This window comes from Myxococcus qinghaiensis (genome assembly GCF_024198215.1).
Taxonomy (GTDB): domain Bacteria; phylum Myxococcota; class Myxococcia; order Myxococcales; family Myxococcaceae; genus Myxococcus; species Myxococcus qinghaiensis.
Window position 1 is genome coordinate 1 of the sequence record NZ_JAKCFA010000004.1, and the last position, 461373, is coordinate 461373.

The 461373-nt window shown below is 69.9% G+C and carries 365 protein-coding genes and 3 pseudogenes (1 of these 368 only partly in view); 195 read left to right on the forward strand and 173 right to left on the reverse strand.

The genetic code is table 11. From position 1 onward, the window contains the following. Positions 1-128: 128 nt before the first annotated feature. Both LZ199_RS07640 and LZ199_RS07645 read right to left on the reverse strand, forming a co-directional pair. Positions 129-764, reverse strand: coding sequence for a hypothetical protein (locus LZ199_RS07640; RefSeq protein WP_253992991.1), 636 nt, complete (start codon positions 762-764; stop codon positions 129-131). A gap of 70 nt (positions 765-834) precedes the next feature. Then, complete coding sequence (locus LZ199_RS07645; protein ID WP_253992992.1) at positions 835-1641, reverse strand: hypothetical protein; 807 nt, start codon at positions 1639-1641, stop codon at positions 835-837. A 399-nt stretch (positions 1642-2040) separates the two neighbouring features. Here LZ199_RS07645 and LZ199_RS07650 point away from each other — a divergent pair, with 399 nt between their 5' ends. Then, on the forward strand, positions 2041-4314 hold the full coding sequence (locus tag LZ199_RS07650; protein ID WP_253992993.1) for a zinc-dependent metalloprotease: 2274 nt from the start codon (positions 2041-2043) through the stop codon (positions 4312-4314). A 59-nt stretch (positions 4315-4373) separates the two neighbouring features. On the opposite strand, the gene LZ199_RS46650 is transcribed toward LZ199_RS07650, so the two are convergent. Together LZ199_RS46650 and accC are read right to left on the reverse strand one after the other, a co-directional pair. Continuing rightward, the gene (locus LZ199_RS46650; protein ID WP_323389344.1) at positions 4374-4883 is read right to left on the reverse strand and encodes a biotin/lipoyl-containing protein; all 510 of its coding nucleotides are present in this window, start codon (positions 4881-4883) and stop codon (positions 4374-4376) included. A gap of 27 nt (positions 4884-4910) precedes the next feature. Next, positions 4911-6434 (reverse strand): acetyl-CoA carboxylase biotin carboxylase subunit, encoded by a 1524-nt coding sequence (gene accC / locus LZ199_RS07660; protein WP_253992994.1) that lies wholly within the window; start codon positions 6432-6434, stop codon positions 4911-4913. A gap of 156 nt (positions 6435-6590) precedes the next feature. Between accC and LZ199_RS07665 the strand changes: the two genes are divergently transcribed. Next, positions 6591-10877, forward strand: coding sequence for a hypothetical protein (locus LZ199_RS07665; protein WP_253992995.1), 4287 nt, complete (start codon positions 6591-6593; stop codon positions 10875-10877). Between the two features lie 75 nt (positions 10878-10952). Here LZ199_RS07665 and LZ199_RS07670 read toward each other — a convergent pair whose 3' ends face one another. The 3 genes from LZ199_RS07670 to LZ199_RS07680 all read right to left on the reverse strand — a co-directional run bounded on the left by LZ199_RS07670 (position 10953) and on the right by LZ199_RS07680 (position 14005). Further along, positions 10953-11564 carry a hypothetical protein gene (locus tag LZ199_RS07670; RefSeq protein WP_253992996.1) on the reverse strand — a complete coding sequence of 204 codons (612 nt, stop codon included), beginning with the start codon at positions 11562-11564 and terminating at the stop codon, positions 10953-10955. A 120-nt stretch (positions 11565-11684) separates the two neighbouring features. Then, on the reverse strand, positions 11685-13247 hold the full coding sequence (locus tag LZ199_RS07675) for an acyl-CoA carboxylase subunit beta (RefSeq protein ID WP_253992997.1): 1563 nt from the start codon (positions 13245-13247) through the stop codon (positions 11685-11687). 50 nt (positions 13248-13297) lie between these two features. After that, positions 13298-14005 (reverse strand): Coq4 family protein, encoded by a 708-nt coding sequence (locus LZ199_RS07680; protein WP_253992998.1) that lies wholly within the window; start codon positions 14003-14005, stop codon positions 13298-13300. A 232-nt stretch (positions 14006-14237) separates the two neighbouring features. On the opposite strand from LZ199_RS07680, the gene LZ199_RS07685 reads away from it, so the two are divergent. Next, positions 14238-15395, forward strand: coding sequence for a site-2 protease family protein (locus LZ199_RS07685; RefSeq protein WP_253992999.1), 1158 nt, complete (start codon positions 14238-14240; stop codon positions 15393-15395). Between the two features lie 66 nt (positions 15396-15461). Here LZ199_RS07685 and LZ199_RS07690 read toward each other — a convergent pair whose 3' ends face one another. From LZ199_RS07690 to LZ199_RS07700, 3 genes are all read right to left on the reverse strand, one after another. Next, on the reverse strand, positions 15462-16196 hold the full coding sequence (locus LZ199_RS07690; protein WP_253993000.1) for a laminin G domain-containing protein: 735 nt from the start codon (positions 16194-16196) through the stop codon (positions 15462-15464). A 188-nt stretch (positions 16197-16384) separates the two neighbouring features. Continuing rightward, entirely contained in the window at positions 16385-17806 is a 1422-nt protein-coding gene (locus LZ199_RS07695) for a hypothetical protein (RefSeq protein ID WP_323389427.1), read from the reverse strand. Between the two features lie 268 nt (positions 17807-18074). Next, on the reverse strand, positions 18075-18428 hold the full coding sequence (locus LZ199_RS07700) for a hypothetical protein (protein WP_253993001.1): 354 nt from the start codon (positions 18426-18428) through the stop codon (positions 18075-18077). Between the two features lie 270 nt (positions 18429-18698). Here LZ199_RS07700 and LZ199_RS07705 point away from each other — a divergent pair, with 270 nt between their 5' ends. The 4 genes from LZ199_RS07705 (at position 18699) to LZ199_RS07720 (ending at position 25370) form a co-directional block, all read left to right on the forward strand. Next, complete coding sequence (locus LZ199_RS07705; RefSeq protein ID WP_253993002.1) at positions 18699-21782, forward strand: aminotransferase class I/II-fold pyridoxal phosphate-dependent enzyme; 3084 nt, start codon at positions 18699-18701, stop codon at positions 21780-21782. Positions 21783-21959: 177 nt separating this feature from the next. Next, the gene (locus LZ199_RS07710) at positions 21960-22958 is read left to right on the forward strand and encodes a methyltransferase domain-containing protein (protein ID WP_253993003.1); all 999 of its coding nucleotides are present in this window, start codon (positions 21960-21962) and stop codon (positions 22956-22958) included. A 68-nt stretch (positions 22959-23026) separates the two neighbouring features. Then, complete coding sequence (locus tag LZ199_RS07715) at positions 23027-23848, forward strand: hypothetical protein (RefSeq protein WP_323389349.1); 822 nt, start codon at positions 23027-23029, stop codon at positions 23846-23848. Positions 23849-23984: 136 nt separating this feature from the next. After that, positions 23985-25370, forward strand: coding sequence for a WS/DGAT/MGAT family O-acyltransferase (locus LZ199_RS07720; RefSeq protein ID WP_253993004.1), 1386 nt, complete (start codon positions 23985-23987; stop codon positions 25368-25370). A 7-nt stretch (positions 25371-25377) separates the two neighbouring features. Here the strand turns inward: LZ199_RS07720 and LZ199_RS07725 are convergent, their stop codons facing one another. Further along, positions 25378-26787, reverse strand: coding sequence for a sigma-54-dependent transcriptional regulator (locus LZ199_RS07725; RefSeq protein WP_253993005.1), 1410 nt, complete (start codon positions 26785-26787; stop codon positions 25378-25380). After that, entirely contained in the window at positions 26784-28325 is a 1542-nt protein-coding gene (locus LZ199_RS07730) for a two-component system sensor histidine kinase NtrB (protein WP_253993006.1), read from the reverse strand. The genes LZ199_RS07725 and LZ199_RS07730 overlap by 4 nt, the downstream gene beginning before the upstream one ends. A 248-nt stretch (positions 28326-28573) precedes the next feature. On the opposite strand from LZ199_RS07730, the gene LZ199_RS07735 reads away from it, so the two are divergent. Further along, the gene (locus LZ199_RS07735) at positions 28574-28984 is read left to right on the forward strand and encodes a tetratricopeptide repeat protein (protein WP_253993007.1); all 411 of its coding nucleotides are present in this window, start codon (positions 28574-28576) and stop codon (positions 28982-28984) included. A gap of 115 nt (positions 28985-29099) precedes the next feature. Here LZ199_RS07735 and LZ199_RS07740 read toward each other — a convergent pair whose 3' ends face one another. The 4 genes from LZ199_RS07740 to LZ199_RS07755 all read right to left on the reverse strand — a co-directional run bounded on the left by LZ199_RS07740 (position 29100) and on the right by LZ199_RS07755 (position 34853). After that, positions 29100-32228: a GspE/PulE/PilB domain-containing protein gene (locus LZ199_RS07740; protein ID WP_253993008.1), complete on the reverse strand. Its 3129-nt coding sequence runs from the start codon at positions 32226-32228 to the stop codon at positions 29100-29102. 51 nt (positions 32229-32279) lie between these two features. Continuing rightward, the gene (locus LZ199_RS07745; RefSeq protein WP_253993009.1) at positions 32280-33545 is read right to left on the reverse strand and encodes an RDD family protein; all 1266 of its coding nucleotides are present in this window, start codon (positions 33543-33545) and stop codon (positions 32280-32282) included. Positions 33546-33741: 196 nt separating this feature from the next. Then, positions 33742-34008, reverse strand: coding sequence for a GlsB/YeaQ/YmgE family stress response membrane protein (locus LZ199_RS07750; RefSeq protein WP_253993010.1), 267 nt, complete (start codon positions 34006-34008; stop codon positions 33742-33744). 110 nt (positions 34009-34118) lie between these two features. Next, positions 34119-34853, reverse strand: coding sequence for a 16S rRNA (uracil(1498)-N(3))-methyltransferase (locus tag LZ199_RS07755; protein WP_253993011.1), 735 nt, complete (start codon positions 34851-34853; stop codon positions 34119-34121). A 249-nt stretch (positions 34854-35102) separates the two neighbouring features. On the opposite strand from LZ199_RS07755, the gene LZ199_RS07760 reads away from it, so the two are divergent. After that, positions 35103-36437 (forward strand): adenylate/guanylate cyclase domain-containing protein, encoded by a 1335-nt coding sequence (locus LZ199_RS07760; protein WP_253993012.1) that lies wholly within the window; start codon positions 35103-35105, stop codon positions 36435-36437. A gap of 45 nt (positions 36438-36482) precedes the next feature. On the opposite strand, the gene LZ199_RS07765 is transcribed toward LZ199_RS07760, so the two are convergent. The 4 genes from LZ199_RS07765 to LZ199_RS07780 all read right to left on the reverse strand — a co-directional run bounded on the left by LZ199_RS07765 (position 36483) and on the right by LZ199_RS07780 (position 39264). Further along, on the reverse strand, positions 36483-36998 hold the full coding sequence (locus LZ199_RS07765) for an Mpo1-like protein (protein ID WP_253993013.1): 516 nt from the start codon (positions 36996-36998) through the stop codon (positions 36483-36485). Between the two features lie 22 nt (positions 36999-37020). After that, positions 37021-37509 carry an Mpo1 family 2-hydroxy fatty acid dioxygenase gene (locus LZ199_RS07770; protein ID WP_253993014.1) on the reverse strand — a complete coding sequence of 163 codons (489 nt, stop codon included), beginning with the start codon at positions 37507-37509 and terminating at the stop codon, positions 37021-37023. A gap of 134 nt (positions 37510-37643) precedes the next feature. Next, entirely contained in the window at positions 37644-38702 is a 1059-nt protein-coding gene (locus LZ199_RS07775) for an AraC family transcriptional regulator (RefSeq protein ID WP_253993015.1), read from the reverse strand. A 46-nt stretch (positions 38703-38748) separates the two neighbouring features. Further along, entirely contained in the window at positions 38749-39264 is a 516-nt protein-coding gene (locus LZ199_RS07780; RefSeq protein ID WP_253993016.1) for a DUF1993 domain-containing protein, read from the reverse strand. A 138-nt stretch (positions 39265-39402) separates the two neighbouring features. Here LZ199_RS07780 and LZ199_RS07785 point away from each other — a divergent pair, with 138 nt between their 5' ends. After that, entirely contained in the window at positions 39403-40527 is a 1125-nt protein-coding gene (locus LZ199_RS07785) for a metal-dependent hydrolase (RefSeq protein ID WP_253993017.1), read from the forward strand. A 133-nt stretch (positions 40528-40660) separates the two neighbouring features. Here the strand turns inward: LZ199_RS07785 and prmA are convergent, their stop codons facing one another. Then, entirely contained in the window at positions 40661-41527 is an 867-nt protein-coding gene (prmA, locus tag LZ199_RS07790) for a 50S ribosomal protein L11 methyltransferase (RefSeq protein WP_253993018.1), read from the reverse strand. Between the two features lie 40 nt (positions 41528-41567). Between prmA and LZ199_RS07795 the strand changes: the two genes are divergently transcribed. Both LZ199_RS07795 and LZ199_RS07800 read left to right on the forward strand, forming a co-directional pair. After that, positions 41568-41930 carry a hypothetical protein gene (locus LZ199_RS07795; RefSeq protein ID WP_253993019.1) on the forward strand — a complete coding sequence of 121 codons (363 nt, stop codon included), beginning with the start codon at positions 41568-41570 and terminating at the stop codon, positions 41928-41930. Then, positions 41927-42895, forward strand: coding sequence for a hypothetical protein (locus tag LZ199_RS07800; RefSeq protein WP_253993020.1), 969 nt, complete (start codon positions 41927-41929; stop codon positions 42893-42895). Before LZ199_RS07795 ends, LZ199_RS07800 begins: the two co-directional genes overlap by 4 nt. 53 nt (positions 42896-42948) lie before the next feature. On the opposite strand, the gene LZ199_RS07805 is transcribed toward LZ199_RS07800, so the two are convergent. After that, complete coding sequence (locus LZ199_RS07805) at positions 42949-43533, reverse strand: Imm43 family immunity protein (protein WP_253993021.1); 585 nt, start codon at positions 43531-43533, stop codon at positions 42949-42951. 107 nt (positions 43534-43640) lie between these two features. Then, entirely contained in the window at positions 43641-46241 is a 2601-nt protein-coding gene (locus LZ199_RS07810) for a M16 family metallopeptidase (RefSeq protein ID WP_253993022.1), read from the reverse strand. A 195-nt stretch (positions 46242-46436) separates the two neighbouring features. Here LZ199_RS07810 and LZ199_RS07815 point away from each other — a divergent pair, with 195 nt between their 5' ends. The 13 genes from LZ199_RS07815 (at position 46437) to LZ199_RS07875 (ending at position 61571) form a co-directional block, all read left to right on the forward strand. Continuing rightward, entirely contained in the window at positions 46437-49091 is a 2655-nt protein-coding gene (locus LZ199_RS07815; protein WP_253993023.1) for a plectin 1 isoform 8, read from the forward strand. 13 nt (positions 49092-49104) lie between these two features. Further along, the gene (hemW, locus tag LZ199_RS07820; protein WP_253993024.1) at positions 49105-50310 is read left to right on the forward strand and encodes a radical SAM family heme chaperone HemW; all 1206 of its coding nucleotides are present in this window, start codon (positions 49105-49107) and stop codon (positions 50308-50310) included. A gap of 33 nt (positions 50311-50343) precedes the next feature. Next, a complete protein-coding gene (locus LZ199_RS07825; RefSeq protein WP_253993025.1) occupies positions 50344-51171 on the forward strand; it encodes a hypothetical protein in 828 nt (275 codons plus the stop codon). A 40-nt stretch (positions 51172-51211) separates the two neighbouring features. Continuing rightward, positions 51212-52747: a DUF4388 domain-containing protein gene (locus LZ199_RS07830; protein ID WP_253993026.1), complete on the forward strand. Its 1536-nt coding sequence runs from the start codon at positions 51212-51214 to the stop codon at positions 52745-52747. Positions 52748-53048: 301 nt separating this feature from the next. Beyond that, entirely contained in the window at positions 53049-53837 is a 789-nt protein-coding gene (locus tag LZ199_RS07835) for a TadE/TadG family type IV pilus assembly protein (RefSeq protein WP_253993027.1), read from the forward strand. After that, complete coding sequence (locus LZ199_RS07840) at positions 53813-55375, forward strand: hypothetical protein (RefSeq protein ID WP_253993028.1); 1563 nt, start codon at positions 53813-53815, stop codon at positions 55373-55375. Before LZ199_RS07835 ends, LZ199_RS07840 begins: the two co-directional genes overlap by 25 nt. Then, a complete protein-coding gene (locus tag LZ199_RS07845; protein ID WP_253993029.1) occupies positions 55372-56499 on the forward strand; it encodes a hypothetical protein in 1128 nt (375 codons plus the stop codon). The genes LZ199_RS07840 and LZ199_RS07845 overlap by 4 nt, the downstream gene beginning before the upstream one ends. Further along, entirely contained in the window at positions 56499-57353 is an 855-nt protein-coding gene (locus LZ199_RS07850; protein WP_253993030.1) for a hypothetical protein, read from the forward strand. Before LZ199_RS07845 ends, LZ199_RS07850 begins: the two co-directional genes overlap by 1 nt. A gap of 20 nt (positions 57354-57373) precedes the next feature. Then, positions 57374-57562: a hypothetical protein gene (locus LZ199_RS07855; RefSeq protein ID WP_253993392.1), complete on the forward strand. Its 189-nt coding sequence runs from the start codon at positions 57374-57376 to the stop codon at positions 57560-57562. Positions 57563-57992: 430 nt separating this feature from the next. Next, positions 57993-58796: a TadE/TadG family type IV pilus assembly protein gene (locus LZ199_RS07860; RefSeq protein WP_253993031.1), complete on the forward strand. Its 804-nt coding sequence runs from the start codon at positions 57993-57995 to the stop codon at positions 58794-58796. Then, positions 58772-60334, forward strand: a complete 1563-nt coding sequence (locus LZ199_RS07865) for a hypothetical protein (protein WP_253993032.1) — start codon at positions 58772-58774, stop codon at positions 60332-60334. Before LZ199_RS07860 ends, LZ199_RS07865 begins: the two co-directional genes overlap by 25 nt. A 5-nt stretch (positions 60335-60339) precedes the next feature. Then, positions 60340-61395 carry a hypothetical protein gene (locus LZ199_RS07870; protein WP_253993033.1) on the forward strand — a complete coding sequence of 352 codons (1056 nt, stop codon included), beginning with the start codon at positions 60340-60342 and terminating at the stop codon, positions 61393-61395. Beyond that, positions 61395-61571 carry a hypothetical protein gene (locus tag LZ199_RS07875; RefSeq protein WP_407667177.1) on the forward strand — a complete coding sequence of 59 codons (177 nt, stop codon included), beginning with the start codon at positions 61395-61397 and terminating at the stop codon, positions 61569-61571. The genes LZ199_RS07870 and LZ199_RS07875 overlap by 1 nt, the downstream gene beginning before the upstream one ends. Before the next feature lie 24 nt (positions 61572-61595). Here LZ199_RS07875 and LZ199_RS07880 read toward each other — a convergent pair whose 3' ends face one another. Then, positions 61596-62825, reverse strand: coding sequence for an ABC transporter substrate-binding protein (locus LZ199_RS07880; protein ID WP_253993034.1), 1230 nt, complete (start codon positions 62823-62825; stop codon positions 61596-61598). Positions 62826-63008: 183 nt separating this feature from the next. On the opposite strand from LZ199_RS07880, the gene LZ199_RS07885 reads away from it, so the two are divergent. Genes LZ199_RS07885 through sufT form a run of 7 tightly spaced genes read left to right on the forward strand, consistent with a single transcriptional unit; the run spans position 63009 to position 69312 of the window. Next, positions 63009-63521: an SUF system Fe-S cluster assembly regulator gene (locus LZ199_RS07885; protein ID WP_253993035.1), complete on the forward strand. Its 513-nt coding sequence runs from the start codon at positions 63009-63011 to the stop codon at positions 63519-63521. After that, positions 63518-64954, forward strand: a complete 1437-nt coding sequence (gene sufB / locus LZ199_RS07890) for a Fe-S cluster assembly protein SufB (protein WP_253993036.1) — start codon at positions 63518-63520, stop codon at positions 64952-64954. Before LZ199_RS07885 ends, sufB begins: the two co-directional genes overlap by 4 nt. A 2-nt stretch (positions 64955-64956) precedes the next feature. Then, positions 64957-65748, forward strand: coding sequence for a Fe-S cluster assembly ATPase SufC (sufC, locus tag LZ199_RS07895; RefSeq protein ID WP_253993037.1), 792 nt, complete (start codon positions 64957-64959; stop codon positions 65746-65748). Then, entirely contained in the window at positions 65745-67073 is a 1329-nt protein-coding gene (gene sufD, locus LZ199_RS07900; RefSeq protein WP_253993038.1) for a Fe-S cluster assembly protein SufD, read from the forward strand. The genes sufC and sufD overlap by 4 nt, the downstream gene beginning before the upstream one ends. Next, the gene (locus LZ199_RS07905; protein WP_253993039.1) at positions 67070-68293 is read left to right on the forward strand and encodes a cysteine desulfurase; all 1224 of its coding nucleotides are present in this window, start codon (positions 67070-67072) and stop codon (positions 68291-68293) included. The genes sufD and LZ199_RS07905 overlap by 4 nt, the downstream gene beginning before the upstream one ends. Then, a complete protein-coding gene (gene sufU / locus LZ199_RS07910; protein ID WP_253993040.1) occupies positions 68290-68751 on the forward strand; it encodes a Fe-S cluster assembly sulfur transfer protein SufU in 462 nt (153 codons plus the stop codon). The genes LZ199_RS07905 and sufU overlap by 4 nt, the downstream gene beginning before the upstream one ends. Before the next feature lie 18 nt (positions 68752-68769). Continuing rightward, positions 68770-69312 carry a putative Fe-S cluster assembly protein SufT gene (gene sufT, locus LZ199_RS07915; protein ID WP_253993041.1) on the forward strand — a complete coding sequence of 181 codons (543 nt, stop codon included), beginning with the start codon at positions 68770-68772 and terminating at the stop codon, positions 69310-69312. A gap of 168 nt (positions 69313-69480) precedes the next feature. Here the strand turns inward: sufT and LZ199_RS07920 are convergent, their stop codons facing one another. After that, a complete protein-coding gene (locus tag LZ199_RS07920; RefSeq protein ID WP_253993042.1) occupies positions 69481-70179 on the reverse strand; it encodes a type 1 glutamine amidotransferase domain-containing protein in 699 nt (232 codons plus the stop codon). A gap of 239 nt (positions 70180-70418) precedes the next feature. Here LZ199_RS07920 and LZ199_RS07925 point away from each other — a divergent pair, with 239 nt between their 5' ends. From LZ199_RS07925 to LZ199_RS07935, 3 genes are all read left to right on the forward strand, one after another. Continuing rightward, the gene (locus LZ199_RS07925) at positions 70419-71543 is read left to right on the forward strand and encodes an isoaspartyl peptidase/L-asparaginase family protein (protein WP_253993043.1); all 1125 of its coding nucleotides are present in this window, start codon (positions 70419-70421) and stop codon (positions 71541-71543) included. A gap of 130 nt (positions 71544-71673) precedes the next feature. Beyond that, positions 71674-72051, forward strand: coding sequence for a hypothetical protein (locus tag LZ199_RS07930; RefSeq protein ID WP_253993044.1), 378 nt, complete (start codon positions 71674-71676; stop codon positions 72049-72051). A gap of 84 nt (positions 72052-72135) precedes the next feature. Continuing rightward, a complete protein-coding gene (locus LZ199_RS07935) occupies positions 72136-73509 on the forward strand; it encodes an alpha/beta hydrolase family protein (protein WP_253993045.1) in 1374 nt (457 codons plus the stop codon). Between the two features lie 461 nt (positions 73510-73970). Here the strand turns inward: LZ199_RS07935 and LZ199_RS07940 are convergent, their stop codons facing one another. The 7 genes from LZ199_RS07940 to LZ199_RS07970 form a co-directional block, all read right to left on the reverse strand. Further along, entirely contained in the window at positions 73971-74525 is a 555-nt protein-coding gene (locus LZ199_RS07940; RefSeq protein ID WP_253993046.1) for a DUF2867 domain-containing protein, read from the reverse strand. A gap of 144 nt (positions 74526-74669) precedes the next feature. Then, positions 74670-76862, reverse strand: a complete 2193-nt coding sequence (locus LZ199_RS07945; RefSeq protein WP_253993047.1) for a PQQ-dependent sugar dehydrogenase — start codon at positions 76860-76862, stop codon at positions 74670-74672. A 332-nt stretch (positions 76863-77194) separates the two neighbouring features. Next, positions 77195-78265 carry a hypothetical protein gene (locus tag LZ199_RS07950; RefSeq protein ID WP_253993048.1) on the reverse strand — a complete coding sequence of 357 codons (1071 nt, stop codon included), beginning with the start codon at positions 78263-78265 and terminating at the stop codon, positions 77195-77197. Positions 78266-78444: 179 nt separating this feature from the next. After that, positions 78445-82224, reverse strand: coding sequence for a tetratricopeptide repeat protein (locus tag LZ199_RS07955; protein WP_253993049.1), 3780 nt, complete (start codon positions 82222-82224; stop codon positions 78445-78447). 85 nt (positions 82225-82309) lie between these two features. Beyond that, a complete protein-coding gene (locus tag LZ199_RS07960; protein WP_253993050.1) occupies positions 82310-84268 on the reverse strand; it encodes a serine/threonine-protein kinase in 1959 nt (652 codons plus the stop codon). A gap of 118 nt (positions 84269-84386) precedes the next feature. After that, complete coding sequence (locus LZ199_RS07965) at positions 84387-84977, reverse strand: GAF domain-containing protein (protein WP_253993051.1); 591 nt, start codon at positions 84975-84977, stop codon at positions 84387-84389. Positions 84978-85278: 301 nt separating this feature from the next. Continuing rightward, on the reverse strand, positions 85279-85539 hold the full coding sequence (locus LZ199_RS07970) for a hypothetical protein (protein ID WP_253993052.1): 261 nt from the start codon (positions 85537-85539) through the stop codon (positions 85279-85281). A 302-nt stretch (positions 85540-85841) separates the two neighbouring features. On the opposite strand from LZ199_RS07970, the gene LZ199_RS07975 reads away from it, so the two are divergent. The 3 genes from LZ199_RS07975 to LZ199_RS07985 are packed head-to-tail and all read left to right on the forward strand — an operon-like array spanning position 85842 to position 89108. After that, on the forward strand, positions 85842-86294 hold the full coding sequence (locus LZ199_RS07975) for a hypothetical protein (RefSeq protein ID WP_253993053.1): 453 nt from the start codon (positions 85842-85844) through the stop codon (positions 86292-86294). 49 nt (positions 86295-86343) lie between these two features. Continuing rightward, positions 86344-87777, forward strand: a complete 1434-nt coding sequence (locus LZ199_RS07980; protein ID WP_253993394.1) for a sensor histidine kinase — start codon at positions 86344-86346, stop codon at positions 87775-87777. Next, positions 87774-89108 carry a sigma-54-dependent transcriptional regulator gene (locus LZ199_RS07985; protein WP_253993054.1) on the forward strand — a complete coding sequence of 445 codons (1335 nt, stop codon included), beginning with the start codon at positions 87774-87776 and terminating at the stop codon, positions 89106-89108. The genes LZ199_RS07980 and LZ199_RS07985 overlap by 4 nt, the downstream gene beginning before the upstream one ends. 27 nt (positions 89109-89135) lie before the next feature. Here the strand turns inward: LZ199_RS07985 and LZ199_RS07990 are convergent, their stop codons facing one another. Then, positions 89136-89354, reverse strand: coding sequence for a hypothetical protein (locus LZ199_RS07990; RefSeq protein ID WP_253993055.1), 219 nt, complete (start codon positions 89352-89354; stop codon positions 89136-89138). A 323-nt stretch (positions 89355-89677) separates the two neighbouring features. Between LZ199_RS07990 and LZ199_RS07995 the strand changes: the two genes are divergently transcribed. Continuing rightward, a complete protein-coding gene (locus tag LZ199_RS07995) occupies positions 89678-90934 on the forward strand; it encodes a C39 family peptidase (protein WP_253993056.1) in 1257 nt (418 codons plus the stop codon). Positions 90935-90996: 62 nt separating this feature from the next. Here LZ199_RS07995 and LZ199_RS08000 read toward each other — a convergent pair whose 3' ends face one another. After that, a complete protein-coding gene (locus LZ199_RS08000) occupies positions 90997-91914 on the reverse strand; it encodes an SDR family oxidoreductase (protein WP_253993057.1) in 918 nt (305 codons plus the stop codon). Positions 91915-91990: 76 nt separating this feature from the next. Between LZ199_RS08000 and LZ199_RS08005 the strand changes: the two genes are divergently transcribed. After that, a complete protein-coding gene (locus tag LZ199_RS08005; protein WP_253993058.1) occupies positions 91991-92620 on the forward strand; it encodes a TetR family transcriptional regulator in 630 nt (209 codons plus the stop codon). An 885-nt stretch (positions 92621-93505) separates the two neighbouring features. Further along, entirely contained in the window at positions 93506-95050 is a 1545-nt protein-coding gene (locus tag LZ199_RS08010; RefSeq protein ID WP_253993059.1) for a L,D-transpeptidase family protein, read from the forward strand. Between the two features lie 3 nt (positions 95051-95053). On the opposite strand, the gene LZ199_RS08015 is transcribed toward LZ199_RS08010, so the two are convergent. From LZ199_RS08015 to LZ199_RS08025, 3 genes are read right to left on the reverse strand one after another with little or no spacing between them, the layout of a single operon-like run. Continuing rightward, positions 95054-95467, reverse strand: coding sequence for a secondary thiamine-phosphate synthase enzyme YjbQ (locus LZ199_RS08015; RefSeq protein WP_253993060.1), 414 nt, complete (start codon positions 95465-95467; stop codon positions 95054-95056). Between the two features lie 3 nt (positions 95468-95470). Next, positions 95471-96217: an alpha/beta hydrolase gene (locus LZ199_RS08020; protein WP_253993061.1), complete on the reverse strand. Its 747-nt coding sequence runs from the start codon at positions 96215-96217 to the stop codon at positions 95471-95473. Continuing rightward, positions 96217-96906 (reverse strand): peptidylprolyl isomerase, encoded by a 690-nt coding sequence (locus LZ199_RS08025; protein WP_253993062.1) that lies wholly within the window; start codon positions 96904-96906, stop codon positions 96217-96219. The genes LZ199_RS08020 and LZ199_RS08025 overlap by 1 nt, the downstream gene beginning before the upstream one ends. A gap of 340 nt (positions 96907-97246) precedes the next feature. On the opposite strand from LZ199_RS08025, the gene LZ199_RS08030 reads away from it, so the two are divergent. Continuing rightward, entirely contained in the window at positions 97247-98053 is an 807-nt protein-coding gene (locus LZ199_RS08030; protein ID WP_253993395.1) for a hypothetical protein, read from the forward strand. Positions 98054-98109: 56 nt separating this feature from the next. Next, positions 98110-99198: a trigger factor gene (locus LZ199_RS08035; protein WP_253993063.1), complete on the forward strand. Its 1089-nt coding sequence runs from the start codon at positions 98110-98112 to the stop codon at positions 99196-99198. Between the two features lie 12 nt (positions 99199-99210). Here the strand turns inward: LZ199_RS08035 and LZ199_RS08040 are convergent, their stop codons facing one another. Beyond that, positions 99211-100209, reverse strand: coding sequence for a lipase (locus LZ199_RS08040; protein WP_253993064.1), 999 nt, complete (start codon positions 100207-100209; stop codon positions 99211-99213). Between the two features lie 194 nt (positions 100210-100403). Between LZ199_RS08040 and speD the strand changes: the two genes are divergently transcribed. From speD to LZ199_RS08075, 7 genes are all read left to right on the forward strand, one after another. Next, positions 100404-100682, forward strand: coding sequence for an S-adenosylmethionine decarboxylase (gene speD, locus LZ199_RS08045; protein WP_253993065.1), 279 nt, complete (start codon positions 100404-100406; stop codon positions 100680-100682). Continuing rightward, a complete protein-coding gene (locus LZ199_RS08050) occupies positions 100679-102577 on the forward strand; it encodes a DUF4178 domain-containing protein (RefSeq protein ID WP_253993066.1) in 1899 nt (632 codons plus the stop codon). The genes speD and LZ199_RS08050 overlap by 4 nt, the downstream gene beginning before the upstream one ends. A gap of 29 nt (positions 102578-102606) precedes the next feature. Next, positions 102607-102768, forward strand: coding sequence for a hypothetical protein (locus LZ199_RS08055; protein WP_253993067.1), 162 nt, complete (start codon positions 102607-102609; stop codon positions 102766-102768). Continuing rightward, complete coding sequence (locus LZ199_RS08060; protein WP_141647619.1) at positions 102768-102995, forward strand: DUF350 domain-containing protein; 228 nt, start codon at positions 102768-102770, stop codon at positions 102993-102995. The genes LZ199_RS08055 and LZ199_RS08060 overlap by 1 nt, the downstream gene beginning before the upstream one ends. Positions 102996-103035: 40 nt before the next feature. Beyond that, positions 103036-104532 (forward strand): polyamine aminopropyltransferase, encoded by a 1497-nt coding sequence (locus LZ199_RS08065; RefSeq protein ID WP_253993068.1) that lies wholly within the window; start codon positions 103036-103038, stop codon positions 104530-104532. Then, entirely contained in the window at positions 104523-106154 is a 1632-nt protein-coding gene (locus tag LZ199_RS08070; protein ID WP_253993069.1) for an FAD-dependent oxidoreductase, read from the forward strand. The genes LZ199_RS08065 and LZ199_RS08070 overlap by 10 nt, the downstream gene beginning before the upstream one ends. Before the next feature lie 184 nt (positions 106155-106338). Next, positions 106339-108696, forward strand: a complete 2358-nt coding sequence (locus LZ199_RS08075) for an arylsulfatase (RefSeq protein ID WP_253993070.1) — start codon at positions 106339-106341, stop codon at positions 108694-108696. Positions 108697-108773: 77 nt separating this feature from the next. Here the strand turns inward: LZ199_RS08075 and LZ199_RS08080 are convergent, their stop codons facing one another. Beyond that, positions 108774-109940, reverse strand: coding sequence for an acyl-CoA dehydrogenase family protein (locus LZ199_RS08080; RefSeq protein ID WP_253993071.1), 1167 nt, complete (start codon positions 109938-109940; stop codon positions 108774-108776). 86 nt (positions 109941-110026) lie between these two features. On the opposite strand from LZ199_RS08080, the gene LZ199_RS08085 reads away from it, so the two are divergent. Next, positions 110027-111040, forward strand: coding sequence for an NADP-dependent oxidoreductase (locus LZ199_RS08085; protein ID WP_253993072.1), 1014 nt, complete (start codon positions 110027-110029; stop codon positions 111038-111040). 7 nt (positions 111041-111047) lie between these two features. Here the strand turns inward: LZ199_RS08085 and LZ199_RS08090 are convergent, their stop codons facing one another. From LZ199_RS08090 to LZ199_RS08110, 5 genes are all read right to left on the reverse strand, one after another. Further along, positions 111048-111377: a hypothetical protein gene (locus LZ199_RS08090; protein ID WP_253993073.1), complete on the reverse strand. Its 330-nt coding sequence runs from the start codon at positions 111375-111377 to the stop codon at positions 111048-111050. Positions 111378-111558: 181 nt separating this feature from the next. After that, a complete protein-coding gene (locus LZ199_RS08095; protein WP_253993074.1) occupies positions 111559-112155 on the reverse strand; it encodes a hypothetical protein in 597 nt (198 codons plus the stop codon). Between the two features lie 14 nt (positions 112156-112169). Next, entirely contained in the window at positions 112170-114767 is a 2598-nt protein-coding gene (locus tag LZ199_RS08100) for a BamA/TamA family outer membrane protein (RefSeq protein WP_253993075.1), read from the reverse strand. Between the two features lie 267 nt (positions 114768-115034). Beyond that, the gene (locus LZ199_RS08105; protein WP_253993076.1) at positions 115035-115346 is read right to left on the reverse strand and encodes a hypothetical protein; all 312 of its coding nucleotides are present in this window, start codon (positions 115344-115346) and stop codon (positions 115035-115037) included. Then, complete coding sequence (locus LZ199_RS08110) at positions 115343-116800, reverse strand: DUF6209 family protein (RefSeq protein WP_253993077.1); 1458 nt, start codon at positions 116798-116800, stop codon at positions 115343-115345. The genes LZ199_RS08105 and LZ199_RS08110 overlap by 4 nt, the downstream gene beginning before the upstream one ends. A 185-nt stretch (positions 116801-116985) precedes the next feature. Between LZ199_RS08110 and LZ199_RS08115 the strand changes: the two genes are divergently transcribed. Beyond that, positions 116986-117477 carry an SgcJ/EcaC family oxidoreductase gene (locus LZ199_RS08115; RefSeq protein ID WP_253993078.1) on the forward strand — a complete coding sequence of 164 codons (492 nt, stop codon included), beginning with the start codon at positions 116986-116988 and terminating at the stop codon, positions 117475-117477. Between the two features lie 25 nt (positions 117478-117502). Here the strand turns inward: LZ199_RS08115 and LZ199_RS08120 are convergent, their stop codons facing one another. Both LZ199_RS08120 and LZ199_RS08125 read right to left on the reverse strand, forming a co-directional pair. Then, complete coding sequence (locus tag LZ199_RS08120) at positions 117503-118855, reverse strand: sigma-54-dependent transcriptional regulator (protein ID WP_253993079.1); 1353 nt, start codon at positions 118853-118855, stop codon at positions 117503-117505. Then, the gene (locus tag LZ199_RS08125; protein WP_253993080.1) at positions 118852-120063 is read right to left on the reverse strand and encodes a sensor histidine kinase; all 1212 of its coding nucleotides are present in this window, start codon (positions 120061-120063) and stop codon (positions 118852-118854) included. The genes LZ199_RS08120 and LZ199_RS08125 overlap by 4 nt, the downstream gene beginning before the upstream one ends. Before the next feature lie 370 nt (positions 120064-120433). On the opposite strand from LZ199_RS08125, the gene LZ199_RS08130 reads away from it, so the two are divergent. The 3 genes from LZ199_RS08130 to LZ199_RS08140 all read left to right on the forward strand — a co-directional run bounded on the left by LZ199_RS08130 (position 120434) and on the right by LZ199_RS08140 (position 125121). Then, positions 120434-121582, forward strand: coding sequence for a hypothetical protein (locus tag LZ199_RS08130; protein WP_253993081.1), 1149 nt, complete (start codon positions 120434-120436; stop codon positions 121580-121582). Between the two features lie 13 nt (positions 121583-121595). Next, entirely contained in the window at positions 121596-123764 is a 2169-nt protein-coding gene (locus tag LZ199_RS08135) for a bifunctional alpha,alpha-trehalose-phosphate synthase (UDP-forming)/trehalose-phosphatase (RefSeq protein WP_253993082.1), read from the forward strand. A 148-nt stretch (positions 123765-123912) separates the two neighbouring features. Further along, complete coding sequence (locus LZ199_RS08140; RefSeq protein WP_253993083.1) at positions 123913-125121, forward strand: serine hydrolase domain-containing protein; 1209 nt, start codon at positions 123913-123915, stop codon at positions 125119-125121. Positions 125122-125179: 58 nt separating this feature from the next. On the opposite strand, the gene LZ199_RS08145 is transcribed toward LZ199_RS08140, so the two are convergent. Continuing rightward, positions 125180-128839, reverse strand: a complete 3660-nt coding sequence (locus tag LZ199_RS08145; protein WP_253993084.1) for a DUF3857 domain-containing protein — start codon at positions 128837-128839, stop codon at positions 125180-125182. Between the two features lie 301 nt (positions 128840-129140). On the opposite strand from LZ199_RS08145, the gene LZ199_RS08150 reads away from it, so the two are divergent. Further along, on the forward strand, positions 129141-130124 hold the full coding sequence (locus LZ199_RS08150) for a DUF6624 domain-containing protein (RefSeq protein ID WP_253993085.1): 984 nt from the start codon (positions 129141-129143) through the stop codon (positions 130122-130124). Between the two features lie 14 nt (positions 130125-130138). Here LZ199_RS08150 and LZ199_RS08155 read toward each other — a convergent pair whose 3' ends face one another. The 4 genes from LZ199_RS08155 to LZ199_RS08170 form a co-directional block, all read right to left on the reverse strand. After that, positions 130139-130882: an arylamine N-acetyltransferase family protein gene (locus tag LZ199_RS08155; protein ID WP_253993086.1), complete on the reverse strand. Its 744-nt coding sequence runs from the start codon at positions 130880-130882 to the stop codon at positions 130139-130141. 118 nt (positions 130883-131000) lie between these two features. Continuing rightward, on the reverse strand, positions 131001-133718 hold the full coding sequence (locus LZ199_RS08160; RefSeq protein WP_253993087.1) for a M1 family metallopeptidase: 2718 nt from the start codon (positions 133716-133718) through the stop codon (positions 131001-131003). Positions 133719-133816: 98 nt separating this feature from the next. Further along, the gene (locus LZ199_RS08165; protein WP_253993088.1) at positions 133817-135088 is read right to left on the reverse strand and encodes an SBBP repeat-containing protein; all 1272 of its coding nucleotides are present in this window, start codon (positions 135086-135088) and stop codon (positions 133817-133819) included. 253 nt (positions 135089-135341) lie between these two features. Then, positions 135342-136043, reverse strand: coding sequence for a phosphoribosyltransferase family protein (locus LZ199_RS08170; protein ID WP_253993089.1), 702 nt, complete (start codon positions 136041-136043; stop codon positions 135342-135344). Between the two features lie 128 nt (positions 136044-136171). Between LZ199_RS08170 and LZ199_RS08175 the strand changes: the two genes are divergently transcribed. From LZ199_RS08175 to LZ199_RS08185, 3 genes are all read left to right on the forward strand, one after another. Beyond that, a complete protein-coding gene (locus LZ199_RS08175; protein ID WP_253993090.1) occupies positions 136172-136642 on the forward strand; it encodes an NUDIX hydrolase in 471 nt (156 codons plus the stop codon). A 353-nt stretch (positions 136643-136995) separates the two neighbouring features. After that, on the forward strand, positions 136996-138144 hold the full coding sequence (locus tag LZ199_RS08180) for a Tox-REase-5 domain-containing protein (protein ID WP_253993091.1): 1149 nt from the start codon (positions 136996-136998) through the stop codon (positions 138142-138144). Positions 138145-138156: 12 nt separating this feature from the next. Then, positions 138157-138921, forward strand: a complete 765-nt coding sequence (locus LZ199_RS08185; RefSeq protein ID WP_253993092.1) for an immunity 52 family protein — start codon at positions 138157-138159, stop codon at positions 138919-138921. A gap of 21 nt (positions 138922-138942) precedes the next feature. On the opposite strand, the gene gpmI is transcribed toward LZ199_RS08185, so the two are convergent. The 4 genes from gpmI to rsfS all read right to left on the reverse strand — a co-directional run bounded on the left by gpmI (position 138943) and on the right by rsfS (position 142868). Then, on the reverse strand, positions 138943-140484 hold the full coding sequence (gpmI, locus tag LZ199_RS08190) for a 2,3-bisphosphoglycerate-independent phosphoglycerate mutase (RefSeq protein ID WP_253993093.1): 1542 nt from the start codon (positions 140482-140484) through the stop codon (positions 138943-138945). A gap of 94 nt (positions 140485-140578) precedes the next feature. Next, on the reverse strand, positions 140579-141730 hold the full coding sequence (locus tag LZ199_RS08195) for an RNA ligase RtcB family protein (RefSeq protein ID WP_253993094.1): 1152 nt from the start codon (positions 141728-141730) through the stop codon (positions 140579-140581). A gap of 95 nt (positions 141731-141825) precedes the next feature. Then, entirely contained in the window at positions 141826-142290 is a 465-nt protein-coding gene (locus tag LZ199_RS08200; RefSeq protein WP_323389432.1) for a 23S rRNA (pseudouridine(1915)-N(3))-methyltransferase RlmH, read from the reverse strand. After that, positions 142287-142868, reverse strand: coding sequence for a ribosome silencing factor (gene rsfS / locus LZ199_RS08205; RefSeq protein WP_253993095.1), 582 nt, complete (start codon positions 142866-142868; stop codon positions 142287-142289). The genes LZ199_RS08200 and rsfS overlap by 4 nt, the downstream gene beginning before the upstream one ends. A gap of 61 nt (positions 142869-142929) precedes the next feature. Between rsfS and LZ199_RS08210 the strand changes: the two genes are divergently transcribed. Further along, positions 142930-143241: a tetratricopeptide repeat protein gene (locus LZ199_RS08210; RefSeq protein ID WP_253993096.1), complete on the forward strand. Its 312-nt coding sequence runs from the start codon at positions 142930-142932 to the stop codon at positions 143239-143241. A 26-nt stretch (positions 143242-143267) separates the two neighbouring features. Here LZ199_RS08210 and LZ199_RS08215 read toward each other — a convergent pair whose 3' ends face one another. Continuing rightward, complete coding sequence (locus LZ199_RS08215) at positions 143268-144335, reverse strand: hypothetical protein (RefSeq protein ID WP_253993097.1); 1068 nt, start codon at positions 144333-144335, stop codon at positions 143268-143270. Positions 144336-144434: 99 nt separating this feature from the next. On the opposite strand from LZ199_RS08215, the gene LZ199_RS08220 reads away from it, so the two are divergent. Further along, on the forward strand, positions 144435-144974 hold the full coding sequence (locus tag LZ199_RS08220) for a hypothetical protein (RefSeq protein ID WP_253993098.1): 540 nt from the start codon (positions 144435-144437) through the stop codon (positions 144972-144974). On the opposite strand, the gene LZ199_RS08225 is transcribed toward LZ199_RS08220, so the two are convergent. Together LZ199_RS08225 and LZ199_RS08230 are read right to left on the reverse strand one after the other, a co-directional pair. After that, entirely contained in the window at positions 144971-146035 is a 1065-nt protein-coding gene (locus LZ199_RS08225) for a TetR family transcriptional regulator (RefSeq protein WP_253993099.1), read from the reverse strand. The two genes, LZ199_RS08220 and LZ199_RS08225, sit on opposite strands and share 4 nt — an antisense overlap. Positions 146036-146208: 173 nt before the next feature. Next, the gene (locus tag LZ199_RS08230; RefSeq protein WP_253993100.1) at positions 146209-147615 is read right to left on the reverse strand and encodes a sigma-54-dependent transcriptional regulator; all 1407 of its coding nucleotides are present in this window, start codon (positions 147613-147615) and stop codon (positions 146209-146211) included. A gap of 150 nt (positions 147616-147765) precedes the next feature. On the opposite strand from LZ199_RS08230, the gene LZ199_RS08235 reads away from it, so the two are divergent. From LZ199_RS08235 to LZ199_RS08245, 3 genes are all read left to right on the forward strand, one after another. Beyond that, positions 147766-148341 (forward strand): NUDIX hydrolase, encoded by a 576-nt coding sequence (locus LZ199_RS08235; RefSeq protein WP_253993101.1) that lies wholly within the window; start codon positions 147766-147768, stop codon positions 148339-148341. A 245-nt stretch (positions 148342-148586) separates the two neighbouring features. After that, on the forward strand, positions 148587-149363 hold the full coding sequence (locus tag LZ199_RS08240; RefSeq protein ID WP_253993102.1) for a TenA family transcriptional regulator: 777 nt from the start codon (positions 148587-148589) through the stop codon (positions 149361-149363). Between the two features lie 211 nt (positions 149364-149574). Next, complete coding sequence (locus LZ199_RS08245) at positions 149575-151365, forward strand: methyl-accepting chemotaxis protein (protein ID WP_253993103.1); 1791 nt, start codon at positions 149575-149577, stop codon at positions 151363-151365. Here the strand turns inward: LZ199_RS08245 and LZ199_RS08250 are convergent. Beyond that, on the reverse strand, positions 151349-152827 hold the full coding sequence (locus LZ199_RS08250; RefSeq protein ID WP_253993104.1) for a sensor histidine kinase: 1479 nt from the start codon (positions 152825-152827) through the stop codon (positions 151349-151351). The genes LZ199_RS08245 and LZ199_RS08250 overlap by 17 nt on opposite strands. A 90-nt stretch (positions 152828-152917) precedes the next feature. Between LZ199_RS08250 and LZ199_RS08255 the strand changes: the two genes are divergently transcribed. Next, a complete protein-coding gene (locus LZ199_RS08255) occupies positions 152918-155335 on the forward strand; it encodes a YfhO family protein (RefSeq protein ID WP_253993105.1) in 2418 nt (805 codons plus the stop codon). Between the two features lie 29 nt (positions 155336-155364). Here the strand turns inward: LZ199_RS08255 and LZ199_RS08260 are convergent, their stop codons facing one another. Further along, on the reverse strand, positions 155365-156675 hold the full coding sequence (locus LZ199_RS08260; RefSeq protein WP_256568930.1) for a chitosanase: 1311 nt from the start codon (positions 156673-156675) through the stop codon (positions 155365-155367). 196 nt (positions 156676-156871) lie between these two features. On the opposite strand from LZ199_RS08260, the gene LZ199_RS08265 reads away from it, so the two are divergent. Continuing rightward, entirely contained in the window at positions 156872-157141 is a 270-nt protein-coding gene (locus LZ199_RS08265; RefSeq protein ID WP_141648469.1) for a GlsB/YeaQ/YmgE family stress response membrane protein, read from the forward strand. Positions 157142-157151: 10 nt separating this feature from the next. Here LZ199_RS08265 and LZ199_RS08270 read toward each other — a convergent pair whose 3' ends face one another. Then, positions 157152-157787: a LysE family translocator gene (locus LZ199_RS08270; protein ID WP_253993106.1), complete on the reverse strand. Its 636-nt coding sequence runs from the start codon at positions 157785-157787 to the stop codon at positions 157152-157154. A gap of 215 nt (positions 157788-158002) precedes the next feature. Between LZ199_RS08270 and LZ199_RS08275 the strand changes: the two genes are divergently transcribed. Beyond that, positions 158003-158968 carry a helix-turn-helix transcriptional regulator gene (locus LZ199_RS08275; RefSeq protein WP_253993107.1) on the forward strand — a complete coding sequence of 322 codons (966 nt, stop codon included), beginning with the start codon at positions 158003-158005 and terminating at the stop codon, positions 158966-158968. A gap of 7 nt (positions 158969-158975) precedes the next feature. Here LZ199_RS08275 and LZ199_RS08280 read toward each other — a convergent pair whose 3' ends face one another. Then, positions 158976-159587 carry a CGNR zinc finger domain-containing protein gene (locus LZ199_RS08280; RefSeq protein WP_253993108.1) on the reverse strand — a complete coding sequence of 204 codons (612 nt, stop codon included), beginning with the start codon at positions 159585-159587 and terminating at the stop codon, positions 158976-158978. Between the two features lie 134 nt (positions 159588-159721). Then, positions 159722-160396, reverse strand: coding sequence for a PAQR family membrane homeostasis protein TrhA (trhA, locus tag LZ199_RS08285; protein ID WP_253993109.1), 675 nt, complete (start codon positions 160394-160396; stop codon positions 159722-159724). 520 nt (positions 160397-160916) lie between these two features. On the opposite strand from trhA, the gene LZ199_RS08290 reads away from it, so the two are divergent. Together LZ199_RS08290 and LZ199_RS08295 are read left to right on the forward strand one after the other, a co-directional pair. Then, positions 160917-161609 (forward strand): STAS domain-containing protein, encoded by a 693-nt coding sequence (locus LZ199_RS08290; RefSeq protein ID WP_253993110.1) that lies wholly within the window; start codon positions 160917-160919, stop codon positions 161607-161609. Between the two features lie 280 nt (positions 161610-161889). Continuing rightward, positions 161890-162237, forward strand: coding sequence for a hypothetical protein (locus tag LZ199_RS08295; RefSeq protein ID WP_253993111.1), 348 nt, complete (start codon positions 161890-161892; stop codon positions 162235-162237). Positions 162238-162300: 63 nt separating this feature from the next. On the opposite strand, the gene LZ199_RS08300 is transcribed toward LZ199_RS08295, so the two are convergent. Beyond that, positions 162301-162717 carry a DoxX family protein gene (locus LZ199_RS08300; protein WP_253993112.1) on the reverse strand — a complete coding sequence of 139 codons (417 nt, stop codon included), beginning with the start codon at positions 162715-162717 and terminating at the stop codon, positions 162301-162303. Positions 162718-162823: 106 nt separating this feature from the next. On the opposite strand from LZ199_RS08300, the gene LZ199_RS08305 reads away from it, so the two are divergent. Then, entirely contained in the window at positions 162824-163252 is a 429-nt protein-coding gene (locus tag LZ199_RS08305) for a winged helix-turn-helix transcriptional regulator (protein ID WP_253993113.1), read from the forward strand. 5 nt (positions 163253-163257) lie between these two features. Here LZ199_RS08305 and radA read toward each other — a convergent pair whose 3' ends face one another. After that, on the reverse strand, positions 163258-164619 hold the full coding sequence (gene radA, locus LZ199_RS08310; RefSeq protein WP_253993114.1) for a DNA repair protein RadA: 1362 nt from the start codon (positions 164617-164619) through the stop codon (positions 163258-163260). Positions 164620-164841: 222 nt separating this feature from the next. Here radA and LZ199_RS08315 point away from each other — a divergent pair, with 222 nt between their 5' ends. From LZ199_RS08315 to LZ199_RS08340, 6 genes are all read left to right on the forward strand, one after another. Beyond that, on the forward strand, positions 164842-165108 hold the full coding sequence (locus LZ199_RS08315) for a GlsB/YeaQ/YmgE family stress response membrane protein (RefSeq protein ID WP_253993115.1): 267 nt from the start codon (positions 164842-164844) through the stop codon (positions 165106-165108). 170 nt (positions 165109-165278) lie between these two features. Continuing rightward, positions 165279-166313, forward strand: coding sequence for a biotin synthase BioB (bioB, locus tag LZ199_RS08320; protein WP_253993116.1), 1035 nt, complete (start codon positions 165279-165281; stop codon positions 166311-166313). A gap of 38 nt (positions 166314-166351) precedes the next feature. Continuing rightward, positions 166352-167533 carry an 8-amino-7-oxononanoate synthase gene (gene bioF / locus LZ199_RS08325; protein ID WP_253993398.1) on the forward strand — a complete coding sequence of 394 codons (1182 nt, stop codon included), beginning with the start codon at positions 166352-166354 and terminating at the stop codon, positions 167531-167533. A gap of 143 nt (positions 167534-167676) precedes the next feature. Next, the gene (gene bioD / locus LZ199_RS08330; RefSeq protein ID WP_253993117.1) at positions 167677-168351 is read left to right on the forward strand and encodes a dethiobiotin synthase; all 675 of its coding nucleotides are present in this window, start codon (positions 167677-167679) and stop codon (positions 168349-168351) included. Positions 168352-168482: 131 nt separating this feature from the next. Then, a complete protein-coding gene (locus LZ199_RS08335) occupies positions 168483-168761 on the forward strand; it encodes a hypothetical protein (RefSeq protein WP_141647132.1) in 279 nt (92 codons plus the stop codon). Beyond that, positions 168758-169924, forward strand: coding sequence for a pyridoxal phosphate-dependent aminotransferase (locus tag LZ199_RS08340; protein ID WP_253993118.1), 1167 nt, complete (start codon positions 168758-168760; stop codon positions 169922-169924). Before LZ199_RS08335 ends, LZ199_RS08340 begins: the two co-directional genes overlap by 4 nt. A gap of 14 nt (positions 169925-169938) precedes the next feature. On the opposite strand, the gene LZ199_RS08345 is transcribed toward LZ199_RS08340, so the two are convergent. The 3 genes from LZ199_RS08345 to LZ199_RS08355 all read right to left on the reverse strand — a co-directional run bounded on the left by LZ199_RS08345 (position 169939) and on the right by LZ199_RS08355 (position 174131). Continuing rightward, positions 169939-171372 (reverse strand): ABC transporter substrate-binding protein, encoded by a 1434-nt coding sequence (locus LZ199_RS08345; RefSeq protein WP_253993119.1) that lies wholly within the window; start codon positions 171370-171372, stop codon positions 169939-169941. Beyond that, positions 171372-172193 (reverse strand): tetratricopeptide repeat protein, encoded by an 822-nt coding sequence (locus LZ199_RS08350; RefSeq protein ID WP_253993120.1) that lies wholly within the window; start codon positions 172191-172193, stop codon positions 171372-171374. Before LZ199_RS08350 ends, LZ199_RS08345 begins: the two co-directional genes overlap by 1 nt. Before the next feature lie 144 nt (positions 172194-172337). Continuing rightward, positions 172338-174131, reverse strand: coding sequence for a phosphoenolpyruvate carboxykinase (GTP) (locus tag LZ199_RS08355; protein WP_256568931.1), 1794 nt, complete (start codon positions 174129-174131; stop codon positions 172338-172340). Between the two features lie 261 nt (positions 174132-174392). Here LZ199_RS08355 and LZ199_RS08360 point away from each other — a divergent pair. Then, positions 174393-176213: pseudogene (locus tag LZ199_RS08360) on the forward strand (SLC13 family permease); the annotation flags it as partial. Here the strand turns inward: LZ199_RS08360 and miaE are convergent. From miaE to LZ199_RS08400, 8 genes are all read right to left on the reverse strand, one after another. Then, on the reverse strand, positions 176211-176834 hold the full coding sequence (gene miaE / locus LZ199_RS08365) for a tRNA-(ms[2]io[6]A)-hydroxylase (RefSeq protein ID WP_253993121.1): 624 nt from the start codon (positions 176832-176834) through the stop codon (positions 176211-176213). The pseudogene LZ199_RS08360 and the gene miaE sit on opposite strands and share 3 nt — an antisense overlap. 42 nt (positions 176835-176876) lie before the next feature. After that, positions 176877-177713 carry a GNAT family protein gene (locus tag LZ199_RS08370; RefSeq protein ID WP_253993122.1) on the reverse strand — a complete coding sequence of 279 codons (837 nt, stop codon included), beginning with the start codon at positions 177711-177713 and terminating at the stop codon, positions 176877-176879. A 42-nt stretch (positions 177714-177755) separates the two neighbouring features. Then, on the reverse strand, positions 177756-178382 hold the full coding sequence (locus tag LZ199_RS08375) for an AgmX/PglI C-terminal domain-containing protein (RefSeq protein WP_253993123.1): 627 nt from the start codon (positions 178380-178382) through the stop codon (positions 177756-177758). 47 nt (positions 178383-178429) lie between these two features. Next, complete coding sequence (locus LZ199_RS08380; RefSeq protein ID WP_253993124.1) at positions 178430-180268, reverse strand: patatin-like phospholipase family protein; 1839 nt, start codon at positions 180266-180268, stop codon at positions 178430-178432. Positions 180269-180448: 180 nt separating this feature from the next. Then, the gene (locus tag LZ199_RS08385; RefSeq protein WP_253993125.1) at positions 180449-181396 is read right to left on the reverse strand and encodes a hypothetical protein; all 948 of its coding nucleotides are present in this window, start codon (positions 181394-181396) and stop codon (positions 180449-180451) included. Positions 181397-181529: 133 nt separating this feature from the next. After that, entirely contained in the window at positions 181530-182477 is a 948-nt protein-coding gene (gluQRS, locus tag LZ199_RS08390; protein ID WP_253993126.1) for a tRNA glutamyl-Q(34) synthetase GluQRS, read from the reverse strand. Beyond that, positions 182474-183691 (reverse strand): PEGA domain-containing protein, encoded by a 1218-nt coding sequence (locus tag LZ199_RS46060; protein ID WP_256568932.1) that lies wholly within the window; start codon positions 183689-183691, stop codon positions 182474-182476. The genes gluQRS and LZ199_RS46060 overlap by 4 nt, the downstream gene beginning before the upstream one ends. Before the next feature lie 105 nt (positions 183692-183796). Beyond that, positions 183797-184069: a DUF378 domain-containing protein gene (locus LZ199_RS08400; protein WP_253993127.1), complete on the reverse strand. Its 273-nt coding sequence runs from the start codon at positions 184067-184069 to the stop codon at positions 183797-183799. A 278-nt stretch (positions 184070-184347) separates the two neighbouring features. Here LZ199_RS08400 and LZ199_RS08405 point away from each other — a divergent pair, with 278 nt between their 5' ends. Then, a complete protein-coding gene (locus tag LZ199_RS08405) occupies positions 184348-186405 on the forward strand; it encodes an AsmA family protein (protein WP_456094061.1) in 2058 nt (685 codons plus the stop codon). 8 nt (positions 186406-186413) lie between these two features. Here the strand turns inward: LZ199_RS08405 and LZ199_RS08410 are convergent, their stop codons facing one another. Together LZ199_RS08410 and LZ199_RS08415 are read right to left on the reverse strand one after the other, a co-directional pair. Then, complete coding sequence (locus LZ199_RS08410) at positions 186414-187481, reverse strand: hypothetical protein (RefSeq protein ID WP_253993129.1); 1068 nt, start codon at positions 187479-187481, stop codon at positions 186414-186416. A gap of 151 nt (positions 187482-187632) precedes the next feature. Next, on the reverse strand, positions 187633-188589 hold the full coding sequence (locus LZ199_RS08415) for a hypothetical protein (protein WP_253993130.1): 957 nt from the start codon (positions 188587-188589) through the stop codon (positions 187633-187635). Positions 188590-188876: 287 nt separating this feature from the next. Between LZ199_RS08415 and LZ199_RS08420 the strand changes: the two genes are divergently transcribed. Together LZ199_RS08420 and LZ199_RS08425 are read left to right on the forward strand one after the other, a co-directional pair. Then, entirely contained in the window at positions 188877-189731 is an 855-nt protein-coding gene (locus tag LZ199_RS08420; protein ID WP_253993131.1) for a metallophosphoesterase family protein, read from the forward strand. A gap of 31 nt (positions 189732-189762) precedes the next feature. Then, on the forward strand, positions 189763-191385 hold the full coding sequence (locus tag LZ199_RS08425) for an adenylate/guanylate cyclase domain-containing protein (protein ID WP_253993132.1): 1623 nt from the start codon (positions 189763-189765) through the stop codon (positions 191383-191385). Here the strand turns inward: LZ199_RS08425 and LZ199_RS08430 are convergent. Both LZ199_RS08430 and rlmN read right to left on the reverse strand, forming a co-directional pair. Continuing rightward, positions 191375-191758 carry a hypothetical protein gene (locus tag LZ199_RS08430; RefSeq protein WP_163866455.1) on the reverse strand — a complete coding sequence of 128 codons (384 nt, stop codon included), beginning with the start codon at positions 191756-191758 and terminating at the stop codon, positions 191375-191377. The genes LZ199_RS08425 and LZ199_RS08430 overlap by 11 nt on opposite strands. Before the next feature lie 197 nt (positions 191759-191955). Next, positions 191956-193035, reverse strand: coding sequence for a 23S rRNA (adenine(2503)-C(2))-methyltransferase RlmN (gene rlmN / locus LZ199_RS08435; RefSeq protein ID WP_253993133.1), 1080 nt, complete (start codon positions 193033-193035; stop codon positions 191956-191958). A 149-nt stretch (positions 193036-193184) separates the two neighbouring features. Between rlmN and LZ199_RS08440 the strand changes: the two genes are divergently transcribed. From LZ199_RS08440 to LZ199_RS08450, 3 genes are all read left to right on the forward strand, one after another. After that, the gene (locus LZ199_RS08440; RefSeq protein WP_253993134.1) at positions 193185-194675 is read left to right on the forward strand and encodes a glutamate--cysteine ligase family protein; all 1491 of its coding nucleotides are present in this window, start codon (positions 193185-193187) and stop codon (positions 194673-194675) included. Positions 194676-194928: 253 nt separating this feature from the next. Beyond that, positions 194929-196410: a hypothetical protein gene (locus tag LZ199_RS08445; protein ID WP_253993135.1), complete on the forward strand. Its 1482-nt coding sequence runs from the start codon at positions 194929-194931 to the stop codon at positions 196408-196410. Positions 196411-196627: 217 nt separating this feature from the next. Continuing rightward, a complete protein-coding gene (locus tag LZ199_RS08450) occupies positions 196628-197386 on the forward strand; it encodes a TolB family protein (RefSeq protein WP_253993136.1) in 759 nt (252 codons plus the stop codon). A gap of 159 nt (positions 197387-197545) precedes the next feature. Here LZ199_RS08450 and LZ199_RS08455 read toward each other — a convergent pair whose 3' ends face one another. The 4 genes from LZ199_RS08455 to hemG all read right to left on the reverse strand — a co-directional run bounded on the left by LZ199_RS08455 (position 197546) and on the right by hemG (position 201010). Further along, positions 197546-198322, reverse strand: coding sequence for a LytR/AlgR family response regulator transcription factor (locus LZ199_RS08455; protein WP_253993137.1), 777 nt, complete (start codon positions 198320-198322; stop codon positions 197546-197548). Beyond that, positions 198319-199374: a sensor histidine kinase gene (locus LZ199_RS08460; RefSeq protein WP_253993138.1), complete on the reverse strand. Its 1056-nt coding sequence runs from the start codon at positions 199372-199374 to the stop codon at positions 198319-198321. Before LZ199_RS08460 ends, LZ199_RS08455 begins: the two co-directional genes overlap by 4 nt. 31 nt (positions 199375-199405) lie before the next feature. Then, the gene (locus LZ199_RS46065; RefSeq protein ID WP_256568933.1) at positions 199406-199528 is read right to left on the reverse strand and encodes a hypothetical protein; all 123 of its coding nucleotides are present in this window, start codon (positions 199526-199528) and stop codon (positions 199406-199408) included. A 108-nt stretch (positions 199529-199636) separates the two neighbouring features. Next, positions 199637-201010: a protoporphyrinogen oxidase gene (gene hemG / locus LZ199_RS08465; RefSeq protein ID WP_253993139.1), complete on the reverse strand. Its 1374-nt coding sequence runs from the start codon at positions 201008-201010 to the stop codon at positions 199637-199639. Positions 201011-201107: 97 nt separating this feature from the next. On the opposite strand from hemG, the gene LZ199_RS08470 reads away from it, so the two are divergent. Next, positions 201108-201806, forward strand: coding sequence for an SDR family oxidoreductase (locus tag LZ199_RS08470; RefSeq protein WP_253993140.1), 699 nt, complete (start codon positions 201108-201110; stop codon positions 201804-201806). 17 nt (positions 201807-201823) lie between these two features. On the opposite strand, the gene pdxH is transcribed toward LZ199_RS08470, so the two are convergent. After that, complete coding sequence (pdxH, locus tag LZ199_RS08475; protein ID WP_253993141.1) at positions 201824-202408, reverse strand: pyridoxamine 5'-phosphate oxidase; 585 nt, start codon at positions 202406-202408, stop codon at positions 201824-201826. Between the two features lie 77 nt (positions 202409-202485). On the opposite strand from pdxH, the gene glgA reads away from it, so the two are divergent. The 3 genes from glgA to LZ199_RS08490 are packed head-to-tail and all read left to right on the forward strand — an operon-like array spanning position 202486 to position 205360. Next, the gene (gene glgA / locus LZ199_RS08480; protein ID WP_253993142.1) at positions 202486-203919 is read left to right on the forward strand and encodes a glycogen synthase GlgA; all 1434 of its coding nucleotides are present in this window, start codon (positions 202486-202488) and stop codon (positions 203917-203919) included. A gap of 35 nt (positions 203920-203954) precedes the next feature. Further along, positions 203955-204872: a serine/threonine protein kinase gene (locus tag LZ199_RS08485; protein WP_253993143.1), complete on the forward strand. Its 918-nt coding sequence runs from the start codon at positions 203955-203957 to the stop codon at positions 204870-204872. Continuing rightward, a complete protein-coding gene (locus LZ199_RS08490) occupies positions 204872-205360 on the forward strand; it encodes an LEA type 2 family protein (RefSeq protein ID WP_253993144.1) in 489 nt (162 codons plus the stop codon). Before LZ199_RS08485 ends, LZ199_RS08490 begins: the two co-directional genes overlap by 1 nt. A gap of 59 nt (positions 205361-205419) precedes the next feature. Here LZ199_RS08490 and LZ199_RS08495 read toward each other — a convergent pair whose 3' ends face one another. Then, on the reverse strand, positions 205420-206763 hold the full coding sequence (locus LZ199_RS08495) for a hemolysin family protein (protein WP_253993145.1): 1344 nt from the start codon (positions 206761-206763) through the stop codon (positions 205420-205422). A 54-nt stretch (positions 206764-206817) separates the two neighbouring features. Here LZ199_RS08495 and LZ199_RS08500 point away from each other — a divergent pair, with 54 nt between their 5' ends. Beyond that, positions 206818-207603 (forward strand): pilus assembly protein N-terminal domain-containing protein, encoded by a 786-nt coding sequence (locus tag LZ199_RS08500; protein ID WP_253993146.1) that lies wholly within the window; start codon positions 206818-206820, stop codon positions 207601-207603. Here the strand turns inward: LZ199_RS08500 and LZ199_RS08505 are convergent. Further along, complete coding sequence (locus tag LZ199_RS08505; RefSeq protein WP_253993147.1) at positions 207600-209153, reverse strand: LVIVD repeat-containing protein; 1554 nt, start codon at positions 209151-209153, stop codon at positions 207600-207602. The genes LZ199_RS08500 and LZ199_RS08505 overlap by 4 nt on opposite strands. 260 nt (positions 209154-209413) lie before the next feature. Between LZ199_RS08505 and LZ199_RS08510 the strand changes: the two genes are divergently transcribed. Both LZ199_RS08510 and LZ199_RS08515 read left to right on the forward strand, forming a co-directional pair. Beyond that, the gene (locus LZ199_RS08510; protein WP_253993148.1) at positions 209414-210409 is read left to right on the forward strand and encodes a hypothetical protein; all 996 of its coding nucleotides are present in this window, start codon (positions 209414-209416) and stop codon (positions 210407-210409) included. A 58-nt stretch (positions 210410-210467) separates the two neighbouring features. Next, entirely contained in the window at positions 210468-211460 is a 993-nt protein-coding gene (locus LZ199_RS08515) for a WD40 repeat domain-containing protein (RefSeq protein WP_253993149.1), read from the forward strand. A 12-nt stretch (positions 211461-211472) separates the two neighbouring features. Here the strand turns inward: LZ199_RS08515 and aat are convergent, their stop codons facing one another. Continuing rightward, complete coding sequence (gene aat / locus LZ199_RS08520) at positions 211473-212171, reverse strand: leucyl/phenylalanyl-tRNA--protein transferase (RefSeq protein ID WP_253993150.1); 699 nt, start codon at positions 212169-212171, stop codon at positions 211473-211475. Positions 212172-212183: 12 nt separating this feature from the next. Next, the gene (locus tag LZ199_RS08525; RefSeq protein ID WP_253993151.1) at positions 212184-213026 is read right to left on the reverse strand and encodes an LEA type 2 family protein; all 843 of its coding nucleotides are present in this window, start codon (positions 213024-213026) and stop codon (positions 212184-212186) included. 56 nt (positions 213027-213082) lie between these two features. On the opposite strand from LZ199_RS08525, the gene LZ199_RS08530 reads away from it, so the two are divergent. From LZ199_RS08530 to LZ199_RS08580, 11 genes are all read left to right on the forward strand, one after another. Further along, positions 213083-213721, forward strand: a complete 639-nt coding sequence (locus tag LZ199_RS08530) for a hypothetical protein (RefSeq protein ID WP_253993152.1) — start codon at positions 213083-213085, stop codon at positions 213719-213721. 67 nt (positions 213722-213788) lie between these two features. Continuing rightward, complete coding sequence (locus tag LZ199_RS08535) at positions 213789-214013, forward strand: hypothetical protein (RefSeq protein WP_253993153.1); 225 nt, start codon at positions 213789-213791, stop codon at positions 214011-214013. A 135-nt stretch (positions 214014-214148) separates the two neighbouring features. Further along, complete coding sequence (locus tag LZ199_RS08540) at positions 214149-216296, forward strand: TonB-dependent receptor plug domain-containing protein (protein WP_253993154.1); 2148 nt, start codon at positions 214149-214151, stop codon at positions 216294-216296. Positions 216297-216324: 28 nt separating this feature from the next. Further along, entirely contained in the window at positions 216325-217047 is a 723-nt protein-coding gene (locus LZ199_RS08545) for an HmuY family protein (protein WP_253993155.1), read from the forward strand. Between the two features lie 33 nt (positions 217048-217080). Further along, positions 217081-218172 carry a hemin-degrading factor gene (locus tag LZ199_RS08550; protein WP_253993156.1) on the forward strand — a complete coding sequence of 364 codons (1092 nt, stop codon included), beginning with the start codon at positions 217081-217083 and terminating at the stop codon, positions 218170-218172. Further along, positions 218169-219095: a heme/hemin ABC transporter substrate-binding protein gene (locus tag LZ199_RS08555; RefSeq protein WP_253993157.1), complete on the forward strand. Its 927-nt coding sequence runs from the start codon at positions 218169-218171 to the stop codon at positions 219093-219095. The genes LZ199_RS08550 and LZ199_RS08555 overlap by 4 nt, the downstream gene beginning before the upstream one ends. After that, positions 219092-220186 (forward strand): FecCD family ABC transporter permease, encoded by a 1095-nt coding sequence (locus LZ199_RS08560; RefSeq protein WP_253993158.1) that lies wholly within the window; start codon positions 219092-219094, stop codon positions 220184-220186. Before LZ199_RS08555 ends, LZ199_RS08560 begins: the two co-directional genes overlap by 4 nt. Beyond that, a complete protein-coding gene (locus LZ199_RS08565) occupies positions 220183-220986 on the forward strand; it encodes a heme ABC transporter ATP-binding protein (RefSeq protein WP_253993159.1) in 804 nt (267 codons plus the stop codon). The genes LZ199_RS08560 and LZ199_RS08565 overlap by 4 nt, the downstream gene beginning before the upstream one ends. A 314-nt stretch (positions 220987-221300) precedes the next feature. Continuing rightward, positions 221301-222971, forward strand: a complete 1671-nt coding sequence (locus tag LZ199_RS08570; protein ID WP_253993160.1) for a hypothetical protein — start codon at positions 221301-221303, stop codon at positions 222969-222971. Positions 222972-223136: 165 nt separating this feature from the next. Further along, the gene (locus tag LZ199_RS08575) at positions 223137-223997 is read left to right on the forward strand and encodes a hypothetical protein (protein ID WP_253993161.1); all 861 of its coding nucleotides are present in this window, start codon (positions 223137-223139) and stop codon (positions 223995-223997) included. A 141-nt stretch (positions 223998-224138) separates the two neighbouring features. Beyond that, the gene (locus LZ199_RS08580) at positions 224139-224987 is read left to right on the forward strand and encodes an EamA family transporter (protein WP_253993162.1); all 849 of its coding nucleotides are present in this window, start codon (positions 224139-224141) and stop codon (positions 224985-224987) included. A 206-nt stretch (positions 224988-225193) separates the two neighbouring features. Here the strand turns inward: LZ199_RS08580 and LZ199_RS08585 are convergent, their stop codons facing one another. The 8 genes from LZ199_RS08585 to LZ199_RS08625 are packed head-to-tail and all read right to left on the reverse strand — an operon-like array spanning position 225194 to position 236554. After that, on the reverse strand, positions 225194-227113 hold the full coding sequence (locus LZ199_RS08585) for a tetratricopeptide repeat protein (RefSeq protein ID WP_267145142.1): 1920 nt from the start codon (positions 227111-227113) through the stop codon (positions 225194-225196). Then, a complete protein-coding gene (locus LZ199_RS08595) occupies positions 227113-227751 on the reverse strand; it encodes a hypothetical protein (RefSeq protein WP_253993163.1) in 639 nt (212 codons plus the stop codon). Before LZ199_RS08595 ends, LZ199_RS08585 begins: the two co-directional genes overlap by 1 nt. Further along, positions 227748-228266, reverse strand: a complete 519-nt coding sequence (locus LZ199_RS08600) for a hypothetical protein (protein ID WP_253993164.1) — start codon at positions 228264-228266, stop codon at positions 227748-227750. Before LZ199_RS08600 ends, LZ199_RS08595 begins: the two co-directional genes overlap by 4 nt. Then, positions 228263-231535, reverse strand: a complete 3273-nt coding sequence (gene bamD / locus LZ199_RS08605; RefSeq protein ID WP_253993165.1) for an outer membrane protein assembly factor BamD — start codon at positions 231533-231535, stop codon at positions 228263-228265. The genes LZ199_RS08600 and bamD overlap by 4 nt, the downstream gene beginning before the upstream one ends. Beyond that, on the reverse strand, positions 231532-233217 hold the full coding sequence (locus tag LZ199_RS08610) for a hypothetical protein (protein ID WP_253993166.1): 1686 nt from the start codon (positions 233215-233217) through the stop codon (positions 231532-231534). Before LZ199_RS08610 ends, bamD begins: the two co-directional genes overlap by 4 nt. After that, positions 233214-233849 (reverse strand): outer membrane beta-barrel domain-containing protein, encoded by a 636-nt coding sequence (locus LZ199_RS08615; RefSeq protein ID WP_141641918.1) that lies wholly within the window; start codon positions 233847-233849, stop codon positions 233214-233216. The genes LZ199_RS08610 and LZ199_RS08615 overlap by 4 nt, the downstream gene beginning before the upstream one ends. Positions 233850-233905: 56 nt before the next feature. After that, a complete protein-coding gene (locus tag LZ199_RS08620; RefSeq protein ID WP_253993167.1) occupies positions 233906-236113 on the reverse strand; it encodes an AgmX/PglI C-terminal domain-containing protein in 2208 nt (735 codons plus the stop codon). A gap of 39 nt (positions 236114-236152) precedes the next feature. Beyond that, entirely contained in the window at positions 236153-236554 is a 402-nt protein-coding gene (locus LZ199_RS08625; protein WP_240356447.1) for a hypothetical protein, read from the reverse strand. A gap of 235 nt (positions 236555-236789) precedes the next feature. Between LZ199_RS08625 and LZ199_RS08630 the strand changes: the two genes are divergently transcribed. From LZ199_RS08630 to LZ199_RS08655, 6 genes are all read left to right on the forward strand, one after another. Continuing rightward, the gene (locus LZ199_RS08630; RefSeq protein ID WP_253993168.1) at positions 236790-239153 is read left to right on the forward strand and encodes an MtsA protein; all 2364 of its coding nucleotides are present in this window, start codon (positions 236790-236792) and stop codon (positions 239151-239153) included. A 143-nt stretch (positions 239154-239296) separates the two neighbouring features. Beyond that, a complete protein-coding gene (locus LZ199_RS08635; RefSeq protein WP_253993169.1) occupies positions 239297-240889 on the forward strand; it encodes a thrombospondin type 3 repeat-containing protein in 1593 nt (530 codons plus the stop codon). Positions 240890-241059: 170 nt separating this feature from the next. After that, positions 241060-242385 (forward strand): cell-cell cohesion MYXO-CTERM protein MtsC, encoded by a 1326-nt coding sequence (gene mtsC / locus LZ199_RS08640; protein WP_253993170.1) that lies wholly within the window; start codon positions 241060-241062, stop codon positions 242383-242385. Between the two features lie 35 nt (positions 242386-242420). After that, positions 242421-244409, forward strand: coding sequence for a cell-cell cohesion protein MtsD (mtsD, locus tag LZ199_RS08645; protein WP_253993171.1), 1989 nt, complete (start codon positions 242421-242423; stop codon positions 244407-244409). Then, on the forward strand, positions 244406-246154 hold the full coding sequence (locus LZ199_RS08650; RefSeq protein ID WP_253993172.1) for a vWA domain-containing protein: 1749 nt from the start codon (positions 244406-244408) through the stop codon (positions 246152-246154). The genes mtsD and LZ199_RS08650 overlap by 4 nt, the downstream gene beginning before the upstream one ends. A 14-nt stretch (positions 246155-246168) precedes the next feature. After that, positions 246169-248574 carry a hypothetical protein gene (locus tag LZ199_RS08655; RefSeq protein WP_253993173.1) on the forward strand — a complete coding sequence of 802 codons (2406 nt, stop codon included), beginning with the start codon at positions 246169-246171 and terminating at the stop codon, positions 248572-248574. Between the two features lie 204 nt (positions 248575-248778). Here the strand turns inward: LZ199_RS08655 and LZ199_RS08660 are convergent, their stop codons facing one another. Then, entirely contained in the window at positions 248779-249231 is a 453-nt protein-coding gene (locus LZ199_RS08660) for a hypothetical protein (protein ID WP_253993174.1), read from the reverse strand. Between the two features lie 90 nt (positions 249232-249321). Between LZ199_RS08660 and LZ199_RS08665 the strand changes: the two genes are divergently transcribed. Next, complete coding sequence (locus LZ199_RS08665) at positions 249322-249768, forward strand: hypothetical protein (RefSeq protein WP_253993175.1); 447 nt, start codon at positions 249322-249324, stop codon at positions 249766-249768. On the opposite strand, the gene LZ199_RS08670 is transcribed toward LZ199_RS08665, so the two are convergent. Together LZ199_RS08670 and LZ199_RS08675 are read right to left on the reverse strand one after the other, a co-directional pair. Continuing rightward, positions 249765-251435 (reverse strand): GMC family oxidoreductase, encoded by a 1671-nt coding sequence (locus LZ199_RS08670; RefSeq protein ID WP_253993176.1) that lies wholly within the window; start codon positions 251433-251435, stop codon positions 249765-249767. The two genes, LZ199_RS08665 and LZ199_RS08670, sit on opposite strands and share 4 nt — an antisense overlap. Beyond that, positions 251432-252088: a gluconate 2-dehydrogenase subunit 3 family protein gene (locus tag LZ199_RS08675; RefSeq protein ID WP_253993177.1), complete on the reverse strand. Its 657-nt coding sequence runs from the start codon at positions 252086-252088 to the stop codon at positions 251432-251434. Before LZ199_RS08675 ends, LZ199_RS08670 begins: the two co-directional genes overlap by 4 nt. Positions 252089-252221: 133 nt before the next feature. On the opposite strand from LZ199_RS08675, the gene LZ199_RS08680 reads away from it, so the two are divergent. Then, complete coding sequence (locus tag LZ199_RS08680) at positions 252222-253586, forward strand: hypothetical protein (protein ID WP_253993178.1); 1365 nt, start codon at positions 252222-252224, stop codon at positions 253584-253586. Next, positions 253583-254137, forward strand: a complete 555-nt coding sequence (locus LZ199_RS08685; RefSeq protein WP_163866497.1) for a hypothetical protein — start codon at positions 253583-253585, stop codon at positions 254135-254137. The genes LZ199_RS08680 and LZ199_RS08685 overlap by 4 nt, the downstream gene beginning before the upstream one ends. 83 nt (positions 254138-254220) lie before the next feature. On the opposite strand, the gene LZ199_RS08690 is transcribed toward LZ199_RS08685, so the two are convergent. Continuing rightward, the gene (locus tag LZ199_RS08690) at positions 254221-254865 is read right to left on the reverse strand and encodes a DUF3332 domain-containing protein (protein WP_253993401.1); all 645 of its coding nucleotides are present in this window, start codon (positions 254863-254865) and stop codon (positions 254221-254223) included. Between the two features lie 138 nt (positions 254866-255003). Here LZ199_RS08690 and LZ199_RS08695 point away from each other — a divergent pair, with 138 nt between their 5' ends. Further along, positions 255004-255807 (forward strand): M15 family metallopeptidase, encoded by an 804-nt coding sequence (locus LZ199_RS08695; protein ID WP_253993179.1) that lies wholly within the window; start codon positions 255004-255006, stop codon positions 255805-255807. Positions 255808-255810: 3 nt separating this feature from the next. Here LZ199_RS08695 and LZ199_RS08700 read toward each other — a convergent pair whose 3' ends face one another. Continuing rightward, positions 255811-257175 (reverse strand): sigma 54-interacting transcriptional regulator, encoded by a 1365-nt coding sequence (locus LZ199_RS08700; protein ID WP_163866498.1) that lies wholly within the window; start codon positions 257173-257175, stop codon positions 255811-255813. 128 nt (positions 257176-257303) lie between these two features. Here LZ199_RS08700 and LZ199_RS08705 point away from each other — a divergent pair, with 128 nt between their 5' ends. Continuing rightward, the gene (locus LZ199_RS08705) at positions 257304-259985 is read left to right on the forward strand and encodes an amidohydrolase family protein (RefSeq protein ID WP_253993180.1); all 2682 of its coding nucleotides are present in this window, start codon (positions 257304-257306) and stop codon (positions 259983-259985) included. 82 nt (positions 259986-260067) lie between these two features. Here LZ199_RS08705 and LZ199_RS08710 read toward each other — a convergent pair whose 3' ends face one another. Then, on the reverse strand, positions 260068-261666 hold the full coding sequence (locus tag LZ199_RS08710) for a ligand-binding sensor domain-containing protein (RefSeq protein WP_253993181.1): 1599 nt from the start codon (positions 261664-261666) through the stop codon (positions 260068-260070). A 279-nt stretch (positions 261667-261945) separates the two neighbouring features. Between LZ199_RS08710 and LZ199_RS08715 the strand changes: the two genes are divergently transcribed. Next, positions 261946-262602 carry a class I SAM-dependent methyltransferase gene (locus LZ199_RS08715; RefSeq protein WP_253993402.1) on the forward strand — a complete coding sequence of 219 codons (657 nt, stop codon included), beginning with the start codon at positions 261946-261948 and terminating at the stop codon, positions 262600-262602. Between the two features lie 21 nt (positions 262603-262623). On the opposite strand, the gene LZ199_RS08720 is transcribed toward LZ199_RS08715, so the two are convergent. Further along, entirely contained in the window at positions 262624-263316 is a 693-nt protein-coding gene (locus tag LZ199_RS08720; RefSeq protein WP_174487794.1) for a response regulator transcription factor, read from the reverse strand. Then, entirely contained in the window at positions 263313-264845 is a 1533-nt protein-coding gene (locus tag LZ199_RS08725) for a sensor histidine kinase (RefSeq protein ID WP_253993182.1), read from the reverse strand. The genes LZ199_RS08720 and LZ199_RS08725 overlap by 4 nt, the downstream gene beginning before the upstream one ends. A 258-nt stretch (positions 264846-265103) precedes the next feature. Here LZ199_RS08725 and LZ199_RS08730 point away from each other — a divergent pair, with 258 nt between their 5' ends. Further along, entirely contained in the window at positions 265104-267101 is a 1998-nt protein-coding gene (locus tag LZ199_RS08730; protein ID WP_253993183.1) for a c-type cytochrome, read from the forward strand. A gap of 7 nt (positions 267102-267108) precedes the next feature. Here LZ199_RS08730 and LZ199_RS08735 read toward each other — a convergent pair whose 3' ends face one another. Continuing rightward, positions 267109-267684: a hypothetical protein gene (locus LZ199_RS08735; protein ID WP_253993184.1), complete on the reverse strand. Its 576-nt coding sequence runs from the start codon at positions 267682-267684 to the stop codon at positions 267109-267111. Positions 267685-267870: 186 nt separating this feature from the next. Here LZ199_RS08735 and LZ199_RS08740 point away from each other — a divergent pair, with 186 nt between their 5' ends. The 3 genes from LZ199_RS08740 (at position 267871) to LZ199_RS08750 (ending at position 271196) form a co-directional block, all read left to right on the forward strand. After that, complete coding sequence (locus LZ199_RS08740; protein WP_253993185.1) at positions 267871-268824, forward strand: hypothetical protein; 954 nt, start codon at positions 267871-267873, stop codon at positions 268822-268824. Positions 268825-268878: 54 nt separating this feature from the next. After that, entirely contained in the window at positions 268879-269880 is a 1002-nt protein-coding gene (locus LZ199_RS08745; RefSeq protein ID WP_253993186.1) for an NAD(P)H-dependent glycerol-3-phosphate dehydrogenase, read from the forward strand. A 77-nt stretch (positions 269881-269957) separates the two neighbouring features. Beyond that, positions 269958-271196 (forward strand): MFS transporter, encoded by a 1239-nt coding sequence (locus LZ199_RS08750; RefSeq protein WP_253993187.1) that lies wholly within the window; start codon positions 269958-269960, stop codon positions 271194-271196. Positions 271197-271198: 2 nt separating this feature from the next. On the opposite strand, the gene LZ199_RS08755 is transcribed toward LZ199_RS08750, so the two are convergent. Genes LZ199_RS08755 through LZ199_RS08795 form a run of 9 tightly spaced genes read right to left on the reverse strand, consistent with a single transcriptional unit; the run spans position 271199 to position 279215 of the window. After that, positions 271199-271774, reverse strand: coding sequence for an imm11 family protein (locus tag LZ199_RS08755; RefSeq protein WP_253993188.1), 576 nt, complete (start codon positions 271772-271774; stop codon positions 271199-271201). Between the two features lie 5 nt (positions 271775-271779). Further along, entirely contained in the window at positions 271780-272862 is a 1083-nt protein-coding gene (locus LZ199_RS08760; protein WP_253993189.1) for a M20/M25/M40 family metallo-hydrolase, read from the reverse strand. Next, a complete protein-coding gene (locus LZ199_RS08765; RefSeq protein WP_253993190.1) occupies positions 272849-273715 on the reverse strand; it encodes a [LysW]-aminoadipate kinase in 867 nt (288 codons plus the stop codon). The genes LZ199_RS08760 and LZ199_RS08765 overlap by 14 nt, the downstream gene beginning before the upstream one ends. After that, positions 273712-274491, reverse strand: coding sequence for an SDR family oxidoreductase (locus tag LZ199_RS08770; protein ID WP_253993191.1), 780 nt, complete (start codon positions 274489-274491; stop codon positions 273712-273714). The genes LZ199_RS08765 and LZ199_RS08770 overlap by 4 nt, the downstream gene beginning before the upstream one ends. Beyond that, entirely contained in the window at positions 274469-275467 is a 999-nt protein-coding gene (locus LZ199_RS08775) for a sulfotransferase (RefSeq protein WP_253993192.1), read from the reverse strand. Before LZ199_RS08775 ends, LZ199_RS08770 begins: the two co-directional genes overlap by 23 nt. Before the next feature lie 16 nt (positions 275468-275483). Next, positions 275484-276524: an N-acetyl-gamma-glutamyl-phosphate reductase gene (argC, locus tag LZ199_RS08780; protein WP_253993193.1), complete on the reverse strand. Its 1041-nt coding sequence runs from the start codon at positions 276522-276524 to the stop codon at positions 275484-275486. Next, entirely contained in the window at positions 276521-277372 is an 852-nt protein-coding gene (locus LZ199_RS08785; RefSeq protein WP_253993194.1) for a RimK family alpha-L-glutamate ligase, read from the reverse strand. The genes argC and LZ199_RS08785 overlap by 4 nt, the downstream gene beginning before the upstream one ends. Continuing rightward, complete coding sequence (locus LZ199_RS08790; protein WP_253993195.1) at positions 277369-278409, reverse strand: transketolase family protein; 1041 nt, start codon at positions 278407-278409, stop codon at positions 277369-277371. The genes LZ199_RS08785 and LZ199_RS08790 overlap by 4 nt, the downstream gene beginning before the upstream one ends. Further along, the gene (locus tag LZ199_RS08795; protein ID WP_253993196.1) at positions 278406-279215 is read right to left on the reverse strand and encodes a 1-deoxy-D-xylulose-5-phosphate synthase N-terminal domain-containing protein; all 810 of its coding nucleotides are present in this window, start codon (positions 279213-279215) and stop codon (positions 278406-278408) included. Before LZ199_RS08795 ends, LZ199_RS08790 begins: the two co-directional genes overlap by 4 nt. Positions 279216-279389: 174 nt before the next feature. Here LZ199_RS08795 and LZ199_RS08800 point away from each other — a divergent pair, with 174 nt between their 5' ends. The 3 genes from LZ199_RS08800 to LZ199_RS08810 all read left to right on the forward strand — a co-directional run bounded on the left by LZ199_RS08800 (position 279390) and on the right by LZ199_RS08810 (position 296222). Next, entirely contained in the window at positions 279390-281075 is a 1686-nt protein-coding gene (locus LZ199_RS08800; RefSeq protein WP_253993197.1) for an AMP-binding protein, read from the forward strand. A 28-nt stretch (positions 281076-281103) separates the two neighbouring features. Then, on the forward strand, positions 281104-281370 hold the full coding sequence (locus tag LZ199_RS08805; RefSeq protein WP_253993198.1) for a phosphopantetheine-binding protein: 267 nt from the start codon (positions 281104-281106) through the stop codon (positions 281368-281370). A 158-nt stretch (positions 281371-281528) separates the two neighbouring features. Beyond that, positions 281529-296222 (forward strand): non-ribosomal peptide synthase/polyketide synthase, encoded by a 14694-nt coding sequence (locus LZ199_RS08810; protein ID WP_253993199.1) that lies wholly within the window; start codon positions 281529-281531, stop codon positions 296220-296222. Here the strand turns inward: LZ199_RS08810 and LZ199_RS08815 are convergent. Next, complete coding sequence (locus LZ199_RS08815; protein ID WP_253993200.1) at positions 296219-299962, reverse strand: type I polyketide synthase; 3744 nt, start codon at positions 299960-299962, stop codon at positions 296219-296221. The two genes, LZ199_RS08810 and LZ199_RS08815, sit on opposite strands and share 4 nt — an antisense overlap. Positions 299963-300078: 116 nt before the next feature. On the opposite strand from LZ199_RS08815, the gene LZ199_RS08820 reads away from it, so the two are divergent. Continuing rightward, the gene (locus LZ199_RS08820) at positions 300079-304107 is read left to right on the forward strand and encodes an amino acid adenylation domain-containing protein (protein ID WP_253993201.1); all 4029 of its coding nucleotides are present in this window, start codon (positions 300079-300081) and stop codon (positions 304105-304107) included. Positions 304108-304335: 228 nt separating this feature from the next. Here LZ199_RS08820 and LZ199_RS08825 read toward each other — a convergent pair whose 3' ends face one another. Both LZ199_RS08825 and hflX read right to left on the reverse strand, forming a co-directional pair. Then, the gene (locus tag LZ199_RS08825; protein ID WP_253993403.1) at positions 304336-304761 is read right to left on the reverse strand and encodes a hypothetical protein; all 426 of its coding nucleotides are present in this window, start codon (positions 304759-304761) and stop codon (positions 304336-304338) included. Between the two features lie 70 nt (positions 304762-304831). Then, positions 304832-306484 carry a GTPase HflX gene (hflX, locus tag LZ199_RS08830; protein WP_253993202.1) on the reverse strand — a complete coding sequence of 551 codons (1653 nt, stop codon included), beginning with the start codon at positions 306482-306484 and terminating at the stop codon, positions 304832-304834. A 164-nt stretch (positions 306485-306648) separates the two neighbouring features. On the opposite strand from hflX, the gene proB reads away from it, so the two are divergent. After that, complete coding sequence (proB, locus tag LZ199_RS08835; protein ID WP_407667180.1) at positions 306649-307776, forward strand: glutamate 5-kinase; 1128 nt, start codon at positions 306649-306651, stop codon at positions 307774-307776. Positions 307777-307798: 22 nt separating this feature from the next. Here proB and LZ199_RS08840 read toward each other — a convergent pair whose 3' ends face one another. Continuing rightward, positions 307799-308263 (reverse strand): hypothetical protein, encoded by a 465-nt coding sequence (locus LZ199_RS08840; protein WP_253993203.1) that lies wholly within the window; start codon positions 308261-308263, stop codon positions 307799-307801. Positions 308264-308510: 247 nt separating this feature from the next. Here LZ199_RS08840 and LZ199_RS08845 point away from each other — a divergent pair, with 247 nt between their 5' ends. From LZ199_RS08845 to acnA, 5 genes are all read left to right on the forward strand, one after another. Beyond that, a complete protein-coding gene (locus tag LZ199_RS08845) occupies positions 308511-309539 on the forward strand; it encodes a helix-turn-helix transcriptional regulator (protein ID WP_253993204.1) in 1029 nt (342 codons plus the stop codon). Beyond that, complete coding sequence (locus LZ199_RS08850) at positions 309536-310465, forward strand: WYL domain-containing transcriptional regulator (RefSeq protein ID WP_253993205.1); 930 nt, start codon at positions 309536-309538, stop codon at positions 310463-310465. Before LZ199_RS08845 ends, LZ199_RS08850 begins: the two co-directional genes overlap by 4 nt. 7 nt (positions 310466-310472) lie before the next feature. Then, positions 310473-312065, forward strand: a complete 1593-nt coding sequence (locus tag LZ199_RS08855; RefSeq protein WP_253993206.1) for an FHA domain-containing protein — start codon at positions 310473-310475, stop codon at positions 312063-312065. A gap of 120 nt (positions 312066-312185) precedes the next feature. Continuing rightward, on the forward strand, positions 312186-313460 hold the full coding sequence (locus tag LZ199_RS08860) for a phospholipase D-like domain-containing protein (protein ID WP_253993207.1): 1275 nt from the start codon (positions 312186-312188) through the stop codon (positions 313458-313460). 210 nt (positions 313461-313670) lie between these two features. Continuing rightward, a complete protein-coding gene (acnA, locus tag LZ199_RS08865) occupies positions 313671-316403 on the forward strand; it encodes an aconitate hydratase AcnA (RefSeq protein WP_253993208.1) in 2733 nt (910 codons plus the stop codon). Positions 316404-316503: 100 nt separating this feature from the next. Here acnA and LZ199_RS08870 read toward each other — a convergent pair whose 3' ends face one another. The 6 genes from LZ199_RS08870 to LZ199_RS08895 all read right to left on the reverse strand — a co-directional run bounded on the left by LZ199_RS08870 (position 316504) and on the right by LZ199_RS08895 (position 324193). Beyond that, positions 316504-316926: an HD domain-containing protein gene (locus LZ199_RS08870; protein WP_253993209.1), complete on the reverse strand. Its 423-nt coding sequence runs from the start codon at positions 316924-316926 to the stop codon at positions 316504-316506. Positions 316927-317082: 156 nt separating this feature from the next. Continuing rightward, a complete protein-coding gene (locus LZ199_RS08875; protein WP_253993210.1) occupies positions 317083-317700 on the reverse strand; it encodes a hypothetical protein in 618 nt (205 codons plus the stop codon). 5 nt (positions 317701-317705) lie between these two features. Beyond that, entirely contained in the window at positions 317706-318782 is a 1077-nt protein-coding gene (locus LZ199_RS08880; protein WP_253993211.1) for a PilW family protein, read from the reverse strand. Beyond that, entirely contained in the window at positions 318779-319363 is a 585-nt protein-coding gene (locus LZ199_RS08885) for a type IV pilus modification PilV family protein (protein WP_253993212.1), read from the reverse strand. The genes LZ199_RS08880 and LZ199_RS08885 overlap by 4 nt, the downstream gene beginning before the upstream one ends. Then, positions 319360-323607 (reverse strand): pilus assembly protein, encoded by a 4248-nt coding sequence (locus tag LZ199_RS08890; RefSeq protein ID WP_253993213.1) that lies wholly within the window; start codon positions 323605-323607, stop codon positions 319360-319362. Before LZ199_RS08890 ends, LZ199_RS08885 begins: the two co-directional genes overlap by 4 nt. Positions 323608-323818: 211 nt before the next feature. Beyond that, the gene (locus LZ199_RS08895; protein WP_163866532.1) at positions 323819-324193 is read right to left on the reverse strand and encodes a peptide chain release factor family protein; all 375 of its coding nucleotides are present in this window, start codon (positions 324191-324193) and stop codon (positions 323819-323821) included. Between the two features lie 256 nt (positions 324194-324449). On the opposite strand from LZ199_RS08895, the gene LZ199_RS08900 reads away from it, so the two are divergent. Next, positions 324450-324998, forward strand: a complete 549-nt coding sequence (locus LZ199_RS08900; protein ID WP_253993214.1) for a YceI family protein — start codon at positions 324450-324452, stop codon at positions 324996-324998. Between the two features lie 161 nt (positions 324999-325159). Continuing rightward, positions 325160-325855 carry a pirin family protein gene (locus tag LZ199_RS08905; RefSeq protein WP_253993215.1) on the forward strand — a complete coding sequence of 232 codons (696 nt, stop codon included), beginning with the start codon at positions 325160-325162 and terminating at the stop codon, positions 325853-325855. A gap of 103 nt (positions 325856-325958) precedes the next feature. Here LZ199_RS08905 and LZ199_RS08910 read toward each other — a convergent pair whose 3' ends face one another. Then, positions 325959-326663, reverse strand: a complete 705-nt coding sequence (locus LZ199_RS08910; protein ID WP_253993216.1) for a hypothetical protein — start codon at positions 326661-326663, stop codon at positions 325959-325961. A 263-nt stretch (positions 326664-326926) separates the two neighbouring features. On the opposite strand from LZ199_RS08910, the gene LZ199_RS08915 reads away from it, so the two are divergent. Next, positions 326927-328192, forward strand: coding sequence for a vWA domain-containing protein (locus LZ199_RS08915; RefSeq protein ID WP_253993217.1), 1266 nt, complete (start codon positions 326927-326929; stop codon positions 328190-328192). A gap of 77 nt (positions 328193-328269) precedes the next feature. On the opposite strand, the gene LZ199_RS08920 is transcribed toward LZ199_RS08915, so the two are convergent. From LZ199_RS08920 to LZ199_RS08935, 4 genes are all read right to left on the reverse strand, one after another. Continuing rightward, positions 328270-329925: a hypothetical protein gene (locus LZ199_RS08920; protein ID WP_253993218.1), complete on the reverse strand. Its 1656-nt coding sequence runs from the start codon at positions 329923-329925 to the stop codon at positions 328270-328272. Continuing rightward, complete coding sequence (locus LZ199_RS08925) at positions 329922-330740, reverse strand: ABC transporter ATP-binding protein (RefSeq protein ID WP_253993219.1); 819 nt, start codon at positions 330738-330740, stop codon at positions 329922-329924. Before LZ199_RS08925 ends, LZ199_RS08920 begins: the two co-directional genes overlap by 4 nt. A gap of 71 nt (positions 330741-330811) precedes the next feature. Next, complete coding sequence (locus LZ199_RS08930) at positions 330812-331189, reverse strand: response regulator (protein WP_253993220.1); 378 nt, start codon at positions 331187-331189, stop codon at positions 330812-330814. Between the two features lie 165 nt (positions 331190-331354). Next, complete coding sequence (locus tag LZ199_RS08935) at positions 331355-331597, reverse strand: hypothetical protein (protein WP_253993221.1); 243 nt, start codon at positions 331595-331597, stop codon at positions 331355-331357. 297 nt (positions 331598-331894) lie between these two features. On the opposite strand from LZ199_RS08935, the gene LZ199_RS08940 reads away from it, so the two are divergent. Continuing rightward, positions 331895-332173, forward strand: coding sequence for a hypothetical protein (locus LZ199_RS08940; protein WP_253993222.1), 279 nt, complete (start codon positions 331895-331897; stop codon positions 332171-332173). Between the two features lie 111 nt (positions 332174-332284). Here the strand turns inward: LZ199_RS08940 and LZ199_RS08945 are convergent, their stop codons facing one another. The 3 genes from LZ199_RS08945 to ggt all read right to left on the reverse strand — a co-directional run bounded on the left by LZ199_RS08945 (position 332285) and on the right by ggt (position 337066). Then, positions 332285-334180, reverse strand: coding sequence for a M3 family metallopeptidase (locus LZ199_RS08945; RefSeq protein ID WP_407667185.1), 1896 nt, complete (start codon positions 334178-334180; stop codon positions 332285-332287). Between the two features lie 328 nt (positions 334181-334508). Then, positions 334509-335291 (reverse strand): TatD family hydrolase, encoded by a 783-nt coding sequence (locus LZ199_RS08950; RefSeq protein WP_253993223.1) that lies wholly within the window; start codon positions 335289-335291, stop codon positions 334509-334511. Between the two features lie 8 nt (positions 335292-335299). Next, a complete protein-coding gene (gene ggt, locus LZ199_RS08955) occupies positions 335300-337066 on the reverse strand; it encodes a gamma-glutamyltransferase (RefSeq protein ID WP_253993406.1) in 1767 nt (588 codons plus the stop codon). Between the two features lie 493 nt (positions 337067-337559). Between ggt and glmU the strand changes: the two genes are divergently transcribed. Continuing rightward, positions 337560-338969: a bifunctional UDP-N-acetylglucosamine diphosphorylase/glucosamine-1-phosphate N-acetyltransferase GlmU gene (gene glmU / locus LZ199_RS08960; RefSeq protein WP_253993407.1), complete on the forward strand. Its 1410-nt coding sequence runs from the start codon at positions 337560-337562 to the stop codon at positions 338967-338969. 109 nt (positions 338970-339078) lie between these two features. Continuing rightward, the gene (glmS, locus tag LZ199_RS08965) at positions 339079-340914 is read left to right on the forward strand and encodes a glutamine--fructose-6-phosphate transaminase (isomerizing) (protein ID WP_253993224.1); all 1836 of its coding nucleotides are present in this window, start codon (positions 339079-339081) and stop codon (positions 340912-340914) included. Positions 340915-341013: 99 nt separating this feature from the next. Here the strand turns inward: glmS and LZ199_RS08970 are convergent, their stop codons facing one another. Genes LZ199_RS08970 through LZ199_RS08985 form a run of 4 tightly spaced genes read right to left on the reverse strand, consistent with a single transcriptional unit; the run spans position 341014 to position 343017 of the window. Beyond that, entirely contained in the window at positions 341014-341424 is a 411-nt protein-coding gene (locus LZ199_RS08970; RefSeq protein ID WP_253993225.1) for a hypothetical protein, read from the reverse strand. Between the two features lie 26 nt (positions 341425-341450). Continuing rightward, on the reverse strand, positions 341451-341945 hold the full coding sequence (locus LZ199_RS08975) for a DUF3106 domain-containing protein (RefSeq protein WP_253993408.1): 495 nt from the start codon (positions 341943-341945) through the stop codon (positions 341451-341453). Beyond that, complete coding sequence (locus tag LZ199_RS46460; protein ID WP_267145143.1) at positions 341942-342418, reverse strand: anti-sigma factor family protein; 477 nt, start codon at positions 342416-342418, stop codon at positions 341942-341944. Before LZ199_RS46460 ends, LZ199_RS08975 begins: the two co-directional genes overlap by 4 nt. Then, entirely contained in the window at positions 342415-343017 is a 603-nt protein-coding gene (locus tag LZ199_RS08985; protein ID WP_253993226.1) for an RNA polymerase sigma factor, read from the reverse strand. Before LZ199_RS08985 ends, LZ199_RS46460 begins: the two co-directional genes overlap by 4 nt. Positions 343018-343101: 84 nt before the next feature. On the opposite strand from LZ199_RS08985, the gene LZ199_RS08990 reads away from it, so the two are divergent. From LZ199_RS08990 to LZ199_RS09020, 7 genes are all read left to right on the forward strand, one after another. Next, positions 343102-343881, forward strand: a complete 780-nt coding sequence (locus LZ199_RS08990) for a hypothetical protein (protein WP_253993227.1) — start codon at positions 343102-343104, stop codon at positions 343879-343881. 116 nt (positions 343882-343997) lie between these two features. After that, the gene (recA, locus tag LZ199_RS08995; protein WP_253993228.1) at positions 343998-345089 is read left to right on the forward strand and encodes a recombinase RecA; all 1092 of its coding nucleotides are present in this window, start codon (positions 343998-344000) and stop codon (positions 345087-345089) included. Positions 345090-345331: 242 nt separating this feature from the next. Beyond that, positions 345332-347491, forward strand: a complete 2160-nt coding sequence (locus LZ199_RS09000; protein ID WP_253993229.1) for an alkaline phosphatase D family protein — start codon at positions 345332-345334, stop codon at positions 347489-347491. A gap of 207 nt (positions 347492-347698) precedes the next feature. Beyond that, positions 347699-347863 carry a class I lanthipeptide gene (locus tag LZ199_RS09005; protein ID WP_253993230.1) on the forward strand — a complete coding sequence of 55 codons (165 nt, stop codon included), beginning with the start codon at positions 347699-347701 and terminating at the stop codon, positions 347861-347863. Between the two features lie 130 nt (positions 347864-347993). Next, the gene (locus LZ199_RS09010; protein ID WP_253993231.1) at positions 347994-348539 is read left to right on the forward strand and encodes a GNAT family N-acetyltransferase; all 546 of its coding nucleotides are present in this window, start codon (positions 347994-347996) and stop codon (positions 348537-348539) included. Positions 348540-348584: 45 nt separating this feature from the next. Next, complete coding sequence (locus LZ199_RS09015; RefSeq protein WP_253993232.1) at positions 348585-350987, forward strand: Tex family protein; 2403 nt, start codon at positions 348585-348587, stop codon at positions 350985-350987. A gap of 81 nt (positions 350988-351068) precedes the next feature. Continuing rightward, positions 351069-351554, forward strand: a complete 486-nt coding sequence (locus tag LZ199_RS09020; protein WP_253993233.1) for a hypothetical protein — start codon at positions 351069-351071, stop codon at positions 351552-351554. 37 nt (positions 351555-351591) lie between these two features. On the opposite strand, the gene LZ199_RS09025 is transcribed toward LZ199_RS09020, so the two are convergent. Then, the gene (locus LZ199_RS09025; RefSeq protein ID WP_253993234.1) at positions 351592-352710 is read right to left on the reverse strand and encodes a hypothetical protein; all 1119 of its coding nucleotides are present in this window, start codon (positions 352708-352710) and stop codon (positions 351592-351594) included. After that, complete coding sequence (locus LZ199_RS09030; RefSeq protein ID WP_253993235.1) at positions 352710-354566, reverse strand: HSP90 family protein; 1857 nt, start codon at positions 354564-354566, stop codon at positions 352710-352712. The genes LZ199_RS09025 and LZ199_RS09030 overlap by 1 nt, the downstream gene beginning before the upstream one ends. A 239-nt stretch (positions 354567-354805) precedes the next feature. On the opposite strand from LZ199_RS09030, the gene LZ199_RS09035 reads away from it, so the two are divergent. Continuing rightward, a complete protein-coding gene (locus LZ199_RS09035) occupies positions 354806-355642 on the forward strand; it encodes a metal-dependent hydrolase (protein WP_253993236.1) in 837 nt (278 codons plus the stop codon). A gap of 225 nt (positions 355643-355867) precedes the next feature. After that, on the forward strand, positions 355868-357193 hold the full coding sequence (locus LZ199_RS09040) for a TerB family tellurite resistance protein (RefSeq protein ID WP_253993237.1): 1326 nt from the start codon (positions 355868-355870) through the stop codon (positions 357191-357193). Positions 357194-357226: 33 nt separating this feature from the next. Here LZ199_RS09040 and LZ199_RS09045 read toward each other — a convergent pair whose 3' ends face one another. Both LZ199_RS09045 and LZ199_RS09050 read right to left on the reverse strand, forming a co-directional pair. Continuing rightward, a complete protein-coding gene (locus LZ199_RS09045; RefSeq protein WP_253993238.1) occupies positions 357227-357712 on the reverse strand; it encodes a hypothetical protein in 486 nt (161 codons plus the stop codon). Between the two features lie 101 nt (positions 357713-357813). Beyond that, positions 357814-358749: an AraC family transcriptional regulator gene (locus LZ199_RS09050; protein WP_253993239.1), complete on the reverse strand. Its 936-nt coding sequence runs from the start codon at positions 358747-358749 to the stop codon at positions 357814-357816. A gap of 147 nt (positions 358750-358896) precedes the next feature. Between LZ199_RS09050 and LZ199_RS09055 the strand changes: the two genes are divergently transcribed. After that, a complete protein-coding gene (locus tag LZ199_RS09055) occupies positions 358897-359313 on the forward strand; it encodes a DUF4267 domain-containing protein (RefSeq protein ID WP_253993240.1) in 417 nt (138 codons plus the stop codon). A 60-nt stretch (positions 359314-359373) separates the two neighbouring features. On the opposite strand, the gene LZ199_RS09060 is transcribed toward LZ199_RS09055, so the two are convergent. Next, positions 359374-359577 (reverse strand): hypothetical protein, encoded by a 204-nt coding sequence (locus LZ199_RS09060; RefSeq protein WP_253993241.1) that lies wholly within the window; start codon positions 359575-359577, stop codon positions 359374-359376. 289 nt (positions 359578-359866) lie between these two features. Here LZ199_RS09060 and LZ199_RS09065 point away from each other — a divergent pair, with 289 nt between their 5' ends. Then, positions 359867-360598 (forward strand): dienelactone hydrolase family protein, encoded by a 732-nt coding sequence (locus LZ199_RS09065; RefSeq protein ID WP_253993242.1) that lies wholly within the window; start codon positions 359867-359869, stop codon positions 360596-360598. Between the two features lie 21 nt (positions 360599-360619). After that, positions 360620-362743: an FUSC family protein gene (locus LZ199_RS09070; protein WP_253993243.1), complete on the forward strand. Its 2124-nt coding sequence runs from the start codon at positions 360620-360622 to the stop codon at positions 362741-362743. A gap of 24 nt (positions 362744-362767) precedes the next feature. Here LZ199_RS09070 and LZ199_RS09075 read toward each other — a convergent pair whose 3' ends face one another. Then, positions 362768-364363: a HEAT repeat domain-containing protein gene (locus LZ199_RS09075; RefSeq protein ID WP_253993244.1), complete on the reverse strand. Its 1596-nt coding sequence runs from the start codon at positions 364361-364363 to the stop codon at positions 362768-362770. A 104-nt stretch (positions 364364-364467) separates the two neighbouring features. Between LZ199_RS09075 and LZ199_RS09080 the strand changes: the two genes are divergently transcribed. From LZ199_RS09080 to rsmB, 4 genes are read left to right on the forward strand one after another with little or no spacing between them, the layout of a single operon-like run. Continuing rightward, complete coding sequence (locus LZ199_RS09080; RefSeq protein WP_253993245.1) at positions 364468-365049, forward strand: signal protein; 582 nt, start codon at positions 364468-364470, stop codon at positions 365047-365049. A gap of 28 nt (positions 365050-365077) precedes the next feature. Further along, the gene (fmt, locus tag LZ199_RS09085) at positions 365078-366013 is read left to right on the forward strand and encodes a methionyl-tRNA formyltransferase (RefSeq protein WP_253993246.1); all 936 of its coding nucleotides are present in this window, start codon (positions 365078-365080) and stop codon (positions 366011-366013) included. 43 nt (positions 366014-366056) lie between these two features. Then, positions 366057-367016, forward strand: a complete 960-nt coding sequence (locus LZ199_RS09090; protein ID WP_253993247.1) for a type II 3-dehydroquinate dehydratase — start codon at positions 366057-366059, stop codon at positions 367014-367016. Further along, complete coding sequence (gene rsmB / locus LZ199_RS09095; RefSeq protein ID WP_253993248.1) at positions 367013-368329, forward strand: 16S rRNA (cytosine(967)-C(5))-methyltransferase RsmB; 1317 nt, start codon at positions 367013-367015, stop codon at positions 368327-368329. Before LZ199_RS09090 ends, rsmB begins: the two co-directional genes overlap by 4 nt. Positions 368330-368342: 13 nt before the next feature. On the opposite strand, the gene LZ199_RS09100 is transcribed toward rsmB, so the two are convergent. Both LZ199_RS09100 and LZ199_RS09105 read right to left on the reverse strand, forming a co-directional pair. Further along, positions 368343-369248 carry a LysR family transcriptional regulator gene (locus tag LZ199_RS09100; protein WP_253993249.1) on the reverse strand — a complete coding sequence of 302 codons (906 nt, stop codon included), beginning with the start codon at positions 369246-369248 and terminating at the stop codon, positions 368343-368345. 148 nt (positions 369249-369396) lie between these two features. Next, on the reverse strand, positions 369397-369651 hold the full coding sequence (locus LZ199_RS09105; RefSeq protein ID WP_253993250.1) for a hypothetical protein: 255 nt from the start codon (positions 369649-369651) through the stop codon (positions 369397-369399). 114 nt (positions 369652-369765) lie between these two features. Here LZ199_RS09105 and LZ199_RS09110 point away from each other — a divergent pair, with 114 nt between their 5' ends. After that, complete coding sequence (locus LZ199_RS09110) at positions 369766-370863, forward strand: MJ1255/VC2487 family glycosyltransferase (protein ID WP_253993251.1); 1098 nt, start codon at positions 369766-369768, stop codon at positions 370861-370863. Positions 370864-370875: 12 nt separating this feature from the next. On the opposite strand, the gene LZ199_RS09115 is transcribed toward LZ199_RS09110, so the two are convergent. Continuing rightward, positions 370876-371925: an SDR family NAD(P)-dependent oxidoreductase gene (locus LZ199_RS09115; protein ID WP_253993252.1), complete on the reverse strand. Its 1050-nt coding sequence runs from the start codon at positions 371923-371925 to the stop codon at positions 370876-370878. A gap of 26 nt (positions 371926-371951) precedes the next feature. Continuing rightward, positions 371952-372428 (reverse strand): peroxiredoxin family protein, encoded by a 477-nt coding sequence (locus LZ199_RS09120; RefSeq protein WP_253993253.1) that lies wholly within the window; start codon positions 372426-372428, stop codon positions 371952-371954. A gap of 166 nt (positions 372429-372594) precedes the next feature. Here LZ199_RS09120 and LZ199_RS09125 point away from each other — a divergent pair, with 166 nt between their 5' ends. From LZ199_RS09125 to LZ199_RS09135, 3 genes are all read left to right on the forward strand, one after another. Continuing rightward, positions 372595-373713, forward strand: a complete 1119-nt coding sequence (locus LZ199_RS09125; RefSeq protein ID WP_253993254.1) for an aminotransferase class I/II-fold pyridoxal phosphate-dependent enzyme — start codon at positions 372595-372597, stop codon at positions 373711-373713. A gap of 196 nt (positions 373714-373909) precedes the next feature. Further along, positions 373910-374794, forward strand: a complete 885-nt coding sequence (locus LZ199_RS09130; protein WP_253993255.1) for a hypothetical protein — start codon at positions 373910-373912, stop codon at positions 374792-374794. An 11-nt stretch (positions 374795-374805) separates the two neighbouring features. Then, the gene (locus LZ199_RS09135) at positions 374806-376101 is read left to right on the forward strand and encodes a choice-of-anchor X domain-containing protein (protein ID WP_253993256.1); all 1296 of its coding nucleotides are present in this window, start codon (positions 374806-374808) and stop codon (positions 376099-376101) included. A 49-nt stretch (positions 376102-376150) separates the two neighbouring features. Here the strand turns inward: LZ199_RS09135 and LZ199_RS09140 are convergent, their stop codons facing one another. Further along, on the reverse strand, positions 376151-377197 hold the full coding sequence (locus LZ199_RS09140; protein WP_253993257.1) for a hypothetical protein: 1047 nt from the start codon (positions 377195-377197) through the stop codon (positions 376151-376153). Positions 377198-377530: 333 nt separating this feature from the next. Here LZ199_RS09140 and LZ199_RS09145 point away from each other — a divergent pair, with 333 nt between their 5' ends. Both LZ199_RS09145 and LZ199_RS09150 read left to right on the forward strand, forming a co-directional pair. Continuing rightward, a complete protein-coding gene (locus LZ199_RS09145) occupies positions 377531-378277 on the forward strand; it encodes a PP2C family protein-serine/threonine phosphatase (protein ID WP_253993258.1) in 747 nt (248 codons plus the stop codon). A gap of 147 nt (positions 378278-378424) precedes the next feature. Continuing rightward, the gene (locus tag LZ199_RS09150; RefSeq protein WP_253993259.1) at positions 378425-380251 is read left to right on the forward strand and encodes a methyl-accepting chemotaxis protein; all 1827 of its coding nucleotides are present in this window, start codon (positions 378425-378427) and stop codon (positions 380249-380251) included. 424 nt (positions 380252-380675) lie between these two features. On the opposite strand, the gene LZ199_RS09155 is transcribed toward LZ199_RS09150, so the two are convergent. Beyond that, positions 380676-381434, reverse strand: coding sequence for an SDR family NAD(P)-dependent oxidoreductase (locus LZ199_RS09155; protein WP_253993260.1), 759 nt, complete (start codon positions 381432-381434; stop codon positions 380676-380678). A gap of 51 nt (positions 381435-381485) precedes the next feature. Beyond that, a complete protein-coding gene (locus tag LZ199_RS09160) occupies positions 381486-382292 on the reverse strand; it encodes a sterol desaturase family protein (protein ID WP_253993261.1) in 807 nt (268 codons plus the stop codon). Positions 382293-382401: 109 nt separating this feature from the next. Between LZ199_RS09160 and LZ199_RS09165 the strand changes: the two genes are divergently transcribed. Further along, complete coding sequence (locus LZ199_RS09165; RefSeq protein WP_253993262.1) at positions 382402-383583, forward strand: acyl-CoA dehydrogenase family protein; 1182 nt, start codon at positions 382402-382404, stop codon at positions 383581-383583. A 75-nt stretch (positions 383584-383658) separates the two neighbouring features. On the opposite strand, the gene LZ199_RS09170 is transcribed toward LZ199_RS09165, so the two are convergent. Continuing rightward, on the reverse strand, positions 383659-384576 hold the full coding sequence (locus LZ199_RS09170) for a DUF2058 family protein (RefSeq protein ID WP_253993263.1): 918 nt from the start codon (positions 384574-384576) through the stop codon (positions 383659-383661). A 106-nt stretch (positions 384577-384682) separates the two neighbouring features. Here LZ199_RS09170 and LZ199_RS09175 point away from each other — a divergent pair, with 106 nt between their 5' ends. The 3 genes from LZ199_RS09175 (at position 384683) to LZ199_RS09185 (ending at position 387096) form a co-directional block, all read left to right on the forward strand. Beyond that, entirely contained in the window at positions 384683-385720 is a 1038-nt protein-coding gene (locus tag LZ199_RS09175; RefSeq protein ID WP_253993264.1) for a hypothetical protein, read from the forward strand. 354 nt (positions 385721-386074) lie between these two features. Continuing rightward, a complete protein-coding gene (locus tag LZ199_RS09180) occupies positions 386075-386602 on the forward strand; it encodes a hypothetical protein (RefSeq protein ID WP_253993265.1) in 528 nt (175 codons plus the stop codon). 146 nt (positions 386603-386748) lie between these two features. Then, on the forward strand, positions 386749-387096 hold the full coding sequence (locus LZ199_RS09185; RefSeq protein ID WP_253993409.1) for a hypothetical protein: 348 nt from the start codon (positions 386749-386751) through the stop codon (positions 387094-387096). An 18-nt stretch (positions 387097-387114) separates the two neighbouring features. Here the strand turns inward: LZ199_RS09185 and LZ199_RS09190 are convergent, their stop codons facing one another. After that, positions 387115-388635 (reverse strand): peptidase M3, encoded by a 1521-nt coding sequence (locus tag LZ199_RS09190; protein WP_253993266.1) that lies wholly within the window; start codon positions 388633-388635, stop codon positions 387115-387117. Positions 388636-388808: 173 nt separating this feature from the next. Here LZ199_RS09190 and LZ199_RS09195 point away from each other — a divergent pair, with 173 nt between their 5' ends. Both LZ199_RS09195 and LZ199_RS09200 read left to right on the forward strand, forming a co-directional pair. Further along, a complete protein-coding gene (locus LZ199_RS09195; protein ID WP_253993267.1) occupies positions 388809-389729 on the forward strand; it encodes an RluA family pseudouridine synthase in 921 nt (306 codons plus the stop codon). A gap of 309 nt (positions 389730-390038) precedes the next feature. After that, the gene (locus LZ199_RS09200; RefSeq protein WP_253993268.1) at positions 390039-396437 is read left to right on the forward strand and encodes a hypothetical protein; all 6399 of its coding nucleotides are present in this window, start codon (positions 390039-390041) and stop codon (positions 396435-396437) included. 10 nt (positions 396438-396447) lie between these two features. On the opposite strand, the gene LZ199_RS09205 is transcribed toward LZ199_RS09200, so the two are convergent. After that, the gene (locus LZ199_RS09205) at positions 396448-397299 is read right to left on the reverse strand and encodes a PorV/PorQ family protein (RefSeq protein WP_253993269.1); all 852 of its coding nucleotides are present in this window, start codon (positions 397297-397299) and stop codon (positions 396448-396450) included. A 60-nt stretch (positions 397300-397359) separates the two neighbouring features. Here LZ199_RS09205 and galU point away from each other — a divergent pair, with 60 nt between their 5' ends. Both galU and LZ199_RS09215 read left to right on the forward strand, forming a co-directional pair. After that, positions 397360-398262 carry a UTP--glucose-1-phosphate uridylyltransferase GalU gene (gene galU / locus LZ199_RS09210; RefSeq protein ID WP_176437709.1) on the forward strand — a complete coding sequence of 301 codons (903 nt, stop codon included), beginning with the start codon at positions 397360-397362 and terminating at the stop codon, positions 398260-398262. Then, positions 398259-399014 (forward strand): hypothetical protein, encoded by a 756-nt coding sequence (locus LZ199_RS09215; RefSeq protein WP_253993270.1) that lies wholly within the window; start codon positions 398259-398261, stop codon positions 399012-399014. The genes galU and LZ199_RS09215 overlap by 4 nt, the downstream gene beginning before the upstream one ends. Here the strand turns inward: LZ199_RS09215 and LZ199_RS09220 are convergent, their stop codons facing one another. Beyond that, positions 399015-399674, reverse strand: a complete 660-nt coding sequence (locus tag LZ199_RS09220; protein WP_253993271.1) for a GNAT family N-acetyltransferase — start codon at positions 399672-399674, stop codon at positions 399015-399017. It abuts the gene before it with no gap. Positions 399675-399922: 248 nt separating this feature from the next. On the opposite strand from LZ199_RS09220, the gene LZ199_RS09225 reads away from it, so the two are divergent. From LZ199_RS09225 to def, 5 genes are all read left to right on the forward strand, one after another. Continuing rightward, the gene (locus LZ199_RS09225) at positions 399923-401278 is read left to right on the forward strand and encodes a PI-PLC domain-containing protein (protein WP_253993272.1); all 1356 of its coding nucleotides are present in this window, start codon (positions 399923-399925) and stop codon (positions 401276-401278) included. A gap of 45 nt (positions 401279-401323) precedes the next feature. Then, positions 401324-401875: a GNAT family N-acetyltransferase gene (locus LZ199_RS09230; RefSeq protein ID WP_253993273.1), complete on the forward strand. Its 552-nt coding sequence runs from the start codon at positions 401324-401326 to the stop codon at positions 401873-401875. Positions 401876-402057: 182 nt separating this feature from the next. Continuing rightward, positions 402058-404451, forward strand: a complete 2394-nt coding sequence (priA, locus tag LZ199_RS09235) for a replication restart helicase PriA (RefSeq protein WP_253993274.1) — start codon at positions 402058-402060, stop codon at positions 404449-404451. 15 nt (positions 404452-404466) lie between these two features. Continuing rightward, entirely contained in the window at positions 404467-411264 is a 6798-nt protein-coding gene (locus LZ199_RS09240) for a hypothetical protein (RefSeq protein WP_253993275.1), read from the forward strand. A gap of 88 nt (positions 411265-411352) precedes the next feature. Continuing rightward, on the forward strand, positions 411353-411886 hold the full coding sequence (def, locus tag LZ199_RS09245; protein WP_253993276.1) for a peptide deformylase: 534 nt from the start codon (positions 411353-411355) through the stop codon (positions 411884-411886). Here the strand turns inward: def and nth are convergent. Beyond that, the gene (gene nth / locus LZ199_RS09250; RefSeq protein ID WP_253993277.1) at positions 411840-412562 is read right to left on the reverse strand and encodes an endonuclease III; all 723 of its coding nucleotides are present in this window, start codon (positions 412560-412562) and stop codon (positions 411840-411842) included. The genes def and nth overlap by 47 nt on opposite strands. Positions 412563-412610: 48 nt before the next feature. Between nth and ltaE the strand changes: the two genes are divergently transcribed. Both ltaE and LZ199_RS09260 read left to right on the forward strand, forming a co-directional pair. Next, the gene (gene ltaE, locus LZ199_RS09255; protein WP_253993278.1) at positions 412611-413636 is read left to right on the forward strand and encodes a low-specificity L-threonine aldolase; all 1026 of its coding nucleotides are present in this window, start codon (positions 412611-412613) and stop codon (positions 413634-413636) included. Positions 413637-413891: 255 nt separating this feature from the next. Continuing rightward, entirely contained in the window at positions 413892-414800 is a 909-nt protein-coding gene (locus tag LZ199_RS09260) for a M23 family metallopeptidase (protein ID WP_253993279.1), read from the forward strand. A 116-nt stretch (positions 414801-414916) separates the two neighbouring features. Here the strand turns inward: LZ199_RS09260 and LZ199_RS09265 are convergent, their stop codons facing one another. Continuing rightward, positions 414917-415186, reverse strand: coding sequence for an HU family DNA-binding protein (locus LZ199_RS09265; RefSeq protein ID WP_002635502.1), 270 nt, complete (start codon positions 415184-415186; stop codon positions 414917-414919). 1323 nt (positions 415187-416509) lie between these two features. Here LZ199_RS09265 and LZ199_RS09270 point away from each other — a divergent pair. Further along, positions 416510-417625, forward strand: a complete 1116-nt coding sequence (locus LZ199_RS09270) for a hypothetical protein (RefSeq protein WP_253993280.1) — start codon at positions 416510-416512, stop codon at positions 417623-417625. On the opposite strand, the gene LZ199_RS09275 is transcribed toward LZ199_RS09270, so the two are convergent. After that, a complete protein-coding gene (locus LZ199_RS09275; protein WP_253993281.1) occupies positions 417626-418747 on the reverse strand; it encodes an alpha/beta fold hydrolase in 1122 nt (373 codons plus the stop codon). A 119-nt stretch (positions 418748-418866) separates the two neighbouring features. Between LZ199_RS09275 and pssA the strand changes: the two genes are divergently transcribed. The 4 genes from pssA (at position 418867) to LZ199_RS09295 (ending at position 423210) form a co-directional block, all read left to right on the forward strand. Beyond that, positions 418867-419727 (forward strand): CDP-diacylglycerol--serine O-phosphatidyltransferase, encoded by an 861-nt coding sequence (gene pssA / locus LZ199_RS09280; protein WP_253993282.1) that lies wholly within the window; start codon positions 418867-418869, stop codon positions 419725-419727. A 192-nt stretch (positions 419728-419919) separates the two neighbouring features. Further along, the gene (locus LZ199_RS09285; RefSeq protein ID WP_253993283.1) at positions 419920-421185 is read left to right on the forward strand and encodes a CinA family nicotinamide mononucleotide deamidase-related protein; all 1266 of its coding nucleotides are present in this window, start codon (positions 419920-419922) and stop codon (positions 421183-421185) included. Then, a complete protein-coding gene (locus tag LZ199_RS09290; RefSeq protein WP_253993284.1) occupies positions 421182-422648 on the forward strand; it encodes a hypothetical protein in 1467 nt (488 codons plus the stop codon). Before LZ199_RS09285 ends, LZ199_RS09290 begins: the two co-directional genes overlap by 4 nt. Positions 422649-422706: 58 nt before the next feature. Next, positions 422707-423210: a DUF1285 domain-containing protein gene (locus LZ199_RS09295; RefSeq protein WP_253993285.1), complete on the forward strand. Its 504-nt coding sequence runs from the start codon at positions 422707-422709 to the stop codon at positions 423208-423210. On the opposite strand, the gene recA (LZ199_RS09300) is transcribed toward LZ199_RS09295, so the two are convergent. Then, a complete protein-coding gene (gene recA, locus LZ199_RS09300) occupies positions 423207-424235 on the reverse strand; it encodes a recombinase RecA (protein ID WP_253993286.1) in 1029 nt (342 codons plus the stop codon). The genes LZ199_RS09295 and recA (LZ199_RS09300) overlap by 4 nt on opposite strands. Positions 424236-424578: 343 nt before the next feature. Between recA (LZ199_RS09300) and LZ199_RS09305 the strand changes: the two genes are divergently transcribed. Further along, positions 424579-425964, forward strand: coding sequence for an NAD(P)/FAD-dependent oxidoreductase (locus tag LZ199_RS09305; protein ID WP_253993287.1), 1386 nt, complete (start codon positions 424579-424581; stop codon positions 425962-425964). 11 nt (positions 425965-425975) lie between these two features. Here the strand turns inward: LZ199_RS09305 and LZ199_RS09310 are convergent, their stop codons facing one another. Then, the gene (locus tag LZ199_RS09310; RefSeq protein WP_253993288.1) at positions 425976-427610 is read right to left on the reverse strand and encodes a YifB family Mg chelatase-like AAA ATPase; all 1635 of its coding nucleotides are present in this window, start codon (positions 427608-427610) and stop codon (positions 425976-425978) included. 226 nt (positions 427611-427836) lie between these two features. Here LZ199_RS09310 and LZ199_RS09315 point away from each other — a divergent pair, with 226 nt between their 5' ends. Beyond that, complete coding sequence (locus LZ199_RS09315) at positions 427837-428481, forward strand: hypothetical protein (RefSeq protein WP_253993289.1); 645 nt, start codon at positions 427837-427839, stop codon at positions 428479-428481. Here the strand turns inward: LZ199_RS09315 and LZ199_RS09320 are convergent. The 5 genes from LZ199_RS09320 to LZ199_RS09340 form a co-directional block, all read right to left on the reverse strand. Further along, complete coding sequence (locus tag LZ199_RS09320) at positions 428382-429005, reverse strand: DUF2378 family protein (RefSeq protein ID WP_253993290.1); 624 nt, start codon at positions 429003-429005, stop codon at positions 428382-428384. The two genes, LZ199_RS09315 and LZ199_RS09320, sit on opposite strands and share 100 nt — an antisense overlap. 80 nt (positions 429006-429085) lie before the next feature. Next, the gene (locus LZ199_RS09325) at positions 429086-429589 is read right to left on the reverse strand and encodes an ExbD/TolR family protein (RefSeq protein WP_253993291.1); all 504 of its coding nucleotides are present in this window, start codon (positions 429587-429589) and stop codon (positions 429086-429088) included. Continuing rightward, on the reverse strand, positions 429589-430002 hold the full coding sequence (locus LZ199_RS09330; RefSeq protein WP_163868210.1) for an ExbD/TolR family protein: 414 nt from the start codon (positions 430000-430002) through the stop codon (positions 429589-429591). The genes LZ199_RS09325 and LZ199_RS09330 overlap by 1 nt, the downstream gene beginning before the upstream one ends. Positions 430003-430130: 128 nt before the next feature. Next, on the reverse strand, positions 430131-430814 hold the full coding sequence (locus LZ199_RS09335; protein WP_141647756.1) for a MotA/TolQ/ExbB proton channel family protein: 684 nt from the start codon (positions 430812-430814) through the stop codon (positions 430131-430133). 72 nt (positions 430815-430886) lie between these two features. Then, the gene (locus LZ199_RS09340) at positions 430887-431639 is read right to left on the reverse strand and encodes an energy transducer TonB (RefSeq protein ID WP_253993292.1); all 753 of its coding nucleotides are present in this window, start codon (positions 431637-431639) and stop codon (positions 430887-430889) included. A gap of 231 nt (positions 431640-431870) precedes the next feature. On the opposite strand from LZ199_RS09340, the gene LZ199_RS09345 reads away from it, so the two are divergent. From LZ199_RS09345 to LZ199_RS09360, 4 genes are all read left to right on the forward strand, one after another. Next, positions 431871-435083, forward strand: a complete 3213-nt coding sequence (locus LZ199_RS09345; RefSeq protein ID WP_253993293.1) for a TonB-dependent receptor — start codon at positions 431871-431873, stop codon at positions 435081-435083. A 36-nt stretch (positions 435084-435119) separates the two neighbouring features. Next, a complete protein-coding gene (locus LZ199_RS09350; protein WP_253993294.1) occupies positions 435120-435845 on the forward strand; it encodes a hypothetical protein in 726 nt (241 codons plus the stop codon). A 137-nt stretch (positions 435846-435982) separates the two neighbouring features. After that, positions 435983-437527: a radical SAM protein gene (locus LZ199_RS09355; RefSeq protein ID WP_253993295.1), complete on the forward strand. Its 1545-nt coding sequence runs from the start codon at positions 435983-435985 to the stop codon at positions 437525-437527. A 93-nt stretch (positions 437528-437620) separates the two neighbouring features. After that, positions 437621-438538 carry a hypothetical protein gene (locus LZ199_RS09360; RefSeq protein ID WP_253993296.1) on the forward strand — a complete coding sequence of 306 codons (918 nt, stop codon included), beginning with the start codon at positions 437621-437623 and terminating at the stop codon, positions 438536-438538. A gap of 516 nt (positions 438539-439054) precedes the next feature. Here the strand turns inward: LZ199_RS09360 and LZ199_RS09365 are convergent. Then, positions 439055-439633, reverse strand: a pseudogene (locus LZ199_RS09365) (hypothetical protein); the annotation flags it as partial. Between the two features lie 3 nt (positions 439634-439636). After that, complete coding sequence (locus LZ199_RS09370; RefSeq protein ID WP_253993298.1) at positions 439637-440224, reverse strand: DUF4920 domain-containing protein; 588 nt, start codon at positions 440222-440224, stop codon at positions 439637-439639. Positions 440225-440313: 89 nt separating this feature from the next. On the opposite strand from LZ199_RS09370, the gene LZ199_RS09375 reads away from it, so the two are divergent. Beyond that, positions 440314-440745: a DUF2752 domain-containing protein gene (locus tag LZ199_RS09375; protein ID WP_253993299.1), complete on the forward strand. Its 432-nt coding sequence runs from the start codon at positions 440314-440316 to the stop codon at positions 440743-440745. 9 nt (positions 440746-440754) lie between these two features. After that, positions 440755-441333 carry a glycerol-3-phosphate 1-O-acyltransferase PlsY gene (plsY, locus tag LZ199_RS09380; RefSeq protein ID WP_253993300.1) on the forward strand — a complete coding sequence of 193 codons (579 nt, stop codon included), beginning with the start codon at positions 440755-440757 and terminating at the stop codon, positions 441331-441333. Here plsY and LZ199_RS09385 read toward each other — a convergent pair. From LZ199_RS09385 to LZ199_RS09395, 3 genes are all read right to left on the reverse strand, one after another. Next, the gene (locus tag LZ199_RS09385; protein WP_253993301.1) at positions 441250-442497 is read right to left on the reverse strand and encodes a THUMP domain-containing class I SAM-dependent RNA methyltransferase; all 1248 of its coding nucleotides are present in this window, start codon (positions 442495-442497) and stop codon (positions 441250-441252) included. The genes plsY and LZ199_RS09385 overlap by 84 nt on opposite strands. Before the next feature lie 51 nt (positions 442498-442548). Then, positions 442549-442833, reverse strand: a complete 285-nt coding sequence (locus tag LZ199_RS09390) for an antibiotic biosynthesis monooxygenase family protein (RefSeq protein WP_253993302.1) — start codon at positions 442831-442833, stop codon at positions 442549-442551. A gap of 100 nt (positions 442834-442933) precedes the next feature. Beyond that, positions 442934-446008, reverse strand: a complete 3075-nt coding sequence (locus tag LZ199_RS09395) for an FtsK/SpoIIIE family DNA translocase (protein WP_253993303.1) — start codon at positions 446006-446008, stop codon at positions 442934-442936. A gap of 203 nt (positions 446009-446211) precedes the next feature. Here LZ199_RS09395 and LZ199_RS09400 point away from each other — a divergent pair, with 203 nt between their 5' ends. From LZ199_RS09400 to gatB, 4 genes are read left to right on the forward strand one after another with little or no spacing between them, the layout of a single operon-like run. Next, positions 446212-446541, forward strand: coding sequence for a TFIIB-type zinc ribbon-containing protein (locus LZ199_RS09400; protein WP_253993304.1), 330 nt, complete (start codon positions 446212-446214; stop codon positions 446539-446541). A gap of 25 nt (positions 446542-446566) precedes the next feature. Continuing rightward, positions 446567-446854, forward strand: coding sequence for an Asp-tRNA(Asn)/Glu-tRNA(Gln) amidotransferase subunit GatC (gatC, locus tag LZ199_RS09405; protein WP_141646512.1), 288 nt, complete (start codon positions 446567-446569; stop codon positions 446852-446854). Between the two features lie 21 nt (positions 446855-446875). Then, positions 446876-448336, forward strand: coding sequence for an Asp-tRNA(Asn)/Glu-tRNA(Gln) amidotransferase subunit GatA (gene gatA / locus LZ199_RS09410; RefSeq protein ID WP_253993305.1), 1461 nt, complete (start codon positions 446876-446878; stop codon positions 448334-448336). Between the two features lie 29 nt (positions 448337-448365). After that, positions 448366-449805: an Asp-tRNA(Asn)/Glu-tRNA(Gln) amidotransferase subunit GatB gene (gatB, locus tag LZ199_RS09415; protein WP_253993306.1), complete on the forward strand. Its 1440-nt coding sequence runs from the start codon at positions 448366-448368 to the stop codon at positions 449803-449805. Position 449806: 1 nt separating this feature from the next. On the opposite strand, the gene LZ199_RS09420 is transcribed toward gatB, so the two are convergent. Both LZ199_RS09420 and LZ199_RS09425 read right to left on the reverse strand, forming a co-directional pair. Next, positions 449807-450871, reverse strand: coding sequence for a carbon-nitrogen hydrolase family protein (locus LZ199_RS09420; RefSeq protein WP_253993307.1), 1065 nt, complete (start codon positions 450869-450871; stop codon positions 449807-449809). 62 nt (positions 450872-450933) lie between these two features. Beyond that, positions 450934-451896: an isopenicillin N synthase family dioxygenase gene (locus tag LZ199_RS09425; RefSeq protein ID WP_253993308.1), complete on the reverse strand. Its 963-nt coding sequence runs from the start codon at positions 451894-451896 to the stop codon at positions 450934-450936. 178 nt (positions 451897-452074) lie between these two features. Here LZ199_RS09425 and LZ199_RS46935 point away from each other — a divergent pair. Beyond that, positions 452075-453076: pseudogene (locus tag LZ199_RS46935) on the forward strand (serine/threonine-protein kinase); the annotation flags it as partial. A 561-nt stretch (positions 453077-453637) separates the two neighbouring features. Further along, the gene (locus LZ199_RS46940) at positions 453638-455077 is read left to right on the forward strand and encodes a PilZ domain-containing protein (RefSeq protein WP_253993410.1); all 1440 of its coding nucleotides are present in this window, start codon (positions 453638-453640) and stop codon (positions 455075-455077) included. 38 nt (positions 455078-455115) lie between these two features. Here LZ199_RS46940 and LZ199_RS09440 read toward each other — a convergent pair whose 3' ends face one another. Beyond that, positions 455116-455475: a hypothetical protein gene (locus LZ199_RS09440; protein ID WP_253993309.1), complete on the reverse strand. Its 360-nt coding sequence runs from the start codon at positions 455473-455475 to the stop codon at positions 455116-455118. A gap of 264 nt (positions 455476-455739) precedes the next feature. On the opposite strand from LZ199_RS09440, the gene rplU reads away from it, so the two are divergent. From rplU to LZ199_RS09470, 6 genes are all read left to right on the forward strand, one after another. Beyond that, on the forward strand, positions 455740-456048 hold the full coding sequence (gene rplU, locus LZ199_RS09445) for a 50S ribosomal protein L21 (RefSeq protein ID WP_163868192.1): 309 nt from the start codon (positions 455740-455742) through the stop codon (positions 456046-456048). A 38-nt stretch (positions 456049-456086) separates the two neighbouring features. Next, complete coding sequence (rpmA, locus tag LZ199_RS09450; RefSeq protein ID WP_163868191.1) at positions 456087-456359, forward strand: 50S ribosomal protein L27; 273 nt, start codon at positions 456087-456089, stop codon at positions 456357-456359. A gap of 129 nt (positions 456360-456488) precedes the next feature. Further along, the gene (obgE, locus tag LZ199_RS09455; RefSeq protein ID WP_253993310.1) at positions 456489-458018 is read left to right on the forward strand and encodes a GTPase ObgE; all 1530 of its coding nucleotides are present in this window, start codon (positions 456489-456491) and stop codon (positions 458016-458018) included. Positions 458019-458022: 4 nt separating this feature from the next. Then, complete coding sequence (locus tag LZ199_RS09460; protein WP_253993311.1) at positions 458023-458703, forward strand: TrmH family RNA methyltransferase; 681 nt, start codon at positions 458023-458025, stop codon at positions 458701-458703. Between the two features lie 77 nt (positions 458704-458780). Continuing rightward, a complete protein-coding gene (locus tag LZ199_RS09465; RefSeq protein ID WP_253993312.1) occupies positions 458781-459671 on the forward strand; it encodes a LolA family protein in 891 nt (296 codons plus the stop codon). A 10-nt stretch (positions 459672-459681) separates the two neighbouring features. Next, a complete protein-coding gene (locus LZ199_RS09470; protein ID WP_407667182.1) occupies positions 459682-461298 on the forward strand; it encodes a hypothetical protein in 1617 nt (538 codons plus the stop codon). An 18-nt stretch (positions 461299-461316) separates the two neighbouring features. Here LZ199_RS09470 and LZ199_RS09475 read toward each other — a convergent pair whose 3' ends face one another. Continuing rightward, positions 461317-461373 carry the 3' end of a DUF5063 domain-containing protein gene (locus tag LZ199_RS09475; RefSeq protein WP_253993314.1) on the reverse strand. Its footprint extends 414 nt past the window's final position, so only the last 57 of its 471 coding nucleotides appear in the window; its start codon lies beyond the right edge, outside the window; its stop codon occupies positions 461317-461319.

Sequence of the window (461373 nt, forward strand, 5' to 3'; positions counted from 1 at the left end):
AGCCACCAACGCGGCGCCCTGGACGGCCTGAGCCAGCCCCATGTAGCGATCTCCAAGAGCGAGATCGCCACACCCTCAACCAGCTTGGTAGCCCCATGCAAGGGCTACCTAACTGATCAGCATTGCGCCTAGCGACAGACGCGCGTCTTCATGCCGCAGGGGATGTCGAAGCTGCCCGCGACGCGGATGTTGCGGACGGTGACGCCGGGCTTGTTCGCCGATTCGTGCGTCCGGGCGTTGAAGGTGAAGGTGCCCGCGACGCCGGTGCTGTCGAAGCGGGTGAGCACCAGCACGCCCGGCTCGGTGAGCATGTAGTTGATGCCCTTGAGGCGCAGCGCCACGGGAAGCTGGCCGCGCTTCTCCTCGAAGGTGACGAGCGAGTACGTGCCCGGCTTGAAGGGGATGCTCTCCTTCGTGTTCGTCCCGGGGAGGATGCTGAGGCTGCCCAGCGCGCCGTCCGAGGCGCTGATGCAGTGCAGGGACAGGGGACCCACCAGGCCCGCGCCGCGCGCCGCCTGCTTCGCCAGGGCGGCCTGAGTCTTGTTGGGGTCCTTCTTGGACTTGCTGGCGACCTTCGCGAGGAGCTGACTCAGCTCCTCCGGCGACACCCAGTGGTCCGAGGTGGCGGACTGGGTCCCTCCCTGGCCCGTGAAGGCCATCTGCACGCCTCCCATCACCCGGACCTCGCAAGTGCCCTGGCGCTTCGCGGCGAGCGCGGGCAGACAGAAGAGGAGCGCGAAGGCGACGGTGGCGGCGTGTCGCATGACGGCGAGCCCTGGGGAGGGGGGCGACCTGGGTTGCGGGGCGCCCGGTGGAGTCCAGGACTCTAGAACGTCACGGCGCCGGTGAGGCGCTCTTCGGGGCGGTTCCATCCGGCGGCCGGTCGATTTCCTCGGCGGGGAAGTGGGCGGCGGCTTCCAGGTAGCGGGGCGGTTGGACCTTCCGTCGGTCCTTGCGGTTGAGGTCCTCCGGCTCCACGAAGGTTGGCTCCGCGCCGGCGCGCTGCTCCACGCGGGCCCCGTCGCAGAAGTGCCACGTGGTGTCGCCCGCCAGGCCCTGGCGCGCGTAGAACACCGTCGCCTCGCCCACCTTGGGGTTGGCCGTGCACCACGTGCCGCGCGCGGTGCTCTCGCGCTGGGGCGTCTCTTCCTTCCACTTCTCCTGGGCCGCCCGCACGGCCGCGGCCGCGAGCACCGCGTCGGACTCGGACAGCCGCGTCCGCGCCTCCTTCAGCAGCTCCTGACCCCGGCGCGAAATCTCCGGGAAGGCGCCCTTGTCCTTGAAGCCACAGCGCGCCAGGCCCCGGAGGTTTCCCTCGTGGACGTCCAGCACCTTGGGCAGCGAGGCCTGGGCCTCCTTCAAGAGCTCCACCTGCTGCGCGTGCTCCAGCGCCCGTGGATTGGAGAGCTGCTCCGTCCCGTTGATGAAGCGCGCCAACAGGCCGTTGACCGCCGTCAGCTCGTCATTCAGCCAGCGCTGCTCGGCGTCACACGGGTCGGACTTGGCGCCGCCATAGTCGCGGTAGTCCGCGCGGGACATTCCCAACGTGTAGTGCTGAACCGGGGGCGCGGGCCGTGACGCGCACGCCGACAGCGCCGTGCCCAGGGCCGCGAGCAGGACTCTCCGACGAAGTGACTTCATGACGCTCCACTCTGCCATGTGGTTTGCGTGCAAACAAACCAGGACGGGGACTGGAGCGCCGTTCGTACTGCGAGTGTACGGGAGTGATTAAAGCGGGCAGGCGATGGGCCTGCTCCTCGAGTCCCGCCTCCAGGCCACCCCAGTTCGTCAGCCGCGCTCCGGCGACATCAGTCCCTCCAGATGGGTCGAGTCAGGGGTTTCCAAGATACAAAAGTGACTGGGATTCATTTGTCGCAAGGTCGCGTTCCGGTTCTTGTCGATGGGGTGGGGGAGATGGTTGTCCGGTGAGGGGTATCCAGGGGCGGGGTGGGCTGGCCGGGAAGTTGGAGAGGGGGCGTCGTTCTCCGGACAGGGCGTGTGTGTTCCACGCGCCCTGGAACCTGGAACCGGAGATGCACGATGCGCGAACGGAAGGTCTTGCCGAGGGGCTCGCTGCTGGGGGCCCTGTTGCTGACGCTGTTGTGGGGGCCGGGCTGTGGTGACACCGGAGGGGCACCCGCCGTCGAGGTGGACCCTCCCGAGGAGGGGGCGGCGGAGGAGCTGGACGGGGCCTTCGTCGCGGTGCCCCGGACGGTGAGCGCGGAGGTGAAGCGCCAGGCGGAGCAGAAGCTGGAGGGCGTGGTGGAGGACTCGGGGACGAGCTTCTACCTGGCCATCCGCAAGAGCGAGCTGGGGCAGCGGTGGTTCCTGTCCGCGTACCTCACGCAGAACCACCCGGGGGGCGTCTACTACAACGCGGCCAGCTCGCTGGGCACGCGGGTGGTGAGCTTCAAGGAGCAGAACGGGAAGCTGTTCGTCCTGGACGTGGATGACCGCAAGGTCATCAGCGACGTGTTCGAGCCACAGGTCCTGGTGGAGGCGTACCCCATCGTCACGGACCATGCGCCGTTCAACCGGCGGCGGAGCTCGGACAAGTACGTGCTCATCGACCCGACAGCGGGGTTCAACCGCTTCGGGGTGATGGGGGATTTGAACGCGAGCCTGTTGCAGGCCCACTTCCAGGTGGAGCTGAGCTTCGCGCAGCGGCTGCGGCCCATCGCCGACGGCGTCACCTTCGAGCAGGTCTTCACCGGCTACTCGAACCTGCCCGATGACCTGGCCCCCCTCTTCCTGGAGGAGAACCCGTTCCGCACGTCGGGCACGCTGAGCGTGGCGCTGCGGCGCTACAAGGAGAGCCCGGGCTATGTGCCCACGCCGCCGCCGGACGTGGAGCACTACTTCCTGAGCGAGGAGAAGCTGATTCCGAACACGGGCAGCTACACGGAGCAGGTGGCCTCCAAGTGGGCCATCTACCCGGGCATGACGCCCATCCGCTGGAACATCACCTCCAGCATCCACACCGTGCAGAATGACCCGCGCTTCCAGGAGTACGACGTGGTGGGCGCGGTGAAGCGGGGCATTGAAAACTGGAACACGGCCTTCGGCTTCAAGGCGCTGGAGGCGGTGGTGGCGGACGGCTCGCGCGACTTCGGCGACGACGACGAGAACTACCTCATCTTCGACCCGGACCCGTGGACGCCGTTCGCCTTCGCCAACTGGCGCTCCAATCCGAACACCGGCGAGGTGCGGGGCGCCAGCGTCTACATGAGCAACATCTGGCTGGAGACGGCGCACCTGGACTTCGAGGGGGACGTGGACGCGCTCGCCGCCGAGCGGCCCGTGCACCCGCTGCGCCTCACGTGGTCCGGCATGGGCGGACAGGCGCTGTGCGATATGCGCAAGGAGGCCCGGGTGGCCAGCACCGAGACCGCCGGACTGGCGCCGCCGGGCACGCCGCTCACCAAGAAGCAGAAGGTGGAGGCGCACCTCACCCAACTGGTGCTGCACGAGATTGGCCACACGCTGGGCCTGCGCCACAACTTCGCGGGCTCCAACATCTATGACGGCAGCGCCACGGGACGGCGCTCCAGCTCGGTGATGGACTACACCTCGGACCTGGACAACGTGTACGGCGACATGCCGGGGCCGTATGACGTGCAGGCGGTGCGCTACCTCTATGGCCTGTCACCGGACCTGCCCACGTATCCCTTCTGCACGGACCCGGACACGCGCGTCGACCCGACGTGCAACCGGTATGACCGCTTCGACGAGCCGCTGACGAAGTTCTACGTGCCCGCCCTGCACCAGGCGCTGGCGCAGTTGATGGCCGCCTCTCCGGCGACGTACCCGCGGCTGGCGTACCTCTTCAACACGAACGCCAACTCGGTGTTCCAGTTCGTCCGGGCGGGGAGCGCGTCGACGCAGTTGCTCGCGTACCAGCTCGCGCTGCAGACGGTGCGGCCTCCGCTGGTGGTGCCGCCGGGGGCGCCCGCGCTCCATGCGCAGCGCGCGGATGACCTCGCGCGTCGGCTCCTGTCCCGGCTGTATCTGGACCCGGCGGCGGAGCGGGGCGTGTTCTCCGCGAACCCGTCCAACGCCACGGCGCTGCTGTCCGCGGTGCTCACGGACGTGCAGGCGATTCTGCTGAACACGGATGGGGTGCGTGGCTACGCGGCGCGCAGGACGATGGTGGACATCCTGAAGGCGCAGCAGACGCTGGCTTCGTACTCCACGCTGGCGTCGGCTCGGGACACGCTCACCGCGCAGCTTCCGTCCCTGGGCGCGGATGACCGCCTGCAGACCGCGGACTTGATTGCCCGCATCACCGCGGCGCTGTCGCCCTACTACCGCTGAGGCCTGGGTGCCTGGGGGCGGCGCGCGAGCAACAGGCGCGCCGCTCCCGACGAAGGCCGCTACTCGACGATGACCAGCCTGGCGTTGTTCTCCACGGTGGTGCCTTCCTTGGCGAACAGCTCGGTCACCTTGCCCGCCTTGGGGCTCTTGAGCTCGTTCTCCATCTTCATGGCCTCCACCACCACCAGGCCCTGGCCTTCCTTCACCTCGTCGCCCACCTTCACCAGCACCTTCACCACCTTGCCGGGCATGGGCGCGGTGACGAGCTGCTTGCCCTCCACGGAGAAGGCGGCGGTGCCCGCGCGCAGCCGCAGCCGGCGCTCGTCCGCCACGTCGAAGCGGCTGACCTGGCCGCGCAGGAGCACGCCGACCTCGTCGCCGCTCTCCTCGAACTCGGCGCTGTAGGACTGGCCGTCCACCAGCATGCTCATGGTGCCGTGCTCGAGCGCCAGCGCGTCCACCTGGTAGGTGACGCCGTTGACGGTCAGCTTGTACCTGTCGCCCCCCAGGGCCTCCAGGTCCACCGGCACCGCTTCCTTCTGCCCCTGCTGCTTCGTGAAATAGCGCATGGAAGTCTCGTGAACTCGGAGGTGGGGTTACCGGCGGCGGGAGCGCAGCGCCAGGCGCCACGGGCTGATGCGTCCACTGCTCGCGTCGGCCGCGTCCGCCTTGCCACCGGGCATCTTCTTGGCGCGCTTCGTGTCGCGCTGGTGCGCGTACACCGCGCTGGCCAGCAGGGCCATCTCGCTCAGCTTCGGGTCCTCCACGCCTTGCAGCGTGGTGTGCTCGCGGCCGAGGAAGCCCGTGTCGTAGTCGCCCTCGATGAACTCGGGGTGCGCCAGAATCGCGCGCAGGTAGCGGATGTTGGTGGTGATGCCCTTCACCACGTACTCGGACAGCGCGCGCTGGGCCCGGGCAATCGCCTCGCGCCGCGTGGGAGCCCACACGGACAGCTTGGAAATCATCGGGTCATAGAAGTTGGGCACCGTGTAGCCGGGGAACACGCCCGAGTCGTCGCGGACGTTGGGGCCGCCCGGCACGCGCAGGTACGTGATTTTTCCCGGGCTGGGCATGAAGTTGCGCGACGGGTCCTCCGCGTACACGCGCACCTCAATCGAGTGGCCGCGCGGCGTGGGCGCCTCCAGCAGCGGCAGCTTCTCGCCCTCGGCGACCTTGATTTGCAGCGCGACGAGGTCCAGCCCCGTCACCCACTCCGTCACCGGGTGCTCCACCTGGAGGCGGGTGTTCATCTCCAGGAAGTAGAAGTTGCGGTGCACGTCGACCAGGAACTCCACCGTGCCGGCGCCCACGTAGTTGACGGCCTTGGCCGCCTTCACCGCGACCTCACCCATCTGCGCGCGAAGCTCCGGCGTCAGGATGGGGCTGGGCGTCTCCTCCACGACTTTCTGGTGCCGGCGCTGCGCCGAGCACTCGCGCTCGTTCAGGTGGATGACGTTGCCGTGCGTGTCGGCGAACACCTGGATTTCGACGTGGTGTGGCTTCTCGAGATACTTCTCGATGTAGACGGCGTCGTTGCCGAAGGAGTTGAGCGCCTCGCTCTTGGCGGAGCGCCACGCGGACTCGAAGTCGCCCATGCCTTCCACGCGGCGCATGCCCTTGCCACCACCGCCGCCGGCGGCCTTGAGCATGATGGGGAAGCCAATCTTCTGCGCGTACTCGCGGGCCTCGGCCTCGGTGGCGATGGGCTCGGTGGTGCCGGGGACGACGGGCACGCCGACCTTCATCATGTTCGCGCGGGCGCGGGTCTTCTCGCCCATGGCGTCCATGGCGGCGGCGGGCGGGCCGATGAAGGTGATGCCGGCGGCCTCGCAGGCGCGCACGAAGGAGGCGTTCTCGGAGAGGAAGCCATAGCCGGGGTGGATGGCGTCCGCGCCGGAGGCCTTGGCGGCGTCGAGGATGCGCTGCTGGACCAGGTAGCTCTCGCGGGAGGGCGGCGGCCCGACGAAGAAGGCCTGGTCCGCGGTGCGGACATGCAGGGCGGAGCGGTCTGCTTCCGAGTACACCGCCACGGTGGCGATGCCGAGTTCCTTGCAGGTGCGCATCACCCGGATGGCGATCTCGCCGCGATTGGCGACGAGCACTTTGCGGATCTTGGGCATGGCCGCCCGTCTACCACGGGCCGACCCGTTTTGCGTGGGTTGGATGGGGTCATCCCGGGGCCCCTGGGACGGGGGCAACCCACCCCCGGCGTGGCTCGTGGGGCGTCCCGGGGATGCGGTAGGCTCAACGGCGGGGCCGTACAGGAAACACTCTTCATGCACTCTTCGTCCGTCGTTCCCTCCCGGCTCTTCACGCTGGGAGGTGGGGCCCTGCTCGCCGTGTGGCTGAGCATGTCCGCTTGCAGGCAGTCCGACCCGCCCCTGGCTTCGGAGTCGCCGCCGCCTTCGACCGCGGCCGTCTCGCCTCCCCTGGACGTCCAGGCGGTGGTTCGCCGGGCGGAGCGCGCGTTCCGTGCCGGGAAGACGGGGGCCTTCTCGGGGGACCAGGACACCTATTCCCTGAGCGTGGAGCCTGATGGCTCCCTGGTGCTCGTGCCTCGTCATCTGGTGGAAGGTGTCGCGTCGCCCGCTGACGCCTCGCGTGCGCCGGGCAAGGTGACGGCACGGCCTGTCACCAGCGCGCCGTTGAGGGTGCGCACGGTGGAGGTGTCGCGCGGTGGACGGTCGCTGCTGGAGGGCTTGGAGGCCTCGGTCCGGAAGGATGGCGCGCTGGCGTTGGCGCGCGGGCCGGTGGTGGAGGTGCTGGAGAACGGCGACGTCGGCGTGGAGCAGCGCTGGGAGTGGGCGACCCAGCCCGAGGGCACGGGCGACCTGGAGATCCGCGTGGCCGTGGAGGGCCTGGAGTACGCGGGCGTGACGGAGCACGGGCACCACTTCGTGGACCCGGTGACGCGGCTGGGCGCGCGCTATGGCCGTGCGACGTGGGTGGACGCGGCGGGTCGCAGGACGGACGTCGAGACGGTGCGCGAGGCCAGGGCGTTGGTGATGCGGGTGCCGGCGCGGGTGCTGGAGGGCTCGGCGTGGCCGGCGGTGCTGGACCCCGTGGTGTCTCCGGAAATCGACCTGGATGTTCCGCTGCCGGTGCCCAACGCGCTGTCGAACACGGAGTCCGCGGTGGCCTTTGGCGGGGGCGTCTACCTGGTGGCCTGGCAGAACCGCATCTTCACCCAGGACGAGCTGCTGTTCGCCCGGGTGCGCGCATCGGATGGACAGGTGCTGGACGTGGGGAGCCTCGCGCTGGCGCTGGGGACGGGAGACCAGCGCTTCGTCGCTGTCGCCTCCAACGGGAATGACTTCCTGCTGGCGTGGGAGGACTCCCAGGTCAGCTCGACGACCGGGCCCTATTCGGACCTGAAGGGGGCGCGTGTGCGGGGAGCGGATGGACGGCTGCTCGACCCGATGCACCTGATTCTCTCCGCGTCCGTGGGAGACGAGCGCCGGCCCGCCATCGCCTCGAACGGTACGGACTACCTGGTGGTCTGGGAGGACGACCGGCGCATGTACAACACCCCGGATGTCCGTGGCACGCGGGTGAGGGCCTCGGATGGCGCGATTCTCGATGTGGGAGGTCGGTTCATCGCGGGGGGATACAACGCCACCAACCACTGGCTGCCCCAGGTGGCGTACGCCCAGGGCCATTACCTGGTCACCTTCACCAACGGCGACCTCCGTGGCACGCGGGTCCGTGCGTCGGACATGGCGGTGCTGGATGGCAACAGCGGCTTCATCATCTCCACGTCCGCGAACATCCAGGCCCAAGGGAACCTCGCCTTCGACGGGGAGCTGTTCCTGGTGGTCTGGACGGACTTCCGCAACGGCTCCAGCAACCCGGACATCTTCGCCGCGCGCGTGCGCCCGGACGGGACGGTCCTGGACCCGACGGGACTGGCCATCTCGACGGCGGCGAACCGGCAGGAAGGAGGGACGGTCGCCTCGGCCGAGTATGGCTTCCTCGTGGCGTGGCAGCACACGGTGTCCAGCAACGTCACGGACATCCATGTCGCGAGGGTGGGCCGCGACGGAGTGGTGGGAGGCTCGCGGACCGTGGGACAGCCCTCGTCGGTGAGTGACCAGGAGAAGATGCCTGCCCTGGCCAGCGGCAGGGGAGGGACCTTTTTCGTCGCGTGGAATGAGACCCGTCCCACGTCTCACAGCGTGGTCTCCGGCGCGCTGTTGGACGTGTTCGGGGGGATGCTGAGTGCCGAGCAGATGCTCTCCGCGGACGTGAGCGCGGAGCAGGCGCCCGCGACGGCCTATGCGAATGGCACGTACCTGGTGGTGTGGCAGGACAATCGCGCGCGGAGCAATGTCTCCGATATCCTGGGCGCTCGGGTGAGGGCGTCGGATGGGGTGGTGCTCGATGACCCGCCATTGCTCATCGCGACCTCCGCGCGCCTGGAGGAGCTGCCGAGCGTGGCGACGGATGGGAGCCAGTTCCTGGTGGTCTTCCAGCATCGGTCTGAGACCGTCTCCGACAGCAGCAACATCTTCGGCGTCCGAGTGCGGGCGTCGGACGGGGTGGTGCTCGACGGCACGATGATTCCCATCTCCACGGCGGTGCGCGACCAGCGGGCCCCCTTGGTGAGCTTCGCCGGGGGTTACTACCTGGTGGTGTGGACCGACTTCCGCACGGGAGGGCTCTATTCGGACATTTATGCCGCGCGGGTGCGCGCCTCGGACGGTGTCGCCATGGATCCGCAGGGCATCGCGGTGTCCACGGCGGCGGCGGACCAGTTGAGCCCGGTGGTGGTCTCTGGGGGTGAGCAGTTCTTCGTGGTCTGGCAGGACCGGCGCGTCTCGAACTTGTCGGATGTCTATGGCGCGCGGGTGCGTGCGTCGGATGGCGTGGTGCTGGATGCGTCTGGCATCGCGGTGGCGACGGACACCTGGGGCGAGGTGTCTCCCACCGTGGCGTTCGACGGGAGCCATTACCTGGTGGCCTGGGAGGACCAGCGCTTCGCGGACGGAACGATTCAGGGGCGTCGGGTGAGAGCGTCGGATGGCGTGGCGCTCACACCGGCGAGGATTCCCCTGGCCTCCGCGCCGGTCCACCCGCTCCAGTCGACCCTGGCTTTCGATGGGATGCGATATCTGCTCGTGTGGAATCGGGACTACGTGAGCTACTCGGAGGTCATGCTTCACGGGCGCCGGTTCACGCCGGAGGTCGTGCCGGTGGATGCAACTTCGTTCCTCATCACCGACAACGCGCCCTTGGGCGCGGGGCGCATCGCGGCGGCTTCCTCCGAGCCGGGGCGGTTCCTGGTCGCCTACAGCGACTATCGATTGTTCCCACGCATCCGGGCCCGGCTGGTGTCGGACCTCTTGCCGACTGGCAACCCCTGTTCGCTGTGGAATGAGTGCGAGAGTGGGTTCTGCGTCGATGGTGTGTGTTGCGACAAGTACTGTGGTGGGGGCGCTGGGACGGACTGTCAGGCCTGCAGTGTGGCGGCGGGCGCGGGAGCGGATGGTGTGTGTGGTGCGGTCCGCGCCGAGGTGGCGAAGGTGTGTCGTCCCGTGGCGGGGGGCTGCGACGTCGCGGAGGCCTGTGACGGCGTGGGGGTAGCGTGTCCCGTGGATGGTTTCGTTGGTGCGGGTGTGGAGTGCCGCCCCGCCGCGCATGCATGTGACGTCGCGGAGACGTGTGGTGGGCAGGCCGTGGCGTGCCCCGACGATGCGCTCGCGGAAGATGGAACCGCGTGTGTCGACGCGAGCGCGTGCACGTTGAGTGACACGTGTCAGTCCGGTGTCTGCAAGGGCGCGGAGCCCGTGGTGTGCACGGCGCCGAATCCGTGCATGCGGGCGGGAGTCTGTGATTCCGAGACGGGCGTGTGCTCTCCGCCCGAGCCCGTCGCGGATGGGACCGCTTGTGATGATGGCAATGCGTGCACGCAGAGCGACACCTGTCAGGCAGGTGCGTGCACGGGTGCGGATCCGGTGATGTGCGGCGCGAGCGATGTCTGCCACTCGGAGGGAAGCTGCAATCCCTCCACGGGCGTGTGCTCGAATCCGGAGCGTGAGGACGGAAGTGTATGTGCGGGCGGCGCCTGCGAGTCCGGCGTGTGCGTGCCCACACCTGATGCGGGCAGTGCGCCAGACGCGGGGACGGAAGACGCGGGTACCGAGCAGGATGCTGGCGCCCAGGATGCGGGAGGCCTCGACGCGGGAGCTCCCACGGATGCGGGTGAGCCCGACGCCGGCGTTCAGGACGCAGGGGCCTTCGACGCGGGAACTCCACCTGACGCGGATTCGGGCTCATCGCCTCAGGACTCCGGTACCGGGCCTGATGCCGGTCCTTCACTCGACGCGGGGGCGAATGACCCGGACGCCGGTGCCGACGCGGGAGCAGGGGACGCTGGCACCGGTCCTTCTCCCGACGCGGGCCCGGGGAACTCCGACGCGGGCTCACTGCCCGGGGGCGTTCCACCTGCGGAGGAGACGATGGGCTGCGGCTGCGGCGTCCCCGCCGGCTCCTCGAACCTGGGCTTGTTGACGCTCCTCGCGGGCGCGGTGTTCCTGCGCGCCGCGCGTCGTCGTCACGGGTGACACGCGGCCTCGCTCTTCGCCCTTCCGTGTCCTCACGGTCCGGAAGGGCGCGGTGATTCGCCGGCTGTCGCGGACCTACTTCCGGGCGGTGCGGTACTGCTCCATGTAGGCGCGCGCCTGGGTCAGCTTGGCCTCGACGAACCGGTCATCATCGTCCGGCTCCGGGGGCTTCGTGGGAGGGGCGTTCGTCTCTCCGCCGAAGTCCACCGCCGCCGCCAGGAGGTTGCGCGCGGTGTTTCCACCCCCGAACATCCGTGCCAGCAAGCCCGTCTCCACGTCCAGCCAGCGAGCAGCCTGGCGCATGACGTCCAGCACCTCGCCCTCCACCGCCTTGGCGGGGCGGCCCGGGCCACTCACGCACGTGCGGGCATAGCTGTGCTCCCGGTCCACGAAGATGCCCAGCACGCGCTCCCGGAAGTCCTGGGACAGCGCCTGCGACATGGCGTCCAGCTGCTCCTCCAGGAAGGGCTGCTCGGACTTGCGGGCCTTGCGACCGGGGGCGGGGGGCAGGGCCACCTCGGCGGCGTGCCAGCCCGTCTCGGCCAGCCCCTCCGGAGGGGCTTCCACCCACTTCACCTCCGGCACTGGCAGGTCCACCGCCTCGCAGACGCGTTTGAGCGTCTGACGCACGGCGGTGAGGTTTCCTTCGACGTCGGCGAGAAAGAGAAGCAGTCGGCGGTGGGACAAATGGGGGTTCCTTTCCTGGCCACCTGAAAGCCCGCGCGACGCACGAGAATTTCCCGCATCGCCTGAGCCTGCCTGCTCTCCAGCCGACGGAGAGCAGGCATCCAGGGGCCTGGAAGGAGTCTACAGCGGGATGTTCCCGTGCTTTCGCGGCGGGTTCTCCTGCCGCTTGTCTTTCAACATCTCCAGCGCCCGGATGACCTTGGTGCGGGTCTCCTCGGGCCGGATGACCTCGTCGATGTAGCCCAGCTCCGCCGCCTTGAAGGGGTTGGCGAACTTCTCGCGGTAGTCATTCACCAGCTTCGTGCGCTCGGCGGCGGCGTCCTGCGCCTTGAGCAGCTCGTTGCGGAAGATGATGTTGACCGCGCCCTCGGGCCCCATGACGGCGATTTCCGCGGTGGGGTAGGCGTAGTTGATGTCCGCGCGGATGTGCTTGGACGCCATGACGTCGTACGCGCCGCCGTACGCCTTGCGGGTGATGATGGTGATTTTGGGGACGGTGGCCTCGGCGAAGGCGTACAGCAGCTTGGCGCCGTGGGTGATGATGCCGCCCCACTCCTGGTCGGTGCCGGGCAGGAAGCCGGGCACGTCCACGAAGGTAATCAGCGGGATGTTGAAGCAGTCGCAGAAGCGCACGAAGCGCGCGGCCTTCACGCTGGCGTCGATGTCCAGCACGCCGGCGAGGAACGCGGGCTGGTTGGCGACGATGCCCACGCTCTTGCCGTTCATCCGCGCGAAGCCGACGACGATGTTGCGCGCGAAGTGTTCCTGCACCTCGAAGAAGTGCTTGTTGTCGACGACGGCCTTGATGATGTCCTTGATGTCGTAGGGCTTGTTGGGGTTGCTCGGGACAATCGTCTTGAGCGACTCCTCGGCCCGGAACGGGTCGTCATCACACGGCTGGGCCGGCGGGTCCTCCTGGTTGTTGGAGGGCAGGAACGAGAGCAGCTCGCGCGTCATGACGATGGCGGCCTGCTCCGTCTCCGCGGCGAAGTGCGCCACGCCGGACTTCTGGTTGTGCGTCAGCGCGCCGCCCAGCGACTCCTTCGACACCTCCTCGTGCGTCACCGTCTTGATGACGTCCGGGCCGGTGATGAACATGTACGAGGTGTCCTTCACCATCATGATGAAGTCGGTAATCGCCGGCGAGTACACCGCGCCGCCCGCGCACGGCCCCATGATGAGCGAAATCTGGGGCACCACGCCGGAGGCCAGGGTGTTGCGCAGGAAGATGTCCGCGTAGCCCGCGAGGCTCTCCACGCCTTCCTGGATGCGCGCGCCGCCGGAGTCATTCAGACCGATGACGGGCGAGCCCACGCGGGTGGCCATGTCCATGATCTTGCAGATCTTCTGGGCATAGGCGCCGGACAGCGAGCCGCCGAAGACGGTGAAGTCCTGGGCGAACACGAAGACCTGGCGGCCCTCGACGGTGCCGTAGCCGGTGACGACGCCGTCACCCGGAATCTTCTTGTCGCCCATGCCGAAGTCGGTGGAGCGATGGGTGACGAACTTGTCCAGCTCGGTGAAGGAGCCGGGGTCGAGGAGCAGGTCGATGCGCTCGCGGGCCGTGAGCTTGCCGGCCTCGTGCTGTTTGGCGATGCGGTCGGCACCGCCACCCAGCTCGGCCTGCTTCTCCATCTGCTGGAGGCGTGCGCGGAGGGGGTCCTTCTCGGAGGTCTCGTCCATGGGCCGCCCTCTAGCACGATTGGGCGGCTCGCGCGCTGTCCGGCTTCGCGTCAAGCCGCTCTGCGAGAGGGGTCCTTCTTCACCGGGGGCGCCGGGGCGGGGAGCAGGGCGTCCACCGCGGCCAGGTCCAGGCCGAAGTGTTGGCGAACGTCAACAAGGGGGACCTCCCACAGCTCGCGCCAGGGGGTGCCGAACACGGGCCGCGCCTGGCGCCCCAGCACCCAGCCCCGGGTGAGGGCCTGCATGCGTGCGTCGCGCTCGGAGAAGGCGTAGAGCAGGGTGTTGGCCATGCCCCCGGTGAGGATGCCCAACGCGAAGGGGCTGCCCAGCTGCGCCAAGCTGAAGGCCTGGACGCCCAGCTCTCCGGCCACGTCGGTGCGAAAGCCCGTGAGCACGTGCCAGATGTCGTGGGACTCCAGCAGGTGGGCACGGACGTAGTCCTCGTCGGTGTGGGCCTCGCGGTAGGGCAGGGCGCTGGGGTCCAGGTTGTTCTCGGTGAGGTGGTCGGCGAAGGCGCGACCCAGGGTGCCTTCGGGCAGCGTGCGCATCCGGACGAGCGGCAGCAGTCCGACGCGGGGGCGCTCGATGAAGGCGCGTGCGGTGACGGGTGATTGCATCAGGCGCTCCACCATGCGGCGCATGGCCGTGGGCGGCGCGAGCACTCGGGCCAGGTCGATGATGTCCTGGAGGCGGTGGGGGTCCTGGAGCACTCGCACCATTCTCCAGGCTTCGCGCGCGAGCGTGAGGGGGTTGTGCACGGGGTCCTCCGGGGAAAGGGGGGACTCGGCCAGGGACCGAGCGGGAGCACGGTAGCCAGCGTTTCGCGGAGCGGGAGCGCGCTGCGTGGTGGGGTGCTCGTGGGTGGACATCGTGGGGGTCGGGAGGCCCGGACAGCGGACACTCAGGAGGCAGACGGGCGAACGAGTCATTCCCGGCACCGTGCGCGCATCGGGTGCGGGATGGAGCTTGAAGGGGAGCAAGGAGGCGACGATGCGCGAGTCACGAGGTGCGTTGAAGTTGGGCTCGCTGCGGGGCATCCCCATCCGCGTCCACTACTCGCTGCTGCTGGTCCTGCCGCTGCTGGCGTATCTGTTCGGCGGCGCGTTCCGGCGGGCGGCGGAGGTGGCCAATGTGCCTCCGGAGCAGCTGATGGGCTTTCCCATCGTGTGGGGGCTGGGCGTGGCGGTGGGGTTGTTCGCGTCCGTCTTCGTCCACGAACTGGCGCACACGTTCTACGCGCTGGCGCGGGGCGGGCAGGTGCGCTCGATTACGCTGATGATGGTGGGCGGGGTGTCGGAGCTGTCGGAGGCGCCGCCCCGGCCTCGGGACGAGGCGCTGATGGCGCTGGTGGGGCCGCTGACGAGCCTGGCGCTGGCGGGGCTGTTCGGCCTGGCGACGTGGGGCGTGGAGGGGACGACGTCGTTCAACCTCCGGTTCGCGTGCTTCTACCTGGCGAGCCTCAACCTGTTCCTGGGGCTGTTCAACCTGCTGCCGGCGTTCCCGATGGATGGCGGGCGCATCCTGCGGGCGGTGCTGACGGGGCGGATGGGAGCGGTGAAGGCGACGCGGGTGGCGTCACTGGTGGGGCGTGGGTTCGCGGTGCTGTTCGCGTTGTGGGGGGTGGTGTCTTTCAACCCGTTCCTGTTCGTCATCGCCTTCTTCATCTACATGGGGGCGGAGGGCGAGTCGCGGCAGGTGCGGATGAAGGCGCTGCTGGAGCGGGTGTCGGTGTCGGAGTTGATGACGCCGCGCGGGGCGGGGGTGGAGGTGGGGGCGCTGTTGGAGCAGGCGCTCTGGGATTTGCGGCGTGAGCGGCAGACGGTGTTGCCGGTGACGGAGGACGGGCGGCCGGTGGGGCTGGTGGACGTGGAGGCGGTGCGCGCGGTGTCGGAGACGGACCGCATCCATCGCCTGACGCGTGAGGTGATGAGCCCCGTGTTGGTGGTGCGGCTGGATGAGGATGGATGGCGGGCCGTGCGACAGCTGGCGGAGAACTCGGCGCAGCTGCTGGCGGTGGTGGATGCGGAGGGGCGGCTGGTGGGGACGCTCGACGTCGATGACGTGCAGCGGGGGATGACGCTGGTGCAGACGCGCGAGGAGCGTGCCGAGCGGGATGCGCGGCGCTGGCGGCAGGAGCGGCCGGCGTGACGGAAGGTCGAGCCTCCGAGGTGGATGTGATTCGGAGGCTCGACGGAGATTGGGCGTCAGCGTGGCTCAGTCGATGTTGAAGTAAACGTCGTCGATTTCGCCGTGGTACTGGTCGTTGTTGTTGCCGACGCTCTTGGCGCCGACGTTGACGGGCTGGCCCACGGGGTTGATGTCGTAGGTGGACGGGAGCAGCGCGCTGCCTCGCGCGATGTTGTCCACGAGGATGGTGAGCGTGGTGCTGGTGCGCTGACAGGCGACCTTGTGCCAGCTGCCATCGGCGACGCCCACGGACGACTTGACGATGATGACGTCCGCTCCGCCGGTGGTGCGGACCACGCAGCTGGGCTTGCCGAGCACGGCGTCATCGAGCTGGAGCTTCCACTGGGCGGTGCTCGCGAGGCCCTTCTGCACGAGGTTGGAGCCGTGGACGGAGGAGAGGTCCGCGAGGGTGAGGCGCACGCGGGCGCCGAAGGTGAAGAGCGCGGTGCCGGGATTGAGGCTGGTGTGGTCGGGGGTGGTGACGTTCGCGAGGGGGCAGCCGGTTCCGTCACACACGGCGGGGAACTTGACCCCCAGGCCGTCGAAGCCCGTCACGGGGACGACGGTGGCACCGTTCGCGGTCTGCACGGTGCCGGTGCGGCCCTTGCCGCTGTCGTCCACCACGGTGGTGACGGGGTTGGCCACCGCGTCGAACTTGTAGCGCAGCTTCTGGCTCACCGCGCCGGCCGCCACGGGGGCCAGCACCATCAGCGCGAGCGCGGTCCGCTTCGCCATCCGTCGAGGCTGTGTCGTCAGGGTCATGAAGTCTTCTCGTTGTCGTGTTGGGGTGTGGGTACGGCGAGGCGAGGATAGCCTCTCGTCCCAACGCGCTCGACAGGGTGGCCCTATCATCGCCACGGAGCAACTCGTCGATGCGGCGACACGGCTGTCGCTGGACGGAGCCGTGTTTCGGGCCGTGGCGGCGCGTTAGCCTCCGTTTGTGCCGCGCGCTACCGCACCTCGTCCGGCAGCAGCGTCCAGTCGAAGACGAAGCGGTGGGCGCCTCCGGGCGCGCTGTCCAGCCAGCCCGTGATTCGCTCACTGCGCGTCAGCAACGGGCCCAGCTCGGAGCTGACCGCGAAGAGCGCGGCGAGGTTCTCGTCCGCCATCACGTCCGCCAGTGACACCTGCGAGAGCCCGCGCGCGAGCAGCCTCGGGTCCAAGACGAAGTCCGCCGCGCGCTCCAGCTTCGCCGTCGTCTCCGGCAGCGCCGCCATCGTCGCCTGCATCACCGTGTCGTCGTTGCCCACCACCAGGTGCTTGCCCTTCTGCCGCACGAACACGTTTCCACCCTTCACCGACAGCACCCAGCCGTCCTCCAGCACCTTCACTCCATTCAGCACGCCCAGCGGCGCCAGCGCCTGCTTCACCGCCGCCGCATCCTTCACCTCCGCCGCCAGCGCCTGCTTCACCGCGAAGAAGCGCGCCTCCTGCGTCCGCAGCGAGCCACGCACCTGCACGTTGCTCATGTTCACCAGCATGTTCCCCGTGAGCTGCTTTGCCACGGCGTCCGCCGAGGCCTGCAGTTGCTCCTTGGGACACGTCGCGCAGGCGGCCTGGATGGTCGCGCGCAGCGAGCCCACGGCCTGCTCCAGGCCCGCCGGCGCCACCGCCACGCGCGAGAACAGCAACCCCTCCGGCTTCATCGCGCCATAGGGGCTGTTGCTCTTCGCCTGGAAGGGCGGCAGCGGCAGCTTCATCGCCGTGCCATCCACCTTCAGCGCGCTCGCCGCGCCATCCAGCCCCAGCACTGTCTCGCCCGTGGCGAGGAACGCGACCCCCGTCACCTTGCTCAGTCGCGCGTCAGGCGCGGGCGCCTTGCCCACCAGTCGCACGGACTCCTTCAGCAGCGCGGCGGCACCCGCATCCGTCGCTCCGTAGGCGCAGACCTCCTGCCCCTTGAGCGCGTAGCCCATCGCCCCGCCCGCGTCGCGCGTCGTGCTCACCGTCGTCACGCCCTTCGACGTGACCGACTTCGCCTCCGCGCCTCCCGCCTCCGTCATGGCCTCCGCCGCCTTCTGCTGGAACACCTTCGCGTCCGACACGCGCATGCAGGACACGCGGCCGTCCACGCGCAGCGACACCGTGGCCGGCCCCGTCACATCCAGCCCCACCGCCGTGAGCGTCTCCGGCCGCGTCGGGTCGATGGTGAGGAACGGGTGCAGCTCCGCGCGCCACGCTGAAGGACGCAGCAGCGCGGAATACGTGCCCGCGCGCTCCAGGAAGGCGGAGAGCCCCGTCAGCGCATCCAGCTTGGGAATGTGGACGACCGTCTGGGCCGACGCGGCGGTGCGAGGAGCAGGAGCAGCCGCCAGCGCGGCGGCGAGGACGAGCGAGGAGAACATGCCCCCGTGAGAGCAGCGCTCCTCCACCTCTGTCAAGACACTCGCACTCCCATGGCGGGACGAACCCGGCCGACCCTGGGGCGAACGGCCAATGGTGGACGATGGCGCTCCAGGTGAGGCCCCGCGCGAGTCGCCTGCTCGCCTGTCTTGAGGCTTTCGAGCACTTCGCTAACGGCCGTCCCGAGTGCTACCCCGGTGAAGCACAGGCGCGAAAGCCAGTCCGCACCGCTGCTCCACCGGTCCCCCCTCCCGTCCTCTTCATCGAGCGAGGACGGGAATGTCTCAGCGTGTCTCGCTACAGCCGGCCGATGTTGGCCCACTCAATCATCCGCTCCGCCAGGTCCTCGGCGTTGCGGCGCAGATGCGCGAGCTGGAGCATCTGGTCATCCGACTCCGCCAGCGTCATGCGCCGCACCAGCAGGTCCGCGAAGCGCACCACCTGCGCGATGCTGATGCAGTCGGCGTCCTCGCCCACTCCCGCGAAGCGCGCGACTTCCGCGTCCACGTCCAGGTGCTCGTCCTGCAGCGCCTTCACCAGCGCCGAGCGCGACACCGGCGTCTCGTACTCCTCCGGATTGCGTAGCTGTCGACGCCAGGGCTGCGATTCCCACCGGACACGCACGGGGTCCCGGAAGACCCTGTTTCGCATCGGTTGGGTGCTCATCATTCCCTGCATGCCGGACCTGGCCGGCGACCAGAAGCTGAGTTCCATCAGTGCCCCCTCTCCACCACGGGGTCTGTCCACGAGCGTGACCGACTTCATCGTCTCCAGCCGTCCCTTCCCGTCCTGCCCACCCACCACATTCCCTATTACGAACGAGTGGCCGAACCTTGATTGGAGCCACGGCGCCAAAGGGTTGCGTCCACACGCCACGCGCGCGTTGACACAGGGCGGTGGGCCCGGGACAGTCCGCGCGCCATGCCGACCTATCCCTCCTCCCCCCGAGAGGCCTTCCACCTGCTGCGCGCACTGTCGGAGGACCTGGCCCACCCGGAGCGGCGCGCCCGGGCCCGGGTGGAGCTGCGCGAGCTGGCGGAGCTGTCCCGGGAGCAACCCGAGTCCGCCCCCCTGCGGCTGGTGACGGTGACGGTGGCGGCGGGAGCGTCCCAGGAGCGCCTGGAGCTGTTCCTGCTGCCCTCCATCTTCGCGCCCGAGTCCTGGGCCTATACCTTCCTGGAGGGACTGCTCAGCGTTCCCCTGGACGAGTACGCCGGCAAGCGACTGGTGGAGGTGGGCGCGGGCTCGGGGTGGATTTGCCTGGCGCTGGCGAAGTTCACGAAGCTGGCCCACATCCACGGCGCGGACCTCAACCCGCACTCGCCCGTCGTCGCGCGCTGCAACGCGTGGCTCAACGGCGACGAGTCGCTCGTGTCCCGCCTCTCCTTCGCGGAGAGCGACTTGCTTCGCGGCGTGCCCGCGGACCCCGCCTGGGACTTCGTGGTGGGCTGCATCCCCCAGGTGCTGCGCACGGAGGAGCTCCCGGGCGAGCTGTCGCAGGCGGACGAGCAGGCGCTGTATGACCTCTCCAACTACTGCACGTTGCAGAACGTGTACGAGGACCACTTCGGCCTGGGGCTCATCGCGCGGCTGCTCGACGAGGCCCCGGAGCGGCTGGCGCCCACGGGCAAGCTGCTGCTCAACCTGGCGGGCCGTCCGGGCCGCCCCATCATCGAGCGCATGTTCACCCGGCGCGGCTTCACCACGCGGGTGCGCGTGGCCCGGCGCGTGAGGCAGGCGGCGGACACGGACATCCGTCCGCTGGTGGCGCTGGAGCAGCGCACCGGGCGCGAGTTCGAGTTCTTCATGGAGGCTCGCAGCCCGGAGCCGCTGCGCGCGGCGACCGCGCTGGGCTGGCTCCAGTCCGGGCACGCGGTGTGGCACGAAGTCGCTGTCTGGGAGGCGCACCTGTCGCGCCCGCGCGAGACGCTGGCGCTGCGTCAGTCCCTGCGCGAGCTGGGCATCCCCACGCTCCAGGAGGAGCTGGACCTGGGCGCCGCGTCGCCCGAGCAGCTCGGCTTCGTCTCCGCGCTGTCGCACCGGCTGGCGAAGGGGCCGCTGCTGCCGTACGCGCACGAGGCCGGGGATGCGTCCTTCCGGGGCCAGGTGGTGCGCTACCTGGAGCGCTACTTCGGCCTGAGGCTCGCGGAGGAGGAGCTGTTCGTCGCGCCCGAGCGGGAGCAGGCGGTGTACTCGCTGCTGCTCGCCACGTGCGACGTGGGCGACGAGGTGCTGGTGTCGCGCAACCTGCATCCGCTCTACGCGCGGGCGCTGGAGAAGGCGGGCGTGCGCGCCACGGTGACGCACACGACGCTGGAGGAGATTCGCCGGCTGCTGTCCGCGTTCGACGTGAAGATGGTGCTGCTCACGGTGGAGAAGGGCGAGCGCACCAACCTGTCCGTGCTGCGCGACATCATCGCGGAGGCGGCCAAGCGCGGCATCTGGGTGGTGCTGGACGAGAGCGCCTTCTTCAACATCACCGGCGAGGTGGAGCCGCTCACGCTGTTCGAGTTCCTGGCGCGCGAGCCGTACTCCCCCAACCTCGTCGTGCTCTACGGCCTGGTGAAGAACGCGGTGTGGCCGGATTTGGAGCTGACGCTGCTGCTCCCCGTGCCGGAGCCCTTGCGCGCGGACCTGGAGGTGGCGGCGGAGGTGACGTACTCGCGCATCAGCACGCTGGCGCAGTGGTTCTACGAGCGCACGTTCGCGGACCTGCTGTCGTTCCGCATCTCCTTCGCGGAGCCGGAGCCGCCCGGGCCGCGCCGCGTGCCGGTGGTGCCGCTGCCGCGCTCCTCCCGCATCCAGACGCTGTCGGGCTTCCCCGCCTTCGCGCCCAAGGTGTTCCGCGAGGACGACGCGGAGCTGGTGCGGCTGGACTACGGAGAGAACGAAGGCCCGCTGCCGCAGCCGCTGGTGGAGGGCCTCATCGCCGCCGCCGCCGCGCCGCTCGACACGGGGGCGCAGACGGGCTTGTCCGAGGCCGTGGCGGCCTTCCTCCTGGAGACGCGCGCCGCGCGGTACTCACCCGAGGAGCTGGTCATGGCGCCGGGCGTCTGGCCGCTCATCCACCTCTTCGGCGTGGCCCTGCGCAAGCGCCTGGGCAGAGCGCCTCGAGTCTTCGTGGTGACGCCCTGCTACGGCGTGCTGCCGCCCACGTTCGTCTCGGCCGGGTGCCAGGTGGAGCAGGGGACGCTGGCGGAGCTGCTCTCTCGCAGGGGCCAGGGGGCGAGTGGCCCCGACGCCGTCGTCATCTCCCAGCCCGCCAACCCCACCGGCGTCTACGTGGCCCGCGAGGAACTGGTGGCGCTGGCCAACTACGTGGTGGAGCAGCGCTGCCTGCTCGTGTCGGATGAAATCTTCGGGCTGGTCAACCTCACCAGCCCCACGGCGGAGACGGTGCACAGCCCGGTGACGCTGGAGGGCGCGGTGCCGGGCGTGGGCGCGCGCACCGTGGTGCTGGGCGGGCTGTCCAAGGAGTTCGCCGCCGGTGGGCTGCGCGTGGGGTGGCTGGCGACGCGGGACAGGGCGCTGGCCTCGGCGGTGCGCGACGGCGGCCCGGGCGTGCTGCACCTCATCACCGCGCGCGCGGCGGCGTACCTGTACGCGGCCTATGCGCGCAGCCCGGATGGACAGCTCCTCTATGGCGCGCGGCACCGCTCGCTGCGCGGCTTCCTGACGAAGATGCGGCGCGAGCTGGCGGAGAAGCGCGAGCTGCTGGCGCAGGCGCTGCCCGGGGATGCGCGCGCGGAGGGAGGCGACGCGGGAGGCCTCTTCCTGGCCCCGCGCATGACGGCCTGGCTGGGACGCGAAGTCGACGGCGAGACGCTCACGCCGGAGAACCTGCCGCGCATCGTCTACGCGCACACGCACGTGGTGCTCAACGGCGGGCCCTGGTGCTCGGACCCCGAGCGCGTGCGCGCCGTGTTCTCCATTCCCAGGGAGAAGCTGGTGAAGGCGTGTGAGCGCTTGAAGGCGTTCGGCGCGAAGCTCGTCGCTGGCTCCTGAGTCGCCCGACGCGGGCCCTCTTGTTGGTTGGTGAACCGGAGGGCCGTTCAAGCGGGGACAGAGACCCAGCCCCCACGCTGGATGGGCTGGGGCCTGCCTTTCAAGCATGGTTGGGAATCCCGGCTTCGGGGCGCTGCTCGGAAACAGGGGCTTCGACTTCACGTCTTGGGGGGTGTCATGCCCAATCTGCTCGACCTGCCGCGGCAGGCGTTGATGGACCTTCGTTCTCGTTTGAGCCACCTGCCGCTCATGTCCCAATTGCCGTTGCGCAACATGGTGCCGGACAGCCTGTCGTTGTCGAGCCCCGCGCCGCAGGACTCGGTGCTGGCGGACCCGGCGCGGGTGCTGGCGTGGCAGAAGGCGTGCGAGCGCTACGTGAAGCCCGGGCAGGCGGTGATGGACGTGTGCACCGGGACGGGGCTGCGCACCTTCCTGGCGGCGAGCCGACATCCCCGGCGGCTGTACGCGGTGGACGGCTCGCGGCTCCTGGACACCGCGCAGTGGGTGGCGCGGCGCAACGGGTTGGAGAACATCGACTTCGTGCGCTCGCACCCGTGGAACTTCCAGGCCCCGGAGAAGGTGGACGTGCTGCTGCACGACCTGCTGGGCGAGGCCCTCTTCGACGCGGGGCTGGTGCCCAGGATGTTGGACTTGCGCTCCCGGGTGCTGCGGCCCGGCGGGCGCATCCTCCCCAACCGCTTCGAGGTCTTCGTGGAGCCGGTGCAGCTTCGCGACGAGGCGTGCATCCCCTTCATCTGGAGTCAGCGCTTCCCCAGCGTGGACTACAGCTGCCTCCAGACGCTGCGCGAGGCGATGAACCCGTCGTACTTCACGCGCGTGGTGCGCTCGTACGAGGTGGACCACCTGCTGTGCGACCCGGAGCCCGCCTTCGCCTTCGACCTGGAGACGATGGCGGCGGATGGGCTGCCGCACCGCGTGCGCTTCGAGCGGCCGGTGATGGAGGAGGGGCGCGTGGACGGCTTCTGCCTCTTCTACAAGGTGGCCTTCGACGCGGAGCTGTCCTTCACGGTGTCGCCGCTGCGCGGACAGAACCACGCGGGCATGACGCTCCTGCGCGTGGACTCGCGCGAGTTCGCTCGCTACGAGACACTCGCCTTCGAGCTGGAGATGGCGGACCCCGCGGATGTGGGCACCTGGCGCTGGCACTTCTGCTGAGGGCCCAGGCAGGCAGTGCTCGGGGGTGGACATCCCACCCGACGCCAGGGCTTCGCCCCGGAGGGGCCGTGCCTAGTTTGCCCCACGGCATGCGCTCCTCTCGTGGGTCCTTCTTCCTGGCGGTTGTGGTGGGCTTCTCCTTCTCCGCGCTGGCACAGGAGGCCTCCGGGCCTCCTCGCACCGTGGCGGGTGTCTGCGGCAGCGCCAACTGGGTGTGCGTGGCCGAGTGCATCGAGCCGGAGTGCGTGGACCGGTGTCTGCGCGAGGGCTGCGAGCAGTCCTTGGACAGACTCAAGGCCTGCACCTTGAAGGCGGGCTGCGCGCCGGACGACACCCAGTGCTCCGCGCGCACGTGCGGCGCCACGTGCCAGAAGGCCTTCGAGCCCGCGCCGCCGAGTCCGGAGAAGGAGATGAAGGACCCGTGTCAGGGCCAGTCCTCTTCGACGAAGACCGTGCCCGACAAGCTGGTGGGCGAGTGGCGACTGACGGCCGCCAGCCTGCCCGAAGTCACCGACGGAGGCTTCACGCGCATCGAGCCCCAGCCTCGCGCGGACTATGCGCGCACGCTGCGAATCACCTCCTCGGGGTGTTTCGTCCTGCGAACCGCGCTGAAGGACGCGACGCTGGGACAGGGCAACGGGCTGGTCGTCCGTGCCTGGGGCCAGGTGGAGCCGCTGGGGGAGCACCACGTGAAGCTGCTCGCCAAGGACGGTCAGGCCGTGGGCCCCGTTTGCGGTGCGAAACGCGTCATCCCCCTGTCGCGCTCGAAGGTGAAGTTCAAGGGCGGCTCCTACCGGTGGGACTTCGAGGAGGGCGCGCTCACGCTGACGCTGGACGACGCGACGAAGCAGACCTTCCAGTTCGAGCGTGAAGAGGGGCCTCCTCCGTAGCGCGGCTCCCAGGCGGGCGAGGGGACGCCGGCTCCCGAAGTCAGGCCCTGAAAGTCCGCGCGCCACTCGGAGGCATCCTGCGCCATCATGACGCGTCCCGGACGGGGCACGGTCTGAGCGCGAGGGGCGGCACGCGATGGCGACACACGAGCGGATGGCGAGCGTCGATGCGCTGTGGTTCCACATGGAGGAGCCCGCGAATCTGATGATGATTACGGCCGTGCTCTTCTTCGAGGGGCGGCTGGACTTCGAGCGGCTGCGCGACCACACCCGCACGCGTCTGGTGGACCGCTACCCGCGCTTCCGGCAGCGCGTGGTGCTGGGACGGCTGGGCGCTCCGCAGTGGGAGGAGTCGCCCGACTTCGACATGGATGCGCACCTGCTGCGCCTCCCCGTCCCCGCGCCTGGCGACCGCGCCGCGCAAGAGGCGCTGGTGAGCGAGTGGATGAGCACGCCGTTGGACCGCTCGCGTCCCTTGTGGCAGTTCCACGTGCTCGAGGGCGCGCAGGGCGGAGACATCCTGCTGGCGCGGCTGCACCACTGCATCTCCGACGGCATCGCCCTGGCGCGCCTGCTGCTGTCGCTCACGGATGGCGAGGCGATGGATGCCGAGGCTCCACATGAGCGCACGCGGACGCCATCGAGCGGGCTTGCGCGGTGGATGCGTGGAGCGCGCGCGGTGGCGGGCACGGCGCGGACGGTGCTGCGCAAGGGCGCGGAGCTGGCGGCGGAGCCCATCCTGGCAGGAGACCTGGTGCGGCAGGGGGCGCTCAGCGCGGCGGCGCTCGGCAAGCTGATGGTGATTTCACCGGACCCGCGCACGCCGCTGCGAGGGCCGCTGGGGACGCAGAAGCGCGCGGCGTGGTCCTCGCCCATTCCCCTGGAGCGCGTGAAGGTCCTGGGCCGCGCGCTGGGGGGCACGGTGAACGACGTGCTGCTGGCGGTGCTGACGGGCGCGCTGCGGCGCTACCTGGCGTCCCGGAACGTCCCTCCCGAGGACCTGCATGCGCTCGTTCCGGTGAACCTGCGGCCCCTGGATGAGCCCATCCCTCGCGACCTGGGCAACCGCTTCGGCCTGGTGTTCCTGCGCCTGCCCGTGCACATCGAAGAGCCCCGACGCCGGCTGGCGGAGCTGTCGCGGCGCATGGGCCTGGTGAAGAAGTCCCCGGAGGCGGTGGTGACGTTCGGCGCGCTGGGGTTGCTGGGGTACACGCCAGCCCCGGTGGAGCGCGCGGTGGTGGATGCCTTCGGCATGAAGGCCTCGCTGGTGGCGACGAACGTGCCCGGCCCCCGGCAGCCGGTGTCCCTGGCGGGCGTGACGCTGCGAGAGCTGACGTTCTGGGTGCCGCAGGCGGGGCACCTCGGGTTGGGCGTGAGCCTCTTCAGCTACGCGGGGCAGGTGACGGTGGGCGTGGCCTCGGATGTCCTCCGCGTGCCCGACCCGCATGTGCTCATCCAGGCCTTCCACGAGGAGCTGGATGCCCTGCACGAGTCCGCCATTCCAGGAGCGGGCGCGGCGTGAGCCACGGCTACACCAGGCCGTGCTCCTCCAGCTTGTTGTAGAGCGTCCGGCGGCTGATGCCGAGCAGCCGCGCCGCCAGCGTGCGGTTGTCTCCCGCGCGCTGCAAGGCATCGACGAGGGCCTGTCGCTCGGTGTCCTTGCGCTGGGACTCCAGCGTGCGGCTGGAGTCGGTTCCCGCGGGCTGCGCGCTCGCCGCCGAGGGCCCGGCCGTGGTGCCCTGGGGTGGTGTGAGGACGGGGGCGGTGAGGCCGGGCTGGCGGGCCAGCTCGCGTGAGACGTCCTCGCCCGTCAGCGTCTGGCCGTCCGAGAGCACCACCAGTCGCTCCAGGAAGTTCTGGAGCTGGCGCACGTTGCCCGGCCAGGGCTGGGCCTGAATCACCGCGAGCCCGTCGGCGGTGAGCGTGAAGGGCGGCTTCCCATTCGTCCTCGCGTGGACGTCCAGGAAGTGGCGCGCCAGGGGCTCGATATCCTCGGGCCGCTCGCGCAGGGCGGGCAGCCACAGGGGCACCACGTTGAGGCGGTAGAAGAGGTCCTCGCGGAAGCGCCCCGCCTTCACCAGGTCTTCGAGCGGCTGGTGCGTGGCGGCCACGAAGCGGACGTCCACCTTCACCGTCTGCGTGCCGCCCAGCCGCTCCAGCTCGCGCTCCTGGATGACTCGCAGCAGCTTCACCTGCACGGCGGGGGAGATGTCTCCCACTTCGTCCAGGAACAGCGTGCCGCCATGGGCCAGCTCCACCCGGCCGGGCTTGCGCGTGGCAGCGCCGGTGAACGCGCCCTTCTCGTAGCCGAACAGCTCGCTCTCCAGCAGCGTGTCCGGGAGCGCGGCGCAGTGCAGCTTCACGAAGGGACCCGCGTGGCGCGGACTGCCGTCGTGCACCGCCTTCGCCGCCAGCTCCTTGCCCGTGCCGGACTCGCCGCGCAGCAGCACGGTGGCCATGCCCGTGGCCGCCTTCGCCAGCAGCGCCTGGGCCTCCGCCATCTTCCGGCTGCCACCGACGAAGGCGCTCGGCGTGCGCAGCGGCTCGTTCGCCGCCTCTCCCTGCGCGCGCAGGAGCGCCTTGCGGATGGTGAAGAGAATCTCCTCCCGGTCGAAGGGCTTGAGCACGAAGTCGGCCGCGCCCGCCTTCATCGCCTCCACTGCCAGCGGCACGGTGCCATGCGCGGTGAGCAGGATGACGGGGACGTCGGGCCAGCCCCGAGCCACCTCGGTCAGGAGCTGCATCCCGTCCATGCCTGGCATGCGCACGTCGCTGACGACGACGTCCACGGGCTTGCGCTCCAGCATCGCGAGCGCTTCCTTCCCATCACGCGCCGCGTGCGTCGTCAGCCCCGCCTGGGACAGCAACGCGCCCAGCACCTTGGCCACCGCCGGGTCGTCGTCCACCAGCAGCACGGTCCCCTTCAACGACTCGCTCACGCGGCTTCTCCTTCAGACCCACTCCCGACCCGTCGGACGTCCTCCGGCAGGCTCAGGCGCACCACCGTACCGTGCCCCTCTCGGCTTGTCAGACTCACCGTGCCTCCGTGTGCCTCCACCACCCGCCTCACGAAGGCCAGCCCCAGCCCGCTGCCCGCGGCCTTGGTGGTGAAGAAGTCGTCGAAGGCGCGCTCTCGCGTCCGCGCGTCCATGCCCTCACCGGTGTCCTCCACCTCCACCGCCACGGCCAGCCCGTCCCGCAGGGTGCGCACCGTGAGGGTGCCGCCCCCGGGCATGGCCTCCACGCCGTTGCGCACCAGGTTCTCCACCGCGTTGGCCAGCAGGTCGGCGTCCCCCGAACAGGGAGGCAGGCCGGGCTCCAGCGCGCGGACGATGGAGACCTGGCCCGGGCTCGCGAAGGACTGGAGGGACAGGACACCTTCCACCAGTCGTCCCAGGTCCACGGGGCGGGGGAGGGGCTCCACGCGTGCGAGCCGCTGGTAGGTGTCCACCACCCGGCCAAGGCGCTCCACCTGCTCCAACATCAGGTCCAGGAACTCGCCGTGGGTGTCCGAGGCTCGGCCCCGGATGTGCTCTTCCTTGAGGTACTGCGCGGCGCCCTTGAGCGCGGCGATGGGGTTCTTCAAGTCATGCGCCATCTGCGCGGAGAAGCGGCCCAGCGTGGCCAGGCGCTCCATGCGCTCGCTGCGGGTGACGTACGCGGTGACGCCTCGGCGCGTGGCCGCGAGCAGCGCGAAGGTGATGGCCGTGGTGAAGACGACGAGGGCGCCCACCTGCGCGGCGAAGAGGCGGAAGACGGTGAGGTAGGCCAGCACGCCCACGCCGGCCAGGGTCGCCGCGTGCAGCGCCATGCGCGGAGCCCCTTCGCCCAGGTCCCTGCCGAAGAGTCCGAAGCGCAGTGACGCCGTGGCCATGACGGGCAGGCCCAGCAGCGTGCCCAGGGTGCCCAGTCGAGGCACCTGCCGCAGGCCCAGCTCCACCGCGAGCTCCGTCAACAGCAGGGCGACGAGCAGTGTCAGCCCGAGCACCATGAGCCCCGCCCGGGCGCGCTCATCGGGGTGTCGTGCGCCGCGCAGGTGAAGGGCGAGCAGCGCGAAGGCTGCGCTGAGGGGTGGGGCGACCAGCACGGTGACGAAGAGGCCGAAGCGCAGTGTCAGGAGCCGCGCGGCCAGCGAAGGGGCGCCAAGCGCCGCGAGCATCGTCATCGCCAGCGCGCCGAAGACGGCGTAGGTGCCGAACATGGCCCAGGCCGAGCGCCGCCGTCTGCCCACGAAGGCGAGGGCGAAGTGCAGGGTGCAGGGCACCGTCATCAGCGCGGCGGCGAAGCCCACCAGCCTCCAGCCGGGCTCCCCCGAGCGCTCCAGGGCGAAGCCGGTGAAGTTCCAGGTGGAGAGGGCGATGGACAGCAGGGACAGGGGGAGCGCCAGTGGACTCCGCCCCACGCGCGCCAGCGCCAGGCCCGCGAGCGCGAGCTGGCCGGCACAGGCGATGATGTTGATCCACATCCCGCTCGTCATGGCGTTCCCTGTCGTGCCGGTGTCACGCGCGCCAGCATAGTCCGGGACGACGCTCTCGGCTCTGCGCGGCCAGTCGCCCTTGCTCCGAGTCGATTCCGGTTTCGTCGAGGGCGTGAAGCCACCCGAGCACGCTCAGGCAAGCGGCGGTGGCGAGGGTTGCTATCAGGAGAGCCCGGTACGAATTCGCGGGCCATTCCACCCAGGGGGCAGGGCCCCAGTGGATGGAATGGTTTTCAGACGCGTCTAGAATGACTGTCATCGTGAACGACGAGAATCCGCTTCGTACCGCCTCCGAGCTCGCCCAGGCAGGAAGGGCAGCCGAGGCCATCGCCTGCCTGGAAGCCGCGCTGGCTCGCACCCGGTCGAACAAGGAGCGGCCAGCCAACGCATCCCTCCTGGCGAGAACAGCGGGACTCCACTGCGAGGCAGCCGGGAGTCTTTCGCAGGCTGCGCTCTACTACGAGGAGGCCATTGCTACCGCGGATGGCGACCCACTCCCGCTGCTCGCGTTGGCGAGCGTCCGCTGGCGATCCGGTGAAGCAGACAGCGCACGCTCGTGTCTGGCACGCGCCGAATCCCTGGCCCGGTCCTCCTCGGATGCGGATGCCTTGAAGATGGTCGCCAATCTCCGCGCGGAGTGGGCGAGCGAGGCCAGTTGAGCAGCTCTCGCATCGAGCAAGCCCTCAGGCAGTTGATGGCTGCCTTCGGAGAAGCCCCGTCGCATTGGGAGCGATAGGGCTCTTCTCACTGTCCGGGTCTTGCGACGCGAGTCTGTTAGAGCATGCCCAGCCGGCGCGCGTTGGCCGGGTCCACCGCCGCGGCTTCCCAGCGACGGGCGGCCACCTCGCGCTCCGCCTCGGGGGCGTCCGCGTAGTAGCCGAGCGTGTCGTTCAGCGCGCGGCTCAGCTCCTCGATGGCGGCGAGCCGCACGTCGAGCTCACGGTGGCGCAAGGCGGTGATGAGCCAGTCCGCGCGGCGCCGGCTGCGGTTCTCCATCCACCACGTGGCCCACTGCTTCGGGCTGAGGCCCAGCGGCATGCGCGTCACCTCGCGCAGTGCTTCCGCCGCGGCCTGGGCGCACATCTCGTCGTCGCTGCTCGTGAGCTGGATGAGGCCCTCGACGGCCTCGCGGTCATGCAGCGTGCCCAGCGCTCTCGCGGCCAGCGCGCGACGCATCATGTCCTTGCTGCTCAGCTCCTGACGCAGCTCCCGCAGCGCCGAGTCCAACCGCGGCAACTGCTTGAGCGCGGCGGCGGCCACGCGCGCGGCGCTGGAGATGTCCGGCTCCAGGTCGAACAGTCCACGCAGCACCCCATCCACCAGCTCCACGTAGGGCAGGTTGCCCGCCGTGAGCAGCGCGAAGTAGCGCGTGTCCGCGTCCTGCGAATCCAACAGCCCCGACAGGGCCTGCGCCGCCGGACGTCCCAGGCGCGACAGCGCGGCGGGAATCGGTCCCAGCTCGTCCGCCTCGGGCAGCTCGACGACGGGCAGCCGGCTCCACGCCGTGGGGCCGGGGAAGTGCTGCGCCAGCACGCGGGCGCTGGCCTCGGGCGAGCGCGCCAGCTCCACCATCGCGTTGGAGCGCTGCGCGGCGTCCGGGCCGGTGAGTCGGCGCAGCAGCGGCGCGAAGTCCGGAGGCGGGCGCTCTTCCTGCGACTGCGCGCGCGGCGGCAGCGCTGCGGCGCGGCCGATGGTGCCGGAGGTGCCTCGGCCGAAGAAGGGGCCCCAGCCCAATCCGGCCACCACGGCGGGCGCGGGGACGGGCGCGGACGCGACAGGCAGGTCCACGTCGATGGAGATGTCCTCTTCCGGCGCGCGCGGCTCGGTGACGCGCTGCTTGCGGAACAGGATGAGCTCCTGGAAGGCCGAGGACAGGTCCTGGCAGAACAGGATGTAGTCCGACAGCCGGCGCTGGCTCATCGGCTTCTGTCCGCAGTCACCGTAGAGGATGGCCACCAGCCGGCCCTTCACCTCCACCGGGTACAGGAAGACGGTGCGAGGCGTCTGACGGCCGAACAGCTCCAGGTAGTGCCGCGTGAGCGCGTCCGGAGGCAGCGGGCCCGCGTAGCTGCCTCGCGTCACCGCCACGGTGCGGAAGACGCTGCTCGCGTCGAGCGGCACGGACACCTGGGCCAGTCCCTCGCCCGTCATGCCCTCGCCACGACCGTCCCAGCCGACCGCCGCGCCACGCAGCACCGCGAATGCCGCCACGTAGTCGAACGTGCGCCGGCCGAAGCGCAGCGCCACATCCATCAGCCGGTCGCGGTCCTTGGTGGACTCCTTCAACGCCGCGCGCGCCTGCGCCAGCGTCCAGTCCGGAACCTCCTGCGAGGCGGGCGACACGGCGGCGGGCCGGGCTTCCGGCTCGGCGGGACGCGCGCGTGTCGGCGCAGGAGTGGGCGGCGACTTGTTCGGATTGGGGAAGACGATGAACGCGGGCTCATTCGAGCGCGGCGGCTGCATCGGGACAGCAGGGGGCACGTCCGGACGCGTTCCCGACAGCGGAGAGCCGAAGCGGAGCGTGGGCGGAGGCAGCGCATCCGCGGCGGACGGCTGCGCGGGAGGACCCGGAGGCCAGACCTGGGGCGCCGTTCCGGGCTGCACGGGCGACGCCGGAGGCCACACCTGCGGCGCCCCTGCCTGTGCTCCAGCGGGACGAGCGGTGGGCGCCGTCGCGGGCCGGGCTCCAGGCTGCGCGCCGTTGGGCGGCGTTGTCGCCGGAGCGGCGGGGCGCGATGGAAGCTGCGTGACGTCGGCCGGACGTGTCGTGGGCTGTGCGGTGGGCGGCCCTCCTCCGGAGGGCGCTCCCTGTGTCGTCTCGGGAGCGACCCGAGTGGAGGCGGTCTCAGCGGCTCGGGCCGGTGGCGCGACGGGAGGCTGCGCGACGGGCGCACTCGCCACGGGGACTCGCGGCGCGACAGGAGGCTGCGCGACGGGCGCGCTCGCCACGGGGACTCGCGGCGCGGGCTGGGACGTGGGCGGCGTGGCGGTGAGGACGGGCGGCTGGGCCGGGCGGGTGTCCGGCCTCGACGGCGTCGGCGTCACGACGGGCGGCTGGGCCGGGCGGGTGTCCGGCCTCGACGGCGTCGACGTCACGACGGGCGGCGGGGGCGGACGCTGCGGCTGGGTGGTGGCGGGCGCGGCGGGGCGCTCGGAGGCCGGCATGTTCAGGCGCAGCGGCGCGCGAACGAAGGCGGGCGGTGGCGCGGACGCCGTATCGGGCGGAGGCGGCGGAGGTGGCCGCTGGGGCGCGGACGTCGTCTCGGGCGGAGGCGGCGGAGGCGGCCTCTGGGCCGGCTCCTTCGGCGTGGGCCGGGCCTCGGTGACCAGGGGCTCCCTCGCCACGGAGCGGGCCAGTCGCTCCACCATCTCCACCGTGAGGGACGACTCATCGGGCGGAGGCGGTGGCGGAGGGGAAATCGGGAGCTGCTTCTCCGGGTCCAGCGCGGCGACGAGCTGGATGAAGCGCGGCGACAGGGGCTGGCGGTAGATGGTGGAGATCCACTCGCGGATCCTCACCTCGGCGGCCACCCACAGCTCCAGCGGCCGGCCCAGCAGGAAGCCGACCTCGTCCAGCTCCTTCTTCGGCACCGGATACGCACAGGCGACGTGCAGCGTCTGCCCATCCAGCGAGAGCGGCACCACGCTGAGCCGCTCGGCGATTTTCGGAGGGATGAAGGAGGCGACCTCGGCGTTCGGCTCGAAGTCGACCAGGTTCACCGGCCGGAAGCCGGCGACATCACCGAGCAGCGCGAGCACGTCCGTCTCGCTCACCAGGCCCTGCTCCAGCAACACCGTGTCCAGGTGCCCGCCCTGCGCCTGCTGGAGTCGCAACAACTCTCCCGCCTTCTCCTGGGAAAGGAGCATGCGGGAGACGAGGAGTTGAGCGAGGCGGGCGGGCATGTAGGCGCGGCATCTTACGGCCGCGGCCGCAAGGCACAATGAAGCGGTGGGTCAGCTCGGTTGAACGACGAAGGTGGACGTCAGCTTGTCATGGAGCGTCTGTCCACGGCGATCAAACAGCGCCATCCAGAATCCACCCAGGAACAGCACGAAGGAGACGCTGGCGAGCAGCGCCCGCACGATGGCCCGACCCGGAGCGGGAGCCAGTCCGTGCGTGTCCACCAGGCGAAGTCCCAGGAGCAGCCGGCCCAGTGTGCGCCCGTTCCAGAGGAAGGCCGCCACGGCGCAGTACACGAGCGCCAGGATCAGCACCAGGAAAAAGCCCGGCAGCAGCACGGTGTGCAACGCCCGCAGCCACGCGACGAAGCCGTCCAGGCCCGACAGGCCGGCCGTGGGCGCCTTCATCCCCGTCACCGACGAGGCGAGGGTGATGTACAGCGCCGCCACGCCAGCGATGGCCGCCGTGTCGATGGAGAACGACAGCAGCCTGCGCCACAGCGACGCGGGGCGCGCGGTCACCTCGGTGACGCCCGGCTGGCCCGGAGCACGGACCGCCTGCGGGCGGGGCTTCTCCGCGCGAGGCGGCGCGCTCTCCGCCATCACCGGAAGCCCGGGCAGGGTGTCCACGGACTCCATCGGAGGAAGGCTGACGGGGGCCGCGGCGGGGGACTCCATCCGGGGAAGTCCGGGAGCCGGCGCCGCCGTCTCCATCCGGGGCAGGCCGGGCGCGAGAGTCGCAGGAGCCTCCATCCGGGGCAGGCCGGGCGCGGGGGACTCCATCCGGGGCAGGCCGGGAGCGGGAGCCGCCACACCGGGCATGGGCGCCGCCGTCTGGGCGCGCATCGGAGGAGGCGTGCCGTACGCGGGCGTCATGGGGGAGATGGACGGCTGGGCCGACGCAGGCGGAGGCGGCAGGTCCGCGGCGAAGGCGCCACCCCCCTGGGCCCACGAGGGCTGGGCGGCGGGCGGGGCCGGCGGGGCGGCGCGAGGCGTGGCGACCCCTGGAGGGGCGGCGGGCGCGGGCCGGTGGGCGGGTGTCATGCCCGGAGGCGTGGGCCGCTTGACGCCCGGCTGCTGCTGGGGTGGCGCGGCGCGGGGCGCCACGGGCGGCGGGAGCGGGCCGGCGAGCGGTGCCACGGACGGCGGCGCCATGGGCGCGACGAAGTCGTGGTCCTTGAGCGTGGGGGCCTCGTCGCGCTCGGCGGCTCGGCGGTCGATGCGGAGGTCACGGTCCAGCAGGCTCGGCACCGCGGGGACCGCGGGCGGGCGCGCCTTGGCGGTGGCGCAGGCGGGGCACTCTCCGACGGGCGGCAGCATGGCACCGCACTTCATGCACTTGGACAACGGACTCCTCCGGGCTGACAACAGCGGGTGCCATGAAAAGGCGTCCGCACGCGCGGAGCAAGAAAAGTGGCGAGCCCCCGAGGTCCCTTGGTCGAGGAACCGTCAGGGGCTCGTCAACACAGGCGCCCACTGTGTCCCCTGGGGGACGGCAAGTGTGGAGCGCCTCACGCTAGGCGTGGACGCGGCGCCGTCCCACGGCTCCGACAATGAAGAGCACGATGATGGCGCCTAGCACCGACATGATGATGCCAGAGGGACGCAAGTCGAAGAGACGGCCATCCCGCTGGAAGAGGGACCCGACCAGACCGCCCAAGAGCGAACCCACCATGCCCAACAGAGTCGTCGCCAGCAGGCCCATGCTCTGCTTGCCGGGGAGGATGGCGCGAGCGATGAGACCCGCGATGAGGCCGATGATGATGAATGCGATGATCCCCATGAAACCTTCTCCTGTTTGAGGGGACCCCTGAGGTCCCAGACGGGAGAAACGTAGGAATTCAGATCGGCCGGTGAGAACCCACGGGGAATGAGCGCTCGGCTGCTCCCTTGCTAACCAAGCTCACCGTCGAGATGCATCATCACCGCCAGGGCGGCGAGCGCGGCCGTCTCCGTGCGGAGGATGCGCGAGCCCAACGTGACGGGGCGGGCGCCCAGTGCCATCAGGGCATCCACCTCCTCGCGCGCCAGGCCCCCCTCGGGCCCCACCACCAACGCCACCGGCGTGCCCGCGCCCGCCGCGCGGAAGGCCTCGCCCAGGGGCACGGCGGACTCCTCTTCGTCCAGCACCAGCACCACGGTGCCCGGGGTCAGCGCCCTGGCGGCCTCGGTGAGCGTGCGAGGGAGGTCCACGGAGGGCACGTCGTCGCGGCGGCACTGGCGGGCGGCCTCCTCCACGATTTTCGTCCACCGCGCGGTGCGCTCCTGGGCGCGGCGCGGCTCCAGCTTCACCACGCTGCGCACGGTGTCCACGGGGAGGAACGCGGCGGCGCCCAGCTCCGTGCCCTTCTGGAGCACCCACTCCATCTTGTCCCCCTTGGGCAGGCCCTGGAGCACGCTCACCGAGCGGCGCGCGGGGGCCAGGCGCATGTCGCCCAGCCGCACGCGCACGGCCTCCGCGTCCACGCCCGTCACCTGGCCGGAGAAGGCGCGCCCCTTGCCGTCGAAGACCTCCAGCGCGTCGCCCTCGCCCAACCGCAGGACATGGACGACGTAGTGGCGGCGGTCCCCCGTCAGCGCCACTTCGGCGGGAGCGGGGTCCGGAATGGGCGCGAAGAGGCGGACCACGAGGTGTTCTCCAGCGGGGCGAGGTGGGTGCTTCGCGGCCCCGTGTCAAGGCGGGGACTTCAACAGCAAGCAGGCGTCCGACGCCAGGGCTCGCTGGGCTTTCCGACTTGAGGCACCATGCGGGAGCCGCGCTGGCGCGGCGAGTCCTCGGGCCCGTCGGGTGTGGGGGAGGACGCACCGGAGCGACGACGGGTGGGCCTGGGAGCGCGAGCCCCGGGCCTTGCATCGGAAGGAAAGGGACTCGCCAACATGGGCCGAAGCGACGAGGTCCTCGTGCCGGACCGGGACACCGCGGTGGCCCGCTTCGCGCTGAGCCGCGCCAATGAAGAGCTGGTGCTCGCGGAGAGCTCGCTCCGGGGCGAGCGCCGGGTGGCCTGGGTGCGGCTGGCGTTGATGGCGCTCATGTCGCTGAGCCAGGGCGGCATCGCCCACGTCACCGGGGAGCCCTTGCCGCCGCATGACCTCCCGCGCGTGCTGGCCATCGTGCTGTACGCGCTGTTCTCCATCGTCGCGCTGCTCGTGTTGCTCCGCCAGCTTCCCCACCTGCGCCGGGCGCGGTGGCTGCCCGTGCCCACCACCGTGGCGGACACCAGCTTCTTCGCCTTCATGGGGTGGCACGCGTGGGCGCGCACCGGTCAGTTCGACGCGGGGATGCTGGGCGCGAGCATGGGCATGGTGCTGGTCTTCTCCGTGGCGCGCTTCTCGCCGCTGCACGTGCTGCTGTCCACGACGCTGTCCTCGGGGGGCTACGCGCTCGTCGCGGCACTGACGGGGCATGGCACCTGGTCCAGCACCAGCTTCGTCGTCTTCTGCTACGTGACGCTCGGGCTGCTCATCGCGAGGACGAACGCGGAGGTGGGGAGCATGTTCCTCCGGCTGCGGCGCCGCGAAGGGCTGTCGCGCTTCCTGCCCAAGCAGGTGGTGGAGCGGGTGATGCAGGCGGGGGACACGTCGCTCCAGCCGGTGCAGCGCGAGGTCACCATCCTCTTCAGCGACATCCGCGACTTCACCATGCTGAGCGAGACGCTGCAGCCGCGCGAGGTGCTGGAGCTGCTCGACGAGTACTTCGGACAGATGACCCACATCGTGATGGCGCGAGGGGGCATCGTGAACAAGTTCCTGGGGGACGGGATGCTCGCGTGCTGGGGCGTGCCGGACTCCAGCGAGGACCACGCGGAGCGGGCCATGCGCGCGGCGCTGGACATGCGCGAGAAGCTGGGCGAGCTCAACGCGAGGCGCGTGTCACAGGGGCTGCCACCGCTGCGCATCGGGATTGGACTGCACACCGGCGTGGTGGCGGCGGGCATGCTCGGGGGCGCCGAGCAGCACGAGTACACCGTCATCGGCGACGCGGTGAACCTGGCCTCACGGGTGGAGGAGCTCACCAAGGTGCACGGCGTGGACATCCTCGTCAGCGAGAGCACCTGGCTGCGAGGCGGTGGAGAGTTCACCGGCCGGCGGCTGGGCGAGACTCACGTGAGGGGGCGCCGCGAGGCGGTGGTGGTGCACGCGCTCCAGGGCCATGTGCTGAGCGAGGCGGTCGAGCCGCCGCCGCCCCCCGCGCGCATCGCCAGCGGTACGTAGCGAGGTGAGGCAGCGGAGGCCCTCGCCCCGCCGCCCCGTGAGCCCTCACGCCGTGAGCGTCGCCGGCCGAGGCCCGCCCGCGGTGACGCGCGCGTGCAGCTCGCGCTTCAGTCCCATCCCGAAGAGGACGAGGGTGAGCAGGTAGACGGGCTCGATGAAGAAGAGCAGCGGGCCGCCGAGGGACAGGCCGTGGGTCTTCTTCTCCAGCACGACGTGCGCGCCGACGACGAGCGCGAAGCGCACCACCATGACGGAGATGGCGACGATGGCGACGGTGGGGCCGGGCAGGTGGCCCACGCCCAGCGCGGCGTTCAGCGTGGGGATGAGCGGCAGGCTCATGAGGATGCCCGCCGTCCACTCCAGCGAGACGGCGTAGAGGGCCACGGCGGCCGCGAGCACGTGCGCGGCGGACAGCTCCAGGCCTCCCACGGAGAAGCGCACGAGCCCGAGCGGGACGAGCAGGGCGAAGATGAACATGTACGCGCCCAGGAAGTGGACCGCGCGGCTGGCGCGGTTCTCGTGCAGGGGCATCCAGACGCGCAGCTTGTCGGCGAAGCTCATGAGGGGCGTGGGGCGGACGTGCTCAGGCGCGCGCCGGAGCGCCGGCCTGGGGTTGGGGCTTGATGACGTAGTCGCCGAAGAGGACCGCGACGAAGAACAGCGGACCCACCAGCGCGTGGACCAGGTTGGTGAGGAACGACGGAGACTTCTTCTCCCAGACGGCGTGGCCCGCCAACTGGATGAGCCAGCCGAACACGGCGATGGCCACCACGCTCCACACGGGCATCATCCGGCCGAGCGGGAAGCAGGCCGCCATGAACGCCACCACGACGAGGCCCAGCTTCACGTCCGCGCGCAGATACCAGATGGCCGTCAGCGCCAGGGCCACCATGCCCAGCGTCAACACTCCGCCTGGGAGCACGGGAACCGCGACCAGCTTCACCCAGTCCAGCATCGCGATGATGTGCAGCACGATGACGGGGATGGCGACCTTGTGTGTCAGCCGGTTGATGGGGTGCTGGTGCGAGGAATAGTAATCATCGAAGAGGGAGGCGATCTGGGGCTTGAGCATGACGTCCTCCGGACGGAAGCAGGGGAGGTGGAAAGCTAGGTGAAGTCGCGGCGGGTGTCCTGGCGGCGCACGCCAATCTCCTGGCCGAAGACGCCACGGGTCGGCTGCCCCGCACCCGTCCCACCGTGCTGGATTCAAGTCCGCTCGGCGCTCTCACGCCAGACGCGCGGCGTCATCCCCGTCCACCGCTTGAAGGCGCGGTCGAAGGTGCTCAGCTCGGAGTAGCCCAGCAGGAAGGCGACCTGGCTGACGCCCAGGTTCGCGTCGCGCAGGTACCGGAAGGCCAGCTCTCGCCGCACCGCGTCGACCTCGTCCTGGAAGGACGTGCCCAGCTCCGTGAGGCGGCGCTGGAAGGTGCGGGGGCTGACGTGGAGGCCCTTGGCCACGTCACTGACTTGAGGTGCCCCGTCGCGGAGCGAGGCCCGGATGGTGTCGCGCACGGCCTGGACGAAGCCGGGGGCATCCGGGGGAGACACGGGCACGGGGGCGCTGACGCCGCTGGCGGCGCGTTCCAGCACGGAGAGGAGGGCGGGGTCCGCGCCCACCACGCGCAGGTCGAGCGTGGCCGCGTCCAGCGTGAGGGCGTTGCGTGCACCGCTGAACGTCGGGGTGACGCCGAAGTGCTCCACCAGCGGAGCGACTTCCGGCGGCGCGGGGTGGGCGAAGGTGACGGCGCGAGGCTTCCAGGGGCGCTCGGTGAGCTGGCGGCCGACGTGGATGAAGAGGGCGAGGCCGTACTCACTCGCGTGTCGTCCGTAGGCGAGGGGCGCTCCGGCGATGCCGTAGGCGAAGGTGCCGCCGCCGTCCGCGTCGTCGGTGAAGGACGCGAGCCAGGCGGGCTCCAGCAGCGCCAGGTACCGCGCGAGCGAGCGGAAGGTGTCGCGCACCGTGGGCGAGGCCCGGGCGATGTACTCGACGAGCCCGTAGTTGCCGCGAGGCACGCGCTGGGCGACGTGAAGGCCGAGGAAGGCGTCCTGGGAGAAGTCCTCCGCGGCGTCCAGGAAGGCGTGCAGGGTGGTGAGCGGGAGGCTGACCTCGGGCAGGGTGCCGGCGTCGTGGGGCAGGCCGAAGCGCTCCACCAGGGGAGTCGGGTCCCTGCCCGTGGCGCGCAGGTAGGCGAGCAGCGGGCCCACGAGCTGGGAGCGGACCTCGTCCGGGGGCTTCGGCGGCGGATGGGAGGGTGGGGGCTCCACGCGGCGGAGACGCTAGCGCGTTCGGCGCGCGGAGCCCAAGAGACGTTCAGCGCGGCGCGAAGGGACCGATGAAGTCCTGTTTGCCGATGCGCACGCCGCTGTGGCGGAGGATGTCGTAGGCCGTGGTGACGTGGAAATAGAAGTTCGGCAGGGCGAAGGTGAGCAGGTAGTCGTCACCCTTGAACTCTTGCTTGTACTCGCCCGCCGTGAGCGTGACGGTGCGCTTCTCGCTGCCCTGGAGCGCCGCGGCGTCGATGGTCTTCAGATACGTCACCGTCTTGGCGATGCGCGCGTGCAGCTCCTCGAAGGTCTTCTCGGTGTCCGGCATGCGCGGGGCGGGCACGCCGCTCAGTCGCTCGGCGGTGGCCTTGGAGGTGTCGCTGGCGCGCTGCACCTGGGCCACGAGGTTGTACATGTCCGGCGCCAGCTTCGCGTCGAGCAGGGTCTGCGGGTCGATGCCGTTCTCCTTCGCGTGCTGTTCCCCCTTCTCGAGCAGGGTGGAGAGGATGTTGAGGGCACGGATGTAGACGGGAATCGACGCCTGGTACATCGAGAGGGCCAAGGGAGGCTCCGGGGTGTGCGGGTGGACGGCGGTGCTTCGACGCGCGACTGTCTAACGCGTCCCTCGATTTCGTGCCGCCCAGAGAAGGTGACGCGAGGTGTCGAGGTCCGCGAGGGAGTGAAGTAGCCTCGGAGGAAGATGGACAATCTCGCTCACTCGCTCGTTGGGGCCTGGATGGCGGAGGCGGGGCTGAAGCGCTACACGCCCCTGGCCACCGCGACACTCGTCATCGGCGCCAACCTCCCGGACGTGGATGCCGTCGTCACCTTCGCGGGCTCGGACGCCTCGCTGTACTGGCGTCGAGGCTGGACGCACGGGGTGCTCGCGCTGTCGCTCTGGCCCTTCGTCCTGACGGGGTTGATGTTGCTGTGGGACCGCTTCGTGCGAAGACGCAGGCATCCGGAGCTGGCGCCCGCGCGCGCCGGGCCGCTGTTGCTCTTGTCCACGGTGTCGGTGCTGAGTCATCCCGCGCTGGACTGGCTCAACACCTACGGTGTGCGGCTGCTGATGCCGTTCGACGGGACGTGGTTCTACGGGGACGCGTTGTTCATCGTCGACCCGTGGGTGTGGTTGCTCGCGGGAGCGGCCGTCATCATGGCGGATGCACGCACGCGCAAGTCGGCCGCGGGGTGGATGGTGCTGGGCGTGGCCACCACCGCGCTCGTCATGTTTCCCGCGTTCGTGCCCTGGCCCGCGAAGGTGCTCTGGGCGGTGGGCGTGGCGGCCATCCTCTGGTTGCGATTGAAGGGAACACACGTGCTGTCCACCCAGCGCGTGGCCACCGTGTGCGGCGTGGGGCTGGTGCTCTATCTGGGCGCCATCTTCCTGGGCTCCCAGGTCGCCGCGCCGCGTGCGCAGGAGTGGCTCAAGGCACAGGGCCACCCGGTGGAGCGAGTCATCGCGGGGCCGGTGCCCGCGAATCCCTTCGTGAGAGACCTCATCGCGCTGGGGCCGGACCGCTACCACTTCGTGCGCGCGGACTTCCTGCGCGGCAGTGACGCGCACCTGGAACTCAGCGGACCGACGCTCCCGCGCGAGCCGAACCCCGGCCCTGTCATCCAGGCCGCGCTCGCGGCGCCGCACCTGCGCGGACTCGCCAACTGGCTGCGCCTGCCCACGTATCAGGTGGCCGAGACGGAGGCGGGGTGGCGCGTCATGATTGATGACGTGCGGTACTCACGCTCGCAGAGTGGTGGACTTGGCTCGGCCGTGGTGGAGCTCGACAAGGAGCTGCGGCTCGTGAATCGCCCGACCGTCGAGTAACGACGCGTACCAGGGACTGGGCGCATGCCGTCGACACGCGGAGCGCCGGGCTAAATCGGTGACGCCCGTGCGGGCGCGAAGCAATGAGCCAGGGCTCGCGTGGTCGCCGCACGCGAGCCCTGGGGCCAGCACCTCAGCGCTTCAGGTCGATGCGAACCCACTCGCCCTGCGTCGCGCCGGGCAGCACGGTGAAGCCCAGGTTGCGGTAGGCCGCCTCCACGTCCGCGCGCTGGTGCGACAGCACGCCCGCGAGCACCAGGTGGCTCTTCGCCTTGGGCGCGATGAGCGGCGCCAGCTCGATGAGCGTGTTGGCGAGGATGTTGGCCAGCACCAGGTCGAAGGTGCCCTCCACCGCCGTCAGCTCCTTGCCGGACACGTCGATGTCGGGCGTGCCGTTGTCCGTCAGGTTCTCCTGGGCCAGCTCCACCGACGTCGGGTCGTTGTCCGTGGCGACGACGCGCCCGGCGCCCAGCTTCTTCGCGGCGATGGCGAGCACGCCCGTGCCGGTGCCCACGTCCAGGACGCTGGCGCCCGGATGGTCGGCCATGAACGCGTCCACCGCCGCCAGACACAGCGACGTCGTGGGGTGGTCACCCGTGCCGAAGGCCATCTTCGGCTCAATCACCAGCCGCACCGCTCCGGCGGGGGCGTTGCCCACGTCCCACGGCGGCCCCACCCACAGCCGGCCCACGTGCACGGACTTGATGAGCGACTTCCACTCGTTGCTCCAGTCCTGCTGGGGCTGCTCGTCCAGGTGGAGCCGGGCGGCGGGGTGGGATTCGGACACTTCGTCGCGGGCGGACTCGGCCGTCTCGCGGTCCTCGAAGTAGGCGATGATGATGGACTCGCCCGCCTGCGGTGCCTTCACGCCGGGCATGGTGGGAGTCTCCCGGTCTCGTACCTCGAGGCCGAGCGCACCGGACTCGTGGAGGAGGTCCTGTACGGCCTCGGACGCTTCCTCGGGCAACTCCACGGTGAGTGACAGATAGGTCTGGGACATGCGGGCCCTTTTACCGCGCCGTGCGTAGCGTGGGAGCGCCGTGAGATACCTCTTCATCTTGTGGCCCGTGGCCTGGCTGACCGCCTGCTCCGGCCCTGAAGCGCCCGACGCAGCGGTCTGTCGGGATGTCGCCACCCGCCTCTGCCAGACGTCGGCCTGTCCCGGCGTGGCCGAGCAACTCCCCCTGGGACTCGACTGCGAGGCCACCCTGCTGGAGCGGACCGGCTGCGGCGCGGAGGAGTTCACCTTCTCCTCGCCTTCGAGGGAGCGCGTCCTGGACTGCCGGGTGCCTCTCATCCAGGTGGGGACCACGACGGAGCGCCCGCCCTCGTGTGAGGACGCGTTCCAGTTCGTCGTGGACTGTCCGGACGTGACGGCCTTTTTCCGAGGGGAGGCGCCATGAAGCGGTGGGTGGCGTCGGCGTTGGTGCTGGCGGTGGGATGCACGCCCCTGGACATGGAGCGGCGCACCGAGCGCGGCCCCGTCCTGCGGACCTATCTCCAGGAATCGCAGCTGGGGGAGCGCATGCCGTTCGCGCGCACGGAGGTGAGCTGGCCCCAGCTCACCCTGCGCTTCTCCACGGCGGACATCTGCCGCACGGAGCAACATGCCGAGTACGCCGAGGACATCATCACCACCCGCTCCGTCCCGGGCGCGGCGGGGGCGGTGAGCTCGGGCGGTGTCCTCACCGCCGTGGGCGGATTCCTGGTGCTGGGGCGCACGCTCTTCTCCAACTCGCCGGACCGCGATGGCATCGACCGCGAGGGCCACTACGGCGCCTCCAGTCGGAAGGTGGCCACGACGTGGGGCGTGGTGCTGCTGTCGGTGGGCGTGCCCGCGCTGGTGGCGGGCATCGTGCAGCTCACCCGGAGTGGCGAGACGAAGGAGACGCGCAAGGCGGATGAGATGCTGGCGCTGCGCGAGGTGCCTTGCCAGCCACAGCCCGCGGACGGCGTGGTGGACCTGGCGGGTGGCAATGGCCCTCCGCCCGAGCCGCGCGCCACTGTGAATGGGACGCTGGTGCTGAGCGCCGACGAGGCGAGGAGCTTGAGCTTCAAGGGGCTGCTGTTGGATGGCTCGCCCGTGCTGCTCCAGGATGAGGACCTCTCACGGCTGGAGACCTTCCGCACCTGTGCCTCGCTGCTGGCGGCACCGGTGGACCCGGAGGCCCTGGCGCGACAGGCGAAGACGCACCCGGACCGGCTGCGCACCAAGAGAGAGCTGGTACGCGCCTGCACGACGCTGCCTGGCGCGCCCGCGGGTCCATTGCTGGAGGCCATCGACTCCGCGTTGGCGCTGGGGACGGGCATCCCGCAGGAGGCGAAGCCGTCACCGCCAGCGACGACACCCTCCGGCACGGAACTCTGAGGACCGCACCGCGTGGCGTAGACCGAGGGACCGCCACGCTCGCTTCAGTGGGGTCAGAGCTCCTGGCCTCTCCATTCTTCGAGGCTGTAGAGCTTGAGTCCCGTCAGTCCCGCCTCGACGAAGGCGGCATGGACGTCCTCGCGGATGAGGATGAAATGCCTCTGCATGGTGCAGCGAAACATCTTTGCGTGAGGACTGATGGAGTCTGGCTTGAGGACCAGCTTCCGGATGTGGCTGAGTTGATCTTTCTCAAGGCTGCTCATCTTGTAGACCGAACGCTCGAGGTCGATGGCATCTTCGGCGCCCAGCAGGTTGAGAAAGGCATAGTCAGGGCCAATGACTTTGCCCTTGTGGTCCTTGATTGCCACGGGAAGCCATTCAGCGTTGGTGACCTCCAGCGATTCGATGAGCTTGCGTGCTCGACCCGAAACCAACAGGGCCCTCATCAGATTGGGTTGGAAGTCGTACAGGCTTCGTCTTTCGGGATGGGAGTCCGAGAACGAAACCGTCGCTCCCATGGGGAAGTCCTTGGCCAGGCTGCGGCCTTCCGCGAACTTCCAGAGAATCGGGCCGGTGCATGGATACTCGTCGATACGTCCACCATCGTCGCTGCGAACCTTGAGGGCGAAGTAGTCCATGGCTCGAAGTCATTCCTCGGGAGAGAGAGCCCCGGGCGGTGAGCAAACCACAAGCCTCGGAAGGGAGGCGAGCGCCTTCACATCGGCGCCCGCCAATCCCTCTCACCTCACGGCCCGACGACGGTGAGCACGCTCTTGTCGAAGTCGATGACCTGGCGCGCCACCTCGACGACCTGCTCCGACGTCACCGCGTCGATGTGCTTCGCGTAGTGCAGGAAGTTGTCCAGGTTCAGCCCGTAGAGGGTGTCCATGGCCATCATCCCCGCGCGCGCTCCGTTTCGCTGGAGCGCGATTTCGTGCGTGCCGATGAGGTTCTGCTTCGCCCGGGCCAGTTCCTCGGCGGGGATGGGCTCGTCGCGGATGCGCTTCAGCTCCGCGCGAATCCCCTCCAGCGCCGCGTCCACCTTCTCGGGGCTCGTGCCCATGTACACGGCGAAGTAGCCCGGCTCGATGCCCTCCACGCCGAAGCTGCTCACGCTGTAGGCCATGGAGCGCTTGTCGCGCAGCTCCACGAAGAGCCGCCCGCCCTGACCGGACAGCACGCCGGACAGCGTCTCCAGCGCGTGGCGCTCCGGGTCGTTGATGCGCAATCCCCGGAAGCCCATCACCAGGTGCGACTGCGCCTTGGCCAGCACGCGCTTCTCCTGACGCGCGGCCTCCAGCGGAGCCTCGGGGAGCACCTTCGGCGCGGCGGCGGCCTTGCCTCGCGACGCGCCGAAGTACTCCCGCGCCAGGGCGAGCACCTCGTCCACCTTCACGTCACCCACCACGGTGAGCGTGAGCTGCGACGGGTCCATGTAGCGCGCGTGATAGGCGAGCAGCGCCTCGGGCCCCAGGGCCTCCACCGACTCCTTCTCCCCGAGCGTCGGCAGCCGGTACGGATGCGTCTTGAACAACGTCCGGTTGAACAGGTCGAACGCGAGGCCGGACGGCTTGTCCTCCCGGGTGAGGATGTCCTGGAGCATCAGCGCGCGCTCGCGGGCCACCTCCACCTCGGGGAACGAGGGGTTGGACAGCGTGTCCGCGAACAGGCGGAACGCCGACTCGAAGTGCCGCGAGAGGAACTCTCCCCGCAGATTCACCGAGTTGCGTCCGCTCATGCCCCCCATGCTGCCGGCGTAGATGTCGACGAGCTGCGAAATCTCCTCGGCGTCCCGCGTCGGCGTGCCTCGCGTGAGGCTGCGCGCCAGCAGCGTGGTGAGGCCGTTGTCGGCGGACGTCTCGTAGCGCAGGCCGCCCATGAAGGCCGCGCGCATCGCGAACAGCGGCACCGCGGGCTCCACGCGCACCATGATGGTCGCGCCCGAGGGCAGCTTCTCCGTGATGATTTCGCTGGGGCCCTTCGTCTTGGCGCCCAGCCGCAGCGAGGGCTCGCCCACGGGGACCTTGCTCGCCTTGCGCTCCGGAGGCGCGGCGACGGGCCCGCGCGCCACCCTGTCCAACACCGCGTGCACCTGCTCCTCCGTGAAGCTCGTGCCGTGCGGCAACAGCCCCGTGACGGTGGCGTGCTCGAAGCGCAGGTACTTCTCCGCCGCCGCGCGCAGCTGCTCCGACGTGAGCGAGCGGATGCCCTCGTAGTAGCGCGCCTCCGCCTCCAGGCTGCCCATGCCGGACTGGTAGAAGCCCATCTTCCGGGCGATGCCCTGCACCGTCTCGCGCTGGTAGACGGCCTCCGCCTCCAGCAGCGCCTTCGCCGTGGACAGCTCGTCCGCGGACACCGGCGTCACGCGCAGCGTGGCCAGCGCCTTCGAGGCCTCCTCCAGCGCCTTCTCCAGGTTCCCCGGCTGCAGCGTCATCGACATCGAGAACAGGCCCGGGTCCTGCGGCGTGTACGAGAACGCGTGGATGTCGTTGACCAGGTTGTGCTTGCGCTTCACCTCGCGCGTCAGGCGGGAGGCGTCACCCTGGCCGACAATCATCGCCAGCACGTCCAGCGCGGGCGTGTCCGGGTGCGAGGCCTGGGGGATGGGGAAGGCCATGTGCAGCCAGGCCTCCTTCACCTCGTCCGGGCGCAGGAGCACGCGGCGGCCGGTGGGCGTGGGCTCCACGGGACGCTTCGCGGGCCCCTCGTACGGACGGCCCCAGTCCCCGCCGAAAATCTCGTCCACCCACCCGCGCAGCTCCGCCTCGCTCAGGTCTCCGGAGACGGCCAGCACCAGGTTCTGGGGCGTGTAGTAGCGGTGGTAGAACTCCAGCACCTTCTCCCGCGTGAAGCTCCTGACGCTCTCCGCCGTGCCCAGGACGGGCAGCCGGTACGGGTGCGTCTGGAACACGGTGGAGAACAAGTCGCGCGACGCGCGCCGGGAGGGCGTGTCCTGGCTGCGCTTGATTTCCTCGCACACCACCTCGATTTCGCGCGCCAGCTCCTCGGCGTCGAAGGCGGAGCGGCGCACCGCGTCCCCGAGGATGTCCAGGCCCGTCCTGGCGAACTGGCTGGCGATGACGATGTGGTAGACCGTCTGGTCGTAGGACGTCCAGGCGTTGATTTCGCCGCCGTGGGCCTCCACGTCCCGGGCGATTTCGCCGGGGCCGCGCCGCTCGGTGCCCTTGAACAGCATGTGCTCGTGAAGGTGGGCCAGGCCCGCCTGGTCGGGGCGCTCGTCGGCGCTGCCGACCTTGACCCAGACCTGGAATGCCGCGACCTTGGCGGCGTGGTTTTCGTCGAAGACGACGGTGAGCCCGTTGGGAAGCGCGTAGCGGATGGCCATATAGGAGCGTCCGAAGCTGGCACTCGCCCCCCTGGAGGGCAAGGCGAGGTGTGATGTTTCCCTCACTGGCTAACGCCCAGGGGCCCCCACGTCGAGGGGTCCTTGCCGCCTCCCTGTGTCCAGAAGGCCGAACCGACCTCTCTCGTCACGCGTCCCTGGCAGGCAGGGCCGCCGGGCGGTAACCTGCGGATGCCCATGCCGTCACCTCCGGAAGAGGTGGATCCGCTCGCGGACCTGCGCGACAGCCTGGACCTGGAGGACACTGGCGTCCAAGCGGCCCCCCCCGCCCCCACCGCCGCTGCCCCCTCCAGGCCCCTGCCGAAGCCCCCGCCCTCGGCGCCACCGCCCGCTGCTCCGCCCCCTCTGCCCCCTCGCCGTCCGGCAGCACCTCCGGTCTCCGCGTCGGCGGCGGGCACGGGTGTGCCCAAGCCCGCGGCCACCCCAGCCCCCATCGGCGCGGCCCCCGCGGCCTCGGTGTCGAGGGCGGTGCGGGTGCCCGGCAATGACCCCTTCAACGAGGTGGCCGAGCCCCGGATGCCCATGGGGGGCTCGCCGGAGGAGAAGCTGGAGTACTTCCGGACCGTCGTCCGTCAGAAGACGGAGACCCTGGCCCGCGCCCGCACGCTGTACGCGGAGCGCGACGGCGAGGTGAACGGGCTGAAGCAGTCGCTCACCCAGCTGCGAAAGGAGGCGGCCGAGGCGAAGGCGCAGCTCCTGGCGGTGAAGGACTCGCCCGCGAAGCTGGTGCAGACGTCGGAGGCGCTGTCGGGCGCGGAGAAGCGCGCCGCCGAGGCCGAGGCGAAGCTCGCCGGGCTGGAGGCGGAGCTGGCCGCGGTGGAGGCGGACCGCAAGGACCTGTCGCGCGCGCTGGCGGAGGTGGAGTCGGAGGTCCCCCGGCTGACGGCGGAGCTCCAGGAGGAGCGCGAGTCGAGGGGCGCGGTGGCCGAGGAGCTGGTGGGCGCCAAGGAGGCGCTGTCCTTGGCGCAGGACCGCGTGGCGGAGCTGGCGGCGGAGAAGTCCGAGTCGCAGGGCGCGCTGGAGGCCGTCCAGGAGCAGTACCAGCAAGTCGTCGCGGACGTGGAGCGGCTGGGCGGCGAGCTGGAGGTGATGACGGGCGAGCGGGACTCGCTGAGCGTGCGCGCGGGGCAGCTCGAGGCGGCGCTCGCGGAGGCGCAGGGCGCGCTGAGCGCGGTGGAGAGCGAGAGCGACTGGTCCAAGAGCTCGCTGGAGGAGGCGCAGGGGCGCGCGCAGACGCTGGAGCAGGAGCGGGACGAGGCGCGTCGGCAGCTCGCGGTGACGGAGGAGGGGCTGCGCACGCTCCAGGGCCAGACGGCCGAGCTGGAGAAGGCGCTGGCGTTGAAGGACGCCGAGATTGTCGGGCTGCGCGCGGCGCTCACCGCGCGGACCACCGAGGCGGCGGAGCTGCCGGTGCTGCGGCAGGCGCTGGAGGGCCGCACGGCGGAGCTGGCTCGGCTGACGTCGCGACTGGAAGCGGAAGGCGCGCGCGCGGCGGAGCGGACGCAGGCGCTGGAGGAAGGGCTTTCGCAGGCGGGTGAGCGGGCGGCGGCGGCGGAAGGGGAGGCGGCGGCGCTGAAGGAGGCGCTGGAGGCGCTCGAAGTCGAGCAGGTGGCGCTGCGCGACAGGATGGAGGCGGACGCGGCGGCGCTGGGCGAGGCGGCGCAGCAGGCCGAGGCGAAGGTGGGCGAGCTGACGGCGGCGCTGGAGGCCGCGCAGCTCGAGCACGAGGCGCTGAAGAAGCAGCTCGGCGTGGCGGAGATGAAGGCCGCGACGACGGACGCCGAGCGCGTGGGACTGGCCGCGCGGGTGTCCATGCTGGAGACCGCCTCCGGGCAGCGCGAGGCGGAGCTGGCGCGGGTGCAGGGCGTGCTGGCGCAGGCGAAGGAAGAGGTGTCGCTGGAGCGCGTGCGTCGCGAGGCGGCGGAGGCGGAGCGCGCGGACGCGCAGGTGCGGGCGGCGGAGGAAGAGGCGCGCGCGGACGCGCTGGCGGAAGGGAAGGGTGGCACCGAGGCGGAGCTGGCGGAGTTGCGCGATGAGCTGGAGGCCACGCGCGCCGAAGCGGACAAGGCGGAGCGGCTCCAGCAGCGCTTGAAGATGCTGGAGGGCGCGCTGGAGGCGGCCAAGGCGGAGGCCACCAAGGCGGCGCAGGCGGCCCAGGTCGCGCAGGCCAGCAAGCAGAAGGAAGCCGAGGCGAAGCTCGCGCAGGTCGAGGCCGCGCAGGCGAGCGCGCTGAAGGAGGCCGCCGAGAAGCTGGCGCAGGCCGAGGCGACGCACGCGAGCGCGCTGAAGGACGCCGCGGCGAAGCTGTCGCAGGCCGAGGCGGCGCAATCGGGGAAGCTCAAGGACCTCGAAGCGAAGCTGTCGCAGGCCGAGGCCGCTCAGGCCAGCAAGCTCAAGGACGCGGATGCCGCGCGGTCCGCGACGGAAGCGAAGCTGTCCCAGTCCGAGTCCGCGCAGGCGAGCAAGGTGAAGGACCTGGAAGCCAGGCTCGCGAAGGCGGAGGCCGCGCTGGAGGAGTCGCGCGGCGCGAAGGCGAAGGACGCGGACACGGCGCGAGCGGCGGTGGAGGCGAAGCTGACGCGCGCGGAGTCCTCGCTCAAGGCCGAGCAGGAGGCGCGCGCGGCGTTGGAAGCGAAGCTGGCCGAACTGAAGCAGGCAGGCGGGAAGCCGGCTGCCGCGTCCACCGACTGGGAGGCCGAGCGCGAGGGACTCAAGGCGGACGCCGCGAACCTGAAGCGCAAGCTGATGGCGGCCGAGACGGCGCTCGAAGCGGCGGCTGGCTACAAGGCGAAAATCGCGAAGCTCGAAGCGCAATTGAAGGGCCGGAAGTAAAGGTTTGCCCCTCATGCCGTTCGACGCCCCAGTAGACCCGCTCACGGGGATGGCCGCGGCCCGCTTCGGGCTGTACCTGCACTTCCCCTATTGCCTCGCGAAGTGCCCGTACTGCGACTTCGCGGTGGCGGTGGCGAAGCAGGTGCCCGAGGAGCGCTATGCGAGCGCCGTGCTGGCGGAGCTCGACGCGCGGCTCGCGGCGTCACCCGCGCTGCGCTCGAAGCCGCTGGAGTCCATCTTCCTGGGCGGCGGCACGCCCTCGCTGTGGCACCCCCGCTACGTGGCCCGCGTGCTGGAGGGCATCGCCGCGAGGATGACCGTGTCGTCCGCCGTGGAGGTCTCCCTGGAGGGCAATCCCGAGCGTGCGGACGCGGAGCGCTTCGCGGGCTATCGCGCGGCGGGGGTGAACCGGCTGTCATTGGGCGTGCAGTCCTTCCAGCCGGAGACGCTCAAGGCGCTGGGGCGCGCGCACGACGCGGCGCAGGTGGAGCTCGCGGTGGAGCTGGCCCGACGGGCGGGCTTCCCGGTGGTGTCCATGGACTTCATCTACGGCGTGCACGGGCAGAGCGTCGCCCAGGTGGAAGAGGACGCGCGGCGGGCGGTGGCGCTCGCGCCGGAGCACCTGTCCACGTATGCGCTGACGGTGGAGCGCGAGGTGCTCGCGGAGGACACCCCCTTGTCCAAGCGCCTCAAGCGCGGCGAGCTGGAGCTGCCCTCCGACGACGACGTGGTGGAGATGGCGCGCGTGGTGCGAGAGGTCTATGGCGCCGCGGGCCTGCGCCGCTATGAAGTGTCCAACCACGCGCGCGAGGGCTTCAGCTCGCGGCACAACGCGCTCTATTGGACGGGCGGCGAGTACCTGGCGCTGGGCGTGGGCGCCACGGGCATGTTGCTGACGCCCGAGCCCTCGCGCTACGTCAACCTGCGCAGCCCGGAGAAGTACCTGGGCGAGGTGGAGGCGGGCCGCTTGCCGGAGGAGGGGCGGGAGGCGCTGGGGACCCAGGAGCTGTTCGCGGAGCGGCTGGCGATGGGGCTGCGGCTGGTGTCGGGCGTGGACTGGGAAGCGGTGTGTGAGCGGTACGGGCAGTCGGTGGAGGCGCGGCGGGCGGAGGTGGCGAGGCTGGTGGAGCATGGCTTCGCGACGCTCACGGGGGGACGACTGGCTTTGACGGAAAAGGGCGCGGACGTACACAGCGCCGTCTGCGCGCGGCTGCTCTAGGCAGCGGCCCGCGCGAGGGACTTCGAGGAGCTTATGAGCAAGTGGATGCTGTGGATGTTCCTGACCCTGCTGACGGGCAGCCCGCTCTTGTCGCTGGGCCTGGTCATCGTCTTCATCTTCGTGGCGGACCGCTTCACGTGGCGGCTGTTGCCCAGCCCGGTGCGCATGTTCAAGCGCTTCCAGCGCGCGGGCGAGCTGGCGGGGACCATCCTCACCAACCCCCACGAGCGGCGCGCGCGCCACGAGCTGGCGGACATCCGCGTGGAGCAGAAGCGGTACGACGAGGCCGTCGACATCCTCAAGCCCAACCTGGAGGCGGGCGACGAGGACGTGGACACCCTGTACCTGCTCGGCGTGGCGTACCTGGGCGCGGGGGATGCGCGGCGCGGGGAGCTGCTCCTGGACGAAGCGGCGAAGCTGGACCCCGACTTCCGCCAGGGCGCCATCGACCTGGAGCGAGGCCGCTTCCGGCTGAAGCGCGGCGAGGTGAAGGGCGCGATTGAATCGCTGGAGCGCTTCTGCGCGACGCGGCTGGGCTCGGTGGAGGGCCGCTATCTCCTGGCGGGCGCGCTGGCGAAGGACGGCCGCTCCGCGGACGCGAAGCGGATGCGGGAGCTTGCGTGGAACGAGTACGTGGCGGCGCCGGGCTTCCAGCGTCGTCGCGAGCGCCGGTGGGCGTGGCTGTCACGACCCAGTCGACCGCTCACCTACGCGGTGCTGCTCGCGGTGGTGCTGGGGACGGGCGCGGCGGTGGCGAACCAGATGGGCCTGTTCGCCTCGCGCTCGCACGGCGGCAGTGTCCGCGGCTACGACAACCGGTATCCGCCCGCGGACACCGAGGCGTACGAGTACTTGGAGTAGTCCGCTATTCTCGCGTCCACCGCCAGCCGAGGCCCGCTCCATGTTCCCCACCCCGTCGCAGGTGCTTCGCCAGCGCGAGGGATTGCTCGCCGACACGCCCTTCCCCCTGCTGCTCCAGGCGCTGATGGTGGAGGAGCGCACCTGCACGCTGGAGCTGAAGGTGCGGCAGCGCGAGAAGCGCATCGTCTTCGAGGAAGGCTCGCCCGTGGCGTGCCAGTCCAACCTGCTGCACGAGACGCTGGGCAAGTACCTGGTGGAGAAGGGCCGGCTCGCGGAGGCGGACTACCAGAAGTCGCTGGCGGAGAGCGTGTCCACGGGCATGCAGATGGGCGGGCTCCTGGTGCAGAAGGGGCTCATCAGTCCCTTTGACCTGTACAAGCAGCTCCAGGCGAACCTGGCCCACAAGCTGCTCGACTGCTTCCGGTGGGTGGACGCGAAGTACCGCCTCATCGCCGACGCGGAGACGCCGGACGCGAGCGTCCGCACCAACCCCGCACAGCTCATCCTGACGGGCGTGGAAGGGGTGATGCCCTTCGACGCGGTGGCCACCCACTTCACCTTCACGGACGAGCGCAGATTCGGGCAGATGCCCGGCGTCGAGTCCGGGCCCAAGCTGTCGTCCAAGGACGCGCGGCTGTTGCAACAGCTCCGGCAGCGCCCCACCTTCAACGAGCTCCAGGAGCGCACGGGCTTCGACACGGAGACGGTGCTGCGGCGGCTCTACGCGCTGTGCCTGCTGGGCGTCGCGGGCTTCGTGGAGGACGTGGACGCGAAGGCGGCGGAGCTGGCCTCGCGCGCGGTGCCCGTGGCCCTGCCTCCGGAGCCCGTGGCCCCGGAGCCCGTGGCCGAGCGGGGCACGCCGTTCTCCGACGAGGACGTGGCCGCGAGAGACGCCCTGGTGACGGCCTTCCTCGCGCACCGGAGCAAGGACCCGTTCGCCCTGCTGGAGGTCCCCGAGGACGTACAGCCCCTGCCGCTGCGCCGGGCCTTCCTCGCGTGGGCGGAGCGCTACTCGCCCCTGCGCTTCCAGACGCCGGAGCTGAAGGAGAAGGCGGAGGCGCTGCTGGCGGCGTACGCCAAGGCCTACGGCGCGCTGTCGGACGCGGAGCAGAATCTCCTGTGGCGCAAGCGCCGCGCGGCGCACCGCGAGAAGGAGCGGGCCAACACGGGCCGTCCCTCCACTGCCGAGCAGTTCCGCATCCGCACGGATTTGCTGGATGCGACCACCCAGTTCGACGAGGCCCGGCGCAGGCTCGCCGCGAAGAACTACGCGGGCGCCTTCGAATACTTCGAATACGCCTGCGACATCGAGCCCAAGCCGCTGCATCACGCCTGGCGCGCGTGGGCCCGCTACCTCATGAAGCCGGAGGCCCACGGTCGCCTGGCACTCCAGGAGCTGCAGGAGGTCGTCCGCCAGGAGCCGGGCCTGGAGGAAGGCTGGGGGTTCCTGGGCGAGGTGGCCCAGGGCGAGAGCCAGTGGGCCCTGGCGGACGAGGCCTTCCGAAAGGCGTTCAAGCTCAACCCCAAGAACCGCCGCTACGTGGAGCTCATCCAGGAGCTTGCCCGGCGCCGCTGAACCCGGGCCCCAGGCTCGCTCCTCCGCCTGCCCCTCCGCTGATCCATGGCTCCGCGCGTCACTTGCTTTTGCAACAGCTGAGAGTTTCGGGCGCGCCCCATCGGTCATCTGGCCGGTGGAGTCTTTCGAGCGCGGATTTTTTCCCGGGGAGAGGGATGCTGAGTCCCCACACCGGGGAATCGCGAGATTTTCGTCCCAGCGGGGGAAACATTAGGACCGTGATTCGCGAGATCAGAGTGTCAGTGTAACTTTGTTGGGTGCTCGGGGCGTGGGATGCCCTGTCGCCATTTCACGAGGCAGGATGCGCTCCCTCACCACAGCGACCCAATCAGGCCAGGCCGCGGTGGAGTCCGCCATCGTCCTGCCGCTCTTCGTGTTCCTCATCCTGGGCACGCTCCAGCTCGGGCTGATGCACCAGGCGCGGCTGTTGACGAAGTACGCCGCGTACAAGGCGGTCCGGGCCGGCTCGCTCCACAACGCCAAGGTGGAGACGATGGAGGCCGCCGCGCTCGCGGTGCTGCTGCCCATCCTCAGCAGCCGCGCGGGTGGCGCCGGCGGCATCGAGTACACCCGCCCGGTGGGCAGCGCGCAGGACTTCGAGACCAAGTTCAACGAGCTGAAGGGCAACGAGATGCCCGGGGTGAACCTCAAGTACGCCGAGGTCACCGTCTGCGGGCCGACGCAGGAGGAGGTCTCCGGCAGCGGGGAGTTCGACTTCGACGACCCGAAGAACATCCACCCGGACAACTGGAAGGCCAACCACCGCACCAAGCTGCGCATCCAGCTCACGCTCAACTACCGGCTGCTGATTCCCTTCGCGGACTGGGTCATCTACCAGGCCGCGCGTGGCCGGGAGATACCCATGCTGATGCGCATGGGGAAGATGAAGGCGGAGGAGCAGTCCAAGGTGTCCACCCGCAAGTTCGGCGGCGCCGCCACGGGCGAGGGACCCTACGAGAGCGCCGCTGGCCAGGGCATCTACATCATGCCCATCCGCGCCACGTACACCATGCGGATGCAGTCCAATCTCTATCTCGGCGCCAACGCCCTCCCCGCGAGCAACGCATGCATGTTCCCGTTCTCCTACTGAGCCGGACGCGCCGCCGCATCCAGCGAGGCCAGGCCATCGTCCTGGGCTCGCTGTCGTTCCTGGTGCTGGCGCTGATGGTGACGCTGAGCTTCAACCTCAGCCACGCGCTGCGCCAGAAGATGAGCCTGCAGCAGCACAGCGACACCCTGTCGTTCTCCATGGCCGTGCTGGAGGCGCGCGCGCTCAACTACTACGCGGTCAGCAACCGGGCCATCGCCACCTCCTACGTGGCGATGAACAGCCTTCACGCGTACATGTCCGCCGCCAGCCTCACCGGGCAGATCATGCGGGCCTCCTCGAAGAACTTCACCATCATCGCCGTGCAGGAGATGCTGCTGTGCATCGCCTGCGAGTTCATGTGCGACCACTGCGAGCACGCGGCGGAGGCGTTCCAGATCTCCAGCGACTTCAGCGACGCGGGGGACGACTACGACGACAAGGTCTCCAACTTCGAGTCGAACTTCAACACCGCCATGGAGGGGCTGGACCTGATGGTGGACAACATCCACAAGGCCCAGAGCTCGGTGCATGAGCAGACGGTGAAGGCGGTGAAGGACGGCACGAGCCACGGCCTGGGCCAGCTCAAGGACTACACCGCGCCCAACGCGAGCGAGCTGAACTCGTCGGTGGGCTCCATCAACGCCAATGAGTTCAACTGCGCCGTGGATGGCATGGAGTGCCAGGGCAGCGAGGCCAACACCGCCCCGGAGGCCCGCGCGCGGGTGATGACTGAGATTGCCAACGCGACGCGCTCCGGCTGGCCGGCGACCCGCAAGAGCCCGGGCGGGATGTCCATGAACATGCCCAAGTACCTCAACTCCCAGTTCTTCCAGGAGCTGGAGGACATCCCCGGGGAGGGCACGAAGCTCATCTCCGGCACCAAGGGCACCGCGAAGACGGTGAAGGACAAGGGCCAGCTCACCCAGGGAGGCCAGAGCGGCGGCAATGACGGCACCATGATTGCCGCGCAGGACGAGGGCCGCATCTTCCACCAGTGGAAGGACGGCCTCATGACGAACAGCTTCAAGTCGGAGGTCTGGAGCGACGACGGCGGCGGCGGCCATGAGAATGACGGCGCGCACTCCGGCCAGCACCGGTTCGAGGGCGTCAACGTCCGCGCGCTCACCGGCTGCGCGGGCTCCGGCAACTGCTTCATGAAGTTCCGCGCCAACCCGGACCCGGACCGCGACTGGGGCCAGCCGCGCGTCTACAGCTACGTGTCCATGCCCTTCCGCGTGGGTGACACCAAGCGGGCGCCCTGGGAGCTGAACTCGTCGGCGCAGGTGAAGCTCACCCACGGCCAGCAGGGAGACGGCACCCTCACCGTCGCGGCGACGGAGGGCATGGCCATGTCCAAGTCGCTCGTCTACTACCACCGCTTCGGCGAGGACGGCTGGAAGGAAGCCCCCAACCTCTTCGCGCCGTACTGGCGCGCCAAGCTGCACCCGTTCACCCAGGGAGATGCGCAAGAGGTGTTGGATGCCGCGGGCAACTCGGAGGCGGCCCAGATGTCGCAGGTGGAGGGGGTGGCGCTGTGAAGACTTCCAGACATCGAGCCGCCAGGGGTGCCGCCGCCGTGGAGACGGCGCTGTGCATGTTGGTCATCATCCCGGTGTTCATGTACGCGCTCTTCCTGGATGACCTGCTGAGACACACGCTGGACTCGCAGGAGACGGCGCTGTCCACTGTCTGGGATTACGCCGTGCAGGACTATCCGACCAAGCCGGCGAACCCTCCCCCCGAGGGCGCGGAGGAGCCCTTCTACGGCTTCAATGGCGCGCAGTACTACGCGCGGCTCCAGTACTGCGACCACGAGTCGGGCCTGGACAGCTTCGGTCCTGGCAAGGGCCCTGAGTGTGAGAATGACGAGGGCCACCACGCGGAGGTGTCCGCGCATGCGTGCTGGCTCAACCCGGGGGCGCAGCAGGTGCAGTGCACGCTGAACCAGGCCGACCCGAATGGCGGCGGTGGTGGCGGCCCCGCGGGCGCGTACAACGTGGACCTGCACCAGTCGTACATGGACCAGTTCGGCAAGGGCGGTGTCATCCGCTGCTCGGCGCGCCTGGGCGTGCAGAACTACCTCCTGCCCAAGTCCTTCCTCCAGGACTTCAGCCAGGTGGGCCTGGCGCGGCAGACGAAGAAGCGCGGTGACGGCATCCACGGCAACGCGCAGGGGGGCGACTTGCAGGACGACCCGCGCGGGCTCGAGGGTGACGTCTACCTGCTGCCCTGGGAGCGCATCGCCATCGTCACGGACACGTGGGCGCTGACCAAGGAGGCGAACACGGAGCCGGGGACGGAGAACGGCGACGAGGAGGACCTCTACGTGCGCGTGGCGCAGGTCTACAAGAACGAGGACAACTCGGGCTACACCCAGATGTCCTCGGCCGCCGAGGCGTTTGTCAGCGCGGCCACGCAGGAGGTGCTCAGCAGCGACATCCGCCTGGACGACATGCCGCCCGGCGATGACCCGCGAGAGCCCAGCCTCGCCATCAAGCCCTTCCCGTCGAGCGGCGGGCCGGTGCAGGACCTGGAGCAGAACGGCGGGAGCGCCAGCTACTTCAACAGCGAGTGGAAGGACTGGGACAAGGACAACAACGAGGCCACGCACAACGCCCGGGGGAACAACTACCTGGGCTGTGCCCAGTCGGAGCAGTGCTGATGCCGCGTGCCTCGAGCCTGGTCGTCCGCGTGCCCGCGCTGCTGTTCTCCGTGGCCGTGGTGGGCTCGTTGATTGGCTTTGCCTGGGAGGGCGCCGTCTACGGGCGGCGCGATGTCACGGAGGAGTGGTCTCCTCCGCCTTCGCTCGATGATGCGCCTCCCTCGAAGCCCTCGGGGACTCGCTCGCCCGCGGAGGAGGCGGCGCTGAAGCGCGCGCTGGTGCACTTCCCCGCGTACCCCAAGGCGAGCCGTGCGGAGCTGCTCGCCGTGGACTACCTGGGCCCCGATGTGCCCATCGCCGTGGCGTGGTTCTCCACGAAGGACACGCCGGAGCAGGTGCTGTCCCACTATCGGCAGGTGCTGTTGGACAACGGGCTGCCGGTGCTCGGTGAGCGCCATGGGGAGAACGGGGGCTGGGTGGGGTACTGGAGCCCGGCCACGGAGGAGATGCGGCTGGTCTCCGTGCTGGCGCAGGGCGGCGAGACGCTGGGCTTCGTGTCGGCGGGGCAGGTGGCGCCGCTCTTGAAGCGGGCCTCGCGCGTGCCGCCCTGGATTCCGCTGCCGCCCGAGCTGAGCGAGCCCATCACGCTCTCGTTCGCCATGGAGGGAGCCTCGCACCACGTCGTCTCCGGCCAGCTTCCGGAGGCAGCTCCCTCCGCCGTGGGTGAGAAGTACCGGGCCCTGCTGGTGGAGAAGGGCTGGGACGTGGGGGCGGTGGAGCCGGTGGATGCGAATGGCATCGCGTTCGAGTTGATGAAGGGCACCACCCTGGGACGGGCCACCTTGCGCACGCGTGCGCAGGAGCCGGGCGTCGAGCTTCAGCTCTCGCTGCTCCAGCGAGGAGCCGCGCCGTGAATGACAGGAAGGATGCAGCGATGGAGAAGTCACCCCGGAGGCTGGGGCTTGCTCGGGTGCGCGGTCAGTCAATGGTGGAGTACGCCGTCGTCACGGCCGCGTTGATGGGCTTCACGGTGATGGGCTGGCCGTTCCTGGTGCAGCTGCTGAACGCGCTGCAGCGGTACTTCGGCTCCATCTACTACGTCATCCAGTCCCCCATTCCGTAGGGGCGTGGAGTTGCTCCTGGCGAGGCCGGGACCGCGGGCACCGTGAGTCACGTCCGTGCGGGCTTCCGCACGTGAGCGCCGGGTCCGTGCTTCCAGGTGTTTTCCTGCAGACACCCTTCCGCTTGTTCCGGGGCACCCGTTGCACGCCTGGCTGCTCCACGTGCGAGCAGGCCGAGCGCGTGGCCTCACGCCGCTCAACAGCGTCCGATGTCTGTCATTTCTACAGGTGGTGGGTTTCCACGAGCGGGGCTGGCTGTATTTGTTTGATGTCCGTGAGGGCAGGCAGCCGGGGGCGGCTTTGTGGTGAAGGCAACGGCCCTCGGGGAATGTTTGTCATTGTTGTGCAGGGGGCGACATTTCCGGGTTTGGAGTGGAAGTTTCGAGTCCCGGGGATTTTGAGGGGGTGCTGTGGGCTGGTAGTGATTGGTGTATGCGATGTCGCCTCTGCTTCCATCGTGCAAGGGCACAGTCTGGACAGGCCGCGGTGGAGTCCGCGATTGTCCTGCCGCTCTTCGTCTTCCTCATCCTGGGCATCCTGCAGTTGGGGTTGATGCACCAGGCCCGGCTCATGACGAAGTACGCCGCCTACAAGGCGGTGCGGGCTGGCTCCATCCACAACGCGAGCGTGAAGGAGATGGAGAAGGCGGCGGTCGCCGTGCTCCTGCCGATGCTGGCCAAGCGCGCCTCCGGGCCGAACGGCATCGAATACGTCAAGCCGGTGAACAGCGGGCAGGAGTTCACGGAGAAGTGGAGCGACTTGAAGGCCAACAAGATGGCGGACACCGAGCTGAAGTACGCCGAGGTCACCATCTGCGGGCCGACGAAGCAGGACGCGGGGGGCGGCGGCGGTGAGGTGGACTTCGATGACCCGGACAACGCCACGTCCGCCGACTGGAAGCAGAGCCACCGCACCAAGCTGCGCGTGCAGGTGACGTTCAACTACCGGCTCATCATCCCGTTCGCGGATTGGGTCATCTACAGCGCCGCGCGCGCTCGGGACATGCCCATGCTGATGCGCATGGGCGAGGTGAAGGGCGAGGAGAAGGCCAAGGTGGCGAAGCGCAAATTTGGAAGCGCCTCCACGGGCGAAGGCCCGTACGAGAGCGCCGCCTCCCAGGGCATCTACATCGCCCCCATCCGCGCCACGTACACCATGCGGATGCAGTCGAATCTCTACCTCAACACCGACGACCTGCCCTCGAGCAACGCATGCATGTTCCCGTTCTCCTACTGAGCCGGACGCGCCGCCGCGTCCAACGAGGCCAGGCCATCGTCCTGGGCTCGCTGTCGTTCCTGGTGCTCGCGTTGATGGTGACGTTGAGCTTCAACTTGAGCCACGCGCTGCGCCAGAAGATGAACCTGCAGCAGCACGGTGACGCGATGTCGTTCTCCATGGGCGTGCTGGAGGCACGCGCGCTCAACTACTACGCGGTCACCAACCGGGCCATCGCCGGCTCCTACGTGGCGATGAACAGCCTGCACGGGTACATGGCGGCGGCGAGCATCACCGGCGAGATGCTGCGGGCGGGACAGCTGAACTTCGGTCAAATCGCCGCCTCCGAAGCGGCGAAGTGCGCTGCCTGCCAGGGCCAATGTCCTTGCTGCCAGCACGCGGTGGAGGCGGGGCAGGTCGCGGCCAGTTTCGGCAAGAAGGCCCTGCTGTACGACCGGGACGTGAAGGGGCTGGAGGGGAACTTCAGGAACGCCATGGAGGGGTTGGACCTCATGGTGGACAACATCCACACCTCGCAGCGAGGCGTCCACGAGAAGACCGTGCAGGCGGTGAAGGATGGCTCGAGCCATGGTCTGTCCCAGCTCAAGTCCGATATCGCTCCCGACGTGAGCGCCCTGTCGTCCGCGGTGGGGGCGCTCAACGCCAACGAGTTCAACTGCGCCGTGGACGGGATGCAGTGCGAGGGCAGCGTGGCGAACTCCGCGCCCGAGGCCCGTGCTCGCGTCATGACGGAGATTGGCAATGCGAGTCGCTCCGGGTGGCCCGCGAACCGCAATGGCAGCGGTGTTCCTCCGAAACAGCTCCATCCCCAGTTCCTCAAGGAGTTCATGGACATCCCCAACAACAAGGGGACGTATGCGGTGCTCGGCCACGTGGGCTCCTCCAAGACGGTGCAGAGCAAGAACAAGATCTACGAAGGAGGCCAGAAGGGCGGCAACCAGGGCTCCACCGTCGCCGCCACCGAGTCGGGGTCGCTCGAGCAGACCACCTGGCAGGACGCCATTCCCGCGGTGTCGCCCTATCTCACCTTCATCTGGAGTGACTCGGGAGGCGGTGGCCACACGGTGATGGGCCAGCAGCACACGGGCCAGCATCGCTTCGAGGGTACCAACGCGAAGGCGCTCACCTCGTGCGCGGGCACGGGCAACTGCTTCATGAAGTACCGCGCCAACCCGGATGCCGGGCGGGACTGGGGCCAGCCGCGCGTCTACAGCTATTACACGATGAAGCTGAACGTGGGGAACCCGGAGAAGGCCCCGTGGGAGCTCAACAACTCCCGGAGCGTGACGTTCGAGCACGGCGAGCAGGGCTCGGGGAAGCTGACGTTGTCCGCCGCCGACGGCATGAGCCTGTCCAAGTCCCTGGTCTACTACCACCGCTTCAAGCAGGGCGGCTGGTCGGAGCCTCCCAACCTCTTCGCGCCCTACTGGCGCGTGAAGCTGCATCCCTTCAGGCCCGATGAGGCGAAGAAGGTGCTGGAGGAGGCGGGCAACTCCGATGCGGCCGCCATCGCCGAGGCCCCGGAGGTGTCGCTGTGAAGGCCATGAAGAGAGCTGAGGCGCGGGTCGCTCGGGGCGCCGCGGCGGTGGAGACGGCGCTGTGCATGCTCGTCATCATCCCCGTGTTCATGTACGCCATCTTCCTGGACGACCTGTTGCGCCACATGCTGGACGCGCAGGAGACCGTGCTCTCCACCGTCTGGGACTACGCCGTTTCGGACTACGCGGCGAAGCCGGAGGGCGGGGAGGCCTTCGCGGGCTTCGGCCAGACACAGGGGCTGGCGCGGCAGATGTATTGCGACCACGAGTCGGGGGTGGACAGCTACAAGGCCAATCCTCCCGAGTGCGACCTGCGAAGCATGCATCACCATCAGGAGCTGGTGGCCCATGCCTGCTGGATGCATCCCGAAGCGCAGCAGGTGCAGTGCACCGTTTCCCAGAACGCGGTGGGAAGCTATGGCGTCACGCTGCACGCCGCGTACATGAGCCAGTTCAACCGGGGGGGACTCATCCGTTGCTCGGCGCGAAGTGGCGTCCAGAACTACCTGCTTCCGACCACCTTCCTCCAGGAGTTCTCCCAGGTCGACCTCGCGAAGGAGCACATGGAGGGTGACGTCCATGACAACGCGGAGAAGAAGGGGGACAGGAGCAAGGACACCTACTACCTCCCGAAGGAGCACATCGCCCTGGTGACGGACACGTGGGCCCTTACGAAGCGCCAGAGCTTCGAGCCCGGTGAGAGCCAGAAGGAGGAGGGCGACCTCTACGCGCGCGTGGCGCAGGTGTACACGAACGGCGAAAACAGCGGATACACGCAGATGCAGACCGCCGCCCAGACGCTCGTCACGCAGGCCATCAGCAACAAGCTGCTGTCTCCCACGCTGGCGCTCGCCGGAGCCAAGCCCGGTGACGACCCGACCCGCGTCAGCATGTCCATCAAGCCCCAGAACGGCGCGCCGACCCAGCTGATAAACCAGGGCCTGGGCGCCGGCACCTACTTCAACAACGAGTGGCGTGACTGGGAAGCGAACAACAACGAGAAGACGCAGCAGAAGCGCGGCGACTTCTACATGGGCTGCCAGAAAGCAGGACAGTGCTGATGGCTTCGTTGCAACGTCGCAAGCCGCGCGGCCAGTCCATGGTCGAGTACGCCGTCGTCACGGCCGCGCTGATGGGGTTCACGGTGATGGGCTGGCCGTTCCTGGTGCAACTGCTCAACGCGCTCCAGCGGTACTTCAGCTCCATCTACTACGTCATCCAGTCCCCCATCCCTTGAGGACGGGGGACCGGGCACGCACCGCTACGGCTTCACGGTGGTGACGAACTCCGCCTTGCCACCGGCGACCTTCAGGACGACGGCTTCCTTCACCGCGTCGCGGTTCGCATCCAGCGTGATTCGCCCCGCCACGCCCGGGAAGTCCTTCGTCGCGGCAATCGCGTCACGCAGCGCCGGGCCGCTCGTGTCCGGGGCGCGCTTGAGCGCCTCCACCAGCACCCGCGCCGCGTCGTACGACAGCGCCGCCACGCTGTCCGGCACGCTGCCGTACTTCTCCTTGTAGCGCGCCAGGAACGACTGGAGCACCGGGTCCGGGTTGCCCGGCGAGTAGTGGTTGGAGAAGTAGCTGCCCTCCAGCGCGGACCCGCCCAGCTCGAACAGCTTGTCGGAGTCCCAGCCGTCACCGCCGAGCAACGGCACCTTCAGGCCCACCTCACGCGCCTGCCGCGCGATGATGCCCACGTCCGTGTAGTACCCCGGCACGAACACGGCCTCCGGCTTCACCTGCTTGAGCGCCGTGAGCTGCGCGCGGAAGTCCGTGTCGCCCTTCGAGTAGCTCTCCGTGCCCACAATCTTCCCGCCGAACTCCTGGAACTTCGCGGTGAAGACGTCCGCCAGGCCCATGGAGAACGCGCTCTTGTTGTCCGTCAGCACCGCGACCTTCGACAGCTTCAGGTTCTCCTTGGCGAACTTCGCCATCACCAGGCCCTGGAACTCGTCGATGAAGCAGACGCGGAAGATGTAGTCGCCCTTCTTCGTCACCTCGGCGCTGGTGGAGGTGGGCGTAATCATGGGCACCTTGCCCGCCTGCGCCTTCTCCGCCATCGCCATGGACACGGACGAGGCCGCCTCGCCGAGAATCGCCACCACCCGGTCTTGGGTGATGAGCCGCGTCGCCGCCTGCGCCCCTTCCTCCGGGCGCCCCTGGCTGTCGTATACGCGCACCGCCAGCTGGCGGCCCCGCACTCCGCCCGCGGCGTTCGCCTCGTTGAGCGCCAGCTCGATTCCGTTGCGCGCGGAGACGCCGAACGTCGCCTCGCTGCCTGTCAGGCTGCCCACCTCGCCAATCAGGATGGTGCCCTTCTCGTCGGGCGCCACCGCCGGGCTGTCCGCGCCCGCGGGCACCTGAGCGGCCGTGCCGGCCTTGGACGGGTCGGCGGCCTGCCCGGTGGGAGGAGCCTCGGTGGGGGCGGACTTCTTCTCGCAGCCCGCCAGGGCCAGGGCGAGCGTGGCGAGCAGCAGCAGTGGACGCATCAGCGGATTCCCTCCGGATAGCAAGAATCCCACCCTAGCCCTCTCCCTCTTGCCCTCCAACCAGGGGCCTTGAACGGTCGCCCTCGAAATGCAATGTGGACTAAATCGGTCCAGATTACATATGACGCGCCCGGAGGCCCTGAGGCCCCGTGGGCATGGACCCAGAGAGGAGAAGCGTCCCGCATGCTCCGGATGAGCAAGATGACCGACTACGGCATCGTGCTGATGACCGAGCTGGCTCGCGCGGAGGGTGGCACCCGCACCACTCGCGAGCTGGCGGCACGCACCCGTGTGCCACTGCCCTCGGCCAGCAAGGTGCTCAAGGGCCTGCTGCAGGCGGGGCTCGTGGTGTCCCACCGGGGCGCCAACGGTGGCTATGGCCTGTCGCGCCCCGCCGCGTCGCTCTCCCTGTCCGAGCTGGTGGCCTCGCTGGAGGGGCCCGTCGCGCTCACGGAGTGTGGCGTGCACACCTCCGGAGGCGCGCCCTGTGAGCTGGAGTCCGTGTGCCAGATACGCGGGCACTGGCGGCTCATCAATCACGCCATCCAGGAAGCGTTGGGGCGCCTGACGCTGGCGGACCTCATCGCCCCGGCGCCGCGCATGCCCGAGCGACTGGTGGGCCTGGGTACCCCCAGGGCCGCCCCGGCCGCCGCCAACATCTCGACACCTTCCGCCACGACAGGAGTCCGCTCATGACCACCGACACCCTCCAGGAACTGACGCGCCGCCCGTACGCGGCCGGCTTCGTCTCCGCGGTGGAGGCGGACACCTTCCCGCCGGGGCTGAACGAGGACGTCATCCGCGCGCTGTCGGAGAAGAAGGGCGAGCCTCCCTTCCTGCTCGAGTGGCGCCTGAAGTCCTACCGCCACTGGCTCACGCTGCGCGAGCCCACGTGGCAGGCCGTCACGTACAAGCCCATCGACTACCAGGCCATCAGCTACTACTCGGCGCCCCGCTTCAAGCCGAAGAAGGACAGCCTGGACGAGGTGGACCCGGAGATTCTCCGCACCTACGAGAAGCTGGGCATCCCCCTGGTGGAGCAGCAGCGGCTGCAGAACGTCGCAGTGGACGCCGTGTTCGACTCGGTGTCCGTGGCCACGACGTTCAAGGACAAGCTGGCCAAGGCGGGCGTCATCTTCTGCTCGTTCTCGGAGGCCGTGCGCGAGCACCCGGAGCTCTTGCGAAAGTACCTGGGCTCGGTGGTGCCGCACTCGGACAACTTCTTCGCGGCGCTCAACTCGGCCGTGTTCAGTGACGGCTCGTTCGTCTACATCCCCAAGGGCGTGAGATGCCCCATGGAGCTGTCCACGTACTTCCGCATCAACGCCGCGGAGACGGGCCAGTTCGAGCGCACGCTCATCGTCGCCGACGAGGGCTCGTACGTGAGCTACCTGGAGGGCTGCACCGCGCCCCAGCGCGACACCAACCAGCTGCACGCGGCCGTGGTGGAGTTGGTGGCGCTCAAGGGGGCCACCATCAAGTACTCCACGGTGCAGAACTGGTATCCGGGTGACGCGGAGGGCAAGGGCGGCATCTACAACTTCGTCACCAAGCGCGGCATCGCCCACGAGCGCGCGAAGATTTCGTGGACGCAGGTGGAGACGGGCTCGGCGATTACGTGGAAGTACCCGAGCGTCATCCTCAAGGGGGATGACTCGGTGGGCGAGTTCTACTCGGTGGCGCTCACCAACAACCTCCAGCAGGCGGACACGGGCACGAAGATGGTGCACCTGGGGAAGAACACCCGCAGCACCATCGTGTCCAAGGGCATCTCCGCGGGGCGGGGGCAGAACACGTACCGCGGGCTGGTGAAGGTGCTGAAGAGCGCGGAGAACGCGCGCAACTACACGCAATGCGACTCGTTGCTCCTCGGGGACAAGTGCGGCGCCCACACGGTGCCGTACATCGAGGTGAAGAACGCGTCGGCGCAGGTGGAGCATGAGGCGTCCACGTCGAAGATAGGCGAGGACCAGCTCTTCTACTGTCGGCAGCGCGGCATCTCCCAAGAGGACGCGGTGTCGATGATTGTGAATGGCTTCTGCCGGCAGGTGTTCAAGGAACTCCCCATGGAGTTCGCGGTGGAAGCCCAGAAGCTGCTCGGAGTGAGTCTGGAAGGGAGCGTGGGGTAGGTATGGCTTTGCTGTCCGTTCGGAATCTGCACGCCCGTGTGGGCGACAAGGACATCCTCAAGGGCATCGACCTGGAGGTGGGCGCCGGAGAGGTGCACGCCATCATGGGGCCCAATGGCTCTGGAAAGAGCACCCTGGCGAGCGTGCTCGCGGGGCGGGATGCGTACGAAGTGACGCAGGGCGAGGTCCTCCTCGACGGCAAGCCGCTGTTGGAGCTGGCCCCCGAGGCGCGCGCCGCCGAAGGTGTGTTCCTCGCCTTCCAGTACCCGGTGGAGATTCCGGGCGTGGGCAACCTGCACTTCCTGCGCACCGCGCTCAACGCGCAGCGCCGGGTGAAGGGGCTGGAGGAGCTGGATGCGATGGACTTCCTCCAGATGGCCAAGGAGAAGTCGAAGCTGGTGCAGCTCGACGCGGCCTTCATGAACCGCTCGGTGAACGAGGGCTTCTCCGGCGGCGAGAAGAAGCGCAACGAAATCTTCCAGATGGCGGTGCTGGAGCCGCGCCTGGCCATCCTCGACGAGACGGACTCGGGCCTGGACATCGACGCCTTGCGCACGGTGGCGGGCGGAGTGAACGGGCTGCGCTCACCCCAGCGCTCCATGGTGGTGATTACGCACTACCAGCGGCTGTTGGACTACATCGTCCCGGACAAGGTCCACGTCATGGCGGGCGGGCGCATCATCCGCTCCGGTGGACGCGAGCTGGCGCTGGAGCTGGAGGAGAAGGGCTACGGCTGGCTGGGGCTCCAGGACGGCAAGGCGGCCGCCACGAAGGGCGGGGAGGCACGGCGATGACGCCGGGCGTGACTCGCTATGTGGACGTGGCCTCGCGCTTCCAGGCGCGGGACGCGACGACGCCCGCGTGGCTCCAGCGCGTGCGCCAGGAGGGGCTCGAGCACTTCGCGCGGCTGGGCCTGCCCACGACGCGGGACGAGGCGTGGAAGTACACCAACCTCTCGCCCATCGCGGACGGGGCCTTCGTGCCTTCCGCGACGGCGGGGAGCACGGCGGAGCTGTCGGCGGTGGTGGCGCGGCTCGCGCTGCCCGGTCCCCGGCTGGTGTTCGTGGACGGGCGGCTGTCGCCGGAGCTGTCATCGGTGGCGGGCCTGCCGCGGGGCCTGACGCTGAAGCCGCTGCGCGACGCGCTGGTGGAGGACGGGGCGCTGCTGGAGGCGGAGCTGGGGCAGCGGGCGCTCGCGGCGGAGCAGGCCTTCACGGCGCTCAACGCGGCGCTGCTGGAGGACGGGGCCGTGCTGCGCCTGGCGCCGGGGGCGCTGAGCGAGGTGCCCGTGCAGCTCCTCTTCCTGACCCGGGGCGACGCGCCGGTGCTGGCCAGTCCGCGCATCCTCGTGGTGGCGGGAGAGGGCAGCGAGGCGACGCTGGTGGAGACGTACGCCAGCGCGACGGGCGTCAGTGGCCAGGGCTTCACCAACGCGGTGACGGAGGTGACGCTGGGCGACAACGCCAGCTTGAAGCACTACCGGCTCCAGTCGGAGGGTGACGCCGCGGTGCACGTGGGCGGGCTGCACGTGCTGCAGGGCCGGGACAGCCGCTTCGTGTCCCACAACTTCGCCTTCGGCGGCGTGCTGGCTCGCAACGAGGTGAGTGTCACCTTCGCGGGCGAGGGCGGCGATGCCACCCTCAATGGCCTGTACGTGGGGCGGGGGACGCAGCACCTGGACCAGCGGACGGCGCTGGACCACGCGGTGCCCCGCTGCACCAGCCGCGAGCTGTACAAGGGCGTGCTGGATGACCGGGCGCGCGGCACCTTCCACGGACTGGTGAAGGTGCGGCAGGACGCGCAGCGCACGGACTCGCGGCAGCAGAACCGCAACCTCCTCCTGTCGGAGCACGCGCAGGCGGATACCCGGCCGCAGCTCGAAATCCTGGCGGACGACGTGAAGTGCGCGCACGGCGCGGTGGTGGGGCGGCTGGATGCGCAGGCGCTGTTCTACCTGCGCTCGCGAGGCATTCCCCGCGCCGAGGCCGAGCGGTTGCTCACGTATGCCTTTGCCCGGGAGCTGGTGGATGCGGTGCCGGAAGGGCCGGTGCGCGCGAGCGTGGAGGGGCTGCTCGCCCCGAAGCTTCCGGGTGCTCCCCGGACGGAGGTGACGGCATGAGCGCGTTCGACGTGCAGCGTGTCCGCGAGGACTTCCCCCTGCTCCGGCAGGAGGTGCGGGGCCGGCCCCTGGTGTACCTGGACAGCGCGGCGACGGCGCAGAAGCCGCAGGCCGTCATCGACGCCATCGTCCGCTTCTACCAGCACGACAACGCCAACGTGCACCGAGGCGTCCACATCCTCTCCGAGCGCGCCACCGAGGCGTACGAGGGCGCGCGCGAGACGGTGCGCGGCTTCCTCAACGCGCGGGACGCTCGGGAAATCATCTTCGTGCGCGGCACCACCGAGGCCATCAACCTGGTGGCGCAGACGTACGGCCGCAAGCACGTGGGGCCCGGGGATGAAATCCTCATCACCCAGATGGAGCACCACGCGAACATCGTCCCCTGGCGGATGCTCTGCGAGCAGACGGGGGCGACGCTGCGGGTGATTCCGGTGGATGACCGGGGCGAGCTGGTGCTGGACGCGGTGGACGCGCTGCTCACGGAGAAGACGCGCATCCTCGCGGTGACGCACGTGTCCAACGCGCTGGGCACGGTGAACCCGGTGAAGGAGCTGACGCGCCGGGCGCACGCCAAGGGCATCCCCGTGCTGGTGGATGGGGCGCAGTCGGTGACGCACTTCCCGGTGGATGTGCAGGATTTGGGCTGCGACTTCTATGCGCTGAGCGGGCACAAGCTGTTCGGCCCCACGGGCATCGGCGTGCTGTACGGCCGCCTGGAGCGCCTGGAGCCGATGCCGCCGTATCAGGGCGGCGGCGACATGATTCTCTCCGTGACGATGGAGAAGATTACGTACAACCGCGTGCCGCACCGGTTCGAGGCGGGGACGCCGAACCTGGAGGGCGCGGTGGGCCTGGCCGCGGCCATCCGCTATCTCCAGGCGTTGGGGTTGGACGCCATCGCCGAGCATGACCGGGCGCTGATGGCCTATGCCACGCAGGCGCTGGAGTCGGTGCCGGGGCTGCGGCTGGTGGGCACCGCGCGCGAGAAGGCGGGCGTGCTGTCCTTCACGCTGGAGGACATCCACCCGCACGACGTGGGGACGATTCTGGACCGCGAGGGCATCTGCATCCGCACGGGCCACCACTGCGCGCAGCCGGTGATGCAGCACTTCAAGCTGCCGGCGACGGCGCGGGCCTCCCTGGCGCTCTACAACACGCGCGAGGACGTGGACGCGCTCGTGCGGGGCCTGCACAAGGTGAGGGAGGTGTTCCGATGAGCTCGGACTCGGACGACTTGAAGGACCTCTACCAGGAGGTGGTGCTGGAGCACTCCAAGCGGCCGCGCAACTACCGCGTGGTGGAGGGCGCCAACCACGAGGCGGCGGGGCACAACCCGCTGTGCGGAGACCAGCTCTCCGTGACGATGAAGGTGGACGGAGACGTCATCCGCGACATCGGCTTCCAGGGGCAGGGCTGCGCGATTTCTCGCGCGTCGGCTTCGCTCATGACGGGCGTGGTGAAGGACAAGACGCGCGCGGAGGCGGAGGCCCTCTTCGAGAAGGTGCACAAGCTGGTGACGGAGGGGCCCGAGTCGATGGACGTGGACTCACTGGGCAAGCTCGCGGTGCTGTCCGGCGTCAGCGAGTTCCCCGCCCGGGTGAAGTGCGCCAGCCTCGCGTGGCACACGATGCGCGCGGCGCTGGAAGGGCGAGATGAAGCGGTTTCCACGGAGTAGGGAAGGAGGGAGCGGACGATGCGAGGCGTGACGGCGATGCTGGAGCGGGAGGTTCCCGCGACCATCATTCCCAGTGGTGACAGGGTGGTGCTGCCAGAGGGCGCGGAGCTGCGGGTGATGCAGACCCTGGGCGGCAACATCACGGTGCAGGACCCCTACGGGCAGCTCTTCCGCATCGACGAGAAGGACGGCGCGGCGCTGGGCGCGGAGTATGCGCCGCAAGAGAAGGCCGCCGGGGACGCGAGCACCTTCCACGAGGAACAGGTCTGGGAGCAGCTGCGCACGGTGTATGACCCGGAGATTCCGGTGAACATCGTGGAGCTGGGCCTGGTGTACGCGTGCAAGACGGAGCCGCTGCCGGAAGGTGGCCAGCGCGTGGACATCCAGATGACGCTGACGGCGCCTGGCTGCGGCATGGGCCCGGTGTTGGTGGACGACGTGCGCACCAAGGTCGGCTCGGTGCCCGGCGTGAAGGAAGCCAACGTCGAGCTGGTGTGGGACCCGCCCTGGGACCAGGGCCGGATGACGGACGTCGCTCGGCTTCAGCTCGGCTGGATGTGACGCACGCGGGGCCCTGGGCCTCGGACGCTTCGCGGTGGTTCCGCGAGGCGTCCGTCCGTGGGGTTCCCATGCGAGTGAGCACAGACGCCGCGCCCGCTTGAGGTCGCCGAGCCGCATGCCCGGGCACGCGGCCGTCACGAGCTCCTCGCCCGCTGTGCCCGAGGCCGCTCAGCGCGCCGCGAGCCTGCGGACGCCGAAGCTCAGGGCCGCGGTGGCCAGGCTCCCCGCGAGCAGCCGGGGCCAGCGACGCACGGCTTCCGTCGGCGGATGGTAGCGCGCGGGCGCGGGATGCTCCTCGGCATGGCGGATGCGCTCGCGCACCTCCGGCATCTTCTCCTCGAACAGCTCCACCATGGCGCGCTCGAAGACGGGCAGGTCCTGCGGCCCCCGGCTGGAGACCCAGTTGTCGTCGCGCACCATCGACTCGTCGCGCCACTGCGCGCCAGAGTTCTTCACGTCGTCGCGGATGCCCGGCCACGAGGTGAGGGTGCGCCCCTCCGTGAGCCCCGCGGAGATGAGCAGCCACGGCGCGTGACAGATGATGGCGATGGGCAGGTTGAGCGAGTCCGCGTCGTGGATGAAGTCCTTGGCGAGCGCGCTCTGTCGCAGCGTGTCCGGGTTGATGAGGCCGCCGGGCAGGAGCACCGCGTCGAAGTCCGCCGCCTTCACGTCCTTCAGTACCGCGTCCACGCGGACCTTCTTGCCGGGGAGCATGTGGTTCATGCCGCGGATGTGGCCGGGCAACAGCGACACAATCGTCACCTCCGCGCCCTGGCGCTCCAGCTTCTTGACGGGCCGCGTCAGCTCCACCTGCTCGAAGCCGCTCGTCGCCAACACCGCCACCCGCAACCCCTTCAGCTTCTTCATCGCGCGCTCCTGTCCCTGAACGCTCCCGACTCTGTGCACGGTGGTGCGTCCGTGCACGGGGGATGAGGCGATCAGCCAGGCCCTCTGCTCATGTCCCGCCAGTGGCCTGGAGAGCAGGCGAGCTGCCGTCGTTGTGCCTCCCTGGTCGCCGTGCTACCGACCCGACACCCTGGCCGGGACTCGGGGTGTTGATGCCACACACGCTTCGTCTCCCAGTCGCCGCCGCTGGAGGTCGCCGAATGTTCGCTTCGCTCCCTTCTCTTCCCCGGAGCCTCGTCGCGGGGACCGCGCTGCTCCTCATCCCCATGGGCTGCACCAGCACGGAGTCATCGCGCGTCGATGACGCCCGGCTCACGCAGGAGGGCTCCGCCGCGCGCAAGCCCCGCTGGGGAATGGTCATCCACGGAGGCGCGGGAGTCATCTCGCGGGAGAACCTCTCCCCGGAGCGCGAGGCCCAGGTCCGCGCAGTGCTCCAGCAGGCACTCCAGGCCGGCCACGCGGTGCTGGCCCAGGGCGGCAGCAGCCTGGACGCGGTGACGGCGGCCATCCGCATCCTGGAGGACTCGCCCCACTTCAACGCGGGCAAGGGCGCGGTCTTCACCCATGACGGCGTCAACGAGCTGGATGCGGCCATCATGGACGGGACGACGCGCGCGGCGGGCGCGGTGGCGGGCCTGCGTCACGTGAAGAACCCCATCGAGCTGGCGCGCAAGGTGATGGAGAAGTCGCCGCATGTGATGATGATTGGCGAAGGCGCGGAGTCCTTCGCGAAGGCCCAGGGCGTGGAGCTGGTCGACGCGAAGTACTTCTTCACGGAGGAGCGGTGGCAGAGCCTCCAGCGCGCGCTGGAGAAGGAGCGCGCCGCGCCCGTGCCGGGACAGCCCTCGTCGTCGCTGAGCCCGGGGGGGGACCCGGTGACGGGCGACCACAAGTTCGGCACCGTGGGCGCGGTGGCGCTGGACCAGGCCGGCAACCTCGCGGCGGGGACGTCCACCGGAGGCATGACGAACAAGCGCTACGGCCGCGTGGGCGACGCGCCCATCATCGGCGCCGGCACCTACGCGGACCCGCGCTGCGCGGTCTCCGCCACCGGCCACGGTGAGTTCTTCATCCGCTACACGGTGGCGCGCGACATCTGCGCGCGCGTCGAGTACCAGGAGCTCCCGCTGCCCGAGGCCGCCAACGTCGTCGTCAATGACGTGCTGGTGAAGGCCGGAGGCGAGGGCGGGGTCATCGCCATGGACCGTGAAGGCAACGTGGCCATGCCTTTCAACTCAGCGGGCATGTACCGGGGTTACGTGGGTCAGGACGGCCTGCCGCACGTGGCCATCTTCAAGGACCCGGAGTCCCCCGCGGCGAAGTAGGCCCCATTGTCGGTCAGAGTGGGTGCGTGACGGAGGGGAATGTCTGGATTGCAATAGAATTGCTCCTGTAGGCTGTGTCTGGGATGGCGCACTGCCGCGCGTTCCCCTTCCAGTCGAAAGGAGCATCCGCATGCTGTCACCTCGCAAGTGCCTGCCGTGGACTGTCGTCGCCCTTCTGGCCCTCTTCGTCGGAGTCTTCTCCGCGCAGCCCGCCCGCGCTGAATCCACCGAGGAAGCCGTCTGCCTCGGCGATGAGCAGACGGCGGACCCCGGCGCTGCCCTCATCTGCAATCAGTCCTTCTGTGCCGATGAGGACCATTGCTGGGCCGCGTGTCCGTCCGCGCAGTCGGTGGCTTGCATTGGCGGTATCTGCCGTTACACGCAGCAGCCAGGGGGTGGCGGAGGCGGTCCCTCCTGCCCCATGAGCTTCTGCTCCGACGACTTCCATTGCTCGTGCAAGGAAGCCCAGGGCTACTGCGGCACCGACAACATCTGTCACTACGACTGAAGCGTTGAGCGTCGGTTGTCCGGTCCGCGACGGAAAAGTCGCGGACCCCTTTCAGAAAATCCCCCGCACGGTGTCTTGGGGCACATGCGCACTTCTCGATGGCTGTTCCTCGCCTGTGCCCTGCTGGGCTGCTCCGCCGCCGCTTCTGACGCCAAGGGCGTGGCCCCCGATGCGCCGTCCGAGCTGGCGAATCCCACGCTGTCGGTGACGGTGCTGGGCTCCGGGCAGGCGGAGGCCGGAGGTCAGGTCTGGCAGTACCACCTGCTGCGGCTCCAGGAGGCCGGCAAGGCCGCCACCTATGCCCAGTGGTTCCCGCCCCGGAACCCGGGCCTCTGGCCCACGATGATGCTCACCCGTCCCTATGACGGAATCACGTGGACGGGCGAAGTAGTGGACCAGAAGTGGGCCCTGCGAGGGCCCGGCGTCCATCCCGACGACAGCGAGCCCCACCACCACGCGGGCTCGTCCTCCATCGCCTTCTCCATCAGCTCGCCCGAGTTCATCACCGCCGAGTCGTTCTTCTACCTGTTCCACGAGTTCGGCGTGCTCAACGTCTTCGGTCGCTTCTACGCGGGGGGCGACATCCAGAATGACCGGGACGACATGCACGCGGGCATGCGCTTCCTCGCGCAGGCCCCCGGTGTGGACCGCTCGCGGGTGGGTGTCCATGGCGGCTCATGGGGTGGCTTCGAGGCGCTCTACGCCGCGGCCGATGCTCCGGCGGAGGTCCGGCCCAAGGTGGGCGTCGCGCTCTTCCCGCTGTCCGACTTCGCGCGCCAGTACGACTACCTCACGTCCGTCATCCCCTCGCGCGTGACGAACCCGGTGGTGCGCAACCAGTACGCCGCCTTCTTCGAGCCCTACCTGCGCCGCATCAACGCCACCACGGGGGGGGCTCCAGGCACGCCGGGGGCGGACTACAGCCGGTGGACGCGTGAGCACCTGGCGCCGAAGCTGACGACGCCGTTCCTCGTCATCCACGAGGACTGGGACACGCTCGTTCCCGTGGAGCAGACGCAGACACTGGCCTCCCTGGTCGGCCCCAGCCTGACGGCGGTGTACCTGCGGCACCTGAACGCGCCGGACTGGAACACGCGCGGGCTGGACCATGGACTGCTGGTGGGCCAGTACGGCCACTCGGTCAACACGTTGACGCTGGGGCACCTGCTGACGAACCTGGGCGGCCCTTCCCAGATTCTCTTCGTCCCCTTCGTGCAGGACAACCTGGTGACCTGGCTGTGGGAGGTGCGCATCCTCCAGTACTTCGGCCAGGACATGTCCGCCGTGGCCCCCCTGCTGCGCGAGCTGGCGGATCCGCGTGTGGTGTTCTTCGAGCTCACCACGGGCAACGTCATCCTCGGCGCGGAGTGGGTGGCCATCTCGGTGAACGGCCTCTGGGGAACGCAGTACACGGCCGCCAACATCCGCGAGGCGCTGTCCGCCGGACTGCCTCCCTGAGGGGCGCGTGCGCAATCGAACTGCTTCTATATGCTGCGTGGCACCCGTGCGCGCTCGCGTCCGGGCCTGCCCGCCGTGAAAAGGAGCATTCCCATGACGTTTCTTCGGTTGCCCGAATCGTGGAGCACCGTGGCCTGCCTTGTCCTCGCGACGCTGGTCCTCTCCGTGAGCCCCTCCCATGCGGAGTCGAGCAGTGAAGCCGTCTGCGAAGAGGACATTCGACAGGCGGAGGCGGGCGGAGGCTGGTGTTACCAGGCGGATTGCACCTGGGAGGGTGACTGTTGGAACTCGTGTCCCGCCGCGCGGAGCGTGGTCTGCAACAGCAGCAACGTCTGCGAATACGTCCTGCCAGGCGGTGGTGGGGGCGGCGGTGGTCCCACGTGCCCGGCGATGGACTGCATCCCGAACGAGCCGTGCGGCTGCGATGGCCATTGGGGCTTCTGCGGCGAAGACAACAAATGTTACTTCTGAGCCGCTGGGGCGCTTGAGGGGGGCGTGGAGCCGCGCGGTCCAGCCGCGGCTCGCGCCATGGCGCCGACGACCAGGTGATGGAAGGGCCGGATGACGTTGAAGTACACCGGCCCCGCCCAGTTCCGATAGCGCACCACCGTCACGACGTGGAAGCGACGCGGAAGGGCGGGGCCGGGCTCCACCGTGACAGCGAGGACCGCATCCAGGTGTGAGTCCTCCGCGCCCACCACCCACGCCCGTTCCTCCTCCGCGTGGCGCACCGTGAAGAAGGCGGCCGTTTCTCCCGGGCTCATGGGCACCTCCTCCGCGCGCAGGCGCCGGGCCCGGGGCACGCCGACCTGCCGCAGGCCGAGCAGTCGGACGAAGACTCCGCGCACCCTGAACAGGGCGGTCACCCAGGCGGGCTGGTACGACATCAGCCGGGCGACGAACTCGCGCAGGGACGCCTCCGACTCCACCGTCTTCACGTCCACATGGTGGGCGCCCTCCAGGAACCCGGGCGGCACACCGGGCACCTTCACGGACTTCTCCGTCTTCACTCGCATGCGCGGACTCCCCACTGCCATTCGGGACCGCATGTCCATCCGGCACCGGATGGAGCATGCGTAACGCCGGGTGCGCCCCAGAAGCCAGTTTTGGGTCCGCCAGACTTCGAGTTCCCCCGGGCCGAAGGGGGTCTGGAGATGGCGTCAGGGGGCCCGCGGCCCGATGATTTCGCCGGGGGCGTCCGGAGGGCCTGGCGACTCGGGGGGCGTGGAGGTGTCGTCGAGTTCCTCCGGCGGAGCCGTGTCGACCTGTCCGGCGGCGGTGCCCTCGAAGGTGGCGACGAGGCTGGAATTGGTGGCCGGGGTCAGATAGCCGTGGACCCTCGCGCCGCCGTCGGACCAGGAGGACCACACCTGCCAGACGCCCTGGCTGTCGAACTGCGGAGGAGCGGCGACGTTGAGCGTGTAGCGCTCCCAGGACTTGATGGTGACGGGGGTGAGGAAGCTGGTGCCGTTGACCTCCAGCCTCAGGCCCGAGGGAATCGAGGTCATTACCACGTCGACGATGCGAGGCAGCACATTGCGCGACACCGTGGTGGTCCTGCCCCGGTAGTCCGTCGCGATGAGCAGCACCTCCACGTAGTTCGTGGTCACCGCCGGCAGGTCTTCGGGTGAGGGTGCGGTGAGGATGATGTTGTTGCCGGTGGTGGCCGTCATCAGCGGATGGGTGTGCTCGTTGTGGTGCAGCAGGGCATGCCAGGTGAGCTGGCTGTCCGGCAGCGGGCCGTCCTCGGCGTCGGTGGCGCTGCCCGTCAGCACCAGGGACTGTCCCACGCGGAAGCGCAGGCTCGTCGAGGGAGAGGAGATGGTGACCGAGGGGGCGGTGTTGCCCGAGTCGATGCGGATGGTGGCCGACCGGCTGGACATGGCCCCTCGCGAGTCCCGAACCCTGAGCGTGGCGAAGAAGGTGCCGTTGCGGGTGTAGGCGTGGCGCGTGGTGGCGGAAGGGGTCTGCGTTTCGGTGGTGCCATCCCCGAAGTTCCAGAAGTACGTCAGCGAGTCACCGTCCGGATCACTGCTGGCGCTGCCGTTGAAGTCGACGGTCAGCGGGAACGCGCCCTGGGTGGGAAACGCGGAGACGGCGGCCAGGGGCAGGCGATTGCTCGTGTCGGTGTATGTGATTCGACGGACCTCACCGCCCCTCGCGTACGTCGTGTAGTAGAGCGCCTGCCGGGTGCCGGCGGGACCGAAGCGCAGCGTCACCGCGGAGCTGTTGCCCAGGCCGGTGGCGAACTGGCTCACCGTCACGACGCCTCCCGAGGTGCGCGTCAGCTTGAACATCTTTCCGCAGACGTAGTCGCTGAAGAAGTACGCGTTGTCATCCGCGGGGGCCCACGCCCCGGGAGGCGCGAAGGTGCCACCGGTGATGGAGTTGCACCCCTGGAAGGGTGAGCTCGAGGGATTGGTGCCGTGCTTGTAGTCGAAGATGGGGTTGGTCATCCCCGCCGGAGGAGGCTGGCAACTGGTGGTGGAGTTGTTGGCGCAGTGTCCCTCGCGCGTGTTCCAGCCGTAGTCCGCGCCCAGGATTCCCTCGTTGATTTCCTCCCAGACACCCTGGCCCACGTCGTTGATGAAGAAGTTGCTGGTGCCGGGCCTCATGGCGAAGCGGAACGGGTTGCGCAGGCCGGTGGCGAAAATCTCCTGGCAGGGCCCGGTGCCCGGAGGCACTCCCGCCGGCTGGGTGCAGCGGCGGCTGCCAGGAGTCGCCGCGAAGGGGTTGTCCGGCGGGATGAGGCCATTCTTGCGGACGCGGAGAATCTTCCCCAGCGGCACGTCCAGGCGGCGCGCGGTGGTGTTCTGGCCCGCGCAGCGGCTCGGGTTCCCCAACTGGCAGCCTCCGTCACCCACGCTGACGTAGAGATACCCGTTCGAGCCGAAGTGGAGGTCGCCGCCGTTGTGATTGCCCCCCGTGGAGGGGATGTTGTCCAGCAGGACAAGCTCGCTGGCCGGGTCCACCCTGTTCGCGTCCGACAGCGTGAAGCGCGAGACGCGGTTGACGGGCACGTTGGAGACGTTCGACGTGCAGGAGTTGAACTTGTTGAACGTGTAGTAGAGGAAGATGTGGCGGGTGGTGGCGAACACCGGGTCCACCGCGATGCCCAGGAGGCCGCGCTCGGAGTTGGAGCACACCTTGGAGGCGAGGTTCAGCGCCGGCGTCGGCAGCAGGGCGCCTCCGGCGAAGACGCGGAGCTGGCCCGGTTGGGTGGTGATGAGTATCCGCCCATCCGGCGTGAAGCCGACCGAGGTGGGCTGGGGGACAGGCGTTACCAGCACGTCGGAGTAGCCAGCCGGAAGGGTGATGGCGGCGCTCCCGGAGCCAAGGTCCTCCGGCGCCATGGCCTCTTCTTCCGGAGCGGCACAAGCAGCGCTCAGCAAGAGCAGGGGGAGGAATTGCGTGAACAGACGGGGTCAGGACATCATGGGAACTCCAGAAAAATTGAAAGCGCCCTGGCTTTGTCTGGTTGCCTTTCTCTTGGCGAGGATTGTCTTTGGCGTTGTGCGCGGTCGGACAGCGCAAGCTCGGCGCGCCCGGCTGTCTGTCCAATGGTGCCCAGGGACGACAGCCTTTCGCCGCGAGGACTGTCCTGTGCGCGCGATTGCCAGATGCAACAACGGCGGAGGCCTTGGGGGCCCCCGCCGTCGATGTCCAGCTCCCGCTTCGACTTCAATCAGTGGTGGCGGTCGCCCCGGCCCCGGCCCCGGCCATGGTTGCCGCCGCCCACGGGCGTCGCGTCATGGGTGCGCGAGCGGTTGCTGGGGGCGGCGCGCCAGCGGTCATTGCGGCCCCCTCCGGACGGCGAGCCCTTCCAGCGGTCATCGCGGTGGGAGCGGTCGCGGTAGCGGTCATTGCGGTCGTGGTGGCTGGGGGGCGACGCGACGCGGTTGCGCCAGTAGCTGTTGTAGGTCGGCGAGCGCCAGACGCGGTCATGCCGGTAGTAGTGCCCGGAGGTCCGCCACGGGCGGTGGTAGTAGTAGCGGACGGCGGGCGCGCGGTACCACGTGTGGGCGAAGTAGTTGGGGTGGCCCCAGCCCACGGTGACGCGCGCGTGGCGGAAGACGGGGATGGTGACGTGCACGGAGCCGCGCGGGGCCCAGCCGCCGCCGACGAAGTGCCACGACAGTCCGCGCTGCACCCAGCGGGGCGAGACGAAGACCAGGTCCGCGCGCGGCGGCGCGGCCCACGTGCCATCCACCCAGTCCCAGGCGTTGCCGGACCAGTACCAGTAGCCGGGCTCCCAGGTGAGGTTGGAGGCGGGCGCGGCCGGGCGGACCTCCTGGCGCGGCGGGGGAGGGGCCTGCTGGGTGGAGAGGGCCTCCGAGGACACGGCGATGGGAATCTCCACCTCCGTCGAGCCCTGGCGCGCCCAGCCACCGGAGACCCAGTACCAGTTGCCCCGGTCCTCTTCCCAATAGCCGTTGACGAACTGGTAGCCCGTCATGGGGGCCACCCAGGTGCCGGGGTTGAAGCGCCACTCACCGCCGTCCCAGTACCAGTGTCCGGAGGCCCACACCGCGCCGGCATAGGGCCGCCGTGACGGGCGCTCGGTGGGCAGCGACGGAGGCGGCTGGGGGGCCATGGGCGCCAGCTCCTCGTCGGAGTCCTCGTCGTAGTCGCCGTTGGCGTACTCGCGGCCGTCGTCGGAATACCCCGGGTCCTCCGAGGGCACCGGGGCCGTCTGCGCCTGAACCACCGGGGCCGACAGCAGGGCCACCATCCAGAGCCAGCTTCGAGGACTCATGACGTCTTCTCCTGTTGAAAATGCCATCCCCCTCACGAGGGACTTCGATGGGCCTTCAGACGCGAGAGGGCCTCCCGTATTCAACCCGGGAGGCCCTCTGAAGTCGCCAGTCATCGGTGGGACGACGGGAGGCCAGGCAGGCGACGGAGCGCCCCTCCCGCCGGTCCACCCCGTCGCGCCTACGGCTTCACGAGGAACATCTCGCGCGTCTGGATGAGGTCCACGTCGCCGGTGAAGCCGGAGAACTGCTCGTACTGACGCGGGGAGACGCGCGCGCGGGGCAGGCGCAGGGACTCGGTGATGGTGAGCGTGGAGCCCTCCTGCTTCTCCGTGCGGGTGAAGTGGCCGAACGGGTTCTTCACGTCGAGCGCCGGCTGCGGGTCCGGCAGCTTCCAGCCGGAGGGCAGGGCCACCGTCACCTGCGTGTTGCTGGCCTCCGTGTTGTCGATGTAGAGCGGCGTGCGACGCGAGCTGAGCTGCACGTAGCGTCGGCCGAGCTGCGCGGGGAAGGTGAGGGGCCCCAGCGCCATGCGCTTGTCGGCCTCCAGCCGCCCGAAGCGCGGCACGGTGAACTCGTAGCGCAGCACGAAGGGCGCCCCCACCGCGTCCTCGTGGTCCAGCTTCACGCTCGACAGCGCCGCGCCGGCGAAATACCGCGCCACCGCGCCCTGGAGCGCCTGGTTGCGGTTCTCCGCGGAGAGCTGGTTGAAGGCCTCGGAGAGCTGCGCCGCCTCGAACCCCAGGTACGTCTCCTCGCCCTTTCCGGTGAGCTTGCCCTCCGCGTCGAGCGACAGCGTCAACCGCACCTGCTTGCCCACGGACTCCTTCACCTGGGGCGTCTTCACCACCTCCAGCGGGCGGCCCGGCTCCGGCAGCAGGTACGCGTCACGCCCGCCCATGGCGAACTCGGGCAGCTCGCCGAAGGGGCCGAAGCGCACCGACGTGTCCACCCACACCGGCTCTGAGCCCGGCACCTCCACGCGCAGCGCCGCGTACGGCAGCAGGCTGTCATTGGGGAAGAGGTAGTCGTTGGGGTCCACGTTGAAGGTGCGCACCGCCGCCACGCGCGAGGGGATGCCCAGCTCCTCCAGGCCCGCCTTCATCATCGTCAGCCGGCTGCCGCGGTCCTGCGCCACCGTGGACGCCGCGGACTGGCCCAGCCCGTTGTCCCGTCCGGAGAAGCGCTGCATCACCGCCGCGTGCAGCGCCTTCACCGCGTCCAGGCCCTGCTTGCCCTGGGTGGCCTTGCGCGTGAAGTCGACGACTTCCGCCGTGCGCAGCCAGCGGTCCTGGAAGGCGTCGCCATAGACGCGAATCAGGCCCTCGTTGCCCGTGGCGCCCGCGCCCACCATGACGAAGGGCAGGTACTCGTTGCCGGAGGGAGGGGAGTCCGGCTCGGGGATGAACGGCGGCACGCGGCGCGCCTCGTAGTGGAAGACCTCCTCGTCGCCCTTCACCGTCGGCGCGGGCGCCTTCATCCCGTGCGCGTCCACCTTCATGCCGGAGCCCTTGGGCGCCACCACCGTGTACGTGGTCCACGCGTTGGGCTGGTTGGCGATTTGAAAATAGAAGGCGGACGCCGTGAAGCCCGGCTGCGCGGGGCCGCGCGGGCTCTCCGCCAACAGGTATTCGACCTCCACGCTGTCACCCACCTGCACGCCGGGCAGGCTCACCGTGTCCTTGCCTTCGATGTTCTCCGGCTCCAGCACGCGCCCGTCCGCCTTCAGCGTGCGCAGCGCCAGCACCTGAGCGCCGCGCGGCACGTTCACCTCCGCGATTTCCTGCACGCCCGACTGCTCCAGCGCCCGCTGGATGGTGTGGATGCGGTTGATGATGCTGCCGTCCGGGTACACGCGCACCGCCGCGGCATCCAGGACGAACACGGCCGCGCCGCCGGTGACGGGCTCCGCGTCATAGGCGCGCATCGCCTCGCGGCCGTCGATGGCGTGCTCCTGGAGCAGCTCCTTGCCCGTCTTCGCGCGCTCCACCGCGCGGCGCAGCGACAGGTCATCGCCCTCCAGCGCCAGCGCCTTCTCGCGCAGCGCGAGCGCCTCCGCCTTCTGTCCCGCGTACTCGCGCACGTCCGCCATGCGCTTGAGCAGCTCCGCGTTGCGCGGCCACGTCACCGTCAGCGCCTGGAGCACCGCCACCGCCTCGTCGTGGCGGCGCAGCCCCACGTACAGGGTGGCCAGCGACGTGCCCGCGCTCACGCTGGTGGGGTCGCGGGCGAGCATCTCCGCGTAGGCGCGCGCGGCCGTCTCCAAGTCCCCGCGCGTGCGCGCATGGTCGGCCCGCCGCGCCTGGACGCCGGGGCAGTTCTGCTGCGCCTCCACCAGCGAGTCGGAGCGCTCCACCGCGTCGCGGCGCCGCGCCAGGTTGTACTGCAGGCCCAGCGCCTCGCAGAGGTTCGGCTGGATTTGCAGCGCCGCCGCCAGCGACTCCTCCGCCAGCGCGTCCACGTCCAGCGTCAGCGCCGCGCGAGCGCGCATCAGGAACAGCGGGAAGCCCGGGGGCTGCACGGCCTCGCTCGCCGTCTTCAGCGTCTCCAGCGCGGAGGCCGCCTGGCCGTCGTCCATGAAGAGGTCCGCGCGCAGCAGCAGCGCGGCCACGTTGCCCGGGTCCTTGGGCAGGAGCGCCTCCAAGTCCCGGGTGGCCCGGCCGCGCGCCACCTTGGCGGGCACCGTGCGGTCCGCCGCCGCGATTTCCGCGCGCAGCGACAGGAGCGCGGGCGTGGTGGCCTCCACTTCCGCCATCAGCCGGCGCGCCCCGTCCGCGTCGCGCGACAGCCCGTCACGCGCCGCCAGCACGGTGGACAGCAGGTCTCCGGCCTCGCCGGCCAGCGCGTCCTTCAGGCTCTGCGTCGTGGGGTACACGCCCGTGGCCTCGGACGTCTTCGGCGCGCTGCCCCACGTCCCGGGGGCCGCGCCCGCGGCGGCGGTGAAGCGCACGTTGGCGGGCTTGCCGTCGGCGCGCATCAGCGAGAAGGACAGCACGCCGGAGGTCGCCCCCTTGAGCATGCGGGCGATGAAGCGGTGCTTGCCCGCGGGCAGCTCCACGGCGCGGGTGGTGATGGTGCTGGTGGCGCGCTCCCAACCCCGTCGCTCCAGGAGCGGCGCGCCGTCCACGAGGACCTGGTGCGTCGCGGCGCTCACCGAGCGCGCCACGTAGCGGGCCGCCTCGGGGACTTCCGCGTCGAAGGCCATGAGGTAGACGTCTCCCTCGCCGGGCTCGCCGGCCAGGTCCAGCCGTCCGTCCGGCGCCAGCAGCTTGCGCGGCGTCATCGTTCCGAAGGCGCCGGTGAAGGGGCCCGCGAGCGAGCCGCTCTGCTTCGCCGGGAAGGCCTCGTCCCAGGACAGGACGTGGAAGGCGGAGAGGGGACCCACGAGCGTCGCCTCGGACACGCCGCCCAGCTCGCGCAGCACCGCGTCGCGCGCCTGGGTGTCTCCGCGCGCCACGGCGACGGACAGCCGCGCGCCGCGCAGGAGGTAGGCCGTCTCTCCGGTGGCGCCCGCGGCGAGCGCCTGCCGCGCGGCCTTCAGGATGGCGTCATCCAGCGGCGGCGCGGTGCCCACGGTGTCCAGCGCGTAGCGCGCGGCGATGAGGGCCAGCGGGTGGGTGGGCGCGCGCGTCACCAGCTCCAGCGCGGCGGTGAGGGCCCGGTCCGGACGTCCCGCGCGGCGCGCGAGCAGGTGCTGGCCGATGAGCGCGTACGGGTCCCCGGGGTCCTTGGCGATGGCCGCGTCGAAGCGCTGCTGCGCCTGGACGGAGTCCCCTTCGAGCAGGTGCGCATGGAAGCCGGCGAACGCGAGCGTGCGCGCCTCGTCCGTACCGGACCGGGCTTTCTCCGCGGCGGACTCCAGCACGCGGGGCGCGGCGCTGGTGGAGGGTGAGGAGTGCGAGCAGCCCGAGAGGCCGGCGACGAGGGCGAGCGCGGTCAGGCCGCGGCGGAAGGTGCGCATAGGAGGGTCGAGGGATAATGCAATCCCCCGTCACTGGCCATATTCCCCTGCGAGTCTCTGTCCGCTTCGAGCGCTCGGACGGGGGCTAGCGGCGCTTTCCGTTCTTCGGCGCGGGCCTGGCGGGCTGCTTCTTGGGGGGAGGGGGCGGCGCCTTCTTGGGCACCACCGCCTTGGCGGGCACCGCGACGGCCACCGTCTTCACGGGCGGGGGCAGCGGGGTGGGCACCGGGGCCGTGGTCCCCCCGGGCGGAGACTGCTTCACCACGTAGGTGATGCCGGAGATGCGGCAGATGGCATCCAGACAGCCGAAGCCGGGGAAGGGCGCGTCACCGAACTGCTCCACCCAGCCGGTGCCGAGCACCAACGGCTCGAAGAGGACCCGGCGGGCCTTGCCGGTGCCCATGAAGGCCTCCAGCCGGCCCTCGGCGTCCACTGTCAGCTCCAGTGCCACCGGCTCCACCTTGGGCGACTCCGCGTCGGGCGCCGTCGGGTCCGCCTTGGGCGACTCCGCGCCGGGCGCCACCGGGTCCGCCTTGGGCTTGGGGGCCTCCATGCCGAGCATCGTGCCCCGGCGCTCGCCCAGGTCCCACTCCAGGCGCAAGGGCTCTCCCACGCCGTTGTGCACCAGCGCCACGTAACGGCCGGAAGTCCCCGTCAGCAACATCGCCACGGAGGGCGAGGGCAAGGGCTGGTACAGCTTCATCATGTCGCCCAGGCGGCGATCCCACGTGGGTGGCGGTGCCTCCGCGAGCAGCCTGGCCTTCAGGCTGAGGATGTCTCCGTCCCGGTTCGTGACGTCCACGCGCACGCGGCCCACGGGCTCGTCGTCCTGCCAGGGGAACACGAGCGACTTGTCCTCGAAGCTCACGGCCCTGCCGGTGGAGAGGATGCTCTGGGCGTCCGGCCCCTCACCCAAGGTCAGGCTTCGGTGCGCGGGACTGGTCTGCACATCTGAGGGAGCGGACTGCTTGGTCTTCTCCTTCAGGGTGAGTTCCATGATGGCGGCGCCCGGTGAGCGGGGCGTCTTGCGCTCGTCGTTCCGTTCGCGCCGTTCGCGCTCGCCGCTCAGATAGAACGCGGTGCCCAGCACGAAGCTCGCCGCCAACACCATCAACACCGCGGCGGCCTGCGCGGTGAAGCGCACCACCTTGCTCACGCCCGCCTTGATGCGCTGCACGCGCGTGAGCTTCACCGGCAGCATCGACGGCAGGCTGCCGGGGACGAGCAGCTCCAGGTCCGCGATGAGCGCCGTCACCGACGGGTAGCGGTCATCCGGGTCCGGCTTGAGACACCGGGTGACGATGGCGTCCAGGCGCCGGTCCAATCCCGGCTTGCGCTGGGACGGAGGGTCGAACGTGCCCATCGGCACTTCGCCGGTGAGCCACTCGTAGAGGATGACGCCCAGCGAGAAGATGTCCGCGCGCGCGTCCGCGTTCTTCGCGTCCACCCGCTGCTCCGGCGCCATGTACGACAGCGTGCCCATGGACACGTGCGTGGACGTCAGCGCGTAGCGCGAGGAGGGGCTGGCGTCCTCCAGGAACGAGGCGAGCCCGAAGTCGGACACCTTGGCGATGCCGCCGGCCTGCTGGTCCAGCAGGATGTTCTCCGGCTTCAAGTCCCGGTGGATGACGCCGCGGCCGTGCGCGTACTCAATCGCCCGGCAGATTTCGAGCATCCGCCGCAGCGCGCCGAAGACGTCGAACTGGGGCGCGCGGATCAACTCGCGCAGCGACGGCCCGTCCACGAACTCCATCACCAGGTAGTAGGTGACGTCCGTCTTCCCCTTGTCGACGATGGAGACGACGTTGGGGTGGCTCAGGGCGGCGAGGGCCGCGGCTTCCTTCTGGAAGCGCGCGATGAAGGACGGGTCCTTGGCCAGCTCGGCGTTGAGCAGCTTCACCGCGACCGTGCGGCCCAGCGACAGCTGGGTGGCCTTGTGGACCTCACCCATGCCTCCTGTGCCCACGAGCTTTTCGAGGCGGTAACCGCTGATGAGATCCGGGGAACGGGTCCGGCTGATCGCCGTCGGGTCAATGGAGGACATGGCGGTAGGGCAGGGGGCCGCCAGGGTAACAGAAACGCTCGGCGGAGGTGTCCACGCGCGAGGGTGGGGGTCGCCGGTGCCCGGGCTGCCCGGCGACCAGGGGAGCGACTTCGGACCTTCAGTGCCCCGAAGCGGGCGTGCGACCCACGGCCGCGCGGAGGCTGTTGCGGACCTGATCCAACGACGAGCGCATCTGCCCGTGGCGCACCGACGCCGCCACCGCCCGTGCCAGCGACTTCAGGAGCGACACCTCTTCGGGCTTCCACGCCCGGGCGATGCGGCAGTCCTCGAAGACCGCCACGCCCCACCACTGCTGCCGCGAGGGGTTGATGGGGCACAGCAGGATGGACTGCGTCCCCTGGCGCTCCAGCAGGTCCCTCATCATCGGAGGCGCGTCGCGGGTGGGGCATGCCACCACCATTCCCGCCTCCAGCATGTCCACCCAGCCCGGCGCGAAGTCCCGGAACGAGAACGCGCGCAGCACCGGATTGGCCAGCGCCGACGCGGTGGGCGGCTCCGCCCAGGCGTAGCGCAGGTCCGTGACGAACCGGCCATACGTCTGCGCCGTGCGGTTCTCGAAGATGTACGCCCGGTCCACGCCCAGCGCATGGCCCACCATCCCCAGGGACTCGACGCCGGTGCTGGGACCGAGCCCCTTCTCCAGCAAGAGCTTCGAGGCTTCCGACACCTTCGAGAAGGCTTCCACCATGGGGTGACTCCAGGAAAAGACGAATTGCAACGGGTTCCGCAAGTATCCGGAACGGACTGTCATCCTCTGAAGTCACATTAAGCGCGATTACTGTGTTTCTGTCAAATCCCAGGTTTACTGAAAGTCAAGAGTTCGTGCCGCTGACAATGACCCAGGCGGGGTGTAAGTGACACAGGTGCTTTTCCGAGCAGGCGGCGCCAGCCGCGAAGTGTCCGGGGCAGGACAGACCCCTAAAATGCCACGAGGGCGCCCCCTTGGAAGGGCGCCCTCGTGTGGATTCCTCGAAACGAGGAAGTCGAGACTACTTGGTCTCGGCGGCCGTCTCGGCCTTGGGGGCCTTCTTGGCCTTCTTGCCGGCCTTCGCGGGCTTGGCCTCGGCGGCGGGCTTGGCCTCGGCGGCAGGAGCCTCGGCGGCGACGGGCGCCTCGGCGGCGGGAGCCGGCTGCGCGGCGGGGGCGGCGGCGGCCGGCTTGGCCTCGGCGGCAGGGGCGGCGGCGGGAGCCGGGGTGTTGGCAAACGCGGTGGCGGCGGCGAGCAGGGCGGCGGCGAACACGGTCTTCATGGAAAGCTCCGTTGAGGGGGCACGACGCGAGATTGCGCCGTATCAGCGAGCGGACGCTTGAGCAGCACGCGTGCCAGCGGCCTCCTCAGAGTGAGGCGCTGCGCGAGCGCGGCGAAGGTTGGGGAGAAACTCCTCAGTTGAAGCTCCAACATTGGGGGCTTGCTCCCCAGACAAGCGCTTGTCGCTTTGACGACACCGGGGCACTTGAGCAAGCTGCGTGCGCGCTCCCGGCTGGGAAGCGCGAGCCCGTGGCGGCTCGTCGTCGCGAATCTCTCGCGACCGCGGCGCGGGAGAGACGGTGTATGCGGTTCCTGTGGTGCGCGACTGCGGCGGTGGCGTGGCTGGCGACGGGGTGCGCGCGAATCACGCCTGAGCGCCTGGAGGCGCAGGTCCAGGAAACGATGCGCTGGCAGCGCGAGTACCAGCTGGAGCGGGAGCGCTCCGAAGCGGTGGCGGTGAGGCTGGCGGCGCTGGAGGCGACCATCGAGCGACTGGTGGGTGAGCGCGCGGAGGTGGAGCAGGGCCGCGTGGCGCTCCTGGAGGAGCTGGTGCGCACGGAGGCGGACCGGCACGCGCTGGAGGAGCACAACACGCAGCTGCTCGCGCGTGAGCGGGAGCTGAACGAGCTGCGGGAGATGCACGAGCAGCTCTCCGACGTCTTCTATGAGTCCGCGCTGGAGCGGGCGCGGCGGCGGTTGCCGTCGGCGCGGCAGCCGGACGCCTCCGTGGCGGGCGACGGGACGGCGGTGCCTTGACGGAAGCGTGGGTCCTCGGGGCCCGTGCCTCCGTGGTAGAGGTCGGACCCTGGTGAGCTCCCGTACGTCCATTCGCGGTTATCGCGCAGGCTTCTTCTTCGTGGTGGCCCTGCTGTCGGCCGTCACGGCCTTCACGTTGTGGACGGAGGTCCGCACGAGCGCGCAGGTGGATGTGCTGGTGCAGGAGGCGCTCGAGCGCGCCAGCCTCATCGGCCGCATCCGCGTGGACGCGCTGTCGCTGGAGTCGGCCATCGAGGCGCACATCCGCGCCACGGACGACGCCGAGCGCAAGGCGGCGGACGTGGTGATGGAGGAGATTCTCACCGACATCCGCTTCGCCTCGGAGGCGTACACGCGCAACCTGCCGCCGGGAGACAAGGCGGCGTGGGAGCGCTTCAACGCGGCCTGCCAGGGGCTGGCGGACCAGGTGCGCGCGGCGGCGGTCTTCTCCCAGCGGCGGGAAGCGGACCGCGCGCGCCGGCATCTGGCCGAGCGCATCCGCCCGGTGGCCGCGCAGCTCGACGCGTTGGGTGGCTCGCTGTCGGAGGAGAACGCGAACGAGGCGCGGAGCCTGGTGGGGAAGCTGGCGGACCTGCGAGTGCGCAATACGGCCCTGGGCGCGGGCACCACGCTGCTGGCGATGCTGCTGTCGATGCTGGTGGGGTGGCACATCACCTCGCTGCTCAAACGCCAGGAGACGACGATTCAGGGCCAGCTCGAGGAGCTGGGCCGGCACAACCAGGAGCTGGATGCCTTCACGCGGCGCGTGGCGCATGACCTCATCAGTCCGCTGGCGCCGCTCAAGGGCTACCTGACGCTCATCCGTCGCACGGGCGGGGTGAAGGACGCGGGCGCGCTGGAGATGCTGGCGCAGTGCGAGTCCAGCGCGGTGCGCATGGGTGAGCTGATTGAAGCCCTGCTGCGCTTCTGTCGCGCGGGCACGCGCGGGGAGCGCACCGTGGGCGAGCTGGACACGGCGGTGACGACGGTGTTGCTGGAGGTGGCGCAGACGGCGGCGGCGCAGGGCGTGGCGCTGGAGCGGACGCTTCAAGCGGGCGTCGCGGTGGACTGCCCGGGGCAGCTGCTGCAAGTCACGGCGCGCAACCTCCTGACGAACGCGGTGAAGTACACGGCGGGGCGGCCGGAGCCTCGGGTGACGGTGAGCGTCTCCACGGAAGGGACGGACGCGGTGCTGGAGGTGGTGGACAACGGCATCGGCATGGGGCCTGGAACGATGGCCTCGCTGTTCCAGCCGTTCTTCCGCGCGCCGGAGGTCCGCTCCTTGCCGGGGCATGGGTTGGGCATGGCCACCACGAAGCGCGTGGTGGAGGCGCATGGCGGGACGTTGACGGTGCGCTCGGAAGAAGGGAAGGGCACGCGCGTGGTGGTGCGCTTCGCGCGGGTGACGCGGCCGACGGTGGGGAGCACCGTCGAGTCCGCGGAGTCGTCTACTGCTTCCGGAATCCGCAAGGTGGCCTCGTGAGTCCTTCCCGCATCCTCGTCGTGGACGATGACCCTCAGGCGAGGGATTTGCTCCAGCGGCTCTTGGGGCCGCTGGGCACGGTGTCGCAGGCGGCGCACCCGAAGGCGGCGCAGGAGAAGCTGGCGGAGGGCTCGTTCGACCTGGTGCTGACGGACATGGCCATGCCCGAGCCCGGGGATGGCCTCAAGGTGTTGCAGGAGGTGAAGGCGCACCTTCCGGACACGCCGGTGATTGTGGTGACGGCGTTCGGCAACATCGAGGGCGCGCTGGACAGCATCCAACTGGGCGCCTTCGACTACCTGGCCAAGCCCTTCGACGTGGACGCGATTCTGCGCGTGGCGCGGCGGGCGCTGGAGCAGAAGCGGCTGGTGGAGGAGAACCGCTCGCTGCGTCAGCAGGTGGACCGCAGCGCGCTGGTGGGGCGCAGCCCGGCGTTGCTGGAGGTGTACAAGCAGGTGGCCCGCGCGGCGGCGAGCAACGTGCCGGTGTTGATTACGGGGGAGACGGGCACGGGCAAGGAGATGGTGGCGCGGGCGCTGCACAGGCGCTCGCCGCGCTCCTCCGGTCCGTTCATCCCCGTGGACTGCGGCGCCATCACCGAGTCGCTGATGGAGAGCGAGCTGTTCGGCCACGCGAAGGGCAGCTTCACGGGCGCGTCTGGCGCGCGGCGGGGTGTGTTCGAGGAGGCGAACGGCGGCACGCTGTTCCTCGACGAGATTGGCGACGTGGGGATGAAGGTGCAGTCGCAGCTCCTGCGGGTGTTGCAGGAGGGCGAGATTCGGCGCGTGGGAGAGAGCGTGCCGGTGAAGGTGGACGCGCGCGTCGTCGCGGCGACGAACCGGGACTTGAAGGAGCGGGTGGCGGAGGGCGTGTTCCGCGAGGACCTGCTGTACCGGCTGGACGTGGTGCACCTGCACCTGCCGCCCCTGCGCGAGCGGCGCGAGGATATCCCCGCGCTGGTGGTGCACTTCGCGTCTCGGCATGCGCGGGGCGGGGTGAGCCCGGTGGTGACGTCGGAGGCGATGTCGCGGCTGACGGCCTATGACTGGCCGGGCAACGTGCGGCAGCTGGAGAACGTGGTGGCGCGGGCGCTGGCGCTCAACGTGACGGGCGTCCTGGGGCCCCAGGACTTCCCGGAGCCGATTGGGGATGCGCCCAAGCGGCTGACGGGGCTCGCGGGTGACATGCCCAGCCTCGCGGAGCTGTCGCGCCGGTATGCGGCGCACGTGCTCCAGGCGGTGGGCGGCAACAAGAGCGAGGCGGCGCGGCTGCTCGATGTGGACCGCAAGACGCTCTACAAACTGCTGGAGGCGACCGAGTCGGAGGCTTGAGCCGCCTCCAGGCGTTGGCTGGCTTTGTCAGTGTTCACGCTTCGCGTACTTGACCGTCTGAAACGTCTTGCAGTGTTTCTTGACGATTTCGCCGAGCTCCTCCTCGGTGGGGTACTGCTTCGACCCGCTGAACTGGCGCAGGTCCGAGATGATGGCGTCGAACTGCTCCTGGGTAGGCTCTTCAGCCGAGAGCCCGTAGTGCTGTCTGAGGTCTCGTTTCATTGAGGCAAACAGGTCGAGAGTCATTTCAGGTCTCCTTTGATTTGAGCGGTGGTGCCAGGCTCTGGGATGGAGTGCGTTTGAGCCGAGCGCCTTGTGTCACTCCCTGGACGAGCGCTGACGGCCGTTGGTGACAACCGGGCTGGTGACGGGGCGAGCTGGCGGCACGAAGCCTGCTTGTCTTCGGGGGGAGCCTGGCCCGTCACGGTTCAGGAGCGAACCCGTCAGTGGGCGCCATTCCGCTGCGCCTGCGAAGGAACGTCGTGGGTGCATGACGTCACTTCGGGGACGTGCGTCATCGATGCGATGCGCCTTGTGCTGAGTGGGGCCTGTTTCGCAGACTCCGGTCCGTGAACGCTCGCTCCCTGTCGACGCTTGCCCTCCTCCTGGCTTCCACGCAGACGGCCTGTGTCTCGCCGCAGAAAGGTCGAGAGGAAGCTCCCACGGGTGAGCCGGGGACCCCGGCGAAGCTGTGGCGTCGCAGCGCGGTGGAACGCGACTTCGAGCGCTTCACGCGCGAGGGCACTTCACTCACCACCGATGGCGCGCTGGTCCTCGACGCGTCGGCGCGGACGGACAGCGTGCCCGTTCCCACGGGACGCAACGAGGACGGCGGTACGCGCTACCACGAGGCGACCTACCGGCTGGGAAGCGCTGTCTCCGAGGTCCAGCTCGTGCCGGGTGGCTTCACCAGCGTGGTGCCGTCGTTCGATGCGCTGACGCCTCCGGGCACGTGGGTGAAGGTGACGCTCGCGGCGCGCATCGAGGGCGCCTGGACGAAGGACTACGAGCTGGGTGTGTGGGCCTTCGACAAGGAGCCCGTGGCCCGGCACAGCGTGGACGGACAGGGCGACGCGGACGGTCAGGTGTACACGGATACGCTCAACCTCAAGCGTCGCGCGGATGCGCTGCGGATGACCGTGTGGCTGTTCTCTTCGCAGCCGGAGGCCACGCCTCGGGTTCGCGCGCTGTCGGCGGCGGTGAGTGACAAGCAGGGTGTCGTCGCGGATGCCACGTCCGACCGGGCGGCCTGGGGCACGGTGCTGGAGGTTCCCGGCCGCTCGCAGATGCTCTATCCCGACGGTGGCCCCGTGTGGTGTTCGCCCACGTCCACGACGATGTTGCTCGGGTACTGGGGACAGAAGCTGGGGCGGCCGGAGCTGACGACGACGGTGCCTTCGTCGGCGGACCGGACCTATGACTGGGTCTACAAGGGCACGGGCAACTGGGCCTTCAACACGGCGTATGCCTCCGCCATCGGCGACGGCGCGCTGCACGGCGCGGTGCTGCGCCTGGATGGCTTCGCGCAGGTGGAGCGCCTCATCGCCGCGGGAATCCCGGTCAGCATCAGCATCGCCTACGACGAAGGGGAGCTCACCGGCTCGCCCGTGCGCAGCTCGGATGGACACCTCATCGTGCTCAAGGGCTTCACGCCCGAAGGCGACGTCGTGTGCAATGACCCCGCGTTCAAGACCGACGAGACGGTGGGGGTGACGTACAAGCGCGACGAGCTCTGGCGCGCGTGGCAGCACTCACGCGGCGCGGCCTATGTGCTCTGGCCCTCGGGGATGGCGTTCCCCGCCGAGGTCATCGGGCTGCTGCGCTGAACCGGCGTCCCGGCTCCGGTCAACGCAGCCGCTCGAGGGATTGGGAGTGCAGCGCTCCCCTGTCACGCTGGGGTCGCGGACTCGAAGTAGTGGCGCTCGGCGAGGTCGGCGAGCAGCCCCGGCTTCGTTGGCTTCCAGCCCAGGAGGTCCCGCGTGTGCGCGCTGGACGTGGGGTTGTCGAGCTGGGTGAAGGCGGAGAGGAAGCCGAGGTACTTGTTCGCGTCCTCGACGGAGACGCTCCTGGCCGGCAGTCCGAGGCCACGGCCGATGGCTTCGGCGATGTCGCGAAAGGGGATGCCCTCCTCGGCGACGCCGTGGATGCGAGAGCCCGCCGGCGCGCCCTCCAGCGCCAGTCGGTAGAGTCTCGCCGCGTCGAGCGTGTGCACCGCCGGCCAGCGGTTGGCGCCGTCCCCGACGTAGGCCGCGAAGCCGTTCTTTCTCGCCATCGTGATGAGCGACGGGACGAAGCCCTGGTGGTCGAGTGAGCTGTGCACCGTCGGCGCGAGGCGGATGACGGAGGACCGGACGCCGCGCTTCCCGAGCGATATCACCGCGTTCTCCGCGTCGATGCGGGGGCCGCCCTCAAGCGCGTCGTGTTCGGTGCCAGGGCGACCGAGCATGGCATGCGCCAGCGCGAGTGTTCCCGCCGTGCCCACGAACGGCTTGCCGGAGCCATGGAGCCCGGCGCTCATCGCTTCGATGGCGTGGAGGTCGGCCGCCACCGCCCCCGCGTAGTCGCCGGTGAAGGCCACGTCATGCTTGAACGCGAGGTGGATGACGCCCTCCGCGGTGGCAGCGGCCTCTCGCAGACCTTCGAGGTCATCGAGGTTGCCTCGCCGCACCTCCGCGCCAATGGACTTCAGCGCGGCGACCGAGGCGTCGGAGCGGGCGAGCCCGACGACCTGGTGCCCGGCCGCGAGCAGCTCGCGAACGACAACGGAACCGATGTGCCCCGATGCACCCGTGACAAAGACGCGCATGTGATTCTCCGATGTCAGAAGCTGACATGAGTCCTAGCACGTGATGTCAGTCGCTGCAATCAGGTACAGTGGTGCCATGGGTCGTTGGGAACCGAACGCGCTCGAACGCCTGCAAGATGCCGCGATGGAGCTGTTCCAGGAGCGCGGGTACGACCGCACGACGGTGGAGGAGATCGCCGCGCGTGCGGGGCTCACCGAGCGGACCTTCTTCCGCTACTTCTCCGACAAGAGAGAGGTGCTGTTCTCGGGCTCAAAGGGCCTGGAGGCGCTCATGGTCAGCACCATCGCCGATGCTCCGAAGGCGATGGCTCCCATCGATGTCGTCGCCGCCGCGCTGGAGGCCACCTCGCCGGGGTTCGAGGAGCGCCGTGCGCACGCATGCAAGCGGCAGCCCCTCATCGTGGCGCACGCGGAGCTTCGGGAGCGTGAGCTCATCAAGCTGGCGTCACTCGCCTCGGCGATGGCGGAGAGCCTCCGAGGGCGCGGCGTCGAGAAGTCCGTGGCCAACCTCGTCGCCGAAGCGGGCATCGCCGTCTTCAAGAGCGCGTTCGAGCGTTGGATCGAGGACACGAAGAAGCACGAGCTCGCGCATCATGTGCGCGTGGCGCTCGCGGAGCTCCGGCTCATCACCGCCGGAGCGAGCGCGGCTTCGTCCACGCCGCCACCGACCAAGGCCCCCCGACGCAGCCGCCCCACCTCCCGGTAGGTCCGAGGAGCGCGGTGCCGAGTGGCGCGGGACGTGTCTCGCGTGAGACATGTCTCGGGGTATCCGGGGCCATACGGGATTCCTCCCGTGCGGGAGTGGGGCCGGGTGCCTCCATTCCGTTGCATGTGACATCCACCGTCAGGACCGCACGGAATACGCACCCACGCGGAGGCGGGCGCAGGCGGCCCCACCTCGGACGACGTTGAGCAAGGGGGCGAGCCCTCGTACCGTGTCATCCACATGCGACGTTGGCTTCAGCTCGCCCTCCTCCTGCCTGGAATCGCCTGCACGCCTTCGTCGAAGACGGAGGACTCCCCCTCTCCCGTAGGTGTAGCGCCGAGCCCGTCCCAGCCCACGACAACCATTCCCTCCGCGCCCTCGAGTGAGGTTCGCGAGGGGGCCGAGCAACAAGGGTCACCGGGACAGGGCGCTCCCGGGATGGCGGAGGCCGCGATGGGAAGTCCCGCGTCTCCCTCGGCGGAGGCACCGACTCCGGGCCTGAATCTGCAAGGGAGTGCGGCGGTCCCCTCGGTCGAGCCTCGGCCCGGTGAGGTGTCACCGTCCACGGGCGCAACGGTGGTGAACGGCGCTTCGCCTGCCGGCGATAGCGCGGCGGTGGCTGCGGGAGCTGGCGCGACGCCCCCTGTCGCATCTGGTGCCCTGTCGGGTCACGGCTCCGGAGAGCATGGGCTCACCGCGGCGGGGGCAGTCCTCTCGGAGGACGGCGGCACCCGGTCGGCGGTTTCAGCCGGAAGCCATGCACCCTCGGCCTCGACTCCGGGAGATCTGCTCGCCGCGTGGAATCGGACCGCGCCTGTGCCCGACACGGACGGCGGGCCCTCGCGTACGCCTTCCGCCGCGCGTCCCTCCACGGACTCCAGTGACATGGAAGATGGCGCCTCCGCTCACGACGAGCCCTCACTCGCCATCGACCCCGCGCTCAGCGCCATGCCCAAGCCCGAGCGCCGCGAGGAACTCCCCGCCGAGGACCCCGAGCAATCACCTCCGCCTCCCGCCGAGCAGCTCGTCGTCATCCCCGACAAGCGCAACCCCGGCGTGGAGCTCGTGCTCGGTCCGGACGGCGAGCCGCTGGAAGACACGAGCCTCGTGCTCGACGACCCGTCCCTGGAGCCCGACGAGGACACTCCCGACTCCGCGACGGCCAGCGGCGCGGACGCGGGCACCGAGCCCATCGCCATTCCCTACCAGCCCGACGCGGGCTCGCTGCGCGTGCGTCGCTCCATCGCGGTCCGCTCCGCGCCTCGCCAGGACGCCCCGCCCCTGGGTACGGTGGCCCAGGACATGCGCGTGCTCTGGAAGGGAGAGACCGCCATGCGCAACCCCGAGTGCGAGGCCTGGGTCGAAATCCAGCCGCGCGGCTGGGTCTGCGAGCGCTACCTGGAGCGCAACTTCCGGGAGCCCCGCGTCCGGGACCTGCCCCGCCTGCGCGAAGGGGAGCTGACCCCCGGCACCTACGCCCGCGTCGTGGGCAAGCGCGTGCGCGCCTACCCGAGCCTCGCCCTGGCCCGCTCGCGCAGGAAGGGCGTGCTGCTGAAGGGCTCGGTGACGGTGCAGCTGCGCGGACAGGTGCGCGTGGGCCGGCGCACCTTCTGGCGCACCACGGATGGCCAATACCTGGAGGCCCGCGTCCTGCGCGAGTACCGCCCCTCCGCCTTCGTCGGCGTGGACGCGGAGCAGCTGTCGGAGCTGTCCTCGCCCTTCGCCTGGGCCCAGTCGCGCGTGAAGCCCACCGCCTCCGTGGAGGTGAAGGTCGCGCCGGACGCGAAGGCCGCTCGGGAGACGGTGCTGCCCGCGCGGACCCTGGTCGCCGTGCGCGAGCTGTCTCCCGATGGCAACTGGGTGCTCATCGCGGAGGACCACTGGGTGGCGCGCGAGGACCTGCACGTCGCCTGGTTCACCCACGCTCCCCCCGGTGTGGAGCCGGGCGCGCGCTGGCTCGACGTGGACCTGGAGGCCCAGGTGCTCGTCGCCTATGAGGGCGAGCGCCCCGTCTACGCCACGCTCATCTCCTCCGGGAAGCCCGGCACGGACACGCCCGAGGGCCTCTACCGCGTCTGGATAAAGTTCGCGGAGGCCGACATGACCGGCAACGGCACCGCGGGCAATGACACCTACCGCGTGGCCACCGTGCCCTGGACCATGTTCTTCGAGCAGGACTACGCGCTGCACACCGCCTACTGGCACGACCGCTTCGGCGAACCGATGAGCCATGGCTGCGTCAACCTGGCGCCCCGGGATGCGCGGGCCCTCTACGGCTGGTCCGCGCCGGAGGTCCCCACCGGCTGGTCCATGGTGCACGCCACGCCCGAGTCGCCCGGCTCCTGGGTTCGCATTCGCGGGCAGGCGCGCATCCCCACCAAGACGAAGGAGCGCAAGGTGCGCGTCGTCGCCAGCACGCGCGGACTGTGACGCTCAGCCCACCACCGACACGGTGACACGTCGGCGGTGGGGCGCGGCGCGGTGCTCCCAGACGTAGACGCCCTGCCACGTCCCCAGGTTCGCCGCGCCGTCCTTCACGGGAATGCTCAGCGAGTTCTGCGTGAGCACCGTGCGCACGTGCGCGGGCATGTCGTCGGGCCCCTCCGCGTCGTGCACGAAGAGGGGGTCCCCGTCCTTCACCAGCCGCGCGAAGAAGGACTCCAAGTCCCGGCGCACGTCCGGGTCCGCGTTCTCACACAGAATCAGGGACGCGCTCGTGTGGTGCAGGAACACGGTGCACAGGCCCTGCCGCGCACCGCTGTCCGCCACCGCCCGCTGCACCTCCCCGGTGATGTCCGTGAAGCCGCGCCCCCGGGTGGGCACCGTGAGCTCCTTCGCGTGGTACATGCGTCAGCCTTCCAGTCGCGCCTTCAGGAACACGGCCAGCCGCTCCAGCTCCTCGGCGTCAATCGTGTGCGGCCCGTTGAAGGGGACGAAGTCCACGGACAGGCCCGACTGCACCAGCGCGTCGCGCAGGCGCTCGCCCGTCACGAAGGGCAGCACGTCGTCATGGCGGCCGTGGCCCTGGAACACCGGCAGCCCCTGTCGGGCCTGGGCCTTCTGCTTCCACTCCGCCTCCGCGATGAGCGTGCCCGACAGGATGAACAGCCCGGCCGGCCGTTCCTCCAGACGCAGGGCCACGTCCGTCGTCACCATGCCTCCCTGGCTGAAGCCGCCCAGGACGATGCGACCATAGGGAAGCTTCGACGAGGTCGACAGCGCGTCCACCGTGGACATCAGGGCTCGACGCGCGGCGGGAAGTCCCTCGGGCACCTGCTTCGAGTAGGCCTCCCAGTCCCGCATCTGCCCGCGCATGAAGGCCTCGGGCAGATGGAACCAGGCACGTCCCTGGGGCATGCCCCACTGCTCCATCGTCAGCGGACCGCCGGGCACGACGAAGCGCACGCGCTCCGCCAACGCCGGCTCCACCGCCATCAGCTCCGGCACCAGCGGCACCAGATCGGTCGCCGAGGCGCCAAGGCCGTGGCAGAGCACCACCGCCAGCTCCGGCACGGCGCCTTCGGCGAGCCCGTCCACCACCTGGCAGTCCAGCTCGCCCAGGCGCGTGGCCACGCGTCGGAGGTTGCGTCGCTCCATCACTGCGCGTCCGCGAGGGTGATTTTCTGGATGACGACGGGGTCCACCGGACGGTCGCCCGGGCCCGTCGCCACCTTGGAGATCTTCTCCACGACGTCGTAGCCCTTCACCACCTCACCGAAGATGGTGTGCTTGTTGTTGAGGTAGGCCGGCGTGGACGTGGTGATGAAGAACTGGCTGCCGTTGGTGCCCGGGCCCGCGTTGGCCATGGCCAGCAGGCCCACCTTGTCGAACGTGCGGCCGCTCTTGAACTCGTCAGCGAAGCGGTAGCCCGGGCTCCCCATGCCGGAGCCCGTGGGGTCCCCTCCCTGAATCATGAAGCCCGGAATCACGCGGTGGAAGGTGACGCCGTCGTACAGGGGCTTGCCCGTCACCCGCTCGCCGCTGCGAGGGTCCGTCCACGACTTCTCGCCCGTGGCCAGGCCCACGAAGTTGGACACCGTGTTGGGCGCGTCCTTGGAGAACAGCCGCACGACGATGGGGCCCTGGTTCGTCTCCAGCGTGGCCTGGATGTCCTGGCCGGCGTACGCCTTCTTCATCCACTCGCCCGGGCCTTCCGCGGAGGGACTGGGGGTGACCGGAGCCGGGGTGGAGCTGCCCGTGGCTTCCTTCTTCTCGGAGGAGTCCTTGCAGGCGGTGGCGGTGAAGGTGAGGCAGAGGAGGAGGGCGCTCAGGATTCTGTTGTTCATGGGGCGCGCAGATTAACCGACCTCCGACGAATTACAGGGGGTTACGTCGTCCCGTGAGGGCAGGGCGTTCTCCGGGAGGCAAAATCGCCCGCCAGCGGCCGGTCTCGACGCAACATTCGGAACCAGGGCACGATGATCCACGTAGAACACCCTGAATTGCGTCTGGAGTCCTGAGTTGGCGCCCATCGAGCCTCGCCCCACCGCCCCGAGTTCCGCCCCGACTGCTCGGCCCGCACAGCCGTCGGCCGCGCCACCTCCGGAGCCCCGGGCCGCTGTCCCGACGCCGCCCCCGCCCGCCGCGAGGTCGGACCGCTGGGAGCAGGTCGCCAACGGGGTGGCCATGGGCACCAATGGGGTGAGGCAGTTCACCGACACGGTGGCCGCCACCCAGGTGCGTCGCGCGGGGGGCCCCATCCGCTTCGGGCCTCTCGAGACGGCCCTCCCCGGTGGCACCGTGGAGGGCGTGAACACCCGAAGCGCCCGCTGGGCTGGCGGCGTGTCCACGGCGGCCAGCGTGGCGCAGCTCCCCGGCGCGGCCTACCTGTCGGCCCGCGACGTGCGCGAGGCCTTCCGCAACCCCTCGGGTGAGTCCGCCAACAGGGCGCTCGGCTCCACGGCGGGCCTTGCGTCCACCGGCCTCAACGCGGCCAAGGGCGGCCTGGAGCTGACGGGCAACGTGAGCAACCTCCGCGCGGCGGCCAACGCGGCACGCGCCGCCTTCACGGAGAGCGCGCCACGGGCTCCGGGCGCGGTGGCGAACCGCGTGGCGACCGCCGTCGCGTCCGAAGGCGTGGAGGGCGCGTCCCGTCAGCGGATGCGCAGCCTCGCCGCTCGCGTCGCGGGCAATGGACTGGAGGGCGCGGGCCGCGACGGCGCCAGCGCCGCCTTCTCAGCGCTGCGGGGGGGGGGCACGGCCGCGGCCAGGACCGCGGGCCGCTTCGTGCCGGGCCTCAACGTCGCCATCGCGGCCGTGGACACCGCCGCCGCCGCGAGCACCATCGCCGACCCGAACGCCTCGGTGGGCAAGAAGGTCACCGCCAGCGTCACCGCGCTGGGTTCCGTCGCCGCGGCCACCAACATCCCGCTGGTCAGCCAGGGAGGCGCCGTCGTCTCCACGGCGTCCAGCTTCCTCGGCGCGTTCTTCTAGGCGCCGCGCCGCCTCCTCCGCTCTGTGCTATCCGGACGCTCCGGAGCGGAGGAAGCATGACGTCCCAGAACGACTCGAAGGGTGGCGGTGCGCGCTCGCTGGCCGAGCTGCACGCGCTGGGCATCATGAAGCGCATGCCCGCGTCGCTGTCGCTGGGCAGCACCGAGCCTGTCTCCCTCCCCACCGTGCAGGCGCCGTCCCTCGAAGGGCTGACGGTGGCGCTGGTCGCTCCAGGTCCCATCGACGAGCAGTCCCTGGTGGAGCGCTTCGATGCGCTGCGCCGCCAGCACGCGGACCGTCGTGCGCGCCTCGCGGGCGAGGCCGTGGGGCCCGACGACGAGGTGCTGCTGGACGTGCTCGGCTTCGCCAACGGCCGGCTCATCCCCTTCTCCGCGCGGGAGAACTGGCGGGCGGCGGTCGCGCCGGATGCGCTGCTGCCCGGCTTCTTCGAGGCGCTGGTGGGCGCGAAGGTGGGCCACTCCTTCGGCATCGAGCTGCAGCTACCGGACACCTATGTGGTGGAGTCGCTGCGCGGCGTGACGGCGCGCTTCCTGCTCGACGTGAAGGCGGCCGCCGAGCTGAAGCTGCTGGACGACGACTCACCGGAGCTGCTCAAGCGGCTGGGGCTGGGCACCCTCACCGACGTGATGGCCCACCTGGGTGACACGCTCGCCCGCGAGCGCACCGAGGAGATGGACCGGCTCACCCAGGAGCGCGTGCTGGACGAGGTGGTGGCGCGCACGAAGGTGACGCTGTCGCCGGCGCTGGTGGACGAGGAGATCCGCCGCCGCTGGGCGGAGGTCGAGCGGCCCATGTTGATTCGCAAGGACTTCCAGCCGAACGAGCTCCAGGAGGCACTGGAAGGCTGGCTGCGGGAGCCGCTTACCCGCGCGGACACGGAGCGGCGGCTGACGCTGGCGCTGGCGCTGCGGGCCATCGCCGCGCGCGACGGCGTGAAGCTCGCCAAGGGCGCCGTGGACGCGCTGGTGGATGACCTGGCCGGGCTGTCAGGCGTCTCCCGCCAGGACCTCATCCGCGCGATGAAGGAAGACACCTTGCTGGCCAAGCGGGTGGAGGACCTGGCGCTGCACTTCGCCACCGTCGACAGTGTCATGCGGCGCGTGTCGCTGACGCCGCCGACCTGACGTCCCGGCGCCTCACGGCGTCTCGAGCGCCAGGGCCACCATCACCTCGGTGAGGTCACCCGGGTGGTAGCGGCCCAGTCCCGGGAAGGCGCGGAGCGCCGCCTCCGCGTGGTCCAGGTCGTTCAGCCTCACCACGCGCGCGCCAGGCACCTCCGCGTCCACCGCCGTCACCATTCCGTCGGACGCGTAGCGGTAGCGCTCATCCAGGTAGCGCTGGAGCGGATAGAGCGAGGACAGGCGCGACAGGCGCGAGGTGGCCAGCGACACGGTGGGGATGTCCGCCGGGTAGGGGTGCCGGGCGATGAACGCCATTCGCTGGGAGTAGGACAGCTCCTCCACCGAGCGCGACACGCCGTGGAACAGCAGCGGGAAGGCGAAGTCGATGAGCCGCCGCATGTCCGGCGTGGTGGCCAGGTCATGCGCGATGGACGAGCCGCCATAGGGCGCCTGGAGCGTCACCACCGCGCGCACCACCCGGCGCAGCTCCGGGTACAGGGCGAGCACGGCGGTGCACTCGACGCCGCCCTTGCTGTGGCCCACCAGCACCACCGAGCGACCGAAGTGCTCCGCGTCCAGCAGCGTCTCGCGCAGCACCGCGACGTTGTCGAGCAGCAGCCCCTCCGTGTCCACCGGCGCCTCGAGCACGTCCAGGCCCCGGCGCTCCAGCCGCTGCACGTTGTCCAGCAGGTAGCCGGGCAGCTCGTCCCCCAGCATGCCGCGCACCAGCACGTACTGGTGGCGCCGCGCCTCGGCGGGCAGCACGGCCTCTCCCTCGCGCACGCTCCGCAGCAGCTGATGAAAGCGAGGGGTCAGGTCCACCGTGGCCGGTGTCGTGCCCGCCGGCAGGCGCTGGAGCCAGCCAGCCATGCCGCCACAGCCGGGGCCCCACCAGCGCGGCGCGGCGGGCAGTCCGCGCAGGCCCCGCGTCAGCCGGGCGATGGCCCCGGGCTCGCGGGTGGGGGAGGGCGTGGGAACGGGCGCGGAGGCTTCAGCGGCGGACTGCTGCGTCATTTCACGCGGAAGCGTACCGGCAAGGGGTGGCGCGGCGCCAACGCGAGGCCCCGGGCGCGAGCGGCTTTCGTGCGTCGGGTCTCGTGCTAAGTAGTCCCAGCAGAGGCGGGAGGACTTCGAAGCTGACCACCGGACAGGAATGGCTGGTTGACGCGAGCGGCTGCTCGCCTGGACTGCTCAAGGACGCGGCGGCGTTGGCGGCGCTCTTCGAGGAGCTGCTCGTCCTGCTCGACCTGAAGGTCGTGGGCCAGCCGCAGTGGCACGTGTTCCCAGAGCCTGGTGGCATCACCGGGCTGACGCTGCTGGCGGAGAGTCACCTGGCCATCCACACCTTCCCGGAGCATGGCTTCGCCGCGCTCAATGTCTACTGCTGCCGCCCTCGCGCGCGCCCCGACTTCGAGTCGCTGCTGGCGCGCCACCTGGGGGCGGCGTCCTGCGAGGTGCGGGAGCTGAAGCGGGGGGTGATGGCGTGAGTCTCGGGAGGTGTCCGTCGTGCGGCGCGGATGTGGAGTTCACCGCCGGCTCGGCGCAGGTGATTGTGTGCGGCCACTGCCAGACGGTGGTGGCTCGCAAGGGCGACAACTTCGAGTCGCACGGGAAGATTGGCCGCGTCGTCGTCACCGACTCGCCGCTCCAGCTGGGCGCGGAGGGCCGCTACGCGCGCACCGCGTTCCAGGTGGTGGGCCACCTCCAGAAGGACCATGGCGCGGGCCCCTGGGACGAGTGGTACGTGGAGTTCTCCGACGGGCGCACCGCGTGGGTGAGCGAGTCCGAGGGCGCCTTCCACATGGTCCTCGACGCGGGCGTGGAAGAGGGCATCTCGCTGGCGGACCTGCACCCCGGTGAGCGCCTGCGCTTGCGCAACCGCGCCTGGGTGGTGGAGGAGCGCGGCCACGGCAAGGTGGTGGCCGCCGAAGGGCAGCTCCCCAGCGACGTGGACCCGACGCAGGACTCCCATTACGTCGACGCCACCGGCTCCAAGGGCGCCTTCGTCACGCTCGACTTCGGCACGCGCGACAGGGACCCGGAGGTCTTCATCGGCGAGCGGCTCAAGCTGGAGCAGCTCGGGATTCCCGCCGACCAGCTCCGCCCGCGCGCCCAGCGCAAGGTGGACCTCCAGCAGGCGCGCTGCACCGAGTGCAACGGCCCCCTGGAGCTGCGCGCCCCGGACAAGTCCCTGCGCGTGGGCTGTCCCTTCTGCGGCGCGCTCCTGGACGTCAGCAAGGGCAAGCTGTCCTTCCTGCGGCTCTTGGAGAAGCCGGACCACGCGCCCATCATCCCGCTGGGAGCCAAGGGCACGCTGAAGGGCACCGAGTGGATGTGCATCGGCTTCCTGGTGCGCTCCTGCACGGTGGAGGGCGTGCGCTACCCGTGGGAGGAGTACCTGCTCTTCAACAGGGCGAAGGGCTTCGTCTGGTTGATGCTCTCCAACGGCCACTGGGTGTTCCTGGAGCCGCTGGCCGCCGGTGACGTGCAGCTGGTGCCCCTGAGGTCCGCCTTCTACGACGGCCGCCGCTACAAGGCCTTCCAGAACGTGCACGCCGTCACGGAGAACGTGCAGGGCGAGTTCTACTGGGAGGTGACGGCGGGCGAGTACGCCGAGGCCAGCGAGTACGTGTCCCCGCCGTACTCCATCAACGTGGACGCCACCCAGGACGAGGTGACGTACACGCATGGCGAGTACCTGGCGCCCGAGGTGGTGAAGGACGCGTTCAAGCTGAAGGAGGTGGGGCCGACGTACGGCATCGTCCCCAGCCAGCCCAACCCGCACTCGGCGAGCATGCGCTCCACGATGCTGTGGTCCTTCGTCTGGTTTCTGGGGCTGCTGCTCCTGGCGGGCGTCTTCTCCGTCAACGCGCGGGAGCAGGTGGTGCTGGAGGAGCGCGTCACGGTGCCCCCGGACGCGGCCCCCGGCACGCCCGCCGCCATGAAGTTCAGCGAGCCCTTCGAGCTGACCAAGCGCGGCAACATGAAGGTGGAGGTCGCCGCGGGCCTCAACAACGACTGGCTGGGCGTGCAGGGCGACCTGGTGAACCAGGACACGGGCGACGTGGTGAGCTTCTACCAGGAGGTCAGCCTCTACCAGGGCAGTGACAGCGATGGCTCCTGGAGCGAGGGCAGCCCGAGCGACAGCCTGTATCTGTCCGCGCTTCCGGCGGGCAAGTACGTGCTGCGCACCACGGCGGCCTACGACGCGTCACCCCGGCCCGCCGCGCGCAACTACAGCGTGAAGCTGGTGCACGACACGCCCAATGAAAGTTGGCTCTGCGTGGCGCTGGTGCTGATGCTGCTGGCGCCGGCGTTCGCCTTCTTCCGCTCGCACGGCTTCGAGACGAACCGGTGGGCGGACAGCAACCTGACGGAATAGACGCGCATGGCACGACACGGAGGCGCGGCATGAAGTGGTTTGGTGGACTGGTGCTGCTGGGTTACACGGCCATGATGGTGTCCGGGTGGTCGCCCTTCACCAGTGAAGAGAGGGACCGCGTGCCGGGCAACGTGCGCCGAGGCCCGGGTGGCATCCTGCTGTGGACCGGTGGTTTTCAGGGAGGGAAGTGATGCTGTTACTCGGCGTCGTCGTGAGCTGGCAGGGTGTGCTGGCGAGCGTCATCTATTCGCTCATTGGCCTGGCGGTGTTCGTGGCGGGCTTCTTCGTCATCCGCCTCATCATGCCGTTCGACGTGCACAAGGAGCTGGAGGTCGACCAGAACACGGCGGTCGGCATCGTCATCGGCTCCTTCATCCTCGGCCTGTCCATCATCGTGGCCGCGGCCATCGGTGGTTGAGGACCCGGACTCCCGTTCGAAGAAGACGTGAAGTGACGACGTGAACAAGACGCTGCTGTACATCACCGTCATCGTCATCGCGACGTGCGGGCTCGTCTACGAGCTCGTCGTCGGGGCGCTCGCCAGCTACCTGCTGGGTGACTCGATTACCCAGTTCTCCACCGTCATCGGTGGCTACCTCTTCGCGATGGGCATCGGCAGCTACCTGTCGCGCTACATCGACAAGGGGGTGGCGCAGCGGTTCGTGGAGGTGGAGCTGGCGGTGGCGCTCCTGGGCGGGTTGTGCGCCCCGGTGTTGTTCCTCACCTTCACGCTGACGGACCTGTTCCAGGTGGCGCTGTACGGCAGCGTCATCATCATCGGCACGCTGGTGGGGCTGGAGATTCCCCTCCTGCTGCGCATCCTCAAGGACCAGCTCAAGTTCAAGGACCTGGTCAGCCAGGTCCTGTCGCTCGACTACCTGGGCGCGCTCGCCGCCAGCGTGGCCTTCCCGCTGCTCCTGGTGCCCAAGCTGGGGCTGGTGCGCACCTCGCTGCTGTTCGGCGTGTTGAACGCGGCGGTGGGCCTGTGGAGCACGTGGCTGCTCGCGCCGCTGCTGGGCAACCCGCTGCGCCTGCGCGTCAAGGCGGTGATGCTCACGGTGCTGCTGATGGTGGGCTTCGTGCTCGGCGACAGGCTCACGACGTTCTACGAGGACCAGCTCTACGCGGACGACGTGGTGCACGCGTCCAGCTCCCCCTACCAGCGCATCGTCCTGACGCGCGGCAAGCGGGGCTTCTCGCTGTTCCTCAACGGCAACCTCCAGTTCGCCAGCGTGGACGAGTACCGCTACCACGAGTCCCTGGTCCACCCGGCCATGGTGCGCGCGGGCCGCGCGGAGCACGTGCTCATCCTCGGCGGTGGAGACGGGCTCGCCGCGCGCGAGGTGCTGCGCTACCCGGAGGTCCGCTCCGTCACGCTGGTGGACCTGGACCCGGCGATTACCGGGCTGGCCATGGGCTACGGGGAGCTTTCGAAGCTCAACGAGAACGCGCTGAAGGATGCGCGCATGCGCGTCATCAACGCGGACGCCATGCAGTTCCTGATGGAGGGCGACCAGCGCTACGACGTGGTGGTGGTCGACTTCCCGGACCCGAACAACTTCGCGCTGGGCAAGCTGTACACCACGGGCTTCTACAAGCTCTTGAAGAAGCGGGTGGCGCCGGACGGCGTGGCGGTGGTGCAGAGCACCAGCCCCCTGTTCGCCCGGCGCTCGTTCTGGTGCGTGGAGACGACGCTGAAGGCCGCGGGCTTCTGGACGCAGCCGTACCACGCGCTGGTGCCTTCCTTCGGTGAGTGGGGCTACGTGCTGGTGGCCCACGAGCCGCCGGGCCACCACCGGCCGCTGCCGGAGGGCCTGCGCTTCCTGGACATGCCCACGCTGGAGTCGCTGACGCTGTTCCCTCCGGACATGAGCCCCCTGCCCGCCGAGGTGAACCGCCTCAACAACCAGGTGCTGGTGCACTACTACGAGGAGGAGTGGCGGCGGTGGAACTGACGCGGCGGGAGCTGGTCGCCGCGTTCCTCGGCTCGGCGGTGGCAAGCGGCTGCAAGCGCGAGCAGCCCCGGGCCCCCATTCCGGGCGCCATCGTCGACCGCGCGGTGGAGGTGGGGCACCGGCTGCGCGGGGGGCCGCTGCCTCGGGCCGAGACGCTGGAGACGGTGGACGTGCTGGTGGTGGGCGCGGGCGTCGCGGGCCTGTCCGCCGCGTGGCGCCTGGCGAGCGCGGGCGTGAAGGACGTGCGCGTGGTGGAGCTGGAGGCGGAGGCGGGAGGCACGTCTCGCTCCGGGAAGAACGCCGTGTCCGCCTTCCCGTGGGGCGCGCACTACCTGCCGGCGCCGACGGAGGACCGGGGGCCGGTGGTGCGGCTGCTGCGGGAGATGGGCGCGGTGTCCGGCGTGGACGCGCAGGGGCTGCCGACGTTCGAGGAGGAGCTGCTCATCCAGGAGCCGGAGGAGCGCCACTTCTACCGGGGCCACTGGTACGACGGGCTCTACCTGCGCGTGGGCGCGACGGCGGAGGACCTGGCGGAGCTGGAGCGCTTCGATGCGCGGATGAATGCCTTCGGCGCGGCCCGGGACGCGAAGGGACGCAAGGCCTTCGCGGTGCCCACGGCGCGCTCCAGCGACGACGCCGAGTGGACGGCGCTGGACGCGCTGAGCATGGCGGCCTGGCTCGTGCGCGAGGGCTTCCGCTCCACGCGCCTGAAGTGGCTGGTGGACTACGCGTGCCGCGATGACTACGGCGCCACGTCCGAGCACGTGTCCGCGTGGGCCGGCATCTGGTACTTCGCCGCGCGCCAGGACGGACACGGCGAGCGCAGCGAGGGCTTCCTGAGCTGGCCCGAGGGCAATGGCCGCCTGGTGCACCAGCTCCTCTCCGCGCTGCCTCCTCGCGCGGTGGAGCGCGACGTGCTGGTGCACACGGTGGAGCCGGGCGAGCAGGGCTGCCGGGTGGACGCGCTGGATGCACGCACGGGCAAGCCCCGCTCCTTCCAGGCACGGCAGGTGGTGCTGGCGTGCCCGCGCTTCCTCGCGGCGCACCTGGTGGCGCCATGGCGCACGGCGCGGCCGGCGTTCCTGGACGCGTTCACCTATGCGCCGTGGGTGGTGGCCAACCTGACGCTGTCGTCGCTGCCCCAGTCGCGAGGCTTCCCGCTGGCGTGGGACAACGTGTTCCAGGAGAGCAACAGCCTGGGCTACGTGGTGGCCACGCACCAGCGGCTGCGTCAGGACGAGCGCGGCCCCACGGTGCTCACGTGGTACCTGCCCATGTCCGGCGCGGACGTGAAGGCCGAGCGCACCAAGGCGCTCTCCGCCAGCTACGCGGACTGGGAGGCGCTGGTGATGGCGGACATGCGTCCCGCGCACCCGGGCATCCTCCAGCAGGCGCAGCGCCTGGAGGTGCAGCGCTGGGGGCACGCCATGGTGCGGCCGACGCCGGGCTTCATCTGGGGCCCGGAGCGCCGCGCCGCGCAGGAGAGCGTGGGGCGTCACCTGCACTTCGCGCACACGGACCTGGGGGGACTGGCCCTCTTCGAGGAGGCCAACTGGTTCGGGGTGAAGGCCGCGGAGCGCGTGCTGTCCGAGCTGGGCCAGACCTCCGCGAGCTGGCTCTAGCCTCCCTGCTTCCGTGAGGTGCCAGGGCCGGGCGGGCCGGGCCTTGCCCGCCTGGGTCCGTCCTGGGGGCAGCGGTGGGTGTCGCGTGGTGTGCCCATCTCTGACCCTCGGGGCTGGGACGTGTCGTCCGGAACCTCCGGCGCGCACGGCGGCCTCCTGGGTCGAGACTTCGCGGAGGCACACCATGTCGCTCAAGGAATACAAGCCCGGCAGCACCTTCCCCGGCACCATCGGCCGGACGTGGGAGCAGTCGTCCCCAGCGTGGCCCCAGCCGCTGCGCGCGAAGGAAGGCGCGCCCAACGTCCTCTTCATCGTCCTGGACGACACGGGCTTCGGACACCTGGGCTGCTATGGCTCGCCCATCCGCACGCCGAACCTGGACCGGCTGGCGAAGGGAGGCCTGCTCTACAACAACATGCACACCACCGCGCTGTGCTCGCCCACGCGCTCGTGCATCCTCACCGGCCGCAACCACCACTCCAACGGCATGGCCACCATCACCGAGGTCTCCCTCGGCTACCCGGGCTACAACGGCACCATCCCCTTCGAGAACGGTTTCCTCTCGGAGATGCTGTTGAATCAGGGTTACAACACGTATGCGGTGGGCAAGTGGCACCTGACGCCCACGGAGCAGACGAGCGCGGCGGGGCCCTACGAGCGCTGGCCGCTGGGTCGGGGCTTCGAGCGGTTCTACGGCTTCCTCGGCGGCGACACGCACCAGTACTACCCGGACCTGGTCCACGACAACCATCCGGTGCTTCCGCACAAGCCGCCGGAGGAGGGCTACCACCTCACCGAGGACCTGGTGGACCGCGCGGTGGACTTCATCGCGGACTCCAAGCAGGTGGCGCCGGACAAGCCCTTCTTCATGTACTTCTGCACGGGCGCGATGCACGCCCCGCATCACGTCCCCAAGGAGTGGGTGGACAAGTACAAGGGCCAGTTCGACGACGGCTGGGACGCGTACCGCAAGAAGGTGTACCAGCGTCAGCTCAAGCTCGGCGTCATCCCTCCGGGCACGCAGTTGTCCCGGCATGACCCGGACGTGGCGGAGTGGGACAGCCTGCCTCCGGAGGAGAAGCGCCTCTATGCGCGGATGATGGAGGTCTTCGCGGGCTACCTGGAGCACACGGACCACCACATCGGCCGGCTCTTGAAGTCCTTGGAGGAGAGCGGTGAGCTGGACAACACGCTCATCATGGTCATCTCCGACAACGGCGCGAGCGCCGAGGGCGGGCCCCATGGCTCCGTCAACGAGCTGAAGTTCTTCAACAACACGCCGGAGTCGCTGGAGCAGAACATCGCGGCCATGGACGAGCTGGGCGGGCCCAAGTACTTCAATCACTACTCCTGGGGCTGGGCGTGGGCCGGGGACACGCCGTTCCGCCGGTGGAAGCGCGAGGTGTACCGCGGCGGCACGACGGACCCGTTCATCGTCCACTGGCCCAAGGGCATCCGCGCGCGGGGCGAGGTCCGCACGCAGTACTGCCACGCCATCGACATGGTGCCCACGGTGCTGGACTGCCTGGGCGTGGAGCCTCCCCAGGAAATCCGCGGCGTCACGCAGTCGCCGATTGAAGGCGTCAGCTTCCGTCACTCGTTCGACGACGCGCGCGCGGAGAGCCACCACCTCACGCAGTACTTCGAGATGTTCACCAACCGCGCCATCTACCATGACGGCTGGCGGGCGGTGTGCCCCTTCCCCGGGCCGTCCTTCACGGAGGCGGGCGAGGCGTTCGGCGAGTCGGCCATCACCGAGGAGCGGCTGCGCAAGCTCGACGCGGAGGGGTGGGAGCTGTACCACGTGGCGGAGGACGCCTCGGAGACGAAGAACCTGGCGCAGCAAGAGCGGGGCAAGCTCATCGAGATGATTGCCCTCTGGTACGTGGAGGCGGGCCGCTACAAGGTCCTCCCGCTCGCGGCGTTGGACCGCGCGGTGTTCGCCGCGGAGCGTCCGCAAATCACCAAGGACCGCAAGCGCTACGTCTACCGGCCGCACACCTCACCCGCGCCGGAGAACGTGGCGGTGCACGTGCTCAACCGGCCGCACTCCATCACCGCGAAGGTGGACGTGGACGGAGACGCGGAGGGCGTGCTGCTCAGCCACGGTGGGATTACGGGGGGCTACACCTTCTTCATCCAGGACCGGAAGCTGCACTACGTCTACAACTTCGTGGGCGAGAAGGAGTTCCACATCGAGTCGGCGATGGAGGTGCCGACCGGCCGCACGGAGCTGCGCTTCGAGTTCGAGCCCAGCGGTGAGCCGGACCTCGACGCGGGCAAGGGCGCGCCGGGACGGGGCAAGCTCTTCATCGACGGGGACCTGGTCGCCCAGAGCGACATCTCCTCGACGATGCCGCTGCTCATCAGCCTGGGCGAGGGGCTGACGTGCGGACGGGATGACAACTCGTCGGTGAGCACCATGTATCGCCCACCCTTCTCGTTCCGAGGGGGCACCTTGCGCGAGGTGGTGGTGGACGTGTCCGGCGAGCACCTGCATGACGAGCAGAAGGAACGCAAGACAGTGATGGCTCGGCAGTAGGGGGAGGCGACACGTCGTCGCCTGTGTGGGCCCGGCCTCTTCCCCGCGCTTCAGGGAGGCCGGGCCCTCTTTTCTCTCTAAAGCACCGGCGTGGCCGGGTCGAAGCCCAGCAGGATGCCACCGGTGAGCTCCAGCGTGGGCCGCGCCACCATGGCGTGCTGGGTGATGGTGTGCACGTCGCGGAAGCAGCGCTGGAGCGCGCTGGTGTGGAACACGGCGGGGCCACCCGCGGCCTCGTACATGCGGTCCACCGCGCGCGCGGCGCTTCGCGTGGCGTGAGTCATCGCCAGGCGCAGGTCGGCCCTGCCGCGGATGGAGACGGGGCCTCGGGTGGCTTCGTCGTGGAGGGCGTGGATGGTCTCCAGCGCGAAGGCGCGGGACGAGCGCACCTCGGCTTCGGCCTCGGAGATGGCCTCCTGCACGGCGGGGCGCGCGGCCAGCAGCCTTCGCTCCACCACCACCGTCTTCTGCCGGGCCAGGGTGGTCAGCTCGTCGATGGCGCGCCGGGCGATGCCCAGGGCCACGGCGGGGATGCCCAGGCCCAGCAGGCCGAACGGGAAGCCGTACAGCGGGCGAGCGACGCGAGGGGGCGCGAAGAAGGAGAAGCCGTGGTCGTCCGGGACGAAGAGGTCCTTCACCTCCATGTCGCCGCTGCCGGTGCCGCACAGGCCGGAGGCGAACCAGGTGTCGTGGAGCGTGACGTCCCTGGCGGGGAGGAAGAACAGGCGCGTCTCCGGCACGCCCTCTCGCAACATGCGCGGCTTGCCGCCCTCCGTGACGAGGGCGCCGCCCACGAGCCAGTGGCAGTGCCGGCTGCCGCTCGCCCAGGGCCAGCGGCCGGTGACGCGGTGGCCTCCCTCGACGCGCTCGGCGCGGCCCAGGGGCGCGGCCACGCCTCCGGTGATGACGTCCGGCGCGGAGAAGATGGCGCGGCCCACGGGCTCCGGCAGCCACGCGGCCGTCAGCGCGGTGGCGGCGCCAATCATCGCGCTCCAGCCGGCGGCGCCGTCCGCGCGGGAGAGGGCCTCGATGACCTGGAAGGAGAGCGCGGGGTGCAGCTCCAGCCCACCGTAGGTCTCCGGAATCATCATCCGGAAGAAGCCCGCGCGGGTCAGCTCATCGACGAGGTCCTGGGGGAGCTGGCGCGCGGCCTCGATTTCGGCGGAGCGCGCGGACAGGCGCGGCGCGAGCTCCACGGCGGTGGCGAGGAGGGGATGCGCGGGAAGGGGGATGGAACTCGTCATGGGCCGCAGCCTAGGGAGCCCTGCGTCCTGGTTGCCAGCGGGAGGTGGACGGAAGATGGTGGGGAGCCTCGAACCTGGAGCCGCCGATGAGCACCCTCCCGAGCCGTCAAGTCGTCCTCGCTCGCCACATCCCTCGCTTGCCCGAGCCGGAGCACTTCCGCGTGGAGCGCGTGGAGGTGGGAGAGCCCCAGGACGGGGAGCTCCGCGTGAAGACGCTCTTCGCCTCCGTGGACCCGGGCACGCTGGCCCGGTTGGGCGGCGTGGACTCGTATGCGCCGGCCCTCAAGCTGGGTGAGGTCATCGGGAGCGCGGCCGCGGGCGAGGTGCTGGAGTCGCGTGACTCGCGCTACGCCGTGGGCGACGTCGTGGTGGGGAGCTGGGGCTGGCGGGAGCACGCGGTGGTGAGCGCTCGCGGGCTGCGCAAGGCGGAGCCTGGAGCGGAGTCCGTCTCGGCGGAGCTGGGGGTGCTCGGCATCCCCGGGCTGACGGCGTACTTCGGGATTCTCGAGCTGGGCCGTCCCCAGGCCGGTGAGACGGTGCTGGTGTCCTCCGCCGCGGGCGCGGTGGGCTCCATCTCGGGACAAATCGCGAAGCGGCAGGGGGCTCGCGCGGTGGGCATCGCCGGTGGCCCGGAGAAGTGTCGCTGGGTGGTGGAGGCGCTCGGCTTCGATGCCTGCATCGACTACCGCGCGGAAAAGGACCTGGCCGCTGCCATCCGCCGCGAGTGTCCCCAGGGCGTGGGCGTGTACCTGGACAACGTGGGTGGCTCGACGCTGGACGCGGCGCTCACGTGCATGGCGATGAAAGGCAGGGTGGTGGTGTCGGGGCTCGTCGCGGATTACGGCGTGCCACCGGAGGCGCGCGCGGGGTTGAAGAACACGCCGTTCCTCATCATCCAGCGGCTGCGCATGGAGGGCTTCGTGGTGTTCGACTACGCCGCGCGCTTCGGTGAGGCGCGGGCGGAGCTGCGGCGGTGGCTCCAGGACGGAACGCTCCGCCACCGCGAGCACATCGTCGATGGCCTGGAGTCCGCGCCCGCTGTGTTCGCCGGCCTGTTCCGGGGCGAGAACTTCGGGCGCGCGGTGGTCCGCGTCTCTTGAGCCGGAGCTAGCTTCCGCCGGGATGGGTGATGTAGCGCGTGCGCCCGTCGCCGAGGATTTCCACCCGAGGCCCCGCCACCGAGTCCACGGCGATGATGACGATGTCCTTACGCTGGCCCAGCACCACGAGCTCGCTGGGCTCCACGGGGTTCGCATCGCCGCTGGCTCCCTTGGGGAAGAACAGGGCGCGCCCCTTCTCCAGGTAGAGAATGGGGACGTGCGCGCCCGTGTCCTCCACGTCGTCGGGCACGAAGACATGCACCGTGCGCGCGAGCGGCGTCAGGTCCACTCCGCACGAGGTCAGCAGGGCGAGCAGTGGAAGCATCCAGAAACGCATGACGGTCCTCCTGGCCTCGGCGCGGGGCCGGGCCCTCCGTGAATCGTGAAACCCGCGAGTCGCGAGCGGGGCTGTGCCGCCGCGTGAGATGCGAGGGCCTTCGATGGAGACGCGGCCCTCGTCGCCTCAAGGGCCGCGTCGGTGCTTCAGTCGGACCGTGCCGCGTCCAGGTTGTCTTCGCTCAAGTCGGCGGCGTGACGTCGCAGCGTCCCGAGGCCCTCTGGGAGAGGTCCTCCGCCACCGTGCGCAGCAGCGTGCCCGTCACGACGGAGCGGTCTGTCTCTCCCGCCCCGTCCGTCCGCGACAGCCAGGAGGCCATGCGCCCCAGGCTGGCCGCCGTCACGACGTTCAGCTTCACCTCCACCTGGACGATGAGGCGCTCGCCTTCCTCGGGCCGGGCCTCCAGGGTCCACGCGACGCGCTCCAGCTCCAGCGTGGCGGGCCCCTCCGGGAGCGGCCTGCCATCCAGCACATAGCCCTCCCGCGTGAAGACAATCACCTGGGTGAGTCGCGCGCCGTCCACCCGCGTGTTGAACCAGAGCGAGCGGCGCTTCCACAAGGTCAGCTCCACCTCCAGCTTTCCCGCCATCCCCAACCGCACCAGCCGGTCCAGCTCCGCCGAGAGAAAGGCGAAGGCCACCGAGCGCGCCAGCACGCGCCGACCGGAGACGGTGGCGGTGCAGCTGACGCGCGGCTCCTCCGCCCGGGCCCCGGGCGCGAACAGCCCCGCCGCGACCACCAGGGCCGCGCCGAGCGTGCGTCTTGTCCGTTTCCCCATGCGTGTCATGGGCTTCAGAAGGTCCGCACGAAGAACAACCGGGCCTCGGGCGTGGCCGTGGCCTTCTCGTCCGTGCGCCACGCGACATCCACGCGCACGTCGTCGGTGAAGTGGAACGTCCCTCCGAGGCCCAGCCGCGCGTCCTGCCACTCACCCGCGCCGCGCACCGTGCCCAGGTCCGCGAAGACGCCGAAGGCATGCCACCGGTACTCCGCGGTGCCGAGCACCGACACGTCGCCCTTGAACTCCTTGAAGCCGAAGCCTCGCAGCGCGCTCCAGCCACCCAGCGCCTCGCGCTTCTGCTCGGGCAGGTTGTCGCCCCCCGCGCCGCGCAGCCGCAGCCGCAGGCCCGTCTCCCAGCCCGTGGGCACCACCATCGTCACGTCGCCGAGCAGCTTCCAGAAGCGCTCGTCCGGACCCGTCGCGGCGGGCCCCTCGCCCACCTCCAGCGTGACGAAGCCGTGCAGGAACGGGCTGTGTCCCCAGTCTCCATCCCCGTGGAACAGCGGCGTCTCCGGCGTGCGGAACAGCGAGCCCACCTTCGTGTCGCGAGGAGTGCCGCTGGCGTACTCCAGCCGCGCGATGACGGACTGGAAGCGGCCCTCGTCCACCGGCGCGTTGGGGAAGGGAGGCGAGTCGCGGCGGAACAGCGAGAGCGGCGGAGTGAAGCTGCGCAGCGTCTCGTAACGGTCGGAGCGGTACTCGACGCCCGCGAGCCAGTCCTCGGACCAGCGGAACGTCGCGAACGCCGCCACGCCCTTGCGGCGGAAGTAGTCGCGGTCCGGGCGATTCAAGAGCGCCGAGTAGATGGACGAGTCGATGTCACTCATCCGCCACCGGTCCAGCGTGTCCGTGAAGTCGTGCGCCTGTGCGCCCAGCTCCGCGAGGCCCACCGCCGGAATCTCCACGCGCGCGCCGCCCAGCAGGTTCAGCTCGCGCTGACGCTTCGTGCCCTCGGGGTCATCCGGCAGGCGCTGGCCACCCCAGCGCAGGGGGATGAAGGCGGCGGCGTCCAGCGTGGTGTGCAGGCGGTCCTTCGAGTCCCAGATGCGCAGCGAGCCCTCCAGGCCCGGAGCGAACCCCGTCACCTGCGTGTGCACGGGCAGCAGCTCCAGGTCCAGGTCCGGACGGCGCGGACGCACGTGCACGACGAGGCGTCGTCCCTCCAGGGTGATGCCCTCGCCTTTGTCGCCGTGCCGCCAGGACTCGAACAGCTCGCGCCAGCTCAGGTCGAACTCGACCTGCTCACGGCGACGGCGCTCCTTGCGCTGGGCCTCCTGCGTCCGATAGTGGCGCACGCCGTCGGCCGCGCGCTCCTCGACGATGCGCGCGTCACGTCGGCGCGCGGCGTCGTCGGAGTCCTGGTCCACGCTCGCCGCCTGCAGGAAGGGTAAGCGCGACTCCAGCCGCTCCATGGCGCGTCGTGCGTCGCTGCGCAGGAAGACGTCGCCGGCCTTCAGGTCCAGCGCCGCGCGCACCCGGTCCGCGATGGAGCCTTCCACGCCCACCACGTCCACGCTCTCCAGGCGGCCCTCGTCCACGATGATGGTGAGGTGGCCCTTTGGCGTGAGCGTGCCGGACAGGCTCGCGAGCATGTAGCCGTCGCCACGCAGGTCTCGCAGCGCGCGCTGCAGTGCGGCCGTCACTCCGCCGAGGACGAGGCCCGGGCGGTATTCGTCGCGCTCCATCCGCGCGAGCCACTCACGGGGCGGGCGCTGCGGCGGGCAAGGCTTCGTGACGGTCAGCGTCCCGCGCACGCCATTCACGCGCAGGGTGGCGGTGAACTCCTCGTCGTCCTCGTCCTCGTCGGGGAAGCGGGGCGGGAGGCGGAACACCTCGTCGAGGATTTCGGAGCGCTGGATATCCTGAAGCCCCTCCACGTCCACCGACGTGACGACGGGGTTCTCCTCCAGGAGGACTTCCAGGACGATGGGGCCTTGCTCGGGGACGCGCAGGCGCGGCTCCACTCGGGCGAACAGGCCGGTGTGAGCCAGGCGGCGCAGCATCCGCTGGAGATGGCGGGTGTGCAGGGGCGCGCGGGACTCTGCGGGAGGCGAGCCGATGAAGGCGCGCACCTGGTCGTCCGTGAGGCGCTTGAGCCCATGCAGCTCGATGACCTCCGGCGTGAGCGCGCGGCCATCTACGTTCAGCTCGAGCGGATGGAGGATGGCGAGGTCTTCCATCTCCTCGTCCAGGTAGTCCTCGTCGCAGGCCGCGCGCTTCTCCTTCTCGCGCCGACGCTCACGCTCACGCCGGTCCGATGAGCGCTCGTTGCGCGACTCCGTACGCGCCGCGTCGCGTGCGTCCTCTTCGGCTCGCGAGTCGTCGTCCTCCGAGTCACGCTCGCGCTTCGAGCGCTCGTCGCGGGACTCCCGTGCGTCCTCATCGCGCTCGACCTTCGAGGGCGCGGCCTGCGTGCGCCGGGAGAGCGGCAGTGGAAGGCCGGGCTCCTCCTGGGCTGGAGCCATGGCGGGCGCCGCGGAGGTGGGAGGCGGGCCGACAGTGCTGGTGGCGTCGGGCACACCCGCGTCTGGCGCTGGCTGCGCGCTGGCGAGCAGGGAGACGAAGCAGAAGAAGAGCGCGAGGCGGTTCATGCGCAGGGGGCAGAGCACGCCGCGTTCCAGCCGCCGCGTCGGGGCAAGTGCTTGAAAGGACGAGAGCTGGCCAGCCTTGCCGATGTCATGGACACATCCTGATGTCGAATCGAGATGTGATACTGACATCGGGCCCGGCGATTGCCGCGAGCCGCCCGGTGCCCTCGGAGCGCGACTCCGGGTCCGGGTGGCTCAATGACGGCCTCCCGAGGCTCCAGGGCGACCGCGCCGAGCAGGTGGCCCGGCGCGACGCTCGCAGAGGTGCCTGGGGGAGGCAACGGAGGCTCAGCGGGAGTACGCGGCCTCGTTCTCGCTCCACCACTTCAGCCACCCCTGGCGGTTCGCCTCCAGGTTGCCCACCACGCCGTCGCCAAACGTGGTGACGCCGGTGATGCGGCGTAGGGCGGCGCCCCAGAAGACGCTGCCTTCGCGATAGCGCTCGATGATGAGCGGCACCGCGGGCCTTCCCAGCGCCACGAGCGCGTCGAACGACGGGTGCTCCAGGAACACGTAGGGATTGGACGACTCGCGATGCTCCGCGCAGTGCCGCTCCCACTCCTCGGCCAGGGCGTCGAAGCGGGCGCCGGGCGCGCTCATGAGCTGCTCACAGGGGACTGACGGGGACGCACGTAGACTCGCACGGGCTCACCATACGAAGGGCCGGTGAGGTCGTCAGCGCTGTTGTGACGGATGAGCGGCTGGGTGCCAATCTTGCTCGTGAAGCGGCCCTGCTCATCCATCAGCGCGCCGTGTGTCACCTCGAGCGGACCCTTGCCCGTCATCGGCTTGCGGCCGTAGATGACCACCTTCTCCAAGCTGGGGTCGTGGCTCAAGTCCAGCGAGTCCATCGGCTTGTAGCCCTGCTCCGCGTACAGCTTGTCGAAGTCCTCCACGCGCGTGCCCGGCCAGACCCACTCGTCGCGCTTGCCCACCGTCCACGCGATGCAGTTGTAGCGCTCCGACGAAGGGCCGATGCCCACGAACTTGTCGGCGCTCAGGTTGGGGAAGCTCTTGCTCTTGAGCAGCTCGTTCTTCCAGCCCGGCTCGGCGTCGTCGCGCGTGACGCCGACGGAGAACTTGAAGTTCTGTCCGTTGGCCGAGTCCCACGTGGTGTTGTCGTCCGCCTTGCCCCGGAACCAGACCTGCATGTCCGTGGCCTCGAAGGGCACGCGGAACGCCGGCAGGAAGTCGCCGCCCGCGTTGCCGGACTGCCCAGCCTGGAGGTCGAGCGGGAACTCCAGGGGCGGCCCGCCGTTGAAGGACACGCAGGCGACGACGTCGGAGGGCGTCTTGCCGCCCGCGAGCGCCTTGAGGCGGTCCTGGTCATACGCGAGCTGGACCTTGTCTCCGGCGCGCAGCGTGCCATCGACCTGCGTCTTGAAGTCCTCGGTGAAGGACACCGTCGCGCCCTCTTTCGAGGCGACCTGTGCGTCGTTGCTCGGGTCCCACTGGTTGCTGACGCGCCCGTCGGCGCCGGTGGTGCGGAATGAAAGACGCACCAGGCCCGTGGCGTCGGGAGGGAGGGTGAACGTCCCAGGTTGGATGTTCAGCCGGCCATTCGCGTCGCGGCTGCCGTCGGTGAGGGGAATCGCCGTCTCCGTGCCCCCGGGGACCAGCCGCCACACCAGCTCCACCTTCTCGTACTGCGACGAGAAGCGCGCCGGGTCCGCCGTCACCGTCAGCGGCTTGCCCGCCTCGGCGTGGAAGGAGGGGCCTCGACCGGGGCCCGTGGGCAGGCTCACCTGTCCCTGGCCTTCCACGAAGGCGTTGGCCTTGCGGCCGCCCTGCTCGAAGCGGGCCTCGTAGCCGGTGGCCGCGTGGAGCGAGGGCTGGAGGTCGAGCGCCTTCGCGCTCACGGCCGTCGTCGCGGCGGTTCCTCCCAGCAGCGACGCGCTGACCTGGGGACGCGTGGCGCGGGACTCGAACTGGTCGACCACCGCGCGGGCCTGGGGCGCCTTCTCACCGGCGGGGCGAGCCGCGCGCTCACGCTCCAGGCCGGACCCGGGCTGCGTGGCGGGAGTGAATGCGGGGCGGCCAATGCGGTTCGACATGGGGCGGCTCTTCCTGGTGGGGCGACCTGGGGGTGGGTCCGGAGGGATTATCGCACCCGGGGCTTCCCGGGTTTCCTGCCCATTGGGAAACGCGCGGGGAGTGTGGGTGCGGGTGACGCCGGGGCTCGGCTTCGCTCGGGCTTGTGGCAGGCTGCTTGGCCCTCTTCCAAGCAAGGAGCTTCACCGTGATTCGCAGTGTTCCCACCCGGTTGGCCCTGGTGTGCGCGTTGCTGCTGTCCCAGGCCTGTGCGCACGTCGACCACGCGCGGGACGAGCAGGACATTCGTCAGCTGGTGGACGTGCAGACCCAGGCCTGGAACCGCCAGGACGCGGTGGTGTGGTCTCAGGACTTCGCGCCGGACGCGGACTTCATCAACATCGTCGGCACGGTGTTCGAAGGACAGCCGCAGATTCAGGAGCGCCACGCGGCCATCTTCCAGACCATCTTCAAGGGCAGTCAGGACAAGGTCACCATCCGGCGGGTGAGCTTCCCCGTGCGCGACGTGGCCGTGGTGGACACGACGCACGAGGTGACCGGGCATTCGGGTCTGCCTCCGGGTGTCCAGAACACGGAGCCGGGCCTGCTGCGGACCCAGATGCGCTACGTGATGAACCGCGTGAACGGCACGTGGCGCATCGTCGCGGGGCAGAACACCGACGTGAAGCCCCGGCCGTAGTAACGCGGTGACGGTGTCGATGCGCTCAGGCCACCGGGAGCCCGAGCGCCTTGATGCGCCGGTAGAGGTTGCCTCGGTCCACCTGCAACAGCCGCGCGGCACCGGCGATGCTCTCGCCCTCGTGGAGCGCGGCGCGGATGAGTTCCCGCTCGAAGTCCTCCACGTGCTCGCGGTAGCTCTTCTCTCCGAGGCTGGGGCGCGTGGTGGGTACGGCCGCCTGTGGCGCGACGACGGCTTCAGGGCCGAGCGTCAGCGGGCCTCCGCCTCGCAGCAGGTTGAGCCGCTCGATGACGTTGCGCAGCTCGCGCACGTTGCCGGGCCACGGGTAGGCGCGCAGCGCTGTCTCCGCGCCGGGGGCCAGCACGAGTGGTGCTTCCGGTCCGGCGAACTCGGCCGCGAAGGCGCGCGCCAGCGGGAGCAGGTCCTCGAGGCGCTCGCGCAGTGGCGGGATGTGCAGGGGCATGACGTTGAGGCGGAAGAAGAGGTCCTGACGGAAGCGTCCCTCTTTCACCGCGCGGGCCAGTTCCTGATGTGTCGCCGCGAGGATGCGCGCGTCCACGGGCACGGGCACCGAGCCGCCCAGTCGCTCCACTTCGCGCGTCTCCAGCACCCGCAGGAGCTTGGCCTGCAGCTCCAGCGGCATGTCTCCAATCTCGTCGAGGAGCAGCGTGCCGCCGTGGGCCTGCTCGATGCGTCCCGCGCGCCGATTCACCGCGCCGGAGAACGCGCCCTTCTCATGGCCGAACAGCTCGCTCTCCAGCAGCGTGGCGGGAATCGCGGCGCAGTTGACGGCGACGAGCCGGCCCTTGCGTCCCGAGGCGAGGTGCAGCGCTCGCGCGACACGCTCCTTGCCCGTGCCCGTCTCACCGGTGATCAGCACCGCCGTGTCGCTGGGCCCCACGCGCGCGATGAGCTGACGCAGGGCGCTCATGCTGGGGCTGTCTCCCACGAGATGTCCGGGGCGAGCGAGCGCGTCCAGCAATCGCTCGCGTTCCTCCTGGAGCGCGCCGAGCGCCAGGGCGTTGCGCAACGCCGTGACGAGCCGCTCGGGCGAGGGCGGCTTCTCCACGAAGTCCGTGGCGCCGAGCTTCAGGGCCTGCGCGGCCTCCGACGGTGACGCCTCGCCCGACAGGACGACGACGGGCACGGGCAGGGGGCGCGGCAGCCGCGCGAGGAACTCCAGCCCCGTCTCGCCTGGCATGCGCAGGTCGAGCAGCATCATCGCGGGCAGGCCCTCGGGGGATTCGAGGACGCGGGTGGCCTCGGCGGTGGAGCGGGCCTCCACGGGGATGAAGCCCTCGTCGCTCAAGAGGCCACGCAGGGCCTTGAGGACGCCAGGGTCGTCGTCGACGACGAGGATTCGGGGGCCGGGCTTCATGTCGTGGACACGGGGAGCGAAGGGGGAAGGAAGGGCAGCTCCACGCGCGCGAGCGTACCGCCGCCGGGCGCGGGCTCCAGTCGAAGCGTGCCGCCGTGTTCGTGGGTGATTTTCTGGGAGATGGGCAGGCCCAGCCCGCTGCCTTCGGGCTTGGTGCTGAAGAGCCCGCGCGTGAGGGCCGCGCCTTCGAGGACGGCGGAGACACCGCTGCCGCCATCTGTCACGGTGATGCGCACGGTGTGCTCCGTCGCGGCCTCCAGGGCGATTCGCACGGGAGGGGCGCCCTCGGTGGAGGCCTCGGCGGCGTTCTTCACGAGGTTGCCGAACAGGCGACGCAGGCCATCCGGGTCCGCGCGCAGCGAGACGTCCGGACCGGGAAGCAGCTCCACGGGCACGGGCGAGGTCTCCGCGTACAGCGCGCGGATTTCGGAGAGCAGCGGGCGCAGGGGCACGTCCTGGAAGCGCGGGGCGGGCAGACGCGCGAAGGTGGAGAAGCTCTGGGTCATCCGCATCAGCAGTTCCACTTCCTCCTGGAGCAGGGCCACGGACTCGGTGACGCGCGTGGCGTCGGCGGCGGAGCCTGTGTCCGCGCGAGACAGGCGCGCGAGTGAGAGCTTCATCGCGGTGAGGGGATTCTTCAGCTCGTGGGCGAGCGAGCGGGCCACGTCCTGCCATGCGGCGATCTGCTCGGCGGACTTGAGTCGCTCGCGCTGGGCGACCAGCTCCTGGCCCATGCGGTTGAACTGTCCCAGGAGGAACTGAAGCTCGTCCCGGGGCGGGTCCGTGGCGGGCAGCCGCACGGAGAGGTCGCCTCGCGCATAGGCCCACATGCCCTCGGTCAGCGTCGTCACCGGGCGGGTCAGCGCACGGCCGAGCAGCACGGCCGCCACCGCCAGCACGCAGCCCGAGACCAGGACAAGGACGGTGATGAACGCGGGCACGCGCCGCACCAGGGCCCGCCGTGTCAGCTCCGCCTGGGCCAGATGGAGTCGAGCTTCGTCCAGGGAACCGCGAGGCAGGCCCCGGCGCTCCAGGTCCAGGGACACGTCATCCAGCACCGCCTCCACGGGAGCCACGGAGACGGACAGCACCCGCTCCAGCGCGCCTTGGGCCACGATTCCCAGCAGCACCAGGGGGACGAGGCCCGCCAGCAGCATCACCGCCAGCAGCCGGCGGCGGAAGCGAGGGGGCGGGGGAGTCGAGGACATGGCGGACGCGGGCGGGCTCACGGCGGGAGGGCGACAGGCGCACTACGCGGGAGGCGCGCCGCGCTTGCCTCTAGGTTGTATCGCCCTAGCGGCCCATCGCCCAATCCGAGCTTGAGTGCGGAGAGCCTCAGGATAGGGAGGCGACAGGCAAGCTACGAGAGAGGTGTGCCGCGCTTGCCTCGGGCTCTATCGCCCGGCGGGCCTGTCCCTGCGCCCGGCCCTGGCGCTGCTCGCCTCACGGCGGGTCGAAGACAGGTGTGCGACGCGAGAGGCGTGCCGCACATTCCTCGGGCGCGATCGCCCGGCGGCCCGTCGCCCAATCCGAGCCTGGATGCCGGTCGACTTGGGGGCTGATAGCCTCACGGTCCGGATGCCCCGCCTCCTCGCGCCCTCTCAGAGCTGGTTGTTCGGTCCGCGCGTGGACCTCGCCGTCTTCGCCGGAAGCGCGCTCGTCTCCGTGGCCCTCGTCCTCGCGTCGCCGTGGCTCGGGACGGTGGGGGACACGCCTGTGTGGGCGTGGCTCCTGCTCGTCGTCTGCGTGGACGTGGCCCACGTCTGGTCCACGCTGTTCCGCACCTACCTGGACCCGGACGAGCTGCGCCGACGCCCCGGCTTGTATATGGCGGCGCCCCTTGTCGCCTGGGTGGCGGGCGTGCTGGCGCACCAGGTGTCACCGGGCGCGTTCTGGACGCTCTTTGCCTATGTGGCCCTGTTCCACTTCGTCCGTCAGCAGTACGGCTGGGCGGCGCTGTACACGCGCAAGGCCCGCGCCTCTGACTTCGAGCGTCGCCTGGACGCCGCCGCCGTCTACGCCGCCACCGTGGGCCCCGTCGTGTGGTGGCATGCGAACCTGCCGCGCGCGTTCTGGTGGTTCGTGGAGGGAGACTTCCTTCCGGGCCTCCCCACGTGGATGGGCACGCTGGCGCTGGCGCTGCACGCGGTGGTGCTGGTGGCGTGGCTCGGCTTCCAAGTCCTGCGCGTGGCGCGCGGCGAGGGCCTCCAGGTCGGCAAGGTGCTGCTCATCGGCGCCACGTGGGTGACGTGGTTCGGCGGCATCGTCCTGGCGCGCGACGACTTCACCTTCACGGTGATGAACGTGGTGCTGCACGGCGTGCCGTACTTCGCGCTGCTGTTCCGCTACTCGCGCGGACGCGGCGAGGAGGGCCGCTATGGCGCGGCGGGCACCGTGCTCCGCGCGGGGCTCCCCGGCTTCCTCCTGTTCCTCGTCGCGCTGGCGTTCACCGAGGAACTGTTGTGGGACCGCTTCATCTGGCATGACCGGGCCGGCCTCTTTGGAGGCGCGGGCGTGGAGCTCTCTCCGGACCTGCTGGCGCTGGTGGTGCCGCTGCTCGCGCTGCCGCAGGCCACGCACTACGTGCTGGATGCGTTCATCTGGAAACCGGGCCGCGAGCCCGCGCTGTTGGCCCGCCTCGGCTGGGCGCCGCGCGGGGCGCGCGAGGGTCCACCAATCGCCACCTCGCGCGATTCGAAGATGGCCATTCCCGGAGGGAGTGAATAAGGGTCAAGGGCCTATGCCTCGACTCCTGCTCGTCTCCAATCGTCTTCCCGTCACCGTCAAGGTGGAGAAGGACAGCGTCGCCGTGGTGAGCAGTGCCGGCGGACTGGCCACGGGGTTGCGCAGACCGCATGAACGCTCCGGAGGCCAGTGGATTGGCTGGCCCGGCGACATGTCCCGGTTGTCGGAAACCCAACGCGTCAAGGTGGAGGCCCAGTTCGCGGAGCAGCGCTACGTCCCCATCCACCTCACCGCGAGCGAGGTGGGCCGGTACTACGAGGGCTACTCCAACCGGGTCCTCTGGCCGCTGTGCCACTACATGCTGGACCGCATCCCCCGGCAGGACCGCGACTGGGAGGTGTACCGCAAGGTCAACGAGCGCTTCGCTGACCTCACCGCGAAGCAGTACCAGCCGGGCGACACCATCTGGGTGCATGACTACCAGCTCATGCTGGTGCCGGGGCTGTTGCGACAGCGGCTCCCCGAAGCCCGCATCGGCTACTTCCACCACATCCCGTTCCCCTCGTCGGAAATCTTCCGCACGCTGCCCCGGCGCGAGGCGCTGCTGAAGGGCCTGCTCGGCGCGGACCTCATCGGCTTCCACACCGTGAGCTACGTGCGGCACTTCTCCGGCTCGCTGTTGCGCCAGCTCGGCCTGGACACGGATGTGGACCGCATCATGTGGGAAGGGCGGCAGGTGCGCGTGGGCGCCTTCCCCATGGGCATCGACTCGGAGTCCTTCGACACGCTCGCGAGGGAGGAGAACGTGCTGGAGGAGGTGGCCTCCCTGCGGCGCAGCGCGGAGGGCCAGCGCATCCTCCTGGGAATCGACCGGCTCGACTACACCAAGGGCATCCCCCGCAGGCTGCTGGCGGTGCAGCGCGTGCTGGAGCGCGAGCCCTCCTGGCGCGGGCGCCTGCGCTTCATCCAGGTGGCTGTGCCCAGCCGGACGCAGGTGGAGGCGTACGCCACGTACCGCGAGCAGGTGAACGAGCTGGTGGGGCGCATCAATGGCCAGTACGGCACCGTGCAGAACGTGCCGGTGCACTACCTCTACCGCTCCTTCAACGAGAAGCAGCTCGCCGGGCTGTACCGCGCCGCGGACGTCATGCTCGTGACGCCCGTCAGGGACGGCATGAACCTGGTGGCCAAGGAGTTCTGCGCCTCGCGGCCGGACGAGGACGGCGTGCTGGTGCTCAGCGAGTTCGCCGGCGCCGCCGACGAGCTGAACAGGGCGCTCCACGTCAACCCGTACGACGTGGAGACGACGGCGGACGCGATTGAGCAGGCGCTGGAGATGGGCGAGCACGAGCGTCGCGAGCGCATGCGTGCCTTGCGCGCGCAGGTGAGGGCCCACGACGTGCACTGGTGGGTGTCCGCCTTCCTGGGCCGGCTCCAGGGGCTGCCCTCGGTCTCCCTTCGCGACGTGAAGGGGGGCGCGGAGGCGCTGGAGGTCATGAAGTCCGCGAAGCACCTGTCGCTGATGCTCGACTATGACGGGACGCTGGTGGGCTTCGCGTCCCGGCCGGAGCTGGCCGCGCCGGATGACGCCCTGCGCGCGCTGCTGGCGAAGCTGGTGGCGCGGCCGAACACCACGGTGAGCGTGGTCAGCGGCCGGCCCAAGGAGACGCTGGAGGCGTGGTTCGGGAAGTTGCCCATGGGCCTGCACGCGGAGCACGGCCTGTGGTCCCGCCCCAAGCCGTCGGACGGGTGGCGGATGCTGGACGGCGTGACGGCGGAGTGGAAGGACGCCGCGCGCCCCATGCTCGACGAGTTCGCCGCGCGCGTGCCGGGCTCGTTCGTGGAGGAGAAGTCCGCGTCGCTGGCGTGGCACTACCGCCAGGTGGACCCGGAGTTCGGCGCGCTCCAGTCCCGCGAGCTGCGGCTGAAGCTGGCGGAGACCTTCGCCCGTCGGCCCGTGGACATCCTCCCCGGGGACAAGGTGGTGGAGGTGCGGCCCCACGGCGTGAACAAGGGTCGCGTGGTGGACTCGGTGACGCGTCAGCTGGCGCCGGGCACGCTGGTGGTGGCCGTGGGCGATGACCGCACGGACGAGGACATGTTCGCGGCCATGCCCGCGGGCGGGCTCACGATTCACGCGGGCAACAAGCCCTCGCGCGCCACGTATCGCGTCAGCGGTCCGGAGGACGTGCGCAAGCTCCTGGCCGCGCTCGTGGAGTCCTGAGGCCACACCGGAGGGCGACGGCGCGGCGGCGGCCCGACGGTTGCGTTGACGAGTCGTAGGACATTCCACGAAAGGCCGACGAGTCGGGTGACAGGCCCCGTCTCCGCTGGTGTTCTGCTTCCGGGCCGATTTTCACGGGAGATGGAACATGGATGTCCCGCGCCGGGGTCTGCGGGTGGGTGCAGCGGTGCTGGTGGTGAGCTTCTCGGGAGCGGGATGTGGCCCGGCTGACGATGCCGTCACCAATGAAGTGGAGACCAGTGAACAGGGACTGGACTGGGAGCAGTCGCTCCTGGCGCCCCTGGACCGGGATGCGCTGCGCCAGGCCATCTCCGGCCTGCCGGACACGAAGACAACGGCCGCGCAGGTCCGCATCAATGGCACCGCGGGCCGCTGGCTCGGCGCGTCCGGCGTCGCGGATGTCCACGCGGGCACGCCCGTGCCCACGGATGCGCGCTTCCGCATCGGCAGCATCACCAAGACATTCACGGCCACCGTGGTGTTGCAGCTCGCCGCGGAGCGCCGCGTGGACCTGGACCGGCCGGTGCAGCACTACCTGCCCGGCCTCCTGCCTCCCAACTTCGGCCTCATCACCGTGCGGCAGCTGCTCAACCACACGCACGGCCTGCCCAACGTGCCGCTGCCGTCGAAGGACCCGGAGTGGTTCTTCGACAACCGGTTCCGCCGCTGGTCGCCCCGGGAGCTCGTCGCGCTGGCGCTGCCCCAGGGGCCCCGCTTCGCGCCGGGCACCCAGCAGGAGTACGGCAACATCGGCTACCTGGTGGCGGGGCTGCTCATCGAGAAGGTCACCGGTCGGCCCTACAGCCACGCGGTGCGCGAGCGAATCCTCGGGCCGCTCCAATTGCGCGACACGTCCGTGCCCGGCAATGACCCGACGATTCCCGGGCCCCACGCGCGCGGCTACGAGGCCGTCACCGGCCCGGACGGCACGGTGCGCCTGGTGGACATCACCGAGGCGAACCAGTCCATCCCCTGGGCCGCCGGGGAGATGATCTCCACCACGGCCGACCTGGACACGTTCCTCTCCGCGCTCTTCCGGGGTTGGCTGCTGCCGCCCGCGCAGCTGCGGGAGCTGTTCACCGTGCCGGACGTGTCCACGCCGGAGGGCGCTCCCGCGAGCCACGGCGCGGGCCTGACGCGCTTCGAGGTCAACGGCCTGACGCTGTGGGGAAAGACGGGGGACCGGCACGGCTACAACAACGGCATGGGGGCCACGCGAGATTTGCGCCGGCGCCTGGTCTACTCCGTCAACACGCTGCACATGGGGCAGGAGCGGCCCGCCATCGCCGACCGCATCGTCGCCACCACCTTCGCCGCCCGCGCACCCCACCTCTGAAGCGAGGGGTGCACGGCCTTCCGCCCACGCGTGACGGGGGGCGGAAGGCCGCGGAGCGCTACTGCATCAGGGACGCGGTGCGACCGCCGGGGCCCTGGATGATGACCCGGCGACCGAAGGCGCGGTCCACGCGGCCGAGGAAGTCCCTGAACGCGGGGTACTCGTCCGCCTTCACGCGCGCGACGGAGAGCTTCACCTCGCCCTCGGCGACGAGCTTGCCCTCCTCCACGCGGTAGGTGAGCTTGAGGCGGCCGAACGCGTTCGTCTCCTCCACCGCCTGCGGCAGCTCCGTCACGGACCAGCCCGCGGGCAGCGTGTAGCGCAGGTTGAAGTTGTTGACCCACGGGCTCTGCATCACCAGGTCGAACCGGCGCTCCGCCAGCGGGGCGAAGGCCTGCTGGTAGGTGCGGCCCGTGCCGAAGGGCAGGAAGCGCACGGCGTTGGCCAGCACCTCCGCGTAGCGGGGGATGCTCATGACGAAGTCCATCGTCACGTCGTCGTCCAGCCGGGTGGTGTCACTCAGCGACACCTCGTTCACCGTCAGGCCGGGGAAGCTCTGCGCCCATGCCCGCTCGAAGGTGGACTTGCGCGTGGCCTCCGGACGGTAGGCCCGGCGGTACTCCGGCGCGCTCTGGCCGCTCACAGAGCTGACGCCCTTCACCTCCGCGCTGCCGTCCGCGCGCAGCGTCACGTCCATCTTCAGGCCCGTGGCGTTGTCCTCGGCCTTGGCCTCCGGCGTGGTGAGGAAGGTGCTCTTGCCGTCCGGCTCCACCACCAGCACGTTGGCCACGCGGTCCGCGCTGGGCAGCTCCTTCGCCCCGTGGAACTCCGCCGTGCCATCCAGGTACAAGTCGAACTTGGGGACATACGCAATCGCGTGGTTGAAGGCCGCCAGGCTCGCGGGCTCCGCGTCCAGCGCGCCCAGGTTGCGCATGCGGAGCAGGACGAGCCGGCTGTCCACGCCCGCCACCCGCAGCATGGAGTGGATGAGGCTCGCCTTGTCCTTGCAGTCGCCGAAGCGCCGCGACAGCACCCGGTCGACTCGATAAGGCTTGAAGCCGTGGATGCCGAACTCCAGCGCGACGTAGCGCGTGTTTGTCACCACGAAGTTGTAGATGGCGCGCACCATCGCCAGCTCGTTCTTCCGGTCCACGCCCTGGAGCACCTGGTCCACCGTCTGCTTCAGCTCCGCGTTCGGCTGGAGCTGGTCCCGCACGAGGCCCCACCAGTAGCGGCCCACCTGGTCCCACGTCTGGTACGTGGACACGTGGAGGTTCTGGGCGACCTCCGCCCAGCCCGGCATGCCCGGCTCCGGCACCACCTTGGCCACGTGCTTCGAGTTCCACCGGTACAGCACGCGCCCGCCGTCCACCGGCTCCTGCGCGCTCTCCACGCCCTGCAGCCGGCTCTTGTTCCAGTAGAGCGGGCGCTCCTTGGGCATCTCCACCAGGTACTGGAAGCGCAGCTTGGGATAGACGCCCTGCACGCTCTCCACGTCACCCCAGTAGTCCGACAGGAGGTTCTCCTGCGCGGTGTCGTCCAGGCGGTACGTCACCTCCAGCGTGTCTCCGGCGGCCAGGGACGGGAAGGAGAGCACCTTGGCGCGGGCGTCGTAGTACATGCCCGTCCACGGCTCGTTGATGTTGCGGTCGTTCTCCCCGTAGCTCTCCACCACGGAGCCGTCCGTCTTCGTCACGCGGGCGCGGAGGATGCGCACCTCCTGCCGGTCCGGGGAGTAGGTGATGGGCAGGGTGCGGAAGGCGTCCACGCCGCGCGCGTTCTGCACCTTCACCACCATCTGCGTCAGCTTGCTGGACAGGCCGCTCTTCTGGACGTGCACGAAGGTGTTGTCGACCAGGTAGATGGCGTCCTCGTGGACGTACGCCTCGGCCTCCTTGGCCAGGGGCTTCGCATCCACCACGTGCTGCATGCCGGCGCCGGTGCCCTCGCCCTTGAGGGCGCGCAGGGCCTCCTTCAGGCCGGGGTTCTGCGGACGCAGCACCAGCGACTTCTCGAAGGCGGCCAGCGCGGGCTCGCGGCGACCCGCGGCGAGCAGGGCACGGCCCTCGCGCTCGTAGACCTCCGGCTCGTCCGGGGACAGGGCGCGGGCCTCCGCGAAGAGCGCCATCGCCGGCTCCACCGCGCCGTTGTTGGCCTTCAGCTCCGCCAGCCGCACGCGCGCGCCGTTGTCGAACGGGTTGAGGGCCACCAGCTGCGCGTACTCGCGCTCGGCGGCCTCCACCTCTCCGGAGTCCGCCAGCAGCGCGGCCAGCGCGCGGCGCGTGCCGGTGTCGTCGAAGCGCAGCGCCAGCACCACGCGCATCCGGTCCATCGCCTCGCGGTTGCGGCCGAGCTGCCGGGAAATCTGCGCCGCGTTGCGCACCGCGCGCGGCTGCCGGGGCTGGTAGCGGAAGGCCTCCTCCACCAGCGCGTGCGAGCGCGGACGCTCACCCAGGGCCTCGTGGGCGCGGGCCAGCACCAGGCGGGCGGAGGCGTCCTCGGGCGTCTTCTCCAGCACGGGCGCCACCAGCGCGATGACGCGCTCGGGGTGGCCGCGCTCCAGCTCATGGTCCGCCAGGGCCACGCGGGCCTCGGGCAGCGTGGGGTCCGCGGCCACGGCGGCCTCCAGGAAGCGGCGGCGCTCGTTCAGGTCATCGCGCTGGAGGCTCGCCGCGAGCATCTGCAGGCGCGCGTCCTTGGGCGCCAGCTCCGCCGCGCGCGCGGCTTCCGCGGTGGCGGTGTGCTCGCGGTCATCGAAGCCCCGGAAGAAGCCGAGCACCCGCGCGTAGTCCCCGCGCAGCGCCGCGTCGTCGGGGTTCTTCTCCACCATGGCCCGCAGCGTGGAGGTCAGCGTGGGCAGCGTCTGGGGAGCGGGGGCCGCGCCGCGCTCCACGGCGGGGGCCTTGGCGGGCAGCGACGCGCGCACGGACGGCGACTCCTGGCGCAGGTAGAAGCCCAGCGGGCCCGTCTCCTGGCACACCTTGAGGAGCACGCGGTTGAGGCCCTTGCGCAGCTTCACGGACACGCGGGACTGGTCCGGGCGCGGCGCGTTGTAGCGGTCCTCCTTCGCGGCGAGCTGCCCGTTCACCCACAGGCGGAAGGCGCCGGAGGTACCCAGGCCCAGCGCCACGCGCGTCTCCTGCGAGGACTCCAGCCAGGTGACGGCGTACGCCACGGCCTCGCGGTTGGGGCGCACGGCGGTGGACAGGTCCACGTAGCCGTCCGCGGTGTTCGCGGTCAGCTTGCGCCACGACACCTGACGTCCCTTGGCGCCCGCGTACGTCGCGCCCAAATCCAGGCTGGCCGCCTCCGGGCCGAAGTCCGTGTCACAGCCGGACTTGCCCTCGTTGTCGAAGCCGCCGACGACGTAGTAGTCGCCGAGGAAGCCCATCCACTGCTTCACCTCGCCCGCGCGCGTCAGCCGTCCCCGGGCGCGCTCGGTGTCCAGGAGGAGCAGCTGCGCGGTGGCGCGGGTGTTCGCGTCGAATTGCCGCCGCGAGGCCACGTAGGAGTAGGTGCTCACCAGCGGCGTGAGGTCCTCCACCTCGTCCACCAGCGAGTGCAGCCGGAGGAGACCCGCGGCGCCCCGGGGCGAGGACGCCTGCTTCAGCGCCTCGGCCGCGTACAAGCGGGCCGTCTCGTCCGCCGCGGGCCGGGCCTGCACCCAGAGGGGGCAGGTGAGCACGAAGACTGCGGCCAGCCATGTGAAGCGGGACATCCGTTCTCCTCGGTGCGACATGCGTGTAGGGCGAAGGCCCCGCGTATTCCGGGGCCGCCGACGCCGATGAACAGGCGGGCCCTCCGGGGCCTTCCCCTGCATGCGGCCCTGGATGGCGGACAGGCAACCGAAAACGTCACCCGGCGTGCAGAGGGGAACGGGGTAGGTGCGGGTAGGTCCCCGACGGCTCCAGGCGAGTCATCGCTTGGGGTCTTGAAAACCCCGCCTAGACTGCGCTCCCCCGGCGCCCCAAGGACGCCCTCGGACGGCCGGGCCCGTCACCCCACACCCCCGGAGCCCCATGCGTCGTCTCGTCATCCTGCTCACCGCGCTGAACCTGATGGGCTGTGCCCACGGTGGAGGTGCCTCGGAGTCCGCCGCGCCACAGGCCGCCGCGTCCGTGACGCCCCCCGCGCCCAAGCCCGTCGCCACGCCCGAGGCGAAGCAGGCCTCGGCCGAGGCCTATGGGCTGTCCCGGAAGGGCGACGACGCGGGCGCGCTGGTGCTGTACCGCCGCGCCTGGGAGGGCGGGGTGCGTGGGAAGGTCATGGCCTACAGCGCGGCCTGCTCGGCGTCGCTCGCGAAGCAGCCCGAGGAGGCGCTGGTCTGGCTTGCGCGCGCCGTGGACGAGGGCTTCGACGATGCGAAGCACCTGGACCAGGACACGGACCTGGACAGCATCCGGAGCCTGCCCGGCTTCGCGCCGCTGCGGGAGCGAGTCGTCGTGGCGGAGGCGAAGCAGTACGAGGCCGCGGACCCGGCGCTGCGCGACGAGCTGTTGAAGCGCGCCGAGGAGGACCAGCGGGTGCGCCGGCTGCTCGTCGCCTCGCAATTCAAGGACGAGGCCGTCAAGGCGGAGATGCTCAAGGTCGATGCCAGCAACACGGCCTTCCTCAAGGACGTCATCGCGAAGCGGGGCTGGCCGGGCAAGGCCCTGGTGGGCGCGCGCGCCACCTTCAGCGCGTGGTTGATGGTGCAGCACGCGGACAAGGACGTGGCGTTCCAGGAGCAGGTCCTGCCGATGTTGGAGCAGGCCGTGGCGCGAGGCGAGGGCTCGGCCAAGGAGCTCGCGTACCTCACGGACCGGGTGCTGGTGAACACCGGCAAGCCGCAGCGCTACGCCACCCAGCTGGAGCCGAATGAAGCCGGGAAGATGGTGCCCAAGCAGTTGGAGGACCCGGCGAACGTGAATGCGCGTCGCGCCGCCGTGGGGCTCGACTCGGTGGAGGAGTACATCCAGAGCATGGAGCGGATGAAGGCCGCCGCGAGCAAGCCGCAGCCCTGAGCTCGCGCGGGGCGCTAGAGCGCGACGCCGAAGTGCTCCGCGAGCACCTGTCGACGGGAGTCCTCGTCCAGCACGGGCAGCTCGCGGCGCTCAGGTCCCTCGGTGAGCACGAGGGTGCCTTCCTTGAGGGTGACGCGGCCCGTGGGCGTCGCCTTCGTGCACAGCCGTCGCTGCGTGAAGATGGACGCGGGCGACGTCTGGTGGTGGTGGCACATGCCGGTGAAGTCCTCCAGCACGCGAGGGACGAGGGAGAGCGCGTACTGCGCCTCCCAGCCCTTCTCCGAGCCGCATGACAGCAAGAGCCCCTCGCCGTCCTCGGACAGCCGGTAGTCGCGCCCGCCGCGCGTCTGCACGCCGCGCTCGTCCAGGCGCAGGGGCTCGATGAAGCCGTCCCCGAAGCCGACGTCGACGAGCCACTTCTCGCCCGCGTCCTCCACCTGGAGCGTCAGGTGGTCGAACTCCGGACCGAAGGTCCCATCCTTGTCGTCCGAGGCGACGCGCGCGGACAGCGGCGTGACGTTGAAGCCCCGGGCCGTGAGCAGCCGGGAGAAGAGGCCGTTGAGCTCGTAGCAGAAGCCGCCGCGCCGGCGGGTGACGACCTTGTCGAAGAGAGCGTCCGTGTCGAGCCGGATGGGGCGGCCCAGGTGGATGTCCAGGTTCTCGAACGGCACCGACTCAAGATGCGCGCGGTGCAGCGTGGCCAGCGACGCCCGCGAGGAGGCGTTGATGCGTTCCAGGTAGCGCGCGGCGTCGAACATGGCTTCTGTGTAGCGCGGTCCGCCCAGGGGATGGAACGGCTTCCCGGGCGGGAATCTGTTGTCCGCCCGACGTGGCGGGAGGCTCCCCTGGCGGACGAGGGAGCCTCCTGCTCGCGCGCTACTTCGCGGGAGTGCTGGCGACGGGAGGCGGGCGGCGCAGGAAGGACTTCAGGCTCTCCAGATGGAGGCGGTCCGCCTCCACGCACAGGCGGATGGACTCCAGTGCCCGGGCGTAGGAGCGCGCCGCGCCCTCCAGCTTGTCGACGCGGGGACCGAGGAAGGCCTCCACGTCCGCCAGGTGCTTGTCGTCACAGAGCGAGCCCGTCATCGCGATGAGCCAGCCCAGCTCGTCCGAGCGGACGCGGGCGGCGAGCGTGTCGAAGTGCTCGCGGTAGAAGCTCCACGCCACCTCGCGGGTCTCCGGCTCGGAGAAGGCTCCGGCGAACAGGGGGCGTGAGTCGCGCACGTCGAACTCGGTCATCGCCAGCGTCAGGTTCTCCTTCACCAGGGCCGGGTCGCGGAAGCCGGCGAGCGCCGTAATCATCTGGCTGCGCTCGTTGCGGTCCTCGGCCTTGCGCGCGCGGGCGAGCAGCGTGTCATGGAGGGCGCGGTCGGAGTTGCGCGCGGCCACCGACAGGACGAGTGGCACGGCCTCCGGGTCCACGCTGTCGCGCTTCGCGAGCCACTGGCCCGCGAGGGCCTGGGCCTCGCGCACCAGGGTGGGGTGATGTCCCGTCATCGTCGCCAGGGCGAGGTGCAGCGAGCGCGTCTGCCTCAATTCGTCGCTGTCGTCCTTCTTGGGTTGCCAGCCCAGGGCCTTGGCGCGAGCGCCGTAGAGCTGTCCCACCCAGGCGCGGAAGCGCGAGCGCTCGGCCGGGGTGAGGTGGTCCTCTTGCACCAGATAGAGCAGGCGGGTGCCGCCCATGACGATGGAGCGGTTCGTATCAGCCGCGGTCTCCGGCACCAGCTTCAGCGCCTCGCCGAGCGGCAGGTCTCCGCGCCGCACCGAGGCCTCCACGTCCGCGAGGAGCGCCAGCCGCTCCGGCACCGTCAGCGCCTTCTTGGTGGCGGTGAGCACCTGGGTGAGCTGCTGCGACGAGTAGCCCGCGCGGTAGTAGCCCATGCCGCCCGCGTTGAGCAGCACCCACTGGGGACACTTCTGGAGAGGCAGCTCCACTTCGCCGGTGCGCTCGGAGAGCAACTGGCAGACGCGCACGTCCTCGGCGCCGCCACCGGCGCGCAGGCACACGGGGACGGACCAGGTCTGGTCCTTGGCCGCGCTGGAGCCCGCGGGCGCGTAGCGCTCCTGGGACAGCTTCAGCTTCGGCGGCTTGCCGGCGTCACACTGGACCTGGGCGGAGATGCGGGGGGCGCCCGGCTGGTCGATGAAGCTGCGGAAGGAGCGGGCGACGTCGGGGCCCGCGGTCTCCGAGAGCGTGGTGGCGAAGTCGTCGGACGTCGCGGTGGCCCACTCGTGCTTGCGCACGTGGGTGCGCAGCATGTCGCGCATCTTGTCCGGTCCCAGCCAGGACTCGAACATGCCGATGATGGCGGAGCCCTTGGCGTAGGTGGTGGAGTTGTCGAAGGAGCCGATGACCTCGTCATGCGTCGTCACGCGCTTGCGCACCGGCAGCGCGGTGGTGAGCGCGTCCGCGTCCATGGCGCCCGCAAGCGCGTGGGTGCTGGCGTCCTGGCCGAAGCCCCAGCTCTTGTCGAACCCGTCCATCTGCTTGCGGTCCAGCCACGACGTCAGCGACTCGTTCAGCCAGATGTCGTCCCACCAGCGGCAGGTGACGATGTTGCCGAACCAGTAGTGGCCCAGCTCGTGGCCGGCGATGTTGACGTACCACCTGCGCCGCTGGAGCGTCTCCTCGCCGGGGCGGATGAGCGTCAGGGGCTGGCCCAGGGCGACGATGCCTGGGTGCTCCATGGTGCCCCAGTAGCGGGGCACCACCGCGACGTCGAGCTTCTCGTACGGGTAGGCCTGGTCGAAGAAGTCCTCGAGCACGGTGACGATGCGCGGGGTGACGCTGGCCGCGTACGCCGTCTCCGGGCCGCGCCCCTTGGGGACGATGAAGCGCAGCGGCACCTTGTTGCGGCCGGTGGTGCCCGCGTCCACCACGTCGAAGGGGCCCACGACGAAGGCCACGAGGTAGCTGGGCATGGGCTTGCTGTCGCGGAAGGTGATGCGCTCGAGCCCGTCGGGCAGCGTCTCCTTCGCCTCGACGGCGTGATTGGCGAGCGCGACGTCACCGGCCTTCACGGTGAAGCGCAGCCGCCAGGGCACCTTGAAGGTCGGCTCGTCGAAGCAGGGGAAGGCGCGCCTGGCGTCCACCGGCTCGAAGAAGGTGTAGAGGTAGTTGTGGCCGCCTTCCGCCTGCGAGTAGATGCCCCGGCTGCGCTCGGCATCCACCTTGCCGCTGAAGGAGATGACGATGCGCGCGCGTCCGGGCGACAGCGTCTCTGGCAGCAGCAGGCCGAGTCGTCCCTCGCTCGCGGTGACGGCCTTGGCCTCCAGCGTGCGAGAGTCCTTCTCCACGCGGGCGGAGCTGACCTCCAGGTCCTGGCCGTGGAGCCAGACCTGACGCACCGGCTCGCGCACGTCCACGTCGATGGCGACGGTGCCGGAGAAGGTCGGCTCCGTGGAGAGCAGCTTCAAGTCCAGTGTGTAGTGAAGCGGCTGGACGGTGTCCGGAAGTCGCAGCTCGGGAGGCTGGGCTTCGGGCCACTCGGGAGTCGCCGCCGCCGTGGCCTTGGCGGGGACGGTGGTCTCGGTGGCGTGGGTACAGTGCAGCGAGACCAACGCGGGGACGAGGAAGAGGAAGAGCCTGCGCATGCCGCGAGGCTACCGCGCCCCTCGCGTTTGGCTACCGAGAAGGGCACGGCGTCAGGTGTCCCGGAATTCCGCGCCGAGCGCGGCAGTGCGGGATTCTCTCAGAAGCGGCAGAGGAACGCGTCGTAGCCGCCGGCGCTGGTGTTGCCCGCCAGGCCGCCGAAGGTGAGGCCGGTGACGTACGTGTTTCCCGCGGCATCCACGGCCACGCCGCGGCCGATGTCCGAGCGGTTCGTGCCGAGCGTGCGCGTGCCAATCTTGCTGCCGAGGGCGTCGAAGCGGGAGAGGAACACGTCCTGCGAGCCCGCGTAGGCGTTGCCGTCCAGCGAGGCCGTCGTGTAGCCGGTCACCTGCACGGTGCCGTTGGGGGCGACGGCGACGCCGAACGCGTAGTCGGTCTGCGTCCCGCCGAGCAGGCGGCTCCACTCGCGGTTGCCCGCGCTGTCGTAGCGCGCGAGCAGCACGTCGATGAGGCCGTTGTTGGTGTTGCCGTCGAGCGTGCCGAACGTCTCGCCCGCGATGTACACGCCGCCGTCCGCGCTCACGGCGACGCTCTTGGCGTCGTCGAGGTCGGAGCTGTCAATCTGGCGGGCCCACTGCTGGGCGCCGAGGATGTCGAGCTTCATCAGGAAGATGTCGGTGCCCACGGGCGTGGTGACGCCGTCGAGGCTGCCGAACGTGCTGCCCACCACGTAGACTTCGTAGGTGGACGTCACGGCGATGCCGCGCGCCATGTCGCTGCTGGGCGAGCCGAGCTGCTGGAGCCAGTACGGGTTGCCGCCATCATCATAGAGCGCAACGATGATGTCGTAGTTGTTGGGGTTGCCGCCGTTGGCGAAGCTGCCGCCGGTGTAGCCGGAGATGAAGACCTTGTCGTTGTCGGCGACGGCGATGCCGGTGGCGAAGTCATCCATCTGCGTGCCGTTCTGCCGCAGCCACTGCTGGTTGCCCTGCGCGTCGTACTGGGCGACGAAGTAATCGAGCCCGCCCGCGTTCGCGTAGAAGCCGAAGCCGCCGAAGGTGTGGCCGGCGATGTAGACGTTGCCGGCCGCGTCGGTGGCCACGGCGGTGGCGCGGTCATCCTGCGAGGTGCCGAGCTGGTGCACCCACTGCAACGTGCCGGCGGTGTCGTACTTCGCGAGGAAGACGTCCAGGCCACCGGCCTTGGGCTCCACGCCGAGCTGGCTGGAGGTGTGGCCCACGACATAGACGCTGTTGCCGGAGACGGCGACAGCCTGGGCCTGCTCATCGATGTTGGCGCCGAGCTGGCGGACCCAGGTGGGGGGAGGAACCTGGGCTTCGGCGGAGGAGGGGGTGCTCAGTGCACAGAAGGCACCGGCCACGGCGAGCGTGCTCAACAGGGGGTGTTTCATCTGGGACTCCATTCTCAGTGGGGGAACTGAGCCGTGGAACACGACGAAAATCTGTCACCACGGCAAGTGTTCAAGACCACGGGATGCACGCGCGCGGAAGATGGGTAGTGAAAGACAGCATTGAGCTGTCCTCGACCCGGGCCTGAGTTTTTGTTGACCCTGTTGCATGTGACGCGACGTGACAACTTCAACGCGGGGTGACCTGGGTGGCGGAGGGGCGTGGCAACGCGGCACGTGGGCTCACGCGGCCCGGTCAGGTGAGGGTGAAGGCGCGGGCGAGCGTCAGCACCTCGACGCGAGTGGCGCCGGCCTCATGCAGGGCGGTGGCGGCGGCGCGGGCCGTGGCGCCGGTGGTGAAGACGTCGTCGAGCAGGAGCACCGCGCGCCCCGTGACGTCGGGCGAGGCGGTGAAGGCGTCCGCGACGTTGTCGGAGCGCTCGGCTTCGGTGAGTCCCACCTGTCGCTGGGTCTCTCGGGTGCGCGTGAGCCAACCCACCGGGGCCTGACGGCCCAGGGACTTCGCCAGCGAGCCGGCGAGCAGCTGGGCCTGGTCGTACTTGCGGGAGCGATATCGGCGCGTGTGGAGGGGCAGGGCGACGACGCGCGTCGGCGCCCGGGAGAGGAAGCTCCGCGCCTCGTCCGCGAGCAACCGGGCCAGGGGCGCGGCGAGCTCCGGATGGTCCTCGTACTTGAAGCGATGGATGGCCCGGGCCACGGGTCCCTCGTGCGCGAACGGAGCCCAGGCGCGAGAGAAGGGCGGCGGGTGGGCACGGCAGCGCGGGCATGAAGCGCCAGGGAAGGCACCGGGTTCCGCGCAGGTGCGGCAGCACCCAGGGGGCAGGCGCTCCACGGCCGTGTCGCAGGTCTCGCAGAAGAAGGCGCCGGGGCCCGGGAGCACGCGTGCGCAGGCGATGCACGAGGGCGGATAGAGGACGTCCAGCAGGGCGCTCAGCATGAGAGACGCGCCATGCAGCGAGGGTGCCACGAGGGCGACTGTTGACGTGTCGCCGGGTTCCTCGACATCGTTGTGGAGCGCGTGTTGTTCCACGGCGTCTCGATGAACTTCATCCCAGGGAGACGGAGATGACCGGCGGACGGGTCTGGCAGGGGAACTGGAGGGTTCGCCTGTATGCGCGGGTCCGCGAGCGGGGCTACGACTCGCTGACTGCTTTCGCCGACGCACGGCCCGCCGTCTCGCTGATGGGACTGGCCAACGAGCTGGAGAAGGGCGAGGTCGCCGGTCTTCAAGTGCTGAACGTGCTGCGCTCGGAGGCGGAGGTTCGCGAGCAGGTCACCCGCTTCGTGAGAGATGCGCTCGTGCGCAACATGGCCGAGTACCTTCCGAACGGGTGGCCCGCGGTCATGGACGACGAGTCCCGCTTCGTGGTCGCCAAGATGCTGACCTTCTGGTCCACCGACATTCCGGAGACCCACCGCAGACGCGTCGAGAACGCCCGAGTCACGCTCCGGACGTCTCCACCGCCCGCGGGTTGGCGCCCGCTCGGGCCCGACGACGCGCTGCTGTGCACGCTGCTGCCTGATGACGCGGCATGAGCGGGCCCTCAACTCCCCGCTTGCGTGCCGGCCTTTGGGTTCTTTGCGCCGTTCTCTTCGTGACGGGATGCGCCGGCGTTGAGTCCTCGGCGCGCAGGAACTCGTTCCAGCAGCGTTCCGCCCGATTCGGAGGGCTTGGGACGGATGACACCGCCCGTGAGGCTCGGCTTTCCCGAGGGCAGCGAAGCGATGCCTTTGACTTGCTGCTTGATGATGCGGGGCTGGGGGACCAAGACGCGCGTCCCGTAGCAGGCAGCTCGCTCACGCCGACACATGCCGCGCGACTGATGGTGGCGCTGACGGGCAAGGACGTGACGCTGGGGCAGTTCCCGGCCCGTGTCGCAGTGGGCTTCATGCTGCGCGAGGTGCTGGACGCGGGCGAAGTGTCGCGCGCCGAGTTGGTGCGGCGGGTGGGGCGATTCACGCAGCTGGCGGTCCTCCGTCCTGACGGTTGTCTCGCGTGGGTGCGCAGCGGGCAGACCCAGCAGCGCGTGGGTGTCGTGGAATGGAAAGAGGGTGCCTTCCGAGCAGGCCAGTTCGAGTTGGGCGTCTTCTACTCGGGCAAGGGCGGTGTCTTTCGGCAGCTGAACGCGCGGCTGGAGGAGACAGGAGGAGGTGCCTTCGCGGACGTCCACGATGATGCGGACTATCTGAGCCGCACGCTGGACGGGGCGGAAGAAGCTTTCGTCGGGCTGGCGCTGGCCGTGGGGCAGTTTGTCTCGACATCACCCACTGACAACCTCGCTGCGCTGAAGCAGATGCCTGTCGCCGTGGCGGCGCTGATGGCTTCTTCGCCCGAGTATCTGGAGCGCTTCCAGTACATGACGCGTGGCGAACAGGTGCAGGCCGTCTCCAAGCTGGTGACGAACCTCATCGCCACCTGGGGCACGGCGTCTGCCGCAGCCCGCATGCTGCAAGGTGCGACGCTTGCTACGGCCGAGGTGCCGGTGCTGTCGCTCTCTGCCCAAGGCGCGCTCGTCATGGGGCGCGTCGCGGTGCCGGTGGGGCGAGCGGCGGCCGTGCTGAGCGGTGGGCCTGGAGCGGCCATCATCCTTCAGCGGGCGAGCACGGCGTCGAAGGGGGCTTCACCATCGAAGGGACCTGGACAGTGGGGGCCTGTAAAGGAGTCCATGTCCCCCCGTGCGCGGAGCTACCAGGAACAAATCACGGGGCACTCTACCGACGAGGCATACTGGGTCGGAGGAGTAGGTAAAGGCAGTGGAGGCGTGAAGTTCGATGGCTTCGAGAAGGGCGTCCTGCTGGAGGCGAAGGGGCCGGGCTATGCCAAGTTCTTCGAGGGGCTGGAGCCCAAAAAGTGGTTCCAACATTCGGGTGCCCAGGCCCTCATTGATCAAGCTCAGAGGCAGCTTGGAAAAGCTCGCGGTACTGGGGCCTCTATCCGGTGGCATGTCGCGGAGGAGCGCGCAGCAGACGCCATGCGACAGCTACTCGACAACGCGGGAGTCAGGGGAATTGAAGTCGTGCACACCCCGGCTCTTTGAGGAGCGCGACTCATGAACGCTTCACTCAAGACCGAGGGCTACCCCGAGACCTACTATGCTGGCGCCTACTGGGGTGCGCGTAAGGCGTTGCCCGAGGATTGTGCTCGCCATACCGCCGCATTCCTCAACCTCTTGGCCGAGTGTGATCCGTTCCTCGCCCACTGGTACAAGCCGGCCAGGTCCCGGAAGGATGCGCGAAAACACCCCCTCATGCCGCCTGATGTTCCCACCCTTACCGAGATGTTCCGGCGAGGTGTGAACCGTGAACCAGGAGGACCCGCCATTGAAGAACTAGGGTTTCGCATTTCGTTCGACAACGGTGGGGACACCGGAGACTGCGCGACGATGCGCATCAATGGCGGCATGGTCTCAGAGGAGGTTCCCAATCATTGCGTGCTCTCCCTGCCGTGGCGCGGCTCAAACGCGGACAGGATGCTCACCGCCCCCGTGTTGGAGCGCGTTGTTCGCAGCATGCTGCGTTCATGGGAACCAGATTGGGCGTTTGCCACGTCAAACGCATACGAACGCCAACACCGCGAGCCTGACTCCGCGCCCTTTTCCTTGGGGTGGATTACGTACCTCTCGAATCGCCTGGGTAGATTGCCGCCACTGCCCTCCCCGGTGCGCATCGAGCAGATAGAGGACAGGGGCGCTCTCATCGTCCTCACTCCTGAGCGCTTCACGGCCAGCAATCCTGGACACGTAGCGCTGGCTGAGTCAGTGCGGGAACTGCTGGACCGAGCGGGCCTGTTGAAGCCGCGTCCGGTCCAATCGTAGGAACGAGAGGGTCCGTTCAGCTCAGGGCAGCACGCCCTGTCGGTTCATCTCCTTCGACTGGGGCAGGCCCATCACCTTGCACAGCGTGGGGGCGATGTCCGCGAGGATTCCGGGGCGCAGCTTCTGCCCTCGGAACGCCGGGTGGATGAGGTGGAACGGCACCGGGTTCAACGTGTGCGCGGTGTGCGGCTCGCCCGTGACAGGGTCCACCATCTGCTCGCAGTTGCCGTGGTCCGCGGAGATGGCCATCACCCAGCCGTTGCGCTCGCACGCCTTGCCGAGCACGCCCAGGCACTCGTCCACCACGCGCACCGCCTGCATCGCCGCGTCCAGCCGGCCGCTGTGCCCCACCATGTCCGGGTTGGCGAAGTTCGCCAGCGCGAAATCGTACGTTCCCGAGTCCAACCTGCGCACCAGCTCCGCCGTCACCTCGCGCGCCGACATCTCCGGCTTCAAGTCGTACGTCTTCACGTCGCGCGGACTGGGCACCAGGTGCCGGTCCTCGCCCGGGTAGACGACCTCGCGCCCGCCGTTGAAGAAGAACGTCACGTGCGCGTACTTCTCCGTCTCCGCCGTGCGGAACTGTCGCAACCCCTGACGCGACAGCAGCTCCGGGAAGATGTCCTGCGGCTGGTCCGGCGCGAAGGCCACCGGCAGGTCGAACGTCTCGTCGTACTGGGTCATGCAGACGTAACGCCCCAGCCGCAGCCCGCCCCGGTCGAAGTCCTTGAAGCTCGGGTACGCCAGCGCCTGCGTCAGCTCGCGCGCGCGGTCCGCGCGGAAGTTGAAGAACAGCACCGTGTCCCCATCCTGCATGCGCCCCACCGGAGTCCCGTCCCCGCTGGCCAGCACCGTGGGCTTCACGAACTCGTCCGTCACCTTCTCCGCGTACGACGCGCGAATCGCGCTCAGCGCGTCCGGAGCCTTGGGCCCCCTGCCGTACACCAGCGCCTCGTAAGCGAGCTGCACGCGGTCCCAGCGCTTGTCGCGGTCCATCGCGTAATAGCGCCCGCTCACCGTGGCGATGCGCCCCGTGTGCGTCTCATGAAGGAAGCGCTCCAGCTCTTCCACATAACCCAGTGCGCTCTGCGGCGGCGTGTCGCGCCCGTCCAGGAACGCGTGCACGTAGACGTGCGCGACGCCCCGCTCCCGCGCGGCCTTGAGCAGCGCATACAGGTGCTCCATCGACGAGTGCACGCCACCCGGAGACACCAGCCCCAACAGGTGCAGCGCCTTGCCGTCCGCCTTCACGCCGTCCATCGCGGCGCGCAGCACGGGGTTCTGCGCCAGCTCCCCCGTCTCCGCCGCGCGGTTGATGCGCACCAGGTCCTGGTAGACGATTCGGCCCGCGCCGATGTTGGTGTGGCCGACCTCCGAGTTGCCCATCTGCCCCTCGGGCAGGCCCACGGCCAGTCCCGAGGTCTGTAGCTCGGTGAACGGGTAGGGGCTCGTCAGCTTGTCGAGGTGCGGAGTTCCGGCCAGGAGGATGGCATTCGCCTCTCGCTCGTGACGGATGCCCCAGCCATCCAGAATGCAGAGGAGGACTTTGTGCGCGGCGGTCATGCCCGAACCCTAACCACGCGGGCGCCGGACGGAGAGTGCAAAAAGCACGGGGCCACCCCGTTTCCAGGCCCGGGCTTCCAGGCTCGGGGCCGCGCTACTCCTCGCGGGAGCGCGTCTTGTACGTCAGCACCGGCGCCAGGGTGGCCACCACCCGCACCAGCCCCGCCTCCACCAGGTCCGTCACCACGCGGTCAATCGGCTTGTATGCGGGCGGCGCCTCCTCGAAGAGCAGGTCCTTGTTCTCGCAGACGACGTGACTTTTGAAGGGGGTGCGCGTGAGCGACTCCGCGGTGAAGCGCTCCTTCATGCGCTCCCGGGCCGCCGTGCGCGTCCACTTGCGGCCCGCGCCATGCGCCAGGCTGTACGCGCTGCCTGTCCCATCTCCCAGCGGCACCACCAGATAACTCAGCGCGCCACGGCTGCCCGGAATCACCACGGGGCCCTCGTCCGAGGGCGCCGCGCCCTTGCGGTGCAGCCACCGCGTGCGCCCTGTATCCCGTCGAGGCGTCACGCTGTTGTGGCAGACATCCAACACCCGACGGGCCGGGGCCCCAATGCCATCCAGCACCCGTCGCGCCACCAGCGCCCGGTTCGCCCGGGCCCACGCCACCGCGTGGTCATGCCGCGCCAGGTACGCTCGCGCCTCGTCCGAGTCCTCCAGCAGCCCGCCCGCCGCGTGGCGGTCCACATGGGCCCTGAGAATCGCCTCGCCCAGTCCGCGTGAGCCGGAGTGCACCAGCAGGAGCAACCGGTCCGCCGCCAGTCCCAGCGCCGCGAAGCCCTCCGCGTCGTGCACCGCGTCCACCCGCTGCACCTCCGCGAAGTGGTTGCCGCCGCCCACCGTCCCCAGCGCCGCCTCGAACCCGGAGGCCTTCACGCCTTCTTCCGCCAGGAAGCCTTCCGCGTCTCCGCTCCAGGTCCCCTCGACGTCCAGCTTCGCCGCCCAACGCTCCGCCTTGGCCTTGCGCGACAACATCCCCACGTCCCACAGCCCCATGCCACAGCCGATGTCGCTGCCCACCAGGTACGGATAGAGGATGCCCTCCGAGGTGAACGCGGCGCCCACCGGCGCGCCCTTGCCGGGGTGCAAATCCGGGAGGCCCACCGCGTGGCGCATGCCGGGCAGGCGCGCCACCGCCTCGAGCTGCCTCACCGCCTCTCCCTCCACCCAGGATTGGGGCGAGGCGATGATGCGGACGGTCGCGGGAGGAGACGGAAGCGGGGCTTCGGTGCCGGCGGTGCTCATGAGGCCCGTTGACGCCCCCTGTCTGGTGGGCCTGACGCAGCCCGCGCGGGCAGGGCCCCGGAGTCCGCCCCCGGGGCGCCTGCTCGCCCGGTGGGCTACTTGTGGTACGGCTCGCCCTTGAGAATCGTGAAGGCGCGGTAGAGCTGCTCCACGAGCACCACGCGCGCCAGCCGATGGGGCAGCGTCATCTTCGACAGGGACAGCGTGAGGTTCGCCGCGTCCCGCACGCTCGAGTCCAGCCCCTCGTCACCACCGATGACGAAGAGCAGGTCCTTGGCGCCCGTCTGCGCCTTGCCCACGTAGCGACTCAATTCCACCGAGTCGAGCAGCGCGCCGCGCTCGTCCAGCGCGACGACCCAGTCCTGCGGCTTGCGCTTGGAGAGAATCGCCTCCGCCTCGGCGGCCTTCGCGTCGCCCGGCTTGAGCTTCTTGCCGCTCGCCTCGGTCAGCTCCACCAACTCGAAGCGGGTGTAGTGGCCCAGGCGGCGGGCATACTCCTGGACCGCCGGCTCGTAGAGGCCCGAGCGGTCCTTGCCGATGGACAGGAGGCGGACCTTCAGGACACCTTCTCCCGGTTCGCGTCCGCCCAGAGACCTTCCAGGTCATAGTGCGAGCGCAGGTCCGCGAGGAACAGGTGCGCCACCACCTCGCCGTAGTCGAGCAACACCCACTGGCCCGTCTCCACGCCCTCGGTGCCGAGCGCGCGCACCGGCTCGTCGCCCTGCTTGAGCTGCACGTGGACGTTCTCCGCCATGGCGCTGACCTGACGGTCGCTCTCGCCGGAGGCGATGACGATGTAGTCCGCGTAGGACGTCATGCCCCGCACGTCGAGGATGACGACGTCCAGCGCCTTCTTGTCGAGCAGCAGCTGGGCCATGCGCCGCGCCAGGGCCAGCGCCTGCGGGTTCTCCGCCGGGCCGGCCTTCTGCTGGGTGGCGCCTGGCAGCTTCGTCTTCTTCTTGGCCCTCAGGGGGACCTTGCCCGCGGTCTTCTTGCGAGCCGGCGCCTTCTTGGGAGCGGGAGCCTTGCCCTTGGGGGCCGTCCTGCCCGTCGCCGTCTTCTTCTGCTTGCGCGCCGCCGGGGCCTTGGCCTTGGTCGCGCTCTTCTTTCGTGGGGTCGTCTTCTTCTTCGTTGCCATGTGCGGCGCACCCTACCGCACCCTTGGCAACACGGCATGGGTCCTCTATGGGGTGTTGTCCATGAGCGACGCCCGCCTGGAACAGTTCAAGAAGATGGCCGCTGACTTCCCGGACTCCCCCATGAGCCACTTCTCCCTGGGGAAGTTGTACCTGGAGCGAAAGCAGTACGCCGAGGCGGCGTCGGCCCTGGAGGCGGCGGTGAAGCTGGACCCGACCTATGCCGCCGCCCTGGTCTCCCTGGGGGATGCGCTCTCCGGGGCCGGGCAGGTGGAGCGGGCCCGCGAGGTCCTCACCACCGCCCGTGAGCACGCCCTGGCCCAGGGCCACCCCGGACTCGCCGAGGAGATTGACGAGCGCATCTCCGACCTGTGAAGCCGAGGCCCGCCCACGCTCGGGGCTCAGTCCCGCCAGGTGAAGCCGACGCCGAACACCTGCCGTGAGTAGGAGAGGTTGTTGCGGGGGAGCCGGGTGCTCCACAGGCCCCAGGACACCTCCAGGTCCACCCGCTCCGACACCGGGCGCGCCAGCTTCAGGGACAGGGAGTTCTGTCCCTCGTCCTCCTCGACGAGGATGATTTCGGGCGACAGGTAGATGCCGTCTGGATAGCGGGTGATGCCCAGCGAGCCCTGCGCCAGCAGCGTCACCTTCCAGGGCAGGCGCACCCCCGCGTTGGCCGTCACGCGGTGGCGCAGCACCGTCTCCCCGAAGCTGTTGGACGTGACTTCCTGGTACGCGTACGTCAGCCCCAGCGTCACCGGGCCCCGGTAGCTGTAGCTGGCGCCCGCCGTGAGCGCGCCGTCCTCGCGGCGGCCCAAAGAGGACACCGTGACACCGGGCCTGGGCCGGGCCAGGGGGCCATAGCGGCGCGCGCCCCAGTCCCCGAAGAGCGACAGGCTGTGGCGCCGGTCGAAGCGGTAGCGCCCCACCACGCCCAGCTCCGCCCCGCCGAAGTTGGCCGTCTTGTCCGGCCGGTACACGAAGCGCCGCGCGCCTGCCCGCACCCGCAGCGCCAGTCGCACGTCCGGCGCGTACTCGGCGAACACGCTGGTGCCCAGGTCCGAGTACGCCCGTGTGCCGCCCCGCCGGTCCTTCGCGTGGCCCTCCACCCCCAGGCCGAACTCGGTGCCCAGCGCCAGCGAGCCCTCCAGCGCTCCGGCCTGGATGAGCATGTCCTCCGTCGTGAAGCCCACGTACTTGCGCGCGCCCAGCTCGTAGCGCCCCACCAACTGGGTGCGCTCGAACGTCGCGCGCCCCTCGGCCGAGCCCAGCACGCTCAGCGCCGGGTCCGCTCCGGGTGAGGGCGTGCTGCCGTCGGTGAAGTCGCGCGGCGCGTTGGTGTCCACCAGCAGCCGGGCAGTGCCCTTCAGCGCGCCCTCCCACTCGGCCGCGGACGCGGTCGGAGCGGCGAGCAACACGAGGAGGACCAGGAAGGTGGGGCGGGAGCGGGACACGACGCGGGGCAACATACCCGGCCTCGTGCCTGCACGCCCCACTCGCGGGAGGGCGGGCCCGACCGCCAGGTTGGTGGCAGTGACGTCACGCCAGTCGCCCGGTACATTGGTGGAATGCGCCCTGTCTCACTCCTCGCGGCGGCGGTCGGGCTTGGGCTCGCCGCCTGCGCCCAGTCCTCGTTCATCACCGAGGTCAGGGGCGAGACCACCATCCCCGCGACCCTGCCGGGCGGAAGCACCGAGCTGAATGCCTTCCCTCCCATCAGCAGCCTGGCGGGGATGGACTTCGACCAGAACCAGGACTTCAAGAACCAGGGGCTCTCCAAGGACGAGGTGACGTCCGTCCACGTCGACTCCCTGTCCCTCCAGATTCTCAGCCCCAACGACGTGGACTTCACCTTCCTGGACACGGTGGAGTTCTTCGTCCGGGCCGGGGACAGGGAGGCGCGCATCGCCTGGAAGAATGACCTGGCGCGCTCCAGCCTCCGGGCGCCCAACCCCACGCTGAAGCTCGACCTGGGGGACGTGGACCTCCAGCCCTACGTCGCCGCGCCCACCATGAGCCTCATCATCCGAGGCAAGGGCCGCACCCCGGAGCGCGAGGTCCGCCTGCGCGCGGTGGTGCGGTTGGAAGTCGAAGCCGGACTGCTCTAGGGCGACGTCAGTTCCTTGGCGCGGTGCTCCAGCGCGCCGGCCCGGCCGTCCAGCTCGCGGGCGAGGGACTCCAGCCGCTTCGCCTCCGCCTCCATCTCCGCCAGGTTCACCGGGCCACCGGCCGCCAGCGTCTGGGCTCGCACGCTGTCCACCTGCGGGCGCCGGTCCGTGGCGCGCGTGGGGGACATGGGCGTCGGCGTGGGCACGGAAGGGTCTCTGCCGGGCTCGGGCGTGGTGGGGATGCCCGGGCCATCGGTGCCCACGTTCGGCGGCTCCCCGGCGGTATCGGACTCTCCGGCGAACATGCCGCCGCCCCTGTCGCTGGGGTCCACGCTGAGGCTCCGGTCCGAGCGCATGCGCAGCCGCAGCCGCCGGTCCTGCTCGTCGAACATGGACTCCTCGCCGAGGAAGTCGCTCATGCGCCGGTCCAGGTCCTTCTCCTCGCGCACCTCGGTGATGCGCGAGCGCAGGGCCTTGAGGCGCTCGCGCACCTTGTCCTCGGCGTCGCGCAGCGCGTCCGCCTGCTCCAGCAGGTCCTCCGGGTCATCCCCGCCGGGTGAGGCCTTGTCCAGCAGGGGCACCCGCGACGCCGGCAGCGCCGCGCGCACCGCGTCCCGCTCCGCGCGGGTGGTGCGCAGCGACTCCAGCAGCGTGGCGCGCTGGCTCCGGTCCGCGGTGACGTCCCACGCGCCGCGCAGCCGCGCCAGTTCGTCCGACAGCGCCTGGTGCAGCGCCAGGTGCGCGCGCTCCGACTCGCCATCCGCCGTGGACACCGCCTGCGCCAGCCCCGTGAGCGAGCCGCTCAGCTCCTGCGAGCGCCGCAGCGCCGCCTCCAGCTCCGTGCCCGTCGTCAGCTTGCCCTTGCGCTCCGCCTTCAGCGCCTCGATTCGCGCGGCCACGCCCTGCAGTTCGTCCCGCAGCGTCTGCTGCTGGGTGCGCAGCGAGCGCGCCTCCGTCCTCGCCGCCTGTGCCCGCGCCCGCGCCGACTCCAGCCCGGACGCGGCCTGGCCGGGCATGGCCCAGAGCAGGCACAACACGAGCGCGAGGAGGCGGGGACTCATCAGCGGCCTCCCATGAGCAAGGCCGATGCCAGCCTGCCCTGTCCAGCCCTCCGCCCACGCCTGGGAAAAGCGCTGGGATTCCAGGCGCCTGGACACACCAGGTGGGAGCAGGTGGGGGCGGGGTGGCGGTGGAAAGTCACGGGGAGGGGACCCTGAGTCACGGTTTTTCGAGGCTACCCCTCCTCGGGTGGGGTGCCCTTGGGGAGGAAGCCGTACTTCTCCAGCTTGTAGTACAGCGCGGACGTCTTGATGCCCAGCAACCGGGCGGTCTCCGTCTTCACGCCGCCCGCCTTCTCGTAGGCGCGGGCGATGAGCTGGCGCTCCAGGTCCTCCAGGATGTCCGGCAGCGGGCGGTCTCCATGGGGCACGGGCAGCCCCGCGTCCATGCGCGGCGCGGCGCCGGTGAGGTGCGAGGGCAGGTCCGCGACGGTGAGCACGTCGCCCTCGGCGAAGACGAGCGCCTGCTCCACCACGTTCTCCAGCTCGCGCACGTTGCCGGGCCACACATGCCGGGCCAGGGCGCGAAGCGCGTCGTCATCCATCCCCGTCACCCGGCGATTGACCCGGGGTGCGTGCTTGGCCACGAAGTGGTGGGCCAGCGAGGCGATGTCTTCGGGGCGCTCGCGCAGGGGCGGCAGCATCAGCGGGACGATGTGCAGCCGGTAGTAGAGGTCCTCGCGGAAGCGGCCCGCCTTCACCTCGGCCAGCAAGTCGCGGTGCGTGGCGCTCACCACGCGCACGTCCACCTTGAGCGTCTCCTCGCCGCCCACGCGCTGGATTTCCTTCTCCTGCAGCACGCGCAAGAGCTTGGTCTGCACCGAGTGGGGAATCTCCCCGATTTCGTCGAGGAAGAGGGTGCCGCCGTCGGCCAGCTCGAAGCGGCCCAGCTTGCGCTTCACCGCGCCGGTGAAGGCGCCGCGCTCGTGGCCGAACAGCTCGCTCTCCAGCAGCGTCTCCGCCAGCGCCGCGCAGTGCACGACGACGAAGGGCCCGTCCTTGCGCGGCGACTCCTGGTGCAGCATGCGCGCGATGAGCTCCTTGCCGGTGCCGCTCTCTCCGCGCACCAGCACCGTCGCGTTGCTGTGCGCCGCCTTGCGCGCCTGGGAGAGCAGCTTCTGCATGGGCTCGCTGTCGCCCACCATGCTGCCGTGGGAGAGCGCCGCGTCCGCGTCATGCGCGGCCGTGCGCGCCTCCAGCTTCTCGACCTTGCGCCGCGTGCTGGCCAGCTCCAGGCCCTTGTCCACCTTGGCGCGCAGCACGTCGGGCGTGAAGGGCTTGGTGATGAAGTCGTAGGCGCCCTCCTGCATCGCCCGCACCGCGGTCTCGATGGTGCCGAAGGCCGTCACCACCATGACGACGGCGGAGGCGTCCAGCGCCTTGAGGGCCTGGGTGACGGCGATGCCGTCCATCCCGTCCATCTTCAAATCGGTGACGACCAGGTCGAAGGGGGCCTTGCGGTACGCGGCCAGCCCGTCCGCGCCTCCCTTGACGGCGGACACGGCGTGGCCGGAGCGCGTGAGGGAGACCGTCATGCCCTCTCGCAGCGTGTCGTGGTCGTCGATGACGAGAATGCGCGCCATGGTGTTGGGAGTCCTCATGCTCCGAGGGCGCCGGCCGCCCGGGTGCGTCCGCATGAGAGCACACCCGGGGCGTCACCCTACACCAGTGGCGGTCGGCCGCTTCCAGAAGGCGCTGGCGCGCGAGGGCTCCCCGGGGGTACGTGGGCGCGCATGGACTCCCAAGACGCCGCCGCCCTGCGTGAGTTGCTCGCGCGCCATCTCCCCCAGGACGACAAGGAGCGCGAGGACCTGGAGGCCATGCGCCACCACGCGGCCACGCTGCCTTCGCCCTTCTCCCGGGCCCAGCTCCAGGCGCACTTCACCGGCAGCGCGGTGGTGGTGGACCCGGAGGGCGCCCACGTGGTGATGGTGATGCACGGCAAGCTGAAGCGCTGGCTGCAGCCGGGCGGGCATGCGGACGCCGTGGACGCAGGCTCCATGGAGGCCACCGCGCTGCGCGAGGCGCGCGAGGAGACGGGCTGCCGCGTCACGCTCCACCCCACCGCGCCCCGGCCCCTGGACGTGGACGTCCACACGATTCCGGCCCGGAGAGATGAGCAGGAGCACCACCACCTGGACGTGCGCTACCTCGTCGTGGCGGAGGACCCGGCGGCGCTCGCGCACGACCCGGCCGAGTCCACCGGCGCGCAGTGGCTCACCTGGGACGAAGCCCTGGCCCGCGCGGACGAGGCGCCGCTGCGCCGCATGCTGGAGAAGGCGCGCCGCGCGGTGGCCCGCACGCCGTGAGCCGTGCCTGCCTGCCGTGACATGCGGGCGGACGCGCTTGTGGTGGGGGCAACACGAGGGCCAGGGGGCGAGCGACCCCTCGGGGTGCCCCGGAGCGAATTCTGAAACATGGCGGTGAGAAAAGCGTCGCGCGCGAACAGTCGCATGGCCGCGTGCAGGTGCCGTCACCACCATGGGCCGCTCCGGCGGGTGAAGGGGGGCCATGTCGGTCTGGCACCCGCCGCGAAAAGGAGCGTCCTACAGCCATGTCGCCGACCGGCCTGGAAGTGAGTCTCCCCACGTTCGAGTCACCCGTGCGTCGCTACGGGCCTCCACCCCTGAAGCCCTCGCCGCACCCGCGCTGGCTGGAGGCGATGCTGGAGTCCGCGCGACATGACTGGAACGCGGCCTGCTGGCCTCCGCTGTTCCGGGACACGGCGGACGGACGGCGCCCGCCCCTGGCGTACTGGCGGCGCGTGCTGTCGCAGTTCTTCCTCATCGTCGAGTCCTTCCCCAAGTACATGGGCTTGTCGCTGGCGAAGACGACGTATGGCCGCACCGAGGGGGACGCGAGCATCCGGCGCTGGCTGTTGCAGAACCTGGGCGTCGAGGCGAAGCACGCGGAGTGGTTCATCGACTGGGTGCGCGCCATCGGCGTGGAGCCTGACACGCTCTTCTCCGTGCGGCCCCTGCCGGAAATCCAGGCGCTGCACGCGCACCTGCGCGACACCTGCGCGCGAGGCACGCTGGCGGAGGGCATCGCCGCGTCCAACTGGGCCATCGAGGGCATCACCGGCGTGTGGACGAAGGAGGTGGTGGACCCCTTCCGCGCCTATGCCGCGGACGGAGCGCGCATCGACGCGAGCGCCATGATGTGGCTCAAGGCCCACGCCCGCTATGACGACCTGCACCCGGTGGAGGCGCTCGAAATCCTCAAGCTCTCCGTGGACGCCGAGGGCACCGAGCCCGCCCGTGTCGTCGCCGCCGCGCGCAAGTCCTTGCGCCTGTACTCCGCGGCCATCCGCGCGTGCTGCTCGGACTGAGAGTGTTCACCGTCCTGCCGTGGTTTGCATAGGGCAATGGTTTTCCTGGATGTGTATGTCTTTCAACACGCTCTGGGATGACGGTGATGCAGTGTCTGGAACCGGGCGGGGCCCACTCGCTTTCCCATCGCTGACGTGCGGAGAATGCTGTCTGGAGCCATCCCGTCAGCGTGGATTCTTCGTGGCCGCATGACGCGGGAAAGCGACCCGTATGAGCATCGAAGACACAGTGATTCGCGAGTATCGGTGGCGTGCGCTCAAGGTGTTCATGGCGTGGGTGGTACCCGCCGCACCCATCGCCGCGTACCTCAACGGCATGTCCATGGGTGTCACTGGCGCGGAGGGTGTGAAGGCGGTGGCGTGGGTGCTGCCGCCCATCCTCGTGGGCCTGGGCATGATTTATCCCGCGCTGTTCATGCGGTGGCTGGTGGGCAGCGCGCTGCGGACGTCCGCGGAGGACAGGCCGGGTGCGCGGCTGGAGCGCATCCTCCGACTGCCCTTGCGAGTGGCGGTGGGCACGTCGTGGGTCGGGTGGACGCTCGGCGGCTTCTGGTTCAGCCTCCACGTGTGCCTGACGTGGCACAAGGATTTGTCCCTCGTCGTGCTGGGCACCATCATCGGCGTGTGCTGCGGCGTGCTGCTGGGCTTTCCCATCTGCGTGTCGCTGGAGCGGATGCTGCTGCCGCTGGCGCTGGAGGAGCAGCGCAAGGATTCGACGGTGGCGCTCCAGGGGGGCGGCTTCTCGTGGCCCCGGCAGGCGTGGTTCCTGCCCTTCACGTTTGGCGGCTCCATCGTCGCCGCGCTGGTGCTCAGCGGCTGCGTGGTGATGGTGAAGCTGGAGGGCATCCGCGACACGCTGCACCTGGAGCTCTTGTCCGAGGGCGCTCGGCGCTCGGCGCGGATGTTGATGGAGCTGGGCGGGGTGCTGGCGGGCGAGCTGGCCTTCAGCCTGGCGTGGGTGGGCGGCCTGTTGCTCCTGCCGGGTATCACCATGTGGATGCTGGCGCGTCGCCAGGCGCGGGCGGCGCACGCGGTGGGCCAGGCGATTGAGTCCGTGGCGGCGGGACGCGTCGTCGCGCCGGAGTGGGTGTCCACCGACGAGGTGGGGGATTTGGCGGCGGGGATGAACGCGGTGCTGGCCCGGCTGCGGCAGCTTCCCCTGTCGCTCCAGGCGTCCGCGGCGCGGCTGGGTGAGGCGGGCAGCCACCTGCGCACGGCGAACGACGAGCAGCAGCAGAGCTTCACCCGGCAGGCCGCCGCGCTGCACGAGGCGCAGGTGACGTCGGAGGAGATTCGCCGCACGTCGAGGATGGCGGCGGACCGGGCGGAGGCGGTGCTCCAGGTGGCCAGGCGCGCGGAGGAGCTGGGCCTCAAGGGCGAGGCGGCGGTGGAGCGCAGCGTGGCGGGGCTCGCGGACATCCGAGGCGCGGTGGACGGCATCCAGGAGCGGCTGGAGAAGCTGGCGGAGAGCACCACGCAGATTGGCGACATCACCGAGACGGTGAAGGACCTGGCGGCCCAGTCGCACCTGCTCGCCGTCAACGCGGCGATTGAAGCGGCGCGCTCGGGGGAGCAGGGCAAGGGCTTCGCGGTGGTGGCGCGCGAGGTCCGCGCGCTGGCGGACCAGTCCATCCAATCCACGCAGCGCATCCGCTCCATCCTCCAGGAAATCACCGCGGGCATCCGCGACGCGGCGAACATGGGCGAGCAGGGCGTGCGCACCATCGGCACGGGGTTGGACCAGATGCGCTCGTCGGGGGACTCGCTGCGCGAGCTGTCGCTCATGTCCCAGGAGAACTCGGCCGCCGCGCGGCAGATCGCCGCCGCCGTGACGCAGCAGAACGCCGGCATCTCCCAGATCTCCACCGCCATCGCCGACCTGTCGCAAATCATGGACGCGACGATGAAGCGGTTGGAGTCGACACAGGAGGCCACCCGCACGCTCGCGAATGTCTCCGGCGAGGTGGGGCAGATGGCGCGTCAGTTCAACGTGGCGAACTGACGCCGGAGGGCTTGAGCGGCAGTGTCAGCGTGAAGGTCGTGTCGCCCGGTGTGGACGTCATGTGCAGCTCGCCCCCATGCGCGCGGGCAATCTTGCGCGCCAGGGGCAGGCCCAGGCCAGTGCCCTTCTCGCGGGTGGTGAAGAAGGGCTCGAAGATGCGCTCGCGCTCGGCCTCCGGCACGCCCGCGCCGCCGTCGTGGACGCGGATGGCGTAGCGCCCATGGTCCTCGGCGCCGGAGATGCGCACGCGGCCTCCGGAGGGCGAGGCCTGCACCGCGTTCTTCACCAGGTTCAGCAGCGCGGCGGTGAGCAGGCTGCCGTCGGCCTCCAGCAGGGCGGGCGCGGCGTCCACGTCCAGGGCGACCTGGCGGGCGCCGGCCTCCGCGGACGACAGCTCCTGGACGATGGAGAGCAGCGCGGGAGCCTCCACGGGCGCGCGGGCCAGGGGCTGCTCGCGCGCGAAGGCGAGGAAGTCCTCGACGATGCGCTGGAGGAAGGCGACCTCGCGTTGGATGCGCTCGACGTGCTCCTGGGCCTCCGCGTGGGCGCCCGCGCGCAAATCCTCCTGGAGGATGCCGGAGAACAGGGCGATGCCGCCCAGGGGATTGCGCACCTCGTGGGCCACGCCCGCGAGCATCATCTTGAGCTGCCGGTCCCGGCTCTCCAGCGCGCCGCGCATCACTTCCAGCTCGCGGGCGAGCACGCCGATTTCGCGCGTGGGCTCCGGCGGCACGGGCGTGGTGAGGTCACCCCGGCCGATGCGCAGCGCGGAGTCCATCAGCCGTCCGAGTGGACGCGCCAGTCCCCGCGCGGTGAGCAGGGCGATGATGGCGAGCGCGGTGAGGGCGAGCGCCCCCATGATGGCGAAGGTGCGCGACAGGCGCTGGAGCGGCCCGAAGAACGCGGCGCTGCCCTCCACGCCCACCGCGCCCACCACCTGTCCCGCGTGGACGATGGGGGCATAGCCCGTCTTGTACAGCCGCCCGTCCGAGCCGGTGAAGAGCACCTGACTGGCCGCGTGTTCGCCGGCGAAGACGCGCGCCAGCTCCAACCTGTCGCGCGCCAGCTCCGGGACTTCCGAGCCCACCGGCAGCCCGCCGCCCACGTCCGCGCGCACGCGGCCCTGCGCGTCCACGGCGAAGACGCGGCGCACGCCGCTGGCCTCGCGCACGCCTTCCAGCAGGCGCACCAGGTTGCGCCACGTCCGGGTGCCGCCCGTGTCGTCGCCGGCTTCAATCGTGAGCATGCGCTCGCCGTTGAGCTGGCTGGCGGTGGCGGCGGCGATGTTGGAGAGGCTTGCGCCCAGCTCCTCCTCCAGGATGGAGCGCGCGAGCTGGTAGACGGCCGTGCCCGCCACCGCGACGAAGAGCAGGGTGGGGACGAGGAACGCCACCAGCAGCCGGGTCGACAGCAGGCTGGGGACCTCCCTCCAACGGAAGGTGTTTCGTCGCTCCTCGCTCATGCGTGGCGCGGACTGTAGCCGAGACTCCGCGCGTGCGGTCCCCCGTCGAGCGGACGCCCCTCATCTGATAGAAGCCCGAGCCACCACCGCATGTCCTCCCTTCCTTCGTCCCGTCCGCGTGAGGCCCTGGTCTTCCTGGGAGCGTCGGTCGTCGCGACGCTGCTGTTCTTCCATCGGCTCCTCGCCACGGGAGGCGCGCTCTGCGAGCGGGACATGCTGCGGGTGTACGCCCCGGCCAAGGCGTTCTGGGCGCATGCGGTGAGCCAGGGCGCCTGGCCCGGTTGGTATCCCTTCAACGCGCTGGGACAGCCCTTCGCGGGCGCCACCGTCACGGGGGCCTTCCATCCGGCCAACGTGCTGGCGCTGCTGTTCGACGGGCCCGGCGCGCTGACGGCGATGGCGCTCGTGTGCTACCCGCTGGCCGCCACGGGGACGTACCTCTTCCTGCGCGCACGGGACGCTCGCCCTTCCGCCGCCGCGCTGGGCGCGTTGGCCTTCTCCCTGGGCGGCTACCTGGTCAGCCTCACCAACAACCTGCCGTACCTGCAGGCCGCCACCGCGTTGCCCTGGCTCCTGCTCATCGCGGACTCGGTGCTGGCGCGCGGCTCCTGGGCGATGGCGGGCGCGTTGGGTTGTGTCCTTCCGACGGTCCTCTTCGCGGGAGACCCGCAGGGCTTCACGGTGTGCGGCGCCACGGTGCTCCTCGTCGTGGTGGTGTGTCCGCTCGGCGAGGGGGTGACGCGTCGTCGGGTGCTGCTCGTCACGGGGGCGGGGTTGCTGCTCGCGGCGCTGGTAGCCACCGCGCAGCTCTGGGCCTCCGCGTCCGTGCTGCGGGAGACCTTCGCGGAGCGCCGCACCCCCGAGTCCGCGCAGCTCTGGTCGGTGCATCCGCTGCGGTTGCTGGACTTGTCGGTGGGCAACGTCTTCGCGCTCGAGCCGCCCCTGCGAGGCACCGTCGCCCAGGGACTGCTGGGCATGCAGACCGCGGACTTCTGGGCGCGCTCGCTCTATGTCGGGCTGCCGGTGTTGTTCCTGGCGGGCGTGTGCGCGGTGGCGCGGCGCCGGGAGCGCTGGGTGCAGGTGGCGGTGGGCTTCTCGGTGCTGGGGTTGTTGCTGATGTTCGGCCGACACACGCCCCTGTATGGCCTGGTCTACGAGCTCGTTCCTCCGTGGCGGCCATTCCGCTACCCGGAGAAGCTCACGGTGCATGTCGCCTTCTGGCTGGCCGTGCTCGCGGCGTGGGGCGCGGAGGAGCTGCTGGAGCGTGCGCCGGGGGGACGTCGCCGTGCGGCCTGGGGGCTGGTGGGCCTGGGCATAGGCGTGCTCCTGCTGGCGGTGACGGGCGCGGGGCTGTGGCTGGCGCAGGCGGTGCGAAGCTTCTATTCGGGGCCGGACGCGTCCTGGGCGGAACTGTCGCGTCAGGTGGGTGAGCGGCTCACGGTGGACGCCGCCTGTGTGGCGGTGACTTGTGTGGGAATGGGCCTGTTCGCTCTCTTCGCGGCACACCCGCGGCGGGTGGGCCTGGGCTGGGTGCTGCTGCTCGCCGTGGACCTGTATCGCGTCAGCGAGCCCGTCTATGTCTCCTGCGACCGACAGTTGCTCACCACGGCGCCGCCGTTCGTGGAGGAGCTCCAGCGGCGCGAGGGCCAGGCCTTGCTGGGCCGCGCGCGCGTCTACACCGCTTCGGGCATCGCCCTGCCGGAGACGATGGAGGGGCTGACTCCGGATGAAGTGCAGGTGGCGGGCACGCGGATGGTGCTCGCTGCGGACAGCGCGTCGACGTGGGGCGTGGAGAGCGCGAACTGGTACCTGCCCGCGTTGTCCTCGCGCGTGGCGGATCTGCTGAAAGACCAGCGTCAGTGGTGGAACCGGTACGGGCCGCTCGCGGGAGTGGGCTACTTCGTCGCGGATGAGACGCAGGTGGCGGCGCGCCGGCTCCAGAACAACGTACTGTCCACGAGCGCGCCCTTCCGGGTCTCCCTGCTCGCGCACCCCAAGCCGCTGCCGCGCGTGTATCTCGCCGCGCCCCGGTGTGTGTCGAACGCGGAGGAGAGCCTGGCCCTCATCGCCTCGCCCGACTTCGTCCCCGGTCAGCAGGCCGTCGTCGAGTGTCGCGAGCCCCTGCCCACGACGTCTCCTGGAGGGGACTCCGGGAAGGCCACGCTCACCCGGTACGGAGTGGACGAAGTGGAGGTGGCGGTCGAGGCCACGCGTCCCTCCGTCCTGGTGCTTTCGGATGCGTACTTCACGGGCTGGAGCGCCACCGTGGACGATGTCCCCACGGAGGTCCTTCCCGCGAACCATGCGCTGCGCGCCGTGGCTGTCCCCTCGGGAACACACCGCGTGGTGTGGCGGTATGCCCCTCCTGGTGAAACGGCCGCCATGGCGGTGAGCGGACTGGGCCTGCTGCTCTGTCTGCTCACCTGGGTGGCCGCGCCGCTGCGCGGACGGCTGCGCCGCGGACGCCCGGCGGCCTCCGAGGCACTGAGCACGTCGACGACGCCCTGACGTACCCGCCAGGGCGCCAGTGGGCCGCTTCAGTTACACGAGAACGTGTACGAGCCCGGCGTGCTCCAGGTGCCATCCGCGTTGATGTTGCGCACCGTGTAGCCGCTGAACGGGTACGTCGTCGTCCAACAGTCGCGCGCGCGCACGTCGTTGCGGACGGCGGCGGACAAGTCCCAGTTGCCCCGGCGGCGCAGCTTCTCGTACGCGGCGATGCGGTCGATGGCGTCCACCCACGTGGAGTCGGCGGCCAGCACGTCACGGCGCTTCTCGATGAACTTCTGGAGCCACGCCGACTCGGTGATGCCGTTGTAGCCCACCGCGGGCGCCACCTGGCCGGTGTTGCCCAGCGCGATGTTCGTCGCGCGCGTCAGGCTCTTCACGCCGGACTCGCCGTGGTTGATGTACGCGTCATACAGCGCCATCTTCGACAGGGCGGAGGTGGCGCCCCACTTGTTCGCCTCGTTCATCGCCGGCGTGTAATAGAACTGGTCGCTGACCTGGTCCTGGCACGCCTTGAAGTCCGCGCGCGTCGTCGTGTTGTTGTAGCTCGCGGCCCAGTCCGCCCTCCAGTTGCCAATCACATCCAGCTCCGACGTGGACGGCTGGGATTGGCCCGTGGACAGGAAGCGGTTGTTGATGGTGGTGAGCCCCGGCATGTACTTCGCCATGACGTTGCCATTGGCCGCGCTGCGCCGGGCGTTGTAGCACTGGATGACCTGGATGGCGTCGCCGGTGCCCGTGCAGAAGCCCGCGCGGCCATTCGTGTAGCCGCGCCCGTCCTGGATGTTCTCCGAGTACGCGTAGTCGATGGTGGGCGTGTCGTTCTCCCAGATGCTGGTGAGCGCCTCCGCCACCTTCTTCTGGTTCGCCGTCAGTCCCGTCACCGGTGGCTCCGTGCTCCCGCAGCTCGGGTCGCTGACGCTGATGTTCGTCGCGGTGAACGACGTGTTGGAGTTCGTCGAATAGTAGAAGGTGTAGGACGCATTCACGCCCACCGTCAGGCCCGACGTGCGCGAGTACGTGCAGGTGGAGCCGCTCTGCGTGTGCGTCCAGCCCGGCTCGTCGTGGTCACACGTCACGCCACTGGGAACCCCGAACGCAATCGTCGGGCTCGTCATCGCGCTGGTGCCCGTGTTCTGGAACACAATCGTGCCCCACCAGTCCGCGCCCACGTAGGTGTTCGTCGTAATCGCGAACGAGCACACCGCCAGCTCCTGCTCCGCGCGCCCCACCCCCGCCGCGTCCTCCCCCACCTCCGGTGCGCACCCGGTGAGCGCCACTCCCGCCCACATCAGCATTCCCCACTTCATCCACAGTGAATCATTCCGACGCTGTCCCATGCGCGCTCTCCTTGGCCTCGGCCAGCTCCGACACGTGGAGCGACTGATGCCTTGGCTACCTCCGAAAGAGCGGAAAGTCAGTTAAATCCGGTTGACTGCCTCCCTGCTTGTCTTGCGAACGACCTGGCTTCCAGGCGAGCGCGAACCGGCGTGCCTATCCTGCCCTTCAGGACACATCAGCGGGAGGAGGGACGGTATGTCTTTGGAAACGATTCTAGTGTGGGCGGTCATCGGCCTCATCGCCGGGTGGCTTGCGTCGGCCGTCGTCGGTGGGGGTTACGGAATCATCGGCGACATCGTGGTGGGTGTGGTGGGCGCGTTCCTGGGCGGGTTCATCTTCCGCGCCCTGGGTGCGGGACAGCCCTTCGGCGGAATCGCGGGGACCATCTTCGTGGCCTTCATCGGAGCCGTCGTCCTGCTACTCATCCTGAGAGCCATTCGTTCGAGCACCGTCCGCAGAACATGAGTGGGGGGTGTCAGGTGCCGCGCCAGCCTTCGATGGCGGTAATGACGGCGGCGAGCATCATGAGGCCACCCACGGTCTGAGCGACTCGCGCGCTGGCGGAGGGACGTGACTCCAGCCAGCCGCGAGCGCGGTCCGCGACCAGGGCGATGGCGCCATACACCGCGGCTTGCGTGAGCGCGATGATGGCGCCGAGGACGACGGCCTGGAGCCAGAGCGGCCCGTACTCCGGCCGCAAGAACTGCGGAAAGACGGCGAGCATGAAGACGTACGCCTTCGGGTTGAGCAGGTTGGTGAGGGCTCCCTGACGGAACGTCGCCAGCGCCGAGCGCTGTCCCGACTGTGAGGACGCGGAGAACGCGCCCGGGCTGCGCACGAGCGACAGGCCCATCCAGGCCACGTACAGCGCGCCCACCCACAACAGGACATTGAACGCGGCGGGCATGACGGTGAGCAGCACGGCCACCCCCGTCGCGCCGACGAGGACGTGGCACGCGGCTCCCGCGATGATGCCGCCCACGGCGCAGAGCCCCGCGCGGCGGCCGCCCATCAGCGAGCTGGCCAGGACGAACGCCATGTCCAGCCCCGGGAGGATGACGATGCCAAACACCAACACGAAGAACAGCCACAGGTGCGAGGTCTGCGTCATGGGATTCCGCGAGCCTTTCCGTCAGTCAGTGCCAATGCGCCCGAGCCGGGGCGAGGCCATGAACGGCACCGTACGGGCCATGTAGGGCGGAATCGGTCCTGATTCGGACCCGGGGGCCACCCGCCGCGCCGCGAGCCGGGGTCGGCTTCCCCGAGGGATGGATTCGAGCGGAGCGCACCGGACTTCGGGCGGCGCGGGCGTTAGGTTCGCGGGCCATGTCCCGTCCCACCACGCGCGTGCTCACCGTGCTCGAGTTGTTGCAGACGCATGGGCGGATGAGCGGCTCGGAGCTGGCGCGGCGGCTGGAGGTGGACCGGCGCACGGTGCGCCGCTACATCCTGAAGCTGGAGGAGCTGGGCATCCCCATCACCGCCGAGCGCGGGCGGGACGGGGCCTACATGCTGGTGGCGGGCTTCAAGCTGCCGCCCATGATGTTCACCGACGACGAGGTGCTGGCGCTGTCCGTGGGGCTGCTGGCCGCGCGAGGGATGGGCCTTTCGGAGGCGGCGCCCGCGGTGGCCAGCGCCCAGGCGAAGCTGGAGCGGGTGATGCCCCCGACGCTCAAGCGGCGGGTGCGGGCGGTGGACGAGTCGGTGACGCTCGACATCTCCGGGGCCCGGACGACGCTGGACAACACCGCGCTCGTCGCGCTCAGCGGCGCGGCGCAGCTCCGCAAGCGGGTGCGCCTGGCCTACCGCGCGGCGCGAGACGTGGACACCGAGCGCGAGTTCGACACCTACGGCCTCGTCTGGCGCGGCGGGCACTGGTACGCCGTGGGCGTGTGTCACCTGCGCCAGGGACTGCGCACGTTCCGGTTGGACCGCGTGCGCGCCGTGCAGTCGCTCGACACGTACTTCGAGCGGCCGGAGGGCTTCGACGCGCTGGCGCACGTGACGCTCGCGGTGGCCAGCCTGCCGCGCGCGCATGCCGTGGAGGTGTTGCTGGACACGGACCTGGCGACCGCGCGGCGCGCCATCTTCGCCACGCTGGGCGTGCTGGAGCCGGTGGAGGGCGGAGGCGTGCGGCTCCTGGGACAGACGGATGACCTGGACTGGTTCGCTCGCGAGCTGGCGCGGCTGCCCTTCGCCTTTCACGTCCAGCGGCCCGAGGAGATGCGCGCCGCGCTGGAGGCTCGCGCGCGCACGCTCCTGGCGCTGGCCCGGGGACGGACGGGGGACTGACGTTGGACTAGCGGTCGTCCGCGCGCTGACGTCGACGGAACTCGGCCACCTTCGCCTTGTTTCCGCAGCCCGACATGGAGCACCAGCGGCGCTGACCGGAGCGCGAGGTGTCGACGAAGAGCAGGGCACAGCCGTCCTGCGAGCAGTTGCGGATGCGCTCCGCGAAGGGCCCACCCAGCAGCTCCGCGGCGTCGCGCGCCACCGCCGCGAGCTGTCCCCTCACGCCCGCGCCCGTCCACAGGATTCCGCGAGGTCCCAGTTGCGGCGCCGGGGGCGGCTCGGCGGCCCAGCGGTTGAGGATGGCGCGGTCCCTGGCGGAGAAGCTCTCGCCCCGCGTTCGCGCCAGGGCGAGCCGGTAGATGGCCTCGCGCAGCTCGCGCGCCTGCGCCAGCTCCTCCGGCGTGGACTCCTGCGTCTGCGTGGACAGCCCCGAGGCCCACAGCCACCGCCCCAGGTCCGCGGGCGACTGGAGCAAATCCTGCGGCGAGTCCTTGAGCCGCCCGGCCACGGTGGCCGACAAGTCCAGCGACAGCCGCCCCCCGCGGAACTTGAATCCGTCCCTCAGCTCACCCTTCGGAACAGGAGGATGAGCGGGAGCGGGGCGATGCCTGGCAGCCATGGGGACCTCGGTGAAGTTCGAAACCACATTGAGAAGTTACCTGGAACGAGCGCGGAAGCACGCTCGAAGTAGGTGACGTGACAACGAGGTTCCAGCGACTCACCGAGCAGGTTCACGATGCGTCTGACAAGCTTTCAGCGGTTCCACAGGAAGTCGATGAGCACGGCGTAGTGCGTGCTGGCTCCGGCGATGACGAGCAGGTGGAACACCTCGTGGTAGCCGAAGACGGAGGGGTGGGGGTCCGGCCACTTGCGTGCGTAGACGACCGCGCCCACGGCGTAGAGGGCGCCGCCGAAGAGGAGCCACGAGGCGCGCTCGGCGCCAATCACGCCGGGCAGGCGCAGCATCACCGGGGCCGCCAGGGTGCCGAGGACGGTGTAGAGCACGGAGCGAAGCCCGCGCGGCCCGGAGATGCCGAACAGCGAGAGGCCCGCGCCGGTGAGCGCGCAGGCCCACATCACCCAGAGCAGATACTCCGTCCAGGCCCCAGGCGCATCGAGTGTGGCCAGCGGCGTGAAGGTCCCCGCGATGAGCAGGTAGATGGCCGCATGGTCCAGCCGGCGCAGGCGCTGGTACGCGACGGGCCCCCAGGTCGGCACGTGATAGGTCGCGCTGGTGCCGAACATCAGCACCAGGGAGAGGCCGAAGACCCAGTCGGCGAGCTGCTGGGTGCCCTGGGCCGGGGCGATGGCGAGCACGAAGCAGCCGCACAGCGCGGCCAGGAACGCCAGGGCGTGGGACACGCCTCGCAGCCGGGGCTTGACGTCCGCCAGGAGGGCGCGAGTTCCGGGTGGGTCGATGGACTCCATGCCTCCGTCCTAGTCACGGCACGTCATCGCCGCGTCAGCGCGCGAGGCGTCACGTCAGCCCGTGGACGGGGCCCCCGCCCCAAGCGTCGACTGTTCCGCAATCGTGTGACAGCAGGTGCCCGTGAGCGGACAGGTCGGCTCCGGCGCGGACGTGCGCCGTCGTGTCCCGGCGGTGGCGTCACGTCACCCGCCGGTGGTGCGGCCCCCGGGCTCGAGCGCGCGCGGGCTCTGCCTGTGTCGGGGTTTCACGGGGGCTTGATATGGAATTGAAAGGCGAGCGCTCGGTCGTCCGCAAGGGAATGTGTGTCTTTTGTGAGGAATTGCCAAGGTGCGCCCGGGCTCACCGTGTTTGCGGGCATGTCTGGCTCCGAGCGGTGTAGGCGGTGAATCCAGTGTTTCATCCGGGTCTGGGTCCACCCATTTGAAGCCATGTGAGGAGTTGGGCATATCCTCTGAGAAGTCCCGGTATCGGGCCGTTCACGCCGCGCTCCCTGACACACGGCCCGGGCCTGCTTGCCCCATGAATCAGTCGCAACCTCAGTCCCAGGTCATCGAAGTCAACCTCGAGCGGCTCGAGCGCATCCGAGACGTGCTGGCGATGATTTCGCTCGGGGAGTTCAACCCGGACCAGCACCTCATCCCGCTGGAGAACGATGATGGGTTCTCCTCGTTCGAGGAGACCATCAACCTCTTCGCGCGCCAGCTCCACGCGTCCGTGAAGGAGAACGAGCAGTCCATCCAGAAGCTCGACATCGCGCGGCGCGAGCTGGAGGAGAAGCTCTCCACCATCGAGAGGCAGCGGCTGGCCATCCGGGACTTGTCCACGCCCATCATCGAGCTGTGGGAGGACGTGCTGACGCTCCCCATCGTCGGCGTGGTGGACACGCAGCGCTCACTGGAGATGACGGAGCGGCTCTTGCACCGCATCTCCCAGGGCAAGGCCCGCTGCGCCATCATCGACATCACCGGCGTGGAGGTGGTGGACACCTCCACCGCGAACCACTTCGTGAAGATGGTCAACGCCGCCCGCCTGCTCGGCACCTACTGCGTCGTCACGGGCATCAGCCCCGTCATCGCGCAGACGCTGACGCAGATTGGCGTGGACCTGCGGGACGTGAAGACGCTCGGCAGCCTGCGCGACGGGCTGAAGGAGTGCTTCCTGTATCTGCGCAACCACACCGCCCACCGTGCCTTCGAAAGCAGCGGTCGGTAGGGCTTGAACCCCTTCAGGAACCTTCATCCCCCATGTCCCAAGTTTCCTACGAGCCCGGCATCACCGTCTCGGGCCTGAGCGTCGTCTCCATCGTGGAGGCCATCCAGTCCTTCTCCGTCCTGGTGAATGCCCTCCTGGATGTGATGAAGGTCCCGGTGCGCGGCGCCGAGGTGAGCGCGCCATCGAGCCGCACGCCTGGTACCCGCTGGAGGACTATCTCCAGGCGTACAAGAAGATCGACACCCTGCTCGGCGGTCGCGGCCTGGAGAAGGTCGGGTCGATGATTCCGAAGAACGCCGTCTTCCCGCCGGACATCACCGACATCCACAAGGCCCTGGCCTCCATCGACGTGGCCTTCCACATGAACCACCGGAAGAACGGCAGGGACATGTTCAATCCGGCCACCGGCGAGATGCTGGAGGGCATTGGCCACTACGCGTACACGCCCATTTCCGGCAAGAACGAGGGCTATGTGGTGTGTGGCAATCCCTATCCCTGTCGGTTCGACCAGGGGCTCGTCAAGGGCATGGCCCAGCGCTTCATGCCCCACGCGACGGTGACGCACGACCCGACCCACGGCTGTCGACAGAAGGGCGCGGCGTCCTGCACCTTCGTCGTCACCTGGTAGCCAGGGCGGCTTGTGTCGTACGGCTCGCGCCCCTTCGAGGCGGAAGGGGCGCGAAAGAGGGCCTCAGGACAGGCGGCGCAGGGGAAGCAGCGCCCGCAGGCGCGCGTCCCGCAGGAACAGGGCGCCCCAGGCGACGATGCCCATGATGACGGGCGCGATGAACGGGTCCGAGACGCGCACGTGTGTCGCCGTGGCGCCACCCAGGTAGCCGGTGACGAGGATGGCGCCGAGCACGGCCGTCTGGGGCACCGCGTAGAGCAGCGCGCAGAGGATTTCGACGACGCCGATGGTGAAGATGACCGACGCGGGGTAGCCGAAGCGCTCGAAGCCCTGGACGACTTCGGGCGACTGGCCCAGCTTGGACACGGCGCTGAAGGCAAGCGCCGCGACGATGAGTCCGGAGAGGACACGGCCCAGCCAGACGGACCAGTGCGTGGAGGTGGTGGGAGTGGACGTGGCGGTGGGGGAGGTGGTCGTCATGGGGATGTCCCTGAAAGGGGAGTGGGTTCCGAAAGGGGCGTCGGTTACAACTCGTAACCGGCCTACCACTAACGGGCCCCGGATTTCCCCACAAGGAGGCACATCCATGTCACCAGGGTCCCCCAAGCCCGTGGAGCCCGCCCCGAGGCCCGACCCGAGGTCGGAGCCCTGCCTGGCCGTCCGGGATGTCCTCACCCGGGTGGGCGACAAGTGGAGCGTCCAGGTGGTGGGCAGCCTGGGGGACGGGCCGCTGCGCTTCAGCGACTTGAAGCGGGCCATCGAGGGCATCTCCCAGCGCATGCTGACGCTCACCGTGCGCGGCCTGGAGCGCGACGGGCTCATCACCCGCACCGTCCACCCCACGGTGCCGCCTCGGGTGGAGTACGCCCTGACGCCGCTCGGCCGGACGCTGCTGGGGCCCGTCCAGGTGTTGGGCCAGTGGGCCGTCCAGCACCGCGAACAAATCCAGGCGTCGCGCGGCAGCTACGACGCGCGCCCGGAGCCCACGCCCTTCTCCGTGGCGCGCAAGAAGTAGCGTGCTCAGTCGAACATGGCCCGGAGCGCGTCACCCAGCGTCTCCACGCCCACCACCTTCAGCTTGGTGCCCTCCAGGCGGCGGGCGCTGCCCGCGGGCATCACCACGCGCTGGAAGCCCATCTTCGCGGCCTCCACCAGCCGGGGCTCCATCTGCCCCACCGCGCGCACCTCGCCCGCCAGGCCCACTTCTCCCAGCACCAGCGTGTGCGGGTCCAACGGCCGGTTCTGGAGGCTGCTCACCAGCGCGGCGCAGACGGCCAAATCGCACGCGGGCTCGTTGAGCTGCATGCCGCCCGCCACGTTGACGAAGAGGTCGCAGCCCACCAGCGGAATCTCCTCCTTCTTCTCCAGCACCGCGGCCAGCAGCGCCACCCGGTTGCCGTCCACGCCGATGGCGGTGCGCCGCGCGGTGCCGTAGCCCGTGGGCGCCACCAGCGCCTGCACCTCCACCAGCAGGGGGCGGGTGCCGTTGAGCGTGCTGGTGACGACGCTGCCGGACTTGCCCACGGGGCGCTCGGACAGGAAGAGGGCGGACGGGTCCGACACTTCCACCAGCCCCGCGCCCTTCATCTCGAAGACGCCAATCTCGTTGGTGGAGCCGAAGCGGTTCTTGTGCGCGCGCAGGATTCGGAAGGGGTGGCCGCGCTCGCCCTCGAAGTAGAGGACGGTGTCCACCATGTGCTCCAGCACGCGGGGGCCGGCGATGGAGCCTTCCTTCGTCACGTGGCCCACGATGAACGTCGGCACGCCCGTGCGCTTGGCGTAGGCCATCAGCCGACCGGCGACTTCGCGCACCTGGGTGATGCTGCCCGGCGCGTTGCCCAGCTCCGGCAGGTACATGGTCTGGATGGAGTCCACCACGAGCGCCTGGGGCCTGAGCGCCTCGGTGGCCGCCAGCACCCGGTCCGCGTCCGTCTCCGCGAACAGGTGGATGGCGTCTGCCTCCACGCGCAGCCGCTCCGCGCGCATCTTCGTCTGGCGCAGGCTCTCTTCACCTGACACGTAGAGCACGGGGCCATGGCGGGCCAGCCTGTCCAGCGCGGCCAGCAGCAGCGTGGACTTGCCGATGCCCGGGTCTCCGCCCAGGAGCACCAGGGAGCCGCTCACCACGCCCCCGCCCAGCACGCGGTCGAACTCGGCGATGCCGGTGCGGCGACGCACCTCCGTCTCGCCGGTGACCTCCTTGAGCAGCACGGGCTTCGCCGCGCCACCAGAGGCTCCCCACGCGGGGCGCTTCTCGTCCTGCTTCGCCCCGGCCTCCTCGAGCAGCGAGCTCCACGCGCCGCAGTCCGGGCACTTCCCCAGCCACTTCGCCGTCTGATACCCGCAAGCCTGGCAGGTGTAGTGCGTCTTCGCCTTCGCCATGGGTGGGGTGTGTAGCGCACTACCCTGACGTTCCGGCGGGCTGTCGAGCAGGCACGACAGGTGAGCAGGCAGGCACGGTGTCAAGGTTCATGCCAGCGAGTTGTACGAAAGGGAGGGGCGACCCAGCTTCATTCCCACGGGCGGCGCGGAGACGCGCTGGCTCACAACAGCCAGGTGGGCGCCACTCCGTGCGCCCCCTTCAACACTCACAGTGAGGTCGTCATGGGGATCATCGCTTTCCTGGTCATTGGCCTTCTCGCCGGTTTGATTGCTCGCGCCCTGATGCCGGGGAACCAGTCCATGGGGCTCGTCGCCACCACGCTGCTGGGCATCGTCGGCTCCTTCGTGGGCGGCTTCATCGGCTCGCTCTTCCGCAGTGACGGCCGCGTCTTCGACCTGCACCCGACGGGTCTGCTGTTCTCCGTGCTGGGTGCCCTCGCCGTGTTGTTCCTGGTGGGGCTGGCCGGTCGACGCCGCGTCCACGTCTGAAGCACCCCTTCCCGATAGGGGAGGGTTCCTGGCCGGCGCCCCGGGTCTCCCGTGGGCGCCGGTCGTTTTTTCAGAGGGAGGAAGGGAAGTCGTCAACCTGTCCGCGCTGAAGCGTTGACAAGTTTCGGCGGTCCGCGCAGCTTCGCGCTCCTCACGATTTCGAGGAGCCCATGTCCGACACCGCCGCCGCCAGCGAGTCCTTTCACGGCCATGCCCACATCGCCGCGCCCGCGCCCGAAGGCGTCGCCGTGCGGCATGACTGGGAGCTGGCCGAGGTTCGCGCCATCTACTCCATGCCGCTGTTGGACCTGGTGCACCGCGCGCAGACGGTCCACCGCGCCGTGTTCACGGACAACAAGGTGCAGCTCTGCTCCCTGCTGTCCATCAAGACGGGCGGCTGCTCGGAGGACTGCGCGTACTGCCCGCAGGCGGCCCGCTACAAGACGGGCGTGAAGGCGGAGAAGTTGATGGCGGTGCCGGAGGTCCTGGCCGCCGCGAAGAAGGCGCGCTCCGCCGGAGCCACGCGCTTCTGCATGGGCGCCGCGTGGCGCGAGGTGAAGGACGGCGCGCAGTTCGACAGCGTGCTGGAAATGGTGAAGGGCGTGCGCGCCATGGGCATGGAGGCGTGCGCCACGCTGGGCATGCTCACCGACAGCCAGGCGAAGCGGCTGAAGGAGGCGGGCCTGTCCGCGTACAACCACAACCTGGACACCTCGCCCGAGCACTACGGCGACATCATCTCCACCCGGCTCTACGATGATCGCCTGCGGACGCTGGGGCGCGTGCGCGAGGCGGGCATCTCCGTGTGCTGCGGCGGCATCATCGGCCTGGGCGAGTCCGTGGATGATCGCTGCAACCTGCTGCGCACGCTGGCCAACCAGGACCACCACCCGGAGTCGGTGCCCGTCAACGCGCTGGTGGCCGTGGAGGGGACGCCCCTGGCGGAGCAGCCCCGCGTGGACACGGTGGACATGGTGCGCACCATCGCCACCGCCCGCATCCTGATGCCGCAGTCCATGGTGCGCCTGTCCGCGGGCCGCCAGCAGATGAACGAAGAGGCGCAGCTGATGTGCATGATGGCGGGCGCCAACTCGCTGTTCTTCGGCGAGAAGCTGCTCACCACCGGCAACCCCGAGTACACCCAGGACATGGCCCTCTTGGAGAAGGCGGGCATCCGCCCCCTGGAGCCGAGGCAAGAGGGGTAGGGCGGCGCTCCGTGAGTGAGGTGAAGCAGGCGGCTCCGGTGTTGGACGAGGTGGCCTCCACCTGGGCCCGGGAGGACCTGGCGGCGCTCCAGGCGCGTGGCTTGCGTCGGTACCTGGAGCCGTTGGACTCGCCGCAGGGGCCGGTGGTGCGGGTGGGTGGCGAACTGCTCGTCAACTTCTCGTCGAACGACTACCTGGGGCTGGCGGCCTCCGCTTCCGTGAGGGCCGCCGCCGTCGCCGCGGTGGAGCGCTACGGGCTGGGCACCGGGGCCAGCCGGCTGGTGGTGGGTGACACCACCGTGCATCACCGGCTGGAGGCGCGGCTGGCGGCCTTCGAGCGGGCCGAGGCCGTGCTGCTCTTCAACAGCGGCTATGCGGCGAACACCGGCATCCTTCCCGCGCTGGTGGGGCCGGGAGACGCGGTGTTCTCCGATGCGCTCAACCACGCCTCGCTGGTGGATGGCTGCCGGCTGTCGCGAGCGCGTGTCGTCGTCTACCCGCACGCGGATGTGGAGGCGCTGACGAAGGCGCTGGCGGAGACGCCCGCGCGGCGCAAGCTCGTCGTCACGGACACGGTGTTCTCCATGGATGGGGACGTGGCGCCGCTGCGCGAGATTGTCGAGGCATGTCGGGCGCACGGGGCCGCGCTGATGGTGGACGAGGCGCATGCCACCGGGGTGCTGGGCGCGCGGGGCGCGGGGCTGTGCGAGGAGCTGGGGCTGGAGGACCAGGTCGACCTGCGCATGGGCACGCTCAGCAAGGCGCTGGGAGGGCAGGGCGCTTACGTGGCGACGTCGCGCGTGGTGGCGGACCTGCTCATCAGCCGGGCGCGGCCGTTCATCTATTCCACGGCGCTGCCGGCGGCGATGTGCGCGGCGGCGGAGGCCGCGGTGGAGGCCGTGGAGAAGGACCCGGCGCTCCGCGAGCGGCTGTGGCGCAACATCCGGCGCTTCTCGGACGGGCTGCGTGCCATGGGGCTGCGCGCGGAGCCTCGCAGCGCGGTGTTCCCGGTGGTGCTTGGCGGGCCCGAGAGAGCGATGGAGGCCGCGAGGAAGCTGCGCGAGGCGGGGGTGCTGGTGAAGGCCATCCGCCCGCCCACGGTGCCCGAGGGGACGAGCCGGCTGCGCTTCTGTCTGTCGGCCGAGCACATCCTGGGCCATGTGGACCTGGCGCTGGAGTCGCTGCGCCACGTGGGAGTGCACGAGCGTGGCGAGGAGTAGGTCCGCGGAGGCTCGTGCTGGTGGAGTCGCCGCGCCACCTGGAGAGTGCACCAGGGGGCGAGGAGCAGGTCCTCCCGTCACGCGCACCGGTGACCGTTGCACCACACCGCTCGTCGGTCGCTGATCCAAGAACGGAGCACGTCATGTCCAAGCCGTTCCAGATTTTCGTCACCGGTACCGACACGGGCGTCGGCAAGACGCAGACGTCGCGGGCCCTGCTGTCCCTCCTCGTCGACGCGGGCCTCGGCCCCGAGGGCTTCAAGCCCTACGAGAGCGGCTGTGCCTCCCTGAAGGCCCCCTCCGATGCGCTCACGCTGCGCGAGGCCGCGCGGAGCACGCTCCCCCTGGACGTCCTCTGTCCCCACCGCTTCCGCGCCCCCGTTGCGCCAGGCGTGGCCGCCGCGCGCCTGGGCCGGGAGCCGGACTGGAACGTCACCCTGGCCGCCTGGGCGCGCCTGAAGCACGGGCCCGCTGTGGTGGAGGGGGCGGGCGGCCTCTTCGTCCCGCTCGACTCCCGTCACGACGTCATCGACCTCATCCAGGCCCTGCGCCTGCCGGTGCTGCTGGTGGCACGCGCCGGGTTGGGCACGCTCAACCACACCGCGCTGTCGCTCCAGGCGCTTGAAGCCCGCCGCATTCCCGTGCGCGCGGTGCTGCTGTCTCGCGGTTCCCAAGAACGGGACGCTTCCGAGCGCGACAACCGCGCGCTGCTGGAGGCGCGGCACTCGGTTCCGGTGCTCGGCCCGGTGCCGTTCGAGGCCGACGCACGACGCCGGCACGCCGCGTTCCGCCGCGCCCTGCGCCCTCTGGTGCCGTGAGCGCGGAGGCCGAGAATTCGGCCTCCCGCGCGTTCCGCCTTCCCCGCGAGTGCTACAGGTCGCGCAAGTTTTCGGGTGACGCGGCAGTGAATTGGACGCGCCGTTTTTTCCGCGCGAGAACGCCTTCACGAATGGCGGACATCATCGACCTCACGTTCCTCGCGGACGTCCGACGCTTCTTCCACAAGCTCCTCGACCAGAGAGGGTTGTCCTACTTCCTCCAGAAGGACGGGGCCCGGCTGTTCCACATCGAGCCTACGAAGGTAGAGCTCGTCCTCCGCACCGCCCTGCGAGCCAGGGACCCGGAGCTTCCCAGGCCTCATGACAAGGCCATTGAACATTGCAGGAAGGAAGTGCGCCGCGAGCTCATCCGCCGCGTCGCCAACGCCATGCTCCAGACGGGGCTGTGAGTCGCTTCTCCTTCCGCACCGACTTCTCCCGCACCCCCAATCCCCTGGCGGAGGCGCTCGCTCGACACCGCGGCCTCTCTCCGCTGGACCTCACCGTTTCAAACCCCACCCGCGTGGGGCTCCCGGCGCCCGACGCCGGACTGCTCCACCCTCCCGGCGCGCTGGACTACGCGCCGGAAGCGCTCGGCCTCCCCTCGGCTCGCGAGGCGGTGGCCGCACACCTCTCCTCCCGGGGGCCTGTCATCTCCCCCGGGCACCTGGTGCTGTCCGCCAGCACCAGTGAGTCGTACGGCTGGCTCTTCAAGCTCTTGTGCGAGCCCGGTGACGATGTCCTCGTCCCGGCCCCCTGCTACCCCCTCTTCGAGCACCTGGCCCGCCTGGAGGGCGTCGGCACGCGTCCGTACCGCCTGCCGCTGGCGCACGGCTTCGGCCTGGACGCGGGCGCCGTGGAGGCCGCGCTCGGTCCGCGCACCCGCGCCGTGCTCGTCGTCAATCCCGGCAACCCCACCGGCCACTTCCTGCACGAAGGAGAGCTGGCCGCGCTCGCGGACGTCTGCGCGCGCCACGGCCTGGCCCTCCTCTGCGACGAGGTGTTCTCCGACTACGGCTGGGACTCAGCGCCTCACCGCGTGGCCAGCGTGGCGGGGCGGAAGCTGCCCATGCTCACCTTCAGCCTCTCCGGCCTCTCCAAGGTCGCGGGCCTGCCTGGCCTGAAGCTGGGCTGGACTCACGTGGGAGGCCCCGCCGCCGCGCGTGACGAGGCCCTGGCGCGCCTGGAGTGGGTGGCGGACACGTACCTGTCCGTGGGCACGCCCGTACAGCTCGCCCTGCCCGCGCTGCTCGCGCACGCCCCCCGCTTCCAGGAGGCCCTGCTGGAGCGCGTGAGGGACAACCGCCGCCGCCTCGTCGCCGCGCGTCCTCCGGGCGCACCGTGGGACGTCGTCCCGGCGCAGGGTGGGTGGAGCGCGGTGCTGCGGATTCCGAGGGCGCCGGGTGAGGAGGCGACGTGCCTTGCGCTCCTGGACGCGGGCGTGCTCGCGCAGCCCGGCTACTTCTACGACTTCGACTCGGGGGCGTTCCTGGTGCTGTCCCTCCTGCCGCCGCCCGAGGTGTTCTCCGCCGCCCTGGCCCCGCTCACGCGGGTGCTGGGGGCGGCGGAGTAGCGCTCAACCGAGGCTCAGGTCTCCGTCGGAGTGATGAGCTCCACCGTCTTGAAGGTGCCGCCCTCGACGCGGAACAGCTCGTACTCGGACGGGGCCTCGCCGGTGGCGTCGAAGTCCAGCGCGCCGCTGGCGCCCTGCACGTTGATGACCTTGCCGGTGCTGACCTCGTTGCGCGCGTCGGTGAAGCGGCTGAAGCCCAGGGGGTAGGTGGTGGCCGGGGTGCCCGCAGGCGGCGTCAGCTTCGACAGGCCCACGGCGATGCGGTCTCCGGTGATGGGCTGCGGGTTGTTGACGTCCGCCCCCGCGGCGTAGGCCGCACCCAGCGCGACGAGGTACATGGCGTCGTACGCGTGCGCGGTGAAGGAGAACTGGCCCGGGTCGGTGTTGTTGTTGGCCGAGCGGAAGCGCTCCTTGAAGGTGTTGTACACGGTGTCGCCCGTACGGGCCTGCGCGGGAGAGGTGCCGTAGGCGCCCTCAATCTGGGTGCGCGCCGTTCCCAGCGCCGTGAAGAGGCCCGAGTCCTTGCTGGCATCCGTGAAGAAGTAGATCTGCCCCGTGCGACCCCGGCTCACGGCCTGGCTGATGATCTTGGCGTTGTCCTCGGAGAAGCCCGCCATCACCGCCACGTCGGGCTTCGTGTCGACGACGCGGGTCACCGCGGCGCTCACGTCCCCGTTGCGCTGGTACGGCGCGGACGACGTCACCCGGTCGGTGCCCAGCCGGTTGAGAATCGTGTCGAACAGGCCCTGGCCGTAGGCGTCGTCCACGTAGACCAGGCTCACACTGCTCACGGCGGCGAAGGGCCGGGTGTCGTCGGCCAGCGGCATGGCGTTGCGCACCAGGTCGGCGATGATGCGGCCCTGGAGCCGGTCCGAGGGCGCCGTTCGCCACACCAGGCCCACGTCGCCGGACGCCGCCGTCTTGTCGCTCAGGTTGGCGATGTCCGCGCTGGTGGAGGTGTGCGTCATCAGCAGCACGTTGTTGGCGATGGTGACGCTGCTGACGGCGATGGTCTGCGCGCTGCCGGAGGTGAAGACGACCGGCACCTTCTTCTCCGTCACCAGCCACTCCGCCTGCGTCTTGGCCCGCGCCGGGTCGGAGCGGGTGTCGCAGATGAGGAGGTTGAAGCTCCGGCCGCCAATGCCCTCGCGCTGGTTGATCTCAGTGATGGCCAGCTTGATGGCGTTGAGCGCCTGGACCTCCGACTCGTCCGGGCCCCCGGAGTTCGTCAGGGGCAGCGCCGCGCCCAGGAGGATGGGGTTGCCCGTGGTGGGCCCCACCACCTCGCCGCAGCCCTCCGGCTGGGGCAGGCAGAAGCCCGACGCCGAGCAGACCTGATTGGTGTCGCAGTCCGCGCTCGACTCACACTCGGTGAGGCCGCTCGCGGTGGTGAAGCTGCAGCCGGCCAGGAGCGCCGCGCAGCACGTCATGAGTCCCAGGGTCTTCATCAGAAGCTGACCTCCAGGCCCGCGCCGGTTCCGCGAGGCGCCAGCGTCAGCCGGACCTCGCCCTCCACGGGGGGGCCGTCTTTCGGATACAGGATGATGGCGGTGATGGCGCCGGCCAGGCCCACGCCGAAGCCGATGTCCGCGAGCAGCGCCTTGCTCTTGGTGCTGTCCGCGAAGCTCTGCTTCGTGTCCTCCGTGCGCGCCGCGTCGAACTTCTCGCGCTCGCTGGACGCCTGCATGCCGAAGAGCACGCCCGCGCCCACGCCCAGCACCGCCACGCCGCCCACGGCGAACGCGGCGATCTTCTGCCGCTGGTAGGACTTCATGGCCCGAGCGAGCTCGGCCTGCCGCTGCCGCTCGTTCTCCTCCTCCGCGCGCTTCGTCGCCAGCTGCTCCTCGTCCGCGCGGCGCCGGGCCGCCTCGGCCTCCTCCTGGAGCTTCTGGCGCTCGGCGTCCGCGGACGCCTGGGCCTGGTTCTCCTTGTCGAGCAGGAGCCGCAGCTTGTCGATGCTGCGCGCGCTGCGCTTGAGCAGCGCCGGGTCCGTGCCCTCGGTGTTGCCGACGTACTGCTGGTACCAGGAGAGGGCCTCCTTCAAGTCGCCGGCGTTCTCCAGCGCCACGGCGATGTTGAAGATGAGGCGCGGGTTGGGCTGGGCCTCGTGGGCCTTCTTCAGCACCTCCGCCGCTTCGGCGTACTTGCCTGCCTGGTAGAGCCGCTCGCCATCCTTGATGAGGGCCGCTGGATTCTTGGCGCCGCGCTGGGCGAGCGCCACCGGGGGCGACAGCACGAGTGCCGCCGACAAAACGAAGACCAGTCTCATGATGGACACAAGCCTATCGCGGAGCCGGCCGTCGGTCGAAGAGGGGGACCTCACTCTTCGTGAAACGAGCCGGGGCCGCTCCTACCCGGTGAATGGGTCAGCGAGCGGCCCCGACAGGTGCTTCAGGACGCTACAGGCGGGAGACTAGTGCTCCAGCCGCGAAATCAGCAGCTTGCGCTGGAGCGTCAGGGCCTCCGGGGCCTTGGTGCCCAGCTGCTCGAAGAAGACCTCCTGGCTCTTCAGCTCGGTCTTCCACTCGTCCTCCTTGATGGAGGTGGCCTCCGCGATGACGTCCGCGGGGACATCCAGGCCCTTGAGGTTGAGGCCCTCGTCGGCGCGCGGCACCCAGCCCAGCAGCGTCTCCTTCGTGGGGACGCGGCCGTGCACGCGGTTCACCACCCACTCCAGCACGCGCATGTTGTCGCCGAAGCCCGGCCACAGGAACTTGCCGTTCTTGTCCTGCCGGAACCAGTTCACCTGGAAGATCTTGGGGAGCTGGGGAATGGTCTTCTGCATGTCCAGCCAGTGCTGGAGGTAGTCGCCCATGTGGTAGCCGCAGAAGGGCAGCATGGCCATGGGGTCGCGGCGCACCACGCCCACCTTGCCGGTGGCCGCGGCCGTCGTCTCGCTGCCCATCGTCGCGCCCAGGAACACGCCGTGGGTCCAGTTGAAGGCCTGGATGACGAGCGGAACCGTGGTGGAGCGACGGCCGCCGAAGATGAGGGCGGAGATGGGCACGCCCGTCGGGTCATTGGCCTTGGGGCTCAGCGCCGGGTTGTTGGACATGGGCGCGGTGAAGCGGCTGTTGGGGTGCGCCGCCTTCTCGGGGCTGCCCTTCTTCCAGGGGCGGCCCTGCCAGTCCGTGAGCTCCTCCGGGACTTCGCCGTCCTTGCCCTCCCACCACACGTCGCCGTCGGCCGTCATGGCCACGTTCGTGAAGAGGGTGTCCTTGGAGATGGTCTCCATGGCGTTGGGGTTCGTCTTGTAGTTGGTGCCGGGGACGACGCCGAAGTAGCCGGCCTCCGGGTTGATGGCGTACAGGCGGCCATCCGGGCCCGGGCGCATCCAGGCGATGTCGTCTCCGACGGTCTCGATCTTCCAGCCCTTGTACTCGGCGGGCGGAATCATCATCGCGAAGTTCGTCTTGCCGCAGGCGGACGGGAAGGCGGCGGCGACGTAGGTCGTCTCGCCCTTGGGGCTCGTCACGCCGAGGATGAGCATGTGCTCGGCCAGCCAACCCTCTTCGCGGCCCAGGTAGCTGCCGATGCGCAGCGCGAGGCATTTCTTGCCCAGCAGCACGTTGCCGCCATAGCCCGAGCCGAAGCTCCAGATGGTGTTGTCCTGGGGGAAGTGGCAGATGTAGCGGCGGTCCGGATTCACGTCGCCGGTGCTGTGCAGGCCGCGGTTGAAGTCGTCGCTGTCGCCCAGCATGTCCAGCGCCTGCTTACCCATGCGCGCCATGATGCGCATGTTGAGCACCACGTAGACGCTGTCGGTCAGCTCCACGCCAATCTTGGTGAAGGGGCTGCCGATGGGGCCCATGGCGTAGGGCACCACGTACATGGTGCGGCCCTTCATGCTGCCGGTGAAGTGCTGCTCCAGCTTCGTGTACGCCTCTTCCGGCTCCATCCAGTTGTTGGTGGGGCCCGCGTCCGTCTTGTTGGGCGTACAGATGAACGTGAGGTGCTCCACGCGCGCCACGTCGTTCGGGTTGGAGCGGTGCAGATAGCAGCCCGGCCGCTTCTCCTGGTTCAGCGGGATGAGGATGCCCTCATCCACGGCCTGCTTCGTGAACCGCTGCTTCTCCTCCTCGGAGCCGTCGCACCAGACGATGTTGTCCGGCTGGGTCATCTTGGCCATCTCGGCCACCCAGGCCAGCAGCGTGGGGTTCTTCGTGGGGGCCTCTGAGGCCGCCGCCGCCACTTGCGTTGAAGCCATGGAAGTTTCCTTGTGTTGTCTCAAGAGAGGGGACTCCCGGTCCTGGTGAAAAAGGTCGAGCACCCTACCAGCGGGAGAGACGACAAAACTTCTGGAAGGGGCGCCCAAATGCAACTGGCGTCCGGCAGTCAACCGCCCCTCCAGGCAGGGCTCTACTAATTCCACTTATCAGCGCCCGGGCATCTAGTAGTTGACGACGCGGTGCGGCAGGGACTCACTTCTCGCACCCGGAGGGTACAGGTTGGGGGCCCTCCGGGTTTTATGACCATCGCCATCGTCCTGGGCATCGTCGTCGTCGCGCTGGTGTTGTTCACCCTGGACACCATCCCCATCGAGGTCAGCTCGCTGGTGGTGGTGTGCCTGCTGGCGCTGACGGGCGTGCTGACGCCGGCGCAGGCGTTCGAGGGCTTCAGCAACGACACGGTCATCTTCATCTTCACCCTGCTGGCGATGACGCAGGGGCTGGCCTCCACGGGCGTGGTGCAGCTCGTCGGGCAGCGGCTGGCCTTCTTCGCGCGCTTCGGCCACCAGACCTTCGTCATGGCGATGATGGTGGTGGTGGCGACGTTCTCGTCCGTCATCTCCAACACGGTGACGACGGCGGCGTTCCTGCCGGTGGCGATTGGCGCGGCGAACCGGGCCAAGGTGCCCAAGAGCAAGGTACTGCTGCCGCTCGCGTACGCGTCGATGCTGGGCGGCATGGTGTTCCTGTACGGCACGTCCACCAACCTCGTGATGTCCGCGGCGCTGGAGCGGCTGGGGATGCGGGGCATCGGCGTGGCGGAGCTGGCGCCGGTGGGGCTGCCGGTGGCCATCCTGGGCATCATCGTCGTGGTGCTGCTGGGGCCGCTCCTCTTGCCCTCGCGCGAGGGGAAGGGCGGCGAGGAGGAGTGGACGCTTCGCGACTACCTCACGGAGGCGGTGCTGCCGGCGGGCTCCACGTACATCGACAAGCCGCTGGCGGAAATCACCGAGGGGCTGGGCCTGCGCGTCATCGGCATCCTCCGGGACGGGCGCGCGGTGTCGGCCACGCCCACGGAGGTGTTGCGCGGGGACGAGCGGCTCCTGGTGGAGGGCACGCGCGAGGACATCCTCCGGGTGAAAGACTTGCGGGGCATCGAGATTCGCCCGGATCTGCGGCTGGCGGACGAGGAGCAGCTCGACAAGGACACCGCGCTGGTGGAGGCCTCGGTGCCGTCGGGCAGCCCGCTGGTGGGCCGGAGCCTGAAGGAGGCGCTCTTCGTGGAGCGCTTCGGGTTGGTGTCGCTGGCGCTGCACCGCCACCCCAGCATCCAGCGCGTCACCAAGCTCCAGTTGCTGGGCCGCATCTTCGGCGAGCGGCGCATGTCGCTGTTGCCGCTGGCGGTGGGGGACGTGCTGCTGTTGCGAGGCCCGCGGGCGAAGGTCGCGGAGCTGGCGGACGGCGGCGCCCTGGTGGTGCTGAGCGGCCATGACTACCAGCCGCCGCGCTACGGCAAGGCGCTCCTGGCGGTGACGCTGTTCCTGGGGGCGCTGGCGGCGGGCTCGCTGGATATCGTGCCGCTGTCGGTGGCGGGGCTCACCGGCATGCTGGCGATGATTGCGACGGGCTGCGTGGACGCGCGCAAGGCCTTCCGGGTGGACTGGCGCGTGGTGCTGCTCATCGGGTCGATGATGGCGCTGGGGCTGGCCATGGAGGTGAGCGGCGCGGGGAAGTTCCTGGGCCAGCGGGTGGCGGAGCTGGGTGACTACGGCGGGCCGCGCACGGTGCTGGTGGCGCTGATGCTGCTCACCATCATCCTGTCCGCGCCCATGTCCAACCAGGCCGCCGCGCTGGTGGTGCTGCCGGTGGCCCTCAACGCGGCCACGCAGCTGGGCGTGGACATGCGGCCGTTCGCCATGGGCGTGACGCTGGCGGCGAGCTGCTCGTTCATCACCCCGCTGGAGCCCAGCTGCGTGCTCGTCTACGGGCCGGGGCACTACCGCTTCACCGACTTCTTCCGGCTGGGCACGCCGCTCACCGCGCTCCTGCTCTGCGTGCTGACGGTGGCGGTGCCGTGGGTGTGGCCGTTCGACCTGGCGAAGGCCCAGGCGTCCGTGTCAGTGGATGGCGGCGCGAAGGCCGACCTCGTCCAGCACGCGCGCCTCGTGGCCGAGCATCCACTCCAGCCGCTCACGCACGGGGGCCTCGTCGCCTCCGTTGGCGGTGACGGCCAGGCGGAAGAAGAGCGACTGGTGCCCGTCCTCGGACTGGGCCAGCTCTCCGTAGAAGCGGGCGAGCGCCGGGTCCGTGAGGCCTTCGGCGAGCAGTGACAGCCGCTCGCAGGAGCGCGCCTCGATGACGGCGGCGACGAGCAGCCGGTCCAACCTGCGCTCCAGCGCGGGCGTGCGCACCAGCTTCTGGAGGCCCTGGGCGTACGGGTCCCCCGCGTCCTTCGTGAGCGTCAGCCCGCGCGCCTCCATCAAGTCCAGCACGCGGGCCAGGTGCGCGCTCTCCTCCCGCGCCAGCCGAGCCATCTGCGCGGGCAGGCCCGGCAGGTCCGGGTACGCCTGGAGCATGGAGAGGGCGTTGGCCGCGGCCTTCTTCTCACAGTGGGCGTGGTCCACCAGCACCGCGTCGAAGTGCTCCAGCGCCAGCGGGAGCCAGCGCGGGTCCGTGGCGCGGTGGAGGATGACGGGGCCCTCTCCAGAGAGGGGACGGCGGGAAGGCGTGGGACGGCTCATGGAGGGCGGGGACCGTACCGCATCCGCACCTGGGGCCGCGAGCTACTCCACCAGCACCAGGCGCCACGTGCGGCCGGCCAGGTAGCCGACCTTGCGGGCGATGCGCGCGGTGCTCTCGTCGCGCTCGTCCACGCGCATCGTCAAGCGGGGCAGCGAGGACAGCAGGTGCCGGGAAATCTGTCCCAGGCACAGCGTGGCGTGGCCCTTCTTGCGCTCGGCGGGCACGGTGTACAGGCCCTCCAGCTCCGCGCCGTATTGGGAGCGGCTGCCGATGTCGACCTTGAGCACCAGCTCGTTGTTCTCCTCCAGCACGTAGGTGCGGCGCTGGCGCACGCGCTGGACGACGCGCGCCTCGTAGCCGCTCGGGTCCTCCGACAGCGGGTCTCTCTCCAGCGCCTCGCGCACGTAGCCCTGGGCCAGGGGGAGCAGCCGGGGCAGGTCCTCCTCGCGGGCCAGCCGGAGGAGGGGATTGGTGAAGGGCCCCAGGTCGTCCGCGGAGACGGAGAACAGCCGCTGCGTGCGCGACAGGCGGGGCTTGCCGGGGGACAGGCTGCGCAGGAGCGCGTCCACGGAGGACTTGTCGCCCACGGTGGCGCGCAGGCGCAGCGAGGAGGCGAGCGCGTCCGCGATGACGCTGGTGGCGCTGGCGTCGCTGGCGCTGGGGATGACGAGGCCTCCTTCACCGCCCACGAAGACGGCGGCGGTGAGGGCCTGGTTGTCGAAGCGGCCGTAGAAGGCGAAGGGGATGCGGCCTCGCGCGGCGATGCCGAACTCCTCCAGCAACCCCAGCAGGTAGAGGTTGTGGACCGGGTCCTTCGAAAGCAGCGCCCGCAGGGCATCCGCGTCCTGGGGGCCAAGCTGTTCGACGGAGACGGGCATTGAGGGGCGTGGGGGCCTCGGGACCTTACGCAGAACCGGGGCTCACGGGCCAGCCTCCTGGGGTACGCGGAATTCAAAGGGATACACCACCGTGGCGTTTCCGCCCCGGGAGGACGTGGGGAACCCGGTGTCCAGGAGCGAATCCAGGACGCACGCCTGCACCATCGGGTCCGGAATGGTGCTCACCAGCAGCTCTCCTCGTCTCATCTCGCCGGTGCCCCCTCCCCGGGCCTCGATGAGGAAGCGAATCTTCACGCCCTGTGGGCCCCGGTTTCGCTGTGCGGCATCCTGGAAACATTGCTGCACGAGCGGAGTGACGGCCTTGATGGCGGCTTTGAAGTCCTCGGGGCCCAGGTCCCCCTCGACGGACTCGATGATGGGCTCGGTGGTGATGACGCGGCGCAGGTCGGGCTGGTCGGGGCTGGGGAGGACGGGCACGGCGGTCTGCGGGGAGGGGAAGGCGGGGGGCGGGACGACGGGAGGGGGCCGGCGCGGGGGAGGCGTGGGCTCCGGGCGGACGGGGGCCTCGACGACGGGGGGAGGCTCGTCCGGAGGTGGGACGTAGGCGGGCTGGGTGAGCCAGTAGGCCAGGGCGGCGAGGAGGAGCAGGAGGCCCAGGCAGACCAGCGGGACGGCGACCCAACGGGTGGTGGAGCTCTGTCGAGACATAGGCACTCGTGAAGGATGGATGGAGAGAGGGGGCTTTCGCCCCGGAGTCAGTCGCAGGAGCGCTGGTCGGGCTTGCCGTCCGTGCACTGGCCCATGGGCGCGAAGTGGGACTCGGCCTCCGCGACGACTTCGTCCACGGGCCGGGCGCACTCGGCCTGCGCGAGCGTGCCGCGAATCTCGAACAGGCGCAGCACCTCCGTGCACCGCTGCTGGAAGGTCTTCACGCCGTCCTTGAAGAGCGGACGCATCACCTGAGGCGAGAAGGCGTATCCGCTCGCCGTCGCCAGCTCGGACTCCGGACGGAACATCCACGAGGAGCGCCAGCTCGACGCCACCTGCTCGAAGCGCGCCGGCCCCATCCACATGCTCGTGGCGGCCTGGAGTGAGCGCGCCTCCGTCGGCACGAAGCCCGTGCCCGTGCGACGGCAGTAGGTCGGCACCGCGGTGGGGTCGGCCACGTTCGCCAGCCGCAGCACGCAGACGTTGTACTCCGCGAAGCGCCGGCCCACGGCCGCCAGCTCCGCCTGCTGCACCTCGCCCACGCGCGGCTGCGCGACGAACAGGTCGATGGTCCGCATCAACATGCCGACCGCGTGCTCCGGCGGCGGCGTGGGCGTGGGCTCCAGCCCTCCCGTGGAGATGACGAGCACCCGCTCCGCGCCGCGCTGCACGGCCTGCAGCAGCGGCAGCCCCGAGCGCACCCCACCATCCAGGAACGTGCCCTGGTAGCGCCCCGAGCGCGAGGGAATCCAGGGCACCGGCTCCGCGAGCACCGGCTCGACGATGGAGGCCACCACCGCGTTGATGAGGCCGTCCACGCGCTGCGCGTCCGTCGCCGTGGGCGGGAAGTCCGCCGGGTCCTGGTCACTGACGCCGAAGACGTCCCCCGTGTTGAAGTCCACCGAAACGGACACCAGCTCCGTGCCGTTGGTGAGCTGCGCGGGGACGACGGCGGCGCGCAGCTTGCTCTCCACCCCATCGAAGCGGACCAGCCCCTTCAGGTCCGAGGCAATCTTCCAGATCCAGGTCGAGTTGACGCAGTAGAGGTCCGACTCCACCGAGCACGTGTAGTTGCCCAGGAGCATGTCCCGCGCCTTCTGCTCCTGACCGGGCGTGTGGAACAGGTCCACCATCGTGCTGATGAGCGCGCCGGTGCTGGTGCCCGCCGCCAGGTCGATGCGCGCGTCCCCGCACCCCTCCGGCTCGGGCTTGCCCCGGCATTGCTCCATCAGCCCGAGCAGCCGCCACATGATGCCGGCGCTGAAGGCCCCATTGGCTCCGCCGCCGCTGAGCACCACCGCGTTGGACGGGCGCCCCAGCTTGCGACTCCAGCGACGGGCGCTCACGTACTGCGCGGCGGACTCGGCGCCTTCCCGCAGGCCCTGCTTGACGAGGAAGGGATTCATCGGCTCCTGGAGCGAGTCGCCCAGCGCGGCCAGCGACGCGGCGATGCCCATCGCGTTGCCGATGAAGCGCTGCGCGTCGACCTCGGCGGCCGTGGGCGCCGTCGGGTCCACGGTGCCCGGCGTCGCGGGAAGGCCCCACAGTCCCCCCGCCACGGTCTTCTTCAAATAGGTGTCGTAACAGGCGGAGTTGCTGCCTCCCGCGCTCGCGTGCAGACACTCCACCTGCTCCGCGATGACCTCGGACGAGTCCCCGAGGGCGGACATCCACTTCGCGACCTCCGTCGGGTTGGCGTAGGCGTCCACCAGGTGCGAGCGCGTCAGGCGCCCCACGCGCTCGCGCAGGGACGTGGGCAGCGGCGGAGTCTCGGGCTTCGAGGGCGCGTTGAGCTCCTCGAGGATGTAGCCGGTTCGCAGGAAACAGCCGCTCGACAGGGTGGCCATCGCCGTCAGGCACAGCAGGTACGTGCTACGTCGGTTCACGAGGTCCCCCGTCAAGGAGCGCATGGCGGGGTCCCAGGAAGCGGACGGCGAGGCACCCCTTCGTCACATCGCGAAGCCGACGTTAGCGCATGCGGCCCACGCGCGAGGGATGACAAACGAAAGGCCCACCCCTGGGGAGAGGTGGGCCTGGACTTCGAGCCGTGAGGCCCGAGGGCCCTACTACGGATACACCTCGCGGCGCGTCGTCGTGGTTCCGCCGCGCGGCGGGGTGATGGCCCCTTCCGCGTGGACGCGCTGGCGCTTGCTCACGCCCAGCCCCGCGCCGAGCACCGAGGCGACGAGCCCCAGCAGCAGCGCGCCGAAGACGCCCCAGAAGGCGCGCCCCGTCTTGTCCGCGGCCTGGAGCGCGCCCTGCTGCACCTGCTCGCCCACCTGGCCCACCTTGGCCTTGGCGCCGTCAATCTGCGTCTGGACGCGGTTGGCGACGTCCTCCGAGTCCGCACGCGACAGCCGCGTGTTCTCCGCGATGGAGGTGACGAGCACCTCGCGGTCCAGGTTCCCGGTGCGCACGGCGGTGGTGACGATGTCCTTGGTGGCCGCCTCGAGCTGGTTGGCGGTGATGGTCGGCTTGCCCTCGGCCTTGAGCCGCTCGTTCACCGGACCGAGCGCGTCATTGGCATCCAGTCCGAACGCCTGGGCCGCGTTCCCACCCTGGGAGGCCGCGCCCGCCACGGCCGCGCCGGTGGCACCCACCACGCCCGTGGTCGCCTTGACCGCGGTGCCGACGATGGTCGACACCAGCATGCCCATGAGGACGACGCCGGCAATCGTCGTCAGGCCCCACATCACCGCGCCGTGCATGGCGCCGCCGCCCTTGTCCACCACGCCCGCGGTGCGCGCGGCCAGGAAGCCGCCGATGAAGAGGGCGATGAGCGGGGCGATGAGGCCCCAGATGCCGGTGCCGATGCCCGCCGAGCGCGCGCTGCTGGGGTTGCTCGGGTCCACCGAGGACAGGCCGAGCGCGAGGCCCAGCGAGTACAAGAGGATGAGCACGCCGAGCGCGACGACGGTACCGCCGAGAATGGCGCCCCAGCTCAGTTTGAAAGGCGTTCCCGCGCTGGCGCCGATGACGCCAGGTTTCTCGTTCTCCACAATCGTGGTTGCCATGGGCCGGGCCTCCTGCCGCGGTGAGCACCCAGGATGGGCGTGCTCGGGTCCGCGGCAAACATGGGCATCGTCGAGCAACGGACGATTCCACTCCCCAAGGACGCTCCCTCGGTGAGAGGGAGGCGGCAGAGGCTCACCGCAGGCCGAGTGCCTTGATGAGCACGTCCTCGCGCGCGACGACGGGCGAGCGGGGAAGGGCTTCCAACGCGAACGCTCGCACCAACGCGTCGAGTGTCCTGGGGCTCCCATCGCCCAGTCCGCTCCACGCGGCGAGCAGGCCGAGCACCCGCTCGGGAGCAAGTCCGCGCGCCCTCAACTCCGCGAGCGCGAAGGCACCCTCGCGCTTGGCGAGGCGCTTGCCGTCTTCTCCATGCACGAGTGGTACGTGGAGGAAGTCGGGCGCTCGCTCACCCAGTGCCGTGTAGAGCTGGAGCTGGCGGGGTGTGGACGACAGCAGGTCATCGCCCCGCAGCACGTGGGTGATGCCGGTGGCCGCATCGTCCACGACGACGGCCAGCTGGTAGCTGGCGACCCCGTCATTGCGGCGCACCACGAAGTCGCCCACCACCGCGTCCACGTCCTGCGCGTAAGGCCCCATCAGCGCGTCGATGAAGCGCACCTCTCCGGGACGGGCGCGGAAGCGGTACGCGGGGGCTCGCGTCTTCGAGCGCTCGGCGCGTTGTTCCACGGTGAGGTGGGCGCAGGTGCCGGGGTAGCGAGGGCCTTCCTCGGAGAGCCCGTGGGGCGCGCTGGCGGCGCGCGCAATCTCGCCCCGGGTGCAGAAGCACGGGTAGACGAGGCCCTCCTTCTCCAGCGTGGCGAGCGCCTCGCGGTAGAGGTCGTCGCGCTGACTCTGGACCAGGGGCGTCTCGTCCCAGTCGAGGCCGAGCCAGCGCAGGTCCTCCATCAAGTCATCCACGTACTGGGGCTTGCAGCGCGCGCGGTCCAGGTCCTCGATGCGAAGGAGGAAGCGGCCACCGGCGGCGCGGGCCTGGAGCCAGCCGAGCAACGCACTGCGGATGTTGCCCAGGTGCATGCGCCCGGTGGGGCTGGGAGCGAAGCGTCCGCGAAAGCCGCTCATGGTCGGACCAGCGGCTTGCGGATGGGGTCCACGGGCCTCCGGGTGGGCACGGGCGCGGCGGGCTTCACCGGCTCGGACGTGGGGACGGCGTACACCGTCTGAGTGGGGCGCGTGACTCGCGAGGCCCCCGGCGTGGGAGACAGGGGCACGGCTTCCGGGAGTCCCGCTTCCACGCCGCGAGAGGCGAGCTGCGCCGCGAGCGCACGCAGGGGCTCCCCGGCATCGAGCAGCTCCAGGTCCATCGCGACGCGCGGCAGCCTGCGAGGCGTCGAGTCCCCCGGGGCGAACACGAAGGCATCGAGCGCGAGCCCCGTGCCCGAGCGAGACAGGGTGCCGAACACGACGAGGTCCGCGCTCGCCTCGCGTCCCAGCGTCGTGGCGGCCTGGAGCGCGGAGGCGTCGAGCTGGTTGCCGGAGAGGGCGAGGGCCAGCGAGGCCGAGGCGCCGGTGCCGGGGGGCTGAATCGCGGTGGTGACTTCGCGCTCGGGGAGGGCCTCCACGATGCCGCCCACGGGCTCGCCGGAGGGGAGGGTGGCGCGCCACAGGTGCGCGCCGGGCGGCACCTGCGCGACGCGGACGGGCGTGGTGCCGGCGGAGGCGCCATCGAGGAGGACCTCGAGGCCCTGGGGAAAGGACTCGAAGCGCAGGACGCCGCGAGGTTGGGTGGCGTGGGCCGCGCGGACGCGCTCGACGGTGTGGGCGAAGAGGGGCGAGGTGGCGGCCAGGGGCAGCGAGCGTCCCGGGGCCACGGCCAGCGCGTGGGTGAGCGCGCTCGCGGCTTCTTCATCGCGACCGACGGCGTAGCGCACGGCGGCGCGCAGGGCGTACGTGTCCGCGAGCGCGGCGCCGTCCTGGAGGTGGGGGGCGTTCGCGGCGTAGGCGTCCAGGGCGCGGCCCAGGGCGGACTCCGCGCGGGTGAAGTCACGGGCCGCTCGCGCGGTGACGGCTTCCTGCACGGCGGCCTGGGCGGCGGTGAGGGCGTCCGCTTGTGCGTCGGGGACGGGAGCGACGGCGGGCTCCGCGAGCGCCAGTCCCGCCATGCCATGGATTTCCGAGGCGAGCCGCGCGGCGAGTCGGGGCCCGGCGCGTGCGGGCACGTCTCCGGAGACGGCCTGGAAGGGCAGCACGGCCACCTTCTTCCGCGGCGCGCGCTGGGGCGCGGCGAGGGAAGAGGCACCCAGGAGGAGGCAGAGCAGGAGCGCGAGTCGCGTCATGGTCGGAGCGGGGAGGAGCCGACCGAATTCCTATCACGGAGCCGAGAGCGGCGCTCCGCCCCGCCGTTGCAGGGCAGCGCGTGTGCTCCCGGCTCGTCGTGGACGTCAGGTCCTTCCGCTGATGGTCCTCCCGCCTGTCATCGGGCTCCCCGTGGTGGTTGTCGTCTCCTTGCGACTCCATGGGAACGTGAGTGCGAGCGCGAGGCCCGCCAGTCCCACGATGCAGTAGATGAGGCGCGCGAGGGCGCTCGCCTGCCCCTGCGTGGAGCCACCGAAGATGGCGTTCACGAGGTTCCAGTTGAAGAAGCCAATCAGGCCCCAGTTGATGGCGCCAATGATGGCGAGTACGGCCGTCACCTTCATGAGTGTGGACCTCATCCGGTCCCCGTCCTGTCGTTCCATGGCCTGCCTCCTCGTGTCGTGGTGGGCCGGCGCCGGAGGACTCCCTTTCGAAGCCCGCCCGGTCGTACCCAGCGGTTTCCTCAATGTACGGAGCCCCTGGAGCGCACGACCCGTCGGCTCGAACGCCCTCATGGTTCGCGACGCTGCGGCCGAGGTGTCCCGCCCACGCTCAGCGGAGGCTGGAGCGGTTCATCGGAGGCACGACTCGCCGGGGAGCGCCGTCGAGCTGGGGACTGCGCATCGTCATGGATGCGATGAAACAGGATGCAAGGAACAGGAAGGACCCCTCTCGCCACCGCGCCTTGAAGGTCGCGCTTGGCGTCGTGGTCATGGCGTTGGTGCTGGTCATCGGCGTGGTGGTGGCGAATCCGTCCTGGCTCGCGCAGCGGCTGCGCGGACAGGTGGAGACGGCCGCCACCCGTGCCCTCGGTCACAAGGTGACTCTCGAGAAGCTCGACGCCCAGTGGTTTCCAAAACCAGGCGCCACGATGACGAACTTCCGGGCCGAGGGCGAAGGGAACGAGCCGCCCTTCCTGGAGGCTTCACGCGCGACGGCCACCGTACAGCTCTGGCCGCTCATCCGGAGCCTCGGCAAGGACGTGCGTGTGGGGGCGGTGAAGCTGGAGGAGCCTCGGGTGAACCTGGTCCGCCGCGCTGATGGGACGTGGAACTACGAGTCTGTCGGAGGTGCTCCAGCCACCCCGAGCAGCGGCGGTGGCAAGGAGTCCGGGACAGAGGCCTCCGTGGAGCGCCTTCGGATTGAGAATGGCGTCGTCCAGGTGACGGACCAGCAGGCGGCGGGAGGCACGGCCGCGGTCGCGCTCCAGGACCTCGATGCGGACTTGAAACACGTGGGGCCTGGCCTGCCACTCGAGGGCACGCTGAAAGCGGCGGTGGCCGCCTCGAAGCAGAACGTGGAGGCGGACTTCAAGGTGGACCCGCTGCCCACCGGCATGCCCGGGCCCGGTGAGCCGTGGCCCAAGGTGACGATGAAGCTGCGCGCCAGGGACCTCTCGGTGAGCGAGGTTCGTGACTTCCTTCCGCCGTCGGCGACTGCCTACTTCACGGGCGGACTGGTGGATGTCGACGCGGAGGTGAAGACGAAGCCGCAGGGTCAGTACGCCCTCACGGGCCATGGCGCGGCGAAGGGGCTGAAGCTCCGAGGTGACCCGGCGAGCGGCGCGTTCGACTTCAACTCGCTCATCGACCCCGAGCACCTGAAGGCCACGAGGGTGGACTTCACGCGCCTCTCACTCGCGGGCCCGGGGGTGGACCTGGGTGGAACGGCGTCAGTGCAGATGGCGCCTGCTCGCGTGCGGTTCGCGTTGGAGGGGAAGGAGCTTGATTTGCAACACCTGCTCGGTGCGTTGCCACCCAGCGAGCCGAAGAAGGAGTCCAGCTCCAAGACCACCGCGCTGCCCGCGTCCGTGCGAGCGCGGCTCGGAAAGGTGGACGTGGATGGGACGCTCAAGCTCGGGACGCTTCGTCACGGGAATCTCCAGGCGACGAACGTGGACGCGCAGGCGAAGTTGGACGAAGGGGTGATGCTCATCGAGAAGGGCGGGGCGACTGTGTACGGCGGGCGCGCGGACCTGACGGGGACGAAGGTGGACCTCACGAAGTCGCAGCCCGCGTGGACGCTGAAGGCGAACCTGCAGGGCATGGACACCGCACAGGCCTTCCAGGCGTTGTCAGGACAGTCGTCGCTGCAGGGCCTCGCGAGTGGTGAGCTGCTGCTCACTGGAAGTGGCCTGGACTGGGCGCGGGTACGCAACGGTGTCACGGGGAGCGGGAACGTGCGGCTGAGCAACGGAGTGCTCACGACGGCGGACCTTGGAGGCGCGGTGGCGCCGGTCTTGTCACAAGGGCTCACGGCGCTGGGGAAGAAGGGGGCGGCGGGGACGGTGCAGAAGGCGGGGAAGGGCACGCAGTTGAAGGACTTGAACGCGAAGTTCAGCGTCAAGAACGGCTGGGTGTCGTTCACGCAGCCCATGGGGTTCCAGTCGGATTTGGGCAACGGGACGTTGGATGGTCGGGTGGGGTTGGATCAACGCCTGGAGCTCAAGGGCACGATTGATGCGTCCAAGGAGTTCGTCTCGAACCTCACGGGAGGCGCGGTTCCCATCAAGTCGCCGGTGTCCGTGCCGCTCACCATCACCGGGACATTGAAGGCGCCCAAGGTGAGCGCGGGGAGTCCGGGGGATATCGCGAAGGGCCTGCTCCCCGGAATGGTGCCGAAGAGCATCGAGGACCCGGTGAATCAGGCGCGCAAGAGCCTGGGCGGGCTCTTGAAGCGGCCGGGCAAGAAGTAGGAGCCGGGCTACTTCGCTGGAGGTTGGATGGGCTGGGGCTTCAGGCCGTGACGTTGCTTGAAGTCCGGCCATTCGCGCACGAAGACCTGGGCGACTCCTGCCTCAATCGCGTCGCTGCTTTTTCCATGGGGATGGAGCCGACTGGGGCGGGAGCCATGGTTCTCACCGAGGCGCTCGCGCAGAAGGTCGAAGGCGATGATGGCCCAGTCGGGTGGCGGCTTTTCGGTGGCGACCGTTTCGAGGACATTCGCGACCACGCGGTCGACGTCCTTGTTCGGAAGGCCACGAAGAAGCTTGAGCATCAGCGCGAACGTGAGGTCGAAGGAGGGATACGCGACGATGTCGCGAGCGAGTTCCTCGCGATAGCCTTGGACCCGTGCGGTGTCGTCAGGTGAAGCTCGCGGGTTGTAGAAGGAACGGGCCACGTCGAACTCTTCGGAGCCCAGACCGGACACGCCATCCCAACGTGTCACTGGATGGACAGCAGCGAGCACTCTCCAGTCCCAGTGCGCCTTCTCGAAGTCGGGTGCCTCCCCTGCGAGCCGCGCCTGAATCCATCGGTCCAGTGCCTGCCGGGCCGCTGTAATCACCCGACGGTAGGCTTCCACATCCGAGTCGCTGCCTGGGAAGCGCGTCCCACAGAATGGCCACGTGGGCAACCATTGGCCATTCTCCTTGTTGAGGAGCGCGACGACTGTAAGCCCTACCTGGACATTCGTGGCGCACGGGCCCCCGGACAAGATGAATGTCTCGATGCGCGCTCCGGTGCGTACCGAGCCCTTCCAGGTTTCACGAACCTCCAAGGTCACGCTGGCGTCGTATCCCAACCCCTCCAGAAGTCTTGGCCGCTCGCTCACGCTCTCGACTTCTGCCCAGACGATGAGCTGGGCTTCGTGCGCCAGCTCCCAGAGCGTATGCGGCGGAGGAGGAAATGAGGCGCTGGCTTGGGGCGCATGGCTGAACACTGTGACCAGTGCCAGGACTAGAAGATGGTTTGTCGCTCGGGCGGCTCTCCACTGCGAAGTAGCGAGTGTGGATGACGCGGTTCGAAGTGCGAGGGGCGATTGCTCACGCATGGGGCATCTCCTGGGGAGCAGGAGCATCCCGATTCACGCCCGGAGGTCACTCATGCGGGCTCCATCGCTGCATCATGCTTTCATCACGAGCCTGCCCAGGTTGCAGCCTCCCCACTCGCGCGACGGTCTTCACGGACCCGAGAGGCTGGCTCTAGGGAGAAGGAGCGTCACCAGGCCCGGGGACCCGGCGGGGTGAGAGACGCGAAAGAGGTCGGGGCTTCAGGCCGTGGCGCTTCTTGAAGGCCAGCCATTCCCGCGCCACTTCAGCGGTGTTTGCGGCCTTGGATTCATCAAGTTCGTTTGAGGGGATTTCGTACCAGGGCCTTCGCCATCCCGGCTTCTCTCCATATCTCTCGCGCAGCCGGTCGAGCGCGAACCCTGCCCAAGCGGGTGCTTCCTTCTCGGTGATGAGCGCATCGAGGATGCTCGCGACCTTCCTGTCGACGGCTTTGCTGGGGAACCCGCGCAGGGCGGCGAGAAACTCCAACAACTCCGCGTCGAAGGGCGGATGCTCCACCAACGCGCGAGCCAGTTGCTGTCGATGGGTTTGGGTCAGTCCGGGGCCCAGCGTCGCCCCATACAGTCCATCCCAGCGCGTCGCTGGATGAAGCGCGGCGAGCACATGCCAGTCCCGTCGTGCCGCTTCGAACTCGGGTGTCTCCTTGCCGTTCCCGCCCGGCGTCCTCAGGGCATGTGCCTCTCTCGCCGCCATCACCACTCGGCGAAAGGCCTTCGCCTCCGAGGGACCCTCTGGATAACGAGTCCCATAGGAGTAGGCCACGGTGTGCCATTGGCCACGCTGCTTCATCAGGAACGCGACGACCGCGAGGCCGGGTTCGTAGCGAGCAGGCGCTGGACAATCGAGGTTCGACGAGAAGTGGACGTCGATGCGCTCTCCCGGGGGCGCCGAACTCTTCCACGTCTCCCGAACCTTGAGTGTCGCGACGTCACTGTCGTCCGGGAACTGCGGCGAGGAATAGGCCACCCGTGGCAATGGACTCACTCGCTCCACGTCCGCCCAGACGACGAGCTCCGCCTCTTGAGTCAGGGTCCAGAGGGTCAGCGGTGCAATGGACTCGGCCTCGGCGCGCGGGGCGTGGACGAACAATGCGAGCAACGTCAGGACAAGCAGTCGGTGGAACCTCCCTGCCCCTGTCCTCCGTGGGAAGTGGCTGGAGGGCGTACCGCGAAGCGCACGGAGGAAGGGCTGAACCATGGAGGTATCATCCCGGCTTCGACCAGGCCGATGGTCGCGTGGGCTCCATTGCTCCGTCATTCTTCTGTCATGGCGCATGTCCGGTGGCCGCCTGCTCGCACACAGAAGCCGCTTCCCCTCCATCCGCATCCAGGGAGAATGCCCGCACCCGGCCGGCCGTTGCCCGGGCGGGAGATTCGATGCGCTTCATCCACTGCTCCGACGTCCACATCACCGACGACTACTTCGCGCTCCCCCTGCGCCGGCTCGGCTGGCGTCGCTGGGTCGCCCTGGTGGAGCTCACCGTGGGTGGCCGCGCGAAGCGCTACGCCCGCGCACCCCACGCCCTCTCCGCCATCGCCCGCGAAGTGCAACGCCACGCCGCCGACCACTTCATCCTCTCCGGCGACCTCACGGCCTACGCGCTCGACAGCGAGTTCCGGGGGGCCCGTGAAGCCCTGGGCGCCCTCGCGGACGACCCGCGCCGCTGCACCATCATCCCCGGCAACCACGACGTCTACACACCGGGCAGCCACCGGAAGGGCCGCTTCGCCAGCCACTTCGGCCACCTGCTGGAGAGCGACCTGCCGGAGTATCGCCGCGAAGGCGCCTTTCCCTTCGTGCGCCTGGTGGGCACCGAGGCCGCCGTGGTGGGCCTGCTGTCCGCCCGCGTCCCTCTCTCCCCGGGCCTGTCCTACGGCACCATCGGCGACGCGCAGCTCGCGGGCCTCGAGGCCCTGCTGAAGGACCCTCGGCTGGACGGGCGCGCCGTGCTCGTCGTCGTCCACCACGCCCCGCTGACCCGCAAGGGAGAGGCGGACCACTGGCACCACGGCCTGCGAGACGCCCAGGCCCTGCTGCGCCTGCTCCCAGGCCCTCGTTACGCGGTGCTCCACGGCCACATCCACCATCGCTACCACCACCCCGCCACCACCGAGCGCCCCCACATCTTCGGCGCCGGGTCCTCCACCGAGGCCGGCCGCGAGGGCTACTGGCTCATCGAGGTGGCCGGGGGCCAGGTGGTGGGCGGGCAGCCCCAGACTCCAGCCCTGTGACAGCCAGCGTCCATGGCGGTAGAAAGCGCCCATGACGCATCCTCTGCAAGCACCGCCGTCCACGGATTTGAGCCTGGAAGAGTACAAGGCGCTGCGCGCCCTTCAGCGCGCCGTGGATGACCTGCTGGAAGAGAGCCTCCGAGAACGGGAGAACCTCACCCAGTCCTTCCGCCGCTGCTTCCCGCCCATCCTCGCCCTCACCGGCGCCCGCGCCGTGGCGCTGACCACGCGCGACGAGGACCTGCGCGTGCAGACCTGGACCGAGGGCGACTGGGGCGAGGACTTCCCCGGCCCCCTGCTGGAAGGCGCCTCCGGCCCCCGCCGCCTGGGAGAGGACACCCTCGTCACCCAGCCGCTCGACGTCGCCGGAGACCGCGTGGGCTCCTTCGGGCTGCTCTTCAAGGGCGACCACACGTCACCGGACGCCGCCGCGCGGGCCCTGCGCGTGCTGGACACCATCGCCGAGCAGCTCGACACCGTGCTGTGCATGGTCCACACCGCGTCGGAGAAGCACCAGCTCATCATCCAGTGCAACGCCCACCTGGCCAACCCCGTGTTCGAGGTGGGCATGGACCAGGCCGTGCTGACGCTGGCCCAGCGCGTGCGCCTGCCGACCTTCCTCCTGCTCTATCGCGACGCGGTGCAGGCCCAGGTGCTGCACTACCGCATGTACCGCCATGGCCACCTGGAGTTCGAGAGCGGCGAGCAGCCCAGCCCGGATCTGGAGAAGGCCCTGCGCCAGTACGGCCACCGGCTCCTGGCCGCCGAAGTCTCAGCGCTGCACCAGCTGCTCCCCGGCCGCACCACGGAGGCGGTGCTCATCTCCGGCGCCGCCACCAGCGAGCCTTTGGGAAAAATCGCCGTCTCCTGCGACGAGGGTTTCTCCGCCTACGCCATGGACCTCATCCGCGTCCTGGCCTCCACGCTCAGCCAGCGCCTGCTCGACTACAACCGCGAGCGCATCCACCTGTCGCAGTTCTTCCCCAACGCCATCATCGACGCGCTGTTGCAGGACCCCAACTACGCCCAGCACCTGCGCGCGCAGGACCAGGAAGTCGGCATCCTCTTCGCGGACATCAACGGCTTCACCCGCATCTGCGAGCACGGCTTCGACAGCCCGCGCAGCATCGCCCGCTTCGTGGACGAGTGGAGCGCGCGCGCCGTGGACAGCATCTGGGAGCACGGCGGCGTGTTCGACAAGATGGTGGGCGACTGCGTCATCGGCCTCTTCGGCCCGCCCTTCTTCAAGTCCAGCCGCGTGGAGCGCGCGCAGGCCGCCGTGCGCGCCGCGTGTGACATCCAGGCGCTCACCGCCGCGCTGGGCGCTCGCGAGGAAGTGGTGGCGCTGTGCGAGCGCGTGAAGCTGCCGGGCCTGGGCGTCGCCGTCGGCGTCAACCTGGCGAACGCCAACTGCGGCCTCTTCGGCCCCAACCGGCAGTACACCGCCTTCTCCAGTGGGATGAACCAAGCCGCGCGACTCCAGTCGCTCGCGGGCTTCCGGGAGACGCTGGTGATGGCGAGCGCGCGGGAGGCGCTGGTGGACTCGCGAGAGCCGTTCATCCAGCGCCTGCGCTTCGGCGCGCTCACGGAGACGCCGGTGAAGAACGTGGCGCAGCCCTTGCGCCACTACCGCATGGACCCGCTCACGCCGTGAGGTGCGAGGCCGCGTAGCGCCGGGAGAAGTGGATCCACCGGCGCTCGTCCACCTCCACCTGCCACTCGGAGTTGGGCGTCAGCGGCAGCCGCTGCTTGAGGAAGCTCTCCAGGTGGTCCGCGGCCTTCACCGGCGTGAGGCCCGGCGCGCGGAACGCGATGTGGAGTGAGACCTCCAGCCCGTCGGAGACGTCGACGGATGCGCAGATGCGCAACGCGCCCACGCGCCGCTGATAGAGCGTGTTCTGCCCGGGCCAGACGGCGGGTTCAGAGTCCCGACGTACGGCCGCGAGCCAGTTGGACGGCTGGAGGATGAAGTCGAGCAGGTCGCTGCTCGCTTCTTCCGTCGTTGCGTGCTCCTGGATGGAAAGCATCGCCCACCTCCCCTGGGAAGCCGATGGAAAGAATGTGCCCACGGCCATGGAGCGTGCAAGAGGCCCCCCGCGGAAACCTCTCGGGTGTCCTCCAGCGACACAAGAATGCGAAATCAGGTGTGGGGCCGGGACCTCGGTCGCCGGCGGCGCACGTTAACGAGGGCGGCTGACATGCGCGCGCCCAACCCGCCACCCGCTCACGGGCTGGTGGGAAGTGAACGGCGGGAGCGTCGCTCCACGGTGGACTTGAGCTGACCACACCCCGCGTCGATGTCGATGCCCCGGCGTTGACGCACGGTGCTGGGGACACCGTGCGACATCAGCACGTCCTGGAAGGCGCGCACCGATGCGGGCTGGCTCGGGTCTCCGTTGTAGCCCACCGTCGGGTTGAGGGGGATGACGTTGACGTGCGCGTCCATGCCGCCCAAGAGCGCGCCCAGCGTGTGCGCGTGCTCCGACGTGTCGTTGCGTCCGGCGATGAGCGTCCACTCGAAGAAGATGCGGCGCTTGCGACGGGCGATGTAGTAGCGGCACGCGTCCATCAGCTCGTCCAGCGGCCAGCGACGTCCGGCGGGCACCAGCGCGGCGCGCTCCGCGTCGGTGGCGCCGTGGAGGCTGACGGCGAGCTGCACGGGCCGGTCCTCGTCCGCGAGCCGGCGGATGCCGGGCACCACTCCCACCGTGCTCAGCGTGATGAAGCGCGGCCCCATCGCCAGGCCCAGCGGGTCCACCAGGACATCCACCGCGGCCAGGGTGTTGTCGTAGTTGTGCAGGGGCTCGCCCATGCCCATGAGGACGACGTTGCGCAGCGACTCGCCGGTTTCACGGAGGATGCGCCGCACGTGGAGGATTTGCCCCACGATTTCGCCGGGCGTGAGGTGGCGCGAAAGACCCATCTGTCCCGTGGCACAGAAGACACAGCCCATGGCGCACCCCGCCTGGGTGCTGATGCACACCGTCGCCCGTCCCTTGAAACGCATGAGGACGGTTTCAATCGTCTGGCCGTCCTCCAGGCGCAGCAGGAGCTTGTGGGTGTGGCCGTCGGAGCTGAAGGCCTCGTGGTGCGTGGACAGGTGGCTCAAGCGGGTGCGCTCACGCAGCGTGTCGCGCAAGTCCGGGCGCAGGCCCTCCACCTCGTCGAGCGCGCGCGCCTGCTGGCGGTACAGCCCGGTCCACAAGACGTCGCGGTGGTGGGGTCGGAAGCCCCAGTCGGACAACAGCGCGCCCAGCGCGGGCCGCGTCAAGTCGTAGAGGTTGGTGGGCGTGTCGGACGGCATGGCCAGGGTTTCCAGATAACACACCCGGGCCGGTGTCACCCGGGGGCGAGGGCCGGGGCTGGACTCCCACCCGGTATGCACGGCGGACGGCCCGGCAAGCCCCTGGTGGGAGCTGACGGTGCGGGCGACCGTGCACACCTTCTCCGGCCATGGGGCTCGCGATTGAGCAGGAGGAATTTCTACCGGAGGACTACGCGCGGTTCTCGCAGCGGCTCGCGGAGAACCTGGAGGCGCTGCGTGCGCTCCTGGCGCGGCCGGGCTTCGGAGAGGGACCGACGACGATTGGCGCGGAGCTGGAGCTGTTCCTCGTCGACTCGATGGGCTTTCCGCTGCCGGTGAACCAGCGGGTGCTGGCGAACACGAAGGACCCGCGCGTGACGCTGGAGGTGGACCGCTTCAACCTGGAGGTGAACCTGAGCCCGGGTCCGCTGGCGGGCCGGCCCTTCACCGCGCTCCAGGCGGAGTTCGAGGACTCGCTGCGAGAGGTGCGGCGCGCGGCGGCGACGCAGGGCGCGCGGGTGGCGGCCATCGGCATTCTCCCCACGCTGCGGGTGGCGGACCTGGGCGCCCACGCGCTCACCGCGCAGACGCGCTACCACGCCTTGAACGCGGCCATCCGCCAGCGGCGCACGGCCCCCTTCCAGGTGGCCATCAGCGGGGAGGAGGAGGCGCTGAAGCTCGCGTGGGAGGACGTGACGCTGGAGGGGGCCAACACGTCGCTCCAGTTCCACCTGCGCGTGGCGCCGAGGGACTTCGCGCGCCTGTACAACGCCGCGCAGCTCGCCACCGCGCCGGCGCTGGCCGTCTCCGGGAACTCGCCGCTGTTCCTGGGGCGCAAGCTCTGGGAGGAGACGCGGGTGGCGCTGTTCCGTCAGGCGATGGATGACCGGGGCGAGCCGGGCGAGGGAGGCTTCCAGCCTCATGCGCGCGTGACGTTCGGCCACGGGTGGGCTCGCGAGGGCGCGTACGAGCTGTTCGCGGAGGCGGTGGCGCTGCATCCGCCGCTGTTGCCGGTGGTGGGCAAGGAGTCCGCGCTGGAGCGCGTGGCGGAGGGCGGCGTGCCCGGCCTGGAGGAGCTGCGCCTGCACCAGGGCACGGTGTGGTCCTGGAATCGCGCCGTCTATGACCCGAAGGACGCGGGGCACCTGCGCATCGAGCTGCGCGCGCTGCCCGCGGGCCCCACGGTGGTGGACATGGCGGCCAACGGCGCCTTCCTGTTGGGGCTGACGCTGGGGCTGGCCGAGCGCATGGACGCGCTCCTGCCGGCGCTGCCCTTCGCGCATGCGGCGGGCAACTTCATCCGCGCGTCGCGGCGGGGGCTGGACGCGGAGCTGCTGTGGCCGGGCGAGTCCGCGCCGAGCCCGCGCGTCATGCCCGTGGTGGATCTGCTGCGTCAGCTCATCCCGGTGGCGCGGCGAGGGCTCCTGTCGGCGGGAGTGGAGGCCGACGAGGTGGACCGGATGCTGGACATCATCGCCCGGCGCGTGGAGCTGCGGCGCACGGGCGCGCGCTGGCAAAGGCAGATGCTGACCCGCCTGGAGGCGCAGATGCCGCGCCAGGACGCGCTGGCGGCGATGCTGGAGCGATACATGGAGCACGCCGCCTCCGGGCTGCCCGTGCACGAGTGGCCCGCGGAGTGAGCGGCGAGGGAGCGGCTTCCTCTTGCTGGAGCGTCTCCCGGGCGCGCCGCGCATGAGGCCCCTGGTGGCTGGCTCGTCGAGGGGGCACACGCCCCGCGTGGCCTCGGCGCGATGCCCTGAAGCGTGAGGCTCGAAGCGGCTGGCTCGTCGCGGAGCCCCACGCCCCGCGTGCCCTCGGCTCCAGGGCGTGGAGCGTGAGACCCGCCGGGCGGGCGTCTGGAGGGTTGTGCGTTGCGAGGAGGCCTGTTCGCGGTTGAATATCAGCCCGCCCGGCACGTCAGCGGCCGAGCACCCCGCCTCCGCGCTCATGCTCCGACTCCTCCCGTCTCTGTTGCTGCTCGTCGTCCTCGGTAGTGCCTGCTCCACCCTGCGCGGTCGCGCGGACGAGCTGGCTCGCAACGGCCAGTTCGTCGAGGCCGCCGCCATCTACGACGACCTGGTCACCAAGAACCCCTTCGAGAAGGACCTCGTCAACGAGCGCGACGGCCTGCGCGGCAAGGCGCTGGGACAGCTCCTGGGCAACGCCCGACGCTATCGGCTGGAGGGCATCGACGAGAAGGCGGAGGACGACCTCCTGCGCTTCCTGGACCGCCGCGCGCAGTGGAACTCCAAGCTGAACGGCGGCCTGGAGAGCTCGCTGCTGGAGGAGATGGAGGGCACGCACAAGCACCTGCGCCTCACCATCGGCGCGCCCGCGAAGCAGGGGAACGCGCTGACCGCCGAGGAGACGCTCGTGCGCAAGCGGCCGCTGCTCGCGCACAAGGAGATGGTCGTCATCCACCGCGAGATGGAGTCCGTGGTGCTCCAGAGCGGCAAGGAGGGCTGCCAGCGGTTGCGCGACGTGCCCTCGGAGGACGCGCCCCACTGGCGGGAGCTGGTGTCGCGCTACTGCCGTCACTGGCGCGAGTTCGCCCCCGAGCCGCCCCCGGCCCCCGAGCTCACCGCGTCACCGACGTGGACGGGCCACGTGCAAGGCCTGGACGCCGCGCGCATGGACCTCTTGCGCTCCCGACTCACACACGTCTTCGAGTCCTCGCCCTGGTTCTCTCCCGCCGCGCGCACCCGCCCGGAGCTGTCGCTGGCCGGCCGCTTCGCCACGCTCCGCGACAGCCGCTCCGTCGAGCTGACCGCCCCCTATTACGAGAAGGTCCCCTACACCGACCACGAGGAGCGCAAGGAGACGATTGAGGAGCCCTACGACACGGAGGAGGAGTACACGGACAAGGACGGCAAGAAGCAGACGCGCAAGGTGACCAAGGTGCGCACGTACACGCGCAACTTCACCGTCGAAGTGACGCGCTACAGGGATGTAGCTCGCACCTTCGAGTTCCACGCGCTGCGTCTGTCGGTGGAGCACCAGCTCACCTTGTCGTCCACGGGCGTACTGGATGTCCGGCGTGGGCCCATGTCGGCGGTGCTCCAGGACCACCTCTCCGAGTCCGCCTACGAGCACGACGTCACCTTTGGCCCGGGCGACGTGTCCCCCCGCCGCGCGAACTTCACCTCGCCGGAGTCCTGGCTGGAGCAGCGGGTGGAACAGATGAGCGCGCGCTTCGCCCAGACACTCCAGGACCAATGGCGCGAGTCCTACTGCACCACGCCCGCACGCACATTGGATGAGGCCGCCCGCTGTGCGCGTGCCGGCCTCGCGCTCCCAACTCCTGCATACCAGGTTCTCTCAGAAGTCCTCGGTGACGACGCAGCGCGTGTACCGTCCCTGTTCGTGACGCGGTGACGCGCTGCAAGAGAGGCTCGTCATGTACTCAGCGGGTCAATCCCGACTGAGTTGAGACCCGGTGGATTGTTCCCGCCTTCTGACGTGAAATACCCGTGAGTGCGGGTCAGACTGGTTTGTCACTATTCGTACTCAGCAGCGGAAATTTCACACAGAGGACCGTATGCATCCGAATGAAGGCCGAAGCCTCGCTCGTCGTAGGACGCTCGTGATGTGGATGGCTTCTTCCCTGGCGCTGGCCGCGTGCGGAGCCCCGGAGTTGGAGGAGGCCGCTTCCCCGCAGGACACCGTCGTGGTGCAGCAGGCCGGCGCCCTGGAGACGGAAGAGCTCGTCGCGGACCGCCGCATCATCGTCTACCTCACCGGCAGCCAGTCGCTGTACGCGGTGCAGGATGGCAAGGCGACGCTGGTGGCGAAGCGCAGTGGCGCGCCGTCGGTGTCTCCGGATGGCCGCGAGGTCGTCTACGCGAAGCTGCCGGACTCGTGGAACGTGGGTGACGCGGTGACGCGCACCGAGCTGCACGTCTACAACGTGAAGAACGGCAAGGACGACAAGCTGACGTCGGGCCATGACGACCTGGACCCGTCGTGGACGCCGGACGGCAAGCGCATCCTGTTCCAGTCGAACAAGCGCTCGGGGCTGGCTTCGTTCTGGAGCGTGAAGCACAACGGCAAGGACCTGGACCAGGTCACCAACGCGAACTGCACCAAGGCCAATGACCCGGCCTTCGTCCCCACGCCCGCGAGCAGCACCGGCGTACAGTGGGCGCCGAATGACCGCCGCATCATCGTCTACTTCACGTCCCAGACGAGCGACAGCGAAGTCCGCGTGATGAGCTTCAACCAGGACCTGGGCGTCGCGTCCGCCTACAGCCTGGGCAAGGGCACCTCTCCGCGGTGGACCGAGCGTGGCACCGTGACCTTCACGCGCAAGGTGAACGGCCGCGACGTGCAGGTCGAAGTGAGCGTGCAGTAGCGGTTCAAGGCGCGGCGCGAGCTGGGCGCGCCGTGAGCAGGGCTGACTCCAAGGTGGGAGTCAGGCAGTGAGCCGGGAGCAGAGGTTGAATGGCCGCGCGCGGGGCGGAGGGGCAACGGAGGCCCTCGCTCGCCGCGGCAAACCTCACGCGGGGCTTCTTCAGCCCTCGTCCTCGGCGCCTCGGCGCAACCCCAGCATCTTGCGCAGCTCCCGAGCGGACTGGCGGCTGACCTCCACCGCGTGTCCCCGAGCCGTGCGTGCCAGGTAGCCCCCCGTCTCCAGTGGCTCCAGCCGCGCGACGTGACGCAGGTTGAGCAGCGCCCTGCGGTGCACGCGGTGGAACAGCTCCTCGGGCAGCTTCTCCGCCAGCTCGTTGAGGGTGAAGTCGGTGAGGAACTCGCCCTGCGTGGTGAACACCGTCACCAGCTCGTCGTCGAGCGACGCGTGGGAAATCGTCTCCGGGTCCACCAGGACGATGCCCTGGCGCGTGGGGATGGGCAGCCGGGGCAGCGCGCGCGGCGCCGTGGCCTTCTCCGCGGACGGCGTCATTTCACGCGGGCGGGCGTCGGCCTCCAGTCGCGCGCGGGTGCGCTCCAAGGCCTTCTGCAGGCGCGCGGGCTCCACGGGCTTGAGCACGTAGTCCACGGCGCCGTGCTCGAAGGCCTCCACGGCGTGCTCGGCGTGCGCGGTGCACAGCACCACGCGCGGGCGTCCTTCGGGCAGGAGGGCCAGCGCGTCCAGTCCACTGAGGCCCGGCATGTGGATGTCCAGCAGCACCACGTCCACGCCGCCCGCGCGCACCGCGGCGAGCACGGCCTCTCCATCCGCGGCCTCGCCGCACACCTCCACGTCGGGCAGGGCGCCCAACAGGCGCGACAGCCGCTTGCGGGCGAGCAGCTCGTCATCCGCGATGAGGACTCGCAGGGGTGGGCTCACGTGACGACTCCATGCAAGGGGCCCGAGCGGGGCAGGGTGACGGTGACGCGGGTGCGGCCCTGGTCGCTGCTCAACGCCAGGTGCGCCCGGTCGCCGTAGGCGAGGGCCAGGCGGCGCTCCACGGTGGGCAGGCCCGCGCTGCCTTCGCGAGGGCCCTTGGAGGCGCCGGGGTTCTCAATCGCCACCTCCACGTCCTGCTCGCGCACGCGGACGCCCAGCGAGAGCAGGCCCCGGTGGCCCGCGGCCGGGCCGTGCTTCACCGCGTTCTCCGCCAGGGGCAGCAGCACGAGCGGCGGCACCTGCACGTTCTCCGCGCCGGTGGACACGTCCAGCGTGAGCTGGAACAGGTCCGGGTCCCTCAAGAGGTGCAGGTCGAAGAGGGTGCGCATCAGCGCCAGCTCCTCCGACAGGGGCCAGGTCGCCTTGCGCACGCCGGCGAGCACCGAGCGCAGCATGGTGGACAGCCGCAGCACCGCGGCCTCGGCCACGGCGCCGTCCTCGCGGCACCACTCGGCGATGGCGTTGAGTGTGTTGAAGAGGAAGTGCGGGTCCAGGTGGCTGCGCAGCGCGAGCAGCTGCGCCTGCTCCGCCTCCAGCGCGAAGCGGGCCGCGCGGGCGCGCTCCTTGGCCAGCGACTCCTCGAAGCCGATGTCCCGCCCCAGCCCCCAGCCGCCCACCAGGAACAGGGCGTTGCAAACGATGAGGTTGGTGGGCTGCGTCAGGAAGGTGGTCCCCATGCCCAGGAGCTTCGGCAGCACGAAGCCGGAGGTGAGCACCACGCCGCTGCCCACGGTGCCGTACATCAGCACGCGCACGCCGCCGTGGCTCAAGTCCAGGCCGCCCGGGAAGAGGACGCGGTAGGAGACGGGGGCCACGCCCACGAAGAGCAGGCACATCAGCACGCCCAGGTGGGGCGCGAGCGGCTCGTGGCTGAAGCGCGTCTGCGCGGCGACCAGGGGCGCGGACACCAGGAGGATGGGCACGAGCCTGCGGGGCTCCGCGAGGGCCCGCAGCGTGGCGCGGACGATGGACCCTTCAGGCTTCTCCGACATGCTCCAGCGGGAGCCTACACCCTTGGACTTCTCACTGCGCGGGCTGCTCGTCCACCTCCAGCTCGAAGGCATCGACGAGGATGCTGCCGGCGAGGACGACGGGGAAGAGGAGGATGGCCGCGAGGACGAGGAGGGGCGTGGGCAGGGTGAGCATTGCGGGCTCCGGAGTCTTGGCAGCATGCCTGCCCAGTCTGACGTAGCCCTTGCTCCGCGCTGTCCGCTCCTCCCTGGACGGTCGTTTCCCGGCCTCGAGCAGTCGCCCTCAGGGCCCCGCTGCCACGAGCGTGTCCGCGAGCTGGAGCCCGTTGCGGATGCAGTCGTTGAGCCCCACGCCCTTGTAGGCGTTGCCCGTCAGGTGGAGCCCGGGCCAGCGGCCGAGCCCCTGGTCCACGGCCGCCATCCGCTCCAGGTGTCCCACCGTGTACTGGGGGATGCCCCGGGGCCAGCGGTACACCTGCGTGAGTGACGGCGTCGCGGTGACACCCGCGAGCGCCTTCAGCTCCTCGCGCGCCAGCGCCACCAGCGCGGGCTCGTCCAGGCCCACCAGGTCCGGCCGCTTCGCGCCGCCCACCATGCACGTGTACAGCACGCGGCCGGCCTCTACGCGGAAGGGGAACACGGTGGAGGCGTGGATGGCGCCAAGCAGGCGTCGCCCCTCGGCCGGAGGCACGAGGAAGCCGAAGCCGTCCGGCGCGGGCGTCGTCCCCGCGTCGAAGCCCAGGTGCACCACCGCAATCGGCGCGTACTCGATGCCGCCCACGCGCGCCGCCAGCTCCGCGTCCAGCGGCTGCAGCAGCCCCTTCGTCACGTACGCGGGCGCCGCGAGCACCACCTGACTCGCGTCCAGCTCCGCCCGCCGTCCCTGCTCTCTCACCGCCAGCCGCCAGCCGCCGTCCACGCGTGTCAGGCCCTCCACCGTGGCGCCCAGGTGAATGGCGTCCCCCAGCGAGGCGCCCAGCGTGTCGATGAGTGTCCCCAGGCCGCCTTCGAAGGTGCTCAGCGCGCCGCTCAGCTTCGGCGTCGAGCCCGAGGGCAGGGCCTTGCGCTGGGCGCGCTGCGCTTGAATGGCGCCGAGGATGAGGCTGCGGTGCTCCCGCTCCAGCTTCACGAGCTGCGGAAACGTGGCGCCCACGCTCAGCCGCTCCACGTCTCCGGCGAAGATGCCCGTCTGCACCGCGTCCAGCAGCACCCGCGTCGCGGTGCGGCCCAGGTGCCTGCGGCCGAAGTCCGCCAGGGACTCGTCCACGCCCGTCGCCGCGCGGCCGCTGAACAGCTCTCCCACGACGCGCAGCTTCGCGCCCAGCGGAAGGATGTCCGAGCCGAGGAACGCGGGCGGGGAGGCGGGCACCGAGCGCAGCCGGCCCCGCGTGTAGACATACCGTCGCTTCGCCGCCGGGTCCGCCGCTCGAATCCTGCCTTCCAGGTTCAGCGCGGATGCCAGCTCTCGCGTGGCGGGCTCCCGGTCCAGGAAGCTGTTGGGGCCCGTCTCCAGGAGGAAGCCTTGCTGCTCGCGGGTGCCTACTGCCCCGCCGAGCCGGGAGGATGTCTCCAGGACAACGGCATCCCTACCGCGTGAGCGCAATCGCCAGGCGACGACCAGACCTGAAATCCCACCTCCTACGACGGCGACAGTCATCGGTTGTCCCTCCTGAATCAAATTTTCCGGTGACCAGCGTGCACTCAGTAACCGTCGACGTTGTGTGTTTTGCCAAGGACAAGCATTCGGCGCGTTAATGAAGGGTATGCGCTACGTCATCACCGGAGCGAGCAGGGGCATTGGTTTCGAGTTCGTCCACCAGCTCCTCGAGCGCGGCGACATCGTCGACGCCGGGGTGCGCACCGAGGAGGGACTGCAGCGGCTGGAGCCTTTGAAGCGTGGCAGTGCGGGGCGCCTGCGCATCCACGCGCTCGACGTGGCGGAGGAGAAGAGCGTCAGGGCCTTCGCCTCGGCCGTGAGTGGAGAGCCGGTGGACGTGCTCATCAACAACGCGGGAGTCCCGGGGCTGTGGTGCGCCCTGACGGACGTGGACTACGCGGACGTGGTGCGCACGTTCGCCGTCAACGCGCTGGGCCCCCTGCGGGTGACGAGCGCGCTGTTGCCCGCACTGCTGCGCGGGGTGGCTCGAAAGGTGGCGCACGTCACCTCGCGGATGGGCTCGCTGGCCGCGAACAACGAGGGCGGCGCGTATGCCTATCGGATGTCCAAGGTCGCGCTGAACATGGGCGTGCGCAACCTGTCCAATGACTTGCGCGGCCAGGGCATCGTCTCCGTGTTGCTCCACCCCGGCTGGGTGCAGACGGACATGGGCGGGCCGGACGCGCCGCTGCCGCCGGGAGACTCGGTGCGTGGCATGCTGAACATCATCGATGGGCTGCGCGCCGAGCACAGTGGCCGCTTCTTCGACTACCAGGGCGAAGAGGTGCCCTGGTAGCGGCACGCGGAATCGAGTCACGGATACAGCATCTGTGCCTGCCAGCCATCCGGCCCGCGCAGGTACAGGTGTCGGTCGTGCAGGCGGCTGGTGCGCGAGTGCCAGAACTCGATGCGGTCCGGCACTACGCGGAAGCCGGACCAGTGCGGAGGCCGGGGCACGTCGCCCCCGGCGTACTGCTTCTCCACCGCCTCCACGCGCGTCTCCAGCTCGTCGCGCGAGCCCAGGCGCTGGCTCTGGAGGCTGGCCCACGCGCCCACCTGGCTGCCGCGCGCGCGGCGCTTGAAGTACCCGTCCGCCTCCTCGTTGGAGACGACCTCCACGCGGCCCTCCACGCGGACCTGCTCCTCCAAGGGCGGCCAGTAGAAGCACAGCGCGGCGAAGGGGTGGGCGAGCAGCTCGTGGCCCTTGCGGCTCTCGTGGTTGGTGAAGAACACGAAGCCGCGCTCATCGAAGTCCTTGAGCAGCACGACGCGCGCGCTGGGGCGGCCGTCGGGGCCCACGCTGGCCACCACCACCGCGTTGGGGTCCACCGGGATGGCCTTCTTGGCTCGCTCGAAGACGTCCGAGAATCGCTGGATGGGGTCGGGAGGTATCAGCACGGGCGCAACATACGGGACGGGAAAAGGGCGCGCACGTTCGCGGTTGACTCATCCCGTGCAACCGTCATGGTTGTCACATGAAGATTCTCTTCATCTCCTCGGAGGTGGCGCCGTTCTCCAAGACGGGAGGCCTGGGGGACGTGGCGGGGGCGCTGCCCGTCGCGCTCGCCGCGCTGGGCCATGACGTCAAGGTCGTCACCCCGCGCTACCGCGACCTGCGGGACGCCGGGAGGCTGTCGCCCACGGGGCAGTCGCTCCAGCTGCGCTTCCCCTTCGGAGAGCAGGGCGGCCCCATCCTCTCCGCGCGGGTGTCGGAGCGGCTGGAGGTCCTCTTCCTGGAGAACGAGCACTTCTTCGGCAACCGCCACGGCCTGTACGGCGACGCGTCCGGCGAGTTCGGCGACAACCCCCGGCGCTTCGCCTATCTGTCCGTGGGCGCGCTCCAGGCCGCCCAGCGGTTGGGTTTCGCGCCGGACATCATCCACGCGAACGACTGGCAGACGGGGCTCGTCCCGGTGGCGCTGCGCCGCGGCTTCCAGGCCACCCTGCTGGGCCGGGCCAAGAGCGTGTTCACCATCCACAACCTCGCGTACCAGGGCCAGTTCCCCAAGGACACGATGGCGGACCTCGGCCTGCCTTGGGACTTGTTCACCTCCGAGGGGGGCCTGGAGTTCTACGACACCGTCAACCTGCTCAAGGGGGGCCTGGTCTTCGCCGACGCGCTCACCACGGTGTCGCCCACGTACGCGCGTGAAATCCAGACGCCCGAGCAGGGCTACGGCCTGGACGGCCTCCTGCGCCGCCGCGCCCACCGGCTGCATGGCATCCTCAACGGCGTGGACACCCACGAGTGGAACCCGGCCACGGACCCCTTCCTCCCCGCGCGCTTCAATCCCCGGGAGATGGAGGGCAAGGCGGTGTGCAAGCGCGAGTTGCTCCAGCGCTTCGGGCTGCCGGAGGGCGACGCGCCGGTGTTCGCCATCGTCAGCCGGCTGGCGTGGCAGAAGGGCATGGACCTCCTTTTGGAGGCGCTGCCCTCCGCGCTCCAGGCGGACATCCGCTTCGTGGGCGTGGGCAGCGGCGAGGGCCCGCTGGAGGAGGGGATGCGCGCGTTGCAGGCCCGTTACCCGGGACAGGTGTCCGTGCACCTGGGCTTCGACCCGGCGCTGTCACATCTGGTGGAGGCGGGGGCGGACTTCTTCCTCATGCCCAGCCGGTATGAGCCGTGCGGCCTGAATCAGATGTACTCCCTGCGCTACGGGACGGTGCCCATCGTCCGGGCCACGGGCGGGCTGGTGGATACGGTGGAGGGCGGGCTGGACGGCAACGGAATCCTCTTCGAGGCCTTCCACCGGGCCGCCCTCCTGGCCGCCTTCCGCCGGGCCCTCTCCCTCTACGCGGACCCGCCTCGACTCGCGGATTTCCGGCGCCGGGGCATGGAGAAGGACTTTTCCTGGGATGCCTCCGCCACCCGGTACGAGAGCCTGTATTCAGGTCTCGTCGCTGAATAATGGGTGCGGATAGAAAATCGCAGTAGGCTTGTGCCGTGGCGGAAGCTCCGGACCTGGGTGGTTATGAGGTAGTCGGCCGGTTGGCTGTCGGCGGCATGGCGGAGGTGTACCAGGCGAGAGCCCGGTCCACGACGCAGCGGTCGCCCGGCGAGCCAGACGAAGTCGTCATCAAACGACTGCATCCGTCGTTTCGCAGCGACACGGCCTATGTGAAGGCCTTCGTCGACGAGGCGAAGCTGACGGTGCGCTTGAGACATGCGCACATCGTCAGGACGTTCCGCCTGTTCAAGGCGGGGCCGGACTACCTGATGGTGCAGGAGCTCGTGAGTGGCCGGACGCTCGGCTACATGCAGGAGCTGTTGCTCAAGGCCGGCGCGGCGATGCCGCCCGAGTCCGCCTGCTACATCGCCTGGTGCATGCTCAAGGCGCTCGACTACATCCACCGGGCGAAGGTGGGGGAGAACGGCGCCACCATCGTCCACCGCGATGTGAATCCGGCCAACGTGCTGCTGGGCATCAACGGCGACGTGAAGGTGACGGACTTCGGCGTGGCGGAAGTCGAAGGGATGATGCGCGGGGACGCGGGGGCGCTGCGCGGCACGCTGCCGTACATGAGCCCCGAGCAGGTGCTGGGGCAGGCGGTGGATGCGCGCACGGACCTGTACGCGGTGGGCGTCATCCTGTGGGAGCTGTTCGCCAGCAGGCGGCTGCACACCGGGGACAACGAGTCGGACCTGATGCACCGGGTGCGCGACGGGCGGGTGCCGCTCTTGTCGTCGGTGACGTCGGACCTGCCGGACTACGCGGTGCAGGTGGTGCGCAAGGCGCTGTTCGCGGACCGGGTGCGGCGCTTCCAGACGGCGGCGGAGTTCATCAAGGCGCTGGAGGCGCTGTCCCGTCGCGCGGGCTGGCCCCTCACGGTGGAGGCGCTCCAGCCCCTGCTGGGCGGCTGATGCGCGCGCGTCGCGAGCTGTTGGCGGTGCTGATGGGGGCCGCCCTCGTGGGCTCCGGGTGCCTGGGCGCGGTGCCCTTCCAGCCGCGCGCGTATGACGACGCGGTGCGGGTCGAGTCGCTGAGCGTGGACTTCCATGCGGACGGCTCGGGCGTGCTCGACGTGGGCCTTGAGATACGCAACCCCTCGTCGGACGCGGCCACGCTCACGTCGGTGGACTTCGAGCTGTGGGTGGAGGGACGGCGCGTCGCCGCCGGGCAGCAGCACGTGGACGCGGCGCTGCCTCCGGATGGGAGCGCTCCGCTGCGCGTGCTCTTCCCGCTGGCCGCCGAGCGCGTCACCGCCGTCACCGGAGAGGCGGCGGTGCCGGTGCGCGTGCGCGGTGGCGTGGTGCTGCGCTTCGGGCGCACGGAGCGGCGCGCGCCCTTCCGGGTGCAGGGCTCACAGAAGCTGACGCACGTGCCGCCGCTCGACGGCCCGGTCGACTGAAGTGCAGGTGCCCGCGCCGCTCCTGGCGGCGAGGCAACCGGGCACGCGGGCCGTACCGCTCAGGACTTGGCGGCGGGGGACTCCGCGCGAGACTCCTTGGCGCGGGGCTCCTTGCCGGGTGTGGCGCTCTTGAGCCGGGCCATGCGCACGCGGTCGATGCGCGCGCCTTCCTTGTTGGCGACGACGAACTGCCAGCCGTTGTACGTGAAGCGCTCGCCCACGTCGGGCAGGTGCCCCGCCAGCGACGACAGGTAGCCGCCCAGCGTGTCGAAGTCGCCCTCGGGCAGCGGGAAGCCGAAGGCCTGGGTGAAGCGGTCCACCTCCATGGCGGCGTCCACCATGAAGCTGCCGTCGGCCATCTTCTCCACCTGCTTCTCCTCCACCTCGAACTCGTCGCCGATGTCGCCGACGATTTCGCGGAGGATGTCCTCCAGCGTGACGATTCCCATGAAGCCGCCGTACTCGTCGACGACGATGGCCATGTGAATCTTGCGCTTCTGCATGTCGCGCAGCAGGTCGCCGATGGGCTTCATCCACGGCACGAAGTGCGCGGGGCGGATGATGTCCTGGAGGACGATGAGCTCCGGGTGCTGGAGCAGCGGGATGATGTCGCGCGCGTGCAGCACGCCGATGATGTGGTCCACGTCGTCCCGGTACACGGGGATGCGCGAGTGGTTCTCCTCGGCCAGCAGCCGCAGCAGGTCCTCGGAGGAGATGGTGCTGTCCACCGTGACGACTTCCGTGCGCGGCACCATGACGTCGCGGCAGCGCTTGTCGGACAGCTCGAAGATGGAGCGGATGAGCTGCGGGGCGCTCTTGTCGACCTCGTTCTTCGCGGCCTGCGCGGCCAGGAGCTTCTCCAGCTCCTCCAGCGGCGGAGGCGGGGGCTCGAAGCGCAGGGTGCGGCCGAACGTGCGCGCCACCAGGTTGAGCACGCCCAGCACGAAGCGCATGGGCGGATACAGCACCGCCACCAGCAGCGCCACGACGCCGGACAACCGCATCGCCCAACGCTCCGGGTTGGCGTTGGCCAGCCCGCGCATGGTGACTTCCATGAGGCTGGCCAGCACGCCGACGAACAGCGCGCCCGCGGCGACGGTGGCCACCGGCAACCAGGCGGCCTCACCGTAGCGCGTCAAATCCAGCATGCGCGGCGGGACGAAGGCGCCGATGGCCGCGGCGAGGAAGCCGCTCAGCAGCGTGCCCAGCCGCAGCGCGGTGGCGGTGGCCTCGCGCTCCGTCTTGTGGCGCAGGACGCGGCGGCTCGACGCGCCCGGATGCTGCTCCGCCAGCTCCTGGGCGCGCAGGTCGGAGGTTCCGTAAAGCGCGGACTCCGCCGCGGCGACCAGAGACCTGACGAAGCACAGCGCCAGGCAGGCGACCCAGAGGGCCCAGGTAGGCATAGAGGCCCGTTCTTAACCCGTGCTAAGGGTCCGTTCCACCCCGCCGGAGCCCTGATGCCCGCTCGCATGTATTCCCTTGGAGCACTCCTGGCCCTCCTCGTGCCCGCCGTCGCTGGCGCGTGGCCGGTGGACCTGGTCCTCCCCTTGGAGGCGGGCAAGGAGCGCTTCCAGAAGCTGGCGGCCGTGGAGTGGGTGGAGGTGGAGGACGCCTCCATCGCCAGCGCCGAGGTGCTCCCGGGCACCAACGAACTGTTGCTCACCGGTCAGAAGGAAGGGCGCACGCTCCTCCTCCTGTTCGCGGAGGGGCGCTTCGCGGTGTGGCGCCTCACGGTGGGAAATCCGCCCGCCGAGGACGTCGCGCCCAGGCTGGCCTCCGCGCGCAAGGCGTGCCCGGACCTGAAGGCCACGCAGGGCGCGGAGCGCTCGCTCACGGCCACGGTGAAGGACGCCGCGTGCCGCGCCGCGCTGCTGGAGGTGCTGCGCACGGACGCGTACGTGGCGCGCGAGCTGGAGCTGACCTTCGATGTTCCGGCGCTCCAGGAGCAGCTCGCCTCGGTCGTCGCCGCGCTCCAGCCGCTGGGCCTGGAGGCGAGCTACAGCGGCGCGGGCCTGGTGATGACGGGCACCGCGAGCCGCGAGGACTGGCGCCGGGCGCTGTGGGAGCTGTTCCGCCGCTCCGTGGGCCGCGTGCCGCTGGAGGACCGGGTGGAGCTGAAGGCCTCGGAGCCTCCGGCCGCCGTGCCGGACGCGGGCCCCGCCGTCCAGGTGGAGCCGCCGGTGGAGGTGGAGATCCTCTCCCCGCCTCCGAAGAAGCCGCCGCGCAAGAAGCGCGGAGGCTAGGGCGTCGTCTCGCGCAGGATGATGAGGCCGCGCGACGTGTCCACCGTGTAGATGAAGCCATCGCCCGGCACGCGGATGCCGATGGCGCCGTCGTAGAAGCTCTCGCCGCGTCCCGCGTCGTCCGGCCGGAAGGTGTTGTAGTGGGCCACCTCGCGCGGGCTCTCCGGGGTGGAGACGTCCAGCACGCGCACGCCCTCGTGGTACCAGGCGACGTAGAGCTTCGTCCCGGACAGCACCATGTTGTGGATGGAGACGTAGTCGCGCATCCGGTGCTCGCCGATGAGCTTCACGGAGGCCGGGTCCGTCACGTCGAGCACGCGCAGGTGCGCGCCCCAGTCCTCGCCGCCCTCGAAGGCGATGATGCGGTCGCCGTAGCGCGCGACGGCGCTGGCGTGGCTGGTGGAGTGCGCGTAGCGGTAGGAGCCGAGCTGCCGGGGCGTCCCGCTCGGCTCCAGCGCGCCGATGACATAGCCGGCGCGCCAGAAGTTGACGTAGAGCCGCCCCTCGAAGGCGAACATGTCGTGCGGCCCGTAGGAGCTCGCGGCGTCGAAGCCCGCGGCCTGGAAGGTGCCCTTCAGCTCCGGAGACAGGGGCTGGGTGACGTCATAGAGGAGCACCTCGCCGGTGGGCGCGGGCGAGGCGGCGAACAGCGTGTTCTCGCTCACGAACACGGTGTGCACGTTGGTGCGCGAGCCGCCCGTGGCGAACACCTCCACGGGATGGGCGGGGTCGGTCAGGTCGAAGACGATGACGCCGCGCACGCCGCTGGCCACATAGAGCGCGTTGCCGTGGGCCCAGACGCCGTTCCAGTACGTGTCATTGGTGCGCCGGATTTGCTCCGTCAGCACGGGCTGGCTCGGGTTGCTCACGTCATAGACGAAGAGGCCGCCGCCGAGCGAGACGACGTAGGCGTGTCCGAGCGTGACGTACACGTCCACGGGCAGGCCCGTCACGGCCGTCTCGGACACCCGCTCCAGGCCGGAGGACTCCGGCTCGTCCACGCGGGCGGTGACCTTCATCGCGTCGAAGGTGCCTTCACCCTCCACGCGTCCGTTGAGACATTCCACGTAGCAGCCTTGCAGCCGTCCGGGTTCGGGCGACTGGCAGCCGAGGAAGGAGCGGCGACGCACGCCGTTGGTGCCTTCCGTGCGCGAGCCGGAGACGAAGACGTTGCCGCCCGCGCCCACTTGTCGCGTGTCCAGCGTCAGGCCCCCTGCGTACTGGGTGCCGGTGGAGGCCAGCCGCATGGACTGGGACGAGAAGTTGTAGGTGTTGCCGTAGCGCGGGTTCCTCGCGCGGACGTGCAGGGTGTAGACGCCCTCCAGCTCCAGCGTCGCGAGCTCTCCAGGAGAGCAGGCGCTCGCGTTGAAGCTGCCCAGGCTGCCGCAGGCATTCGAGGCCGTGTCCACCGTGCACGCGGCGAAGGCGCCCGTGTCCTGCCAGTCGCCCTCATCCGAGCCGCCCGAGGGCTCTGGAGTCGGTGGTGGCTTGTCGTCACTGCAGGCCGTCAGGGCCAGTGTCACCGCAGCCAGCATCAACAGGGCACGCATGGAGCTCATCCTGATGTGAGTGGAGTGTGTTCGCATCGGTGGGATGTCGGGGTGGTCATATCGCGATGGCCGGGACTTCGCCTGTCGTGTCCGCGCGGGGGTGGGCGTGCCCGTGTGGGAAGGGTCGACGCTGGAGACGCTTCAGGGTGTGCCGTGAGGAGGCCGGCATGAGGTATGACGGCGCGAAGTTTCCGGACCGGCCGTGACGTGCGGGTGCGTCATGTCGCTGGGGTCTTCTGGAGGAGCCGATGCGATTCTCGATGCGGTCGACTTCACTGGTGCTGGGCCTGTTGCTGCTCGCGCCGCTGGGGGCGAGTGCCCAGTTCGATGATGGTGAGGCGTCGCTCACCGCGCCCACCGAGCCGGAGCGGGGCTGTCCGAAGCGCCCGGACCTGGTGCCCTTCACGCCGCGCGCGCAGGTGGGCATGGAGGGCTCGGGCTGGCTGGTGCACCAGGCCATCATCCCCGAGTCGAAGGACACCTTCTTCAAGGGCCGCGAGCGGGAGCGCTCCGGGGTGAAGCGGGTGCCGGAGGAGGAGTCGCGAAGGTACGGTGCGCCGGACCCGACCCTCCCGCTGTGGGTGTTCGGCAAGGCGGACGCGCCAGCCTGTCGCGCGCTGCCCGTCCACTGGTGGGCGGTGCGGATGGGGGCGACGGACGCGGACCGCAAGACGTTCCTCATGGCGGAGATTGAAGTGGACTGCGACGTGCTGCCGCCCGGGCGCCTGTCCGGTACGCCGGTGGCGCTGCGGCAGAAGGACGAGCCCACGGGGTGCAAGCTGCGCCGGCCCACCGAGCGCGAGACGGGCAAGGACGGAGAAGGCCTGCCGCCCGATGTGCTGGAGTTCATCCCTGCGCGCGACTGCGAGTCGCCGGAGTGCCTGCGGCTGTGGGAGCGCATTGGCACGAGCTGGGATGACACCACCACGGTGGGCGACTTCACGGTGTCGTGGATGGAGCGCAAGGGGAAGAAGGACCCGTGCGACTGGCCCACCGAGGACCTCTCGTTGCTGCTCTACCGTCCGCCGGGCTCGCTCACCCCGGCGCTGCTGCGCAATGGTGGGACGCAGTTCTTCGGTGGCCTGCATGACAGCTCGGGGCTGAGGTTCGTGCTCAGTCGGGACCTGGGCTCGCTCTACATGCACGAGGCCGCGAAGCCGAAGGCCGCGCCGAAGGCGGTGCGCTATGGGAGTCCGACGGAAGAGGACTTGATTCTCACCAGGCGCACACTGTCTCCGTGCAAGGTGAAGCGCTGAGGTCGATTTTCACGGGCCATGTCAGGCAGGGATGGCGCCGCCTTCGGTCGGCTCCATCATGGACTCTCGATTCCAGCGCATCACCGCGGACAATGCCTCGCGGTTGACGCAGGTAGGGCAACTCCGTCCCTCGCTCCCGTCGCACACCTCGGGCCAGAAGCTCGCTTTCGAACCGGGGAGCGCCGTGCTCCTCGCGCTGAGCAACGGAGGAACGCCGCTGCGGTGGTGGGACGTGGAGACGTCGTCGGAGGGGCTGCTGCATCTCCACGAGCAGCAGTTCGAAGGGGGAGCAGCGATGCTGCTCGACGCCGAGCGCATCCTGACGGTAGGGCCCGCGAACCTCTCGATTTCGGGGCTGTGGCGGCCGAGGCTGGTGACCCTCTCCACGAAGGACGGGGCGCTGGTGCGTGAGCAGCACCTGACTCATGCGATGATCCGGTTCGCCATGTCTGCGGGCGGGGAGCGGGCGCTGCTGATTCCGTTGGAAGGCGATGCGCCTCTGGTGTGGGACTTGAAGTCCTGGCGTCTTCACTGCGAACTCGCACCGCTGGACGGGGGCGTGTCCGTGACGGCGTGTGCGCTGTCGCCGGACGGGCGCTTCGCCGCGGCGACCTTCACTTCGGATGACGGACGGGGAACGAACCTCTGGCTCTGGGATATCGCCGAAGGGGCACGCCCCGTGGCGCTGTCCGTCGATGCGCCCACGACGTGGAGCCTCGCCTTCCATCCGACGGAGCCGCTTCTCGTCGTGGGTGGCATCACGGAGGATGTCGCCGTGGTGCACGTGGGCGAGCATCGGCGGGTGAAGACGCTTCCTGGCTTCCGGGGCTACGCATGCAACCTGAGCTTCAATCCCCAGGGCGACCTGCTCGCGGCCTCCCGTGATGGCCGAGGCTTCGGTGTCCATCGCTTCGATACCGGCGAGGAGTTGTTCCGCTCCAGCGACGGCGATGACCTGCAGACGAGCGATGCGGTCTTCTCACCCAATGGCCGACTCGTGGCCTGGGGGCGGGGGGATGGCACGGTGGAGCTGTGGGCCGTGACTGACTGAGGTCCCCGCGCGTCACCGCGCGGGAGCTTCCGTCCACTTCCCCTGCCGGGTCGGCTCGCGCAGGGCCTTGTGGAGCGCGGCGAGGAAGCGCTTCCTCGGCCATGACTCCGCGCCGAACCTCGCCAGGTGCTCGGTCTCCACCTGGCAGTCCACGAGCTGGAAGCCCCACTCCTTGAAGCGCTCCACCGACGACACGAACGCCACCTTCGATGCATCCGGCGCGAGCGCGAACATGCTCTCACCGAAGAACGCCGCGCCCAGCGATACGCCGTACAGCCCGCCCTTCAATTCGCCGCCCTGCCACGCCTCCACCGAGTGCGCGAAGCCGCGCTCGTGCAGCTCGACGTAGGCCGCCAGCATCTCGTCCGTAATCCACGTCCCGTTCTGCCCGGGACGCGTCACGCGGCCACACTCGGTGATGACGCGCGCGAAGGCCGTGTCGTAGCGCACCTCGTACTCGCCCCGCGCCATCGTCTTGCGCAGGCTGCGGCCCACGTGCAGCGTGTCCGGCGTCAGCACGAAGCGCGGGTCCGGCGAGTGCCAGAGGATGGGGTCCCCCTCGCTGAACCACGGGAAGATGCCGCGCGAGTACGCGGCCAGGAGCCGCTCCGGGCTCAGGTCCCCGCCCACGGCGAGCAATCCGCTCTTGTCAGCGCGCTCCGGAGGCGGGAACAGCTCCGGGTGCTCGTCACTCAACAGGTAGATGGGCACGCACCGCGCACTCTACCGGGACACGTTCAGCTTCACCTCGCCCGTGAGTGAATACGGCACCCGCATCAGTGGACCGGTCAGCTCTCCTGTCACCCCGTAGGGCAGGACTCCGCGCGAAATGAGCGCCTTCACCTCCGGGCCCCACGAGTCCTTCGTCACCGCCACCTCCACCGGGTACACCCCCGTGGCGGACGCATCCACGCTGTCCGACTGCGCCAGCGTCCCGCTGTCCAGCGCCTTGCCCGCCACCGCCATCTGCCACGTCAGCCCGCTGAGCTTCAGGGGGAAGGGGTTGGGGTTCTGGATACCCAGCCGGAGGTTGAGCTGCACCTCTTCGGCGGAGTAGCGCGCCCCATCCAGCTCCTCCACCACAATCGTCGGCAGCCGGGGCACGCGCACCGCGCGACTCGCGGCGAAGGGCACCTGCTCCTCGGAGTCCCCCGAGCGCACCACCAGCACCCCGCGCAACGCCAGCAGCACCGTGCCGCCCTGCGCGCTCAGCCGCGCCAGGTCCTCCGCGCTCTGTACGTAGGCCGCGCGCTCTTCAAAAGACACGTCCCCCGGAGTGCCGGGCTCAAGCCGCGTCTCCAGTTTCATGGTGCCCTTCTTCAGCACCTTCCCCTCGGAGACCAGCTCGTAGTCGGCGCGCTCCACCACGCCGGGCGCGGCGCTGGCCACCTGGGCGCTGTAGCGCAGGGTGGCCTCTGTGAGCCCCTGCGACACCACGGACGTGTCCTGTGAGGTGAGGGTGGCGGAACCAGCCGGCCGGGTGGGGGACGAGGCACACCCCAGCCCCACCATGAGCAGTGCGGCAAGCTGGACGACGGGCGAAGTCGAGCGCATCACGCTAGACATTGTGTGCACCCCGGAAGCCGCCCCCAAGGGCTTTTCCGCTAGACTGTCCACCACTCGTGGTCCGACGCCGCCCCAACTTCAACAAGACGGTCCGCTCCCTCATCCGGGACATCGCGACGAAGCTGCCGGAGTTCGCCCACGTGAAGGCGGGCCGCATCCTGGTGGTCGCGGGTGAGGCGCGCCGTGCCTCGCGTGGCACCGTGAAGCCCCTGTGCTTCCGGGGCGGCAAGTCCACGGACCGCACGGGGCGCCGCAAGCCCGTCATCCGCATCCGCGGCCGGCGCATGCTGTACTGCATCACCCTGCGGCCCCTCTTCTTCAGGGGCTCCACCGCCCAGGCCCGCCTGGAGACGGTGCTGCACGAGCTCTTCCACCTGTCGCGCCGCTTCGACGGCACCCTGCACTCGGGCCGGCGCCACGCCGTGCTCGGCAAGGACTTCGCCCGGAAGCTGCGCCCGCTCGTGCGCCGCTACCTCAAGCTGTGCCCTCCGGAGCTGCTCTCCGCCCTGGCCCTCACCGGCGAGGTGCGCGTGCTCCAGTGGCTGGAGCGCCCGGGCCCCGCCTACGTCCCGGGGACGCACCGACGTGTGCGCAAGGTCTACACCGAGGACCAGCTCTATTACGGCATCGCACGCATGGTGACGCCCAAGCCCCGCGTCCCTCGTGAAGCCGCCGTCCGCCTCAAGGTCCACTGACAGTCCGCTTCCGGGCCACCCCTGTACACCGCAGGACACTGCTCGTCTGTACGGGTTGACTTTGATAATGAGTATCAATATCGTCCGTCGCGTTTCAGACAGCGGAGTGGTGATGCGCGACGGATGCCAGCAGGGCGGTGAAGCGGACGAGCTGCGGTGTCTGTGCGGGAGTCTGCTGGCGAGGTTGGTGCCGGAGGGCGTGGAGCTGAAGTGCCGTCGTTGCCACCGCACGCGGGTGGTGCCGCTGGAGCGGCCGCCGGGAGATGGGAGCGCGCCGGGCGCGCAGGGCTGAGCGGATGGGAGCACCCGGGTGTGGCACGGCCCGGGGGTGTCGAGAGTTGACTGAGGCCAGAGGCCCTTGAGCCCAGCGCCCCGCGGGGACTCCACAGAAGAGGAGTCCCACCGACCGTGTGTCGGAGGACGTGGAATGCGTGGGAGTTGGTGTCTCCTCGTGCTGGCCTGTGCCGCCCCTCAGGTGGCGTGGGGCCGCGCGTCGCCCCAGGCGGAGCAGCCAGCTCCTTCGTCGAATGCGTCCCCGAATGAAGCAGTGCCCGTCGCGGCGGAGTCCGACTCCTCCGTGACGAGCGACTCCGAGGCTTCGCGAGCAGCCGTCCCGGTGGAGCCCGTCTCCGCCGCGCCGAGCGACTCCGAGGCCGAGGAGAAAGTGTCGAAGCAGGCCGAGGTCGTCGCGGGTCCAGGGGCCTCGACGACCTCGGCATCTTCGACACCCGCCGAGCAGGATGACGTCCCGGTGGCGCGCACGGTGGTGACGGCGTCGCGCACGCAGGAGCGCCTGGGCGAGACGCCCGTGGCCACCGAGGTCATCACCCGCGCGGACATCGTCGCGAGCGGCGCTCGGGACGCGTCGGAGTTGCTCGCCGCGCATCCCGGATTGGAAGTGGTGCAGACCTTCGCCGGAGCGTCGCTCCAGGTGCAGGGCCTGGGTCCCGAGTACGTGCTGGTGCTGGTGGACGGAGAGCGCGTCGCGGGTCGTGTCGCGGGCAGCGTGGACCTGTCCCGGCTGTCGCTCGAGGACGTGGAGCAGGTGGAGATCGTCAAGGGCCCGTCGTCGGTGCTCTACGGCAGTGACGCGGTGGGCGGCGTGGTGAACTTCATCACGCGCCGGGCGCGCAAGCCGCTCGGTGGCGAGCTGCGCGCGGCCTACGGCGCGCTGGAGCGGCTGGACCTGGACGCGACGGGCGAGGCGCGGGGCGACGGCTGGGGCCTTCGGCTCAGCGGTGGCCTGCAGCGCCGCGCGTCCTATGACCTGGACACCGCCGACGTGGGCACCACGGGCAGCAGCCTGGAGGGCTTCGACGTCTCCGCCAGCGGAGACCTGAAGGGCGAAGGGCCGCTGTCGCTGGAGGGCTCCGCCGGCTTCTCGCGACGCACCCAGCGCGGCGTGGACATGGGGGTCGCGGGCGCGGTGTTCGACCGGGCGAGCCGCGACACCTCCATCACCTCGCGCCTGGCGCCGTCGTGGAAGTTGAGCAGCGACGCGACGCTGCGGGTGGAGGGCGCCTATACCCACTTCCAGCGCCGCTACCTGAGAGACCAGCGCCGCGCCTCCGCGCTGGACACGGTGGAGGACACGCGCGAGCAGCAGGGCCGACTGGGCACGCAGCTCGACGCGCGCGTGGGCGAGCGTCACGCGTTCGTCGTCGGCGCGGAGTTCCTGGGCGAGTGGCTGGTGGCGGACCGCCTGGAGACGGGCGGCGGAGACCGGGGCCGCGCGTCGCTGTACGCGCAGGACAGCTGGACGCTGGCGACGGGCCCCAAGCTCGTGGTGGTCCCTGGCGCGCGCCTGGATGTGGACACGCAGTTCGGCACGGCCGTCACGCCCCGGCTCGCGGCGAAGATTGACCCCCTGTCATGGCTCACCGTGCGCGGCAGCTACGGCTGGGGCTTCCGGGCGCCGGGCTTCCAGGAGCTGCTGCTCGACTTCGAGAACCCCACCGTCGGCTACGCGGTGCGCGGCAACCCGGACTTGAAGCCGGAGCGCTCGCGCAGCTTCAGCCTGTCCACGGAGGTGCGGCCATCGGATGCGTCCCTCATCTGGGTGAGCGCGTATCAGCACTCGCTGCGCGACATGATTGCCTCCACGCTGGAGCAGGGTGGGGCGCAGCAGCTCTTCACGTACACCAACGTGGCGCGTGCGCGCGTGCGGGGCGGCGAGCTGGGCCTGCGTCAGCGCTTCCCGTGGCGCCTGTCCGGCGAGGTGGCCTACACGCTCACTGACGGACATGACGAGGAACTGGACCGGGCGCTGGAAGGCCAGGCGCTCCATCGGCTCACCGCGCAGGCCACGTGGCGTCACCGCGAGTGGGGCCTGGAGACGTGGGTCCGCGCGGCGCTCGTCGGCAAGCGGCCCTTCTATCCGGATACGGACGGTGACGGTGTCGCCAATCCCTACCAGTCCGAAGCCTATGTCACGGTGGATGCCCGAATCGCTTGGAGGGCGCGTGAGTCGCTCCAGTTCTTCGTGCTGGGCTCCAACCTCGCGGACGCGGGCAACCCCACGGACCTGCCCATTCCGCCCCGCACCTTCCAGGCCGGCGTCTCGTTCCGGCTGTGAGTCATCACTCAAAGCTCAAGGAGCCCGAATGTCCCGCCCCACCTTCTTCTCCGTGTCCCGTTTCGGCCGTACCGCCGCGGTCCTGTGCCTGTCCGGCCTGCTGTCCGCCTGCGGTGACGACCTGGTCCCCACGCCTGGGGACGACGATGACAACACGCCGGAGCAGCCGGGCGTCGAGGTGCCGGCCAACGGCACGCACGTGCGCCACGTGGGCAACACGGACGGCTCCATCACCACCGTCGTCGACGCCACGAGCAAGGAGGCATGGGTGGGCCTGGATTTGGACACCGGCCTGCAGGTGAGCGCGAGCGAGGACGCTGTCTGGGACCTGTCCTTCCAGCGCTTCGGCATCCGCTCGCGCGGTGGCGTGAATGGCACGGGCGGCGTGGAGGTGGCGGTGCTGCCCTCGCAGGACTTCCTCCAGCTCACGCAGGCGCCCGTGAGCGGCTTCGCGGTCGACGCGGCTGACGGAGATGACGAGGGCTCGGACCCGGACACTGTCTTCCAGGCCAACGGCGGCTGGTACGCCTATGACGTGACGACGCACAAGCTGTCGCCGCGCGCGCAGGTGTACGTCGTGCGCTCCGACTCGCGGGCGTACTTCAAGGTGGAGATGCTGTCCTACTACGACGACGCCGGCACGCCCGCGATGCTCAAGCTGCGCTGGACGAAGGTGACGGCGCCCGTCTCCGGTGGCGCGCTCCAGGACGGCGTCTCTCCCAGCAGCTCCCCTTTCGAAGTGTCTCACTGAAGTCGAAGTCCTCCTCTCCCCTGGTGTCTGCCAATGATTTCCCAACCTGCTCCCACGGCGTCTTCCTCCGAGCCCACCGCCCTCCGTCAGCGCTGGCAGTCGCTGCTCGAGGCCCAGCCGCGCACGCGTATCCGTGATGCGGCCGAACAACTTGGCGTGAGCGAGGCGCAGTTGCTCGCCACGGGTGTGGGTGAAGACGTCGTCCGGTTGGACCTGCGCCTCGACACGTTGCTGCCTCGCCTGGATGCGCTGGGCAAGGTGATGACGCTCACGCGCAACGAGAGCGCGGTGCATGAGAAGCGCGGCCTGTATCGCAACGTCGAGGTGAATGGCTCCGTCGCGCTGGTGCTGGACGAGAACATCGACCTGCGGCTGTTCCTCACGCGCTGGCGCTTCGGCTTCGCGTTCCGTGAGGCCCGTCCGGAGGGCACACGGCGCAGCCTGCACTTCTTCGACGGCACGGGCATGGCCGTCCACAAAATCTACCTGGAGGACGAGTCCGGCGTCGGCGCGTACGAGCGCCTGGTGGAGGACTACACCCACGCGGAGCAGTCGCGCGCGGTGCCGGTGGAGGCGGCCGCGGCTCCGGAGGTTCCCAAGCCGGATGGTGACATCGACGTGGAGGGCCTGGTGTCCGGCTGGCGCGGGCTCCAGGACACGCATGACTTCTTCCCGCTGTTGCGTCGCTTCAAGGTGGCGCGGACGCAGGCGCTCCGGTTGGTGGGCAGCGAGCTGACGACGCCCGTGGCGCCGGCCTCGCTGACGTGGGTGCTGGAGAAGGTGGCGGCCTCGGGTCTGCCCATCATGGTGTTCGTAGGCAACCCCGGCGCCATCCAGATTCACACCGGCCCGGTGCACACCGTGCGCGCCATGGGCCCGTGGATGAACGTGCTGGACCCGAGCTTCAACCTGCACCTGCGCACGGACCACGTCCACACGGCCTGGGTCGTCCGCAAGCCCACGCGTGATGGCGTCGTCACCTCGCTGGAGCTGTTCGACGCGGCCGGTGAGAACATCGCGCTGCTCTTCGGCAAGCGGAAGCCCGGCATCCCCGAGCAGCCTGAATGGCGGGCGCTGATGGAGGAGCTCATCGCCGCGCTGCCCGCGACCGGAGTGGCGTCATGAAGCGCGTCACCGTGCTCCTGGCTGCGTTGCTGATGTCGCAGGCCGCGCTGGCCTCGACGCCCGCCGCGCCGGCCGCCCCCGTTGCTCCGAAGACGGCTCCGGCACCCGCCGCTGCGAAGACGGCACCGGCCGCCGCCGCGCCGAAGCTGGTGACGGTGGGGCCCGCTGTCACGGAGACGGTGTTCGCGCTGGGCGCGGGCGCGCAGGTGGTGGGCGTCGACGACACCAGCCTGGCGCTGCCCGTGGCGCGGAGCCGTCCGAAGGTGGGCTATCAGCGCGCGCTGGCCGCGGAGCCCCTGCTCGCGCTCGGCGCGTCTTGGCTGCTGGCGACGGAGGAGGCGGGACCTCCTGGCGTTCTCGAGCAGCTCCGCACGGCGGGCATGGAGGTCGTCGTCCTGTCCAACCAGCCCACGCTGGACGAGGCCCGGCGACGCATCCGGACGCTCGCGACGAAGCTGGGCCGGGTGTCCGAGGGTGAGGCGCTCGTCGCGGAGCTGGAGTCGGACCTGAAGCGCGCCGCGGCTCGGTCCGCGTCGGCGAAGCAGGCGAAGCCCAAGCGCATCCTCGCGCTGTATGCCCGGGGCGCCAACGCCCTCATGGTCGCGGGCAAGGACACGGCCACCGATGAGCTCATCCGGCTGGCGGGTGGCGTGAATGCCGTAACGGACTACACCGGCCACCGGCCGCTCACGGCCGAGGCGGTGGTGGGCGCGGCGCCCGACATCATCCTGCTTCCCGGCGGCACGCTGCAGGCCGTCGGAGGTGAGGCGGGGCTTCGGCAGGTCCCCGGTCTGTCCCAGGTGAAGGGCTGGAAGCTGACCACCATCGAGGACGTCCACTTCATGAGCCTGGGGCCCAAGCTGGGCAAGGCCGTGCAGCGCTTGCAGGACGGCATGGGACTTCCGGCGCAGGACGGGACATGAGCGCCTCCGACGTGGCTCCCGCTCCCGCGACCTATCCGGCGCGGGAGCAGGTGAGGGCGACCGGGCGTCCTCGCCCGTGGCTCGTGCTGGGGGCCGCGCTCGTGGTCGTCACGCTCACGTCGCTCTCGGTGGGCTCCTACCGGGTGCCCCTGCTGGGGCTGTTCGGCAGTGTGCTGGAGGCGTTGGGGCTGGAGACAGGCTATCGGCTGGATGCAACGCAGCAGGCGGTGCTGCTGTCCATCCGTCTGCCGCGCGTGGTGCTCGGGGTGATGGTGGGCGCGGTGCTGGCCACCAGCGGCGCCGCGCTCCAGGCGCTGTTCCGCAATCCGCTCGTGGAGCCGGGCCTCCTGGGGACCTCCAGTGGCGCGGCCCTGGGCGCGGTGACGGCCATCGTCCTGGATGTGGCCCTCAGCTCGCGGCTGGGGTCGTTCCGGGTGCTCGTGGTTCCGGGCGCGGCGTTCCTGGGCGCGCTGAGCGCCACGGTGCTCGCGCAGCGGCTGGGCGGGGGCGGTGGACGCACGGAGACGGCGCGCATCCTCCTGGCGGGCGTGGCGGTGAGCGCGGGTGCGGGCGCGGGGATTGGCCTGCTCACGCAGATGGCCACCGACGCGCAGCTTCGCACCATCACCTTCTGGACCTGGGGCAGCTTGGCCGGCGCCTCCTGGAGCGTGGTGGTGGCGTCCACGGTGCCGCTGCTCATCGCGCTGGCTTTTCTGCTGAGGGATTCACGCTCGCTCAACCTGCTGCTCCTGGGAGAGCGCGAGGCGTGGCACCTGGGCGTGGACGTGGAGAAGCTGAAGCGACGGCTCGTCCTCGCGGCGGCGCTGGGTGTCGGCGCGGCGGTGTCCGTCTCGGGCGTCATCGGCTTCGTGGGGTTGCTCGTCCCTGCGCTGCTGCGGCTCGCGCTCGGGCCGGACCACCGGCGGTTGATGGGGGCCTCCGCGCTCCTGGGCTCGGCGTTGCTCGTCGCCGCGGACGTGCTGGCGCGCACCGGGGCGGTGCCCCAGGAGCTTCCCGTCGGTGCGCTCACGTCCATGCTGGGCGTCCCTGTCTTCGTCTCGATGCTGGTGCGCGGCAAGGGGATGTCATGAGCCTGGAGGCACGGGGAATCGAGGTGTGGCGAGGCCGGGGGCGCGCGTTGGGGCCCGTGTCCCTGGAGCTGGTTCCCGGCGAGGTCCTCGCCGTGGTGGGCCCGAATGGCGCGGGCAAGTCCACGCTGCTCTCGGCCTTCTGCGGAGAGCTGAGCTGTACCGTGGGCGACGTGCTGCTGGACGGGCGCCCGCTGTTGAAGTGGCCTCCTCGGGAGCGAGCGCTGCGGCTGGGCGTGCTTCCCCAGGAGTCGTCACTGGGGTTCGGCTTCACCGTGCTGGAGGTGGCGCTGCTCGGGCGCAGTCCTCACGCGACGCGGGGCGAGGGGAGCGTGGACCTGGAGGCGGCGCTGGCCTCGCTGGAGGTGATGGACATCCGGCACCTGTCGTCGCGGCCATACACCTCGCTCTCGGGAGGAGAGCGGCAGCGGGTGCAACTCGCGCGCGTGCTCGCGCAACTCTGGGAGGCGCCCGCGCACGGGCATCGCTATCTGTTGCTCGACGAGCCGACCTCGAGCCTGGACTTGTCGCATCAGCATCTCGTCCTGGAAGAGGCAACGCGCTTCGCGCGGCAGGGTGGCGCGGTGCTCGCGGTGCTTCATGATTTGAATCTGGCCGCGCGCTATGCGCACCGCATCGCGGTCCTCAAGGACGGCAAGCTGGTGGAGCTGGGGGCTCCCGCCCAGGTGTTTCGACCGGAGCTCATCGCGAGCACCTTCGGCCTGCAGGTCCGTGTCGTCGAGTATCCGGATTCACCCGCGCCTTTCATCATTCCGTCAGGCCGGGCTCCGCCTCCCGCGTGAGCGGGTGGCTTCGAGTTTCGCAGGTTGCTTCTCGCGGGGGTGTGCGGCGAACCCGGCCTCCCTCCATGTTTCACCGCCGGGCGCCCGCCCCCGCGAGGAGTGCTTTTTGATGCGGCGTCACGCCTCGCTGCCTGCTCGCCTCCAGGGTTTGAGCAGGCGGGCAGGCTGACGTTGTCGGATGCCTGACACCGTTTCACCCCGGATGCGGGCAGGCAGGGGACCCCCGCGCCTCCTGCTCCTGCGTCCTTCGAGGACACCGTGTTGTCCTGCCGCGCACCCGTCACCAGTGTGGCGGACGTGGAGGTGGTACGGCGTTGGGCTTCAAGTCGGCGGTTCGCGCGGGTGGGTGGACGCTCGTGTTCTGGGCGCTGGGCGTGGGGTTGTTGGCGTGTGGTGGCGCGGGCTCGGGAGACCTGCCGTGTGACGCCGCTTGCGAGGCCTCCGATGAAGCTTGCCGGATGGCCGCGTGCTCCGGCGCACCCGAGGAGTCGGTGAGGGCGCAGGTGGACTGCTCGGCGCTCCCCGCCGGAGGTCGGTGTCTGGGGCCTCGCGTGGTGGAGCGCTGTCATGACGGGCAGCTCTCGCGCGAGGACTGCGCGGCGAGTGATGCCTGCGTCGAATCCGAGTCGGGTGGCGGTGCTCGCTGCGAGGCCGGTGCGGCCTGTGTGGAGAGCACGTCGCGTTGCTCGGCCACGGGGGCATTGGAGCGATGCTCGGCGGGACGTTGGCTGGAGGAGCCGTGTGAGGCGGGCTGCGTCGCGGAGGGGAGCCGAGGCTGGTGCGGCGAACCGGGACGGACGCTGAGTGGCTTCGCGCGCTATGAGCGGCGCCTGCCCGATGCGGCCTTCCATGACTGGACGTCGGAGACGGAGTGGGTGCCGGCGCGAGGCTTCCTCGTCGCGTCCTTCCAAGGGGGCTCGCTCATCGACCTGGGAGTGACGGATGGCGTGGGCCGCTTCACCGTGCGCTTGCCGAAGGAGGTGGGCCCGGAGGACCTCGTCGTCGTGTACGCGGCGGGGCAGGGGAAGAAGGGCACGGTGGACTACGCGGTGGCGGACCCGGGCCTGTCCGGTGCGCAGACGCTGCCCGTGACTCCGGGCGCCTCCGCGCGGTTGTGGAGCTGGGCTCGCCCGACGCGGGCGCTGCTGGAGTCGCCCGTGGTCGCCATCGGGGAATCGGAAGGCTCGGGCGCGGCGGCGGTGTTCGAGGCGGTGAGCGCGGCGTGGAACAGCACGCGGGAGCGCTATGGCCGCACGGGGCTGCCCGTGGTGGCGTGGCTGGGGTTCGGCACGACGTGGTCCTGTGGAGCGTGCTTCGCGCCATGGCAGGTGACCGCGGCGGGGCGACGTTGGGGCGCGCAGTTGTGGCTGCCGGGAGACGCCGACGCGGCGTGGTGGTCCGAGGCGATGGTGCTCCACGAACTGGGCCACTGGGCGATGGCGAGCCATGGGACGAGCCCCTCCGAGGGCGGTCCTCACTACGTCGGCGTGCCCACCTTTCCGGGACAGGCGTGGAGCGAGGGCTGGGCCACGTGGTTCAGCTCCGACACGCGCGGCAATCCCCGCTACTACGACAGGCAGGGCGGGACGATGTTCTGGTTGGACCTGGAGACGCGCTCGCCGGAGCTGGCCTCGTGGTCTCGCCCCCGGCCCGAGGATGGACTGCTCCAGCCGATCGAGGAGAACGAGGTGGCCGCGATGCTCTACCGGCTGGGCACGGGCACGCCGTCACGGCAGGCCATGTATGAGGCGCTCGCGGCTCCGTCGATGAACCTGGCGCCGTGGGCGCGGGGGTATCGCAAGCACACGTGGCGGATGGTGGAGGGGAAGCAGGTGGACGTGGTGGAGACGGCGGACTCCGCGCCGTGTCTCGCGGACTTCCTGGACTCGCTGATGTGCAAGGGCTACCCGCGCGCCTTGATGGACGCGGCCACCGAGCCGACCGTGGCGTATCCGTATCCCAGCCATGCCCCCCTGTGCCGGTGAAGCCGTGATGTTCATCTTGGGGACGCAGGGGCCAGTTCTGGAGTGCATGGTGTCGATGATGGAACGTGACCGGCGGGAAGGCCGGGAGGCCCTCGTTCATCCGGGTGTCGGTTCGGTGGTTGCTGGGGTGTGGTGCGCTGCCCGGGTTCGGGAGGGAGCGTGCTCATGACCTCGCGACGACGCATCGCGGGCGCGGTGCTGGCCCTGGCGCTGATTGGAGCGCTCTCGGCGGGAGTGGCTTCGGGGGTGGAGCGAGCCCGAGGCAAGCTGCGCAAGCCTCCCGAGCCTCGGCCGCCTTTCTCACAGCAAGATGACGCTCCGTCGCACGGGGCTCGTGCGGACGAGGAGGCTTCGAACCTCACGGCGCGGCCGAAGGGTGCTCCGGTGGCTCCTTCGAGCGCGTTGCCGATGGCACATCCGTCGGTCGGGCCAGCGCTGAAGGTGAAGTCAGCCAGGGCAACTCAGGTACGCGAAGCGGTCCATATCGTTCCCATGCGAGGCGCGGTGTCGGGCGAGGAGTCCACGGAAGAGTCTCCGGAGGACACCGCGTCCACTGAGTTGCGTGGAGCTTCCCTGGCGGGACTCACCACGCGAGTGCCCGCTCCGATGCGCGTGAGCTGGCGCGTGGTGGACGCCGAGGGCGGGGGACTGCGGCTCGTGGCCGAGGTTGAGCGAAGGGCGGGCTTCAACGTGCCCATCGCGGTGAGCATCGTGCTGCCGCCGGAGGCGCGGCTCGTCGAGGGGACGATGGACTTCGTGCTCCCCGAGGACACGGGGGAAGACGTGCGCGCGGTGCCCTGCGTGGTGAGCGTGATGCAGGGCGTGGTGCCACCGACGGACCTGGTGCTGGTGGCCCATGCGGAAGGCTCGGCCTTCGGTGCGCACGCGGAGGCGCGCTACACCTTCGGACGACAGAGCCTCGTCGACAGGCATCCGTCGCCCACGGGGCCCGTGCTACCAGCGCGCTTCGTCTCGGGCGATGCGCCGGAGTCCACTGAGGACTCCGATGAGGATGACGCTCCCTGAGTGACGCCATCGCGGCCTGAACCTCCAACGCCTCCAGTGCTTCGTCTCTGACGGAGAGGCGCTCCCGTCGCATGAGGACTGCGAGGCGCCCGGGGACGCGCTACATACGGGCTCTCTTCCGCAGTCGAGGAGCCTCGTCCGTTGCAAACCGCTGCCCTGGGATTGGTGCTGGTCTCCGCGTTCCTCCATGCGTCATGGAACGCGACGCTCAAGCGACATCCGAACCCCGAGGCGGGCGTGGTGGGCGTCATCACGGTGGCGGTGGTGGGCGGTGGCCTGTGGGCTCTCGGGATGCGAGGGGAGGCCTTCCCGTCCATGTGGGGGCTGGTCTGGGCGCTCGGGGCAGGGGCGTGTGAGAGCGTCTATCTGGCGGCGCTCTCCCGTGCGCTCTCCCGTGCTCCGCTGGGGCTCGCGTACACGGTGTCACGCGGTGGCGCGATGTTGCTGGTCTGGCCCGTGTCCGTGCTGGCCCTGGGCGAGTCCGTCTCCGCGTGGACCGTCACGGGGGCCGTGGTGCTGGGTGGCGGGCTCGGGGTGATGCACCTGTCTCGGCCCAGGGGGCGCGCGGCTTCCGGAGTCGCGTGGGCCGCGCTGTCGGCGGTGGCCATCGCGGGCTACCACCTGAGCTACAAGCTGGCGCTCTCCGAAGGTGCGCAGCCTCCAGCCCTCTTCACCACCGGCCTGCTCGTCGCGTTGCCCGTGCTGTTGCTGGAGCGGAGTCGGCAGATGGGGTGGGCCGGTCTCCAGCGAGAAGCGTGGAGTCGTCCCGGGCTCGTCGTCTTCGCGGGGGCCATCTGCATGCTGTCGTTCGCGCTGCTGCTCTCGGCGCTGAACGACAGTGGGGCAGGGGCTGTGCTCACGCTGCGCAATACGTCCATCGCCTTCGCGCTGGCACTGGCCGCGCTTCAGGGAGAGCGACTCGGACGTCGCCAGCTCGCGGGCGCGGCCCTGGTCTCCGTGGGCGCGGTGTTGCTCGGCATGCCCACGTAGCAGGGGCTTCCGCTATGGCTCCACGTTGAGGGAGGGGCTCAGCGAAGCCGTCGAGCCTGCTCCGCGAAGGACAAGGCTCCAGGTCGGACCTTCCCACCTGAGCGGGAAGGGACCCTGCGAAGCCGTCGAGCCTGCTCCGCAATGGGTGAGGCTCCCCGCGAGCCCTCCCCGCCGGAGCGGGGAAGGACCTCGCGAAGCCGTCGTACCTACTCCGCCTTGGCGGACGCACCCAGGCGCTTCAAGGCGAGCTGCGCGTCCTCATGGTTCGGCTGAAGCTTCAGCGCCGCCTCGTACTCCTGCTTCGCCTCATCCAGTCGCTTCGACGCTTCCAGGAGCTGCCCCAGCGCGTTGTGCGGCTCGGCGAAGGTCGGGTCCACCTGCGAGGAGCCCCGGAAGGACTTCTCCGCGTCCTTCGCGTTGCCCTGCTGGTACAGCGCGTGGCCCAGGTACAGCAGCAACAGCGAGTTGCGAGGCTCCACCGCCAGCGCGTCGCTCAGCACCTTGCGAGCCTTCGCGCCGTCGCCACCGCGCAGGTAGAGGAAGCCCAGCTCGGCCCGCGCTTCAATCTGCGCCGGGTCCTTCGCCACCACTTCCTCCAGCTCCGTCACCGCCAGGTCCGGACGCCCGCGCCGCGAGTGGACGATGCCCAGCCGCGCCAGCGCCGCCGTGTCCGCCTCCTCGCCCTCCTTGGGCCGCAGGTACGTCTCCGCGCCGGGATAGTCCCCCATGGCCATCAGCAGGTCCGCCAGGGCCAGCTTCGCCACGCGGTGGTTCGGGTCCTCCTTCAGAATCTCCAGGTACAAGGGCTGCGCCTTCGCCGACACGCGCTTCTTCGCGTAGGTGTCCGCCAGCGCCAGCCGGTTCTCCACCGTGGGCGCCAGGGCGATGCATTCCTCGTACTGCGCAATCGCGCCGTCCAAATCACCCTTGGCCTTCAAGGCCTCGGCGTAGCCCGCCTTCGCGGCGGCATCCTTGGGGAACGCCTCCACCGCCGTCTTCAGCGTGGCCACGGCCTCGTCGGCCTTGCCCAGCGAGAGGTACGCGCGCGCGAGGCCCTGATACGCCTCCGTCGTCCGCTTCCCGTCGTCGGTGCTCTTGTCGATGGCCTTCTTGAAGGCCTCCACCGCCTGCTTCTTCTTGCCCTGCTCCAGGTACAGGTGGCCCAGCTGCGTGTACGGCCCGCTCGCCCGGCGAGGCTCCAGCACCAGCGCCTTCTCGAAGGCCTTGGTGGCGCGCACGTTGTCGCCCAACTGGTAGTAGGCGAGCCCCAGGTTGAAGTGAGCCTCCGCGTACTTCGAGTCCGCCGCGATGGCCTTGAGGAACGCCTCGGTGGCCTTGCGCGGGTCGCCCTTCTCGTTCAGCGCCACGCCCAGGTTGTTCTGCGCGCGCGCGTGCTTCGGGTCGGCGGCGATGGCGCGCTGGTACTCGGCGATGGCGCCGTCGAAGTCGTTCTCACGCAGCAGCAGGACGCCCAGGTTGTAGTGCGCCTCCGCGTCGCCCAGCTTCTCCCGCGTGGCCTCGCGCAGCGTCTCCTTGGCCTCGCCGTTGAGCCCCTTCTCCGCCAGCGCCTTGCCCAGATTCACCCGGGCGACGTTCAGCTTGGAGTCCATCTTCAGCGCTTCACGGTACGCCTCGATGGCGTCGTCCGTGCGGTTGGCTCGCTGCAGCGCCTCGCCCAGGTTGAAGCGCAGCTCCGCGTCCTTCGGCGCCAGCTCCACCGCCATCGAGTACTGGCTGATGGCCACGTCGTTCTCGTCCAGCACGCGGGCCAGCAGGCCCCGCTCCGAGCGCAGCGACGCGTCCTCGGGGAACGCCGCGATGGCCTGGTCCAGGAGCGTGCGCGCGGCTTCCGCGTCGCCCGCCAGCCGCAGCGCCCGACCCAGCGCCAGCCTTGGCGGAATCAGGTCCGGCTCCACCTCCACCAGCTTCTTCAGCGGCTCCACCGCCTTCTTCGGCTTGTTCAGCGCGAGGAAGGCCGTGCCCAGGCGGTAGAGCGCATCCGCGTCGTCCGGAGACGCGCGCAGTCGGGCACTCTCCACCGCGGCGGTGCGCTCCAGCGCGGCCGCGTCGGGCGGAGGCGCTTGGGCGGTGAGCAACTGGAGGACTAGGACGCCGGCTTTCGTCATCACAGGTTCTCCACGTAGGGACTGGCACGCGCGTCGAACGTCTTCTTGGCGAGGGCCGTCTTCTTCGCCTCCCAAGCCTCTCGCGTCGTCTTCTCTTCCTTCTGTTCCTCGGAGAGGTCGGCGAGCTCTTCCTTCACCTCTGCCTCACACTCGGCCACCTGCTCCTCGAACTCCTTCGGGTCCAGCTTCTCGCTGCCTTCGACCTTCGCCTTGCGCGCGGCCGTCAGCTTGGCGAACTCGAACTTGGCGAAGGCGCAGTTGCGAGCCAGCTCCGACACGTCGCGCAGGCCCACCGACAGCCGCTGCTTGGCGCGCAGGTACTCCACGCGCGCCTCGGACTCCTCGATGGCCAGCTTCGCCACCTCGCGGGAGACCTCGTCCGTCGCGCGGTCCACCTCGTCCTCCGCCGCCTCCTGGCGGGAGCGGGCGCGGCGGATGTTGTCGCGGGCACGGTCAATCTCGTTGTTGTTCTCGTCCACCTTGTCGACGGCGAGCGCCAGCTCGTTCTCCGCCTCCAGCAGCTCGATGCGGACTTCGAACGGGAGCTTCTTCACCAGCGAGCCGGGCACCTTCATGCCGTAGCTGGGGCCACACGCGGCCAGGAAGAGCGGAAGGGTGAGCAGGACGATGTGCTTCATGGAACGGTCGCCTCGAAGCTGCCGAAGATGGTGCGGCCGGAATAGATGTCGATGCCGTTGACGAAGGTGACGTGGAAGTCACCCGTGACGCGCTGGCCCTGCCCGGTGGGGAGGGTGTCCACCACCAGCGTGCCGCGCTCCAACTGGGGAAAGGCGCGCGCGGGCTCGTCCAGCACGCTGCGGCCGATGACGCCGCGCTGCGCGCCGCCCTCCAGGGCCTCGGCCAGGTTGATGGTGAGACCGCCGGTGTAGCCCTCGGGAATCATGTCCCCCACGCGCGCGCTGACCTTCAGCACGGTGTTCACCCCGGAGCCCTGGGGCGTGACGAAGTTGATGGACAGCTCTCCCTCGGCCAGCACCGCCTCCGCGCGCTTGTACTTCAGGTCCAACAACGGCGACACGCTGCCTTCCAGCGTGCCGCCCTCGTCGCTGCACGCGCACAGCCCGGCCACCAGCACCAGGCTCGCCAGGGCCCTGAGGCCGTGCGCGCGTGTGGGGCGGAGACGCGCGCTCACTTGCACGCCTTCCAGCCCGCGGTGTCCACGTCGGCGCCGTTGAGCGAGCCCACGTCCTTGAGGACGGCCAGGTCCCGCCGCGCCCCGTCCACGTCGCCGAAGCGGCAGCGCAGCGCGGCCAGGTTGAGGCGCGCCTTGTCGTAGGTGGGGTCGGAGTCCATCGCCTTGGCGTACGCGGCGCGCGCGCCCATGGCGTCACCCATGTTGAGCAGCGCCCAGCCCAGCGCCGAGTGCGCCGAGGCCTTGGTGTCCTGAAGCTCCGTCACGCGGCCGAACGTCAGCTGCGCCACGCCGAACTGTCGGGCCTCCAGGTACGCCATGCCCAGCGCTTCCAGCGACTCCACGCTGAGCGTGCGCTCGGCCTTCTTGCGCAGGTCATCCAGCACGGCCAGTTGCGTGGGTGCTCCCGGCTGGGGCACGGGCAGCGCGGCCTGCTCGGAGCGCGAGCGGCAGCCCACCACCGCGGCGCTGAAGACATCCAGCGACTCCGCGCGGGACAGACACGCCTTGAACGCCTCTTCCGAGCGCGACTTCAGCGGGCCGACCTGCTCCTTCACCGCCGCCTGGAACTGCTGCGACTCCGCCGCGGAGAGGCCACCCGGCACCGGCGTGGACTCCACGACGTCCGCGATGTGCCCGTACGCCAGCGCCAGCCGCCACAGCGAGGCCACCGCCCACTCGGGATAACCCAGCGACGCGGCCTGCGTGTAGATGCCCTCCAGGCTCTGCAGCGCGGCGACCTTCTCCTCCACCTTGTCCGCCGGCAGGTCCTTGTAGCCGCGGTAGAGAATCTCGCCCAGGTACCACAGGCCCTTGGCCGCCTCTTCCGTCTGGCCGTCGGGGCCCTGCACCGCCGTGGTGAGCGTGGCCACCAGCGCATCCGCGGACGCCGTGGGCGCCGTGACGGCCTGGACCTCCGCCAGCACCGCCGCCGCTCCCGCGCTGCGCGGGTTCAGCTTCAGCGCGGAGTCCGCCGCCAGCTTCGCGCGCGGGTAGTCCTTCGCCTTCAGCCGCGCCTCGGCCAGCAGCACCAGCACCTCCGACTTGCGAGCGCCGGACACCTCCGCCGCCGTCTCGAGGTTGCGGGCCGCTTCCTTGTACTCACCCAGCGCCATGCGCAGCCGCGCGCCCGCGAGCCAGCCGTCCACGCCGGCGATGTCCGCGCCCAGCTTCTGGCCCACCTGCTCGAACCACGTGGCCGCCTCGCCGAACGCCGCCGCTTCCGCCGCGTGCCGGCCGAGCGTCAGGAGCACGTCCGACAGGTACTGGCTCTTGGGGTAGTCCTGCGACAGCTTGGTGCCCAGCTCGCGCTCGGCCTGCAAGTCCCTCTTCTCGCGCGCCGCCGTGAAGGCGCCGTACAGGGCCTTCTCGCCGATGTCGGTGTTCTTGTTCTCGTCCGCCACCTTCACGAGGCCCTGGATGACGTCGCCCGTCTCCTGGGCGCTCTGCAGCGCCAGCTCGTCCAGCGCCTCTGCGCGGCTCTGGGTGAGGATCTTCTGCACCTCCGCGCGGAAGTTGCCGGGCAGGGGCGAGGTGAGGAACTTCTTGCCCGTCTCGTCCAGGCCCTTGAAGTCGTTGACCTGCCGCAAGCTGTCCAGCGCCAGGTTGCCGGCGACGGTGGCTTCCTTGTGCTGCGGATGCGTGAGGGCGAAGGCGGTGAACAGCTCCGCCGCCTTGGGGTAGTCGCCGTCCTCGTAGAAGGCGCGAGCGATGTTGAACTTCACGTCCAGGACGTTGGGGCTCTTCGGGTAGCGCGACACGTACTCCGCGCCGAGCAGCTTCATCGCCTGACGCGCGTCCGCGACTTCATACGCGTTGCGCTTGAGCGCCTCCTCCGGCTTGAGCGTGGAGAAGTGCGCGAGCAGCGCGGCGTAGAGGGCCTCTTCCTCGCCCTTGGCGTCCTTCGCCTTCGCCTCGTAGCGGGCCAGCTCCTCGAACTGACGCGCGGCGCGCGTGTAGTCCTTGGCGGAGAAGAGCGCCTCCGCGCGGTTCTTCATCATCGGCCGCACGTACTGGTCCGGACGGAAGAGGCTCAGGTACGCCTCGTACGCCTCGGCGGTGCTCAGGTAGAGCTCCTTCTCCTCCTTCTTCTGCGCCGCCAGGTGCAGCTGGGTGGCCAGGTCGCGGCCCATCTCCTCCAGCTCCACGAGCTGCTTCTTGCGGTCCACCTCCGCCAGCTCCGGGTCCGTCTTGGACTGCACCGCCGCGCGCACGAGGATGCGAAGGTCCTCCGGCTCCGGCAGCACCTTGCCCTTGGACGCCTTGAGCGCGTCGTAGAGCTTCTGGCCACGCTCCAAGTCCAGCTCGGGGTCGTGCTGGATTTCCATCAGCTTGCGCAGCGCGGGGATGGCCCACTCGTACTGCTGCTTGATGAAGTAGCGGTTGCCCAGCTTGTCGAGCGCCAGCGCGTAGGTGGCGCGGCTGTCGCTGAGCTTCTCGAAGTAGTTGAGCGCGCCCTTGGCGGGCTTCGCCTCCGTGTAGCTGTAGACGAGGTCGAGCAACGCCTCGCGCTTCACGTTGAGCGCCTTCTTCACGTCCTGGCCCGGCAGCGGAGCGCTGGCGGCGGCGGCCTCGAAGAACGTCACCGCCTCCGCGTGCTTGGCCTGGTTGACGCGAATCCAGCCCATCTTGTAGCGGGCCAGGTCGTGCACGGGGGAGGGCGGGGCCTCCAGAATCGCCTGGTAGTGGCGCTCGGCTTCGACGAGGTCCGCCTTGTCGAAGAAGTGGTCGCCGAGAATCTGCTCCGACTCCAGCCGCAGCGGGCTGTTGGGGAACTTGCGCGTCAGGTCGCCGAGCGTCTTGAGCATCTCGTCGAACTGACCGAGCTCTCGCTGCTCGTGCGCCAAGTAGAACGTCACCTGGTCCCCGTCCTTGAAGTCCGGGTACTCGCGCAGCAGGCGGTAGTACATCTGCACGGCCTTCTGCTTCATCAGCCGCGTCTCGGGGGAGACGATGGCGCCCGAGGCTCCCTCCGGCCGCGACTCGGCCTGGAGGTAGTACACGTAGCGGCTCTTCTCCACGTACAGCTCGGCCAGCCGGAACTGGAGGTCCGGCAGGTACGGCGCGTTGCGGCTCTTGGAGATGAGCTTCTCCGTCTCGCCGATGGCGCGGTCCACCTTGAAGATGTCGCGCTTGAGCTTGGCGATGAACTCGTCGCGCTCCTTCGCCTTGGAGACAATCGGGTTGAGGCCAGGGCCGTCGCGGCCCGCGCCTCCGGGGGACGCCGCCAGCAGGGCAGCGGTAATCAGGCCGGTCAGGTGGCCGGTCATGGGGTCTCCTCGATGCAGCGGCTCTCGATGCTGACCCGGTACGACTTGAGCTCGTCGTTCCAGTATTCGCCGTCGAAGCGGAAGGCGACGCTGTCGGGCGTCAGGAGCTGCTCATCCTCGGGCGCCACGAGCTTGGCGCCCTTCTTCACGCGCTCGTACAGCTTCAGTCCCACTTCGTATTCCATCAGTCGCACCTGCTCCGCGGCGCGCAACAGCGTGTCCGCCTCCTGGCGCACGGCCTCCGCCAGTCGCGCGTCGTACACGCGCACGGCCTCGGCGCGGGACAAGTCGTAGAGCTTCGTCAGGTGCGTGAAGAGCCGGTCGCCGAAGCTGCCGGCGTAGCGGCCCAGGCGCTCGCCCTCCAGGTCCAGCGTCTCCACGAAGCGCGAGGCGCGCTGGGTGCCGCCGTGCGAGTTGGCCGCGCGGCGCAGGCGGATGTCCTGGGCGAGGTCGTCGCGGTTGCGCACCGCCTCCAGCGAGTCCGCGAACCTGCGCGTCAGCTCCTTCGCGGCGCGCTTGGCGGGCAGGTAGTGGCAGAGGTCGCGGTAGATGAGGGCGCGCAGCAGGTACTTGTCCGGCAGGAACTCGTCGCGGAACGACGGCGCATCCAGGGTGGTGAGGATGCCCAGCGACGCGCGCGGCTCACCCAGCTTGTAGCGGGTCCACGCTTCTTCCAGGTAGAGGCTGGCGCGGCCCGGGTCCAGCTCCGGCAGCTTCACCAGGTTGTACGCCTCCAGCGCGCCCGTGTAGTCCTGTCGCTCGTAGCGCAGGCGGGCCACCGCGAGCGCTGCCTCGTTGCGTGCCTCGCGGGTGAGCTTCTCGTCCTTGGACAGGCTCAGGAAGTCGGCGATGAGCTCGTCGGAGGGCTCCTTCACCTGCTTGAGCCGCGTGACGAGCAGCGCGAACTTCGCGTGGCTGGCCTCGGCGCTCGTCTCCGACAGCTTGGCGAAGTGCGTGTTGGCCCAGCGCTCGTTGCCCACGCGCAGGTCCACGAGGCCCTGCTGGTAGTGCGCGTACGCGCCCGTCTCCTCGGGGAGGAAGCCCAAATCCAGCGCGCCGAAGACCTGCTCGTCGATCATCACGTCGTCGTGCGGCCGGTCCGTCAGGTCCTTCAGCGTGTCGAGCGCGCGGGGGATGACGTTCGGGTTGGAGCGCTCACGCGCGATGCGCGCCAGGTACGACGCCCCCGCGTGCGTCAGGCCCAGGTCGATGAGGCTCCGGGCGAGGAAGTACTGCGCCCAGGCGTAGTTGTCGTCCGTCTTGGGCGCGGCCTGGAGCCACGCGTAGAGGGGGCCGGCGGCGGCGCGCGGCTTGCCGTCGAAGTAGTCCTTCAGCGCCTGGTCGAAGACGCCCGGATCCACCTTCTGCGGCACGGGCGGCGGCGCCTCGGCGGCGGCCTCCGGCTTCTTGTCGGTCGCGGGGGCCGTCGCGGCGGTGCCCTCGGCGCCGGCCGCTGGCGCACCGGCCTCGGCGGGCCTGGCGCCGGGAGTCGTCGCGGCGGGCGTGCCTGTCGCGGGCTTGGCTCCGGGAGCGGGCGTGCTCGCACCGGGCTTGGCCTTCGCTCCAGCCGTGGGTGGTGGTGGCATGGGCAGCGAGCCGCCGCCAGACTGGGCGGGGGCCGTCGCTGGAGACACGACGAGCGCGGCGCTGGCGAGCGCGGCGATGAGTGAGCGAGAGGTCATTCCGTGGCGCCGAAGTTGAACGCGGTACCGAGCTGGACCACGGGGACGTTGATGATGCGCGAGGCCCCCGCGAACACGACGTTGTTCGTCACGTCGAGGCGGAAGGACAGCGTCTTGCCGGAGAACATGCGCACGCCCAGGCCCAGGTTGATGGCGGGGCGGAAGCCGTCCTGGCGATCAATCTTCACCACCGTGCCGCCGCCGAGCAGGAACGCCTCGAAGTGCAGCACGGAGCTGTTGAGCACGGCCGTCTTGCCGTAGAGCGGGCTCCACACGAGGTCCGAGCCCACCATCCACTGCACCTGGTCCTCGAACGCGGAGGCGGTGGGCGCCACGTCGAAGTCGCGCTCCAACTGGCGGCGCAGCGACGTCTGGATGTTGTAGCTGTAGGTGCCCCGGCCCACCTGCCACGCGAAGGTGTCGCTGAAGTGGTACGTGTACGAGACGCTCCCGGTGAGGCCCTTGTAGAAGGCGTCGGCCGGCAGCACGCCGACCCCGAGGTACAGCTCGTGATTCATCCGGTACTGCCGCTCCTGGATGGCGGAGACGGCGCCGGGATTCTCGAGCGCCTCGGCCTGTGCGCGGGCAAGGCCGGGCGCCAGGAACAAGAGGATGAGCAGGGCGTATCGCACGGTGGGGGCTTCCTGGCGGATGAGCGGAACGAAACGCGGGTTGGGGAGGGCCCGCGTCAGTAGCCGACGGAGTTGAAGAGGAACGGGTAGGTGATGATGACCACGCCGCCCTTGGGAGCGGGGAAGGTCCAGGACTTCAGATTCGTGAGGATGCACGCCTCGACGGAGGCATTGCGCAGCGTGGAGGACTTCGTCTTCGCCGCGGCCACGCGGCCGTTGGCGCCGATGGTCCACTCCAGCACCACCTTGCCGGCCAGGCCCGGGTCCTTGAGCAGCGCGCGCTCGTAGCAGCCGTGCACTTCGTTCAGGTGGCTGTTGATGACGCGGGCCACGGCCTCACGGTCCACGGTGCCCTGGGTGGAGGCGATGCTGCGCGCGGTGGCGCGCGTGACGGTGCCGCCGACCTTCCCCTTGCCCACCGAGCCCACGCCCAGCGCGCCGATGCCGCCGCCGCCCTTGCCGCGCAACAGCTCCGCGCCCAGCGTCGCGCCGCCGCCCTTGCCGCCGCCGCCCAGGCCGAACGTGCCCAGGCCCGCGTTGGCGATGGGCGCCTTCCCGATGAGGCCCGACAGCTTGTAGTTGGAGTTCTTCACGTTCTTGCTGCCCGGCCCGCTGCCCAGCTTGTCCACGGCGGCGAGCAGGTCATTCGTGGCGGGCCCCGCGGCGGACAGCTTGGCCAGCGCCTTGAGCGCCTTGTTCTCCGCGGCCACGGGCTTGGCGGGCTGCTGCTGCACGGGCGCGGCCTTCTCCACCGGCTTGGGCGGCGCCTTCTCGGCGATCTTCTCCTTGGGCGGCGCCTTCTTCTTGATGGCCTCCAGCTTCTGCTTCGCCTCTTCCTTCTTCTTCGGCTCGGGGGCGATGAGGCGCAGCGCGACGGGCGGCAGGTTCTTCTGCGTGAAGTCCGCCGTCTCCGGCGTCGCGGGCTTGAGCACGATGAAGGCGGCCATGACCGCGGCGAACAGGACGAAGGTCGACAGCGCCAGCCACGGCAGGCCCTTGAGCGGGTTGATGAACACGCGCGCGGGCACGGGCGCGGCGTAGGCCACCAGCGACATCTGTCCCTGCGTCAGCCGGGCACCCACGCCCTCGCGCAGCGTGATGAAGCGGCGGCTGCCGTCGGACTCCAGCGCGGCGCCGGTGACGGGCGTGAAGCGGCCGTCGTTGCCGCTCTTCTCCACCTCGGTGCCCGGAGGCACGAAGAGGCGGAAGGCGCCGTTGGCCGACTCGGCCAGCGTGAAGGGGCCGGTGCTCTCCGGCAGCGTGAAGCCCCACAGCGGCATCGCGTCCGGCAGGTCCAGCGAGGCCTTCACCGGCTGCTTCTTGTCCGGCTTGAAGCGGCGCGCGTCGCGGCGGACGGTGCCCCAGTACAGCTCCAGGTAGAGCTGGGGCGCGCCCTTGCCCGGGTCCAGGCGGGGCGCGTGCGTGGGACGCGACGCGGTGACGCGCGCCTCCCGGAGCAGCGGCCCCTGCGGCTCGGGCAGCGCATCCAAGGCGACGTCCGCGAGCAGATCATCCGCCAGCAGCATGCCGGTGTTCACGGCCTGCGGCGGCTCCTGCGTCACGCGGCGGCGCACGGACGGCACGGTGCCGGCGGGCATGGGCTGGGGGGCCTGCATCGGCACGGGCTGCGGCGCGGCGGCCACGTGGGCCTGGGCATTGAAGGAAGCCTGCGGCGCGTGGGCGACGGGCGCCGGCATGGGCACCATCGCGGGCGCGGCCGACTGCTGCGGGAAGCTGGCCTGCGTCGCCGCGTGCGCGGGGTGCTGCGACGGCACGGCGCGAATCGCGGGCACGGTGGTGGCCAGCTGCTGCGCGGGCGCGGCGTTGGGGCGCAGCTGGCGCACGGGCGCGCCCTGCTGCGGCGCGGGGGCCACGGGCTGCGGCGGCGCGGGCTGCGGCGTGCCGAACAGCGCGGCGACCTCCGGCGGCGGCTGCGGCTTGGCCTCCTGCGGCTTCTGGGCGAGCACGCGCGTCTTCAGGACGAACGGGCCGCACAGCACCTCGTCCACCGAGCGAATCTCGCACGCGGTGACGCGGTGGCCGTTGACGAACAGGCCCGTGGCGGTGCCCGCGTCCTGGATGGCCGCGCGGCCATTCTGGAAGTAGAGCAACGCGTGGCGCGGCTCCACGGCCGGGTCTTCCAGCCTCAGATCCGAGGACGGGTCAGAACCGAGCGCATACGTGCCGGGGACGAAGACTTCCGTCCCAACGAGGAGTCCGTCGCGGAGGATGACGACTTGCAGGACGCTGGGCTGGCCGCTCAACGGTGACGCTCCCTTCAAGGGCTGGTGGGCGGTGCTGCCCTACTGGTCGTACACCGTCGCGAGCGTTTCGGCGCGGAAGCTGTCGCGCTCGCGGATCATCGACCGCGTCTTCAGCTCCTTGCGGTCATAGAGATAGACGGCGCCCGACTTGTTCGTCTGGCCCTGGATGAGCCGGTCGTCGAAGTCGATGCGGGACGGCCCGCGCTGCGGCGGCGCCGAGGAAGCGGTGGCGTCCGACTCGCCCGTCACCGGGTCCGTCACGGGCGCGCCCTTGGTTTCAATCTTGGGCGGAGTCTTGGAGCTGGCCTTCTTGCCAGCCTTCGCCTTCGCCGACTTCGCGGAACGGCCGCGGCCTTGGGCCCAGGCGTCGCTCGGGATGAACAGCGTACCGATGCCGAGGAGCTGGGCGACGGCCATGCAGAGGAGGAAGCGTCGCATCATCAACAGGTTAAGCGATGCGTGTATGGACCTGTCAACGCACACTCCAGGGCTGTTCGTGAGACGTGGGTCAACAGGTGTGGGGGGCACTCCACCCCATGTGGGGCGCGTTCTCCACGACAGCACTTGCTCGTTGCCGGCCGAACGGAAAGATGTCGTGCCGCTCCGTGTCTGAGGTTGGAGCCCAACCGGGCAGGCACAAGGAGAATCGTCGTGGCCTCGCGCTGGAGGTGGGAGGATGCTCCTCGCGAAAGGCACCGGGAGACGATTGACGAGCGCGGCGCGCAGAGGGGCATTGCTGGCGGTGGGCGTGGTGCTGTGGAGCGCCGCGGGCGTCGTGGGCTATCGCCTGAGCACGCGCGGCGAGCGGGCCTCCTCGCCGAACGCCGCTGCCGCCGCTGCGTCGGCCTCCTCGGGAACCGCGCCCAGGCTGGAGGCGGTAGGGCCCCGGCTCACCAGCAACGAGACCTCGCAGCCCCTGTCCATCCATGGCGCGCGGCTGGTAGCGGGGTTGCGTCTGTCACTCGGTCCACCACTGTCACGCGAATTGCCGTTGACGGTGGTGGATTCGAGCCATGCCTTCACCCGGCTGCCCTCGGACGTGACGCTGCCGGAGGACGTGCCCCAGGTGGTGGTGGAGGTGCGGCTGGTGTCGGACGGCGGGGCGCCTGTCGAGGGGAGCGCGCAGCTCACCGTCGTGAATGACCGCGCCTTCCCCGACCTGACGGGGATGGTGGCGTCGCCGGATGGGCGCACGCTGTTCATTGTCTCGCCGCCCACGGACACGGTGTACTCGCTGGATGTAGGCACGGGCCGCGTGGAGCGGCTGGCGGTGGGGGACGGGCCCTCCGCGCTGGCCACATGGAGGGACGCGCGCGGCCAGTCCTTCCTGGGCGTCGTTCACCGCTACCAGCCGGAGCTGCGGGTGTTCGCGCTGGACTCCGCGAGCGAGCCCCGGGTGCTGCCCGCGCCCCTGGGCGCCTCCGGGCTGGAGGTGGACGGCGCGAAGGGTGTGGCCTTCGTCGCGGAGCAGGTGAGGGACACGGTGCGGGCCCTGTCGCTCCAGGACGGACGCGAAATGTGGGCCGTGCCGGTGGACCCCAATCCGCGCGCGCTCGCCCGGTGGAAGGACGTGCTGGCGGTGGGCAGCCTCCAGACGGGGCAGCTGGAATTGCTGCGTCAGAAGGACGGCTCGCGGGTCTTCACGGTGGTGCCCGGGCCAGGCGTGGCCATCGTCGGAGGCAACACCGAGCGCTTCCGCGCCCAGGTGATGGGAGGCAAGGCGCCGCGCGCGCTCATCGCGAGCGAGAAGCTGGGCCGCCTCTTCATGGCGAGCCTGGGCCCCAACGTCGGGCCCAACCCGCAGCGCATGGAGGTGAGCAACAACAGCGGCGTGGCCGTCATCGACCCGGCGAGTGGCGACTATGTGAGACACCGGGGCTTCGGCGCGGGCGTGACGGAGGGGCTGGCGCTCGACGAGGCCACGGGGCTGCTCTACGCGGCGGATGTAGGCATCGGCTGGGTGCGGGTGATTGACGCCCGGGCGCTCATCTCCAACGACGACGCGGTGGCGCGCGGCGCGGTGCTTCAGAAGATTTCGCTGATGCCTCCCGAGGGCACGCCGCGCATCCGCCCGGCGGAGGACTTCTCGACGAAGGGCCGTGCGGGCGAGGAGCTGCACTCGGGGCCGCGCTCGCTGGTGCTCTCGCCCGACGGCGCCACCCTCTATGTCCTCAACCGCTTCACGCGTGAGGTGGCGGTGGTGGACGTGCGCGACGCGGGCAAGAAGCGGCCGCTGGCGGTGACGCGGCGGCTGCCGGTGGTCGAATCGCGCGCGCAGGCCAAGCGCCGGCTGGGACAGGTCCTCTACTACGCGGACCTGGGCCGCACGGGCATCACCTGCGACGGGTGTCACATCGAGGGGCACACCGGCGGCGTCTTCTATGAAAAGACGAAGCCCAACCGCATCTACCGCTCCCCCACGGTGCTGGGCAGCCGCGACACGCCGCCGTTCTTCACGCCCGCCAGCCAGCACAGCCTGGCTGAGACGGCGAGCTTCGTGGGCGCTCGCAACCGCTTCCACAACCCGGACCCGTCTCCATCCGAGGTGGAGGCGCTCACCCTCTATACGTCGCTGATGGCGACTCCACCCAACCCCTACCGGGGCGCGGACGGCGCGCCGCTGGAGACGGTGACGCTCCCGGATGGTCACGTGGGGCGGCCCGCTCGCGGGCGCGCGCTGTTCGAGGGACGCGGCGGGTGTCTGGCGTGTCATCCCGCGCCGCTCTACACGCTGGACCAGGACCCCACGACGCGCGGCCAGTACCTGGATGTGGGCACGCCCGTGGCGCTGCCGCTGCGCATCGAGCTCCAGGACCTGGTGGTGGGCGCGGCGCCGCCTTCGCTGGTGGGCACGTGGGACATGTGGCCGCTGCTCACGAGCGCCGCCGCGGGCTACGCGGTGAAGGATGGCCGGCTGGTGGTGGACACGCGCTTCCCCTTGAGGACGGTGCTGGAGACAGCCGGGCCCGCGCACGGTGATGCTCGCGCCTTCAGCGCGGAGGAGCGGGACGACGTGCTCGCCTTCCTGCTCACATTGTGAGCGCGCATCGGAACTCCGCGCGTCCGGCGTTCCGTGGCGGGGCGAAATTACGGCCCGAGGTGTGTGCAGGCGTCTGAAGAATTCGACGCGGACGCCGCTGTCACTTGCGTTGTCGTGGGGGGCTGCGGTCTACAATCCATCCGATGCGCCCCCTTCCGCGCTCCGCGTGGCCGCTGCTCCCCCTCCTGCTCCTGTCCTGCTCCGACGCGGGCCTCTATGCCATTGACGGGCGTGGGGCCAACCAAGGCGACCGCGCCAACTTCTCCGGCACCGTGTGTGTCCCGCTCGCGGGCGGCGACGCGTTTCCCACCAAGGTCCTCTTCGCGCTGCAGGGCGGCGAGGGCGTGGAGACGGAAATCGTGGGCTACGCCACGGACGGCCTGTCCACGCTCTCCAGCCGCTTCTCCGGCCCGTTCGTGAAGTTCGGCCTGGTCGCCTACCACTCGGTGGCGACCGGAATCCTCGGCGGCTTCTCCGACGCGGCGGACTTCCAGGCCGCGCTGCCGCGCTTCGCCACCTATCAAGAGTCGGGGCCCGTCAGCGTCCGCTCCTCGCTGCGGCTGGCGAAGACGCTCCTGTCCGGCGACATGCAGACGGCGTGTCGCGGCGAGGTGGCCCGCACGCGCTACATGGTGGTGGTCGTCATCCGCAGCCAGGACACCAGCTGCTTCAACCCGGCCTTCAACATCGGCCTGGACGCGGCCTGCAACGCGCTGACGGACAAGGTCGCCTGCAGCGAGTGCGAGCTCACCGCCGTCACCGGTGAAATCAAGGCGCTGGCCCAGCAGTACGGCGCGGGCGAGGTGGTGGTGCAGCCCATCTACGTCCGCGGCGCCGTGGCGGACCCCTCCACGCGCGCGCACGTCGCGGCCATTGCCCACGCGGGTGGCACCGAGCCCATTGAAACGGACGCGGTGGGCCTGTCCGCCACCCTCAGCGGGCTGAAGTACACGGCGCGCACGAACTCCCTCAAGCTCAAGCGCTTCCTCGCCTTCAACCGCAACGTCGTCGTGCGCGCCGGCCAGGTGCTCGCCGACAGCGACGGTGACGGCCTGCCCGACGTGGACGAGGACGCGCTCGGCACGGACCCGCTGCAGCTCGACTCGGACCAGGACGGCCTGATGGATGGCCTGGAGGTCCGCGTGGGGTTGGATCCGCTCGTGCCCGACGTCATCAACGGCTGCAGCATCTCCGTGGACGAGGACGGCGACCGGCTCAACACCTGCGAGGAGCGCGTGCTGGGCACCAACCCCTGCATCGGCGACACCGATGGCGACACCATCCCGGACCTCGTGGAGGCGCTGTCGCAGACCAACCCGCTGGTGCCGGAGGACCTGCTCGACTCGGACCGCGACGGGCTGACCAACGTCGCGGAGATTGAAGCCCACGGCGACCCCCTCAGCGCCGACCTCGACTTCCACCGCGAGCGCGGCTACGGCTACGACCTGGTGGAGACGGACCCCACCATCGACGGGCGCACCTGCTACGCGACGCGCGTGGAGAACATCTCCCTCGTCGCGACGCGCGAGCGGCCCCACCCGCTCATCCCGGGCGAGGTCATCCCCGCGGGCACCAACGAGGTGTACCTCTACCTCCAGGCCGGCCGGGACAATGACCCGCGCGGCGCGGGCATCGGCTCGCTGCTCATCCAGCCCATCCAGTACGACAAGGACGAGGGACGTACCCCCTCCGGCATCCTCCCCCTCGACCCCGAGGCCTTCATCCTCGGAACGTGATCCACCCATGAGTGAGGGGTCTACCCCTCGCTTGGACTGGGGAGTGCCCCCCACACTCTCCTGTCCACACCCTGATGCGCCGCGCACAAACGCCCGAAATTGTTGGAATTTGCTCCGGGCAAGGGTGCGGATCGTCTCTTGCTAATGGCCCGGGGCTGAAAGGAGTCACCATGACACTCGTTCGTCTCGCTCCCGCGCTGCTGCTCGGGGCCTTCCTCGTCGTGAATCCTGGCACCGCCCAGGCGCAGAACAACGACAACCCTGACAACCCGGAATGCCTCGGCGATAGCTGCGGCCGCCCCCAAGAGGTGGGTGGAGGTTGTGGCTGTGGTTGTGGCTCCGTGTGGGTGAACTACACGGACGACGGCGACACCCTGTCGTACACGGATGACGCGGATGGCGACGGCCGCGCGGACGACCGGGACAACTGCCCGTTCGCCTCCAACCGCGACCAGACGGACGGCGAGAGCGACGGCGTTGGCAACGTCTGCGACAACTGCCCGGGCGTCTCCAACTTCCAGCAGCGCGACGCCGACGGTGATGGCCAGGGCGACGACTGCGACGCGGACCAGGACAACGACGGCGTCGCCAACGAGGCGGACAACTGCCCGCTGATTCCGAACGCGGACCAGTCCAACCTGGACAGCGACGCGCTCGGCGACGTGTGCGACGCGGACGACGACAACGACGGCGTGGCGGACGGCGCGGACAACTGCCCGCGGCGGGCCAACCCGGACCAGGTGATGCCGGCGGATGGCAGCCAGTGCCGCGTGGACGCGGACGGCGACAACATCTCCGACAACGGCGACAACTGCCCCGGTATCGCCAACCCGGACCAGGCCGACAAGGACAACGACGGCCTGGGTGACGCGTGCGACGCGGACATCGACGACGACAGCATCCTCAACGACGCCGACAACTGCCGTGACGTGGCCAACCGCGAGCAGGCGGACGACGACCGCGACGGCCTGGGCGATGCGTGCGACCGGCTCTACTGCCTCGTGGTGGACCCCACCCAGAAGGAGAAGTGCCTGGACCCGACGACGTCCTTCGCGGTCAGCGCCGGTGGCACCATGCGCCTGGAGAAGTCGGGCGACACGCTGCGTCCGCCGCTCTTCGCCAACCGCAACGGCGCGGCCATGGAGTACCGCTGGACGGTGACGAAGCGCCCCGACGGCTCCAACGCCGTGGTGGAGAACCCCCAGGGCGCGGTGACGCTCAGCCGCAACTGGCAGTACACCTACGTGGACGGCAGCGTCCCCGCCTTCGTGCCGGACACCGAGGGCACGTACGAGCTGACCGTGGAGGCCCGCCTGGCCTTCGCCGACCGCGTCTTCCCGGACAGCCGCGTCGCCACCTCCACCCTCGTGCTGACGGTGGGCCAGGGTGATGACGAAGGCTCCAACTGCAGCTCCGTGCCCGCGGGCTTCAGCGCCACGGCCCTTGGCGCCGCGCTGCTGGGCGTGCTGATGCGCCGTCGTCGCCGCGAGCAGTAAATCCCGCTGTCTGTCGCCAGGAGGTCGTTCCCCATATGCGCCGCCTTCTTCGTTTCCCGCTGTTCGCGGCGGGCCTCCTGGCCACGGGACTGTTGTCCTGTACCGACTCGATGCTGGAGCCTCGGGCGGAGCAGCAGTCCCACATCGATGACCGGGTGATGCTCCAGGGGCGCGTCTGCACGCGCCCGCCCAACCCCGCCGGCTTCCCCGTGAAGGTGGTGGTGGTCATCGACGAGTCGGGCAGCATGTGCATCTCCGACCCGCCCGGCGCGCAGCTGGACAGCGGCTTCTGTCAGCAGGCCGAGGTGCAGGCCATCATCCCGCCCGGCGTCACCGAGCCCGCGCGCGTGCGCGCCCTCAAGCGCCTGGTCGGGCAGTTCCGGCAGATCAACGCGGCGGGCGGCAACGTGCAGGTGTCCGTCGCCCCCTTCGAGACGAACGTGCGCAACGTCTGGCCTCCCGCCACGACGGGTGACCGCTTCGCCCGGCCGGACACCAACATCGACACCTATATCGATGGACTGCAGAGCCAGCTGGGCAAGGGCACCGACTACCAGGGCGCCCTGTCGTACGCCTACAGCCTCATTGCCAGCGACATCAACGCCGTCGCGCTGTCCAACCCGGAAGTGCTGCCGCGCACCCGCTACGTCGTCGTCTTCCTCACCGACGGCACGCCGTACCCGCGCTGCTCCGCCACCGACAACCTCAGCGTCTACGCCAGCCCGGACAGCCCGGACCTGACGTGGGCGGACTCCCTCATCGGGTTCTGCAACGCCACCAATACGACGGACCAGATTGACGGCTTCGAGATTGGAACGGACCGCAACCAGAACTACCAGCTCTTCAGCTACGTGCGCCGGCTGATGGAGCTGAAGGACCAGTACAACGTGGGCGACGTGCGCATGCACACGGTGCTGCTGTTCAACCAGGAGGCCGTGCGCGCCTGCGGCACCATCTGCGAGCAGATCTACGGCGTCTACCCGGGCGTGGCGCCGGCCGAGTACCCGGCCGCGGCGAAGAAGATCGCCGCCTGGCTGCTGACGCGCTTCGCGGAGATGGGCAACGGCGTGTACCAGGAGTTCAACGACACCGCCGAAATCTCCAACCTGGGCCTGGGCGCGCTGGACTACTCGTCCTTTGCCTCGCGCAACGTGATGAAGACGCTGATGGTGGAGCCGCTCAGCTCCGGGCCGGGGCTGGAGTCGCGGGTGATAGACAGCGACGGCGACGGCGTGCCGGACGACGTGGACAACTCCTTCACGCTGAAGACCAACCCGTTCAACGCCGACAGCGACCGGGACTGCCTGAGCGACGGCTTCGAGCTGCGCCGCGAGGACCAGGGCTTCAAGGCGGCCAATGATTTGGACGCGCGCGGGTGTGACCCGGACTCTCCGCTGACGCCGCGCTGCACGTGCCGCGACACGGATGGAGACGGCCTGTCGCAGTTCGCGGAAGGGTACCTGCGCACGCGAGAGACGATTGTCGACAGCGATGGTGACGGCGTCCCCGACAGCATCGAGGCGCGCTGGGGGCTGAACCCGATGGAGCCCAGCGTGGCGGGCCTGGACACGGACGGCGACGGCCTGCCGGACGAGGTGGAGCTGCGCGCGGGCACGGACCCCACGCGTCGGGACAGGGCCTTCTTCGAGAAGAACGGCTTCCAGTACGAGACGCGCATCGCGGAGGTCCTGCCCAACGGCAGCATCTGCTACGACTACACCGTCACCAACCTCCAGATGGTGACGACGCCGGACCGCGTGGGGGCGAAGCAGGGCTTCAACCTCTTCAAGCTGTGGTTCGCGGAGGCGCCCGAGAGCGGCGTGGCCACCGACTACGGCGTGTGGCGCTCGGCCTGCGCCTGGTCCCAGTACTCGCCCCCGGGCGTGCGCGTGCCGGTGGGCCCGGAGCTGACGCTGACGAACGACAACTTCTTGGTGCCCACGGAGCTGGGCAACCCCTGGGAGAACCAGGGGCGCTGCGTGGGCGCGACGCCCGCCGGCCAGCAGGGAGGATTCACCCCGTGAGTGTGGCTGGACGTCTCCTGGCGGGCCTGCTCGTCGCCCTCGTGCTGGTGGTGGCCTGCTCCGATTCGTATCTGTATGACCCGCGCCGGGACGTGGAAGTCCCCGTGGACCGGGCCATCTCGATGCAGGGCCGCTTCTGCACGGTGGGCTCCAACGAGGTGGTGCGCCCCATCAAGCTCATCATCGCCATGGACGCCTCGCAGTCCATGCGCGTGAGCGACCCGGACGGCACGCGCGCCACCGCGCTGGTGGACCTCATCCAGAACCTGCCCAGGGACCCGGAGGTCTACCTGGCGGTGGTGGTCTTCGCCGGCAGCACCACGGCGTTCCTCACCCAGGCGCCGGGCAACCCTCCGCAGGACGGCTTCGTGCAGGTGTCCAGCATGGACGACGCCCGGATGCGCCAGCTCACCGAGCAGCTGCTCACCTTCCGCAACCCGGACAACTCCCCGAACCGGGACTCGACGGACTTCGTCAAGCCGCTGTCGGACATCTACTCGCTCATCAACACGGACATCGCGCGCAGCCGGCTGGAGCCGGGCGGGCAGCAGGCGCTGGCGCAGGCGCGCTACTCGCTCGTGTTCCTGTCGGACGGCCGTCCCACCACGGACCAGGACGACGAGCTGCTCCAGGGTGACGCGGTGGTGCGCATCCGTCAGCTCCGGGACCTGGTGGAGGACGTGCGCGTCAACACCGTGCACGTCTTCAACCCCACGCAGCCGGTGTCGTCGGTGTGCGACTTGTCGGGCGACGGTGGCTGCCCGCTGCTCATCATCAACCAGAACGCGGACCGGCTGGAGAAGATGGCCGCGCTGGGCGGCGGCAACTTCCGGGACTTCCGCAACAACGAGCCCATCAACTTCCTGGACTTCTCCTTCGGGCAGGTGCGCCGCACGTTCATCGTGAAGGAGGTCATCGCGACCAACTTCTCCGCGCCGCCGGGCAGCCCGCTGGACGAGGCGGACACGGACGGGGACGGCCTGTCGGACGCGCGCGAGGCCGTGGTGGGGACGAACCCCAACCTGATGGACACCGACGGTGACGGCTTCAGCGACGGCGTGGAGGTCTACTTCCGCGACCGCGGCGTGGACTTCGACCCCACGCAGGTGGCGGACCCGGACGGTGGCGGCCTGGACAAGGGCTGTCCTCCGGCGCTGCGCGCGACGGACAACGACTGTGACGGGCTCCTGGACTGCGACGAGCAGTTCATCGGCACCAACGCGACGCTGGCGGACAGCGACCGCGACGGCGTGCCGGACGGCATCGAATGGCGCGGCGGCACGCAGGGCGCGAGCAACGACCTGGACGAGGACCCGGACAACGACGGGCTGACGAGCCGCCAGGAGCTGCGCCTGCACACCCGCCCGCTGGAGGTGGACACCGCCAATCTGGCGGCGGAGGGCTACCGGTACGCCTTCGAGGCGGACGGGCCTCCGGATGAGCTGGGCCGGCAGTGCTACACGCTGCGCGTGGACAACGTGCTCCTGGCGCCCACCGTGGCCGCCGCGGACGACGCGGGTGTCGTCACGCGCGGCGCGGGCTTCAACAACGTGGCGTTGTCCGTGGCGATGGTGCCCGCGGATGACCCGACCGCGCGCACCCAGGTGCGCACCTTCCGCGTGGACTCCGTGCGCTACCCGGTGGGCGGCATCAAGTCGCCCGCCGACGGCATCATCCGCGTAGCCCCCGAGGACTTCGTCGACGGCTGCCCCGGCCGCGCCGACGTCTCGCTTCCGACGCCGTGAGAATCGACGCTCCCATGAAGACCCAAGTCCGACTGTTGTCGCTCGCGCTGCTCGCCCTCGCCGCCTGCTCCTCCGGGGGCGATGACAAGGAGGACGCGGGCACGCCCCAGGTGCAGGACCTCTGCAACAGCCGGGAAGAGGCGCTGTCGCTGGCCGAGTGCGAGCTGAAGCCCGGTGAGCCGCTGGAGCGCCTGCTCGTGAAGGAAGGCACGGCGCGCGAGGGCGACCAGGACTGGTACCGCATCGTCCTGCCCGCCAACACCAGCGCGCGCACGCTGCTCAACCTGAACGGCGTCTACGTGGCCTCCAGCACCCCGGTGCAGCTGTCCATCAGCGTGCTGGGGCCGCTGCCTGACGGGACGGAGGGCTCGCTGGCGAAGAAGGACGACAAGCACGGCCAGGGCGCGCCGAAGCCGGTGGACATGGTGGTGCCGCTGCGCGAGGACCTGAAGGGCAAGACGCTGCTGGTGCTGGTGCAGGACGCGCCGGACGTCGTCTCCCAGCCCAAGTTCGACGCGCGCAACCCCTACCGGTTGACGCTGCAAATCACCGAGAACCCGGACACGCACGAGCCCAACGACGCCCTCGCCGCCGCCACGCCGCTGCCGCTGGCACCGCAGGGCGCGGGTGTGCAGGTGGGCACGATTGCCGGCTTCCTGGCCACGGACAACGACGTGGACCGCTACACCTTCGACCTGCCTGCGGGGAAGGTGGCGTACGTGAGCGTGACGGCGCCGGACCAGGGCTTCGTGCCGAACTGGCGGCTGTCGTACCAGCTCTTGCGCCCTGGCTTCCTCGTGAAGGAGGAGAAGGAGTCCGAAGGCCAGGTGCCGCCGCAGGTGCGCCCGGGCGTGCTGGCGACGGCGCGCAAGGTGAAGGCGGATCAGGTGGGCAAGTGGATGCTGGTGGTGCGCGGCTACCGCGGCATCAGCGACCGGGACACGGCGCAGGGTGATGTGCGCCAGAACTACGACGTGGAGGTCCGCGTGCTGGACGAGGCGGACGCGCAGGACCAGACGCCGCCCGGCAACGACAAGGTGGCGGACGCGGTGCAGCGAGGCCTGGCCACCCCGTCGCCTGCGTCGTCCACGTCCTTCACGGGGCGCATCGGCTACTTCGGGGACCAGGACTGGTACGGCGTGCAGCTGCCGGCATCTAACGTGCCCACGCGGCTGCGCTACCGCATGGTGCCGCTGGCCACCGGGGGCCGCTTCCCCGCGCTGCCGGACACGCCGGACCGCCAGGTGCTGGTGTTCACCCTGGTGACCAAGGGGGCGAACCTGGAGGAGTGGCGGACCTCGTGCACCAATGACTCGGCGGCGTGTCCCAAGGGCTACGGAGAGAATCCGGACATCGTCGCGCTGGTGCAGGGCTACTGCCAGCGCCAGGATTTGCCGGCGCCCATGTGTCTGCACTCGCTGCGCGAGGAGACGGCGAACAACCCGCGCTTCACCAACCTGAGCAACTTCGAGGGGGTCATCCCCGTGCCGCCGCACGCGGGCATCGTGACGTACTACATCAACGTCCAGGACGACGGCACCAACTGGGCGGATGACAAGGACTACCGGCTGGACGTGACGTGGGAGGCGGAGGACGCGGACGAGGTCAGCCGCTACGGCGGGACGGCGACGGAGTCGCCGGTGTCCAAGTCCCTGGCCTCCACCACGGCCTTCCCCGCGCCGCCGGACACGGCGGAGTTCACCGCCACCGGCCGGCTGTCGCATGGTTACGGACGGCTGCGCAACGGCGATGACCGCATCAACGGCCGGGGCGTGCGCGGCCCCATGGACTACGACGCGGTGCCGTCCGACGTGGACTCCTTCATGTTCCAACTCCCCTCCGTGCCGCCGCCGGAAGACCGCGCGTGGCTGGTGCAGTGGGAGGTGGCGAAGCAGCAGGACGGTGGCTCGGTGCACGGCCTCGCGCTGGATTTGACCTTCTGTGACGGCGACGCCCTGGCGGGCGCGGACGGAGGCACGGTGCCGGACAGCGGCATGGGCGAGGGCTGCGTGGCGGTGAGGACGGGCAGCCGCAACCAGGGGCTGACGCTGGGCTACCGCTCGGACGCGCTGCGCGCCTGGCACACGCCGGCGAATGCTCCGCTGAGCAGCTTCCAGCCGCTGTTCACACTGGAGGAGCGCTCCGACTCCACCGTCGTCACCCTGGCCCCGTATGCGTGCGGCTGCCTGGAGCGGCGCTTCATCCGCGGCGGGAAGATGCGCGTGGATGTGTCGGCGGCCGAGCGCACTTCCTACGAGCAGGTGGAGTACACGCTGCGCACCGGCTACGGCGACTATCCCCAGTCGTACACGCGGGATGGCGGCGTGACGACGCAGTGCCCGGGGCTGGATGACGCGGGCACGCCGGATGGTGGTGTGGCTCCGCTGAGCGGGGGTTGTGCCTTCACCCGCCAGCCCTGAGTCGAAGGAGCAGGGTGGCCCGCTTCAAGCGCGGCCACCGGGTTCGGCTTTGGGTGGTGCGTGCGGGGAGACCCGGCTTGCAAGGGGCCGTCACCCGCTGGCTGGCTGGATGTGTGTGATTGCCCGCGAGCGGGCGGGCGAACGAATGACACCCACCTGGGTGGGGTGGCGGGTGGTGCCCGTCACCCTCCACCCGAGCAAGCCTCAGGGCGCCGGAGGCGCGATACCCAGTCCGTTGAGGGCGATGACCTTTTCGGGGAGGTTCGCCGCGTTGGACCTGATGGTGATGTTGCCCTGGTACGCTTGGGCCTCGCGCGGCCTGAAGGTCACCTGGATGAAGAAGCGCTTCAATGCGGGGACCTGCATGGGCTCATTGGCCGGATGCTCGGCCCCCTCCTGGGAGACCTTCATCGTGAACACGGACGGAGCGTTGAGGACGATGTCGGTGACTTCCAGCGTATCCTCGCCCATGTTCGTCACCATGACCGAGTTGAAGCCACTGGTCCCGACGAAGGTGCCGGAGTTGAACTCGCGGTCGAAAGACATCTCGTCGCGGTCCGAGATGAGCTGCGGGGCCTTGGGAAGTGGTTCGGCGCTCTCACCGCAGGCCGCGAGTGAGAAGAAGAGAATGGGGAGCCACGGGGTGTGCAGTCGCATGGACGTTCACTCCTCGCTAGAGGGTCGAAGATGATGAATGTTGTAACAGTGTTCTGTCGTAAGGCCCAGAGCGCCGGTGCATTCCTGCTCATGTTGTCGTTGGTGGGCTGTGGCGACACGCGCGATGACTTCATTGGCCCCCGTGTGAAGGATGCGTGTGATGAGACGTGGCCCGTGTGTGGCAGCGTCGCGGGCTGCATCCTCGGAGCGGAAGGCTATGCGGAGGGTCGCTTCCCTGGCCGCAGCAAGTTCATCGTCCAGGTGCCGGAGGCGTCTCACGTCAAGGTGAGCTTCTTCGTGGACGAAGTCACCGCCGCGGGTGAGGAGACGGTGGTCATCTTCCACGAGGAGGGGTGCCGGGCCCGCACGCGACTGGCGGCGGATGGGCGAGCGGTGCTCGACTCGATGGAGAAGTTCAGCGTCTTCACGAAGGAGGCGGACGTCACCGGCGTGGGCGACCACCTCATCGAGTTCGAGTCCGACATGCAGGGACGCTACGCCGTGAAGGTCGACGTGACGCCCCTGCGCAATCGCTAACCGCCGGAGGCGACGCCTTGCTTCAACGCACGAACAAGGTGGTTCGCCACCCGAAAGCTGTTGGCGGCGATGGTGAGCGTGGAGGGCACGCTGCCGCCGGTGGGCATGAAGCTGCCGTCCACGACATAGAGGTTGGGCACCTCGTGCGCGCGGCAATTCCTGTCCAGCACGGACGTGGCCGCGTCGTCGCCGAAGCGGCAGGTGCCGTGCTGGAGGATGGTCGTCTCCCCGGAGGTGGTGGTGCGCTTGAGCTCGTCCGGCTCCAGGCGCAGGAGGACCTCCTCACCGCGGTCCACGAGGAAGCGCGTGGCGACCAGGTCCGTGGGGTGGCGCTCCACGGTGATGGCGGCCACGGGGATGCCGTACTTGTCCTTCACCGCGCTCTCCACGCCCACGTAGCTGCCGGGCGTGGGGAGGAACTCCCCGTAGACCTCGAAGAGGAGGATGCGCGAGTCCCGGTAGGCCCGCATCCGGTCCTTCAGCTCCTTGCCGAAGACGGCGGAGGCGCCGCTGCCGGCCAGCCCCGTCGCCGCATGGATGGGATTGGGGTGGGCCCACATGAAGCCCAGCGTGCCGCCCTTGCGGAAGCCGAAGCGCTCGTCGGGCATCAGGTAGAAGTCCTGGATGCTGCGGTTGACGAAGGGGCCCGGCTCCTTGAGCCACGGGCGCTTCTCGGCCTGCTTCGACAGGCGGAACGTCGCCTGCGACTCGCCGAAGGAGCTGAAGATGAGGTTCTTCCCCACCAGCCCGCTGCCGTTGGCCAGGCCGCGAGCGAAGCGGCTGGATGTGGAGTTGAGCAACAGCCGCGCGCTCTCCACCGCCGTGCACGCCACGACGATGACCTTCGCGGGCTGCTCCTGCGTGACGCCGTCCGCGTCCACGTAGATGACGCTGCGCGCGCGTCCCTTCTTGTCCACCTCCACGGTGCGCGCCATGCAGCCCGGCCGCACCTGCACGTTGCCGGTGGCCACGGCGGCGGGGATGAGGCTTGCGTTCGTGCCGCTCTTGGCGCCCATCTCACAGCCGTAGCTGCCGCACAGCGCGCAGTACGCGCACGGTGCCCGGCCCTTGTAGGGACGGCTGATGATGCCGCGCGCGGTGGGCAGCGGGTGCCAGCCCATCGCCTTGCACGCGGTGTCGATTTCCCCCGCCACCGGGTGCACGTCCAGGGGCGGCAGCGGGTAGGGCGCGCTTCGCGGCTCGGCGAAGGGGTGGGCCACGGCCTGGCCGGACACGCCCAGCTCCTGCTCGGCCTTGTCGTAGAAGGGGGCCAGGTCCTCATAGGAAATGGGCCAGTCCGCAATCGTGCTGCCGGCCACCGCGCCCAGCGTGCTGCGCAGCCGGAAGTCCACCGGCTTGAGGCGGTAGAAGAAGCCGCTCATGTGCACGGTGCCGCCGCCCACGCAGTTGGCGGTCCACGCCGCGGAGCTGCGCTCGTACTTGCCCTTCTCGCCCTTGCGCAAGAGGTGCGGCTCCTCCCAGGGCAGCGGCATGAAGAAGTTGCGGCGGCTGTTGAGGATTTCGTCGTGGACGAAGTCCTGGGGGCGGTAGTGGGGGCCCTTCTCCAGCACGACGACCTTGAAGCCCGCGCGGCCCAGCTCCAGCGCCATGGGTGCGCCGCCCGCGCCGCTGCCGATGATGCAGATGTCGACCTCGGGCAGGCTCACTTGTGAACCCCGCACTCGCGCAGGCACTTCGGTCCGTCGTAGCCCTCGGGCGGCGCCATGGCGATGGTGCCCACGGCATCGAACCCCATCAGCCGCCAGCCCACCTTGCCCTTGTTTCCGCCGTAGGACGGGTCGCCCAGGAAGCCCTCCAACGTCAGTACGGTGAGCAGCTCCAGGAAGTGCGCCTCGCCGCTCCGGGGCGGGCTGTCCTTGAAGAGCGTGAGCAATTCGTCCTGCTGTGCGGGGGTGATGGCGGAGAAGCTCTTCTGGAACATGCGCTGCGCGCGGCGCTCCAGCGCGGCGAGACCCTCCAGGAAGTCGTCGCGCATGGGCTTCATCTCCGGTGTCTGGAGGATGCGGTCGATGTAGACAGGCACGCCCGCGTCGAGCGCGCCGGGGTCCTCGTCGCGCGGGAGGATGCGCTCGGTGGCGGCGGTGACGACGGCCAGCTCGAACGAGGAGAAGGTGCGGGTCTGCTGCCCGCCGGGCGCGGTGCCCAGCGGGCCGGGGTCCGCGGCCGGCTTGGGGGCTTCCTCGGAGGAGCGCTTGCAGGCCAGCGGCCCGAGCAGCACGACGCCTCCGCCCAGGAAGGTCAGCCGCCGGATGAAGGAGCGCCGCGACAGGCGCTGACGAGGGGAACGCGCACGGGGCATAGGTGCGCGAGCGTAACCCAGCGCGAGGCGCTTCGCCGTGTCGGGATGCACGGGCTCGCCTGCTTCCTCGGACGTGGTGGTGACGTAGGATGAAACGACGATGTGCAGGGCCGACAACGCAAGGAGATAGAAGATGAGACGGCATGTCTGGGCACTGGGATTGGCGCTGGCATTGGGATGCGGGAAGGATTCCAATCCGGACAATCCGGACGCGGGTAGCCCGGATGGCGGGCCGGGACCCACGGATTCGAGCTTCACGCGCTTGGAGGTGGACGCGGACCCGAGCGAGTTCAACCCCATCTCCAACATCGCCATGGCCATCGGTCCCGAGGACCGCATCGGCATGGCGTACTACGTGAACAACGGGACGATGACGGGCAGCGTGGTGAACTACGACCTGCGCTACCGCGAGTTCAACGCGGGCGTGCTCGGGCCGGCGGAGAAGATCATCACCGTGCAGCGTGTGTACGGCGTGTCGATTGCCTTCGGTCCGGATGGACAGCCGGCGGTGTCGTACCTGGGCGGCGGCAGCGATGACTCCACGTTCTGGCTCCAGAGCGACCTGGCGGTGGCCTACCGTTCGTCGGCCGGCACGTGGACGCCGCGCGTGGTCGCCACGCGCTCCAACGCGGCGCCCATCAGCAACCCGCTGAGCGACGTGGGCTTCCTCACCGGGCTCAACCCGTCCATGGTCTTCTCGGGCGGTCAGGCGCTCGTCGCGTATCGCGACGGACACAACGGCAACTTCGGTCGTCAGGACTGGGAGTCGGCGGACCTGGAGCTGGCGAGCGGCGGGCCCACGAGCTGGACGTTCCGCATGCTGGCCTCGTCGGGCGACACGAAGGCGGGCTACGGCGGCCACATCGGCCTCATCATGGCGGGCGCGCAGCCGGCCGTGGTGCATGACCTGGTGAAGGAGGCCGCGCAGGCGACGGGCGGAGGCATCATCTTCCAGCGGCGCAACGCGGATGGCGCGGCCTGGACGGCGCCGATACAGGTGGCCACCCCGGAGAGCGTGGGCAACACGCAGCTGGGGCCTTCCCTGGCGTACGACTCGGTGGCGGGCTTCGGCATCGCCGTGCAGAACCGCGGCTCCTCGCGAGGCGACGTGTTGCAGTACTACGACTGCCCGAGCCCCAGCGCGACGAGCTGCGCGACGGCGGGCGAGTGGTCGACGCCGGACCCGGTGTTCGGCCGGGGCACGGGCGGCTGGTATCCGTCGCTCGCGTTCGACCCGACGCACCACGAGCCGCACATCGCCCACTACGTCTGCTCGTCGGAGACGGGCCGCAACGACACCAGCTGCAACCCCAACGAGGACCAGCTCGTCATCAGCGCGCGCATCGCCGGCAACTGGCGTGAGACGGTGGTGGACACCAACGGCGCCTGGTCGCCGAAGCTGGGCTTCCTCTCCACGGGCAAGCGCGTGGTGCTGTACCGCATCCCGGTGGCGGCGCTCACCAAGAAGGGCGTCCTGACGCTCGCGGTGGAGCAATGAGAAATGCGGTCCGCGCCCTGGCGGCGCTGACACTGGCGGGCTTCGCCTCCGGCGCCGGCATGGTGGCGTGCAGCCGTCCGGACAACTCGCTGTCCGGCAGCGTGTCGGAGCTCTTCCCGCTGGAGGTGTCGCGCGTGGAGATTCTCCGCAACGCGGAGGCGCTCCAGGTGAGCTACTTCCGCAACAATGATTTGGACGTGGACCTCGTGGTGCGGCTCACCGTGTCCACGGAAGGGCTGGAGCTGCGGCCGGGCGCGAAAATCAACCTGGCGGGCAACACGCCCTCCGGGCTGGCGCGCGCCACGGTGGTGCACCTCAACGCGGGCGAGCCGTCGCGCGTCTTCGCGCCGGTGGAGAAGGGGGACTTGCAGCTGGAGTCCGGAGGCAACCCCGGCGAGCAGACGCGCGGGGACTTCTCCATGTCCTTCAAGAAGGGTGATGGGTACGGCGCCGGTCGCAGCCTGGAGGGGACGTTCTCCTCCGAGGCGCTGGACGCGGGCTTCGGCCCGGAAGAGGGTGAGCCGCTCGACGGGAGTGTCGTCGTCCCGTAGCGCGGGTGTCCCGCGGGCCCATGGTGACGCCTGGAGCTTCGGGCGTCACCACGGGCTGCCCGCGCCGGACTTGGAGCTTGGGGCTACGGCGTGGTGCAGGTGTTGAGCGCCAGCCCCTGCGACACGGTGGCCTGGGCCACGGCGTGCCGGGCGAGCGCCGTCGAGCCGCCTTCCTCGTAGACGCGTCGCGCGAGCGCCATGGCCTCCGCGCCGTGGACCGTCAGCGTGTGGCCCGCCGCGTCCGTCACCGCCACCGTGCCGTCCAGCGCGCCTTCCGCGTGGACGAGCAGCGCGCCCGCGTCGTCGCGCACGGCCATGCCATTCTCCAGCGGCTCGAAGTAGCGGATGAGGGGCTCCTGTCCCTCGCGCTCCAGCTCCAGCTTCATGACGCCGCTCTCCGCGTCGCGCGACATGCGCAGCACGTCCGTGGGGCTCAGCCGGACGACGCGCGTGTCACCGTCGGCGCCGTCCACGCTCGACACGGGGTTGTTGCCGCTCCAGAACTCGATGCTGTTGATGATGAGCGCGTCGATGAGCGCGCCAATCGAATAGACGGGGACGATGACGAGCACGAGGAACATCAGCCACTGCACGAACTTCTCGCCGGAGATGTTCTTGTTGAACTGCCAGATTTTCTGCGTGAGCTTGAAGCTGCCGAAGCACCCGGTCGTGTGCATGGAGATGAAACCGGCGCACAGCACGGCGAGCCACGGAGACGGACGCTTCATCATGAACCCTCCTTGGGGGGATGGATGGACGGCGGAGGCGGCCCCACCATGCCACGTCGGGTTTTCGCGGCGGCACTCCGTTCTTCTCCCCGTCCGATGCTCACCACTCCCCAGACCCCACGGTGCGAGGATGCGCGGGTGATTCCCGTCCACTTCTTCACCCGAGCCTGGGGGCTGTGTCTCCTGTCCCGACTCGCGCTCGCCGCCCCGCCGCCCGATGCCGGTCCCCCTGTCGCCGCGCCACCCGCCGCGCTGACCTGTCTCGCGAAGTGGTATCCGGCGCTGACGCCGGTGCGCCTCGACACGGGCTGGGGCTTTACGCTGCCGGACGGCCGCGCCTTCCCGTTCGACGACGGGCAGCAGAAGTCGTTCTCACGAAAGCTGGAGGCCCCGGACCTGGAGGACACCCTCTCCATCGCCTACCGCACCGGGCCCATTGCTCCCGTGACTCGCGAGGATGAGGACCCCGGGCGCATCCGCTTCGAGCCGCTGTTCGAGGCCACCTACGGCGCCTCGAAGGAGAAGGTGGACGTGGTGCCGCTGGTGTTCCTCGGCCAGCGGCTCAAGGTGCACCGCAAGGTGGCGCCTGCCTTCGAGCGCGTCGCCGCGCGACTGGAGGCGCTGGTGGCGAAGGACGCCTCGCTCGCGCCCTTCCTCCAGGGGGTCGGAGGAACCTTCGCCTGGCGCAACATCGCGCACACGACGCGGCGGAGCGCGCACTCCTACGGCGTGTCCATCGACCTCAACACCGCGCGCTCGCACTACTGGGAATGGCAGCGTCCCCGGACGCCGGTGCGCTGGCGCAACGCCGTGCCCCAGGCGCTGGTGGACGCCTTCGAGGCGGAGGGTTTCATCTGGGGCGGGCGCTGGTACCACTACGACACGATGCACTTCGAGTACCGGCCGGAGCTGCTCGACGCCGCGTGCGCTCCGGCGCGGTGATGCTCAGTCGCCCTCGCTCTGCACGAGGCCGTACTTGTGCAGCAACGAGTACAGGTGCTTGCGGTCCAGCTCGGCCTCACGCGCGGCGCGGGCGATGTTGCCCTTGGCGCGGCCGAGCAGTCGCGTGAGGTACTCCCGCTCGAAGGCGCGGATGAGCTCGTCCTTGCAGACCTTGAAGGGCCCGGTGAACTCGGCGGGGAGGAAGTCACCGGCGGGGGCGGGGGGCTCGCGGGTGAACTCGCGCAGCAGCGTGTCCCCAGCCAGCTCCGGGATATCCACCATGTGCCGGGCGCGCTCCAGCGCGTTGCGCAGCTCGCGCACGTTGCCCGGCCAGGTGTGCCCGTTGAACTGCTCGCGAATCTTCTCCGGCAGCCGCAGCCAGAGGCCCTCGCCGGCGAACGCGTCCACCAGGAGGGGGATGTCCTCCTTGCGGTCTCGCAGGGGCGGCAGGTTGACGGTGAAGACGGAGAGGCGGAAGTAGAGGTCCTCGCGGAAGCGGCCCGCCTGCGTCTCCGACCAGAGGTCCTTCTTGCTGGCGACGACGATGCGCGCATCGAAGGTGATGGGCGTGGACGCGCCGAGCCTCCGGAACTCGCGGTCTTCAATCGCTCGCAGGAGCTTGGGCTGGAGGTCCAGCGCCAGGTCGTCGATTTCGTCCAGGAAGAGCGTGCCCCCGTTGGCGCGCTCCAGACAGCCGATGCGCTGGCTGACGGCGCCGGTGAAGGCGCCCTTCTCGTGGCCGAACAGCTCGCTCTCGATGAGGGAGTCGGAGACGCTGGCGCAGTCGAAGACGACGAGCGGCCCGGGCGCGCGCGGGCTCAACTTGTGGATGGCCTTGGCGGCGGCGCCCTTGCCGGAGCCCGTCTCGCCCACGAGCAGCAGCGTGGAGTCGGTGGGGGCGATGCGCTGGAGCAGCGCGAAGATCTGCCGCATCGGCAGGCTGCGGCCCACCAGGTCTCCAAGCCGGTCCTCCAGCGTGGGCTCCACCTGGACGGGGGCGAGCTGGGGGCTGAAGCGCAGGCGCACGTCGCCCACTTCGAGCAGCGCGCCGGGGCGCAGGTACGCCTCGCGCACCTGGGCGCCGTCCAGGAAGGTGCCGTTGGTGGAGCCCAGGTCCTGGACGAGGAAGCGGTCGCCCTGGCGACGGACCACCAGGTGGTTGCGGCTCACCGTGGGGTGGTCGATGACGACGTCGTTGTCGGGCGCCTTGCCCACGCGAAGCGCTTCGGTGGCGAGCGGGAAGACGGTACCGGCGCGCTCGGTGTCCAGCAGGACGAGGTGGAATTGTTGCGCGGAAAGTCGCTCACCCTGTGCCCGCGCGTTGATGACCGTGTGCGAGGGGATGGGGGCTGGGGGAAGAGGGGGCATGACCGGGCAGGGATTGTAGACGGCTTCTCGTCGCGAGGTGACTTCCTGTGAAGTCGGGAGGCGCCCGCCCTCCGGCCAGCCGGGCATGGTTGGAGCCCCAGCGGAGCGTGATACGACGGGCCACCCCTATGCGCACCCGCTTCCTGCTCCTGATGCTGGCCTCCGCCTGCGCCACTGTCCCGCAGGCTCCCGCCCCGACCTCCCCCTCGACGGCCCCCCCGGCGCCGACGCGTGTCTGGAAGCAGTCACGCGCCGTGGTGGTCCGCCATGCCACGGTGATGCCCGCCACGGGCCCGGCCATCGAGGATGGCGCCGTGGCCTGGGTGGACGGCAAGTTGACGGCGGTGGGACGTAACTCGGACGTGACGACGCCCCCGGGCGCGGAGGAGGTGGACGGCACCGGCCTCTACCTCACCCCGGGCATCATCGACGCCCACAGCCACCTGGGCGTCTATGCGACGCCGGAGACCTTCTCCACGGGAGATGGCAATGAGGCCACCGCGCCGGTGACGGCGGAGGTCTCCGCTGAACACTCCTTCTGGCCCCAGGACCCGGGCCTGCGGCGCGCGGCGGCCGGTGGTGTCACGTCGCTGCTGGTGCTACCGGGTAGCGCCAACCTGATTGGCGGCCGGGGCTTCCCGGTGAAGTTGCACTTCGGACGCTCGGCGGCGGAGGTCCGCTTCCCGGGCGCGAAGGACGCGCTGAAGATGGCGTGTGGGGAGAATCCCCGCCGCGTCTATGGCGAGGGCCGCAATGTCGCGCCGGCCACCCGCATGGCGAATGTGGCGGGCTACCGGCAGGCCTTCGCCCAGGCCCGCGAGTACATGTCCAAGCTGGACGAGTGGGCGAAGAAGAAGCAGAAGACGCCGGACGAGGCGGGCCCCACGCCGCTGCGCGACTTGAAGCTGGAGACGCTGGCGGAGGTGCTGCGCGGCAACATCCTGGTGCAGAACCACTGCTACCGCGCGGATGAGATGGAGGTGATGCTCCAGGTGGCCGAGGAGGCGGGCTACTCGATTCGGGCCTTCCACCACGCGCTGGAGGCCTACAAGGTCCGCGACAGCCTGGCCGCGAAGGGCGTGGCGGTGGCGACCTGGGCGGACTGGTGGGGCTTCAAGCTGGAGGCTTGGGACGGCATCCCCGAGAACGCCGGGCTGGTGTCTCAGGCGGGTGGCAAGAGCGTCATCCACTCGGACTCGGGCTTTGGAATCCAGCGGCTGAACCAGGAGGCCGGCAAGGCGATGTGGCGGGCGCGGGAGTCCGGCATCCCCATTCCGGAGGAGGAGGCGCTGCGTTGGGTGACGCTGAACGCCGCGTGGGTGATGGGCGTGGAGGGCGTCACCGGCTCGCTGGAGCCGGGGAAGATGGCGGACGTGGTGCTGTGGAAGAACCACCCGCTGAGCGTCTATGCGCGGGCGCAGCGCGTGTGGGCGGACGGCGTGGTGACGTTCGACGCGGGCGCGGGCGCGGTGGAGGCGAGCGACTTCGAGGTGGGTGAGCTGGCGGCGGGCGCGGCGAAGCTGGTGGCCGCTCCCGCGCCGACGCCGTCCCTGGCGGACCTGGGCCTCGTCGCGCGCTGTGACGTCTCGAAGGAGCGCGCGTGCGCGGAGCTGGTGCCGCTGGGACAGGAGGCGTGCACGGTGTTCCAGGGCGTGACGGCCTTCACGGGCACGGCCTGGGTGAAGGGCGCCACGGTGGTGCTGGAGGGCGGCAAGGTGTCCAGCGTGCGCGAGGGCGGCGCGCTCCCCTCGGGCTGCAGGACGGTGGAGGGCAAGGGCCGGCTGCTGACGCCGGGCCTGGTGGACCCGCTCACGTCGCTGGGGCTGGTGGAGGTGGGCGCGGAGGTGTCCACGCAGGACGACGGGCTGCGCGGAGACGCGGCGAAGCGCGACGTGCGCGCGGCGCTGGTGTCCGCGGACAGCGTGAATCCTGTCTCGGCGGCGTTCCCGGTGGCTCGGCTCGGCGGGGTCACCAGCGCGGTGACGGTGCAGCACGGGGGCCTGGTGGCCGGGCAGAGCGCCTTCGTGGCGACGGACGGCTCGGTGCGCCGCGCCTCGCTGGCGATGCACGTCAACCTGGGCATCGGCGGACGGGATGCCGTGTCGGGCTCGCGGGCGCTGGTGCTGGAGCGGCTGCGCGAGGTCCTCTCCGACGCGCGCGAGTACGGCCGCCGCAAGGGTGACTTCGAGCAGCGGCGCATGCGGGACGTGTCCGCGAGCCGGTTGGATTTGGAGGCGCTCCAGCCGGTGCTGGCGGGCACGCTGCCGGTGGTGGTGACGGCGCAGAAGGCGTCGGACATCCGCGCGGCGCTGGGGCTGGCGCGCGAGTACAACCTCAAGCTCGTCATCGCCGGGGGCAGCGAGGCGTGGCTGGTGGCGGCGGAGCTGGCGGCGGCGAAGGTGCCGGTGATTCTCCAGCCCACGCAGAACCTGCCCATGGACTTCGACCGGCTCAACAGCCGGCTGGACTCCGCGGCGCTCCTGAGTGGCGCGGGCGTGAGGGTGCTCTTCTCCGTGCTGGGGGAGCCCGCCATGGTGCGCACGCTGGCGCAGGAGGCGGGCAACGCGGTGGCCTGGGGCCTGCCTCACACGGAGGCCCTGCGCGCGATGACGTCCAGCGTGGCGGACGCGTTCGGTCTGCCCGTGGGCAAGCTCGCGCCGGGCGCGGTGGCGGACGTGGTGCTGTGGAACGGCGACCCGCTGGAGTCCGCGTCGCGGCCGGTGGGCATGTGGCTGGCCGGACGACAGGTGCCGCTCGTCAGCCGTCAGCAGGCCCTGTTCGAGAAGCACCGCGTGCTGCCGCCGAAGTAGCGCGGGCCTCGACGTACGACGGCGGCCGCCCCCAGGTGAGGACGGCCGCCGCGTGCTTTCAAGAACGAGCGCTGCTCGCGGGTCAGTTGCCTTCGAAGATGCCGATGACGCCCGCCACCCACTTCTTCGTGGTGGTGTCCTGGTAGCCCATGAAGCTCACCAGCATGCGCCGGCCGCTGCCGGAGCTGTCCGCCTGGATGTCGCTGATGCGGGACATGCCGTACTTGCGGCCGAACTCCGACAGGCCGTAGTTGGTGATGCTGCCGCCCTTGAGGCGCGACAGGCCGCCGCCCCACGACGCGCCCACCCAGATGCTGCCGTCGGACGGGTCCAGGCCGATGGCGGACAGGTGCTTGTCCACCAGCCCCGAGCCCGCGCCCATGCGGCCCAGCACGGTGCCGTTCGCGTCGACGCGCACCAGGCCGTTGCCGAAGGAGGTCAGCCACACCGAGCCGTCACCCGCCACCACCGCGCCGGAGATGTTGTCCGGCACGCGCTCGGCCGGCGTCGAGTAGTCGGGCTTGGCGTCCGGCCACAGGTCCAGCTTGTTGCTGTCGTCATTCTCCGAGCCCGTCTGCGCGCGCCAGAAGTTGCCGCCATGGGTGCCGTAGCGGAAGCGCGTGGTGCGGTCCGAGCCGCCGAACCAGACGTCGCCGCTCGGGTCCACCGCGACGCCGTAGTAGGCGTCCGTCAGCAGAATCACGCCGCCCTGCGCGTTGTACGCGTTGATGTGCGGGTGCACGTGCTCGAGCACGCCGGAGCAGTTGAGCTGGCCGTTGCACATGGGCGCGCCCTCGAACTCCGCGTTGCCGCGCGCGAAGCCGTGGTTGCCGCCGAACCACACGCTCGACTTGTTGTTGCCCAGCGCGTGCTTGTCGTAGCGGATGCGCAGCACGTTGCAGATCTTCTCGCGCCCCCGCGTCTCGGCCGCCACCACGCCGGGGCCGGAGAAGATGTCGTAGTGCACCACGTTGAGCGAGCCGTCCGCGTTCAGCGTCACCTTGTCCGCGTCACCGCTCTTGTAGCGCGCCGGGTCGGGGCTGGGCCCGTCCCAGTTGTTCTCGCAGTGCTCGTAGCCCTTGCCCGGCATGCCCTCGTAGCCCACGAAGACGGTGCCCGACTTGCCGCCCGCCACGGAGATGACCTTCAGGTACTTGGGGCCCGGCGGGACGCTGCCGTCCGCCATGAATCCGTAGGGGCGCAGGCCGTTCTCCATGCCGAAGCGCTCGAACTTCTCCGCGCCCGGCTTGAGCACGAACAGGCCCTCCTCGCCGCCGGCCACCCAGACGTTGCCGCCCTCGTCGGCCGTCACGCCGTAGATGGTGACGGGGGCGCCCTGGTCCGCGCCGTAGAAGCGCCAGCCCGACGCTGTCGGCAGCGGAGGAATCTCCACGTCCGCGCGAGGGTCCGTCGGAGTGCCGCCATCCGTCGTCGGCGTCCCGCCGTCCGTCGTGGGGGTGCCCGAGTCGGGAGTCTCCGTGGGAGTCCCCGAGTCCGGCGTCTCCGTGGGGGTGCCCGAGTCGGGAGTCTCCGTCGGGGTGCCCGCGTCGGGGACTTCCTCTGGAGTGCTCGGCCGCCCGGGAGGCGGGCCCGGGTCATCCATGCCCGGATTGTCCTGCTCCGACTCGTCGCCGCTCTTGCTGGAATCGCAACCCGCCACGGTCCACATCGCGCCCGCCATGACGAGCGCTCCTGCCCAGCGCCATCCCCGCCTCATCCGAACCCACCCCGCGAAAACCTGGACCGCCCCGGATGGGCGGCCGTTCGGAGCCTCTCCATCGCAAGGCCGATGCCAGGGTTTCTTGCCGTTCCGGGCAGGACTCCGTCCGCTCCCGGACAGCCGGTGGGAAACGCATTCCCCAGTCAGGGAAAGTCGCTGTCCCGAAGACCCCCCCATTCGTGCTAGTGGCTATCGGAAATGGGTGGGAACGACGCACGCGGTCGCACACCGTTGTCCTTGGTGGGCCAGGAGCCGGACCTCCTGTTCTACACACGCCAGGCGACCGAGCACGGCGCGCCCGTGCTGGTATTGGGCGCCGCCAACGGCCGGGTGGTCTGGGCCCTGGCCGAGCACGGCTTCACCGCCGTGGGCGTGGACCCCTCGGAGGTGATGATTCGCTCCGCCGAGGAGCGCCGCGCCTCGGAGCCTCCGGAGGTCTCCAACCGCGCCCGCTTCCTCGTCGCGGACCTGCGCTCCATCCGGCTGCAAGAGCACTTCCCCCTGGTGCTCGCCCCTCAGCACGCGCTGGGGTTGATGCCCGGCAATGATGACCTGGAGGCGTTCCTGTCCACGGTGCGCCACCACCTCACCCCGGGGGGCACCTTCGTCTACGACGTGCTCAACACGCCGCGCGAGCCGGTGCTGCCACGCGATGACGAGGAGCCCAATGCGGGACTGGAGCCGCGCCGGCCCCTGTTCGCCCTCCACCTGCGAGAGCGCAAGCAGCCTGGCTCGCCCAGCCCCATCCGCCGCCTCAAGCTGCGGCACTTCTCTCCGGAGGAGCTGGACGCGGCCCTCACCGGCGCGGGCTTCATCCCGCGCGAGCGCTATGGCCGCTTCGACGGCAAGCCCTTCGACTTGGAGGACTCGCGCCACATCGGCGTCGCCGGCCCGTGAGCACGGGCCTGGCGGGAGTGCTCACTTCTCGAAGCGGTAGCCCAGGCCTCGCACGGTGACGAAGTGGCGGGGCTCCTCGGGGTTCGGCTCGAACTTGAGGCGCAGCTGGCGCATGAAGTTGTCCACCGTGCGCGCGCTGCCCTCGTAGTGGTAGCCCCACGCGCCGGACAACAGCTCCTCGCGCGTGAAGGTCCGCTCCGGGTGGGCCAGGAAGTGCGCCAGCAGCTTGAACTCCTGCGCCGTCAGCTCCACGGACGTGCCGGCCTTGGCCACCGTGCGCGCGTTCATGTCCACGCTGACGTCGCCGAACGTCACCGGCGGCGCGGCCCCGAGCGTCGGGTAGCGCCGGCGCAGCACGGCCTTGATTCGCGCCAGTAGCTCCTGGAGCCCGAAGGGCTTCACCACGTAGTCATCCGCGCCCAGGTTGAGGCCCAATATCTTGTCCGTCTCCATGCCCTTGGCGGACAGGACGACGACGGGGGTGTCCCGGCCGCGCTGGCGCAGCTCCTTGAGCAGCTCGAAGCCGTTGAGCTCCGGGAGCATCAGGTCGAGGACGACCAGGTCCGGGGCTTCATCCAGCGCGCGCTGGAGCCCCGTGCGGCCGTCCTGGGCCTGAAGCACTTCGTAGCCCTCGAAGCGCAGGTTCATGGACAGGCCGGCGAGGATGGACAGGTCATCCTCCACCACCAGGATGCGGCGGGTCGTCTCGCTCATGCCTTCTGCACCGGCAGTTGGATGGTGAACCGGCTGCCGCGGCCGGGCTCGCTCTTCACGGCGATGCGTCCACCGTGAGCCTCGATGATACGCCGGGCGATGGCCAGCCCCAGCCCGCTTCCCTCTGTCTTGCGGGTCAGCAGATTGTCCACCCGGTAGAAGCGCTCGAAGATGCGCTTGCGTTCCTTCGGAGCGATTCCCACGCCGTTGTCCTCCACCGCCAGGTCCACCCACCGGCCGGCGCGACGCGCGCTCAGCTCGATGCGCCGGTCCTTCGGCCCGCTGTACTTGTAGGCATTCTGGAGCAGGTTGAGCAGCGCCCCGGCCACCGCGTCCTTGTCCACGTCCACGTGCGGCAGCCCCTCGGCCACCTCGACCTTCAGGTCCACGCCGCCCTCCAGGCGCTGCGCGCGGAAGGCCGCCACCGCAGTGTCCACCACGTCCATCACCGGCATCGGCTCGCGCTGGTACACCTTGCGGCCGCTCTCGATTCGCGACCAGTCCAGCACCCGCTCGATGAAGACGGACAGGCGCTCCGTCTCCTTCGTCAGCAGGGTGAGCACCTCCTGCATCTGCGCCGGGTCCTTCAGCCGTCCCAGGGCCAGCGTCTCGATGAACATGCGGATGGACGTCAGCGGCGTGCGCAGCTCATGGCTCACCAGCGACACGAAGTCCGTCTTCATGCGCGACAGCCGGGCCTCGCGGTAGAGCACGCGGCCCGTGTAGGCGACGCCGAACGTCAGCGTCAGGTAGAACAGGCCGAGCAGCACGCCGTACACGGCGCGGTTGCGCGCGGAGGCCCGTGCGACGGGGTCCTCGCCGGTGGGCAGCACCACCAGTCGGAAATCTTGAAGAGGAGGGGACAGCACGCGCTCGGCCAGCACCTGCGGCCCCAGCGCGCTGGCGCGGGCCTGCGCGACCTCCGACACCAGCTTGCCCATCAACCCGCCGCCTTCGTTGCTCTCGCGCGGCACGGGCATCAGCGTGAAGCGCACCGGCTCGCTGGACACCGCGCGAGGCTCCACGCGCTCCGTCAGGAGCAGCTCCAGCGCGCGGACGGACAGCCGCACGCCGTGCACCGTATCTCCTTGACGCTCGGCCACCACGACGACGGAGCGGCCTCCGACGGAGAGGGAGAAGACGGTGGGGGCCTCGGGGAGCGCGCCGACCTCCGGGAGCACCGCGCCCAGGGCCTCCATCAACAGCGGGTCCTCGGTGATGGTGCGCCCGCCGGAGAGCTGGAAGGTGCCGTCGGGCTCCGACAGGACGCGCCCGTCCGGAGCCACCAGGCTCAGCTTGCCGCCCTCCTCCTGGAGCTTCGCGGCGGCCAGCTCCCGGGGCAGCTCCTGGGACAGCGCCTCCAGCGTGCCCCGCCACGCGGACTCCAGGCGCTTCTCCACCGCGGCGCGCTCATTGATGATGGCCACCACGCCGAAGCCGGACAGGCCCGCGGACGGCAGCACCACCAGGATGATGAGCAGCGCGAAGGTGCGCCGGAAGCTGAGGATGACGGAGGGGGAGCGGGACACGCCCCTCTCCTTTACTCCCACCCGGCGCTACACGCTCGTGGCGTTTCTGCCGGGCGCCGGGGCTCGACTGTTCGCCACCCGCACCCAGGGAGGGGAAGGAATCGACTTCGGGGGCCTTCTGATGCAAGCATGGCTGGCTCGTGGGGGCGGCGAGCGACCAGGGCCGGGCGCCATTTCCCCTCCACGACACGGCGCGGCATTCCCAGCGATGAGAGCGGCGGGCGGCATTCTCGTCGGGAAACGCGAGGAGGACACTTCATGAGACGGCACGTTCTGGCCGGTGTGTTGGCGGCGACGCTCGGGCTGACGGCTTGCGAGGACTCGTCGACGGGCGAGGGGTGGACCAACGCGTCGGGTTCGGTGGCGCTCAGCCGGGATGATGCCTTCCTGTACGTGGTGGACGCGGACACCGGGGTGCTCGCGGTGGTGGAGACCGCGCGCGGCGAGAAGGTCGGCGAGGTGAAGGTGGGGGCGGGCCCGGAGCGCGTGGTGGTGGGCCCGGACGACACCGTCTACGTCGCCAACCGGGGTGAGCGCAGCGTGTCCGTCATCCGCCGGGGTGACTGGAGCGAGGCCGCGCGGGTGGCGGTGGGCGTGGAGCCGATGGGGCTGGCGGTGTCTCCGAAGGGCGACACGCTCTACGTGGTGAACAGCACCGCGCTGGACTCCACCACCTACGGCACGCTGATGGCGGTGGACACGCGCTCGCTGGAGGTCCGCTGGGAGCTGCCGGTGGGCGAGGAGCCGCGGGGCATCGCGCTGGTGGATGGCGGGCGTCGGGCGCTCGTAAGCCTCTTCCGGCACAGTGATTTGGTGACGGTGGACCTGGCGGATGCGCACCAGCCTCGCATGCAGCGCGAGGGCACGGACCTGTACGCGCGGGCCAACTCGCAGGACGCGTTCACCAGCGAAGAGCCGTTCCCGTTCCCCATGTCGACCGTGACCTTCCGGCCTCGGGGCATGGCGGACGTGGTGGTGTCTCCCGACGGCAGGCAGGCCTACTCGCCGACGCTGTGGGCGCGCGAGGACCCGCTCACGAACCCTGGAACGGGGGGTGGTGGCGGCGGGTCGCTGTATGGGGGCGGAGGGCCGTGCAACACGGCGGGCGTGGTGGCGCCGGGCATCGTCACGTTCAACACGGAGGATGGCTCGCCTCGGGTGGATGACCTGGACCGGTGCAGGCCGCCGCCGAGCGAGGAGCCGGACTTTCCGCCGTCCACGATTGTGAGCCCGGAGTCGAGTCATCCCATCCAGGGGCCGGTGGCCGCGGTGGTGGACCCGTCCGGGCTGTGGCTCTTCGTGGTGAACCGCGAGACGGACAACGTGGCCATCCTCCCCACGAATCGTCGTGAGGGCGCGGACCTGGTGAACGTCAACGGCAGCACGGTGCGGCAGCTGGTGCGCGTGGGCTCGGGGCCCAGCGGCATCGCGCTGACGCGGGATGGGCGCAAGGCGTACGTCTACAACGCGTTCGACCACACGGTGACGACGCTGGTGAACGACGCCTCCGGCAACGTGGCCAACGTGCGCGCGGAGGGGACGCCGCTGCGGGTGGTGGGTGACGTGTTGGCGCCGCAGGAGGTGGCGGGGCGCAAGCTGTTCTACTCCGCGCTGGACTCACGGATGACGAGCGCGGGCGTGGCCGCGTCGTGTGCGACGTGCCATCTGGACGGTCGTGACGACGGGCACGTGTGGGGCTTCCCGGACGGGCCGCGCCAGACGCCGAGCCTGGCGGGTCGGAAGGTGACGGAGACGGGCCCGTTCCATTGGAGCGGCGAGTTCCCCACGATGAGGGACTTCCTGGACGCCACGGTGCGCGGGCGCATGGGTGGCACGGCGCTGGATGGCGTCATGGTGGCGCAGCTCTCCGCGTTCATCGACGTGATTCCCACGCCGGACAATCCCTACAAGCGCGCGGCGCTGACGGAGGCGCAGGCGCGGGGCGAGCAGGTGTTCAAGAAGGCGGCCTGCAACAGCTGTCACGAGGGTGCGCACTTCACGAACAACACGCTGGCCGACGTGGGGACGTTCATCACCACGGGCGTGAATCGGGACGACAGCAACGTGGTCGCGAAGGGGCTGAACACGCCGTCGCTGCTCGGCTTGGCTCGCACTGCGCCGTACCTGCATGACGGCAGCGCGTTGTCGCTGAAGGGACGGCTGATGCAGAACCGCCAGTCCAACAAGCACGGCACCACGGCGAGCCTGACCGAGACGGAGATCGACGACCTGGTGGATTACCTGCGCACGCTGTGACGACGAGTCACGGTGTGCCCGCGTCCGGCTCCGTCGGTGCCACCGTTGGGTGGACCAGCTCCGGACGCGTGGAGGTGAGCGCGAGGCGCGTCACGTCCAGCGCCTGCTCCGGGTCTCCGCCGAGCCACGTGACGACGAGCGCGCACGGCGTGTCGTCGTCCCACGCCATCACCTGCAACATGCCCTGCGCTGGAGCCCGTCGCGCGGCGGCGCGGCCGAGCGCGGTGATCTCCTCGCCGCCCATGCTCAGCGACGGCTGCAACAGGGCATGCGTATCCACCTCGGCATAGTGCGGCTTGCAGTCCCACGTCACCGACACCGTGACGTCCTTCTCCGACGCCGAGCGGAAGGTGCACAGCGGCCCGCACGTCGGACACGCGCGCTCCTCCTTCATCGTGAAGCCGGGCAGCATCGTCTCGCGCACGTCCGTGGGCAGCAGCGCCTCGCACGTGGGCAGCGTCGCGTTGGCGACAGGCGCTCGCGCTGGACCCGCGTCCGCCACCTCCTCCGTCGGACGCGAGCGACACGCCAGCCCCAGGGCCAGTGTCACGAACAACGCCGCGCGCCCTCCTCCTGCCCTCATCCCTTGGTCTCTCCTCAGACGCCCGTCGCCGGTCGCGCCGCGGATGGTAGTCCGGTGCGCCGCCGCCCGTGACACGTTTCCCATCGCCTCCTGCCCGCTACCTGACGGGGCGCACGCAGGGTGGGGGAACAGCCGGCCCTGGCTCGTCTCCTTCCCTCGCCGTGGACTAAGCTGCCAGCCGTCTTCATGCCCTCCGTCCGCCTCCTTCTGGTGCCGCTCGCCCTCGTGCTGGGGTCGTCCGCCCGGGCCCAGCAGGCCCCGGCGCGCAACCCCACGCCCGATGAGTCCTGGTCCGCGCCCACCACCCAGGTGGACGCGCCTCGGAAGAACGACCCCCCGGACGACGCCACGTGGACCGACTTCCCCGGCGGAACCTCCGTCCCCACGGGCGCGGACGCAGCGCCGCTGCCCCGGCTGCCGGAGGTGCCACCCCTCGTCCCCTTGGATGACGACGACTCTGGAGACGGCTCCTTCCCCCGCATCCTGGAGCCCCGTCCTCCCGCGCCGCCTCCGGGGCCTCCTCCCGTGGCCAACCGCGTCAGCCTGCTCGGCGCTCGCACCGTGGGCAGGACGGGCGGGGTGGCGGTCGGCCTCTCGCTGGGCTTCCCGACGCTGTCCGCCCGCGCGGCCTTTGGCGTGCTGCCCCAGGTCGACGCGCTGGTGGGGCTCGACAGCCTCTACGGGATGATGAACGAGGCGCGGCTGGGCTGGCGGTGGCGGGTGCTGGACGGCGGCCCACGCTGGAGCCTGGGGCTGGTGATGGAGGGCAGTCACGCCTTCTTCCTCCGCTCGGCCAGCCAGGAGGACCGGGGCGCGCGCTACCTCACCGGCCGGCGCAACTGGAACATCATGCCCGGCATCGTCGGCACCTTTCAGCGCCAGGGCGTCCGCGCGTCCAGGCTCTTCATCGACGTGCGCTACCTGGTGGCCCTGGACACCGAGCCCATCCAGCGCACGCCGCTGGGCGGACTCCCTCCGGACCTGGTGTCCTCCAGCGCGTGGCCCGTGCGCGTGGGCGCCGAAGTGCCGCTGAGCGAAAAAACGTCCTACTCTGTCACCCTGGGTGGCGACTTCCGCACTCGCGCCGAGGACGCTGCCTTCATGCCGGTCGTCTCCGTCGGCATCGTCACCGGTCTCTAGCACCAGCAACCGGCACGACAACGTGCCCTTTCCACCCCCTCGAGCGAGGTCTTCATGCGTGGCAGTGTCATCGGCTCCGGCTCCTTCGGTACCGCCCTGGCGAACGTGCTGGCGGTGAACTGTGAGGAGGTCCGCCTGTGGGGCCGCGAGCCGACGGTGGTGGAGGCCATCAACACCCGGCACGAGAATCCCACCTACCTGCCCGGCATCCCCATCTCCGAGCGCGTCCGCGCCACGCAGGATTTGGAGGAGGCGCTCGCCGGCGCGGAGATGGTGGTGCTCGCCACGCCCAGCCACGCCACGCGCGAGGTGCTCGCCCGCGCCAAGGCGTTCCTGCCGCGCAACGTGCCCCTCATCACCGTGTCCAAGGGCATCGAGAACGAGACGCTGCTGACGATGACGGAGCTCCTGGAGGACTGTCTCCCGGAGGAGTTCCACCCGTACATCGCCGTGCTGTCGGGCCCCAGCTTCGCCAAGGAGCTGGCGCGGCGCATGCCCACGGTGGTGACGATTGCGTCCCACTGGGACAAGGTCGCCGTGCGCTGCCAGAAGGCGCTCCAGACGGAGACCTTCCGCAGCTACACGTCCACGGACGTGGTGGGCGTGCAGTACGGCGGCGCGCTGAAGAACGTCATCGCCATTGCGGCGGGCATGGCGGACGGCCTGGGCATGGGCCACAACGCGCGCGCGGCCATCATCACGCGCGGGCTGGCGGAAATCACCCGGCTCGCCGTGCGCAAGGGCGCCAACCCGCTGACGCTGTCGGGTCTGTCCGGCATGGGGGACCTGGTGCTGACGTGCACGGGCGAGCTGAGCCGCAACCGTCACGTGGGCATGGAGCTGGGCAAGGGCCGCAAGCTGCCGGACATCCTGGGGCAGATGAAGGAAGTGGCCGAGGGCGTGAAGACGGCGCGCAGCGCCCGTGACTTGTCCCTGAAGACGGGCGTGGAGCTGCCCATCTGCCAGGAGGTGTACCTGATTGCCTACGAGGACAAGAACGCGAAGAAGGCCGTCGTGGACCTGATGACGCGTCAGCCCAAGTCCGAGCTCGTCTGACGCGCTGGCTGCCGGGCGTGTGTGCGCCGGGCGCGGTGTTCCGGCGCGGGGTGGGGGACTGCTAGAAGCGGGCTCCCGTGTCCACCCCGCCCCTGGCGAGCCTCTCGTCGTTCCGTGCCCTGCGTCACCGTCAATTCGTCGCGGTGTGGTTGGGGGCGCTCGTCTCCAACGTGGGCACGTGGATGGAGGTGCTCGCCCTGGGCGTCTTCGTCACGGAGGTGACGGGACGCGCGGAGTGGACAGGCGGCGTGGCGGCGCTGACGTACCTGCCGTCGCTGGTGTTGTCCCCGCTGGGAGGCGCGCTGGCGGACCGCTTCGACCGGCGCCTCTTCATCGCGGTGTGTGCCGTGGCGCAGGCGCTGCTCGCGGCCTGTCTGGCGGGGTTGGCCTTCACCGGGCACCTCACCGTGCAGGCGGTGGCCGTCATCTCCCTGCTCAACGGCTGCGTGCACGTGCTGTCGGGGCCGGCCTACACCGCGCTGATTACGGGGCTGGTGCCGAAGGAGGACCTGCACAGCGCGATGACGCTGATGTCGGCGCAGTTCAACCTGGGCCGCATCCTGGGGCCGGTGTGCGCCGCGGCGATTCTGGCCTTCGGCGGCGTCGCATGGGTGCTGCTCGTCAACATGCTGTCCTTCGTGGCGGTGCTGTTCGCGGTGGCCCGGGTGCGCGCGGAGCCTCCCGTGGCCCGGCCCATCGACACCAAGGGCCTGTGGGCGGACATCGTCGAAGGCGCGAACATGGCGCGAGGAGAGCCGGGCATCCGGATGGCGATGGTGTCCCTGTTCGCCCTGGCGCTGTTCATCTCGCCCTTCATCGCGCTGGTGCCGGTGTTCGCGCTCCAGGTGTTCGGCTCGGATGCGTCCGCCGCGTCCGCGCTCATCTCCATGCAGGGCCTGGGGGCGCTGCTGGCCTCGGGCCTGGTGGGCGCGCTGGCGGTCCGCTGGGGCCGGGAGCGCGTGGTGGACACGGCCGTGCTCGCGATGGGCCCGGTGACCCTCTTCTACTGGCTGTCCCCGACGCTTCATGTGGCGATGGGGACCATGTTCGTGCTCGGCGCGGTGTACCTGGTGGTGATGACGGGACTGGGCACCCGCTACCAGGAGCGCACGCCGCGAGAGCTGCAGGGGCGGGTGAGCAGCCTCGCGATGCTGCTCATCAACGTCGGGTACTCGGTGGGCGTCTGGGCCCAGGGCGCGCTGGCGGACCGGGTGGGCGTGCGGACTGTCACCGCGAGCGCGGCGGGGATGTTCCTGGTGGCGATGCTGGGGCTGCGCACGCAGCGTGCCCGTGCTGTCGATGTCGCGAGTACGTGACGTCAGACCTCTTCGAAGCGACCGCCAAAGATGCCATTGGCTTCGAGGGCGTCCTTGATGTCCTCGTCGACGATGAGGGGAAAGGGCCAGCCCCATATCCGGAACACGCGTGCGTCGCCCACCCTCGCCTTGGCGACGCGCAGGCCTTGGACCGCGTCGTATTGGTAGTCGCCGGTGCGCTGCGTGAAGCCGTGCTCGATGGGGGCTTGCACCTTGGTGGTGGCCATATGGTCGATGCAGCGGAGGGTCCGGGTCGCGTTGAGCAGGAAATAGGGGAGTGAATCGCCCTCGACGTCGACGGGGAAGAGCTGCACGTCGTTGGGGGCCAGCTCACGGAACAAAGAGGCGACGCGTTCGCTGACGATGGGCGCTCTGCCTGCTCCCACGAAATCAATGTCCAGGGACTCCCCAGGTTGGAGGAGGGGGAGGCGCAAGCGCTCGTGAAGCTGGATCGGCTTCCCCGAGGTGAACGTCAGGAAGCGGCTGACGCCCTTGCCGTCAGCGCGGGTTGGGTCCGCGAGATACCGGCGACGCTTCATGAGCAGGTCGCTGCTCAAGTCAAAGAAGCGTCGTTCCACGGGAGTCACTTCGCGGCTCCGTTGTCGCCGGTCTTGAGTGGGAGCAGGGCCAGCACGCGAGCCAGCACGGCGACACCTTCTTCGTACTCGGGCAGCTCGATGTGCTCGTTCGGCGTGTGGTCCAGGGTGGAATCCCCCGGGCCATAGGCAACGGTCGGCACGTTCCACGCGTCCGCCACCGTGTTCCAGTCGGACGTCCCCGTCTTCACCCGAAGCGTCGGCCGTGCGCCGCGCTCGCGGATGGACTGCTTGAAGGCGCGAGTGAGGGCGTCGTTGCCCTCGGCGGACACCGCCTGCTTGCGCGACACCGTCTTCACGGCCACGTCGGGGACATCGGTGAGGCAGGTGAGCAGCGCGTCCACGTCACTGCCAGGCCCCGTGCGCACGTTGACGTGGGCGGTGGCCCACTCCGTGTCTTCATCGGTGCCCGTCTGGAAGGAGAGCAGCGCGGGCAGGTCCTGCTCGAAGAGGGTGCACCCCTTGTTGCGCTCGTCGCAGCGGCGGCGCAGCGCGTTCCACGCATCGACCACGTGCTCCGCGGGCGCGTGGTAGGCCCGGCTCGCGGTGTGGCGTCGGGTGGCGCGGTACGCGAGCTCCAGGCGCAAGAGGCCCTTGTAGCCCAGGGTGATGCCGTGGGCGCCGCTGGGCTCGCCATTCACGACGAAGTCCGGCCGGTGGTGCTCGCGGGCATGCAGCGCGCCCCGGGTGATGGCCACCTCCTCCTCGACACAGCCCAAGAGGAGGAAGCGCTTGCCGGCGCGCTCCGAGTCGTCCAGCAGCTCCACGGCCTCGATGAACGCCGCGAGCGCGCCCTTCGCATCGACCGCGCCGCGTCCGAAGAGGCGCGTGCCCTCCAGCCGCACGGGGATTTCACCCGGCACGGTGTCGATGTGCCCGAGCAGCGCGATGCAGGTGTCCCCGTCCCCCATGCTGGCCACGGTGTTGCCCACCGGGTCCACGTGGGCCTTCCAGCCGCGCTGCTCCAGGCGCCCCGCCAGCGCGCGAGAGAAGTCCGCTTCCTGGTGGCTGGGGCTGTAGTGCTCCAGCATCCACCGCAACAGCTCCGGGCTCGCCTCACGGGCCCGCATGGGTCACCTTCCCGGAAGAAATCAGCTTCGTGCCGGCCTCACCCGCCAGCGCGGCGAGCACGGGCCGCGCGGTGCCGGAGGACGTGACATGGACAGCGGACACTCCCGCCGCGAGCGCGCGTCGGGCCGCCTCCAGCTTGTAGCGCATGCGCCCCTTGGCGAAGCCCATGGCGCCCTCCACGTCGTCACTGGTGCGGATGAGCGTCGCGGGGTTTGAGGGGTCTTCCAACAGCCCCGCCACGTTGGAGAGCATCACCAGCGCGCGGGCGCCCATCACGGAAGCAATCGCGGCGGCCACCTGGTCCGCGTCCACGTTCACCAACGTCCCGTCCTCCGTCACCGCCGGAGGACACACCACGGGCGTCTGTCCCGCAGCCAGCAGCACGTTGAGCAGGCGCGAGTTCACCTCGATGATTTCTCCCGCCAGGTGGCTCCGGTCGATGCGCGTGCGCTCGCCGTCCTGGAGCTTCAGTGGAGGCCGTCGTCGAGCGACGAGCACCCGTCCATCCGCGCCGCACATCCCGAGCGCCGAGACACCCCGGGCCAAGAGCGCGAGCACCGCGCGCTTGTTGACGTCGCCCACCCACGCCATCGTCAAGACGCGCAGGGTGGCCTCGTTCGTCAGGCGCACCACGTTTCCGGAGGCGGTCAGCGCCTCGGTGCGCTCCATGCCCAGCGAGGTCAGCAGGGCGTCGCCGGCCTCCGAGCCACCATTCACCACGATGACGCGCTCGCCCTGGCGTCGCAGCTCCGCCACGTCCGCGCAGACGTTGTCCAGGTCCACGCCCGCGGCGCCGCCAATCTTCACCACCAGCGGCGCGCGGCCGTCATCGACCTGGGGCGAGGAACTCATCCGATGACACTCGCTCCACCGTCCACCAACTGCACCGTGCCGGTGATGAACGACGCGCGCTCGCTGGCGAGGAACACCGCCGCCGCCGCGAACTCCTCCGGGAGTCCCACGCGCTTCAGGGGAATGTGCGCCGCCATGGCCCGCAGGCTGGCCTCCACGTCCGCGCCGCCCGTGCCCGCCGTGCGCTCCACCGGAGGCGTGCGGGTGTAGCCCGGGGCGAGCACGTTGACGGTGACGCCGCAGTCGCCCAGCTCCTGCACCAGCGCGGACGCGAAGCCGACGATGCCCAGTCGCGCCGTGGCGGAGAGGGCGAAGCGCGCGACGGGCCGCACCACCGTCTCCGAGGTGATGAGCAGCAGCCGCCCCCACCGCGCGGCCTTCATGTACGGCAGCGCCGCCAGCGCCAGGTTGATGGCCGGCAGCATCACCGTGTCGACGGCCTCCTGGTACGCGACGATGTCGAACTTCGTGGCGGGCCCCGGCGGCGGACCGGCGCTGTTCGTGACGACGACATGGGGACCACCCAGCTTGCCGGCCACGTCCTCCACCCAGGCACGCGTGGCGGCGTGCTCCCGCAGGTCCACGCGCGTGGCCATCACCTTGCCGCCGCGAGCCAGTCCGCGCAGGTGCTGCTCGGCGCGAGCGAGCCGGTCCGCGTCGCGCGCGCCGATGGCGACGTGCGCGCCTTCCTTGACCAGCTCCTCGGCCACGGCGAGCCCCAAGCCACTGGAACCCCCGGCGATGAGCGCGACCTTATTGGCGAGTCCCAGTTCCAAGTGTCTCCCTCCCTGTGTCACCAGCGTTCACGACGGGCTCCGGCCCTGGAATCACCTGCGCGGGCGCCGGAGGCCCTCGGTAGCCATACCGCCCCGTCAGCGGCCACGAGAGCGCGGAGACCAGGGCCTTCACGCGGGGCGCCAGCTCCTTGCGCCACGCATCGTCACCGGGCCGCAGCAGCGTGGAGCCACTGAGGAACCGGTCCGGGTTGCCGGTGACGGTGTGGTTGCGCCCGAGCATCACGGTGCGACCCTTCACCGGATTGACGGCGCTGTCCTCGCGGATGAGCTTCAGGAGCGAGTCGATGGTCGCGGCCGGCGAGGCGATGAAGTCCTCGTACCGCAGGAACAGCGAGCGCTCCGGGTGGCGCCGCGTGACGAGCTCCGAGGCCACGTTGAAGCCGAACCAGTACGCGGTGCTGCGCGCGGCGGACATCGGCACGACGTACTGCTTCGTCTTCGTCCACGAGTGCGCGACGGCGCGAGGGTCCCGGACCAGATGGAGGTAGTACGGCGAGATTCCGCTCACGTGGGGCAGCAACGCCGCCTCGGAGGGGAACTTGCCGCTGTCGACGATGACGTGGCTGCCGGTGGCCTCGGCGATGGTGCGGTACGTGCTCGCGAGGAGCTGCGCGTGCTCGTACAGCTCGGACGAAGGCGTGCCCTGGCGCAGCACGCGCCACGTGTGCCGGGTGCGCACGGTGTCCTGCTGTCGCTTCACCACGCGCAGGGCATGGGCCTCGGGAGTCTCACCAGGGCGCGAGCCCTGCTCCAGCACCTTGGACCAGAGGGGACACTGGACCAGGTGCGTGCCGCAGCCGCACAGGGTGTTGGAGCCGTTCCCGTAGGCGTTCTTCCACAGGAAGCTCAGCTCGCCGGTGTGGAAGCAGCCCTCCACCTCGTTGAGCACGTTGCCGATGATGGTGCTGCCGCTGCGGCACCAGCCGGTGATGTAGAGGACGGTGAGGGCACTCATGGGCGAGCCTTTCGCGTCAGAGGGGGTGGAGGCCCCGGAAGCCGAGGCCCTCCGTTTCGGGTCTGCCCAGCATGAGATTCAAGGCGTGCACGGCCGTGCCCGCCGCGCCCTTCACCAGGTTGTCCAGCGCGGCATTCACCACGATGCGTCCGCGCTCCGCGTCCACCTCCACCGCGAGGTCGCAGTGGTTGGTGCCCGCCAGGGGCGCGGGCTCCGGGAAGGGGGACGCGCTCGCGTTGGCGCGCAGGACGTGGACGAACGGGTGCTCGCGGTACGTGGACGCGAGGGCGCGCAGCGGCTCCGACGCGTCCTCCAGCTTGCGCGCCGCGAAGGCATGCACCGTGGCGAGCACCCCGCGCACGCTGGGCACCGCCGTCGCGCTGAAGTGGACGACGGGCCGCACGCCGGCGAGGCGCTCGGTGACGCCCTCGATTTCACCCGTGTGCCGATGCCCCACGGCGCGGTAGCAGCGCAGCGCGGAGGCGCGCTCCGGATGGTGTGAGGAGCGGTCCGGCGTCGCGCCACCGCCGGAGGAGCCCGTCTTCGCGTCGACAACGACTTCGGGCTTCACCAGCCCCGCGCGCACCAGGGGCAGCAGCGCGAGCAGCGCCGCGTGGGCCATGCAGCCGGGCACCGCGACGAAGCGGGCGTCCTTGAGCCGCGCGCCCGTCCACTCCGGCAGGCCGTAGACGAACTCGGGGAGGTCCGCGGGGCGGGGCGCGCGGGGATACCAGCGAGCGTGCTCGGCGGGCTCCAGGCGGAAGTCCGCGCTCAGGTCGACGATGCGCCCGGCGAGCGCGCTCACCTGCGGCCAGCGGCGGATCAACTCGCCGGAGGGCATGCACGAGAAGAGCACGTCGCACGGCTCCAGCGCGTCATGCGGCGAGAAGCGCGGAGTGGCCAGTCCCCGCAGGTGCGGATGCGGGAAGTCGAGCCGCTTGCCCGCATGCTGCTCGGACGTCGCCTGGACCACCTCCACTGCCGGGTGGGCGAGCAGCAGGCGCAGCACCTCGCCGCCCGCGTAGCCGCCTGCTCCGAGCACCGCGACGCGCGTCATCGCATGGTCTCCACCAGGTAGTCCGCCATCAGCTCCGGCAGGGGGATGCCGGTGAACTCGATGCTCCGGGCGAACTCCACGCAGTGGTTGATTTCGTTCACCAGGATTTCGCCCTGCCGCGTCTCCAGCAGGTCCACCGCCACCATCTCTCCGCCCACGGCCTTGGCCGCGCGCTCGGCGAGCTTCGCGTGGGACGCGGGGACCTCGTAGCGCTCCGGCACCGCGCCTCGGGCCGTGTTCGTTACCCAGTGCTCGGAGCGGCGGCGCATGCCTCCGACGGCGCCGCCGATGACGTACACGCGCAAGTCGTAGCCGGGCTTGTCGATGTACTGCTGGACGAGCGCGACGTGGTCCTGCGCGCCGCCCATCTCGAAGCGCATGGACATCATCCCCTCGGCCGCGTGCTTGTTGTCCACGCGCGCCACCATGCGGCCCCAGGAGCCCTGCACGGGCTTCGTTACGCAGGGGTAGCCGCGCTGCTCCATCTCCGCGACACAGGCGTCCTGCTCGAAGCCCAGGAAGGACCAGGGCATGGGCACGTCATGCTCCGCCAGCGCGAGCGTGGTGAGCGCCTTGTCTCCACAGGTGGCGATGGAGCGCGCGGTGTTGAACACGCGGGTGCCCTTCACCTCCAGGATGGCGGACAGGTAGCGCGCGCGGGTGAAGGACATGCTGCGCATCAACACCGGGCCGCCGTCCTTCCACGGCTCGCGGTTCAACGGCAGCACCAGGTCCGTGTCCGAGTGGGTCTCCACCGAGCAGCCGCGTCCGCGAAGCGCGTCGACGAGCATCCGCTCCTCGGTGCGCATCCGCGTGTAGACGAGGTGGACCTCGTGGCGACGCATCATCCCCTCCTGGCCCCGGGTGCCATCGCCGCCAGACGGGGGCGGGGCAGGGCGTTGAGAATCGATTCGACCAGGGCGCTGGCTTCCAGCCCGTGTCGTTGCAGCAGGGCCTCGTGCGTGCCCGCCGTGGAGTCGTAGCGGTCCTGGATGCCGGCGCGCACCACGCGGCGCCCCACGCCATGGGTGGCCACGCTCTCGCACACCGCGCCGCCCAGGCCGCCGAGGATGGAGTGCTCCTCCACCGTGACGAGCAGCCGGGTGCGCTCGGCCGTCTCCAGAATCGCCTCCTCGTCGAAGGGCTTGAGCGTGTGCAGGTTCACCACGCGCGCGGAGACGCCCTGCGCCTCCAGCCGCGTCGCCACGTCCAGCGCCACGCTCACGCCGACCTCGCCGTGGGCGATGATTCCCACGTCGCCGCCCTCGCGCAGGCACATGGCGCGCCCCAGCGCGAACGCGGGCCGGGCGACCTCCAGCCGGGTGACGCGGTTGCGGCCGAGCCGCAGGTACACCGGGCCCTCCATCTCCAGCAGGGCGCGCGTCGCCTGAATCGTCTCCAACCCGTCCGCCGGAGACACCACCGTCATGCCCGGCATCGCGCGAAGAATCGCCAGGTCCTCGATGGCGTGGTGCGTGGGTCCGAAGAACGCGCCGGACAGGCCGCCGTAGTCACAGACGAGCTTCACGTTCGCCCGCGCGTAGGCGAGGCCCAGCCGCACCTGCTCGCACGCGCGCATCGCCCCGAAGGGCGCGAAGGTGTGGGCGAACACGACGTGCCCGGTGGCCGCCATGCCGCACGCGATGTCGAGCATCGCCGCCTCGCAGATGCCCAGGTTGAAGAACCGGCCCGGGTGCCTCGCGGCGAATGGATCTCCTCCCCCCGCCAGGTCCGCCTCCAGCAACACGATGCGCGGCTCCACGTCCGCCAGCCGCGCCAGGGCATGCCGGAACACCTGCCGGTTGGCCAGGCCCGGTTGCTCGCGCAGCCAGTCCTGCGGCGACGTCAGCAGATCAGCGCCGCTGGACGTGGTGGAGCCCGTCATGGCGTCACCTCACCCAGTGAGGCGAGTGCCCGGCGGAGCTGGTCGGCGTTGAAGGTCGCGTAGTGCGGCCCCTTGCCGCGAAACATGGGCACGCCCGCCCCCTTCTGCGTCCGGGCGACAATCGCGCGAGGCTCCTCGGACGGCTCCTCCAGCGCACGACCCAGGGCGTCCAGGTCATGTCCATCCACCTCGAAGGTCTTCAGCCCGAACGCGCGCAGCCGCTCCACCAGGGAGGCCTGGGAGAGGATGGCCTCCGTGGGGCCGTCGTTCTGTCCACCGTTGCGGTCGACGAGCACGGTGAGCCCCGACAAGCGGTGCTGCGCGGCGATTTGCAGCGCCTCCCAGTTGGAGCCTTCGCCCATCTCCCCGTCTCCACACACGACGAACACGCGGTTGGAACGCTGCCGCAGCCGATACCCCATGGCCAGCCCTACTCCCAGCCCCACGCCGTGCCCCAGGCTTCCCGTGGGAAACTCAACGCCCGGCACCGCCGCATTCACGTGTCCGGTGAAGGGGCTTCCGTCAGCGTTGTATCGTTGCACCAGCTCTTCAGTATCGAAGAAGCCGAACTCGGCGAGCGCGGCGTAGAGGCCCGCGGCGGCGTGGCCCTTGGAGAGGATGAGCGAATCGCGCTCCTCCCAGCGGGGCTCCTCGGGACGGAACTTCATCACCCGCCCCAGCAGCACCACCAACAGCTCCACCATCGACAGCGAGCCACCGAGGTGGCAGCCGACCGACGTGGCGGCGAGCCGGAGGATGGTCCGGCGAATGCGTCTGGCGCGCTCCTCGAGAAGTACCTGGACCATGGATTTCTGCGCCTTTCATTCCAAAGTAGGAAACCAAGAGCGCACCCGTCAATGTGAGTGATGCGCTCTTGGGGTGCAGACATGTGAGCTTTCGCCGTCTTGCTGGTTTTGCACGCGTATCGTTATGGTCTCCCGCCGTCGAGGACAGTCTCGCGGTACACGGAGGGTGCGGACATGGACGCACGGTTCGGAAGCGGCCCCTCGTTGGAGCAGGCGGCGCTGTACCGGAGCAAGGGTTGGTGGCGTGACGAGACGGTGCTCGACGATTTGCGTCGCGCCGTGCGGACGCACCCGGACAAGACGGCCATCGTCGCGGCGCGCTACTTCGCCAAGGACGTCACGAAGCTGAGCTACGCGGAGCTGGGACGCTCCGTGGAGCGCTTCGCGGGCGCGCTCGTGTCGCTGGGCGTGCAGCGGGGCGAGCTGGTGGCGGTGCAGCTGCCCAACTGGTGGCAGTTCACCGCGCTTGCGCTGGCGTGCGCGCGCATCGGCGCCGTCGTCGCGCCCATCCCTCCGGACTACCGTCGCCGCGAGGTGGAGTTCATCCTCGGCAGGACGGAGTCGTCCGTCTACGTGGGACCCCTGAGCTGGAGCGGGCACTCGCACCGGGACATGTTGCGCGAGGCGTCGCACGCGCTGCCGTCGCTCAAGCACCGCGTCTTCATTGGCGCGGGCGAGCAGGCGTCCGAGCCGGGCGAGCTGGACTTCGACGCGTACTTCGTCGCGCGGCGCTGGGAGGACGAGACGCCGAAGGCGGAGCTGGACGCGCGCTCGGCGCGCCCGGACGACGTGTGCAACGTCCTCTATACGTCGGGCACGACGGGCGAGCCCAAGGGCGTCATCCACTCGCACAACACCAACTTCGGCATCACCCGCGCGCTGGTCGACACCATGGCGCTGGGCGCCGATGACGTGGTGTGCCTGCCCTCGCTGCTCACCGCCTCCAGTGGATTTACTTACCTGTACTTGATGCCGGTGCTGCTGGGCGCGACGGCTGTCTACATGGACGTGGGGGACCCGGAGCTCACGCTGCGCTGCATCGACGAGCACCGCGTCACGTTCATGTATGGGATTCCCACGTATGTGATGAACGTCATCGCCGCGAAGAAGAAGCGGGGCGGAGACACCTCGTCGCTGCGCCGGCTGTCCACCGGCTCCATTCCCGTGCCGCCGCACCTCATCGCCGCGGTGCGCGAGAGCTTCGGGGTTCCGCTGCACACGCTGTGGGGGATGACGGAGAACGGCGCGGTGACGATTACGCGCCGCGAGGACCCGCCGGACTGGCCGTCCAACAGCGATGGCAGGCCTGTCGATTGGATGGAGGTGAGGATTGTTCCGGCCCTGGCGGAAGACGGCTCGCCGTATCCGGAGGGCACCGGACGGCTGCTCGTTCGAGGGGCCAGCCAGTGCCTGGGCTACTTCAAGCGCGAGGACATCTACCGCGCGTGTGTCGACGAGGAGGGCTGGTTCGACACGGGAGACCTGGCGCGCGACGACGGGCGCGGGGGCATCCGCATCGTCGGGCGGCTCAAGGACGTCATCTTCCGCTATGGCCAGAAGGTGCCGGTGGTCGAGGTGGAGTCCGCGCTGTACTCGCACCCGAAGGTGCGCGAGGTGGCCGTCATCGGCCACTCGGACGACCGCATCGGCGGTGAGCGGGTCTGCGCCGTGGTGGTGCCGCGCGACGAGACGCCGACGTTGGACGAACTGCGCGCACACTTGAAGGGCCTGGGCATGTCGAATCAGTACTGGCCGGACCGGCTGGAGGTCGTCGAGGAGATGCCGAAGACGCCGTCCGGGAAGATTCGCAAGTACCTGCTGCGCGAGCGCTTGAAGGGGCCCACCGCGAAGGTGGGCTGAGCATGTCCCCCACCATGAGGAGCACACCGTGAGCACTGATTCGAGCACCACGCCGTTGGTGCGACAGCTCGCCGGGTACTGGCGCGAGCTCTTGGGGGCGGAGGTGGTGAAGCCGGAGGACCACTTCCTGGAGATTGGCGGCAACTCGCTGATGGCGACGATGCTGGCCAACCGCATCGAAGAGGAGCTGGGCGTCCAGCTCTCCATGGTGGACCTCTTCAACACGCTGGAGCATGTCGCCGCCGCCTGCGAGGAGCAGCTGCGCGAGCAGGGCCGCACCTTCCCCGCGGCCTGAAGTCCGTCGTCCAGGAGGCGGGCCTCCTCCCGCCACCGTCTCCGAGTGACTGTTCGGGGACTCGAGCTTCACGCCTTCGCGAAGCGCCGGGTGTCGGTCTCACCGACGCGGGGCTTCGTGTCTTCCGAGATTCGTCTTCTTGAGTTTGAGGTGTCGACATGTCCGCGAATGAGCCGAAGCCCGCGAGCCCTCGTGTTCGCAGGCCGCCGCCTGTGGTGCCCGTTCGTCGGGAGGGGCCGCCTCCGCTCTCCTTCGCCCAGCGGCGCATGTGGTTCCTCTCACGGTTGGACCCGTCGGGCTTCGCCTACAACGCACCCTTCTTCGCGCGGCTCAAGGGACGTCTCGATGTATCAACGCTGGAGCGCGCGCTGACGGAGGTGGTGCGTCGGCACGAAGCGCTGCGGACGACCTTCGCGGAGGTCGAAGGCGAGCCGGTGCAGTGCATCGCCCCCGAGGCGCCGGTGTCGCTGGTGGTGGAGCGACTGGAGGGACCGGAGCGCGAGCAGGAGGCCCGAAGGCTCGCGGAGGAGGAGGCACGGCGTCCGTTCGATCTGGGCATGGGGCCGATGCTGCGCGCGCGGCTGTTGCGCCTGGATGAAGAGGAGCACGTGCTGCTCCTGACGCTGCACCACATCTCGTGCGACGGCTGGTCGTTGTCGTTGCTGGAACGGGACGTGGGCGAGCTGTACGGCGCCTTCCTCGAAGGCCGCGAGTCGAAGCTGTCCGCGCTGACGGTGCAGTACGCGGACCATGCGGTGTGGCAGCGCGAGTGGCTGAAGGGGGAGGTGCTGGAGGAGCAACTCGCGTGGTGGAAGCAGCACCTGGAGGGCGCCTCGCCCGCGCTGGAGCTGCCGACGGATAGACCGAGGCCTCCGGTGCAGTCGGCCAAGGGCGCGGTGCTGGGCGTGCCGCTGCCCGCGGAGCTGATGAAGGCGCTGCGGGAGCGGTGCAAGCAGGAGGCGGTGACGCCGTTCATGCTGTTGCTGGCGAGCCTCCAGGCGTTGCTGTCTCGGCACAGCGGACAGCCGGACGTGGTGGTGGGCACGCCCATCGCGGGGCGCACGCGGCGCGAGGTGGAGGGGCTCATCGGCTTCTTCGCCAACACGCTCGCGCTGCGCGTGGATGTGGACGGCAACGAGTCCTTCAAGTCGTTGCTGGGACGGGTGCGTCAGGCGTGCCTGGGGGCGTACCAGCACCAGGACGTGCCCTTCGAGCGACTGGTGGATGCGCTGCGGCCGGTGAGGGACTTGAGTCGCTCGCCGTTGTTCCAGGTGCTGCTCGTGCTCCAGAACGCGCCGCCGCTGGTGCGACTGTCGGGGTTGGAGTCGCGCGACGTGGACTTCGAGCCGGGCGTCGCGAAGTTCGACCTCACGCTCTTCGTGCGCGAGACACCGGAGGGCTGGGTCGCGCTGTGGGAGTACAGCACGGCGCTGTTCGACGAGGCGACGGTGCGCAGGTTCGCCGGTCATTACGTGGCGCTGCTCAAGGGCGTGCTGGAGGACCCGGAGCGCAAGGTCGGGCAGGTGGACCTCCTGGACGAGGAGGAGCGGCGGAGGGTGTTGCCGGAGTGGCCGAGGTGGGAGGAGCTTAAACACCCGTCGTGGTTGATGCATCGGCGGGTGGAAGCGCAGGCGGCGCGCACGCCCTCGGCCGTGGCGGTGACGAATGGCGGCGGCTCCCTGACGTATGCGCAACTGGAGCAGCGGGCCAATCAGCTCGCGCACCACTTGATGGCGTTGGGGATTCGCCCTGGAAGCGTGGTGGGGCTGTGCCTGGAGCGAAGCAGCCTCGACCTGCCGGTGGCGGTGCTGGCGACGCTGAAGGCGGGCGCGGCCTGCATGCCGCTGGACCCGGGCTATCCACCGTCGCGACTGGCTCAGATGCTCGACGACGTGGGCGCGCCCGTGGTGCTGGTGCACGGCGCGCTGGAGCATGCGTTGCCCGGAGAGGGCACGGCGCGGAGGGTGCGGCTGGAAGAGGAGGCCGCGCGCATCGCGGAGCAGTCCACCGTGGCGCCCGGGTGGGTGCTGTCGCCGGAGCTCCCCTGCTACGTCCTCTTCACGTCGGGGAGCACGGGGCAGCCCAAGGGCGTGACGATGTCCCATCGTGCGTTCGGCACGCTGGTGAGCTGGCAGCTGGCGAGCACGTCGGCGCCTGGGGCGAGGACGCTCCAGTTCGCCTCGCTGAGCTTCGACGTGTCGTTCCAGGAGCTGTTCTGCACGTTGTGCGAGGGCGGCACGCTGGTGCTCGTCTCGGCGGCGACGCGTCAGGACCCCGCGACGTTGATGGCATCTCTGCGAGAGCATCGCGTGGAGCGGCTCTTCGTGCCCTTCGTGGCGCTCCAGGCGCTCAGCGAGCGAGCCCGGCACGAGGTGGAGCTTCCGCCTCTGAGGGAAGTGGTGACGGCGGGCGAGCCGCTGCAGGTGACGCCCGCGGTGGTGTCGTTCTTCGAGCGACTGCCGGGCTGCGTGCTGGAGAACCAGTACGGCCCCACGGAGACACATGTGGTGACGGCGTGGAGGGCGAAGGGGCCGCCTTCGACGTGGCCGGCGCTTCCTCCGGTGGGCAGGCCCATCGTCCCCGCGAGGGTGTGGGTGCTGGATGCGTGGGGCGCCCCGTGCCCCATCGGTGTGACGGGAGAGGTGTGCGTGGGAGAGCGGAGCCTCGCGCACGGCTACTGGGGGCGACCGGAGCTGACGGCGGAGCGCTTCGTTCCGAACGTCCTGGATGGAGACAGGGACGGGCCTCGCATCTACCGCACGGGAGACCGGGGGCGGTGGCTGGCGGACGGGAACCTGGAGCTTCAGGGTCGCGCGGACGAGCAGGTGAAGGTACGCGGCTTCCGTGTCGAACTGGGCGAGGTGGAGGTGGCGCTGAAGGAACTCCCCGGAGTGACGGACGCGGCAGTGGTGGTGCGGCGGACGGACGGGGGAGAGAAGCGACTGGTGGCGTACGTCGTGCGGCCCGAGTCCGGGGACGCGGAGGACTTGAAGCGCCGGCAGGCGAATCAGCAGCCCGAGTCCTGGGACGCGGAGGACCTGAAGCGTCGACTGGCGAAGCGGCTGCCCGAGTACATGGTGCCGGGCGTGCTGGTGCGCCTGGAGTCGCTGCCGCTGACTCCCAGCGGCAAGGTGAATCGCCGCGCGCTGCCAGAGGTGGACTCGCGACGAGCGGAGGAAGGAGCCCGCTACGAGGCGCCGCGTGACGTGCTGGAGCGGACGCTGGCGGAGGTCTGGCAGGAAGTGCTGGGTGTCTCGCTCGTGGGCGTGAGGGATGACTTCTTCGCGCTCGGTGGGCACTCGCTGCTGGCGACGCGCGTGGTGTCGCGACTGAGGGATGCCCTGGGCCACGACGTGCCCGTGCGACTGTTGTTCGAGTCGCCCACGGTGGAGGCGCTGGCCGAGCGACTGGGCACACTGGGAGGGCACGCACGGTTGCCGGTACTGACGCGAGCTGAGCGGCTCGTGGACCCGCCCCTGTCGTTCGCACAGCGGCGCCTGTGGTTCCTCGCGCAGCTCGACGCGGGAGGACATTCGTACAACCTGCCCTTCGTCGTCCGACTCCACGGTGCCTTGAAGGTGGAGGCCCTGGAGCGAGCACTCGCGGAGGTGGTCCGCCGACACGAGGCGCTGCGCACGAGCTTCGTCGAAGTGGAAGGTGAGCCCGTTCAACGCGTCGCCGCTGATGCCGTTGTACCTCTGACGGTGGAGTCGGTGGAGGGCGCCGACGACGTGGAAGAGGCCGTGCGAAGCCGCGTGGTGCGGGAGGTCCAGGCGCCGTTCGACGTGGCGCGGGCGCCCCTGCTGCGCGCGACGCTGCTGCGAACGCGCGGTGACGAACAGGTGCTCGTGGTGGTGTTGCACCACCTGGTCGCGGATGGCTGGTCGCTCGGCGTGCTCACTCGCGAGTTGGAGTCGCTGTATGGCGCGGCTGTGAAGGGCGAGACCGCGTCGCTGCCCGAGCTTCCGGTGCAGTACGCGGACTATTCGGTGTGGCAGCACGGCTGGCTGACGGGAGACGTGGAGGCGTCGCAGCTCTCCTGGTGGAAGGAGGCGCTGAAGGGCGCGCCGCCAGTGCTGGAGCTGCCCACGGACCGGCCGAGGCCCGCGGTGCAGGGGTACCGAGGGGCGAGCGTACCGGTGCGGTTGTCCTCGGAGCTGAGCGAGGCGCTGCGGCGGCTGAGTCGTCGCGAGGGCGCCACGCTGTACATGACGCTGCTGGCGGGCTTCCAGGTGTTGCTGGCGCGCTATAGCGGACAGTGGGACGTGGTGGTGGGCTCACCCGTGTCGGGGCGGACGGCGAGGGAGACGGAGGGGCTGATGGGCTTCTTCGTGAACACGCTGGCCCTGCGAGCACAGCCGGATTCAGCGTCCTCGTTCCAGGCGTTCCTGCGTCAGACGAAGGAGACCGTGCTGGGAGCGCTCGCGCACCAGGACGTGCCCTTCGAGCGACTGGTGGAGCACCTCCGCCCGGAGAGAGACCTGAGTCGCTCGCCGTTGTTCCAGGTGCTCTTCACGTTGCAGGAGGCCGCGCCGCTGCTCACGCTGCCGGGTGTCCCCGCGAGCCCCTGGGACTTCGCGAGCACCATCGCCAAGTTCGACCTGGAGCTGTTGCTGGTCGACGCACCTGGAGCAGGAGTCGAAGGGCAGCTCATCTACAACGCGGACCTCTTCGAGCCCTCCACCGTCCAGCGCATCTCGGAGTGCTTCCTGGAGCTGTTGCGCAACCTCTCCAGCCGACCGGAGGCGCGACTGTCGGCGCTTCCGCTCCTGCCGCCGGACGAGCGCCAACGCGTGTTGGAGGCATGGAACCAGACGGCGGTGGAGTTCCCGCGCGAGGGCTGCGTCCATCACCTCTTCGAGGAGCAGGTGGCGCTGCGGCCGGACGCGGTGGCGCTGGAGTTCGGGGAGCAGCGGCTGAGCTATCGGGAGCTGGAGGCTCGGGCCAATCAACTGGCGTGGGCGCTGAAGGCGCGTGGCGTGGGCGTGGATGTGCTGGTGGCGGTGTGCCTGGAGCGCTCGGTGGAGCTCATCGTGTCGCTGCTGGCCATCCTCAAGGCTGGTGGTGCGTATGTGCCCCTGGACTCCAGCTATCCGGCGCGGCGGCTGGAGCAGATGTTGGAGGACACGACGCCTCGGTTGCTCATCACCACGCGCGCCTTGCTGGAGCAGTTGCCCCAGGAGGGGCGTCCCGAGTTGATGCTGCTGGAGGAGGAGCGACTGGCGGGCCTGCCGACGACGGCGCCGCGCATGCCGGTCTCGGGGCGCAATCTGGCGTACGTGGACTTCACGTCGGGAAGCACGGGGCGGCCCAAGGGCGTGGCTGTCGAGCATCGGGGCGTGCTGCGGTTGCTGTACGGAGCCCCCTACGCGCGACTGGGGCCGGAGGAGACGTTCCTGCTCATCGCGCCCATCTCCTTCGATGCGTCGACGTTGGAGGTGTGGGGACCGCTGTGCCTGGGTGGAAGGCTGGTGGTCTTCCCGCCGCGTTCGCCCAGTGAGCTGGACCTGCTGACGGACGTGCTCCATCGGCACTCCGTCACGTTGTTGCACCTGACGGCGGGTCTGTTCAGCCAGATGGTGGAGCTGGGGATGGACGGGCTGAAGGGCGTGCGCCAGCTCCTGACGGGTGGAGACGTGGTGTCCGCGCCGCACGTGAAGCGGGTGCTGGAGGAGCTGAAGATTCCGGTGACGGCCTGCTACGGGCCGACGGAGAGCACGCTCTTCACGTCGGTCCATCGGATGACGCGAGTGGAGGACGTGGGCGCGTCGGTGCCCATCGGTCGCCCCATCGGCAACACGCAGGTCTATGTGCTGGATGCGGGGATGGAGCCCGTTCCGGTGGGCGTGGCGGGCGAGCTGTACATCGGAGGTGATGGCCTCGCGCGAGGGTATCTGCGCCAGCCGGATGTGACGGCGGACCGCTTCATTCCGAATCCGTTCAGCGCGGTGCCGGGCGAGCGGCTCTATCGCACGGGAGACCTGGCGCGCTTCCGTCCGGATGGAGTGCTGGAGTTCCTGGGCCGGCGAGACAGCCAGGTGAAGGTGCGGGGCTACCGCATCGAGCTGGCCGAAGTGGAGGCAGCGCTCCTCGGGCATCCGGCGGTGAAGGATGGGTTGGTGGTGGTGCGGGATGGCGCGGGAGGCAAGCGCCTGGTCGCGTACTACGTCGAGCACGCGCAGCCGCTCGAGGCACCTCGGGTGCGGGACTGGCTGAAGCAGAAGCTGCCCGAGTTCATGGTGCCCTCGGCCTTCGTGAAGCTGGCGGCGCTCCCGCTGACGGCGAACGGGAAGGTGGACCGAAAGGCCCTGCCATCGCCGGAGCAGGACGGGCCGAGCGCGGAGGCGGTGCAGGGGCCTCGGACGGTGATGGAGTCGTTGGTGGCGCGCATCTGGATTCCGCTGCTCGGCGTGGCGCGGGTGGGCGTGAAGGACGACTTTTTCGCGCTCGGTGGCCATTCGTTGTTGGCGACGCGCGTGGTGTCGCGGCTCCGAGCGGCGCTCGGTCGTGATGTGCCGGTGCGGTGGGTGTTCGAGGCGCCCACCGTGGAGGCCCTGGCCGAGCGACTGGAAGCCGTGAAGGCAAGTGCGCAGGGAGCGAGCACCCCTGTGCCGGTGCGAGTGTCGAGACAGGCCGCGATGCCGCTGTCGTTCGCGCAGCAGCGCCTGTGGTTCCTCGGGAAGCTCGACGCGGGAGGGTATTCGTACAACCTGCCGTTCGTCGTCCGCCTGCGAGGCGCGTTGAACGTGAAGGCGCTGGAGCACTCGCTCTCGGCGATGGTGCGACGACACGAGGCGCTGCGCACGACGTTCGAGGAAGTGGAAGGCGAGCCGGTGCAGCGCATCGCCTCGGACGTGGCGGTCCCGCTGTCGGTGGTGGAGGCCTCGGAGGACGCCGTGCGCGGCCAGGTGGAGACGCTGGCGAGGCAGTCCTTCGACCTGGGCACAGGGCCGCTGCTGCGAGTGACGCTGCTGAAGCTGGACGAGCAGGAGCACGTGCTGGTGCTGGTGCTGCACCACATCGTCGCGGACGGCTGGTCGATGGGAGTGCTCACGAAGGAGCTGGAGGCGCTCTACACCCGCGGGGATGCGGCGTTGCCAGAGCTGCCGGTGCAGTACGCGGACTACGCGGTGTGGCAGCGGGAGTGGCTGAAGGGGGAGGTGCTGGAGGAGCAGTTGTCGTGGTGGAGGGCGAGGCTGGCGGGAGCGCCCGAGGTGCTGGAGGTGCCGACGGACCGACCGAGGCCGGCGGTGCAGGGGTACCGAGGCGCGAGCGTGGCAGTGAAGCTGTCCACGGAGCTGAGTGAGAAGCTGAAGCGGTTGAGCCGCGCGGAGGGCGTGACGCTGTACATGACGCTGCTGGCGGGCTTCCAGGTGCTGCTGGCGCGCTACAGCGGACAGTGGGACGTGGTGGTGGGCTCTCCGGTGTCGGGGCGGACGACGAAGGAAGTGGAAGGGCTGATTGGCTTCTTCGTGAACACGCTGGTGGTGAGGACGGAGGCGTCGGCCGAGCTGACGTTCCGCGAGATGTTGGAGCGTGTGAAGGAGTCGGTGCTGGGCGCCTTCGGGCACCAGGAAGTCCCGTTCGAGAAGCTGGTGGAGGCGTTGCAGTCGAGCCGCGACTTGAGTCGCGCGCCCCTGGTCCAGATTGCCTTTGGTTTGAACGGGCCCGCGCAGTTGCCGGCGCTGCCGGGGCTGTCCTCGTCGGAGGTGATTTACGAGCCAGGCATGGCGAAGTTCGACCTCGCGCTGTCGGTGCGTGAGGACGCGGAGGACCTGACGGGCTTCTGGGAACTCAACACGGACCTGTTCGACGCGGAGACCGTGGAGCGCCTGGCGACGCACTACCAGCAACTGCTGGAGGCGGCGGTGGAGAATCCGGAGGCGAAGCTGAGCGCGCTTCCGCTGTCGGGGCATCACGAAGTGCCGGTGAAGGTGCCGGTGGCTCGCCTCCAGGCTCGGCGGTTGGACCTGCTCGCTCCAGAATCCGTGCCGGAGGGGTTCATCGCGCCGAGGACGGCCATCGAGGAGCTGGTGGCGGGAGTCTGGGCTCCACTGCTGGGCGTGAAGCACGTGGGAGTCGATGACAACTTCTTCGAGCGGGGAGGGCACTCGCTGCTGGTGATGCAGGTGGCCTCGCGGCTGCGTGAGGTGTTGGGGCGCGAGGTGTCGGTGCGGATGCTCTTCGAGGCGCCCACCGTCGCCACGCTGGCCAGGAGCCTGGAGACCCTCGTGGGCGGTGGTGCCGGACGAGGCCGTCCGGAGCTGGTGCCCACGACTCGCACGGAAGCTCCGCCCCAGTCGTTCGCGCAGCAGCGCTTGTGGTTCCTCGACCGGCTGGAGCCGAACAGCCCGCTCTACAACATCCCCCTCGCGATGCGACTGACAGGGGCGCTGGACGTCGCGGCCCTGGAGCGCTCCTTCCACACGTTGGTCCGTCGCCACGAATCCCTGCGGACGACCTTCGAGCAGGGAGACCAGGGAGCCGTGCAGCACATCCGTCCCTTCGAGCCAGCGCCCCTGCCCGTGGTGGACCTGAGCGGTCTGCCCGTCATGGCGCGAGAGCGGGAAGCGCTTCGACTCGGCGCCGAGGAAGGCCAACGCCCGTTCGACCTGGGCACAGGGCCTCTGCTGCGAGTGACGCTGCTGAAGCTGGACGAGCAGGAGCACGTGCTGGTGCTGGTGCTGCACCACATCGTCGCGGACGGCTGGTCGATGGGAGTGCTCACGAAGGAGCTGGAGGCGCTCTACACCCGCGGGGACGTGGCGTTGCCGGAGCTGCCGGTGCAGTACGCGGACTACGCGGTGTGGCAGCGGGAGTGGCTGAAGGGTGAGGTGTTGGAGGAGCAGTTGTCGTGGTGGAGGGCGAGGCTGGCGGGAGCGCCCGAGGTGCTGGAGGTGCCGACGGACCGACCGAGGCCGGCGGTGCAGGGGTATCGAGGCGCGAGCGTGGCGGTGAAGCTGTCCGCGGAGCTGAGCGAGAAGCTGAAGCGGTTGAGCCGCGCGGAGGGCGTGACGCTGTACATGACGCTGCTGGCGGGCTTCCAGGTGCTGCTGGCGCGCTACAGCGGACAGTGGGACGTGGTGGTGGGCTCGCCGGTGTCGGGGCGTACGACGAAGGAAGTGGAAGGGCTGATTGGCTTCTTCGTGAACACGTTGGTGGTGAGGACGGAGGCGTCGGCCGAGCTGACGTTCCGGGAGATGTTGAGGCGTGTCCGGGACGCGGTCCTGGGGGCGCTCACGCACCAGGAAGTACCGTTCGAGAAGTTGGTGGATGCGTTGCAGCTGTCTCGCGACTTGAGCCGCTCGCCGTTGGTGCAGGTGTCCTTCGCGCTCCAGAGCGCGCCGTCGGGAGACCTGTCGTTGCCGGGGCTCACGCAGCGACCGCTGGACCTGGGGACGAGGACCGCCAAGTTCGACCTCGCGTTGTCCGTGCGGGAGGACGCGGAGGGACTGTCGGGCTACTGGGAGCTGAACTCGGACCTGTTCGACACGGCGACCGTGGAGCGGATGGCGACGCACTACCAGCGCTTGCTGGAGGCGGTCGTGGAAGTGCCGGAGGCGAAGCTGCGAGCGCTTCCGATGCCTGGGCACCGCGAGGTCCCGGTGAAGGTCGCGGGTCCCCGCATCCAGTCACGCAGCGGTGAGCGCGTGATTTCAGAGGAGGGGTTGGAGGGCTTCATCGCCCCCAGGACCGCGATGGAAGAGCTGGTGGCGGAGACGTGGGCTCCGCTGCTGGGTGTGAAGCGCCTGGGCGCGGAGGACAACTTCTTCGAGCGGGGTGGGCACTCGCTGCTGGTGATGCAGGCCGCGTCCCGGCTGAGAGCCGCCTTGGGACACGAAGTACCTGTGCGCATGCTCTTCGAGGCACCAACCGTGTCCTCGTTGGCCACGAGGCTGTCCACGTTGGTGCGGGGTGGTCTCGGGGCTCGGAGTCCGGAGCTGCTCCCTGCATCGCGGGCGGATGCACCGCCTCTCTCCTTCGCGCAGCAGCGCTTGTGGTTCCTCGACCGGCTGGAGCCGAACAGCCCGCTCTACAACATCGCCCTGGCGATGACGTTGGAGGGCGCGCTCGACGTTGGCTCGCTGGAGAAGGCGTTCCATGAGTTGGTTCGCCGCCACGAGTCCCTGAGGACGACGGTTCGCCAAGGCGCGCAGGGCGCGGTTCAGCACATCAGTCCTTCTGTGTCCGTGCCGCTGTCCGTGGTGGACCTGCGCGGGCTGCCCGTGGAGGCGCGAGCGCCAGAGGCCTTGCGACTCGGGATGCAGGAGGAGCAGCGCCCGTTTGACTTGGGCGTGGGCCCGTTGCTGCGAGTGACGCTGCTGAAGCTGGGCGAGCAGGAGCACGTGCTGGTGCTGGTGCTGCACCACATCGTGTCCGACGGCTGGTCGATGGGCGTGCTCACGAAGGAGCTGGAGGCGCTCTACACCGCCCAGGTGAAGGGCGGAGACGCGGCGTTGCCAGAGCTGCCGGTGCAGTACGCGGACTACGCGGTGTGGCAGCGGGAGTGGTTGAAGGGGGAGGTGCTGGAAGAACAGTTGTCGTGGTGGAGGGCGAAGCTGGAGGGCACCCCCGAAGCGCTGGAGCTGCCGACCGACCGCCCGAGACCCGCGGTGCAAGGTCATCGCGGCGCGAGCCTGGCGGTGCGGCTGTCCTTCGAGCTGAGCGAGAAGCTGAAGCGGTTGAGCCGCGCGGAGGACGTGACGCTGTACATGACGCTGCTGGCGGCGTTCCAGGTGTTGCTGGCTCGCTACAGCGGGCAGTGGGACGTGGTGGTGGGCTCACCCGTGTCGGGGCGGACGAGGAAGGAAGTGGAAGGCCTGATTGGCTTCTTCGTGAACACGCTGGTGGTGAGGACGGAGGCGTCGAGGGCGCTGACGTTCCGGGAGCTGCTGGCGCAGGTCCGGGAGTCCGTGCTGGGCGCCTTCGCGCATCAGGAAGTGCCGTTCGAGAAGCTGGTGGACGCGTTGCAGCTGTCTCGCGACCTGAGCCGCTCGCCATTGGTGCAGGTGTCCTTCGCGCTCCAGAGCGCACCTTCTGGAGACCTGTCGCTGCCAGGGCTCGCGCTGCGTCCGCTGGACCTGGGGACGCAGGTGGCGAAGTTCGACCTCGCGTTGTCCGTGCGGGAGGACTCGGAGGGCATGGCGGGGTACTGGGTGTTCAACACGGACCTGTTCGACCCGGAGACCGTGGAGCGCCTGGCCATCCACTACGAGTCGTTGCTGAAGTTCGCGGTGGCGATGCCCGACGCGCGGCTGGATGCGCTCGGGATGCCTGGGCACACTGAAGTGCCGGAGAGGGCTCCGTCAGCTCGCATCCGCGCCCAGCGCACGGAGCGGCGGGATTCCGAGCCGACCTTGGAGTCCTTCATCGCGCCCAGGACGGCGATGGAGGAGCGGGTGGCGGAGCTCTGGGCTCCGCTGCTGGGCGTGAAGCGCGTTGGCGCGGAGGACCACTTCTTTGAGCGGGGAGGACACTCGCTGCTGGTGATGCAGGTGGCCTCGCGCCTGCGAGAGACGCTGGGTCGCGACGTGCCGGTGCGGATGCTCTTCGAGGCACCGACGGTGTCCGCGCTGGCCTCGCGATTGGATGAGCTCGTGAAGGACGGGCTCAGGACAGGTCGTCCAGAGCTGGTCCCTACTGCACGGACGGAGGCACTGCCCCAGTCGTTCGCGCAGCAGCGCTTGTGGTTCCTCGACCGGTTGGAGCCGGGTGGCTCGCTCTACAACATCGCGCTCGCGATGAAGCTGGAGGGCGTGCTCCAAGTGAAGGCCCTGGAGCGCGCCTTCAATGACCTGGTTCGTCGCCACGAGTCCCTGAGGACGACCTTCCATCAGCATGAGCAGGGGGCCGTGCAGCGCATCCACGCCGCCGCCTCCCTGCCGTTGTCCGTGGTGGACCTGAGTGGCCTCCCCGTCGAAACCCGAGAGCAAGAGGCGCTCCGGCTGGGGGCCGAAGAAGGACGGCGTCCGTTCGACTTGAGCGCGGGCCCGCTGCTGCGAGTGACGCTGCTGAAGCTGGGCGAGCAGGAGCACGTGTTGGTGCTGGTGCTGCACCACATCGTGGCGGACGGCTGGTCGACGTGGGTGCTCACGAAGGAGCTGGAGACGCTCTATGGCGCCCATGTGAAGGGAGAGGCCGCGACGCTGCCGGAGCTGCCCGTGCAGTACGTGGACTACGCGGTGTGGCAGCGGGAGTGGTTGAAGGAGGAGGTGCTGGAGTCGCAGCTGTCGTGGTGGAGGACGAAGCTGGCGGGAGTACCCGAAGCGCTGGAGGTGCCGACGGACCGTCCGAGGCCGGCGGTGCAGGGGTCCCAGGGCGCGAGCGTGGCGGTGAAGCTGTCCACGGTGCTGAGCGAGAAGCTGAAGCAGCTGAGCCTGCGGGAGGGCGTGACGCTGTACATGACGCTGCTGGCGGGCTTCCAGGTGCTGCTGGCGCGCTACAGCGGGCAATGGGACGTGGTGGTGGGCTCACCGGTGTCGGGACGGACGACGAAGGAAGTGGAGGGCCTGATTGGCCTCTTCGTGAACACGCTGGTGGTGAGGACGGAGGCCTCGGGCGAGCTGACGTTCCGGGAGATGTTGGGGCGGGTGAAGGAGTCGGTGCTGGGAGCCTTCGGGCACCAGGAAGTGCCGTTCGAAAAGCTGGTGGAGGCCCTGAGCCTGAGGCGTGACATGAGTCGCGCGCCGTTGGTCCAGGTGGGGTTCCAGCTCTTGAACACGCCTTCGGGAGACCTGTCGTTGTCCGGCCTCACGCAGCGCCCGTTGGACCTGGGGCTTCGTGCCGCCAAGGTCGACCTCGCGCTGGGTCTGCGAGAAGCCGCGGAGGGTATCGAGGGCGTGCTCGAGTTCAGCAGCGACCTGTACGACGTGGCGACGATGGAGCGCTTCGGAGAACACCTGGAGCGTCTGCTGGAAGGCGCGGTGACCGAGCCGGACCGACGCCTGCGAGACCTTCCGCTCCTGAGTGAGTCCTCACGGCGGGAGTTGCTGGCACGGGGAGGGAGCGAAGCGCCCTTCGAGGGTGAGTGCCTGCACCGGATGTTCGAGGCCCAGGTCGCGAGAACGCCCGAGGCCGTGGCGGTGGAGATGGAGGGTCGGACGCTGACCTACGCCCAGCTCGACCGGAGAGCCCACAAGTTGGCCACGGTGTTGCGCAAGTGGGGTGTGAGGCCCGACGTGGTGGTGGGCCTGTGCCTGGGGCCGAGCCTCGATTGGGTCGTGGCGATGCTCGCCATCCTCAAGGCGGGAGGCGCCTACCTTCCGATGGACCCGGAGCATCCACCGGAGCGCCTCGCGTACATGCTGGATGACGCGAAGGTCGCGCTGCTGGTGTCGCGCTCGGAAGAGGCGTCCCAGCTCGCCTGGTCAGGGGCCACCGTGTTGCTGGATGAAATCGGTGAGCTCGATGACCTGGTGGGCGCGGAGTCGCTGGCGCCCGAAGTCACGGCGCGAAACCTCGCGTATGTCATCTACACGTCGGGGAGCACGGGGCGCCCCAAGGGGACGCTGCTGGCGCACCGTGGCGCGGCGAACCTGGTGGAGTCCTTCCCCTCGGTGCTCGGCGGTCTTGGCCCAGGCGACAGGACGTTGATGTTCGCGACGGTGAGCTTCGATGCCTCCGTGGCGGAGGTCTTCCCCGCGCTGCTGCACGGGGCGACGCTGGTCCTGGCCCGGCGTGCGCAGATGGCGCCTGGAAGGCCCCTGGCGGAGTTGCTCGCGCGCGAGCGAATCTCCGTGGCGACCCTGCCGCCGTCGGTCCTGGCGATGATGCCGGTGGTCGAGCTCCCCAGGCTCCGAGTCCTGCTCTCGGCGGGCGAGGCCTGCACCGCGGAGCTGGTGGCGAGGTGGAGTCCGGGGCGACGTTTCATCAATGGCTATGGCCCGACGGAAGGAACGGTGGCCGCGACCTGGGGCGAGTGCTTCCCGGGAACACGCCCCACGATTGGCAGGCCGTTGCGCAACGTGGTGGTGCGGGTGATGGATGACGCGGGCAACCTGGTTCCCAGGGGAGTCTGGGGCGAGCTGTACCTCGGTGGCGTGGGACTGGCGCGAGGTTACCTGGGGCGTCCGGACCTGACGGCCGAGCGCTTCGTCCCGGACCCGTATGGTGACGGGGGACGGCTGTATCGAACGGGTGACGTGGTGCGGCTGCTCGAAGACGGAAGGTTCGAGTACCTGCGGCGTGCCGATGCCCAGGTGAAGGTGCGTGGCGTGCGCGTCGAGCCCGCGGAGGCGAGTGCCGCGCTCACGGCCCATCCGGAGGTCCGGTCCGCCGTGGTCATGGGCCGGGAAGACACGCCGGGAGACACGCGGTTGGTGGCGTATGTGGTGCCGACGGAGGATGCCGCCCCGTTGACGGCGGATGTGCTGCGCGCGTGGTTGAAGCGCTCGCTGCCGGAGCCCTGGGTTCCTTCGGTGTTCGTGATGCTGCGCGAGCTGCCGCTCACGCCGAATGGGAAGGTGGACTGGAAGGCGCTGCCCGTGCCCGAGGCGCACCGGCCAGAGCTGAGCGGTGGCTACGTCGCGCCTCAAGAGGGGCTGGAGCAGGTGCTCGCCCAGTCGGTGGCGGAGGTCCTGAAGCTGGACCGCGTGGGCGCGGACGACAACTTCTTCGACCTGGGCGGCAACTCGCTCCTCTTGCAGATGCTCCAGTTGAAGCTGGAGGAGCGACTGGAGCGCAAGGTGCCGTTGGTGTTGCTGCTCCAGTTCTCTACCGTGCGCACGCTCGCCGCGCAGCTGGGGCCCGCACCGGAGCCGGAGGCGCCGCGTCAGTCAGCGACCTCCGGAGACAGACGCGAGGGACTCCAGCGTCTGGCACAGCAGCGGCGGAGACGACCGGGCTCGGACTAACGCAGCAAGCGCGCCAACTTCGCTCCGAGCACCTCGACATGAGGTGCTTGCAGCATCGTGTGGTGGTCGCCAGGGACGACCTCCACGCGCGCCGCCGCGCCCAGGTCCAACCAGCCGAGCTCCGGGTGAGGTGGGAAGCCGGGAGGTGGCTGTCGGGCGCGGAAGTATTGGAGCTCGCCCCCGTCCCAGCGCGGCGGCGCGTAGAGGCTCAACGCCCGCGTGTTCGCGCGCAGCACGTCCAGTTGTCGGCGGGCCGCTTCGAGCTCCGAGAAGGGGGACTCGATACCGTCCCGTGCGGCTTCCTCCTGGAGCAGGCGGAACTGCTCTTCGATGGACAGGTCCTTCGGCCACTCGGTGGACGGTGTGAACGTCTTCCCCGCGCGGAAGGTCAGCAGCGAGACCTGATCCGCGAGCTCCGCGGAGACGTGCCCGGGTGGCGGCGTGTCCAGGAGCGCGCACAGGGGCACGCTGTCGCCTTCAGCCGACAGTCGGCGCGCCATCTCGTAGGCGATGGTGCCACCCAGGGATGCGCCCACGAGCAGGTAGGGGCCTCTGGGACGCACGGCACGAAGGGCGGCGAGGTAGTGCTCCGCCATCTGCTCCACGGTGGTGTGACTCGCGGCCCCCGCTTCGAGTCCCACCGACTCGAAGCCGTACATGGGCCGCTCGGGAGCGAGGTGTCTGGCCAGCTCACGGTAGAAGAGCACCTGTCCTCCGGCTGCGTGCACGAAGAAGACGGGCGCCCCGTGAGTTCCCTCCTGGAGCCGCACGAGGCAACTGGGGGCCGTGGGCGCGGCGTCGCGAGCACCTTCTCCAATGCGCGCCGCGAGTCGCGCGACGGTGGGTGACTCCAGCACGGTCTTCAGGGGAAGCCGCGCGCCAAGGCGGTCCTGGATGCGCGCACTCAGGCGCAAGGCGAGGAGTGAGTCTCCGCCCAGCGCGAAGAAGTCATCGTGGATGCCGATGTTCTCCAGATGGAACGTGAGCTTGAAACACTCCAGCAACACCTGCTCCGTGGCATCGCGAGGCGGCGCGGCATGAGCGCCCTCGGCTCGACGAATATCGATCCGCGCTTCTTCGCGAGCTTCCACGGAACGAGTCGTCCCAGGAACCGTGACGGGCTCAATCCAGTGTCGCTCACGGTCGAAGCTGTAGCCCGGCAGTGCGACACGTCGGCGCCGCTCCCCCGCGCGGAAGCGCTCCCAGTCGATGGTGATACCCGCGAGCCAGGCTTCACCCAGTGACGCGAGTGGGTGCGGAGGCCGCTCCACCGAGGCGGACGTCAGGGTCGACAGCACGGGCTGCGACGTGCGGGTCGGATGCCTTCGTGCGAGCGAGGTCAGCCCCGTCCCCGGACCGACTTCGATGAAGGCCCGGTCTCCACTGGAGAGCAACAGGTGCAGTCCGTCGGAGAAGCGCACCGTCTCACGAAGATGGCGGCACCAGTACGTGGGGTCCGCCGCCTCGCGCTCACCGAGCCAGCGTCCGGTGAGGCTCGACACCACGGGCAGCTTGGGCGCACGCGGCGAGAAGCGGGAGACCACGCGCGCGAAGTCCGTCAGATGCGGTTCCAGCATGACGGAGTGCGCCGCGTGGCTCAGATGCAGTCGGCGCGTCTCCACGCCCTGTCCCGCGAGCGTGGCCTCCAAGGCATCGAGCGCCTCCAGCGGCCCCGAGATGACGCAGTCGGAGGGCGTGTTGATGGCCGCGACGGACAGCGAGGAGCTCAGCAGGGACTCCACCTGGGCCAGCGGCGCGAGGACCGCCGTCATCCCGCCAGGAGGAAGCCGCTCCATGATTCTTCCGCGCGCGGTGACCAGCTCCAGCGCCTCTTCGAGCGTGAAGATTCCCGCCAGACAGGCCGCGACGTATTCGCCCAGCGAGTGGCCCAACAGGGCCTCGGGCTGGACACCTCTGGACAGCCAGAGCTGCGCCAGCGCCCAGTCGCATGTGAACAGCGCCGCCTGGGTCCACAGCGGACGCGCCAGCTCGCGAGCCGCCGAGTCGTAGCGTTCCGGAGGCGCGAACATCACCTCGCGCAAGTCGCCACCGAGCGGGGCACGCAGCAGCGCGGCGCAGCGGTCCACGGCGTCGCGAAACGCGGGCTCGCCGAGCAGCTCCGCGCCCATGTTCACCCGCTGCGCGCCTCCGCCCGGAAAGAGGAAGACAGCGCTTCGTCGCTCCGCTTCATCGAACGTGGTGCGAGGTCGAAGGGCGTCATCCCGATGACCCAGTCGCTCCGTCGTCTCCGAGCGCGTGCTCGCGGTGACGAAGCGTCGCCAGCCGAAGCGATTGCGCCCGACTTGGAGGGTGTGCGCCACATCCGCGAGCGCGGCTTCGGTGTGGCCCAGGTGCTCCGTCAGCTCCGTGGTCATCCGCTCCAGCGCGGCCTCGGACCGGGCGGACAGCAACACCAGTTGTTCTTCCCGGCGAGGCGGGTCGCTCGGTCGAGTGGGCGCCTCTTCGAGCACGACGTGCACATTGGTGCCGCCCATGCCGAACGAGCTCACGCCCGCGCGCCGAGGACCCGGACTGTTCCAGGCACGAGGCTCGGCCACGACGTAGAAGGGGCTGCCCGCGAGCTCCAGCAGCGGATTGGGCTGACGGAAGTGGACGGTGGGCGGAAGCTGTCGGTGCTCCAGCGCCAGCACCGTCTTGATGAGTCCTGTCACTCCGGCCGCCGCGTCGAGATGACCGACGTTGCTCTTCACCGAGCCCAGTCCGATGGTGCCCGGCGCCACGCCTCGGAAGACCTGCTTGAGCGCGGTGACCTCGACGGGGTCTCCCAGCGGGGTGCCCGTGCCATGGGCCTCGATGAAGGAGATGGTGTGAGGCTCGACTCCCGCCAGAGCCAGCGCGTCGCTGATGGCGGCCACCTGTCCGGAGACGGAGGGCGCGGTGAAGCCCGCCTTGCTGTTGCCATCGTTGTTGGCCGCCGAGCCGAGGATGACCGCGCGAATCGGGTCTCCATCCGCGAGCGCATCCTCCAGTCGCTTGAGGAGCACGACGCCGACACCGTTCCCTGGCACGGTGCCCGCTGCCTGGGAATCGAAGGCACGGCAGTGACCATCGGGAGAAGAGATGCCGCCCTCCTGAGTGGGGTAGGCGACGAGCTGCGGTGAGCGCACGGCCGCGCCTCCCGCGAGCGCCAGGTTGCACTCCCCCGCGAGCAGCGCCTGACACGCGAGATGCACGGCGGTCAGCGACGTGGAGCACGCCGTCTGCACCGTCATCGCCGGCCCGGTGAGGTTCAGCTTGTAGGCCACGCGCGTCGCCAGGAAGTCGCTGTGAGTCCCGAGGATGCTCTCCGTCCAGTCGCTGGAGCGCCGCTCCATGCTCGGAAGGACGTTGGTCAGCAGGTACGTGCTGAGCGAAGCACCCCCGTAGATACCCACGTGCAACGGCCGGGCCCGCGCGGCCTGGCCCGCGGATTCGAGTGCGCCCCAGCAGCACTCCAGGAACAGGCGCTGCTGTGGGTCCAGCTGCTCCGCCTCGCGAGGTGAGTAGCCGAAGAAGCGCGCATCGAAGAGGTCGGCGCCCTCGATGACGCCCGCCGCCGCGACCCAGCCCTCGTCCGAGGGGAAGCCCGCCTTCGCGCGCTGCTCCGCGTCCAGCACCGTGACGGATTCCACGCCCGAGATGAGGTTGGACCAGAAGCGCCGTGCGTCCGATGCGCCCGGAAAGCGCAGTGACAGCCCGACGATGGCGATGGCCGTCGGGCCGGGCGGCTCATGAGACACGTCTTCACCCATCCCCGAACTAGAGCATGGCTGGCCGCGCGAGTTGAACGTGGAGAGCCTCACAGGCTGATAAAACTGATTTAAGCTGAAATAGCAGTTGGGACGGAGGTGTCGCCATGAGCGCACCCGACGTGAAGCGAGAGGTGGCGAAGGTGCGAAGCCTGCCCCCGTTGGTGCCCGTTCCAAGGGAGTCTCCTCCACCGTTGTCCTTCGCCCAGCAGCGCCTGTGGTTCCTCGCGCAGGTGGATGCCGGGGGCTACTCCTACAACGTCCCGTTCTTCTCGCGGCTGAAGGGGCGGCTCGACGTGGCTGCGCTCCAGCGGGCGTTGTCGGCGCTGGTGCAACGGCACGAAGTCCTGCGCACCACATTCGGTGAAGAGGCCGGGCGACCGGTGCAGCGCATCGCGCCCGATGCCGCCGTGACGCTGAGCGTGGAGCCCGTGGCGGAAGAGGACCTCCTCCGTCTCGCGGAAGAGGAGGCGCGACGCACGTTCGACCTGAGCACCGGACCGATGCTTCGCACGCGGCTGTTGCGAGTGCACGAAGACGACCACGTGTTGCTCCTGATGCTCCACCACATCTCGTGTGACGGCTGGTCCATGGGGGTGATGGAGCGCGAGCTGCGCGAGTTGTATGGCGCCTTCACCGAGGGCCGCCCGCCGACGTTGCCCGTGTTGCCGGTGCAGTACGCGGACCATGCGCTTTGGCAGCGCCAGTGGTTGAAGGGCGAGGTGCTGGAGTCGCAGCTCGCGTGGTGGAAGGCGCTGCTGGAGGGAGCCTCTCCCGCGCTGGAGTTGCCCGTGGACCGGACGAGGCCGCCGGTGCAGACGTTTCGGGGCGCCAGTGTGGCGCTCCCTCTGTCTCCGTCGCTCTCGCAAGCGGTGAAGGCCCAGGCCCGCGCCGAGGGCGTGACGCCGTTCATGCTGCTGCTGGCGTGCTTCCAGGTGCTGCTGTCGCGCTACAGCGGTCAGCGGGATGTCGTCGTGGGGATGCCCATCTCCGGGCGGAACCGACGCGAGCTGGAGAACCTCATCGGCTTCTTCGTCAACACGCTCGCGCCGCGCCTGGACGTGGATGGGGACGAGTCGTTCCGGGCGATGCTCGGGCGGGTGCGTCGATTGTGCCTGGGGGCCTACGCGAACCAGGACGTTCCGTTCGAGACGCTGGTGGAGGCGATGCGGCCGGCTCGGGACTTGAGTCGCTCGCCGCTGTTCCAGGTGATGTTCGTCGTCGAAGGTCCGCGCGCCCTGCCGTCGCTGCCGGGGCTCGCGGCGAGCCAGGTGGTCTTCGACTCCGGCATGGCGAAGTTCGACCTGACGTTCTTCCTGCGCGAGACGGCCGAGGGTTGGGTCGGCATCTGGGAATACAACCAAGCGCTGTTCGATGAGGCGACCCTTCGGCGGATGGCGACTCACTACGTGACGCTGCTGGAGGGACTCCTCGCGGACCCGGAGCGACGCGTCGGCGATGTGTCGTTGCTGGACGAGTCGGAGCGGCTCGCGTTGCTGCGTGAGTGGAGTGGACGCACGGATTCGAGCGCCGTGCCCGGCTTGATGCACGCGTGGGTTGAAGCGCAGGGGGCCCGCTCGCCCGACGCGGTGGCGGTGACGGACGGACAGTCGTCGCTCACGTACGCGAGCCTGGAGCGGCGCGCGAATCAGCTCGCGCATCATCTGCTGGCGTTGGGGGTGCGGCCGGGGGGCACGGTGGGGTTGTGCCTGGAGCGGGCTTCGCTGGAGATGCCGGTGGCGGTGCTGGCGACGCTGAAGGCCGGCGCGGCCTTCCTCCCGTTGGACCCGAGCTATCCGTCGCAGCGCCTGGAGCAGATGTTGGAGGACACGGGCGCGCCCGTGGTGCTGGTGCACGGTGCGTTGGAGCGAGCGTTACCCGAGCGCACGGGGACGCGTCGGGTACGCCTGGAAGAGGAGGCAGGGCGGATTGAGTCGAGGCACGCGCATGCTCCCGCCATTCCGCTCTCGCCGGAGACTCCCTGCTACTTCGTCTACACGTCAGGGAGCACGGGGCGTCCCAAGGGCATCCTCATGTCCCATCGCGCGGTGGGGAACATGCTGCGCTGGTTGCTCGCGCGCACGGTGGACCCTGGGGCGACGACGCTTCAGTTCGCCTCGCTGAACTTCGATGTGTCGTTCCAGGAGATGTTCGGGACGTGGTGCCTGGGGGGCACGGTGTTGCTGGTGGGCGAGCAGGAGCGAAGGGACCCCGTGGCCCTGCTGCATCGCATGGTGACGCACGGCGTGGGGCGGCTGTACCTGCCCTTCGTGGCACTCCAGGCGTTGTGCGAGGTGGCTCAACACGAGGCCGTGTTGCCGCCGCTGCGCGAAGTGGTGACGGCGGGTGAGCAGTTGCAGGTGACGCCCGCGCTGGTGTCCTTCTTCGAGCGTCTGCCGGGCTGCGTGCTGGAGAATCAATATGGCCCTTCGGAGGCCCATGTCGTCACGGCCTGGAGGGCCCAGGGACCTCCCGCGACGTGGCCCGCGCTGCCTCCCGTGGGCGTGCCCATCTCGAACGTGAAGGTGTACGTGCTCGACGAGCGGGGCGCTCCGAGTCTCGTGGGTGTGGTGGGAGAGGTGTACGTCGGGGGCGCGAGTCTCGCGCACGGGTACTGGGAGCGTGCGGAGCTGACCGCGGACCGGTTCATCCCGGATGCGCTGAGTGACGAGCCGGGAGCGAGGCTGTACCGCACGGGAGACAAGGCGCGGTGGCTGGGGGACGGAAACCTTGAGTTCCTGGGGCGGGTGGACGGGCAGGTGAAGGTGCGCGGCTTCCGCGTGGAGTTGGGCGAGGTGGAGGTGGCGTTGAAGGCGCTGCCAGGGGTGAAGGACGCGGTGGTGGTGGTGCGGCAGGAGGAGGGCGGGGAGAAGCGACTGGTGGGCTACGTGGTGCACGCGGAGCAGTGGGACGCGGAGGCATTGAGGTCGCGTCTGGAGGAACGGCTTCCGGAGTACCTGCTGCCGAGCGTGCTGGTGCGACTGGATGCACTGCCGCTGGCGCCCACGGGCAAGGTGGACCGCAAGGCGCTGCCCGCGCCGGGTCGGCAGCAGCTCGCTTCACGCAGCGCGCACGAGGGGCCCCGCGACGAGCTGGAGCGGAAGCTGGTGCGCGTGTGGGAAGAGGTGCTGGGCGTGAGTCCCGTGGGCGTGACGGAGGACTTCTTCGCGCTGGGCGGCCATTCGCTGATGGCCATCCGGCTGCTTGCACGCATCCGAAGCGCAGTGGGAAGGGCGCTGCCGGTGGCGACACTCTTCCAGCGCGCGACGGTGCAGCATGTCGCGTCCGTGTTGCGCCGGGAGTCCATGACGTCCGTGTGGAGCCCGCTGGTGCGATTGCAGGAGGGACAGGGACAGAGGCCCTTCTTCTGCGTGCATGCGGTGGGCGGCACGGTGCTGAGCTACGCGGAGCTGGCGAAGTCTTTGGGGCCCGAGCAGCCGTTCTTTGGACTCCAGTCGCGAGGGCTGGAGGGCGATGTGCCTCCGTGCGAGAGCATCCCGGAGATGGCGAGCCTCTATCTCTCCGCGATGAGGGAGGTGCAGCCACGGGGGCCATATCGGCTCGGAGGCTGGTCGATGGGAGCCAGCATCGCGTGGGAGATGGCGCACCAGCTCCAGCGGCAGGGCGAGCGGGTGGAGGTGCTCGCGCTCATCGACGGCTTCGTGCGCCCCTTCGATGGAGAGGGTGCGGCGCCTGGGAGCGACGAGGCTCGGCGCTTCGGCGCGATGTTCTACACGGACCTGATGCGCGCGGCGGGGAACGCCGTCGAGCTGACGGATGAAGAGCTCGTGCAACAGGACCCCGAGGCCCTGATGCGCACCCTGGCGGCGGCGAGCAGTGGCATCCAGTCACTCGAAGCCCTGCGCCGGGTCTTCGAGGTGAACCTCCTCGCGGCGTGGAGCTACGTGCCGGCTCCCTACGCGGGGCCTGTCATCTCCATCGAGGCCACGGGCACCACGCGTGTGCATGGCTGGGAGCAGGTGGCGACGGGCGAGCTCACTGTCCACGCGATTGCCGGTGACCACTACTCCCTCTTGCGCGGCCCCGACGTGGCACGGCTGGCGTCGCTGCTGCGTGAGCACCTCGGGCGGGCTCAGGAGGTCGCGACCCCGGCACCTGCCAGCCGGACCTCTTGATTGGGCTGTGTCGTCGCAATCACGCGGTCAAAGCGCGGAGCCCTCACGCGATTCGAGGCAGGTCCGCGCTTCGAGGGCACGGGAGCCGGCCGTCGTGAGCTTCCCCGGTGCCGACGGACGCTCTGCTCATGGGAAGGGGCGCCGGGCCGTCGTGAGCTTCCTCGGCACCGACGGACGCTCTGCATAAGGGAAGGCGCCTGCTCGCCGCCAGCGGCCCCCCCGCGCCGCTCAGTATCGCCGGACGCTCTGCTCCGGGCCGGAGCCGCGGATGCGCCAGACGGTGAGGCGCTGCGAGTTGGTGTGGCTGACCACCATGCCGTCCTGCTGCATCTGCTCCAGCAGGCGGTTCGTCTTCAAGCGGTCCAGGCCCACGGCCTTGGCCAGCACGTCGCCGGGCAGGCCAGTGATGTTGCGGCGCAGCTCGTTGACGATGGCCTTCTTGAACTCGTTCTTCTGCAGGCCGTCCATGTCCTGCGTCTTCCACGCCTGGAGCACGCCCGCGGCGATGAGCACCAGCGTCAGTATCGCCACCAGCGGGTAGATGATGTGGCTGTTCTGCTCCAGGACCTCGAAGTACTTCGGGGACATGGAGGAGACAGGACGGGTGTAGTCCGGCACGATCTGCGCGAGCAGGCCGGAGAGCTGCATGGACATTGCGGGAAAGGTCGCCACGGCTCCCCGACTCTAGGGGGAGCCGCGCCTGCCCCGCAACTCGCACGCCGCGTCAGACGACGCCAATGGCTTCGGAGGCACCCTCGGCGAACAGCGTCGTGTCCGCCTTGGCCAGCAAGGTGGCGAGCCCCTCGCGCGACCAGGCGCTGATGGCCACCCCGCCCCGCGAGCGCAGCAGCGTCTCCACTTCGTCCGCCGGCATCAGGTCCGCCTTGTTCCAGACCATCAACCGAGGCTTCTCCATCAGCCCCAGCGACGAGAGGATCTTCTCCACCGCCTCCACCTGCTCGTCCCGCGCCGGGTCCGCCGCGTCCACCACGTGCAACAGCAGTGTCGCGTCGTACAGCTCCTCCAGCGTGGCGCGGAAGGCCGCCACCAGGTCCTTGGGCAAATCCCGGATGAAGCCCACCGTGTCGGTGATGATGACCTCGCGCTCCTGGGGGAAGCGAAGCCTGCGGCTCGTCGGGTCCAACGTGGCGAACAGCTTGTTCTCCGCCAGCACCTGCGCGTTGGTAATCGAGTTGAGCAGCGTGGACTTGCCCGCGTTGGTGTAGCCGACAATGGAGATGACCGGCAGCTCGCGCCGGTTGCGCTGCGCGCGCCGCACGCTGCGCTCCTTGCCAATCGCGTCGATGCGCTTCTCCAGATGCGTGATTCGCTCGCGCACCCGGCGTCGGTCGATTTCGAGCTTCGTCTCGCCAGGGCCTCGTCCGCCGATTCCACCCGCGAGCCGGCTGAGCGAGTCGTCGCTCTGCACCAGCCGGGGCAGCCGGTACTTCAGCTGCGCCAGCTCCACCTGGAGCTTGCCCTCCGCGCTCTGCGCCCGCTGCGCGAAGATGTCGAGGATGAGCTGCGTGCGGTCCAGAATCTTCAGACTGGTGGCCTCGCCGATGTGGCGCCCCTGCGACGGGGTGAGGTCCTTGTCGAAGATGAGCAGGTCCACCATGGACTGCATGGAGCGCAGGTTCAGGTCCTCCAGCTTGCCCCGGCCGATGAGGTAGCGAGGGTCCGCCTCGCGCTTCACCTGGAGCACGCTGTCCACCACCTCCACGCCCGCCGTGCGCGCCAGCTCCCGCAGCTCCGCGAGGCTCGCCTCCGCACGGCCCCGGTTTCCGTCCAGGCACACCGCGACGAGGATGGCCTTCTCCCGGCCTCCCACCGCGCGCGCCGCCGCCTTGCGGCTGAACTCATCCTCCAGCGCGCTCAGCGTGTCCGTCAGGTCCGGCTGCTCGACGTGCACGGAGGGCAGGGTGGAGACGTGCCAGAACTCACCCGTGCCGTTCTCCGGCACCAGGTAGGCGTAGTGCAGCACCCCCGGCAGGCCCTCCTGGCCCACGCCCACGGCGGCCACGCAGTCCAGGCGCAGGAGCGCGAGGTCCGTCAGGTCGTCCTTGGTGAGCGGCTCGCTCTTGAGGTGGGTGTGCACCAGCCGCAGGCCACGCAGACGCACCTGGCCGGCGCGAGCACGACCGATATCAGGCAGCTCGAGCTTGTGGGCGTTGCCCACCACCACGTGCTCGATTTCACCCTTCCGGTTGATGAGCACGCCCACCTGGCGGTTCGTCTCGTGGGACAGCTCGGTGAGGTGGCGGGCGAGCTCGGGCGACACGATTTCGTGCGGAGACACGCGCCGGCGGAAGGTGTTGCGCAGCCGGTGTTGCTCGTTCGCCTTGAGGCCCAGGGTGTTGCCGAAGATTTCCTTCAAACGCTTGCTCCTCTGACGAGGACCGGCCGTCCCCGTCCTTCCCGGCACTTTATACGTCGCCGCGTCCAGGTGGCTGACACCACCGTTCCGGGCCGGATTGCCGGAACCGTAGTGAACACACGGCCCTTGCGCGCTGTTTCCGTTTCCGTCCTAGGCTGCCGCGCGTGAGTCACTCGGGACGTAACGCCCTGCGCGCCGCGAAGCGCGTGGTCGTGAAAATCGGCACCAACGCCCTCACCCACGCCACCGGCCGCTTCAACCGCGAGCACTTCGTGGCGCTGGGCAAGGATTTGCTCTGGGCTGCCCAGGGCCGCGAACTGGTGGTGGTGTCCAGCGGTGCCATCGCCTTGGGCATGGAGCGTTTGGGCCTGTCCGCCCGGCCCCGGGACATTCCAGGCAAGCAGGCGTGCGCCGCGGTGGGACAGAGCCGGCTCATGCAGGCCTACGAGGACGTCTTCGGAGGGCAGGGCCAGGCGGTGGCGCAGGTGCTCCTCACCCACGAGGACATGCGCGACAGGCGGCGCTACCTCAACGTGAAGCACACGCTGGAGCGCCTGCTGGCCGCCAGCGTGGTGCCCGTCATCAACGAGAACGACACCGTCTCCGTGGACGAGCTGAAGTTCGGCGACAACGACACGCTCGCGGGACTGGTGGCGGGCGTGGTGGAGGCGGATGCCCTCATCCTCCTCTCCGACGTGGACGGGCTGCACACCGCGGACCCGCGACGAGACGCGGGCGCCAGCCTCCTGGAGACAGTGGAGGTGGTGACGCCGGAGTTGCTGGCCGTCGCGGGAGGCACCTCCAGCGGCGTGGGCACGGGCGGCATGGCGACCAAGGTCCGCGCCGTCGCCAGCGCCGCCGAGCAGGGAATCCGCGGCGTCATCACCTCCGGCTCCGTGGCCGGTCGCCTGCGCGCCGTGCTGGAGGGCGAGCCCGTGGGCACCCTCTTCGAGCCCACCGGTGCGCGCCGGGGCTCTCGCGCGGCGTGGATTGCCCATGCGCTGCGCCCGCTGGGCACACTCACCGTGGATGCCGGGGCGCGCGAGGCCATCGTCCAGGGCAAGCGCAGCCTCCTGCCCAGCGGCGTGCGCGGCGTGGACGGAGACTTCGATCGGGGAGACCCGGTGGATCTGGCGGACGAGTCCGGAGCGGTGTTCGCGCGCGGCCTCGCCTCATATGACGCCCAGGAGCTGCGGCGCATCGCCGGACGGCGCACGTCCGACATCGAGTCGGTGCTGGGCTACCGCTACCTGGATGAGGCCGTGCACCGCGACGACCTCGCGGTGCTCTAGCTGGCGGAGGAAGGGGCGCGGGTCAGATGGAGCAGGCGGAGGAGCCGTTGCCGCCATCCGTGCTCAGCTGCATCAGCGCGCGGAACTCCGGAGAGTCCACCTTCATCAGGAGCAGCGACACCTCCAGCTCACCGGGAACGCGGCCGAGCTGCAGCTTGCGCTGCTGTCCGTGCAGGAGCGCCAGCTCCGAGTGGCCCTTGGCCTCCGGCAGGAGCAGGTCCAACTGGAGGAGGAACGACTCGCCCTCCGCGCGGGGCATCAGCACCAACCGGTAGTCCGCGAGCGGGGCGCCCGGACGACGGCGCTCGGCGCGCAGCGTGCGGCCCGTCTCTCCGAGGAGCTTGGGCTGGGCGACCAGCCGGCCTTCGCGCCAGACCTCGACGGCGAAATAGAGCGGCTCGGCTCCAGCGGTCGAAGGCATCACCCCACAGGCCAGTCCCAACAGCAGTGCCAGCCCGGCAACCACGTTACGGAAGGTGCGGTTCATGGTGAGGTTCCCTTCTGAAGCTGGCGCAGGAATATCCCAAGTCGCGCCCATAGTGCGAGCCCTCCTTGGTCGGCTTTTGGGTTCCTACCTGATTGACAAATATCGCACAGGTGAATACCTGCTTGTCTGTTCAGTCCAGGCCAGCTAACTGCCTGCCCCCTCGCGGGCCGGGCCACCGTTTCGCACTGTCACGTACCCCTTCCTTGACCCCCCGGGGTCCGCCCGGCATCGTCGCCGATCTTCCCGAATGGACCGCACCGAACGCATCCTCGACCTCGTCGCTCTCCTGCTCGACGCCCGCGAGCCCATCTCCTGGGCCGAGCTGCGCGAGCACTTCCCCGCAGACTACGGAGGCTCGGACGACGCCGCCGAGCGCAAGTTCGAACGCGACAAGGCGGAGCTGGTGGAGCTGGGTTTTCCCCTCACCTATGTCCAAGGCGATGACGAGCGCCGCGATGGCTACATCGTGGACCGTGACGCCTACTACCTGCCGGAGGCGGACCTGACGAAGGAGGAGCTGGCCGTGCTCTACGCCGCCGGCTCCGCGGCGCTCGCGTCCGGCGTCTTCCCCGGCAGGGATGACCTGGCGCACGCGCTGCGCAAGATTGGCTTCTTCGCGGGCGAGTCGCTGCCCACGCCCAGGGTCCGCATGGAGCTGGGCGCCACCCAGGCGGGACAGGAGAAGGAGGTCTCCGCCCGCCTGGAGCAGCTCTGGGACGCCTGCGCCTCGCGCAAGTGGGTGGAGATGTCCTACGCCAGTCCCAAGCACCCGGGCACCACGCAGCGCAAGGTGGACCCGTACGGGCTCGCGCTGCGGCGGGGCGTGTGGACGCTCGTGGGCTACTGCCACCTGCGCGGCGGCCTGCGCACGTTCCATGTCCACCGCGTGCGCGAGCTGAAGGCGAACACCGCGCGTCCGCGCACGCCGGACTTCCAGGTGCCGGAGGACTTCTCGCTCGACAACCACGTGGCGTACTTCCCGTGGCAGCACCGCTTCCACGAGCCGGTGGAGGTCGTGCTGCGGCTGTCCGGCGCGCTGGCGTCGCGTGCCTCGGGGCTGTTCCCGGGCGCGGTGCTGGAGCCGGTGGCGGAGGGTGGAATCACGCTCGCGCGGTTGCGAGTGAGCTTCCTGGATGGGCTGGCGCGCTTCTGCCTCTCGCTGGGGGCGGACTGTGTCGTGGAGGGGCCGGAGAGTGCCCGCTCGCGGCTGCGGGAGATGGCCGCGCGTGTCGCCAACCGTCACGCGGACGCGCTGGAAGACAAGGTGAGCGCATGAGCAACGTCCACGAGCGGCTCCGCCGCCTGCTGTTCCTCGTCCCGTATGTGTCCAAGCACCCCGGCGTCACGGTGGAGGCGCTCGCCCGAGCCCTCAACATCAGCCGCGAGGACCTGCTGGAGGAGCTGGACCTGCTCACGTGCGTGGGCCGGCCTCCCTTCAACCCGGACGACTACATCGACATCTACGTGGACAATGACCGCGTCTACGTGGACCTGGACCAGCGCCTCTTCGCGCCGCCCCGGCTGACGGCGGGAGAGGCCGCCGCGCTGGCCGCGTCGGCGGAGCTGTTGCGCCCCGCCTCCGGTGATGCGCTCCAGAGCGCCCTCCAGAAGCTGGAGCACGTGCTGCCGCCCCAGGTGCGCGAGCGCTACCGGGAGATGTACCGGAAGATTGATGCCTCCACCGAGGCGCCCCAGGCGCTCGGGCCGCTCACCCGCGCCATTCTCGAAAGGCGAGAAGTCATGTTCGGCTACGCCAGCCCGGGTCGGGCCGCCGAGCCGCGCCGGGTGCGTCCGTATGAGCTGCTCAGCCACCGGGGACAGTGGTATCTCCAGGGCTTCTGCCACACCCGGCAGGACGCTCGCCTGTTTCGGCTGGACCGGATGGAAGATCTCACCGTGACCGAAACGCCATTTCTCCCCCCGCCCGATGCCCGGGCGGACGTTCCCAACCCGGCTCGGAGCAGCTCCGAGGCGTCCGTGCGCGTGCGGTTCTCGCCCGTGGCGGCGCCCTACGTGAAGGAGCGCTTCGGCCAGGACGCCCGCCCGCTTGCCGATGGGGGCGTGGAAGTCCTCGTGGCCGGCGACAGCGAGCGCTGGCTGACGCAGTGGGTGCTGTCCTTTGGCGGCGAGGCGGAGGTGATGGAACCGGTCTCCGCGCGAGCGGCCGTTGCCCGAGCGGCGCGTGCCTCGATAGGATTGTAGGGCCCCCATGCCTTTCCAGCTGACGATCTCCGAGGGAAAAGACGCCGGCAAGGAGTTCGTCTTCGACCAGGACTCCGTGCTCATCGGTCGTACGTCCGAATGTGACGTCGTGCTGTACGACCCGGGCGTGTCCCGCAAACATTGCCGCCTGTTCCTCGATGGTGACGCCTACAGCGTCGAGGACCAGGGCAGCGCCAACGGCACCTTGCTCAACGGCACCGCGGTGCAGACGCAAGCCCTGGAGGACGGCGACAAGCTGACCCTGGGGCCGGTGACGTTCGTCTTCGCCTTGATGACGGACGAGTCCACCGGCGAGGAGGAGCTGCCCGCCGGGGCGGAGGAGGGCGCGAACAGCACGCGCATCGTCTCCGTGGACGCGCTGAAGCGTCAGCGGAACAAGGGCGTGGCCCTGGCCCCCGATGGCGCGGACGAGGAGTCCCTGGAGGAGATTCGCCAGGGCGCCACCCGCAACAACCTGCGAGCGCTGCGGCCCGCGGGGCAGAGCGGTGCACGCGCGGCGCTGGCCGCGTCGAACGAGCCCGCGGCCATCGAGCGGGCTCCGTCCTCGGTCCCCGCGCCCCGTCGTCCCCAGGGCAGCTCCGCGCCCGTGCGCGCGCGGCCGGCCTCCAGCGCCGGAGGTGGCGCGGGCAGCGGCCTGTCCGCCGCCGAGCGCGCCCGCATCCGCCGCGAGTCCCCGGGCCTGGTCGCGAGCGCGAAGCTGTTCTGGGCGGACGCGACCAACATGGTGCGCGGCGGCCTGGTGGGCGGCGGCGTCGCCGTGGTGCTGGGCCTCTTCGGCCTGCTGTACTGGCTGGTGCTCAGCGGCGAGGACAACGGGCCGGTGGGCGAGGAGCCCGCGGTGCTCACGCAGCAGCCCATCCGCGACTCGTTCGGCCTGGGGCCCGACGTGACGTGGGCCCGGGCGGACATGAAGATCTTCGAGTGGGAGTACACCGCCGCCACCAAGGCCGTGGTCATCCTCCACTACCAGGCGCAGGGCATCTCCAAGGACGAGGTGATGGTCAGCGTCAACGGCGTGGACGTGGGCAAGGTGCCCCCCGACACGCTGGCCAGCCAGGACCGCTCGCTGGAGCTGATGATTCCCTCCCAGCACCTGAAGAAGGGCGAGCCCAACCGCATCGTCTTCGACAACACCAAGAATCCGCCGGGCGAGGACCCCTGGCGCATCTGGAACGTGTGGGTGGAGCGCGCGCTCCTGCCGGACCTGCTGCCCGAGGAGCTGCTGCGCCAGGCCACCGAGTCCTACAAGCGCGGCCGGAAGAACAACGACACGCCGGACATCGGCGCCCGCAACCGCTACGAGGCGTGGAAGTCCTTCCGCGAGTCGTGGCTGATGCTGGAGGCCCACCCGGAGCCCAAGCCGGACCTCTACTACGAGGCGCAGGAGCGCATGAAGACGGCCCAGCAGGAGCTGGACAGGACGTGCGCCAAGCTGCTGCTGGAGGTGGAGGGCTACTACAACCAGGGCAACTACAAGGCCGCCTCCGCCACGCTGGACCACATCAAGCAGTACTTCCCGGAGTACGACCAGCCGTGTGCCACCCGCGCCGAGAACAAGCGCGGAGAGTACGGGCTGTAGCAGCTTCCTGTTTTCGCTGGCCTGCACCGTCCCGTACCGGACGGTGCATCACCCCCTGGGGCCGTTCAGGCGGCCCGTCGGGTTGCCGGCTCGGGGCGGCGTCCTCAACGTAAGAGGACCATGCGCGACCTGGAGGCGATGAGCGAGAGGGCGGGAGTGTCGGGAGAGGCTCTTCCCGAGCCCGGCTGTTCGCAGGGCCCCCTGCCAGAGCGAGCGCCCATCTGGAGCCCCGGGGTCTCCGGGATGCTCCTGGCGCGCTACTACCTGCCTCGCGGCCATGCGGTGACGCGCGGCAACGCGTGCGTGCTGCTGCGCGACGGCGTGGAGGCGTATCCGGCGATGCTGGAGGCCATCCGGCGGGCCCGGCGCTACATCCGCCTGGAGACGTACATGTTCATCACCGACGCCGTCGGTGAGCTGTTCGGCCAGGCGCTCGCGGAGGCCGCCGAGCGCGGCGTGCACGTGAAGGTGCTCTACGACGCGGTGGGCTCCTGGACGAGCCGCAAGGGCTACTTCGAGGAGCTGCGCCAGCGCGGCGTGGACATCCGCTCCTTCAAGCCCTTCAACCTGTCGCGCGGCTGGCGGCACCTGCTGCGCCGGGACCACCGCAAGATTCTCGTCGTGGACGGCGAGGTGGCCTTCACCGGCGGGGTGAACATCTCCGCGCACTGGGCGCCGGAGGGGGAGCAGGGCGGCGGGTGGCGCGATGACGTGCTGCGAATCGAAGGCCCCGCCGTGCACGTCCTGGAGCGGCGCTTCCTGGCCACCTGGCGGATGATGTTCCAGGACCGCATCCACCGCTGGGCGTCCGGGCTGCAGCACCGCCTGCGCCGGCGGCGGGGCGCTTCCTCCCCGCGGGGGCCCACGGGCCTGGCGGTGCTGTCCAGCCGGCGGAGCATCCACCGCGCCTACCTGCACGCCATCCACCGCTCCCGGCGCAGCGTGCTCATCGCCGCGGCGTACTTCGTGCCGGACCGGAAGCTCGTCGCCGCCCTGCGCGACGCGGCCCGGCGGGGCGTGGAGGTGAGCCTGCTCCTCAACGCCCGCAGCGACCACCCGCTGCTGGAGTTCGTCACCCGGGCCTTCTACGAGAAGCTCCTGGGGGCGGGGGTCCGCATCTTCGAGTGGCAGCGCGGGGTGCTCCACGCGAAGACGGCCGTCGTCGATGGGGCCTGGGGCACCATCGGCTCGTTCAACCTGGAGCGGCTGAGCCTGGCCTTCAACCACGAGGTCAACGCCGTGTTCGCCGACCCCCGGCTGGGCCAGCAGTTGGAGGACTCCTTCCGCACGGACTGCGGCGACTGTCGTGAGGTGACGCTGGCGGAATTCCGCCGCCGGCCCCTCTGGCGCAAGCTGCTGGAGCGCGCCCTGTACAGCCTGCGCAAGGTCATCTGAGGGACGCGGGCTTGTCCCGGGCCTGTCTCGCCGTTAGGGGACAGGGTGTCGGAGACGACATTCCCCAGCGGGACGCATGGTTCCGATGAGCGGGGCTGGACTCTTGCTGGGTCAACAGTCCATCGCAGGATGCGCGCGCAGGAACCCTTTGCAACGCGTCAAAGGCGAGCCTAGAAGTGCCCACATCCTGCGCACGGAAGGGCACCTCACATGACCGACAGTTTCGGCACGAAGTCCAAGCTTCAGGTGGGCTCGGCCACCTACGACTACTTCAGCCTGAGCAAGCTGGCCAAGGCACATCCCGCCGTGGATCGCCTGCCCTTCTCGTTGAAGGTGCTGCTGGAGAACCTGCTGCGCAACGAGGACGGCCGCGTCGTCAAGCGCGAGCACGTCGAGAAGATGCTGGCGTGGGACCCCAAGGCCACCCCGGACGTCGAAATCTCCTTCCACCCCGCGCGCGTGCTGCTCCAGGACTTCACCGGCGTGCCCGCCGTGGTGGACATGGCGGCGATGCGCGAGGCCCTGGCCACCATGGGTGGCGACCCCGCGAAAATCAACCCGCGCAACCCGGCCGACCTGGTCATCGACCACTCGGTGCAGATCGACTCCTTCGCCACGACGGCGGCCTTCAAGGAGAACGCGGAGCTGGAGTTCGAGCGCAACCGCGAGCGCTACGCCTTCCTGCGCTGGGGACAGAGCGCGTTCAAGGGCTTTGGCGTCGTCCCGCCGGACATCGGCATCTGCCACCAGGTGAACCTCGAGTTCCTGGCGCAGGTGACGTTCCGTCAGGGCACCACGGTGTACCCGGACACGCTGGTGGGCACCGACAGCCACACGACGATGATCAACGGCCTGGGCGTGGTGGGCTGGGGCGTGGGCGGCATCGAGGCGGAGGCCGCGCTGCTCGGCCAGCCGATTACGATGCTCATCCCCCAGGTGGTGGGCTTCAAGCTCACCGGCGCGCTGCCCGCGGGCGCCACGGCGACGGACCTGGTCCTCACCGTCACGCAGATGCTTCGCAAGAAGGGCGTGGTCGGCAAGTTCGTGGAGTTCTTCGGCACGGGCCTCAAGGGCCTGTCCCTCCCGGACCGCGCCACCATCGCCAACATGGCGCCCGAGTACGGGGCCACCATCGGCTTCTTCCCCGTGGACGAGGAGAGCCTCAACTACCTGCGCTTCACCGGCCGTCCCGACGCCGTCGTCGCCCTCACGGAGTCCTACGCCAAGGAGCAGGGCCTGTGGCGCAAGGATGACGCGCCGGAGCCGCTCTTCACCGACACGCTGGAGCTGGACCTGTCCACCGTGGTGCCCAGCCTCGCGGGCCCCAAGCGTCCGCAGGACCGCGTCCCGCTGACGGACATGAAGTCCGGCTACGAGAAGTCGCTCGTGGAGATGCTCGCGGCTGGCAAGAGCAAGGGCGAGGACGACGAGGGCGGCGGCAAGGCGAAGGCCCCCGCGGCCGAAGTCGCTCCGGAGCGTCTGGCGCAGACTGTCACCGTGAAGCAGGGCCGGGAGAGCTACCAGCTGGGCCACGGCGCGGTGGTGATTGCGTCGATTACGTCCTGCACCAACACGTCCAATCCGGCGGTGCTGGTGGGCGCGGGCCTCCTGGCGAAGAAGGCCGTGGAGAAGGGCCTCAACCCCAAGCCCTGGGTGAAGACGAGCCTGGCCCCGGGCAGCCGCGTCGTCACCGAGTACCTGCGTGACTCCGGCCTGCTCCCCTACCTGGAGGCCGTCGGCTTCCACGTGGTGGGCTACGGCTGCACCACGTGCATCGGCAACTCGGGGCCCTTGACGGAGCCCGTCGCCAACGCCGTCGTCGAAGGCGACCTGGTCGTCGCCGCGGTGCTCTCCGGCAACCGCAACTTCGAGGGCCGCATCAACCCGCACGTGCGCATGAACTACCTGGCCAGCCCGCCGCTGGTGGTGGCCTACGCGCTGGCCGGCGAGGTGGGGCTGGACATGGACAAGGAGCCGCTCGGCCTGGACCCCAACGGCCGCCCGGTGTTCCTCAAGGACATCTGGCCCACCAACGAGGAAATCAAGACGGTCATCCGCGCGTCGGTGAAGCCCGAGCAGTTCCGCAGCCAGTACGCCAACGCCATGGACGGCGACGCGCTCTGGCAGCAGCTGCCCGTGGGCAAGGGCTCCACGTTCCAGTGGGATGAGAAGTCCACCTACGTGCGCAAGCCGCCCTTCTTCGAGAACCTCCCGAAGGAGCCCAAGGCGACGCAGGACATCAAGGGCGCGCGCGTGCTGGCGCTCCTGGGTGACTCCGTCACGACGGACCACATCTCGCCCGCGGGCAACATCGCCAAGACGAGCCCGGCCGCCAAGTACCTGATGGCGGAGGGCGTGGAGCCCAAGGATTTCAACTCCTACGGCGCGCGTCGCGGCAACCACGAGGTGATGGTGCGCGGCACCTTCGCCAACATCCGCCTGAAGAACCTGCTCGTCCCGGGCGTGGAGGGTGGCGTCACCGTGCACATCCCCACCCGCGAGCGGATGAGCATCTACGACGCCTCCATGAAGTACCAGGCGGACGGCACCGCGCTGGTGGTGCTGGCCGGCGCCGAGTACGGCACGGGCTCCAGCCGTGACTGGGCCGCCAAGGGCACGCAGCTTTTGGGCGTGAAGGCCGTCATCGCCAAGAGCTTCGAGCGCATCCACCGCTCCAACCTCGTCGGCATGGGCGTGCTGCCCCTGCAGTTCGAGGCGGGCCAGGACGCGCAGTCGCTGGGCCTCACCGGCCACGAGACGTTCGAAATCACGGGGATTGCGCAGGACCTGGCGCCGCAGAAGAAGCTCACCGTGAAGGCCACGGGCGAGGGCGGCACCAAGGAGTTCACCGCCGTGTGCCGCATCGACACGCCGAACGAGCTCGACTACTACCGGCACGGCGGCATCCTGCAGTACGTGCTGCGCCAGCTCGCGAAGGCGTAGTCCTCCCAAGAAGACAGAGACCGGCACCCGCTTTCCTCGGCGGGTGCGGGACTCGCACAGCGGCCCGGAGTGCCCGCGTGGCGCTCCGGGCCGTCGTGTCTCAGGGCTCCTTCAGCCGCGCCCAGGCGGCGCGGTAGCGGGCCAGCCGCTCCGCGTCCTTGGCCGTGACGGCCGTCAGCCGGCGCACGTCCATGTTGTCCTCCAGGTCCGCGAGCTTCACCCGGCGCGCCAGCGCGTCCGGCCGCAGCCGCTCGATGAAGGCCTCGTATGTCTCGTGCTCGCGCCGGGTGAGTCCCTCCAGCGCGCGCAGGACTGCTTCCGGGTAGCCGCTGTCCCGCAGCCGCTCCAGCGTCCAGGGCGTGTCCTCCACCACGTCGTGCAGGATTGCGACGGTGCGCTCCTCCTCCGTCTCCAGCCGCATCATCAACCGCAGGGGATGCAGGATGTAGGGCTGGCCCGCCTTGTCCCGCTGGCCGCGGTGCGCCTCCACGGCGAGGGCAATCGCGTCTTCGAGCGTGGGCATTGCAGGCGTCCTTCGTGAGGGAGAAGCGCCGAGCATCCCACGCCTTGAAGGCGGATGGCGCGCGGTCCTTTGGGGCGGGGATTTCGGAGGCGATGCCCTGGCCTCGCGGCAAGGCGCCCGCCATCGCCCACGCGCGCCTGGCGTGAGGGCCTTGCGTCAGTTGTGGTTGCCGGAGCCCGTGCCCGTGGTGCCCTGGGAGGTGTTGGGGCCGCCGCCGCCGTTGTAGCTGAGCAGTCCCTCCAGCGCGAGGGTGCTGGGGTTCTGCGTCCCGTCGCTGCGGCGGGCGCGCAGCGTGGAGGAGATGCACACCGCGCCGACGACGGCCACCTGGTCATTGTCCCGGCGCCAGTTGGGGGCGACGGGGTCGAACTCGTCCTCGTTGTCGCGGATGTACAGGTAGACGTCCGGCTTGCCGTCGCCATCCACGTCGGCGAAGAGCGCCGGATTCGTGGTCAGCAGCCTGGAGGAGAACGGGTCCGCGGGCGTCGGGTTGAAGCTGGAGCGCACCGGGTTGTAGGTGGCCGGCGCGGCCAGGTAGGTGTTCCAGTTGGCGTAGTTGCGCCCGTAGAAGCTGCGCGCGAGCTGCAGGCCGCTCTCCGCGCAGCTCTGGCGCTGGCCGGCGCGGCTGCTGGCGACGGCGCGCACGCGCTCTCCGCCCGCGTACACCATGAGGCTTGCCACCAGGCCCAGCAGCACGGTGACGAGCATGACGACGACAATCAGCGTGGCGCCACGGGCGGCGCGGGGAAGGGACTTGCGCGGCTTGGAGTGCATGGCGCTCACAGGTTGGCGGCCGCCAGGTTGGGCAGCTCCAGACGGCGGGTGTAGAGGCTGCGGTAGAAGCCATCCGCGGCGACGGCGGCCGGCGGCACGTTGTTCTCCGTGCTGATGCGCTTGTCGTCCGCCAGCACCGCGGTGCTCTGCGTGTTGCGACGCGGGTTGCGGCCGGTGGCGACCACGCTGATGCGCACCGTGCGCAGGCCCGGCTGGAAGGCGGCGGCCAATCCGTGCCGCCACGTGTACCGGGCCGGGTCCTCCTGGCCCGTGGTGTCGAAGCCAAAGGCCACCTGCAGGTCCTCCACGTTCTCCTGCACGACGACGGGCTGCTCCGTCGCGGGCTCCGAGAAGGGCCGGCCCAGCGCGTCCGCCAGCAGCCTGCCCTCCGTGCGCAAGAGCGACGGCCGGCCCGACGTGGGGTGGGGGCCGATGAAGAAGTGCAGCAGCCGCACCGGATAGACGAGGTCCCCGCTCTGGTAGCCACCCCGCTCCGGCGCGTTGGAGAAGCCGGAGGTCCCCGCCTCGTCATAGTTCACCTGGCCCGGCACGCCCGGGCTCTGGGGGGTGATGACGATGTTGGAGAGGAGCGCGGCGGTCGTCATGTTGCTGACCAGATGCAGCGAGTCCGCCTTGAGGCTCTGCGTGCAGTTCACATGGAGCGTGCCCGTGCCCGCGCGCACCACGGAGGCAGCGGCGCCAGGGGTGACACAGGGCTCGCCCAGATAGTCGCGGTCCGGCACCACCAGCCACAGGTCATCGCTGCCGTCGGCGGTGGGCGTGCTGGAGTTGGTGCCGGCGCCGGTGGTGCCATCGCGGCCGAAGATGGCGCCGACGCGCACGGGGACTCCGCCCTGGCGCACCCAGATGCCACCGGGAGCGCCAGCGCCCGCCTGGCGCACCATGCTCATCAGGGCCTCGCCCGCGAGCCGGGAGGCGTCATGGCTGTCGGCCGTGTGCTCCGTGTTGTGGATGACGCGGCTGCCCGCCACCATCAGCGACGCGGCGGCCGCGATGATGATGGCCGTGAGGGCCAGGGCGACCATCGTCTCCAGCAGCGTCATCCCTCGCAGGGCTCTCATTGGACGAACACCTCATTGTGGAACTGGGCGCGGTCCGCGGTGTCGCCCTTGCGCACGACGCGGGTCCACACCGTCACCGGCCGCGAGCCCGCGGGCAGGAGCGCGGTGGCCGAAGCGGGCACCTCGAGCGGCAGGCCCGTCGTGACCAGGACCTCCCGGCAGTACGTGCCCTCCGGCAGCGCGGCGTCGTTGCACGCCGTGCCGGTGGGGATGCCCGCGAGCGGCTCCACCTGGCCGGTGGCGGACAGCTTGAAGTACGCCCCGGAGCTGGGGTCACCTGGCACGGGCACCGTCGGGTCCGACCGCCAGGGCGCCGCGCCGGGAGCCAGCGTGGTGGGGGGCTGCGTGGGGCGCGGCACCGCCTGCGCGAGCAGCGGGCCCTTGGCGGCCAGCCACAGCCGCTGCGTGCTTGCCTCGAGCAGCAGTCGCTTCACCTGGAGCAGCTGGCCGTCGTGCACGTCGCGCGAGGCGAACACCATGCCGCCCACCGCGCCGGTGGCGGCGAGCGCCAGCACCACCATGGCGATGAGCACTTCGATGAGACTGGAGCCCCGGCGGAGGGCGCGAGCGGGCGAGCTCATTCGAAGAACCTCTGGCTCCAGTTGAGCAGCCGGAAGATGAAGCCCCCCTGGCCGTTGACGCGCAGGGTTTCGTCCGGGCTGGAGGGGCCCGTGGTGGTGGTGTTGTCGATGCGCGTGTTGGTGATGCGGCTGACCTCCAGCCCCACCACGAAGTCCTGCGACGTGGTGCCGTTGTCGCGGTGGTACACCGTCACGCCGCCGAAGTTGGCCAGGCTCAGTCCGGGCAGCACCGTGGCCGCGGCGCCCGCCGAAGTCGCGGTGTTGCCCAGGTCCAGCTTCCAGGTGTTGCCCTTTGTCGCCCCGTCGACCGACATCAAGTCCCCCAGCTTCCCCTTGGCGGTGCTGAAGTACGCGGTGCGCCCGGCCACGGTGATGTTGCCGTAGATGTGCTGCGGGGCAGCGAAGGACAGCGGGAAGGGCGTGGGCTCCTGGAGCACGCCCTGGTCTTCCGCCAGCGAGTGCGCGCCCGACGCGGTAATCGCCGAGCCATTCAGCTTGAAGCCGTCCTCACCCATGGGCAGCCGCCGCTTGCGGTCCAGCAGCGCCAGGTGCACCTGGCCCGCGGCGGTGGGCTGCACCCAGTCCGCGCCGCCCGTGCCGACCATGGCGACCAGCTCTCCCTCGTAGCCCTTGAGGGCGGTGCCGGTGGTGATGGTCTGCGGCAGCCGCGCCAGCGCCACGTTGGTGGTGATGGGCCGGCGCTGCGTGTCGGTGGAGTCGGTGTCCAGCGCGGAGTACTTGCAGGGCGACGTCTCCGAGCAGGAGGGGCCCAGCCGCAGCACGTTGGAGTTCTGTCCGGTGGCGCCGTCCAGCTCCCACAGCCGGCCCTCCATGTCGCCCACGTACAGGCGCGAGGCGCCGCCCGTGTCCGTCAGCACGGTGGGCGCGGTGGGCGCGGTGTTGTCCACCCAGCTCTGGGTGAACTCCTGCTCCCACTGCCACAGCTTCTGGCCGGTGGCGGCGTCGATGGCGAAGACCTCCATGCCGAACGTGGGAGCGCCGTACGCGCCCGAGCTGCTGGAGGCGACGAAGACGGCATAGGTGGGCTCCAGGCCCTGGCGCACCACGCCCACGGACAGGCCGCGCGTGCCGCCCAGGCCTCCGTAGTTGTAGAGGCCAGAGGGCTCGCGGCCCGGGTCCGTCTGCGGCGCCATGAGGAAGCGCGCGTCCTTCTCCTTCCACTTCACCGCCCACTGCGTGCCGCCCGTGTCGCGGTCCGCCAGCTCCACCGGCGCGTGCGGAGGGAAGGCGCCCGTCTGCGCGTGGCTGCCCGCCAGGTGCCACAGCAGCACCGGGCGCAGGGGGTTGGTGATGTCCAGGGCGAACAAGTCCCGGCCCGGGTTGCCCACGTTGGCCACCAGCACGGTGTGCCACTCGCGCTTGCCGCTGCCCACGAAGTCCGCGAAGACGTCCATCACCACCGGCGCGCTGTTGACGCGCGCGTTGTTGCTGCGCAGCCACGGCAGCTGCGTGGCCGGCAGGAAGCTCCACAGCTCGGTGCCGCGCGGGGGCGTGGTGCCGCCGCTGAAGCTCGCGCTCCAGTTCTTCTGGAAGGCGGAGTCCGCGGGGCTGACGTTGGGGAAGGACAGCGTCTCCGCGGGGCCCGCGTAGCGCGCGCCGCCAGACACGTAGAAGGCGTGGAGCTGCCCATCCAGGCCCGCCGCGTACGCGACGGTGGGGCGGGGCGCTCCCCGGTCCGGGATGTACGCGCTGGCCTTCACCACCGCGGGCGCGGAGTGGACGAAGCCGCCCAGGTGCGCGCGGTTGTCCGCCTCGTCGTTGTTGCACTGGCTGTCGCTCGGCTCCAGGACGGGCGTTCCCGAGCCGTCATGGCCCGTGCTGGTGGCGAAGCAGAAGCCGCGCACGCGCTGGAGCAGCTGCGCCACCGCGTTGAAGTCCGAGGCGAGCTTCGCCTTGTTGACCGTCTCCATGCTCTGGCCGAAGTCGGTGCCCGCCAGCTGTGGCGAGTACTGCACCGCCTGCTGCAAGTCACACACGCCATCCCCCGTGGGCGAGACGACGAAGTCGAAGCGCGACGTGCCGTCGGGGTTCTTGGCCTCGCCCAGCTTCAGCACGTCCACGCAGTTCGAGTTGGGCGAGCCGCCGTAGTTGGCGTTGATGGCGGTGCCGGCCACGCTCTGCGGCTTCCAGCCCACCTGGAGCACGCCGCGAGGCGCGCGCAGGCCGGCGCCCAGCGAGGGGTTCTCCTTCACCTGTCCACCGAAGTAGGTGAAGAGGTTGCGCTCGCGGGGCATGGGCAGCACGGCGTCCGCGTCCCACAGCGTGGCCGCGTCCAGCTCGCTCTCGCCCTGGCCGAGCGCGTCGCCGCCGATGAGCGAGTGGGCGCGCAGGTGGCCCGGGAAGTAGGGGAACACCCACTGCGAGCCCTGGGCGTGCACGTACGTGTCCACGCCGGGCGGGTAGCCCGACACCGCGTCGTAGGTGGCCGCGAGCACCAGCGCGCGCGTCCCGTTGGAGTCGCTGCCGTTGGCGTCGTCGAAGGCGACGGGCGCGGAGAGGGCGCGCTCGCTGCTCAGCGGCTCGGAGCCCAGGTTGAGCAGCGTGTTGAGGACGATGCGCGTGCCGGGGACGCTCTGCTTGAAGTCATGGCCCGCCAGGTAGACGATGGTCGCCTTCTTCGGGTCATTGTCCTTCTGGTTGAAGGTGAAGAAGTCGTGCCCGCGCCGGTTGTCCTCGGCCACGTGGGCGGCGTTGTCGTAGACGTGCTCGTCCTTGTGGCCGTACCAGCTCACCGCGAGCCGGCGCACGCCGTCCTTGTACTTCACGCGGTAGTTCTCCGTGTGACCCACCACGCTGTTGAAGCGGAAGTCGCCCATCTGGGAGAACGGGTCTCCGGCGTTGGGATAGAGGATGCAGGCCTCGCGGCTGCCCTGCGACTGGGCCATGTAGTCCGGGTCCGTGCAGTTGCGCCCGTCCCAGTTCTTGCCTCCGGAGAGCTTGTTGTACTGGAAGTTGCTCTCGCCCTGGAAACGGGAGCTGAGCACCGGCGTGTTGTCCGGGCGCCTCGTCGTCTCGTAGGACCAGATGCTCGCGCACTCGGCGAACAGGCCGTTGCCGCGCTGGTTGGTGAAGTACTCGATGTTGTTGAGCGCGTTCTCCCGCTGCGTCGTCGCGCCGTCGCCGTTGGCCACGTACTCGGGACGACCGATGTTGCCAATCTCCCAGTGGGGCGCCCAGAACACCTTGTAGCGGGGCTTGGTGGTGACGGGGTCCACCGCGTTGAGCAGGCCGTTCTTGAAGGTGGAGGTGGAGACGAGGTCCGCGTTGGCGTGGAGCGCGTCGTAGATGAGGCCGGGCTTCTTGTTGTTGAGGGTGCAGCCGGACGTCGTCCCCTCGGGGCAGCCGCCGGCCCCCGGGAAGTCCAGGCCCGCGTTGCGCAGGTAGTCGTCCAGCATGCCGCCCTTCACCAGGGGGTCCCCGCCGCTGTTCGTCCCGTCGGACAGGTCCAGCAGGGCGATTTTCGGCGGGACGCGGTTGATGCGGCGGGCCACCGGCGCGGTGAACTCGATGGTGGACTGGTGCATGCGCACGTAGTGGCAGCCGCTGTTGTTGGTGAAGACGGCGCAGTCGCTCGTCTTCGGGCACGTGGTGCGGAACTTCTCCGGGGACAGGTCGCCGGAGCCCGAGCGGATGAAGTCGATGGCGCGCCGCGCGTCCGCCGCGTCGATGATGAACGCGCCACCCATGTACCGCACGGTGCTGAAGCGCGGGCCGGTGACGCTGTTGTTCAGCGTGGTGGCGGTGAAGTACGGGCGCGCTTCGTTGGCCGTGGTGGTGAAGTTGTCGATGTTCCCGTTGGGATACAGGCCGCTGGTGGGCAGGGCCATGCCGTAGTTCACCGGCACCACCGGCTGCTCCGTGTTGTTGGTGATGGTGAAGTCGCAGCCGTCGTTCCACTTCGCGTCGCCGACGGGCGCTGGCGGCGTGTGGCGGTTGGTGGGCACGCACCGGTTGGGCGAGGCCTTCAAATCATTGATGGCCAGGTACACCGTTATCGGCTGGCTGGCGTTGGGGCCGCCGGGCTGGTTCGACTGGAGGATGCGCCACACCAGGCCGTACGCGGACAGCGAGCCGCAGCCGCGCTGGAAGGTGGCCTGCTCGGGGATGATGAGCGCGCCGCGGCTGAAGGTGACCAGGTCCGTCGCCGAGGCGGGCAGCGCCACCAGCAAGGACAGCGCGAGCAGCGCGCGCAGCGGCGTGAAAGAAGGGGGCCGAGGAGTCATGGGGTGCTCCCACCGGGGGTGAGCCGACCCAAGCGGGTCAGCTTCGCCACCTGGTTGCACGCCATGTGCCCTGGCCTTCCGCGCGCCCGGCCCCAGTGGCACCCCGGGAAAATCCCAGTGCGCCTGTACGCTCGGGAAGCGCGCGGCTATGCAAAGTTTGCGACTCCGCAAGCGCTTGCGTAGCAGCGGCTTCAGCGGTGCGGGGCGGGTGTCACCAGTCCGACTTGCCCCGCAGCGTCTTCTTCTCCGACGTGCGCTTCTTGCCTTCCAGGCGTCGGCGCTTGGCGCCCGCGGTGGGGCGCGTGGCCCTGCGGACCTTGGGGACGAAGGTGAGGGCGCGCAGGCCCTCGCGGAGCCTGTCCAACGCGACGCCCTTGTTCTGGATCTGGCTGCGGCGCTCCGTCGCGGTGACGGACAGCTCCGTGGCCCCGTGGGTGAGGCGCACGCCGCTGGCCGTGGTGTTGCGGTGCTGGCCGCCCGGGCCCGAGGCGATGAAGTAGTCGACCTCGCACGCCTTCAGCAGGGCCTCGTCATCGAGCGCCAGGGCGTCCAGCGCGGCTTGTCGGCGTATCGGTGAGGTGGTCATGGCGTCTCTCAAGGTAGCCCTCGACGCCGGGCTCGTGCACCGACTGACTCGCTCCCGTCCGCCGCGTGCCCGGCCCCCGGAGCCACCCCTGTCTCCGCCCTCCGGCCGGGCATCTCTGGTTGAGAGGGTGGTCATATCAAATTGATATGAATGGGCGGCTCGTGGCGCCTGTTCTCTTGTGATTCCAGCAGGTTGAGTCATGGCCCGGCGGTTGCTCTATGGGTGGTCAGACGCGGCAAGCACGGGAGACACGAACATGAGCTTCAAGACCTGGACGCTGGATACGACGCACTCGACGGTGGGTTTCATGGTCCGCCACATGGTGGTGGCGAAGGTGCACGGCCGCTTCACGCGGTTCGAGGGCAAGGTGGTGGTGAACGGGGATGACCTGGCGCAGGGCTCCGCGGAGGTGAAGATTGACGTATCGAGCATCGATACGGGCGTGGAGCAGCGTGACAACCACCTGCGCTCGCCGGACTTCTTCGACGTGGCGGCCTTCCCCAAGCTCATCTTCCGCAGCACGCGGGTGCAGGACGCGGGCAAGGGCCGCTACCGCGTGGTGGGTGACCTGACGATTCGCGACGTCACGCGCGAAGTCGTGCTGGAGACGGAGCTGCTCGGGAAGGTGAAGGACCCGTGGGGCAACGAGCGGCTGGCCTTCCAGGCGAGCACCAGCATCGACCGCAAGGACTTCGGCCTCTCGTGGAACCAGGCGCTGGAGGCAGGCGGGCTGCTGGTGGGTGAGCGTGTGGATATCACCCTGGACGTGCAGGCGGTGGCGGTGGCCGAGGAGAAGGCGGCGTGAAGAAGCCGACGACGGGACGCCCGCTCACCCGCAGGTCCGTGGCGGGCGGCCTGGTGGTCGGCGCTTCGGGCCTCGTGGGAAGCAGGCTCCTGTCGCGCCCCGCAACGCGGGGTGGGGTTGATGCATCTGAATTGCAATTAGAAAGGAAAGGGAGGCAGGCGATGATCTCCGTTCGAAATGCAGAGGAAAGAGGCCATGCCAACCACGGCTGGTTGGACACGCACCACACGTTCTCCTTCGCGGACTACTACGACCCGGACTTCATGGGGTTCAGGTCCCTGAGGGTCATCAACGAGGACACGGTGGCGCCCAATCGCGGGTTCGGGATGCACCCGCACCGGGACATGGAAATCATCACCTACGTGCTGGGCGGCAAGGTGGAGCACCGCGACAGCATGGGGACCGAGGCGGTCATCAAGCCCGGCGAGGTGCAGCGGATGAGCGCGGGGACGGGCGTGGTGCACAGCGAGATGAACAACTTCGGGGAGCCCCTGCACATGCTGCAGATCTGGGTCGTCCCGAACGAGAAGGGCCTGAAGCCGGGCTACGAGCAGAAGGCGTTCGACGCGAAGGAGCGTCAGGGCCGCTTCCGCGTCGTGGCGTCGCCGGACGGGCGCGAGGGCTCGCTGACGGTGCACCAGGACCTGGTGCTGCACGGCACGCTGTTGGGCGCGGGGGAGAAGGCGGAGTACGCGCTCGCTCCGGGACGGCACGCGTGGGTACAGGTGGCGCGGGGTGCGGGCACCCTGAACGGGGTGAAGGTGAAGGCGGGTGACGGAGTGGCGGTGTCGGCCGAGGACACGCTGGTGCTCACCGCGGAGACGCCCGTGGAAGCGTTGCTGTTCGACATGGCCTGAGCGCGACGAAACGCTCGGACGTACCTGGGCCGGGTGGCGAGGGCTTCATAAGCCCCTGCTCCCCGGCCCTCGTGCGTTTCGAGGCGCGAGGGCTTCCCCTTGGCTAGCGGACGTTGAGCGTGAGGCCCGTCTTGACCTGGCGCCCGTCCTCGCTGGTGGCGACGATGGCGATGGGGATGGGGATGCGCGTGGTGCTGGTCTGCGTGTCGATGTTGAAGTTGACGGTGGTCTGCTCCGGCGTCACGACGAGGGGCGTGGCGGTGATTCGCAGGGTGGGGGATTCGATGCTGAGGGTGACAGGGCCCGCGAAAGGCGCCGTCCGGGTGATGGTGACCCGGACGAACTCGCTCTGGCCCGCGAAGAGCTCCAGCTGTCGGTTCTCCAGGGCGATGGCGAAGTCCGGCTGCGTCTGGGGTGGAGGCTGGACCACGACGTAGAACGTGGCGCCCGACTCGATGTCATTCACGGCGTTCGTCGCCAGCAGCAGCATCCGCTGGGTGCCTGTCACCTGGATGTCCTGGGCGACGGTGAGGGTGACGGGGGTGGTGACGAGCGTCTCTCCGGCGGGGAGGACGACTTCGGGAGCCAGGGTGATGCCCTCGGGCTCGGACTCCAGGTTGACGCGCAGCTCCCCGAGCTCGTCTCCATCGCGCTCCAGGGTCAGGTCGAACTGAGCGGACTCGCCAGGCGCGAGGCTGACCACCTCGGGCGCGGTGATGAGGATCTGGTAGTACGGCGAGTTGCTGTTGCAGGAGGCGGCGAACAGGCAGCCGAGGATGAGGAGGCTTCGGCGGATGACGGGCATCATGGTCGTGGATCTCCCGGGGTCGTCGCAGCATGAAACCGCCGCTCCCGCCGGGCAAGCCGGCTGGAGGGCCAGCGTGCGCGGAGCGACACCGGCGGAAGGTGGCGACGCATCAACCCTCGCGCCGCCCGGGCATTCCTAGGGGTGGGCGCGGGGCGTCGTGTCCGGGGCGTAGAACTTTGGGCGGGGTGATTCGTTCACTGGGACGAACGCGCGCGCAGACCTCTTCCCAGCTTCCCTCGCAGACCCCCTTCCCGGAGTACGTCATGGACCTCAAGTCCCTGTCGCGGGCCATGCTGTCGGCCGCGCTCGCCACCACCTTGTCCGCTGCCCCCGCCCTGGCCGAGTCCGTCGTCCCCGAGCCTCCCAGCACCCGGGCCGCCAAGACGCCCCCTGCGGTGAAGCCCGCCCAGGAGCAGCCCCCGGTGGTGAAGCCCGCCCAGGAGCAGCCCCCGGTGGATGCGAAGGTGAAGGCGGCCCGCCCTGAAATCGAGGTGGTGTTCGTGCTCGACACGACGGGTTCGATGAGCGGCCTGCTGGAGGGCGCGAAGGCGAAAATCTACTCCATCGCGTCCCGCATCGCGCAGGGACGGCCCACCCCGCACCTGAAGGTCGGCCTGGTGGCGTACCGGGACGTGGGGGACGACTACGTGACGAAGCGGTTCGACCTGAGCGACGACCTGGACACGGTGTTCGCGAACCTGCGGCGCTTCGAGGCGGGCGGCGGCGGTGACACGCCCGAGCACGTGGGCCGTGGCCTGGGCGAGGCCGTGTCGAAGCTGTCGTGGAACCAGGACCGCTCGGTGATGAAGGCCATCTTCCTGGTGGGCGACGCGCCTCCGGCGAAGCACAACGACGACTGGGACTTCAAGTTCTGGGCGAAGCGCGCCCGGGAGCAGCACATCGTGGTGAACACCGTGCGCTGCGGCTCGGACGAGGAGACGCAGGTGGCGTGGAAGTACGTGTCGAAGCTGACGGACGGCACGTTCGACTCCATCGACCAGTCGGGCGGCATGGTGGCGGTGGCGACGCCGTACGACGCGGAGCTGTCGAAGGTGAACGCGGCGCTGGCGTCGAAGACGCTCTACACCGGCAAGGCGGAGGTGCAGGCCGCGAACAAGGCCCGCGCGGACGCCATGGCGGAGCTGGCGCCGGAGGCCGCGGCCGAGCGCATCAGCTACATGCGCAAGACGAGCAGGGGGGGTAGTGGCTCGGCGGGAGCTCCCGCGCCGAGCAGCGCCCCCAAGGCCGTGGGCGGCGCGGTGGACCTGGTCGCCGCGCCCGCGTCGCTGGCGAGCGTGAGTGACGACGAGCTTCCCTCCGAGCTGAAGGGCCTGAGCGTGGAGGGACGGGCGAAGAAGGTGCAGCAGCTCTCCGACGAGAAGAAGGCGCTGGAGACGCAGGCCTCCAAGCTCGCCGCCGAGCGCGAGGCCTGGCTCGCGAAGAACCGTCCGGAGAAGGAGGACGCCTTCGACGCCAACGTGATGAAGGGCGTCAAGGCCCAGGCCGCGAAGCACGGCGTGACGTACTGAGCCCTCGCCCCGCGCCACTCGCAGCAGACATCCGAGGGGCCGTGGTCCGCTTTCCCGAGCGGCCACGGCCCTTCGAGCTATTCGCGCGTCACGGCCTGGAGGATGGCCTCGCGCCGCCGGTCCAGCAGGCGCAGCGCCAGGGGCAGCGAGGCCCGGTAGATGACCAGGTTGAGGCCCGCGCACAGGGCAATCATCGCCGCGGACTGCCAGGACGGGCCGTCCTTGCCCACCAGCTTCAGCGCCCAGCCAAAGGGCATGCAGCCGATGCTGGCCGCGAAGATGCCCAGCATGGACGCCGTCAACGGCACCTTGTCGCGCCGCTTGAGGCTCGCGTGGAACTTCACCGGGAAGTACAGCGAGAGGAAGTTGCCGGCGGCCATCAAGATGGGCACCACGCCCAGCACCGCGGCCAGGGCGCAGGCGATATCCACCGCCGTCCCGAAGCCGAAGTACACGCGGTAGAAGACGGCCACCAGCAGCGCCATGCCGAGCGCCGCCGCCGCCTGCACCTGGTTCTTCGCGCGCAGCACGTCCGCCAGGTTCAGCGGCGCCGCGAGGAACGCCGCGAAGCCCTGCCCGTCGTAGGCGAACGTGTTCTGGGAGAACGTCGACGCAATCACCACCGCGCCGTAGATGCACAGGCCGCCCATCAGCCACGCGTCCGCCGAGCCTCCCAGGAGGAAGACGAACAAGTCCCGTCCGGACAGGAGCTTGAGCAGGATGGCCAGGATGAAGGGCACCGACGCGAGCAGGCGCGCGCGGGGGTTGCGCCACAAGTCCAACGCCTCGCGCGTCACCAGCGTGGTGAAGCGGGTGCGCGTGCGCTCGAACGGGTTCTTGTCCTTCGCGTCCTTCTGCTGCGGCCCCGCGCGGCCCGACTGCCGGTGGAAGCGCATCAGCAGCGCGTACGCCACCGTCATGCCCATGGCCGCGAAGAACAACAGGCCCAGCGCCTCCGCCATCGCCACGCGCGGACGGTACCAGGCGAGCTGTCCCAGGCCGTCTCCGAAGAAGCCCGGAGGAACGCGCCCCAGCGCCACCGCCGCGTTGATGATGAGCGACATGTCCAGCGCGTCCACGCCGTCCTCGCCCACCGCCGTCAGCCACGAGGTGTCGATGGGCGGGATGAACGACGCGGCGACCAGGAACGCCAAAAGGCCGCCGCCCATGATTTCGGCGCTGCGCTTCTCCCGCAGCACGTTGATGACGGCGTACAGCGCAACCCGGCTCCACGCCGCGCACAGGAGCGCGAACAGCACGTAGAGCACCACCGCCAGCCACGGCGCCCACAGCGGGTAGACGGAGGCGAAGCCCAGCGCGGCGCCCGTGAGCGGCGCGTAGAACACCAGCGCGCGCGGCTCGAAGAGGCTGGCCACCGTGGAGGCGATGAGCAGGCGGAAGGGCGAAATCGGAAACGCCGCGTACCGGCTCAGCTCCGAGTGGTCATCCACGCCGGCGGACAACAGCGGCCACGTCACCCACACGGAGAAGGTGACGAAGCACAGCAGGTTGAGGATGAAGTACGGCCAGACGTCGCTCTCCACGACGGGCTTGAGCCGCATCAGCGCGAAGAAGAACAGGCCGAAGAACACGCCTGGCGCGCTCGACGCGAGGAACGAGCCCACCGCGAGCAGGCGGCTCTTGCCCGGCCCCTGGTTCAACCCGATGTTGAAGCGCAGCCCCCACAAGAGCCACAGGTGCCGGAAGAAGCCGGGAACGGCGGGGCGACTCATGCCGGCTCCCGCAGCGGGACGACGGGGGCGGGTGCCTCGCCATAGAACGACAGCCGCGCGTTGCGCGACGAGGGCACGGCGATGAGCTTCTCGAACACCGCCTCCAGCGAAGAGCAGTCGTAGCGCTGGAGCAGCGACGACACCGGTCCCTGGTCCAGCATGCGTCCGGCCTGGATGATGCCCGCGTGGGTGGCCAGCCGGTCCGCGATCTCCAGCACGTGCGTGGTGAGCAGCAGCGTCACGCCGCGCCGGCTCAGCTCGCGCAACAGCTCGCGGATGACGCCCGCCGCCAGCACGTCGATGCCCTCGAAGGGCTCGTCCAGCAGCACCAGCTCCGGCGCGTGGATCAACGCCGCGGCGATGGCGAGCCTCCGCCGCATGCCCTTGGAGTACTCGGAGACGAGCGAGCCCGCCTTGTACGTCAGCTCCGTCAGCTCCAGGAGCTCCGTGGCCCGAGCGGCGGCCTCGTCGCCGTCCAGGCCGTACATGCGCGCGCAGAAGGTGAGGTACTGCCGGCCGGTGAGCCGCTCGAAGAGGCTCAGCTCCTCCGGCACCACGCCCACGCGACGCTTCACCTCCATGGGCTTCTGCACCGCGTCCACGCCGAGCATGCGGATGGTGCCCGCGTCGGGGCCGTACACGCCGGTCAGGAGCGCGATGCTGGTGGACTTCCCGGCGCCGTTGGGCCCCAGGTACGCATAGAAGGCCCCCTTGGGTATCTGGAGGTCCAGGCCGTTGAGCGCGGTGAAGCCACCGAAGCGCTTGAGCAGCCCGCGCGCGTCGACGGCGAGGTCATCGGAAGGGGAGGGCGTCATGAAGTGACGCCATCACACCCGAGCCCGACCCCCGGCGACAATCCCCACCCGGCGCACCGGGCACGGAATCCTCAGTGGACGAAGGCCATCTCCGGCGGGCCGACGATCTGCTGCACCGTCAGCCGCACCTTGTCCAGGTCCACCGGCTTGGAGATGTAGCCCGCGGCGCCCACCAGCTCCGCCTCCCACTCGAAGCCGTAGCCGGAGATGATGATGACGGGAAGACCCCGGGCGCGCGGCATCTTCTTCAGCGCGTCCAGAAGGCCCCACCCGCTCATCACCGGCATGCGCAGGTCGAGCAGGACGGCGGCGGGCATGTCGCCCTCCAGATGGTCCAGCGCTTCTCGGCCGTTGGCGGCCTGAACGGTTCGGTAACCCAGCTCCTCGAGGGCATCGCAGATGAGAATGCGGTGACTCTCGTCGTCATCGACGACCAGGATGTGGGACATGGCAGGGCCTCAGAGGGGAGCTGCGGCGTCTCAAACCGCGGGATTCTATGGGCGGCAAGATGGGAACGGGGACTTCATTCCGGAAGGGGGCGCCCCACTTTTCAACAGCCAACCCCCCTCGCGATGCAACCGGTTTCCAACGAGGCCCCCGGGGCCCGAACACGGCTACTCCCGGGGCTTCTTCTCCATGTCTCCGGACTCGTCGGACCCGTTGTCCGTCCGCCGCAGATACGTGTTGTGCGCATAGCCCTGGCGCGACAACCGCTGCGACTCGATGGCGTCCGCGACCTTCGTGCAAACCTGTCCCAGCAGGCGCAAGGACTCCGCCAGCAGCTTCTCGGCGTGGTCCTGGGCGTCGGCGGCGGCGATGGTGGTTCGCTCTTTGCGGAACAGCCCTGGCAACTTCATCCCTCCGAATCTAGGAGACCCCGCCGCCTGGCGCCACCGTCCCCGAAGGCGCTCGCCGGTCCCCAGGGACCTGTCCCGGCCTCGGACTCGGCGCCGCCTCGCTCCCTTGACAGGATTGACTGGCTGGCAAATTTACAGTTTTGAGCAGCCATCCCTGATGATCTGCCCGCCAGCCCCGGAACTGTCGCGTAACCCACGGGAATTCAAAGGGCTTAACGAATTTTCAAGAGGGGGGATGACAGCGAGTTAATTCGTCCTTACATTGGTTCTCGTCTCATTGCTGCGGAGGAATTGCGCATGGCTTACGACGGCGAGCTGGTGAAGATGGAGAACGGTCGCTGGGCGCGGTTCCAGCGGTGCCAGGTGTACCGCCCGGGTGTGGCGGACGCCGGCGAGACGATGCTGCTCATCGCGGTGGAGCTGGAGGAGCGCTATCAGCTTCTCCTCGACGGGGCGGCGGATTCGCTGGCCCAGTACCGCTTCCAGGGCGTGCCCGTGCAGGTCCGGTTGGATCCGGACGCGCAGGCCATCACCCTCCAGCCGGAAGTCGCCGCATCCGTACCCGCCGTGCACTGACTCCGCGCTCCCCGTGAGCGCCGCGGTGCGGGTTTGACGGATTCACAACACAAGGGGCCTCGCGATTCACATCGCGGGGCCCTTTGAATTTACAGCCCCCGGCGGGATGCGTCAGCGGCCCTCCAGCCACCGCGAATATGCCCCGAAGTCGTAGCCCCGGCCGAGGAAGTCCCGGACCAGGTCCGCGGCGTCCTTGGAGCCGCCCGGCGCCAGGACGGTGTCGCGGTAGTGGTGGGCCGTCTCCACGTCCATCAGCCCGTGCCGCTCGAAGGGCGTGAGCAAGTCCCTCGCGATGACGAGCGACCAGAGGTACGTGTAGTAGAGCGCCGAGTAGTCACCGTCCAGCTGGGTGAAGGCGAGGTGCGCGTACGTGCCGCTGACGGCGCGGAAGGGCAGGTAGCGCTCCTGGAGCGCCAGGACGCTCGCGGTGGAGTCGGTGCCCGCGGGGTCCCCCGAGTGCAGGGAGAGGCTGACGGCGGCGTAGAAGAGCTGCTGGCGCACCCAGAGCCCCTTGCCGAAGGAGTCCGCGCGGCGCATCCGGGAGATGAGGTCTGCGGGCAGCGGCGCGTCCGTGTCGATGTGCCGGGCGAAGCGCTGCAGCGACTCCACGCTCCAGGCCCACTCCTCCAGCACCTGCGCGGGGGCCTCCACGAAGTCGACCTCCGTGCGCGTGCCGGACAGGCCCGCCCAGCGCACCCGGCCGCCCAGGATGTGGTGCAGCAGGTGGCCGAACTCGTGGAAGAACGTGCGCACCTCGGAGTGCTGGAGCAGCGCGGGCCGCGCGCCGGGCCGGGGGAAGTTGCACGTCAGGACGCCCTCCGGCAGGGACCTGCCCGCGCGGCCGACGGCCAGGTCCCACTGCGCCGCGTGGGTGTACTTGCCGGGGCGCGGGTGCATGTCCAGGTAGAAGCGGCCCCGTCGCTCGGCGCCCTCGTAGACGTCCCAGACCTCCACCTCCGGGTGCCAGACGGGCGCGTCCAGCACGCGGCGGTAGGTGAGGCCGAAGAGGCTGGCGGTGAGGTCCATCACCCCGCGCTTCACGCGCGTGTATTCGAAGTACGGCCGCAGCTCGCGCGAGTCGAAGCGGTACTGCTCGGCGCGCACCCTGTCCTCCAGCCACGCCTGCTCCCAGGGCTCCACGCGGGTGGCGTCCGGCACGTCCCGCTGCTTGCGCTTCAGCAGCGCGGCGTACTCGGAGCGCATGCGCCCGTCCACGGCGGTGGCCAGCTCTTCGATGAAGTCCGCCGCCACGCGCTCTTCGCGCACCATCTTGTCCTCGGCCGCGTAGGCCGCCCAGCTCGGGTAGCCCAGCAGCGTGGCCAGCGCGTGGCGCGCCTGGAGCATCCGCGAAAGCGTGTCCAGGTTGCGCGGGTGGCCCCGGCGCCGTCCCAGGCGCCACAGCGCCTCGCGCGTCGCCGTGTCTTTCGCGTACGTCATGAAGGGCCCCAGGTCCGAGGAGTCCGTGGCCAGGCGCACCAGGCCATCCGGGCCGGGCGGGTGGGCGCGCACGTAGTCCTCCGGCAGCCCCGCCAGCGCGGAGGGCGCGACATCCAGGTGCCGCACGTCCTCGTGGATGTGGCGGCTGAACTCCTGGCCCAGGACGATGAGCTCCTCCTGGAGCACGCGCACGCGCTCGCGGGTGGCCTCGTCCCGGTCCACGCCCGCGCGCTGGAAGCCCCGCAGCACCCGCGCCACCCAGCGGCGCGTCACCGCGTCCTGGCGGGCCACGTCCAGCGCGGCCAGCACGTCGTAGACGCGGCGGTCCAACGAGATGTCCGTGCGAACCCGCTCCACGGCTTGCTCGCACCGCTCCGCGGCGGCCCGGAACGCGGCGTCCGGATGCACGTTGGCGCCGATGCCCGAGCGCCCGACGATGTCGTCCAGCAGCGCCATCGCGTCGTCATACGTGGTGAGCAGCGCCTCCGTCGTCGCGGGCCGGGCGCCGGGCGTCGTCAGCCGCGCCACCGCGCCACGGGCCTCCTGGATGTCGCGCCGACACGCCTCCATGAAGTGCTCGGGGGTGGTGGCCAAGAGCCGCCCTGCCTCCGGCGCGAGCGGCCCTCGTGTGTCGCCCGCGCGAGCGGGTGTCCGGGCCGACGTGCCCAGGCACCCCGCGAACATGACGGCGACAATGACGAAGGTGGAACGCAAAGGGCCCTCCCGAACCGGAGTGTGAAAACCGCGACGGAGCCTGGGGCTTCCCCGTATGCGCTCACCGTAAAAGGACGGCCAGGGGTATGTTTTGTTGCAAAAATTCACCCCAGCTGGAGTCGGGCGGTGAAGTGCGATGCCCGGAAGGGTGAGTCGATGTGGGGCCGGGCGCGGCCCGGGTGGCTCAGGTTCCCACCTGGAAGAAGGTGGCGGCGTTGTCGCGGGCGACGCGGCGCACGACGCGCTCGGAGAGGCGGGCCTTGGAGAGCAGGTTGGCCACGCGCGCGAGGCCGAGGATATCACCGGCGCCGTCTCCGGCGTCGGAGTTGAGCACCAGCCGCTCACTGCCCAGCTTGCGCACCAGGGCCACGGCGCGCTCGGCGGCCAGGGCCTCCGGGTGCAGGGTGAGGCCGGCCCAATGGCCCACCTCCAGGATGGTGCGCACGGTGCGGGCGGTGGCGTGGTCCACCAGCACGCGCGAGGGCAGCACGCCGGACTGGCGCAACAGAATCAGGATGCGGCGCGTGTGGCGCTCCTTGTCCGCCAGGGGCGTGTGCACGACGACGCGCAGCTTGAGGCCGCGCGCCAGCGCGAGCTGCTCCAGGAACGCCTCCTCTTCCTCCTCTCCGCCCGCATGCAGCCCCGTCTCGCCCAGCGCGACGACGCGGCCGCCCTGGAAGTAGTCGGGCAGCGCGGAGAGGACCTCCGACATGCCGCGCCGGGGGATGCAGCGCGGATGGACACCCAGCGCGGCGTACGCGCGGATGCCCACCTTCTCCAGCCGGGGGAGCTGCCGCTCGACGATGTCGTCGAAGTGGCGCAGCAGGGCCTTGGAGGTGGGCTCCGGGAAGTGGTGCGCCACCACGAGCGCCCGCTCCACCCCGAAGAAGCGCATCGACTCGAGGTCCTGGTCGCTCAGGCTCTCGGGGTGCAGGTGCGCGTCGAAGATGGGCAGGGGCTCGGGCACGGTTGTTCTCAATCCTGTCCCAGGGAGAGGCCCTCGTTGCGCGGGTCGCTCGCGGAGAAGCGCAGGCCTGTCTTCGGGTCGATGAACACCGCCTCCGCGTCGCCCCACTGGTCCACGCGGCGCACCTTGTGTCCCTTGGCCTCCAGCGCCGACAGCGTGGCCGGCTCCAGGCCCCACTTGTCCACCCAGAGCTCGTCCGGCAGGTACTGGTGGTGGACGCGGCCCTCGTTCACCGCGCGCGCCACGTCCATGCCGCTGTCCACCATGTTGCTGATGACCTGGATGACGGTGGTGGGGATGGTGGAGCCGCCGGGGCTTCCCACCGCCAGCATGACGCGCTTGGGGTCCTCCTTGGAGAACACCAGCGTGGGCGACATGGAGGACTGGGGCACCTTGCCGGGCTGAATCGCGTTGGGCTCGCCGGTGACGAGGCCGTATGCGTTGGGCACGCCGGGCTGCGCGGCGAAGTCGTCCATCTCGTCATTGAGCAGCACGCCGGTGCCCTTGGCGACGACACACGAGCCGAAGCCGTAGTTCACCGTGGCCGTCAGCGCCACCGCGTTGCCCTGCTTGTCCACGACGGAGATGTGCGTGGTGTTCTTGCGCTCCGGCTCCGGCGTCAGCGTCACCGGCTTGTCCGTCAGCGTGGAGCCCTGCGTGCCCGGCGTCTGGGGAAGCAGCGCCAGGCTGGACGTCACCTTCTTCGGGTCGATGGAGCCCGCCAGGTCCGCGATGTGCCCCTTGGAGATGAGCCGCGAGGTGGGCACGTCCGCGAAGTCCGGGTCGCCCAGGTACTTGGCGCGGTCCACGTACGCGCGCCGCAGCGCCTCCACGTACAGGTGCACCGCCTCCGGGTCCCTGAAGCCGAAGCCCTGGGGGCGCAGCTGCTCCAGCGCGCCCAGCACCTGGAGCACCGCCACGCCGCCCGCGCTCGGCGGAGGCATGGTGAGGATGCGGTGGCCCCGGTAGCTGCCCTCCAGCGGCTCGCGAGGGCGCGTCTTGTAGGACGCCAGGTCCTCCAGCGTGAGCACGCCGCCGCCCGCCTTCACCGTGTCCACGATGCCCTTGGCGACAGCGCCCGTGTAGAAGCCCTTGGCGCCGCTCTTCGCGACGGTGGACAGCGTGCGCGCCAGGTCCGGCTGGCGCAGCAGGTGGCCGATGGGCGGGACGACGTGCTCGCCCTGCTCGTTCTTGACGAGGAAGACGCGCGTGGCCTCCGGGTCCTTGCGCAGGCACTCCAGCCGGCCCTCCGCCATGCTGCGGTAGCGCGGCGTCACCCACAGGCCCTTGCGCGCCGCTTCGATGGCCGGCGCCAGGACGACGGCCGGGGGCAGCGTGCCGTGCGTCTTGAGCAGCTCCAGATAGCCCGCCACCGCGCCCGGCACCGCGACGCTCAGCACGCCGTCGGTGGACAGCCCCGGCACCACCTTGCCGTCCTTCAGGAACATGTCGCGCGTGGCCGCCTTGGGGGCGACCTCGCGGAAGTCCAGCACCCGCGTGGCCCCGGTCTTCGCGTCATGCACCAGCGCGAAGCCGCCGCCGCCCACGCCCGAGTGGTACGGCCCGACGACGGCCGCCACGAAGGCCGCCGCCACCGCCGCGTCCACCGCGTTGCCGCCCTTGTCGAGCATCTTCAGCGCCGCTTCGCTGGCCGGCGGATACGCCGTGGCCACCGCGCCCCCTCGATACGGCCGCGCCGCGTGGGCCACACACGCCATCAGCGCGAGCGCCACCACCAGACTTCGCACCGTCGCCTCCAGCACCCTCGCGCTCATGCGCGGGGCTTGCTTCTCGAAGCTCGTGTCGTTCACGGAGTCCACCCCTCCTGGGGCGCAATCAATACCTTGGGGCTGGCCTTCGTCGCGGATGATGTGTTACCCGGCGGACACTTACCCACACCTGGGGGCCGGGACTCGGGGGCGCCGCACCGACTACACCTCTCCCGGTATGCACGAACTGTCCGCCTCGGACCATGATTTCAACTCCGCAACATTTTTCCTCTTGGATTGTTATTCAAGAGGGTGCATCCTTCCCCTGTCATGAGTCGCGACTGGGGGAGCAAATGAGCGCACCGGTCACACCTGAGAAACCGACCCGGACCGGGTCTGTTCCGCCCTCCGGCCGCGTCACCCTCTTCCTGAAGCCCAGCTTCGGAATCACGGTGAAGAGCAACGCGCTGTGCGTGGCCGTGAGCGCGAAGCCGCGACCTGACAACACCTCCGAGACTTCGGAGCCTCGTGCGGTTGACGACTCGATTCCCTGTCCCTAATTCTCCGCCGCATGACAGCTCTGTCGGCGGTGGTGTTGTGTGCGGGCAAGGGCACGCGGATGAAGTCGAAGAAGGCGAAGGTCCTTCACGCCATCCTCGGAAAGCCCCTGTGCGCCTATCCCCTGAAGCGAGCGCTGGAGCTTGGCGCCTCCACGGTGGTGCCCGTCGTGGGCCATCAGGCGGAGAGCGTGGAGAAGGAGGTCCGGGCGCTGTTTCCCGATGCGCCCCTGCGCTTCGCGCTCCAGCGTGAGCAGCGCGGGACGGCGGACGCGGTGCGCTCGGCGGAGGAGGCCCTGAAGGGGTTCTCCGGCCGGGTCCTCATCCTGTACGGAGATGTGCCGCTCTTGCGCCGGGAGACGCTGGCGGCGCTGCTCGCCGCGCACGACGCCGCGGGCGGGGTGCTGGCCATGGTGACGACCCAGCTGGACGACCCCACGGGCTACGGCCGCGTCCTGCGCGAGGGCGGCCAGGTGGTGCGGGTGGTGGAGCAGAAGGACGCCACCGCCGAGCAGCGCGCGGTGAAGGAGTGCAACGCGGGCATCTACTCCGTGGATGCGGCCTTCCTCTGGAAGGCGCTGGCCGAAATCAAACCGAACAATGCGCAGGGCGAGTACTACCTGACGGACCTGGTGGAGCTGGCCTCCAGGCAGGGCCGCGTGGGCACCGTCGTCGTCGACGCCACGGAGACCGCGGGCGTGAATGACAAGGTGGAGCTGGCCGCGCGCGCCCGGGTGCTCCAGCGCCGCATCAACGAGGCGCACATGCGCGCCGGCGTCACCCTGTTGGACCCCGACACCACCTTCATCGAGGAGGACGTGGTGGTGGGCGCCGACAGCGAGGTGGGCCCCGGCGTCATGCTGACCGCGGGCACCGTGGTGGGAGAGAACGTCACCATCGGAGCGGGCTGTGTGGTGAGCGCCTCCACGGTGGCGGAGGGCTCCGTGCTCAAGCCCTACTCCGTGCTGGAGGAGGCGAAGGTCGGCGTGCGGAACTTCATTGGCCCGTTCGCCCGCCTGCGCCCCGGAACGGAGCTGGCCGAGGATGTGCATCTGGGAAACTTCGTGGAGACGAAGAAGGCTCAGATCGGCAAGGGCAGCAAGGCCAACCACCTGACTTACTTGGGCGACGCCAAGATTGGCGCCGGCTGCAACGTCGGGGCGGGCACCATCACCTGTAACTATGACGGGGTGAACAAGAGCCTCACGGAGCTGGGAGACGGGGTCTTCATCGGCTCCGACACCCAGCTCGTCGCTCCGGTGACGGTGGGGGATGGCGCCTACGTGGGGGCGGGAACCACGGTGACGAAAAATGTGCCGCCCGGCAGCCTCGCTGTGTCACGGGCGCCACAGGTGACGAAGGAAGGCTGGGTGGCCGCGAAGAAGGCGCGCCGCGCGGCGAAGGGCGGTTGAGCTCGGATTTGGCACTTGCTTGGGGAGCGGCCTGACAGCCACTCCCAGAGAAGTATGGGTATCCCTCGGTTTGCTCCGGCGGGCGTGGGCGTGAGAGAGAGGTCTGCATATGTGCGGGATTGTTGGTTACGTTGGTGACAAGGAATCGGCTCCCATCCTGGTGTCCGGGCTCAAGAAGCTCGAGTACCGGGGCTATGACTCGGCGGGCGTCGCGGTGGTCAATCGCAATCAGCTCAACGTGGTGAGAGCCACGGGCAAGCTGCGCAACCTGGAGAACCGGGTGGTGGCGGACCAGCCGCAGGGCAACATCGGCATCGGCCACACCCGCTGGGCCACGCACGGCCGTCCCTCGGACGAGAACGCGCACCCGCACACGTACAAGAACGTCGCGGTGGTGCACAACGGCATCATCGAGAACCACCTGTCGCTGAAGACGCAGCTTCGCGCCAAGGGCCACGTGTTCTCCTCGGAGACGGACACGGAGGTCTTCGCCCACCTCATCTCGGATGAGCTGGAGGCCGGCAAGGAGCTGCCGGACGCGGTGCGCGGGGCCATTGAACAGGTGAAGGGCACGTACGCGCTGGCGGTGGTGAGCGCGACGGACCCCCACCGCATCGTCTGCACGAAGAACGCGTCGCCCATGGTGCTGGGGTTGAGCGAGGGGCAGAACTTCATCGCCAGCGACGTGCCCGCGGTGCTCGAGCACACGCGCGACATCGTCTACATGGAGGAGGGTGACCTGGCCATCGTCACCGCCGCCAAGGTGGACATCTTCAACCGCCAGGGTCATCCGGTGAACCGGGCCACCCGCCGCATCGACTGGACGCCGATGATGGCGGAGAAGGGCGGCTACAAGCACTTCATGCACAAGGAGATCTGGGAGCAGCCCCGCGCCGTCGCGGACACGCTGCGCGGCCGGATGCTCCTGACCGAGGGCGACGTCCACTTCGAGGGCTGGAACCTGACGCCCGAGAAGGTCCGCTCGCTGTCGAAAATCACGATTCTGGCGTGCGGCACGTCGTGGCACTCGGGCGTGGCCGGCAAGCACATGATTGAGACGCTGGCGCGGCTCCCGGTGGAAGTGGAGCTGGCGAGCGAGTTCCGCTACCGCGACCCGATTGTGGAGTCCTCGCACCTGGCCATCGCCATCAGCCAGTCGGGTGAGACGGCGGACACGCTGGCGGCGTTCAAGGAGGCCAAGGCGCGCGGGGCCACGGCGATGGCCATCTGCAATGTCATTGGCAGCGCGATGACGCGCGAGGCGGAGTTCTCCGTCCTCACCAACGCCGGCCCGGAGATTGGCGTCGCGTCCACCAAGGCGTTCACCACGCAGCTGGTGGCCTTGTACCTGCTGGCGGTGAAGCTGGGCCGCATGCGCGGCACCCTGTCCGTGGCGGCGGCGCAGGAGCACCTCACCCATCTGACGGAAATCCCGAAGATGATTGAAGAGGTGCTCAAGTGCGAGCCGGCCGTGAAGCGCGTGGCCCGTGAGTTCATGAACTCGCAGGACTTCCTCTTCCTCGGCCGCGGCCCCATGCACCCGGTGGCGCTGGAGGGCGCGCTGAAGCTGAAGGAGATTTCGTACATCCACGCGGAGGGCTACGCGGGTGGCGAGATGAAGCACGGCCCGATTGCGCTCATCGACGAGAAGATGCCGGTGGTGGTCATCGCGCCGAAGAAGCCGCACGTGGCCTACGAGAAGATCATCGGCAACATCGAGGAGGTCCGCGCGCGCGGCGGCAAGGTCATCGCCGTCATCGACGAGGACGACGACCAGGTGGCGGGGCTCGCCGACCACGTCATCCGGGTTCCGGCGGCGTGCGCGCTGCTCGCGCCCGTCATCGCCACCATTCCGCTCCAGCTCCTCGCGTACCACGTGGCGGAGATGCGCGGGAATGACGTGGACCAGCCGCGCAACCTCGCCAAGAGCGTGACGGTGGAGTAGTCGCCGCTCGGAGGCCCTGACGTACGCGAAGCCCGGGTTCCCCCTCGAGGGAACTCGGGCTTTCGTCGTCTCGGGGACAGGCCTGCGTGAGGGGGCTGCTCAGTCCTGCTGGGACAGCTCCATCAGCAGCTCCAGGTCCTCGGCGGCGTCCATGCTCTCCAAGAGCTCCAGGTTCTCCACCACCTCGCGATCCTCCTCGGACAGGGTCGTCGTGGGCCGGGAGGGCTCGCGGGCCGGAGTCCTGGCGGGGCCCGGGGGGAGGGGAGTTTCCTCGGTGCGAGGCGTCTCGGACTGGCCCGCGCCCAGGGCTCGCGGGGTGTCGGTTTGCTCGGGAGTGGGACCCGCGCGCGGGGAGGCGGCGAGCGCGATGCCGACGCGGCGGCCCAAGTCACGCTCCATCGTCGGCACCGGACTCGCGTCGGCGAGCGCGATGCCGACGCGGCGGCCCGAGTCGCGCTCCGTCGTCGGCGCCGAACTCGCGGCGGCGAGCGGGGCCGCCACGAGCGCCATGAAAAATACCAGCTGCGCGGCGGGCCTCACCGGCGCCGCCTCTCGCGAACGCGCTCCCGCATCTCCTGGCGCTGCTCCGGCGTCATCTGCCGCCAGCGGCGCATGTTCTCCATCAGCTGCTCGCGCCGCTCCGGGTTCTCCTTCAGATACGCCTTCATGCGCTGGCGCATCTGGGTGCGCCGCTCCGGGTCCATCTTCCTCAGCTCGCGGGCCTGCTCGCGCAGGGCCTGCCGCTCGGCGGCGTTGAGCTTGCGCAGCTCGCGCTGGTTGGCGCGCAGCCGCTCGCGCTCCTCGGGCGGCAGCTTGCGCCAGCGCTCCAGGTTGCCCCGGATGCGCGTCTGCTCGTCGCGGGGCAGCGACTTGAACTCACGCAGCTTCCCGCGCAGCGCCTCCTTCTGCTCCGGCGTCATTTTCTCGAAGCGCTCGGCGGCCGTGGCCGGGCGCTCCGTCTCCGCGCGGGCGCCCGTGCCCGTCAGCAGCGCCGCCACCAGGCCCAGCGCCATCCACGTCCGGCCCGTCATTGCGCCACCTCCAGCTCGTGGAGGCTCGCGACGACCTCCAGGTCCTCGGGGCTGTCGAGCCCCAACAGCTCGTAGTCCTCGACCAGCTCCAGGTTCGCCGCCAGCTCCATCACCGCCGGGTCCTCCAACTCCTCGGGCGCCTCGGGGCCCGGTCCCACCACCACCAGCGCCAGCCCCACCGCCACGGCCAGGCCCGCCGACGGCACCAGCACCCCGGGGCGCAAGAGCGTCCTCAGCCGCTCCCACCACGGCACCGGCAGCGCATCCAGCTTCGCCAGCACCGCGCGCCTCGTATTCACGGAGGGCACGAAGTCCGGCAGCTCCGCCACCCTCGCCACCGTGTGGCGCAGCAGTGCCTCCGTCGCGCGGCACCCGGTGCAGCCGCCCAGATGGGCCTCCACTTCCACGCGGCGGGCCGCGGGCAGCTCGCCGTCCACGTAGGCCGTGAGGTCTTCCTCGAAATGACAGCTCATCCCCTGCTCCTCGCGGGCACGGTGCCCGCCTGCAGCTCTTCAATCCTGCGCGCCACCGCCAGCGTCGCGCGGTGGATGAGGCTCTTCACGGCGGACTCGCTGGCCTCCAGCGCCTCCGCGATGTCCCGGTACGCCATGCCCTCGAAGCGGCACATGGTGAAGGCGGCGCGCTCCCTGTCGCTCATGCTCCGCAGCGCGTCTCCCACCGCCCGCTCCAGCTCCCGTCCCGCCAGCGCCTGGTCCGGCCTGTCGCCGTCCGGCCCCGCCATCTCCACGCCTCCCGTCTCCTCCCCGTCCGGTGCCTCGGAGGACGTGTGGGCCACGCGGTACTCCCCGCGCCGTACTTCGTTGAGACAGTGATTGGTGGCCACCCGGAACAGGAACGTCTTGAAGCGCGCCGTCGGCTGGTACGCCTTCGCGTTGCGGTAGAGCTTCACGAAGATGTCCTGCGTCAGCTCCTCCGCCCGCTCCCTGTCGCCCACGAAGCGGAAGGCGAACCGCGCCACGCTCGCGTGGTAGCGGTCGAACAGCCAGGCAAACGCCCGACGGTCCCCCGCGGCCACCTTCAGCATCGCCTGTGCGTCCGAATCCACGTCCACGGTCGACTACAACCCCGTCACCCAGAAGAAGTTGCGGTCAGCGTCGCTTTGAACCGCGCCCGCCTCCGTGGATACAGTCTCCGGGTGTCGGACGCCACGCGCAGCACACATGCTCCCATCCCCCGGCCCGACGAGGGCCCGGGCGAAGAGCGCCTGGCGGACCTCGCCGCGTGGGCTCCGGCTCCGTCCGAGGCGGCCAGCCGCCCCACGCCCCCGGTGGAGCTGCCCCTGCCCGTGCTGGTGAGGGTGGAGCAGGCCGTGGGGGCCTCCGAGGCGGACCGGCCCGAGGCCGCCTCGCGGCTCAATGAAGTCCTGGCGCAGCTGGCCAGCGGCGGCGGGGAGCGGCAGGTGGCGGACACCCTGCACCGGCTCCTCGACGGCGGGAGGCTGGACGGGCTGGTGGACGCCGAGGGGCGCTCCTGCCGCGCGGTGGCGGTGGAGTCGCTCTTGTCCCTGGGCTTCCCCTATGCCCTGGAAGTGGAGCCCGACGACCTCAAGCACCTGCGCGCCAACGCCGCGGCCCGGTCCGGCGGCGGCCAGGCGGGCCGCTTCGACTTCGGGCCTGGAGTGCCCGCCACGGTGCTCGCGGGCGGAGTGCTGGCCCAGGTGATTGAAGAGCTGCTGCGGCCGGGCGTGGTCGAAGGCACGGTGACCTTGCAGGTGGGCCTGGGCGTGCTGGCCATGATGGCCTTGTGGCTTGCCCCTCCTCGCAGTCCCGTGTACCGCCTGGGCCTGGGCCTGCTGGCCCTCGTGTCGGGCTTCGGGCTGCTGCTGGCCCTGGGGTCGGCGGGCCACTCCGGCGCACTGTGGGCGGGTGTGGCAGGGGGTGTGGCCGTCCTCCTGGCTGCCCTCCGCGAGAGCTAGCTGCCCGACAGGATGCAACACGGATGTCAGAGGGGTGGACTAGGGTCTACCCATCGCGTACTAAAAGCGCGTTCAGGTGAGCCGGGGTGGCTCGCCAATACAAGGAGCCAAGGGAAATGGCCGTGAATCAGGAGAAGGAAAAGGCGATCGAGCTGGCGATGTCCGCCGTGGAGCGCCAGTTCGGTAAGGGTTCCATCATGCGGCTCGGCAACGACGAGCCCATGGTGCACGACGTCCAGGCCATTTCGACGGGCTCGATCTCCCTGGACATCGCCCTGGGCGTGGGCGGCGTGCCGAAGGGCCGAATTGTCGAGATTTTCGGACCGGAGTCCTCCGGCAAGACGACGCTGTGTCTCCACATCGTCGCGGAGGCGCAGAAGCGCGGTGGCATCTGCGGCTACGTGGACGCGGAGCACGCGCTGGACGTGGGCTATGCGCGCAAGCTGGGCGTGCGCACCGACGACCTGCTCCTGAGCCAGCCGGACACCGGTGAGCAGGCGCTGGAAATCACGGAGATGCTGGTGCGCTCGGGCGCCATCGACGTGCTGGTGGTGGACTCGGTGGCCGCGCTCGTTCCCAAGGCGGAGCTCGAGGGCGAGATGGGCGACGCGCACATGGGTGTGCAGGCGCGCCTCATGAGCCAGGCGCTGCGCAAGCTCACGGGCACCATCTCCAAGAGCCAGACGTGCGTCATCTTCATCAACCAGATTCGCATGAAGATTGGCGTGATGTTCGGCAACCCGGAGACGACGACGGGCGGCAACGCGCTGAAGTTCTACGCGTCCCAGCGCATGGACATCCGCCGCATCGGCGCCATCAAGAACGGCGAGAACGTGGTGGGCAGCCGCACCCGCGTGAAGGTCGTGAAGAACAAGGTGGCCCCTCCGTTCAAGGAGGTCGAGTTCGACATCATGTACGGCTCGGGCATCTCCCGTGAGGGCGACCTCATCGACCTGGCCTCCAACGACAACATCGTGGAGAAGAGCGGCAGCTGGTTCTCCTTCAACGGAGAGCGCATCGGCCAGGGCCGTGAGAACGCGAAGGACTACCTGCGTGAGCACCCGGAGATCTCCAAGGAGATCGAGGCGCGCGTGCTGGAGAAGTACGGCATCGCGAAGGGCCCGGGTGGCGCCGCCGCTCCCGCCGCGGAGGAGGCACCCGCCGAGGCCGCCACCGAGAAGCGCCCGCGCGTGAAGGCCGTGAAGTGAGTCGGTGAGACGGTGGCTCCTCTTGAGCCGCCGCTCGACACGCCGTTCCGGGGCTGTCCTCTCCAACCGAGGGCAGCCCCGTCGTGTTTCATGCGCATGGCGTGAGTCAGCTGCGGCGCCCGGTAGCTGACACGGTGCGTTGTGTCGGACGTGTGGCGGGGATGTTTCCGGAGTGATGGATGGGCGCCTTAGACTCTCGCGCGCGGGTCCTTCACCCGCGTCCCCATTTCGGGAGTCCCGCCTTGTTCGACAGATTGAAGCGTCGCAGCTTCCTGCAGGCCGTGGTCGCCGTCGCGGCAAGCACCTCGTTCGGCTGTTCCGACGACAACGACACGCCGTCCAATGACGGCTCGAAGTACTTCCCCCAGTCCATCTGCTCGGGTGACCCACGTCCGGACAGCGTGGTGCTGTGGGTGCGCGCGGTGAACCCCGACAACGCGGGCGCGGACACGCCGGTGCGGCTGGAGGTGTCGACGAGCGAGAACTTCGGCAGCCTGTTCCTGGACCGGAGCTTCTCGGCGCTGGCGGCCAATGACCATGCGCTGAAGGTGAAGGTGACGAACCTGTCGCCGCGCACGACGTACTACTACCGCTTCACCTTCGAGACGGGCGGACAGAAGTACACGACGGCGACGGGCCGCACCCGCACGGCGCCGGCGGCCGGGGACGACGTGGCGGTGAAGTTCGCCTTCGCCAGCTGCCAGGACTACATCGGCCGTTACTACAACGCGTGGCAGCGGTTGCTGCAGCTCGACGAGGACCTGGACTTCGTCGTGTTCCTCGGTGACTACGTCTACGAGACGACGGGTGACCCGTCCTTCCAGTCCGGCGGCGACACGCGGGCGGTGGTGTTCAGCGAGCCGGAGAAGGCGCTGAAGGTGGGCGTGGGGCTGACGGCGTTCTTCGCGGCCAACTCGCTGTCCAACTACCGCGACCTCTACAAGACGCTGCGCACGGACAAGGTCATCCAGAAGGTCCACGAGCGCTACCCGTTCATCGTCATCTGGGACGACCACGAGTTCTCCGACGACAGCTGGGGTGCCAACGCCACGTACCTGGACGGGCGCGCGCCGGAGCTGCAACTGGAGCGCAAGCAGAACTCCGAGCGGGCCTTCTTCGAGTACATCCCGCTGGACGCCGCGAACGCGGCGGAAGGCGCCATGGACCCGGCGGCGGCGCCGGTGTACCCGAACACGCTCGTCTACCGTGACTTCGAGTTCGGCAAGGCGCTGAAGCTGGCGGTGGCCGACTACCGCACCTTCCGTCCGGACCACCCCATCCCCGAGGACGCGTACCCGGGCAAGGTGGCGGTGCCCGCGCAGCTGCTGGGCCTGGCGCTGCCGACCCTGCCCGCGCAGGTGCAGGCGCTGCTCCAGACGGAGACGTTCGCCTACGTGGACATCGACGCGGCGGAGAACGCCACGCAGAAGGCGGTGTTGCAGGGCGTGTACGTGCAGCAGGCGATGGGCGCGGGCCTTACCCAGGAGGAGGCCTCGGCGAAGGCCGCGTTCTGGGTGAAGGGCGGGCAGTCGCTGTTCTACGTCAACCAGGTGCTGACGGCGGTGAACACCGGGCGCGCGGCGGCGCAGCTGCCCTTGATTCCGCTGCTCTCCGCGGCGGGCGCGCCCCGGGGCCTGGCCTACGTGCACATGGGCAAGGCGGGTCTGTTCGGCATCCAGGGCTCGCGCTACATCGTGGTGAAGCCCATCTACGACTTGTTCTCGGCGCTCACCTACAGGGCGTCGGCGGGAGCGTCGGAGGACGTGCTCGGCCAGGCGCAGCAGGCGTGGCTCCAGACGCAGCTGCGGGCGACCAACACCTGGAAGATTGTCGTCAGCTCCGTGTCGATGACGTCCATGGTGTTCGACCTGACGCAGAAGCCCGACATCGGCGAGGCGACGCTGCGGCAGGCGTTCTACTTCAGCGTGGACCAGTGGGACGGCTTCCCCACGAAGAAGCAGGAGCTGCTGAAGTTCGTCCGGGACAACCAGGTGTCGAACGCGATGTTCATCTCCGGCGACATCCACGCGTCGTTCGCGTCGGAGGAGTCGGGGGTGCCCACGCTGACGGCGCCCGCGATTACGTCAGGCTCCATCAAGGAGCTGGCGGGCCTGGCCGTCATCGGCGCGGGCTACGCTCCGAACAGCCCCATCTACCGGTACGTCGTCACCGAGCTGAACGAGTCGCTGATGGCCTCCAACCCGGGCATGCGCTACGTGAACGGCGACGCGCACGGCTTCGTGGTGATGGAGCTGAAGGGCTCGCAGGCGCTGGCGTCCTACCACCTCATCCCCAGCTCCGAGGTGGCGAAGGACTACTCGGTGCGCGCCGACGGCGACCTGGCGGCGAAGTTCACCCGCGTGGACTTCCGCATCGAGAACGGGACGATTACGAAGCTCTGATTCCGTGACACGCACCCTCGCCATGCGAGGGAGGTGACGAGGGCCGCGCCGGGGGCGATGACGCTTCTGGTGGCGGCCCTCGCTGTGTCTCGGGCGTGAGTGCCGTTGCACCCAGGTGTGCGGGATGTGGCGTCCGTCTAACCTGATGACAGGCCGAGCCAGGTGGCTCGGTGCGGTGGGTTGCATTCATCGGGATTCGGAGAAGCCATGACTGCGCAAAGCACCAAGAAGCTGTCGCTGAAGAAGGAAACGCTTCGCACCCTGGACACGCATCAGCTGGGACAGCTCGAGGGCGCCGTGGGCGGGATTACGCCGACCATCCCCATCGCCACCATCATCGTCATCACCATCATCAACGAAACGACCGACTGAGGTCGTGGTGACGCCGTAGGGCCCTTCGAGGCAAGAGCGCCGCTGGCCTCCCGGTCGGCGGCTCTCCGGCGGGGCGTGGGGCGCTTCGCTGAAGCGGTCCTCCCAGGTGGAATGCGTTAGAAGTCGGGCCATGACGACTGGCTCTCCGGCTTCGGACCTCCTCCTTGTTCCCGCCCGGCCCGAGCATGTGGACTTCTGGATGTCGCTCCGTGCGGAGGCCGCCGCGCGGCGCTACGTGGACACCGAGGAGGACTCTCCGGAGTCGCTGGTGAAGCGCATCCTGGAGGCCAGCTCGCTGGAGGAGCCTCGGGCGAAGGGGTTTCGCTGGTTCGTGCGGTACGGCGACGCGTGGGTGGGCACGGTGTCCGCGCGGGACGTGTCGCGGGAGCATGGCCGGGCGCAGCTGGGCTACATGATGTCGGAGGCGTACCACGGGCGCGGGCTGGGCTCGCGGGCAGTGGGGATGATGCTGGAGTGCCTCTTCAGCCTGCCCTTCCTGGAGCGGGTGTGGCTGACGACGCTGTCGGAGAACCTGGGCTCCCAGGGCGTGGCGCGCAAGCTGGGCTTCACGCTGGAGGGGACGATGCGCGGGCACTCCGTGCTGCGCGGGGAGCGCAAGGACCAGCAATATTGGGGATTGTTGCGCGCTGAGTGGGAGTCTCGACAGCGCGGGTGACGTGCGCTGGGAGCGGCGTGGGGACCGGGTTATAGAAGTGGCGTCATGCACGCCTACGCCGCTGAGTTGTCGCAGGAGCTGGGCCTCCGGCCCGAGCAGGTGGACCGCACCCTGGCGCTGAACGCCGACGGGGCCACCGTTCCCTTCATCGCGCGCTATCGCAAGGAAGTCACAGGAGGCCTGGACGAAGTCCAAATCCAGACCATCCTCGACAAGGCCTCCGAGCGCACCGAGCTGGACTCGCGCCGCGACACGATTCTCCGCTCCGTCGAAGAGCAGGGGAAGCTGACGCCGGAGCTGGCGAAGGCGCTGAAGGCGGCGAAGACGCGCACCGAGCTGGAGGACCTGTACCTTCCGTACAAGCCCAAGCGCCGCACGCGCGCGGCGATTGCTCGGGAGCGCGGGCTGGAGCCTCTGGCGGACCTCCTGTGGAAGCAGGAGGGGAAGAAGGGCGAGGACGCGGACGCGAAGGTGCGTCCCTTCGTCAACGCGGAGAAGGAGGTGCCGGACCTGGCGGCGGCGCTGGCGGGCGCGCGCGACATCTGCGCGGAGCGGGTGAGCGAGGACGCCGGCCTGCGCCGGGCGACGCGTGAGGTGTGCGCGAAGCGGGGCACGCTGCGCTCCGACGTGGTGCCCGCGAAGAAGGGCGAGCCCACCAAGTTCGAGAACTACTACGGCCACGAGGAGCCGCTGTCCCAGGCCCCGTCGCACCGCGTGCTGGCGCTCCTGCGCGGTGAGGAGGAGGGCGTGTTGAAGGTGAAGCTCAACATGCCGGACGACGAGGTGAAGGCGCTGCTCGGCGGGCGCGTGGTGACGAGGCCGCAGGCCCTGTTCGCCTCGGAGCTGCGCGCCGCGGTGGATGACAGCTGGGACCGGTTGCTCGGGCCGTCGCTGGAGTCGGAGCTGCGCGCGGAGCTGAAGGAGCGCGCGGACAAGGGCGCGATTGGTGTCTTCGGCGAGAACCTGCGGCACCTCCTGCTCACGGCGCCCGCGGGCGCGCGCGCGGTGCTCGCGTTGGACCCGGGCCTGCGCACGGGCATCAAGCTGGCCATGCTGGACAACACGGGCAGCGTGGCGGAGACGGTGACGCTCTACTCGGAGCGCAGCGCCGACGAACGCGTCCGCGCGGCGAAGCTGTTGTCCGCCGTGGTGCAGAAGCACAAGCCGGAGCTGATTGCGGTCGGCAACGGGACGGGCAGCCGCGAGGCGGAGACCTTCGTGCGCGACACGCTGAAGGCGCTGGGCTCGCAGGTGCCGGTGGTGTCGGTGAGCGAGCAGGGCGCGTCCATCTACTCCGCGTCCGAGGTGGCCCGTGACGAGTTCCCGGAGCTGGACGTCAGCCTGCGCGGCGCGGTGTCCATTGGCCGGCGCTTGCAGGACCCGCTGGCGGAGCTGGTGAAGATAGACCCGAAGAGCATTGGCGTCGGGCAGTACCAGCACGACGTGGACCAGGGGCTTCTGAAGAAGAAGCTGGGCGAAGTCGTCGACTCGTGTGTGAACGCGGTGGGCGTGGATGTGAACACCGCGTCACCGCAGCTCTTGGAGCACGTGTCCGGCGTGGGGCCGTCGCTGGCGAAGAAGCTGGTGGCGCACCGGGCCTCGAAGGGGCGCTTCACCACGCGGCGCGAGCTGCTGAAGGTGAGCGGGCTGGGGCCGAAGACCTTCGAGCAGGCGGCGGGCTTCCTGCGCGTGCGAGGGCCGGAGCCGCTGGACGCGAGCGCGGTGCACCCGGAGCGCTACGCGGTGGTGGAGCGCATGGCGAAGGATTTGGGCGTGGAGGTGGGCTCGCTCGTGGGGAACGCGACGCTGGTGCGCCAGATTGACCCCAAGCGCTACCTGGGCCCGGACCTGGGCGAGATGACGCTGAAGGACATCCTCGCGGAGCTGGAGAAGCCGAGCCGGGACCCGCGCGGCGACTTCTCCGCGCCGGTGATGCGCGATGACCTGCGCACGCTGGAGGACGTGAAGGAGGGCATGGTGCTCCAGGGCGTGGTGACGAACGTCACCGCGTTCGGCGCCTTCGTCGACGTGGGCGTGCACCAGGATGGCCTCGTGCACGTGTCGCAGATTTCGACGAAGTTCGTGAAGGACCCCTCCGAGGTGGTGAAGGTGGGGGACAGGCTGACGGTGCGCGTGCTCACCGTGGATTTGCAGCGCAAGCGCCTGGCGCTGTCGGTGCGCGCGGTGCAGGAGGGTGGGGCGCCGCAGCCCTCGGGCAGGCCCGCCGTGGGAGGCGCGTCGGGGGCGGGGCGGATGACGGACCGGGGTGGAGGCGGAGCACGGCCCTCGGGCCCGGGTGGCGGCGGCAAGGGGGCTTCCGGTGCGCGGCCGGGCGGGCAGGGAGCGGGAGCTCCGTCCGGAGGACAGCGGCCGGGCTCGGGCGGTGGCGACAAGGACAAGAAGGGCCCCGAGCCGTTCAACAACCCGTTCAAGAACCTCAAGCGCTGACCTGTCGCTGTCTCCGCGTGGCATCCGGCCCACCGCTCCGGATGCTTGCGCTCATCGAGTTACAACTGTAAGGCGGGCGCGATGAGTGACCGCGCGGATATCATCGTCGTGAAGGAGGGGCAGGCCCGCATCTTCCACCACAGGTGGGGGGCCACGGTGCTGCGCCGGATGTTCACGAACGGGCCAGAGGCCTCGCTCCGCGAGGCTGAAGGTGGGTCGTCTTCGAGGTCCATCGAAGACATCCTGGCGGGAGCCATCCTCGACCTGGACCGTCGCACGCTCACCCTCATCGGGAGCACGGAGGTGATTTGCAGTGGGGGCTTCCTGGGCTCGGACCGCGAGCGCTGGACGCCAGACGAGGTGTTGCCCTCCCTCGCGCCCTATTGGCCGGGATGGACGCTCTGCTTCGAGCCGGCCACCCACATCATCGAGCCCCTCGTCGCCCTCGTGCGCCACCAGGGCGTGTCCGTGGCCGCGTCGAAGGACCCCTACGTGGAGCCCGGGCACTTCGAGGACCCGCGCTGGCGCCAGCTGACCTACCGGCTCGAGGTTCCGCCGAAGTCCTGAGTCACTCGCGAGGCGGAACCGCGTCACGCCTTCCGCGTCAATCGAGCGGGAACTCGCGCACTTCCTCCGCGAGCCTTTGGATTCGCGCGAGCCTGCGCGCGTAGCGGTCCGTGCCGTTGCGCGTGTCGAAGCGCGTGGCGATGTCCTTGGCCTGCTTGAGCATCCACGCGTGCAGGGCCTTCACCTCATAGCCCCCGTCGGCGCGGTGCTCGGGGAAGGCCTTGGTCAGCCGCAGGCTCACCACGTCCCGGTCTCCCGCGGCCTTGACGCGCTCCAGCAGGAACGTGGCCGCCACGAGGAAGATGAAGCGGTCGTTGAAGCTCCCGTGGTCCAGCGTCCACTCCAGGTGCTTCTCCAGCAGGGCCAGTCCCCGCGCCAGGTTGCCCGTCAGCGCGAGGAACTCGAGGTGGTCACCCATGGTGGCCAGGAAGTCGCGGTTCTTCGACGTCAGGCTGTAGCCCCGGCGATGCATCTCCGCCGCCCGCTCCAGCTCGCCCAGCTTGAACAGCGGATACAGGAGCGTGCCCAGCGTCAGGTGCGGAATCTCCGCGCACCTCACCCGCCCCTCCAGGATGGGCTTCGCCTTGCGCAGCGCTTGCTCCCACTCACCTGTCTCGACGTGGTGGTCCAGCTCGTCATCCAGCTCGCACGCGCGGCAGTCCGTCAGGTGGTCTCGGGGTGTCGCGAGCCAGGCGGCCCACAGCCGGTCCACCTCCGCCGCGTCGTCGCCCATGTCCCGCGCCGTCTGGTAGCGCAGCTTCAGCACCGAGCGCTTGCCAGCGTCCACCTTGGTGAAGCACTGCTCGATGTCGTCCAGCGCGTCGGTGATTTGCTTGCGGGAGATGTGGGGGAACTCCTTGATGCGCCCCACCACCCACTTCTGCTTCCAGAGCAGGCCCTCCGGCTCGAAGCGCTCCGGGTCCTTCTTCTGCTGGCCCCGGCACCACGCGAAGGCCACCAGCGCCTTGTCCGGGTAGCCCCCGAAGGTCGCCGCGTCGATGAGGTCGTCGCGCAGCTGATAGCCCAGGTCCACGTCGCCGTGGGAGTCGGCCATCCGCACCGCCTCCTCCAAGAGCTTCACCTTGCTCTCGCTGGACTTCTGCTTGCCGGCCCGGTCCCACAGCGCCTGGGCCTCCTCGCGCCAGTCCCCGGCCATCAGTGCAGCCCTCCGGAGCCCGCGCCCCCGTCACTCTCCGGGCCGCCCGAGCCTCCCGTGCCGAGCTGCGCGGAGATGAGCCCCAAGAGTCCCTGGTTGAGCAGCGTCATCTCCTGCGCGTTCAGCGGGTGCTGGCCCAGGAGCAACGCCTGCACGTAGAGCATCTCCACCGACAGCTTCATCATGGTCCGGTCCGTCACCGCCGCCAGCCGCCGCACCACCGGGTTGTGCAGGTTGAAGCACAGCTGCGCCGGCTCGCCGCCCGCCGCCGCCATGACGCCCTCCAGCACGCTGGCGTAGAGGTCGTCGGACTCGTCCCGCGCGCGCTCGGCGTCACGTCGGAAGGAGCCCTCCTCGTCCGCGCTGTAGAGCGTGGGCACCTCCGCCGGGAAGAACTTCTTCACCACCACGCCGCAGTGGAACGGAGCCAGCACCTGCTCGGCCGTGCGCAGCAGCGGGAAGACCGCGTCGCGCTCGTCCATCGTCAGCTCCTCGAAGCTCTGCGGCAGGTCCGCTGCCGAGAAGGGCTCCACCTGCGCGCCCTCCACCACGTGCGGCAGCTTCTCCAGGAGCGCCGCGTCGTGCGTGTACGCCGCGTTGATGATGCACAGCCCCTGCGCCCCCGCCACGCGCGCCACCTGACGGAACCCGTCCAGCGTCGCCGTGAAGCGCACCACCGGGTACGCGCGCCGGTACTCCGCCAGCGTCGTCACGCCCAGCGACGTCTCGAAGGGCAGCCAGCCGATGACGAGCCGGTAGAAGTCGTCGTCGTCCAGCGCCAGCGCCTTGATGCTCAAGCCGTGCAGGCCGATGAGCCGCTGCAGCGCGCGCGGGTCCTCGTGCGCCAGGTCCACCAGGTACTTGCGCAGGCCGTGGCCCAGCGCCTCGCGGGCCTGGGAGAGCGCGCCGTCCTCGTAGAAGGACTCGCGGCTGGCGGTGGGGCGCAGCGCGTTGGCGTTCACCACGCACTTCACGAAGAACGCCCACTCCGGCAGCAGGTTCTCCGCGCTCTCCGACAGGAGCATGTGCTTCAGGTACACGCGGTGCTTCTGCTTGGCGTTGAAGTGGGGCGACGCCGGCAGCACGAAGGCCACGCCGTCCACGTCTCCCGCCTGCGAGCGCAGCGGGATGCAGTCGATGAAGTCCGTCTCGAAGACCTCGCGCCCGTACTCCAGCATCGCCTTGCGCCGCTCGCCCGCGCTCTCGTAGTCGCGGCGCCAGGGCGCGCCATCCAAATCCAGCCGCTCCTGCTCCGCGCCCACGGTGAGCTGGATGGGGAAGGGCAACAGGCCGCCATAGTGACGACCGAGCTGTCGGAGTCGCTCCGGGGCGAACCACTCCACCATGTCCGCGCGCGCGACGAGGAACACCTGGGTGCCCGGCCGCTCCAACGGGTGCTCGGACACCTGCACGGCGTACGTGCCGTCGTGCCGGCCGCGCCACTCCAGCGTGCGGCCGTCTCCGCGCGCCGAGCGCGTCACCAGGAGCAGCTCGTCGCACACCATGAAGCACGACAGGAGGCCGATGCCGAACTGGCCGATGAAGTCCTTGCGCCGGTCTTCCAGGGCCTCGCGCTTGGAGGACTCGCCGATGGTGGCCAGGAAGCGGTGGATTTCTTCTTCCGTCAGTCCGACGCCGTCGTCGCTGAAGACGAGGGTGGGAGGCCCGCCGTCCTGTTTCTCCACCAGCTCCAGGCGGACGGTGCCCTTGTGTTCCGGTTCCAGGTGCTGCCGGGCGCGGATGGCGTCGGTGGCGTTCTGGAGCAGCTCGCGGAGGTAGACGCCCGGGGAGCTGTAGAGGTGGTGGGACAGGAGGTCGATGACCCCGCGGAGGCTGACTTGGAATCGGTGGTCCACGGCTGCCTCGACGTTAGCCCACGGGACGGCCCGGGCGGGGAAGGAACCTCCTGGGGGATATTTTTCGAGATTGCGGCGTCTCGGCGGCCGGGGCATCTGTCGTCCCCGGGGCAGGCGGCATGCACAGGCCCTTGAATGGCCGCCCGGACAGTGCCAAGCGGCGGCTCGACCGGGGCGTGCCGTGAGGGCACTCCGGCGTCACGTCGTGATTCTTTGAACCCGAGAGAGGACAACCAACCATGCGGAACGAGCTCGTGGCAGTCGCTGTGGGTGCGCTGTTGACGTTCGCGGGAGAGGCCCAGGCGCAGGACGCCGCCGCCGCGCCGAAGAAGGCGGAGGCCACGAAGGCTCCGGCCGCCGCGGCCAAGGGCAAGACGGAGGTGACGTGGTGGGGACATGCGGCCTTCGTCATCCGCACCCCGGGCGGCGCGGTGATTGCCATCGACCCGTGGCTCACCAACCCCAAGGCTCCCAAGGACGCGGCGCAGCCGGAGGCGCTGGACGCCATCCTCGTCAGCCACGGCCACTTCGACCACGTGGGCGAGACGAAGGCGCTGGCGCAGAAGACGGGCGCGAAGGTGTTCGGCTCCTTCGAGCTGGTCAACCTGCTGGGTCTTCCGGAGGCGCAGGCGGTGGGCGCCAACGCGGGCGGGACGTTCCAGGTGAAGGACGCCACCATCCACCTGGTGGAGGCGGTGCACTCCAGCAGCTACCAGGCGGACCCCAAGGGCCCGTCGCAGTACGCGGGCGCGCCGCTCGGGTACGTGATTCAAATCGAGAAGGGTCCCACCCTGTACCACGCGGGTGACACCGGCACCTTCGGGGGCATGGAGCTCATCGCCACCCAGTTCAAGCCCACCGTGGCGATGCTGCCCATTGGCGGGCACTTCACCATGGGCCCCGCGGAGGCGGCGCAGGCGGCGCGGCTGCTCAAGGCGCAGACGATTGTCCCCATGCACTACGGCACCTTCCCGCTGCTCCAGGGCACGCCGGATGCGCTCAAGGGCGAGCTGAAGAAGCTGCGCGGTGGGGCGAAAGTCGTGGACCTGGAGCCCGGGAAGTCCACGGCGCTGTAGGTCGGGTTTTTCGTCCGGGGCGGCACTCTTCCGGGGGCGTAGAAGTCCCGGTTCTGGTGCCGCTGACTCCGGGCGGTCAATCCCCCGTGGGGTGGGTGGAATCCCGGAGGCGGGTGGGTTACATCCGCCGGACCGTCATGGGGCGGGTCCGGGGGTGTTCCGGTGTTGGATTTCAGCAAGGCGGGGTGGCTCACTCCGCTCCTCAATGAAGCGGTCGCCGCTCACATGGGCACGCCCGCTTCGGAGGAGACCGCCTTGCCGCTGGGCTCGGGCCGCGCTCGGGCCCGGGCGTACCTGCGGCGCACCCTTCGCGCCAGTGGGCTTTTGTACGGCACTCCGGCGGACCCTCCCGCGTCCCTGGAGGTGGGGCCGGACACGGAGTTCCAGGCCCAGGCGCTGGAGGACCAGCTCTTCCACGCGGTGCTGCGGACGCTGGCGACGCTGGCGCTGGAACTGGCGCGGCAGGTGGGCGCGCCGACCGGGCCTCGGGGCGAGCAGCTCCTGGTCCTCTTCTCGGTGCTATCGGGGGAGCTGGAGCTGGCGTCGACGCTGGCCGAGCAGCTCGCGGCGGGCAAGCCGGTGACGAAGCGGCAGACGGCGAAGGTGGAGGCGGCGCTGCGCAAGCGCGAGCCCACGCTGGCTGGGGACCCGGTGTATGGGTTGGTGTTGCACAACGGCGCGCAGTACGCGGATGCGCAGTTGTTCTGTCGGCAGGCCATCGACTACTTCGCCAGCGGGCGGCTGTTGAAGGAGCAGGTGCGGCGGCGCTCGGACTTCGCGGCGAAGCAGAAGGCGCTGCTGGTGGATGTGCTGACGGGGCTGGCGTGCGTGGACCGGCAGCCGGGCACTCCCGCGCGGCGGGCCATCCTCAAGCAGGTGGAGGACCTGAGGCTGCCGGCGGCGATGGCGTCCGAGCTGAAGGTGGCGGTGAAGCAGTCTTTCGAGCGACGGCGCTCCGTGCGGGACGTGGTGCGCCAGGTGCGCAGCGTGGACATGCGGCACTTCCTGCTGGAGCAGACGCTGCTGGCGGCGCTGGTGGACGGGCGGCGCACGCGGCGCGAGCGGGCCTTCATCGACGAGCTGGCGGACGCGCTGCATGTGCCGAAGGAGGAGCTGCGGCGGCTGGAGCTGGAGATGGCGGAGTTCTACGCGCGCCACCGCTCCATCGTCGACGTGTTCACCGTGAGGGACGCGGCGAGCGCCATGGGCGACGACATGGTCGCCGGCATGCAGGAGACGCTGGAGAAGAACTTCTACCGGCTGATGCAGGAGGTCCGCGAGACGGGCGACCTGGCGGTGCTGGTGACGAAGCTGGCGCGGCGGCAGAAGCTCACGGAGGACGAGCGGCACCGCATGCGCGCGCAGCTCATCGACGTGGCCAAGGCGATTCCGGCGCTCGCCATCTTCGCGGCGCCTGGGGGATTCCTGTTGCTGGCCGCGCTCGCCAAGGTGTTGCCGTTCAGCCTGCTGCCCAGCTCGTTCCAGGATGAGGCGCCCGCGCCGTTCCCGGACGACGCGGAGGACTACGGGCCGGAGCGCGAGGCGGGGTAGGGGACAACGCAAGACATGGGCTTGGCCTCTACGTCAGTGCTCCGCGCCTTTCTCCGGCATCCGCCGACAGAGAACATCATCGTCGTCGTTGATGTACCCCAGCAGGAACTCCTCCAGGGTCCCCAGCGGAAATCGGGGATCGTCGCCGTTCCTGGTGCCCAAGACGAGGGACACGTATCCCCTCCAAGGCCCTGAAACCCACAGCGCGTACCACCACGATTGATGAAGGTAGTCGGCGAAGATGACCGACGCCTCCGTGGCGTTGCAGCCGTACCCGGCGTCCCGCAGCACGTCGGCGGTCGCGCGAAGTTCCTCGGGCAACCAGAAACGAAACCCCCGGGAATCAGAATCCGTTGGAAGCCCGGCGATGCGGAGGAACGCCTCGTATTCTTCCGGGAGGACTCCAGGAAGGGACCGCCAGGCGTCCACGAGCTCCTTCATCACGACTGGCTGGACGTCCATGTACCGCTTCAGCCAGTGCTGCCGAACCTGCGTCGCGATATCCGTTATCTCGGCCATGGCTCACCAATCCATCAACCGCACCCTGGGCAGCAGTTGAGCGTTCCTCGACATCGAACATCCTTCCATGACATCGGGGGTGTCCACGGAAGAGAGGGACTCTAGCCCTCACGCGCCTTGCGCCGGTACTCGCCGGGAGGGACTCCCATCTCCCGTCGGAAAGCCCGATTGAAGGCGAACTCGGACTCGTAACCCACGCGGCCCGCGATGGCCGCGAGCCCGTCCTGTCCTTCACGCAACGCGTGCGCGGCCTCCTGCATCCGAAGCCGCGTGAGGTACTCATGAGGCGCCACGCCCACCTCGCTCGCGAAGCGCCGCGCGAGCGTCGCCCTGGAGGTCCCCGAGCGCCGCGCCAGCTCGCTCACGGTCCAACTCCGCCCCGGCTCCGCGTGCATCCAGCCCAGGGCGCTGGCGAGCGTCCGGTCACCGAGCGCCCCCAACCAGCCCGCTCCACCCGGTGGCTGCGCGTCCGCCCAGGCACGAAGCACCTGCACCAGGAGGATGTCGAGCAACCGGGAGATGATGACCGAGGCGCCCCTCTCCCCCCGCTCGTACTCCCGTTCGAGCAGCGACACCGTGGGCAACAGTGCACGCGCGTCCTCGGAAGCTCCCCGCAGGTGGACCCGCTCGGGAAGCAGCCGCAACACGGGATGCGCCCCCGGCTCGTCGAACGCGAAGAAGCCACAGAGCACCCGCGACTCCACACCGGCTCCGCCCAGTACATACGAGGAGGCCCCTTCCCCACGTGTCGCCAGCCACTCCTCCACCTTCATCTTGGGACTGCGGGGCGAGTCCGCCACGGCATGCCCGTCGCCGCGCGGTAGCAGCACGACATCACCAGGTCCCAGCGCGACGGCGTCCCGGCCCTGCGTGAGGTGACATGCGCCCGCGATGACCATGTGCACGGTCGCCGTGGCCGTGGGAGCAAAGCGCAGCCCCCAGGGAGCCCGCGCCACGGTGCGGCAGTAGAGCTGCCCTCGCAGACGGGTTCGCTCGAGAATCTGCCCCAGCAGGTCGGAAGCATGCGAGAGGTCCATGCCCTCGACGCTAGCAGCGGGCTGTCCCCAGCGCTCGCGCCCTGAGCGTTTCAGACAAAAGGTTGAGCCATCCGTGAATGGCGACTCCGAGGCCAGCACGGCACATTCCAAGCCATGAACGACACCCGCGCTTCAGCTGGAGGCCTCATGAACCCGAACCCAACGCAGTTGCCCTGGAAGCTCAACTCCCCGACGGCCTTGTTCACCTTGCTGCTGGGCGCCTTCATGCTGTTCCTCAGCCTCCGGGCCGCGCTGGACCCGATAAGCGCGGCCCGGGGCTTCGGTCTGCCCGACTCCGGGAGCGAGGTCATCCCCTGGCTGTACGTCAAGGCAGGCAGGGACCTCGGCCTGGCACTGGCGATGTTCGCCCTGGTCGCCATCCGACAGCGACAGGCCGCGGGCGTCTTCGTCCTCGCCTGCATGGTGATGCCTACCGTGGACGCGCTGACCGTATTGCATGGCGGCGCCTCGCTCGCCTTCGCGCTCGCGGTCCACGGAAGCGCGGTGGTCTACGGAGCCGTGCTGGGCACCGCGCTGCTGCGCCCCAAGCAGGTCACCTCTTGATTCAACACCAGGGCGCGCGGTGATGACGCCCTGGCTTCGGCCTCCGTGCCCGGCAGTGGGCTAGAAGTCGATGGTGCAGATGCACATCCCGTTGAAGCAGGTGCCGGTGGCTCCCGTCAGGCTGCATTGGTGCTGGCACAAGCTCCTGCTGCAGATGCCCGGGAGGGTCGGTCCCGCGGACTCAGCCGACAGCGGGCTGGCTCCCACGGTGAAGCCTCCGCCCAGTCCCACCATCAGTGCAGCGCTCATCATGATTCGACGCATGTTGCCTCCCATGCGCGGAAGGTTCCGCGCGGGAGTGCTACCCGGGCGTCCAGGAACTCATTTCCAGCCGAATACAGGCGGTCCGGGATGTTTGTCTTTTGATGTCATCCCTCGCGCTCGGGAATGGTTGTCACGAGCCGATGGGAACGGCCGTTCACCTTGCTGTTGCCTGGGACATGCCGAGCGCCTGTTCGCCGGCCTGCCTCGAAACCAGCGGTGAGGGTGCTGCCAGAAGCGCGGACGGGTCCCAGCTTTACCCGGCGGACCTGGGCCCTGGCGGTGGCCTGCCATGTCCGTGGGAGGCGTGTCGATGCGCGTGCATCAGCGTGACGTGGAGGTAGCCGTGGGCGGACGCCTGCTCTCGGGCAAGCTCGTCGTCCCTGAGCGAGCAGCCGGGCTCGTCATCCTCGCGGGAGACGAGGAGATGCCACGAGCCGAGGCCACAGGAGGCGGACTGCACAGCGCCCTGCATGCGGCCGGACTGGCCACGCTGTGGCTGGAGCTGCGCACCGCCGACGAGGAGATGGCCGAGGACTGGACGCTGCGCGAGGGCTCTCACGTGGAGCTCATCGCCCATCGGCTGGAGGTGGCTCGCGACTGGCTCCAGCGAGATGAGAGCCTCTCGTTGCTTCCCGTGGGCTACCTCGGCACGGGCCTGGGGGCGGCCGCCGTGCTCGTGGCCGCCGCGCATCAGCCCGGTGGCGCGCAGGCCGTGGTGACGCTGGGGGGACGGCCCGACAAGGCCGGTGCGCTCCTCGCGGATGTGCGGGTGCCCACGTTGCTCATCGGCGCGGGCGATGACGCGGACCGGGTGGCGCTCGTCCGGAGCGTGTTCGACAGACTTCCCGCCGAGACACGCAAGGGGCTCCAGCTCCTCGACGGCGCCTCGCGAGGCTTCCCCGAGCCGGGGCCGCTCGCCGCCGCCTGGCGACTGGCCACGGCGTGGCTCTCCGACTGCTTCCGCGCCGCCGCGGGCCCTGGAGTCCTGGAGTGGACGGGCGAGCAGGACGGCGCCATGTGACATGGAGACCTCCTTCGCTCCATGAACTCGCTCAGGCGTCACGTCGAGTCGTTCGTCCGACTGGAGCCCGCGCGCCCCGCGGTGGGAGCGGGCCTCCGCGCCGCGCTCGCGGTCGGCGTCCCCATGGTGGTCGCCGCGACGCAGCACCTGCCCGCCGCGACGTGGGTGGGCATGGCGGCTCTCTTCGTCACGCTCGTGGACCGGGGCGGCCCCTACCGCGACAGGGCCGTCGCCATGGGCGCCATGACGCTGCTGGGCGCGGTGATGGGGTTGGTCTCCGCGCTGCACCTGCCGTCGTGGGCCGCCGTGCTGCTCACGTTCTGCTGGGTGACGGCCTGCGGCTTCGCGCGCTCGTATGGAGACACGCCGGGGTTGATGGGCGTGGTGCTCGCCAACTACACGGTGGTGTCGCTGGCGCTGCCCGCGCAGGACTTCGTCGCCGCGTTGTCGCGCTCCGGGTTGTTCATCCTGGGTGGCCTGTGGGCGATGATGCTGGCTCTGGTGTTGTGGCCGCTGCGGCCCTATCGCCCCGCGCGCTTCGCCATCGCCCGCTGTTATCGCGAGCTGGCGAGTCGCGCGGAGGAAGTGGGGAAGTGGCCGCTCGAAGGGCCCACCGCGCCGCCCAACCTGGTGGAGGTCGTCGACTGGGAGTCTCGCGTGCGCCAGTCGCTGGAGGAGGCTCGCGGCGTGCTGGCGTCCACCCGTCGCGGGCGAGCCGGGGAGAGCGACCGGGGTGAGCACCTGCTGGTGCTGCTGGAGGGCGTGGACGCGGTGCTCGCGCTGCTGGTGGCGCTGCCGGAGACGCTGGAGGTGTCGCCTCGCGAGACGCGCTACCACGCCCTGCGCGCGGAGGTGCAGCGCGCGCTCTCGGAGCATGCGCGAGACTTGCGTCACATCGCGCGGGCCCTGGAGCAGGAGAAGGGCGAGTCGGAGCCCTCCACGTGGAGCGCCGAGCGTGTGAAACGAGCCCTGGCGGCGCAGGTGGCCGAGGGGGGACTGCCTGACGCGGCTCGCGCGGCGTACTCGCATGCGGAGGCGTTGCTGGTCCGGTTGCGCGAGTACACCGAGGCGCTGCTGGAGGTGGCCAACCATCTGGAGGACGGTCGCCCCGTCGAGTCGGACCTGCCCATGGGGCCGCATCCCGCCTCGCAGCGGGACCGCCCGTTGCTGGAGCCGGTGCGGGACAACCTGGGGACGGACTCCGTCATCTTCCGCCATGCGCTGCGACTGGGTGTCACCGCCGCGATTGCCACCGCGCTCGTGCAGGGGCTGGGGTTGGACCATGGCTACTGGGTCATCATCACCGTCATCGTCGTGCTCCAGCCCTATTCAGGGATGACGTTCCAGCGCGGGTTGCAGCGTGCCGGCGGGACGTTGCTGGGGAGCGCGCTGGCGGCGGGGCTCGTCGCGCTCGTCAGGGACCCGGCCGTGTTGCTGGTGGCCATCATGGTGTTCTTCGCGGTGGCCATCGCCGTGAAGCCGCTGAGCCTCTCGTTCTTCCAGGTGCTGCTCGCGCCCGCGCTGGTGCTGCTGGCGGAGATTCAGACGGGGGACTGGGAGCTGGCGGGCGTGCGCATCGCCAACACGATGATTGGCGGTGCCATCGCGCTCGTGGGGGCGCGGCTCTTGTGGCCCAGTCCCGAGCACGTGCGTTTTCCGGAGGAGGTGGCCAATGCGCTGCGCGCCGACCGGGCGTACCTGCTGAGCGTGGCGTCGGCGGGCTCGGACGCGGAGCCGGAGGTGCGTGAGGCCCGGCGCAAGCTGGGCTTGCAATTGCTCTCCGCGGAGGCGTCGTTCCAGCGACTGCTCACCGAGTACCGGGGTTCATCGCGGCAGCTCGAACCGGCGATGGCGATGCTCACGTATGCGCGCCGCTTTGGCGCCGCCGTGACAGCGCTGGCCGCGAGCCGCCAGTGGCATGGCCGACAGGACCTGGCACCCGTCGCGAGCTACGCGGGGAACGTGCTGGAGGACCTGGCGCTCGCGGTGGAGCACCGCCGCGTACCGTCACCGCTGCCCAAGTCCGTGGCGACGCTGCAGGAGGACACGGACGCGCTGTCGCGCACCCAGCTTGACCGGGTGGTGCGCCAGCTCACCGTGCTCCATCACGCCACGGTGCGCGCGGCGCCCCAGTTGTCTCCGTGAGGCACCGCTCCTGCTACGCGCGGCTCAGGTGCGCTCGATGCGCATCAGCAGACGACGGAGGTCTTCGTTGACGCTGGCGAGCTGGGTGACGCCCTGCTCGTCCTGAAGCTGCTTGCGCAGCGTGGGCAGCGCGGTGTCGCGGACCTTCTTCGCCGCGTCCTGCGAGCCGTCCAGCAGCCACCCCGTCGCGAGGATGAAGGCCAGCCGCACCTCCGTGTCGCGCTCCCCGAGCTTCGCCGCGAGCGCAGGCACATGCTCACCCGTGCCCGTGCGGCCCACTTCCAGCGCCGCGCGCTCCAGCATCGGCTTGTTCGCCTTGTCCATGCGCTTCACCCAGCAGCCCGCGTCGCCCGCGCACGCCTGGCCCGCCTCCAGCAACGCCGCGTGTCCCGTCACGGTGTCCGCGCGCTTCTTGCCCAGCGCCGCCGCGTCCTCGCAGCCTTCCTCGCCCGTCGCCTTGCAGTCCGCCGCCGTGCGCGCGGGCTCGGCCGCGGCAAGCTTCTGGAGCAGCGGCTGCTCGCGCGCGTCACCCAGCATGGCCAGGCCCTTCACCGCGATTTCACGCGAGTACCAGTCCCCGGTGCCCGCCGCCTTCTCCAGCGCGGGCAGCGCGTCGCGTCCACCCAGGCGCACCAGCGCGCGCACGTACGCGTCACGCACCGTCGGGTCCGTCTCCAGCACCAGCGTGGACAGCGGCTTCACCGCCTCCGGCGCCCGCAGTCGTCCCAGCGCGTCCGCCGCCTGCATCCGCACCAGCGACTGAATCTGCACGTCCGAGTGAGAGAAGGTCAGCAGCTTGAGCAGCGGCTCCACCGCGCGCTTCTCGCGCAGGTCGCCCAGCACCGTCGCCGCCTTCATGGGGTAGCTGGCCGGGTTGACGCCGTTCGTCTTCGCCCAGGCGAGCAGCTCCGAGTCGCGCCCCTCCAACGCCGGCAGCAGCGCATCCGCAGCGGGCTGGCCCAGCTGGTACAGCGCGAAGCTGCTCTCCACGTAGAAGGACTTGCCCTTGCGCTCCTTCGTCAGCATCCGGATGAGCGCGGGCGCCGCGCGGCCGTCACCGATGTGGCCCAGCGCCTCGATGGCCTTCTTGTTGAGGAAGGGCTCCACGCCCTCGTCCGTGGCCAGCGCGATGAGCGGCTCCACCGCCTCCTTCGCCTTCATCGCCCCGAGTACTTGGATGGCCTCGATGCGCGCGTAGGTGTCCTTCGCGCGCAGCAGAGGTACCAGCGCGGGCACCGCGCGGACGTCGCCAATCGTGCCGAGCGCCGTCACCATCGCCTTGTTGGCCAGCTGCGCGGACATGTCTCCCGCCGCCGGGTCGATGGCCGCGGACAGCGGCTCCACCGACGAGGCGTGGTGCACGTCGCCAATCGCCCGGGCCAGCGCCGCCTTCACCTCCGGCTTGCGCTCCTGTCCCAGCGCCTCGTGCAGCATGGGCAGGAACGACTCGTTCACCTTCGTCTTCGTGCGCATCGCCTCGATGAGCCGGACCCGGTCCTCGGCGCGCCGCGTCTGTTGCAGCGTCCCCTGCCAGTACTCGGGCGTGTTGGGGTCCGACTTGCACCCGGTGAGACAGAGGATTGCTGCGGCAACACACCACGCTGCGATGGGGCGGCTCATGCAGGCTCCTGGACATCTGCGGGGTTGTCCTGACCTCCGTCGTAAACCTCCTGTCACGAAGGAAGCAAATCGCCCAGGTCACCTGGGGTACGCTGGTCAACGACATGTCCGACGACACTCACAATGCGTCGCGCCCGGGCTACACCCGCCGGACGTACCTGCTCGACCGGGAGTTCCAGCTCAAGTACATCCTTCTGCTGGCCGGCATGGGCGCGGGCAGCCTGGGGGTGTTCGGACTGCTGGCCCACCGCCTCCACGTCTCCTCCGTGAGCTCGGGAGTGGACGGCGGGCAATCGCTCCTATGGCTCACCGCGTTGGGCTCCACGGGGATGGGCGTGCTGCTGGGCCTGTTCGGGCTGCTCTTCACCCACCGCGTCGCGGGCCCCGTGCACGTGATGAGCCTCTATGTCGCGGCGCTGGCCGCCGGGCGCTATCCCCGCCTGCGCCCGCTGCGGAAGAAGGATGAGCTGAAGCGCTTCTTCGACCGGTTCAGCGAGGCGGTGGACCGCATCCGCCAGCGCGAGGCCGACGAGGCGTACGCCCTGGAGGTGGCGCTGGCCGCGCTCAAGCCCGTGGCCACCACCCCCGAGGCCCGCGAGGCGCTGGAGACGCTGAACCAGCTGCACACGCGCAAACGTCAAGCAGTGGACAATCCCACCGGGGGCACCTTCAAGTCCGTGGCTTGAAGCGTCGCCGCAGGAGAACCGCAACACCATGAGCAGACCCCGCATCATCTTCATGGGCACGCCCGACTTCGCCGTGTCCTCGCTCGAAGCCTGCTTCGACTTGGGCGAAGTCGTGGCCGTCGTCACCCAGCCAGACAAGCCCAAGGGCCGGGGCAACACGCTGACGGCGCCGCCCGTGAAGGAGCTGGCGCTGGCGCGAGGCGTGCCCGTCTTCCAGCCCGTCAAGCTGCGCACGCCCCCGTTCGCCGAGGAGCTGCGCCGCTTCGAGCCCGACGTGTGCGTGGTGACGGCCTACGGCCGCATCCTCCCCAAGGACCTCCTCGACCTGCCCAAGAAGGGCTGCGTCAACGTGCACGGCTCGCTCCTGCCGCGCTTCCGGGGCGCCGCGCCGATTCAATGGTCGATTGCGTACGGCGACACGGAGACGGGCGTCACGCTGATGGTGATGGACGAGGGCCTGGACACCGGCCCCATGCTCGCGATGAAGCGGCTGCCCATCGGCCCCGAGGACACGAGCGCGACCATGTACCCGAAGCTCGCGGCGCTCGGCGGAGAGCTGCTGCGCGAGTCGCTGCCGGCGTACCTCAGCGGTGAGCTGAAGCCCGTGCCCCAGCCCTCCGAGGGCATGGTGTTGGCGCCCATCATCGAGAAGGACGAGGGGAAGCTGGACTTCAACCGTCCCGCCGTCGCGCTGGAGCGGCGGCTGCGCGCCTTCACGCCGTGGCCCGGGGCGTTCACCACGCTGGGCGGCAAGCTGGTGAAGGTGCACCGCGTGCGCGTGGCGGAAGGGCAGGGCACGCCGGGCACGGTGCTGGCGGCGGGGCCGGAGGGGCTGGAGGTGGCGTGCGGCGAGGGCTCGCTCGTGCTGCTGGACATCCAGCCAGAGGGCAAGCGGGTGATGAAGGCGGCGGAGTTCCTCATGGGCCACAAGCTGGTCGTGGGCAGCCAGCCGTTCGGCACGTAGGGGATATGTCGCGGACGGGACGCGCTTTTTCGAGTACAGGCGGATGGGCATGAGACTGCTGGTGTTGCATGGGCCGAACCTGAACCTGCTGGGTGTGCGCGATGGCACGCGGGGGTTGTCGGACCTGGACGTCGCGCTGCGCGCGCGGGCCAAGGAATTGGGACTGACGCTGAAAGTCGTCCAGTCCAACCACGAGGGCGTGTTGCTGGACACGCTCGCCGCCGAGCGCGAGGCGGTGGAGGGAATCCTCATCAACCCCGCGGGCCTCTTCGGCTCGTACGCCCTGAAAGAGGCGCTGGAGGCGGTGGGCCTGCCCGCCATCGAAGTGCTGCTGCGTCCCCCGGCCCGCGAGTCCGTCGTCGGGGAGGCGTGTGTCCTCCAGGTGCACGGCGCCAGCGGCGGCTTCGAGCCCTACCTGGAGGCGCTGGACACCTTCGCCAGCGGCGTCTTCACCCCCGGCAAGCCGGAGCCGAAGAAGTCCCTGGGCCGCAAGCAGGAGGGCGACAGCCCGGCGGCGGCGAAGTCCTCCTCGTCCTCCGGCAAGTCGATAGGGCGCAAGGGCGCCGCCGAGACAGGGGGCGCGCTCGTGCGAGTCCCCGCGAAGCCGCTGGCGCTCCCGTCGGGGCAGGGTGCCTCCAACTCCTCCGGCAAGTCGATTGGACGCAAGCCGTCCGCCGCGAAGTCCGAGGACTCGGAGTCCTCCAGGTCTGGCAAGACGTTGGGGCGCGGTTCCAAGTCGGTGGCGTCGACGACGGACCTGCTCACGCGGATGCTGGTGCGCCAGAAGATTTCGGACCGGCTCGCCGGAAAGCTCACCGCTTCCGAGCTGTCCACCTGGGCGCGCTCGCGCTACGAGGCCCTCCAAGGCGGCTCGCCCGTCGAGAATGATTCGGGGGATTTGCTGGAGGACAGTCTCCAGCGCCTCACGCTGTCCCACCTCCCCGCGACGAAGCTCTCGGATGAGCAGCTCGTGGACCTGATGACTCGGCTCGACGAAGGATGAATCCCCGCGCACTCGCCATCCTCGTGTTGGCGCGCGTCCGAGCAACGGACGCCTATCTCAACGTGGTGCTCGACACGATGTTGTCGGAGTCACCTCCCAAGGACCCGCGCGACGCGGGGCTCGCCACGGAGCTGGCGTACGGCACCACGCGCCGGCAGCTCGCGCTGGACTACGCCATCACCCGCTTCGCCGACCGCAAGCTGGAAGCCATGGAGGACCGCGTGCTGGCGGCCCTGCGCATCGGCGCGTACCAGATATTCCACACCCGCGTGCCCGCGCGCGCCGCCGTGGCGGAGACGGTGCAGGCCCTGAAGGAAGTGGGGCTCGCCCGCGCCGCCGGCTTCACCAACGCCATCCTCCGCAAGCTCGCGGATCTGCCCGCCCCGCCGCTGCCCTCGCCCACGGACGTCGCCCACCACCTGTCCGTGCGGGAGAGTCATCCGCAGTGGCTGGTGGAGCGCTGGCTGCGCCAGTTCGGCCGCGAGCGCGCCGAGTCCATGCTGGTGGCGGACAACCAGTCCCCGCCCGTCGTCATTCGCGCCAACACGTCCAAGGTGACGCGCGACGCGCTGCTCACCCAGTTGCAGGAAGTGGGCGTGGACGCGAAGGCCGCCACGATTTCGCCGGTGGGCATCATCCTGCCGCCGGTGGGCCGCATCGAGGACGTGTACGGCTACTCGGAGGGGCTGTGGCAGGTGCAGGACGAGGCCGCCCAGCTCGTCGGCGTGTACGGAGCCATCCCCGACAACGCGCGCGTGCTCGACGTCTGCGCGGCGCCCGGCGGCAAGTCCTGTCACCAGGCGCAGTCACACGACGTCGTCGCCGTGGACCTGCACGCCCACAAGCTGCGCAAGATTGAGTCGGAGGTGAAGCGCCTGGGCCTGACGTCGCGGCTGAAGGCCTACGCGCACGACGCCACGGAGCCCTTCCCTGAAGCATGGGGCGAGTTCCACGCGATGCTGGTAGACGCACCGTGCTCGGGGCTGGGCACGCTGCGCAGACACCCGGAGCTGCGCTACCGCCGCAAGGAGGAGGACGTGTCCCGGCTGGCCACGCTCCAGCGGCGCATCCTGGAGAACTGCCAGGAGGCGGTGCCCGCGGGCGGACTGCTCGTCTACGCGGTGTGCACGCTGGAGCCGCAGGAGGGACAGGACCAGGTGGAGATGTTCCTGCGCAGCCACCCGGAGTGGACGGCCGAGCCGCCCGTGCTGCCGGGCCTCAAGCTGCCGCTCACCCAGGCGTACTTGAGGACCCTGCCAGGTCCGGAGGGCTTCGACGGGTTCTTCGCCGCGCGCCTCCGGAAGATGTACTAGCGACTCCTGACGACTACGCGTCCTCGGCGACAGGCATGGTGGCGGCGGCCTTGAACGCCTCCAACACCGCCGCCGAGGCGCGGTCCAGGTACTTGCCCTTGCGGATGAGCAGGCCGATGGGGCGCGACACGGGCCCTTCGGCGAAGGGCTTGGCCACCAGCGAGCCGGCCTTCACCTCGCTCTGCGCCGTGGACACGGGGAGGATGGCGACGCCCAGGCCCATCTCCACCGCCCGCTTGATGGTCTCCACGTTGTCCATCTCCATCACCGGGTTGATGTCGATGTTCTTCTCGCGGAAGAGCCTGTCCAACGCCTTGCGCGTGGGCGCCTCGCGGTCGAACGCGATGAAGGGCACGCCGGACAGCGCGGTGAGGCTCACCTTCTGCTTGCTGGCGAAGGAGTGGTTGGGGGCGCAGACGATGGCGAGCTTGTCGTCGCGGAACGGGAGGATGTCCACGCCCGCGCGCGGCTGCGGATAGGCGACGATGCCAATCTCCGCCGCGCCCAGAATCACGTCGTCGTAGACCTGGTCATTGCGGCGGTAGTTCAGCCGCATGTTCACCTTGGGGTGCGCCTTGAGCAGCTGCTTCTGCACGGCGTTCAGCTCGTGCAGACCCACCGAGTAGATGGTGGACACGGTGCTGGTGCCGGCGACCTCCGTGGCCTGCTCGCGAATCTCCTGCTCCACTTCCGCGAAGCGCGCGAGAATCTCCTTGCACCCACGGAACAGCCGCTCGCCCGCGGGCGTCGGCGTCACCTGCCGGGCGCTGCGCGACAGGAGCTTCTGCTCATAGCGGTTCTCCAGCGCGCGAATCTGCTGGCTGACCGCCGACTGCGTCACGTGGTTGAGCTGGGCCGCTCGCGAGAAGGAGCCGGTTTCCACCACGTCACAGAACATCTTCAGGGACTCGAGCTGCATGGGCCGCTCCTACTCCCAACCTAATGGCCAGGCCACTACTAATTAGCCTTCCTACGTCACTCCGCCAAATGCGCTAACCCCTCGGGTTGGCGGGCTGTCGGGCAGAGGAAGGTGGGGGGCCCCGTGTGGTGGGGGGCCTCCGAGGGCGTCAGGGCGCTTCGGGAGGAGCGGGCGTGCGCCGCCGCACCAGGACGAAGAGGGCGGCGGCCAGGGCCACCAGCGCGCCGCCGAAGCGCGTCTGGAAGCGGCCCATCTCGTGGCTGGCCTGCTGGAGCAGCTCGCACTCGGGGCCGGAGAGCTGGGTGCAGTCCAGGGTGCCGAAGGTCCCCTTGAGGCCGGCGGCGAGCAGCCCCAGCCCCCCCAGGAACATGCCGCCCGCGAGCCCCAGTGCGGCGGCGCGCAAGAGGGAGGGCTTCGGGGGCGACGGCGGAGGGGAGGGCATGGTGGGTGGGTAGCTATAGCCGCGGGGGAGGGGCGGGCTCAACGGGGGGCGGGCAGGCGACGTATGCTTCCCGGCATGCGAATCCTCTACGGTGTCGTCGGCGAAGGCATGGGCCATGCGACGCGCTCCCGGGTGCTGCTCGAGGCGCTCACGAAGGAGCACGAGGTCCACATCGTCGTCTCCGGCCGGGCGCAGGACTACCTGGCCAAGCGCTTCCAGAACGTGCATGGCATCTGGGGCCTGACGCTGGCGTACGAAGGCAACTCCGTGAAGAAGTGGCAGACGGTGTTGCAGAACCTCACGGGCGCGGTGAAGGGCTTCCCGCAGAACGTGCGCCAGTACTTCGAGCTGGTGGGCGACTTCAAGCCGGACGTCGTCGTCAGCGACTTCGAGTCGTTCAGCTACCTGTTCGCCAAGACGCACCGGCTGCCGGTCATCAGCGTGGACAACATGCAGGTCATCAACCGCTGTCAGCACGAGCCCGCGCTCCTGGCCGGGTACGAGGACAGCTACGAGACGTCGCGCGCGATTGTCAAAGCGAAGCTGCCGGGCGCCTTCCACTACCTCGTCACCACGTTCTTCTATCCGCCGACGCGCAAGCGGCGCACCACGCTGGCCCCGTCGATTCTGCGGCCGGAAATCATCGAGGCGAAGTCGGAGCCGGGTGAGCACCTGCTCGTGTACCAGACGTCCACGACGAACACGGCGCTGCCGGACATCCTCAAGGCGGCGGGCATCCCCTGCCGGGTGTACGGCCTGCGCCGCGACATCACCGAGGACCTGGTGGACGGCAACCTCACGTACCGGCCCTTCAGCGAGAAGGGCTTCATCGACGATTTGCGCACGGCGCGCGGCGTGGTGGCCAGCGGCGGTTTCACGCTGATGAGCGAGGCCGTCTACTTGAAGAAGCCCATGCTCAGCATCCCGCTGGAGGGCCAGTTCGAGCAGATCATCAACGCCCTGTATCTGGAGAAGCTGGGGTACGGGATGTACGTGAAGGCGCTGACGGTGGACTCGCTCAAGGAGTTCCTTGCGCGCGTGCCGGGCTGCGAGGAGGCGCTCAAGGGCTACGAGCAGGAGGGCAACACGAAGATGATTGCCTCCCTGCGTGAGCAGTTGGCCCTGGCGTACGAGCACCGAGGCCACTGGGCCATGGAGATGGCGCAGGACTGAGCGCGTGCGGGCCTAGTGGAGCGGGACGTCCAGCTCGTTGTTCCGCTCCGCCGCGCGGCGTGACAGCTCCGTGAGCCAGGAGCGGGTGAGGGGCGTCTCGCTCTGGGCGCCGGTGTGCGAGTCCGGGTTGCTGTTCTGGGGCATCAGCCGGTTGGCCCAGGCGAGCAGCGCCGCCGTCAATTCGGGCGCGAGCACCCGCCCCACCGCGCCCACTTTCGCGGCCAGGCCCACCAGCAGCTCCGCGTCGCCCCGGCGGCAGGCGTCTAGAATCAGGCGCGCGGCGCGCTCGGCGCTGGCCGAGAGCCCGGGGAGCGAGTCGCCCACGGCGAACCACGCGTACTCCGCCTCGTTCTGGCCCTTGAAGCGCGCGTTGCGATGGCTGCCCGTGCGCATCAACCCCGGGCACACGGTGGTGACCCGGATTCCGTCCTGACGCAGCTCCGCGCGCAGGCCGTCCGACAGGCCCACCAGCGCGAACTTGCTGGCGGAGTAGGGCAGGAGGTGCGGGACGCTGAGCTTGCCGCCCACGGAGGCGATGTTGACGATGCGCCCCTCGCCCCGCTGCTTCATCTCCGGCAGCACCGCGAGCGTCGTGTACAGGGCGCCCCACAGGTGCGTGTCCAGCGCGTCCTGGAAGTCCTCCACCGTCATGGACTCCAGCGGCCCCACCGTGATGATGCCCGCGTTGTTGATGAGCACGTCCACCGCGCCCCAGCGCTCGTGCACCGCGCTCACCGTGGCCTCCACCTGCACCGGGTCCCTCACGTCGCAGGGCAGGGCGAGCACCTGGGCGCCGTCGCGCTCCAGCTCCTCGCGCGCCCGCTCCAGGGAAGTCTCGTCGCGGCCACAGAGCGCCACGCGCGCGCCCTGCTTCACCAGCTCGCGGGCGAGCACCAGCCCCAGGCCGCGCGAACCCCCGGTGATGAGCACCGTGCGCCCGTTGAACGAGTAGCGGGCGCGCCGCAGCACCTTGCGCAGCCCGAGCGTCGCGCCGATGCCCGCCGCCGTCAGCGTGCCCAGGGTGAGGCGGGAGGCCTGCTTGTCCTTGCGCCAGTCAGCCATGTGAGGGTCCTCCAATGAGTGCAGCGTCAGGGCGCGGGAGCGCCGGCCGAGCTGTCGTACTGGGTGAAGCGCTCCAGGGCGGGGCGCACCTGTCGGGCCGAGTTCTTTCCGCTGAAGTGGTGATGACGGCGGTCGGCATCGAACACGAGCCACGTGGGCGTCTTCGTCACGCCGTACGCCTGGGCCATGGAGCCGTCATCCACCGCGATGGGAAAGAGGAGGCCCTGCTCGCGCGCGAAGGCCTCCACCGCGTTGGTGTCGCGCAGCTCCTTGGCGGAGTGGGTGACGTCCACGCCGATGACCTTGAGGCCCCGGGGGCCAAACTCCTCGAGGAAGCGCTGGAGCGCCGCGAAGTCCCGGGCGTGGTCGTCCGAGGTCATGGAGAAGAAGTAGAGGAGGACGGGCAGCCCGTCGAGCTCCGAGACATGGACGGGGGCGTTGATCCACCCTCCATCCGGGTCCAGCAGCGTGAGGTAGTGATTGTCCTGCGTGGGCGTGGGCATAGGGGCTCCCGCGAGATGGGCCTGGGTCTGAAGGTCGCCCCTCAAGCTATGCATCCAGCGGAGTCCTCCAGGGCTCGCACCGGGGTGTCGACTGCCTGCCCGGAGGAGGACGCACGGGGCGGGTGGCGCTGGACGGACGGCGGCCAAGAAGGCAGACAGTCGCTTCATGCGCATCCCTGACTTCAAGCTGGAGCGGTACTTCGCGCGCTGGGAGTTCGCCGCGCCCTACACGTTGTGCTCCTCGGACATCGAGGGCTGGAAGCTCAAGGAGCTCCTGGCGCTCGCGGACCCGGACGCCCTGGCCCGCTGGGAGGCGCTGACGCTCGGCTACACCGAGGCCCCCGGCCTGCCCGCGCTGCGACAGGCCATCGCGGCGCTCTACCAGGGACTGGCGCCCGAGCAGGTGCTGACCTTCGCCGGCGCGCAGGAGGCCGTCTTCATCCTGATGAACGTGCTGCTGGGCCCGGGCGACCACGCCGTCGTCACCTGGCCGGGCTATCAGTCCCTGCACGAAGTGGCGCGCGCCACCGGCGCGGACGTGACGCTGCTGCCGCTGCGCGAGGAGACCGGCTGGGCGTTGGACCTGGACGCCCTGCGCGCCGCGCTCAAGCCCCAGACGCGAATCATCGTGGTGAACTTCCCCCACAACCCCACCGGCGCGCTGCCGGACGTGAAGACCTTCCAGGCGCTGTGCGCGCTCTGCGACGAGCGCGGCATCTACCTCTTGTCCGACGAGGTGTACCGGCTGCTGGAGCACGACGCGAAGGACCTGCTCCCCGCCGCCGTCGAGCTGTCCCCGCGCGCCTTCAGCCTGGGCGTCATGTCCAAGGCGTTCGGCCTCGCGGGGCTGCGCGTGGGGTGGCTCGCCTGTCGCGACGAGGACGTGCTGCGCCGGTGCATGGCGTACAAGGACTACACCACCATCTGCAACAGCGCCCCCAGCGAGGTGCTCGCCCTCATCGCCCTGCGCGCGAAGGAGCGGGTGCTGGCGCGAAGCCGCGCGCTGCTTGCCTCCAACCTGGCCTTGCTGGACGCGTTCTTCGCGCGCCACACCGACACCTTCCACTGGGTGCGTCCGCGCGCCGGCAGCGTGGCCTTCCCGCGCCTCTTGCGAGAGCAACACGTGGCCCGGTTCACCGACGCGCTCGTGCAACGCGAAGGTGTGTTGTTGCTGCCCGGTGATGTCTACGACTTCCCAGGCAATCACTTCCGTCTGGGGTTGGGCCGCACGAGCCTCCCCGAGGCCCTGACACGGCTGGAGCGTTTCGTCAGCGACACCCGGTGAGCCGGGCGCGTGACAGTCCCGGGCCGCTGTGAAGCTCTGTTTCAGAGGGCGACGCGTTGCGTCAGGTCTTGCATTGGCTTCCCGGTTTCCGTGATCTCGACCTTTTACAGTCCGAGCCTCTAGAGTGGCTGCTTCCTCGCCCGGTCCCCCGCCTGGCGAGGGCAGCACCCCCTACTCCCGAGCGGAGGCGTTCACGATGAAGAAGCTGATGGGTACGGCGATTGCCGCGGCCACGCTGTTGGTTGGCACGCAGGCTGCCGCCACCAATTACACGCTGTGGATTCATGGTCGGAACGGCGGCGGTACGCAGGCCGGGAACTACGGCGACTTCAGCTACTGGGGCCCGGCGGGCACCGCGGCGGGCGTGAACAAGAAGGCCGTGAACTGGAACGGCAAGGAGAGCGTCGGCAACCAGAACGCGCGCGTGCGCGACGCCCTGGACTGCTTCTGTACCGGAAACAACTGGTGCTACATCGCCGTGCACAGCGCGGGCGATTTGCAGATTGGCTACGCGCTGTCGATGTACGGCGGCTCGGCGCGCAGCAAGAAGAACGCGACGCCCAACGCCAGCGGCGTGTGTGGCAACACCGACGGCAGCACGCAGACGGGCTGGAACATCAAGTGGGTGAACGTCGCGTCCGGCGCCGGCGGCGGCAGCGAGCTGGCGGACGTGGGCGAGTGGGCGGTGAACGAGCCGCTGGTGAAGGACCTGGTCACCACCACCGCGCGCGCCCTCTACAACCACAACACCACGCGCAACGTCTGGTTCTACATGTTCGCGGGCGCGAAGGGCACGCTCTACTCGGGCATCCTCCCCGGGCAGGACGACGAGGTGGTCTCCTACCACTCCACGGGCGGCGTGTCGGGCGGCTCCGGCAGCTCGCAGTGCAACCCGGGTAACTGGTTCTGCGGCGGCACGCTGAACACCGGCACCGCGAACACCAGCGACGGCCGCGCGAAGTGGAGCTTCCACACCGTGTCGCTGCGCGATGACGGCGAGGCTTTCAACCACTACGCCAACGGCAACTGGGGTGGCATCGTCGCCAAGGTCCGCGAGGACGTGGTGAAGTTCGCCTACTGAAGCACCCCTCCATGACGCCCAACAGCTCCGCCCCCGCTCCTGTCTCCCGCCCGCGCCGTCTCGGGTGGGGCTTCCTGGTGATTGCCCTGGTCGTCGCGGGGGTGGGGTGGTGGAGCTGGCGCGGCGGGGCCGGCGACGAGGAGGTTTCCAATGAGCCTCCCGCGCTGGCGGAGGACCCGAAGCGCGCTCTTGGAGAGGCCCCTTCGAAGTCGGCCTTCGGGAGCGGCGCGGCGCTGGAGCGGCGCTCGTCGCCGGGCACGGAGGACATGCGGGTGTCCGTGCTGAGCCCCGAGCAGCGCGAGCGGCTGGAGCGCCGCGAGTTGTGGGCGGAGCGGCTGGAGCGGGCGAAGCGGACGCTGGAGTCCTACGTGTCCGCGACGCGCTATCCGCCGCAGTCCCGCTCCATCCGGGAGCACCCGGACCAGGTGGTGCTCGCGGAGCCGGAGCGCACGCGTCCGCTGAGTCGCGAGCACGCGGACGTGCAGCTGCGGCTGAAGCAGGACCGCGTCTTCGTGGTTCGTGACGAGGCCGTGCACTTCTTCGTCTCGTGCGAGGACTCGCAGCGCCAGCCGAGGCCCTGTCAGGTGCTGTCCGCGTCCGCGCATGAAGCCGAGCACATGCCGGGCGCGGGGGCGGTGCCCGCGGTGCCCGTGGCCTTCACGGATGATGGCGCCGGAGGGGACGCGCTGGCGGGAGATGGCATCTTCACGGGCCGGTTCCAGCCATCGAAGCAGGGCTTCCCGCTGTACTCGGGCACGCTGCGCGTGGACGTGCGGGTGCGCTCGGACAAGGCGGAGGGCACGGCGTTCCTGGACATCCTCTACACGCCTTCGCCGCCAGCGGCCTTCACGGGCAAGGTGCGCGAGGTGCTGGCGGACGGCTCGCTGGGGCTCTACCTGGGCATCAACGTGAGGAAGGCGGGGCGGTACGTCGTGGCAGGCCGCATCGACGACGAGGGCGGCGAGCCCTTCGCGCATGTCTCCTTCAACGAGGAGCTGAAGGAGGGGCCGCAGGAGGTGAAGCTCACCGTCTTCGGCAAGCTCGTCCTCGATGAAGTCCCCACCTTCCCCCTGAAGCTGCGCGACGTGGAGGGCTTCCTGCTCAAGGAGTCAGGAGACCCGGACCGCGAGCTGATGACCACGATGCGGGGCTACGTCCACACCACGAACGAGTACCCACCGGCGTCCTTCTCTCCCGCGGAGTGGGTGAGCGAGGAGCGCCGGCGCTACCTGGATGAGTACACGCGCGACGTCGACGAGGCGCAGCGCATGCTCGACCAGACGTTCGACGAGGAGAAGCGCCCCTGAGTCGAGCCCCCGCGAAGCCGCGGACGTCTGCCGCTCGACGGGGCACGGCTCACGGCTGATCCGCGAGGACCTCGGCCGTGGGAGAGGCCTGCTCCGTGCCGGACGGAGTGGACCCGGGCTGCTCCACGAAGCTGTCACCCGCCATCGCGAGCTGCTCCAACTGCGGCTCGACAATCACGGAGGCGGGCTCGGCCGGCTGGGCGTCGGGCTGGAGCTCCACGGCGTCCGCGACCACGTCCACGCTCTGGGCTCCGAGTGCCGCGCTCACCGGGACACTGGCCGCGACGGGGTTGGCCGCGAGCGAGCCGAGCACTCCCGCCAGGGCCGCGTCCGCCGGGCCGGGCTCCTCGTCGTCCGGAGCCAGCGGAACCAGGTCGCCCAAATCGCTCAGGTCCGCGAGGAACTCGTCCGGGCCCGCGGGCCGCACGGACGCATCCATCAGCTCCCCGGACGCATACCGCGCCGCCGTCAGGCCCTCCACCGCGCCGCCCTCCGGCGTTGCCCCGTCGATGGCTGGGACGCCTTCCTCGAACCAATCCAAATCCAGGTCCCGAGGGTCCACCCGCACCGAGGAGGCAGGCGTCCCCATCATGGAGAGCAGATCCTCCGGGGCGTCCACGCCCGGCGAAGAGGTGTCCAGGTTCTGCAGCTCCCACGCCGCCTCGTCCGGCGAGAGGATGTCGGACGCATCCGGCACGCCCGCACCGGCGCGCCGCGACGCCTGCTCCACGCCGTTGCCGAAGTCGCGCGGCGCTCCCAGCGAGGAGGGCAGCTGCGAGCCGAGCCGCTGCGCGTAGCGCGGCGCCGCGGACTCGAAGGAGCTCTCCCCGGAGAACACGCGCAGCGCCGCATGGTCCAGCTCGCGCGTCGGGCCCTCATCGCCGACTTCATCCGTGTCGAACGAGGCCAGCAGGGCGTCCGCGCCGTCCGCGCCCTCGGCCTGGAAGTCGCTCTCGTCGGAGTAGCCCCGGCGGATCTTCGACACCGGGTCCAGCGACTCGCTCTGGGTGAGCGGGGACACACTGTTGTCCACGTCGAGCGAGGTGCGCCGCAGCGAGGACAGGATGCTCGAAGACAGACGGCGGATGGAAGTCATCGGTCGCCTCCCAGGGCGCGCACGGCGGACATCATCCGTATTGTCGAACGCCCGGGGTGAAAGTTGCCAGGGGCCTTCCGTGAGGTCCCCATCCACCCTGAAGGAGTGGCGAGCGCCCGTCACCTGTGGGGTCGCCACCCCTCGCACTGGACAACGTTTCGGGATGAAGGGCGCTTGCAACGTCAGGCACCGAACGGGTGCGGGGCGCACGCCGAGGTCCGATGGCACTCACGCTCCAGCCGCCGCACAAAGAGAGGTATCCGTAGAGGGTGCCCACCTGGGGATGGGCGCTGGCCTCCCGCTTGCTGGGGAGAGGCTCGAGGAGGCGGTGTCATGCTGCGTATCGAAAGCGCGGGACAGACCCATATCGGTCGCCGGCCCCACAACGAGGACTCCTACTGTGTCCTGCCGGAGCTGGGGCTGTACGTGGTCGCGGATGGGCTGGGTGGGCAGGAGGGCGGCGAGGTGGCGAGCCGCTGTGTCGTGGACACGTTCGCTGGCCTGGGGCAGCAATGGGAGCGCGAGCGGGAGGCGGTGTGGCCAGAGGTCGCCGACCCCCGTCGCACGCGCGAGGAGAATCTCCTGGCGGCGTGCTCGCTGCTGGCCCAGCGCAACCTCCAGGCCCAGCGCGTGGGCCGGCTGAGCGAGATGGCCTCCACCGTGGTGGCCCTGGCGCTGGGGCAGGACGGCGCGGCGGTGGCCCACGTGGGGGACAGCCGCCTGTACCGGCTGAGGGCAGGCAAGCTGGAGTCGCTGACCCGGGACCACTCATTCATCGAGGAGCTCAAGGACGTGGGCATGGAGCCCCCGGGAGGCGCCTCCAACTGGCGGCACCTCATCACCCGCGCGCTGGGGACGGACAACGCGGAGCCCACGCTGCAGCGACTTCACGCGGAGGCCGGGGACGTCTTCCTGTTGTGTTCGGATGGCCTCTACGAGCCGCTGGGGATGGACGGGCTGCTGAGGCGCCTGTCGCTCGCCTCCGCGCGGGAGGTCTGCGACGCGCTGGTGGCGGATGCCTTCGAGGCCGGCGGCAAGGACAACATCACCGCCGTGGTGTTGCGGGTCGCCGACGCGTGAGGCGGAAGTCAGTGAAGGTGGGAGGGTCAACCAGGAGGAGCCGGGTCATCCCGGCCTTACTGCGCAATCCCGGAAGCTTGGGGTAGGGTGCGGCTGCGGGGGTTCCCCCACCCCGGTTGTTTCCCCTCTCGTCCGACACCGCAGCGCATGACGCACAGCCTCGCCGCTCGCCTGACCATCGCCATCACCCTGGTCATCCTGGCCCTCACCGCGCTGTGCGTGACGTTCACCGGCGTCGTGCTGCGCTCCCGGATGAACACGGAGCTGGCCCAGGCCCTCACCCACGACGAGTCCGCCTGGAGCCGCCTGGTGGCCCAGGAGGCTCGCACGCTGAAGGTGCTGCTGCGCAGCGCCGCGGCCAACGCCGAGCTTCGCTCGCTGCTCTCCGGCGCGACGGTGGACGCGAAGGCGCTCCAGGCGTTCGCCGAGGCGGAGAAGACGCTGGTGTCGGTGGAGCTGTTGCTCATCACCTCGCCGGAGGGTGGGCTGCTCGCGGGCTCCTACCGGGAGCCGCTGCCCGCGCTCGCGCAGCGGGTGAAGAGCAGCGCGCCCGGGGTGCTCTACGTGGGCGACGCGGTCTACTGGACGATGTCCCGGCCGGTGGAGGTGGACGGGCGCACGGTGGGGCACCTGGTGCTGGGGAGTCGGTTCGACGACGCGCCGCTGAAGGACTTGAGGAATCAGCGGGGCGTGGAGCTGCTGTTGCGCGTGGGGCCGCGGCTGGTGGCCCAGTCCGTGGACGTCGTGGCGCCGGAGGCCTTGCTGGCGGCGGTGGACGCGGACGTGGAGCAGGGCCGCGTGGACGTGGAGGACTCATCGTTCCGCGTGTCGAGGTTGCCGGTGGACCAGGGGCTGGAGCTGGTGCTGGCGCGGGACGAGAAGACGGAGTCGTCGCGCTTCACCACCGCGGTGTTGCTCATCGTCGGGCTGGGGCTGTTCACCGCGCTGGCGGCGGGCGGGGTGATTCTGCTGCTGGTGCGCCGGATGACGGGCCCCCTGCGGGAGCTGACGGCGGCGGCGGCGCGGGTGGTGGCGGAGGGCGACTTCCGGGGCACGCTGGAGGTGCACTCGCAGGACGAGATTGGCCGGCTGGCCGCGTCGTTCGCGGAGATGATGGTGCAGCTGCGCTCGCTGTTGATGGCGTTGAAGGGCTCGGCTGAGCAGCTCGAGTCCGCCTCGGCGCAGCTGTCCGAGTCCGCGTCCGTGCAGAACGAGGCGGTGTCGCAGCAGGCGGTGGCGCTGCATGAGACGCAGCTGGCGGCGCAGCAGCTCCAGGAGTCGTCGCGCGCGGCGGCCAGGCGGGTGGTGACCATCCAGCGCGAGGCGGAGAGGGCGAGCGGCTTCGGTGAGGCGGGCGAGGCCGCCGTGTCCGGCAGCGTGGGCGGGCTCACGCACATCCGCTCGCACGTCGAGCAGATTGGCCGCACCATCACCGTGCTGCATCAGCGCACGCGGCTGGTGGGCGACATCACCCGCACGGTGAAGGACCTGGCGGACCAGTCCAACGTGCTGGCGTTGAATGCCTCCATCGAGGCGGCGCGCAGCGGGGACCAGGGCCGTGCCTTCTCCGTGGTGGCGCGGCAGATGCGCTCCCTGGCGGACCAGTCCGCGGGCGCGACGACGCGCGTGCAGGGAATCCTGGGCGACATCGGCAAGGCCATCTCGGAGGCCGTGCGCATCAGCGAGGGCGGCGCGCGCGAGGTGGAGGGCGGGCTGGAGCAGGTGCAGGCGGCGGGAGAGAGCCTGCGCTCGCTGGCCGGCATCATCCAGAGCAACGGCCAGACGGTGAAGAGCATCTCCGATGCCGTGCGCCAGCAGGACGCGGGCATCGCGGAGCTGTTCGCCGCGCTCAGCTCCATGACGGACGTGGCGGACCAGATTGTCGACCGCATGGCGGCCAGTGAGCAGGCCGCCATCCAGCTCTCCGCCGCCTCGGGCGAGCTGAGCGCCATCGTCGGCCGCTATCAGCTCTGAGGCGGCGCATCGTCTCGGGCGGACTGGACGCGGCGACGCCCACGGAGGCGTCGGCTCGTCGCGGTGTTTCCCTGAGGCACGGCCGCCCTCACAGAGCTGAGGTGGCGCAGCGCCTCGGGCGGGCTGGACGCGGCGACGCCCGAAGAGGCGTAGGCTCGTCGCGGTGTTTCCCCGGATGCACGGCCGCGCTCACAGCGCTGAGGCGGCGCATCGCCTCGGGCGGACTGGGCACGGCAACACCCAAGGCGGCGTAGGCTCGTCGCGGTGTTTCCGGATGCACGGCCGCGCTACCGGCGCTGAGGCGGCGCATCGCCTCGGGCGGACCGGACGCGGCGACGCCCCAAGAGGCGTCGGCTCGCCGCGCTGCTGCTCGGATGCGCGGCCGCGCTCACAGCGCTGAGGCGGCGCGCGCCGGGTTCGTGGCTCAGCCCAGCTCGCCGCCGTCGATGGCGTGCGCGGCGCCGGTGATGGCGCCCGCGGCGTCCGATGCGAGGAACAGGCACAGCGAGGCCACCTCATCCGGCTGGATGATGCGACCCATGGCGTTCATCGACGCCAGCGCCTCGCGCGCCTGGTCTCCCGTGCGGCCGGTGGTGTGGGAGATGGCCGCCGTGGCGTTGGAGAGCATGTCCGTCTCCACCCAGCCGGGATTCACCGCGTTCACCGTCACGTTCTTCTTCGCGTACTCCACCGCCAGCGCGCGCGTCAGGCCCAGCAGCGCGTGCTTGGAGGCGCAGTAGGCGGACGTGTATTTCATCCCGCGCACGGCGGCCATGGAGCCGATGTTGATGACGCGTCCACCGCCGGCCTGCGCCATGGCGGGCATCAACTCCCGGCACAGCAGGAAGGGCGCCGTCACGTTGATGGCCATGACCCGCGCCAGGTCCGCCGTGCTCGTCTTCGTCAGCGGCGCGGACACGGTGATGCCCGCGTTGTTCACCAGCACACGCGGAGTCCCGTCGGCGAGAATCGTCTTCGTCGCGGCGACCAGCGCGGCCTCGTCCGCCACGTCGACGACGAGGGGACGGATGCGCTCGCCCCCTTCCTTCACCAGCACCTCGAGCGCATCCGCCGAGCGGGCCAGTGCCCAGACGCGGTAGCCCTCGCGAGCGAAGATCAACGCCACGGCCCGGCCAATGCCTCGGCTCGCGCCCGTCACCACCACGGTCTGCTGAGTCGTCATGTGCGGCAGCCTAGCGCCCCGGGCCGGGCCGGGCACGCCCGACGACAGGCCTCACCCGGTAGGGGCGAGCGCCGGAGCCTGGGCCTGGGGCCGCAAGCGCTCCCCCACGCGCTCCAGGCCCTGGCCGGCCCGAGCGCGGGCGTGGACCTGGGGATAGTCGTCGAACGCCGTGCCGAACCACCTGTCCAGCACCGTGGTGTACAGGCCGTAGTGGCCCTGGTACCGGGCATGGTGCATGGCGTGGAAGGTGGGCGTGAGGACCTGCCGCCCCAGCCAGGTCGCGACGAAGCGCTCCGGCAGCCACTCCGTGTTCCCGTGGCCCACCACGTTGAGCGCGTAGTTGGTGAGGATGTAGAGCGCCACTCCCGCCTGGGTGACGGGCATCACCTCCAGCGCCAGGATGACGAGGCCGAAGTTGCCTCCCAGCAGCACCAGGCGCTCCACCAGCGAGAAGGACAGCGACGTCAGCGGGTTCGTCACCTGCGCCACGTGGTGCTGCGCGTGGAACCGGTAGAGCGCGCGGGTGTGCAGCAGGCGGTGCGTGGCGTAGAACCACACCTCGAAGCCCACGAAGAGAAAGACGAAGGTCGCCACCGTCGCGCCCACGCTGAAGGGCGCCACCCGGGACTGGAACACGACGCGGAACAAAGCGACGAGCACCGCGTCGAAGAGCACCACCCGCACCGCCGCCCACGCTTCGCTGCGAAGCTGCCCCGGTGCCAGCGGCTTGCGGTAGACGCGCCGCCGCGCCCCCGCGCTCAGCCCGGCTGCCCACCACCCCAGGCCCACCATCGACACCTTCAGCGTCCCCGAGACGCCGAGGACGAAGGGGAACATCGCCAAGAATGCGTGCACCATCGCGCTCCACCTCCGGCCCGTGCCGCCGTCACCCCATGCTAACCCCCGGGGCCGCGCCGGGTTGCACGGCCGGTTTGACGCTCCTGGAGGCGGGCATTAGGACGGCGCCATGGCACGCGCGGACATCACTGACCTGTTCCGGCTGGACGACCTGCTGTCCCCCGAGGAGAAGGCCGCTCGCGACACGGTGGCCGCCTTCGTGGACCGCGAGGTGCTGCCCATCATCGGCGGGCACTTCCGCGACGGCACCTTCCCCTTCCACCTGGTGCCCCAGCTCGCGGAGATGGGCGTGCTGGGCGCCAACCTCCAGGGCTACGGCTGCGCGGGGATGAACACCGTCAGCTACGGCCTCATCCTCCAGGAACTGGAGCGAGGGGACTCCGGGCTGCGCTCCTTCGCGTCCGTGCAGGGCTCGCTCTGCATGTACCCCATCCACGCGTACGGCAGCGACGAGCAGAAGGAGCGCTTCCTGCCGGGCATGGCCAAGGGGCGCGTCATCGGCTGCTTCGGCCTCACCGAGCCGGACTTCGGCTCCAACCCCGGAGGCATGCGCACCCGCGCGCGCAAGGACGGCGACGACTACGTCCTCAATGGCACCAAGACGTGGATTACCAATGGCGCCATCGCCGACGTCGCGGTGGTGTGGGCCAAGACGGACGACGGCGGCCCCGAGTCCGTCCGGGGCTTCCTGGTGGAGAAGGGCATGCCCGGCTTCACCGCGCGGGACATCCCCGGCAAGTTCTCCCTGCGCGCGTCCATCACCAGCGAGCTGTCCCTCCAGGACGTGCGAGTGCCCGCGCGCAACATGCTGCCCGGCGTGGTGGGCCTGCGCGGGCCCCTGTCCTGCCTCAACAACGCGCGGCTGGGCATCGCCTTCGCCGTCACCGGCGCCGCCATCGCCTGCTTCGAGGGCGCGCGCGAGTACGCCCTGTCCCGCGCGTCGTTCAACGGCAAGCCCGTGGCCGGCTACCAGCTCACGCAGGAGAAGCTGGCGGACATGCTCCAGGACATCGTCAAGGCGCAGCTCGTGGGCCTGCGCGTGGCGCGGCTCAAGGACGAGGGCAAGGTGACGCCCGTCATGGTGAGCCTGGCCAAGCGCAACAACGTGAAGAGCGCGCTCGATATCGCCCGCGTCGCGCGGAGCATCTACGGCGCCAATGGCATCACCGACGCGTATCCACCGGTGCGCCACATGCTGAATCTCGAATCGGTCTTCACCTACGAGGGCACCCACGAGGTGCACACGCTGGTGTTGGGCAAGGCCATCACCGGCCTCGACGCCTTCGACTGACAGACCCCTGGCGGACTCCTCCCCTCGTCCCGGCTGCGTGGGAGAGGGGAGGGTCTTCGCGGGTGAAGCCGGGGGTCAGCCCTGGCTCTCGCCGCTCTCGGCCTTGGAGGCCTCGGCGGACGGGGCCTCGGCCTCGGCGGGAGCGGACGCTTCAGCCTCGGAGGCGGACGCCTCGGCGCCTTCCGCCGGGGACTCGTCGGACAGCTCCGGCGCGGTGCCAGCGGCCTCCGCCGCCTGCTGCGCCTTGAGCTCCTCGTCGTTCATGAAGCCGACGGGGTCGTCCTTCCGGTTGAGGAAGCGCACGGCCTTCTTCGAGAGCGCGTACATCTGCTCGGCCGCCGCGGCGGGCACCAGCGAGTGCTCGATTTGCGCGGGGTCCGGACGCTCCACCACGCCGAGCTCGCCGTCCTCCAGCCGCTTGGCCTGCTCCGGCGTCAGCTCCATGCGCCGCAGCTTGCCCTTGCGGGTCATGAAGTAGAAAGCCGTCTCCCCGGGCTCCTGCGGCACCTGCGAGCCCAACACCAGCTCGCGCAGCGCCTTGTCCAGCTCCACCTGGCGCTTGGACTCGGCGCGCTGGTAGGCCTTGGAGCCGGGCATGGGGGGCAGCTTGGGAATGGGCTTCTCGGCCACGGGGGCGGCGGGACGTCCGTGCTGGGGCGCTCCACCTCCGCCGCCACCGCCACCGGGACGGAAGGAGCCTCCCTGTCGGGGCGCTCCTCCGCCGGGACGTGGCGCTCCACCGCCGGGACGGCCGCCGCCGGGGCGGCCACCTCCCTCTCGGTTGCCGGGGCCACGGTCCTCGCCTCGGGAAGACGGGGCACCGGATGTCCGGTTCTCGTCACGCCGGGGCGGAGGACGGTTGCCGCCTGGACGTCCGCCTTCCTGGGGCTGGGGCCTCCGGGCTTCCGTCTGGCTGGTTGCCACATCAGCCTTCTTGGACTGTTCCTCGGTGACGAGGCCCGCCTTCAACAACTTGTCGCGCAGGTTCTGCATGAGAAGGCCGTTCTATCCCTTGCACGGCCGCACGCAAGCCGCAGCTTGCCGCTCTTGTATGCGCCACGTAACTTGCCGCCCCCGTGGTACCCCCTCCGGAGGAGTCGTGAGCCGTCTGAAGAAGTCCGCCGTCACCCTCGCCGTGGCGCTGGCCGCCGCCAGTTGCTCGGATCCGGTCGACAAGGCGGCCAAGGCGCGCATCTTCTCGCCGGAGGACCCGCCCAAGGTGGTGGCCTCCGCCCAGCAGAAGCTCCCGCCGGAGGATGTCGCGGAAAACCCTCAGGTGGCCCGCCGCATCCTCGGCATGGACGCCGCCGAAATCACCGAGCGGCTGGGGCCCCACCGCTACCAGGCCACCCTCGGCTACGAGTGGACCTCCGCCGAGTCCAACCCCGTGAAGCTCACCGAGACGCGCACCTTCCGCGCGGGGCCTGGGGGTGTCAGCGGCGACTTCCACGGCGTGCTGGAGAACTCCCGGGACCAGGGCCTGGAGGTCATGCGCGTGGGGGGGCAGGTGTTCGCCCGCAACCGGTATGGCCCGTTCCGTCAGCGGCTGCGCGACCGGGGCATGGCCGAGCGCACCCGCACGGAGCTGACCGGCGCCATCCGCGACTTCGACAGCCTGTTCCAGGGGCGGCTCAAGCTCGCCCCGCAGGGCACCGTCACCTATGAGGGGCGCACGGCGTGGCGCTACGTGGTGACGCTGGCGCCCGCGTCGGAGGCCGATGGCTCCCGGCCGCTGCCGAAGCTGTTCGAGCCCAAGGGCGGAGCGGACGAGACGACGCGTCGGCGCGCGAACTTCTTCGCCCACCGGCTGCCGCGCTCCTTGGATGGAGAGGTGCTGGTGGACGCGGCCACCTCCGTGGTGCTCAAGGCCCGGCTGGACGGGCGCGTGGGCGTGCCGTCGGAGAAGACGCCCGAGGCGGCGGAGCTGCGGCTGACGCTGGAGGCGGCCCTGTCCGAGCTGGGCAAGGACCCGAAGCTCGCGCCGCCCGAGGAGTTCCTCCCGGACGCGGACAAGCCCCAGGGTATCGCCGACGCGTTGGACCGCTTCGGCATCGAGCGCGCGAAGCCCGAGGGTGCCAAGAGCACCACGACGGGCGAGACGCCGCCCGAGCCCGAGGACGAGGCCGCGACGGAGTAGGCCGTTTCACGGGTGGGGCGCCCCAGGTGGGCGCCCTCCTGGCGGCCCCGGCGGAGTCGTCCGGTTCGCGGGAGAGTGCTCCACATGGGGCGTCCCCCGACGGAGTCGTCCATCGCGGTTGCGCGGCAAGGGCTGCTCGACGAGGCCCTGGCGGAGTCGAGCGGAGGCCTTTGGCCGAGGCCCACTGTTCGGGACAGGCGAGTCATGGGGGTGGGAGAGCCCGGCGCTCCGAGCCAGGCCGCCTGCCCTGACCGCATCGCCCGGACACTCGAGGCAGCGGTGCCGTCTCGCCGCTCAAGCCCCTGGATTCACACGAGTCCTCGGGTGGCGTGTGCCTTGCTCTCCTCGGGCCCCATGCGCCGTCTCCCCCTCCTGCTGCTGTGCCTGTGCGGGCTCTTCGCGCCGCTCGCGAGCGCGGAGCCTCCCTCCCGCAGCCTGGGCGTCACGGCGTTCCCGGTGGGGGCGTTCGTCCTGAAGGACCCGGACGGGCGGCGGGAGGTGGGCTACAGCGCGGGGCTGGCGTGGAGCTATCGCCGGGAGCAGTCCTTCCTGGAGGTGGGCGGACACATGGCCTCCAACCGCCGGCTCACCGAGGCGACCCCCATGTCCCTGCGAGTCACGCTTCCCGATGCACGCCGGGTCCGCCCGTACCTCGGGCTGGGGGTGAGCCTCCTGGTGTCCCATGGCCGGGAGGGGGAGGAAGCGCCGCGGGTCCTCCAGTTGGGGCCGGAGCTGTGCGGGGGAATGGACGTGGAGCTGGGGGGCCGGCTGTTCCTGTCCGCCCAGGCCCGCTACCAGAATTTCTCCGCCACCGGCTCCCCGTTCTCCGGGCGGCGCCAGGCGCTTTCCACCGCGTTTCTGGGAGTGGGAATGCACCTGTAGGCGCCCTCTGGCGCTACAGGGCGGGAGCGACCTGTTGGAAGAAAATTTGCGCCAACTCTTGCGTCCTCTACAATCCCCGACGGTTGCGGCTCGGACGCGTCCGACATGCTCGGATGTTCAGCATGCTGCACAACAAGGGAGCGGAGATGGAGCGCAAGGTCGGGAGTAGCACGGTGACGGCCAAGGAGGTCAAGGCGGCGCTGGAGAAGACGCGCACGCTCACGGCCGAGGAGGAGAAGGCGCTGCGCATGCGGCATGGCGCCGGCGCTTCCAGCACGCGAGCTCCGCTTCCGCGCGCGGCCGGCGACAACGAGGAGCTCGGCGATGAGCTGCTCGTCATCGAGATGCAGCTGATGAAGGCCATGCGCGCTCGCGCCGCGGCGGCCAAGACGCCGGCCACCAAGGCGGCGGCGCCCGAAGCGCCTCGTGCACGCGAGACGGCCGCCAACCCGACGAAGGACAAAATCGTCCGGGCGCTGCGCAAGAAGAAGTAGTCGCTCGCGCGGCCACCACTACCGGTTGAGGATGGCCACGAGGCGCTCCCCCGCCTCGGGCAATGCCAGCGGCGCGCCCGATACCTCCGTGGCCAGTCCTTCCGCGTCATCCGTTCCACCCCGAGCGTACAGCCCCTTCAACCAGGCGGCGGCGTTCGGGTTCCTCCAGAAGTCCTCGTTGAAGCGCTCGGTGAGGCGCCTGGTGAGTCGGGCCTCCAGGGCCCAGGCGCGCAGGTAGTGCGCCACGTACAGCTGCGGGTCCACGTCGTACAGGTAGAACCCGAGATGTGGCTCCGCGAAGAGGGCGCGGCGCTGACCATCGGCGTACTCGTCGGCGCGCTCGGTGGACGGGCCCTTGGCGCACAGCGACAGCTCGTAGGACAGCTTCGCGCAGTGGCGGCGCAGCACGCTGAGCGACTGGAACGCGGCCATCCGCGCCGTGTCGTGCGCGAGCATCGTCGCCAGCCCCAGGTAGCGCTTGAGCCACTCGGAGGACAGCAGCAGTCGCTCGAAGACGGCGGCGTGGGCCTCCGTCACGGCCGCGTCGCCCAGGCGGCGCAGCTCCATGGGCAGGTCCCCCGAGACGTGGGCGCGGTGGTGGGCGTGGCCCAGCTCATGGAGCAGGCTGCCCACGGCGTCCAGTCCACCGCGAGGCTGGAGCACCACGCGGATGTCGTCCGGCACGCGGATGGTGACGACGAAGGGGCGGGGCGACTTGCCGGGGCGGTCCTCCTCGTCCATGCGGATGCGGCCTCCGGCGTTGGGCGTGAAGCCCCACTCGCCCAGCCACTGGCGCACCGCGGGCCAGGCGTCCTCCCGGCGGAAGTGCTCGTCCAGCCAGGGGGCCTGGAGCGCGGCCTGGACGTCGTGCCTTCGCGCGTCGCCAGCGGGCAGGGGCCGCAGCTGCGGGTCCGTCTTCTTGAGCACGTACGTGAGCACGTCGCGGTAGGCGTCCTCGGTGTGCTTCAGCGTCAGCCTGGCGGCCTCGGCGAGCTGGGGGTAGTCGATGCCGGTGATGTCCCCGCGCAGGGTGACGTAGTCGCTGGCGCCCAGCCTCTCGGCGGTGAGGAGGGCGGCTTCGCGGCGGTCGGCATAGGGGCCGCGGTTCTCCCAGAGGTAGTTGCCGACGGCGCGCTCCAGGCCGGCGCGGCGGGCACGATTGGGCTCGTGGGGAAGTCGACTCATCGCCCCGGCGAAGTCGAAGGACTCGTCGTCGACGTTGAGCACCGCGTTGGCTTCCACGGTGGCCATGGCCTGGGCGGGACGGGCGGCGAGGGCCTCTTCCACCTGGGTGGCCACCAGCTCGCGCACGAGCTGGATGCGGCGGATGGCGAGGACGTCGTTCTTCGCGCGGGCCTTGGCGAGCGCCTCGGTGGCGGCGACGAAGGTTTCCGGGGCGGACAGCTCCGGGAAGGAGGCGTGGAGGCTCGCGATGGGAAGCTCTCGCGCGAGGCCGGCACCATGCCGGTACTGAAGGGTGGCCAGCTCGGCGAGGAAGTCGTCCAGCCGCGTGCGGACGGCGTGTAGGGGGCGGTCCATGGGCGCGGACCGTACCAGGGCTCGCGCGCATAAAGGGCCGAGGGTACGAGGCTCGGTCGTTTGTCGGGCTTTCTTGGCACCAGGAATCCCCAGAGGTGCGCGGGCTCCTGCTTGTGGTTCGCCGTGCCTTTCTGTAGCGAGCAGCCCGGCATTGGACGCGTGTGAGGTGGGCCGTGAAGCGTCGGACATTCCGGGCGGAAGGCGCGCGGGCGGTGGTGGAGGCGGTGGCCGCGGAGCTGGGCCTGCCCGTGGAGCAGGCGCGCGGGCTGGTGGAGGTGGGCGCGGTGTACGTGGCGGGACGGCGCTGCAGGGATTCGAAGGCGCGGCTGACGCCGGGGCAGGTGGTGGCGGTGGTGCTGGAGGAGGGCGGTCACAGTCCTCTGGAAGAGGCCCCCGCCGCGCCCATGTTCCGCGTGCTGCATGAGGATGAGGATGTCCTGGCGGTGGACAAGCCGGCGGGACTCAACGCACAGCCGACGGAGGCCCGCGTGGGCGCGAGTCTGGTGGACCAGGTGAGTGGCTACCTGGGACGCGAGGCGGGGCTGGTGCACCGGTTGGACCGGGAGACGTCGGGGGTGACGGTGTTCGGCAAGACGCCCCAGGCGACGTCCGCGCTGGCGGCGGAGTTTCGCGAGGGCCGGGCGCGCAAGCGCTACGTGGCGGCCACGGCGCCTGGGCTGCCGGAGTCGGGGACGGTGGACCTGCCGCTGTCGAAGGACCCGTCGCGTCCGGGCCGCTGGCGCGCGACTCGCGCGGCGAATGGCGTGCCCGCGCTGACGCACTTCCGCACGCTGTATGCGGGGCCGGAGTTCTGCCTGGTGGAGCTGCTGCCCCAGACAGGACGCACGCACCAGCTGCGCGCGCACCTGACGGCGCTCGGGGCGCCCATCCTCGGGGACTCGCGGTATGGTGGCGCGGCGAGGGCGGGAGGGGTGGAGGCGGCCCGGTGTCTGTTGCATGCGCAGGCGCTGGAGCTGGCGCATCCGGCCACGGGAGCACCGCTGCGCGTGGAGGCGCTGGTGCCCGAGGACTTGCGGCGCTTCTTCACCCTCGCGGGAGTCCTGGTGCCTCAGGGGGCCGTGCCTGAGAAGTGACGGGCCGCGCCGTCACCGCGTGCCTCCGCGTCATCCTGGCGCCGTGGCCTCCTGGCTCGCCCGCTTCAGGGCCGCCACCAGACCTTGGCCACCGCCGTCAAGTGTCTCCACGCGCGAGTCGCGGGCTTTACCGGCCGCACGGCGCGGGGGGCCATCGTCGAGCCAGCGTCGGCAGCAAGCAGGCGAAGGTCCTGGAGGGTGCCTTCCAGGAGGCTCTCCACCGCTCGGACCGTGGTGGGCTCGGCATTTCGCGCGGGAAGCATGACGGTGACAGCCGGGATGGCCCGCGTTGTGTAGACTGCCGCACCCATGGGTGGCGTGAGAAACGGCAAGGGCGCCGACACGCCGGAGCCCGCGGCCGTCCGACAGGAGGTGCCGCGTTCCGGCATGCTCGAGGTCGGGCCGACGGACGATGCGGAAGTCGGGGTGGCTCGCCACTTCGGGGCCGCTGTGCGCTGGCTGCGCGAAGGCGCCCCCTCGCGGGCCTTCGAGGCGCTGGAGAACGCCTGCCGCACCTTGCCCATGTCCCCCCGTCTGGCCGCAGGGCTGGTGCGCTTCGCGCGAAGCGCGGGGGCTGAAACCGTTGTCATTGGATTGCTGGATTCCGTTCCGGCCACCGCGCCCGCCGAGGTGCGGCGCGCCGTGCGTCGCCAGCTCGCGAGGGTGTTGCGGCGGACGAACCAGACGGCTCGGGCTGTCTCCGTGCTCGAAGCCGTGGTGGCGGAGTTCCCCGAGGAACGTCGCTCGCGGCGGGTCCTGGAGGTGCTCCGCGCGAAGGGTCGAGGGGACCTCGCCCCGGCACCGACGAGCGCGGTGCTGGAGAAGCGGCCCACGAAGAAGTCGGGCGTTCAGGCCCTGGCGGTCTGGGAAGAGGACGAGGTCGACTACCACGCGGCGACGGTGGTCGATGCGACGGGAGCGACTTCGGGTCCGCCCCCCGTGTTGCCTCCGCCTCGCACGCTGACGATGGAGCTGGCGCGGGTGCAGTTCCAGGTAGAAGGGCCGCCCCTGGGGTTGACGGTGCCTGGCGGAGCGTCGGCTCGGAGCGTGGGGCCCGAGGTCGGGAGCGTGCATGAGGCTCCGACGACTGTGGCGCCGAGTGGAGCGGGGGCGCGTTCGGTCGAGCGCGCTGAATCCGCGCCCCGGGTTCCGGCGGATGTTCCGTTTCCGTGGGATGTGGCGCCGACGGAGTCCGTGCCTCAACCGGGTACCTCTGCTGGAGGGCAGGGGATACGGGCCGGTGGATTGCCCGCGGATGCGGTGGTGCCGGGCTCGAAGGTGGAGGGTGGGGCGGGGAAGTCGTCGGAGGATTCTGGTCCCGGCGCGGCGCGGAGTGATGCCGTGGACCTGTCGACGAAGGCGGCTCCGGAGGTGGGGTTGCTCGACGTCGAGGCGTCTCCGACCGAGGTGGATTCGCTCGCGAGGCAGGGCGTCGCGGGGACGCTGGCGACCGAACAGACGTCACGTGCCGGGCACGGTGATGGGGCGGTCGCGCCGACCGAAGTGGCCTCGAGTGCTGTGCGGAGCGACTCAGGGGCCCTGCTGAATGATGCGGCCTCCGGTGCACTCGGTGGCTCGGAGGGCTCGCCGGACAATGCGGCCTCCGTCGGGACGGGCGTCGCGGAGGATTCGCCAGACAAGACGGCTTCCAGTGGACTCAGTGGCGCGGAGGTTGTGCAGAACACGGCGGCTTCCAGTGGACTCAGTGGTGCGGAGGTTGTGCCTGGCACGACGGCTTCCATCGGCTCCGGGAGTACGAAGGCTCAGTCGGGCACGACGGCTTCAATCGGCTCCGGGAGTGCGAAGGTTGCGTCGAGCACGACGGCTTCCAGTGGACTCGGTGGCGCGGAGGTTGCGCCGAGCACGACGGCTTCCGTTGGTGCCAGCGGAGTGGCGCTGTCGCCGAGCCAACTGGCCACTGGTTCGGGTGGCGTGGATGATTCTCCGAGCAAGGTGGCATCCACGGGTTCGGGCGGAGTGGATGCTTCGCCGAGTCAGGCAGCTCCTACTGGGGCGAGTGATGCGACTGCCTTGTCGACAGAGGTCGCCTCGCGTGTCGGACTGAGTGATGTGGATGCGTTGCCGACCGAAGTGGCTTCTGCTGGCGGGCCGGGCGATGCGGGGGCGTTGGCGAAAGGGGAGGCCTCAAACGCGGGACGAAGTAATGCTGCGGCTTCTCCGACCGAGGCAGCTCCTGGCGCGAAGTTGAACGACACGGGGGACGTGTCAGCAGGGCCCACTCCGAGCGGCGTGGTGGACCGTGCGTCGTCCCGCACCGTGCGAATCCCGACGCCGACTTCAACCCGTGCCTCGTCACACGAGTCGACTCCGAACACTGAGTCACAGGTCGCGTCGAGCCTGGAGTTGACCGCTCCGACGGCCTCGCCCATCAGCACCGAGCCGAGCGTGAGTCGGACCGACGCGCTGGCTTTGCCTCTCGATGCGGAGCCTGGCGCAAGCAGGGCTGACAGGGTGGCGTCGCCAGTCCAGCCGCCGACGGACGCGGTGAAAAATGACGAGGTGGCTCCGGCCCCGCGCGCCGAGCCGAGCGACAAGGCGATTCCTCCCAAGGAGGGTGCACCAGGCTCCCCTCGCGCCACCGCGGACGCACCGGAGGACGACGGCGAGTTCCGTGCGAAGACCCAGGTAGAGATGCCCGCTGTCAGGGTCCAGGACCTGTTCCCCTGGGATGCGCCTCCTCAGGAGGCACCACTCCCCGCGCGGTCTCCCAGCGCGAACCCGACTCCTCCCTCGAAGGGGAAGCCCGCTGCCTCGGGTTCGCCACCCGTCCTCCATCCGGTGGGCGTGGAGCCCGCTCGCTCCAAGCCCCAGCCCACGCCAGCTCCCACACGAGGCGAAGACGCTCCGCGCTCGGAGACGATGGAGGTCTCGCTCGCCGACCTCTTCGCCGCGTTGGGAGGTGCGCCCGTCGGCGGTTCACAGCCTCTGCGCTCGGAGCCTGGCGTCCCAGGCACGGGCGGTCCTGTCTCGGCGCGCCCTGACCCGGTGGCCCCGTCCCGGACCGGGCGCTCGGGTGCTGCGGAGCCCACTCCTGGCGAGGATGCGGAGGAGCTGGCGCGTTCGCGGAAGCTGGAGGCGCAGTTCGTCGCGCGTCGAGCGTGGCGTGAACTGGCCCAGCTCTATCTCAAGCGCGCGGACCGGGCGAAAGACCCGGTGGCTCGGGCGGAGGCGCTGACGCGACTCGCGGAGGTGATGGAGACCGAGCTCCAGGACCCCGCTGGCGCCGCCCGAATGTATCGGGAGATTGTCGAGCTGACCGGAGACCGCGCCGCGCTGCGCGAGCAGGTCCGCTTGCTGGCCTCGCGGGACGACGCCTCGCTCGTTCGGCGGGCGCTCGACGAAGCCATCCAGCGGGCGAGGACAGGCCGCGCGCGCGCCACGGCGCTGCTGACTCGGGGAGAGCGCTGGCTCCACATGGGGGAGCCTGAGAAGGCCCGTGCGGACTTCGAGGCCTCGGAGGCGCTCGCGCCAGATTTGCTTCCCGCCCTCGCGGGCCTGCTGTCGTGTGTCGAGGACTCGGAGCGCTCGGCCGTCGCGAAGCGACTGCATACCGTGCTCGCCGCGACGCCACGCCGGGCGGCGGACCGCGCGGAGGCGCTCAAGGTGCTCGCGCGCACCGCGGAGGAACAGCTCGGGGATTCCCGCCTCGCGCAGTGGGCCTGGGGCGAGGTGCTCATCGAGAGCCCTGACAGTGAGCAGGCTCGTGAGCGCCTCCTGTGGCTCGCGCGAGAGCTGGGGGACACGGCGGCACTCGCGCAGCTTCTGCGCGCGCAGATAGCACGCGAGTCGCGAGGCCCGCTCGCACGGCAGTCCCGTCTGGAGCTGGTGGCGACCCTGGAGGCATCGGGGGATGACGAGGCCGCGCTGAATGAGCTGCGTCAGGCGGTGCGCTTCGAGCCGGGACACAAGGAAGCGTGGCTGTTGCTGGTGGAGCGTTTGCTGGCGCGGGACAACAAGGGCGAGGCGGCCTGGGCGCTCGAACAGGCGGCCACCGCGACCGAGGATGAGCTCGAGCGCGAGCAGACCTGGGACCGGCTGGCGCGCATGTGGCGTGAGTCGCTCGGCAATCCCGAGCGCGCACAAGTCTATGCCCGTCGAGCGGAGGGACTGAGGCTCGCACGTGAAGAGCAGGAGGCGGCGCTTCCTCCCGAACCTCCTCGCAGCGCGACACCTCGCCGCGAGCCGAGTGGACCGAAGTCGCTCCTCGTTCCGTTGCCCGTGACGACGACGTCGCTCGTCGCGGCGGGTCGCGATGACCTGTCCGAGGAGATTACGTCGACCTCAGACCCCAGTGCGCTTCCCGGTGGGCCAGACGAAGGCCAGGGGCAGCGAGGTGCGAAGTCAGCGAGCACGTCCGGCGCGCAGGGTGGTGGCGCGGGTGCGCGCGTCGAGCGGTCCGCATCCCAAGGGAGTTCAGCCGCCGCGTCTGCTGGAGCAGAAGGCGCTCGCGAAAGACCCGCTGGCGCGCGTGCCGAGAAGCCCTCGGCGCGCGGCGAGAAGTCCACGCCCGCTCGTGGCCCCGCAGCACACGAGGACGCGCTGGCGGCCCTCGGGCCGGAGCTGGACAGGCCCGCGCCTTCTGGGTCGACGGTGGTCTTCGGCGAGAATGCGCCCTCGCCGCGCACGGACAAGCCCGCCGCCGAAGCCAAGGGGCCAACGGCTCCTGAGGCTCCTCGTGCTTCCGCTGCTCGCGGCGAACGGGCCGCCGCGCCGCCAGCACGTGCCGCGCTTCCGGTGGATGGTGCCTCCGCCCAACGTGTCGAGCGTGCTTCCGCTCCGCCCGCGCGCGCGGCCGCACCGTCCGACAGTGCCCCCGCTACACGAGGTGACCGAGTTTCCTCGCCACCCGCGCGCGGCGCCGTACCAGCCGACAGTGCCCCCGTTGCACGCGGTGACCCAGTTTCCTCGCCACCCGCGCGCGCGGCCGCACCGTCCGACAGTGCCCCCGCTGCACGCGGCGAACGCGCCTCCGCGCTGCCCGCGCGCGCGGCTGCTCCATCAGACAGTGCCCCCGCTGCACGCGGAGAACGTGCCCCGGCACAGCCCGGCCGCGCCGCCGCACCGTCCGACAGCGCCTCCGCGGCACGCAGTGAACGCTCCTCCGCGCCGCCAACTCGCGCTCCTGCACCAGCTGAGAGTGCCCCCGCAGCACGCGGCGAACGAGCCTCCGCGCCACCCGCACGCGCCGCACCATCCGATAGCTCCCCCGCGGCACGTGGCGAACGAGCCTCCGCGCCACCCGCACGCGCCGCACCGTCCGACAGCGCCCCCGCGTCACGCGGCGAACGAGCCTCGGCACCACCGGCACGCGCCGCACCGTCCGACAGTGCCCCCGCTACGCCTCCCGCTGCACGGGGAGATCGCGCCCCAGCGCGCGCCGCCGCGCCAGTCGACAGCGCCCCCCCTGCACGAGGAGAGCGCGCCCCAGCCCGCACGGCCCCGCCGTCCGACAGTCCCCCCCCGCGCGCTCCCTCGCGTCCCGCGAGTCCTCCGGACGCACCGCGAGGTGGCAAGGCCATCGACCTGATGAGCGGCAAGCCCATGTACCTCGATGCCGCGTCCGTCCCCGAGACGCGCGTCATCTCCTGGGAAGCCCCGCCGGGCCGCATGGACCCCGTGCGCCGAGTCCTCCGGACCTCGCGTCCCGAGGGCACCTCCGCCGGTCTCGCGCCGGGCCGCTCCTTCATCTCGAAGCCCCCCGCTCAACCCGTGGGCGCCGCCGAGACGCGCGAGAGCCCCATCGTCGTCCCCGACCCCGCTCCACCGGCGGACACCGAACCGGAGGTCTTCCGTCAGCTCCGCGAGCGCCCGCTCGACCCCGTCACCTACTCGAACCTCGCCGACTTCTTCGACACCCGAGGCGACGCCCCGCGCGCCGCCCTCATGCGCGAAATCGTCGAAGCCCTCGCCGGGCGCGAAGTCCCCGTGTCCCGCCTCCAGCGGCCACCCCTCACCGCCGACGAGCGCGCGGGCCTGCGCCACCCCGGGCTGCGGACCACCTCGGGCGAGCTGCTCGCATCCGCGGGCATCGCCCTCTGCCGCCTCTTCCCCGCCCAGGGCCGCGCCGCGGATGCCTCGGAGCCCCTGCGCGCTGTCGCGGGCCCGGGCGCGCCCGCCGTCCTCGACGCCCTCCACACCTCAGCGCGAGTGCTCGCGGTGAACCTGCCGGAGCTCGTGCTCGCCGAGGACGACGGCCCGCCCTTCACCGCCGTCCACACCGACAAGCCCCGCCTCCTCGTGGGCCGCGCCGCGATTCACCAGGCCCTGCCCGCCGCGGAGCTGCGCTTCCACGCGGGCCGCGCCCTCGTGTCACTGTCCCCGGACCTGCTCGCCCTGCGCGCGCTCAAGGGCGCCCAGCTCCTGCGCGCCCTGGCCCTCTTGTCCACCGTCCTCAAGAACCCCAAGGACTCCAGCTCCGACGCGCGACTGGTGCGCGAGACGCTGTCCCCGCGCGCCCTGGAGCGCACCCTGGAGCTGCTCGACTCCGGCACCCGGGACTTCAACGCCTCATCCCTCGCGGATGCCGCACGCGACTCCGCCAACCGCGCGGGCCTGGTGGCCTGCGGCGGCGTGGGGCCGGCGGTGACGGTGATTCGCTCGCGCCGCTCGAACGACTCGGAGCTGGTGGAGCTGCTGCGCTTCGCCGCGTCCGAGCGCTACCTCGCCCTGCGCGTGCCGGCCCGCTGAAGGCCCCCCTTCAGTTCATCTGCATGCGGATGGTGAGCGCCAGCATCCGGCTCTTCTCGCCACCCAGCTCGTACCGGTACGCCAGGTCCAGACCGCCACCCGTCTCCGTCATGAAGCCCAGGCCCGTGCTCAGCCGCGACGTGCGCGTGAAGCCGTCATACGAATAGCCCGCGCGCAGCGGAACCTGCATCCCGAGGATGTACTCGAGCCCGCCGCTGTACGTGAGCGTCGTCTTGTCGTTCGTCTCGAAGTCCGCGCGCACGTCACCGGCCAGCGTCAACATCCCCGAGTTGATGCCGAGGTGGCCCGAGTAGTACCGCGTCAGCTCCACGTTCTCGGTGTTGATGAGGTTGTGCCCGGAGATGCCCGCGACGAAGGACTCGGACAGCCGGAACAGCAGGCCCGTGTCGACTGTCACCGAGTTGGCATATCGGTCCGAGCCGCTCATCCGCAGATAGCGCGCCGCCGCGCCAAGCAGGATGCCCGGGGTCAAGGGAAACCCCACGCCCAGCGAGCTGAGATGGGCGGTGGTGCGAGCCCCGCCGCGGCCCAGGCTGACCCAGTGGTAGTCCACCCCCATGGCCAGCTTGCTGGTGGCGCCGTCGATGAGGGAGACGCCGAGCACGCCCTCCTTGAGACGGTGGTCCCAGGCCCCGGTGCCCTCGACGCGGTAGGCCGGATACAGGGCCATGGCGGCGGGATTGCCCAGCACGGCCTCCGTGCCCAGGCCCAGGGCGCGATAGGCGCCCCCCATGCCGTAGGCGCGCGCGCTCATGACATCCCTCAAGTCTTCGGAGGGCTGGGCCAGGGCGGCGGTGGAGACACACACGGCGAACAGCAGCACGACGGGACGGAGCGACATGGGGGCATCATCCTAACCAGCTTGATGGGGTGGGTGGGCGCCAATAGATTCCCTGGCCCCATGTCCGCCAACGCACCGAAGGCAGAGCCCCTCATCCGCAAGTGTGTCATCCCGGCAGCCGGGCTGGGCACTCGCTTCCTCCCCGCCACGAAGTCCATCCCCAAGGAGATGTTGCCTATCGTGGACACTCCCACCCTCCAGTACATCGTGGAGGAGGCGGTGGCGGCCGGAATCGAAGACGTCGTCCTCATCAATGGCCGGGGCAAGAGCGCCATCGAGGACCACTTCGACATCGGCTTCGAGCTGGAGACCACGCTGCGCGCCCGGGGCAAGACGGCGGACGCGGACAAGCTGCGCGCCATCGCCGAGCTGGTCCGTGTCGTCAGCATCCGCCAGAAGGAGCCCAAGGGCCTGGGCCACGCGGTGCTGTGCGCCAAGAGCGCCATCGGCAACGAGCCCTTCGGCGTGCTGCTGGGCGACGACATGATTGACGCCGAGGAGCCGGGCATCCGCCAGCTCGCTCGCGTGTTCCGCCAGTACAACCAGGCCGTCATCGCGCTGATGGAGGTGCCCGACGACGAGACGCATATGTACGGCATCGCCGCCGGCACGGACCTGGGCGACGGCGTCATCCGCATCGACCGCGTGGTGGAGAAGCCGAAGAAGGGCACCGCGCCCTCCAACCTCGCCGTCATCGGCCGCTACGTCCTGCCGCCGGAAATCTTCCCCATCCTGGAGACCCAGACGCCGGGCGTGGGTGGGGAAATCCAGCTCACCGACGGCCTGGCCACGCTCCAGAAGTCGCACGGTCTGTTGGGGTACAAATTCAAGGGTCAGCGCTATGACGCGGGCGACAAGGTGGGATACCTGAAGGCGAACATCGCCTACGCCCTCAAGCGCCCCGAGCTGCGAGGCGGGTTGCTCGAGTACATGCGTGAGGTCGTGAAGACGGAGAAGCCGTGAAGCGCATTGTCGCACTCGTCGCAGTCCTGGTGTCCTTCACCGCTGTCGCCTACGTGCTGCCGGGGGGCTCCATCCTCCGGCGCATGGTGGGCGAGCGAGATGAACTCAAGCTCTCTGGTCTGCGGGTGGAAGGCTCGCTCAGCTTCAGTGGCTCCGCGGTGAAGGAGGCGGGCGCGGCGCTGGGCGCGGCGACGGACCGTCCCGACCTGCAGGGAGATGGCGTGCTGTACCTGCGCGTGCCGGGCCGCTGCCGCTTCGAGGCCTCGGTGCCGGATGGCAACGCGCGCACCGCCGTGGTGCAGGTGGCGGGGCGTCGTCGGCTGGAGGGCAATGACATCCCCTCGCTCTCCGTGCTCGTCGCGCAGGTGTGCCCCCTCTTCGCCATGGGCGGAGGGCCGGTGCAGCAGCTCAAGGAGTCGGTGCAGCAGTACCTCCAGGGGCTGGGTGTCGACACGACTCGCACGGGGCTGGCGCGCTTCGGTGGAGAGGTCGCGTACGTGCTCGGCGACCAGGCCGAGGGGCGCTCCCAGTTCTGGGTGTACAAGGACTCCTTCCGCCCCGCGCGGCTGCGCTACACGGACTCCGCGAAGGTCGCGTGGGACGTGCGCTTCCTGGACTACAACTCGCCCGCGGTGGGTGAGGCGATGCCGCGCAGCATCGAGGTGTGGCGTGGAGACCAGCGCGTCGTGCGCTTCACCGCGCTGAAGGGCGACACCCGGGCCACGCTGGCCGACAAGCTCTTCACGCCGTAGTCACCCGGGCACCGTCGTGCGCTCCGGCCCCGCGTCGGAGCGCGCCTCGGCGGGCCGCCACATGAACCACTGGGGCGGTCCGCCGTCGAAGCACGGCTCGGTGCGCTCAAGCTCGAAGCCGAAGCCCGCATACCAGTCGCGGTTGGACGCCTTGGCCGTCTCCAGGAAGCACGGCGCGCGCGTCTGCTCGGCCAGGGCCAGGCCCGCGCGCAGCAGCCTCACGCCCAGGCCGCGCCCCTGGTGTGCCGGGTCCACGGCGATGGTGGCCAGGTACCAGTGCGCGGGCGTGTGCGGGTGGTAGCGCTCGAGCCTCGCCAGCGCCTGGAGCGCCAGCCGCGCGCGTCCCGGGAAGTAACGCAGGCCCGCCCAGACGGTGGGCAGGAATCCCGCCTGTCTGCCGAGTGACTGCGGAAACGCTCCGGGCCGCAGCCACGCCGCCACCCCCGTCAGTCGTCCATCCTCGACGGTGGCGTGCACCACGCCGTGCTCCAGGCAGTCGCGCACGGTGGCCAGGTAGAAGGCCGACGCCACATGCGCGCGCTGCTCCGAGGGGCCCGGAAAGAGCTCCGCGAGGAAGGGGTAGTCGTCGAAGGCCCGCGCGCACATCGGGCCCACCTGCTCCAACAGCTCCAGCCCCAGGTCCTGGACGCTCACCGTCATGGGGACGCGACTGTAGTCGGCCTCCGGCGGGCCGCGCGCGCCTCGGCATTAATCCCCATCAATGCGCCACCTGGGGAGCAGCGGACTCTACCTGTCAGAGGTCCCTGTTTCGTCTCCCACCCCAAGGAGTCCCCGATGGCCTGGCTCGACAGCAAGATTCGCTCTGGTGGTCTGGTGCAGCCCCAACCCCTGAAGGTCGAGTCGCCTCCGCCCCTCCGCCTCCGCCGCCTCTCGCGCCGCCGACGGGCATGTCGACGAAGGACGAGTTCGTCGCCGCCAGCGCGCCCAAGCCGGGCATGCCCGCGCTCGGCGTCGTCGCGGGGCCGCCTCCGGCGCAGGACCTCATCCAGCAGGAGGCCCAGGCGGTGGCGGAGTCCTTCCGCACGGGCGGCGCCTCCGCGGCGGCTCAGAAGCTCCAGGAGCTGGTGAGCCAGCACCACGGAGACCCGGCGACGGGCGCGGACCCCACGTACGCGGACAAGCTCCTCCAGGCGGCGCAGCCGACGCTGGACCAGGTGAGCCAGGTCCTCGGGCACCGGGCTGGCAACGACGTGGACGACGACACGAAGGACGCGTTCGGAAAGAAGAACGTCACGCGCGACACGCTGACGGCGCTGGCCGCCGTCGCGGAGAAGGCGGGCCCCGAGGCCCTGAAGTCCCTGGGCAAGACGCTCGCGACGGGGCTGCCCGACAACGGTCAGCTCAACCAGTTCGACGACGTGCTCAAGTCCCTGAAGAAGGACCAGGCGGTGGGCGTGGCCAGGCTGGGCGGCGCCACCGTGACGGAGCTCCAGGGCCTGGGCAAGCAGCAGGCCGCGAAGGAGCTGTCCAAGGACCATGACGCCATCGACTACGGCGGACGGTGGAAGCCCGGCCAGCCCCTGTCCGAGGCGAAGAACGCCCACCTGACCAACACGCAGGAGCAGCTCGCCGACGCGGTGAACAGCGACCACAACTGGTTCGAGGGCGACGTCCAGCTCAACTCGGACGGCGTCCTGGAGATGAGCCATGGCGAGGGCGGCAACCAGCTCTCGCTCAAGGACTGGCTCGCGAAGGGCAAGCAGCTGGGGGTGGGCATGAAGCTCGACATCAAGTTCGACGACCCCAAGGTCGAGGACCCCGCGAAGCAGAAGGCGGCCTTCGAGGAGATGCTCAAGCTGGCGAAGGAGTCGGGGATTCCGGACGAGCGGCTGATGTTCAACGTGGGCATCGGCGAGACGAAGCAGTTCGGCTCCACCATCCGCGAGCTGTTCCCCAACGCCACGCTGGCCGTCAATCCCTCCAACGGTGACGGCAAGCTCAACGAGGCGGAGGCGAAGGAGATGATTGCCGTCGCCGAGCAGGCGGGCCCCGGGCCGGTGACGTACGTCGTGAACTACGACAGCATCACCCACGAGCGGTATGCGAAGAACGAGGAGATAGACGCGTCCCTCAAGCTGCTGGAGGAGAAGGGGAGCGTCTCGGTCTGGAACTCGTACCAGCACCCCGGCAAGAGTCCGGTGGGCGACCCCAAGCAGGCCACCGAAGAGCTGCGGGAGCGCGGCGTGACAGGGGTGGTCGACCTGCGCAAGTCGCCCTGGTACACGCGCCTCGCCGAATACTGACCCGCGTCGTCCTGTCGTCGGGCGCACGCCGTCGAGCCGACGCCCATGCCTCCTTCCGACTCCCAGTCCCGCGTCGCGGTGCTCCTCGCCACCCAGGAGGACGGCGCGCGGTTCGCCGCGCTCGAGCGGGCCTCCGGTGAGCTGTTCCGTCAGCTCGACGACCTGGCCTGGATTGCCGACGACGACGTCATGGAGGAGGCCGACCACCGCCCGCACATCCTCGCGGGCACGGTATGGGTGGCCCGGGACGAGGACGCGGGCGTCGTGGGCTTCCTCACCGCTCAGGCGGTGGGCTCCGCGCTGCACGTCTGGCAGATGGCGGTGCACCCCTCGCATCAGCGGCGAGGCCTGGGCCGTGCGTTGCTTCGGGCCGCCGCCGCGCATGCTCGCGAGGCGGGCCTGTCCACCCTCACCCTGACCACCTTCCGCGACGTGCCGTGGAATGAGCCCTTCTATGTCGGGCTCGGGTTCACCCGCATTCCGGATGACGCGCTGGATGCTCGGCTCCGCGAGGTGCTGGAGCACGAAGCGCGCGCGGGTCTGCCGCGAGAGCGGCGCTGTGCGCTGTGGATGGACCCGCGAGCGATGGTGGGCTGAGTCGAACGTCCGCCCGGATGGGTGACGTGCGAGCGGGCACTCCCACGGGGTGGGGAGGGTGGATGCGCGCGCCGCACGCGACAGGACGTGGACCGGAGGGCGGGGCCATGTCAGACAGTCCTGGCACTGTGGTTCCCGGTAGCAGGACGGACGGGGCAGGGGCGGTGGTTGAAGGGAGTGCCATGGAACAGCGACCCTTGTGGGACGAGCCGACGGAGAGCGTGGCGGACACCCCCTCCACCACGGGTTCCATGCAGGTGCGCACCTCGGGTGCGAGGCGCCGCCGGGAACTGTCCCCGCCGGTACAGGCCGCTACAGTGGCGCCCGCGTTGAGCGAGAGTCCTCCCGTCCTGGCGTCCGTCGCCGTGGCCCGCCCCGTCCGGGGTGAGTTCACCTATTCCGTGCCGGAGGCCCTCCTGGGCCACCTGGCGCCGGGGCAGCGCGTGCTGGTGCCCTTCGGCCGAGGCACCGCGCTGGGCTTCTACCTGGGGCCCGCGAACAAGCCGCTGGGAGAGAAGGTCCGGCTCAAGCCCATCCAGCGCGTGCTGGAGGACTCGCCCTCCCTGCCCAAGGACCTCATCGCGCTGTTGCGCTTCGCCGCCGAGCACTACCGCTATCCGCTGGGCGAGGTCATCCGAGGCGCCATGCCTCCCGGATTGTCGAAGCCGGTGGACGAGAAGGAAGCGAAGCCGGACGTGCAGCAGTTCGCGGTGGCGCTGGTGAGCGAGGTGCCTCCGGCGCTCGCTCGCGCGCATGCGCAGTCCGCGGTGCTCGCGTATCTGCTGGCCGTGGGAGGCAGCGCTCCGCTGGAGGAGGTGAGCCACGCCATCCCTGGCGCGCGTGAGCTCTTGAAGAACCTGGCCAAGAAGGGGCTGGTGCGCATCGACGAGAAGAAGCTGGAGGCGGGAGTGAAGGAGGGCCTGATTCAAGGCCGGCCGGACCGCCTCACGCTGGAGCAGGACGCGGCGGGCATCGAGCTGCGCGCGGCGCTGGACACAGGGGTGTTCCAGCCGTTCCTGCTCCACGGCGTCACGGGCAGCGGGAAGACGGAGGTGTACCTCCGCGCGGCGGAGCATGCGCTGTCGCTGGGCAAGGGCAGCCTCATCCTCGTGCCGGAAATCGCGCTGACGCCGCAGCTGGTGGGGCGCTTCCGCAGTCGCTTCGGCGCGGAAGTCGCCGTGCTGCACTCGGGGCTGAAAGACAGGGAGCGGCTGTTCCACTGGCAGGCGCTGCGTCGGGGCGAGGTGAAGATTGCCGTCGGCGTGCGCTCGGCGGTGTTCGCCCCGGTGGAGAACCTGGGGCTCATCGTCGTGGACGAGGAGCATGACCCCTCGTTCAAGCAGGACGACAGCCTGCGCTACCAGGCGCGTGATTTGGCGGTGGTGCGCGGCAAGCAGGCCGGGGCGGTGGTGGTGTTGGGCTCGGCCACGCCAGCGCTGGAGACGCTGGAGAACGTGAAGCGCGGGCGCTACCGGCTGCTGGAACTCAAGCGTCGGGTGGATGACCGGCCCATGCCCACCATCGAGCTGGTGGACCTGCGTCAGGAGCGGCCTCGCGACGGCATGGTGACGGAGGAGGCGCCCATCCTGAGTCCGCCACTGCTGGCGGCCATGGAGGAGACGCTGGGGCGTGGCCAGCAGGTCATCCTCTTCCTCAACCGACGAGGGCACAGCACGGTGCTGCTGTGCGAGGTGTGTGGGCTGTCGCTCAAGTGCAGCGCGTGCGACGTATGCCTGACGCACCACCGCTCGCAGAACCGGGTGGTGTGCCACTACTGCGGGCTGGCGATGCCGGTGCCGGACCGCTGCCTGGAGTGCACGGGCCCCATGCTGAAATTGGGCATCGGCACGGAGCGGGTGGAGGCGGAGGTCCTGGAGCGCATCCCCACGGCGCGGGTGGCGCGGCTGGACAGGGACTCGGCGACGAGCGCGGAGCGGCTGACGGAGATGCTGGCGTCGTTCGCCCGTCGGGAGCTGGACGTGCTGGTGGGCACGCAGATGGTGGCCAAGGGGCATGACTTCCCGGGCGTGACGCTGGTGTGTGTCGTCATGGCGGACACCTCCCTGGCGATTCCCGACTTTCGAGCCTCCGAGCGGACCTTCCACCTGTTGACCCAGGTGTCCGGGCGCGCGGGGCGAGGCAAGGACCCGGGGCGGGTGCTGGTGCAGACCTACAACCCGGACGCGGAGCCGGTGAAGCGGGTGCTGGCCCATGACTTCGATGGGTTCGCCCAGCAGGAGCTGGAGTGGCGCAGGGCGTTGGCATATCCGCCCTTCGCGAGGATGGCGTCCATCCGGCTGGAGGGCGAGCACCCGGAGCAGACGGCGAGCGTGGCCCGGCACCTGGGGAACCTCGTGTCCAAGAACATGCCCCCGGCATCGGCGGGGGTGCGGCTGTTGGGGCCGGCCCTGGCGCCCATCTCCAAAATCCGGGGCAAGACGCGCTGGCAGTTGCTCTTGAAGGGGCCGACGCATGTGGCGCTTGCCCCACTGCTCGCCAGGGTGGAGGCGGCCCTGGTGGACGTTCCGTCCGCGGTGAAGGTCGTGATCGACGTGGATCCGGGGGCCATGCTGTAGACTCGGTGCCCCCCCATGGGCGCACCGGTCCTCCTCGTCCACGACGACATCGCCACCATCGCCGCAGTGCGGCGTCTGCTCACCCGTAACGGGCACGAGGTCATCCTCGCGACTTCCGCCGCGGATGCGCTCATCGCCTACGGGCATCACCTGCCGGCGCTCATCGTGCTGGCCCCTGGCGTGGAGAGTGGCCGGGGGCGTCTTGTGTTGGAGGAATTGCTTCAGCATCCGGACGGGAAGGCGGCCCGGGTGTTGCTGCTGGGCGAGGCCATCGAGGGGTTCAGCGCGCCGGTGACGCCGCTGCCCCTGGATGGGACGAGCTTCGTGGCGCAGGTGGACTCGCTCATCCGCGCGCCGCCGGAGGCGGACGCGTGGCATGTGCTGGAGAACCGGAGCCTGCCGGGAGTCCGAGGGGAAGGGGCGGGAGGCGGGGAGGGCGCGGAGGCGTGGCACGCGACGGGGCCTGGGGCCGTGGGTGGGGACCCGGCGCTGGCGAATGCGCTGTTCGGGGATCTGGCGCCGCTGCACCAGACGGACTGGGAGCTGGCGGCGATGACGCGCGAGGAGCGGTCCGCGCGCGCCGAGGAGCAGGCGCATCGCTCGACGCTCGACGTGCGGGCGACGCTGGAGCAGGCGAACCAGGAGGTGGAGGCCGCGGCGATGGCGTCCATCCAATCCGCGCGAGGAGGCGAGGACTGGGGCGCGGCCGTGGCGGGTGGCGATGGCGAGGCCTTCGACGGGGGCGCGCTGTCGGCGGGCGAGGTGTTCAGGGCGGAGGGCGATGAGGCGAGCGCTTCCGCTGGAGCCGAAGGGTACGAGGCGGGTGCCGCCGCCGAAGGGTACGTGTCGAGTCCCCACGCTGGAGTTGTCGCTGACGGGTATGAAGCCAGCGCCAACGCGGGTGCCGGCACGGAAGGGTACGACCCCAGCGCTTACGCTGGAGCTGAGGGGTATGAGGCTCCTGCCGGCGATGGAACCGCAGCGGGCGGCCATGACGCCAGCGCCTACGGTGACGGTTACGCATCAGGTGCGGAGGGTTACTCAGCCGACACCCACGAGGGCGCTGACACCGGGTACGACGCAGGCGCGTACGCCGAAGGGACTGCACCCGGCTACGAAGCCTCGGACCTCGCGACAGGCGCCGAGCCCTACGGTGCGGAAGGCTACGACGCGGGCTCGCACGGTGGCGACGCACTGACGGGATACGACTCCGCGGGCTCGGACCTCCATGGCGCGGAGGGCTCCGCGACAGGTGACTCCGAGGACGGAACCGCGAACTTCGCCGAGGGCCTGCCGACGCCCACGGCGCTCGGCCCCGACGCGCTGGGCCTGGTGGGTGGCCCGGATGTCGACGGCTCCGCGACGGATGCGCTGGATGAAGCGGCGATGGACGCGGCGTATGGGACTGATGACTCGACGACGGGATGGGGCACCTCCGAGAGTGCCTCGCGCGAAGTCGCGACGTCCCCTGGGCTCGCGGGATGGGGAGGCCAGTCCGCGCAGGCGAGTGGTGCGACTCCCGGGAGCCTGGACGATGCGTTCTCCCAGGGTTTCGCGAGCGCGGTGACAGGTGAAGTGAGTCCGGGAGGCGTGAGTGGTCCTCCCACGGTCCTGTATGGCGTGAATGCTCCGGAGGCTGGGGCGCCGACGGAATGGACTGGGGCTCCGTCTGAGGAGGAAGGTGCCGTCGAGCCCTCGCCGCCGGTGGGGGGGCTCGCCTGGACGGAGGAGCCGGTTTCACGGCCCACGGCGGTGGCGCCGCGGCTTGGAGAGGACGGGTTCTTCGACGTCGACACGCCGGTGTCCTCGCAGGGGGATGCGCTCTCCGCGGCGGAAGCGGAGCTGGCCGCAATGCGTGATGGGGGCGCAAGGCCATCCGCGCCGCTCGAGTCATCTCCGTGGACGGAGCTGCCACCAGACCCCGAGGTCGAGAACTCCCTGAGGGAGCCCCCGGAAGAGGCCGCGCGGCCGTCCGAAGCGACTGGTGCCGAAGCCGAGTCCACTTCCAGCGACCTGTCAGAAGAAGAAAGCCTGCCTGCCTCTCCCTGGGACGTGTTGGAGGCGGAGCTTCAGGCCAAGGTTCGGCAGGATGACTCCGAGGGAACGTCATCGGAATCGCCCGCGAGCAGTGTTGGCGCGGACTGGTTCGACTCGGAGCCAGGTGGGGCCGAGGCTGCCGCGGACACGGTGGCAACGAATGCTCCCGTGGACTCCGCCACGAGCGATGCGGCAGCGAACGCGCACCCCGCGCAAGCTCAAGTCGATGTCACCAACGAGGCGACGGACTGGTCCGATGCGGAGCCCGGCGCCGAAGCAACGAGCGCGGATGCTGCGTCGAACGAGTTCCACGCTGAGCCAGCCACCAGGGCATCCAGCGACAACGAGACGACGGACTGGTCCGGCGCGGAGCCCGGTACCGAAGAAGCGTCGCCCGCAAACGAGGCGGCGGACTGGTCTGGCACGCAGCCCGGCACCGAAGAAGCGTCGCTCGCAAACGAGGCGACCGACTGGTCCGGTGCGGAGCCCAGCACCGGAGAAGCGTCGCTCGCGAACGATGCGACCGACTGGTCCGGCGCGGCTCCAGGGGCCGAAGAGCCAGGTACGGACGAGACGACGGACTGGTCCGGCGCGGAGCCCGGCACCGAAGCGCCAGGCACGGACGAGACGACGGACTGGTCCGGCGCGGAGCCTGAAGCAGAAGCCCCTCGTGCGGAAACAGACGGGTCTGGCGCGCAGCAAGGCGAGGATTCGCCGAGCGCGAACGATGAGACGGACTGGTCTGGCGCGGAGCCGGATGTCGCTGCTTCTGGCGCGAACGATGAGACGGACTGGTCCAGCACGGAGCAAGGCGCGGAAGCATCGAGCGCGAACGATGAGACGGACTGGTCCGGCGCGCAGCAAGGCACCGAGCTGCCTGGTCCGGACGTAGCCGGAGGCTGGTTCGACTCGGAAACCGGAGACGTGCAGTCGCCAGCCGCCATCGCCGATGCGACGTCGCCAGCCACGGAGGCGCACCCGAGCGCCGTCGCAACCGTGCTCGAGTCCAGCGGCATCACGACGCCCACGGCCGATGCATCAGTAGGGTGGTTCGACTCAGAGCCGGAAGGTCCCACGCCCGTCGAGTCCTCCCCTGGCGCCGTGTGGTTCGACGCGAACGCGAACACGGACACTGCTTCGTTGGAGACTGCCCCGGCAAGCCAGCACGCAACGGAACCAGGGACCGAACACGGGCCCTCGTCCGACGAACAGGCGACGACGCTCGCGACGAACGCTCGACTGGAAGAGTTCGAGCAACAGCTCGAGGAAGCCCACGAGCGCGTCCGTTCGCTGAGGGCCGCACTGGACCAGGAGACAGCGCTCCATCAGGACGCCGAGCGGCGAATCGAGGAGTCGCGCGAGCTGAGCGAGTCGCTGCGAGGAATCCTGGACCGCGAAGCGGCCCTGCGCGTGGAGGCCGAGGCCGCGCGAGACCGGAGCAGTGAGCAGCTCCAGTCGCTTCAGGCGCGAATCGACGCGTTGGAAGAAGAGCACTCGCGAGAGGCCACGCTGCGCGCGGAATCGGAGCAGCAACTCGAGGATGCGCGAGCGCGAGAGTCCGAACTCGCGACGGCCCAGGCACGAGAAGAGCGCCAGCGGAGAGAACTCGAAGCCGAGCTGGAGCTGTCGAAGCGGCGCGAGTCCGAGCTGGACGTTCGAAGTGGCTCGGAAACAGAGTCCCTCCGCGCGGAGCTGGCGAAACTCCAGACGCGACTCGAAGAAGCGGAGGCCCGTGCGCGGTCGGAAGCCCAGGCGCGAGCCACGGTGGACGCCGCCGCGAAGGCGACCCTGGGACGCATCGAGTCGCGCGAGCAGGACTTCATCGAGCTGCGCGGTCTACTGGAGGCAGCGGCGTCGGAGGCCCGGGAGCTCGCACGGCTGAGGGCGGAAGACGTCGCGCGAGCGGAGGCGAAGATAAGAGAGGCGCTCGTCGCGAGGGACGACGCCCAGGAGCGTGCCGACCAGGAGGCCCTGGCGAGAGCCGAGGCTGAGTCGCGTCTCGCGGAGCTGGAGGAGAAACTTCACGAGACGGAGACGCGTGAAGCGGCGGCGGCGCAGGCGCTGAGGGAAATCGAGATTCGGCTCGAGTCCGAGGCCGCGGGGCGGGTCGATGCCGAGGCCCGGGTCGAGACGGAAGCGCAGTCGCGTCGGAACCTGGAAGCGCGAGTGAAGGCCGCGGAGGTGGCGCTGGTCGAAGCGGAGGCCCGCGCTGGCGCCGAGGCCCTGGCGCGAGCCGAGTCCGAAGCCCGCGCGGCGACCGCTGACGCGGAGCGAATCGAAGCGGAGACGCGCGCGAAGCAGGAGTCGCGTGCACGTGCGGAGGCGGAGGCCCAGGCGGAGCTTGAGTCCCGCGCGCGGAGAGAAGCCGAGGCGCGTGCGGAGGCGGAGATTCGCGCCCGCGAGGAGCTGGAGTCCCAGACCGAGGCGGAGGTCCACGCGCTCGCGGAAATGGAGTCCCGTTCCTCGGCCGAGGCGAAGGAGCGACTCGACCAGGAGGCCAAGGCCCGAGCCCAGGCGGAAGCCCGAGCGGCGTCCGAGGCGAAGCAACGCGCGGAGGCAGAGGCTCGCGCGGAGATAGAGGCCCAGAGCCGGGAGGAGTCCGAAGCCCGAGCGGAGTCCGAAGCCAGGCTCCGAGCGGAAGCCGAAGCGCGAGCCGGGGCCGAAGAGGAGCTGCGAGAGGAAGCCGAAGCCCGAGCCGAATCCGAGGCGAAGCAGCGCGAAGAAGCCGAAGCCCGAGCCGAGTCCGAAGCAAAGCTGCGAGAAGAAGCCGAAGCCCGAGCCGAGTCCGAAGCGAAGCTGCGAGAAGAAGCCGAAGCCCGAGCCGAATCCGAAGCAAGGCAGCGCGAAGAAGCCGAGGCCCGAGCCCAGGCCGAGGCGAAGCTGCGCGAAGCGGCCGAGGCGGAGCAGCGCACGGAGTTCGAGTCCCGAGCGGAGGCCGAGGCGAAGCAGCGCGAGGAGGCCAAGGCCCGAGCCGCGGCCGAGGTCAGACAGCGAGCCGAGGCCGAGGCCCGAGCGGAGCTGGACGCACGACAGCGCGCCGAAGTGGAGGCCCGCGCGGAGCTGGAAGCGAAGCAGCGCGAGGAGGCCGAGGCCCGAGCGGAGACAGAGGCCCGCCTGCGCGCCGAGGCCGAGGCCCGAGCGGAGACAGAGGCCCGCCTGCGAGCGGGGGCCGAGGCGAGAGCGGAGTCCGACGCGAAGCAGCGAGTCGTCGCGGAGACCCGAGCGGAGTCGGAGTCGAGGCAGCGCGCCGAGGCGGAGGCCCGAGCCGCCGCGGAAGCCGAGGTCCGCGCGGAGGCCGAGCTCCGAGCCCAGAAGGCGGCCCAGGCGCTGGCCGAAGCGGAGGCGCGCGCGAAGACGGAGGGCCGTCACCGCACCGCGCTGGAAGTCCGCCTGGACGCCGAAGCGCGCCAGCGCGCCGCCATCGAGGCCCGCATCGACGAACAGACCCAGGCGCGAACCGAGGCGCAGCTGGAGTCCGCCCGCATCGCCGAGCAGCTCGCGCAGCTCCAGTCCCGTCTCCAGCAAGTGGAACAGGAGCTGTCCCAGGTCCGCACCGAGCGCGAGGAAGCGCGCCAGTCCCTGGAGGCACTGCACGCGGAGAAGGCGAGACTGGAAGCCGACTCGGCGGAGGAGCGAGCCCGGTCCGAGCGTGAGCGCCTGGAGCTGGAGGAGCGAGGCCACCGCGAGGCCGAGGAAGCCGCCGCGCAGGCCCGTGCGGCGCTGCTCCCCCTGGAGGCCCCTCCGGGCCGTCCCGAGCTCGCCGTATCCCGCAGCGGCAGCGTCACCCAGGAGGGCCTGTCCCGGCTGGTGCTGCGACTCTGCGAGGCGCGCATGGAGGTGCGCCTGGAGTTGAAGGTGATGAACGCGCTGCGCGTGCTGTGGCTGCGCGACGGTTCGCTGGTGGGGGCCGTGTCCTCCGCGTCCGGCGAGTCCCTCATCGACCGGGCCCGCGCGGACGGCCTCATCGACGCGCGTCAGGAGAGCGAGCTGCGGCTGGTGCGCAGCGCCACCACCGGAGCGCTGCTCGACGCGCTCCGAGGACGAGGCTACCTGCGCGAGTCAGAGGCCGTGCCGCTGGTGCAGCGCTACACGGAGCAGGTCTTCCTCGATGCCCTGGCCGAGCCGTCCACCCTGTACCGGCTGGTGCAGGAGCCCGCGCCGCACGAGGTGGCGCTCGCGGCGGCCACGCGTCCTCCGTTGTTCCTGCTGGCGGAGGCCCTGCGCAACACGCTGACGGCCGAGTCACTGCTGGCCTCCGCCGGTGGCCTCCGAGCCCGTGTCGCCCGAGGCGACCTGCACCTCTCGCCGGACGACTTCGGCCTGCCGCCGCGAGACCTCCAGCTGCTCTCCCAGGTGGATGGCGAGCACACGGTGGAGGCGCTGCTCCTGGGAGCGGGTGTGCCGCAGGACTCGGCCTTGAAGGCGCTCTCGGTGGCGCGGACGCTCGGGCTCATCGTCTTGCAGCCCGCGGACGCGGACGACTCAGGAGAGCTGCCGCCCGAGCTGGACGTCCGTCGGCTGGAAGCGAAGTTCGAGGAGATTCAGGACGCGGACTACTTCACCGTGCTGGGGCTGGCACGCACGGCGGGCAGTGAGGAGGTCAAGCGGGCCTTCGAGCTGCTCGCCGCCGAGTTCCACCCGCTGCGTTTCGCGGGTCATCCGGACCCGGCGCTCCAGCACCGCGCGCAGCAGATTCGGGGAGTCCTGTCCGAGGCGGCCCAGGCCCTGGGGGATGACCGACTGCGCTCCGAGTACGCACGCAGCCTGCTCGACTGACAGGGGGTGGACGTCCCATGCGCCGGGGCGGGGGAGGGCCGCCTGCACGGGGTTGCCCGTGCGCGCGGGGGGAGTTAAGAGGGCCTCCATGGTTCGTGAGATCCTCATCTGGCCCGACCCCATCCTGAAGCAGAAGGCCAAGCCCGTGACGAAGGTGGACGACTCCACCCGCGCGCTGGTGAAGGACATGTTCGAGACGATGTACGCCGCCGACGGCGTGGGACTCGCGGCGCCGCAGATTGGCGTGCTCCAGCGCGTCATCGTCCTGGACACCACGCCGCGTCAGCCCGAGTCCAAGCCCCTGGCGATGATCAACCCGGAGCTCATCGCGCTCGAGGGTGAGACGACCTACAACGAGGGCTGCCTCTCGCTCCCCGGTGAGTCGGAGGACGTGGACCGCGCCGCCGTCGTCACGGTGAAGTACCTGGACGTGGACGGTCAGGAGCAGACGCTGCGCTGTGACGAGCTGCTCGCCATCGCCGTGCAGCACGAGACGGACCACCTGAATGGCACCGTCTTCGTGGACCACGTCTCCACGCTAAAGCGCGAGTTCATCCGCAAGCGGATGAAGAAGCTCAAGGCTTCGCGCGAGAGCGAGCTGACTCCTTCGGCTTCTCGGTAGTCGCGCGGGCCACGCCCTTCTTGGGGCACAGCTCGGCCACGACGCAGCGCTGGCATTCCGGGGAGCGGGCGAAGCACGTCCTCCTCCCGTGCCACACCAGGAGCTGGTGGCCCTTTGTCCACCAGGGGGTGGGGAGCACGGCCCGCATGTCGGTCTCCACCTTGTCCGGGTCCTCGTGCGAGGTGAAGCCGAGCCGGTACGCGAGCCGCTTCACGTGGGTGTCCACGGGGAAGGCATCGTCGCCGCCCAGGTGGATGCACACGACGCCCGCCGTCTTGCGGCCCACGCCGGGCAGCTCCGCGAGCGTGTCGCGTCGCAGCGGCACCTGGCCGCCATGTTCCTCCACGAGGATTTTCGCCGCCGCGACGATGTTCTTCGCCTTGGCGCGGTACAGGCCGCAGGTGCGGATGAAGGGCTCCACGTCGGTGGGTTGCACCTGCGCGAAGGCGTGCGCGCTGGGGAAGCGCTGGAATAGGGCGGGGGTCACCATGTTGACCCGCTTGTCCGTGCACTGGGCGGAGAGCATCACCGCCACGAGCAGCTCCAGGGGGGAGTGGAAATCCAGCTCGATGTGGGCATCGGGCATGGAGGCTTCCAGTCGCTCCATCACCTTCACCGCGCGCTCACGCTTCGTCGCCGCTGTCTCACGTCCGGGCACGCGGCCGTTGTATGTCACCCCTGTCGTGCACCCAAGTCCTGGCTGTCGCCACCCCGCGGGAGAACCATGAAGCCCATCGACTTTCGTTCCGACACCGTCACCAAGCCCACGGCTGGCATGCGCCGGGCCATCGCGGAAGCGGAGGTGGGGGACGACGTATATGGCGAGGACCCCACGGTGTTGCGCCTGGAGGCTCGCGTGGCGGAGCGGCTCGGGCTGGAGGCGGCGCTGTTCGTCCCCTCGGGCACGCAGGCCAACCAGGTGGCCATTGGCGCGCACTGCCGGGCGGGCGACGAGGTGCTGACCGAGGCGGGCAGCCACATCCTCCACTACGAGGGCGGCGCGGTGCCGGCGCTGTGGGGTGTGCAGCCGCAGCCGCTGCCGGGCGAGCGGGGCCTGCTGAAGCCGGAGGACGTGGCGGCGGCGGTGCGTGAGGACAACATCCACAACCCGCGCACGCGATTGCTCTCGTTGGAGAACACGCACAACCGGGGAGGCGGCTCGGTGTGGCCGGTGGAGCGCTTCCGCGCGGTGGTGGACGTCGCTCGGAATGCGGGGCTGGCGGTGCACCTGGATGGCGCGCGGTTGTTCAACGCGGAGGTGGCGGCGGGGGTGCCGGCGTCGACGTGGGCGAGGCTGACGGACACGACGTCGGTGTGTTTCTCGAAGGGGTTGGGGGCGCCGGTGGGCTCGGCGCTGGCGGGCCGCGCGGACCTCATCAAGGAGGCGCGTCGGCTGCGCAAGCGGTTGGGTGGAGGCATGCGGCAGGCGGGCATCCTGGCGGCGGCGGCGCTGTATGCGCTGGACCACCACGTGGAGCGGCTCGCGGAGGACCATGCGAATGCGCGCCGGCTCGCGGCGGCGCTGGCCGAGGTGCCGGGAGTGAAGGTGGATGCGGCGCGGGTGGAGACGAACATGGTGTTCGCGGAGTTCGACCGCCCGGCCCTGGAGATGGTGACGTTGTTGGGAGGACACGGCGTGCTGACGAACCCGGCGGGAGGACCGCGCTCGGTGAGGTTGGTGACGCACCTGGACCTGTCGGCGGCGGACATCGATGAGTCGGTGGCGCGCATCCGGAGAGCCCTGGCGTAGGGAGCTTGGAAGCCCATCTCATGTGAGGGCGGTGTCAGCCGAGCCGCCCTCGTGCACGGGCTAGGTGCGCCAGGTCCGCGTTTGAGCCGCGCCCCGCGAGGCTGCTCGCCCGCCTTCACTCCAGGCGAAGCCGTGTCCGCCGGGCGGGGGAAGCCACCGAGCGGAGCGTGGTAGGCTCGCCGGGCCGTGCGTCGACTCTCCCTCCTCGCCCTCGTCAGCGTCTGTGCCTGCTCCACCTCCCGGTCGGAGCAGAAGATGAGCTTCGATGAGGTCTACAGCACCGCGGAGCGTTCCCCCGCCGAGTCCTCCTCGTCCCCTGTCTCCGAGAGCGCCCCCGCCTCGGCCCAAGGCCGTGTGCGCCTGGCCGCGCCCGAGCCCTCCATGGAGCTTCAGGATGCCCTGGCCTCCTTCAAGGAGAAGGCCCGCGCGAACCGCCGGAAGGTGGCGAGGGGCGGGCCCATGCCCTTGGGGCAGGTGGAGAGCTGGGAGTCGATGAACGGGATGCTGGATGCCTTCCTGGAGCGTGCCCTGGAGCGCACGGACTCCCGCGACGTGGAGCGGGCCAGAGGCGTCCTGGAGGCCGAGCTGGAGCAGGACGGCCGGACCTATGGCGACATGCCCGGAGCCCTGGCGGAGGCCGTGGTGCTGCGAGTCGGCCGGCTCGCCGTCCGCATGGCGGAGCTGCGGCGCCTGGAGCATCCGGAGGAGGTCAACGGGCTGCCCCGACTGGCCTGGCCGGTGGATCCAGTGACCATCACCAGCGTCTTCGGCCAGCGCTGGCACCCCATCCTGGGCGAGCAGCGACGCCACCTGGGCGTGGACCTGGCGGCGAAGCAGGGCCAGGTCGTCTACACGGCGACGAAGGGCGTGGTGCTGCGTGCGGGCTGGAACGGCGACCACGGCCTCCAGGTGGAGGTGCAGCACGATGGGCGTTGGGTGACGCGCTACAGCCACCTGTCCCGGGTGCTGGTGGAGCCGGGGGAAATCCTGGAGCAAGGCCACGCGGTGGGGCTCGCCGGCGAGACGGGGCTGGCCACAGGCGTGCACGTCCACTTCGAGCTGTGGCGGGACGGAGAGGTGCTGGACCCCCTGGACGCGCTCGGCGACGAGGGTGATGAGCGTCCGAAGGCGCCGCCCATGGCGCGAGGTGGTACGGGCTCTTGAGGGAGCCCGCAACGCATCAGGGGCGCCACCGGCGGAGGTAGCGCCCCTGAGGGGAGTGCCCGGTCCATCGCGAGTCCCTGGGACGCCACGGCATGAACCGGGGTGGCGTCAGCGACTTACAGCGAGTTCTTCAGCTCCTTGGCCGGACGGAAGCCAATGGTCTTCGAGGCCTTCAGCTTCATCATCTCGTTCGTCTGCGGGTTGCGAATCTTGCGCGCCTTGCGGGAGCGCACCGACCAGGTTCCGAAGCCCGGGTAGCTGAATCGCGCGTCCTTCTTCACCGCCTTGCCGATGTTGGTGAAGACGATGTCGAGGATCTGCGCCGCCGACTTCTTGGTGAGACGTGTCTGCGCCGCCACCACCTCGACGAGCTCTGCCTTGGTCATTACGCCCCTCCGTCCTGCGTTGTCTGGCCTTGATTGCGCGTAAGCCAACCGGTGGTAACAAATCGCTCTTTTCCCTGTCAATGCTGACCGCGCTCCGAGGCCGGAAAATCGGCCTCCGGACGAAAAGTTGGCTCGATGAAACACCGGGCGTAGACAGAGGGAGAAATCCGCACCCGAGACACCGACACACCGTGTGGAATCATCACGGCGAAAACAATTGGGCTGATCGTGATTGGAAGAAAGTCTTTGGGATTTCGATCACTTGGCGTGTGTTGCTGATCGCGCCTGGGCCGGGGTGGGCGGGAATGGACTAGGGTTTCCGCCTGCGTGCGCTTCCGAACGTTTCCAACGTTGATGATCCTGCTGCTGGGCGGCTGCCGGGGCCCGGGGCCCTCTGGTGCCGCGAGTCCCGTCCAGGGGCGCGAGGTGATCCGCGCCGAGGTGTGGGTGGACGCGGCGTGGTGGCGGCCCGGGGACGGATCGCGAGAGCGGCCCTTGAGGTCCCTGGCGGAGGCGCTGGCCCGGCCGGGGCCGCTGACGGTGCACCTGGCGGCGGGGGAGTACCGGGGGCCCTTTATGCTGCCAGCGGACGTCCGGCTGGAGGGCGAGGGACCCGCCACGGTCCTTCTGATGGAAGGGCCCGAGGGCACGGTCCTGCGGGCTACCGGGTCCACAGGTGGGTCGCCAGGGAACCCAGGAGTGGAAGAAGAGGGGGCAGGTGCGAGGCCGGCGCCCGAAGGGCTTCGGCGGACGACGTCAGAGCTGCAACGGGTGCCGACCCCAGCTTCCAAGTGGAGTGAGGCCCGGCCGACGACCTCGAGTCCGGAGTGGGTGACGCCAGTGGCGGCCAGAGGTATTGGAACCCCCTCGAAGCCCCCGGGCCCAGACGGCGTGCCGCCAACGGCCCCAAGGGAGAGTGAGGCCGCGTCGGTGGACTCAGGTCCAGCGGGCATGGCGCCAGGAGCATCGAAGGGGCGTGAGGCCGCGTCGGTGGCCTCGGGTCCAGCGGGCATGGCGCCAAGCGCATCGAAGGGGCATGAGGCTGCCTCGATGGCGCCGGGTCCAGAGGGAGTGTCGTCACGAGCCTCGAAGGAGCGAGAGGCCGCGTTGGTGGCCTCGGGTCCAGAGGGAGTGTCGTCACGAGCCTCGAAGGAGCGTGAGGCCGTGTCGGTGGCCTCGGGTCCAGCGGGCATGGCGCCAACGGCCTTCGCGGGGGCAGAGCCCTCGTCCAGTGCCGCGGATCCGAAGGAGCCGCCAACGACTGGGACAGGGGGAGTACTCCTTCGGAACCTGGAGGTCAGGGGAGGAACCTGGGGCCTGGAGGTGACGGGAAGCACGCGGGTCACCGTGGAGAAGGTGGGCTTCAGCGGCCAGCGCCGGGGCGCGGTGCGCATCACCGCCGGAAGGTTCGAGGCCGTGGACGCGCGCTTCGAGGCCTCCGTGTCCGAGACCGTGGGAGTCCTGCTCGAGGCGCCCGAGGGCGCGCCATCCCCAGCGCCACCCAGAAGCACCTGGCTGCGAGGAACGTCCTTCACGGGGCCCTTTCGTCGCGCGGTACGGCTCCGAGGCGCCGAGTCCCAGGCCCTGCTCGAAGACCTGCGCTTCGTAGGTCCTGTGACGGCGGTGGGGATGGATGGCGGGCACACGGAAGTCCGCCGTGCCGGAGCGGAAGGAGGCCGAGGCGCGGCGTTCTCGGTGGTGGAGGGCAGTCTGGTGCTGCGGGACGTGCGTGTCCTGGGGCACGAGCTCGCGGTCTCCGCGATGCGTGCGCAGCGGCTCGAGGTCCGTGGCCTGCTCTCCGTGGGCGCGGAGCGGGCGGGACTGGGCGTGGTCGCCTCGCGAGGTGTCTTGCTGGAGGACGTCGTGGTGCGCGGCAGTGGCAGCCACGGGGCGCTTCAGCTCACGACCTCGGACGTGGACGTGCGACGACTCCATGTCGAGGGCGCCGCCGAGTACGGAGTGGTGGCGGTCGGAGGACGCTTGAGGCTCAGGGATGGCACCATGGTGGGCGTGCGCTCGGCGGACGGAGTCACGGGAGACGGGCTGCACCTGCGTCAGGTTCGCGCGGACGTGGAGGGCGTGGTGATTCGAGAGACCACGGGGGCCTGTGTCCTCGCGGCTCAGAACGCGCGAGTGCTCCTGCGAGATGCGGAGCTGGAGCGTTGCGGACAGGCGGCGCTGCTGGTGGACACGCTCGCGACGCTGGATGCCACGGGAGTGGAAGCGCGAGACAGCGGGGAGACGGTGCTGGCGGCGATGGGCGAAGGCGACCTGCGAGTGGACGCGCTCCACGCCCGGGGAAGCCGACAGGGCTTCATCTGGGCCGAGTGCACGGGAGCCACCCGGGTGCGCCTGGGACGCATCCGCGCGGAGGACAGGCGAGGCGAAGAGGCCGCGTGCGTAGAGCGAATCGCCGAGCCCCGCACCGCGCCTCGCTGATCACGGAGGTGGCGGAGGCGAGGCGGCGGCCTCCAGGGGCGTCGCGTGCTTCTCCAGCCACTCACGGATGACGGGATAGACCTCCCTGGGAGCACCGCTGCCGAACACGAGGTCCCCGTGCCCGTAGTCCAGCGCGTCGCCCCGGTCCTTGCCGAACACGTGCAGCGTGCGGTCCTCGGCGGTGACGAGGGCGAACTGGCTCTCCACGTTCTCCGCGGTGGCCAGCCGGTCCGCGCTCCCGCCCATGACGAGGATGGGGAGCTGGAGGCGGGAGATGCCAGCGCGCCAGTCGCGGGTGCGGTCGAACGAGCGGAACGCATCATGCTCAATCCAGTCCTGGAACTGGAGCAGCACCTTGCGACTCATCGACGACATCATGTTCGCGTAGACCTGCCGCTGGATGCGCGGAGGGATGTGCAGGGGATTCACCACGAGGTCCGACAGCGGGAGCGTCACATACCCGAGGAACGGCGCCAGGCTGGCGCTCATCCACTCCTGCCGGAAGCGTGCGGGCCACGCCGCGCGGACACCCAGCGAGATGAGCGTGCGCAGGAAGGGCTCCGACTTGAAGTGCACGGGCGCGCCGAGCGTGAGCAGCCCCGCCAGCTTCGCCCCTTCGGGCCCCTGCGCCAGGCCGTACCCGACCAGCCCTCCCAGGGAATGGCCGAGCCAGAAGGCACGCTTCGCCCCCGTTTCCTTCAGGGCCAGCTCCAGCAGTGCGGGGCCGTCCTGGAGGATGTGGTCATCGATGGTGAAGTCCGTGTACCGACGCCCACGGGGAGGCATGCGCGAGTGCCCCGTGCCTCGCCACTCGACGCTGAAGCAGTCGAAGCCCGCCTCCGCCAGGTAGTGGGCGACAGAGTAGGGGGGCTCGAAGTCGAACGTGTACCGGTTGGCGGCCAGTCCATGGCACAGCAGCACCGGCTCCTCGAAGCGCCTCACCGGCGCGCGCCGGGCATGCACCGCCAGCTCCCACCCATCCGCGCACCGCGCCTTGAAGGCCTGGGGCAGCGGGGTCTTCAGCCGGTACCACCGTCGGACCAGCGCCACCCACAGGACATTGCCCAAGACGACGACAAGGCTGGCGACCAGCACCCACACGACCCACCGCCAGTCTCCCATCTTGTCCTCCTTGCCGACCCCTTGGTCTGACGGTGCCCCGAATAAAACCCTGCTAAGGTTCGTTCACCCGCCGTCCTGTTGCCAGGAACTCACAGGCATCAGAGGAATTCGAGGGAGCGATGAAGTTACGGAAACTGATGTTCGTGCTGCCGAACCTCTTCACCGTCACGTCCATCTTCTGTGGCTTCTATGCCATCACGCTGTGCGCGGGTGAAGCAGGACCCGTCCAGCTGTACCAGGCCGCGTTGGCCATCTTCTTCGCGATGTTCTTCGACGGGGTCGACGGTCGCGTTGCCCGGTTGACGAAGACGCAGAGCGACTTCGGTGTGCAGCTCGACAGTCTCGCGGACGTCGTCTCGTTCGGGGCGGCTCCGGCGCTGTTGGTCTACAAGTGGGCGTTGGCGCCGCTGGGCTTCGCGGGGTTGTTCATCTCCTTCGCGTTCGCCGCCTGTGGCGCGCTGCGGTTGGCGCGCTTCAACGTGCTGGCGGCGCGCAATCCCCATGGTGGTGGTGGGCGCTTCTTCGTGGGCCTGCCGATTCCGCTGGCCGCGGGCATGCTGGTGTCGGTCATCATCTCCCACCACGCGGCATCGCGAGGCGCGCCGCTGCACGAGGCGGCCTACGTCCCCGTGGCTGTGGCGGTGGTCGGTCTGTCGCTGCTGATGGTGTCGACGGTGCGCTACCGCACCTTCAAGGACACGCATCCCAGCCGGAAGAGCGCGGCCGTGTTCACGTTGATGGTGGTGGGCGGTGTGGCCATCGCCACGCAGTACCATCCCGCGTGGCTGTTGGTGGCCTTCTGTGGTGCGTACCTCGCGCTGGGGTTGGTGGAGTCCGCGGTGCAGGTGCGCACGCATCTGGCGGCGCGCAAGCTGGCGGCTGGCTCCGCCGCCGTGGCCACCGTCATCGATGACGAGGATGACGACGAGGAGGCCGAGGATGGCACCGGCCCTGGCAACGACGGGCCCGCCTTCCTCTGACCGATGCGAGCGGGGCTGCACCTGCTCCTCCCACCCCGCGTCTTCGCGTGAGCCGTGCCCTTCCTGCGGGAAGGAGCGCCGGGTCCAGGCAGCGGGGAGGCGGGCGTTCGGACGGGGTCCTGGCGGGTGAGGGAGCGCGGCGACGCTTCCGTCCGTGCCGTGGCCGACGGCTGCCGCTAGGATGCGCGGCCCATGCGCGTCGAGCTGCTGTGCACTGGTGACGAGCTGGTCACCGGCCTCATCACGGATACGAACAGCACCTGGCTGGAAGCCCGGCTCTTCGACCTGGGCATCAAGGTGGAGCGGGTGGTGTTGGTGGGCGACGTCCGTCCCGACATCACCCAGGCGCTGCTGGAGGCGGCGTCCCGGGCGGAAGTGGTGGTGGTGTCCGGCGGTCTGGGACCCACGGCGGACGACTTCACCCTGGAGTGCGCCGCCGCCGCCGCAGGCGTACCGCTCGAAGAAGACGCGAGGGTGCTCGGGTGGCTGCAAGAGCGCTACGCGGCTCGCGGCCTCCCCATCAACCCGAGCGCTCTGCGCATGGCCCGCATCCCCCGGGGCTCCGAGCCGGTGCGCAACCCTGCGGGCTCCGCGCCGCTCGTCGTCCTCACCCTGGGGCGCTGTCGCCTGTTCTTCCTGCCCGGTGTGCCGCGCGAGTTCCGTGCCCTGCTCGAAGGCGAGGTGCTGCCGCGCATCCAGGCGGAGCTGGAGGCGAGCCCCGGCCGCGTGTTCCGTGCCTTCCGCCTGCTGCGCACGGTGGGGCTTCCCGAGTCGGAGCTGGACCTCGCCGTCGCGCCCCTGGCCCCGAGCCATCCCCGGGTGGTGTTCGGCTTCCGCACGCACGCCCCGGAGAACCACCTCAAGTTGATGGCGGAGGCCCCCTCGCAGGCCGAGGCCGACGCGGCGCTCGCGGCCGCCGAAATCGAGTGCCGACGGGTGCTGGGTGCGCGCGTCTTCGGCGCGGACGCGGAGGAGTATGCGCCGGTGCTGCTGGCCCTGCTGGGCCGGGCGGGCGCCACGCTGGCGACGGCGGAGAGCTGCACGGGGGGCCTCATCGCCCAGCGACTCACGGCGGTGGCGGGAGCCAGCACCGTCTTCGTCGGAGGCGCGGTGGTCTATTCGGAGAAGATGAAGTCCGCATGGGTGGGGGTTCCACCCGAGGTGCTGGAGCGTCATTCCGCCGTGTCCTCCCAGACGGCCATCGCGATGGCCGAGGGCGTGCGTGCCGCCTGCGGCACGACGTATGGCCTGTCGGTGACGGGGTATGCGGGGCCTGGAGGAGGAACCGCCGAGGACCCCGTGGGCACGGTGTACTGCGCGCTCGCGGGCCCGGACCTGGCCACGCGGTGTGAGCGCATGTCCTTTTCCGGAGACCGAGAGCGCGTGCGCCTCTTCGCTGCCTCCCACACGCTGGAGATGCTGCGGCAGCACCTGCTGTCCGCCGCTGCCCACCCATGAGCCGCTCCAAGTCCAAGCGCCCCGACCCCTCCACCCCCGAGCCCGGCGTCACGGCTCCAGTCCCCGAGGTGTCGGCCACCCCCGCTTCCGAGACGCCTCCGGAGTCCAGCGCCCCGTCCACTCCGGGCGAGCCCGCGCGGCAGATGAGCGCGCCGGGCGCGGTCCTTCGCGTGTGGTTCGCCGCCTACCGCGTGGAGGTGTTGCTGTTCGTGGTGGCCTTCCTGGTGCTCTCGAGCTTCAGCTCCCAGCGCTTCCTGCGACAGAGCGCGGCGCCGCACTTCATCTATCAGGCGCAGTCGTGGTTGGAGGGGCGGCTGGACGTGGACCCCCAGGTGCTTCCCAACCTGGAGGACTGGGCCTGTGTGCGTCAGGTCGGTGGCGAGAAGGTCCGCTGTGAGGGCCGGCCTCTTCCGGATGACCGCTGGTTCGTGAGCTTCCCGTCCTTCCCCGCCGTGGCGATGCTGCCCTTCGTCGCGCTGCACGGCTACCAGTTCAACGACACGTCGTTTGGCGTCATCGTCGGTGCGCTGGCGGTGGCGCTCTTCTATTCGCTGCTGCGCTTCCTGGCGAAGGAGGGCGAGACGGCCCGTACTCGCGATGAGAACGTCGTGCTCGCGCTCACGCTCGCCTTCGGCACGTTGTTCTTCTACTGCGCCATTCGTGGCGAGGTGTGGTTCAGCGCCGAGGTCATGGGCGTGGCCCTCACCTGTCTCTACGTGCGCAACGCCCTGCGCGCCCACCGGCCCGTGCTGGCGGGGGTGTTCTTCTCCATGGCGACGCTCACTCGCACGCCGCTGTTCTTCGCGGGCCTCTTCTTCGTGCTGGAGGCGCTGTGTCCGGGCCCGGAGCCGCGCCTGGAGCAGCTCAAGGCCCTGGGACGTCACTGGAAGCCCGCGGCGCGGAAGGTTGGCTTGTTCGCGCTGGGCGCCGCGCCCCTGGGGCTGCTGGCCGCTGGCTACAACGTGTATCGCTTCGGCCGGTTGAGCGAGTTCGGCCACGCCTTCCTCTTCAACAACCGCGTCAACGTGGACATCGACCGGTGGGGCCTCTTCCACTGGGAATACCTGGGCCGCAACCTGGAGGCCGCCTTCCTCAAGTGGCCGACGTTGTCGCTGACGCCGCTCAAGCTCGGCTATGACCCGCGAGGGCTCACGCTGTTGCTGACGCTGCCCCTGCTCGTCTTCCTGCTGATTCCGAAGCTGAAGCCCCGGCTGCACTGGCCGCTGTGGCTCACCGTGGCCGTGTGCGCGCTGCCGGGGCTCTTCTACCAGAACACCGGTTACATGCAGTTCGGCTTCCGCTTCAGCCTGGACTACACGCCCTATCTGTTGCTGCTCTTCGCCATTGGCGGCTGGTCCCTGCGCCAGCGCGTGGTGCTGGGCACGTTGGCGCTGGGCGTGCTGGTGAACTTCTGGGGCGCCGTGGCCTTCCGGGGCTACACGGAGCTTGTCCGGAACTGGTAGGCCATTGGAGCCCGAGGGCTTGAATCCCCCGGGCTCCGCGCGCAGATAGAAAGAGGCCATGCAACCTCCCACCGGACAGCCTCCTGCCGGCAAGCGCTGGCACACCCGCGAGGACAGCGGCATCCGCCTCGATGCCCGCCTGCGCTGGTGGCACGACGACGAGCCCATCGAACATCCGAAAATCATCGAGCTCTTCAACGCGTCCCTCATCCTGGATGACACGGGCCGCTACCAGCTCCGCATCGGCAATGACTGGTGCTTCGTGCAGGTGGCGGATGCCGCGTACGAGGTGCGGACCGTGGACGTCACGCCGGACGAGCGCGTGTCCATCCGGTTGAGCGACCGCACCGCCGACGTGCTGGACCTCCCCACCCTGGCCGTCGAGCCGGATGGGGTCCTCTCGTGTCGCGTGAAGCAGGGGCGGGCCAAGGCCCGCTTCTCTCGAGACGCGCAGTACCAGCTGGGCCAGTTGCTGGAGGCGGCTCCCGAGGGAGGGCTCCTGCTGCGCGCGGGTGAGCGTCGCTATCCCGTGGCCCTCTCCCTGGACGAGCTGGCCGGCTAGGCCGCTGCCTCCACGGGCGCGGTGGGGCAGGGGAGGGGCGGTGTACCTGCCAGCTCCCGGGCCAGGGTCTCCATCGCGTCGGGGTGCTCGCGCAGCCACTCCACCGCGCGCTCCCGTCCCTGGCCGATGCGCTCTCCCTTCAGGCTGAAGTGGCTGCCCGCCTTGTCGATGAGTCCCGCGGCCACGCCCAGGTCGAGCACCTCGGCCGTGCGGTGGATGCCGCTGCCGTACAGCAGGTCGAACTCCGCTTCCTGGAAGGGCGGGGCCAGCTTGTTCTTCACCACCTTCACGCGGGCCCTGGAGCCCACCACCGCATCCCCGTCCTTGAGGTTCCCCGTGCGGCGAATCTCCAGTCGGACCGAGGAGTAGAACTTCAGCGCGTTGCCTCCGGTGGTGGTCTCCGGGTTGCCGAACATCACTCCAATCTTCATGCGAATCTGATTGATGAAGACGATGCAGGTGCCCGAGCGGCTCACCGCGCCCGTGAGCTTGCGAAGGGCCTGGCTCATCAGCCGCGCCTGCACGCCCATGTGGGCGTCCCCCATCTCTCCTTCGATTTCCGCGCGGGGCACCAGCGCCGCCACCGAGTCCACCACGATGAGGTCCACGGCTCCCGAGCGCACGAGATGCTCGGTGATTTCCAGGGCCTGCTCTCCGGTGTCCGGCTGGGAGATCAACAACTCCTCCACGCGAACCCCCAGCTTGCGCGCGTAGTGGATGTCGAGCGCGTGCTCGGCATCGATGAAGGCCGCCACGCCTCCCGCCGCCTGGACCTGGGCAATCGCATGCAGCGTGAGCGTCGTCTTGCCCGACGACTCATTGCCGAACACCTCCACCACACGCCCTCGGGGATAGCCGCCCACGCCGAGCGCCCGGTCCAACCCCACCGAGCCCGAGGGAATCACCGCGACCTTCTGCTCATGCGCGTCACCTCCCAGCGTCATCACCGAGCCCCGTCCGAACTGCTTCTCGATGGACGCCACCGCCGCCGCCACCGCCTTCAGCTTCTCCGTCAGCTTGCTCATCGACTCCCTCGCCGCCCTGTCCTGGTGTCTGTGCTGCGCTCCGTGTCCTCCGCGTGGAGGTGACGGGCGCATCGACGTGGGGATGAGCAACACGCATGCCGGGGTGTGCTCTCCTCTCACACGTAGGCGGCGATGCGTCCGCGCGAGCGGCGGGGTGTCCCGGATGGTGGAGGGTGAGCGCCGGGAGGCCGGAGGTCTGGATGGCTGCCTGCGCCAGGTGCGACGCGACGTCTTGGCGGCTTATCGATGCGATTCCCACAAGCGGCATGGGAGCGCCTGTCTGCCTGCTGGCTACACGGCGCTTTGCGTTGAAGTTTGGAGGGGGCGGCATGACCTTCCTCTCGTGAAAACCCAACGCGAAGACCTGCCCCATGTGGTCATCCTCGGCGGAGGGTTCGCCGGGCTCCGTGCCGCGCAGCAGCTCCTCAAGGCCCCAGTCCGAATCACCCTGGTGGACCGGCACAACCATCATCTCTTCCAGCCGCTGCTGTACCAGGTGGCCACGGCGACGCTGAGCCCCAGTGAAATCGCCGCGCCCCTGCGCGGGCTCCTGGGCCCCAAGGGCGTGGCGGTGGTGTTGGCGGACGTGACGGGAGTGGACACCGCGGGCAAGCGGGTGCTGCTGTCGGACGGTGAGCTGAACTACGACTTCCTCATCGTCGCCACGGGCGCGACGCACTCGTACTTCGGCAATGACCACTGGGCGCGTTTCGCACCGGGCCTCAAGTCCATCGAGGATGCGGTGGAGATTCGGCGTCGCGTCCTGCTGGCCTACGAGATGGCAGAGCGGGAGACGGACCCGGGCATCCGCCGGGCGCTGCTCAACTTCGTCATCATCGGAGCCGGGCCCACGGGCGTGGAGATGGCGGGCTCGCTGGCGGAGATAAGTCGGAACTCCCTGCCAGGAGACTTCAAGAACATCGACACACGCGACGCGCGCATCATCCTCATCGAGGGGCTGGGCAATGTGCTGCCCGTCTATCCCGATGACCTCACCGACAAGGCCCGGCGCACGTTGGAGAAGCTGGGCGTGGAAGTCCGTACGGGCGCCCGGGTGACGAACATCGACGAGTCGGGGGTCTACATCGGCACGGAGCACATCGCGGCCCGCACCGTCATCTGGGCCGCCGGTGTCGCGGCCTCGCCCGTGGCCCGCTCGCTAGGGGTGCCCCTGGACCGCGCGGGCCGGGTGAACGTGACGCCCGAGCTGACGGTGCCGGGGCACGAAGAGGTCTTCGTCGTGGGTGACCTCGCCTCGCTCAAGCAGGCGGACGGCACGCCGGTGCCGGGGCTCGCGCCCGCGGCGATGCAGGAAGGCAAGCACGCGGCCCAGAACATCCTCCGCCGGCTGCGAGGGCAGCCGATGGTGCCGTTCAAGTACTGGGACCGTGGCTCCTACGCGGTGATTGGCCGCGGCCACGCGGTGGGCATCGCCTTCCGTCGCTTCAAGCAGTCGGGCTTCCTCGCCTGGTCGGCTTGGCTCCTCATCCACTTGATGTTCCTCATCGGCTTCCGCAGCAAGCTGGCGGTGATGCTCGACTGGGCCTACTCGTATCTGACGTTCAGCAAGTCGGCCCGCATCATCACCGGCCCCACACCTCGCCTGGACCAGCTCCGCCTCCCGAGCCCGATGGCTCGAGGCGAGCAGATACTGGTGGGGGATGGGGATGCCGTGACGGCTGTCGCGTCCTCTTCGCGAGGACTGGGGACTCCTCCTTCCCCGCACTGACCCTCCGCGCATTACTCTGGATGCTCGGGTGGACGGGGGCCGGAAGGCATCCCTGGCCCTCGGGCTCCGGAGCGTGCGTGCGAGGCGCCACCGCCGTGGGTGTTGGCATGCAGCCACCCGCGTCGGTCCAGCGCCCTGCAGTCGATGGCGAGCTGCATGTCCACGTCCTCGATGCGCCCATGTCCTTCCAGGTCCGCGCGAGTCAGGGCCAGCTTCAGCAGCCGGTCATGCGCGCGTGCCGACAAGCCATGGTGACGCACCGCCAGCTCGAGCATCCGCTCCGCTCGCGGGCTCAGGATGCAGTGGCGCCGCAGCAGGTGGGAGGGCAGCTGGGCGTTGCAGTGCACGCCGGGCTCGTCTCGGTATCGCTCCCGCTGGCGTTGGCGCGCGGCCTCCACGCGCTCGCGATGGTGACGGCTCGTGCTCTCTCTGGGCTCCGCGCGCGCCAGGTGGTGGTACTCCACCGGGCGTGTCTGCAGCGTGATGTCGACGCGGTCCAGCAGCGGGCCGCTGACGCGCGCGTGGTAGTCGAACACCCGATGCTCGGGACAGGTGCAGGTGTGGCCCGGCACGTTGAAGTAGCCGCAGGGGCAGGGGTTCATCGCCGCCACCAGCATCACCTGACACGGGTAGCTGATGTTCTGGTTCGCCCGCGCGAGGTGGATGATTCCTTCTTCCAGCGGCTGGCGCAGCACCTCCAACACATTGCGCCGGAACTCTGGCAGCTCATCCAGGAAGAGCACGCCGTGGTGCGCGAGTGAGAGCTCTCCGGGACGTGCCAGGGGGCCGCCGCCCACGAGGCCCGCGTCGGAGAGGGTGTGGTGCGGCGCGCGGAAGGGCCGCTCCCTCACCAATGCGTGCCCCTCGCCGAGCAGGCCCAGCACCGAGTAGACCTTTGTCACCTCGAGCGCCTCGGTGAAGGTCATCGCCGGAAGGATGCTGGGCAGGCGCCGCGCGAGCATCGTCTTGCCGGAGCCCGGAGGTCCGCACATCAGCAAGTTGTGGCCCCCGGCGGCCGCCAGCTCCAGGGCGAGCTTGAGCTCGGGTTGTCCCCGCACGTCCGCCATGTCGGGCTCGGGTCGCCCCCGGGTCGCCGTCACTGACGGTCCTTCGCGGCGGTATGGAGCGATGACGTGGGTGCCCGTGAGGTGGTCCACCGCTTCGCGCAGGCTCGTCACCGGAATGACGGACATTCCCTCGACGAGCGCGGCCTCGGCCGCGTTGGCCGCCGGCACCATGACGCCCTCGAAGCCCCTGTCTCTCGCCGCCACCGCGAGCGGCAACACGCCCTTGATTCGCTTGAGTGAGCCGTCCAGGGACAGCTCTCCTCCGAAGAGGTAGCGCGCCAGGGGCTCGTCCTCGAGCAGCTTCGCCGCGGCCAGCACCCCCAGGGCGATGGGCAGCTCGAAGGCCACACCGTCCTTGCGCAAGTCCGCGGGTGCCAGGTTCACGGTGATGCGCTTCTGCGGCAGCTCGAAGCCCGTGTTCTTCAGCGCGGACACGACGCGCACCTTCGACTCCCTCACCGCGCCCTCTGGCAGCCCCACCACGTTGAAGTAGGGGAGCCCGAGCGCCATGTCGACCTCGCACTCCACCACCACCGCGTCGATTCCCATCAACGCCCCCGACCGCACCCTCGCCAGCATGTCCCGCCCTTCCCAGACGCCGTGCCCCCTCGCGGAGCAACCCCCGTACCGGCGTCCCCCCGACGTGGAGCCCGCGTCGACCCAATCCCCCGCGGCGGATGCCCGTCCCAAGGGGCCCTGCGTCACGATTCCAGATGCATTGGATTAGTGCAGAGGGTCTAGCCAGGGCGGGTGAGTCTTGGGTACCTTGGCGTCCATCTGGGGAACGCAGGGGGAGATGACGCGAATGGGGTCGCAGGTCATTCAACGGCGCCGTCCGGTCCGCATCCGTCGGGCTGACATGAAGCGAGGCCAGCGGATGAAGGTGGCCTTCGCCATATTCCGCTTCTGCCTCTACGGCATGGTGGGCATCAGCTCGGAGATCTTCTTCTACAACCTGGTGCGCATCGCGCGGGACGTGCCTGTCCTCGGAGCGCTGTTCCAGTTCCAGTGGCGGGTGGATGACCGGCTCGCCCTCAACGCCATCTGGGACGCGCCCGCAATTACCGCCTACGGCCAGTGCTCGCTCTGGATGTTCCTCATCTACGGCGTCGCGTGCTTCTTCTTCGTGGAGCCCGTCTATCGCTGGATGCTCTACCAGCACGCCAGCCTCCGGGCCGTCGTCTACGGCGTCGGCATCCTGCTCTTCGAGGGCTTCAGCGGGGTGATGCTGGAGCGGTTCACCGGCTACCGCATCTGGTACTACGCGGACGCGGGCGCCATCTTCTGGGAGATGACGTCGCTCTACATCCTCCCCATCTGGATGGTGACCGGGCTCATCGCCGAGTTCATCTACAGGGAGCTGATGGACCCCGACCTCATGGCCGCCTTGGAGTCGCCGCTGCCCGCGACACCCGAGGAGACCGAGGCCTCCTTCCAGCTGATGCGGTAGGTGCAGGCGTGGCCGTCGTAGCCGGACGGCTCCACCTTCACGTCCTGAGCGCCGGCCACCCGCAGCCCCGCGTGGATGATGCCGGCGGTGAAGTCCGGGTAGTCACCCACCTCGTTCATCCACAGCTCGAACTGGGTGGGCGTCACCTCCACCAGCTTCGACTCGGTGTAGTTGTTGCCCGCCCGGAAGTTCTGCGTGGCCCGCATGAGCGTCCGGCGCGGCCCCAGCACCCGCAGCAGCGACAGCACCGCGCGCCCCAGCATCGTTTCGCGGAAGCCCTCGATATAGGCCTCGCCGAGCTTCCACGTGCCGGCGCCGATGGCCTCCTGGGGAAAGAGCTCTTCCGCCGCGATTCGCAGGAAGGCCATCCACGACGGGAAGGCGTAGGCGGGACGAAGCTTCTGGTCCACGTCGAGCCCCGCCTGGCGCAGGCGATTCTTGCAAGCGGGTGTCAGCCGCCCGTGCAGCGCGCGCAGGAAGAGGGCTTCGATGGTCTGTTCAAAGACGAGAAGCTCGTCAGCCATGAGGAGTGAACTCTAGCCGACGAGCTTCTGATTGTGAACCGCGACTCCAACCCGGAGCGTAGGGCTCCGGGCGGAGGTCTTCAAGGAGTCGGCGTCGGGGCGGGCGCCGGAGTGCCGGTGTCCACCTGGGTGCCCTGGATGATGGCGTTCGACGGCAGCTCGGTCGCCATGGCGAGGACCTTCGCGCCGGCGCCCTTCGCGCCATCCATGGCCAGGATGAGGCGGCCGTAGTTGGTCGCATCGTCCGCCATGAAGAAGACGACCTTCTCGTCCGCCTTCTTCGCCGCGAGCATCCGCTTCAGGCGCGGGACGTAGTCGGAGGTGGGGACCTTCTCCGTGTTGATGGAGTAGCCACCATCCTTGTCCAGCAGGACCACCAGCTGCTGGTCATTGTTTTCAGGTGGCGGTTCGTTCTCCACCTCGGTGTCCGGCACGCGCACCAGGATGTCCTTCTCCAGGAGCGGCGTGACGACCATGAAGATGATGAGGAGCACCAACACCACGTCCACCAGCGGCGTGACGTTGATCTCCGAGTTGGGCGGCGTTTGCGGCTTCACCCACTGACGCTGCTTGTGCCCGGCCATTACTTCTTCTCCTCGACGCCGAGCGCGATCTGCTTGGCCTTGGCCTTGCGGGCCACGTCCAGCACCCTGCGCACGTCGCCCACGTTCACCGTGTTGTCACCCTTGAGCAGGATCTTCTTGCCCGGGTCCTTCGCCAGCTCCTCCGCCAGTCGGTCCTGGAGAGCCTGCTCGTCCACCTGGTCATTCTCCAGGAACACCTTCTTGTCCGGAGTGATGGAGACGTAGAGAGGGTCTGAGTCCTTGCCCTTCTCCTTCTCGATTTCGGTGGCCTTCGGCAGCTCCACGGACTTGCCGCGCTGGAGCATGGGGGTGACGACCATGAAGATGATGAGGAGCACCAACACCACGTCCACCAGCGGCGTGACGTTGATCTCGCTCTTGATGCCCCCCTTGGGGCCAGCTGACATTCCCATGCGTTTAACCTGCTTCCAGGTGGTGGAAGCCCGCCGTCCCGGGTGGCGTCGCAGGCCCCCTGGTTTCAGGGGCCGCGTTCACGTCGGGAGGCGGGCCTCGGGTCGTCCCCGGGCTCGCCGGTGACTGCTCAGGCCGCGTGCGAGGAGTGCGCGCCGCCGCCCATGTGGCGGGCGACCACGTCGAGGAACTCGTTGGAGGACTCGGAGATGTCCACCGAGCGAGCATCCACCCAGCCCTGAAGGAAGTTGTACGCCATCACCGCGGGGATGGCGACCAACAGACCGAAGGCCGTGGTGATGAGCGCCTCGGCGATACCGGCCGAGATGGTGCCCAGACCGCCGGAGCCGGCCGCCGCCATCAGCTGGAAGGCGTTGACGATACCCATCGTCGTGCCGAGCAGACCGACGAACGGAGCCGTGGAGCCGACCGTGGCCAGCAGGCCCAGGCCACGCTTCATGCTCTGCACCTCGCGCTGCGCCTGGCGCTCCAGCGCCCGCGCCACCGACTCCACCGCGATGTCCTTGTTGTTGGGGCTGATGCGGTACGCCGTGAGGCCGGAGTTGATCACCCGACCCAGGTGGCCCACGTCCTTGCCCAGGTTCGTGTTCGCCGCGGTGGTCAGGTCGCCCTTCGCCAGGATGGCACCCATCTTGGCGGCGAAGTTGCGGCTGTCGGACCGGGTCTTGCGGAAGACGATCATCCGCTCCGCCATCACGACCAGGGACGCCACCGACATGATGGCCAGGGTGAAGATGATCATACGGGCGAAGGTGCCCGTGTGGTGCCAAATATCGATGAGAGTGAATTGCATGGCTTGGTTAAGCGCTCCTCCTCACGAGCGCGGGGTGGTCGGCGGTGCTGCTTTCTCTACGACGCGCCCGGATCAGCGCGGCAACTTCAGATTCAGGGTGAAGGTGTAATCCACCTGGACCGGACGGCCCTGGAACGTGACGGGCTTGTAGCGTGACGAGGCCAGGGCGTCCATGACGGCCTGTTCCATGTGGGGCAGGGGCTTGATGATTCGGCAGCGCTCCACACGGCCTTCCACGGTGATGACGCACTTGACGATCATCGTGCCCTGCACGCGGGACTCGAGCGCCTCACGCGTGTACTCGGGCTGCGGGCCGGAGACCTTCTCCGGACGGGTCATGCCCGCACCGAACGGCAGCACTTCCGTCCCCGTCCCGCCCAACTGCCCACCGACCACGCCGCCAATCACGCCACCGACGACGCCGCCCACCACACCGCCGGCGACCCCGCCCTCGACGCCGCCCTCGACCTGCTCCTCGCTGGCCTCCTCGGGAGCCTCTTCCGGCTCTTCGGCCGGCTCGGCCTCCTTGGGGACCTCTTTCGGGATCTCCTTGGGCTGGACGATGGTGTCGGGCTTCTTGGGCTTCTTGGGGGTCGTCTTCGGCTTGGTGCTCGCCGCCGGGGGAGGAGGCGGCGGGGGAGGAGGCGGCGGGGCCATGGTGGCCTTCAGCGTCACCTCGATCTCCTTCTCCTCCTCGACCGGTTCCCGTGTCGACAGGAAGTAGGCCACGCCGAACAACGCGACGTGCAGGATCACGGAGATGGTGGTCCCCACGCCGAACCGCGCTCTGGGCGCCTGACCGCGGTCAAGGACTGAATCAAACATGTACTAGACTCCTCATCACCAGTGGACACCCACCACGCCCCGCCCGGCTGAAAGGGCGCGCTACCATACAGAAACGCGTTCCGGGTTCAAGCAAGCACGGTCAAGGGTAGCTGACGTGATCGCGCAATTGCCCCACTGGTTACCAAAAAGCAACGGTCTATTGACAACTGATAGACCTCGGATATTTTCCCCAGTCATTTTCAGTTGCAGCCCACCTTGGAGGGGTCTGGTATGCACTTGAACCGAGTGCTCCGGGAAACCGGAGTTGTCCTTGCCGCAGGTCTGCTTTATGGATCGGCGGCTTTCGCGCAGTCGAGCACGATGATCGGTACGGTCATCGACGCTCAGAGCCGGCAGCCTGTTCCTGACGTTGTTGTCACCGCGACCTCGCCCAACCTTCAGGGTGAGCAGACCGTGGTTACCGACGCTCAGGGCAACTACCGTATTCCCCAGCTGCCGCCCGGTGTTTACACCCTGCGGTTCGAGAAGGAGCAGTTCAAGCCGTACGCGCGTTCTGACGTCCAACTGCGTCTGAACCGCACCATCCGCGTCAACGTCGAGCTGCTCCCCGAGTCCCTCGGTGAAGTGGTGGAGATCGTCGGCGCGCCGCCGACCATCGACGTGGGCTCCACGACCACGGGCGTCAACGTGGATCAGGAGTTCATCAAGCGCATCGCCGTGGCCCGTCCGGGTGGCAAGGGAGGAGCGGCTCGCTCCTTCGAGTCCCTGGCCGAGCTGGCGCCTGGCGCCCAGAACGACCAGTACGGTGTGTCCATCAACGGCGCGACCTCGCCTGAGAACGGGTACGTGGTGGACGGTCTGTCCACGAACGACCCCGCCTACGGCGTGAACGCCAGCCCGATGAGCATCGAGTTCGTGCAGGACGTGAACATCATCACCGGTGGTTACCTGCCGGAGTTCGGTCGCTCCACGGGCGGTGTCATCAACGCGGTCACCCGGTCGGGCTCCAACGAGTTCCACGGCTCCGTGTTCGCCAACCTGACGCCGGGCACCTTCGAGGGTACCCGCAAGCAGATCCAGGAAGAGGGCACTGTCATCAGTGGCCTCAACGAGCTGAAGAACCTGGGCGACTTCGGCGCCACCCTCGGTGGTCCGATCCTCAAGGACAAGCTGTGGTTCTTCGCCGGTTTCGCGCCGTCGTTCACGCGCTACCAGCACACCCGTACGCTGAACGCCATCCGGCTGAACGCGGACGGCTCGTCGGCGGCCAACGATGAGGGCTTCACCATCGTCGACCCCATCGCGGGCTCGGACCGTCAGTACTTCGCTGACACCCGGACCGTGCAGTACATGGGTAAGTTGACCTACCTCATCAACCAGGACCACAACGTCTCGGTCGCCCTCAACGGCACCCCGACGACGACCGGTGGCATGGGCAAGCTGAGCATCAACCCGCAGTCCGGTGGTCTGCCGGGCGCGCTGGCTGCTCGTCCGGGCGACTACGCCTTCACGGAGACCAACGCGAACGCCACGTCGCTGGCCCTGAAGTACGCGGGCGCGTTCATGGACAAGAAGGTCCTGGTCGACGCGAACCTCGGCTGGTTCCACCAGACGGCCTCCACCCTTCCGGCGGACGGCAGCAAGCTGGGCTCGACGCAGGGTCTCGCGGGCTACTCCCGCATGACCTACGTCAACCCGCGCCGGCTGACCCAGTTCGAGAACCTGCCCGCGGGCCAGGAGGGCGCTTGTGACCCGCTCATCCTGAACGAGGGCACGGAGGACGAGGAAGTCATCGAGCGTTGCCCGATCACCGGCTACTCGGTTGGCGGCCCCGGCTACATGAGCGATGCGAAGCTGGATCGCTACCAGATCAACGCCAAGGCCACCTACCTCCTGAACGCGCTCGGCACCCACGTGCTGAAGGCGGGCGTCGACACGGAGTTCCTGTCGTACGACCAGACCAAGGCGTACGGTGGTGGCGTGTTCTTCCAGGAAGCGCTCCCGTACTCGGGCGCCACGCTCAACGGCCAGCCCTACACGGGCGCCGCGCTGCAGGACTACCGTCGCTACGGCTACCAGGCGTCTCCTGACAGCCCCATCACCCAGCTGACCCAGCAGTCGAAGACCACCAGCACCACCATCGGTGGCTTCCTGCAGGACTCCTGGTCCATCGCCAACCGCCTCACGCTGAACCTCGGCGTGCGCTACGACGTGCAGGCGATGTACGGCGGTGACGGCGAGCTGGCCCTTATCATGGGCAACCAGTGGTCGCCTCGTCTCGGCGCCATCATCGACCCGTTCGCCAACGGCCGTACCAAGTTCTTCGTGAACTTCGCTCGCTACTACGAGCAGGTTCCGCTGAACATGCTCGACCGCGCCTTCCCGGGTGAGCGTCGCTACAACGCCCGCCGCGTGATGGCGGAGCCGGGCACGGGTGAGGCGGGTTGTGATCCGTCTGACCGCACGAGCCAGGAGACGGAATGCCGTGATCCGGCCAACGTGATTGCGCAGCCGGAGAGCAGCCGCAACCCGAACCGCCTCTACACGGGCGGCAAGGTGGAGAACGAGCCGATCGACCCGGACATCTCCCCTCAGTCGTCCAACGAGGTCGTCGTTGGTGGCGAGTACGAGCTGATCGCCAACACCCGCGTGGGCGCCAGCTACACGTACCGCAACATGAACATGGTCATCGAGGACATGAGCCGCGATGACGGCAACTCGTACTTCCTCGGCAACCCGGGCAGCGGCTTCGCCAAGGAATTCCCGAAGCCGGAGCGCAACTACAACAACGTCACTGTCTACCTGAACCGCACGTTCTCGGACGGCTGGCTGGCCCAGGCGAACTACACCTGGTCCAAGCTGGAGGGTAACTACCCCGGTCTGTTCCGCCCGGAGACGGCTCAGCTCGACCCGAACATCCTGTCGGACTTCGACCTCGTCAGCCTCCTGGCGAACCGCACGGGTCCGCTCCCGTTCGACCGTACCCACCAGATCAAGGTGTTCGGCGCGAAGGAGTTCAACTTCACCAACGAGTTGTCCGCGAGCCTGGGTCTGTCCTACCGCGGCAACTCCGGTACGCCAATCAACTACTTCGGTTCGCATGCGCTCTACGGTCCGGACGAGTCCTTCGTCCTTCCCCGTGGCGCGGGTGGCCGTACGCCCTGGCTGAACGTCATTGACTCCAACATTGGCGTCAACTACCGCGTCAGCAAGGACAGCGTCGTCTCCGTCACCCTGGACGTCTTCAACCTCTTCAACTTCCAGGGCGTCAGCACGGTCGACCAGACCTACACCCTGCGCAACGTGGCCCCCATCGCGAACGGCAAGCCGTCCGACCTGCCGGGCAACGTGACGTGGCAGGAAGGCGAGGAGCGCGACGAGCCGTTTGGCACGGAGCCGGGCGACATCAACCCCAACTTCAAGAACCCGACCAGCTACCAGCCGCCGCGTCAGATGCGTCTTGGCGTCCGGTACACGTTCTAGTCACTGGCCATTCACGGAACCGGGATTTCAAGTCACATGACCAAGAACATTCTCAATGCTGCGATGGTCCTCGTTGGCGCCGCGGGCCTGTTGACCGGCTGCAACTTCGACCAGCCGGAGGCTCCCTGCTTCGTGCAGGACGCCACCAACTGGTCGGCTGTCTACGACTCAATCGATGACCCCAAGGATGGCACAGGCGCTGCTTGTGAAATCAAAGCGCCGCCCACCGAACTCCTGGGCGTCTACAAGTTCGTGGATCCGGACGACCTGAGCAGGGCGGATATCACCATCCGTCCCCAGGGCCTTGCTAGCCGCGCTAGCCGGGATCCGGGTCCCACGACGGACCAGACGGCTACGGGTGCCTTCGACGTGGAGCCCGACGACAAGGGTTTCTGCACGGGGCGCGACTTCACCGACGCGACGGTCGTCGCGGCGGCCGCTGGCACCACGGCCGCCACGACCATCACCTACCAGTTCACCGAAGTGCAGGTGTACGCGGCGCCGTCCCTGCCGGGTACGCAGCTGAAGGGTGAGTTGAAGTACACGCGTGATGGCTGCACGTCGACCTACGCCATCCGCGCGATTTGGCCCGGCGTCCTCTGCTACCCCACCGGGGACGCAGAGGGTCCTGCCGAGCTGTGCGGCGAGGGCTCGGGACTGAACCCGGACTTCGCCGCCGAGTGCGGTCCGGTGGTGGGTGTCAACCTTGGCCGTGAGTACGGCTACTGCATCCCCTCGAAGGCCATTCCTTCGCTGAAGTAGTCGTTCATCGCTGAACAGCGCCACCGACCGGGTGGCGCCTCGCGGCCCCGGCAGCCCTCCTCAGGGAGTGGACTGACGGGGCCGCGGTGTTTGATGGGCTGTACCTGTCTGTCTGGGTTGTTTCTGTCTGGAGGCACATGGAGGGCCGTTACTCACTCATCCACCACGTCCGCTCGTTGCTGGAGGACGAAGAGGGCACTCTCTACAAAGAGGCTCCCTTCCGCGTGGCCCTCTGCTACCCGAGCCCCTACCACGTGGGGATGAGCTCGCTGGGCTTCCAGGCCATCTACCGGGAGATTCACGAGCACCCTGGCGCCACGGCGGAGCGGGTCTTCCTCCCGGACGACGTGGAGGCGTTCAAGAAGACCCGGACGCCGCTGTTCACCTGGGAGTCCCAGGCCTCGGTCTCCAGCTTCGCCATGCTGGCGTTCTCCGTGGCCTATGAGCTGGAGCTGACCGGCCTCTTCACCATGCTGGAGCTGGCGGGGCTGCCCGTGCTGGCGGAGGAGCGCCGGGATGGCCGCCATCCCCTGGTGGTGGCGGGGGGGCCGCTGACGTTCTCCAATCCGGATCCGCTGGAGCCCTTCGTGGACGTGCTCGTCCAGGGCGAAGCGGAGGACCTCATCCACGTGCTGGTGGACGCGGCGGCCACCATGGAGCGCGAGGCCCTGCTGGACCACCTGGCGCGAATCCCGGGCTTCCGGGTGCCAGGGCGGGGAGGGCAGCGCTACCACGTGGCCCGGGCCACGGACGCGCGGCTGCCTGCTCGCACGCAGATCATCACCTCCCACACCGAGCTGCGCTCGATGTTCCTCATCGAGCCGGAGCGGGGGTGCTCGCGGGGCTGCCACTACTGCGTCATGCGCCGCACGACGAACGGCGGGATGCGCACGGTGCCGCCGGAGCGGGTGCTGTCGTTGATCCCCGCTCACGCACGACGAGTGGGCCTGGTGGGCGCGGCGGTGACGGATCATCCCCGCATCGTCGAGCTGCTGCGCACGTTGGTGGACGCGGGGAAGGAGGTCGGGGTGTCGTCGCTCCGGGCGGATCGGCTGACGCAGGAGCTGGTGGATCAGCTCCGCCGGGGTGGGGCGACGAACCTGACGGTGGCGGCGGACGGGGCCTCGCAGCGCATGCGGGACATGGTGGACCGCAAGCACTCGGAGGAACAGATTGTCCGGGCGGCGGGGTACGCCCGCACGGCGGGCATGAAGCAGCTCAAGGTGTACAACGTCGTGGGGCTCCCCTTCGAAGGGGAGGAGGACATCGACGAGCTGATCCGCTTCACCACGGAGCTGTCTCGCATCCTCCCCGTGGCGTTGGGGGTGGCGCCCTTCGTGGCCAAGAGGAACACGCCCCTGGACGGAGCTCCCTTCGCGGGCATCAAGGAGGTCGAGAACCGGCTGGAGCGGCTGCGCAAGGGGCTGCGTGGACGGGCCGAGGTGCGTCCCACGTCCGCGCGGTGGGCGTGGGTGGAGTACATGCTGGCCCAGTGTGGCCCGGAGGGTGGGCTGGCGGCGATGGATGCCTGGCGGGCTGGAGGGAGTTTCTCGGCCTGGAAGAAGGCGTTCGAGGCGCGGGGCTGTGAGCCCTATCTGGCGCGTCGGGTCCCGGACGAGCGGCGCAACCCTGTCCACTGGCCCACCGTGCCGAAGCTGGCGCCCCCGGCCACGGCCGCGTGACGGAGAAGTGCAAGAGCCACTGCACCGAGGGCTCCGCTTCCGCTAGAAGTCCGATGGCGCCGATGGCCGGCGCCAGGGGCAGCGGAGAACCAGGTGAGCGCGCAGCGTGTGGACAAGGCGTGGCAGCAGAAGGGCCTGAAGGAGTACTCGACGGAGGCCCTGGTCGGAACGCTCGGCCATTACGGCATTCCCGTGGCCGAGGAGGATTTCCGGAAGCTCTCGGAGACGACCTTCCCGCTGGGCATCGCCCAGCAGTGGAAGTCCAAGTGGAAGGGCACGGGCCCCTTCAAGGACTTCGTGGTGGCGGCGCCGGTGGAGCTGTGGCGTCGCTGGCTGCCGGACCGCGTGGCGCCGTACGAGCTGACGGACACGCTCGCCTCGCTCATGAAGGAGCTGCTCCAGCTTCTCAACGGCAAGGCTGACGCGCCGGTGGCACCGGCGTTCGAGAAGATGACCAGCCTGCGCGCGCGGCTGCCCGTGGATGACAAGGGCGCCCCCCAGGAGCGCTTCATGCAGGAGGCGCTGGCGCCGTTCTCGGAGAAGGACGCGGAGCTGTTCGACAGCCTCGCGGAGACGCTGGCCCGCTCCGGCCACCCGGACCACGCGGAGTCGTTCGCGGAGCTGGAGGAGTTCTTCCTGCCGGACCGCAAGGGCATCTCCCGCGCCATGGTGCGCGCGGCGCGCGGTGAGCAGGACGGGGCCGTGGCCGACCTGGTGAAGCTGACCGAGGACACCTCCCGTTCGCCCATCGCCCGGATTCTGGCCGTGGACGGACTCATCCACCTGAAGGCGCACGGGCCCGGCGCGCAGGCCGGCCGCATGCTGCTGGAGTGGGCCGAGTCGACCAAGGACCTGCACCTGGCGCTGGACCTCGTTCCCCGCCTGGAGCACATCTACAAGGCGCAGAACGACCGCGTCTCCTTGCTGGACCTGGTGCGCACCGCCGACCGTCTCAACGCGGAGCACGACCGCATCCACCCCGGACACAACCGTCACCGTCACGGGCGCTGAAGCCGGCGCCTGGCGGCACGCGGGCGAGTGCTCGCGTGCCGCGTCCGGAAGGGCGGGGTGCGGCACTGGCGCCTCCAGGAGCACCCGTGAACGCGAAGGCGGTGAAGCGCATGCGACGAGGAATCGCTCGCGCGCACCGCACCGCGAGGCCTCTCCAACGAACGTGGTGGGCTCAAGGCGCATGCGACGAGGAAGCACTCGCAGCGCACCGCCCCTCGAGAAGTCTCTCCGGCAAACGGGTGAGCTCAAGGCGCATGCGATGAGGAATTGCTCGCGGCGCACTCCCCTCGAGAAGTCTCTCCGGCGAACAGACGAACTCAAGGCGCATGCGGCGAGGGGAGACCTCGTGGCCGTCGATGCGCCTGGCAGAGCCCCCTACTCGGCGGTGTTCGGGCCTGTGCTCTGCGCCCGACGCGCCGGTTGCTTGCGCCGTGTCTTCTTCTTCGGGGAGGGCGCTGCCTCCGCTGTAAGCGCGGTCGCTTGCTCGGCCAAGACCTCGCCGCCGCCTTCCGTCATCGCGACTGGCGGTGAGTCCAGCGAGGCCCCTTCCGCTTCCGGCGCGGCGCCTTCCTGCGTCACCAGGGGCGTCGAGCGCTTCAACGGAATCTTGAGCACCCGGGGCACGCCCTCCACGACATCGCGCGTGGGCACCACGGCGCCCACCGTCGTGTAGCGGATGGCGCCCGTCTGGGTGAAGGCGTGCTTGAGCGTGTACTCCTTCGCGCGCGGCAGGAACCAGTCGCGCACCGCCTTGAGGGGCAGCACGTGCAGCTCTCCCTGCGAGAGGAAGACGTACACGAGCAGGTCCGCGCCGCTGTAGAGGAAGCAGCCGGGCGTGTCCTTCTCCAGGTTGGAGACCAGCTCGAAGAAGTAGCGCCGGCGGGTGGCGTTGCGGTCGCCCTTCACTTCGATTCCGCGCACCTCTCCCGTCGGCAGCTCCCAGAGGAGGTCCACGCCCCGATGCTGGAAGCGGGGGTCCGACTGCACGTCATGCACGCGCGAGCCCGGCTCCGTCTCCAGCAACCACGTCCGAGCGTGTTGCACGGCGCGGTCGGCCGCGCCCTGCACGCCCCTCATGCTGAAGCTGCGCGCCATGTCCTAGCGGCGCAACTCGACGCCTGTCGCGACGAGCTGAACCTCGCGCGGCTTGCCGTCCGCGCCGCGCGGGACGATGGCGCCTTCCGCCTCGTAGTGCGATGCGTGGCCCTCGCTCAGCTCCGCCACCTTCACCACACCCTCCACGCGCGCCTGCGAGCCCGCGGAGTCCAGCGGGACGAAGAAGCCGTAGTCCTTGAACGTCACGCGCACGCCCGGCCCCTTCGCCTGGGGGTCCGTCGCCAGCTCCATCCAGCAGCCCTTCTTCTCGCACGCCTTGCGCACCGTGCCCTCGAGCCGCACCGTCTTCCCGTCATGGGGCTGGGGCTTCGCCAGCAGGTCCGCGAGCTTCACGGGAGCTGCGCCCTTGAGCGCCTCGCCCCGGGTGAGCTTCCAGTTCTCCTGCGCGGCGGGCGCCGTGGCGACGGTGGCCTCGGGCTTGGGCGCGGCCTTGGTGGCCTCTGCGGGGTGGTGACAGTCGGCCGCCGCGGCCTTGTCCGCCGTCTTGTCCTTGGCGGGCGTCTTGTCGCCAGCGAACGCAATCAGGGGAACAGCGACCAGCAGCATCAGGGACGTGCGGAGCGAGTTCATGACTCGCTCGCTTAGCCAAAACTCGTTGCCCCGGCAAGGCGACGCCCGTACTAGAGTGGGACTCCCGCACACCTCTTGGCGAAGCGCGCATGAAGGTCTTCCTCCCTCCTCGCAATCGGCGCCTCGGCACCGTGGACTACCTGGGGCTCATCGGCCTCGTGGGGCTGCTCGTGGCCCGGTACATCCCCGTGGCGAAGCTCATCCCCTTCTGGGGCTGTGTGCTGCGCGAGCGGACAGGCTGGCCCTGCCTTGGCTGTGGGCTGACGCGCGCGGCCGACCGCTTCGCCCACTTCAACTTCATGGGCGCCTGGGAGGCCAATCCCCTGGGGACGGTGGCCGCCTTCCTGTTCACCCTGGCCGTCGTGGCCATGGTGCTGCACCTCGTGTTCGCCGTTCCCATCCCCGAAGTCCGACTCTCGCCCCGGGAGTGGAAGACGTTCCAGATGGTGATGCCCGCCATCCTCCTGGTGAATTACGCCTACGTGGTGGTGAAGACGCGCTTCCCCCACCTGTTGCTATAGCGTGGGGCTGTGACTCCCGCGCTCGTCCTGCTCGGCTACCTGGCCGGCTCCATTCCCTTCGGTGTCCTGCTGACGCGGTGGCTGCGCGGCGTGGACGTGCGCCAGAGCGGCAGCGGCAACATCGGCGCCACCAACGTCACCCGCGTCGCGGGCAAGAAGCTGGGCGCGGTGGTGCTCGTGCTGGACGCGGTGAAGGGCGCGCTGCCCGTGGCGCTCGCGCTGCGGCTCGTGCCGGACCTTCCCACCGTGCACGTGCTCGTGGGCCTGGCCGCGGTGCTGGGCCACGTCTATCCGGTGTGGCTCAAGCTGCACGGCGGCAAGGGCGTGGCCACCGCGCTGGGCGTGCTGCTGGTGCTCGCGCCGCTGGCCGCGCTGGCCGCGGGCGCCGCGTACATCACCCTCTTCGCGGTGTGGCGGGTCAGCTCCCTGGGCTCGCTCGCGGCCGGAGCCACGGCGGTGGGCACGTCGGCCTTCACCGCCCGGGCCGCCGAGTACGCGGGCCTCTCAGCTGTCCTCTTCGCCCTCATGCTGTGGACGCACCGGAGCAACATTGGCCGGCTGCTTCGGCGCACGGAGCGGCGCTTCTGAGTGGTCGTCCAGGTGGCTGCTGCCCGCGGCCCGGTACCCCAGCAACGTGCACTCGATGGGGCCGTTCCACATCTCCCGGCGCGCGGAGGGGCGCGAATGGAACGCGCTCTCGAAGGCCGGGTTGCCGGAGAGCACCCAGACGCGCCAGCCGGGCACGCGCAGGGACTCGCCCAGCTTGTAATAGAAGCTCTTCATGCCCTTCTGTCCGCCGGAGCCCGTCAGCCGGTCTCCATAGGGCGGATTGGTGAGCAGCAGGCCACTGGCGGCGGGCAGGTGCGGCAGGTCCGTCGCGTCCGCTTCGGCCAGGATGATTTCCTCCGACAGCCGGGCGGCCTGCACGTTGCGCTGGGCGGCCTCCAGGGCCTCCGGGTCCTTGTCGAAGCCCCAGATGGGGACCTCCACCTTGCGCTCGTTGCGGCGGGCATCCGCGCGCAGGTCCACGAGCAGCTCCTTCGCGCGCGCGCCGATGACGGGCCAGCGCTCCACCGCGAAGTCGCGGTTGAGTCCGGGCGCTCGGCGACGGGCCATCATCCCGCCTTCAATCAGCAGCGTGCCGGAGCCGCACATCGGGTCCACCAGCGCCTCTTCGCCCGTGTAGTGCGCGGCGCGCAGCACGGCGGCGGCCAGCGTCTCCTTGAGCGGCGCGACGGTGGGCCGCACGCGGTAGCCCCGGCGATTCAACGCGTCGCCGCACAGGTCCAAGGAGAGTGACAGCGTCTCGCGCGACAGGTGCGCCACCACGCTCACGTCCGGGTTCTTCGTATTCACGTCCGGGCGCGTGCCGACCTTGGTGCGCATCCGGTCGACGATGGCGTCCTTCACCTTGAGCGCGACGAAGCCCGAGTGGCTGTGCTCGCTGTCCTTCAGCGTGGCATCCACGGCGAAGGTCGTGGTGGGCGTCAGGTGCTCCTCCCAGGGGACGCTCGCGGCGGCTTCGTACAGGCCCTCCGCGCCTCGGGCCTCGAAGGTGCCGAGCGGGTAGAGGATGCGCATGGCGATGCGGGACCAGAGGCAGACCATGAGGGCCTCGTCCAGCGAGGCCATGAAACGGACTCCGCCGCGGTCCTGACGGATGCGGCGCGCGCCAAGCTCCTTGAGCTCGTCCGCGAGCAGGTCCTCGGTGCCGCGAGCCGTGGTGGCGAAAAGGGCGATGCGTTCAGCCATAAGACACCGCCCTTAGACGACCTGGGACTGCTTGGGAACCCACAAGACGCCTCAGGTGCCCACCACCTCGTAGATGGCGAAGGTCGCCCCGTCCTGCTCGGCGCTGGCTTCCTTGGCGCGGCGGAAGTCCTCCGACTGGAAATAGCTCCGCATCGCCTCCCTGTCCCGCCAGCGCGTCACCAGCAGGAGCTCCGGCGAGCGCTCGAAGGACCGCAGCACCTCCAGCCCCAGGAAGCCGTCATGGGTGTCCACCCGCCGCGCGCGCTCCTGGAAGCGGGCAATCAGGCGCTCGGCCTCCTCGGGTGCGGGGCGGAAGCGGGAGATGGCGACAATCATGGGCGCTCACCTGGGACGTGCTGGGGAAACGAAGATGGGGGCGCCCGGACCGCTCCGGACACCCCCACGCTGAACAATCCGGGCCGCTTTCCTCGCGGCCCTACATGGCTCCGGCGCCGGGCATGTCGCCCACACCCCGGATGAGCACCTCGCGAGGCTTGGCGCCATCCGCCGCGCCCACCACGCCGTCGCGCTCCATGCGCTCAATCATGCGCGCCGCCCGGTTGTAGCCGATGCGCATCTTGCGCTGGAGCATGGAGATGGAGACGGCCCGCATCTCGCTGACTGTCGCGAGCGCCTGGTCGTACAGCTCGTCGGACAGCTCGTCCTCTTCGCCACCGGACTCCACGTCCTCGTCGCGCGGCTTGAGGATGGACTCGTCGAAGACGGGCTTGCCCTGGGCCTTGAGGTGGTCCACCGCCTTCTTGATTTCGTTCTCCGACACGTAGGCGCCGTGCACGCGCTGCAGGTGCGCGCTCGTGGGCGGCATGATGAGCATGTCGCCCATGCCCAGCAGGGCCTCCGCGCCCACCGTGCCCAGAATCGTCATCGAGTCCGGCTTGGAGCGCAGCATGAAGCTGATGCGCGTGGGGAAGTTCGCCTTGATGACGCCGGTGACGACGTCCGTGGACGGACGCTGCGTGGCGACCATCAGGTGGATGCCGGACGCACGCGCCATCTGCGCCAGGCGCGCCACGTAGGTCTCCACCTCGCGGCTGGCCACCATCATCAAATCTGCCAGCTCGTCGATGATGACCACGATGTACGGCAGCTTCTTGAGCTCCTTCTTCTCCGGCTTGTCGCTGGCAGACACGAAGGGCACGTCCGACTCGTCGTCGGCCTCGGCTTCCACCTCGGGCACTTCGTCCGGTGCGTCGGACGCCTGCGCCTCTTGCATCTCGTCGTCGTCCCGAGGCACGGCCACGCCCAGTCCGTCCCCGCTCGAGGCGGGCTTGTCGCCGCCCTCCACGTCGAGCACGAGCATCTTCTTGGGCTTCGACTTCTTCTTCGGGGCAGCCTCGGGAGTGGCCGACGCGCCCTTCACCTCGGTGGCGGAGCTCTCCACCAGCTTGTTGTAGCCGGCGATGTTGCGCACGCCCGCCTCGGACAGCAGCTGGTAGCGGCGCTCCATCTCCTCCACGGCCCAGCGCAGCGCGAGCGCCGCCTTCTTCGGGTCCGTCACGACGGGCAGCAGCAGATGCGGGATGCCCTCGTAGATGGAGAGCTCCAGCATCTTCGGGTCCACCATGATGAAGCGGACCTCCTCCGGTGTGGACTTGAGGAGGATGCTCATGATCATGGAGTTGACGGCCACCGACTTGCCGGAGCCGGTGGTGCCGGCGATGAGCAGGTGGGGCGCCTTGGCCAGGTCGAAGACATACGGCATGCCCTCGATGTCCTTGCCCACGCACATGGTCAGCTTGCTGGCGCTCTTGATGAAGGCGTCCTGCTCGGCGATCTCCTTGAGGAAGACGGTCTCCCGGTCCTTGTTGGGAACCTCGATGCCGACCACGCCCTTGCCGGGGATGGGCGCGACGATGCGCACGCGCATCGCCTCCATGGCCATGGCCAGGTCGTCCGCGAGCGCTGCAATCTTGCTCACCTTGATGCCCGGTCCCGGCAGGAACTCGTACATGGTGACGACGGGGCCGGGACGAATCTCGACGACTTCGCCGACGATGCCGAAGTCGGCCAGCTTCGCGCGCAGCTTCTCCGCCGTGGAGAGGAAGGCGTCCTTGTCCAGCTCGGAGCGCTCGTGCTTGTCGCACTCCAGGACGTCCAGCGGAGGCAGCGTGAAGCTCTTGCGGTCACCCACGAACTCGAACTGGTCCTGGGCCTTCTTCGCGGTGGGCGCGGCCAGCGCCTTGGGCGCCACGATGAGCGGCATGCGCGCCGCAGCCGGGGTCGGCGCCGCGGGAGCCGGAGCAGGGGCCGGCGCGACGGGCTGAGGAGGCGGCGCGGCGATGACGGGGGCCACCGGCGCGGCGGGCTCGTGGCTCTCGGGCAGCGCGGCGACGGGCGGCGTGCCCGGACCGGTGACGATGTTGGGCGTCTTGCGGCGGCTCCTTGGAGGTTCGACACCCTCGGGGACAATCGGGGTGGAGTGGGGCGCGGGCGCGAGGAACGACGCGGCCCAGGCCGGATCCGCTCCGGGCGCGGGACGCTTCTCGGCGCGCAGCGCGAGCCTGTTGTCGGCGGGCAGGGACGGTGAGGACGTGGGCGGCAGCGAGTCCGCCTCGGCGGGGGCCGGCAGGGCCTTGCGCTTCTCGCCCTTCTCGCGACCGTCCTTGAGGGCCAGCTTCGCGGCGAGGGCCTGCTCCTTCTCGTTCTGCCGGGCCAGGCGCACGGCCTCCTCGGCCATGGCCTCCGCCTCGGCGGCTTCGGCCTCTTCGGCGGCGCGCTCGGCCTCGGCCAGCTCTTCCTCATCCGCTTCGATTTGCGCGAGGAACGCGGCCTCCTCCAGCTTCTCCTCCGCCGCGCGCTCCTGTCGGGCCTTGTAGGACGCCTTCTGCGCCTCCCAGAAGACGTTGGCGGACTCGGCGATGCGGCGGCCCAGCACGCACAGGCCGGCCCACACCAGCGAGCACAGCTTGAAGAACGTGTACTGCGTCCCGACGATGAGGGCGGCGGCGCTGATGGCCGTCACCAGGATGACGGTGCCGACGGTGGAGAACAGCCCCTCCATCACCCCACCCAGGCTGGCACCCAGCGCGCCTCCGGGAGGATGGGCCCAGCCCTTGTCACCGGCGAACATGAGCTGCGCCAGGACGGAGATGCTCACGGTCAGCAGGAAGAGGCTGATGATTTGAGGGCCGCGCTTGCGCTCGCGGCTGCCCACGAAGAGCACCATGGCCGTGTAGAGCCCGCCCACGGGGGCCAGGTAGGCGCACACGCCCAGCATCCCTCGCAGCGTCTCCGCGATGAGGTGGCCCATGGGGCCCACCGCGTTGCGGAAGCCTGGTCCGACCCTGTCATGGGCGTCGAACGTGGCGACCGCCAGCAAGGACAAGAGCGACACCGCGAGCAGGAACACGCCGGTGATGGCACGCCCCGCGCTGCCGTCGCCTCCCTCGGCGCCCGCCTTCCGTCGCTTGTCCGCGAGCGCCTTGCGACGCGTCGCGATCTCCTGACGGGAGAGTACCGCCTTTTCCGCCCGACCCTTCTTCGCCGTCATGACCTTCTTCCCTCTGCGCGTCTCAGCCGCGTAGCGGGCTGTAGCAATGCCCGTCGCGAGTGTAGGGAGGGAGGGGGTCTGGTCAATTTTCCGGCAGTCGCTCCAGTCCGGGCGGAAGGTGCCGGACACGGGGCCTACATTTCGGCTGCACCCTCCACCAGAGGGGGTATGGTGCCGCCACGATTTCTTGGAGGAGCATCGCCATGGCAGACACCGACAAGCCGTCCTCGAGCGAGGAAGAGTACTTCGCCCGGGAGGACATCGAAAAGAAGCGCAAGCTGGCGCTCCAGCAGGCCGCGGAGACGGCGGAGAAGCAGCGCGAGGAGCTCAAGAAGCTCCACTGGATGAAGTGCCCCAAGTGCGGCATGGACCTCCAGACGCTCAAGCAGGGCAACATCGACCTGGAGACGTGCTTCAACTGCGGCGGCGTCTTCCTGGACGCCGGTGAGCTGGAGCAGCTGATGGCGCACCACGGCCACGAAGGCAGTGGCAAGGTGATGGGCGCCATCCTGAACCTCTTCAAGCGCAAGTAGTCACTCGCGGTCGGAGGCTCCACGCATGGCCCTCACGCTCGAGCAGGTGCGACATGTGGCCACGCTGGCGCGGCTGGCGCTGACTCCCGAGGAGGAGCAGCGCCTGTCCACGCAGCTGTCGGCGGTGCTGGATGCGGTGACGCAGCTGCAGTCGCTGGACGTGGAGAACGTGGAGCCCACGTCGCACGCCACGCTGACGGCCTCGCTCCTGCGGGAGGACGTGACGCGGCCCTCGCTGCCGCCCGAGAAGTCGCTGGCCAACGCCCCGGCGAAGTCGGGCACGTCCTTCGCGGTGCCCAAAATCATCGAGTAGTCCGGAGGGGAGCCCCACGTCATGCAGCTCACGGACCTGACGATGCTGGAGCTCGCGGAGAAGCTGGCCGCGGGTCAGGTGTCCTCCGTGGAAGCCACCCGCGCGTGTCTGGAGCGCATCCAGCGGGTGGACCCGAAGATTCGCGCCTTCCTGCGCGTGGACGAGGCCGGTGCCCTGGCCGCCGCGGAGGCCAGCGATGCGCGCCGCAAGGCGGGCACTCCGGCGAGCCCCCTGGACGGCGTGCCCGTGGGTCTCAAGGACCTCTTCCTCACCGAGGGACTGGAGACCACCGCTGGCTCGCGTGTGCTGGAGGGCTTCGTGCCGCCGCTGGACGCGACGGTGGTGCGCCTGCTGCGCGAGGCGGGCCTGCCGCTGCTGGGCAAGCTCAACCTGGACGAGTTCGCGATGGGCTCCTCCAACGAGTCCAGCGCGTACTTCCCCACGCACAACCCCTGGGACGTGACGCGCACGCCGGGAGGCTCCTCGGGAGGCTCAGCGGCGGCGGTGGCCGCGCGAGAGGTGTTCGGCGCGCTGGGCACTGACACGGGCGGCTCCATCCGTCAGCCCGCGGCCTTCACCAACACGGTGGGCCTCAAGCCGACGTACGGGCGCGTGTCGCGCTACGGCGTCATCGCCTACGCGTCCTCGCTGGACCAGCCCGGGCCCATGACGCGCACGGTGGCGGACGCGGCGGCGCTGCTCCAAATCCTCGCGCAGCATGACCCGAAGGACTCCACGTCCGCGCCGGTGAAGACGCCAGACTACTCGGCGGCGCTGGAGCAGGGCGTGCGCGGACTGAAGCTGGGCGTGCCGCGCGAGTACTTCGCCCAGGGCATGGAGGAGGAGGTGGAGGCCTCCGTGCGCGCGGCCCTGCGCGAGTACGAGCGCCTGGGCGCGACGCTGGTGGACGTGTCGCTGCCGCATACGCAGTACGCGCTGGCGACGTACTACCTCATCGCTCCCGCCGAGGCGTCCAGCAACCTGGCCCGCTACGACGGCGTGCGCTACGGCCTGAGGGCCAAGGACGCGCGCGGCCTCAAGGAGCTGTACTCGCTGACGCGTGAGCGGGGCTTCGGGCCGGAGGTGAAGCGCCGCATCATGCTGGGCACGTACGCGCTGTCCGCCGGCTACTACGACGCCTACTACCTGCGCGCGCAGAAGGTCCGCACCCTCATCCGCGAGGACTTCACGCGCGTCTTCCAGGACGTGGATGCGCTGGTGGCCCCCATCTCTCCGGTGGCGCCGTTCAAGCTGGGCGAGAAGGTGGATGACCCGCTGTCCATGTACCTGATGGACGTCTACACGCTGCCCTGCAACCTGGCGGGCGTGCCTGGTCTGTCGGTGCCCTGCGGCTTCACGAAGGCGGGGCTGCCGGTGGGACTCCAGATTCTGGGACGGGCCTTCGACGAGGCCCTCCTCTTGCGCATCGCTCGGGCCTTCGAGCGAGAGCACGACTTCTTCCGCCGCCTCGCGCCCATCTAGGGCACGAGGTCCGCATCGGTGACACCGCCATGCCCGTGAGCGATTTCCAGCCCGTCATCGGCCTCGAGGTCCACGCGCAGCTCCTCACGCAGTCGAAGATTTTCTGCGGCTGCTCCACCGCGTTCGGCGCGGAGCCCAATCGCAACACCTGTCCGGTGTGCCTGGGCATGCCCGGTGTGCTGCCCGTGCTCAACGAGCGCGTCGTCGACTTCGCCATCCGCACGGGCCTGGCGCTCGAGTGCCGCGTCAACGCCAAGAGCGTGTGGAGCCGGAAGAACTACTTCTATCCGGACCTGCCCAAGGGCTACCAGATTACGCAGTACGACCTCCCCATCTGCGAGCACGGCAAGCTGCTCATCGACACGCCGCAGGGCGAGAAGCTCATCCGCGTGCGCCGCATCCACATGGAGGAGGACGCGGGCAAGAGCGTGCATGACGCGGGCGGCGGGCAGAGCCTGGTGGACCTCAACCGCGCGGGCGTGCCGCTGCTGGAAATCGTCAGCGAGCCGGACCTGCGCGACGCGGACGAGGCGGTGGAGTACCTCAAGGCGCTGCGCGACGTGCTCGTGTACCTGGGCGTCAACGACGGCAACCTGGACGAGGGCAGCTTCCGCTGCGACGCCAACGTGTCGGTGATGCCCAAGGGCTCCAGCACCTATGGCCAGCGCTGCGAGCTGAAGAACCTCAACTCGTTCCGCTTCGTGAAGCAGGCCATCGAGTACGAGATTTCGCGGCAGGTGGACGTCATCGAGTCCGGCGGGAAGGTGGACCAGGAGACGCGCCTGTGGGACGTCAACAAGGGCGTCTCGCGCTCCATGCGCAGCAAGGAGGACGCGCACGACTACCGGTACTTCCCGGAGCCGGACCTGCCGCCGCTGCACGTGACGACGGAGGTCATCGAGGCGGTGGGCCACGCGCTGCCCGAGCTGCCGCGCGCGAAGCTCCAGCGCTTCGTGAGTCAGTACGGCCTGCCCGCGTATGACGCGCGCATCCTCACGGCGGAGCGCCCGCTCGCGGACTTCTTCGAGGCGTGCGCACTGCGCTACCCGGACGCGAAGAAGCTCTCCAACTGGTTCCTCGGGGAGTTGCTGAGGCTCTTGAAGGAAGAGGGCTCGACGGTGTCCTCGGTGCGCTTCACGCCCGCGCAACTGGCGGAGCTCCTGGGCGCGGTGGACCAGGGCACGGTGTCCGCGAACGCGGGCAAGGACGTGCTGGCGGAGATGTTCCTCACGGGCCGCTCAGCCCCGGACATCATCGCGGAGAAGGGCCTCGCCCAGGTGAGCGACACGGGCGCGATTGAAGCCGTGGTGGACGACATCCTCGCGAAGAACGCGGGCGAGATTGAGAAGTACCGCGCGGGCAAGAAGCAGGTGTTCGGCTTCTTCGTGGGCCAGGTGATGCGGGCCATGAAGGGCAAGGGCAACCCCGCGCTCGTCAACGAGCTGCTCAAGAAGAAGCTCGGCGACTGAGCTACGCGGTGCACGCGGGCACGATGACGTGGAGCACGTCCTCGTCCCGTGGGTTCTCCGAGCGGGCGAGCACCCGTGGCCGTCCCTCATCCGTTCGTTCGAGGATGAGCGAGGGTGCCTCGAAGTGGTTGTCGAGCAGGTCTCCCACGAGCTGGGCCGTCACGGTGTAGCGGACGCGGCGCATCGTGGGGAGCTGGGAGGGCAGGCCCTCTTCGAACCAGTGCTCGCTCCCCGTGCGCGGGCTCGCTCCCGTCGACTCGAAGGGCCACGGTGCGTCCCACGGCCACGGGTTGGCGGACGGGTGGGCGAGGATGTCCGCCCTCAAGGCGTCCAGGTACTGCGCGCAGGGCACGAACCAGGGCTCCTTCGCGGTGTGGGGCTTTCGGAAGGCGTCGTAGCCCAGCAGCGTTCCCAGTCGGCCGAAGGGCGTGGCGAGCACCGTCAGGTCCTCGGGACGTCCGGGGCTCAGGTGCAGCACATCCTCGCGTCCTGGCACCAGGTTCACCTTGCGTGTCACCGCCACGCAGTGGCCCTCGGGGTTGAAGGTGTGGCCGGTGTTGTACGTGCGTGCGCCTCGGGGCTCGAAGTCCGGGGCGCCGAGTCTTCGTCGGTTGTCCGGGAGCAACGCGCTGCCCGCCACCACCCACAGGCCGAAGTCCCGGGCGATGCCGGAGAACGTCTCGTGCATCACCCGGTGTACTCGGGAGGCGAGCGCGGCGTAGAGGCACTCTTCCCGCGTCGGGGGCTGGAGGTCTCTCCAGGCGCGCCACATGGGGCCCCATTCGGCCAGCGCCACGCGCCGCATGGCGCCTCGGGTCGTGGAGTGGCGTCGCACCTGGGGCAGGTGGCCCATCATCCCCAGGGGCGCGCCCACCAGCTCCGGCCACACCGCGAGGGCGGGGTGAAGGGGGTTGCCCGAGGTGTCGCGGGCACGCAGGCCGTGGATTCGCTCCGCGAGCGCGCGGTGCTTCGCGGTGAACGAGGCGGGGGACGCGTAGTCCTCCAGCGAGACACGGGGCTGGAGGGCGAACAGCTCGACGTGGGTGGGAGGCAGGGCGTCGTTCACGAAAAGGCCGGGGCATCCGGTGGGGCGCGAGCTTGCGCCGTCCACCGGGCGGAAGCGTGCGCCTACTTCAAGAGGCCGTTCTCCCGCAGACGCTGTTGCAGGAAGGCGCCCGCGGTGATGGGCGCGTGGCGGGCCGGATTGTCCGGCGTCTCGGTGCAGGGCAACGGCTTGAGCACGCAGTCCGAGGAGGGGTGCACGAAGAAGGGCAGGGAGTAGCGGACGGTGTCGTCGTCCGTGCTCTTCGGATTCACCACCCGGTGCGTGGTGGCGGGGATGACCTCGTTCGTCACCCGGCTGAGCATGTCGCCGGAGTCCACGACAATCTGCCCGCGCAGCGTGTCCACCGGCAGCCACTCGCCGTCGCGCGTGAGCAGCTCCAGGCCGGACGCGGTGCCCTCGCACAGCAGGGTGATGAGGTTGATGTCCTCGTGCTCGGCGGCGCGGACGCCCCCGGGGATGAAGCGCTCGCGCAGCGGCGGATAGTGGATGAGGCGCAGCACCGAGTTGCCGTCCGTGGCCATGTCGCTGAACGTCGTGCGCGCCACGCCGAAGAACTCCGCCAGGGCCTGGAGCATGACGCCGGCGGCGCCATCCAGCTCGCGGAAGAGCGCCAGGGTGTTCTCGCGGAAGGAGGGCACCTCTCCGGGCCACACGTTGGCGCCGTAGTCCTTCAGGTACGGGTGGCCGGCGGGAAGCTCGCGGCCCACGTGCCAGAACTCCTTCAGGTCCCCCACCTTGCGGTCCTTCGCGTGCTCCTTGCCGAAGCCGGTGTAGCCGCGCTGGCCCGCCAGCTCCGGCACCGCGTAGCGCGTCTTCACGTCCTCGGGGAGCTGGAACAGTCGCTCCACGTCCGAGTAGGTGCGGCGGATGAGCGCGTCGTCGATGCCATGGCCGACGATGGAGACGAAGCCGAACTCCCTCAGCCCTTCACCGAAGATTTGGACGAAACGAGCGCGCTCGGTGGGTGTGCCGCTTCGGTAGTGGGACAGGTCGAGGAGGGGGATGCGGCGTGAGGTTCCGGACATGGGTCGCGCACTCTAATCGAGCGTGATGGATTGTCGGCATCGTCAGCGTCGGCCGGCGGACCGTCTTCATGTACCGCGGCGCTGGCTTGCCTCCCACCAGCCGACATCCTCGCGGGCCGCCAGTGGTCAGCGCGGGACGCGAATGTCCAGATTAGCCGGGCAGGCCTGGGGGACTGGCATGGCCGAGGTGAGCAGCGGTGATGCGTGCGAGGCGTGCGGCCAGCGACATGGGTCGGCGACGTCTTGCTCGACGCTGGTTCGCGCGGAAGGAGAGGGGCCGGCGCCCAAGCCGAGGTGCCCCGTGGCGAGCGAGGAAGCAGACCCGCTGGTGGGCGCTCGTCTGGGCAGCTTCCGACTGGTGCGCCGGCTGGGGCGCGGCGGCATGGGCACGGTGTACCTGGGCGAGCACGTGTCCATCGGCAGTCGGGTGGCGGTGAAGGTCCTGCACGAGCACCTGGCGATGTACCCGGAGCTGGTGCAGCGCTTTCACGCGGAGGCTCGGGCCGTCAATGTCATTGGCCACGAGAACATCGTCAGCATCTTCGACCTGAACGCGGGGCCGCCCCGGCCGTACCTCATCATGGAGTACCTGGACGGCGCGCCACTGTCCGCCTGGGTGGGGACGCCGCTGCCCGCGCCCGCGGTGGTGTCGGTGCTCTCGCAGGTGTGCGACGCGCTCCAGGCCGCGCACTTGAGTGGAATCGTCCACCGCGACCTCAAGCCCGACAACGTGTTCCTGGTGCGGCGCGGGCGGGGCACGCCCTTCGTGAAGGTCCTCGACTTCGGCATCGCGAAGCTGGCGGACGCGAGCATGCCGCAGACCCACGCCGGCATCATCGTGGGCACGCCCGAGTACATGGCGCCGGAGCAGTCGCTGAGTCGCCGCGTGGACGGACGCGCGGACCTGTACGCGCTGGGAGTCATCGCGTATCAGCTCGTCACCGGGCGCCTGCCCTTCGGGGACGAGGGGCTGACGGCGCAGCTCGTGGCCCACCAGATGCGGGCGCCACCGCCGCCTCGCTCGGTGCATGCGGCGGTCCCCATGGCGCTGGAGCGGGTCATCCTGAGGACCCTGGCCAAGGCTCCCGAGGAGCGGTACGCGACGGCGGCCGTCCTGCGCGCGGCCCTGGAGGGAGCGCTGGCGGAAGAGGCTCGTGCGCGGACGAAGCCGGCGCGTCCTTCCGTGCCGGTGAGGACCGTGCCTCCGGTGGCGGCTCCGGAAGTCGTGGTGGCGGAGGACCTCGTCGCGCCCTGGTCTCCGGCGCCAGGGCCTGTGGCTCCGGGATGGGCCGCATCGCCTGCTCGGAATGGTCCGGTGGCTCCGCAGCCACTGGTGCCTCCGATGCTCATGCCCGTGGGGGGCGCGAGTCGTGAAGGTGTGCCCGTTGGCCGGGGGCCTCCTCCTGGCCCGGTGGGTGTGGCGAGTCGCGAGGGCGCTCCGGGCACGCCCGTCGGTCGGGGAACTCCGCCCGCGCCGGTGATGAACGCGAGCCGAGAAGGTGTTCCGGCTGTGTTCGCTGGCCGAGGAACTCCGCCCGCGCCGGTGATGAATGCGAGCCGCGAGGGTGCTCCGAGCGCGCCCGTTGGCCGAGGAACTCCGCCCGCTCCAGTAGGAGTCGCGAGTCGTGAGGGTGCTCCGAGCGCGCCCGTTGGCCGAGGAACTCCGCCCGCTCCAGTAGGAGTCGCGAGCCGCGAGGGTGCTCCGAGCGCGCCCGTCGGCCAAGGGACTCCGCCTGCGCGGATGGGGGACGCGAATCGCGCGGGCGCTCCCATTGGCCGGGAGACTCCGCCTGCACCCGTGGGCGCCGCGAGTCGAGAAGGTGTTCCGGGCGTGAAAGTTGGTCGAGGGCCCCCGCCCGTGCCGGTGGGGAGCGCGAGTCGCGAGGACGCTTCTGCCAAGCCCGTCGGACGGGGGACTCCGCCCGCGCCTGTGGCGAGCGTGAGTCATGAAGCTGTTCCGGTCCTGCCCGTCGGACGGGGAACTCCGCCCTCGCCTGTGGCGAACGTGAGTCATGAAGGTGTTTCGGCCCTGCCCATCGGACGGGGGACTCCTCCTGTGCCGGTGGGCGTCGTGAGTCGTGAGGGCGCTCCAGGCGTGACCGTCGGAATTGGAAGGGGAACTCCGCCTGTGCCGGTGGACGCCGCGAGCCGCGAAGGTGCTCCCAGCGGCCCGGGAACTCCTCCCGCGTCAGCGGTGAACTCGAGTCACGAAGCCGCCGTGCGCGTGGGAGCTCTCCTCGGTGATGAGACGCCCTCCGCGCGGCCTCCCACGGTGGAGCTGCCGGTGCGCGTGGTGCTGCGTCCCGGAGAGACTCCGGTGTGGCTGACGGGCTCGGACCTGTCGCGCGGCGGGCTGTTCCTCCGCAGCGAGGGGGTGCTCCCGCCGCTCTTCGCGCGCCTGCCCATGGTGCTGGAGCTGGACTCCGGTCCTCACTCCGTCGTCTGCGAGGTCGTCCGTCACGTGCCGGAAGAGCAGGCCCGGGTCTGGGGCATGGCCACGGGGTTCGGCGTCCAGTTCGTCGAGGCCAGCCTGGCGCTCAAGGCCTCCGTGGACGCGCTCCTGCGCGCAGGCCCGGGTCGCCGTCCTCCGCCTCCGCTCGTGCCCATGGCGGACGACGCGGACGCAGCCCAGGTGCTGGAGGCCTACCGGACGCGACTGTCGGGCGACCACTACGCGGTGCTGGCCGTGCCTCCCGACCTGGACATGGGCGCCCTGCGCGCCCGCACCCGCGAGGCCCGCGGCACCCTGGAGTCGCTGCGCCAGCGGCCCCTGTCCCCCTCGCAGCGCCTCCTGCTCGACTCCGTGCTCGGCCGGCTGCACGAGGCCGGAGAGGTCCTGGGCACGGTGACGCAGCGTGCGCTGTACGACGCCTGGCGGGGCAACCACCGAGGCGTCGCCCGGTGCCTGGAGGCGGGGCTGACGTCCGAGCAGCTCGATTCGCTCCGGCGGGAGTTCCTCGCGCGCAGGCCCCAGTCCGCGGGGATGGCGCGTGTGCACTATCTCTCCGGCTCCGCGCTGGAGAGGGAAGGCCAACTGATGCGTGCCCTGGAGACCTACGAGCGCGGCCTGGCGCTGGACCCGCTGGAGTCGAGCCTCCATCACCGCTACCGCACCGTCCGACGCGCCCTGGATGCTCGCGGCGCCACGGAGCGCACCAGCGACAGGGCCCGACCTTCCTGAGGGAAAGCCGGGCCCGGTGAAACAGAAGAGGTGGGTGACTACCCGCCAGCGGCCGCGGCGCAGGCGGCGCTGATGCCCTCGGTGCGGTTGAAGCACTCGCTGAACTGGTCAATCCAGTCCACTTCGTTGCCCACCTGGCAGTCCGGCAGGTCCTGGATGCAGTCCGCCAGGTCGCTCAGCCGGTCCTTGTCGCTGTCCGAGCAGGCATCCAGCGCGTCCTCGCAGACGCTCTTGTTGAACACGTCCTCGTCCTCGCCCCCCGTGTCGGTGCCACAGGCCTCCACCTTCTCATTGAGCGCCTTGTTCGCGTCCTCCAGGTCATCGCAGGCGTTTCCGCCGCAGCCGGCGCCGAACAAAAGGGTGACGGCGGCCATCAGGCCGAACATGAATTTCTTCATTGTGGAATTCCCCCCGGGGAACAGACGGTTTTGTTGGTAGAGCGCTGATCGGCCGGGCTTGCCCTGGCCGGACCATCAGGTAGGTTCGCTCTTTCCCGGGGGCAATCTGGACTGCCGGACGAGATGATCCAGCAACCGTCTTGACTCCCCAGGGCATCTCCCGTAAATCCGGCCGTCCTTTGCGCCACAAGGGCGGTCCGTCCGTCCGAAATGCGCGGCCGATTCCACGGGTTGACCCAACCCGAAGCTGACAGGGGTTAGACGATGTACGCAGTGATTCGCACGGGCGGAAAGCAGTACCGCGTCGCCGAGGGCGATGTCCTCCGGATCGAGAAGATCGCCGGCGACATCGGAGCCGAGGTGTCCTTTACCGATGTCCTGCTGCTGGGCGGCACGGATAGCCCCAAGGTGGGCCGTCCCACGGTCTCCGGCGCTCGCGTCGTGGGCAAGGTGCTCGCGCAGGACAAGCACCGCCGCGTCCTCCACTTCCGCAAGGAGAAGGAGGGCTGGACCCGTCGCCGTGGCCATCGCCAGCCGTATACCGAGGTGAAGGTCACCTCCATCTCCGGCTAGTCCGGACGGTTTCACCTCAACTTCAGGAGCAAGGTGTCATGGCCCATAAAAAGGGACAGGGTTCTTCGCGAAACGGTCGCGATTCCAACCCGCAGTACCGCGGCGTGAAGGTGTACGGCGGCCAGGAAGTCTCGGCTGGCAGCATCCTGGTTCGCCAGGTCGGCACGGTCATCCACGCGGGCGAGAACGTGAAGCTCGGTCGTGACTTCACCCTCTATTCGGTGGTGGACGGCGTCGTGAAGTACGAGCGCCTGGGCCGCGACCGCAAGAAGGTCTCGGTCTATCCGGCCGCCGAGCAGGCCAGCGCCTGACGGTAACCCGGCCTCACAGGGCCGGTCGCCGCGAGGCATCCACGAGCGGGTCGCTTCTCCAGTCCACGCGCCCTTTCCGGCGCCCAGGACGCGAGGCGGCCCGCTCTGCGTTTTTCAGGAGACGCTTTCATGAAGTTCGTCGATGAGGTCCGCATCTTCGTGAAGGCGGGCGATGGCGGTAACGGCGCCGTGTCCTTCCGGCGTGAGAAGTTCATCGAGCGCGGTGGCCCCAATGGGGGTGACGGCGGCAACGGCGGCTCGGTCATCTTCGTGGGAGACCCGCAGCTCACCACCCTGCTGGACTACCGCTATCAGCAGCACCACCGCGCCAAGAACGGCGAGCACGGCATGGGCAGCGACTGCAACGGTCGCGCGGCCGATGACATGATCCTCCGCGTGCCGGTGGGCACGCTGGTCAAGGACCACCACACCGAAGAGCTGCTGGTGGACCTGAGCGAGCCGGGCCAGCGCTGGGTGGCGGCGAAGGGCGGGCGGGGCGGGTTGGGCAACATGAACTTCGCGACGTCCACGCGGCAGACGCCGCGCTTCGCCCAGGACGGGACGAAGGGCGATGAAGTCACGCTGCGGCTGGAGCTGAAGCTGCTGGCGGACGTGGGCCTGTTGGGCTTCCCCAACGCGGGCAAGAGCACGTTCATCTCGCGGGTGAGCCGGGCCCGGCCGAAGATCGCCGACTACCCCTTCACCACGCTGGTCCCCAACCTGGGCATGGTCCAGTACAAGGACGACCTGTCGTTCGTGATGGCGGACATCCCCGGCATCATCGAGGGCGCCAGCGAGGGCGTGGGCCTGGGGCACCAGTTCCTGCGCCACGTCGAGCGGTGCAAGGTGTTGATCCACCTCATCGACATGGGGGCGGAGGGCGAGGGCCGCGAGCCGCTGCACGACTTCGACGTGCTCAACCGCGAGCTGGCGAAGTACAGCACGGAGCTGGCGAGCCGGCCGCAGGTGGTCGCCGCCAACAAGCTGGACCTGCCGGATGCGCAGGCCCGTCTGGACACCTTCCGCGAGGCGCTGCGTGAGCGCGGCATCCGCGTGTATCCGGTGTCCTGCGTGACGGGTGAGGGCATGCCGGCGCTGATGGACTCGGTGGCGGAGGTGCTGTTCACGGGCCGTACCGAGAAGCTGCACGTCGAGGCTCCGCCCCGAGCAAAGGGCGCGAGCAAGAAGTCCGTGGCCAAGGCCGCGATCGCCAAGGTGCGCGAGGCCCTCTCCGAGGGCGCCGCCGCCGTGGTGAAGGCGACCGCCGCGAAGCTGGGGCGGGCGAAGGGCGCTGCTGTGAAGAGTGCTCCCACGAAGCAAGGCAGTGCGAAGGGAGCTCATGTGAAGACGACTCTGGTGAAGCAGGCCGCGGTGGCGAAGGCGGCGACGAAGGCTCCGGCGAAGAAGGCCGCGGGCGCGAAGAAGTCAGTGGCCGCGAAGAAGGCTCCCGCGAAGCGGGCCGCCGTGGCGAAGAAGTCGGTGGGCGTGAAGAAGGGCGCCGCGACGAAGAAGGCCGCTGCCGCGAAGAAGGCTCCGGCGAAGAAGGCCGCTGCCGCGAAGAAGGCGCCGGCGAAGGTCCTGGCGAAGAAGGGCACGGCGGCCCGGCGGTCCAAGGCCGTGAAGAAGCCCGCGTCGCGCAAGTCAGGCGGAAGGGGCTGAGACGATGGCTGGCGGCGGTCCTCGGTACGAGCGCGTCGAGAAGGACAAGTTGGACCCGGAGCAGTTCCTTCTCGATGTGCGCAAGGAGAAGATCGACCGCGTCGTCAGCCAGCGTACGCGCAACTTCGTGGTGGTCCTGGACCGGCTGGAGGACAGCTTCAACATGGCCGCGGTGCTTCGCACCTGCGAGTCCATGGGGGTCCAGGAAGTCCACGTCGTCATCAACCCGGAGGCACCCTTCCTGCCGAACTCGAGGGTGGCTCAGGGCTGCGACAAGTGGCTGGACGTGAAGCTCTACAAGTCCTTCGCCGAGTGTCGGGAGCACCTGAAGTCGCGGGGCTTCAAGGTGTATGCCTCGGCGATCCGCGACGGCGCGACGAGCCTGTACACGCTGCGCTTCGACGAGAAGGTGGCCATCGTCCTCGGCAACGAGCGCTACGGGGTGAGCGACGACGTGCTCAACGCCGTGGACGGAACGTTCTGGATTCCGATGCGAGGCTTCAGCCAGAGCCTCAACATCTCCGCCGCCGCCTCGGCCTGTGTCAGCCGGGCGATTGCCTGGCGGGATGAGCACCTGGCGGGGGGCTCCGGAGACCTGCCGCCGGAAGAGGCGCAGGCGCTGCGTGAGCGCTTCTACGTGCTGGCCATCAAACAGAGGAAGCGGCTGTTCAAGAAGCAGCCATGAATGCCGGCCCCCCGGGGGGCGTCGGGATGGGTTAGATGGACGCCGTGGGCCTACCTGGCCTCCTGGAGACGCACGCCATGTTCCTGGAAACCCTGCTCGCCACGCTCCTGTCCTCGCAAGCCGTGCCCGCCGCGCAGGCCGTCCCCGCGCAGCCCGTCCTGGTGGCCCAAGGGGCTCCGGCGGGCGCTGGAAAGCCGCTGGTGACGCCTCCCACGGGCGCGACGAAGGCTCCCGCTGCCCAGGGCGTGAATCCGGTGACTCCCGCTCCCACCGCGAAGCCGCCCGCCGCCGAGACGGGCAAGCCGGCCGCCACGGCGCCCCAGGCGAGCGCGCCGGACGCGAAGCCGGTGGTGAAGACGGCTCCGCCGATGACGCCCGAGGTGAAGACGCTGGTGGACCGGATGCAGGCCTTCTACGAGAAGACCGGCGACTTCAAGGCGGGCTTCCGGCAGGACTACAAGTACAAGACCTTCAAGCGCACGCAGACGTCCGAGGGTGTCGTCACCTACAAGAAGCCCGGGCTGATGCGGTGGGAGTACCAGAAGCCCTCCGTGCGCACCTTCGTGCTGGCCGGCAACAAAGTGTACATGTACGACCCGCCGGCCCAGTCGCTCACGGTGGCGAGCATGGACACCAGCCAGCTCTCCGCCTCGGTGACGTTCCTCTTCGGGCAGGGGAAGCTCGCGGACGAGTTCGCCATCACCAAGGGTGCCTGCAAGGACTGCAAGGGCACGTTGCTGGTGTTGGATCCGTTGAAGGTGGAGCCCCGCTTCAAGCAGGTGCGGCTGGAGGTGGACCCCGCGACGGCGCAGGTGCTGAAGAGCACGGTGGTGGATCCGGACGGCAGCGAGAACGCCATCTCCTTCCTGGACCTGAAGACGAACGTGGGCATCTCCGCGGACAGCTTCAAGATGGATGTGCCGGACGACACTCGCGTGGATGACTTCACCAAGCAGAAGAAGCAGTAACCTGCCCGCCGTGCGCGGCGCGTTCCTGCTCTGGGTGGGTTTGAGTGTGGTGGGGGCCGGGTGTCACCGAGAGGTGGCGTCCGGCCCTTCACGTTCCGAGGGACTGACCGGGAGGACGCTGCCGCTTCTGGCGTCGCCAGCTCTGCGCCTCACCGTCGCGGGGAAGCTGGGGACGCGGGTCGTCCCGGTGGTGCTGGACGTGGCGCGGCCCCTGTCGATGGTGTCCCAGGCGTGCTTCGACGGAGGCGCGCCTGTCCCCGAAGGCACCGTGCGCGCGCCCGAAATCGCGGGGGGCTTCAGGGCCTGGCCGGTGGTGCCGCTGCCCGTGCTCACGGTGGGTGGGGCGTCGGTGCCGCTGCGCTCGGCGGGGCTGTCCGGGGAGAAGCCTTGCTCGGTGACGCTGGGCTCGGACGTGCTGGAGCCGTATGCGCTCACGGTGGACCCGTTGCGGCGAGAGGTGACGTTCACCGCGTCGCGTTCGCGTGAGGCGCAGCCGGCGGCGGAGGTGGCCTCGGATGCCGCGCGGGAGGTGCACCGCGTGGAGCTGAGTCGCGAGCCGGTGGGCGACTGGCCGCTGTTGGCGGTGCGGGTGACTCAGGGAGAGGCGGAGCTCACCGGGCCCTTCGTGCTCGCCACGAGAGAGCCCTTCTCTCGCATCGCGGTGGCGCCCGCCGAGGCGCAGGGGCTCCAGCCGCTGGAGACGGCAGCGCACCTGCCGCCGCGCACCTTCGCGGTGGATTCGATGGACGTGGCGGAGGGCGTGGGCGCGCGGCCGCTCGTGGTGGAGGCCGCGGGACGCTGGGACTCGCCGAGCAGCCTGGGGCGGCTGGGGCCGGACGTGTGGGGACGCTTCACCGCGACGCTGGATGCGAAGGGTGGGGTGCTGGTGCTGCGGCGTCCTCGAGTCCGTGCGGTGGAGGAGCCGGCGGTGGGCAAAGTGGAGTCGCCACAGCCCGAGGGGGCGGTGAGGTCCGATGTTGCTGCGCCTTCGTCAGTCGCCCCAGCAACGCTCACCGCGACGGTAGACTCCGCAGCGAAGTCCTCGGGTGACACCATGACTCCACCTCGACTCTCGTCGGAGCCGGCGGCACCCCCGGCGACTTCGAGTCCCGTCGCGAGGCGACAACAGTGCACCGACGCACACGGCGTCTTCAGCGAAGAGGCCTGCTACGGCCTGCACGTGCGCAAGGAACCCGAGGGCGGCATCTCCGTGGTCGGCGCGGTGTTCCGAGACCTGCCTGAAGGCGGGCGCCTGCATCTGGAGCCAGTGGGCGCGGACGGCCAGCGGTTGGAGTCCGGATGCGGAATCGGCCTGAGCTTCCCGGCCACCAGTCGCGGCCTCACGACTCAGCACCGCCTGCCCTGGTCGTCGCTCGCGCAAGCCTTGCCCATGTGCCACGCAGCGCTCGTTCAGGCGCAAGGCTTCACCCTCGCGCTCTTCGAGGAGGGCAGTCAGCCTGAGTGCCCCACGGCATGCGCCTTCGTCACGGAGACGTCCTCGCGCCGCACGGTGTGCGAGTGCCAGCCCACGCCCCTGGGCGAAGGTGTCGGCGCGCCGTCCCGCAAGGCACCTTCTCGCGAGCCACCGCGTGAAGAGCGCGAACTGGAGCCCGACGACCCGAGTTGAGAGCCTCGCTCCGTCTGGTCACGACAAACCGTGGGCGCGCGCGTGCAGGTACAGTTGAAGTGAGCGCAGGTGCGT

Bases quoted from the DNA above. Each gene is read 5' to 3' on its own strand.
- LZ199_RS07640 (WP_253992991.1), bottom strand. From the start codon at position 764: ATGCGACACGCCGCCACCGTCGCCTTCGCGCTCCTCTTCTGTCTGCCC.
- LZ199_RS07645 (WP_253992992.1), bottom strand. From the start codon at position 1,641: ATGAAGTCACTTCGTCGGAGAGTCCTGCTCGCGGCCCTGGGCACGGCG.
- LZ199_RS07650 (WP_253992993.1), top strand. From the start codon at position 2,041: ATGCGCGAACGGAAGGTCTTGCCGAGGGGCTCGCTGCTGGGGGCCCTG.
- LZ199_RS46650 (WP_323389344.1), bottom strand. From the start codon at position 4,883: ATGCGCTATTTCACGAAGCAGCAGGGGCAGAAGGAAGCGGTGCCGGTG.
- accC (WP_253992994.1), bottom strand. From the start codon at position 6,434: ATGCCCAAGATCCGCAAAGTGCTCGTCGCCAATCGCGGCGAGATCGCC.
- LZ199_RS07665 (WP_253992995.1), top strand. From the start codon at position 6,591: ATGCACTCTTCGTCCGTCGTTCCCTCCCGGCTCTTCACGCTGGGAGGT.
- LZ199_RS07675 (WP_253992997.1), bottom strand. From the start codon at position 13,247: ATGGACGAGACCTCCGAGAAGGACCCCCTCCGCGCACGCCTCCAGCAG.
- LZ199_RS07685 (WP_253992999.1), top strand. From the start codon at position 14,238: ATGCGCGAGTCACGAGGTGCGTTGAAGTTGGGCTCGCTGCGGGGCATC.
- LZ199_RS07690 (WP_253993000.1), bottom strand. From the start codon at position 16,196: ATGACCCTGACGACACAGCCTCGACGGATGGCGAAGCGGACCGCGCTC.
- LZ199_RS07700 (WP_253993001.1), bottom strand. From the start codon at position 18,428: ATGCGAAACAGGGTCTTCCGGGACCCCGTGCGTGTCCGGTGGGAATCG.
- LZ199_RS07705 (WP_253993002.1), top strand. From the start codon at position 18,699: ATGCCGACCTATCCCTCCTCCCCCCGAGAGGCCTTCCACCTGCTGCGC.
- LZ199_RS07710 (WP_253993003.1), top strand. From the start codon at position 21,960: ATGCCCAATCTGCTCGACCTGCCGCGGCAGGCGTTGATGGACCTTCGT.
- LZ199_RS07720 (WP_253993004.1), top strand. From the start codon at position 23,985: ATGGCGACACACGAGCGGATGGCGAGCGTCGATGCGCTGTGGTTCCAC.
- LZ199_RS07730 (WP_253993006.1), bottom strand. From the start codon at position 28,325: ATGACGAGCGGGATGTGGATCAACATCATCGCCTGTGCCGGCCAGCTC.
- LZ199_RS07735 (WP_253993007.1), top strand. From the start codon at position 28,574: ATGACTGTCATCGTGAACGACGAGAATCCGCTTCGTACCGCCTCCGAG.
- LZ199_RS07740 (WP_253993008.1), bottom strand. From the start codon at position 32,228: ATGCCCGCCCGCCTCGCTCAACTCCTCGTCTCCCGCATGCTCCTTTCC.
- LZ199_RS07745 (WP_253993009.1), bottom strand. From the start codon at position 33,545: ATGCTGCCGCCCGTCGGAGAGTGCCCCGCCTGCGCCACCGCCAAGGCG.
- LZ199_RS07750 (WP_253993010.1), bottom strand. From the start codon at position 34,008: ATGGGGATCATCGCATTCATCATCATCGGCCTCATCGCGGGTCTCATC.
- LZ199_RS07760 (WP_253993012.1), top strand. From the start codon at position 35,103: ATGGGCCGAAGCGACGAGGTCCTCGTGCCGGACCGGGACACCGCGGTG.
- LZ199_RS07765 (WP_253993013.1), bottom strand. From the start codon at position 36,998: ATGAGCTTCGCCGACAAGCTGCGCGTCTGGATGCCCCTGCACGAGAAC.
- LZ199_RS07770 (WP_253993014.1), bottom strand. From the start codon at position 37,509: ATGCTCAAGCCCCAGATCGCCTCCCTCTTCGATGATTACTATTCCTCG.
- LZ199_RS07785 (WP_253993017.1), top strand. From the start codon at position 39,403: ATGGACAATCTCGCTCACTCGCTCGTTGGGGCCTGGATGGCGGAGGCG.
- prmA (WP_253993018.1), bottom strand. From the start codon at position 41,527: ATGTCCCAGACCTATCTGTCACTCACCGTGGAGTTGCCCGAGGAAGCG.
- LZ199_RS07800 (WP_253993020.1), top strand. From the start codon at position 41,927: ATGAAGCGGTGGGTGGCGTCGGCGTTGGTGCTGGCGGTGGGATGCACG.
- LZ199_RS07805 (WP_253993021.1), bottom strand. From the start codon at position 43,533: ATGGACTACTTCGCCCTCAAGGTTCGCAGCGACGATGGTGGACGTATC.
- LZ199_RS07810 (WP_253993022.1), bottom strand. From the start codon at position 46,241: ATGGCCATCCGCTACGCGCTTCCCAACGGGCTCACCGTCGTCTTCGAC.
- LZ199_RS07815 (WP_253993023.1), top strand. From the start codon at position 46,437: ATGCCGTCACCTCCGGAAGAGGTGGATCCGCTCGCGGACCTGCGCGAC.
- hemW (WP_253993024.1), top strand. From the start codon at position 49,105: ATGCCGTTCGACGCCCCAGTAGACCCGCTCACGGGGATGGCCGCGGCC.
- LZ199_RS07825 (WP_253993025.1), top strand. From the start codon at position 50,344: ATGAGCAAGTGGATGCTGTGGATGTTCCTGACCCTGCTGACGGGCAGC.
- LZ199_RS07830 (WP_253993026.1), top strand. From the start codon at position 51,212: ATGTTCCCCACCCCGTCGCAGGTGCTTCGCCAGCGCGAGGGATTGCTC.
- LZ199_RS07835 (WP_253993027.1), top strand. From the start codon at position 53,049: ATGCGCTCCCTCACCACAGCGACCCAATCAGGCCAGGCCGCGGTGGAG.
- LZ199_RS07840 (WP_253993028.1), top strand. From the start codon at position 53,813: ATGCATGTTCCCGTTCTCCTACTGAGCCGGACGCGCCGCCGCATCCAG.
- LZ199_RS07850 (WP_253993030.1), top strand. From the start codon at position 56,499: ATGCCGCGTGCCTCGAGCCTGGTCGTCCGCGTGCCCGCGCTGCTGTTC.
- LZ199_RS07855 (WP_253993392.1), top strand. From the start codon at position 57,374: ATGGAGAAGTCACCCCGGAGGCTGGGGCTTGCTCGGGTGCGCGGTCAG.
- LZ199_RS07860 (WP_253993031.1), top strand. From the start codon at position 57,993: ATGCGATGTCGCCTCTGCTTCCATCGTGCAAGGGCACAGTCTGGACAG.
- LZ199_RS07865 (WP_253993032.1), top strand. From the start codon at position 58,772: ATGCATGTTCCCGTTCTCCTACTGAGCCGGACGCGCCGCCGCGTCCAA.
- LZ199_RS07870 (WP_253993033.1), top strand. From the start codon at position 60,340: ATGAAGAGAGCTGAGGCGCGGGTCGCTCGGGGCGCCGCGGCGGTGGAG.
- LZ199_RS07875 (WP_407667177.1), top strand. From the start codon at position 61,395: ATGGCTTCGTTGCAACGTCGCAAGCCGCGCGGCCAGTCCATGGTCGAG.
- LZ199_RS07880 (WP_253993034.1), bottom strand. From the start codon at position 62,825: ATGCGTCCACTGCTGCTGCTCGCCACGCTCGCCCTGGCCCTGGCGGGC.
- LZ199_RS07885 (WP_253993035.1), top strand. From the start codon at position 63,009: ATGCTCCGGATGAGCAAGATGACCGACTACGGCATCGTGCTGATGACC.
- sufB (WP_253993036.1), top strand. From the start codon at position 63,518: ATGACCACCGACACCCTCCAGGAACTGACGCGCCGCCCGTACGCGGCC.
- sufC (WP_253993037.1), top strand. From the start codon at position 64,957: ATGGCTTTGCTGTCCGTTCGGAATCTGCACGCCCGTGTGGGCGACAAG.
- sufD (WP_253993038.1), top strand. From the start codon at position 65,745: ATGACGCCGGGCGTGACTCGCTATGTGGACGTGGCCTCGCGCTTCCAG.
- LZ199_RS07905 (WP_253993039.1), top strand. From the start codon at position 67,070: ATGAGCGCGTTCGACGTGCAGCGTGTCCGCGAGGACTTCCCCCTGCTC.
- sufU (WP_253993040.1), top strand. From the start codon at position 68,290: ATGAGCTCGGACTCGGACGACTTGAAGGACCTCTACCAGGAGGTGGTG.
- sufT (WP_253993041.1), top strand. From the start codon at position 68,770: ATGCGAGGCGTGACGGCGATGCTGGAGCGGGAGGTTCCCGCGACCATC.
- LZ199_RS07920 (WP_253993042.1), bottom strand. From the start codon at position 70,179: ATGAAGAAGCTGAAGGGGTTGCGGGTGGCGGTGTTGGCGACGAGCGGC.
- LZ199_RS07925 (WP_253993043.1), top strand. From the start codon at position 70,419: ATGTTCGCTTCGCTCCCTTCTCTTCCCCGGAGCCTCGTCGCGGGGACC.
- LZ199_RS07930 (WP_253993044.1), top strand. From the start codon at position 71,674: ATGCTGTCACCTCGCAAGTGCCTGCCGTGGACTGTCGTCGCCCTTCTG.
- LZ199_RS07935 (WP_253993045.1), top strand. From the start codon at position 72,136: ATGCGCACTTCTCGATGGCTGTTCCTCGCCTGTGCCCTGCTGGGCTGC.
- LZ199_RS07940 (WP_253993046.1), bottom strand. From the start codon at position 74,525: ATGCGAGTGAAGACGGAGAAGTCCGTGAAGGTGCCCGGTGTGCCGCCC.
- LZ199_RS07945 (WP_253993047.1), bottom strand. From the start codon at position 76,862: ATGGCGCCGGAGGACCTTGGCTCCGGGAGCGCCGCCATCACCCTTCCG.
- LZ199_RS07950 (WP_253993048.1), bottom strand. From the start codon at position 78,265: ATGAGTCCTCGAAGCTGGCTCTGGATGGTGGCCCTGCTGTCGGCCCCG.
- LZ199_RS07955 (WP_253993049.1), bottom strand. From the start codon at position 82,224: ATGCGCACCTTCCGCCGCGGCCTGACCGCGCTCGCCCTCGTCGCCGGC.
- LZ199_RS07960 (WP_253993050.1), bottom strand. From the start codon at position 84,268: ATGTCCTCCATTGACCCGACGGCGATCAGCCGGACCCGTTCCCCGGAT.
- LZ199_RS07965 (WP_253993051.1), bottom strand. From the start codon at position 84,977: ATGGTGGAAGCCTTCTCGAAGGTGTCGGAAGCCTCGAAGCTCTTGCTG.
- LZ199_RS07970 (WP_253993052.1), bottom strand. From the start codon at position 85,539: ATGAAGACCGTGTTCGCCGCCGCCCTGCTCGCCGCCGCCACCGCGTTT.
- LZ199_RS07975 (WP_253993053.1), top strand. From the start codon at position 85,842: ATGCGGTTCCTGTGGTGCGCGACTGCGGCGGTGGCGTGGCTGGCGACG.
- LZ199_RS07990 (WP_253993055.1), bottom strand. From the start codon at position 89,354: ATGACTCTCGACCTGTTTGCCTCAATGAAACGAGACCTCAGACAGCAC.
- LZ199_RS08000 (WP_253993057.1), bottom strand. From the start codon at position 91,914: ATGCGCGTCTTTGTCACGGGTGCATCGGGGCACATCGGTTCCGTTGTC.
- LZ199_RS08005 (WP_253993058.1), top strand. From the start codon at position 91,991: ATGGGTCGTTGGGAACCGAACGCGCTCGAACGCCTGCAAGATGCCGCG.
- LZ199_RS08010 (WP_253993059.1), top strand. From the start codon at position 93,506: ATGGAAGATGGCGCCTCCGCTCACGACGAGCCCTCACTCGCCATCGAC.
- LZ199_RS08015 (WP_253993060.1), bottom strand. From the start codon at position 95,467: ATGTACCACGCGAAGGAGCTCACGGTGCCCACCCGGGGGCGCGGCTTC.
- LZ199_RS08020 (WP_253993061.1), bottom strand. From the start codon at position 96,217: ATGGAGCGACGCAACCTCCGACGCGTGGCCACGCGCCTGGGCGAGCTG.
- LZ199_RS08025 (WP_253993062.1), bottom strand. From the start codon at position 96,906: ATGAACAACAGAATCCTGAGCGCCCTCCTCCTCTGCCTCACCTTCACC.
- LZ199_RS08030 (WP_253993395.1), top strand. From the start codon at position 97,247: ATGGGCACCAATGGGGTGAGGCAGTTCACCGACACGGTGGCCGCCACC.
- LZ199_RS08035 (WP_253993063.1), top strand. From the start codon at position 98,110: ATGACGTCCCAGAACGACTCGAAGGGTGGCGGTGCGCGCTCGCTGGCC.
- LZ199_RS08040 (WP_253993064.1), bottom strand. From the start codon at position 100,209: ATGACGCAGCAGTCCGCCGCTGAAGCCTCCGCGCCCGTTCCCACGCCC.
- LZ199_RS08055 (WP_253993067.1), top strand. From the start codon at position 102,607: ATGAAGTGGTTTGGTGGACTGGTGCTGCTGGGTTACACGGCCATGATG.
- LZ199_RS08060 (WP_141647619.1), top strand. From the start codon at position 102,768: ATGCTGTTACTCGGCGTCGTCGTGAGCTGGCAGGGTGTGCTGGCGAGC.
- LZ199_RS08075 (WP_253993070.1), top strand. From the start codon at position 106,339: ATGTCGCTCAAGGAATACAAGCCCGGCAGCACCTTCCCCGGCACCATC.
- LZ199_RS08080 (WP_253993071.1), bottom strand. From the start codon at position 109,940: ATGACGAGTTCCATCCCCCTTCCCGCGCATCCCCTCCTCGCCACCGCC.
- LZ199_RS08085 (WP_253993072.1), top strand. From the start codon at position 110,027: ATGAGCACCCTCCCGAGCCGTCAAGTCGTCCTCGCTCGCCACATCCCT.
- LZ199_RS08090 (WP_253993073.1), bottom strand. From the start codon at position 111,377: ATGCGTTTCTGGATGCTTCCACTGCTCGCCCTGCTGACCTCGTGCGGA.
- LZ199_RS08095 (WP_253993074.1), bottom strand. From the start codon at position 112,155: ATGGGGAAACGGACAAGACGCACGCTCGGCGCGGCCCTGGTGGTCGCG.
- LZ199_RS08105 (WP_253993076.1), bottom strand. From the start codon at position 115,346: ATGAGCGCGCCCGGCGCCCGCTTCGACGCCCTGGCCGAGGAGTGGGAG.
- LZ199_RS08110 (WP_253993077.1), bottom strand. From the start codon at position 116,800: ATGTCGAACCGCATTGGCCGCCCCGCATTCACTCCCGCCACGCAGCCC.
- LZ199_RS08120 (WP_253993079.1), bottom strand. From the start codon at position 118,855: ATGAAGCCCGGCCCCCGAATCCTCGTCGTCGACGACGACCCTGGCGTC.
- LZ199_RS08125 (WP_253993080.1), bottom strand. From the start codon at position 120,063: ATGTCCTCGACTCCCCCGCCCCCTCGCTTCCGCCGCCGGCTGCTGGCG.
- LZ199_RS08130 (WP_253993081.1), top strand. From the start codon at position 120,434: ATGCCCCGCCTCCTCGCGCCCTCTCAGAGCTGGTTGTTCGGTCCGCGC.
- LZ199_RS08135 (WP_253993082.1), top strand. From the start codon at position 121,596: ATGCCTCGACTCCTGCTCGTCTCCAATCGTCTTCCCGTCACCGTCAAG.
- LZ199_RS08140 (WP_253993083.1), top strand. From the start codon at position 123,913: ATGGATGTCCCGCGCCGGGGTCTGCGGGTGGGTGCAGCGGTGCTGGTG.
- LZ199_RS08145 (WP_253993084.1), bottom strand. From the start codon at position 128,839: ATGTCCCGCTTCACATGGCTGGCCGCAGTCTTCGTGCTCACCTGCCCC.
- LZ199_RS08150 (WP_253993085.1), top strand. From the start codon at position 129,141: ATGCGTCGTCTCGTCATCCTGCTCACCGCGCTGAACCTGATGGGCTGT.
- LZ199_RS08155 (WP_253993086.1), bottom strand. From the start codon at position 130,882: ATGTTCGACGCCGCGCGCTACCTGGAACGCATCAACGCCTCCTCGCGG.
- LZ199_RS08160 (WP_253993087.1), bottom strand. From the start codon at position 133,718: ATGCGCAGGCTCTTCCTCTTCCTCGTCCCCGCGTTGGTCTCGCTGCAC.
- LZ199_RS08165 (WP_253993088.1), bottom strand. From the start codon at position 135,088: ATGAAACACCCCCTGTTGAGCACGCTCGCCGTGGCCGGTGCCTTCTGT.
- LZ199_RS08170 (WP_253993089.1), bottom strand. From the start codon at position 136,043: ATGCTGAGCGCCCTGCTGGACGTCCTCTATCCGCCCTCGTGCATCGCC.
- LZ199_RS08175 (WP_253993090.1), top strand. From the start codon at position 136,172: ATGACCGGCGGACGGGTCTGGCAGGGGAACTGGAGGGTTCGCCTGTAT.
- LZ199_RS08180 (WP_253993091.1), top strand. From the start codon at position 136,996: ATGCTGCGCGAGGTGCTGGACGCGGGCGAAGTGTCGCGCGCCGAGTTG.
- LZ199_RS08185 (WP_253993092.1), top strand. From the start codon at position 138,157: ATGAACGCTTCACTCAAGACCGAGGGCTACCCCGAGACCTACTATGCT.
- gpmI (WP_253993093.1), bottom strand. From the start codon at position 140,484: ATGACCGCCGCGCACAAAGTCCTCCTCTGCATTCTGGATGGCTGGGGC.
- LZ199_RS08195 (WP_253993094.1), bottom strand. From the start codon at position 141,730: ATGAGCACCGCCGGCACCGAAGCCCCGCTTCCGTCTCCTCCCGCGACC.
- rsfS (WP_253993095.1), bottom strand. From the start codon at position 142,868: ATGGCAACGAAGAAGAAGACGACCCCACGAAAGAAGAGCGCGACCAAG.
- LZ199_RS08210 (WP_253993096.1), top strand. From the start codon at position 142,930: ATGAGCGACGCCCGCCTGGAACAGTTCAAGAAGATGGCCGCTGACTTC.
- LZ199_RS08215 (WP_253993097.1), bottom strand. From the start codon at position 144,335: ATGTTGCCCCGCGTCGTGTCCCGCTCCCGCCCCACCTTCCTGGTCCTC.
- LZ199_RS08220 (WP_253993098.1), top strand. From the start codon at position 144,435: ATGCGCCCTGTCTCACTCCTCGCGGCGGCGGTCGGGCTTGGGCTCGCC.
- LZ199_RS08225 (WP_253993099.1), bottom strand. From the start codon at position 146,035: ATGAGTCCCCGCCTCCTCGCGCTCGTGTTGTGCCTGCTCTGGGCCATG.
- LZ199_RS08230 (WP_253993100.1), bottom strand. From the start codon at position 147,615: ATGGCGCGCATTCTCGTCATCGACGACCACGACACGCTGCGAGAGGGC.
- LZ199_RS08235 (WP_253993101.1), top strand. From the start codon at position 147,766: ATGGACTCCCAAGACGCCGCCGCCCTGCGTGAGTTGCTCGCGCGCCAT.
- LZ199_RS08240 (WP_253993102.1), top strand. From the start codon at position 148,587: ATGTCGCCGACCGGCCTGGAAGTGAGTCTCCCCACGTTCGAGTCACCC.
- LZ199_RS08245 (WP_253993103.1), top strand. From the start codon at position 149,575: ATGAGCATCGAAGACACAGTGATTCGCGAGTATCGGTGGCGTGCGCTC.
- LZ199_RS08250 (WP_253993104.1), bottom strand. From the start codon at position 152,827: ATGAGCGAGGAGCGACGAAACACCTTCCGTTGGAGGGAGGTCCCCAGC.
- LZ199_RS08255 (WP_253993105.1), top strand. From the start codon at position 152,918: ATGTCCTCCCTTCCTTCGTCCCGTCCGCGTGAGGCCCTGGTCTTCCTG.
- LZ199_RS08260 (WP_256568930.1), bottom strand. From the start codon at position 156,675: ATGGGACAGCGTCGGAATGATTCACTGTGGATGAAGTGGGGAATGCTG.
- LZ199_RS08265 (WP_141648469.1), top strand. From the start codon at position 156,872: ATGTCTTTGGAAACGATTCTAGTGTGGGCGGTCATCGGCCTCATCGCC.
- LZ199_RS08270 (WP_253993106.1), bottom strand. From the start codon at position 157,787: ATGACGCAGACCTCGCACCTGTGGCTGTTCTTCGTGTTGGTGTTTGGC.
- LZ199_RS08275 (WP_253993107.1), top strand. From the start codon at position 158,003: ATGTCCCGTCCCACCACGCGCGTGCTCACCGTGCTCGAGTTGTTGCAG.
- LZ199_RS08280 (WP_253993108.1), bottom strand. From the start codon at position 159,587: ATGGCTGCCAGGCATCGCCCCGCTCCCGCTCATCCTCCTGTTCCGAAG.
- trhA (WP_253993109.1), bottom strand. From the start codon at position 160,396: ATGGAGTCCATCGACCCACCCGGAACTCGCGCCCTCCTGGCGGACGTC.
- LZ199_RS08290 (WP_253993110.1), top strand. From the start codon at position 160,917: ATGAATCAGTCGCAACCTCAGTCCCAGGTCATCGAAGTCAACCTCGAG.
- LZ199_RS08295 (WP_253993111.1), top strand. From the start codon at position 161,890: ATGATTCCGAAGAACGCCGTCTTCCCGCCGGACATCACCGACATCCAC.
- LZ199_RS08300 (WP_253993112.1), bottom strand. From the start codon at position 162,717: ATGACGACCACCTCCCCCACCGCCACGTCCACTCCCACCACCTCCACG.
- LZ199_RS08305 (WP_253993113.1), top strand. From the start codon at position 162,824: ATGTCACCAGGGTCCCCCAAGCCCGTGGAGCCCGCCCCGAGGCCCGAC.
- radA (WP_253993114.1), bottom strand. From the start codon at position 164,619: ATGGCGAAGGCGAAGACGCACTACACCTGCCAGGCTTGCGGGTATCAG.
- LZ199_RS08315 (WP_253993115.1), top strand. From the start codon at position 164,842: ATGGGGATCATCGCTTTCCTGGTCATTGGCCTTCTCGCCGGTTTGATT.
- bioB (WP_253993116.1), top strand. From the start codon at position 165,279: ATGTCCGACACCGCCGCCGCCAGCGAGTCCTTTCACGGCCATGCCCAC.
- bioD (WP_253993117.1), top strand. From the start codon at position 167,677: ATGTCCAAGCCGTTCCAGATTTTCGTCACCGGTACCGACACGGGCGTC.
- LZ199_RS08335 (WP_141647132.1), top strand. From the start codon at position 168,483: ATGGCGGACATCATCGACCTCACGTTCCTCGCGGACGTCCGACGCTTC.
- LZ199_RS08345 (WP_253993119.1), bottom strand. From the start codon at position 171,372: ATGAAGACCCTGGGACTCATGACGTGCTGCGCGGCGCTCCTGGCCGGC.
- LZ199_RS08350 (WP_253993120.1), bottom strand. From the start codon at position 172,193: ATGAGACTGGTCTTCGTTTTGTCGGCGGCACTCGTGCTGTCGCCCCCG.
- LZ199_RS08355 (WP_256568931.1), bottom strand. From the start codon at position 174,131: ATGGCTTCAACGCAAGTGGCGGCGGCGGCCTCAGAGGCCCCCACGAAG.
- miaE (WP_253993121.1), bottom strand. From the start codon at position 176,834: ATGAGCCGTCCCACGCCTTCCCGCCGTCCCCTCTCTGGAGAGGGCCCC.
- LZ199_RS08370 (WP_253993122.1), bottom strand. From the start codon at position 177,713: ATGCCCGTCTCCGTCGAACAGCTTGGCCCCCAGGACGCGGATGCCCTG.
- LZ199_RS08375 (WP_253993123.1), bottom strand. From the start codon at position 178,382: ATGTCTCGACAGAGCTCCACCACCCGTTGGGTCGCCGTCCCGCTGGTC.
- LZ199_RS08385 (WP_253993125.1), bottom strand. From the start codon at position 181,396: ATGGCAACCACGATTGTGGAGAACGAGAAACCTGGCGTCATCGGCGCC.
- gluQRS (WP_253993126.1), bottom strand. From the start codon at position 182,477: ATGAGCGGCTTTCGCGGACGCTTCGCTCCCAGCCCCACCGGGCGCATG.
- LZ199_RS46060 (WP_256568932.1), bottom strand. From the start codon at position 183,691: ATGACGCGACTCGCGCTCCTGCTCTGCCTCCTCCTGGGTGCCTCTTCC.
- LZ199_RS08400 (WP_253993127.1), bottom strand. From the start codon at position 184,069: ATGAGGTCCACACTCATGAAGGTGACGGCCGTACTCGCCATCATTGGC.
- LZ199_RS08405 (WP_456094061.1), top strand. From the start codon at position 184,348: ATGAAACAGGATGCAAGGAACAGGAAGGACCCCTCTCGCCACCGCGCC.
- LZ199_RS08410 (WP_253993129.1), bottom strand. From the start codon at position 187,481: ATGCGTGAGCAATCGCCCCTCGCACTTCGAACCGCGTCATCCACACTC.
- LZ199_RS08420 (WP_253993131.1), top strand. From the start codon at position 188,877: ATGCGCTTCATCCACTGCTCCGACGTCCACATCACCGACGACTACTTC.
- LZ199_RS08425 (WP_253993132.1), top strand. From the start codon at position 189,763: ATGACGCATCCTCTGCAAGCACCGCCGTCCACGGATTTGAGCCTGGAA.
- LZ199_RS08430 (WP_163866455.1), bottom strand. From the start codon at position 191,758: ATGCTTTCCATCCAGGAGCACGCAACGACGGAAGAAGCGAGCAGCGAC.
- rlmN (WP_253993133.1), bottom strand. From the start codon at position 193,035: ATGCCGTCCGACACGCCCACCAACCTCTACGACTTGACGCGGCCCGCG.
- LZ199_RS08440 (WP_253993134.1), top strand. From the start codon at position 193,185: ATGGGGCTCGCGATTGAGCAGGAGGAATTTCTACCGGAGGACTACGCG.
- LZ199_RS08450 (WP_253993136.1), top strand. From the start codon at position 196,628: ATGGCTTCTTCCCTGGCGCTGGCCGCGTGCGGAGCCCCGGAGTTGGAG.
- LZ199_RS08460 (WP_253993138.1), bottom strand. From the start codon at position 199,374: ATGTCGGAGAAGCCTGAAGGGTCCATCGTCCGCGCCACGCTGCGGGCC.
- LZ199_RS46065 (WP_256568933.1), bottom strand. From the start codon at position 199,528: ATGCTCACCCTGCCCACGCCCCTCCTCGTCCTCGCGGCCATCCTCCTC.
- hemG (WP_253993139.1), bottom strand. From the start codon at position 201,010: ATGACTGTCGCCGTCGTAGGAGGTGGGATTTCAGGTCTGGTCGTCGCC.
- LZ199_RS08470 (WP_253993140.1), top strand. From the start codon at position 201,108: ATGAAGGGTATGCGCTACGTCATCACCGGAGCGAGCAGGGGCATTGGT.
- glgA (WP_253993142.1), top strand. From the start codon at position 202,486: ATGAAGATTCTCTTCATCTCCTCGGAGGTGGCGCCGTTCTCCAAGACG.
- LZ199_RS08490 (WP_253993144.1), top strand. From the start codon at position 204,872: ATGCGCGCGCGTCGCGAGCTGTTGGCGGTGCTGATGGGGGCCGCCCTC.
- LZ199_RS08495 (WP_253993145.1), bottom strand. From the start codon at position 206,763: ATGCCTACCTGGGCCCTCTGGGTCGCCTGCCTGGCGCTGTGCTTCGTC.
- LZ199_RS08500 (WP_253993146.1), top strand. From the start codon at position 206,818: ATGCCCGCTCGCATGTATTCCCTTGGAGCACTCCTGGCCCTCCTCGTG.
- LZ199_RS08505 (WP_253993147.1), bottom strand. From the start codon at position 209,153: ATGCGTGCCCTGTTGATGCTGGCTGCGGTGACACTGGCCCTGACGGCC.
- LZ199_RS08510 (WP_253993148.1), top strand. From the start codon at position 209,414: ATGCGGTCGACTTCACTGGTGCTGGGCCTGTTGCTGCTCGCGCCGCTG.
- LZ199_RS08515 (WP_253993149.1), top strand. From the start codon at position 210,468: ATGGACTCTCGATTCCAGCGCATCACCGCGGACAATGCCTCGCGGTTG.
- LZ199_RS08525 (WP_253993151.1), bottom strand. From the start codon at position 213,026: ATGTCTAGCGTGATGCGCTCGACTTCGCCCGTCGTCCAGCTTGCCGCA.
- LZ199_RS08535 (WP_253993153.1), top strand. From the start codon at position 213,789: ATGAGTATCAATATCGTCCGTCGCGTTTCAGACAGCGGAGTGGTGATG.
- LZ199_RS08540 (WP_253993154.1), top strand. From the start codon at position 214,149: ATGCGTGGGAGTTGGTGTCTCCTCGTGCTGGCCTGTGCCGCCCCTCAG.
- LZ199_RS08545 (WP_253993155.1), top strand. From the start codon at position 216,325: ATGTCCCGCCCCACCTTCTTCTCCGTGTCCCGTTTCGGCCGTACCGCC.
- LZ199_RS08550 (WP_253993156.1), top strand. From the start codon at position 217,081: ATGATTTCCCAACCTGCTCCCACGGCGTCTTCCTCCGAGCCCACCGCC.
- LZ199_RS08555 (WP_253993157.1), top strand. From the start codon at position 218,169: ATGAAGCGCGTCACCGTGCTCCTGGCTGCGTTGCTGATGTCGCAGGCC.
- LZ199_RS08560 (WP_253993158.1), top strand. From the start codon at position 219,092: ATGAGCGCCTCCGACGTGGCTCCCGCTCCCGCGACCTATCCGGCGCGG.
- LZ199_RS08565 (WP_253993159.1), top strand. From the start codon at position 220,183: ATGAGCCTGGAGGCACGGGGAATCGAGGTGTGGCGAGGCCGGGGGCGC.
- LZ199_RS08575 (WP_253993161.1), top strand. From the start codon at position 223,137: ATGACCTCGCGACGACGCATCGCGGGCGCGGTGCTGGCCCTGGCGCTG.
- LZ199_RS08585 (WP_267145142.1), bottom strand. From the start codon at position 227,113: ATGACGAAAGCCGGCGTCCTAGTCCTCCAGTTGCTCACCGCCCAAGCG.
- LZ199_RS08595 (WP_253993163.1), bottom strand. From the start codon at position 227,751: ATGAAGCACATCGTCCTGCTCACCCTTCCGCTCTTCCTGGCCGCGTGT.
- bamD (WP_253993165.1), bottom strand. From the start codon at position 231,535: ATGACCGGCCACCTGACCGGCCTGATTACCGCTGCCCTGCTGGCGGCG.
- LZ199_RS08610 (WP_253993166.1), bottom strand. From the start codon at position 233,217: ATGACCTCTCGCTCACTCATCGCCGCGCTCGCCAGCGCCGCGCTCGTC.
- LZ199_RS08625 (WP_240356447.1), bottom strand. From the start codon at position 236,554: ATGATGCGACGCTTCCTCCTCTGCATGGCCGTCGCCCAGCTCCTCGGC.
- LZ199_RS08630 (WP_253993168.1), top strand. From the start codon at position 236,790: ATGCTCCTCGCGAAAGGCACCGGGAGACGATTGACGAGCGCGGCGCGC.
- LZ199_RS08635 (WP_253993169.1), top strand. From the start codon at position 239,297: ATGCGCCCCCTTCCGCGCTCCGCGTGGCCGCTGCTCCCCCTCCTGCTC.
- mtsC (WP_253993170.1), top strand. From the start codon at position 241,060: ATGACACTCGTTCGTCTCGCTCCCGCGCTGCTGCTCGGGGCCTTCCTC.
- mtsD (WP_253993171.1), top strand. From the start codon at position 242,421: ATGCGCCGCCTTCTTCGTTTCCCGCTGTTCGCGGCGGGCCTCCTGGCC.
- LZ199_RS08655 (WP_253993173.1), top strand. From the start codon at position 246,169: ATGAAGACCCAAGTCCGACTGTTGTCGCTCGCGCTGCTCGCCCTCGCC.
- LZ199_RS08660 (WP_253993174.1), bottom strand. From the start codon at position 249,231: ATGCGACTGCACACCCCGTGGCTCCCCATTCTCTTCTTCTCACTCGCG.
- LZ199_RS08665 (WP_253993175.1), top strand. From the start codon at position 249,322: ATGTTGTCGTTGGTGGGCTGTGGCGACACGCGCGATGACTTCATTGGC.
- LZ199_RS08675 (WP_253993177.1), bottom strand. From the start codon at position 252,088: ATGCCCCGTGCGCGTTCCCCTCGTCAGCGCCTGTCGCGGCGCTCCTTC.
- LZ199_RS08680 (WP_253993178.1), top strand. From the start codon at position 252,222: ATGAGACGGCATGTCTGGGCACTGGGATTGGCGCTGGCATTGGGATGC.
- LZ199_RS08685 (WP_163866497.1), top strand. From the start codon at position 253,583: ATGAGAAATGCGGTCCGCGCCCTGGCGGCGCTGACACTGGCGGGCTTC.
- LZ199_RS08690 (WP_253993401.1), bottom strand. From the start codon at position 254,865: ATGAAGCGTCCGTCTCCGTGGCTCGCCGTGCTGTGCGCCGGTTTCATC.
- LZ199_RS08700 (WP_163866498.1), bottom strand. From the start codon at position 257,175: ATGCCCCCTCTTCCCCCAGCCCCCATCCCCTCGCACACGGTCATCAAC.
- LZ199_RS08705 (WP_253993180.1), top strand. From the start codon at position 257,304: ATGCGCACCCGCTTCCTGCTCCTGATGCTGGCCTCCGCCTGCGCCACT.
- LZ199_RS08710 (WP_253993181.1), bottom strand. From the start codon at position 261,666: ATGGCGGGCGCGATGTGGACCGTGGCGGGTTGCGATTCCAGCAAGAGC.
- LZ199_RS08720 (WP_174487794.1), bottom strand. From the start codon at position 263,316: ATGAGCGAGACGACCCGCCGCATCCTGGTGGTGGAGGATGACCTGTCC.
- LZ199_RS08730 (WP_253993183.1), top strand. From the start codon at position 265,104: ATGAGACGGCACGTTCTGGCCGGTGTGTTGGCGGCGACGCTCGGGCTG.
- LZ199_RS08735 (WP_253993184.1), bottom strand. From the start codon at position 267,684: ATGAGGGCAGGAGGAGGGCGCGCGGCGTTGTTCGTGACACTGGCCCTG.
- LZ199_RS08740 (WP_253993185.1), top strand. From the start codon at position 267,871: ATGCCCTCCGTCCGCCTCCTTCTGGTGCCGCTCGCCCTCGTGCTGGGG.
- LZ199_RS08745 (WP_253993186.1), top strand. From the start codon at position 268,879: ATGCGTGGCAGTGTCATCGGCTCCGGCTCCTTCGGTACCGCCCTGGCG.
- LZ199_RS08760 (WP_253993189.1), bottom strand. From the start codon at position 272,862: ATGCGGGCCCGTGAGGCGAGCCCGGAGCTGTTGCGGTGGATGCTGGAG.
- LZ199_RS08765 (WP_253993190.1), bottom strand. From the start codon at position 273,715: ATGAGTTCCTCGCCCCAGGTCGATGACGGCCGCGCGCCGCTGGTGGTG.
- LZ199_RS08775 (WP_253993192.1), bottom strand. From the start codon at position 275,467: ATGAGTGCCCTCACCGTCCTCTACATCACCGGCTGGTGCCGCAGCGGC.
- argC (WP_253993193.1), bottom strand. From the start codon at position 276,524: ATGACGCGCGTCGCGGTGCTCGGAGCAGGCGGCTACGCGGGCGGCGAG.
- LZ199_RS08785 (WP_253993194.1), bottom strand. From the start codon at position 277,372: ATGATGCGTCGCCACGAGGTCCACCTCGTCTACACGCGGATGCGCACC.
- LZ199_RS08790 (WP_253993195.1), bottom strand. From the start codon at position 278,409: ATGACGGGCTCCACCACGTCCAGCGGCGCTGATCTGCTGACGTCGCCG.
- LZ199_RS08795 (WP_253993196.1), bottom strand. From the start codon at position 279,215: ATGGTCCAGGTACTTCTCGAGGAGCGCGCCAGACGCATTCGCCGGACC.
- LZ199_RS08800 (WP_253993197.1), top strand. From the start codon at position 279,390: ATGGACGCACGGTTCGGAAGCGGCCCCTCGTTGGAGCAGGCGGCGCTG.
- LZ199_RS08810 (WP_253993199.1), top strand. From the start codon at position 281,529: ATGTCCGCGAATGAGCCGAAGCCCGCGAGCCCTCGTGTTCGCAGGCCG.
- LZ199_RS08820 (WP_253993201.1), top strand. From the start codon at position 300,079: ATGAGCGCACCCGACGTGAAGCGAGAGGTGGCGAAGGTGCGAAGCCTG.
- LZ199_RS08825 (WP_253993403.1), bottom strand. From the start codon at position 304,761: ATGTCCATGCAGCTCTCCGGCCTGCTCGCGCAGATCGTGCCGGACTAC.
- LZ199_RS08840 (WP_253993203.1), bottom strand. From the start codon at position 308,263: ATGAACCGCACCTTCCGTAACGTGGTTGCCGGGCTGGCACTGCTGTTG.
- LZ199_RS08845 (WP_253993204.1), top strand. From the start codon at position 308,511: ATGGACCGCACCGAACGCATCCTCGACCTCGTCGCTCTCCTGCTCGAC.
- LZ199_RS08850 (WP_253993205.1), top strand. From the start codon at position 309,536: ATGAGCAACGTCCACGAGCGGCTCCGCCGCCTGCTGTTCCTCGTCCCG.
- LZ199_RS08855 (WP_253993206.1), top strand. From the start codon at position 310,473: ATGCCTTTCCAGCTGACGATCTCCGAGGGAAAAGACGCCGGCAAGGAG.
- LZ199_RS08860 (WP_253993207.1), top strand. From the start codon at position 312,186: ATGCGCGACCTGGAGGCGATGAGCGAGAGGGCGGGAGTGTCGGGAGAG.
- acnA (WP_253993208.1), top strand. From the start codon at position 313,671: ATGACCGACAGTTTCGGCACGAAGTCCAAGCTTCAGGTGGGCTCGGCC.
- LZ199_RS08870 (WP_253993209.1), bottom strand. From the start codon at position 316,926: ATGCCCACGCTCGAAGACGCGATTGCCCTCGCCGTGGAGGCGCACCGC.
- LZ199_RS08875 (WP_253993210.1), bottom strand. From the start codon at position 317,700: ATGCACTCCAAGCCGCGCAAGTCCCTTCCCCGCGCCGCCCGTGGCGCC.
- LZ199_RS08880 (WP_253993211.1), bottom strand. From the start codon at position 318,782: ATGAGAGCCCTGCGAGGGATGACGCTGCTGGAGACGATGGTCGCCCTG.
- LZ199_RS08885 (WP_253993212.1), bottom strand. From the start codon at position 319,363: ATGAGCTCGCCCGCTCGCGCCCTCCGCCGGGGCTCCAGTCTCATCGAA.
- LZ199_RS08890 (WP_253993213.1), bottom strand. From the start codon at position 323,607: ATGACTCCTCGGCCCCCTTCTTTCACGCCGCTGCGCGCGCTGCTCGCG.
- LZ199_RS08895 (WP_163866532.1), bottom strand. From the start codon at position 324,193: ATGACCACCTCACCGATACGCCGACAAGCCGCGCTGGACGCCCTGGCG.
- LZ199_RS08900 (WP_253993214.1), top strand. From the start codon at position 324,450: ATGAGCTTCAAGACCTGGACGCTGGATACGACGCACTCGACGGTGGGT.
- LZ199_RS08905 (WP_253993215.1), top strand. From the start codon at position 325,160: ATGATCTCCGTTCGAAATGCAGAGGAAAGAGGCCATGCCAACCACGGC.
- LZ199_RS08910 (WP_253993216.1), bottom strand. From the start codon at position 326,663: ATGATGCCCGTCATCCGCCGAAGCCTCCTCATCCTCGGCTGCCTGTTC.
- LZ199_RS08915 (WP_253993217.1), top strand. From the start codon at position 326,927: ATGGACCTCAAGTCCCTGTCGCGGGCCATGCTGTCGGCCGCGCTCGCC.
- LZ199_RS08920 (WP_253993218.1), bottom strand. From the start codon at position 329,925: ATGAGTCGCCCCGCCGTTCCCGGCTTCTTCCGGCACCTGTGGCTCTTG.
- LZ199_RS08925 (WP_253993219.1), bottom strand. From the start codon at position 330,740: ATGACGCCCTCCCCTTCCGATGACCTCGCCGTCGACGCGCGCGGGCTG.
- LZ199_RS08930 (WP_253993220.1), bottom strand. From the start codon at position 331,189: ATGTCCCACATCCTGGTCGTCGATGACGACGAGAGTCACCGCATTCTC.
- LZ199_RS08935 (WP_253993221.1), bottom strand. From the start codon at position 331,597: ATGAAGTTGCCAGGGCTGTTCCGCAAAGAGCGAACCACCATCGCCGCC.
- LZ199_RS08940 (WP_253993222.1), top strand. From the start codon at position 331,895: ATGGCTTACGACGGCGAGCTGGTGAAGATGGAGAACGGTCGCTGGGCG.
- LZ199_RS08945 (WP_407667185.1), bottom strand. From the start codon at position 334,180: ATGGAGGCGTGTCGGCGCGACATCCAGGAGGCCCGTGGCGCGGTGGCG.
- ggt (WP_253993406.1), bottom strand. From the start codon at position 337,066: ATGAGCGCGAGGGTGCTGGAGGCGACGGTGCGAAGTCTGGTGGTGGCG.
- glmS (WP_253993224.1), top strand. From the start codon at position 339,079: ATGTGCGGGATTGTTGGTTACGTTGGTGACAAGGAATCGGCTCCCATC.
- LZ199_RS08970 (WP_253993225.1), bottom strand. From the start codon at position 341,424: ATGGCGCTCGTGGCGGCCCCGCTCGCCGCCGCGAGTTCGGCGCCGACG.
- LZ199_RS08975 (WP_253993408.1), bottom strand. From the start codon at position 341,945: ATGACGGGCCGGACGTGGATGGCGCTGGGCCTGGTGGCGGCGCTGCTG.
- LZ199_RS46460 (WP_267145143.1), bottom strand. From the start codon at position 342,418: ATGAGCTGTCATTTCGAGGAAGACCTCACGGCCTACGTGGACGGCGAG.
- recA (WP_253993228.1), top strand. From the start codon at position 343,998: ATGGCCGTGAATCAGGAGAAGGAAAAGGCGATCGAGCTGGCGATGTCC.
- LZ199_RS09005 (WP_253993230.1), top strand. From the start codon at position 347,699: ATGACTGCGCAAAGCACCAAGAAGCTGTCGCTGAAGAAGGAAACGCTT.
- LZ199_RS09010 (WP_253993231.1), top strand. From the start codon at position 347,994: ATGACGACTGGCTCTCCGGCTTCGGACCTCCTCCTTGTTCCCGCCCGG.
- LZ199_RS09015 (WP_253993232.1), top strand. From the start codon at position 348,585: ATGCACGCCTACGCCGCTGAGTTGTCGCAGGAGCTGGGCCTCCGGCCC.
- LZ199_RS09020 (WP_253993233.1), top strand. From the start codon at position 351,069: ATGAGTGACCGCGCGGATATCATCGTCGTGAAGGAGGGGCAGGCCCGC.
- LZ199_RS09025 (WP_253993234.1), bottom strand. From the start codon at position 352,710: ATGGCCGGGGACTGGCGCGAGGAGGCCCAGGCGCTGTGGGACCGGGCC.
- LZ199_RS09035 (WP_253993236.1), top strand. From the start codon at position 354,806: ATGCGGAACGAGCTCGTGGCAGTCGCTGTGGGTGCGCTGTTGACGTTC.
- LZ199_RS09040 (WP_253993237.1), top strand. From the start codon at position 355,868: ATGGGCACGCCCGCTTCGGAGGAGACCGCCTTGCCGCTGGGCTCGGGC.
- LZ199_RS09045 (WP_253993238.1), bottom strand. From the start codon at position 357,712: ATGGCCGAGATAACGGATATCGCGACGCAGGTTCGGCAGCACTGGCTG.
- LZ199_RS09050 (WP_253993239.1), bottom strand. From the start codon at position 358,749: ATGGACCTCTCGCATGCTTCCGACCTGCTGGGGCAGATTCTCGAGCGA.
- LZ199_RS09055 (WP_253993240.1), top strand. From the start codon at position 358,897: ATGAACCCGAACCCAACGCAGTTGCCCTGGAAGCTCAACTCCCCGACG.
- LZ199_RS09060 (WP_253993241.1), bottom strand. From the start codon at position 359,577: ATGCGTCGAATCATGATGAGCGCTGCACTGATGGTGGGACTGGGCGGA.
- LZ199_RS09065 (WP_253993242.1), top strand. From the start codon at position 359,867: ATGTCCGTGGGAGGCGTGTCGATGCGCGTGCATCAGCGTGACGTGGAG.
- LZ199_RS09070 (WP_253993243.1), top strand. From the start codon at position 360,620: ATGAACTCGCTCAGGCGTCACGTCGAGTCGTTCGTCCGACTGGAGCCC.
- LZ199_RS09075 (WP_253993244.1), bottom strand. From the start codon at position 364,363: ATGAGCCGCCCCATCGCAGCGTGGTGTGTTGCCGCAGCAATCCTCTGT.
- LZ199_RS09080 (WP_253993245.1), top strand. From the start codon at position 364,468: ATGTCCGACGACACTCACAATGCGTCGCGCCCGGGCTACACCCGCCGG.
- fmt (WP_253993246.1), top strand. From the start codon at position 365,078: ATGAGCAGACCCCGCATCATCTTCATGGGCACGCCCGACTTCGCCGTG.
- LZ199_RS09090 (WP_253993247.1), top strand. From the start codon at position 366,057: ATGGGCATGAGACTGCTGGTGTTGCATGGGCCGAACCTGAACCTGCTG.
- rsmB (WP_253993248.1), top strand. From the start codon at position 367,013: ATGAATCCCCGCGCACTCGCCATCCTCGTGTTGGCGCGCGTCCGAGCA.
- LZ199_RS09100 (WP_253993249.1), bottom strand. From the start codon at position 369,248: ATGCAGCTCGAGTCCCTGAAGATGTTCTGTGACGTGGTGGAAACCGGC.
- LZ199_RS09110 (WP_253993251.1), top strand. From the start codon at position 369,766: ATGCGAATCCTCTACGGTGTCGTCGGCGAAGGCATGGGCCATGCGACG.
- LZ199_RS09115 (WP_253993252.1), bottom strand. From the start codon at position 371,925: ATGGCTGACTGGCGCAAGGACAAGCAGGCCTCCCGCCTCACCCTGGGC.
- LZ199_RS09120 (WP_253993253.1), bottom strand. From the start codon at position 372,428: ATGCCCACGCCCACGCAGGACAATCACTACCTCACGCTGCTGGACCCG.
- LZ199_RS09125 (WP_253993254.1), top strand. From the start codon at position 372,595: ATGCGCATCCCTGACTTCAAGCTGGAGCGGTACTTCGCGCGCTGGGAG.
- LZ199_RS09130 (WP_253993255.1), top strand. From the start codon at position 373,910: ATGAAGAAGCTGATGGGTACGGCGATTGCCGCGGCCACGCTGTTGGTT.
- LZ199_RS09135 (WP_253993256.1), top strand. From the start codon at position 374,806: ATGACGCCCAACAGCTCCGCCCCCGCTCCTGTCTCCCGCCCGCGCCGT.
- LZ199_RS09140 (WP_253993257.1), bottom strand. From the start codon at position 377,197: ATGACTTCCATCCGCCGTCTGTCTTCGAGCATCCTGTCCTCGCTGCGG.
- LZ199_RS09145 (WP_253993258.1), top strand. From the start codon at position 377,531: ATGCTGCGTATCGAAAGCGCGGGACAGACCCATATCGGTCGCCGGCCC.
- LZ199_RS09150 (WP_253993259.1), top strand. From the start codon at position 378,425: ATGACGCACAGCCTCGCCGCTCGCCTGACCATCGCCATCACCCTGGTC.
- LZ199_RS09155 (WP_253993260.1), bottom strand. From the start codon at position 381,434: ATGACGACTCAGCAGACCGTGGTGGTGACGGGCGCGAGCCGAGGCATT.
- LZ199_RS09160 (WP_253993261.1), bottom strand. From the start codon at position 382,292: ATGGTGCACGCATTCTTGGCGATGTTCCCCTTCGTCCTCGGCGTCTCG.
- LZ199_RS09165 (WP_253993262.1), top strand. From the start codon at position 382,402: ATGGCACGCGCGGACATCACTGACCTGTTCCGGCTGGACGACCTGCTG.
- LZ199_RS09170 (WP_253993263.1), bottom strand. From the start codon at position 384,576: ATGCAGAACCTGCGCGACAAGTTGTTGAAGGCGGGCCTCGTCACCGAG.
- LZ199_RS09180 (WP_253993265.1), top strand. From the start codon at position 386,075: ATGCGCCGTCTCCCCCTCCTGCTGCTGTGCCTGTGCGGGCTCTTCGCG.
- LZ199_RS09185 (WP_253993409.1), top strand. From the start codon at position 386,749: ATGGAGCGCAAGGTCGGGAGTAGCACGGTGACGGCCAAGGAGGTCAAG.
- LZ199_RS09190 (WP_253993266.1), bottom strand. From the start codon at position 388,635: ATGGACCGCCCCCTACACGCCGTCCGCACGCGGCTGGACGACTTCCTC.
- LZ199_RS09200 (WP_253993268.1), top strand. From the start codon at position 390,039: ATGGGTGGCGTGAGAAACGGCAAGGGCGCCGACACGCCGGAGCCCGCG.
- LZ199_RS09205 (WP_253993269.1), bottom strand. From the start codon at position 397,299: ATGTCGCTCCGTCCCGTCGTGCTGCTGTTCGCCGTGTGTGTCTCCACC.
- galU (WP_176437709.1), top strand. From the start codon at position 397,360: ATGTCCGCCAACGCACCGAAGGCAGAGCCCCTCATCCGCAAGTGTGTC.
- LZ199_RS09220 (WP_253993271.1), bottom strand. From the start codon at position 399,674: ATGACGGTGAGCGTCCAGGACCTGGGGCTGGAGCTGTTGGAGCAGGTG.
- LZ199_RS09225 (WP_253993272.1), top strand. From the start codon at position 399,923: ATGTCGACGAAGGACGAGTTCGTCGCCGCCAGCGCGCCCAAGCCGGGC.
- LZ199_RS09230 (WP_253993273.1), top strand. From the start codon at position 401,324: ATGCCTCCTTCCGACTCCCAGTCCCGCGTCGCGGTGCTCCTCGCCACC.
- priA (WP_253993274.1), top strand. From the start codon at position 402,058: ATGGAACAGCGACCCTTGTGGGACGAGCCGACGGAGAGCGTGGCGGAC.
- LZ199_RS09240 (WP_253993275.1), top strand. From the start codon at position 404,467: ATGGGCGCACCGGTCCTCCTCGTCCACGACGACATCGCCACCATCGCC.
- def (WP_253993276.1), top strand. From the start codon at position 411,353: ATGGTTCGTGAGATCCTCATCTGGCCCGACCCCATCCTGAAGCAGAAG.
- ltaE (WP_253993278.1), top strand. From the start codon at position 412,611: ATGAAGCCCATCGACTTTCGTTCCGACACCGTCACCAAGCCCACGGCT.
- LZ199_RS09260 (WP_253993279.1), top strand. From the start codon at position 413,892: ATGAGCTTCGATGAGGTCTACAGCACCGCGGAGCGTTCCCCCGCCGAG.
- LZ199_RS09265 (WP_002635502.1), bottom strand. From the start codon at position 415,186: ATGACCAAGGCAGAGCTCGTCGAGGTGGTGGCGGCGCAGACACGTCTC.
- LZ199_RS09275 (WP_253993281.1), bottom strand. From the start codon at position 418,747: ATGGGAGACTGGCGGTGGGTCGTGTGGGTGCTGGTCGCCAGCCTTGTC.
- pssA (WP_253993282.1), top strand. From the start codon at position 418,867: ATGAAGTTACGGAAACTGATGTTCGTGCTGCCGAACCTCTTCACCGTC.
- LZ199_RS09285 (WP_253993283.1), top strand. From the start codon at position 419,920: ATGCGCGTCGAGCTGCTGTGCACTGGTGACGAGCTGGTCACCGGCCTC.
- LZ199_RS09290 (WP_253993284.1), top strand. From the start codon at position 421,182: ATGAGCCGCTCCAAGTCCAAGCGCCCCGACCCCTCCACCCCCGAGCCC.
- LZ199_RS09295 (WP_253993285.1), top strand. From the start codon at position 422,707: ATGCAACCTCCCACCGGACAGCCTCCTGCCGGCAAGCGCTGGCACACC.
- recA (WP_253993286.1), bottom strand. From the start codon at position 424,235: ATGAGCAAGCTGACGGAGAAGCTGAAGGCGGTGGCGGCGGCGGTGGCG.
- LZ199_RS09310 (WP_253993288.1), bottom strand. From the start codon at position 427,610: ATGCTGGCGAGGGTGCGGTCGGGGGCGTTGATGGGAATCGACGCGGTG.
- LZ199_RS09315 (WP_253993289.1), top strand. From the start codon at position 427,837: ATGGGGTCGCAGGTCATTCAACGGCGCCGTCCGGTCCGCATCCGTCGG.
- LZ199_RS09320 (WP_253993290.1), bottom strand. From the start codon at position 429,005: ATGGCTGACGAGCTTCTCGTCTTTGAACAGACCATCGAAGCCCTCTTC.
- LZ199_RS09325 (WP_253993291.1), bottom strand. From the start codon at position 429,589: ATGGCCGGGCACAAGCAGCGTCAGTGGGTGAAGCCGCAAACGCCGCCC.
- LZ199_RS09330 (WP_163868210.1), bottom strand. From the start codon at position 430,002: ATGGGAATGTCAGCTGGCCCCAAGGGGGGCATCAAGAGCGAGATCAAC.
- LZ199_RS09335 (WP_141647756.1), bottom strand. From the start codon at position 430,814: ATGCAATTCACTCTCATCGATATTTGGCACCACACGGGCACCTTCGCC.
- LZ199_RS09340 (WP_253993292.1), bottom strand. From the start codon at position 431,639: ATGTTTGATTCAGTCCTTGACCGCGGTCAGGCGCCCAGAGCGCGGTTC.
- LZ199_RS09345 (WP_253993293.1), top strand. From the start codon at position 431,871: ATGCACTTGAACCGAGTGCTCCGGGAAACCGGAGTTGTCCTTGCCGCA.
- LZ199_RS09350 (WP_253993294.1), top strand. From the start codon at position 435,120: ATGACCAAGAACATTCTCAATGCTGCGATGGTCCTCGTTGGCGCCGCG.
- LZ199_RS09355 (WP_253993295.1), top strand. From the start codon at position 435,983: ATGGAGGGCCGTTACTCACTCATCCACCACGTCCGCTCGTTGCTGGAG.
- LZ199_RS09370 (WP_253993298.1), bottom strand. From the start codon at position 440,224: ATGAACTCGCTCCGCACGTCCCTGATGCTGCTGGTCGCTGTTCCCCTG.
- LZ199_RS09375 (WP_253993299.1), top strand. From the start codon at position 440,314: ATGAAGGTCTTCCTCCCTCCTCGCAATCGGCGCCTCGGCACCGTGGAC.
- LZ199_RS09385 (WP_253993301.1), bottom strand. From the start codon at position 442,497: ATGGCTGAACGCATCGCCCTTTTCGCCACCACGGCTCGCGGCACCGAG.
- LZ199_RS09390 (WP_253993302.1), bottom strand. From the start codon at position 442,833: ATGATTGTCGCCATCTCCCGCTTCCGCCCCGCACCCGAGGAGGCCGAG.
- LZ199_RS09395 (WP_253993303.1), bottom strand. From the start codon at position 446,008: ATGACGGCGAAGAAGGGTCGGGCGGAAAAGGCGGTACTCTCCCGTCAG.
- LZ199_RS09400 (WP_253993304.1), top strand. From the start codon at position 446,212: ATGGCAGACACCGACAAGCCGTCCTCGAGCGAGGAAGAGTACTTCGCC.
- gatC (WP_141646512.1), top strand. From the start codon at position 446,567: ATGGCCCTCACGCTCGAGCAGGTGCGACATGTGGCCACGCTGGCGCGG.
- gatA (WP_253993305.1), top strand. From the start codon at position 446,876: ATGCAGCTCACGGACCTGACGATGCTGGAGCTCGCGGAGAAGCTGGCC.
- gatB (WP_253993306.1), top strand. From the start codon at position 448,366: ATGCCCGTGAGCGATTTCCAGCCCGTCATCGGCCTCGAGGTCCACGCG.
- LZ199_RS09425 (WP_253993308.1), bottom strand. From the start codon at position 451,896: ATGTCCGGAACCTCACGCCGCATCCCCCTCCTCGACCTGTCCCACTAC.
- LZ199_RS46940 (WP_253993410.1), top strand. From the start codon at position 453,638: ATGGGGGACGCGAATCGCGCGGGCGCTCCCATTGGCCGGGAGACTCCG.
- LZ199_RS09440 (WP_253993309.1), bottom strand. From the start codon at position 455,475: ATGAAGAAATTCATGTTCGGCCTGATGGCCGCCGTCACCCTTTTGTTC.
- rplU (WP_163868192.1), top strand. From the start codon at position 455,740: ATGTACGCAGTGATTCGCACGGGCGGAAAGCAGTACCGCGTCGCCGAG.
- rpmA (WP_163868191.1), top strand. From the start codon at position 456,087: ATGGCCCATAAAAAGGGACAGGGTTCTTCGCGAAACGGTCGCGATTCC.
- obgE (WP_253993310.1), top strand. From the start codon at position 456,489: ATGAAGTTCGTCGATGAGGTCCGCATCTTCGTGAAGGCGGGCGATGGC.
- LZ199_RS09460 (WP_253993311.1), top strand. From the start codon at position 458,023: ATGGCTGGCGGCGGTCCTCGGTACGAGCGCGTCGAGAAGGACAAGTTG.
- LZ199_RS09465 (WP_253993312.1), top strand. From the start codon at position 458,781: ATGTTCCTGGAAACCCTGCTCGCCACGCTCCTGTCCTCGCAAGCCGTG.